Raw genomic sequence first — 394,196 nt, 5'->3', positions numbered from 1 at the left:
CCTGCCATACCCCATTCTCTCAATACTCACCACCATTATTCACAGCCAGTGGCATGGTGGTGGCGCCGTCATCGGATGGCATGTTGTGCGGGACAGGTGGCACGTTTTGCGTGTCCAGTGCCGCTGTCACGGTCCCTGATCGCCTATCCGCTGCCGCTGCCGCTGCATCGACAGAATGACTCAAGTTTACACCGTTCGATCCAGTTGATAACCAGACTTGTGGGTAAAGCTCAGTGTGGAAGGACGGGAATTGCCGTACCACGAGTCATTCTGGCCTTCAGGCACCACGGAACAATGAACAGCCGGTCACGTCTGGCGAGTTCCGCGACCGGCTGAGGTGAGGTCCTTCGTCTCGAACCTGAATCGATATCGTCAATGGGTCAGCGACATCGCGCTTCTGGAGTTGTCCAGGGGCGCGCTGCCGGTTATTGTCCGTGCTGCCCGGACGCTCGTTCCCTGGAGCCGCTTACTGGAGCGATGATCCCGAAGAGTCCATTTGTCTCCTTGTTAAGGACCTGCCGAGAAATACAGCGTGTCTGGACTCGAATTGCGCCCGCCACCGAGCGTCAGAGTCCACAGACCGTCGATAGCCAGTGGATTGCCGAACTCATTCTCCAACTGATCGACGAACGAGCCGTCATTGTCGAAGACATTGATTCGACCATCGCCGAAGTTGCCAACGAGAATCTTGCCGCTGAAGCGGCCGAACGCAAACGATGCGCGCGTGATACCCCACGGCGAGTCGAGCGTCCCTCAGCTTGCAAAGCGACGCAGCAGGTGGCCGTCGGTATCGAATACGTCGACGAATCCACGACCGCGGGCTGCATCGTCGTCGTGCTTCTGTTTGTCCTGCTTCGCGTAGGTGACGAAAAGATCCCCATCGATGTTCGCGATACCAAAACGGGGCATAGCCGGCTGGGGTGTTCGGGTCGGCGAAGCCACCGTCGGTCGTCGCGGGCGTGAACAGGCCGTCTGAACCGTTCGGCCCGAATACATCGATCCGACCCGAACGGAAGTTCGTCGCAAACAGGAATCCGCCTTGCGCATTCACTCCGAACACCAGCCCCTTGTAGACAGCCCCGTTGGCGGCGGAGGGATTGGACGAGTTATCGACCGCGATCACGGCGTTGTTCGCCGGATTCACCCACCTGCCCAAGCGGAAATCGTGCCATCTTCAGTTGCGAAGAGGAATACGGTCGGGGTATTGGTACCGGCTTTTCTCCGAAATGGAATTCACAATGCATCTATTACGATAAGTTTTCTTATCCTAAGGCGTCTGTTCATGCGCTAAACTTGCATTCATGAAAACGCGCCTCACCCTGCCCTGCGCGCCTGCTGCTGACGCTGAATCCTCTGCATCCGGTTTTCCCGGTGCCGACGAGCTTGCCGTGCTCCGCGCGTGGTACGCCGGCGTGTCCGTGCGGCAGGCCGTGGCGCGTTACCTGCCCTCCGCACTCGGTGACGGGAAATCGGCGCGCGGCGTCCTCGGGCGCATCCGGCGCAGGCTGGTGGACATCGCGCGTGCGGCCCATCGCCACGACCTTGTCGCACTCCTCACTCATCCGGCGGCAGGACGTCAACAGCATGCGAAAGGTGCCGCGCTGGCGATCGACGCTTTGCGCACCGCACGCCCGCGGGAACCGCAGATCGCCGACGACATCGCGCAGTGGTTTTCCCCGCGCGCGGTGCGCGTACTGCACGCGTACGGCATCACGACGCTCGCCGATCTCACCGTGCGCATTCCGCGCCGGCGCCAGTGGTGGAAGGCCGTGCCGGGGCTCGGCACGGCGAGCGCCCGTTCGATCGAGGCGTTCTTCGCCGCCTGGCCCGCGCTCACGGACAGGGCGCGTGGGCTGGTGGTCGCGAGCCAGCGCGGCGACATCGTGCCGTGGGAAACCCTCAAATTGCCGCACGAGGTCGACGGCTCCGCCGGCACGTTCCGCGCACCGCCCGCCACCTGCACGCTCGACGCGTCCAACGACTACGAGGCCGTGCAGACGTGGCTGTCCCTGCACGAGTCGCCCGCCACGCAACGGACCTACCGCAAGGAAGCCGAGCGGCTGATCCTCTGGGCCATCGTCGAACGCGGCCGCGCGCTGTCGTCGCTCACGACCGAAGACGCGATTGCGTACCGGACGTTCCTGCGCCATCCGGCGCCGCGGGGACGCTGGATCGGCCCGGTGCGCCCCCGCACGTCACCGGACTGGCGGCCGTTTAACGGCACCCTCTCGGCGCGCTCGGTCGCGCACGCGCTGTCAATTCTCGGCGCCCTGTTCCGCTGGCTGGTCGAACAGCGCTACGTGCTGGCCAATCCGTTTGCCGGCATCAAGGTGCGCGGCGGCAAGACGGCATCGACGCTCGATGCGTCGCGCGCCTTTACCGACGGGGAATGGGCGCTGGTGCGTACGATGGCCGAGGGGCTGGAATGGTCTCACGGCTGGACGGTTCCGGCCGCGCAGCGCTTACGGTTCCTGCTCGATTTCGGCTTTGCGACGGGTTTGCGCGCGAGTGAGCTGGTCGGCGCGACGCTCGGCCACGTCGAGACGGACGCACGCGGCGAGCACTGGCTGCGGGTCACCGGCAAAGGCGGCAAGGTCGCGCGGGTGGCGCTGCCGCCGCTCGCGTGGGACGCACTAACCCGCTATCTGGCCGGGCGCCAGCTGCCGACTTCTACGGCGCGCTGGCGGCCGGACACACCGGTCATCGGCAGCCTGGACGCGGACAGTAGTGCGGCCATCAGCAGCGTGCGCCTGTGGAGCGTGCTTGAGCGCTTTCTCGTCCTTGCCGCCAGTGCCATCGAAACCGATCACCCACCGCTCGCGGAGAAGCTGCGCCGCGCCAGCCCCCACTGGTTGCGGCACACCCACGCTACCTACGCGCTCGGTCACGGCGCCGAACTTACCACGGTGCGCGACAACCTGCGGCACGCCTCGGTATCGACCACCTCGATCTACCTGCACAGTGACGAGGTTAAGCGCGCGCGGCAGATCAGTGAGGCGTTTACGACCCGGAAGTGAGCGCGACAACCTGCATGACCGACCGGCACGGTGGTTGACCGTTTCCTGATGACGGTTCGATCGCTGGTACAAACCGGCAAGCGGAGCGCGCAATCCTCCGCCCACTTTAGTGATGTCAGGCAGCCAGTGGCCCCATGCCGGCGACCATCGCTGGCATCATCGGAGCGATCGACAGCCTGCTCACTCGCCTACGAGATGACGCCCGGAACGAGCCATGGAAAAACCTGAATTCGAGCCGCAGATTCTGGCAAATCGACAGGGTGTGTCGTTCTGGCTCGTCCGCGGAAACACCACCGTCGAATGCATCGTCACGATTGCAGCGCTGGAGGCCCATTTCTGGCTTGAGCCGCGGGCCGGGGACGCCCGGATCCTGAGGATTTTCCGGGACGGGTACAGCCGCATCCGCGCGATCGCCGAACGGAAGCTACTTGCGCATCCGTGCGTACGCCTGGAACTGACACCCGATGACTTCGAGCGCCCCTGAACAGCGCGGGTGAATCGGGCAGGCTTCTCGAAGCATGAATAATCTGGCCGGCGGCCCTTTTTTGGGCAATGCTGTTGTGGCGGAGCCAAGCCGGCCGCTGCGAGGGCCTGACCGTTAGTTGCGTACACCAACGAATCGGTTTTGATTCTCGGGAACGCGGCACTATCTTTAGCACTTCTTAGCTGGAAAGGAGAATCGGCGGCCGCTGCGGCCTGTACCTATGCGCGAGAGCGCCAGCGCTGCTCCTGCCTGCTCAGCTGGGTGGCGTCCGTCGATGCGGGGAAAGCCCGAACCATAACGTGCTCGAAGAGCCCGTCTCGGAATGGGCACATAGCCCCGCCAACCCACCCTCCGCCGGCGACGAAGCGGCATTTCAGCGGACGGCTAGCTGAGCGGTCGGGCAGCCGGCGGTAATCCGGGAGGACGGCAAGTCGGCCATACCCGACGTTCGGCTGCCGGCGTTTGCAAGGCAGCTCTCAGTCCCATTCCCGACTTTCGCATGTCGACGTTTGCGAATGTCGCACTCTCTGCGGGCGAACGCGTACTCACGACCCACAAGAGCCACTGGGCGGCCCGCTCCGACGGTCCCGTATAGAACCGGAAAGCGACGTTCAGTAAAGCAGCTTTCGACTTTTGCTACGGTCGCCGGTAGCGAACAGGCAGGTGCACAATGGTGACTACGGAGAGGCTTGCGTGACTGCTGCAGGACGCCGAAGCGACGCTACCCGTACCGACATATCGGATGCACAATTTTGTTTCGTGCCTACGGCGATTCTGCAGCTTCGAGCTACTAGTCAATGTGAAATACGTTTTCCATCGTTGCCCAGTGCTCCCCGTTGTTTCGCGACACAAAGGGGATCTGGCATGGGTCTGTCAATTTCCACCACCGTTGTGTCTCGGCATCGGCTGCAATCGCAGCCATATCCGCCTCGAAGTCTGTCCCGACGTATTCCCAGTATCCGAAAAGAAGATTTTCCGGCTCCTTAAGAAATATCGAGTAATTGGTGATATTGGAGCGCTGGAGCCGCTCGACAATCGCTGGCCATGGAACTGCGTGCAGCGCCTTGTATTCGTCGATCTTCTCGGGCTTGACGTGAATGACCATTCCCATTCGTTGCATTGACTGTTCTCCGTGTTTCGCTTGCGTACCCGAAAGGCGGTCTCTCGGGGGCGCACTTTTGTCGTGCTTAGGCTGCAGCCTTCGTAGCGGCGTACTCGTCGCCGACCATCATCTTCACCACCGATTCGCCATCGGTTTCAGTTACCCGCTTTTCTCCCACCGCCTCGCCGCGCCGAAGCACGAAGATCCGATCCGACACACTAAAAATGTCAAGCAGGTTGTGCGAGATTAAAATGACCGAGACGCCTTTTTTCTTCAGCCCAAGGATCAGCTCCATCACCTTTCGCTGTTCGGGTACACCCAAGGCGGCCGTGGGCTCGTCCATGATCAGCACGCGGGCGTTCCAATAAATAGCGCGTCCGATTGCGATAGCCTGACGCTGGCCGCCGGAGAGCATCTTGACCGGACCGTGGATCTTTTTTTCCGGAATGACAATGTCGAGTTGGTCCAGCACCTCGCGTGCGACGCCAGCCATACGCGGGCGGTCGATGGTGCTCACACCGAACCGACGGTTCACCGGCTCACGTCCCAGAAAGATGTTGCTGCCGACGTCGAGATTGTCAGCAAGTGCAAGATCCTGGTAGATCGTTTCGATCCCTTTGGCGCGTGCGTCGTGCGGGTCACGCATGTTAAGAGGTTCTCCATCGAAGATCACCTCGCCCTCGGTGGGCTGATAAACGCCCGAGATGATCTTGATCAACGTCGACTTGCCTGCACCGTTGTCGCCGCACAATGCGACAACCTCTCCCGGGTACACATTCATCGAAACTTTCCTGAGCGCCTCTACGCCGCCGAAGCGAATGGAGACGTTGCGTACTTCAAGTAGCGGTTGGATCATGATTGGACTCCGAGACGTTCCTTGTACTGGTCGATCAACACCGACACGATAATTACAACGCCGACCGCAATGAATTGCCAGAATGCGTCGACGTTAATGAAGACGAGTCCAAACTCGATAACGGCGATGATGAGAGCGCCAATTAACGTGCCAATCAGATTGCCGGTACCACCAAACAGGCTAGCGCCTCCGATCACAACAGCGGCGATTGAATTAAGCAGCATCGGTTCCCCGGCTGTAGCCGAACCGGCCGAAAATCTCGCCGTGTAAACGATGCCCCCAATCGCAGCGAACGCAGCAGCGAGCATATAAATCACGATCTTGTGCCGACGCACATTGATGCCCGCCCGGGCGGTAGACTGCTCGTTGCCACCGACGGCATAGGTATATTGGCCAAAGCGGGTGCGCGACAGGATGAAGTGCATGACAGCCAGCAGCACAACCGTGAGAATCACGGGGTTCCATCCTGAGCCGAGCCATTGGAGACCCGCATTGTCGACCGACACGGTCATGCCGCTGCCTGCCGCGAGAAAGCCGGCACCGCGAGCGATGCCATACATGCCCAGCGTTCCGATAAACGGAGGCACGCGATAACGCGCGACCAGGATCCCGTTGATCGCCCCGGGAATGACCGATACCGCAATAGTCAGCGGCACTGAAAGGCAAAGCGCCCAAGGCGATGCCCCGCCGAGCAATGTGAACTGCGCCGCGCACACTGCGGCGAGGCCCATTACGAATCCGACTGACAGATCGATTCCGGCCGTGACGATAACAAATGTCTGTCCTATTGCCAGAAGCATTGGTGCGCTCGAGGCAAGGGCGATCGACTGTACGTTGTACGCATTAAAGAGAAACGATTTGTGCTGGGCGGTTTGGGACCAGATCTCGAAGAAGAGACAGAGCACTGCGAGGAAAAGCCAGGGCCAGAAGCGGCCGACAAGCTCTCTGTAATCGAGCCCCCTGTTAGCCCACGACGTGCTGGTTGTGGGGGGAAGGCCGGAAAGTGAAGTGGACTTTTGCATCGCAATGGCTCCAGATAAGTCTGTGCAAAGACCGGACGACGGTTTTGAGCCGTCGCCGGTGCAAATCAGTTGGAGTAGATGAATTGCTTGACGTTGGCGTCGTCGATGTTCGTCTTGTCCATTACGACAAAGCCCGTGCTTTTGTCCTTGGGAATCGGCTTGCCACGGATGGCGTCCACCGCATACTTGACACCGTAATAGCCCATGTCGGCCGGCCGTTGCGCGATTGCGTAGTCAACGAGGCCGCTTCTCAGGTCCTTGTCGATACCCGGGACGGCGTCGAAGACGATCACTTTGACCTTGCCGCTCTTCCCGGCCATGTGAATTGCCTCCGACACACCTTTGCCGGAAAACGTGTTGGATGCGAACACGCCGGAAAGATCCGGCTCTCGCGCGAGAACCCCGGACACGTCCGATACCGCCTTATTCGCGTCGTCTTCGCTGTATAACGTTGGCAGAGCCTTGATGTTCGGATACTTCTTCATTTCCTCCTGGAAGCCCTTCACCCGCGCATCGGTACTTGACACACCGGGCTTCAGGCTTTCGCAGAATACAACGCCCTTTTCGCCGATAGACTTCGCCAGCGTCCGCGCTGCGATGCGGCCGCCTTCTTCGTTGTCCGATGCTATGAACGAAAGCGGAAAATCCGCGTTTCCGCTGCCGGTCTGATAACGGCCGGTGCCGATGTAGGTATCCACAGTGATAACCTTGATTCCGGCGTTCTTTGCCTCCGTCAGCGGCTCGATTAGCTGCTGCGCGTCCACGGGAGAAATCAGGATGGCGTCAGGGCGTTTGGCGATAAACGCCTTGAGAATCGGCACCTGCTCCGTCGTGTTCCAGCTCTTTGGCAACTGGAACAGCACCTGGGCGCCGTCTTCCGCCGCCGCTTTCTGAGCGCCGTGGTACATCGTGAAATAGAACGGATCAACCACCCCTGGCAACAGGGCAACAACAGGGTGGTCCTTGTCCGCATACGCTGAGGGTGCGGCCAGCGCCGAGAGCATAAGCGCGCCCATTGCCGCACCGATCACACGACGGCGTGCACGCACAGGGCGCGTTGTGCACAGCGGCTTCGTCAAACTGTTCATGTCTGTCTCCTGTCTCTTCCTGGGTCTGAAAACTCAGTGGTGCCGAGTTCACGGCGAAACGTTTAGCGAAACGTTTCGCTGAATCTAAGGCCTTCTTTGCGCAAAGTCAATTAACATGGGGTAAACATGGATAAAGTGAGTTGACCCGCTGACCGTGGGCGCTGAATTTAAATTGGCATAGGAGAAACCCGAATATATCTAGCGGCTGATGCTTGCTATAAATTCACTCAACGAAACGTTTCGCTAAACGTTTCGCCCGCTAACGAGATGGACGGAGACACGACCCATGTACACGAGACAGGCGATGCATGCACTGCAAATCAACGACACGTTGGCCAGCGAGCAGCTCAAGGAACTGGACGAAAGGGGGTTTTTCGTCGTCGAGAATGTGCTGAGCCCGGACGAGTGCCGCCTGATGGCCCGCGAATTTGAGCGGCTCCATGAAGCCGAGCGCCTCACGGGTGGGCATGAAGTTCACGTCGAGCCTGGCGCGCGCCGCGTGTCGAACATCTTCAACAAGACATCGGTGTTCGATAGGTGCCTGGAACTGCAGCCGGTGCTGGCCACAGCCCACAAGCTGCTCGGTGAGATCAAGGTGCACGGCGCCAACCTCCGCGATCCCGTGAAGGGGTTCGGTCACCAGCAACTGCACGTCGACGTGCCGAAGTACTTCGAAGATGACTGGTGGGTGGTTAATGCCGTCATTCTGTTTGACGACATGACGCTGGATAATGGTCCGACGCGGGTTGTGCCGGGGTCGCACAAATGGGCACCGATTAACGTGCCTGTTGTGAACCAGGGCGACTGGGAGGCCGGCCCCATTTCCGAAGAAGACCGCAAACGGATTCCCGCCGATCTGGACGCGCCATATCCGGGTGAGGTCTATCTGACCGGACGGGCTGGCACCGTCTTCATCATGAACGCGTCGGGATGGCACAGCGGCACACTCAAAAAGAACGACGCAAACCGCCGGGTATTGCATCTCACGTATACTCGACGTGACCTTCCGCAGCAGCTCGTCCAGATCGACCATCTCACCCCGGAACTGTACGAGCGGATGTCGCCTGCCCAGCGGTTCCTGCTCGAAATTGAGCCGCCCCGTACACCGGACGGCATCTTGCGGCAGCCGAAGCGCGAGCACGCGGGATGGTGGAACTGAACCAGTAGGAAGCTCGGGCACAACTGCGTGGCAGGAAAATTATGGCAACAATGAAGGATGTCGCACGTCTTGCGGAAGTAAGTCTGGCTACCGTCTCGGCGGTCCTGTCTGGATCGACCTACGTGAGTCCAGACCTGACGCAGCGCGTGCACGTCGCAGTCAAGGCGTTGGGTTACGCTCCGAACACAGTCGCGAGCAGCCTGAAAAAGGGCACCACCAAGCTATTGGGCCTGGTCGTTCCGGACATCACGAACCCATTCTTCACCGAGTTCGTCCATTCCATCCAGAAGCGCGCTCACGCCCTGGGCTACTCTGTTCTGTTATTCGACAGCGATCGGGATCTTGAACAGGAGCGCGCCTATCTGCGCATGCTCCGCGCCCATCTGGCCGTCGGCACGATCCTTTGTGCATCGGCACCGGAGGAAGCCTACGACAAGGTCTGCTCGGAGATCGGCATCATGCCTGTTGTGGCGGTCGACCATGTGGTCTGCCCCAATGAATGGGATTCGGTTGCTCTTGATAACGTTGCCGCTGCACGCCTTGCAGTACAGCACATCCTGGAATTTGGCCACCGGCGCGTCGCAATCATCTCCGGTCCGCAGAACCTGCTGCCTGGTCGTGATCGCTTGCGCGGCTTCGCCCAGGCGATCGCAGCTGCGAATCTGCCGGTCAATCCCGATTACGTGCGTCAAGGCGCATTCGTTGAGCACGGCGCCTACACGGCAGCGCTTGAGCTAATGGACCTGCCGGAGCCGCCGTCAGCCATCTTCGTGGCCAATAACCAGATGCTGATTGGCACGATGCGGGCGTTGGCGGAAAAGCATTTCGCATGTCCTACGGACGTATCAGTTACCGCGATAGACGATTTCCCTTGGGCGAACGCTTTCTCTCCCGCACTGACCACCGTACGGCAGCCCGTCGACGCGATGGCCGAAGCGGCGCTCAACATGCTGCTCGAGCGCATCAGGGGAGACGAACGAAGCCCTCGGCATATGGTCTTTCCGCCGGAACTAATCGTGCGTCAATCGTGCAGCAGCCCGCTGGCGAGCGGCAACGCGGAAAGCGAACGCGCCGGCCGAATTGCAAGCGTGAGGGCACGCGAGAATTCAGACAAAAAGTCGCGCGTTAAAAAAACGGATACAGCGGGAACGGAAGAAAATATCGATATTCCGACGGCTGCCCGCTGACTGGCGAACATATTCACGCCTGGCGCCCCAGGCAAAGCTGACGGCTGACAGTGATCATCGCATCGGTCATGCGATATCAGAATGATTAGGATACCGAAATGCACAACACCATTGCTTCTTTAGAAAATCGATGTGGTAATTGGGAAAAGGACTGGTCATGAAGGTTGATGCACATCAGCACTTCTGGACGATTGCGCGAAGCGACTACGGCTGGCTCACACCCGAACTCCCTCTACTATGGCGAGACTTCTTCTCAGCAGACCTCGCGCCGCTTGCGCAGGCAGCGGGCGTTGACAAGACCGTTGTCGTACAGGCCGCACCGACGATGGAGGAGACGCTGTATCTGCTGAAGCTTGTTGCCAACGAGCCGCTCGTTGGCGGTGTCGTGGGCTGGGTTCCAATGCTTGACCCCGACGCCGCAAGCTTCATCGAAGAGCTGGGTCGTGAGCCAAAGTTCAAGGGCGTCAGACCCATGCTGCAGGATCTGCCGGACGACGACTGGATTGCAAATCCCGGATTAGACCCGGCTGTCGACGCACTGGTCACGCACGGCTTGGCTTTCGACGCGCTGGTGTACGTGCGACATCTGCCATATCTCGCCAAGTTTGCAGCACGACACCCGGAACTGCGGATTGTCATCGATCACGTTGCCAAACCTTATCTGCCCAACGATCAGGGAGTCGCACGAACGAACGCCGGTGCGCGTGTAGGGGAAGACTGGATTGAGTGGACTCACTGGATGGGCGAATTCGCCGGGATGAAAAACGTCCTGTGCAAATTCTCCGGCATGGTCACCGAGGCACCTCCGGGCTATACCGACGATGCGTTCTCGCCGTACTTCGCTTTTCTGCTGTCGCAATTTGGACCTCAGCGCCTGATGTGGGGGAGCGACTGGCCGGTCCTGAATCTGAACGGGGATTACGCGTCGTGGCACGCGTGCGTCGAGCGACTGGCCTCCAGTCTCGGCAAAGAAGACCGGGCGGCGATCTTTGGAGAGACAGCCCGCTCATTTTACCGGCTGTGAGATAAGGCCCGCGCCGTGTGACCGGAATCAGCGGGCAGCGTGTTATCCGCACCGCGTCGGTCAATGATGGACGACGCTCGCCTTGCGCTCGGCGCGGCGAATCGATTGCGAAGGACAAAATGGAAATCCAGAAACGACTATTCCGGCCAGTAAATGGTGGGACTTTTCCGAGCCCGATGGGCTTCGGAGGCGCGCCTCTCGGCAACCTATTTTCAGTCGTGCCCGACCAGCTCGCAGAGGAAACGATACGGGCCGCGTGGGAAAGTGGAGTCCGATATTTCGACACGGCACCCTTCTACGGCACCGGCCTGTCAGAGCGGCGCCTGGGTCAGATACTTCGCGAGATGCCGCGCGACGACCTCATTCTGTCGACGAAAGTCGGCAGGCTGCTCGTCCGGGATGATTCGGTGCCGTCTATGCGGCATGGCTATGTCAATGGCTTGCCTTTTCGCGTCGAGTACGACTATTCATCCGATGGCGCATATCGATCCATTGAGGATAGCCTGAAGCGCCTGGGCGTTGACCGGATCGACGCCGTGTACATCCACGATATAGCCGAAGACACGCACGGCTCCGATTGGGAAAGGCAATACCGCATCGCTATCGACGGCGCAGCTCGGGCGCTTTCTGACATGCGCGCACAAGGCATGATCCAGTCGTGGGGCTTGGGCGTCAACCGGGTTGAACCGTGTGTCAGGGCTCTGACTGACTCGGACCCCGACATCTTCCTGCTCGCGGGTCGTTACACCTTGCTGGATACGACGGCCCTAAAGAGTCTGATCCCTGCTTGCATCCAGTGCGACGCGAAGCTGGTGATCGGGGGCCCCTATAACTCCGGCCTTCTTGCTGGAGGCACAACGTTCGAATACAGCACCGCACCGAGAGAAATGGTTGAAATGGCTTCCCGGATGGCAGCGCGCTGCGCTGAATTTGGCGTGAGCCTCAAGGCCGCGGCGTTGCAATTCTGCAGCGCCCCCGGGCCTGTTTGCGCAGTAATTGCAGGGGCACGAAATCCTGGCGAGGTTCATGAGAATGTGAAAGAAATGTCCGTGCACATTCCATCAGGCCTCTGGCAAGCGCTGAAACACGATGGCCTGATCCCGGAGCACGCGCCCGAACCCACGCCGCGATAGACGCTTCGACGCGCCCCGCACTACACGATTAAATGATCGGAGACAGTATGGAAACCTCAACAGCGGCCGCAGATATCACCGTGCGACTGCATCCCGATGACGATGTGGTCATCGCGCGGCAGCAGCTTGTGGGTGGCACGACGGTGGACGGTGGCCGCGTAACGGTCCGAGGGCTGGTGGCGCCCGGTCACAAGGTCGCCTCACGTGCCCTCCAGCAAGGCGAGCCAGTTCGACGGTACGGGCAGATCATCGGCTTTGCCTCTTGCGACATCGCCTGCGGCGACCACGTCCACACTCATAACCTGTCGATGGGCAGCTTCGACCGCGACTATGCGTTTGGGAAAAACGCGAAGCCGGCGCCTGTCGCGAGCCATGCGAACTTCATGGGCATCGTTCGTCCTAACGGACGCGTCGCGACACGCAACTACATCGGCATTCTTACGTCCGTCAACTGTTCCGCGACCGTTGCACGTGCCATTGCGGACCACTTCAAACCCGAAGCGCTACGAAACTATCCGAACGTGGATGGAGTGGTTGCCCTCACGCATGGACAGGGCTGCGCGATCGACTCACAGGGCGAAGGTCTGGCACTGATCCGTCGAACGCTCGGTGGGTATGCACGACATCCTAATTTTGCGGCGGTGCTCATCATCGGACTCGGCTGCGAAACCAACCAGATTGGCGGCCTCCTCGAGAGCCAGGGTCTTGAGGCGGGCACCGCGCTGAAGGTCATGACCATTCAGGCCACCGGCGGCACATCCCGCACAGTGGCAGCTGGCATTGAGGCAGTGCAGGCGCTGCTGCCGGAAGCCAATCGTGTGAAACGGGAGGCCGTCGACGCAAGTAATCTCGTCGTCGGTTTGCAGTGCGGCGGGTCCGACGGCTATTCGGGTATCTCAGCGAATCCCGCGCTTGGTGCTGCAGTCGACCGTCTTGTTGCCCACGGCGGCGTTGCGATTCTGTCCGAAACACCGGAAATATACGGCGCCGAGCACCTGCTCACGCGCCGCGCAATTTCACGCGAGGTCGGAGAAAAGCTGATCGAGCGCATCCATTGGTGGGAAAGATATTGTGCACGCATGGGCGCAGACCTGAACAACAACCCGTCGGCGGGTAATAAGGCAGGTGGCCTGACGACGATCTTCGAAAAGTCATTGGGCGCTGTAGCCAAGTGCGGTACGACGAACCTGGTTGACGTGTACCGCTATGCGGAGCCGGTGTCGGCACACGGCTTGGTCTTTATGGACACCCCGGGCTATGACCCCGTCTCGGCAACGGGCCAGGTAGCAGGCGGAGCCAACCTGATCTGCTTTACAACGGGGCGCGGCTCCGCGTACGGCTGCGCACCCTCCCCTTCGTTGAAACTGGGCACCAACAGCGAACTTTGGCGCAGGCAGGAAGAGGATATAGACCTGAACTGCGGAGAGATCCTTGACGGAACGAAGAGCGTCGATGAAATGGGCCAGCAAATTTTCGAACTCATGCTGGCAGCCGCATCGGGCATGCGATCAAAGAGTGAGCTTCACGGCTACGGACAGAATGAGTTCCTACCCTGGCAGATCGGCGCGATCACCTGACCTTCACACAGAGAACATCATGAATACATCAACCCAGTCCAACTGGCTGCCGTCTGATCTCGATTCAGCGCTCCTCGTCGGCCGTATGTGGCGACAAACCGCAGCGGGCGAAGGCCCATGCGTGATCGCTATCCGTAAGGGAGAGGTCTTTGATATTTCGGCGTACGCACCGACGATGGCGGACCTACTCGATCGCGACGACCGCGTGCAAATCGCAAGCCAGGCGCCGGGAGAAGCGCTGGGGCCTGTCAAACAGCTCCTGACGCAGACCCACGCGGCCCGCGCTTCCGGCAAGCAATATATTCTCGCGCCATGTGACCTGCAGGCTATCAAGGCATGGCGTCACCTTCGCCGTAAGTCTCATCGAACGCGTGATCGAGGAAGAGGCCGGCGGCGGCCGCGACAAGGCGGCTGACGTGCGAGAAAACATCACCGCACTGATCGGCACCGATCTGTCAAAAATCCGCCCGGGCTCTGATGCCGCGGCAAGGCTGAAGGAAGAGCTGCTGCGGCGCGGTGCGTGGTCGCAATACATGGAAGTCGGCCTTGGCCCGGACGCCGAGGTCTTCACCAAGTCACAACCAATGTCGGCCGTCGGCTTCGGCGCCCCCATCGGACTGTTGCCTTCGTCGGCCTGGAATAACCCGGAGCCCGAGATCGTTCTGGCCGTCGATAGCAAGAGTGAGCCGGTAGGCGCCACGCTTGGTAACGACGTCAACCTGCGCGATATCGAAGGACGCTCTGCGTTGCTGCTCGGCAAATGCAAGGACAACAACGGCTCCTGCGCGATTGGCCCTTTCATCCGCCTTTTCGATGGCAACTTCACTCTCGACACGGTGCGTCAGACGAGCGTGTCACTGCGTGTGGAAGGCACTGACGACGATTTCGTGCTCGAAGGTGCGAGTCACATGAGCCAGATCAGCCGCGACCCGGCGGATCTCGTCGTGCAGACCCATGGCGATCACCATCAGTATCCGGATGGATTCATGCTCTTCCTCGGCACCATGTTTTCGCCAATCATGGATCGGGATGCCCCGGGGTCCGGCTTTACCCACCATCTCGGTGACGTCGTGACGATCTCCGCACCGCCCCTTGGTGCTCTCGTTAACACGGTTGGTTTGTGCACGGACACCCCCCCGTGGAGCTTCGGTGTTCGTGCGCTGTACCGCAATCTCATCAGCCGGGGGCTAACAGGCCCTTGACCTGTGTCGTAGCGCCTGTCGTCTTCACATTGGCACCTGATCATTTTAAGACCACAAATATGACTCGATTCGATAATTTCATTGGCGGAGAGTGGACAACGTCCACCGCTTATTCCCGCAATGTCAGCCCATCCGACACCGATGACGTGATCGGTGAATTCGCCCACGCTGACGCGCAGCAGGCGCACGTCGAATCGGCGCGGCGCGGCAAGCGTTTCCGAAGTGGTCGCAAACGACGCCCCAGCAGCGGTTTGATGTTCTCGACCAGTCGGGTACGAGTCTTCTCGCCCGCAAGCATGAACTCGGACGCCTGCTCGCGCGCGAAGAGGGCAAGACGTTGGCGGAAGCCGTCGGCGAGGTAACGCGCGCAGGACAGGTTTTCAAATTTTTCGCCGGCGAGGCTCTGCGTGTCGGCGGTGAGATCCTCCCGTCACTGCGCCCCGGCTTGGCCGTGGAAGTGACGCGCGAGCCCGTCGGCGTGGTTGGTCTCGTCACACCATGGAACTTTCCTATTGCGATACCGGCGTGGAAGACGGCACCAGCTCTTGCTTTCGGCAATTGCGTCATTTTCAAGCCGGCAGAACTCGTTCCTGGAAGTGCCTGGGAACTGATGAAGATTCTGCAGGAAGCTGGCCTGCCACCCGGGGTGGCCAACCTCGTCATGGGAGCGGGGTCCGTTGTTGGCGAGGCGCTCGTACAATCGCCCGACGTTGATGCTATCAGCTTCACGGGTTCAGTTGCGACGGGCAAATCCATTGCGACAAATTGCATTGCGACTGGCAAGAAGTTTCAACTGGAAATGGGTGGGCTTAGGGGGGCGAGAGGCGCGAGGACGACGGCCGGCAGCTTTCACATGCAACGCTTGAAGAGATCCGTATTCGGGCGGTCAAGCGCGTCGAAGCTGGCGAGTCGCCGGAGGACGTGATCCGCATGCTCGGATTCTCGAGGGCGCGTATTTACGAGTGGTTGGCGGCCTGGCGTGAAGGGGGGATCGAGGCGTTACGAGCCAAGGTAATCCCTGGTCGACCGATGAAGCTCTCGTCCGAGGCTATCCGCTTCGTCTATCAGACGGTCACAACGAAGAACCCCATGCAGATGAAGTTCGAGCTTGCATTGTGGACGCGAGACATGGTGCGGGAGTTGATTCGCGAACATTTCAACGTCAAGCTCTCCCAGGTGTCGGTCGGTCGACTGCTGCGCAAGCTCGGGCTTTTACCCCAGCGTCCGCTTGCGCGTGCGTACCAACGCGACCCTGAACTGGTCGAGTCGTGGATGCGCGACGAATACCCGGCCATTGCCGGGCAGGCCAAACGCTACGGGGCACAGATCTTCTTCGTCGACGAATCGACGGTGCGATCGGACTATCACAGCGGCACGACCTGGGCACCGGTCGGTCAAACACCGGTAGTCGAAGTCACTGGCGCGCGCTTTAAGGTGAACCTGATCTCAGCGATCAGCCCGCGTGGCCAACTTCAATTCATGTGTTTCGAAGGCAGCTTCAAGATCTCCGTGTACGTCGACTTCGTCAAACGACTGATGCTCACCGCCGATGCGCCTGTCTTCCTGATTGCCGATGGTCATCCGGTACATCGTTGCAAAGCGATCCGGCAGCTTGCCGCGGAATCGAATGGTCGCCTTTGTCTGTTCTTCCTTCCTGCTTACTCCCCAGACCTGAACCCGGACGAGTTGGTATGGGGTTATCTCAAACATCACAAGATCGGCATTGCCATCAAAGGTCCCGGGCATCTCAAGCAGCGAGTTCGAGCGGTTCTGCGCTCGTTGCAGAAGATTCCAGCCTTGGTCCGATCCATGTTTCAACATCCGTCAGTCCGCTACGCGGCTTGACCCATGTCCGGTTACTTTGTTTCGGCTTAGTAAGATACTCGGACGTAGCCAGGCCGAATTGCTGCACGCTCCAGCCGAAAAGCAGTTCGTAACTGGCGACCAGCCTGTAGCACAATTCAACGCGGACGCTCGACCCGAAGAATCGGGCTCACGAGGGGGCTCGCCGATCCCGATACGGTGACAACGCTGCCTCTGTCGAGCAAGCTGGCAGTCGTCCTATCCAACAACGGACGAGCCAAAGGGCAACGTGCCCGCGGTGCGGAGCCCGCGGAAGTCGACGAGATCAATCGACGAACAATTATCATGTCCAGTGACCGGCTATTTGCTCGCTCGATTGACGACTCGATCTGCCAGCTTCTAATGCGATACGGGCATTGCACGGCGGGTGCCGAGTTCGGGGTCACTCGCACTCCAGACGGCGTCTCCCACCATGTCCTGCGTATGCTGCCCGTGATGGACCAGCGCCTGTATGAGCCACTCGGCGCACGGCAGGCGTTCATGCCAATTGCCTCTCGTCCGCGCGAGCTACGTCTCAACGGCGGCGCCGTCTACCGTATGGTCACCGCACACATTAACTTGCCGAACGACCGCAAATCATGAGGCGCGCAAATGGGCAAACCGAGGGCGTCCATGTACGGGCGTTCGTTGAGCGCCGGTACGCCAGGGTGCGAACGTCGGCTTATCGGCCCTATGTAAAGCTTACATAAGGCCGATGAAGCAACTTTGGCCCTCGGGAATCGGATGACCGTTTGCTGGGCGGAGCCGACATATGAGTGTCCGAGCGACGGCACGGACGAATGACCCTTCCTGGCCGATCACTGCCTCATGCAATCGGCATACATCGCTCGAACTTCACAAGGCAGCGATCGGCGGCACGCGGACCCTCTACAGCCGTTCGTTCTCTCCTCTATCGAACGGCCGGTTCCAGCTACAAGGGGCATTCGCGCTCAGGTTGGACGCCGGACGCTCGGCCACCGATAGCCTGCGTCGAAAGCCTTCGGAACATAGAAGCGGGTAAAGCTCCATTCGCTGCCTTCCGGATAAGCCGTGTGGTCGTATCCATTCAGACATGTGGCGACATCCTCGGCGTTGCGAATGCCGTAAAACGATAGCTCCTCGACCATCAGGCGTGCGACGATCGGCGTCTTGCCAGCAATCTGAAGCGCGGTCTTCTGTGAAAGCAATTCCTGCTGACCGACGAGAAACGTGAACAGCTTGATCTGCTCCCGGTCGAGCGCGTCGTGCACGTCGCGCAGCCACTCGTATTCGTTTTCGTTGTACCGCTGCGCCTCGTCTCAAACGATTGCCCGCGGCTTGCCGATCCGCGACGGCCCGTAGATGAGCGCACCCATGATGCGATAGCGCAGGCACCGGACAACGAACTCGTAAAACGCCTCGATCACCGGCGTCGCAATACCGTAGTTGCCGGTGACGAGCGGGTGCAATGACGGGTCGATCGGACGTGGTATCTGGGGCGACATGTTGAAGTCTGGCGGTCCTCGCACGTTGCGCCGCTCACAGCAAGGATCGCCGATTTTCGGGCTTTGGCTGCCTAAAAATCCATATCGATCAATGGTTTCCGAAGCCGCCGATTGTTCATGGCGCTTGTCCAAGGCGCGTCTCGCCCAAGCGGCTAGCCCCTGTTCTAGCCAAGTTCCGCCGTCAGTTCGGGAATCAACGTGAACAGGTCGCCGACGAGGCCATAATTCGCGACGCTAAAAATTGGCGCTTCCGGGTCCTTGTTGATCGCGACGATCACCTTCGAGTCCTTCATCCCGGCCAGATGCTGGATCGCACCCGAGATGCCGATGGCCACGTATAGCTGCGGCGCGACGATCTTGCCCGTCTGCCCCACCTGGTAGTCGTTCGGCACGAAGCCGGCGTCGACTGCCGCGCGCGAGGCGCCGAGCGCCGCACCGAGCTTGTCCGCCAGCGGCTCGAGCACCTTCATGTAGTTCTCGCCGCTGCCCAGCCCCCGGCCGCCTGACACGATGATCGATGCCGAGGTCAGTTCCGGACGGTCCAGCTTCGTCACCTCGCGGCTCACGAACTGCGAGATGCCCTGATCTGCAGCGGCTTCGATCTTCTCGACCGTCGCGCCGCCGCCTTCGGCTGCGACAGGGTCGAAGCCCGTCGTGCGCACCGTGATCGCCTTGATCTGGTCCGTCGACTGCACCGTGGAGATCGCGTTGCCCGCGTAGATCGGACGCCCGAACGTGTCCGGGCTATCGACTGCGGTAATGTCGCTGATCTGCGCGACATCGAGCTTCGCGGCGATGCGCGGCGCGATGTTCTTGCCGTATGCTGTCGCAGGCGCGAAGACGTGCGAGTAGCCCTTCAAGGGGTCTTGCACGAGCGTCAGCACCGTCGCTTCGACGTTTTCCGCCAAGCCTTCGGCCAGTTGCGGCGCGTCGGCCAGCAGCACCTTCGCCACACCCGCGATCTTCGCCGCAGCCTCCGCCGCGCCCTGCGCGTTGTGACCGGCAACCAGCACGTGAATGTCGCCACCGATCTTTGCCGCTGCCGCGACCGTGTTCAGCGTTGCCGCCTTGATCGATGCGTTGTCGTGTTCCGCAATTGCCAGAATCGTCATCTCTTCCGTCTCCGCGTCTCTTACAGCACCTTGGCTTCGGTGTTCAGCTTCTCGACCAGCGTCTTCACGTCCGGCACCATCACGCCGGCACTGCGCTTGGGCGGCTCGACCACCTTCAGCGTCTTCAGGCGCGGCGTGACGTCCACTCCAAGGTCTTCGGGCTTGAGCGTCTCCAGCGGCTTCTTCTTCGCCTTCATGATGTTGGGCAGCGTCACATAACGTGGCTCGTTCAGGCGCAGGTCGGTGGTCACCACCGCCGGCAGCGTCAGCGACAGCGTTTCCGCACCGCCGTCCACTTCGCGCGCGACCGTCGCCTTACCATCGGCGATCGTCACTTTCGAGGCGAACGTGGCTTGGGGCAGGTTCGCCAGTGCGGCGAGCATCTGGCCTGTCTGGTTCGAGTCGTCGTCGATCGCCTGCTTGCCAAGGATGACGAGCTGCGGCTGCTCCTTTTCGACCACCGCCTTCAAGAGCTTGGCCACCGCCAGCGGCTGCAGCTTTTCGTTCGACTCGATTTGGATCGCGCGGTCCGCGCCGATCGCGAGCGCCGTACGCAGCGTTTCCTGACACTGCGTGACGCCGCACGACACCGCGATGACCTCCGTCGCCACGCCCACTTCTCTCAGGCGCACCGCCTCTTCCACCGCAATCTCGTCGAACGGGTTCATCGACATCTTCACATTCGCAATGTCGACGCCCGTGCCGTCCGACTTCACCCGGACCTTCACGTTGTAGTCGACTACGCGCTTGACTGGCACTAAGATTTTCATCTGCATTTCCTATCAGCTAGTCACATCCGAGGCAGGGCGGGCCTTCCTTGAGTGGCTGCCGCGCCTCTTTGCCCCACTGCCGAGCTATTTCTTCCTTCCAAAATTTCCCCACAGTGTCGGGTCGTCGACATTGGCCTTCGTGATCAGGACCGGTTCGATGTGCGTCGATTTGGGGTATGGCTTGCCCTGAAAATCGGCGATGATCGCATCGACGATGTCAGATCCCATCGCAACAGGATTCTGGCCGACTGAGGCGTCCTGTGTGCCCGCACGAATGCGATCGAGCGCCAGCGGCGTGCCGTCAAGTCCGACGATGAACAAGTGCCCCGGCTTGCCCGCAGGTACGAGCCTGTTCGTCTGACGCAATGCGGAAATCACGCCGCGCACCATTTCGTCGTTGTGGCTGAAGATGCCCTTGATGTTCGGGTCCTGGGTCAATGCGTCCAGCACCATCTTGTAGGCATTGTCGGCATTCCATTCGGTATTGAGTGACTTGACCTTGATGTTGGGATACTTCGACTTCATGCGATCGATGAACCCTTGATGCCGCGCCTGCGCCTGAGCGGAATCAACCGAGCCGCGAAGTTCCAGCACAGTGCCCTTGTCACCCACCAGTTTGGCCACCGTATCGGCTCCCATCGCACCGCCGGCCTGGTTGTCGAACTCGACCAGAGCATCGTATTTGCCTTCGGGCGGCGCATTTTCCATCATGAAGACGGGAACGTTGTTGGCGTTCGCTTGCTTGACCCCGGCCGTGATCAGCTTCGCATCCACCGGGTCGACCAGCAGTGCATCCGGCTTCCTGCTCACCGCGTCGAGCGCCTGAGTCATCTGCAGGTTTGGATCGCCCTTGCCATCGACAGTCTCGAGGTTGACGCCCGAATCTTTTGCCCGCTTCCTGATGCCATCCACCATGGCGACCTGGTATTCGAACTGGAGCCCGAACGTAACGTATTGAACGCTTTTGCCTTTGGCGGTTGGCACGGCGGCGATCGCGCCGGCCGGAGCGGAAAGACCGCCCGCGATCAGGGTAGCGGCGGCGATGGCGACGCCGCGTTCCAGTATGGTGCGGCGGCTGATTGAACGAAGAGGTTTCATGGGTTGTCTCCTTTTGATCCACTGTCTGTCAGGCATGCTGCGGGTTCTGCTTGTCATCGTGCTCTTGCTCACTCGCTTTCTTGTTCACGAGCAAGCGCTTCTTCAATCCGGCTTCGACATACCGTCGGCGATAAACGTCAAGCGAGGCCGCTATGGCGATAACGGCGCCGCTCACGACGTAGTCGTAATTAGCAGGCACGTTGAGCAGATTGATTGCGTTTTGCACGAGTCCAAGCAACAGAACGCCCAGCAGCACCGCGCCCATTTTTCCTTCGCCCCCGAACAGGCTGACGCCGCCGATCACGACAGCCGAGATCACGGTGAGTTCATAGCCGAACCCTGCGGTTGCCGCACCGGCTTCGAGTCGTGCCGTGATCATGAGCCCGCCGAGCGCCGCTGCGATACCCGAGATGACGTACGCCAGAACGACCACGCGATTCGTACGGATGCCGGCCAGCCGTGCTGCGACCGCATTGCCCCCTGTCGCATAGATGGAGCGACCGAAGCGGGTTCGGCTCAGCACGAAGTGAGCGACGACGAATAGCGCCAGCACCAGCACAATGACAACCGGGATGCCGAACACGCGCGCTGCCTGGATGTCGAGATACACATCCGGAACCGGTGCAATGTTGCGACCGTCGGAAAAGATGTAGGCGATACCGCGCGCAATGCTCATCATCGCGAGCGTGGCGATCAGCGCCGGAATCCGGATCGCCGTTACGGCCAACCCATTAAGCAGTCCTATGAGTGCGCCCAACGCCAGGGAGATAAGCGCGGCCATGCCCACCGGCATTCCGAACTTGAGCGGAAGTCCGACACATAGCACCGATGAAAGCGCGAGCACTGCGCCGACGGAAAGGTCAATGCCCGCGACCAGCACGACAAAAGCCTGACCGATTGCCACGACTGCGATGATGGTCGATGAGTACAGCAGATTCTCGATATTCATGCGCGTGAAAAACACGGGGCTCAACAAGCCGAGCACAACCGCGCCGATCAAGATGACAACGAGCAGTCCCAGGTCCTGGATTGCGTCCAGCAGGGAGAGTCGCTTGGTTGTCGCGCCGCGGCCCAGCACAGGCACCGCTTGAGTTAAGGTTTGGGGTTCCTGATTCATTTCGATTTCCTCTTCAGCCCATCGTGGCCAAGTTCATCACTGCTTCCTGAGATAGCTCGTCGCGCGTCAACTGCCCAGCAATCCGACCCGAGCGCATGACCAGCGCCCGGTCACTGAGCGCCAGCACCTCCGGTAACTCCGAACTGATGAGAAGTACCGCCGCGCCTTGCGATGCGAGCCGGATGATGATTTCGCTGATCTCCGCCTTTGCGCCGACATCGACGCCTTTGGTCGGCTCGTCGAGAATAAGAAGGCGCGGCCCGAGCGCGACGCATCGGCCGATCACGGCTTTTTGCTGGTTGCCGCCTGACAGTGTCGAAATGGGAACGCTTGCGGAGGCCATCTTGATGGAAAGCGAGCGCGCTGCCTCGTTCACAATTTCGGCTTCGCGCGACTCGGAAATCACGCCCCTCGGTGCGATGCGATCGAGCAATGGCATGGTGATGTTGATCCTGACACTGAGTTTTGGCACCAGCGCCTGTTCGCGCCGATCCTCGGGCACCAGCGCGATACCCGCTTTGATCGCCTTCTTCGGATCGCCGGCTGCAACAGGTTTGCCATCAATGGATATGGCTCCTTCGTCATATCGATCGATTCCAGCAATGCAGTTCGCGACCTCGGTGCGGCCTGCACCGACGAGTCCCGCGAGCGTCACGATCTCGCCTGCGCGAACGGTGAACGAGATGTCTTCGAGGACGCCCGCGCGGCTCAGTCCATCCACATGCAGTACGACCTCGCCGGCCTGGCGAGAAGAATACTTCACTTGCTGTACATCGCGTCCCACCATCATCTTGATGACTTTCGCGTGGTCAAGTTCGGACGCAGGGATGCTGCTGACAAACCTGCCATCGCGCAGCACCGTAATACGATCGGAGATGCGAAACACCTCCTCGAGCCAGTGCGAGACGAATACGACGCCAAGTCCCTGCGCTTTCAGGTCATCCACGACCTGAAACAGTCTCTCGATTTCCGGCGGCGAAAGCGACGTGGTCGGCTCGTCCATCACCAGCACTCGCGAATCCTCCGAGATAGCGCGGGCAATCTCGACCAACTGTCCTTCGGCCGGCGTCAATTGGCGCGCCAAAGTCGTGGGCGACAAGTTCGGAACGACCCGTGCCAGGACAGCCTCTGCTCGCGCCATCTGCTCGCGCCTGGAGATAACGCCAAAACGCGATGGCCAGCGCCCCAGCATGATGTTTTCGGCAACCGTCATGTTCGGTACGAGATGGTGATCCTGATGAATGGTGGCCACGCCAGCCGCATGTGCAGCCTGCGGACTTGGAGTCAGCAACTTTCCATCGACACGGATCTCGCCTTCGTCCGGTGCATGAAAGCCCGCCATCATTTTGATCAGCGTGGACTTCCCCGCACCGTTTTCGCCCACCAGCGCATTGACCTCGCCCGCACGGATTTCGAAGTCCACGTTGTCGAGGGCCACGACGCCCGGAAACGATTTGCCGATGCCTTTGGCGACAAGAATCGGTGTGCCTTTGGGGACGTCTCGCTGATAACCTACGGAAGCACTACGAAGGATCGCGTTCATGAGCTTCTTCCGTTACGTTCAATCGCGCCAAGGAATTCCTTGACGTTCTCATAGGCACGCCGCGCGATGGCGTCCGGATTGGAATCGCGCCGATCGTAGCCGATCTCCATTGCGATATATCCGTCGTACTTGATATCGTGCAGCGCTTGCACCACCGAAAGGAAATCCCCTTTGCCCTCGCCTGGCGGAAGCCGGTTCGAGTCGGCAAAATGCACATGGTGAAGATCCTTGCCGAACCGATACACATAGTCGCTCGCAACCTCGTTGCGATACAGCACGTGATACGTGTCGAACATCAGCTTGACGTTCGGCTCGCCGACTTCGCGCATCATCTGCAGCGCATCGTCGCAATCATCGACGAGATTGCTGTCGGCCGAGGTCGGTTCGATGACCAGTGTGATCCCTACGTCTCGTGCCACCGGCGCCAGCGTGCGCAGCGCTTCGCGGCTCCACTCCCATGCCTGGTCACGCGTCGTGCCGTAGATTTGCCAGCCAGCAACGTAGATGACGGTTTTGCCGCCCAGTTCGGCGCACAGTTGGATAACCTTTTTGTATTGATCGATCGCAGCGATCCGTTCTTCGACCATCGGCGAAGAAACGTTGAAGCCCGGGCCGCCGCCGGGCGCGGGCAGCATGCTTGACAGTGCGATGCCGTTCGTCTGAAGCATCTGCCTGATCTCGCGGCGGCGCGCGGTGTCCAGATAGTCGGGATAAGCGTGCGGCGCAGCTGCGCCGATCTCGATGCCGTCGTAACCGACGGCCGCGATCCGCTCGATGGTCTCGCTGAGCGGATACGACGGAACCCACACGGGAAAACTGGAATAAACCCAGGTATTGAATGAAAGCTTCATGATTGTCTCCTTCCGATGTCGAAGTGCTCAGAGCGTTTGACCGAGCGCGAACGCCTCGCCGATCGTGCTTTGAATGAGTCGAGGCGCGACGCAGTCACCCACGCGTTCGATCTGGATGCCGCTGAAATCCGTTGACGCTTTGAGACTCAGATACAGATCCTCACGCGAGCGCCTGCCGATCACCGCGACGACCCAGTCGACACCCTCGATCCATTCCTCGTCACCCGGCAGCAGCAGATACTGGCCCCAACCCACGGCGTCACCCGAACTGAAGACCTTGGCGGTCTGCACACGGCCGGGCGCGATCTCAGACACAAGCGTGCTGGTACGTATGCTGATATGCTTGATTGCGGCGCGTCGATGAAAAAGAGTTCGCGTCCCGCCTTCGAGGTCTTCCCCCACCGCCGAATGTGTCGCGATGATTTCGACATGGCAGCCCCGGTCCGCGAGATATTCCGCTGTACCCGCTGCTTCCCAGTGGCCGTTGTCGTCGATCACCACGACCTTTCCGCTAACGTCCACCTCCCCCGACAACACACGGTCGGAAGACACCACGAAAGGGAGATCAAGACCGGGGATCTCGGGTAGCGTCTGGCGTCCCAAGGCGCGAGCCTGCGCGGCGTTGTCGTCCGACTGATTAGGCAGGTTGGGCTCGGAGCCCGTAGCAATCACGATCACATCGGGCGCCATGTCGAGCAACATTTCCGGAGTGGCTGTCACGCCCGTACGCACATTGACACCTTGATCGGCCGTCACCGCTTCCAGATACGATGTCACTTCGGCGATAGCCGAGTGCTCAGGCTGATTGGCCGCCAGCATGACCTGGCCTCCCAACACTCGCTGGCGCTCGAGCACCGTGACGGTGTGGCCGCGTTTTGCTGCAACCTCTGCGACTTTCAGTCCGGCCGGACCACCACCGACCACGACTACCCGCCGCGGTGAATCGGCCCGCCTGATAAACCGCTCGTTGACTGTTAATTCCCGTCCGGCGCCCGGATTCTGGATGCATCGAATTCCTTTCTCCTGGTTGACCTGATGCAGACATGCATCGTTGCAGGAGATGCACATGCGAACGAGGTCGCCCCGCCCGCGCTGGATCTTGTTGGGCGTCTCCGGATCCGTGATGAGTTGCCGTGCGAAGCCAAGCATGTCGGCTTCGCCGGCACGAATCATGTCAAGGCCTTGCTGCGTGGCGTTGATCCGCCCGAATGCGACGACCGGAAGCCTGGTATTTTTCTTGAGCTCCGAGCACAGCCTGCGAAAATCTCCGGCGGCGACGGCTGCAGGGGGAATCTCCATCCAGTAGCTGGAGAACGAACCGGCATCCGAATTGAAGTAGTCGACGTTCCCCGTCGCCTCGAGCGCATGTGCCATTTGCAGGCCGTACTCGAGGTCATATCCGAATGGCGTGAACTCGTCGAGGCAAAGACGGACCCCGACCGGGAAGTCATCGCCCGCTGCCTGCTTGATAGCCTCAAGCACCTGGATGGACAGACGCATGCGATTTTCGAACGAGCCGCCATATTGGTCGGTGCGTCTATTGAAGAACGGTGATGCGAACGAGCGCAACAAGCCATCATGCGCAATCTTGATTTCGACACCATCGAAGCCTGCTTCTCGTGCGTTGCGCGCGCTAATCGCGAACCCGTCGATCACCGTATGGATATCGTCCTCATCCATCGCCTTGGTGCTGAAGTGGCTGGACGGCTCGGGCATCTGGGTCGGTGCCCACAGGATGTGCGGCGGATGCTCGAGCGACGTGTGGCCTGCGTGGGTGAGCTGACTGAAAATCCTGGCGCCGTGCGCGTGAACGCCGGCCGTGATTTTGCGCAGGTTGGGAATGACCTTCGGATCCCATGCGTGGATGAACCGCCGTGACATCTTGCCGGTGGGATGGATCGCCTGACTCTCCGTGATGATCAGAGCGGCACCGCCGCGCGCGCGTTCTTCGTAGTAGGCCGCGAGGTCATCCGACGCAGACCCGTCGAGATTACCCAATGCGGTGAAGTGCGGCTGGAACACGAAGCGGTTGCGCAATTCGAGCCCGCGAATATCAAGCGGTGCAAATAGCGGTGCGAGCCGTTGAGCATCGGGCGAAACGGTTGGTGAGCTACTCGATTGACCGGTAGATGGTGTGACAACGTTAGACATGACGTACCCCAAGAAGTCGAGCTCCGATGTTTTGCGCGCACCTTGAGCGAGCGGCCTCGGCCAGCGCATCAAGCACTTCCATATTTGCAACCGCGTCACTTGCAGCGAACGGCATGGGCTGCTTGTTCAACAGCGCGGACGCGAAGGCTTCAGCCATCAGCCTGTACTGGTTCACCGGCGCGAACGACTCCTCGCGGCGCTTGCCATCGGCGTCCACTACAACCACCAGCGCATCGGGCGCACGGGTGCCCATTCCAGGCAGAATCGCGCGCGGCACTTCGATCGAGCCTTCCGTGCCGATGACCGTATAGGTTCCCTGCCCGCCGGCGATGAAAGACCAGCTAACCGATGCGGTGCAGCAGCCCGGGAATTCGAGGATGCCGGTACCGGCGACGTCCACATCAAAGCGTGGGTCGACGATCCAGCTCGCTTGTGCTCGTGTGGGCTCGACGCCGAGAATCATCCGGACTACGTTCACCGCATAGCAACCCATATCCAGTAGCGCGCCACCGCCCAGCGCGGGCTGCAGGCGCACGTTGGCCGGGTCCGGCGGATTCATCAGATTCACCGACAAGTGCGCTCGGACCTCACGAACCGCGCCTATCGCGCCATCCGCTATCAGTTCCCGCACTCGCCGATGCTGTGGATGGAATCGATACATGAAGCCTTCCATCAACGGACTGCCGTACCGATCGAACGCGTCAACGATTGCCTGGGCTGATTGTGCCGTCACAGCGAGCGGCTTCTCGCACAACACCGCTTTGCCGGCCTGAGCCGCGCGAATCGCCCATTCGCCATGCAAGCTGTTAGGCAGCGGAAGATAGATAGCGTCGACTTCCGGGTCCGCGAGTAACGCCTCGTAGCTCGGCACGACACGCGGGATGTTCAGCGCCTGTGCGTACTCGCGAGCCTTTGCGACGTCACGGCTCGCAAGCGCAACAACGGTTCCGGTCGTAGAGGTCTGAAGGGCGGGAATCACCTGGGTGCGTCCAATTTCGGCCGCGCCCATCACCCCCCATCGCAGAAGATTAGTCATTGATGTCCTCCGTTAATCGATATCCAGCTGTTCGTGCGGGAAGACTCCAGGACCGCTTCGACGATTTGCGCTGAGCGCAGACCATCATCGAAAGTCGGGAGCCCGTCGCGCTGTTCGCCGCGAATGGTTGCGTAAGTGTCGGCGACAAATGCCTCGAAGCATTGCGCGTATCCCTGTGCATGGCCAGCGGGAAGTGTCGCCAGCCGTCGTTGCTCTGGCGAACCGAGGTTCGGGTCGCGCACGAGCAGCTCAGTTCTCCCGTCGCGCGCAAACCACAGGCGTTCGGGATCCTCCTGATCGAAAACCACGCTCCCATTGGCGCCATCGATCTCGAACCACAAGCGGTTCTTGCGACCAGCAGAGACCTGGCTGACCGTCACGTTGACCAGAACTCCGGATCCAGTCTTGAACGTCGCCGCGGCGACGTCTTCCGTCTTCACTGCAATCGACCCAACCGCATGACCCTCAGCGGTGCCGCAGGACGCAAAAGACTGGCGCTTCTGGTCGGAGCGTTGCGCCACCGTCGTGTCGAACGATGCGACGACCGATGACAGACGCTCGCCTGTCACCCACTCAATGAGGTCGCACCAGTGAGAGCCGATATCGGCAAACGCGCGTGAAGCGCCCCCGATTGCGGCGTCGACTCGCCAGTTTGTATCGTCGGCGCCGAGCAGCCATTCCTGCAGATAGCTGCCGTGGATGAGTTGCAGGCGTCCAAGCGCCGAGGCTCGGGCGCGTGCCTCGCGCACCATGGGATGAAACCGATAGACGAACGGGACCGTGGCGACACATCCCGTGCGACGCGCGGTATCGGCAAGCAGGCGGGCGTCGCTGGCGTTCGTCGCGAGCGGCTTTTCGCAGATCACGTGTTTACCGGCTTCGAGGGCTGCAAGAGCGAGGTCTCGGTGCGACGAATTTGGCGTGCAGACATGCACCACGTCCACGGCCGGATCGGCAATCAGATGATCAAAGGAATCGTAGCCGCGTGCCGCGCCGAAGCGCCTGGCGGCCTCGACTCCGGCGATGGGGCTTGCCGCTGCGACGCCGCGAAGGTGCGCCCCCGCCATGCGCACCGCGCGGGCGTGCACGGCGCCAATCATGCCGGGGCCCGCAATCGCCACTCCTAATTCAATGTTGCTCACACATGTCTCCTGGTGAACGGCCGTTCGTCACCGACGCCGGGCCGCTTTTGTAATCGATTGCATTTTTACGAACTCTATTCGCGAAAGTGGTAGCAGGCAAGAGCATGCTGGTCGGGGTTTACACGCAGCGCACGATCAACCCGAGCGCCGTAGAATTGCAATCGATTACATAGGCGAGCGCGAAAATGTCAATGGATGAGGTTGCTAAAAAGGCCGGTGTATCAACGGCCACGGTGTCGCGGGTGATGAACGGATCTCGCTCGGTGAAGGCGTCTACGCGTGCGCGCGTGGAAGCGATAATCTCTCAGGAAGGCTATACAGCGAACCGACTGGCGAGAAACCTGCGCACAGCGGAAAGCCGCTTGCTGATCACGATGGTCCCGGATTTCAGCAATCCTTTTTACGCAGAGATCGTAAAGGGCATCGACGCGGTCGCACGCCGCCACGGCTATCACTTGCTGCTTTGCGACACGGGTGCGAGCCTCACGGAAGAGCGCACCTATTTCGATATGTTGAGGACCCATCTCGCTGACGGCGCGATCTGTCTCGATCCCGATTCGACTCAGCGGGCGTTGGCGTCCGAAAACAGCCTGTTGCAGTGGGTTGCCTGTTGCGAGTTCGATCCGAAAGGATCAGTGCCTTATGTGGGCATCGACAACGCGAAGGCAGCTCGCGACGCCGTCAAGTATCTGGTGGAACGCGGTCGCCGACGAATCGCGTTCATCAATAGCGATGAGCGCTTCCTGTATGCGAGGCAGCGCAAGGTCGGTTACATGACCGCCCTGTCGGAGGCCGGGCTGACGCCTTATGACGGGGCGATCGTCAAGACCGATGGCCTGACGTTCGACGACGGCAGACGCGTGGCAAAAAGGCTACTTGCCAGCGCCATCAAACCGGACGCCATCTTCGCGGTATCGGACACGCTTGCAATTGGCGCGATGCAGGCAGTGCATGAACTAGGCCTGCGCGTTCCGCAGGACGTTGCTGTTATCGGCTTCGACAATATACCGCTCGCGACGATGGTGCAGCCCGCGCTGACCACCATTGCTCAACCCATGTTCCGGCTGGGAGAGAATGCCGCCAATCTGCTGCTCGAACGGATGCGTGATCCGAGCACACCGGCGCTCGGCACGTTGCTCGACCACGAGCTTGTGATTCGCAACTCAGCCTGATCATCTCATTGGACGACCATGAAAACACTTCTTGGGCCCGGCATCTTTCTGGCGCAGTTCATCGGCAACGACGCACCGTTCGACACGCTGCCGCACCTCGCGCAGTGGGCAGCATCTCTTGGGTTTTGCGGCGTGCAGCTGCCAACTTCGAGCGAGCGGATTTTCGACCTGGCGCTTGCCGCGGAAAGTCAGGCCTATTGTGATGATGTCAAGGGGATACTCGCGAGTCATGGTTGCGTCATTACAGAGCTATCGACTCATCTGCAGGGGCAATTGATCGCCAGCCATCCTGCCTACGACAGGTTGTTCGACGGCTTCGCCCCAGCCGCGGTTCGCGGCGCGCCAGCAGCCCGGACCGAGTGGGCCACCGACCAATTGAGGCTGGCTGCTCGCGCGTCCGGGCGCCTGGGGCTGTCGGCGCACGCAACGTTTTCGGGCGCCTTGGCATGGCCATTCCTGTATCCCTGGCCGCACCGGCCCCACGGTCTCATAGAGGCGGCATTCTCCGAGCTGGCGCACCGTTGGCTGCCGGTGCTCGATGCGTTCGACGACGCGGGCGTCGACGTCTGCTTCGAATTGCACCCGGGAGAGGACCTCTTTGATGGAATCACGTTCGAGCGATTCCTTTCGGCAGTTGGCGGCCATCGAAGGGCAAACATTCTTTACGACCCGAGTCATATGCTGCTTCAGCAGCTCGACTACCTCGAATTCATAGACATCTACCACGAGCGCATCCGGGCATTCCATGTCAAGGACGCCGAGTTTCGACCGACTGGACGGCAAGGTGTTTACGGCGGCTATCAAGGATGGGTTGACCGGGCCGGTCGTTTTCGTTCGCTCGGTGACGGGCAGATCGATTTTCGCACGGTGTTTTCCAAGATGGCGCAATATGATTTTCCGGGCTGGGCGGTTCTTGAATGGGAATGCGCACTGAAGCATCGGGAAGCTGGAGCAAAGGAAGGTGCCGAGTTCATCCGCGAGCACATTATCCCAGTGGCGAACCATTCTTTCGACAACTTCGCCGCTGTGCCTGTCTCGCGCGACGAGTGCGAGAGCATGCTGGGAATATCCGCACGTACCCTAGCAGTGCCAGAGTGGGGTAGCGCGGATCGTTCGTAGGAGGCGGACAAACGGCCGTTCGGCGCGATGCCGCGAGTGGCTTGGTCTTGGCCGCATGTGCCCGACGCGTCAGGCTCATGGCTACCCCTTGCCGTCATTCGCGTCACAAGGGTCGCAATGACCAGTGTCAAAGGTTCAACGGAGAGTCGCCTGCGAACGCCTCGCTGCGGTCCGTTGAACTATGGGCGCCAGATCCGAAACGCGTCGGCGACAAAACAAGGCCCGGGCTCATGGGCAATCGCGCAAAGCAAATGGATCGCGAAGCGTCGACGTGCACCGTCGATACTTTGATGGCCGATCGGCTTGCGCCGCTCGACCCGCCCACGCGTGATCTGCTTTCGTTCGCGGCTTCGATAGGTCATGCGTTTGCTCCCGAGCAGCTTGCGCAACTACTCGACCGTCCGCTTCCTGGCATCCTGTCGTCCATGGTGGAACTCCAGCGTCGCGGGATCCTGGCTGAGGCGACGTCCACGGAATTCGACTTTGCACACGATCTGGTACGGCAGACCGTCTATCGAACGCTTTCGCAGCCGTACAGGCGTGCGATTCATCATCAGATCGCGCGGCAACTGCTGCCCGCAAGCGTGCACGACCCGCAGCTGCATGGAGAAGTCGTTCACCACGCGATGTTGGCGGGCGACTCGCGCATGACGGCGCGAGCATGCGTTGAGGCCAGCCACCACTGTCTTCGCGTTTTTGCGGCCACGGAGGCGCGCGCTGTCGCGGAACGCGGCCTGGCTCACGCCCGTTCATTACCGCACGGAAGCGAACGGGTCCAGCTCGAAATCCAGTTACTCACTGCGCGGCTCGTTGACCGGCGACTCGTCGGCGAGCGGGTTGGTTGCATCGATGACGGTCTTGCCGGCGAGATTCTCCGGCCCCGCAAGCTCGATCACGCTCTCAGCGATGCGGCCGAGCACGGCTAGCACGACGATCTCGCCAAACCGGGCGGCTTCGTCGAACGTCCCGGCCCTGGCTCCGGTTGTATTGCGGACCCAGTCCTGTATCTCCTTCTTGTGCGGATCTCGGGTGCCCAGCATCGTGTCGTGGCCATGCTTGACGAAGCCGGCGCCCAATGCCCGGCCGACGTCACCTCATCCCAATACGCCTACGTTCATCTCATCCTCCTCGGTTGGTCATAGCCAGCCCTACGTCAATACTCAGGCACGCGTGTCATGAGGCACGCTCGCCGCTTTCTCGTGGAGTAACGACAGCCCGATCCTGGTGCCGAACCCGTGTGCGTAAGCCAGTTGCACCAGCAGCATGGCCGCCGGTTCCGCGTAGCGCGCAAGGGCGAGCGGTCCCGCATCGACCGGCTCGGCGTCGATGTCGCCGACCAGTGTTGCGACCACGGCCCGCGCATCGCTGTCATCGCCGCACACGAACACGCCCGCGCGGTTGCCGCCTATCAGCATGCTGGGCGAATGCATCAGCTCCGCAAAAGGCGGAATGGCCTTGACCACCGTCGCCCATGGCACGAGCCTGGCGATCTCTTCGGCGCCCGAGGTGGTTGTCCCGGCGAGCAAGCCGCTCATGTCGGGCTTCAGTGCATTGGTGCAATCCCACAGGATCTTTTTCTGGGGTGCCTTGCCAACCTGCACGAGTGCTTCAGGTGCGGCAGTCCACGGTGTAGCCAACACGACCACGTCGGCGAACTGAACCGCTTCGGCGACTGTGCCAACGCTCGCGCCAAGCCCGGCTGCGGTCGTTCTAAGTTTTTCGATATCGAGGCTGAAGGCCAGCATCACGGAATGTCCTCTGGGGACGAGATGCTTCGTGAGACCGGTTCCCAGGTTACCGGCACCGATGATTCCAATTTTCACGATTGAGTCTCCTTCAACGTTTCATGGTCTGCCAATGGAGCGGGGTGGCGATCCGGCGGCGAGCCGGTGCTGTTCTCACGCAGTGTTGACCCATAGGGTTTTGTACTGCATATAGCTATCGAGCGCCTCCGCGCCTTGCTCGCGTCCGTAGCCGGAGATTTTGTATCCGCCAAAAGGCCCGTTCGGATGGTACTTGTGCCACGTATTGATCCAGACAGTGCCCGCGTTGATGCGGTCCGCCAGGCGAAGCGCCCGGCCCAGATCGCGAGTTTGAATGCCGGACGCGAGTCCATAGGGCGTGTCATTCGCAATGCGTACGGCCTCGTCTTCGCCATCGAATGGAATGACCGGCAGGACCGGCCCAAAGATCTCCTCGCGGCTGACTTTCAGGTCATTAGTGGCGTCAGCAAAGACCGTGGGTTCGATGAACAGGCCGTTGCCGTTGATCTTGCGCGTTCCACCGCCGGCGACCAAACGGGCCGTCGACGCCTTGCCGGCCTCGACGTATTGCTTCACCTTATCGAATTCCGCCCTGGAGGCAATCGGGCCGACCTGGGTTTGCCGCTCAAGCGGGTCGCCCAACACTGCGGCCTGCGCCATTTTGGCCAACTTCTCAACGACCTCGTCGTAGACCGGACGCTCGACTAGGAGCCGTGAGCCCGCGACGCAAACTTCGCCCTTGTTCCAGAAGATCCCCCAGAACGCCGCCTGGACCGCGGTATCCACGTCGGCATCGGCAAAAATGATGTTCGGGGACTTCCCGCCAAGTTCCATCGTCGTGTGCTTCAGCGTGTCCGCCCCGTTGCGAATAATGGTCTGCCCCACGCTCGTGGAGCCAGTAAAGGCGATTTTGTCGACGAGGGGATGTTTCACTAGCGCGTCGCCCAACGATCCCCCCGGTCCGGTGATCAGGTTGTAGACGCCTTCCGGCATGCCGGCGTCGAGTGCCACCTGAGCCAGGGCCAGCGCTGTCAGCGGCGTGTCGGAGGCCGGTTTGTGCACGATCGTGTTGCCGGCAGCCAATGCTGGGGCCACCTTGGAGCAGGTCAGGGCCAAGGGGAAGTTGAATGGCGTGATAGCCGCAACCACGCCGAGCGGTTCTCGGCGGGTCAGAATCCGCGTACACGCTTCGTATGAGGTGCGATAAGCGCCATCCATCGCGAGACCGCCGAAGAAGCGGAACAGTCCTGCGCAGTGCGGCATGACGTTCTCCACGAAGTCGCCGTACGGCATGCCCATATCCATCGCTTCACGCAGCGCGAAATCCTCGGCCCGCTCGTCCAGCAGATCGGCGATCCGGAACAGGATTCTCGCGCGCGCTTCATGATGCATGCGCGGCCAGTCACCCGTTTCGAAGGCCCGACGCGCAGATTCGACCGCTGCGTTGACATCCGCGAGGGTCGCCTTCGCGAAGTCCGCTATCTTCCCCTCGGTGGTGGGATCGAAGGTCGAAAGCGTCGCGCCGTCTGACGCGTCGCGCCACTTCCCGTCGATTAGAAGCTGTCCGCGCGAAAGGCTCTTTCGCTGCGGGGACTGTGCCGATTCGTGGTCCATGGCCGACATCCTGGCGGTTGCAAGACAAGGGTAATTCTCGGCGCGACGACGAGGCTGGTCTATGCTACAGAGCAGGAAAACAGTTGTGAGTTTGGGGAAAAGATGAAGACCGAAAGCGGCGGCTCTCTCGACCTGCTCAGGGCCTTGAAAATGTTCGGGACAGTGTACGAGTCGACCAATTTTTCCGCAGCAGCCCGTCAGCTAGGCGTGACACCTGGCGCCGTAAGCAAACAGATCGGCATGCTCGAGACGTTGCTAGGCTGGCCGGCTGTTCCAACGTACCACCCGCCAGTTGTCTGTCACCGAGGAAGGGCGTCGTCTTTACGCGATGGTGCAGCAGCCGGCACAGCAGATCGAAGACGCGATCGCGGCTTTGTCCTCTGATGACACCCACATCAGCGGGATCGTCAAAGTGTCGTTGCCGATCGCATTCAGCCGCGTCGCTTTGCTACCGTTGTTGAACAGGTTCCAGGAGCGCTTCCCGCAGGTCACGCTCGACCTGCATTTCGAAAACCGTCATGTCGACCTGATTTCGGAAGGGTATGACTGCGCGATCGGACAGCTGCAGGATACGGACTCCAGTGTGGTCGCGCGCGTCCTCGCGCCGTTGACGCTCATCCTGTGTGCGGCACCTTCTTACCTAGAGCAGCATGGTGAGCTGCGTTCCGTCGAGGAACTCGAGCGTCATGAACTCATTTTGCTCCGCTCGCCGAACTCGGGAAGAATTCAGACGTGGCGACTGCAAACGCGGAACAAGGAAGTTGTGTTCCAGCCTCGCTCCCGGCTCGTTGTGACAGACACTGAAGCGTTGGCGGAACTTGCAGTCGCCGGGTGCGGGATCGCTTTGCTCGGCACACACCACGCGCTCCCTCTTATTGCCGCGAGCAAGCTGAAGTGTGTCCTGGCGCGATTTACCGCGCGGCGCAGCGACATCTGCATTTACTACCCGGCAAGGAAGCATCTGCCGCCGCGCGTCACGGCCTTCGTCGAGTTCGTGGTTGGGGAGGTCCGGGAGAGCGAGGTCGTGAAGCGTTCTAGAGCGAATGGCACTTACTTAAGCCCGTGGAGCGTGCCCATATTTTTGGACGCGCTCACGTGCGATGTGACGAGGCTCTTTCAGCCATGGGTAGGACTTCGGTCTTCGTTTGCGCATTCGTGGTTCGATGCGACCGGGGCGACTCCCAACGCAAGACTGCGTGATCAGGTTGAACAGGAGACTCTGGTTGTGAGTTGCCGTCAGACCTCTGGCCAGCCATTCAGTCCATAACTGCACCGTGTGTTTGAAACTCAGTGTTCTCGGGTCAGTGGCATGGTGACTGGCGGCCTGAGCCATCAGCAGCCGAATCACGTTGTAGGCCAGCAGATGGACCCAGATCTCCTTTTCGTTCATGTGGGCAGTCTGGCAATGCAGCACATCCATGCCCATCGTCGTCTTGATGTTACGTAGATCCAGTTCCACGTTCCAGCGCCTGGCGTACAACTGCGAGAGGTCCTGTTTGCTGGTCTTGCGTGCATCAAGCATCGTGGTGACCAGCACCCGGTGATGCAGCCTGGACTCGCGCACCATCAGTTCATCGGGGAAGGCCTGGTACTGCTCATGCGTCATCCAGTCAGGACGCTGCCGGGGTTTGGGCCACGTCACAATGTGATCGCGCGTGCCCAGGGACCGGCCTCGCCGAAAGTCGGTGCGGCGTGCCCCATGCTGTTCCATCACGACGTCCACCCCGGCGGCGATCATTGAGGCCATCAGAAAGTAGTGGCAGTACAAGGCATCGGCGACGATCACGTCACCTTTGCGAAACGTGCCTTGCAGCATGCGAAACGCCGTCAGCTCCCCGCTGCCTTTGCCCGCGTAAGTTCCGACCGCCGACTCCAGTACTGCGCCGCTTGCCAGACAGATCACCGCAACCAGATAGGCCAATGGAAAGCCCACTCCTTCGGCCTGAGCACTGGACTGCGGGAAACGGGCCTGGTTCGACGGCGTATCGGGCATCGAGATCCCGGTGCCGTCAACCAGCTTGACCGGGCGCCCGCGCCACTTCCAGGCAGGCTCGGCCTGCTCATGCAGTTGGCGCCCCGTCTCGCGCGCCAACTCCCGCACCATCGTCAGCGGCAGTCTCTGGCGAGCGCGGCAGTAGCCTCCCGTACGCACACTCATGGGCCGCAGCCCGTCGGCAGCTCGCTGCGCCGCCCACCCGTTGACTGCCTTCTGACAGGAGGCGTCCTCTTCCAGCGCCTGGCGCATGAACATCGACAGTGTCACCGTCGGCGGATACAGCCGTTCCCGATGTTCTGGCAAATACGCTTCCGTTATGCCCAACAGCCCCGGGCTCGTCAGTATGTTGAAGTAGTCTACCGCCTGGGCCCTGCACGCCCGGCTTTGAACCCTGCTTCGTGTTTGCCTGTGATGACTTCGTGCATTACGATCCATGGGGGCTGATCTTTGGAATGAGACGGTGTTTGCCTGGTAACAACCATCGTATCAATCCCTGGATCAGCCCCCTCCCTTTCTCTTCAAGCACTTACCCGCGTCTTCTCCTCCATGTAGGCTTAAGTAAGTGCCATTCGTTCTAGAGCGCTTGTTCGGCGCAAGGAGCACTCTGCCACCGGTACGGCGTCGCCCAGCCCGGATACCCCTGCCTGACCTCGTGGTACGGTTCCCACACTCAACGCTAGTCGCGATATACGGCCCTCAGCATCGGCAGAATTTCATAACGAAAGCCCCGTCCGGAAAGAATCGCCGGGTCGGCATCGCACAGCGCGTGCATTTGCGCCTCGCCCGATGCCCGGAATATGCCTACACCCCAAGCACCGGCAGGGTCGGCAACCGGGCCGAACACGACGGCCACACCCTTGTGCAGGAGTCCCGTCAAATACTCGGCGTGATGTTTCATGATTTCCGCCTCGTCCGCGTCCATGTCGTGCGCAAAGGTTGCCCGCGGCGGTAACAAGCGACATAAAAAGTGCTGCTGCGCCAGTGCCGGAGGCGTCACGTGGCCGGCAAGCCAACCCAGTACGCGCTCCCAACCTGCGCCATGACCACCGCACGATTCGGGGTGCCCCGAAAATCCCTCGTGCCACAGCGTCAGGCGTGTGCCGCCTTCGATCGGATCCAATCGGATGGTGACGGTTGTCGTCGTATTCCTTTCATCCCAATCGGGCCGCCACGTCTGGACCAGTTTTCGCGCCGGGATGACTTCAAGGAACTCGCCTCCTACACTGAAAGGCTTCCCGTCAACGCCTACGCCATTGACGCGCCATCGCCCGCCTGGGCGCACTTCGCCGGTCCACTCGGTGGTGCGATAGGTATCGGACGATCCCCACCAGCGTAGAACTTCGTCTCCCGTGGTCAACGCCTCGAATATCCACTCCGCCGGCGCTTCAATCTCGACAGTTGCCACGATAATGCCTTCCGTCAGGTCCGCCACCGCACGGGCCTTGTTTGCCATGTGGTTCATGTGGTTCTGGTGCAAATAGGCTGTCTGGACGAGAAGGTCTCGATAAAAACGATACCTTATCGATAAGACAGGACCGCATTCCATACGGTAGGTACAGTGGCATCTTTGAGGCCGAGCTTTGCGAGGTTGAACTGGCCTTTGCGGATGCGATGCATCAACTCAATGCCGGCCAGAGTGATCGCGGCGTTCCTGAAACGCTTGAAGCCGAGCATGGCATTGGTCCGGGACTTGATGTGGCGATGGTCCTGTTCGATCAGATTGTTGAGATATTTCGAAGATCGAACCTTCGTGCCCTCTGGCATCAGGCCGTCGGCCTTCATCTCGCGCACAGCACGGTGTGAGGCGGCATAGCCATCGAGTGTAATGGTTTGCGGCGGCCGCCCCTGATGTTTGATTGCCTTGTTGAAAAAGGCTCTGGCCGCGTTCACGTCGCGTTTCGCCCTGAGCAGGAAGTCAACCGTCTGGCCCGCCCGATCTACTGCCCGATAAAGATAGACCCATTTACCGCGGACTCTCAGGTACGTTTCGTCGACGCGCCACGACGTTCCCGCAGGCGTGCCGAACCGGTTCCAGCGCTTGACGAACTCCGGCGTGTAACGCTTCACCCAACGCAGGATCGTTGTGTGGGCGAGCGACAGGCCGCGCTCGGCCATCATCTCGACGAGATCACGCAGGCTGAGCTTGTAGCGTAGATACCAGCGCACGCACTGAATGATCATATCGCGGTTGAAGTGACGGCCTGAGAACAGATCGCCCATGTTTTTAAGCTTGCTCATTATCGAATCATGAGATCGGGGAAGCAGCACTCTAACCCATCACATTCACTGTTTGCACCAGAACCGGGAGGACCGTCCTGTCAATCCTGATCTATCATCAGGGCTGTGCGCCGGCGAGCGGACAGCTCCCCTGACTTCGCTCGAATATCATGCCTGTCTGCTGCACATCGTGGGGCCGGGAACCTTGTTCATGCGCTTCCCAGACTTTGCGACTACCGCGTCCGACGAGCACATGGTTTGCCGTGTCCCTTGACCGAGAGGGCGAGTCAGCGCTTCGACTTGCCGTTCAAAGGGGAAAAACCGAATGAAGGATCTCCTTGCGAATGATGGCTGGCGGGGGATGCACGCAACCAGAACGACCCACGGGATCGTTCAATCGCGCTCCGTTGCCGCGATCCTGTTCGCCGGCGCTATCAGCATAGCGATCGCGACCTGGGTTTGCTTTCGCTTGGGAGCCGGCGTCGCGGTAGTTGGGTTCGTCTACCTGATCGAGGTCTTGCTGGTGTCACTGATGGGCAGCCTCGTTTCATCGGTAGCTATCTCGGTGATCGCTGTTGGTTGCCTCAACTTTTTCTTTACACAGCCACTATTTACCTTCCGGGTAGATGCCCAGCAGGACATCGTAGTGTTGACCGCCTTTTTTGTAACATCGTTCGTCGTCACCTTTCTCGTGCATAGGACTCGCCAACTGGCAGCGGTCCATCGTGAGCAGGCACAGCTTCTCGACCTTACCCACGACAGCGTGGTAGCTCTCGATATGGACGATGTAATTACCTACTGGAACAGCGGCGCGGAAGCGCTTTATGGGTGGAAGAAACACGAGGCGCTCGGCCACGTTGCCGACCGTCTGCTTCACACGCGTTTTCCTGCAGCACTCGAGGACATCAAAAAAACTTTGATTGAAACGGGCCGTTGGGAAGGCGAGATCGTCAATACCCGGCGCGACGGGTCGGAAGCCGCAGTGGCCAGCCGTTGGGCCCTGGTGCGAGACGAACAGGGGCGACCGATCGCGACCCTCGAAACGGGCACCGACATCACCGAGCGCAAGCGGATCGAAGAGGCGCTGCAACAGGTGTCTCGTTTGACGTCGATCGGCGAATTGGGCGCGTCGGTGGCCCACGAAATCGCCCAGCCTCTCGCAGCGGTCGCCACCCATGGTGCCGCGTGCCTGCGATGGATTGACCGGGACGTACCCGACCTTGAAAAAGTGCGAGCCTCCGTGCAACGCATACTTACTGATGTACAACGCGCGACCGAGATCGTCAGGCGCGTCCGCATGCTCGCAAAGCGGATTGCCCCTGAGATGACGCGACTGGAAATCAACGAGCTGATCAGTGACGTCATGGTACTGCTCCAGCGCGAGGTCTTGAAGTACAACATCACGTTGCGGACGATGCTTGTTCCGGGACTGCCGGCGGTGCTTGGCGATCGGATCCAACTGGCACAAGTCATTACGAATCTGATTACAAACGGTATCCAGGCAATGAGCACGATCGAAGACCGGCCGCACGAACTGACGATCAAGTCGTGGCGCAGCGACGACGGCTATGTGATCGTCTCGGTGCAAGATTCCGGGACAGGAATTGACCTGCAGCACGCCGATCGGCTATTCGATCCGTTCTTCACTACGAAGCCCGAAGGTATGGGTGTGGGGCTTTCTATTTGCCGTTCGATTATCGATGCCCATGGTGGGCGGGTGTGGGCAGAGAACAATGCCGGATACGGCGCGACTTTTCAGTTCACTATTCCCGTGATCGGCGATAGCGGATCGGGGGAATAAAGCGACCTGCTGCCGCCGCACGCTGCCCGATCGGCAACCGACCGCTATGGCCGGTGATGGGTCCAACCAAATGTTGGACGAAACGTCCCTTAACTGAGCGAAGCGGATCGTCGAATGTCCGCCCGGATGGCTGAGCGAACGACAGTTGATGGGCCGAAAGCCGCCCCAAAGGAAATATCGGCAAGTCAACCCTTCTTTCGTCTTTCGATTTCTTGTTTCACACGTTCGATTTCAAGCCGTTTAGCTTCCTTTGTTCCCCATCGCGGTGCTCTGTTCTGGGTGGCTTCGGCGGCTGCACGAATGCGTGCTTTGGCAGCAAGTTGGTTGGCTCTGCGTTCGTCCAGCTCCCTGATTTTGGCCGCTTGCCGTTCGGCGAAGCGTTCAGCCGCGATGGGTGTGGTTCGTTCAGGTAGTCCAGCAAGGACCACAAGCTTGTCGATATTGTCCCAGGTGCTGATCCAGCCGTCGTTGTAGGCAAACTCGCTAATCAACGGGAGGTTGAGCGCCGTGTAGATCGGGACCCAGTTTTCTTCTTCGCCCTGGCGGCGACGCACAGCGAGTTTGGGATTGAACTGGTACCGCCCGGTGGATACGCGCAGGAACAGGGATCTATTGTAGGCATAGTCTCTGTCGATTTCGTTCCTCGCCAGCACGCCAGAAAGATGCTGGCGCTTGTTGCGCTCTGGCCGCGCGATGTTAGCGGGTAAGTGTTGCCAGGCATCGAGGATGATTTGGGTCTGGAACGCGCTGTCTGTATTGCCTCGTATCTTGCTGAATCGTGCTTTGAACAATACCCACAGGGTCTGGAACAGAAAGTATTCAGACAGATGCCGGTCGATGCGGACCAAGCGATCGCCCGCTCTGACATCAATGCAGGGCGGAGCCAGGCATTCATAGATTGCCGCCAGCGGGCCAGCAGCGAACTTTGCATCGCCAAATGCCTGACGCAAAGCCCAGTGCAGGGCATTGTGACCATAGTGATCGACGGCATCGCGGTCGGCACCGCGCTCCAGCAGGGCTTCCACCAGCGCCACGTTTCCTGCAGCAGCTGCGGCCATCAGCGGCGTCTGGTTCATTGGCAGACGATGATCGACGCCATGCTGGTCACACTGCCTGAGGATGTCCTTGAAGCGGTTGGCGAAGAAAGGGACGTAGCTCTTGCGGGCGAACACCGCGCGCTGCTGATCAAAGGTTCGTGCCTGCTCGAATTTCGCCTCGACTGCCAGCCACTCGGCGAGCTGCGGTTCATCGAAGCAGGTGGCATAGTCAAAGAGTTGCTGCTTGCCCTTGTTGCCCGGAGACTGCTCGCGGAAGACCTTGATCAGCAGTTCCCTGACCTTGGTCTCATCGAACACCGGCCACGGCACCGGGACCTGCTTCAAGATGGTGCGGCGGATGGCCTCCGCCTGCTCCTGCTTGCCCTGCAGTTCAAGTTTGCGTGCTTCCTTCTGCCAGTCTTCGAGCGTGGATTGCCTGGCCTCGATCCTGGTCTGGCCGACGATCAGATCCAGCAACCCGAACAGATCATGCCCTGTGTCCGACTCGATCATGTAGATGTTCTTGATGGCGCGCGTCAGCGCTACATACAGGGCATTGACGAAGAATTTATAGACTTCGAGCGACTTGTCACTCTTGTCTTTAGCGCGTTTGTAATCCAGTGTCTCGACCGCCAGATCGGTCTTGGCGATGCCCTCGACAATGTCGTTGAACTCGCCCCGGTGATCCGAGATGAAACGGTAGAGCACGATGTTCTCGTATTCGAGACCCTTGGCTTCGTGGATCGAGAACAACAGCGGCGTGGCAAAGTGCTTGCGGGCGTCGGCCTTGTCCTCATCGCGCATTACCAGGACGGCGAACTGGGCGGATTGGCGAATCTTCTGGTCCAGTTCGCGCTTGGTGGCGTCCTTGTCGGGTATCAGCGTAACCTGGCCGGTCTCGCCGCCGACGGCCTGGACCAGGAAGTTGCTCTCCCGGTCGATGGAGCCGAAGCGCCGCTGCTTGATCTTGAGCAACTGATTGGCGACGCGAGTGGCCTCCAGGCCGTTGCGAAAGTTGGCCATTAGCACGCGTAATTCCTGCCGCTCGGCCAGTTTCGGGTCCTTCCAGAACAGGCTCTTGACTTGGCTCCAGGAAAAGAAATTGGGATGGACAATCTGGTTGGAATCCCCGCAGAGCATGAAATGGCCAGGCTTCTTGATGGTTTTCAGCACGAGCGCGAGTTGCACGGTGGTGACGTCCTGCACCTCGTCAATAACCACGAAGTCGTAGCGCGGCGCAGCCAGCGCTTGCCAGTCCTGGGCGACCAGATTCAGGTCGTAGAGCTTTGCCTCGGCCAGCCAGGCGCGATACTTCTCAAACAGATTGTAGAGTTGGTCGCGCCGTTCTACGGGAAAGATCGATTGACGCACCCCCAGTGCTTGATACTCGTCGCGCGACAGGACACCGCCCGACCCGGCGGCAATCACGCCGCGAATCTCCTCGAAAGCCTGGTGGGCATCGACATCCTTGAAGTTCTGCCGTATACGCGAGTACCAGCCCGCAAAGTCGCGCCAGCTAGCCTCGCGTCCTGCCGGAACGCGGATCGACTCGACAAACTCCCGGTAGGACAGAAATACGGCATCCTGAGCGCCATGCTCGAAACCGTTGGCGTAATAAAGGTCGCGGGCGCTCTGCGCCAGGAAGGCGGAGTGAGTGACGTAGAGGACCTCACCTTCGGCATGCTTGAGCTTTTCAAGCGTCAGTGCGGTCTTGCCGCTGCCAGCGCTGCCGACGACAACCAAGGGAGGTGGCTGTCGGTAAATGGTCTCCTGCGTGTCATCAAACGAGATCGGTTTGTCGAGCAGGTGAATGCCGGTACGCTCGGGATGAAGGTAGCGTAGAGCTTGTGCCTCCCTGATGGCGTCATCAGCGCTGATGTCTGGAATTTTGCTCTCGTCAATCGCCGCGCCGCGCAGGAAACGTGACTTATCGTAGGCGTGATTGGCGATCACTTCCAGCATCAGTGCGCAGACTTCATCCCCGTGGCGCACCAGCGAGAACAACAGCCGGTCGGCGTCATCCAGCTTCGCCCGGTAGAACTTGCCGTGGCTCAGATTGGCGAGCTTCTTGACTTGGGCAGCCCGGAAGTCGTGGCGGGCGATGGCCGCGGACACCTTATCGTAGCTGGCCTTGACGCGTGAAGTGTCGAGGCCTGTGTATTCGAGAATCTTCATGAGGCGATGAGGACAAGTGCAAGAGCAAGAAAGAATTCTCTCATGGCCGTCCGGCCTGCCAACCTCTATAGCAAGTTTTCCGGTCATTCCTGAACGGCAGTTATCCGCCGACCTGGACCGGACGCCCTACGACAGGGTATTTCCTCATGCTGAATGACCGGGTTCGGGCCGTCTACTGCCCGATACGCTTTGGCTCATGTCGACCCGATCCGGCCACTGGATCCCTCGCCCCTTCAACGGCAGCTTCCAGGATTCAACGGTGATCCGCGCCTTTGCGTCGGCGGGCAAGTATGCCTTTCCTTTCCGAACGGTTGCGGATCGCCGGCAACGATCGACCGGCGCCGTGACGTCGACGTCCACTTCCGAAAATACTGAGGGAGCACTCCCGACCCAATAACAGTCACGTTTGCCGAAAAGAGCAGCGGCCGAATGTGTACAGAGGATTTGCCCCGGGTGGCTGGCGTTTGACTGATCTGTCGGGTACGTCGGCTGGTAACAGACGAATTGCGACGGGGCTCCGGCGCCAAGCGCCGCCTGCCATACTTGAGTCGATGCGTCAGCATCGCACCACTTCGGTTCAAATATGCACTTATTGCGTGCATATGCTATTGATGCGCTTCCGCGGCGGGCCGAAGTTCTCGCGAACTCGTTCGCAATCGCGATGTGCGCCAAGGGTTCGCACCAACCCATGCGGACAAAAACGTTGGTGCATTTTTTGCTTTAAAATATTGTAAGGTGTGGGCAGGCGCAGATCTTGTGTGACGCGAGGAAGATGCAAACCCTACCTGTCCACTATTGCTGCAGGCTTCAGGTTCGCGGGTTGCTGCACAGCGCCCACGAAGGTGCTGCCCGACTGATTCAGCATGGTTGTGGCGCTGCTCGAATCATCGGGCAGATAGCTGCGATTGTCGTGCCTAGGGCGGACCGCCAGGTCGCCGGTCAAGCTTTGAGAAGGAGTGAATGGTATGCGTTCCGGAAGATCGCCGAAGGGTGCCGCGCGAGGCTTTATTATCCCTATTGGCGGCGCGGAAAATCGGGTTCAGAACCCGGTTATTCTGCGCCGTTTCGTGAAACTTTGCGGTGGGTCGCGCGCGCACATTGCGGTCATCCCCACTGCCTCCTCGCTGGATGACACGGGGGATCTCTATGAGTCGGTGTTCCGCGATCTCGGCGCTGACCGAGTCAGTATCCTGCCATTCAAGACACGCCGCGACTGCGAATCGGACAGATACCTGAAGGTGCTCGATCGCGCCGACGGGGTCTTCATGACCGGGGGCGACCAGGTACGCCTCGCCGAGATGCTGAGCGACACGCCAGCGGCGGAGAAGCTTCATAGCCGTAACGCACACGGCATGCACGTAGCCGGGACCTCGGCCGGGGCCTCCGCCATGTCAGCTGCCATGATTGCCGGGGGGAAGAGCGGGGCCACGCCCCGCGCCGGGATGGTCGACCTGGCACCAGGCTTGGGGCTCATCAGCCGTTTTGTTATCGACCAACACTTCGGTCAGCGGGATCGGCTCGGACGCCTGCTCACGGCAGTGGCTTCCATCCCGTTTGGGGTGGGCATTGGGCTGGACGAGGATACGGCTGCGTTCATCGGTCCAGACGAAATGCTGGAGGTGGTAGGTAGCGGCGGCGTCACCATCATCGACGGGTCGAATCTGCGCAACTCTGCAGCTGATTCCGTTCGCCATGACGACCCGGTAGGCTTGACCGGAATACGTCTGCATATCCTGGTTGATGGCAATATGTATCATCTCGGGACGCATAGCCTGGTAGGCGGTACGTTGTCTGCGCGGAGTTACGTCCCCAGTGGATCGAACGCTACTGCTCTGATCTGATCGGCTAGAAGAGGCAAAAGCGGATCATCCACGAAGCGGGGCAGCGCGTATTTGTGCTGCCCCGCTCCACGTTCCGGTTGCCGATATAAAATCGCATATCATGCGTCAACCCCTCGAAGACGCGAAGATAAGACGTCAGCTGATTCAAGCCTGGCAGCCACAAAGCTCCGGCCGGAAAAGTGGGTTACGTGGTGGCTGCACGAGACTTGGGCTACTTCAAGATTTGGCCACTCTATCGGAGTGAAAGTTGAGTCGTGCAAAGGCGCCCATTGGCGGTACACGAGGCTTTATCGTCCCCATCGGGGGCGATGGAAGGCTAATACGAAACGCTGCCATCCTGCGCCGCTTCATCGAGATTTGCGGCGGCTCCCGCGCGCATATCGGCATCATCCTTACGGGCTCCGCGACCAAGGACGCCGGCCGCCGTTATGAAAGGGCGTTCCGTGATCTGGGGGGGGATCGGGTCAGTGCCCTCAAATTTGAGACCCGAACCGACTGCGAGGCGAAGCGAAACCTGGACATGCTCGATATTGTCGACGGGCTTTTCCTCACGGGGAGCGACCCGGTCCATCTTTCCGAGACGCTAGGTGGTACTTCGATGGCGCAGAAAATTCGCAACCGGAATGCACACGGTATGCACGTGGCCGGCACCTCCGCTGGCGCAGCGTTCCTGCCCGGGCAGATGATTGCGGCCGGTGAGAGTGGCACTACGCCGCGTGCTGACATTGTTCAATTAGCGCCGGGCCTGGGCCTGATCGAGCGGTTGATCATCGATCAGCACTTTCGCCACCAGGACCGTCTCGGGCGTCTGCTCATGGCCTTGACTTACAACCCACTTGCCATCGGCATCGGCCTGGATGAAGACACCGCCGCCTTTATCGGTCCGGATCATAGGCTGCAGGTTCTGGGCAGCGGCGGCATCACCATTGTGGACCCCTCCCAACTGCAACACTCCGCCATACATCCGGATCGCCGCCATGCCCCAGTAAGCGTAGTTGGCCTGCACCTGGACATACTGGTTGAAGGCAGCCTGTATGATTTAACAGCGCATATGGCGAGCATAAGGAGCTAATTTCGCATTCATCCCGTCAGGGAGCGACTAGTGCAACGAAGCCTCCCGGAGAATCTTGATCTGAATGTCAGGTACAAAAAAGTCCGAATACATCAGATCGTTACCGACCTTTTCCCAGGAGTCGGGCCTGCATATCTCGCACATCTTTTCCGTCCTGCTGTTTTCTATATAGATCCACGACAGAGCGCCAAAAAACCTTTCGTGCCTTTCCGGCAGATTGTCCGATGAGCTTTCCATAGGTACCCATCCTACCGCGGGGACATAGAACTCTACCCACGCATGATCATAATCCGGCACACAGACCGAGTTGACCCTTGCATATCTCAGTTTGTACTCGGGAACCTTGAAATCCCCGACCGGCCTGCATGCCACCCCGCAAAGCCTCATTAATCCTATCAACAGCTCCATGTACTTTCCGCAAGTCCCTTCGCCGCTTCTTAAGGTCTCAACGGGACTTGTATACGTGTTGTTGTAGCGGTACGCCAATCTGCTATAAACATATTCACGCACGGTTTTCGCAATCTTGACTACATTTCCGCGCTCTTTTCTCGGGATCGCCGAAATCAGGTCCTCAGCAATGCGCCTTAACTCTTGCCTATCCATATCGTACCTGAGCTCTTTCTTAAGAAATCGTGTCTTAATTTCGTCTGGATAGCCTGAATCCGGGGCATTCAACTTGAACCTTATCCCATATAGTTCAATTACGGCGCAGTAGCCGAAGTAACGGCGTTCTTTATCAAGCTCAACGCCGCTGAAATCGAATTCCGCAATCTCGTTGCCGCTTTCGTCCCTTCTTATAACCCCAGGAACATCTCCAATAATTTTTACTGATTTCACCTTCTGCCTTCGCGTCTCGACCGGAATCGACAACCTGACGCACATCTTGACGCCCTTGATCCTTTTCAGAATATCATAAGCAGGCTTGAGCATTTCGGCATAAGAAAATTCCACTTCGTAACCATCCGAAAGCCCGAAATTTCCAGCCATACCAAGCCCAATTATTTTATAATCAAGTTTCTCTATAAATCCATCTGAAATGTTCCGGTTGAGTTTTATATTTGGACTGTTGTCGACATCCGGCTTCGCGCCCGCATCATCAAAGACGTCCCAACTTTTCTGATTGTAGTATATATAGATGCCAGATCTTTCTATATCTGATGTTTTAACTGAAGCTATTCCACACGCCCCCTCATGGGGCGTCGTCAGCGATGCCAAATGAGTCCCGTCAAGACTGTATATATAAATGGCCCGACTAATGTCACTCAATATGAAGAGGCGATCCCCATGCAAGGTAATGTCGTTTATTCTATTGCCCACATCCACTGACCGTATTGGCCGATCCCCATCCAGAATGAACAAGATCCCGCTACTGTCAGCCACGTAATATCTACCCTCTTTCCAATATAGACCGACAACATCTTTTGCCTCATTGATTGTGATGGTGTCCATAACTTCATAGACCATCCCATTTTCTATCCCGATCGCATAGATTCTATTAAAACGCGAATAATTTATAATGCCATCCGGTCGCATAAATATGGCGCCTGCCCCCTTGAACTCGTTGAAGTTCCTGAAGTTGACAACACCTTGAAAGAATCCCGTCCGAACGTCAATTTTGCCAAGAGCCCCAAGCTCCGGATCTACGACGAAGATCGCATCTTCCTCGTTGCTATCTATAGAGGTGATGTTCTTTGCAAAAAGCGGCTTTATCGAGGTGACCACAAATCCCCCGGATCCTTGTGATCGATGAGGCACGGGCCGGGCATAGCCCGACCCATTCTCTCCAAGTCTTGTCGAGGCGGCGCTTGAGACCGCAACAGAACTCCTTGATGGTGTGCGCTGCGCCTTTTGCGCACAAGCCACCAAGATCGCTAATGCTGCCGGCCTCTCGACGTTTCCCTCTCCCTGCCTCTGAGGTTTTCTCGCTCACTGTCTCTGAGGTCTTCTCGCTCACTGCCTCTCAAGTCTTCGTGCTCACCACCTCTCAAGGCCTCTTGAATAAAATCGGCAAAGTCCGAGAGGTGCCTTAGATTAGAATCCAAGGAATTGCGCGAAGACCCGCACATTGCTTCATGACGTATCAGGTCCAAGGCGATTTCGACGGCCATCCTCCGCTTCGAGGAGGCATCCAGCGTGTCGTCGTTATCGTTGTAGAGAAGAAATTTCTGTTTCTCATCCATTTTGACTCTCCAAGGTATTCCATGAAGGATGGACTTCATGCGTCATCCGCCCTGAAGCCCTGTCACCAGGTCAGCCTGCGACCGCCTGGCATATCGTCGTAACCACGGCGAAAACTCATTCAGTCTTCGATCTCTCGCGCCAACCGCACGCCGCGCTCGTCACGGATGATCTCCATGCTACTACTCTCCCACTTGAACCCGCCTAGGTCGTCCAGACGGATCCTGGCCGGGATCGGCCTTCTGTCAATGGCGTGCCCTGTTTGCGGATTCGGCCTGAAACGCACGATCTGCTCCCAGGCACGGGTGTAGTCTTCGCTCAACAAGAGGAGCAAGTCGCCAGGCCCGGCCATTTCGAGCGCCGACTGATTCGCCGTCTGCTCATCGGCTATGACCTCGATCTGCTCTGCCCCGACTCCATTCTTGCGTAGTGACTCTCGCAGCATTTCCGGCACTTCAAGGTGATCCCGCCCACGCGAGTCACTGTCCCTGTGACAAATGTAGTGCTCAAAGTGTCCCGCCGCGATACGGCCGATCTCCAGGATGTCCTCGTCACGGCGGTCGCCTGGAACCGTCAGCGAAACGATCTTCGCACGCTCGGCTCCCAACCGGTCTACCAGGCCGCACATGGTTTTCACGGCCGCGGGGTTGTGGGCATAGTCCAAAATCACCCTGAAGGGGTGCTGATCGTAGATGTTCAGGCGACCGGGGGTCTGGAGGAAGGTGTTGTCAAAGGTGCGTAGACCACGGCGGATGCTCTCGAGATCGATCCCGAGGCCGTGGGCGAGGGCCGCAGCGAACATCGCGTTCTGCACATTGTGGAGTGCGAGTCCCTGCACCGTGGCCGGGATCACATGAGTCCACAACAATGGAAAACGGTGACCGATGTCCCACAGGCAGACCATGTGGCCGTTTATCTGTTCCTCCAGCACGACCGCCACGCCTCCCGCCTGGACGTGCTCATTTACCAAGGGGTGACCAGCATTCATGGTCACGTAGCCCAAGCGGTTTGCGTGGCTATGATCCGCCATCTTCAGGCACAAGGTGTCGTCAGCGTTGAGGACGGCCATCTCCTTCGCCACCTCGATGACGATGCGCTTGACCTCCGCCATTTGCTCCACGGTTTCGACCCCGCGCAGACCCAGGTGATCGGCGGTCACATTGAGGCAGCCCGCAACGCTGCATTCCGGATAGCCCAGCCCCCGCCGCAGCAGGCCGCCCCGGGCCGTTTCCAGTACGGCGGCATCCACGGCACGGTCCGCAAGAATCATGCGGGCGGACGTCACTCCGGTCATGTCACCCTTCACAGTCAACCGTCCGTCGACATAGATGCCATCGGTTGTGCCCAAACCCACCGTGTACCCCGCCAGCTTCATGATATGAGCGAGCATGCGTGAGGTGGTGGTCTTGCCATTGGTGCCGGTAACGCTGGCAATGGGGATGGTGCTGGGAGCACCGGGTGGAAACAGCATATCGATGATGGGTCCGGCAACGTCCCTGGGCGTGCCTTCAGTGGGCGCCAGATGCATCCGTAGACCCGGGCAAGCATTCACCTCGCACATGGCTCCGCCGGTCTCACGATATGGCGCGGAGATATCCGTAGTAATGAAATCAGCTCCCCCGACGTCCAGGCCGATGGCCCTGATGGCCCGGACGGCCATCTCCCGGTTGTCCGGGTGCACCCTATCGGTAACATCGATGGCGGTGCCGCCGGTGGAAAGGTTGGCGGTGGCACACAAGTAGACGATCTCGCCCGCCACAGGCACCGTCTTGGGACCATAACCCTTGTCAGCAAGGAAGCGTTCTGCCACGCCGTCGAGCTCCACGCGGGTGAGCACGTTTTCATGTCCCGCACCCCGGCGTGGATCCTGGTTGACCTCTTCCACCAACTCCTCGATGGTGTGAACGCCGTCGCCCAACACATGTGCGGGGATGCGTCTGGCAACTGCCAACAATTGATCATTGACGACCAGCATGCGGTAATCAGACCCCGGTATATAGCTTTCGACGAGCACTGCCTCGCTGTACTCCTGAGCCCTCTCAAAAGCCAGCTCCACCTGCTCCGAGGTAGTAACCTCAACGGATACTCCCTGTCCGTGATTAGAGTCCAATGGCTTGATCACAACGGGATAGCCGATCTGTTCCGCACCATGGACGGCGTCGCGGGCGCTATAGACCTTGCGCTGCCTCGGCACCGGCAGGCCCGCGTCACGCAGGATCCGGTTGGTCTCCCCCTTGTCCGAAGCCAGGTCTACTGCGATTTGACGGGTCTCGCTGGTGAGCGAAGCCTTGATGCTTTTCTGGAAGCGACCGTAGCCGAGCCGTATCAGGCTCCCGCGGTTTAGGCGCGTACATGGAATCGCGCGCTTCATGGCGGCGCTCACCAATGCGGCAGTGCTAGGTCCAACGTCGCAACTCCGCGCATAACGGATGAGTTCATCCAGTTCATGTTCAAAGTCGAAAGCGTCATCGAAGTTCCGCTCCGGCTTCAGCTTCAGGTCTTCAGGAAGGAGGTGCTCGAGCAGGGCCAGGGAAAGGTCTCCGGCTTGCCGACCGACATCCTCGTCCAGGTATTCGTAGACTATGTCGTAATGCCCGCGCGGCCCAGCGGCGCGCGTCTTGCCGAAACTCACATCCGAGCCTGCCACCTTCTGCAGTTCGATCGCTACGTGCTCCATGACATGGCCCAGCCACGTTCCTTCGCCTTCGACTATTCGCCGCACGAACCCACCGGGGGCTTGATAGGAACAGCCATGTTCCCGAAGGCCGGGCAGATAGCCAAGGAGACGATCGATGAAGCCTTGGCCGAGGCGCCCGGTTGGCCACTCTTCAAGCACCCCCAGATCGATGGTGTACCGAATGACCGGGAAATGGGCATGAATATTGGGTCCTTGATAAGCGATGAGTGACTTGACTTCCATTTCATGACCTCCTGCAGTCTCGTTTCAGGTCATTGGTCTCCAAAGCCGCCGAAGTCCCTACAGCCATGGCCTGATCTGATGCGGTTGTGAGGTAGATGGGAGACGAAATTGGGGATCGTGCACGCGAGCACTGTCCGGCAAGCCGCAAGCACCAACGTGACTCGACGGGCCTTCGCTTCGTTTTCATGCAGGGAATGGACTCGGCCAAGATGGCAGAACAGCGTCGCCACGAAACGACTCCGCCTTGACAGCGCGTTGCCGAGATGAGCAGCACTAGCCTTCTTTCTCATTGGTCCTGACCTGGTCCGCTCGATGAGCGCGAGGACCTGACTGGACATGCTGCAGGGTGCCTTCACGTCGTGCTCCTGGCCGGTGGTAGATGTGTTAAACGGTCACCCACACCCTAACGCTCCAGCGTCATAACCTGGAACTGGTCGAGAGTTATTACAGGTAAGACGCGTGCCACTTTGTAGTCGTCGCAACAGAGACGCACTCATGGGTGTTCCAGGCACGATGAATGCCCGGAACCATCTCCGACCGATCGGCCACTTTAAAAATAGAGGCATTTCCAGATAAAGCAACATCTCTTCCGTAATTTTCTGCCCGACATTTGAGATCTTGCCGAATCCGAACGCCTATCGGCTCTCAGGAGCAAGGGACCTCGGCGAGTAACTGTCCTTGCGTCACGGCGAACGTGGCCCAACCGAGGAACCACAGATTGCCCGCGCACCGTTGCTCCATGGCAGATGATTCGCCTGAACAACGTAAGTCAGATCATCCACCATCGTCCACTTCGGCGTGTCGGGACCGAGAGTCTCGTCCGGGCCGATCGCTCGATCGCTCGAATAGGCTGGCGGTTCCGCAAAGCCGACAAGAGAGTGCGATTAGCGACCACGCACATTAGCAACCACGCACGAGTGTCCGGAATGGCCGATGAAGCAACGTTCATCCTCGCGAATGGAATGGCCGCTTGCTGGGGCGGATCGGACGTCTGAACGGCCGAACGATCATGTGGGCGAGTGACGCTGCTTGGCCGATAGCACCAGTTCGATGAACGTTTTACAGAGGTGACGTTGGAATTCTCAACGAATTAGTAAGGACTTTCCCGATCTCGTGGCATAGCGATATGCCAGGATGGTTGGTGCTAGACAACTCATCTGGGAAGGGGAAAGTCATGGACAAGATTACTCGTATCGGCGTGGATCTGGCCAAGAACATCATCCAGGTACACGGCGTGGACAGCATGGAACGCGTGGTGGTCAGGAAAGCCATTTCACGGCAGAAGTTTCTCGAATGGTTTGCCAACCTCGAGCCGTGCCTGGTCGCAATGGAAGCGTGCAGCGCAGCCCACTACTGGGGGCGCAAGCTGCGCGCGCTCGGCCACGAGGTTCGGCTGATCGCGCCGCAGCTCGCCGCGCCCTACCGCAAGGGCGGCAAACACGTGAAAAACGACAGGCTCGATGCCGAGGCCATCTGCGAGGCCGCGGGCCGACCGCACATGCGCTTCGTGGCCGTCAAAACGGCAGAGCAGCAAAACGTGCTGCTGCTGCACCGGATGCGGGACGGTTTCGTTGAGGAGCGTACCGCGCTCGTCAACCGGCTGCGCGGTGAGCTGGTCGAGTTCGGCGTGTTCCTGCCGCAAGGCATCAATGCATTTCGTGCCCACTTCGTCGAGGCACTGGAGGACGGGGCCACCGAACTGAACGGTGTCGCGCGCACTGCGCTGCTGCGAGGCTGGGAGCACCTGCAGGGCCTCGACCAGCAAATCGCCTGGTGCGACGCGCAAGTCGCCACGCACGTGAAGCACGACAGCAACGCGCAGCGCGTGATGGCGGTCATCGGCATCGGGCCGCTCACCGCGTCGGCCACGGTGGCTACCGTCGGCGACGCTCGCCTGTTCAAAAACGGCCGCCAATTTGCCGCCTGGATCGGCACGGTGCCCAAACAGAAGAGCAGCGGCGGCAAGACCCACCTGGGCCGCATCACCAAACAGGGCAACACGTATCTGCGCACGCTGCTGTTCCAAGGCGCGCGCTCGGCAGTAACGAGCGCCCATCGACGAACCGACCGGCTCTCGCGCTGGATCGTTCAGCTCCAGGCACGCGTGGGTTGGTATCGAACGCTGGTGGCTGTCGCCAACAAGCACGCGCGCATCCTCTGGGCAATTCTGGCCAAGGGCGAGCGCTTCGATCCCTCGTATGTCTCCACTCCCTCAACACCGGGCCAGCCACGGTAGGACAACAGCATGAACAGGTAAATTCGCAGCGTCACCTAAAAGCGTGACTTCGTAATCCAGGACGCAAAGGCAAGGATAGCGACAGGTCAGACCGGCAGCGGGCGAACTCGAAAAGCTGTGAGGCGCTACACGAAATGTATTCGCCGTCCAACGGATGGAGTCCTGCTGCGCGGTTACTATCCGGGCCCGGGCACCCGCAATGATAGTGCTCAACAAGGCCGTTTATAGGTGTGCAGTCTGTCTCGCCGCTGAATGCCGAATGTGTACCCCGATGACATGGCAATCGAATGGATGGACGAGGATGGATGGATAAATCAACCCCAGCTTGCAAAAAAAGGGAAGTCCTTATAGGCAGCTTTCCCGTGGTTGGTGTGAACGCGTACTGTCGGCCATCGAGCGTCATTCGTCCGTTCCGTCGCGCAGACATTCAGACGGCGGGTCCGCCCCCGCAAACGGCCATTCGATTGCCATCGGGCGGACGTTGCTTCATCGGCGTAGGCCGACCGGATCGGCGGTAGGTAGCCCAAGAGCGGTCGGTCGACATCGACGTCCGGATCGTTGGCAATCGATGCGCACCCGTATTCGGATGGAGCGTTCCCATGCGAATTCTCGTTGCTGTCCTGCTCTCGCTGGTCAGCGAGCTTTGCTGTTACTGCCTACGATGTACATATCGTTCTTAAAGCGTTTTGGGCCGAAGAGTCGCAGCCCCAATTCATCTTGGCAGAGTGACAGAGCGACCTTGGCGGTGACAACGAGGTCCACCTCGTCCAACGCGACGACGATTAGGGCAATCGTTTGGAGACAGCCATGCATTTCGACTACCAACAATTCCACATCGACGCGTCACCTCTTGATGAAGGCGGCCGCTATTACGCTCGCGCAAAGATCTACCGGCGCGCCTCGGCGAGTGGCGATGCCGTCGAGGTAAAGTATTCGGGCGACCTCGGCGATTATCCCTCCGACGCGGATGCTATTGAGGCGGCGCAGCGTTGGGCGATTCAGTGGTGCGACGAGAACTCCGCTTAGGCTTCACTATCCAGGTCCAGGCTGTCCCGAAGTATTCGCCGCACCCACCAGACATCCAGTTCGGGGGCACGCGTCAGGCGAGAGCGATACGTGCAGCAAGGGCTGACAACGGCCCTCACGACCGGTCTTGCTGATCCCCGGCAAAAGAAGCGGCGCATAATGCACACATCCCTTTGTCAGGATGATGGAGGTAGATGTGACAACTTTTGCTATCGACGCCGTTCGCATCAACCCGACGAACGACAGGTTTACCCATGTGCGTTGGGCTCCCGTCGATCCGGCGACGCGTGAATGGCTGTCCCCCCCGGCGATTGTGGAGGTGGTCGAAGTCGTCGCCGCGATCCGTCGGGGAGATGTTGTTTGGTCCCTTTTTACGCTTGGTGGCACACGGTATCTCGGGCCAAAAATTGTGTCTGTCTCTCACACCGACGGACACGCCGGGATCGACACGGATGTCCCTGGCGATCATGTCGAAAAATGCATTGACGATTTGCCGCACCTTTGACGGCATACCTTTGAGGCCGTCGGCGATCGGACTGTGAAAGGTCTGGACGGGTCGGTAAGACTCGTTGATGGACGGAGAGAGCTGACATTCGCCGACGCCAGTTTGTAAAAGTCAGCAAAGCGATACGCGACAGCCGCACCGATTTGATCGGCGAACGTCGGCTCAGGCCGATGACCCACCCGTAGCCTTTCCGCGACGAAAGTCCGCTTCACTCTTCAAAGAGCCATTGATGCTTCGACATGCCGGAAGTCGGCTCTGGGTCGGCAAGACTCATCCATCCATGACTTAGCTGACATTCATCGGCACCGGGTTGCGAAGGTCAGCAAAGCGACCTGCTGCCGCCGCACGCTGCCCGATCGGCAACCGACCGCTATGGCCGAAGTGTACGCGACGGTTATCAGGCAGGTCTTCTGGAGAACCAGCCATCCGGATGACGGCTTTGAGGATAAGGGGGCCGGATTCGCCCGATGAGAGGTGCGCCAAAAAGCGGGCGCACGAGCCGGGACGTAGCATTGTTTCGCACGGCTAGCGTCGGTCGCGCTCGATTTCAGTCTGTTCTGGGCTGCTTCGTACGGACCAACCCCGCGCCTGGTCGCGTCGCTCGGAAAATATCGAGGGTACAAGGCAGGGAGATACTCTCCGTACCATAACTTGGACGCCCACATCCTGACGACACGCCTGAATATGAGCGGTGGCGACCGCGCGCTAAACTGGGTGTGTGCTATCGAAAAGTTCGGTGGGTCGAGCGCAAGACGATGAAATTCACCCGAATGATGGTCGGCCTCGCCGTCGCGTACATGACCGTGTTAGCCGGAGTCGCCATCTTGCAGGATCGTTTTCTCTACTTCCCTCAGAAGGCCGCAATCGAGGAGGTCACCTCCGGCGGACTGCGCGCCTGGCCGACACCTGAGGCGTTCAGGGGCCTCGTGGCGGAGCCGGCCGGGTCCGCGCGCGCCACGGTCATCGTCTTTCATGGCAACGCGGGGCATGCCGGCCACCGCTCATTCTATGCCGCGGCGCTCACCCGGCTCGGGCTGCGCGTGATTCTCGCCGAATATCCAGGCTACGGGCCGCGCGCCGGGGCGTTAGGCGAAGCGAGTTTTGTCGACGATGCTCAACAGACCATCGCGCTCGCACATCGCCTCTTTGGAGCGCCGCTCCTGCTCATCGGCGAATCGCTTGGGGGCGGCGTCGTGGCCGCAGCCGGCTCGCGTGAACACGACAAGATCGCCGGTTTAATGATGATCACGCCATGGGATCGGCTCGAGCACGTTGCCGCTTACCACTATCCGTGGCTGCCCGTGAAGTGGCTGCTGCGCGACCAGTACGACAGCGTGACCCATCTGGCGTCGTTCGACCGCCCGATTCTCGTCGTGGTTGCGGAACGCGACAGCATCGTCCCTACGCGCTACGGCGAGGCGCTTTACAACTCGCTGTCCGTACCGAGAAAACTCGTGGTGGTGAAAGCGGCTGACCATAACGACTGGATTGGCCACGTCGACGAAACCTGGTGGCGGGAGGCGACCGACTTCCTTCTCACGCCTTTGCATTGAAATATGAAGACGCCACCGGTCTCGTTTGGCTCGGAGCGCATCTATGTTCTCGATGCGAAGAACAGGCCTGTCGAGGTGTTCGACCACGGCGCGTGGTCGCGCTGGATGACGGAAAACGAACTGATCTTCCGCCGCACACTGCTGGACGACTACGGTGTAACAGTCACGACCCGCTTCCGTGGTGTGTCCAAACCGAAAACCGGGGAGGCTTTGCTGTTCGTGACGCGCGTCGCCGGAATGCAGGCGCAAGACAACAGGAGCTACGGAGCAAGTACGCTCGATGAGGCGCTGGAGCAGCATGAGCGCATCGTGCAGAAAATCCTCCGGATAATGACAGGGCGGTGACCATCACAGCATGACGATTCTGCGGAGCCGTAACCCTAGGGAGTCGTCCATACATGGTGAAAACGGCGCAAGCGAATCGGTTAGAGTGTCCTGCTGAACGAATAGAGAGCCGTCGTGGCGTGTCGATGAAACGTAGCTGAAGATCCGCGGCAGGTGGGTGTAGGTCTGCCGGGCGGTGAATCGGGCCGGCCAGACAGTTGACTTCATGCTACGTGCAAAGCGCGACGTGAAGGCGGCCAAAGCCTTTTTCAGGAAAGCTCTCAAACATCAGGGCAAGCCGCCGAAGACCATCTCACTGGATGGCTATGCCGCCCCACAACGCGCGGTGCGTGAGATGAAGGTTCGATCCTCGAAATATCTCAATAACCTGATTGAACAGGACCTACCTGTCTAGCCGTGAGGAAACTGATGAGCCGCGAATGATCTGTGGGCTTTACGAACCCTCATTGTCCGATGACGTCGAAACGCTCCTCGGCGAAATGAACCTGGGGAAACTTCAAGAAGGTCTTGTACATAACCGCTGCAGGAAAAGCAGTCGATCACACGACCCCGGGCTTCGATCGCGCTTATTCGGCCGCGATGGACATTTCCCGACAACATGCCCACGCGAGAAGAAAGTTCTACGACATCCACGTGCGCACGCCGTCCGACACAACACAAAAGGCGCTCGAATATATTGGCGGGCTCTATGACATCGAGGCCTCCATTCGCGGCAAGCCAGCGGCCGAACGGCTGCGAATACGGCAGGAGAGAGCCAGGCCACTGCTTCAAATCTACGAAGCGTGGCTCAGGGCAAAGCTCGAAACGCTTTCGTCAAAGTCCGATGCAGCCAGGGCAATCAACTACTCGCTGAACCAGTGGAGCGCACCGACGCTGTATTGCGAAGACGGTACGCTCGAGATCGACAACAACATCGCGGCGAACGGGCAGCCGCGATGTACGCACTGATCGGAACTTGCGCACTGAATGACATCGATCCGCGCGCCTACCTAGGACTACGTGCTAACCCACATCGCGCCGACCACAAAATCAATTGCATCGCGACGAGCTCCTGCCTTGGTGTGTAGCCAACAAACTGCACACGCGAGCCAGTCCGCCGAATCGCGCCACCTGACCGCCAGCTCCAGTTCGCCATCATGCCTCACGCGCGCGCGAATGGACGAACGGCCCAGCTGAGCCGCTTACTGAGAACGAGAGCCGGTCGACAGCGCACCTCAATCCCACCGCTCGTCACGCACCTGAACGACGCCCGCCTCGATCCGCACCGGAAACGCCACCACATCCTCATATGCCGGCGGCGCCAGCACCTTTCCGGTCCTGATGCAAAATCGTGCACCGTGGCGCGGACAGACGACCACGTCGCCTTCCACCACACCGCCAGTCAGGATGCCGCCGTCGTGCGGGCAGACATCCTCGATTGCGTAACAGGTGCCGTCGACGTTGAACACAGCAACCTGCGCGCCATCGACCTCGACGCTGCGAACAGACCCGGCCGGAAAGTCCCCGATCGCAGCGACATCGACCCAGTCGGACATGTCAAAGCATCCCCAATTGCAGGCGCGCCGCATCCGACATCCGGTCTCTCGACCACGGCGGATCCCACACCAGTTCAACGTGCACGTCGTTCACTCCGCTCGCCGAGAACACCGCATCCTCCACCGTCGCCGGGAAGGTCTGCGCGACCGGGCAGCCGGGCGCGGTCAGCGTCATGCGGATCCCAACGCGGCCTTCGGCTTCGTCCACGTCAAGACCATAAACAAGCCCCAGATCGTAGATGTTGACCGGAATCTCCGGGTCGAACACGGTGCGCAGTGCATCGATCACGCGTTCTTCAAGACCTTCTGTTGTCGTGCCACTCCCGGGTTGTGCGGCCTCAGCACGCTTCAGCCAGTCGAATGTGCTCATCGTCTGCCTCACTCTGTCGAAACGGGGCGATGCCCGTCGTGCAGCGCGGCGTGGAGCGTATGCCAGGCCAGCGTCGCGCACTTCACACGCTCGGGAAATTCACGTACACCGGACAGCACCGCCAGCTTGCCCATCTCCGGCGCGGCTGTCGCCTGCCCTGCAGCGGGTGTTGTCACCATGTCGTGAAAGCGCCCGAACAGCGCTTCGGCCTCTGCTTCCGTTTTGCCTTTCAGCGCCTCGGTCATCAGCGACGCTGATGCTGTCGCAATTGCACAGCCCGCGCCTTCGAAACTCGCTTCTTTGACGATGCCGTCCTCGATTCGCAGATAAAGCGTAATCCGGTCGCCGCACAGCGGGTTATAGCCCTCAGCCGTGTGATTGGCGCCGGACAGTCCATGACAGTTACGCGGCCGCCGGTAGTGGTCGAAGATGACTTCCTGATACAGATCGCGCAGATCGCTCATTTTCCGAATATCTCCCTGACCTTTCCGAGACCTTCGATCAGCGCATCGATATCCTGGTGCGTGTTGTAGAGGGCGAGCGACGCGCGCACGGTCGCCGGTACGCCGAAGCGCTGCATCACCGGCATCGCGCAATGATGGCCCGCACGCACCGCGATGCCGTGATGATCGAGAATCGTGCCGACATCATGGGCATGCACGCCGTCGAGCACGAACGACAAAATGCCTGCCTTGTCGCGTGCGCTACCGATAAAACGCAAGCCCGGTATCACCCGCAGGGCGGCCGTCGCATAGGCGAGCAGTTCGTTCTCGTGCGCGGCGATGACTTCCATGCCGATGCTGTCGACATAGTCGAGCGCCGCGCCCAGCGCAATCGCGCCGGCAATGTTCGGCGTACCCGCTTCGAACTTCCACGGAATCGCGTTGTATTCCGTTTTCTCGAACGTTACCGATCGGATCATGTCGCCGCCGCCCTGCCATGGCGGCATCGCTTCAAGCAGTGCGGCCTTGGCGTATAGCACGCCAATGCCGGTCGGTCCGTACACCTTATGCCCGGACAACGCGTAGAAATCGCAATCTATCGCGCGGACGTCGACCGGCAGATGCGTGATTGCCTGTGCACCATCCAGCAGCACCGGCACGCCCCGCGCGTGTGCCGCTGCAACGATGCGCTCCACCGGATTGATGCTGCCGAGCGCGTTGGCCAAGTGCGTCATCGCGACCAGCCGCGTACGTTCGCTTAACAAGCGCTCGTACGCGCCGGCATCGAGTGCGCCCGTATCGTCGATCGGCACGACTTTCAGCGCCGCGCCCGTCTGCTCGCAGACGAGCTGCCACGGCACAATGTTCGAATGGTGCTCCATCGCGCTAATCAGGATTTCGTCGCCGGGCTTGATCCGCGGGCGAGCATAACTCTGGGCGACGAGATTGATCGCTTCGGTCGTGCCACGCACGAACACGATCTCCTCCGGACGCTGCGCATTGATGAAGCGTGCAATCTTCGCGCGTGCGGCCTCGAATGAATCGGTCGCGCGCTGAGACAGCAGATGCACGCCGCGGTGCACATTGGCGTTGCTATGCCGGTAGTAAGCGTTTTCCGCGTAGATGACCGAGGCAGGCTTTTGCGTCGTGGCGCCATTGTCGAGATAGACCAATGGACGGCCATGCACGCGCTCGCCCAGAATCGGAAAATCGGCTCGCCAGTGCTCGACATTGCGCGGATCGGGCGTCTGCATCTGTTCGATCGGCTTCATAGCAACTCCCTGATGCGCTCGCCTTCCGGGGTGCGCGCGAACAGCAGTTTTTCGAGCCGGCCACGCAGCGAATCGATGCGCACACCTTCGACAATGTCGCGCGCAAATGCGTATGTCAGTAGCGCCCGTGCCATGCGCTCTTCGACACCTCGTGCACGTAAATAGAACAGCTGGTTGTCGTCCAGTTGACCGACCGTCGCGCCGTGTGTGCATTTCACGTCGTCGGCGTAGATCTCGAGTTGCGGCTTCGTGTCGATTTCCGCATCGCGTGACAGCAGCAGGTTGTGATTCGCCTGATGCGTGTCCGTTTGCTGTGCATCGCGATGCACGATGACGCGCCCGTTGAACACGCCGCGCGCTGCGCCGTCGAGCACCCCGCTGTAATGTTCGCGACTCGTGCCATGCGGCTCTGTGTGATCGATGCGCGTGTGGTGATCGACGTGCTGCCGGCCCCCGACGAAATAGAGACCGTTCAACGTCGCTTGCGCGTTCGGGGCGTTCAGGCTTGTGCCGATACCAGTGCGCGACAACGCGGCACCGAACGCGAACGCATGTGAGGTAAAACAGCTGCCCCGTTGCTGCGCAGCGGCGAGCGACGCGATATGAAAAGCCTTCGGGCCCTCTTGCTGCAACCGGTAGTGCTGCACGTCCGCCTGCTCGTCTGCGACGATGCGGGTAACCGCATTGGTCCAGTACGCGTCGCCGCTCAGCCCTACAAAATGCTCGACGATCGTGCAGCCCGAGCGTGCTCCTGCAAGCACGACATTGAACGGCTGCACCGCAAGACCCGCTTCGTCGGTCAGGAACAGGATCTGCAGCGGTTGATCGATGACCTCGCCAGGCGGCAGCACGATGGCAAACCCGTCCGTCATAAACGCCGTATTTAGCGCGGCAAAGCCATCTGAATACGCCTGCGAGGCGAATGCCGATTCCAGTTGTTGTGGCATTTCTCTCAACGCTCGGGTGAGCGAGCCCACAAATACCCCGTGTGGCAAACCATTCAGTTTCGACGGCCGCGGCACATGCCTACCGTTGACAAAGACCAGTCGATGCGCGGCAGGGTCCAGCTTGAGTTCATCGATGACGTGCCGCACGTCGCTATCGTCCGTGCGTTGTGCCTTGAAATGCCAGGGACGCTTGCCAATCGCCGACACGTTCGTGTATTTCCAGTCCTCGTGCCGCGTGGTCGGCAAACCCAGCGCGTCGAACTGGTCGAACGCGCTTCGGCGCGCAGCACGCAGCCATGGAAACTCAACGCCGGGCAACGTCTTCGCGAGTTGCCCAAACTGATGGAAATAGTCGAGAGATTCGTTTTTCATGGATGCCCCGCACTTTCCTCGCTTGCTGTATTTTCTGGTTGCACCGCTTCATCGTCGATCCAACCATAGCCTTTACGCTCCAGCTCCAGCGCCAGTTCACGGGACCCCGACTTCACGATCCGGCCATTCGCCAGCACATGCACGCGATCCGGCACGACGTAGTCCAATAGCCGCTGATAGTGCGTCACGAGCACGATCGCCCGTTCTGGACTGCGCATGCTGTTGACGCCCTGCGCGACAATCTGCAACGCGTCGATGTCGAGTCCGGAATCCGTCTCGTCGAGAATGGCGAGCCGGGGCTCCAGCACGACCATCTGCAGAATCTCGTTGCGTTTCTTCTCTCCGCCGGAAAACCCTTCGTTCACGGCGCGATACAGCAGACTCTCGTCCATCCGCATCAGCGTCATCTTCTCCTTGACCCGTTGCAGAAACTCCATCGCATCGAACTCCGGCTCGCCACGATACCGCCGCTGCGCATTCAGCGCCGCCTTCAGCAGATAAACGTTGCTCACGCCGGGTATCTCGACGGGATACTGGAACGCGAGAAACAGTCCTTGGTGTGCGCGCTCCTCGGGTGCGAGCGCCAGCAGGTCGCGACCGAGATACGAGACCTCGCCGCCCGTGACAGCAAAGTCCTCGCGCCCGGCCAGCACCTGGGCAAGCGTGCTCTTGCCCGAGCCGTTCGGACCCATGATCGCGTGCACTTCGCCGGCCCTTACATCCAGATCGATGCCACGCAGAATTTTCTTGCCGTCGACTTCGACCTGCAGATTGCTGATTTCAAGCATGGTCCGAATCCCTCGCGAATCGCTGTGGGTTATCCCACGGCGCCTTCCAGGCTGACGCCGAGCAGCTTTTGTGCCTCGACTGCAAACTCCATCGGCAGCTCCTTGAAGACCTCCTTGCAGAAGCCGTTCACGATCATCGACACCGCATCTTCCGGCGACAGCCCACGCTGCCGGCAATAGAACAACTGGTCTTCGCCGATGCGTGATGTCGATGCTTCGTGTTCGACCTTCGCGGTCGGGTTCTTGACCTCGATGTAGGGGAATGTGTGAGCGTTGCAACGGTTTCCGAGCAAAAGCGAATCGCACTGCGTGTAGTTGCGCGCGCCTTCCGCCGCACGGCCGACCTTCACGAGGCCGCGATACGCGTTCTTTCCGCGGCCCGCGGAAATGCCTTTCGACAGAATCGTGCTGCGCGTATTGCGGCCGAGGTGAACCATCTTCGTCCCGGTATCGGCCTGTTGATAGTGGTTGGTCAGTGCCACCGAATAGAATTCACCGACCGAGTTATCGCCCTGCAGGATCACGCTCGGATACTTCCACGTAATCGCCGAACCGGTTTCCACCTGAGTCCATGAAATCTTCGAATTGGCCTCGCGGCAGTCGCCACGTTTGGTCACGAAGTTGTAGATGCCGCCCTTGCCCGACGCATCGCCCGGATACCAGTTCTGCACGGTCGAATAGCGGATCTGCGCCCCTTCCAGCGCAACCAGCTCAACCACAGCGGCATGCAGCTGGTTTTCGTCGCGCATCGGCGCGGTGCAGCCTTCCAGATAGCTCACGTACGCGCCTTTGTCCGCGACGATCAGCGTGCGCTCGAACTGCCCGGTGTTCTGGGCGTTGATACGAAAGTAGGTCGACAGTTCCATCGGGCAGCGCACGTCCGGCGGGATATAGCAGAACGAGCCATCGCTGAACACGGCGGAATTAAGCGCGGCGAAGAAATTATCGGTGTGCGGCACGACCGAGCCGAGATACTTTCGCACCAAATCAGGATGATGCTGTATGGCATCCGAGAATGAACAGAACACAATGCCGAGTTCCGCCAGCTTTTCGCGGAACGTAGTCGCTACCGACACGCTGTCGAATACCGCATCCACCGCTACGCCCGCCAGCAGTTCGCGCTCCCTCAGCGGCACACCCAGCTTTTCGTAGGTACGCAGCAGTTCCGGATCGACTTCATCGAGACTCTTCGGACGATTCTTCTGCGTCATCGGCGCGGAATAATAGATTATGTTCTGGTAATCGATCGCCGGGTGTTCGACCGTCGCCCAATGCGGCTCGGTCATCGTGAGCCAGTGGCGATAAGCCGCGAGTCGCCATTCGAGCATGAACGCCGGCTCGTCTTTCTTCACCGAAATGAGCCGGACCACATCCTCGCTCAGCCCGCGCGGAAGCGCATCGGCCTGCAGATCAGTCACGAAACCGTGCTGGTATTCGCGGCTGATCAGTTCATCGAAACCGGTTGTGGATGCGCTCATGCGTGGCCTCCGTCAATCGACTTGCGCGCAGGCGTCGCGCCCGCGCGATGGGTGGAGATACTACGCGCGCGGATCGCGCTGATATCGACTGCGCGCAAGGTGGGGCCCGCCATGTCCGCCAGCGTGACCTGCTGCAACGCTTCGTAAATCAGGCGATTGACCTTCTGCCAGTTGGCTCGCACCGCGCACGCCGCCTCCTGGATACACAGGCCTGGCGTAGTGCTGCATTCGGTCATCCCGATCGGGCCGTCGACGACGGCGATCACCTCCGCCAGCGTGATCCGCGCTGGCGGCCGCGGCAGCAGGTAGCCACCGTTTGTGCCGCGCAGCGACTCCACGACACCACCGCGCGTCAGGACTTTCAGCACCTTTGACACCGTAGGCCCCGCGACGCCGGTCGCCGCAGCAATACTGCTTGCGCTGTGGACGGCATCGGGATCGCGCGCCATCGCAGTCATGATCACCGTGCCGTAATCGGCAAGTTTGCTCATGCGCAACATCGGAACATCTCCCGTTTTAATCAGGACCCTTTTGGTCCAGATTACATCGAAACGAAAACCGCACGTTTGGAGTGAGCGACACTGTCCTGTGTGGGGATTCCTGGCCACGTCGCGAATCGCTTTCCGTTTCGGGAGAAGTATTTCGCGAACGGCCCAACGCCAATTCCATTCTAGACCTGTATATATAACCTTGTCAGTGTATTGGTCTTCGTGACGGACAGCTCTGGCGAGCCACGCTCCATCGACTGCGAATACCCACTCGCCCGACGAGACATCAATTGTTTGATATCCAGAATATCGAAAACTGATTTAAAAGCCGGAATCCGCGTGTTCAGCGCATACATGAAAGCCCGGAATCCACGGTCACCGTTGCCGGTTGTCGCTGTCGGATGAATAATCCCCCGTCAAGATTCGGGCGTTTTACGTGCCCTAACGATGACGGCCCCTTTCGTCCGTGCCTGCATGAGATTGCCCTTCAAGGCGTACAGGCAATTAACAATTTTGCGCCGATAAATTCTGATTATTTCGTTTTCAGAAAAAGTATTTTACGAAGTAAGCGTTTACCCATGATGGATACCTCCTGTTCCAAACGATAGGTGTCCACGAAAGCGGGTCAACTCCAGAAGGTCACATCCGGGTAGGTTTGGGTGCGACTTCTGTCCTTGCACTACACGATCTTTGACTTTTCAGGATGCATCGTCAGCCCACACTCCGTCAGCGAGAGCCGCTCGATGGTTAGCGGCTCCTGCAAATGCGCACGGATGTATTCCTCCGCCCGTCGTACATAAAACGGCGCAAGCGGTCCGCGCTCGCGCGTCATGCCGCTTCGTACGCTGTTCGGTTGACCGTAGATAAGCGCGTTCAGCAGTGTCGACTCGAACTGCTCAAATGCGAGTGGATAGCGCAGCGGATGCGCCTCCGTACTCATGATTTCCGCGAGCATCGGCAGCAACTGCATCAGGCACACCCCTGTGCCGACGTCAGTGCGAATTCTGGCTCGAATTCGATTGCCCCACCCGCCGCGTCGCCGAAATGACGCCGTGCATGACGCTCAAGCACATCGCGCTCGATACGCGGGATGGCCTGCGGGCAAGCTTCGCCCCACCGCATGCGCAGCGCCAGCGTGGGCGACACCAGCGAGCCGGCGAGCGTCCATATTGAAGTGGACCTGCGCGTAGGCGAGCTCATACAGTTTGCGCTGCTCGTCGGAAGGGCAGCCGTCACCGATCAATGCTCGCCTCGCATCTATCCCGCTGCATAGGGTATCTACCGAACATTTCATGCTTGCGTTGTCAGGATACCTGATATCAAATACGGAACTATCGCGACGGACAGGCGCGTCTTCCAGGACGCGCTTTATTTTGTTCTTTATATCAGCCTGCCTGATATTGCATCAACGGTGATCGGCGCCAGCATTCCCGTCACGCTCATCGCTGCAATCGCCTGAAACCGAAGATCCCTCAACCGCAGTTCAACAAAAAAACATACAACTGGTCTGGAGACATCACCATGCAATTGAAGTCGACTCACGTTCTCATGTTCGGTGCGCTATGCGCGCTGAGCAGTGGAGCCTTTGCGCAATCGAGCGTCACGTTGTATGGCATCGTGGACACGGGGATCGAGTATGTCTCACACGCGAACGCGAAGGGCGACAGCGTCTTTCGCATGCCATCCGTTACCGGAGAGTTCCCATCACGCTGGGGGCTGCGCGGCAACGAAGATCTAGGCGGCGGCTACAGCGCTGTCTTCACGCTCGAAAGCGGCTTTAACGTGCGCGACGGCAGTTCTGGACAGGGCGGGAGGCTGTTTGGACGCCAGGCATTCGTCGGCATGAAAAGCCCGTATGGAACGCTCGCGTTCGGCCGTCAGTACACGATGACCTATCTTGCGGTTCAGGGCGCCGACATCATCGGTCCGGACATTTACGGCATGGGCTCCCTGGATGCCTATGTGCCCAACGCACGCGCCGACAACTCCATCACCTATCTTGGCTCGTACAAGGGCTTTACGCTGGGCGCGGGCTATTCATTCGGACGGGACGCGGCGGGTACCGGCAACTCGCCGGGACAAGGAACCTGTACCGGCTCGGTTCCAGGCCACGCCACGGAATGCCGCGACTGGTCCGCAATGCTCAAGTACGACTCTCAATATTTCGGCGCGGCTGCGTCGTACGAGGAGCAACGCGGCGGCGCGACCGCAGCCGCCAACTTCTTCGACGGAATTGCGCCGACACCTCTCATCAACGCCGCGGACAAGGACGCCCGTACGCAACTGAGCGCCTATGCGCAGTACGCAGGCGCGAAGATCGGCGCAGGTTGGATTGGACGCCGCGTAGTGACCCAGTCGCCGACAGTACCGAATATCCGTTCGGATCTGTTCTTCCTCGGCGCTTCGTACATGGTCACGCCTGCGCTCCTCCTCGATGGCGAAGTGTTTCGGATCATCAATAGCGACCACAATACCCGCGCCACGATGGGAACGTTACGCACCACCTATCTTCTGAGCAAGCGTTCGTCGGTCTATGCGCAGGCTGCGTATCTCGCGAACAGCGCGAAGGCGCGCTATTCGGTCAGCGGTGGCGGCGGTGGGACCACACCAGGCGCGGGCATGGGTCAAACGGGCGTGATGGTCGGCATTAAACACATGTTCTGATAGGGGGCGAGAATGAAACGAACTTCAATTGCTATGTGCGTATCGGCAGTGTCCGCGATGCTGGCGGCCTGCGGCGGCGGTTCCGACTCGCTCTCCACCAGTGCGACACAATTGCCTCAGCTTTCCGCAGCACAACCCGCGACGCTGTCAGGAAACTGCAGCGCGCTCGCCGCCAGGTTGACGTTTGCGGCCACGACGTTCACGTCCGTTACCGACGTGCCGGCCGGAACGCTCACGGTGGCAGGAAAGTCCGTGCCCGAACATTGCGTGATCGAAGGGAAAATGAATCAACGCACGAGCGCCGTTGACGGCCAAACTTATGCGATTGGTTTTGAAATGCGGCTACCCATCGCGTGGAATGGTCGCTTTTTCTATCAGGCCAACGGTGGTCTCGACGGTAATGTGACACCGGCGACGGGGGTGCTCAGTGGCGGGGGCCCGCTGAACAACGCTCTAAACATGGGCTTCGCCGTGATCAGTTCGGATGCAGGTCATTCCGGGTCGCAAAACCCGCTGTTTGGTCTCGATCCCCAGGCGCGCCTCGATTATGGCTATAACGCCGTTGCTACGCTCACGCCAATGGCCAGGCAGGTCATCAAGTTGGCTTATGGCAAGGGCCCCGACCGCAGCTACTTCGAAGGTTGCTCGAACGGCGGCCGTCATGCGATGGTGGCGGCAGCCAGGTCTTTCGCGGATTACGACGGCATCATTGCCGGCGACCCCGGCTTCCATTTGCCAAAGGCGGCGATCGGGCAGATGTGGAGCGCACAACAGCTAGCTACCGTCGCGACCGCCAAAACGTCGTCCGGAATTGCCGATATCACCACCGGCTTGACGACTGCTGAAAGGCAGCTCATCGCGTCGAAGATCATCGCGAAGTGCGATTCGCTGGATGGTGTAGCGGACGGGATGGTGCAAGACATCAAAGCGTGCCAGGCGAACTTCGACCTGGCCACGGACGTACCGACATGTTCGAGCAATGGGCGCGACGGCACCTGTCTTACGGCGGCTCAAAAGCAAGCCGTTGGAAATATTTTTTCTGGGGCGAAAAATAGCGCGGGCACTGCGCTCTATGCGAGCTTTCCGTATGACGTCGGTGTCAACGGATCAGGCTGGGCCGCGTGGAAGCAAGGCAATTCGATCAGCCTTGACCCGGCCGCGGCGGCCTTCGTATTTACGTCGCCGCCGCAGAGCGCTTCGCTGCTCAGCTCCATCGGCGCCTACGCTCTGAACTTCAACATGGACAGTGACGCGCCGAAGATCTTCGCAACGAGCGGTGTCTATTCCGAGTCTTCGTGGTCATTCATGACCCCGCCGAACGAGACTGATTTGAGCGGTCTGAGGAGCCGGGGCGCGAAGTTGATCGTCTATCACGGGACGAGCGATCCAGTGTTCTCGTCGAACGATACGACCGACTGGTATCAGCGCTTGTCCACGGCTAGTGGCGGTGACGCGAGCAATTTCGCCCGGCTCTTCACGGTAGCAGGAATGAATCACTGCAGCGGCGGTCCGACGGCCGATCAGTTCGACATGCTGACGCCTATGGTGGCATGGGTCGAGCAAGGGCAAGCGCCGAACCGGGTCATCGCAACGGCTCGCGACACGACCAACGCGATTCCGAATAGCGAGGTGCCGACTAGCTGGGGTGCCGGGCGCACGCGTGCGCTCTGCGCGTATCCGAAGGTGGCCCGCTATACCAGCGGAGACGTGAACTCGGCAAGCAGTTTCACTTGCTGCTAAGCCGCTGACCGTGCGAGGGGGGAGCGCCATCGCATCCGCGGAAATCGACGCTTTATGCGACGATCCGGCGCGCGCCGACGCAATGCGCCGCAGGATCGAATCCGCGAGCAGCGCGATGTCGTCGACACGCTCGCGCACCGCGGGCAAATGAATCGGAAACGCACTGATCCGGAAATACAGATCGGCACGGAATTGGCCGTCCGTGACCATCCGCTCGAGCGGCTTGTGCGTGGCCGCGACGAGCCGGAAGTCGGCGCGCAGCATATCGGTACTGCCCACGCGCCTGAAGGTGCCCGTTTCGATCAGCCGCAGCAGCTTCACCTGAATGGACAGCGGCACGTCGCGCTGTACCGCTCGATCCAGCGCATCCTCGGTCTCGCGCCGCAAACCCGCTTGTATCTGTGCCAAGACTACCAGCCTGGCGGCCGTCCGCTGCTCTTCGAAACGACGGTGGCCCAGCAGCGCGAACGGAACATCCACGTCCACGACGGCGTCGACGAAGCATCGTTCATCGCGATGCGCACGGCCCGCGACGCCACGCTCGCGATGCCCGTGCTGATCCTGCCTTCGGTGCAGGTCAACATGCGGGCGGGCCACCTGCCGCCGCCCGAAAGCGATGGCGTGTCATACATCAAGGTACCGGTCGATGCGCTGTGAGCGCGGCGGCCTGGAGCAAACAGGAGGATCAGACATGCGGAACACGAAACTCACAGCCCCTTCGAAGCCGGGTGCCGATGCGCCTGCCGTCACAGCGCAACGCATGCGGCCGGCGCGCCAGCACGACGTGGTGATCGTCGGCGCGGGCGCGGCCGGCATCGCGACGGCATCGAGCCTGCTCGCGCGCAGCCCCGATCTCGACATCGCGGTCATCGATCCCGCCGACACGCACTATTAGGGGTTGTAAGCCGGAACCGCAGAAATTTTCGAAATTGTTTTGATTCAGCGAATTAGCCTCTATTTGCGGGCAGCAAAGGCCTGATGATCCATCTGCCGCGCGCGTTGGATTTCGTCGCCATGCTGGTACATCGAAGTCGTCGCGATTGATGCATGTCGAAGGTTGTCGCGTACAGTCGTCAATTCGTGCAGCCAGTGATCGGCGGTTGCGTCGACCTCGAGGTCTGGCCGGGATTCGCTAATATCTGAAGCGTCGGGTATAGCAGAGGGTTTTTTGTTTAGCGGTCGCGGGTCTCGAACATGTGAGCAAGACGAGATGGAGTCATGCCGCGATCGGTAAACAAAAAACCCTCTGCTTTATGCGCTGCAGCGCATAAGTGCGTATCCCGGCCAGGCCTCGCGATGGATGCACGCACGCTCGTTCTCGACCAGATCGATGAATACGGTGGCCCGCTAATTTCTCGGCATCTCGACGAGGAGGCCCAGAGCGCTTTCGACGCCACCTGCAAGAAGCTTTATCGCTTCCTTTACCCCTCGTAAATCGCCTCAAACTACCCACAGATTCCGCCGACGATCCACAAACTTGAGCAACGTGAACGAGGTTTGCGCCTAAGCCTACATCACGCAAGCTGCTCAAAACGCCCCGAATCCCGATCGATTTACGTGCTCACGCTCACGTGCGGCGTGACCTTCATCTGCTGGCAGGCTTCGATGAATTCCTGTGCGTCGTAACCCTTTTCCGCGTCCAGCGTGATTTGCGCAGCCGCGTCCTTCGCTGCTTGCCGCGCATCGTTGATCATGACCTTGGCCGCGTCACGTTCAGCATGTCCGTCAGCACGACTAACGCGAGCGTTGACCACCAGCCCATGGCGGTTGTCGGTCAGCGTGTGGCCCATGAACCGCAGTTCGCTGGCCGTCTTGCCCTTGCGATGAAGCCGTGCGTCGGGATCGATCGTCGACTCGTGCGTCTCGTTGCTCCGCTTGGCACCCTTAAAGTCGCCCTCGCCGCTACCACCGTCGTTATCCCTGTCGTCACCGTCCTTGCGCACAAAGCTCTTGTGTCTCGCCCACGCCTGGATCAGCGTGCCGTCCACGCTGAAGTTCTCGCCCGACAACCAGTTCTTCTTCTGCGCGATAGACAGCACTTCGTTGAAGAATTCGGCCACCGCATCGTGACGGATCAGACGCTCGCGGTTCTTCGTGAACACCGTCGGCACCCACACCGAATCGTCCATCGATAGACCGATAAACCATCGAAAGAGCAGGTTGTATTGCGTTTGCTCCATGAGCTGGCGTTCGGACCGGATGCTGTAAAGCACCTGCAGCAGCATGGCCCGCAGCAGTTTCTCCGGCGCGATGCTCGGGCGGCCGCCCTTGATGTCAGTCTCATACATTCCGGCAAACAAGCGGTCCATCTTCGCCAGCGCCTCATTCGCCATGATGCGAATCGAGCGCAGCGGATGCAAGCACGGAACGAAATCGTCCAGCTTGCGCACGGAAAACAGACTTCCGGAGAACGTGTCGGCGCCGCGCATGATCTCCTTGGGGGTCGGGTGAGCTTCTCACATCAACGCCTTTACTATCCGTCGCGATGACTTCCGCGCGAGGTATTTCCGCAACCTGCCAGACGGGCGATACCACATTTTAATTTCAAGATAAACCCATCTTGAAAGATAGGTTTTTGAGATGAAATTTTATGCTTAAATTAACCCAAGCTAATATTGCCGGATCTTTGACTCAAGCATTCGGAATAAGCCATCCTTAATAAAATCAATAGGCCTCTCTGATTTTTTAGATGACAAATAGCAAGGATTGTGCATTACCAACTTCGGCACGCAACCAGGTAATATGCCCGGATGAAGAAGAACCGATCGCTCGTCACGGCTCTCGCTTTCCGACGGCGCTCACCAATTGCGCGGTGCGTTGGTACCCGCACGTGAGCACCAGATACGTGCCCTCGCGATGCGAAGCGAACGCAGGCATTCCTTTAAAGATTCGATCCAAGGCAGCAGCATTTTGCATTTCTACGGCACCGGATAAATGCAGCCTGCCATCACGCGGCGCGGATGGCGCGTTTGCTTGTCTGGCAGAACTGGATTGTTTAAAAAATAGTGCCATTTAATCACGGATTCGAAAATTCATCAAAACCCATCAAATTGACTAGATTTCGTTGAGTACCCGCAAGTGTGCTCTGTACGCTCGTTATCCCTATCGAGGCATGGAATGCAATCTCAGCAGCTCTCAGACGCAGTGCTAAATGCTTATGGCAAGACCGAGCTTTATGCTGCCAAGTTCAAGAAGATTATTGGTGAAGGAAAGTCATTCACTTTTGAGGATTTACCTTTTACGACAAAAGACGACTTGCAGAGATCCTTTCCCTACGGCGCGTTAGGCGTGTCCCTTGCAGATGTTGTCTCGTACCATGAGTCATCCGGAACGAGCGCCGGCAATCCCGATCGATCGCCGCGGTGCCCGTCCTTCTTTACAAGCAAGGACTGGAATAGTGATCTATCGAAGAGATTTCCAGATTGGATAAAACTGGGAAAGCAGGATTCCGTGCTGGTCTCGCTTCCTTATGCATTCACTTCGTCAGCTCACGCGTTCCATCAAGCCGCGCAAAAGGCAGGCGCTATGGCGATAGCAGTCGATTTGGGTAGTCACTATAGCAGTTTGAGGCGACAACTCGACCTGGCGATGAGACTCCAGCCGACGGTATTGGTTACGTCGAACCCGTTTCTTTTTTCGACGCTCGCGATGAAAATGCGGGCCGACGATACTGCGTTCGAAAAGATACGTCACATCCAACTTTGCGGTAGCGCAGTCTCTCAGTCGGCAATGCGCAAAACCGCCGGTTTATATGGAGCAGACTCGGTTGCTCAAACTTATGGAATGTCCGAATTTGGCGCGATTACCTTCACGGGAACCTGCGGCGAATCACATGTTTACGACGACTGCTTCTATGTAGAGATCATCAACCCGAAAACTGGTAATGCGCTTGTTGGCGAGCCGGGTGAGATCGTTATTACGACGATCCGCCGGGAGGGTTCACCTCGTATTCGATACAGGACTGGGGACATTGGCCGTCTCGATACGTCAATCTGCTGTTGCGGTTGCACTTCACCTCGCTTGAAGGTGAGTGGGCGCTTGAGCCAGTTAGCGTTGCTTGGAGAGAGCCGATTGCTACCGACGGATGTCGAACAGATCATTTGCGGGTTTGAAGAGACAACCGGGATGTTCAAACTTGAACTGGTTGACGAGAAAGCTCGTAAAGGAGCGCTAAGCCTCGATGTCAAGAAAGGCATGAACAACGACGATCTACGCTCCAGGCTCCAACAGAAATTTGCAATCTTCTTTGATGAATTGGCGATAGAACTAAAGGAAGTCGGTACCACATTTGAGGCTCTGTTCCGACGATCGGAAGATATCTCCCTCAAGTCGCTGCAAGACTTTGCACGCCCGAACGGCGGAGAGGAAGCATGGCTGGTAACGTATTAAATCCGGCGCGAGAGTCGGATTCGCTTGATAGACTGCGTCAGCTTGCTGAAAGCGCGGCGCGCTCTTTTACCTTGTACCGGCGCCTTTATGAAGGAATCAACCTTCAGGGAATCAGGTCGTCTATCGAATTGCCGTCAATCAACAGACAAGGAGTAGTGACAGATGGTTCCTTGCTCCACGAGGTATGGCTAGAGCGACCACCCTTCTACTTCGAGACAAGTGGCTCAACGGGCGATGCCTTTCCGGTGCTCCCTGATCTCGGGCGCGATCGGGTGGAAGCTTTTGGGGACTTCATTGATTCGTGGATGAAGCTAAGGAACGACCAGATAAGAGTCGCAATGGTTGCGCTGCCCATGGAGATGAACCCGATGGGGCTCAAGTATGTGCTAGGCCTCCGGCACTTGGGGATATCGGTGATTCCTGCGGGCGTACGAAATTTCCTTGCGCCGCCGAGCAAGGTTGTAGACCTATTAATGCGTCGAGAAGTGCAACTGATAGTTGGCAGGCCTCTGGAAATTATCAGATACGCCGAAGCGATTGAGGATGAGGGCGGAAATCCCGCGGGGTTGTCTGTCCGCAAGATCTTCGTCACTGGAGAAATTCTTTCGCGGCGAAAGTGGCAAAGAATTTCAGAACTCTACGGTGACGCGGAGGTGTACTCGACGTACGGGCTGACCGAACTGGATGGTGGGCTCGTTTCCTGCCCTGAAGGAAAGTTCCACATCCCGAAGAATTCGCTCGGCATGTACGTTGAACTCATCGATGACGAATCACGAACTGTCGTGGGGCCGTCCTCCCAAGGCGAAATTGTTCTGACTAACTTGAACCCGCAACCGATGCCGCTGATCCGCTATAAAACGGGCGACCTTGCGGTGCTCCACGAGGAATGTAGTTGTCACCTCGGTACGCCTAGTCTAGAGATCCTCGGCCGTGTCCTTGATCGGGCTGACGTTGGGGGGAAATGCGTCCTCCCTATTCAGATAGAGGAAGCGGTGCTCGGCGACCGCCGGGTCAGCGCCGAGTTCATAGCCAACGTGTGGCAAGACAACTTGCACGTCTTTGTTGAGCAGCGTTCCAGTGAGCGTGTCGCTCGGGCAGAAGTGGAAAGTCAGATTTTCGAGCACGCCGGGGTGCACGCGAAGGTCACCGTTTGCGAACGTGGTCATCTCGCAGACAAACTGGGTATCGCGAAAGAAAAAGGTGGTCGCTTCAGATTCGTGGACACCCAAGAAGAGTTCGCGAGTTTACCTAAAGTCAATTTTGTCGATAGGAGTCTCACCACGTGATTATCGATGCGCATGCTCATCTCGGTTCATCGCCCATGAGCAACATAGAGTTTTACCTGAGAAGCATGGAGCGTTCAGGTACAGACATGACGATCGTCGTACCTGGCAACAAGGTGCATGCCGACCGTCTCGCAGATTTCATGCGTGGAGACGAACCACTGATCAGCCTTGAGCCCGCTAATGAGCTTATCCTTGAGGCTGTCACCGTTCGACCCGACAAGTTCTATGGTTTCGTCGAACTGAACCCTGAATTCAACGACGTTGATAGCTTGGTTGAGGAGTATCTGTCTCATCCCAACATTGTCGGATTCAAGTTAAATCCCCTTATTGCTCGACTGTCATACAGGAACCCTGAGGTGCGGAAGCTGTTCGCGTTCTGCGCGGACAACGAATTGCCGATATACACCCACCTTCTTATGGTGCCGCAAGCGTCGCTGGATGCTTTAGCTGAAATTTATGACAGTTACCGTCCCCCGTTGATCATTGGACACATGGGATTCGCTTCGTCTGATCACGCCGCGGTCGAATTTGCATCCGAGTACGAGCAAATCTATCTGGAGACGTCCACGGGCGCCTTGCCGGCTATACGGACTGCGCTACGTAAGCTCGGTCCAGAACGATTGCTTTTCGGCAGCGAAGGACCGTCTCACAGTCAGAACGTCGAGCTTGCCAAGATCAGAGAGCTCGATATTTCGAATCTGGAACGTGAAGGCATCATGGGCAGAAATGTCCAAAATCTGATCAGTGCCAAGGAGGCGGCCAGTGTAGGCGCTTAATGACATGCATTTGATTGTCCGAAATGTGCACGGTGAGCCGAAGGCAATCAAGATTTTGTATGAGACCTTGGATTGCATCGCCTTCCGGAACACCATGGACGTGGGTGAGCATCTGAAGGAGGAACGCCACGACGTGGACGAAATAATTTTTCGGGTGGCGGGCACTACTCGGCATCGCGTAGGTACGGACGATTTTATCGTCCGTCCGGGTGACCATGTGAAAATCCCTCGGGGAACGTTGCATTCGTGTGTCGTGGTCGGTAATGCGGCTGTCGATCAGGTGACGGTACTGGTCCGCGGCGCAATCCCAGGTTCGTTTTTCACAGAGGGATAATCGTACATGGCGGGAAAATATGCGACTAACCACGATTCGTTGGCAGCGATCATCGACGACATGTTGGTTCATGAGAACCTAGTCGATCGGGTAATAGAAGCTTTTTCGCGCTTTATCAAGCGCGTGGAATTCGATACCGCAAAAAATATTGTCGAAAATAAGCTATTTTTCGAAGCAGCAGATTTGTGGGAAAAGTTTAGTCAAGGGGTTGGTGCGACTTGCATAGAGCAGGCCGAGATGTTGGAGTCGCTCCTGCGTAATGGAGGCATAGACTGCCAGATTGTCCACGCCGACGTTACCGACGTCAGACAGCAAGCGCTGAAATTTGCCTTCATTAGTTTGGTTCACGTGCCGGTGAACGATGATCGATGGATGCTGTTGGACCCTGTTAGGAAGACCTACTATGACTGCAACTCTTCCGGTAGAGCGTGGACGGGAAACGGCGAGGTTCAATTCGTCACCTCGGCCGACAACGAGTACACCTTTGACCGGTACGTCCGTGGGGAGGTCGTCTGGCGCGTGCGGGTGGATAGAAATCTGCCGCGCGGATTCAGACGTGAACGCCTGAGGCGGCTTGTTGAAGAGTTGAATGGGGTGTCCCCGTACGGATTCATCGCGCCGCTCTTTGCCGAGGAACATCACGAGCGCGCGATCTTTTTCGATCCTTATGCCGAAGAGGTGCTTTTGCGGCAGGGTGCAGAAACGTATAGGTTGGATGTTGCCGACTGGGAGCGCGATAGCAAATGCGCGTGGCTCGGATCTCGCATGGAAAAAGTCTGGCCTGCGATTAAACAGATGCGTAGCGCCCCACCCCAAGCGTACGCGGATATGCAGACAAAAATGCAAGGCGAGTTTTTTCAGCGGCTTTAAGTGTCAGCAATCTCATACGAGGAGTTGGGCGATGCCACCTGTAGATTTAGTAAAGTACGATCGTGACGTATTTGACCGACGCTTTATGAATTGTTGGCGTCGGCAGGCGATGGTGGGACTGAAAGACAGAGACGTTCCAGTTGAATTGTTATTTTTCAGATCGCTCGTTTCGACTGATCAAATCTTCGAGCAGATTGTCAAGGAGGGAAGACGTCGGTATGAGTTCACGTCTAGGTTCCTGGACAATTCGGACCTTAACCAATTGGGAGTCAGCCAAGTCATGCTGGAACCCGAGAGGCCGACCGATATCGTCACGATCGCTGAAAGCGCGTGGAGCGTTGACAACGTAGTTCTTCTAGCTGGGGACGTCTTCTACTTGCCTCACTGCCCCGAATTCCGGCAGAAGCATACCGAACACATGATAACCTTAGTCGGTCGTCGTGACGGCGATTGGAGTATCGTAGACGACGGCGGGGGCGGCATCTTGTGCGGCTACTCATATCCGGATCGAGTCGTTTTCGATTTCTTTGAAAACTGCACGATGAAGCGGATGAGAGAGTTTTCGGTCGGAAAATCTCCAGCAAATGCGCGCGGTGACTTCGCGAACACGTTCCTCAGTGTGGTCAGCGATTACACCGACTCGCTTTGGTTCATGAATCAATTCGAAGCATATCTGCAATATCCTTTCTCTTCGCGAATCGAAAAGTCGGAAAGGTTACGAGATTTTTTTTCTATTTATTCGGGGTCGCGTAATAGCTTCGCTCAGTTCTGCAAGATTTTCCCAGAGCTTGGCCCGTTGGTGAACGTGATGGAAGACATAAGCCGGCAAGCTCACGCCACGCAAAAGCGAATTGCTGGCAAGGGTGGGGATTTCGAGGGCGACGACGCTACCGTCTCATTCGCGTCCGGATTATTCGATGAAATCGCGCGCGTTGAGCGATACGTGAAGACGTTCTTGACGGAACTAGCGAGCTTAGACAGTCGCTTGGATCAGCAGGGCGTTCAGCAACAAGTTATATGAAAAGTCGAAATTTCATGAAAGGCGTTCTTCAGTCGCCCTACGGCCTTCTCTTGAGGAAGCAGGAATTCTCTGTTTACTTTTTGGCACAGTTAGTTGGGACTGCCTGCGACGGATTGTTCGGGGCACTGGTAGTGTTCAGCGCCATCTCGCACCAAGCTGGGGCGACGGAGATCGGCTTTCTGACGTTTTGTAACGTGTTTCCGCGTGTAGTGATTCGGCCTGTCGCAGGCGTTTTCGCTGATCGTTGGGATAAAAAGAAGATCCTGCTTCTCGCTGAGACAGGAAAGGTTATTGTGGTCGTCGCGCTTGCATTTTTCTTGCACCTAGGGCGGGACGGCACAGCGACGCTTGCGGCGGCGAGCTTGCTTATTTCGTCTCTCTTCTCGGTTAGCTCTCCTGCTGGCAGGGCGTACGTCGGTGATGTGGTCGAGGCGCAGGACGCCCAGCCCGCAAACGGATTGTTACAAAGTAGCTTTTGGCCCGCCTACTTTATCGGTGCGGGAATTCAATCGGCGTTACTGGCGTACCTTAGCATTCAAGCGGCCTTTTACGTTGTAGGGTGTGCGTTGACGGTGAGTGGGACGTTGCTTACCCTATTGCCAGCGGCAGGACGTGTGCCGCAGGGGAAAACATGGAGTTTTGCGTCTGACCTGCTGAATGGCTACCGTTCTCTGGCCGCCGATAAACTGCTCCACGATCGTGTCATCACTTACGCCATTTATACATTTTTCTGGCGAGGCGTGTTGCAGGTTTGCATACCCGTTGCACTACGTGACAAGTCTCCTTCGCATGCCGATGTGTATGGCGTACTCATGCTGACGAACGGTATCTTGGAGATGCTCATCACTTTATGGATCGGGCGCAGGTTGTCGTCCAACCCGCTAAGGCTCGCCCATCTCAGCGAGGGCATTCTGGGAATTGTTTTTGTTCTCCTTGCGGTTACCTACGTAGTCAGCGCTCCAATAGCAACATTGTTCGGGATAGTAGCACTGGTCAGCTGGTCCGCCGCTTGCACCGATGTCCCAGTACTGACTGTGATTCAGCGTCAGGTAAGCCGGGAAAACCAGGGGAAAGTCATGAGTCTCTGGTTCTCGGTTGGATCTTTGGGTGGCGCGCTGGGTACACTCAGCGTTGGCGTAGCTATGCCTTATGTCAGAACAGATTTGGCCATGTGTGCGGTTGGTGCAACGCTTCTAACGTTTTGTGTCTGGTCGCAAGTGAAGATTGCCCGATTTTCGGCCCGGGACCCGGCATAGCGGTCGTTATGCGGCATTTTACAATTAATGAGGTCATCGAATGTTTGACGGATCCGTGGTTGCGCTGGTTACTCCCATGTTTGCTGATGGTTCGATAGACTGGGATTCACTATCAGGACTGGTTGATTTTCATGCCTCGAACGGCACTGCCGGAATCGTAAGTGTCGGAACGACAGGGGAATCGCCGACTCTGGATGTCGATGAGCATCTGCGCGTGATAGAAAGGACAATTAAGGCTGCGAACGGAAGAGTTCCGGTCATCGCTGGGGCTGGAGCAAACTCGACTCGGGAAGCAGTTGTACTTACGGAGGCGGTCACGGCGCTCGGTTGTCAAGGTATCCTTTCAGTGACGCCTTACTACAACAAACCGACGCAAAGAGGCTTGGTGGAACACTATGTGCGGGTGGCGAATTCAACCGATCTGCCGGTGATCCTTTATAACGTCCCGAGCAGAACCGGTACCGATATGTTGCCGGTAAGCGTTCAGGAAGCGGCCAACCGATGCAAGAATATCGTAGGCATTAAAGAGGCCAGCGGAGCGGCGACGGCGAGTCGGACCGTCGAGCTGTTGGAACGCTGCGGCAAAACGTTCAATGTGTTCAGCGGTGAAGACAAGTTTGCTTGTGACGCTATTCTGGCAGGTGCCAGGGGCGTTATATCAGTGACGGCAAACGTAGTTCCCCGGTTAATGGCTGAGATGTGCAGATATGCGCTTGCTGGAGATCCGGGAGCAGCTCGAGATACGGACCGCCTGCTCGCCGGGTTGCACAATCAACTTTTTGTTGAACCGAATCCTATACCGGTCAAGTGGGTTCTGCATCGAATGGGCCTGATCGATTCGGGAATTAGATTGCCGATGACGTGGCTATCAAATGAGCACGAACCGTCCCTGGCGTCTGTATTGGATGAGTTGGAAGAGACTTAGCGCCACGGTTTTGCATTGGAAATGATTTGCCTTGCGTTTTCAATCCACGAACGATAGGGATCCAGATATCGAGTACCTTAATTGTATTAGCCTGGACCGGACCTGACAGGGCTTGTAAGCCAGAACTGCAGAAATTTTCGAAATTGTTTTGATTCAGCGAGTTAGCCTCTGTTTGCGGGCGGCAAAGGCCTGATTCATTTGCCGCGCGCGTTGGATTTCGTCGCCATGCAGGTAGATCGAAGTCGTCGCGATTGAAGCATGTCGAAGGTTGTCGCGTACAGTCGTCAATTCAGCACCACGTATGAGAGCATGGCTCGCATGACTGTGGCGCATCCAGTGAGAGCTCGCGCGGCACAGCTTGTCGGCGGTCGCAGGCTGTTCGGGCTGGATTACGTCGGCTGCCTGCATGAAGAATCGTCGCATCACGCGCCACAGGCGGGAGCCAGCAATGCCGGCGTTACCGTCCTCGCCAAGGCTGGCGACCAGCGGCGTCTTCGGATTCCAGCGTTCCGGCGTAACTGGGAGTTTTCGCCGGACGAGATACTGGTCGAGCGCAGTACGCGCAAGCGGCGGCAACGCCACCTTGCCGGGCTTGCCACCCTTGCCGACCAGATGCAGCCAGTGATCGCCGCGCTCGTCAACACGGACATCGGCCAGCACGGCGCCAATCAGTTCGCTTGCGCGCAGGCCCGTCGCATAGCCGAAGTCCAGCAGGAAACGTAGTCGCTGTCCCGCCGGCTCAGACCACCCGTACGACCACTCGAGGCTGTCCGCGATTGCGCGTAGCAGCGCCCATTCGCCTTCTCGTAAAGGGTCGCCATTCAACCGAATCGCGCGATCGAGGCGGACCAACCCAGCGCTCGCGAGGTGTCGGCCGGCGCAGGAAGGCACGGTACGCGATCGCATCATCGGTCGTCAGCGAGGACAGTGCCCGTCCGCGTTCGACGATGGCCCACAGGATCAGGCGCTCGGCTTCCTTCCTGTAGGCGCGTTGCGTGGCTGCGGTCTCGTGTAGTGCGAGCCACGCCTGCACCGCCTCGTAGTCGTTTGTCGCGTTCAGCGTGCAGGCATGCCGCGGTGCCCGGAAGCTGCACCGCGAGCCATCGACCTCGTGAGGCAGGTTCAATTGTTCCCACGGCACGATGCCGCTCGGTTGCGCGACGGCGATCAAGGCTCGGGCGCGTTCGGAAAGCTGCGGATGAAACGCGAAGAACGCTTCGATCTGTCGCGCGACCGTCACGCCCCAGCCCTTCGATTACTGTCCACCAGCGGCGCCGCCGTGGAATCCGCACGGCGACCGGCCGCTTTCGCTGGACCTGGCCGACCGCAGCCGCGCTCGCGGCCACCGGTTCGCTGACGGGATTGATGACGGGGATGCTCGGTGTCGGCGGCGGCGTCATCATCGTGCCGATGATGCGCAAGCTGACGGACCTGTCGATGCACGGTATCGTCGCGACTTCGCTGATGGTGATCGCACTCGTCGACAGTGGCGGCGTTCTCGCGACGGCCACGCACGGCGCAACGCTTCCACTCGAAGTCGCGTTGTGGTTCACTGGCGCCACCGCCGCCGGTATGCTCAGCGGACGGCTTGCATCGCATCACATCGCCGCGCGTCAGGTGCAACTGGGCTTTGCGAGCATCCTCGTCTGCGTGGCGCTCTGCCTGCTGGTCAAAGCGGCGCTGATGTAAGCGCTGCCGCTTCCCTCCAACCCACACGACAGTCAACCTGAACGATGATCGATCTCGACCATTTCACCCCGCTCGCGTCCCTGTGCGGAGGCCTGCTGATCGGCGCCGTGGCTGCGGCGATGGTGCTTTTGCTGGGCCGCATCGCCGGAATCAGCGGGATAGTCGGCGGCCTGCTGCGCTGGACCAGGCAAGACGGCGCATGGCGCGTCGCCTTCGTTGCCGGGCTGGTCGCTGCCGCGGTAATCGCGCGCGCGGTCGGTGCGCCCGTCGCGATCACCGTCGACGCGTCGTGGCCGGCCGTGATCGCGGCCGGCTTTCTGGTCGGCATCGGCACCCGCTATGGCAGCGGTTGCACGAGCGGACACGGCGTGTGTGGCATTTCACGCGGCGCCACGCGCTCGCTCGTAGCGACGGCGACGTTCATGGCGGCCGGCTTCGTCACCGTCTATATCATGCGACATCTTCTCGGAGCCTAGGATGGCAACAGTCGTTTCATTCGTATGCGGGCTGCTGTTCGGCTTCGGCCTGCTGTTGTCGGGCATGGCCAACCCCGCCAAAGTGCTGGGCTTCCTCGATTTCGCAGGACGCTGGGACCCGTCGCTCGCGTTCGTGATGATCGGCGCGGTGGCTGTCGCAGCAATCGGCTTCGCGATCGCGAAGCGCCGCGGCAAGTCGCTGCTCGGATTGCCGATGCAGATTCCCGCGTCAACGCCCGTCACGCGAAGGCTGATGGTGGGCAGCCTCGCGTTCGGCGTCGGTTGGGGAATTGCAGGGTTCTGTCCCGGCCCGGCGCTCGTCGCGCTCGGACTCGGGTCGGTGAAAGCGTGGGTGTTCGTGGCGGCGATGATCGCGGGAATGGCCGTCTTCGAGTGGTTGGAACGGCGCAGACAGGCGGCCTTGGCGACTGCCCCTTAACCTGGCCTTAAGGCGCGGCCGTGTACGATCTGTTTCGACTGAATCCAACTCACAGGCTCCCCTATGCAAGTCTCCACTGAACACCGCTATGACATCGTCGCACGTTTGTTCCATTGGCTCGTCGTCGGGCTGGTTGCCGCGCAGTTCGTGATCGGCTGGACGATGCCCGACGTGCACCGCGATACCGTGCCGGACGGCGAAATCGCCTGGCACCTTGGCGTCGGCACCGCACTGCTCGCAGCGATGGTGTTGCGGGTGCTGTGGCGCGTGACTCATCGGTCGCCGCCGGACAACCTGCCACCGCTGTTTCGCGCCGCTTCGAAGCTCACGCACCTCGCGCTGTATGTGCTGCTCGTGCTGGTGCCGCTGCTCGGCTGGATCAACGCTTCGTCGCGCACATGGACGGTCCGCCTCGCCGGACTTGCTTCGTTGCCCTCACTGTCGGCACCGGGTTCGTCATTCGGACATGCGATGGGCGATGTTCACGGCGTCCTCGCCTGGGTGCTGTTCGGCGTGATCTGCCTGCATATCGCAGCGGCGATGTTTCATCAGTTCGTCGCCGGCGACCGCGTTCTGCAGCGCATGAAGATCTAGCGCGACACATATCGCCCAAGCTGGAACGACTTGATTTCCGCCATGTCCTGAGTGACGACATAAGGTCCGAATATTCCGGCCTACGCGGCGAGCCTGATGAGCGAGCTGCAAAGTGGCTCGTCTTGAGAGCCCCCCGCGCGACGACTTCACTCTAGCTGTGCGACGCCAAAGAGCGGCGCCTCGCCGCTCTTTGGTTCGTCGTATTTAACGCGGATCCGACAGCGTCTGATTGAGCGTCTGCCCAGCGATGATCACGTTCTGCAACGTAATGTCGTGCACGTTGTAGAGGTAGATCGGACCCGGCGTGCTGGCGCTCGCGGGGCCTGCGGCCACAGGCGTGCCGAAGTCGCAGTTGGAAATCGTCACTCCCGTGATTGCCGGTACGGTCGGCGCAGGCGCCGGACCGTTGTAGTCGAACGCAACTGGACCTTGCGCAACGACGGCCTGGAAACAGGAGCCGGTTGTACTGCCCAATGTCACGTTCGAAGCATTGACGTTCGTGATGTTGACGTTGTCAATGAGCGCGGGGCGTGTGCGAATCGCATCGGCGGCAGGCTGGTAATCGCAATCGAACGTGATCAGGCCGCCTTGAGACGCGGACGGGTTGGCGGCTGTTGCGGTGGCCACACCGATGGGCACGGTGCCGTTGATCGGACTGCCCGTCAGCATCTTGCTGCCGTAGCCTCCACCTGTCAGGCTCACGCCGTGCGGGAGCGTGACGCCGTTCACGTAGAAGTTCTTGACGTAGCCTCCACGGTTCATGTTCGTCTTGATACGGATCGCGATGTTCAGCGAATTCGTTGCCCAGAACTGATTGAGCATGGTCAGATTGCGCGCGTAGATGTTCTGCACGCCGCCACCCATCTCGCTGCCGAGCGTAATGCCGCCGTGACCGCTATTCATCATGCAGTTCTGGATCACATGGTTCTGCGCGGGTCCGTACTCCGTGTCGAGATCCTTGCCTGACTTGATCGCGATGCAGTCGTCGCCGGTGTTGAACGTTACGCTGTCGCACAGCACCGTGTTGCAGGCGTCGGGGTCGAAGCCGTCGTTGTTCGGTCCGATACTGTCGGCTGTCACGCCACGGATCACGACGTTCGTGCAGTCCGTCGGATGATGCTGCCAGAACGGCGTATTGTTGGTTCGGTAGTTTTCCATCAGCACGTTCGTGCAACCGATGAACTCAACCATACACGGCCGCAGATAGTGGCCGAGACCAAAGATGCGCTGCGCGACCGGCACGCCCGCTTCGGAGAGCGCCGGCAGGTAGTTCTGGTCTTGCTGCCACGGCGTAGCCGGATTGGTCAATAGCGTGTAGAGCGAGGCCGAAATGGTAGGGGCGACCACCATCAGATCGACGTTGTTCGGATTCATATAGGCCTGGGACGGCGTGGTCGACCCCGCGCAGCCGTACGCGCCGCTGGAACCCTTGTAGGTCCACCAGCAAGTGCTGGTGTTTCCGCTTCCGGCGAACGGCGTCATCGCCTGACCGTTCAGCACCGAGGTCGGGCCCTCGCCAGTCAGCGCGATGTTGTTCGCATTTCGCGCGTACACGGGCGAGCCGAAGTTCAGGCAGTCGTTCGCCTGCCAGCGGCTGTAGTACAGATTGCCGTTGGCGCCGCAGTTGACCGGACCGTCCTTCGCATAGTCGGCGGGATTCGGGCTGAAATAGATCGTGCAGTTCGCGCTCAGATGGAAGTTGACGTTGCTCTGCAGCACGATGGGACCCGCGCAATACCACGTGCCCGCCGGCACCACGACCCGGCCGCCACCGGCTGCACTGCAGGCTGCGATTGCCGCGAGGAAAGCGGGACGTGAATCGAACGATCCCGGTGCGTTGGTCGCGCCCGCCCCCGTACTCAGGGGCGATGAACTTCCGGTGTAGGGGTTGGCCTGGGCAATGACCGCGCACGGTTGCGCACCGTACTGTTCGACCTGGAAATCGACGGCCGGGAACGCGCTCTGCGTGATTTTCTGCAGCGCATTAATGATGTTCGTCGCTGAGCCGTTGGGACCCCAGATCGGGTCGGCCGCAGCCGTTGACGGCGTGCTTCCCGTCGCTGGCGTGGAACTACTGCTTCCGCCTGCCGCGGCAGCGGAAACTCCGCCGCCGCAAGCCTGCAGGAGTGCGCTGCCGGCGAGCGCGCCTCCGAGGCCAATGAAGCCACGGCGCGAAATGCGCAAGGTGTCGCCCGTTGCGGGCGCATTTTTATCAAGATCGCACGACAGCTTGGACATGGAGTCCCCTCCGGACAAATAGTTGTAGGCGCACGAGAGAATCGTCATCGCGCATGTTGTATGACAAGTCTAGAAGAGTAAAGACAAGACGCGGGTCAGTACACACGGTGGAAACCCTTACTAAATGTTTCCTCGACAGCATTCGCGAGGAGTGAAGAGGGTTCGGGTCGCTTTTGGAAACTCGCGCAGGCGCTTCGACTAGAATAATTTCGACGTGCGGCTCCGGATTCGATGCACCACACCCGTTAATAGGTATCGCCATGAACGACGGAAGGCTCGTACTGCATGCGCGACATCGGGTTGAGGGCGGCGGCCTGCTGGTCGCCGCAGCCTGCTGCCAGGCTGCCAATAGGCACAGCGCTTTGCATATAAGCGATCGATGAAATCGCGATCCGCCGCCTGCACTGCTGTCCTGACGATCGCAACGTGCATTGCGGGCATCATGCAGACCTCACCAGTAGCGGCACAGGCATGGCGCGACCTCGCGCCGCAACCCGCACCGCAGGCGCCGCGAAGCGCGTCGTCACCCTCCTCCCCGGAAGCGCAGGCCGAGTCCGCACGGATCGCTGTCGAGCGGCTTGCCGGGCTCGTCTTCGAACCAGCCGGCGCGTCCGCGGCAGCATCGCCGAGGCAGCAAGGTCGTATCGTCGCGCAAGGATTGCCCGTACTCGACGCCGCCTTCCTGCGGAGCTTCGCCACGGACCTCGACAAGCCGCTGACCTTCGGCCGCCTCGCCGAGATACGCCGCGCCGTGGTCGCGCGTTATCGGGCGGCGGGAAAGCCGCTCGTCGACGTCTACGTGCCGGAACAGGACGTGAGCTCGGGTGTCGTGCGTATCGCCATTGCCGAATTCAGACTGGGTCGGGTTCATGCCAGCGGCAACACCTACTTTTCGAGCAGGCTTCTCGAACGTGAAATGCCGCTCGAGCCCGGCGGACCGATCCTGCAATCGGCGGTCTCGAAGGGACTTGCGGTGCTCAACGCGAATCCTTATCGACGGGTCGATGCTGTTTTTGCGCCCGGTGAGGCCGCCGACACGACCGACGTCGTGTTGCAAACCGAAGACCGGCTGCCGCTTCGCGTAAGCGCGGGTTACGACAATGAAGGCGTGCCGGAGCTCGGCCGTGATCGGTTCTTTGCAGGCATAGGCTACGGCAACCTGCTTGGTCTCGATCAGCAGATCGCCTATCAATTCACGGCCAGCAACGATTTTTTCAGCGGCAATCCGAATATCGAAGGCCGCCCGAACCGCGCCCGCTTCACCGCGCACGCGCTGAACTACACGGCGCCGCTGCCTTGGCTCGACAGTATCGAGTTGTTCGGCGTCTACGCGCAGAGCACGCCACGGTTGCCCGACACGTATGGGCAAACGGGCATTTCTGCGCAGCTCAGCTTTCGCTACGACTTGCGTCTGCCGACCATCACGGACACGACACAGTTGATCCAGATCGGATACGACTTCAAGCGCAGCAACAACGATCTGGAATTTGGCGGCTCCCAGGTTTTCAACTCGAATACGCACATACATCAGTTCGTGTTGTCTTACGACATCAGCAAACCGACCGAGGCTGGCACGGCGCACGCCGCGGCGACACTCGTCGCCAGTCCGGGCGGACTGGATGGCAACAATCAGGATTCGGCATTTAACGCCGCGCGGCAGGGCGCGACGGCCCGCTACGTCTATATGCAGTTGACAGCGTCTCGTGCCACCGCGCTTGGGGCTGGCTTCACGCTGATCACGAACGGAACGTTCCAGTGGACGCCGAACACGTTATTACCGAGCGAGGAGATGGGGCTCGGCGGGGAGTCCAGTGTGCGAGGCTACGACCCATACGTCACGCTGGGCGATCGCGGCTGGAACATTCAGACCGAGGTGCGCACGCCTGCGATCTCGCTCGGCGCGAGCAACGCAGTCGTGCAACCCTTTGTGTTTTTCGATGCGGGCCGCGTATGGAGCACGATCGACCAGCCGGCCGAAACTAACCCCGGTCTGCTCGCGGGCGTCGGCGCGGGCGTGCGCGTCCAATGGTCGAGATTCGTGGATTTGCGCTGCACCTATGGCGCGCCATTACGCTCGGCGACACCTAACGGTTCGAAGGCGCCGATCGTGCTCTTGTACGTGTCGGTCGGAACGTGAGCCGTCGATAGATGCCCCATGTTCGACACGGCCCGCCGCCGTGTCTGCCTTCATTGCGCCGTCAGCCGGCCGAGTCCGAGCCCTGCTCGGGCTCCCAACCGCGCGCGGCGGCGAGACAGGCGCGGACTTCTTCATCGGTCGTCTGGTCGAAATTCACATAGAACCCGCCGATCCCCATCAACCAATCCGGCTGCAGCACGCTCACGAACGCGTGCGCGATTCCTTCGAATGCCGTGCACGCATCGGATTGCGACACCGGGACCGCCACCACGATCCGAGCGGGATGTCTGCTGCGGAGCGCGTCTAGCGCCGCATGCATCGATGCCCCCGTCGCGATGCCGTCGTCGACCACGATCACCGTCTTGCCCTGTACTGGCACCGGCGGGCATTCCCCACGGTACGCCAGTTCCCTGCGCGCGAGTTCGGCTGTTTCGCGCGCGATCACGTCGGCCAATTGGGCGTCACGGATTTGCAGTTCGCGAAGCACCGACCTTTCCAGATGAAGGGCGCCCCCCGTCGCGATGGCGCCCATCGCCAGTTCCTCGTCTTGCGGCGCCCCAAGCTTTCTGACGACGAGAACGTCGAGCTTCGCATGCAATGCCCGTGCGACTTCGAACGCGACAGGAACGCCGCCGCGCGGCAGAGCCAGCACCACCAGATCGCCGCGACCCTGATAGTCGCGCAGTGCGTGGGCCAGCTGTCTGCCAGCGTCGGCGCGGTCGCGAAACAGGTTGCCCATCGCTTTTCCTCCCGCAACGTCGGTGCGCGTTGCCAGAGCCACTATGCCATCAATCGGCCGCATCAAGCGTCCTCCTGAACGGAGAAGTTTTCACGGGTCTCGCCGGCGATGCCGATACCCCACCGCTTCCGAAGCACGTGCCCGAGAACCCCGGGGCGCCATCCGACGAAAACCCCGGCACGAATGCGAACTCGTCGTTGACCGTGATCAGAAAATCACGGTTGTAGCGCGATGGCGCGAAGATCGTCACCGAGCGGAAGAACTGCGACGTCTGGAACGGACGGTCGAGGTCCAGGCACTGCGTCGGGACCATGACGCGGCACGGCGTGCAGAACATGCCGGAATGCCCGCGATTTGCCGCGCCCCTGTTCACATAGGCGTGAACGCGACCGAATATTCCAGATGATCCTTTACGCCTTTTACCCCTGGCACCCGCGCGGCGGCGGCGAGGATCGCCTGACGTTCTTCCTCGGAGCGCACCGCTCCCCAGCAATGAGCGACGCCGTCCGTGACGATCAGGTCGTCGGCGGCCATCGCCCAACGATGTTCGTCGAGTTCCTTCGTGATCGCGCTGCGAATCTGATCGTCCGACGGTTGCGCATCGAGCTGCGCGGGTGCGCAACTCGCGAGCGCGCGCACCAGATTGGCCCGGCTGACGATGCCGACGAGCTTGCCCTTGCTCAAGACCGGTAACCGCTTGATGTGCTTGCGCCCAAGCAGTTCGGCGACCGCGCCAAGCGGCGTCGATTCGTCGACGGTGACGGCGGGGGCGCTCATCACGTCACGCACCCGAATCGAACGCTCCTTCAGATACTCGACCGCGAGTTGACGCGTAGGCGCGAGGAATTCCGCGAGCCACGAGCGCCGCTGCGTTTCGGTGCCGGTTTCGATGCGCCGGAGCAGATCGCCCTCGCTGACGATGCCAATCACGCTGCCTGCGTCGTCGACGACGGGCATGCCGCTGATCCGGCTGTCGGCAAGCAGCTTTGCCGCGTCATAGACCGAACTTTCCGCTGCGATTGAAACCACCCGGGTCGTCATGATGTCCGAGGCTTGCATAGTGATCTCCATATCGAGTGCCCTGCGCTGTCGCACAGGGGTGCAGGCAGGCGCGAGGCGAAGCAATTGACAGGCGCTGAAGGACGCGTCGCCGTGCTCCCTTCGGCGCCAACTTCGAATCCGCTCGCGCGGCGTGCCGCCGCGACGGAGTCCGCGTCGACCAGTCGTTGCAACGCGTCGATTCCGCCGTGCCATGCGCCTATCGCAAAGATCCGGCCACTCGTGATTAGCCCCGGGTTCGAGTACAGCCCAATGATCGATGCGTAGCGGCGGACCATTGTTGATTTGCATCAAGCATCAAGCCCGCCCTCCGCTGTCCAGGCGACGGTGACGACGTCCATGTCGATGCGCCACCTGGGGAATTCGCACTGCCGACTGCGATGCGGCGGTGAATTACCGGTCACCCGCTCCACGAACGTCGCGTCAAAACGCAACGCTGAACGCTGTCACGAATTCGTCGAGCCGCGCGCGATCGAGCCCGTCGATACCGGCGGCAGCGACCCTGCCGTTTCCTCCGAACTTCCTGCAAAGGACGTCGGCGCCTCGCGGACAATCGAGCGGAGCCCGTACGCTCGCCGTGTATCGGCCATCGGCGCCGGCCGTCAGGACCGCGTGCGCTCGCGCCGGGTCGCGTCGCGCGACGAGATTGGCGAAATCACCTCGCACGCGCCGCGCCCACGCCGCGTCGGGAAGAATGTGCAGCGTTCCATTGGCGAGCCGCCGCGTTACCGCGAGTCCCAAGGCCAGTTCGAGGTCTTCCGTTCGTCGCGCCTGCAGTTCGGGCAGCACGCCGGTCGACGCAATGAACTCGAGGGGGTCCGAATAGGGTTGAATGGCGCGATACATCTCGACAGGATCGACGGCAAGATCGACGACGCTGTCCCCGTAGGCGTTGTAGTTGATCGCTTCGCCGAGTTCGCGCAGTTTGCGCTCATCGGACGAGTTCACCGCGCACGCACTGGCGGCCCGATGCGCTGCCCGATGCAGGTTGTCGCCATAGGCCGCGACCACCGCCCATCGCGTGTACCGGCCTTGAAGATGGCGGTCCACGATCAGCGCAGTGCACCTATCCGGTGACGTATCGATATGCGTCGTCAGCAGCGCGTGTGCGGGGATTGGACCGGGGAAATGATGATCGAAATAGTCGATCTTTACACCAAGATCCAGCAACGCGATGAGTGGCTCGCGGTTCGAGTCGAGCGAAATATCCAGCACGGTCACGCTGTCGCCCGGCTGCGCGTTCGCGCGTTGCAGAAGCGTTATCTCGCGCTTGGCTCCCGTGATCAGGATGGTGTCGGCAGGCTCGGCGAGCCGCAACTGATGCAGCGCGCAGATGCCGTCGGCATCGCCATTGAAAATATCGAATCGCTTCATCCGCTGCTCCACCGGCGCGTTGCCGCCACGATCGCACGCGGCTTGACTGCGGTCAAACGGTGACCCACGCTCCATTTCGTATGGAAGCGTACAGGCAGTTGCCGACCGACTGGCGATGCCCGGCTACCGCCTCGTTGATACAGATCAAGCCGGTTACCATACCCGATGGCTTAAATGAGTAGACGATTCCGGCTCGCGCGCAAGGCGGGCGCCGGCCGTCCCACTACGCGGAGGTCAACCGTGCCGAATGAGACGCTCGTGCTTCACCATGACGCCCGGCAATGGCTGCTCGATGGCGTCAATGCGCTCGCCGAGGCCGTCAAGATCATGCCTGGTTTCGGCGGCCGCAGCGTGATCGTCGAACGCGCGCCCGGCGTGCCGCTCGTCGCGAATTCCGGCCCGGTTGTCGCGGGCTCGGTCGACTTGAGCGGTCGCCACGGAGAAATGGGCGCGCAGCTGCCCGCGAGGTGGAGTGCGGCATGAGTTCGCCACGAAGCCGCAAGCTTTCTTCACCACGCGCCAATGCAGGCATGCGCGGCATCCAGCATCTCGCCAACCGGGTCCGCGCCGCGCGCCGCAGCGTGCGCGGACTCGACGCGACGCTGCGCAGGCCGGGCACGTACCGTCATCCGGCGGGCAGGATCGTCCGGGTCGAAACGCACATATCCGTCGTGTATCTCGCCGGGCGCTTCGCGTACAAGATCATCAAACCCGTCGCCCCGGGTTTCGCGGACTTCACCGCCACCGCGACCCGCAAGCGCTGCTGCGAAGCCCAGCTCCGTCTGAACCGGCCACTCGCGCAAGGTATTTACGCCGGCGTGCTGCCGATTGCGCGCCACGCCGGCGTGCTGACACTCGGGGACGGCGGCGTGACAGTCGATCACGCGGTCAAGATGCGCCGCTTCGACGAGGCGATGCTCTTTTCGAGTCTCGCGGCGAAGGGAGCACTGACGCCGCGCGACATCGACGGCGCGGCGAAGCGGCTCGCCGACTATCACCTGAGGGCGCCCCGCAACGCGCCGTCGTCGCGCTACGGGAGCGCCACGCTGGTGCGAACGCAGATCGAAACGATCAACGCGGCGCTGCTGGCCAATTGCAGCCATCCCGCGCTGCCCGGTATTGCCGCGTGGTGCGCGCGACAGCTCGACCAACTGGCGCCGCTGATCGAGCGGCGCCGCGCCGAGGGTTTCGTGCGGGGCTGCCATGGCGATCTGCATCTGGACAACGTGGTTCGCTGGCGCGGCGCAATCGCGATGTTCGACTGTATCGACTTCGACGATGCGCTACGCTGGATCGACGTCGCAGCGGACGTCGCGTTTCTCGTGATGGACCTGTGCGCGCGAGCGGAGCCCCGTCTGGCCAATCGACTGTTGAACCGTTGGCTGGAAACGTCGGGCGATTATGCGGCGCTGTCGCTGATGCCTTTGTACGTCGCCTATCGCGCGCTGGTGCGGGCGTGGGTCGCGTGCCTGAAAGCGGGATACGTAGCGGGCCGCAGCGTCGCCATTCCGGATCCGGCCCTGCGCTACCTCGAGGTGGCACGGGCGCAAACGCAGAAGCCGGGAGCCGTTTTGCTGCTGTGTCATGGCTACTCCGGTTCGGGGAAATCGGTCGCGAGCCGGGCCCTTGCGGACCTGTGCGGCGCGGTGCGAGTGTCGAGCGATGCCGAACGCAAGCGTCCGCGGCCGGCGCCCGACGCGCAAACCTCGCTTGGCGCCGAACACTACACGCCAGCTGCACGTCACGCGATCTACGACCACCTTCTTCGACTCGCGCACCGCGTGCTGCAAAGCGGCCACAGCGCGATCGTCGACGCGACCTTTCTCGAGTTCCGTCACCGCGACACGTTTTTCGCGCTCGCCCAACGGCTTGGCGTACCGGCTCGCATTCTCGACTTTCGTGCCGAACCAACGGTGCTCGCGCAACGCATCGAAGCGCGCCGGCATGGTCCGCGCGATCTATCCGACGCCGACACCGCGACGCTCGCGCGTCAACTCGCGAGCGCCGACGCACTGACGCCGGCGGAACGGGCGCTGACCTTGTCATTCGACACCGCGGTACCGATGGCGGCGTTCGACTCCCCCGCGTTCTGGCGACCCGTGCTTGCACTGATGCAGTCAGCGCCGTTTGCGACCCCCTGATCGTGTTCCGACGCGAAGCGGAGTCATTGATCTGCGCGCGTGATCGAGGTCGCGTCCGAGTCGATCACGGCTGGCCGATGCTTCACCGGATCCGTTGATACCGGTGGGCGCTTAGAAGTAGCGCGCGCTCATTGCCGGTGCCTGTTCAACGGGCGGAAACACGTCCCACGAACCCTTGCCGTGCCGGAAAAATACGATCGTCAGCGGTCTCGAAGAAATCGCGCCTTCGAGCCAGACATACCGCGCCCGGGTGATCGCCAGGCGGCCCGTGCGCACCACGTGTGCCGGTGTCGTGCCGGTCGGCGCAAGCCATTTCTCGACCAGTGCGCGCAGCGGGATGATGGTGTCGTTCATTGCCGCCTCCCTGGACTCGCCGACCTTGGCGCCGGACATCGCGGCGTGTCGTCGAATCTATTATCGGCAACGGCTGGCGTTATCTAAATCAGCGACGGTGGAAACGGGGTTAGTCCGTCGTCGCCGGTCGTAGGAATCGGCTGACCCCAGTTGAACGATCGGACGACACGGTCCGTGCTCCACCGCCGAGGCTCAAACGCACGTCACCGAACCGGGCAGCGACACGCAGAGCCAGCACGCGGCGCGCTTCACGACTGCCCCCGTGCCGACGTAGCCGGCGGCACGCAGGCGCCCGTCGCGGCCAGTTCGGCGATTTCGGCGGTGATCTCGTCCTGCCGGACGATCCGATAGTCGCGCGTGAGTTCCTGCAGCCGGTCCTTCACATGACGGCTCGCCGCCAGCATCGCCCCGACGCGCGCCGCGCTTTCCGCCGCGAATGACTGCATCAGGCCTTCGCACAGTTCGAGGTGCACGTAGCGCTCGGTGAGGCCCCTCAGCAAGCCGTCGAGCGGCAGGTTCAAAAGCGGCGCCTGCCCGCGCGACGCCACCCGGAAGCGCGTGAAATCGAACGGCACCAGCCGTCGCGTCACGATGCGCTCGTCGAGTCCGGGGCCGGGCGTCGCGTGCACGAGCCACACCTGCGACGACGCCTGATCGCGAAAGCGCGCGAACACCGCGTCCGCGAGCTGACTGGCCACGCGCATCACGTCCTCCGCGTGCGAGGCCATTCCCACGGACCAGCCGTAATGCAATGCGCGTTCCTGGGCGAGCATCACGCCGCGCGTGCCGACGATGAAAATCTCGCCCGGCTCGTCCGCCTTCAGTCGTTCGACGCGCGCCAGCAGATGCTCGTTGAAGCCGCCGACGAAACCCTGCTCGGTGCATAGCACGATGATGATGCGCGCGGCGTGTTCCGGCGGCGCGGATGCCGCCGGGTCGGCCGACGGCGCCGCCGCCAGCACCATCCCGATCGCCTCGCCGACGGTCGCCGCCGTCGAGCGGATGCCCGCGAGCCGCGCCTGCGCCTCGCGCTCGCGCGCGGCGGCGATGCCGCGCATCGCGCCAATCACCGTTTCGAGTTGCCGCGCCGAAGCGGTGCGGCTTTCGATCTCACTGAGCTTGCTGCTCATCGGGACTCCCTGCTGCTTGCGCCGCGCGCGCACGTTCGTGCATCGCGCGCTCGACGAGCGGCTCCGCAACTCCCTCACGATAGCGGCCCGCCCAGCATGCAAGCTGATCCATCGCCTTCGCGCGCGAGCGCTATGACGAAGCGGCACGGCGCTACGACGCGGCGCGTCACCGTTTCCCTTTCGACCTCGCGAATGTCATTCGTCCGGAGCTCGACAAGCCGGCTTTCACGGTACCGGACGCAACGCCGGTGCACCGTCATCCACGCACCGACTTCGGCGCGTTGCGCGGTTCGCTGCGGGTTTAGTTGCATCCTTCCCGACCGCGCGTGCGACCGCCCGCGCTACACCAGCCACTCCGTCTCCCGCCGCGCCGCCATTCTTTGCCTCATCTTCTGCGCGAACGCGTCGCGTTTGTCGGCGTCCCTGCGGCGGTACAGATCGCTGCCGCTGATCACGCAGGCCGCAAGCGGCGTCTTGCCCGCCGCCTCCGACATCTGCTTCAGCGCCGATCCGCTGCCGCGCGCGCCCTCGCAGCAGAACAGCGCCAGGTGACGGATCTGTCCTCCGTTCGATTCCAGCCACGCCCGAACCGGCGCGCACGCGCCGCCTGCCCAGACGGGCGCACCGACGACGACCAGGTCGTACGCGGCGACGTCGAGCAGCGCCGGCATCACGGCGGCGCGCCGATGGCACAGCGCATCGATCACCGATCTGACGTAGCCGCGTGCGCCATCACGCGATCCTGGCCCGGCGCGTTCGCGGATCGGTTCGATGTCGGCGTCGAGTTCGGACGCGAGCAGTTCGGCAACACGTCGCGTGGTGCCGGTTCGCGAGTAGTAAACGATCAGAATCCCGCAATGCTCGGTCATGTTCCTTCTCCGGCGGCAGACACTGGGCGCTCCGTCCGCCAATTGGGCGTCACTCGTTGCGTGCGCGAAGCGCGCACGCCGAGCCGGGGTGTGAACGCAGCCCGGATTAACCGGAACATTCCCTGGCCGTGATCGTTGCCCTCCACAGACGGCACGCAACTGCAGGCACCGCTACGGCGCGACGTCCGCTGCTATCACTGTATTTGCGCGCAGCCGGCAGCGCTTGACCTACATCAACTGGCGTGCGGCATCGGCGCGCTTGATCTGCGTCAATAGTCGCGCCGGGCCGGCCCATAGATTCCATTTGACAACGGGCTTACGCCGGTGTCCCCACGTTCCGTCACGGCGCTTTGGCGATGAGCTACAAGCCACGCACGGTGGAAGCCTCGACACCTGGCGAAGACGTCGCGAAGCGCATCGTCGCGGCGGCGCTCGAATGGCACGCCGACGCGATTGTGATGGGCACGCACGGCCGCCGTGGTGTTCAACGACTGGTGCTCGGCAGCGTCGCCGAGCACGTGCTGCGCAGTGCCCGCTGCCCGGTTCTGACGATTCCGGCCCATGCAGGCGCCGAACCAGTCGACCATTCCGTCCCGGCCTCAGCCGAAAAGGAACTGACATGAGCTAAGACCCTGCTCGTTCACATCGACGACAGCCGCCGCTGCGACACTCGCGTCGCGCTCGCGCTCGATCTTGCGCAGCGTTGGGATGTACACCTGATCGGTCTGTATGTCGTGTGCGAGGGCCTCGCGAAACCGCTGTTCGGCACTGACGACGGTTTCGTTGCCCAACGCGCCGCACTGGCGACCGATCGCCGTGAGACGGCGCGGCATGCATTTCTCGCCGCGGCCGAGCGCGCCGGCCGCGCAGCGCAATGGCGCGCGCCGGAGGGCTCCCCCGTCGCCGTGACGACGCTTCACGCGCGGCACGCCGACCTGCTGGTGCTCGGCCAGCCCGACCCGCGAGATCCCGCCAGCTACGTCGACCGGCATTTCGTCGGCGAGGTCGTGCTCGGCGCGGGGCGTCCCGCGCTCGTGATCCCGCGCGCGGGCGCCGTGCCGACGCGCGGCGAGAACGTGCTGATCGCGTGGGACGGCAGCCGCGAAGCCTCGCGAGCGATCGCCGACGCGATGCCGCTGCTCGAACGGGCGCGCTTCGTTGGCGTCGCCGTCGTCGAGCCCACGCACGACCATGAAGCGGGACCCAGCGCGATCGACGTCGCGGCATGGCTCGAAGCGCACGGCGTGCGCGCGTCGTTCTCGACGACGCCGCGCCTCGGCATCGCCGGCACGGGCGCGACGCTGCTGAACCGGGTGTCGGATCTACATGCCGATCTGCTCGTGATGGGCGCGTATGGCCATTCGCGTGCGCGTGAGCGCGTGTGGGGCGGCGTTACGCGAACGATGCTCGAATCGATGACGGTGCCCGTGCTAATGGCGCATTGACAGGACGCCGTGCCGAACGAACGCTGCTGCGCGGCGTGGGGCGGTACACGCCGGCGCCGCGCATCAACTCCGGCGCCGCCTCGGTCCGCTCAATGCGAACCATTCACAGCGAAACGCGACACCGTCCTTCCGCCTCGTTCAGGAAGCGCTGAATAAAGTCGCCGCCAGGCGAAGGCGAAACACGGCCGAAGTGACATCTCACACAAACGGCCCGACTGCCCGCCACGGATAGCGGATAATAGATCGTGAACGAGACGCCGATCGCGAGACGGTTTGAGCCAGCGGTCACGAAATACCGTTCGGATTGATCGGCGTGCGCGAACACGCGCCCATGCTCGGCGACTCCATCCAGATCGATACAGCGCAAAGCGCCGATTTCGCGATTGCGGTCAGGTTTCCCTGGCAATGGATGCAACCGGGAGAGATCACCCCATGATCAAGGTGTTGCTGGCCGACGACCACACGCTCGTGCGCGACGGACTGCGCCATATCCTGCAGCAGGCGAGCGGCTTCGAAGTGGCCGGCGAAGCTTGCGACAGCGCGACGACGATCGCGCTGATTCGCGCGACGCAGGCCCACGTACTCGTGCTCGACCTGTCGATGCCGGGGCGCAATGGCATCGAACTGATCAAGCAGATCAAGGAGGAAAAACCCGGCCTGCGGATTCTGGTGCTGACGATGCACGCCGAGCAGCAATACGCGGTGCGCGCGTTCAAGGCGGGCGCGTCCGGCTATCTGACCAAGGAAAGCGCGAGCGCGGAACTGGTCGGCGCGGTGACGAAAGTCGCGTCAGGGGGCGTTTATGTCAGCCTCGCGATGGCCGAACGCTTTGCCCAGAACCTCAACGAGCCTGCCGACGCGCTGCCGCACCAGCGGCTGTCCGATCGCGAATTCGACGTGTTCCGGCGCCTCGTCGAAGGCGAGAGCATCACCGAGATCGCCAACGAACTATGCGTCAGCGTGAAGACGATCAGCACGCACAAGACGCGCATCCTCGAAAAAATGCAGATGCCGAACGAGAACGGGCTGGTTCGCTATGCGATCCGCCATAAGCTGTTCGACGACGAAAACGACCTGTAGCGCTTCTGCGCTGCGAGACCCGCGCAAAGCGTACGCGAGACATCTGAAACGTCGACCTGCCACAAACCTGCCACGGTACCCGGCGACACGATGACGACACGAACCGCGTGCTCGCGGGAACGATCCGAAAGGAGACTTCGAGATGAACGATGCCGCCCAACATGACGCGTGGGAAATCGGCGAACCGCACTTCCACGCCTCCACGCCACTGGAACAGCAGCTGCGCTTTGCGCTGCATTATGCGGTGCTCGCGCCGTCGAATCACAACACGCAACCGTGGCGGTTCATCGTCGACGGCGAGACCGTACAGATCTGCGCCGACCGCATGCGCGCGCTTCCCGTGGTCGATCCTTTCGATCGCGAACTTCTGATGAGCTGCGGCGCGGCGTTGCTCAATCTTCGCGTGGCGCTGTGCCGTCTCGGTCTCGCTTATGCGATCACGCTGTTTCCATCGGAAGCCGACCCCGACATCGTGGCGCTCGTGCGCGTGTCGCGCGACGGGCCTCGCGATCCCCACCTGCGCGAACTCTTCGACGCGCTGACGGCGCGCGTGACGACGCGTGCGCCGTTCGCCGACGAAGCCGTTCCGGCCGCACTGCAACGCAAGCTCAGCGACGCCTGCGACGACGAGGGCGCGATTGCCTGTTGCGTGGAGCAAACGACCGCACGCGAGGCGCTTGCGCAACTGATCGCCGACGCCGATCACGCGCAGTTCGCGGACCCACGCTTCCGTCGCGAGCTCGCCAGCTGGATCCACCCGCGCCGGCGCGACGATGGCATGCCGGCTTACGGTACCGCTGTCGGAGCATTGCTCGACTTCGCGGCGCCGCTCGTCAGCCTGGCCGTCCGCGTATTCGATGTGGGCGCGGGACAGCCCGCTACGCATCAGCACCTCGTGCAAGGCTCGCCGCTGATGGTCGGCATCGCCACGATGCGCGACGACCGCGAGGCATGGCTCGCGGCGGGACAGGCGCTCGAGCGGATGCTGCTGGTCGCGGCATCCGCGGGACTGACCGCTTCCTACCTGAACCAGCCGATCGAAGTGGACCCGCTGCGCGAGCGGCTCCGGACGCTGCTGGGAACGGAGGCGATTCCGCAGCTTCTGCTCCGCGTCGGCCGCGGCCCGCGCGTCAGTCATGCGCCGAGGCGGCCGCTGGCCGATGTGGTGTCCTGACACGCGTGAGTCCGGGCACGCGTGGAAACGGTACCGATGGGCCCGTGATGAAAGTCGCGCGACAGCCAGACCAACGCCGGCCTGGGCGATCCGACCGAAGAATCGCCATGTCATGCGCTACCCCAATGCCGCCACATGCTGCATGAACTGGACCTCAGCACTTCGCGATGGCCGCGCTTGAGCGAACGCGGCCAGCAACGATATCAAGCGGAAAAGCAGCGCGTTGCCTCACCTCAATGTCGGTTCGCGGGCTACACCGTTACCACGATCTTTCCGAACTGCCCGTTGGTTTCGAGGTAGCGGTGCGCGTCGACGATCTCGTCGAACCCAAAGGTGCGATCGATGACCGGCTTCAGCGAGCCGCTTTCGAGCCCCTTGAGCACGAACTCCACCGCAGCCTTTCGGCGCGTCGGGTCGCCACTCGTCAGCCAGATGTTGTGCGCCTTCACGGAAATCATTTTGGCGATCATCGGCAGCACGGGCAGCGTCGTGGCACGTTCGTCGAGAGCGCCGTACAGATATGCGATCCCCTGGAAGGACAGCGCCCAGACCAGTTTCGCGAAGTTCGGGCCGCCGACCGGATCGAAAGCGACGCGAGCCCCCTTTCCATCCGTGATCCGCATGATCGCTTCGACAAGGTCCGACTCGTCCGTCACGACCACGTGTGCGGCACCCGCGTCGAGCAACTGCTGTCGCTTGCCGGCATGGCGCGTGACCGCGATCGACGTCGCCCCCGCGTAATTCGCTAGCTGGATCGCTGCCAGTCCAACGCTGCTCGAAGCGGCCGGTATGACGACATAGTCGCCGGCGCCCACCTTCGCATCTTCGATCAGCGCGCCATATGCGGTGACGAACATCATCCACACCGACGCGGCCTCGGCGAAGGAAAGAGATTTCGGGTGCCTGACGACTGCATGGTCCGGCACGATGATGACTTCGCCCTAGGTGGAATGGCACTTACTTAAGCCCGTGGAGCGTGCCCATATTTTTGGACGCGCTCACGTGCGATGTGACGAGGCTCTTTCAGCCATGGGTAGGACTTCGGTCTTCGTTTGCGCATTCGTGGTTCGATGCGACCGGGGCGACTCCCAACGCAAGACTGCGTGATCAGGTTGAACAGGAGACTCTGGTTGTGAGTTGCCGTCAGACCTCTGGCCAGCCATTCAGTCCATAACTGCACCGTGTGTTTGAAACTCAGTGTTCTCGGGTCAGTGGCATGGTGACTGGCGGCCTGAGCCATCAGCAGCCGAATCACGTTGTAGGCCAGCAGATGGACCCAGATCTCCTTTTCGTTCATGTGGGCAGTCTGGCAATGCAGCACATCCATGCCCATCGTCGTCTTGATGTTACGTAGATCCAGTTCCACGTTCCAGCGCCTGGCATACAACTGCGAGAGGTCCTGTTTGCTGGTCTTGCGTGCATCAAGCATCGTGGTGACCAGCACCCGGTGATGCAGCCTGGACTCGCGCACACCATCAGTTCATCGGGGAAGGCCTGGTACTGCTCATGCGTCATCCAGTCGGGACGCTGCCGGGGTTTGGGCCACGTCACAATGTGATCGCGCGTGCCCAGGGACCGGCCTCGCCGAAAGTCGGTGCGGCGTGCCCCATGCTGTTCCATCACGACGTCCACCCCGGCGGCGATCATTGAGGCCATCAGAAAGTAGTGGCAGTACAAGGCATCGGCGACGATCACGTCACCTTTGCGAAACGTGCCTTGCAGCATGCGAAACGCCGTCAGCTCCCCGCTGCCTTTGCCCGCGTAAGTTCCGACCGCCGACTCCAGTACTGCGCCGCTTGCCAGACAGATCACCGCAACCAGATAGGCCAATGGAAAGCCCACTCCTTCGGCCTGAGCACTGGACTGCGGGAAACGGGCCTGGTTCGACGGCGTATCGGGCATCGAGATCCCGGTGCCGTCAACCAGCTTGACCGGGCGCCCGCGCCACTTCCAGGCAGCCTCGGCCTGCTCATGCAGTTGGCGCCCCGTCTCGCGCGCCAACTCCCGCACCATCGTCAGCGGCAGTCTCTGGCGAGCGCGGCAGTAGCCTCCCGTACGCACACTCATGGGCCGCAGCCCGTCGGCAGCTCGCTGCGCCGCCCACCCGTTGACTGCCTTCTGACAGGAGGCGTCCTCTTCCAGCGCCTGGCGCATGAACATCGACAGTGTCACCGTCGGCGGATACAGCCGTTCCCGATGTTCTGGCAAATACGCTTCCGTTATGCCCAACAGCCCCGGGCTCGTCAGTATGTTGAAGTAGTCTACCGCCTGGGCCCTGCACGCCCGGCTTTGAACCCTGCTTCGTGTTTGCCTGTGATGACTTCGTGCATTACGATCCATGGGGGCTGATCTTTGGAATGAGACGGTGTTTGCCTGGTAACAACCATCGTATCAATCCCTGGATCAGCCCCCTCCCTTTCTCTTCAAGCACTTACCCGCGTCTTCTCCTCCATGTAGGCTTAAGTAAGTGCCATTCGCCCTAGGTGAAGTACTGATTCATCGAGAACGACGGGATCACATTGACCTCGTCTCCGGGCGCGAAACCGCCGACGCCCTCGCCCACCACGCCGTTCCCGCGAGGGAATTCGACTGATAAGCGGGGAAATCCTAACAGTGCTTTTCGTCGTCGCCCCAGAACGCCGCCTCGCACAAAGAGGGGCGATTGAAAACTACGCGGTGGACGGATTTTCGCTGGTCATTCGCCTGATGATCGCAAGCAGTTCTTCGATATCGACGGGTTTGACGAGATGACTATCACACCCCGCTCCCGCTGAGCGAGTCACGTCCTCAGGCTGTCCGTATCCGGACACGGCGACGATTTCAAGGCGCTTGCCGGCCGCCTGACGATCCCTCAGCCGACGCGCAACCTCATAGCCGCTGATTCCCGGCAGACCAAGATCAAGGAAAACGATCTGCGGCTCGAAGGCAGCGGCAATCTGAAGCGCTTCTTCCCCGCTGTGTGCGGTGCGCACTTCGTGCGCGTCGAGAATCATTGCGAGCGACAGCGCGGCATCGCTGTTATCGTCGACGATCAGAACACGCAATGGGTCGGACGGCGGTCGACCTGCTTCGGCATCGTCCTTCGCCCGCTGGTTGCTGCCCTGGCAAACGGGTAGACGTATTTCGAATTCACTGCCTCTGTTCTTGCCTTCGCTCCTGGCGACAATGGTCCCGCCGTGCATCTCGGTCAGCGTCTTGCACACCGAGAGCCCGATCCCAAGACCGCCCCTGGACGGCTCGCCGTGGCAGGAACCCTGTACGAACAGATCGAACACGTGAGGCAGTGCGTCGCCCGAAATACCCGTGCCCGTGTCCGACACGTTAACGGATACCTCCTGACCGACGAGCGTCGCGCATACGACGATCCGGCCGCCCTCGTCGGTGTATTTGATCGCGTTATCCAGCAGATTGGAAAATGTCTGGGTGATCCGCGCCGGGTCACCGTGGACGTACACGGGGTGCGCGAGCGACAGACGCACGATGTCGTGATGCCGCTGCAACGCAGCCGGCATCGTGATCTCGAGAGCGTGGTCGACTGCCAGCCTGATATCGAAGACCTCGCGCTTCAACTCGATCTTGCCGGTGGTGATCCTCGATACATCGAGCAGGTCGTCGATCAGATGCGACAGGTGGCCGGTCTGGCGTTCGATCACATTGCGCAGCCATTCACGTTTGGCGGGATCGGCTCCCGCGCCGTGGCCCAGCAGATGCGCGGCGTTACGCACGGGCGCCAACGGGTTGCGCAGCTCGTGCGCGAGCGTGGCCAGAAAGATGTCCTTGCGGCGATCGGCGTCCTGCAATTTCGCCTCCGCGTCGGTCCGCTCCGTCACGTCGCACAAGCTGCCAATGAACGTGTAATCGTCCTGCTGAACGGGCGGACGCAGATACCCGAACATTTCGACGGTCCTGAGCGCGCGGTCGGTTACGCGGTGCAGCCGGAACGCGACATGCACCGGCTCGCCGGAGACCAGCCGGGACTGAAAATGGCATTTCAGCAGTTCGACATCGTCGGGATGAACGACCGACGTCATGAACTCGGTTTCCGTCAACGGTCCCCTCTCCTCGGGCTGCCCGGTGATGTCGTACATCTGGCGGTTTTCCCACACGCCTTGTCGCGAGGCGCCACACCACTCGAAGATGCCGATGCCGGCCGCGCTCGTCGCGACACGCAGCCGCTCCTCGGTGAGCTTCAGCGCGGTCAGCGCCGTGTGCAGGCTGTCCTGCGCCGCCGCCACCTCGGCCGCCTGACGTTGCATTTGCGCCTCGATGGCGTTTTCGATCATCGCGCGAAACGTGCGCTCGACGATGTCGTGTGCCCGTATGTGAACGTCGACGGAAGCCGCAACCGGACCGAAATACGCGCGGATCTCGTCTTTCAGAAAGCGCTGCATCAGATCGATGTTGCGAAACAGATCCGTGACCCGCCAGCCCTCTGGCCAGAACCTGCCGGGATGCGCGACAGCCACATGCGCGGATAGTGACGCGTCGCTCTCGGCGACCAGCAGGGCAGCGCATACTTCGGCCAGCATATAGGCGAAACAGTCCATGAGTCCCTGCCCGCTGTCCGCATCGGTGTGCGCGGCCTGCTCCGAGGTCTCGGCGATCCAGCGATGCATCAATTGCTCACGGGTACGCCCCAGCCTGCGCGCCAGCCCGTTTAGCGTGATCGCGCCTCGGGAATCCAGATCGAGATGCCGTTTCATCCAGGTACCCCCGGACGAAAGCTGTGAGCCCGCGATGCCTTCCCGGCACACCGGTTTGTGTCAGTCAACCTCTTTGTCATGGACCGTTTTAGTAGGTTACGCAGCGCGCGCTTATAAATAGTATCGCAGCATCCAGGGCGATCCGCCATGGCATGCGGGACAGGACGAACCATTAAAAGCTCGACGTTTCCGACGCAAGTATCCTCGCGTGCGCGTAAGATTGCCGGGAACGCGATGAAGACGCGAAGGAGCCATGGCGATGGAGGAACCCCGGAACCCGACGCGACAGAACGGCCCCAAGGTCGCGTTTGCCCTGCAAGGCGGCGGTTCGCACGGCGCCTTCACGTGGGGTGTGCTCGACCGTCTGCTGGAGGCTTCGTCGCAGGCAACCCCGCTCGATATCGCGGCGATCAGCGGCGCAAGCGCGGGCGGAATCAATGCGACGCTGTGCGCGGCGGGTCTCGCAACCAGCGGCGCACCGAAAGCACGCGAGATGCTGCGCGCCTTCTGGGAAGCGGTATCGCGCGCCGGTGCGCTGGCGGGCAACGCGCTCCTCGGCTTTTCCGAACCCGGCCCATTCGGCGGCTGGAATATCGACTGGAATCCCGCCGCCATCATGCTGGAGGCCGTGGGACTCGTCGCTTCGCCTTACGGCAATCCGTTTTACCGCGATCCGCTCGGGCCGGTGATTCGTTCCGCCCTCCCCGAACAGGATCTCGCCGCGCTCAATACCACGCGCGATGGCCCGCAACTGTTCATTTGCGCAACCGACGTACGAACCAACCAACGCGCAATCTTCACCCGCCCCGAGATTTCCATTGACGTATTGCGCGCTTCCGCATGCCTGCCGAGCGAGTTTCGCACCATCAGCGTGGGCGGCATACCGTACTGGGATGGCGGCTATCTGGGCAACCCGCCATTGGCGCCGTTGATCGCCCATGCCCAGGACCTGATTCTCGTTCTCGCGAATCCGTTCGTGCGCCACGACATGCCGCCTAAAGACGCGCGCGGCATTCTCGACCGGCTCAATGAAATCGGTTTCAACGCGTCCGTCGTACTGGAGATCAACGCGATCGAAGCGGTCAACCGTGTGCTCGACTCGGTCGGCGAGGAAGCGGCGCGCAAAAGCCGCTTCAAGCCCGTCAGGTTTCACCTGATTCGCGACGACGATTTTCTCGCGAAGTTCGGTTTTGTTTCCAAGAGCAGCACGTCCTGGTCATTGCTCAAAACGCTCTTCGAGCGTGGCCGCGAAGTGGCGAACGTATGGCTCGAGAACGACTACGCGAAACTCGGGCAAGCGTCTTCGCTCGACGTCAAGGGTTCGTTGCTCGATCCGACGCTCAAGCACAGCGGCAACGCGAGCGCGCGACGAAACTGAAAAGGACGATTTCCATGCCGCGCACCGCATCGAGAGCGCTAGCGACGGTTTCGACGTCGGTCTGAAACCGATCCGCCATCGCGCGCACCTTAGCCGGACTGATCGCTTGTCCAGCCGCGGCTCCACGCTTGCGGCAGTAGTCTCAATCGCCTGCCCGCGAGATGACCCTCGCGATGGCCTCCGCAGCCGTCGCAACGTTGTTGTCATTGAGCGCGGCGACGCACATGCGCCCGGACCGGATCAAGTAGACGCCGTGCCGTTCGCGCAGCGTGTCGACCTGGTCTGCCGACAAGCCGGTGTACGTGAACATACCGCGCTGCTCGAGGTAGCGCGCGAGCATCGTGTCCGGCACCTTGCCGCGCAGGCGTTCATGGATCTCCGCACGCATACGCATGATGCGCCGGCACATCGATGCAAGCTCTTGTTGCCATGATTGCCGCATTGCCGGTGTCGTCAGCACGCGCGCTACGATCTTTGCGCCGTGCGTCGGCGGATTGCTGTAGTTCGCGCGCACAGCGCTCGTCAATTGACCCAATACGCGCCCGGCAACATCCGGCGACTCGCAAATCACCGACAGTCCGCCGCACCGCTCGCCATACAGCGAGAAGTTCTTCGAGAATGAATTGGCCACCAACGCCGGCACGTTCTGGCGCACGAGTTCGCGAATCGCAAATGCGTCCGCGTCGATGCCCGCGCCGAAGCCCTGATACGCCATGTCGATGAAGGGCAGCAGGGTCCGCTTCCTGATGACCTCGATCAGTTGCACCCATTGCACGTCGTTCAGATCGACGCCCGTCGGGTTGTGACAGCACGCGTGCAACAGGACGACGCTGCGCGCCGGCAGCGCGTCGATGGCCGATAGCATCTCTTCGAACTTGAGCCCGCCGCTCGATTCGTCGTAGTACGGGTACGTGTCGACTTCGAATCCCGCGCGCTCGAAGATGAACCGGTGGTTTTCCCACGTCGGATCGCTGACCCATACCCGTGAGCCCGCAAAATAGCGCTTGATGAAATCCGCACCGACCTTGAGCGCGCCCGAGCCGCCCAAGGTCTGCACAGTCGCGATGCGCCCCTCGGTACGTGCGGGCGAGTCGTCGCCGAACACCAACGATTGCACGGCATCGCGGTAGTGGGCGAAGCCCGCCATCGGCAGGTACGGCTTTGGACCGGGCTCGGCGAGCAGTTGTCCTTCGGCCTCGCGTACGGCTTGCATCACCGGTAAGCGGCCTTGATCGTCGTAATAGATGCCGATGCTCAGATTGACCTTATGGTCGCGCGAATCCTTCGCGAAGTTCTCGTTCAATGTGAGGATCGGGTCGCCCGCATAGGCATCGATGTGTTCAAACATGCTGATTCCCTGGATTAGGCCAAATAGTTGCAGAAACGGGGTGCCTAGCGCATCGGCACACCAACTGGTACCGAGGCGTCCGCGCGTCGATTGCGCAAGCGATAGCCGACGCCCAGCGCAACGAGCCAAACGGGGATCAGGTAGACCGACATGCGCAGATCCGGTATCAGCCACATCACCACCAGGATCCCGCCAAGGAACACCAGACACAGATAGTTGGTGAGCGGATAACCCAGGCTGCGGAATACGGTCGTCTCACCGGCTCGCGCTTTCGCAGCGCGGAATCGCAAATGAATGATGCTGATCATTGCCCAGTTGATGATGAGCGCCGAGACGACGAGCCCCATCAGCAGTTCAAATGCCTTGCCGGGCATCAGGTAGTTGATCACCACGCAGGTGGCCGTCGCCACGGCGGAAACACCCAGCGCGACGAGCGGAATCCCGCGGGCGTTCACCTTCAGCAGAGCGCGCGGCGCATTGCCCTGGCCTGCGAGGCCGTAAAGCATGCGGCTGTTGCAGTAGACGCCGCTGTTGTACACCGACAGCGCGGCGGTGAGCACCACCGCATTGAGCACGTTGGCGACGAAGTTGCTATTCATCGCGTGAAAGATCAGCACGAACGGACTACCGCCCGTAACGACTTTTTCCCACGGATACAGCGACAGCAGCACGCCGAGTGCGCCGACGTAGAAAATCAGGATCCGGTAGATCACCTGGTTGGTCGCGCGCGGGATGGTGTGCGAAGGATCTTCCGCCTCGGCGGCCGTAATGCCGACGAGTTCCAGTCCACCGAACGAGAACATGATGACAGCCATCGCCATCACGAGGCCCGACACGCCGTTCGGAAAGAAGCCGCCGTGGCGCCAGAGATTGGCCACGCCCGCGTCAGGGCCTGCGTGGCCCGAAATCAACAGGTAGCCGCCGAAGCCGATCATGCCGACGATCGCCGCGACCTTGACGATCGAGAACCAGAACTCGAGTTCGCCGTACGACTTCACGCTGGTGAGGTTGATCGCGTTGATGACGCAAAAGCAGACGAGCGCGGAGACCCACGTGGGCAGACCGGGCCACCAGTACTGCATGTAGATGCCAACGGCCGACAGTTCTGCCATTGACACGAGAACGTACAGCACCCAGTAGTTCCAGCCGGACACGAAGCCGGAGAATTGGCCGCAGTATTTGCCTGCGAAGTAGCTGAAGGATCCCGCAACCGGCTCGTCGACGACCATTTCGCCGAGTTGCCGCATGATGAAGAAGGCGACGATGCCCGCGATCGCGTACCCGAGCAACACGGACGGTCCTGCCGTCTTGATGGTCTGCGCGATGCCGAGAAAGAGGCCGGTGCCGATTGCGCCTCCTAGCGCGATCAACTGAATGTGACGATTTTTCAGGCCGCGCTGTAGCGTGCCTTGTTGCTGGTGTGCCACGATGTTGTCTCCTGTGTCCTGCGGTTGGTTCTGGACGCCACGCCTCGCTTTTCGCCTGCTCTGGTCGAGAGCTATCAACGGGGTTGTACGCGCGTCAAACCTTCAGCGTGCCCCGCTCGATCTGATCGCGTTCGAGCGACTCGAACAGCGCCTTGAAATTGCCTTCGCCGAAACCTTCATCACCCTTGCGCTGGATGAATTCGAAAAAGACAGGGCCAAGCAGCGGCTTGGAAAAAATCTGCAGCAGCAGGCGCGGCGACCCGTCTGCCGTCGTTCCGTCGAGGAGGATGCCGCGCGATTGCAATTCGCCCACCGGCTGACCGTGGCCCGGCAAGCGCGTCTCGAGCGCATCGTAGTAGTAGCTGTTGGGCCCCGTCATCAGCGGCACGCCTGCCATCTGCAGGTTGTCGATAACCGTTATCAGATCGTCCGTCAGGAACGCGATGTGTTGAATGCCCTCGCCATTGAAGGCCATCAGGAATTCCTCGATCTGCCCGCTCCCCTTGCCAGATTCCTCGTTCAATGGAATGCGGATCTTGCCGTCCGGCGCCGTCATCGCCTTCGACGTGAGACCCGTGTATTCGCCCTCGATGTCGAAGTAGCGTAGCTCACGGAAGTTGAACAGCGTCTCGTAGAAGTTGGCCCAATACGTCATGCGGCCGCGATAGACGTTGTGCGTGAGGTGGTCGACGAGGCGCAAGCCATGACCGGCCGGCCGCCGCTCGACACCTTCGATGAACTCGAAATCGATGTCGTAGATCGACTTGCCGTCCTCGAAGCGGTCGATCAGATAAAGCGGTGCGCCGCCAATGCCTTTGATTGCCGGCAATCTCAGCTCCATTGGACCGGTTGCGATTTCGATCGGCTGAGCCCCTAGCGACAGCGCGCGGGCGTAGGCCTTGTGCGAATCCTTCACGCGAAATGCCATGCCGCACGCACTCGGGCCATGCTCGGCGGCAAAGTAAGCGGCCGCACTGTTGCGCTCGCGATTGACGATGAAGTTGATTTCGCCCTGGCGGTAAAGCAGCACGTCCTTCGAACGGTGGCGAGCCACCAGTGTGAAGCCCATCTGCTCGAACAGCGGTTCAAGAACATTGGGTACGGGCGAGGCAAATTCAACGAATTCGAAGCCCATCAGTTGCATTGGATTGTCAAACAGGTCGGCCATGATCTCTCAGGTTCAGCAGAGGGTGAATGATTTGTGGCGAGCAACCGGCACCGAGTGCTGCCGGGTGTCGGAAAAATGAAAGCAAATTTCTCCAATCGCCAGGCAGGCAGCGTCCTCGGACCACTCTCTCAACGCATCTGCCGGCGTCGTTGCAGCGCCATCTGGATTCAGTGTAAATTTTTATCGACGCAATTGGATTTCCTTGCAGACGCAGACAAACCCTGATTTGTGCATTAATATTTCATTTCACTGGAGAACGAGGAAATAAAAGTGCAGACAATCGACATCGACCGTATCGACGTGCGTCTACTAGAGATTCTTCAGTCCCAGGGGCGCATCTCCAATCTCGAACTTGCGGAGGCGATCAAACTGTCGCCCGCGCAAACGCTGAGGCGGCATCGCCGGCTCGAGGAAATGGGTGTGATCAAACGCTACGAGACGCGGCTCGACGCGCAGCTGCTGGGCTTTGGCGTAGTGGCCTTCATCCAGGTGACGATGGAGCGAGGCCATGTCCGCGACCTGTCGAAGTTCAAGCGAATGATCTCGGAACTCACCCAGGTTCAGGAATGCTTCGTCGTAACGGGTGATATCGATTACATGCTCAAGGTCGTGGCGCAAGACCTGAAAGCGCTGTCGGAGTTTCTGCTGGATACGCTGATGCGCATTCCGGGCGTGAGCGGAGTCAAGTCCAGCGTTTGCCTCGATGAAATCAAATGTACGGGCGCTGTCCCGTTGGCGGCCTAGCCCGCTGAGCGCGAGCGTCGCCCGTCACATTCCGGTGCCCACTATTCCCCGCATGCGTGCGTGCGCTTCAACGGTCATTTTGCTCCTGAAGGTCACAGCTCCCAGGCGATGCAGAGCGAGGCACTAGTTCACCCTCCCGAGTTCACCCTCCCGACCGACCGCAATATCGAGCGTCCTTGCGCGGTCAGACGCCCTCGCGCGCATCCAGACGCGAGCTTTTCCAGAAATACAAGTTGGCGCTCGCACAACGCGTCGAGATCGCCGGGATCGAAATTTTCTGGACGGGGGTTTGTCTCGAGAAGCATGAGCGTTGCGATCTCATGTGGGCTAAGCATCGTCGTCTCCCTGGCTCTGATGTTCCATGCATCATGGTCCTTCCTCGAAGGATAGATGCTCGTCAAAACGTGTCGACGCGCATTTTGTCGCATACCTCGATGCGCGAATCCGGCTTCCCGGGCGCAGGTCGAAGCCTCAGCATGCCGCCACGCTTCGTGTAGGACATTCCGCCCCGAGAGAGCCCAACCGCCCCGCAACACGGTCGATAGCCACGAGATGACTGAGTGCCTGACAGAACGTCTCGTCGAGACTGCGCTCCGCATCCAGCGCGACGACGCCGTTGACCTCGAACACGGCGCGATAGGCCGCCACCTGACGCGTCAGAAAGCTCATCGGCGGCGGCTGGTCGTTCTCGTCGTTCCTTGCCCGCACGCGACGGTGTGAAGTCGCGCCGGAAACGTTCAGACCAAAGGCGACATCGGGACGCAGCAAGTGACCGGCGATGCTGCGGAGCACAGGCGCAGTCTCAGCGGGATCGGAACGCGTGCCGATTTCAGCCTGAGAGGTGAACACGTAACGGTCGCAGAAAACGACGTCGCCGCGTTCCAGTGCCGGTATGACCGTGTCGGTCAGATGCTGGACGAGGTCTCCCATGATGGACAGCAGAATGCCCAGCATGTCGACGCGCCGTCGGTTTACGTCGAGTCCGGAACCGGCGCTCGATGTATGCCAGTGGCTGTCCACCATATCCCGGAACAGCGCATCTTTGCGGATCCTACGGGTCGGCGTAAACGTCGTCACGCAGTTGAGCCCCGCACGCGTGCACGCGCTTTCGAGCCTTTCCATCAGTGACGACTTCCCCGCCCCATCCACACCGCACAACGTGACCAGAACCCCCGGATAAGCATGCGGTTTGAGCTCGAGCGTTTCGAAGACACCATTCGACATGAAATCACCTCAGACCATAACTTCCCGAGACTCCGCGAGCATCTCGTCACGGGCCTCGATCGGCGCGAGGACCGCGCTGAAGTGCTTGAGCATCGACGGTGCCGAGACGATGCGCATTCCCCTGATCGCATCGCGTCGTTGGTAGACCCGGATCAACGCGGCGGCAGCCGCCGCGAGGTGGCTATCGGTGTAGACGCGGCGAGGAATGGCCAGCCTCAGCAGTTCCAGCCGCGGGGCGCTGACAGTGCCCGTCGACGGATCTTCTTTCAGGAACGCCAACGAGCCCAGACCGACGGCGCGCACGCCGCCCTCAAGATAAAGCTGGGCAGCCAGCGCCTCGGCCGGGAATTGCGAGCGCGGCAGGTGCGGCAGGAAGGCGGCCGCATCGACGTACACCGCGTGTCCACCGGTCGGTCTCAGTATCGGAACGCCGCCGGCAAGCAGTGTGTCCCCTAGCCGTTCGACCTGACCTACTCGGTGTTGCAGGTATCGGTCGTCGACCATCTCGCGCAGACCGATCGCGAGTGCCTCGAGATCGCGGCCCGCCATCCCTCCGTAGGTGACGAAACCTTCGTACAGCACGAGCAGCGGCACGACCTGCTCATAGAGCGTGCGCGACCGTGTCGCGAGCAAGCCGCCGATGTTGACCAGCGCGTCCTTCTTGCAGCTGAACGTGCAGCCCTCGGCATAGGAAAACTGCTCCTTCAGAATTTCCGCCACGGACCGGTTCGCATAGCCGCTCTCGCGCTGCTGGATGAAGTAAGCATTCTCCGCGCAGCGCGCCGCATCGAAGTAGACCGGAATCGCAAACTCATCGGCCAACGCCCTCACCGCCCGCAGGTTCGCCATCGATACCGGCTGGCCGCCGCCCGCGTTGTTCGTCAGCGAGACCATGATCAGCGGAATATTGTCGCGCCCTTCGCTCTCGATCACGTTGCGCAGCTTCTGCACATCCACGTCGCCCTTGAACGGGTGCTCGACAGCGGGCTGGTAGCCGATTTCGGCGACGCACGGTATCGCGGTCCCGCCGGCAATCGATACGTGTGCCTCGGTCGAATCGAACGGCGCGTTGAATGGCACCACCTGGCCTGGGCGCACGAGGGTCCGAAACAGGAAGTGCTCGGCCGGCCGGCCCTGATGGGTCGGCAATACGTAGTCGAAGCCGAGCATGTCCCGCACGGCCTGCGTCAACTTCGTGAAACTGCGGGAACCGGCATATGATTCGTCGCCGGTCATGATGCCGGCCCACTGGTTCGCGCTCATCGCGGAGGTGCCGCTGTCCGTCATCAGATCGATGTAGACGTCGTCTGCTTCGAGGCGAAAGACGTTGTACCCGGCGGCGACAAGCCGCGCCTGCCGTTGCTCGCGGTCGATCAGCCTGATCGGCTCGACCATCTTGATCCTGTACGGCTCAGGCTGGCTGTTTTCTAAAAGCATGCACTCCTCCTGGGTTGAAAGTACGCAGGCCACTGGATGACTGGCCGCTTCGGGCATCGCACACCGCATCAGGCACTTTGCTCGATCGGCACAACCTCGATCGGTGCCCAATCCGCATCGCCACCGGCCGCGGACGTGCGGTGACATCCGCGAGCGTCGTGGGCCGCTTCGAAGCGTTTCTCGATCCGGTTCAGGATCGACCAATACGCGCCCCGTTCGCCTTGCGCGATCGCTTCGACCAGCGCGTCGTTCGCGTTGTAGTTGAACAGACTCGCGTTGGTCCCGAAGAACCGCCGATCATTGCCGATCAGATCGGCAATGAATTGCTGCGGGTCCGGGCCCAATGCGGTCGGCAGATAGAACACCGGATGCAGCAGATCGTCGTTGCCTTCGATATGGCCGTGAAGATTCGGATTTCCGACGTGCAGGCCTTCGCGGCGAATCATCTGCTCGAGCTCGGTGCCGGGGAAAATCCTCAGCCCGACCGTCACCGAAACGCGCTCCGGATCGACCCGCTTGATGAATTCGATCGTCTCGCGCGCGGTTTCCTGCGTCTCGCCGGGCGCGCCGAACAGCAGCTCGATGATGTGCTCGAGGCCGTGGCGCTTCGCCGTATTGACCGCATGCTCGATGTCGTCGGCGCAAAAGGTGCGGCGCAGTATCTTCAGCATCGTTTCGCTGGCGGTGTCGACGCCGAAGTTCATGCCGACGCAACCGGCTGCTTTCATCGCGGCCGCGAGTTCATCGGGAAACGGCCGCGGCATACCGTACGCATACCACTGGATTTTGCCGGCGAGCCCGTGCCGGATGATGGCCGCGCACAGCGCAAGAGGATGCGCGACGCTCAGATTGAATTCCGAGTCGTTGATGTGAAAGACGTTGACCCCGCGTTCTTCGAGCGATGCCATCTCGGCGACGACATCATCGGGTTCGCGCATGCGCACCGTGCGGCCTTTGATCAGCGGCTCGACGCAATAGATGCAGGAGCGATTGCAACCGCGCTTCGTTTCGATGCCGATCTGGCCGCCTTTGGCGAAGTAGTGGGGGTTGTCGACCAGCTCGCGTTTGTGAGGCCCGATGCTGGCCAGCGGTCCGCATGCGTTCGGGGCGAGCGGCGTAGCGCGCACCCCGGCCGTGTCGCGGTAAACCACGCCGGGTATGTGCGTGAAACTCCTGCCTTCTTCGAGGCAGGTCAGCAGCTCGGGAAAGCTGAATTCACCTTCCCTGACGATGCCGAAGTCGGCGTCGAGGTAAGCAAGCAGTTTTTCCGGCATCACCGAGTAGCCCGCGCCGCCCATCACGACCGGAACCGCGCGCGCGCGCCGAAGCAACGCGACGATGTCCCTGATTCTGTCGAGAAAGCTGTAGCCGCTGGAAAAATAGACGTCGTCGGTATTTCGCAGCGTCACCCCCCAGTAATCCGGCGCGGCGGTGCGGCAGTGCGCGGCAATGGCCGCCTCGCAATCGTCGGAGAAGCACAGGTCGAGCAAATCGAGCGCGAACCCGGCTCGCTCCATCGGCGCCGACAGGTAGTCGAATGCAATCGGCGCAATCGCCGGTTTGATCTGGTTCGTGTTGACGAAGGTGACGCGCTTGGCCATGTTCGATCGGTCTCGGTGGAAAGGTTCGCGAGGGCTCGCAGGAATGCGCCTAGACGGCGACGTCGATGGACAGCTTCTGGCCCGCGCGGGCCACCGTCATCTCGCTCATGAAATCGCTGAACCGATGCATCATCACCGCCGCGAGGTGCTTTGCCTTGTCCTCGCAGTCGGAGAATGCATAGAAGCCCGGACCCGCGCTGCTCATCCCCGCGTACACCGCGCCCTCGCGTTGCATCGTCTCGTCGAACTCGCGCATCACGTCGGTCCGGAAAATGCCTTCGAGCACCTTCATGTTGCTCATGCTGTTGAGTTCCCAGCCGTGCTTCAGAAACGCGAACAGGTCGTTGCGATGCAGTGCCGGCCGCAATTTCTGTTCGATGAAGTTGCGCCACGCGATGCCGTAGCGCTTCTGCCACTCGACAAAATGCGTCGGCACGAAGCCCGCCTCGGTGGTGCCGGACATGTCCGCGCCTTCGCCATGGGCGCGCAGCGCTTCGGTCGATAGCGTGTCGTAGTTGCCAACGGCGGTGGTCACCCACAGGTTTTCCGAACTCAGGTTGCCGAGAAAACGGCCGTTGCCGTGCTTCTCGTCGACCCAGACCAGACCGCCGAAGAACAGGCACGCTTCGCCGACGCCGGTCTCCAGTCCGAAATACACGTGCTCGTCATCCTTCGCGGTCTCGACGTAGTTGCGGGTGATCATTTCCCACATGTCGTGCGGCGAAAACGGAGAGCCGAACAACGCGTTCAAGCCGGCGAGCGTCGCGGTGTTGAACGAGACATTCGAGCCGAAGCCGCTGTGCTGGTGCTGGATGCTGCGCACCCGATCGACGCGGATGTCGTCACGTGCGTAGCCGACGGCTCGCTTGAACAACTCGAGCATGTGCCGCCCGCTCGGCACGTCGCAGCCGCCCTCGCCGTTGGTCGTCTTCGTGACGGTGATCCGGTGTCCGACTGTGCTCGTCGATACGCCGAGTCCGCCGCCGCCGAAGCCGGGCGCCATTTGCATAAAGTCGAATACCGCGAAGTGAAGGCGCCCTGGCACCGAGACCTCGGCACGATCGTAGCTCGGTACCGCGTCGCGCTCCCAGTGCGGCAGCACAGTCAGATTCGCACCCGGCAGGAACTGCCCCGCTTTCGCCTTCCATGCCTGATTCATTGCTCTACCTCCATCCTCGTGAGTATTCCCAAGCGATACGTTTCGCGACCATCAATACGCACCACTCACTGTTCGCGCTCCTGGCGCACGGTTCGTGCCAGGCACGCTCTTGCAGCGCGACGTGAGTCCTCGTCAGAAGCAATGACGCAAGCGGGCAGCCAGATTTCAAAGGGCAGCGCGATACATGCGCACGTTTAGATGTTTGGACGTCGGCATGCGTACCGGGCCGGTATCGAATGTCCCGCAGTCGATCTGCAACCAACAGATGCGCTTCGCCTGTTGGCCCGGCACCGACATCCAGCAGGCTGCGACGGGCTCGCCCCGAACGTGCGTCGGCAAATCGCAGACTCCGCTTCAATCGGCGCGAAACCCGCGCGGCCTTTTGAGATCTGGGCACTTCGGTCCGTTCTTGCAGGGAATGAGGAGGACCTTCGTGCTGCCGACGCACGACTGGCATGAACCCTGCAAAAAGCATCCACAGTTGGTGGCCGACCTGCCTCGATTCCTTCCTGACGTATCCGAACCCGAATCGCGAGACACCGGTCGATTGCCACTCGTGACTCGCCCTCTTGATCTTTGCCGGGAGCCGCAGATGACAGCAACCTTGAAGGACGACGCGCTGGCGCGACGCCACATCGATTGGCCGCGCGCCTTGCGGGCGATCAAAGCATTGAGGGCGAACGTAGACGATATTCAGCATGCCTACGAAGTGATGATCGCGCTCGACGGCGGCCAGATGGAGGCGATGTACCAGCGTTTTCTCGGCGAGCCCGGCGCCGGCGCGCTGCTTGCCGAGCAGCCGTCACTGCTCGGCAAGCTCGCGGATTCCGACACGCTGCTGCGCTTGCCGCCGGGCTCGTTCGGCCGCGCTTACATGGCGATGATGAAGCACAGCGGCTACAGCGCCGATGGTCTGCTGCAGGCGAGCCGGCTGGCCGCGGGCCTCGAAGAAATTCTCCCCGGCCCGGACCGTCAGTGGTTCATCGAGCGCACCGGCTGCATTCATGACCTGCTGCACGTATTGACGGGCTATGGCCAGGACTGGGCCGGCGAGACCTCGCTTCTCGCGTTCGACTGCGGGCTCGAACCGATGCGCGCGCGCATCGTCGGTCTGCTCGGCACCGCGTTGACTGCGCCGTGGTGGCCGAACTTCTGGGTCCATCGTTTTCTGCGCCGCGCGTGGCTGCGTGGCAAGCGCGCGCTCATTCCCCTTTCCTACCGCTGGGAAGAAGCGTTGCAGCGGCCACTCGAAGCCGTCCGCCTGGAACTGGCGATCGAGCCTGTCGCGCTCGCGCATCCACAGGGCATCCTGGCCGGCGGCCAGACACTGCCGTGGCGCTACGCCGCGTCGAGCAACGCGTGAACGGAAAGGGATCCAGCATGGCCAGCACACCGAAAAATGCGTCGACGCGCAACACCGTATTCGGCGTCGTACGCACGCAGTTACTGCGCGTCTGCCGCGAGCATCAGCGCGACTTCAACACTGAGATTCGCCTCGACAGTTCGCTGATCGCAGATCTTGGCCTCGACTCGCTGTCGCTCGTCGAAGCGGTGGTCGCACTAGAGCAGGTGTTTGGCATCGAGCGTCTGCCGCTGGAAGCGTTGAACGAAGAACGCGCCGAAGCGTATTTCACGGTCGGATCGCTAGTGGACCTATGCATCCGGCACGCCGCCGTCCGTGTAGACGCCAATGAGGGGTTGCGCACATGAGCCCGCGCCTTTCGCTGGTCACCCCGCACGCGAGACGTGGCCGGCTCGCCACTGCGGCAGCCGCGTTCGGCCACACGCTCGGTCGCATGCCGCTGGCGACAGAGGCGGTGCCGATCGCCGGCGCGTTCGTCTGCTCGCTGCTGCTATACGGACGGATAGCCGGCGTCGCCATTGAACCGGGCTGGCGCTTGCTGGCCGGTCTTGCGTCGTTTTTTTTGCTGTTCGTCCAGCTTCGCCTGATCGACGACCTCGACGACCTCGAACGCGACTATCCCGCCGGGCACGCGCTGTTGGCGCGACGCGAGGCGCGACGCACACGCCTCGTCGCCAGCCTCGCGGCAAGCGCGATCCTGCTCGTTGCGCTGAACACCGGCATGGGGCACGCGAGGACGGCCGCCGCTGCCGCCACCGCACTGGCCTTCGCTGCGCCGTTCGTCTTCAAGCGGCTGCTCCCGACCCACCCGCTGCTGTGCCTACCCTTTTTCGAGGGTGCGCCCTTCGCCATCTTCATGTACGGCTTTTTCTTGTGGCGCGACGTTGCTGGGCGCGAACTGAGCTTCTACGTCGTGGTGTGCGTAGCGGGTTCGATGTGGACCGGCTATGAGTTCTGGAAGTTCTCGCGCAAGGTCGGCACCACCGCACTGCAGCCCTATCTCCTGTCGGCGCGCGCCATTCGGGTCGCGCTGAATGCCCTGCTGATTCTGGCGCTCGGCATCAACGTATCGCTCTCGCGCCTGGCAAGCCTGTCGCAAACGTATTCGATCTATGCCGCAACGCTGCCGCTCGTGTGGCTCGTCTGGCTCAACGCGAGCTGGCCGGGCCCCGCGAGCAGACCGGGCCGGCCACGCTGGGCTGGCACCCGCTTCATCGTCGCCGTCGAGCTCGGACTGCTGGCCGGGCTTCTCCTCAAATGACACGCAACCCTGGATGGTCACCCACGATGGATAAGCACGTTCTCGTCACCGGTGCGCGAGGTCTGTTGGGCGCCGAAGTGATCGCCCGGCTGACGGCGATGGGGTACCCGGTCGTCGCATTCTTGCGCTCCGATGGACCGGTTGTCCGCAACGACGGCACACCGCTCGCGGCAACACCGTACGGCGGCCACACGCCCGCTGCCGGAACCTTCGCATGTGTGCGGGGCGACGTCGCCGAGCCCAGGCTTGGGCTCGATCCGCACACCTACGAGGCACTGCGCGCGGCAACGGGCGCGATCGTCCATTGTGCCGCGCTAACCAGCTTCGGGCGCAAGCCCGAGGTCTACGACGCGATCAACTTTCGCGGCACCGAGCGCATCGTCGAGTTCGCGCAAGGTAGCGGCGACGCGCCGATTCCGCTGCTCTACGTGAGCACCGCCTATGTCTGCGGCGAGCGCCCCGGCGTGTTCAGCGAGGACGATCTCGAGCTCGGTCAGCGTCTGGGCAACCCGTATGAGCAGAGCAAGTACCGCGCGGAACAGTCGGTGCGAGCGGCGATGCGCAGCGGTCTGCCGGCGGCGGTGCTGCGCCCGTCGATCATCGTCGGCGACTCGGCGAGCGGCGTGATCCGCAAGTTCGACACGCTGTACACCGTCGTGCGCCTGACGGCCGCGGGACTCGTGCGCACGATGCCGGGCGACTACGGCGCGACGCTGAACATCGTGCCGATCGATTGGGTCGCGGACTGCGTCGTCGAAGCGCTGGCGAAGTTTCCGCTCGTGCGCGGACGCACGCTGCATCTGACCTCGGGCACGCCGACCACGCTGCGCGAAATCAATGACGTCTGCGCGGAGTTTCCCTCGTTTCACGTGCCTCGCTATGTGCCGCGGCATGTCTTCGACGCCGCCGCGATGAAACCGCTCGAGCGGCGTTACTACGACGAGGTCGTGAAACTGTACGAGTCGTACCTGACTCGCCAGGTGCGCTTTGCACGCGACGCGACCGCCGCGATCCTGCCGGCCCTGCCTCGCGCGACGGGCAAAACGCTGCTGCGCAGGATCTTTCGTTACGGGATCGCGGCGGGCTACTTCGTGCCGCGCACGGCTTGACGCTCAGGGAGCCTAACCATGTTGATGACTGATCCGATGCTCGCCGAGCTCTGGCAAAAAGCGCGGGCCGCGCTCGGCGCCCAGTTCGAACAGCGGGCACCGAGCGCCGTGTTTCTCGAAGGCTCGATCGCCGAAGGCTTTGGCAACGAGCGCTCCGACGTCGACTTCGTCGCGATCGTCGATAGCGGGCTAGAGCCAGCCACGATGCCGTACATCCTGTTCATCGACGGCCGCCGCGTCGAGGTCAGGTTGCTGAGTCCGGCGCGGCTGCGCCGCGAACTCGCGCAGGTTCGCGCAGCGCTCGGCAAAGGCCGGCGCGCGGTCGCGCGTCTGTCGTGGAATCTGCTCGAACGGTGCCAGCGCTTTATCGGCGCGCTGCCGATCGACAACCCGGCGTTGATCGAGACGCTGCAAGCGGCGCTTGGCCGCGAGGCGCTGTGCGAGGCGGTGGCGCTGTGGTTCGAGGATTTCGCGCGTCAGACCGGCCGTTATGCGGTGGCGATGTTCGCGCTCGGCGAGCCCGACTACGCACGCGCCTGGATCAGGACCGCCGCGTTTCATGCGGCGAAGAGTCACGTGGCGCGCCTCGGCGAGTGCTACATGAGTCCGAAATGGCTGTCGCTGCAACTCGAACGCGCGGCCGTCGACGCCGGCCGCGTCGGCCGTCTGTGGGGCCTGCTGCACGCGCCGCGCGAGCATGGCGCCGAAAGCGGGTTCCTCGCGGCGGGGGTCGCGCTGATCCGCGAGTTCGGCGTCAACGGTGTGAGCCTCATGGCCGACAACGTGCTGATTGGCCCCGGCAAGGACACGACGACCTGGCAGATCGGCGAACGGGTCCACGTGCTGCGAGGTAGCGACGTCTTTGCGCTCGACGACGAAGCGGCCGAGGCCTGGCGAGCGATCACCTTCGACACGCCATGCACGGCCATCGCGAGCCGTGGCGACGCGCAAGCGGCGAGCCGGCAGCGCGCGCTGATCGCGGACTTCAGCCGGCTGGGTCTCGTCAGCCTGCGCTGGAAGGGCAGCGGAGAAATCCACGCACGTCAGCAGGCGACGTCGATGCCGGTGTCGCGCGCGCCGTTGATCTCGATCGACGGCGCGCGCCTCGCGGGCGGCCGCGCGAGCGGTGCCCAGTTGCTGCCGATGCCCGCCGGGCGCTTCGCCGAAGCGGGTCTCGAGATGATCTGGGCCAACATCGGTCTCGAGAACGCGCGCGAGGATGCCCAGGGCGCACTCCAGCGCGGCCAATGGAAGGTGCTCGAGTACGCGCTGCAACGGATGATGCAGACCGCCTGCATGGTCACGCTCGGCGCGCATGGCGTGACGCCGCAGTCGACGATGGAAGAAGCGACGCTCGACGCGATCCGGCTGCTGCCGCTCGATGCGGCGCTGATCGACGGCATCCGCGAACTCGAACAGTGCTCGATCGGATCGGCTCGCGATGCACAGCGTTACGTCGCGCTCGCCGATGAACTCGCGCAGCGTCTGCGCGACCTCGGCGGCGACCCGCGGTTTCCGGCGAGCTTCGATACGGCGTCGGGCTGGCGCGGAACGATCCACGCCGCCTACGACTGGATCAACCTCGGCGCGCATCTGCACGCGCGCTTCCCGCAGACCGCTCACGGCGGGCGCGGTACAGCCGAGGAAGCAAGAGACCTGCTCGCTTCGTCGAGCACCTGAGCAACGGGGACCTCAATGACTTTCGACACCATCACGCACGCACGCGGCGAATTCGAATCGGCCGAAAGCTGCGCCGCCCCGACAGCATCGCCACGCCTGATCCTGAGCGCGGCGAGTCCGGCCGAAACGATCGAGCGGCTCGCCGGCAACAAGGGACGATCGCTCCATCGGCTTGCCAACCTCGGCGTGGCGGTGCCGCACTGGGCGATTCTCGGCACCGACTGCTTCGCGGAGTTCCGCCGCGACGGCGGCCTCGATCAGACCATCGCCGCGCTATTGCGCGACTTCACGCCTGCGAACGCCGCCGCGATCGCGAGCGCGATCCGCGAGGCCGTGCTGACGTGCGACATCAGCGCCGCGTTGCGCGCCGACATCGCACGCGCGCACGACATCATTGGAGACGGACCGCTCGCGGTGCGCTCGTCCGGCATCGAAGAAGACAGCGCGAGCTTCTCGTTCGCAGGCCAGTTCGACACGTTCCTCGACGTCCGCGGGCTCGACGCGACGCTCGAACACGTACGCCGGTGCTGGGCTTCCGCGTATTCCGAGCGCTCGCTGCGCTACCGGCATCAGCACGGACTCGATATCGCCGGCGCCGGTATGGCCGTGATCCTGCAGCGCCTCGTTCAGGCGGACACGAGCGGCGTCGTGTTCACGCTCAACCCGGCCAACGGCAACCGCGACGAGCTCGTGCTGAGCGCCGTCTACGGGCTCGGCGAGGGACTCGTGTCGGGCGCGGTCGACGCCGACACGATCACCGTGGATCGCCACACCGGACAGCCCAGGCAGGTGGTGATCGGTGAAAAGCGCGAGCGTCATGACGGCCGCCACATCCGCGAGGTGCCGGCCGCGCTGCGCGACGCAGCGGCCCCTCTCTAACGACGAGATCGAGCGCGTCGTGGCGGCGGCCCGCACGCTCGAAAGCGAGCTCGGCGAGCCGCTCGATATCGAATGGTGTATCGCGGAGCACCAGCTGTGGATTCTGCAGGCGCGCCCCGTGACCACGCCGATCGCACCGGCCCCGTCGCGGACCGGCGAATTTCAGCTGTGGGACAACTCCAACATCGTCGAGAACTATCCCGGCGTGACGACGCAACTGACCTTCACCTTCGCGCAGCACGTCTATGCGCAGGTGTTCCGCGAGTTCTGCCGGTTGCTCGCGATTCCGCACAAGCAGCGGCGCGAGATGGATGGCTTCCTCGGCTCGACGCTCGCGTTCCTGAACGGGCGCGTGTACTACAACCTGCTGCACTGGTACAAGCTTTCCGGGCTCGCGCCGTTCCAAAACCTCGGGCGCAAGATGATGGAAGTCCAGATGGGCGTCGACGAGCCGCTCGATCTGGCGAGCTTCGCCGCGCTGATCGCGCCGTACAAGACCGGCTCGCGCGCCGGACTCGCCTGCATCCGGGCCTTGAGCGGCACGAAGTTCGCGTGGCACTTCGCGCGTCTCGCGCGCAACGTCGAGCGCTTCCGCGCGTTTTTCTATCCGGTCTACGACGAGTTCAACGCGCTCGACTATCGCTCGCTTCCCGCCGACGCCGTCTATGCGCACTACTGCCGCTTCGAGCAGGCGCTGCTAGCACGCTGGGGCATGATGATCGTGCTCGAGTCGGCGATCGGGCTCAGTTACGGCGTCGTCCGGCGGCTGATCAAGCGGTGGATGCCCGGTGCGCCCGACTGGCTCGAAGTGGCGGTGATCGGCGGCATGGACGACCTCGAGTCGATCGAGCCGGTCCGCAGGCTGAGCGCGATTGCGCAAGCCGTGCGGGCGAAGCCTCAGGTCGAAGCGCTGATCCGCAACACGCCGTCTGCCGTTGCGTATGCGGCGCTGCGCGGATGCGGCGCGCCCGAGATCGTCGCCGACATCGAGCGCTACCTCGCCGACTTCGCGTACCGCAGCAACAACGAACTGAAGCTCGAAGAGCCCGATCTGCGCGAAGACCCGGGCGTGCTGTTCGATATGTTGAAGGCCGCGCTCGCGCATGGTGCCGCGTCGATCGATCGCAGCGCCACCGAAGCGCACATCGACGCGTTGTTGCGTGAGCGGCTCAATCCGCTGCAGCGCTGGATTTTTGCACGCGCGCGCGGCCGCGTGCGCGCCGCGATCCGGGCGCGCGAGACCGTGCGCTTTTGCCGTTCGCGTGCGTTCGGGGTCGCGCGCCGGATGTTCCGCGCAATCGGCGAGGGTCTCGCCGCCGACGGCGTGCTGGCGACGGGCCGCGACATCTTCCATCTGCGCCTCGAGGAAATTCGCGGGTGCTTCGAAGGCACCGTCTCCCACCGCGAACTGCGCCCGCTCATCGAGCAGCGCAAGCGCGACGATGCCAGCTATCGCGACATGGCTGACCTGCCGCCACGCTTCGTCACGCATGGCCCAGTGGCGGCCTGGCTCAGCAACCCGGCGAACCTCGCCGCGTTGCGCGTGGCGCCTGCCCACGCGGCCGGCGCGACGCTGCGCGGCACGCCCTGCTCGCCGGGCTTCGCCGAAGGACGGGCGAAGGTCGTGCGCGAAGCGAACGAGTTCGACGGCGGCATCCTCGTCACCTATCGGACCGACCCCGGCTGGGTGCCCGTATTCGCGTCGGCGACCGGGCTGCTGATCGAGCGTGGCAGTCCGTTGACCCACGCCGCGATCGTCGCCCGCGAAATCGGCATCCCGACCGTCGTCCAGATTCCGGGCCTCACCACGCGCGTGCAGTCGGGCATGCAGCTCAAGGTCGATGGCCATAGCGGCGTGATCGAACTGCCCGAGCCGACCTGACATGAATTGACCGCCCGTTGATCACTGAAACCGCCCCTGAAGGAAACCACCATGTACCGCCTGCTCAACGATCGTCGCGACCTGCCGCATCTGCGGCTCTACCTCCGGTGCGCGCTGATATTCATTCCCGCCGCAGCCGTGCTGTTTGGGCTCGGCCGCTTTCCCTGGTGGCTGGGCGTTGCATACGTGCTGGTCTGGAACGCGTTCGGCGACCGTTTCACGATGAGCTACCACTGCACGCTGCATCGGCGGCTCTTCAGGAAGCAGTACCGGGCGCTCGAGATCCTGCTCGACTGGGTGCTGTGTCCGTTCTTCGGTCAGACACCGGGCACGTTCTATGTCCATCACATGGGCATGCATCACATCGACGACAACCTGCCACGCGACCTGAGCTCCACGATGCGGTTTCAGCGCGATAGCGTCATCGGCTTTCTGCACTACTACCTGCGCTTCGCCGCGCTGGTGCCGCTCGATCTGTCCGTCTATCTGTGGCGCTCGCGCAATACGAAGCTGATCAGGCAACTGCTCGTGGGCGAGGTCGCGTTCTACTCGGCGGTTGCCGCCGCCGCGTACTGGAACCTGCGGGCGACGCTGGTCGTGTTCGTGTTTCCGTTCGTGTTCGTGCGGCTGATGATGATGATCGGCAACTGGGTCCAGCACGCGTTCATCGACCCCGATCAGCCTGACAACCCGTACACGAGCAGCACCAATACGATCGACTCGCGTTTCAATGCGCGCGTCTTCAACGCCGGTTATCACATCTACCACCACGTCCGCAAAGGCACGCACTTCAGCGAGCTCACGAAGGAATTCGCGGCGAACCTCGAGAAGTACGGTCGCGAGGACGCGGTCGTGTTCGATCGCATCGACATCGCGCAGATCTGGCTGCTGCTCGTCACACGCCAGCACCGCAAGCTCGCCGCGCATTTCGTGCGCTTGCCGGGCGCGCCGGTGCGCAGCGACGACGAGGTGATCGCGCTGCTGCGTCGCCGTCTGCAGCCGATCCGCGACTGGTCGCCCGCTGCTTCGCTCGATCACTGAATCTCGATTACCTGACCGGGACCCGTCACCATGAACCAGACGCTTGTCGATGCCGTTGCAGCGCTGCCGCGCGGCGACGCTCGAGGCCTTCGCTTCGTCTCCACGCACGGCGACGAGCACTACTATCCTTACGAGGCGCTCGAACGCGAGGCGCGCAACCACGCGAAAAAGCTCGTGGCACTGGGGCTGAACAAGGGCGAGCGCGTCGCGCTCGTGGTCCTCGACCCGGAAGCGTTCATCCTGAGCTTCCTCGGCGCCTCGTTCGCCGGTCTCGTCCCGGTACCGATATTTCCGCGCGGAAGCCTGAACTTCAGGACCCGCACACGTTACGCCGAAACCGTCAGTCACATCGTGCGCTCGGCAGGCGCCCGGATGCTGCTCACGTCGACCTCGACAAGAGAGACCATCGAGGACGTGCTCGCCGTCGACACCGGCCTCGAACGTATCGTGACCATTGAAGCGCTGCTCGACGGCGAGCCGCCCGCGTGCGATTTGCCCACGCTGCATCCCGATGACCTGTGCTTCCTGCAATACACGTCGGGCAGCACGTCGCTGCCGAAAGGCGTGATGGTCACGCATCGCAATCTGGTCGCGAATGCGACAGCGTTCCTCGGACCCCGCGGCATCGATCTGCGCGAGCAGGACGTCTATGTCAGCTGGCTGCCGCTGCACCACGACATGGGGCTCATCAGCGTGCTCGGCGCGCTGATCTGCGACTTGCCGTGCGTGCTGCTGGCAACCGAAGCGTTCGTGCGCCGGCCCGGCCTCTGGATGGAGGCGATCACGAAATACCGCGGCACCATCAGCTTCGCGCCGAACTTCGCGTACGCGCTCGCCGCTCGCCGTACCCGCGACCAGGACCTCGAAGGCCTCGATCTGCGGCGGCTGCGCGTCGCCGGCTGCGGTGCCGAGCCGATCAACGCGCAAGCGCTGCGCCAGTTCTGCGCGCGCTTCGAGCCGGCCGGTTTTCGTGCCGAAGCGCTGCTGCCGTGCTACGGGATGGCCGAAGCAACACTCGCGATCACGTTTCACGACCACGGCCAGCCGCTCGTCACCGACGTCGTCTATGCGGCCGCGCTGGGGCTGGGTCGAGCGATACCGGCTACGCGTGATAACGGCTTACGGACGATCGAACTGGTCGGCTGCGGCCATTGCTTTCCCGGCCACGAGTTGCGGATCGTCGACGAATCCGGGCGCGCGTTGCCCGAACGCTGTGTCGGCGAAATCGTCACGCGCGGGCCCAGCATCACCGTGGGCTATTACGGCCAGGCCGACGCGAGCGCCGACGCGTACCGCGACGGCTGGCTGCAGACCGGCGATCTCGGCTACCTCGCCGGCGATCAGCTCTATATCTGCGGCCGCAGCAAGGACCTGATCGTCATTCACGGCTCGAATCTCTATCCGCAGGACATCGAATGGGCGGTGGCCGAGTTGCCGAGCGTGCAAAGCCGCGGTGTCATCGCGTTCAGCGTGATGCGCGACGGCGACGAGACACTGGTCGTCTGTGCCGAGGGCAAGCCGGCGGAGGCCACGGCGCTGCGGCGTGCGATCGCGCAGAAGGTCGCCGAATGCGCGGGCCTGCAGGTCGGTCACGTTGCGATCGTGCAGGCGGGCAGCTTGCCGCGGACCTCCAGCGGCAAGGTACAGCGCCGCCGAACCAAGGCACAGTTCGAAGCCGGCGAGCTGGAGGAACACTCGTGAGCATGCGCTGGCGCGAGATCATGCTGACGCTGTCGGGCGCGCTCACGCTCGCCGCCTGTCACGCGAAAGAAGCCGAGGTGACGCTGCCGCGCCCGGTCATCGCCGTGGTCGTGCATCGGGACAGCAAGCCCGTGCTCGCGACGCTGCCGGGCGAAGTCAACGCGCGCTATGCGACGCCGCTGTCGTTTCGCATCGCGGGCAAGCTGATCGAGCGGAAGGTGCGGCTCGGCGATACGGTCACGGCCGGCCAGGCGATCGCGCGGCTCGATGCCGACGACGCGCAACGCAGCCTCGCGAGCGCGCAGGCCCAATTGATGGCGGCGCAGCATCGGCTCACCTTCGCCGAGCAGCAACTCGATCGCGACCGGGCGCAGGCGCAGGAACAGCTGATCTCGACAGCGCAGCTCGAGCAGACCCAGGATGCGTATGTGGCGGCCGCCGCGCAGCGCGATCAGGCGCTACAACAGTTCGCGCTGCTGACGAATCAGACGCAGTACACGGTCCTCACGGCGGACCATGCCGGCGTCATCACCGCCGAAGACGCCGATACCGGGCAGAACGTCGCGGCGGGACAAGCGGTCTACCATCTCGCCTGGTCCGGCGAGGTCGATATTCTCTGCGACGTGCCCGAGAGTCTGCTGAACGCGCTGGCGATCGGCAGCGCGGCCAGCGTCTCGCTGCCGGCCGCCACGGGCAGACGCTTCACGGCACACGTGCGGGAGCTGTCGCCGGCCGCGGACCCCGGCAGCCGCACCTATCGCGCGAAACTGACGCTCGATGCGCCAGGCCCCGAGGTCCGCCTCGGCATGACCGCCACCGTCACGTTCGCCGCGGCCGGCGAGGCGCAAGCGGACGACCCGATCACGCTGCCCGCGAGCGCGCTCTTTCACGACGGCAACGCGCCGGCCGTCTGGGTCGTTCGGCCGGGCGACCAGGCGCTGGAACTGCGCCGGGTCCAGGTTGGCCGCTACGACGACCGCACGATCTCGGTCGCGCGAGGCCTCAACGACGGCGAGCGCGTCGTGCTGCAAGGGGTGCATACCGTCAGCGCCGGCGAAACCGTGCGCGCGGTAGCGCCGTTGCATCCCGAGGATTTCGCATCATGAGAGCGCCGTTCGGCCAGGGGCCCGACGGCGCGGGTGGACCCGGTGGACCCGGTGGACCCGGCGGACCCGGCGGACCCGGCGGAGCGGGCGGACCGCGGCGGCCGGCAGCGGACGATACCGGCCGCTTCAATCTGTCCGCGTGGGCGATCCGTAACCAGGCGCTGGTCATCTTCGCCGTCGTGCTCGCGACGCTGTTCGGCGGGCTCGCCTATGCCCGGCTCGGACAATCCGAGGACCCGCCGTTCACCTTCCGCGCGATGGTGATCCGGACCTTCTGGCCCGGCGGGACCGCACGCCAGGTCGAGGAGCAGGTGACCGACCGGATCGGCCGCAAGCTGCAGGAAACGCCTCATCTCGACTATCTGCGCAGCTACTCGCGTCCCGGCGAATCGCTGATCGTCTTCACGATGAAAGACTCCGCGCCGGTGAACGAAGTGCGCGAGACGTGGTACCAGGTACGCAAGAAGATGGCCGACATCGCGGATACGCTTCCGCCCGGCGTGCGGGGGCCGTACTTCGACGACGAGTTCGGCGACGTCTACACGACCATCTATACGCTCGCCGGCGACGGGTTCTCGCCGGCGCAATTGCACGACTATGCCGACGAACTGCGCGGCGTGCTGCTGCGCGTGCCCGGGGTCGCGAAAGTCGATTATTTCGGCGACCCCGACGAGCACATCACGATCGAGATTCCCAACGCGCAATTGACGCGGCTCAGTATCACGCCGCAACAGCTCGCGCGGGCGATCAACGCGCAAAACGCGGTCACGCCGAGCGGCACGCTGACCACCGCGTTCGACCGCGTGTACGTGCGTGCGAGCGGCCAGTTCACCGACCTGAAGGCGATGGCCGACACGCTGATCGACATCAATCACCGCCTGGTTCGTCTCGGTGACATTGCCTCGATCAGGCGCGGCTACGACGATCCGCCGGTCTCGCAGGTTCGCACCGGCGGCCGCGCGGTGCTCGCCATCGGCATCACGATGCAGACTGGCGGCGATGTGATTCAGCTCGGCAAGCGGCTCGATGCGCAGACAGCGGAATTGCGTGCGCGTCTGCCCGCGGGGCTCGAACTCGTCGAGGTGTCGAGCATGCCGCACGCGGTCTCGCATTCGGTCAACGGTTTTCTGCGGGCCGCCGCCGAAGCGATCGTGATCGTGCTGGCCGTGAGCCTCATCTCACTGGGCTGGCGCGCCGGCGTGGTAGTGGCGATCTCGATCCCCGTCGTGCTCGCGGTCACCGCGCTATGCATGAACGGCTTCGACATCGGCCTGCACAAGATCTCGCTCGGCACGCTGGTCCTCGCGCTGGGCCTGCTCGTCGACGATGCGATCATCGCGGTCGAGATGATGGCCGTGAAGCTCGAGCAGGGCTGGGGCCGCGCGAGGGCCGCGGCGTTCGCCTACAGCAGTACCGCATTTCCGATGCTGACGGGAACCCTCGTCACGGTGGCGGGATTCCTGCCGATCGCGCTGGCGAAATCGGCCACCGGCGAATACACGCGCTCGATCTTTCAGGTGTCCGCGATTGCGCTGATCGCTTCGTGGTTCGCGGCGGTCATGCTGATTCCGTTGCTCGGCTATCACCTGCTACCCGAACGCAAGGACACCGCACGCGAGACGCCTCGGCGCGCGCTTCGCAAGCTCCGCCGGCGCGCCGACGCGCAGACGCGCCGGAGCCCGGTGGCGGCGCCGCGCGCCAGCCGCTTTCATGACCGCCTGCGCGACTGCATCGCGTGGTGCGTGAAGCGGCGCCTCGTCGTGCTCGGCGTCACGGCCGCCTTGTTCGTTGCCGCGTTGGCCGGCTTCGCGTTCGTGCCGCAACAGTTCTTCCCGAGCTCCGAACGGCCCGAACTGCTCGTCGACATGCGGCTGCCCGAAGGCGCGTCGTTCGAAGCGACGCTGCGCGAAGCCGCGCGCCTCGAAAAGACGCTGGCCGGCCGGCCCGAGATCGATCATCTGGTCGACTTCGTCGGCGCGGGCGCACCGCGCTTCTACCTGCCGCTCGACGTGCAGTTGCCCCAGCCCAACTTCGCGCAGCTCGTGATCACCGCGAAGTCCGTCGACGACCGCGCAAAGCTCGAACGCTGGCTCGCGAGCACGCTGCAAAACAGCTTTCCCGCCGTGCGCGCGCGCGTTTCGCCGCTCCAGACGGGCCCCTCGGTCGGCTATCCGGTGCAGTTTCGCGTCAGCGGAAGCGACCTCGCCACCGTGCGGGAGATCGCGGAAAAGGTAGCGGCGACGATGAAAGCCGATGCCCGCACAACGGGCGTCCATTTCGACTGGGACGAACCCGGCGAACGCTCGGTGCGCTTCGAGATCGACCAGCAGAAGGCGCGCGAGCTCGGCGTCACGTCGGAAGACGTGGCGAGCTTCCTCGCAATGACGCTGTCGGGCTATACGTTCACGCAGTACCGGGTCCGCGACCGCTTGATCACTGTCGACCTGCGCGCGCCCCAGCGCGAGCGGGTCGACCCCGACGAGATCGTGAACCTCGCGATGCCGACGCCGAACGGCCCGGTGCCGCTCGGCGCGCTCGCCCACCTGAACAACGAACTCGAATACGCGGTGATCTGGGACCGCGACCGTCAACCGACGATCACGGTCCAGGCCGACGTGCGCGGCAACGCGTTGGATATCGACGTGACCCAGGCGATCGATCGGACGCTCGCGCCGCTACGCGCATCGCTGCCGATCGGCTACCGGATCGAGACCGGCGGCGCCGGCGAGATCAGCGGCAAGGCGCAGGCGTCGGTGATCGCGCAGCTTCCGCTGATGCTCGTCGTGGTGCTGACGCTGCTGATGATTCAACTGCGCAGCTTCGCGCGCGTGCTGATGGTCGTGCTCACCGCGCCGCTGGGGCTCATCGGCGTGGTCGCCGCACTGCTGCTGTTCGGCAAGCCGTTCGGCTTCGTGGCGATGCTCGGCGTCATTGCGATGTCCGGCATCATCATGCGCAACTCGGTGATTCTCGTCGATCAGATCGAACGCAATATCGCCGCGGGCCAGGGGCGCTTCGATGCGATCGTCGGTGCCACGGTCCGGCGCTTCCGCCCGATCATGCTGACCGCAGCGGCAGCCGTGCTCGCGCTGATCCCGCTGCTGCATTCGGCCTTCTTCGGACCGATGGCGACCGCACTGATGGGCGGCATCACGGGCGCCACGGTGTTGACGCTGTTCTTCGTTCCCGCGCTGTACGCGACCGCGTTCAAGGTGCGGCACTTCGAACGCGGTGTGCGAACCGCGACCCCGACAATCGAATATACGTGGAGCTGATCGTGGGCACAGACTGCAACCCCATCGACGGGCCGGCGCTCGCGAGCGCGCCGCATTTCGCCGGCGCGCCGGGTCGAACGCGGGCAGCGGCGATCCATGATTGGCGCGCGGCGTTCGGCGCGGCCGCGACGATCGCGCTTGGCGCATGCTCGTTCGGTCCGGGCGGCGAGCCGCCCGCGATGCCCTCTCCCGCCCATTACGGCGTCGAGCCTCAGCCCGCGCAAACGGTCGCCGCGCTCGGTGTCGCGCAGCATTTCACCACCGGCGCGCAACCTGTGCCGCAATGGTGGCGGCTGTTCGAATCGACAGCGTTGAATGACCTCGTCGAAGAAGGTCTGCGCGACAGCCCGACGCTCGCTGCCGCCGACAAGCACCTAGCCGCCGCGCACGAACAACTGCGGGCGCAGATCGGCGCCTCGCTGCTGCCGTCGGTCGATCTGGTGGGGCAGGCCTCGCGCGGGCGCGATCTCGGCATCCCGGTCCCCGGCGGCCCGAATACGCTGCTTTACAACGAGTTCATCGGCGTAGTCCAGGCGCAATATACGTTCGACCTGTTCGGCGCGGTGCGTAAAGCCAACGCGGCCCGATCAGCGCGTGTCGAGATCGACGCGTATCAACGCGAAGCCGCGCGCCGCGCACTGGCCACCAACATCGTCACGGCGACGATCGGGGCGGCGATGTTGCGCGCCGAGATCGACGCGACCGAGCGATTGATCGCGCTTGCGGGCGATCAGGCTCACGATACCGAACGGCATTACGAACTCGGATCGCTGACGCGCGGCGACGTGTCGACTGCGCGGCAAAGCATCGCCGCGCTCGAGGTCAGCGTGGCCGATCTGCGGCAACGGCTGACGGTGACGAGACATGCGCTTGCGGTGCTGCTCGGCCGCACGCCCGACGCGGCGCCGCCCGAGCCAGAGCTGGCAAACCTGCACTTGCCGCAGGACCTGCCCGTCGTGCTGCCATCGGACCTGTTGCGCGCGCGGCCCGATATCGCGGCCGCCGAGGCGGCGCTGAAGGCCGCCGCAGACGACGTCGGCGTCGCGACGGCACAGCTGTTTCCGAGCCTGACGCTGAACGCCTCGATGGGACAAGGCGGCTTCAACTGGCCGCTCGCGCTGTCGGGCGCAGGCGCGATCTGGAGCATCGCCGCGACGATGTCGCAGGCGCTTTTTCATGGCGGCGCGCTCGTCGCACAGCGGCGCGCGGCAATCGACATCTACGAGGCCGCCGTGTTCGAGTACAAGCAGACCGTGCTGGCGGCGTTCGAAAACGTCGCGGACACGCTTGCGTCGCTCGAACACGACGCGCAGGCGCTCGACGCCGCGAGCGGCGCTGCCCGTGAGGCACGCGAGTCGTTCGACGATGTCACGTCGCGTCACCGGCTCGGCGCGCTGCCCGCTGCATCCGCCCGCGGCGGCGAGCAGCAGTACGAAGCAGCGAGGCTCGAAGAAATCCGCCGTATCGGCCGGCGCCTGGCCGATACGGCGACGCTGTTTCAGGCGATGGGCGAGCTGCCGGCGGGCAGCAGCCAGACACCTGACCATCTGGCCGGCAAGTGATCGGCCCGCCGCTGCCGACGGCGCCCGCTTGCGTTCAGCCGGCGCGTCCGCGCGGAACGCCCACAAGGTAAGTCAGACCGATCGGCGAGCCCTGCACCGGCAGTGTGCCGATGTCCCATTCGAAGCTCTGCTGGTCCGGGATACGCGCCACCATCTCACGCAATTCGTCGGGGTTGTAGATGCGCAGCATCGACACGATGCCGTCGAACAGACACAGCAGCGGGATAGCCGGCAGCACATAGGTGAGCGCTAGTCGCGACCAGCGAAACGGCCGGATCAGCGGAGTCAGCGCGAGCATCATCAGCGGCATCGCCAGGATGAACACGACACCGAGCAGCCGGTGGTCGGCACCCTCGACGATGACGATCGCGCGACGCTTCGTCACCGCGTCGGCGAGGATCGCCCGCGCATCGTCCGGCCGAAAATGGTGGAAAGCGTTGAACATCGTGCGCACACCGTCGAATCCCGATGGCACGTCCATCGCGTCCACCGGTTCGCTCACATAGGTGACGCGGCCGGCTGCCCCGGCGGATACGCGCTCGTACGCGGCGCGATTGGGATAGAAGTCGGTCAGCTGCACCGTCACGCGTCCGGACTGCGCGAGCAACGGTGCAAGCGTCAGCCACGGGCCGCCGCCGCCCGAACATAGATCGACGATCCGGTCGTTGCCGACCCGCCGCATCGCTTCGCGCAGCTTGCCCGCGATGACGTTGAAGCCCTCGAGGGTATTGGCCAGGAAATGCAGCCAGTCCGTCCCGCCGTCACGGATCGCCCGTGGGCACCACGGCTGGTCTTCGATTTCGAGCAGATGCAGGCGTCGCATGATCACGCGGGCAACCGAGGTAACTGAAAACCGGCGGATTTCATAACGTGCCCTGGCAGGGTGTAACGGGGTAGACAGAGAAGGCCTGCACGCTAAACACCACGCCTGTCAGCCTTGGCGAGCGGCAACTTTCTACCGAAGTTAAACGAGCCAACGCGCGGGCTTCTTAACGACGTCAGTCGACTATACGCTGAGCCGCGCCGGCGACGTTAGCGGTTCGCATCCTGCATAATGACCACGCATGAGGATTTACCCGCATCATCCGCCGGACGGCGGCCGGGAGACGAGCGATGCAAAACGACAGACCGCCGCGGCGGGTGACATATGAGAAAGGGATCCGGATCGGCGGCCCCGGCTGGTTCGGCCGGTTGCTGGCCGTCGCCCTGAGCGCGATCCTGTTCGTGGTGGCCGCGATGCTGTCGATCGTGCTGTTCGCCGTGCTGTTCGCGGTCGGCACGATCGTCGTCGGGTATCTGTGGTGGAAGATGCGCGCGTTGCGCCGGCAGACGGTCGCGTATGGCGACGACCGCACCATCGACATGGAGGTCGTCCACAAGGACCCGCCCGACGACGATTCCGCGCCACGCTGAGGATCGGCTACGCGCGTGCCTCAAGCCGCAAGGGCCGCTTCGACCGCGCTTACGTAATTGCGAAAGCCGGCCTGCTGCAGCGCCTCTCGCAGCCGCAGGAGTTCATGTCGCGTGGCTTCGCTGAGCGGCGCCTGAAGCGCGAGTGCAAGCGCACGGCCACGCGCCGCGAAAAGCTCGGACCACGGCAACGGTTCGCGCTGTGTATAGGCCTCGAGTGCATCCACGTAGTGCAGCATGCCTGCAGGATCGCCCGCCCCCAGCATCGCTTCGACGGCGTCGCGGTAAAACCACAGGTGATTGTGGCCGACCGCGCCGAGGCGCAACAGCGCCTCGCCTTCAGCCAGTAGCCGCGTACGCTCGCCGTTATCGTCAACCGCGCGGCTCAGTGCGCTCAAGGCCTTTGGCCCGGAAAACTGAGTCCCTACCTCGCGTGAGATGGCGAGTGCTTCGCGCAGCGCCACCACTGCTTCACTACGGCATCCTTCGTCCAGTAACAGGCGACCCTGCATCTCCAGATTCTGCGCTTCGAAGCGGCGCGCACCCAATTGCCGGATCACACGCATTTCCTGCACCAGATGCTTGCCGGCCGCCTGCGCATCGCCCAGTTCCTGGCAGGCGAACACCCCCAGCGTCTCCCCCAGCAATTGCGCGCGAGGCTGTCCGATCAACTCGGCGGCGCGGGCGGCGGCGCTTGCGTCCTCGCGAGCCTGACTTGCGTCGTTCAGGTAAATGCGGCTGAAGCCCTGCATCGACAGATTGGCAACCTCGATGCGGCCGAACCCGTGTTCGCGGCTCATCGCGACGCATTCGCTGAAATGATGGAACGCGGTCCGCATGCGCCCCTGCGCATATGCCGCATCCGCCAGGCCGCCGAGCGCGCGAGCCTCTGCCTCGGGCAGACCGAGGCGCCGCGCGTAGCCAAGACCACGCTCATGCTCGGCGCTGCAGGCGTCGATCTTGCCGAGCGGAAAGAGAATGTTGCCGCGCAGATAGTGGAGGCTGGCAAGCTCCGCCAGCCGGTTGTCTCGCTCCGCGATCTTTTGCGCTTGCGCGAGCAAGCCGAGTGCTTCGTCGAGACCCTCGCTGACACGCAGACCTTCCGCGAGCCCGAGCTGGCAGTCGCAACGGGCGGCGTCGTCGGCGGCGGCGGCGAGTGCGCTGCGGTACGTCACGATCGATCCTGCGATGTCGCCCAGGTCGCGCTGAAGTTCGCCCCTGCAGCAGCTCAGTGCATGGCGGTCTGCCTCCGACTGCGCGATTTCGATGCCGCGCTCGGCCAGCCGCAGCGCCGCTTCGAAACGATGGGCGGCACGCTGTGCGGCCGCCGCGCCGAGGTAGGCGTGCGGCGCGTGCTCGTCTTCGGCGCGGTCGAGATGCTGGGCGTGCAGCGTGACATCGCTTTGTGCGAACCATTCGGCCGCGCGCAGATGAAGTTCACGGCGGCGCGCGCGCAACAACGTCGAGTAAGCGCTCTCCTGGATCAACGCGTGGGCGAACAGGAAGTCGTCGCCTTCCGGCAGCACGAGTGCATTGACGAGCAGGCCGTCGCAGACGTAGCCAGGATCGCCCACCAGCTCTCGCAGCAGCGCGAGGTCGAAACGCTGGCCGATCACGGCGGCCGCCTGGAACGCCAGGCGGTCACGGGGCGCGAGCCGGTCCATCCGCGCGAGCACGAGACTGCGGATCGACGCGGGCACGTTGCCGCCGCTGCCTTCTTCAGCGTTGCGCAGCAGTTGTTCGAGAAACAACGGATTGCCGCCCGCGCGCTCGATGCAGGCCACCGCGACGCGCTGGGTCGCATCGATGAAATTGCCCGCCAGGCTCAGGGCCTCGTCCTTGCGAAGCGGTCCGAGATCGATCGTGGCGAACGGGGTGTCGCGGCAACGTGCGCGCCAGCCTGCATCGATCGGATCGCCTTCCACGCGCGAAGTCGTGACCAGCAGGCCCGTGCCGTTGGCAATGCCTGACGCGAACGCCGACAGGTAGCCGATGACTTCGGAATCGGCCCAATGCAGGTCTTCGACGACGATGAGCGTCGCCGCATGGGCGCAAGCGTCCTCGGTCAGCCTCACGGCGAGCGCCTGCTTGCCGCGCTTGCGCGCGCCGTGGTCCATGGCCTCGTAGATGGTTTGCCATTCGGCGGCCTGCGGGAGATCGAGGAAGTCGTGCAGAAACACGATCTGCTCGGCCTTGACGATACCTTGGGTCGCGACCTGCGCGGCGGCGGCCTGCCGCGCTTCACTCGATGCACCGGCCGGTAAGCCGAGCAGGCTTCCAATGATGGTTCGCACCGGATCCTGGCCCTTGCCGACGCCGAAATCGAGCACGAGGCTCCGATGGAGCGTGAAGCCCTCTGCCTGCGCATGGCGGCGCATCTCGTCGACGAGCCGCGTCTTGCCGATCCCGGCTTCGCCTCGCACATGAACGACATGCCCTGCGCGCCTTGCCATGCACGCATGAAGGATGCCGTGAAACTGTTCGAGCTCGGCTTCGCGTCCGACGAAGCGGCTGCGGCTCGTCCTGCCGGGCTCGCTGCCAAGCGCGACGAGCCGCCATGCCCGCACCGGCGTGTCGATGCCCTTGAAGCGCCGCTCGCCGATTGCTTCGCAACTGGCGGCGTCGCCGAGCGTGCGCGCCGCGTCGTCGGATATCCAGGTTTCGCCGGCGGCCGCGGCTGCCACGAGCCGGGCGGCCAGGTTCACCGGATCGCCATGCACGGTGTAGTCCTGCGCGTCGGCGCGGCCCAGCGCGCCCGCGATGACCTCGCCACTCGCCATGCCGATATGCGCCTGCAACGGCCGCCCGGTCTGCGCGGCCAGCCGCGCCAGGCCGTCGTGAATGTCGAGAGCGGCACGGGCGGCGCGCAGCGTGTCCGTCTCGTGCGAGCGGGGCGCGCCGAACAGCGCCATCACCGCGTCGCCGATGTGCTTGTCGATCGTGCCGCCATAGGCGAGCACGATCCCGTCGACCAGCGCCGTGTAGCGTCCGATCAGCGCGCGCAAGTCTTCGGGATCGAGCGAGCGGGACAGCATCGTGTAGCCGCAGAGATCGGCGAACAGAATCGTGACCTGCCTGCGCTCGTCCGCGGGCACCTCGTTGTCGGCGGAGGTCTGGGACGGTAGCGGCGCGGCCGCCGTTAGGGCGCCTGCCGCCGCGGCCAGAATGCGTTTACGGTGGCCGAGCGACTGTACTCCCAGCTCTTTCAGGTCCACGTCGGTCAGTTGCCCGAGCAGCGACATGTCGATGTCGTTTGCCGCGAACGCGTGGGCGTACTGCTCGAGCCCGAGGTCCCGCAGCCATTTCTCGATATCCATGTTCGTCGCCCCGCCTCCGATGCGTGGCCCCGCGGGCAAAAGCTCAGACGAATAGCGCGCCTGCCGGCCGCGGGTGTGAACGGCTCCGGAGCTGCATGGCCTTTGCGTGGAGCTCGCCAGGTACGGGGCCGATGAATAACCAGTGTAGGTGTCCGATAAGCGCGCTGCATCGCGTTTGACAGCCGTTCGAGCCGCGCAGGATACTGGCTTGCGCGCCTCACGGCGCCCTTGCATTCGACCGGGAATCCACGTGAAGCCGGGCAAGACCGTTTCCGTCTCCGTCTCCGAGATCCCGCTGCGCTCGCGTTTGGCGGGTCTGCCAGGCGACGTGGCGGCGGGCGCCGTTTCGACGCTCGTCATGCTGTGCTATGCGATGAGCCTCGGCACGATGATCTTTAGCGCCGATCTTGCCCGCTACGCGATGCTGGGCGTGCCCACCGCGCTCGTGAGCTGCGTCGTCACGGCGCTCGTGATCGCCTTGACGAGTTCGATGCGCGTCAACATTGGCGGCCCCGACAGCAACGCCGCCGCCTTTCTCGCCGGCGTGGCGGCGGGGGTGGCCAGCAGCGTGCGCGCGGACGGCGGTTCACCGCAGACGCTGATCCTCACTGTGCTGATCGCCATCGCGCTCTGTTCGCTCATGACGGGCATCGTGCTCTATGCGATCGGCTCGTCGAAGCGCAGCCGCTCCTTGCAGTTCCTGCCCTATCCGGTGCTCGGCGGCTTTCTCGCGGGCACGGGCTACCTGCTGCTCGCCGGGGCGTTCCGCGTGCTGACGGGCCAGCCGCTGCAGTGGCACACGCTCGGGTTGCTCGCGCACCTTCACTGGCTCACATGGGTTCCGGCGCTGGTCGTCGGCGTGCTGGCCACGGTACTGATGCGCACGTGGCAGCACATTGCCGCGCTGCCGCTCACGCTGGCCTTCGGCGTCGTGCTTTTCTACGTTCTGCTGCAGGTTGCCGGAGTTTCGATCGACGACGCGCGCGGCATGGGTCTGCTGCTGCCGCGCGTCAAGCTGCACCTTGCCGGGCTGCCGGAGTTGCACCTGGCCGCGAGGCTCGGACGGGGCGGCATCGACTGGTCGGCGGTCGGCGCGCATCTTCCGGAGAGTCTGGTGGTGACCTCGGTATCGGCCGTGACGATCCTGATGAATTCAACGGCGATTGGCGCGGCCACCGGGGAGGACGTCGACCTCAATCGCGAGATGCGCGCCGCCGGCCTCGCCAATCTCGCGAGCGGACTGCTGGGCGGCATGGTCGGCTACCAGTCGTTCAATCGCTCGATGCTCAACGCGCGGGTGGGCGCGACGAGCCGGGTGGCGGGCGTGTTCGCCTCGCTCGCGTGCGTGGTCGTGCTCGCCACTTCGCCGGGCATCGTGGCGCTCTTTCCGGTGCCGGTGCTGGTCGGCCTTCAGCTCTTCATGGGGCTGCGCTTGCTCGTGCATTGGCTCGCGGGCGCCTGGACCAAGCTCAACTGGTATGAGTATCTGCTCGTGCCCGTGATTCTCGGCACTATCGCGGCGTATGGCGTGATCGTCGGCGTAGGGGTGGGCGTCGTTGCAGCATGTGTGATGTTCACGCTGCTCTACGGTCGGGTCGGCTGCATACGCATGGAGTTCGACCTGCGCGCGCGGACCTCGAATGTTGAGCGCAGCATCGAAGACACCCAGGCTCTGCGCGCAATCGGCCCCCAGGTATGCGGAATGTGCCTGCAAGGGTTTCTGTTCTTCGGCACGGCCAATTCGATTCTGCAGCGCCTTCGCGAGCGATTCGGCGCCGGGAATCCGTCGCAGGTCCGCTTCGTCGTGCTCGACTTTGCGGCGACGCATGGCATGGATGCATCCGTATCCATCAGCTTCGTCAAACTCAGGCAGCTCTGCGCAGCAAGAAGCGTGGACCTCGTGTTGACAGCGCTGCCGCCGCGCTCGCGCGATCTGCTCGTGAAGACCGGCACGCTCAATCTGAAGATCCATGAATTCGATACGCTCGATGCGGGTCTCGAATGGATCGAAGACAAACTGCTCGCGTCGAACTCGCTCGCGATCGCGCATGGCGGCGATTTGCGGGCGATGCTCGAGCCGCATTTCACGGCCGGCGCGTTGAACGGCTTGATCGCGTGTCTGGAGGTGCAGGATCTGCTTTCGGGGCAGGCGCTGTTTCGTCATCGCGAGCCGGGCGACGCGCTGTATTTCGTCGAGCAAGGACGTGTCGCGGTCTCGCTGCCGCTCGGCGATGGCCGCTCGGCGCGTCTGCGCTCGTTCGGCCCGGGCACGGTCGTGGGGGAAATGGCGGTGTACACGCAGCAACAGCGCAGCGCGGATGTGATTGCCGAGGCACCGACGCGCGTGTACCGCCTGTCGATCTCCCGGCTGCTCGAACTCGAACAGCAGGATCCGGCGACGGCTCAACAGTTGCATCGGTTTCTCGTGAAGACCATCGCGTTGCGTCTTGCCGTTGCCGACGAGGCACTACGCGCGGCTTTATAAGCGGCAGCGCCCCTGACCGGCGGCGCCCCCAACCCGTCACCACGTCCCGCTGAATGCCTGCTGTACCTTGACGGGATCGGTCACGCCGTTGGCCACCAGCAATTGCGTCAGCAATCGCGCCTTCTGCGGATTCAGATCGAGCGATGCGACGAAACCGCGCTTGTCGTCGTCCACCTCGACGTTGCGGTTCACGAACCCCGACACCAGGCGCGTCGAGCGAACCACCACGATGCCTTTTGCCGCCGCGCGGTCGAGCGCCGCAAGGGCTTCCTTCGACATGTCACCATCGCCTTCGCCGGCGACGACGATGCCCTTCGCGCCATCGGCGATCGCATGATCGATCTGGCGGCCATCCATGTTGCTATGCGCGTAGACGATATCGACGCGCGGCAATTGCCCACTCGCGGGCAGGCTCAGCGCAGCGCGCGTCGATTGCACCGCCGGCATCACGAAGCGCACGCTCGCCGGATCGACATAACCGATCGCGCCGGCATTCGGCGACGCGAACGCCTGTACCGCCGTGGTATTGGTCTTGGTGATCCAGCGCGGCGCGTGAATCTGGTCGTTCATCACGACCATCACGCCTCGGCCACGCGACTGCGGGCTCGCCGCCACTTCGACGGCTTCGTACAGATTGCCGGGACCGTCGGCGCTCGCGGAACCGCCCGGTCGCATCGAGCCGACCAGCACCACCGGCTTGTCGGAGCGCAGCACGTTGCTCAGGAAGAACGCCGTTTCCTCGATCGTATCGGTGCCGTGCGTAATCACGATGGCGTCGGCCTCGTTCCGCGCGAAGACCTCGTCGATCCGCCGCGCAAGCTGCAACCAGATCTTGTCGTTCATGTCCTGCGAGCCGACGTTCGAGATCTGCTCCGCGCTGATGCTCGCGAGCTTCTCGATGCCCGGCACGCCGCGCACCAGTTCCTGCCCCTTCACGTTGCCCGAGTTGTAGCCGATCGCCGAACGGGGATCGGCGGTTCCCGAGATCGTGCCGCCGGTGGCCAGCACCAGAACACGCGGCGTTGCCGTGACGGCGCTTGCCTGTTGCGATGGCGCGCCGGCAGCCTGCGCGCAGGTACCCGCGGCAAGTGCCGCGATCAGCAGTGCCGCCGAACCGCACAGCCGCCTTGCTTTTCGATCGATCGTGTTGCCGTTCATCTTTCACTCCTCCATCGTTTAAAAGAGTCGCGTGCGTATGCACGCGACCTGTGACCGGAACAACCTTCGTCGCTCACGCCGCCGACGACATCTTTCTTGGTTGCGTCAGCATGGCGGGTTGAAGGATCTCGTCGAGCTGCGCCTGACTCAACAGCCCTTTGTCGATCACGATCTGCGCGACGCTTTTGCCCGACGCAAGCGCTTCCTTCGCGACTTCGGTCGAGTGCGTATAGCCGATGTACGGGTTCAGCGCGGTCACGATGCCGATCGAGCTCTCGACGATCGCGCGCAGCCGCTCGTGATTCGCGGTAATGCCGTCGACGCATTTCGACGCGAGCGTGAGGCACCCTGCGCGTAAATGGGCGACGCTCTTGAACAGGCTGTGCGCGATGATCGGCTCGAACGCGTTGAGCTGGAGCTGCCCCGCTTCGGCGGCGAAGCTCACCGTCACATCGTTGCCGATGACTTCGAACGCGATCTGGTTGACGACCTCCGGAATCACCGGATTCACCTTGCCCGGCATGATGCTCGAACCCGCCTGCACCGGCGGCAGGTTGATTTCGCCGAGGCCCGCGCGAGGACCGCTCGAAAGCAGGCGAAGATCGTTGCAGGTCTTGGAGAGTTTTACGGCGACGCGCTTCAGCACGCCGGAGAGCTGCACGAACGAACCGACATCCTGCGTCGCTTCGATCAGATTCGGCGACGTGCTCAACGCGATACCGGTTATTTCGCTCAAGTGCCTGCATGCAAGCTGCGCGTATTCCGGATGTGTATTGATGCCGGTGCCGATCGCCGTCGCGCCGAGATTGATCTCGCAGATGAGCTGAGCCGCTTCCTTCAGCCGCTCTTCGTCTTCGCCGAGCATCACAGCGAAGGTGCTGAACTCCTGGCCGAGCGTCATCGGTACGGCGTCCTGAAGCTGCGTGCGGCCCATCTTCAGGTCGTTGCCGAATTCCACCGCCTTGCGTTCGAACGATGCGCGCAACACGCCCATCGCGTCGACCAGTTGCATGATGCCCGCGTACGTGGCGATCTTGAGCGCGGTCGGATAGACGTCGTTGGTGCTCTGGCCGAGATTCACGTCCTCGTTCGGATGGAGAACCGCGTATTCGCCGCGCTGTTGCCCGAGATGTTCGAGCGCGAGATTGGCAATGACCTCGTTCGCGTTCATGTTGGTCGACGTGCCCGCGCCGCCCTGAATCACGTCGACGACGAAATGCTCGTGCGCGGTGCCTGAGCGCACTTGCCAGCATGCGTGCACGATGGCCTGCATCTTCACTGCGCTCAATAGGCCGAGATCGTAATTCGCGAGTGCGGCGGCTTGTTTCACGCTCGCCAGCGCGTTGACGAGGTTCGGATACACGGAGATCGGAATACCCGTGATGGGAAAGTTTTGCAGCGCGCGCAGCGTGTGTACGCCGTAGTACGCGGTCGCGGGCACGGCGAGATCGCCGAGAAGGTCGTGTTCGATACGTTCGGTCGGTGCAAGCATGATTACCTCTCAGGTTCTGAAATCGACAGGCGAGCGGGGTCATCCGGCACACCTCGTGTGCAGGTCCGTCGCATTGACTGGGTGATGCGGTTGAGCTATCGCGGCGGCGCTGTCGCGCAGGCGACACACTGCTTCGCGAGCACGTCGGTCGGATCGACCACGCTCACGCGCGCGCCGTTCGCGCCGATCACATACGGCTCGCGAATCAGCAGCGGCAGTTCCGTGCAGCCGAGAACGATTACTTCGACGCCGTCGGCGATAAGCCCGTCGATCGCCGCGGCAAGGTCTTGCTGGCACTGCCCCGCCGTGAATCCGGCCTTCACGCCTTCCTTGCCGTAGATCGCGTCCATCACGCGCGCCTGCAGCGCGGGTGCCGGGACGACCTGCCGCAAGCCGTGCGATTCGAGCGCCTTTTCGTAGACGCCGCTCGCGAGCGTGCCGCAAGTCGCGAGCACGCCGACCGAGCGCAGCGCGGGAAACGACTCGCGCAGATAACGCACCGTCACCGTCAGCATATTGACGATCGGCACGCCGAGATAAGGCTGTATCCGCTCGACGAAGGCATGCGCCGTATTGCACGGGATCGCGATCAGATCCGCGCCGCCCGTTTCGAGTTTCTTGCAGGTCGCATAGAGCGAGATGGTCGGGTCGGGTCCGTCGCCGATCAGATTCTCCGTGCGATCCGGGATCTGCGGGTTCTGCTCGACGAGCAGCTTGATGTGGTCCTGATCGCGCCGCGCGGGCGTCGCGCGCACGATCTTGTGAATGAAATCGACGGTGGCCGCCGGACCCACGCCGCCCACCACGCCGACCTTGAAGATCGTCTCGGGCGTGTGGTACTGGCCGGACACCACGTACTGCGCATAAGCCAGGTTCGAATCGACGAGCGGCACGCGCAACGCACCGAGTTCGTCCGCGACCAGCGCGATCTCGGTGAGCCCCGGCACGATGACGTTGGCGCCCTGTTCGATCAGGTCCTCGCACGCCGCCCGCAGCAACTCGGCCGGACGGCCACGCAGATTGCCGCTCTTCACGCCATCCTCGCCATAAACGGCCTCGGTGACGAAATCGATGCCGTCGCCGATGCGCGGGTGGATCACTTCGAACTCGGGCGCCGCGAAGTACTTCTCGAACAGGCGCCTGCGCCGCGTATGCGCCGACGCGAGCACGCCCACGCGGCGCACCGCGGGGAATCTTCTGCGCACGTGGCTGCGCACCGCATCGATCATGTCGATGATCTGCAGCGGCGAATTGGCTTTCAGCTCGTCGATGAACGTGTGACTCAGGAAGCACGGCAGCACGACCGTCGTCACGCCGCGCTTCTCGAAGCTGCTGATCAGATCGAAGATGTACAGCTTGCGCTGCGTCAACGTCTCGCTGTCGGCATCGGCGCTGCGAAACGGCTGCTGCTCGAAGATCGCATCGAAGTGCTCGGCGTCGCGCGTGGCCGGCGTCGATTTGATCAGTTTGAAGAACACGTCCGCGCTCGCGAGCGGGCCGAGCCCGCCCACCACGCCGAACTTGCGCGCGCTCGTGGCAGACGTTGCGTCGATGCCGCTCATTTCGTCTCGCCTTCGAGCTGGCCGAACGAAGCCGTCGCCATCGCCGTGCGGCGTTCCTGCCGCGTCACGCGCTGGCCCTCCCACTTCGCGATGGCTGCCGTCGCGATGCTGTTGCCGATCACGTTGGTCGCCGTGCGCCCCATGTCGAGAATCTGGTCGATCGCGAGCACCAGCACGACGCCCGATGGCGGCAAATGGAACATCGGCGCCACGGCCGCGACGACCACTACCGAGCCGCGCGCGACACCCGCCATGCCTTTGCTGCTCACCATCAGCACGAGCAGCATCACGATCTGCGTGCCGATCGGCATGTCGATGCCGAACGCCTGCGCGATGAAGATCGCGGCGAAGGCCTGATACATCATCGAGCCGTCGAGATTGAACGCATAGCCGAGCGGCAACGTGAAGCCCACCACTTTCTTGTCGACGCCGAATTCCTCCAGCTTCTCCGTCAGGCGCGGATACGCCGCCTCGCTGCTCGCGGTGGAGAACGCCAGCATCGCGGGTTCGCGGATCGCCTTGAGCAAGGCCCAGACCGGCTTGCCGAGAAACGCGTAGCCGGCGAGGATCAGCGCCGCCCACAGCAGCGCGAGCCCCGTATAGAAGCTGGCGACGAGCTTGCCGTACGTCGTCAGCACGTCGAGGCCATGCACCGTGATCGCCGATGCCAGCGCGCCGAACACACCGACGGGCGCGAGACGCATCACATAGTCGGTCAGTTTCAGCATGGTGGGCACGAGCCCTTCGACGCCCGCGATCAGCGGCGCGACGCGCGGGTCGGACTTGATCACGCTGAGCACGATGCCGAACATCACCGAGAAGACGAGGATCTGCAGGATATCGTTGCGCGCCATCGCATCGACGATGCTGGTGGGGAACGCGTGTGTGACGAAGTCCTTGAAGTTCAGGCTCGACGTGTTGAGGCCGGTGGCCACGTCAGCGCTCGTCTGGGACATGTGCAAGCCCGCGCCCGGTTGCAGCAGGTTCGCGAGCACGAGGCCGAGCGCGAGCGAGAACAGCGACGCACACAGGAACCACGCGATCGAGCGCAGACCGATGCGGCGCACGTCGCTCGTGCCTTCCATGCCGGCGAGACCTGACACGAGTGTGGCGAACACCAGCGGCGCGATGATCATCTTCACGAGCCGCAGGAAGATATCGGTGACGATGGAAAAGTAGCCGGCGATCTCCTTCGCCTGCGCGGCATCGGCCGCCGTGCGATGGCAGACATAACCGACGGCCACGCCGAGCAGCATGCCGGCGAGGATGTAGAGGGTAAGCCGATTCTTCATGTGTCTCCGTCCTGAGATTATTTGTGACTGGACGGAATTCTAGAGACGGCAGAAAAGACGTGAATGCTAGTGTTGCATACGGCTATGCAAGTTTCGCATAACGCGGGATAACCCTATCGGCGCTATCCGGCTGACCCCGACGAGGCCCGCAGATGCCGCCACAGCGTATCGAGCAGTTCAGTGCGGTTCGTGAGGTCGCGATACACGCGCAACTCCAGCTCCAGTTGCCATTCGGAGCGGCCGGCGGCGACAAGCTGGCCGCTGTCGAGTTCGGCGGCGATCGAGCTCTTCGGCAGCCAGGCGACACCCTCGCCTTCCAGCACGAGCTTCTTCACGACCTCGGCCATGTCGGATTCATAGTGAAGATGCAAGGCGGGCGACGCTTTGCTCTGCTCCATCAGCAACGCGAAGCAGCGCCCAAAGTAGCTCGTCTCCGTATAGGCGATGAACGGCATCGGATGTTCGATCACGCCGGGCAGACGGTAGACGTGCGCAAGCCGCTGATTGGGCCTGCATACCGGCATGAAAGTATCGACGCCCACGGTCACGCATTCATACCTGGTCGGATCGAGATGCAACGGCAGCTGCGGATGGTGATAAGCGAACATCAGCTCGCAGTTGCCGTTGACCAGCATCAGTATTGAATCGTGCACGTTCGCCGGAATCACGCGCGCGCGTACTTCGCCGACATGCTTGGACAGCGTGCGCAGCCACGCGGGCAGGAAGTTGAGCGCGATCGTGTGGCCGGCTGCGATCTGCAGGCTCGTGCCGGCGATGCGCTGTTCGGTGCGAATGATGGCGCGCGTGTCGAACAGCTTGTCGAGGATGTCTTCGGCCGCGTCACGAAACAGTTGCCCCGCCGGGGTCAGGGTCGGCGGAAAGCCGCTGCGATCGACGAGATCGGCGCCGACCCATTGTTCGAGCGACTGGATCCGTCTGCTGAAACCCGACTGCGTGACGTTGCGAAACTCCGCCGCCCGGGAAAAGCTCTGATAGCGGGCGAGCGCGATGAAGTCTTCGATCCACTTGATTTCCATCAGCCATCGGTCTCCGGTCCGGCGACGAATGGACTCGCCGCTGCGCCCGCAATTCTACGCCTGGCCTTGCCGCACGCTGACTATCGGACCGGCGTCAAACCGCCATGCACAGGTACTTCAAGGTAATCATCGATCCCGTAGTGCGAGCCCTCCCTACGAGCCCATTGCGCGTCGCCATGCTCGCGACGCGCGCCACCCCATCAACGATCCCGTCACGCTGGCGAGGTTTCGGTGTTCAGCTTCGACACCGCACCCGTCTTCTCGTCGTAGCGGTAGCCTTGTTTCTCGAGTTGAGCGCTGATCGTTTCGACGAGCACCTGCTGCTGAATCTCCTTGCGCAGCAATTCATGCTCCGGCTTGAGCTGGGCCAGTTCAGCGGCAAGCCGGCGGCTCAATGTCGCTTCGCCCGCGCCGCGGGCAAGGACGACCACCATTTTTTCATTCGCCTGAGCCAGTTGCTGCTTCAGTGCGTTCGAGTAGTCGGACCATTTCCTGACGGTCTCCCGCGCTTCGGCAATTGCGGCGGCATGCGCGTCCGCGTCGCGCGTCATCTGCGCCTTCAATGCCTCGAGCTGCTGAGAGTCGGCAGTCACCGGCGAGGCCGACTCCAGGCCCGCGACGTTCTCGCTCGCCACCGCGCTTTCGGCCAGTTCGGCCGCGCGCTGCTGCTCCGCGTCGGCACGCTCCTGCGCCTCGGACAAGCTGGCCGACAGTCTCGCGATTTCGGAGGCGCCCGCGTTACGCTCATCGGTCAGGCTGGCGATCTGCGTCTGGACATTCTGCAATTCAAGTGCGGCGGCATTCCGTTCAGCCTGCGCGCCCGCGACCTCTTCCCGGCGGGCCGCGTGCGCTTCCTGCTCGGCCTGCAGCTCCGCGCGAATCGCTTCGAGCTCGCTTTGAAGACGAGCGACCGCTTCGGAATGCGCCGCTTCCAGCGCCGCACGCTCCGTTTCGTCGGCCGGCGTTTCGACGACTGACCCAGCCGACTCGTTCGCCACCTCGCCCTCGCCCACAGCGTCGGTCTCCTCGTGCGAAACCGGTCGGCGCTCCGCGGCCAGTTCCGCGCTCTGCAGTTCCGCTTCGAGGAGCGAAACGCGCTCGGCAAGTTCCTGCGCGCGCTTCTCCGCCGCGTCGGTCCGTTGCACGGCGAGCGCAATGTCCTCTTCGAGACCGGCTACTGCGTCGACTTTCTCGTCGTAGGCGCTCGTCATCTTATCCAGTTGGACTTGCAGCGCATCGAGTTCCTGGACGGTGGTTTGCAGTTCCGCGAGCGCGTCGTCGCGCTCGTTGCTGGCGTCCTCGACACGCTGGCGCATCGCGGCGAGGCGTCGCGCCACCGCGCGTTCCGCTTCATCCTGCGCTGAGCTCCATAGCCGGTCGAGCGCATCGCGCATGGTGTCCGTCACGGTTTCCGGCAAAGCCGGACGTTCGACGACCTGCGGCACCCGCGGGGCGCGCGTTTCACGCCACTTGCGCAATGCCGCTGCCACCGCGACCACCGAGCCTGTATGGACTTCGGACCAGATGGCTACCGGAGACACCTTCTCGCCTTCTTCGGCCAACCGGTTTGCGATTTCGGCGACGAGTTCGTCCGTGATCGTAATGTTGCTTGACATGCCTGCCTCGACAAAGTGCACGTGGTGACGAATACCGTTTCGTCGTTCGGGAGGCGGCCCCGCGCCGGGACACGCCTCGCATACCTACGAATTGTCGAGTACTTCCCCGGCGGTCAATCGTCCGAAAAGCCGAGGTTACGGGGAGGTATTCGTCGGATTGCGCCGCCAAAGGTCCGGCGCACATGCATTCAGAGCTTTCCCGCGATCCGATCCGCGTGATACGACGAACGCACGAGCGGCCCCGACACCACTTCCATGAACCCCATCTTCAAACCTTCGTCGCGTAGCATGTCGAACGTCGTGGGCGGCACGTATCGCCGCACCGCCATGTGAAACCGCGACGGCGCGAGATACTGGCCGATCGTCAGCACGTCGACGTCATGGGCACGCAGATCACGCATCGTTGCCAGCAGTTCGCTGTCGGTCTCGCCGAGCCCGGCCATCAGGCCGGATTTGGTCAACACCGCCGCGTTCTGGCGTTTCGCGCGCGATAGCAGTTCGAGCGAGCCGAGGTAGTCCGCGCCTGCCCGCGCCGCCCGGTACAGCGACGGCACCGTCTCGATGTTGTGATTAAAAACGTCTGGCCACGCCACGGACAGAGCATCGAGCGCGCGGTCGATTCGCCCGCGAAAATCCGGCGTCAGGATTTCCACGCGAATGCCCGGCACGCGCTCGCGCACGAGCGCAATACAACGCGCGAAGTGCGCGGCGCCGCCGTCGCGCAGATCGTCGCGGTCCACCGATGTAATCACGACGTAACGCAGCCCGAGCGCCGCGACGGCGTCGGCAAGCCGCGCGGGCTCGTCGTCGTCGAGCGCTTGCGGCCGTCCGTGCGCGACGTCGCAGAACGCACAGCGCCGCGTGCAGATCCCTCCCATGATCATGAATGTCGCCGTGCGCTGCGCGAAACACTCGCCGATGTTCGGACACATCGCCTCCTCGCAGACCGAATGCAAGCTGTGCTCGCGCAGCACCGCCGCCATGCCCGCGACGGTTTCGCTCATCATCGGCCGCGCGTGCAGCCAGGGCGGCTTCGGCAATACGGTCGAATCGTCCGCCGGCACGATCTTCACGGGAATGCGGGCGAGCTTGTCGCGGTTGCGCTTGCCATGCTGGCCAAGCGCCGTGAGGCTGTCGGTATGAGGAGCGGCGTCCATTGCGGTTATCCGAAGAACTCGTTGAGCAGGCGGTTCACCTCCGATGCGGCCTCCATCTGCACCATGTGTCCTTTGCCGTCGATCACGTGCACACGCACCTGAGCGGGCAGCCCCTGCGCGTGCGCGGCCGGAATGATCTGGTCCTGCGCGCCCCAGATCACCAGCGTGCGAGGCGCGAGCGTGTCGAGCCGCTCGCGATAGACGCGGCTTTGCACCCCGCCTTCGAACGCGGACGCGGCAATCTTGCGCAACGCGTCGTTCACGCCTTCGAGCCGCTTGTACTTGACGATGTCTTCGATCAGTTGCCGCGTGACCAGCGACCCGTCGGCAAAAAGCTTCGCCAGATGCGGCTTCAGCGCGTTGCGGCTGCTGCCCTCGACGAATCCTTCGATGTACTCGCGATTGATCTCGTCGCCGAGCCCCGCGCCGGCGATCAATGCCAGCGAGGCGACGCGTTCGGGCGCCTTCGCGGCGACCGTCATCGACACGGCGCCGCCCATCGAATGGCCGACGAGATGCGCGCGCTCGATGCCCCGGTCGTCGAGAAACGCGATTACGCTGTCGGCCAGTTCGTCGAGGCTGCCCGTGTCGACCGCCTTGCCCGACTCGCCATGCCCCGGCAGATCGAGCGCCCACACGGCGCGATGCGCGGCGAGATCCATGTGATTGAAGAGCCAGTTGTTCAGATCCCCGCCGAAACCATGGATCAGCACCGCGGGCGTGCCGCCGTCGCCGATCTTCAGGTAACGCACGGTGCGCCCGCCGATCTGCGCCTTTTGCGGCTGCGGTCCGGCCTCCGCCGTGTCCGCGGTGGCCGGCACGAAGTCGCGCTGGAACGCCTCGACCGCCGCATCGATATCGGCCTCGGAGCTCGCTTCGTCGGCGACGACGCCGAGCAGCGCGCCGATCGGCAGCGTGTCGCCCGGCTGCGCGATCTGCCTGCGCAGCGTGCCGTCGAAAGCGCACTCGACGCCCGACGAAATCTTGTCGGTCTCGACATCGAGTATCTCGTCGCCCTTCGCGACTTTTTCGCCAACCTCCTTCAGCCAGCCGTTGACCTGTCCCTGCTCCATCGACAGCCCCCACTTGGGCATCGTGATCATGTGAATCGGCATTGCTCAGCTCCTTACTTTCCGCACGGCCACGGCGATGTTCTCGGCCGACGGGATATACAGATCTTCGAGCACGCCTGCGAAAGGCGCGGGCGTATGCGGCGCGGTCACGAGTTCGATCGGCGCCTTCAGCGAATGGAACGCGCGCTGCGCGACCAGCGCGGCGATATCGGTCGCAATCGAGCAGCGCGGATTCGCCTCGTCGACCACGACGACGCGCCCGGTGCGCTCGGCGCTTTCCAGGATCGTTTCCTCGTCGAGCGGGGAGGTCGTGCGCAAATCGATCACCTCGACCTGGATGCCCTCTTTCGCGAGCCTTTCGGCGGCATCGGTCGCATGGTGAACCATGCGGCCATAGGTCACGATGGTCGCGTCGTCGCCTTCGCGCACCACGTTCGCTTCGCCGAACGGAATCGCATACGACTCTTCCGGCACGTCGCCCTCGCGGCCATACAGCAGCTTGTGCTCGCAGAAGATGACCGGGTCGTTGTCGCGAATCGCCTGGATCAACAGGCCCTTCGCGTCGTACGGCGTCGACGGGCACACCACTTTCAGGCCGGGGATATGGGTGAACATCGACGTCAGCATCTGCGAGTGCTGCGCGGCCGCGCGCAGGCCGGCGCCCTGCATCGTGCGGATCACGACTGGCGCAACGATTTCAAGCATGCGGGCCTGTATATCGGCTCGTGCTGGTCCGAGCGCGAAGAAGGCACCTGCGGCATCGCGAACGTACTCACCGATCTCGCGCCGATCACCGTGCACAAGACCGATCACTTCCGGGCCGCGTTCACGACGCTCACGTGCAGCGCTTCGCCGATCTTCGCGCCGACCGGCGAATTGATCGGCGTGCTCGATGCATCGGCGATTCAATCGCCCGACAACCGCGACAGCCAAGGGCTGGTTTTTCAGCTGGTGCGGCAAAGCGCGAGTTTGATCGAGGATGGCTACTTTCTGAATCAGACCGCGCAGCACTGGATCCTGTTCGGCCATCAAAGCCGCCATTTCGTCGAAGCACAGCCCGAAGCACTGATCGCATTCGACGAATGCGGCAACATCGCCGCCGCGAACCGCAAGGCGCACGAGAACATCGCGGGGCTCGACGGGCCGCGTCACATCGACGAGATATTCGACACGTCCGAGGTCCGTCTGCACGACGTCGCGCGCACCGACATGATCGTGGCGCTGCGGCTGCGCGCGACCGGCGCGATGCTGTATGCCCGCATTCGCGCGCCGATGAGACGCGCGGCTCGCCCGCTCGTCGCGACACGGCCGGCCGATCCGCATGCGGACGGCAGCATCGGCGCGATGAGCCGCTTTTTGCACAGCTCGGACGAACGGATCGCGCGCAACGCGCAAGTCGCATTGCGGATCGCCGGCAAGCGGCTCCCGGTTCTGCTGCTCGGCGAAACCGGTGTCGGCAAGGAGGTGTTCGCGCGCGCGGTGCACGACTCGGGTTCGCGGCGCACGCGGCCGTTCGTCGCCGTGAATTGCGGCGCGATTCCGGAGCCGCTGATCGAGAGCGAGCTATTTGGTTATGCGCCTGGCGCGTTCACCGGCGCGCGCAGTCGCGGCGCGCGCGGCAAGATCGCCCTCGCGCATGGCGGCACGCTGTTTCTCGACGAAATCGGCGACATGCCGCTCGGCCTGCAAACACGCCTGCTGCGTGTACTCGCCGAGGGCGAAGTGGTGCCGCTTGGCGGCGATACGCCGGTGCGCGTCGATATCGACGTGATCTGCGCGACACACCGCGATCCGATGCAGATGGTCGAAGCTGGATCGTTCCGCGAAGATCTCTACTATCGCCTGAGCGGTGCGACGCTGCGGATACCGCCGCTGCGCGAGCGCACCGATATCCGCGATGTGATCGATACGGTGTTCAACGAGGAAGCGCAGGCGGCCACGCATGTGCTGATGCTCGATCCGCAATTTGCCGGGCGTCTTGCCGCTTTTTCGTGGCCCGGCAACATCCGGCAACTGCGCAACGTGCTGCGCTATGCCTGCGCGGTCTGCGATTCGGCTCGCGTCGAGTTGCGGCACGTGTCGCCGGACTTCGCGGCGCAACTCGCGGCCGCCGTCACGCCGGCGCTCGCGGCGAACTCCACGTCGCTGGCCAGCGCCGACGACGAGCGGGCACGGATCGTCGCGGCACTCACGCGTTGCCGGTGGCGGCGTAACGCCGCCGCGCTGGCATTAGGCATATCGCGCGCGACGCTGTACCGGCGCATCGCGCGGCTGGGCATCGTCGGGCCGCATCGCACATAAGCGGCATCGCGATCGCCCGTCTGAGTCTGCCGCTGTGCAGACAGCGTCCGATTCCCACGCCCTCACCCGCAGAGTGAAATCTTTTCGCGGTTCGTCTATCGCGAGCGAAAAGATTTTATTTCGGCACAACCCTGCTCCCATGCGCAGTTTGTGCCGACAGACAGGCATGACTTGCCGGACTCAGTGATCGGTCGCAACGAGAGACCACCCACGACCGCGCATCGAATGTCCTGAGCGGCTCACGCGACGCACTCGCGACCCGAAGGACTCCCCAACTTCTCTCCGGATTCCTTGCGGGCCGCCTCGCGGCAGCTCGCGCTATTGTCATGATTGCGCGACGTCAATTTCTTGGTTGTCTCACTGCGCTCGGCGGAAGCGTCGTATTGAGCGCGTGCGGCGGTGGTGGTGGTGGTGGTGGTGGTGGTGATAGCGGTACTGCGGATGCCGGCGGCTCTTCCACGGGCAATTCCACGAACCCGTCGAGCACGACGGCGGCACCCTCTGCGGGCACGGCAACCTCCGGTATCGCGACCTCGACGGGCACGACCAGTTCCGGTATTACGACTTCGACTGGCGGCACGACGACGGTGGCGAACGGCTCGGCGCCGACCGCCTCGACTGGAACGGCGTCCACCGGTACGTCCGGCTCGACCTCGGGCGACAGTTCTGGCGCTCCATCGAACCCGAACTCGGGGTCACCCGGCAACGCTTCGAACGCTTCGCCACAGAACACGACCATCCCCCCGGCGACGGTGATTATCGACAGTCAGAACGCGTCGTGGACCCTGGTCGGCGGATCTGTCTACAGGAACGCTGTCGCGGCGGGCAACACCTACAACGTCTCGTTGATACTCTGGTACGGGGGTACGATCTATCACGAGGGAACCGGCGGCCAATTTTACGGATGGAATGGTTCGGGATGGCAGTCGTGCAATGACCCACGTTTGGGCGGCACCTCCGCCGACGGCACCATGATCCCGCCCGCGTCGTATCTGATCGACAAGGTCGGCGCGATATGGACCGTCGTGAACGGTGTCGTGTACCGCAATCGGAGTGCCGTCGGCACGATGTCGAATGCTGCGCTTCTGCTGTGGTACGGCGGCAAGTTCTGGGCACAATCGACCGGCGGTCAGTTCTACGTGTGCGCCGATGCGGATGAATGGTTGCCGTGCAACGATCCGCGCATCGCGACCGCGGCGCCGGCCGGCTCGTTTCACGGTATCAACGGGCATTACGATTATTTGTATTCCACGTCGCAGCTCGTGTCGATCATGCAAGCCCTGGGCTGCTCGACGTACCGGCTCAGCTGTACCGACTACGCACCGCAACTCGCCGCGGTCGTGGCGTTGGCACAAGCATTCCAGCCAGCGGGCTTGACCCTTTTCGTGCTGATCGATGCCGGCATCTACGACGGTAACGGCAACCTGTTCACGAGCGAATCGGCCGCCTACACACGCGGCTTCAATTGCGCGGTAACTGTCGCGACGGCGTTGCAACCCCACGGCGTGACCCTGTATGAATGCGGCAACGAACTGACGCGCGCGAACGGGATCATTCTCGACTCCACCAACGCAGGAACGAGCGTCGTCGACTTCAACAATGCGAACTGGCCGCTGATGCGCGGCGTGATGCGCGGCATGATCGATGGCGTCAAGTCGGTGCAGGCGGATGCTAAATGCGGCGTCAACTTTTGCGTCGCGGACACCGGCGCATCCGACGCTCTGTGGGATGGCAAGCAGCCCGATGGCACGAGCGGCCATCCGACCGTCAGGTGGGACTTGACTACGTGGCACAACTACGAGGTGTACGGCGACATCTTCGATATCGGCTCCGACGGGTCCGGTCCGGGCTTCGACTTGCCCACTTATTGCAAGGCCCGATATGGCGTCCCCTTCGTGATCTCGGAATGGAACACAGGACCGGAGAAGACCGAGGCGTACCGGGCCAACTACATCACGTCGCGCCTGCTCACTTACTATCAGGCGAGAAAGACGAAGAACATTCAATCGGCGATGTATTACGAGCTCGATAGCGGGGACGCAACTTACGGTCTGGTGATCAACGGCACGGCGCTTGGGCTTCCGTACAATGCGTTCGCGAGTTTTGTCGCGAGCCATCCCGATAGCTGAGCGTCCGCACTCGCAGAGTGCGCGCGCTGCCTACGGTCGATCCGACCTGCGTAAGACGTTGACGGATAACCCGTCCCGGCCCAGACCGCGATAGGTCTCCTAGCCCGGGGCGACGAGTTGCGAGTCAGGCGACCTCTGTTGCAACGCGGCTGTGTCCGTGCACCACGTTACGCCCACAGCCGCATCGCTACAGCGCACGATTCGTGCAATCAGAAGATCAGAACTGGTGTCGCAGTCCCACGGTGACCGCGACCTGCGTGCCCGTCGACGATGGCGAGAGGGTATTGATCATCGCATCTGCGAGCACGGAATCCGCCGGCGCGCCATGAACATGCTGATAGACGCCTTCCAGGTACACGTCGGTACGCTTGCTCAACGAATAGTCGGTCTGCAGCATGACTGAATTCCATTTTGGAGAGGCTTTCGTGGCACCCTGGTTGTAAGCACCGTCAGTGAACGTATAGGCACCGGATACGCTCCACGCAGACGTCACCGAGTAGTGTGCGTTCACCTCGTAATTGTCCAATCGCAGATTACCGCCAAGCGGCAGATAGCTGCCGAGGCCCAGCGAGATGACGCCCGCCATGTTGTCGATCTGAGTATGGCTCCACACGAATCCGACAGTTGCGGGGCCGAACGTGTAATTGCCGCCGGCGCCCCAGATACGCTGGCGCTCCGCGATGAAGTTCGCGCTGCCGTCGGCCTGCGCGATTGCCCCATTCGGATTCGTGCCCGATACGCCACCGCCTGCGTTATTGAACTGCAGGTACCCGCCAGCAAGATTCACTGGGCCCTGCGCATAACCTACGCTAAAGCCGTACGCGCGATTGTCAGCGAATCCTCCCGCCTTGTTGCTAAACGAATACATGCCTTCGAACGTCACACCGGCATAGGTCGGGCTCACATACTTGACCGAGTTGTTGACGACCACCGAATCAGCCGCCAGGTTGTCGTTCTCGAACGGGTGTGCAGCGAGGTTGCCACCCCACGTGTTGCTCCCCGCGGTGATCGGTCCGAGCTGGTCGTTCAGCACATCGAACTGGCGACCCAACGTCACGGTGCCGAGATTGTCGCTTTGCAACCCGACCCAGGCCTGAGAACCGAAGGCGTCACCCGGAAAGGCCTGGCTACCGTTGTTTAGATTGAAGCCCTGCTCGAGTTTGAAGATCGTACGAACACCACCTCCCAGATCTTCGGTACCCTTGAGGCCAAACACCGTATTCTGCGTGGAGCTGGTCGCCATTTGCCAATTGCTATGACCGGCCTGGTTGTTGGTATAGATGAGTCCCGTGTCGATAAGACCGTACAGGGTCACGCTGTTTTGCGCATACGCGGAAACCGAAAATGCGCCGAGGACCCCAATTGCCAGCAAGGTTTTTTTCATGTCTTATGCCCCATTTGCGACTACAGAAAAATAGAACAGCTTTTTCTTAATTGGAGTTCCATCCCGGGACATTCCACCTGGGATGGTCAGCTCGCGCCGAGCTGCTTCTAAATCGAAATGTGCTTTCCAATCGCATCAAACAAGCAGAATGGCCACTAGCTGACCGGCGGTCGCAATCACGATCGCCAGATCAACCGGATTGGCCAGAAGAAATCCGAGAAAATCTGAATCGACGGCGCGCGTGCGCCACATCCCGACAAAGCCGACCGACAGAATCAGTCCGAATAAAAAGTCGAATCCGAATCCTGCGGCGAGCCATCTGTTATGCCTGACGACAGGTTCGGCGAATGCGAACATTGCCAAAAAGGCGATTTGCGATATGAGAACGACCAGTACGACAACATGCTGCTGATTATTCTTTTTCATCGGCTGGCGGAAATCCGGTTGCTCGAACCCGGCACGACCTCCTCGCTCGTCCGGGCGAGCTTCGGCAGTACCGGCGGCCACCCCCGCGAACGGAAAGTGACCGTCGTACCCGCTCCATCCGCGGCGCAACCGTTATTCGACCGCCTCGCCATGCAGCACCAGGTCCAGTCCTTCGCGCTCTTCTTCCTCGGCGACACGCAACCCCATCACTGCGTCGATTGCCTTGAGCAGAACAAACGAGACCACCCCGCTGTAGATCAGCGTCGTCGCGACACCCTTGAGTTGCAGCATCACGTCACCGTCCGCGCCGCCGATGTCCTTGACCGCGAACACGCCGGTCAGCAGCGCACCGACGATCCCGCCCACGCAGTGCACGCCGAACGCGTCGAGCGAATCGTCGTAACCGAGCTTGTGCTTGAGCCACGTGGCCGACCAGAAGCAGACCACACCCGCGACGATACCGATCACGAGCGCCCCGAGCGTGCCGACGAAGCCCGACGCCGGCGTAATCGCCACCAGACCCGCGACCGCGCCCGACACGATACCGAGCACCGACGGCTTGCCCTTGGCTGCCCATTCGGCGAACATCCACGCGAGCGCCGCCGCGGCGGTCGCCACCTGCGTCGCGAACATCGCGAAGCCGGCACGGCCATCCGCTGCCACGGCCGAACCCGCGTTGAAGCCGAACCAGCCGACCCACAGCATCGCGCCACCGATCAGCGTGAGCGTCAGGTTGTGCGGCGCCATCGCTTCCTTGCCATAGCCGACGCGCTTGCCGAGCACCAGACAGCAGACCAGACCCGCGATACCGGCGTTGATGTGCACCACCGTGCCGCCCGCGAAGTCGAGGATGCCCGCGCTAGCCAGCCAGCCGCTCGGCTCCCACACCATGTGCGCGATCGGCGAGTAGACGATGATCGACCACAGCGTCATGAACACCAGCATCGCCGAGAACTTCATGCGATCCGCGAACGCACCGGTGATCAGCGCCGGCGTGATGATCGCGAAGGTCATCTGGTAGACGAAGTAGACCGTCTCGGGGATCGTCGGCGCGAGGTGGCTGACGGTCAGCGTCGTGGCCTTGTCGCCCTTGATGTAGTTCATGCCCGTCATGAACACGCGCGAGAAGCCGCCGATGAACGAGCTGCCAGGCGTGAACGCGAGGCTGTAGCCCACCACGGTCCAGACGATCGTCACGACACAGGTGATCGCGAAGCTTTGCATCAGCGTCGCGAGCACGTTCTTCTTGCGGACCATGCCGCCGTAGAACAGCGCGAGACCCGGGATCGTCATGAACAGCACCAGCGCGGTGGAGGTCAGCATCCACGCGGTGTCGCCGGAGTTGATCTTCGATGAATCGACCGAGAACGGTGCGGTTGGGGCGGCCGGTGCCGATGCAGCGGCATCCGCCGCGGCCGGTGCCGCTGGAGCCGCGGACGCTTGCGCGACCGGTACGGAGGCGGCCGCGGGCGCCGAGGCGTCTTGCGCGAATGCGGAGCCCAGCCCGCCGGCGAGCAATGAGCCGGCCATCAACAACGTCATCAACAGTTTGCGCATTTTTCTTTCCTCTTATCCCAGTGTTTTTTTATAGGGCGTCGGCGCCGGTCTCGCCCGTGCGGATCCGGATCACCTGTTCGGTCGGCGTCACGAAGATCTTCCCGTCACCAATCTTTCCGGTACGCGCCGCACGCTCGATCGCCTCGATAGCCTGATCGACGATGTCGTCCGGGACGGCGACCTCGATCTTCACTTTCGGCAGGAAATCGACGACGTACTCCGCGCCCCGATACAGTTCGGTGTGCCCTTTCTGACGCCCAAAACCCTTGACCTCCGTAACCGTGATTCCAGAGACGCCAAGCGATGACAAGGCTTCTCGAGCCTCATCAAGCTTGAATGGCTTGATGACCGCACTGATTAGTTTCAATTTGCCTCTCCGTTGACCGTCGATCCCGATGTTGGCCGCGAATGACCGTGGCTCAGCGCGGAGACGTTCAAAGCAACTGTCATGCCATTTGCACGGCAGGTACTGGAGCGGGGAGTTATCGGAGGAGCCGAACTTCGGGTCCTTCAGCGGTCAGATGGATGTTGTGAGGAAGGGAGCGGGATTGGGCGGCAGCACTGTCAGAAGGCTTCTTGGCGGAATGCGGTGTACAGATGGCGTGTACCCAGGCACCATGTGCGAGCGCGTTTTCCCGTCGTCCGCCCAATCGGGGGCATGCGTGCACGGTTCTGCCGCTTGTCATTACATATTCATTAATCGAAGCTTCCAGTTTTCCACTCGCACGCCCGACGCTCGCGAGCGTTCAAGAGGTCGAGCGCAACTCCGCCGTGATAACGTGCAAGGACATCGCAACTCGAACAGGAACAGGAACAGGAACAGATCAGGATGATTTCGCATGTTTTCGTTGGGGTTAGTGACTTTGACCGTGCGTTGAAGTTCTATTCGGCCGTCATGAGCGAGTTGGGACATCGACTGAAGTTTTGCGAGCCAGATAAACCGTGGGCTGGTTGGATGGCTGAGGGTATGCCGCGCCCGCTCTTCCTTATCGGCAGGCCATATGATGGCAACTCCGCAGAACACGGAAACGGTCAAATGGTGGCATTGCTTGCGCCTGATCGTCGTTCAGTCGACAACGCATACGCTAGCGCGCTGGCAAACTCAGGTTCTTGCGAAGGTCCTCCCGGCTTGCGAGCACGCTATCACCCGGACTATTACGGGGGGTACTTCCGCGACCCGGAGGGAAACAGGATTTGCGTTTGTTGTCACGATCCCATGACTCCGTAGCATTCGCAAAGCCCCGAACACGCTATACACCGGCCTATTTTCGAAGCGGTACCCGTTTCGACTTGAAAATTGCCGTCGAGGCGGCGCGAGCGGTCGACGGGATCGGGTCGGCTACTGTTCAGTGAACCTAACATTCGGTTGACTTCCTGATGCATTCGTCACCCCCGATGATCCCGTCGAGGGCTTCCATTCAGCAAGTCAGTCGTTAGCCGAGGTAATCTTGATGAACGGCCTGAGTTCAGGATTTGAGAGAGCGAGAAGATTGAGCGTCGCCGCGCCGAACCGACGCGCGAACTCATCGTCCAGCGTATTGTTGTAGTCGGCCACCGGCAGTTCTAAAGGAAACTGTCGCGTGGTAACCGCCAGCACCTTTTCAACGTCAAGCGTATAGGAGACCAGTGCCTGCTTTTCCTCCGACCACATGACCACGACACATCGCTTTTGGGGGTGAGTTGCCATTCAATATCCTCTGCATCGTTGATAGTTCTGAAATGCTCTCTGCGAGCACACATCCATGAATCTCTGCCCACCCATTGCCATCCGATAGGCAGTGCATTCGTCCATGTCTCGTTCGTACTGCGCGTGGCATTCTGCGTCGTGCGCTTCGCTCACTCCGCGCGCCGCGATGCTCTGCACATCGTCGCTTATCGCGTCCGGTGTGTACTTGAACGGCTGCGCATTGTCGAAGTTCTGCGGCACGCGTGGGGTGTCGCGGTAGAGCGACCTTAGCATGTCCGCGTTGGCCGGTTTCTGCGCGCGCACGGCGGCTGAGCGGGAAGCCTTTTCCCGCTGCTGCCGTATCGCCTGCACGCACTTGCGCATCTTGTCCCGTTCGGGAACAAAGGGCAGGTTGCCGTTCTTCACTTCTTTGTATAGGGCCTTGGCGATCTCATGGTCGTCCATCCTGTGCATATGAAAGCGGTTTTCACTCCGGCCGAGCATATCGCGTAACTCGTATGACTGATGCGACGCCAGCACGGACGGGCTATGTTGTAGCCACGCTGCGCGCGCTTCTTCCATGGCCTGCACAGTGTCGTCGTGTGCTTCGCGAGGTACGCTCGCCGGCAATGCAAAGTGGAACCACCGGTCCACGTCAAACAGCCAGGGAGACTCGATGTGAAGGTAGAACGATCTGCTAAGGCTGATCGAAAAGAAATGTCCGTGCCGCCTTTCGTGGGCGCCGCGATGAGAGCCTAGGGAAACTGAATGCATAGTGCCTCACAGGCAATAAAGGAGGCCCGATTGTGCAACAAGGCACCATCTCAAAAAACCCCGAATTAAAGCGTGTTAGAAACTCCGATTGAGAGCTGGTATCCTGGCGGGATGAAAAGAGCAGACTGAAAAGGTTATCCGACTGATGCGTCGGATGAGAAATGAAGTTTCGCGGCGCCGTGCGGCGGCCGGTCGCGAGAGCGAGCCACGCGCACGTGCTTTGGAAAAACGCTCTAAAGAATACTGTCCAACGCCTTGGCGAGCCTGGCGACCACACCTTCGACGTCATGCAGTTTGTCCAGGCCAAATAATCCGACGCGGAAGGTTTTGAAGTCTTCTGGCTCGTCGCATTGAAGGGGAACACCGGCCGCGATCTGCAAGCCGGCATCGGCGAATTTCTTGCCGGATCGTATGCCGTCATCGTCCGTATAGCAGACCACGACGCCAGGAGCCTGAAAACCTTCAGCCGCCACGCTTTTGAAACCTTTGTCACTCATGAGCGAGCGAATGCGCTTGCCGAGTTCAAGCTGCTCGGCTCTGACATTCTCGAAGCCATATGCCTCGGTTTCCTTCATGACGTCGCGCAGCGTCGCGAGACTGTCCGTGGGCATCGTGGCGTGATAGGCGAACCCGCCGTTCTCGTAGGCTTCCATGATCTGCAGCCATTTCCCAAGATCACAAGCGAAACTGGTGCTGGTCGTTGCGTCGATTCTTTCGCGGGCGAGAGGGCTGAGCATGACCATTGCGCAGCAAGGTGACGCGCTCCATCCTTTTTGCGGTGCGCTGATCAGGACATCGATGCCGCTGGCCTGCATGTCCACCCAGATCGTACCGGAGGCGATGCAATCCAGTACAAACATGCCGCCGACGGCATGCACCGCGTCGGACACCGCGCGCAAGTAGGCATCAGGCAGCATCATCCCGGATGCGGTTTCGACATGCGGCGCAAAGACCAGATCCGGCTTGTTTTCCTTGATCGCAGCGACGACTTCTTCGATCGGAGCCGGTGCATATGCGGCCTGCCTACCTCGTTCGACCGGACGCGCCTTCAACACCACCGATTCAGACGGAATGTCGCCCATGTCGAAAATCTGCGACCAGCGGAAACTGAACCAGCCATTGCGGATGACCAGACACTTCCTGTTCGTCGCGAACTGCCGGGCGACGGCTTCCATGCCGAAAGTCCCGCTGCCCGGGACGATAACGGCCGACTTCGCGTTGTAGACTTTTTTCAGGGCGCCGGAAATATCGCGTACGACTCCTTGAAAGAGCTGCGACATGTGATTGATCGATCGGTCGGTGTAGACGACCGAATATTCGAGGAGTCCATCGCGGTCGACATCGGGAAGTAAACCTGGCACCTTCGCCTCCGGTAATTGACGAGTAAAAGAATCGAAGACAGATTCTAACGAAAGCCGCCTGCAACGGTATCGGCCGAGACGTCCCCGCCCTTCTTCGATCGCAGTCGCGCCAAAGGTGGCGCCGCTCGCCTCGTCCCGACTGCTTCTCAGGGGAAGATCGGTGTCGTGGGCTCCGCGCCCTCGATATCGGCCTTCGGAAAATGCTGCGCGACCATCTGCTCGATCTCCTGTTCGCGCGATCCAGGCACGTCGGCCATGATCAGGAGCTGGCCGTCACGGATGGCGTTTCGAAAGCGCTCGAGTCGTGCATTCGGTTCGGCGACGCCGATCATCGCGGCCGTCCAGGCCCCGAAGCCGGCACCCGCCAACGTCAAGGCGACGACGGCTCCGCCCGCAATTGCGAGCTCCGCGGGAGGAAACGCCAGCGCCACGAGGCCGACAAGCGCTCCGGTCGCACCGCCGAGCGCCACGCCTCGTTCGAGCGAGTGCACGACGTCGCTGCTCTGCAGCAAAGTTGCCTCGGGTAACTGTTCGAGTGCGACGCTGTGATTCGCGAGAACATGGAGATGTCGCCATGTGATCCGCGTCCGCAGCAGGTCGTCTACGATCGCCTTCGCCGTCGACGTGTCAGATGCGAGGAAATAAAGACGTCTCATCTCGACCCTCCATCAATCAAGCCGTCCTCAAACGGGACTATGCCGTTCATCGTACGCCTGCGGCAGGCAAAAAGTTGGCTCTGGGCAGGTGCGTGCCGTGTTTGGATGGCTGGTCGCCGCTGTATGCCAGCTTACAAATTCGGAAAACTTCTCCTGGAGACATAGGGTTGAGCAAAAATCTGCTGCCAGACTATTTCGCGTAGTTCCGGCAAACCATGCAGCTTTGCGGTCCACATTACGTTAGGCGTCTAAACGGAGGCAAACGATGACACGCGTTCGCGTTGCGGGCTTCACCATTTCGCTCGACGGATACGGCGCAGGCCCGCATCAAGACATCAACAATCCGCTCGGCGTTGGCGGGACGGAACTGCATCAGTGGCTAGTCCCAACACACACGTTCCAGCAAGCCTTGTTCGGCAAGGACGGCGGTACGACCGGGGTTGACGATGATTTCGCCGCCCGCGGCTTTCAGAATGTCGGGGCCTGGATTCTTGGGCGGAACATGTTCGGACCCATTCGTGGGGACTGGCCGGACACAAACTGGAAAGGCTGGTGGGGAGACAATCCACCGTATCACGTTCCAGTCTTCATCTTGACCCATCACGCTCGTCCCCCCATCGAGATGGCAGGCGGCACGACGTTCCACTTCATAACAGGAGGCATCCGCGAGGCGCTCGACCGTGCACGCGAGGCCGCTGCCGGAATGGACGTGCGGATCGGCGGTGGGCCGGACACAATTCAGCAGTATCTTCGCGAGGGCCTCATCGATGATCTGCACATTGCCGTCGCGCCGGTCCTGCTCGGCCGGGGAGAATCGCTGTTCGAAGGGGTCGACTTGCGGGCTCTGGGATACGAATGCGTTGAATTCGTAGCGTCGGAGAAGGCCACGCATGTCGTCCTAAGGCGCCAAGGGCACACGGACGCCTAAGCACTCGCTGAAGGCCTCTTGTACCGCATACTTCAGTGAATCACACCACCGAAAGGATCGACATGGTTGCTGACCTTGCACGCTCCTGGTTGACCTGGAGCGCGCCTGCAGCCGCTGCGCAGGCCTCCGGTCGCCCGCTCGTGGCGCTGGAATCGACCATCATCGCCCACGGCATGCCCTACCCGGAGAACGTTCGCACTGCGCGCGAAGTGGAAGCCTTGATCCGTGACGCGGGTGCCGAGCCGGCGACTATTGCGCTGATCGATGGGCGAATCCACATCGGCCTTTCGGATGACGAGCTGGAAACGATCGGCCGATCGGACCACGTACATAAGGTCAGCCGCCGCGACCTGCCGGCCGTGCTGGCCGGCGGCGGGCTGGGCGCCACGACCGTGGCTGGCACGATGATATGTGCGGCGTTGGCCGGCATCGAGGTCTTCGTCACCGGAGGCATTGGCGGCGTACACCGAGGCGCGCATGAAACCTTTGACATCTCGGCCGACCTGCAAGAACTGGCGAAGACCTCGGTGGCGGTGATCTGTGCCGGTGCGAAGTCCATCCTGGACATCGGGCTCACATTGGAATACCTGGAAACCCACGGCGTGCCAGTGCTCAGTTGCGAACAGGACAATTTTGCGGCGTTCTACACGCGTGACAGCGGCTTTCGCGCGGACTTCAGGCTGGACGACGCGGAGGAACAGGCACGGTTCATTCGCACCAAGTGGGACCTGGGCCTCGACGGCGGTGTGGTGTTGAGCACTCCGGTGCCGGAAGCCGCAGCGATGTCGTTCGAAGAGATCGACGCGCTGACCCAGCAGGCGCTCGACGAGGCCACTGCACAAGGAATCACCGGCAAGGCCGTCACCCCCTTCCTGCTGGCGCGCATCAAGGCGTTGACAGGCGGGCGCAGCCTGGCGACAAACATCGCGCTCGTGAAACACAACGCAGAGGTCGGCGCAAGGCTGGCGCTAGCGTTGGCACGCTCAAAGCCCAGCACAGGCGCGGTGTAGCCTCACTGCGGTTTCGCGCGGCTGGTATTTCCTTGACGGCCACCGCGCTCATTTCGAGCCAGTGCCGAAGCTGTTCGCCCGGCCGCTATATGAGGCGCTGGCTCGTCGATATTTGCCTCGCTGAAGTCCCAGGCGTCCAATCGGCAACGCGCGAGACGCACCTTTTCCGCTGCTTTCCACCGGTCGACAACCGCGCCCATGGGCGGCAGCGATGCGTCGGCCGCCGCCGGGGCGCAGGGCTCCACGAAGCCAGCCCCGTGCTATCTTTGACGGATTCGACACCTTCCTCTCAGGAGGGCGCGTGGACGTCGCCGTGTGGCTGCACAGCCTCGGAATGGAGCGGTATGAACCGGTGTTTCGCGAGAACGCCATCGACGCCGACGTGCTTCGCGATCTCACCGCGGACGATCTGAAAGAACTGGGTATTGCGTCGGTCGGTCATCGCCGCAAACTGCTCGATGCCTTGACTGAATTGCGGGCGCGAACCGGGCCCCGGCATAGCGGCGCGAGCCCAGGCGAGGCGAAAGGCGAACGACGGCAGGTCGCCGTCCTGTTCGCCGATCTGTGTGGCTTCACGCGGATGAGCCGTGAAGTCGACGCGGAGGAAGTACTCGCCGTGCTCGATCGCTACTTCGAGCAGGTTGACCGCACCATCGAGCAGCATGGCGGGCACGTCGACAAGCACGTCGGCGACAGCGTCATGGCAGTATTCGGCGCGCCGGTCTCGCATGGAAATGATGTCGAACGCGCCGTGCGGGCGGCACTCGCGATCAGGGACGGAATGCCCGACCTGTCGCGTGCGCCCGGCCGCCCGGTCTGCGTGCATATCGGCATCGCCGGCGGCGAAGTCGTCGCAAGCGGCACCGGTAGCGCGACTCATAGGGAATACACCGTCACCGGCGACACGGTCAACCTCGCCTCGCGTCTCACCGATGCGGCTGAGCCGGGGACGATCCTGATCTCGGAAAGCGTGCGACGCCCGCTGGCTGACCGCCTGGACTGTGTCGAACGCGGCGCGCTGTCGGTCAAAGGCTTCGCGCAAGCGGTCATGGCGTGGTGTATTGCCGGCCTTCGGCGCTCACGCCCGGGCCGGCCGTTCGTCGGCCGGCATCATGAGATGCGGCAGTTTCGATCCGTGCTCCATTCCTGCCGCGACACCGGAGGCGGACGCACCGTTCTGCTGCGCGGCGAGGCCGGGATCGGCAAAACACGCCTGGTCGAGGAATTCGAACGCGAGGCACGGGAGTCAGGATTCCTTTCTCATACTGGCCTCGTGCTCGACTTCGGTGCGTCAACCGGACGTGGCGCAATCCAGTCTCTCGTGCACGGCCTGTTGGCAGCCGACGGCTCAACCGACGGAGCTGCGAGTGCCGCTGGCGTCGAGCACGCGCTCGCCAGCGGTTTGATCGACGCTGGCGACGCACTCTTTCTCGAAGATCTGGTCGATTTGCCGATGGGGTTCGAGGACCGGGCAGTCTACGACGCCATGGACAATGAAATGCGCGTTCGCGGCCGACGCAACGCCCTGACCCGGCTCGTCCAACGCGCGAGCCGCCAGCAACCTCGGGTACTGGTCGTCGAGGATATTCACTGGTCGGACGAATCGACGCTTCGCGACCTCGCCGGACTATCGGAAACGATGGCGGGATGTCCGGCCGTACTCGTGCTGACAGTGCGGACGCACGGCGATTCGAGTGAAGAGCCGTGGCGCGTGGCGACCGGCGGACCGTATTCGCTGATCGATCTGGGTCCGCTGAGCGCCGGCGACGCGCATGCGATGGCCAGATCGTTTCCCGGGGCGCAGGCAGGTCTGGCGGGACGCTGCATCGAACGGGCGGCGGGCAATCCGCTGTTTCTCGAGCAGTTGCTGAACGATGCGCAGGACGGCGAAGGGACCGGCGTGCCGGGGTCGGTGCGAAGCCTCGTACAGGCGCGGCTGGATCGGCTTGATCCCGCCGATAAGACAGTGCTGCAGGCTGCCTCGGTGCTCGGCCAGTTGTTCGAGAAGGAGGCGGTCGATTTTCTCGTCGATGGCGCCGGCGCCGACGCGGATGCCGGCGTTGCGCTGGAACCGCTTGTGATCGGTCTGCTGTTACGACGTCAAGGCACCGGATTTATCTTCCATCACGCACTGATTCGCGACGCCATTTATGACGGGCTGCTGAAAAGCCGGCGCCGCGATTTGCATCGTCGCGCCGCACAGTGGTACGGCGAGCGCGACCTCGTCCTGCGAGCCGAACATCTCGATCGCGCGGGAGAACCCGGGGCAGCGCTCGCCTATTGCGAAGCAGCGCGCTCGCAGGCGTCGGGGCACCGCCATGAAGCCGCGCTCCGGCTTGTCGAACGAGGTCTCGATCTCGCGGATCAACGTAGCGACCGCGCCGCGCTCGAGTGTCTACATGGCAACGTTTTGCATGAGCTGGGCGACATGAAGTCGGCACTTCATGCATTCGAAATCGCCCTCGAATATGCGACGACGGACGCGCAGCGTTGCCGTGCATGGATCGGGCGGGCCACGGTGAAGCGGATCATCGACGATCTCGACGGTGCATGGGCCGACCTCGACTCCGCCGCTGAAGCCTCCCAAGGCCTGTTGCGCGAAGAGGCTCGCATTCACTTCCTGCGCGGCAATCTGTGTTTTCCCCGCGGCGATATCGACGGCTGCGTGCGTGAGCACGGGCGCAGCCTTGCCCTCGCGCGCGACGCGTGTGATCCCGAACAGGAGGCGGCCGCACTCGGCGGCCTTGGCGATGGCGAGTACATGCGCGGCCGGATGATCAGCGCCCACGCGGCCTTCAGCCGCTGCATCGAACTCTGCCAATGCCATGGCTTCGGACGGATCGAGGTGGCCAACCTTCCGATGCGGGCGATCACGACGTGGTTTACCGGCGAAGCCGCGCGCGCACTCGACGCCGCGCTTGCCAGCGTCGCCGCAGCGCAGAAGGTGGGGCATCCCCGCGCACTCGCCGTCGCCCATCACGCTGCCTGGCACTGCCTGCACGATCGCGCGGAGTGGGATCGTGCGTGGGAGCACGTCGCTCCTGCGCTACAGTGCGCGCGCGAGCTGAAATCAAGGCGCTTCGAAGGTGAAGCGCTCGCGTTTCGCGCGGAATTGCATCGGGTCGCCGGCCGTCCGCGCGAAGCGCGCGCCGATATCGAAGCGGCGCTGTCGATCAGCCGGGAGACCGGCATGAACTACCTGGGCCCCGCTTATCTCGGCGTGCTCGCGCGCACGACGGACGACCCCGTTGACTTCGCACAGGCGCTCGCGGAAGGCGAAGCTTTGCTCGCGGCCGGAGCGGTGAGCCACAACCACTTTCTGTTTCGACGTGATGCGATAGATGCATGCATCGACCGCAAACGCTGGGATGCGGCCGCGCACCATGCTGCGGCCCTTGAAGACTATGCACGCCGCGAGCCATCGCGCTTTTCCGGATTTTTCGTGGCGCGCGCACGGGCGCTTGTCTCGTATGGAACCGGCAATCGCGATCCGGCATCGCTAACGGAACTCCAGCGGCTACGGCAGGAGGGCAGCAGCCTGGGTTTCCTTTATGCGCTCCAGGCGATCGAGGCCGCGCTTGCGGGCGAGGCCGATAGAGGAGGAGAGGGTCGCCGCGCTCACTCCTGTTGACGCCGTCCAACCATCACCGTATCTTGCAATCCAAGGTAAAGCGACATGACACGGCAGTTGTGTCTGACTGTTTTCCGTTGACCTGGCCACGACGATGAACATTGACGATCGGCTTCTCGAGAGCAAAATGATCGCGATCGAGCAGGCGAGATCATGGAGTCCGCGCGTCATTTCCAAGCTCGAGACTCTGATCAGGAGCGGCGACGAGCTGTCCGTCTACCGGGTCAATCCGCTGGCGTTTGCGCGAGATCGCGGCATAAGCGAGGCTGAATGCATTGACCTCTTTCTTCATGCGGCGCGATACGGATTGTTCGAGATGAACTGGGACGTTCTTTGTCCGCAGTCGGGAATGGTCCTCCACAGCTTCGGATCATTGCGCACTCTCAAGACCCATTATGTCTGTGGGCTATGCGACGTTACGGGCGAAACCGACCTCGACGATTTCATCCAGGTCACGTTTTCAATATCGCCCGAACTTCGGAGGCTGACGTTCCACGATCCCGAGTCGCTTTCCGTTGAAGATTTCCACTGGAAACTGCGATTTAACGGTGACGGTCGGTTCGCCGGCCAGCAAGTCCGGTTTCTCGACTTCTTGCGGGGGCTCGTGCGCGGCCTCACGTTCCTGCCGCCAGGTTCGACGACGACCCTGCAGGCTGTTCTTGGCCCCGGTGCCTTGACGGGTGTGAATGTCGAGACACAAGCCGCTCTCATTGTTCCGATCGCTGGTGAGGCCGCTACCTCGCCGACACTGTTGCAGGTCGGTTATGACGGTCAACGGTTTGCCCCGGCGCTCTGCGTTGTGCCGCCTGGGCCTGTCGTCATTCAAGTAAGGAATACCGGGAGCACGCGCGGGTCGCTGCTCTTGATCAATTGGCCTCCAGAGGTCGTCGCTCAGGCCATCAAGCCGCCGCTCGAATTCGAACCGTATCTCTCCGGAGGGGCGCTGGTGGCGCGACAGACCTTCCGGCGCCTGTTCCGCTCGGAGAACGTTGACGAGAAGGAAGGCCTTGGGATTCGGCAAGTGACGTTCGTTTTCACGGATCTCAAGGGTTCGACGGCCATGTATGAACGTATCGGTGATCTGAATGCGTACGGCCTCGTCAGACAGCATTTCGCCTTGCTTGAGATGATCGCACAACGGTATTCCGGCGCTATCGTAAAGACGATTGGCGACGCTGTGATGGCCGTCTTTTGTCGACCAACGGACGCAGTTTCCGCGTCGTTGAGTATCGTGGAGGAAATCGGGCGCTTCAATCGCGAACGTGGAGAACCGGCGATCATCCTGAAGATCGGGGCACATTGCGGGCCGTCGATTGCGGTGACACTGAACGACAATCTCGATTATTTCGGTCAGGCCGTCAACGTCGCCGCGCGCGTGCAGTCTCTCGCCGACGCCGGGGAGATTTGCATTTCGGAAGCGCTCTATAGTGCGCCCGGGGTCCGCGACCTCCTTGGTGGCCGCACTGTCGTCGAATTTGAGGCTCCGCTTCGCGGCCTCCAGGGCAGGGCAAGCGTGTATCGCATCGTGTCCGAGTGGTGACGGCTTACGGCGCCGATCCTGCCTCCTCCTGGGGCTATTCTTGTTTGCTCAACATTGAACCCGACAGGTGCCGTGATGGAGAAGAACGACGCAGCCGGTTTGCTCCCTATGCATGGCGTTCAGCCGCGTTCCGAGGAAACGCTCGCGACCTGGATTTGCTGGTCAAAGAAATCGTTCGACACGGACAGCGGATTTTGCAAGGTTGGCAGAACCCAAAGGAGCCAGCATGAACATAAGCAATGCGAGCAGAATAATCGGCGCAATGTTAATTGCGGCCATCGCGAGTGGCGCGGCCTATGCGAACGCGCAACAAGGTATGAGCGCGACGGCCGGCGCGGTCGCACAAAGGGTGGCGGCCTCGGGCTCGCCGCCTCGACCCAGGCCGGATACTTCGATAGTTCGTGACGTTCGCCGCACCCTCAGGCGGGTACCGGATATGGATGATTCAGAGATTCACATCAGGGCGAGCCACGGCGCCGTCACGCTCACCGGATCGGTGCCGGAAAGCTGGCAGATCTCGCGCGCTGGCAATGCATCAAGATCAGTGCTGGGAGTCAAGTCGGTGACGAACAGATTGACAGTGCGAAAGAGCGATGCAGCAAGCATTGAGCAACGTCTCGCGGCATCGGCCGGATAGGCTCGATGTTGATCTCATCACTTCGGGAAGCTCCACGAAGACGCAACGCGCGACTGTTGCGCGAAAACCTGATTTCGGGGTCGTTCTCGCCTCAGCTCGCTGCATTTAGCCCTTCACGCGTTCCGATCGCGGATCGTATGGCGCCCTAAGATGCACGGTTGCCCTCACCTGTTCACCCGCCACGTCGATCGTATAGCGGCCTTGCGTGAGCCACGCAGCATCGGCGGCACCATCGGCACGGTTCACGAAACCCATTGCAACCGGACATCGCAATGTATGCCCAAACGCGGCTGAGGTTACCGCCCCTACCGGCTTGCCGTCGCGCAAGATTGCTTCGCCACCCCACAGCATCAGATGTTCGGCGCCGTCGACCGTCAGGATCGCGAGACGCCGGCGCAGCGGCGCCTCGCGCAGACGCAGAAGGGCGTCGCGACCGCGGAAGGCGATGTCCTGGTCGAGCTTGCAGGCGAACGCCAGGCCTGCCTCGAACGGATTGCAATCCGGCGAAAGCTCGCGGCCCCAGGCCCGATAGCCTTTTTATGACGCTATCGAGCGACGACATTCGCTGCGTCTCGAGCATACTGCGTGGGCGGCAGACCGACATGACGCGTGAACGCGACGCTGAATGCGCTCGCCGAGCCGTAACCGACACGTTCCGCGATCACTGCGATGCTGACTTCGTTCCGGCGCAGCAGGCTCCTCGCGACGGCCATGCGCCACGACAACAGATACTCCATCGGTGCCACGCCGACTGCGCGGCTGAATCGATCGAAGAAAGAGGACCGTGAAAGCGCGGCGGTTCTTGCGAGTTGTGCGATCGTCCAGGGCTTGTGCGGACTCTCGTGCATATGACGGATGGCAAGCGCGAGACGGGCGTCGGCGAGGCCGCGGACGAGTCCGGGCGAGGCCCCCGTCCCCGTGGCTCGCAACGCTTCAATGAAGAGCACCTCGAGCAGTCGCGCCAGCACGACCTCGCGCGCGGGCCGCTGCGCGCGCGATTCTTCCCTCACGAGCTTGACGAGCGTCGCCAGCCGGGGTTCACCGCGCACGTGCGCGAGCTTGGGCAAGAGCGAGACAAGCAAGGCCGCATCCGGCGAACCGAACGCGCAGAGGCCCGCAAGCCATTGGGCTTCTGGCGCGACCGATGCATCGCCGAAACGAAAGCTGCCGTCGGGCAGTGCCGCGGGCGCGATATCGGAGACGTCGTCATCGTCGGGCGGGTTGATGCTCGTCATCGTGAAGCTAAAAACTTCGGGCACGAGCACGAAGTCATCGGCCTGAAGAATGAGCGGCTCGCAACCATTGACGGATAGACGGAAGGAACCTTCGAGCACCACGCAATAGAACGGCTGGCCGACTTCCGTGCGGCTCGCGCGCCAGCGCCCGGCGCCGCTCAGCACTTTCGAGAACGTGGGCGTCGGCCTCAGCAATGTGACGATTTCGGCGAGCGGGTCGATCATGATCGGACGATTTCGAATGAAACCTGGACGCTCAATTGTAGCGAGTCCCGGTGGTCAGGACTTATTGTGTTGGGACTGTCACCAACCACAGGATTCGACATGAAGACCGTCTTGATTACCGGTTGCTCGTCCGGCTTTGGCCTCGAAATCGCGCGTTATTTTCTGGATCGCGACTGGCGCGTTATCGCCACGATGCGCGCGCCACGCAAAGACCTCTTGCCGCGCTCCGATCGTCTTTCGATTCTCGCCCTCGACGTGAAGGACCCGCAAAGCATTCGCGCCGTCGTCGATGCCGCCGGTCGGATCGACGTGCTCGTCAATAATGCGGGTATCGGTTTTCTGAACGCGCTCGAAGGAACGCCGATGGACACCGTGCGCGATATCTTCGAGACCAACACGCTCGGTACCATTGCGATGGCGCAGGCCGTGTTGCCGCAGTTCCGCGAGCGCCGCGAAGGTGTGATCATCAATGTGACGTCGACCGTCACCTGCAGACCGCTGCATTTGCTGTCGGTCTACACCGCGAGCAAGTCCGCGGTCAACGCGTTCAGCGAATCGCTCGCGCTCGAACTGGAGCAGTTCAATGTGCGCGTGCGTGTCGTGCTGCCGGGACGCGCGCCTTCCACCCGCTTCGGCGAGAACGCGCAGGCACGTATGAAAGACGGATTCGCCGAGCCGTACGGCGCGCTCGTGGAGCAGATTTTCGCAAACTGGCAGAAAGAAACGGCCGTCACGCACGCATCGGATGTCGCCGAAGCGGTTTGGCTCGCAGCGACCGATTCATCGAGCCCGTTCAACATCCCCGCCGGCGAGGACGCTGTCGAGTGGTACAACGCGGCCGCTAAATAGCACGAGTAAAAATCGCCGAGATGAGAGCCTCGGGCCTCAGACCTGGCCGATGCCGCCGTCATTCATCAAATCCGCGCCCGTCATATAGGAACTCTGTTCGGAGGCGAGAAAGAGCGCCGCGCTGGCCATCTCCTCGGCGCGGGCGAGTCGACCGATCGGGACCATGCTCTTGTACATGCTCACCAGATCCTCGCGTGTCGCCGACTGGGAGTCGAGAATCGGGGTGTCGGTGACACCGGGGCTAAGCATGTTGACGCGAATGCCGCGATCCTTGAATTCGGCGGCCCAGGTGCGGGCATAGGAACGCAACGCGGCCTTGGTCGCCGCGTAGGCGGTATGACCAGGGATGCCCATGACGTGCATGGCCGACGAAACCAGGATGATCGACCCACCACCTGTCATCATCGGCAGCAGCTTCTGCACCAGAAATACCGGGCCGCGCGCCATGAGGTTGAATGCCTTGTCGAAATGCTCAGGCGTGATGGTGCCGATCGAAGCCTGCTCGGTAAAGCCCGCGTTCGACACGATGATGTCGACGACACCTTTTTCGCCCCTGACTGCCGCAGCGACACGGTCGAGGTCATCGAGATTCGCGGCGTCGGCCTGAAGCGCGGTAACGTTGCGTCCGAGCAGTTTGACGGCCTCGTCGAGCTGGCCTTGGCGCCGACCGAAGATAAAGACGTGAGCGCCTTCGGCGACGAATCGCCTGGCGATCGCCAGGCCGATACCGGTCGTTCCGCCGCTAATAACCGCGATCTTCCCTGTGAGAGTAGACATTGAAGCTTCTGCCTGTTGGTGAATGGAAGTGACATCGTAATTGCGGCCCCTGCGAATGATAATCGGCGGATTTATCATAAGATCCATTCACCGAGAGAATAGATCGCACGAGAGAAATACAATGGATCGGTTTCACGAATTGAACGCCTTCTTCGCCGTCGTTGAAGCGGGTGGCTTTTCCGCCGCGGCGCGCAGAACCGGCGAGTCACAGTCCGCGATCAGTAAGTCGATCGGCGCGCTGGAAAAGCGCCTGGGCGTGCTGCTATTCAACCGAAGCACACGCAGCGTGACCCTGACGGATCAGGGGCAGAAATACTACGAACGCACCAAGCCGTTGCTGGACGAGATTGAGGTGGCCGACAGCGAACTGACCAGCAGCACGCTGGATGTCTCGGGGCTGGTCCGGATCGCCTCTGCCTCTACGTTCGGTCGCCTGCACGTTGTTCCGCTCATTCCCGAGCTGCTGTCGCGCTATCCTGGTCTGCGGGTCGAGCTCGTGTTGTCGGATTTCGTACGCGATATGGTCGAGGATCGAATCGATCTCGCGATTCGAGTGGGCTCCGTCAACGATCCGGATTCGGTCGTGAAGCGGATTGCGAGCACCCCGCTGGTCTGCGTCGGATCGCGTCGCTATTTCGAGCAATACGGTGTACCGAAGGATCCTACCGAACTCGCCAATCACAATTGCCTGCTCTACGGCGGTCTGATGGAGTCGGCAAACTGGCCGTTTCATGGGCCACGAGGCCGATTCAGCGTACCGGTGCGAGGCAACCTGTCGTCGAATAGCGTCGAGACAATACGATCGGCCGTGCTCGCGGGCGTGGGAATCGGCCTCTTCGCGAAGCTCTCGCTCGCCGACGAACTCAAGCATCCCGACATTGTGACCGTGTTGGACGACTTCATTCGCGACGCCCGTGATGTAAGCATCATCTGGCCGAGGCGTCGTTTCGTGCCTGCGCGCGTGCGCCGGGTGACTGACTATTTTGCTGCTGCGCTGCCGCAGCGCTTGTAGGATCGCGACGTCCGTGAACTAAAAGCTGGCTGGCGGCACTGCGTGCGTCTGAATCAGTCGATTCCGGCGCGCACTTCAAACGCCGTCCGTCACGCAATGTTCGCGAGCGGCGCGCGTCGAGTGCCTGCGTCGCTCGACATCGAATCCCGCACATGGCGCGCGAATTCCTGTGCTGCTGGCTGAACCGTCGCGGGCAATCGCAGACAGATCGCGAACGCAGGCAGTGCAGGCAAGCCGCTGACTCGAAACGTGAGCGTCTCCAGATCGGCCGGCACCGTGGAGGCGAGCCAGGCCGTGATCGCGAGGCCCGCGCGCACCGTTGCGGCGGTCGCCTCGATGTTTCCGCTCTCGAACACCGTGCGCCACGCAATGCCCTCGTCCGCGAGCGCGCCGAGCACCACCGGACGGAAAGCACAACGCTCGTCTACCATCGACAGCGGCAACGGCCGCTTCTGCCATGCATCACTGCCGCGCCCCTTGACCCACACCAACGGCTCGATGCAGACCACTTCACCTTCGGCTTCGCTTGCGACATATTCGACCAACGACACGTCAACGCGACCGCTATTCACCGCTTCGCTCAGCTCTGGCGACGCCGCGCACACCAACGAAATTTCGACGTGCGGATGCGCCTCGGCGAATGCCTTCATCGCGGGCGCGAGCCGCGTCACGAGATCGTAAGGCACGCCCACACGCAAGGCGCCGCGCAACGGCTGGCCGGTCATGTCGGCCCAGATTTCATCGTTCAGCCGCAGCAGCTTGCGCGCCTTCACGAGAAACTGCTCGCCTTGGTGCGACAGTTCCAGCCGGCGCGTCTTGCGAACGAACAGAAGGCAATCCAGCACATCTTCGAGGCGCTTCACCTGTTGGCTCACGGCGCCTTGCGTCATGTGCAGCAGATTCGCGGCGACCGTCATGCTGCCGCTATCGGCGACGGCAACGAAGGTGCGGACCAGATCGAGGTCGAGGTTTCGGCTCATCTATGCATTATGCGGCGTAATGTACCGCATCAATATTATTAGCTTTCACGATGCCTTGACGATCCGTACAGTGCGAATTCACTGATCCGAATGTGCACCGATGACCTCGATTCTGCCGCTTCTGCTCTTCGTCGCCGTCGCGACCGTGACGCCCGGCGGCGCGACCACGCTCGCCGCCGCCTCAGGAGCACGCTTCGGCTTCGTACGCTCGATACCGCTGATGCTCGGCATCGCGATGGGCCTCGCCTTGCTCGCTGCGCTCGCCGCACTCGGGCTTGGCGGTCTGCTTCTCACGCTGCCATCGCTGCAAACGGCGGTGAGAACGCTCGGCTCCGCGTATCTGCTGTGGCTCGCGTGGCGCATCGCGCGCAGCGGGCCGCCAAACGCGAGCAATGGCCCCGTGCGGCCGGTTTCGCTCGTCAACGGTTTCCTGCTGCTCTGGCTCAACCCGAAAGGCTGGGCGATGACGGTTGGCGCGGCGGCGTCTTTCGCGCTGCTCGCAAACAATCCGAACCGCCTCGCGATGCTGCTCGGTGCAGCGTTCGGGGTGACTGCGTGCGCGTCGCTCGCGCTGTGGTGTGCGCTCGGCGTGCTATTCGCGCGGCTGTTTCGGACGCCGCGCCACTGGCGCATTCTCAATCTCGCGATGGGTGTGCTGCTCGCCGCATCCCTCATTCCGACCTGGAGATAAGCATGTCTTCCCATCCGTTCGCCGAATCGTTCGACCTTGAAGCCGCGTTCGCCGATGTGTCGGATCATTGGTCGCCGAAAGTTGTCGCACAGGTCAACGATCGGTACGTGAAGGTCGCGAAAGTGCGCGGGCAGCTCGTCTGGCACGACCACGAGCACGAGGAGCTTGCCGAAGAACACGAGCACCCCGATATCGAGACCTTGCTGGATGAATCCATTCGAGACGCCGGAGACGTCGGCATCGTCTGGCCGAGGTGCCGTTTCGAGCGTGCATGGCGCCTCCGCTCGAGTCGACGCTGAAAGGCGTGCTCAGTGCAGTTTGACGTGCGGCGCAGTGCTTCGACGGAGCCGATGCGCGAGGGTATTGACGATCATGCGTGCATAGCCATGCAGCGCTGCAACGTGCATCCGATACAGCGACAAATACATGAAGCGAGCAAGCAGTCCGTCCACGAGCATGCTGCCGCCGATAAGACCTCCCATCAGACTCCCAACCGCATTCGCGTGCCCGAGCGACACTAGCGAGCCGAGATCGCGATAGGCAAACTCCGGAAGCTTTTTCCCCTCGATGCGTCGCGCAAGTGCCTTGACTAAAAACGATGCCTGCTGATGAGCCGCCTGGGCGCGCGGTGGAACATTGCGCTCGAAACCCAACCATGGACAGGCCGCGCAATCGCCGAATGCGAATATATGGTCGTCGAGATCCGTTTGAAGCGTGCGACGCACACTGAGTTGCCCCAGATGATTGACGGTCAGCCCATCGAGCATTGAAAGCACCGCGGGCGCCTTGATGCCCGCGGCCCACACCGTGAGATCCGCACGTATCGTCTTGCCGTTTTTCGTGCGGATGAGTCCGGGCGCGACCTCCGCGACCCGCTCGTCGACCATCAACTTGACATTGAGTTTGTCCAGCAGTCCGGCAGCTGCGGTGGACACGCGTTCTTTCAACGCTGGCAGAATCCGCGGCCCAGCTTCAATGAGCACGATCCCGACGTCGTGTGTGGGGTCGAGCCGATGCAAGCCGTATGATGAAAGTACCTTCGCCGTATTGCGCAATTCGGCGGACAATTCCACGCCCGTAGCGCCCCCACCAACTATCGCGACCTGAACACGAGGCGCGTGATCGACCGGCACGCCACATGCACTCCGCTCACCGGCGTCTCGTTGTTGTTCGGCGCGAATGCAAGCTGAAATCAGGCGCTTTCTGAAGCGTTCCGCTTGAGCGACGTTGTCAAGCGCGAGCGAATTTTCCGCCGCGCCCGCCACGCCGAAGTAGTGCGTTGTACTACCGATGGCAAGAATCAACGAGTCGTACCCGATTCGGCGCGGCGGTACCAGTTCGGTTCCGTCGTCATCGAGCAGTGGCGCAAGCAGGACCTGCCTCGAGCCACGATCCAGTCCGACAAGTTCGCCATGGATGAACTGGAAGCCGTGCCACTGGGCTTGCGCGGCGTACGCCAGTTCCTGTGCGAATGGGTCCAGACTTCCTGCTGCGACCTCGTGCAACAGGGGCTTCCAGATATGCGTCGGGTTGCGGTCGATCAACGTAATGGAGGCACGTTGCGCCCCGCTTCGCCGACCACCATAACGATCGCCTAGCCTCGTTGCGAGTTCGATGCCACCCGCCCCTCCTCCCACGATCACAAAACGATGCATGCAGATTCTCCCTGGACGACGACGCGCGGTACGGAAATCCAACACAACGGTTGAGAACAACTATCGCAGAAGCCCGACGGCAGGAAAATCTCATAGTTCTGATGGCTGCCTTCAGGTTTTCTGATTGAGAGATCTCCTACTGACCTCGCCCTCAACGGCGTACTCGCACTGTCTGGAATCCCCTCCAGGTTCACACGCACGATGCCCGAGACCCGGCGCGCGACTTCACTTCGGCGCAGTCGGCTCGCCGCGATGGCCAGGCGCTCGAACGTACTGCTAAACGCAGTTCGGCGCCCTTCCACTCGGCGTGGTCGTCAAAGGGGTGATCGTAGGTGTAGGTGCCGCGCTGATGGCTGGGGGTCGTTCTTCGCCAGATCTGTGGTGATCAGGATGAAGCCATCAACGTTCAGACTTTTGGTCGATGGATTGATGCCGTCGGCAGGTATCTCATCGTTGTGGGCCGCAATGGCACGATGACTGCGTCGCCGAACTCGCTGAAACAGGCGCCATCGCAGCTAGCAAAAAGATGCCTTGCGACGCCGCCGCCAGTTCGCAGATAGCGTCGCTGATGCAGTTCATTCGGTCTTTATTCTCCAATGCGCTTGAAGCTGGCGTAGTAATCGTCGGTGTAATAGCACTCGCCGGTTTGCTTGCGCGGCCCACCACATACGATCCGACGCTGCCCCCGATCCGTCGCGCCTGGTGTGCGAACCGTATAGGTGTGGTAGTAACCGCGCGGATGCTTCGGCAGCAAAGCCGCACTGTTACGAAACAAGACGCCGTCATCGCTAAACGGGAAGGGGCCGCCCGCTTTGATCAGTCGCAGTGTTTCGGCCGCTTCCGCCGGCAACTGCGCCTTGGTGACGGTGACCAGCGCGCCCGTTCCTTGGGCGCCTGATGCAGCGGTTGCAGCGCTCGCACCCTGTGCTGGCTGAACCGGCGCCGAGCTCGCGGATGCGCCCGATGCCTCAGTGGCGCTTTGCGGTCCCTGCTTGCCGCATCCGCCGAAGATCGCGCTCAACGCGACGATGCAGGAGACAGCCCACGCTCTCTTCACGAAACGGTTCTCCCTTCGTTGACCAGCACCCGACGACCTGGATAGACGTAAAGGTATCGCTAATGACGGAGCGAATCAACGATCCATCGTAGACCCGTGCCTTCATGCGCGCGAGAATCGTGGTTTAACGATGGTTTCCACGCCTGCAGCGGAGTACGAAATGGACGATCCCTATGATCTTCAGCGCTTCCTCGATGCGCAAGAGCCGGTCTACGACCAGGTATGCGATGAACTGAGGCACGGACGCAAGCGAAGCCACTGGATGTGGTTCGTGTTTCCTCAAATCGAGGGGCTCGGAACCAGCGCAATGGCTCAGCGATTCGCGCTTTCGTCGCTGGACGAAGCGCAAGCCTATCTGCGCCACCCGATACTCGGCCCACGGCTGCGCGAAACGACGCACCTGGTCAACCTCGTCAGCGACCGCTCCGCCGAGGAAATATTCGGGTATCCGGATGACCTGAAGTTTCGCTCGTCGGTCACCTTGTTCGCGCGCGCCACGAACGACAACGACGTATTCATCGAAGCTTTGCGCAAGTATTTCGGCGGAGAAGCCGATCCGCGGACCCTCCAGCTGCTCTAGACCATTTTGGTAGCGGTCCCGCGCACGCGGGGCGCAGCGGACCGCGCAATTCCGCTCCCCGTGCAGTGCGTGGTCACTGCCCGCTCACATCGGCTGCACGGGATCGAAAGAGCAGCAGGTGATCCGTGCCGGATTCGGACAGCCAGACCTCGCCCGGACGACCCATCATCTGACGCACGTTCGCGTGGTCACGCGGCAGCCGCAACACGTCGAACCGCTCGGCACGCGGATCGAAGCGCACTAGCGCATTAGCGCTCCATTCGCTGAGCCAGACGATGTCCTGGTCGTCGACGAATATTGCATACGCGTGCGGATCGTTGCCGGGCAGTCGCCATTCGCGCCAATGATGCGTGCCAGGATCGTACACGCCGACTTTTCCGGCGTTCCACTCGCTGACCCAGATGCGCCCCCTGGAATCGGCCCAGACGCGGCGCGCGCCCTGATTCGACGTTGGTGGCTCGATGACCTGTGCCGCGCCCGTGGTCGGGTCGATGCGACCTACGTAATTTCCCGCCAGCGAAGCGAAATACAGATCCCCGGAGCGGGTCACGCAGATACCGTAGGGCCCGGCGCCGCGTGGGGCATCAAAGACGCGCATGCGCGATCGCTGCGGATCGAGTTCGCCGTAGATACCACTTTGCCCCGTAAACCACAGATGCCCCTGTTTGTCGAACACGGCGGTATTCAGATTGGCATCTGGCCGGTCCTTGGGTAGCGGAAAACGCGTGACGGCGAGCGTCTTCGGATCGATACGCACGATTGCGTTCTGGCCGCCGTCAGTGACCCACGCCGCACGATCGGGGCCGACGATCACGCCATGTGGCGCCGATCCGGCGCCGAGTGCGATCGTGTCGGTTCTGCCGCTGCGCGGGTCCAGCCGCCCGACCGCTCCCCGCGCCTGCGCGGTGTACCACACGGTGCCGTCATGCGCCGGTGCGACGTCATGCGGTGCGCTGCCGGCCGGGACGGCGAAGCTCTCGAACGACGGCGGCTGTGCTTGAGCCTGCGCGAGGCCAAGGTTGTCTGTGCTGATCGCGCAAGCGATGGCGTAAAGAGCCAGGGCAATCGCAGACCGGGCAGTGGATTGCGGGGCAAGCTTCGGAAAATGTTTGAAGTCCAAGCGGGCAAAATCCATCATCGCACGAAGTCGCTCGAGCGCCGCATGCCCCGGATGGATCGCGAACATCCACCAAAGAAGCCCCACAAGTAACAGCAGAGGAATCAGCATGGGTGGTCTCCATCGCTGCTTGTGCCAGCTAACGTATCACGAATGCCACTTGCCAAGGTCAACCCGACGTTTCAATGCTTGGCGGCATGCGCTTCCTCGACGTTGTCGAAAGTGCGATTCGCCGGGATATTCGTTGCCGGGTTTGCGTGCAATGGAACCGCACCAGGGTAAATACAGATTCGATTGCTCAAAAAGCTTTATAGAATGGCCGATATTAGCAAGGAGCAATACTGCTTGCTATAGATTAATCAAAGATACCCCGCAGAACCCGGAGACGCCATGCAGATCGACTACCAAACGATGCGGTTCGACTACGAGCGAGCCGCCGACCACGATGCCGGTGCACCGCTCACCTATCCGGTCGTGGTGATCGGCGCTGGCCCGGTCGGGTTGTCAGCGGCCATCGATCTGGCCCAGCAGGGCGTTCGCACCGTACTGCTCGACAATGACGACACGCTGTCGAGCGGTTCGCGCGCAATCTGTTTTGCGAAGCGGACGCTGGAAATTTTCGATCGACTCGGCTGCGGCAAGCAGATGGTCGACAAAGGCGTGAGCTGGAACGTCGGCAAGGTGTTCCTGCAGGATGAACTGATCTATACGTTCAACCTGCTGCCCGAGACAGGCCACGCGCGCCCAGCATTCATCAATCTGCAGCAGTACTACGTCGAAGGCTATCTGGTAGACGAGGCGAAGCGAACCGCGAATCTGCAGATGCGCTGGAAAAGCAATGTGATCGGTGTGACCCAGCAAGACGACCATGTCGAGTTGCGGGTCGAAACGCCCGACGGCATTTATCCGATGCGCGCGCAATACGTGGTCGCCGCCGACGGCGCGCGCAGCGCGGTGCGCAAGGCGCTCGGTCTCGACAGTCATGGTCGCACCTTCAAGGACCGCTTCCTGATCGCGGATGTGAAAATGAAGGCGCCGTTTCCGACCGAACGCTGGTTCTGGTTCGATCCGCCCTTCCATCGCAACCAATCCGTACTGCTGCACAGGCAGCCCGACAACGTCTGGCGCATCGATTTCCAGCTCGGCTGGGACGCCGATCCTGTCGCCGAAAAACAGCCTGAAAAAGTGATTCCGCGCGTGAAAGCGCTGCTCGGCGACGATGCCGGGTTCGAGCTCGAATGGGTCAGCGTCTACACGTTTTCGTGTTTGCGGATGGACAGTTTCCGGCATGGCCGCGTGCTGTTCGCGGGCGATTCGGCGCATGGCGTGTCGCCGTTCGGCGCGCGCGGCGCGAATAGCGGCGTGCAGGATGCCGACAATCTCGCCTGGAAGCTGCGGCTCGTCGTCAACGGCGACGCGCCGCCGGCGCTGCTCGATACCTATGCATCCGAGCGCGAGTATGCGGCGGACGAAAACATCCTGAACTCATCGCGCGCCACCGACTTCATCACGCCGAAAAGCGCGGTTTCGCGGATGTTCCGCGATGCCACGCTCAAGCTCGCGAAAGAGTGTCCGTTCGCGCGGCGCATCGTCAACAGCGGCCGTCTGTCGGTGCCGGCGGTTCTGCGCGACTCGCCCCTGAACACGCCCGACGCCGACGCGTTCACCGGTGCGATGGTGCCCGGCGCGGCCAGCACCGACGCGCCGGTCAAGCTCGCTGGCGAACACGCCTGGTTCCTGAATCAGACCGGACACGGCGGCTTCACGGGTGTGCAATTCTGCGGCCCGGGAGACGACCTGACGAAATGCGCCGAACGGCTTCGCGCGCTCGCATGCCTCGCGGTGCCGGTTCACTCGTTGATCGTCGTGCCGCGTGGCGCGGCCGCGACCGCGCTGCCGGAGATGCCTCACGTCACGGTGATCGAGGACGTCGAAGGCATTGTCACGCATCGCTTCGATGCGCGGCCCGGCACCTTTTATCTGCTGCGTCCGGACCAGCACGTCTGCGCGCGCTGGCGCGCGCTCGACACCGCCTCGGTCGCCAAGGCCGTGGATCGCGCAACCTGCAACGGATAACCATCATGACCAAGCTGAACATCGAAACGAATATGGCCGATCCCGATGCGTTCTATGAAAAGCTCATCGACGCGCACAATGGACTGACCGACGAGCAAAGCCATTTCATGAACGCAAAGCTCGTGCTGCTGCTCGCGAACCACATCGGCGATGCCGACGTGCTGCTCGAAGCGCTGGCGCTGGCGCGCGCGGATTGACGACCGAGGCTCAGCGCCCGATCCAGCCGAACCGCCACGACAGCCGTCGTGTCGTGGCGAGCAGCCTCTGTGCGGTCGTGCCGTGCGTGCTGAAATCAAAGCCGCCCGACGGACCGATCACCGCGACCACCAGACTGACGCTGCCCGTATGATCGAACACGGGCGCGGCCAACGCGCCGATGCCCGGCACCGGCGCATCGAGTGCGTCATCGATGCCGTCGCTCACAACCTTCGCGCGACGTGCCAGATAGGCCGGAGCCAACGACGGCGGGCCCTTTTTCGGCGCCACGAGCACTTCCGCAACCGGCGCGCCCGCGAGTCTGATCGATTCCTGCGACAACAGCCCGACCAATACGTCGTCCGCAAGATGCGCGGCGAACACGCGCCCTATCGCCGTGTTGACGAGCGACATCACGGTGCCCACGCGCAGGCTCACGTGTTGTGGTCTCGCCGATTCTTCGAAACGGATTACCGTGGGACCCAAAGGTCCAAGAATCGCCACCGCGACGCTCATGCCGGACTCCGCCGCAAGCGTGACGACCTCCGGTTCGGCATCGCGAATCGGCGACATGCGCTGCAACGCGATCAGGCCGAGTTCCATGCCGAGCGGTCCCGCACTGAAAAGACCGGCGTCGTCGCGGCTCAGCAAGCCGACCTTGAGCAGACTCACCAGATGCGGAAACGCCTTGGCGGCGGGCATATCGGCGGCCGCGGCCAGATCGCGCAGCGACAGCGGACGGCCGGCGGCAACGAGTGCCAGCAGGAGCTCGCCTGTGTTGTCGAGCGCGCTGATTCCGCGCTGAGCTTTCGTGTCGTTGAGTTGGGGCGTGTTCGCGTCGGACGCGTCCGGGGTTTCGATCTGCATGATTCTCAGCTGGGTGTGACCAGCGCTTCGGTGATACGTCGGGAAGTTTCGAGCAACTGACGCGCGACCACACCGTCCCACGCGACTTCGATCGAGCCCGACGAGCCGACCGCCGTCAACGCGAGTTGCATCCGTTGATCGCCATCGAACACCGGCACGCTCAGACTGCTGATGCCCGGACTCGGCGCATCGATTCCTCGCTCGATGCCGCGCGCGCGGATCTCATCGAAACGTTTGCGCCACTCCTTGCTAGTCGGCCCTTTGGCGGCGCGGCCGCGCGCCGGCGTCGGGTCCGCCGAATGCGCCTGGCTTCGCGCCATTTGCGCGACCTGCTCGGGCGCGCAGAACGCGCAGAATACGCGGCCCGTCGATGTCGCTTCGAGCGACATCACCGTGCCGATGTGCAGATTGACATGCAGCGGCGCACCGCTGCGCTCGTATCGGACAATGGTCGGGCCCTGCACGCCCGCCACGCAGATCGCCACGCTAAGACCGATCCGCTCCGCGAGCGACGCCGCGTGGTCAGCCGCGATGCGATAGACCGGCTGCTGTTCGATATGCATGAGGCCAAGCCGCAACGACAGCGGCCCCGGCTCGTAGTTGCCGGTCAGGGCATCGCGCTTGACGAGGCCGAGGCGCGTCAGGCTCACGAGATAGGTATGCGCCTGCGCCGACGACAGTTGCGCCTCGCCGGCCAGTTCGGTCAGCCCGAGCGGTTCGCGCTGTCGCGCCAGCGCCTGCAGCAGACGTCCGCCGACCTCGACGCTCTGAATCCCCCGCTGTTTCTTTTCGCTTGTCGTATCAGCCATCGTGTTGTCCGCCCTTGACCCGAAGGAGATTCGGCCCGTCCGGTGTCGCCCGTGGAAGGCCTAGATGGTATCCGATCGGACCGTGCCGACCAACCAACGGAGTTTACCCTAGCTTAGTGAATGACAAGGTATTTTGTCATTGACAAATCACAACATGACGACGACTATTAGTCATCCCCCAACGAGTCGTGAGACGGAGACAGACATGGCGAAGGCTTTCGCATCCCAGGCCGATCTGGAAGAAAAGAAGATCACGTGGACCCAATTGTCGGAAAACGCGTATGCGTATACGGCCGAGGGCGACCCCAACTCCGGCGTGATCATCGGCGACGACGGCGTGCTGATCGTCGACACCACCGCCACGCCAGCCATGGCGCAAGACCTGATCGCGAAGATCCGCAGCGTCACCGACAAGCCGATCAAATACGTCGTGCTGTCGCACTATCACGCGGTGCGCGTGCTGGGTGCGTCGGCGTACTTCAAGGAGGGCGCACAGCAGGTGATCGCCAGCCGCGGCACCTACGAAATGATCGTCGAGCGCGGCGAAGCCGATATGAAATCGGAGATCGAACGCTTCCCGCGCCTTTTTGCAGGCGTCGAAACGGTGCCCGGTCTGACGTGGCCGACGCTGGTTTTCGAAAAGGAAATGACGCTCTTTCTCGGCAAGCTCGAAGTGCGCATCGCGCATCTCGGCTCCGGCCACACGAAGGGCGACACGGTCGTCTGGCTGCCGTCGCAGAAGGTGTTGTTCTCCGGCGACCTGGTCGAGTACGACGCGGCCTGCTATTGCGGCGACGCGCAACTCGAACAATGGCCGACGACGCTCGAAGCACTGCGCGCCCTGAACGCGGAGAAGCTGGTGCCGGGTCGCGGCCCCGCGCTACTGTCGCCGGCGGAAGTGAACAAGGGCCTCGATTACACGAAAGACTTCGTCACCACGCTATTGCAGGCGGGCCGTGACGCATTCAGGGACAAGCTCGATCTGAAGGGCGCGATGGCGCTCACGCGCAAGTCCATGGACCCGAAGTTCGGCAACGTCTTCATCTACGAGCATTGCCTGCCGTTCGACGTGTCGCGAGCCTACGACGAAGCAAGCGGCATCAGCCATCCGCGCATCTGGACCGCGCAGCGCGACAAGGAAATGTGGGACGCGCTGCAAAACTGATCGTACTGTGCATTCGGGGAAAGGCCGTTCGGTCTTTCCTCTTTTCCGTTCAAACCATGAAGGCGCGCTAGACGCCTCAGGCGCGCTCGTCTTCGCACAGGCGCGCTCCGCACCAGGAGCGAGACATGCAGCATTCCCTCGATGGCAACGCCATTGGCCACGCCGCGCCCGTCGCGAGCGACGATTCGATGTTCAGGAAGGTCGCGTGGCGCATCGTGCCGTTTCTGTTTCTTTGCTATGTCGTGTCGTTTCTGGACCGGATCAACATCGGCTTCGCGCAATTGCAGATGAAGCATGATCTCGGCTTCAGCGACGCGATGTACGGACTCGGCGCAGCCGTGTTCTACGTCGGCTACGTGCTGTGCGAGGTGCCGAGCAACATCCTGTTGGCCAAATACGGCGCGCGTAAAACCTTCATGCGGATCATGCTGCTGTGGGGCATCGCGTCGATGTGCATGATGTTCGTGTCGAAGCCCGCGCACTTTTACGTTCTGCGCTTTATGCTGGGCGTTTTCGAGGCGGGCTTTTTCCCGGGCATCGTGCTGTATCTGACGTATTGGTTTCCCGCCAGCCGGCGCGCCGCCGTGATCTCGGTGTTTTTCGCGGGCGTGGCGGTCGCGGGCGTGCTCGGCGGACTTTTCTCCGGCTGGATCATGCGCGACATGAGCGGCGTGCTGAACCTGTTCGGATGGCAGTGGATGTTTGCGATCGAAGGCGCACCCGCTGTGATTCTCGGATTGCTCTCGTGGCGCTATCTGGTCAACAAGCCGCACGAGGCAAGCTGGCTCACGCAGGACGAAAAAGAGCGACTCGTCGCGCTTTGCGCCCAAGGCCAGTCGAAAGACCACCGGCATGACAGTCACAGCTTCGCCGCCGCGTTGCTCAATCCGCACGTCTATCTGTTCGCGTTCATCTATTTTTCGCTGACCTGTGCGTCGCTAACGCTCAATTTCTGGATGCCGTTGATGATCCGCGATTTTGGGGTTCAGGATGTCGTGGCGGTGAGTCTTTATACCGTGGTGCCGAATGCGATCGGTGCGGTGGGTCTGATTCTGATTGCGCGCCGCTCGGATCGAACTGGGGAACGGCGTAAGCATTTTGCTTTCTGCACGGTGGGCGGGGGTCTCGCGCTCGCGGCGCTTACGCTGCATCTGAGCAGCTTTCCTGCGATGCTGGCTATCTTGTCGCTCGCTGCCATGTTGATTTTCGCGGCGCTACCGATCTTTTGGGCGGTGCCTACCAGCTATCTGTCCGGGAAAGCGGCTGCGTCGGGGATCGCGTTTATTAGCAGTATTGGGATTACGAGCGGGATCGTCAGTCCGTGGGTGATCGGTCAGATTCGCACGACGACGGGGAGTATGGATCTCGCCGTGTATCTGCTTGCGAGTCTGCTTGTGGTTAGTGGGGTCGCTTTGATGGTCGGCGTTAAGGGGGCGTGACGCGACGGTGATGTCGCCTATGCCGAGTCGTGGTGGTGCCGCTTGCCCGCGTAATCTGCCTTTAAATGGCCCGCCGAAGCGGGGCTGCGATTTCACGCTCTACCAATTTGCCATATCAAGCAAATCCTTTAAAAACTGATTTTGCGCTTTGCGAAGATTGTAGATGCACTCCTCTCGCAAAGCTGAAAACATCGATCCATCGTGTTCCGTTTTCCACTTTGCCCCGGCATTACGTGGTAATTCGCAGTACCTCACGGATGCATCTTGCGTTTCCATGTACTCGTCGAGCAACTTCGCATGGACGTTGCCGTTCCGCATGGTCGCACGCAACTTGTTATAGATGAATTTGCTCTGGACCGTCAGGTCTTTCTGTAACTCGGAATAGCACTCGGCGTCACCGTAACCGCCCCCCAAATGCTGCAGGCAATCCGAGTTCGACTTCGCGACCGCAAGACTAGAAAATAACACCCCCGAGATAAAAAAAACTATCATGATCCTAATGAGATGCATCGTAAACTCCTGAGACAAATAAACGAGCTTTGGCAATCCGGCGATTCTTGACGCCCCGATTCGTTTCCACCCGATACGTCAGGATAAAATCATGCATATCATCATAATGGCCAGAATTAACTTTTCTAATAATTTCGCTGGCGCCGTCTCCTGAACCACAGTTATATGCGATACTCATAAGGGCATCGTATTCGAACTGAAACAACGGAACCTTCACGTCAGCATTCAGACGTCTTTCTACCCATGTCGTTATACACAACGTCGCCGCCGGTCCGCGGCGGCGAGAAAGGCCGTTTACTTTCAATGACATAGCGCCGCGCTTGTAAACTGTCGGCGTTTGCCGTTTACTCTCCGCTTTTGAGCGGATGCCTTGGTCACCGAATCGACACCCTGGACGCAAACGGAATTCGAGCAACTGGACCTGGGTTGCTGACGTCGCTGTGCCAGACCTCGGCGAGTCCGCCGCGTGGCCGCGCTCCGGACACTGGTGGTGCAAATCGCACCACCCGCAAACCCTTGCCTCATCCCGGGTTCCATGCGATTCGATATTTTCGGCGCAACCCGTTGCACTCTTTTCTGTACCGCCGCAAATCCAATGCTGGCGTCGGTTAGCGGCGGTTTTGCACGCGTTTTGGTACGTGCGTAATGCTTAGTCTCTAGTTCCAAGTGCAACACCTTGAATGAGTAGGGTGTTGCGATGAAGAAGAACTACAAGCATTTGAGTGCGGAAGAACGCGCGGCGATCATGATCGAACATCGAAAGGGCGGCAGCATAAGATCTATTGCGGGGCTGCTGGGGCGCGTCGCTTCCCCCGGCGTCAGACTACTTGTCGTGTTATCTGAATCTTATAGACATGGTCCGGGGGCGGTAAAATCAGGGTGAATGAAAGCCTACTCAGCAGAAAGAAAAGAAGCGCTGGTGCGTCGCATGATGCCGCCGGAAAACGCGTTGGTCTCAGCGCTGGCCAGAGAAACGGGGATTACCGAACAGACGTTGTACACGTGGCGCCGACAGGCGAAAGGACAAGGGCTGGCCGTGCCGGGCGATGGGAAGAATCCCGAGGGATGGTCTTCGGAAGACAAGTTTGCAGTAGTGCTGGAAGCCGCCCCGCTCAACTCAGCGGAGCTGGCCGAGTACTGCCGGCGCAAAGGACTCTATCCCGAACAGATCGCGGCGTGGCGAGCGGCCTGCCAGGCAGCCAACGCGAATGCCACCGAGCAGGCACGCGAGCAGCGCCACCAGTCGAAAGACGACAAGCAGCGCATCCGGCAGCTCGAGAAGGAATTGCAGCGCAAGGAGAAGGCGCTAGCGGAAGCGGCGGCGCTGCTGATTCTGAGAAAAAAAGTCCAGGCGATCTGGGGAGACAAAGAGGACGATTGATCAACGTCCCGGATCGCCTGTTATGTATATCGTTGATACGCGAGGCGGCGCAGTCAGGCTGCCGGCTGGAGAAGGCTTGCGACGAGTTGGGCGTGAGCCTGCGCACGTTTCAGCGCTGGGTCGGTGACGGTGACACGGTACGTGCCGATGGTCGTACCACGACCGAACGGCCGCCGCCGGGCAACCAGTTGAGTGAGGCTGAACGGCAACAGATTCTTGAGGTAGCCAATAGTGCGGAGTTTGCCAGTCTGCCGCCCAGCCAGATCGTGCCGAGGCTGGCCGATCGCGGCGTGTATGTCGCATCGGAATCGAGCTTTTACCGCGTGCTGCGCAGCGCCTCGCAGCAGCACCATCGTGGTCGTGCGCGCAAGCCCTCGACCCGGGTAGTGACCAGTCATTGCGCGACGGCGCCCAATCAGGTCTGGTCGTGGGACATCACCTGGGTACCTGCGGCGGTCAAAGGACAGTATTACTACTGGTACATGATGCTGGACGTGTTCAGCCGCAAGATTGTCGGTCACGAAGTGCATGAGGCCGAATCGGCAGAACTGGCCGCGTTGCTGATGCGGCGTGCCAGTCTGGCAGAGGGCCTGGCAGGACGTCCCCTGGTGCTGCACTCGGATAATGGCAGCCCGATGAAAGGTGCGACGATGCTTGCCACCCTGGAGAACCTTGAAGTTGACCCGCAAAAACGGACATCTATCCTTTGGAGAAGGAGGTGCCGATTATGGGCAAGCATCGTACCCCGTACCCGGCGGAATTTCGGGCGCAAATGGTCGGGCTGGTGAAGGCCGGACGCAGGCCGGAGGAACTGGAAAAGGAGTTCGAGCCGACTGCACAGACCATCTACAACTGGGTGGCGCAGGCTGATCGCGACACAGGTGTGCGGCATGACGGTCTGACCACAGCCGAACGCCAGGAGCTCACACGGTTGCGTCGCGAAGTCCGGCAACTGAAGATGGAGCGCGACATACTCTCTCACGCGGCAGCCTGGTTCGCGAGGGAGACGGGATCCATTCCACCGAAGGGCGGTACGGATTCATGAAAGCGAACCGGGCCCGCTGGCCCATCGCGATGATGGCACGGCTGCTCGGCGTCTCGACGAGCGGCTATTACACATGGCTGGTGCGGGAGCCCGCGATGCGCACGCGTAGCGATGCGCAACTGCTCGCGCATATCCGCACGCTCCATGCAAGCTCGCGCGGCACGTATGGGGCACCGCGTATTCATGCGCAACTCGCGCGCGAAGGCATACACGTGGGGCGCAAGCGGGTGGCGCGCCTCATGCGTATGGCGGGTCTGTGCGGGGCCCGGCGTGCGCCTGATCTGGTGCGCCGGCACTTCAGTGCCGAGGCGACAAACGTGCTGTGGGTCGCAGACGCGACCTATGTACCCACGGGTGAAGGATTCCTCTATCTGGCGGTTGTGCTGGATGTATTCAGCCGTCGCGTCGTCGGCTGGGCGATGTCCAACCATCTGTACACCGAACTGATGTTGCGGGCGTTTGACATGGCGTTGCAGCAGCGACGCCATGACGGTGTGATTCTACATTCCGATCAAGGCTGTCAATACACCTCCATTGCCTTCGGGCGGCGCTGCCGAGAAGCCGGCGTACAACCGTCGATGGGGACCACCGGCGACGCTTATGACAACGCGATGTGCGAGTCATTCTTCGGCACGCTCGAAGCCGAACTGCTCTGTCGCGAACACTTCGCGACCCACGAACAGGCAAGGCGGCGTCTGTTCTCGTTTCTGGAGAGCTGGTACAACATACGCCGCCTCCACAGCAGCATCGGCTACTGTTCGCCGCTCGAATTCGAAAACCTGCATGCGCAAAATCAAAGCTTATCGTCGCGCGGGTTGCCCACCGCCGGGCAGCGTCGTGGTCTTGACAGGCGACCCGCCGCCCGGCCGTGGACAACCTGCGATTTGATCTTATCGGGAGGTGCCACACCGCATTAAACTCAACTGCAAATCTATCCGTCGAACCGGGTCAACCTCACCTGGGGGTCGTGGCCTCGTTTAGCCGACCACGCGTGAGTAACGACAACCCGTACGCAGAGTCGCTGTTCCGGACCTGCAAGTATCGGCCCGACTACCCGCGCAAGCCGTTCGGCAGCGTTGATGAGGCGCGGGCCTGGACGCAGCAGTTCGTGCGCTGGTACAACCATGAGCACAAACACAGCGGCCTGAAATTCGTCACGCCGGCCCAGTGTCATAACGGCGTGGCGAATGCAGTTCTTGCGCAACGTGAGATCGTTTATGCGGAGGCCAGGCAGCGCAATCCACGGCGTTGGTCCCGATCGACGCGCAACTGGAAATTGAAGGATGAAGTCTGGCTCAATCCGGAGCGCATGCAACCGGAAGAACTAATGCAGTGCGCATGAGGTGACGCGACAAGTACGTTGACAACCGCCGGTTTGTGGAACATGAATCTGGAGACTGAGTCCCGGCCTAACATAGGCCAGGGGTTGTTTCGCTATGCACGCCTCCTAAACCACGCAATGCCCGTGAATGCAATTGCCAGTAGCGTACCCCTTGCAAACACGCCTCTAAAATTAACTGCGGAGAGCACATCGTGGACCGTCAGGTGACTAAAGCATCCTGGTGCAAATAGACAGTTCAGGCACAAAGCGATCACCCAAATGACGTACATTCCTGCTAGGCAAATACCCCACGCACCCAAAAACGCAATCAACCACCTGATCATTTTTGGCCGCTCCCGTAGGGAAATGGTGGAACAAGTGGACCAACTGCACTCTGGCCCACCCCTCCTCCAATCGTCCCGGCAATCACGCCACCTGTATTGAGGCTAAACAGATTCCATCCGCCACCGGACCAAACATCCGTCGAGGCCCAATTCCTTGAGTTGCCGAGAGTTGGTTTGAGTGTTGCATCGAACCATGACCCGACGGACTTCCCGAGGCCATAGCCCAAGCCAGATAGAGCCGCACTTGTAAATCCAGCGTTGACCAAGCTGTCACTTTTCCCATACACAACGTTGTTGATCGCCGTATCGGCAACTCCACCTGCCGCATTCAGAACCATATTGCCGGCTACGGCTAGGTTGTAACGCGTACCTATCGCACCGACCCCAAAGCTCACGCCCACATCAACCGGATTGATCGCTCCTTTCTGGTAATACTTAGAGCCCGCAGTAATCCCCGCGCTAATCGCTCCGGTGCCCACTGACGAGGCCCACATGCGCGAACCCAGCAAGCCACCCGAGCTGAAGATCGGCGCTCCGCCGCCGAGCATTTCGCTCGCGAGTGCTGCACGCCCGCCATTGACGAGCGCCGTGATTCCTGTCTTGATCGGCGCAGCCGCTAAGGTAAAAGCAGTCATGCCCGCTTCCAGAAACGACTGGGCACCCTTCGTTACAGCCGTGCCGTAATTCCCCGCATCCCAGTTCGCCCGTGCGGCGTCCATGCTGGTCGCCCCCACCATGTCGTGCGCGAACTGCTTGGTCGGATTCCAGCCGTCGGCGCCGTACTGTTTAGCCCGATCCCACACATACAGTAAGTTCTCGGAACTGCCGCTCCGGTCGGCCAAGCCGCCGGGCCGTTGATCGATTTGCGAGGCACCCAGTCCAGACGACGGGCCCAACAAAGTTGCGGCACCGCTGTAGGACGCAGGGGTGTTATCGACGAGTCCGCCATACACACCGAACAGCGCAGCGTTACTGCTGTATGACGTCTGCGGTGCGACGAACCCACTGCCCACTCCACCAAGACCACCCGGCAGGATCTCGCCATTCAGCGCCTCTATCGCCTGCTTCGTGTAGTCCGTTTTCCCGACAGACCCCGCCTGCACCTGATCGACGACCGTATTGCCAATCGTCGATGCGATGGCATCCATCGTGATCGCCCCAACATTGCGCCCAAGACTGCCGCTGCCACCACCGTTTTCCGTCGCACCTTTCCCGACCGAGACCGCCTGCACCCTGTCTATAACGAGGTTTCCAACTCCAAAGCCGCACTCATCTACCTTCAGTTTCTGTGAGAGTTTTGCGGATCTCCTTCACGAATTGCGCAGGTGACTCTGTCTCCAAGCTTGCGTTCGCAAGTCTAGATATCGCAAGCTTCACAGCCTCACGAGTCGCATCCCTCGGCAAATCTATATCCTCCCTGACCTCAATAAGCTCAGCCCAACGCGATAAAGCATCGAACGTTAACTGCCCCGTTAAAAAGCGATCGAGAGCCGATGCAAGACGAAGAGATGAGAGTTCGACAAGAGCGCTCTCCGAGTCCCACGGTAGCTTTGCAACCTCGGATTCCAGCACTTCAATTGGTCGCGAGAATTCAACTACGCTGTTCAACACCTTCATGTGGTTCATATTCATATCATTGCCCCGGAAAGAGTTTTGGGCCGACAGGGTATTTCGGTGCCACGTGGACAATGCGGCCATCCGGTGCATACGTGGTCTTCGTATAGAGAACTGTATTGCCAAACGCATCGACCTGCTTTTCGTACGCAACGAAAGAGCCTTGAATGTTGGCTGCTGGTGAATTTGCCTGGAATACCACTCCTCCGTTGGGCAGATTTCCGACACGGAAGTCTTGGGCATTGGCCGGCAACTTATCCAGATATCGATCCAGATTCTTCGCTTGGCTCTGAGTCAGGCCTTCCGCCAGCGAGTCTCCGGTACGCCAGATGTTGCTAGACGTGCCAATGGGGCCATTCTCGACGATATAGGAGACCAGGCCGGTCTTGGCCGCATAGCTTTCAACCGCAAAATAAGCCGTGTCGGCAAGTGCTGGAGCAACCGATGCAACGCCCTTCAGCGTCGCCCCGGCCAGCGGCATCGCTCCAGCAACCGCACCGAACTCCGTCAGCGCCGCTCCGCCATAACTTCCGGCAGAGACCTGCTGCGCAAAGGCACTGTGCCAGCCGCCAGCTGCACCCGTCGCCGCAGCGGCGACATCGCGATACTGGTTTCCCACCTCAATAAGAGGATCAACGATGAACTCACCCACCGCGCGCACGCCTGCACCGATCTTTTCCGACAGCGGTGCGGGACCTTCGAACACGCTACGTCTGTCGCCACTGAGTCCGCGCCAGAATCCACCCTCTGTCTGCGCCAGTGTCACACCAGACTCCGGCAGCGACGACACCGAGATCTGCGGATACGGCACAGCGTGACCTTCCACCTCCGGCGAGAGCGGCGAGCCTACAATCGATCGGCCATTGTCAGCCTGTATCAGACCATGTGCCGCCTGTGTCGTCAGGCCCAGGCTCGCTGCCGTTGCATCGAACATGCTGCCGGAGTTCAACTGCCCATTGGCCAGCCACGCAAACTGCTTGCCTGCGTCAACCGTATACGCACCCTGCACCATACCGTTGATGTCTCCACCCACGCCATACAGTGTGCCCGTATTTGTTGCCTGACCCGCGACGTTGTCGACCACCAGATTGCCAATGGTGCTGGCGATGGCATCCATCGAGATCGCGCCAACATCGCGCCCAATGTTGGCGATTACGGGCGACCGCGCGTGACACCCTACCGCATTGAGCTTCGTATTTTGGGCAACGACAGCAACGTGAACGCAAGCGCAAGCAACGTGCCCTTGACGAAGATGCCCTTAATACTCACCGCTCCGAGCACCCCTGCGATTCCCAACGTCTGGTAGCAACCAGCCACGAAGAAGCAGCTCAAGTACACCCCAACGACGCCAATCACAGCCATTCCTGGCACGCAGATCAGGAGCGACTTCACGAATACGGAAAGTAACTTTCTCATCATTTCTTGCCTCCGAGCTGCGATTGCATCTGCAGATAGATGGCATTGACAGCTTCCTGACCGGACGCCCCCCCCAGAGAACCTGCGACAACTGGCAGGTGGTTGGGGTTGAGCAAATTCCATCCGGCACTTGACCACACTCCGGTCGCGGCCCAATCACTTGACGTGAGAGAAGGTCTAATAGACGAGGTGATCGCGCCCTGGCCGAGCTTACCTAGTCCATAGCCGAAGCTGGACAAGACACCACTGGTAAAAGCAGCCCCACCGATCGAGTCGTCTTTCCCATACACGACGTTGTTGACGGCTGTACCTGTTGCGCCACCAACCGCATTCACTGCCATATTCCATCGCAAGCCACTGCGTGTACCCAGTGCACCTGCTGCAAGACTCACACCGACATCAACGGGATTGACATCCCCAGTCAAGAAGTACTGCGCTCCCGCGTTGACGCCCGCGCTAATCGCTCCCGTACCCACCGACGAGGCCCACATGCGCGAACCCAGCAAGCCACCGGAACTAAAGATCGGTGCGCCACCGCCGAGCATTTCGCTCGCGAGTGTTGCACGCCCGCCGTTGACGAGCGCAGTGATTCCCGTTTTGATCGGTGCAGCAGCTCCCAAGGTAAAAGCAGTCATGCCCGCTTCCAGAAACGACTGGGCACCCTTCGTTACAGCCGTGCCGTAATTCCCCGCATCCCAGTTCGCCCGTGCTGCGTCCATGCTGGTCGCGCCGACCATGTCGTGCGCGAACTGCTTGGTCGCATTCCAGCCATCAGCCCCGTACTGTTTCGCACGATCCCACGCGTAGAGAAGATTATCGGAGCCGCCGCTATTATCGGCCAGCACTGCAGGACGCGGATCGATTTGTGAGGTTGCCAGCCCAGAAGACGGGCCGAAGAGCGCTGCAGCACCGGCGTACGGCGTCTGGCTGCTGTCAACGAGCCCGCCATACACACCGAACAGTGCAGTGCTACTGCTGTATGACGCCTCCGGAGCTACAAACCCGCTGCCGACGCCACCAAGCCCGCCCGGCAGCACCTGCGCATTCATGCCGCCGATCGCTTCCTGCACACGCTGCGCGGTCGTATCGGTTTTCCCAACGGAGCCGGCCTGCACCTGGTCGACGACGAGATTGCCAATGGTGCTGGCGATGGCATCCATCGTGATCGCCCCAACATTGCGCCCAAGGCTCCCACCGCGCACGATTGTACTAGCAGCCCCTGCAGCTATCCCCGCACCCATGCCCGTTACAAACCTGCCTGGATCCGAGCCCATGTTAAAGCCCAAGTTGCTGCCGCCGACATTAATCGTCCGTGCCGCCTGGAAGCCGACCCCAGATGCCACAGCGGACGCTGCCATGCCCTTCCAGTCAAACCCGCGCTGAGCACCAACAGCGAGCGCCATACCCTGAGTTGCCGCTGAACGCACCGCCCCCTGAGCAGCCGCGGTCCAGAAGCTGGTGGCAGGGGCCGCCGCCGCCCCGATACCAGCTGACACAGCTCCAATTGCCATCCCCTTCCAGTCAAATCCATGCTGCTCGCCTGCGGCGATCATGACGCCCTGCGTCGCGGCCGCTCCCGCGGCGCCAATCAGCATTGCGCCAACAATGCTGCCCGTACCCATCGACACGACCGATACCGCGACCGCGATGACTACCGCGAAAATCTGGGCCACCCCACCACATCCCCCATCCTTGCTCGGCGGCGGTGGAGGATCCGGCAAGGTCGGCTGTGTATTGCCGATCGCCTTGCCCGGGTCATACGGCTTGAACGTCGTCGCCGTGTTGTGCACGTTCGTGACCTGGTTGGGCATCGTCAGCATCTGCCCGGCCTTCAGCACGTCATCGCCCTTCAGCCCGTTCGCGTCCGCCAGGATGTACCACAGCGTCGCATCCCCCCACAGCGACGACGCGACCGACTGCAGCGTATCCCCATCGCGCACCGTCCAGGTACCCGGGCTCACGCCCGGATACACCCCGTTGATCGCCATGAAGTTCTCGTCGAAGTCCGCGCTGCCCACCGGCGTGAACACCTTGTACTGACTCTCGCTGCCCTTCGCGAGCTTGCCCGCCAGCTCCTGCACGTAGTCGACCGTCTCGACCCCGTCGTTGCCCTGGTTGCCCACCCGGTTGCCGTTCAGGTAGTAGTAGTTGTGCTTGCGATCGCCCGTCGCGCCCCGGATCGTGCCGTCATCCGCCACCGTCACGCCCACCAGTTCGTCGCGCCGCTGCACCTGGCCGCGCAGATCGGTGTAGTACGTGAACGCGCGTGCCCTGCCCGCCTGGCCGCCACCATCGTCGTAGGTGGCCTTCAGGTTGCCGTTGACGTCGTAGTTGAAATAGCTCGATGCCGGTCTCCAGCCCGGCGCGTCCGGGTTGCTCCCCTGCGCCAGGATCTGGCTCTGTTTCGCGCTGTCCCACCATTCGTACGAATAGGTGGATGTCATGGTCGCGCCGCTGCCATTGTCGGGCCGCGTGGCGACCTGCCCGAGCGTGCCGTCGGCCATGCGCGTATAGGTCGTCGTCGTGCTGTTCAGATTGTCGTGCTCGGACATCAACTGGCTGTCGGCGTCCCAGTCGCGCGTCACCGCCGTCACGATCTGACCGCTGCTCCTGTCCCGTTCGATGGTCTCCGTGACGCGCCCCAGCAGATCATTGGTGCGCTGCTGGATCATCATGCCGTCGACCGTCTGCGTCGCCAGCAAGCCGTTCGCGTCGTACGTGTAGTACTCCGTGCGTCCATCCCTGGCATAGACCGCCATCGTCCGCTCGCCGGCCGCGTTGTAGCCAAGCTGCACGCCGTCGCCGCCGGCCGCGCCCGCCACGATATGCACACTGGTGTCGTCCGGATCGGTGGCGCGCGCGCCCGACAGCGATCCCATCGATACCGTGAAACGGTTCAGCGCGTCGTATTCGTACCAGTACTCCTGCTCCGTCGCGTGATAACCCACCATGTCCGTGTACGTCGCCATCATCCGGCGGCGATTGCCGAGCGCGTCGTACTCGTAACCGACCTGGTAGCTGTTGTCACGGATCGCCACGACGCGATTCAGTGCGTCGTATTCGACCCGCGACTGCGCGAACACGTACGAGTTGCCGAAGTCCGTGAAAAATTCCGCCGTACGGTTGCCGTCGCCGTCGTATTCGTACAGCGACTGCGTCTGCGTGCCGTAATCCATGATCGAGCGCACCAGACCGTGCGAGTAATAGCTGTATTCGACATGCTGGCCACTCGTGCCTTCCTGTTTTGTCAGCAGACCAGCCCAGTTGTACGTGTACTGGAACACGTGGCCACCAAGATCGGTATGTTTCGTCACCCGGCCGAACAGATCCACCTCGTCGACCATCGAGCGGCCGTTCGCATCGATCGTCGTCTTTACCCATCCACCGCTCGCGACCGAGCCGATCGAGCTGATCGTGCTCGCCCAGCGGTAGTCGTACTGCACCGTGCGGCCCGCCGCGCTGACGCTCTTCACGATACGACCGTCGGCGTCGTAGTAGATGCGTTCGCGTCCGCCCAGCGCGTCCGTGTGGGCAATGCGGTTACCCGCACCGTCGTACTCATAGCGGTCGATGCTGCGCTGCCCGTTGGCTAACACCGGCCGGGCGATCTCGATCAGCTGGTTGACCCTGTCGTACGTGTAATCGGTGCGTCGTCCCAGCTCGTCGGTCGACACGCGCAGATTTCCCACCGCGTCATACGAGAAGTTCTTGCCATACCCCATCGCATCCCACGACTGCGCCACCGCCGGCTGCGCGAGACCGTAGTTCCACTGCTGGGTGCTCAGATGACCGTTCGCATCCTTCAGGCCCACGAGGTTACCGGTCAGATCGTAGTAGTACGTGGTGAGCGGAGCCATCTCTATCTGCGCCCCGTTCTCCAGCGTGACCATGACAGTCGGCTCGCGTTTGAGCGTGAGAGAACCCATCGTGTTATACGACGAGTAGGTCCAGTTGCCGCGCCCGTCCCTCTCCGCCGACACCTCACCGAACGCGTCGTGCTGCTGCAGACGGTCGATCGTCATGTCCTTCGCCAGTTCCTCGATCACGCCGACGATGTCGACATTGGTGACGGGGTTGTTACGCGTGCCGGTGAGGAAGTAGCTCTGGCGCTCCATCAGCACGTTGCCGGCGGCATCCATTGCGAGGTAGCGATACTCGTACTCGACGTTCGTCGGCAGATCGCCCGCGTCGAACAGGAAGCGACCGGCGGCGTCGCGAGTGAGGATCGCCGTTTTGAACGGCCGATCATAGTCGCCATCCTGCTTTGTCGATTCGCGGTAGTACAGTGTGATCGTATCGACGTTCGTAAGCGGCGCGCCGCTGCTGTCCGTCGGCGAAAACTGGAAGATCGACGGCAGTGCGCTGCCCGTCAGCGTCACGCCCGAATCCGTGTTGACGCCGATCCTGATGTCGCCCTGACCCATCGAGAGCGGCCGGCCCGCCGTGTCGTAAGCGGTGAACCTGATCGAATAGACCGAGTCAGGCTGCAATCCCGCTTTCGTTGTGTCCCACAGGAAGTCGCCCGCCATGCCGGACAACGTCGTGTACTGCGTGGTGCCGTCCTGCTCCCACGACACGACCATGTGGTCCGTGCCGGCCGGTTGGCTATGAAACACCACAGTCGATTTCAGGTCCACAAGGTAGCCGAGCGCGAACGATGGCGACTGGCCATTGCCCGGCAAATTGATCGTGCCGCGCAGTGCATCGATCTGTGCACCGGCCGAGTCGAACAGGTCGAGCGATATCTCATAGACTCCGCCGCCTAGCGACGCCATGTCGATCTGGAACCCGCCGGTGATCGGATTGCGCCAGACCGGATAGTCAAGCTGCCAACCTGGATTGTTCGGGTCGCGCAGGCGCACGACGATATAGTCCGCCAGCTTTCCTTCTGTGCTTCGTATGCCAAAGATATTCAGCGACTGCGGTGCCGCCCAGATATAGTTTCCTGACGCATCGACGGTAAAGCCGGGACGTGAGCTTGGCGACGCCGCAGGAAGGTCGGCTAATTCGATCTTCGGACCATCGGTATGCGAAATGTGAAGCCTATAGCCATCGCGCCGAAGCAACGACCCCGCCTCGCCGTAACTACCATCGCTGACAGCAATGAAGATCACCTCATAGTCGTCGTCCGGCAGTCCGCTGGTGTCGACGGTAAACGAGTTTGGGAGGCTGCTCGAACTCTTTGGAAGCGGCAAAAATGTTTCTGTCGATCCCGCGCGACGGTAGTACAGCATGCCCGGAGTTCCTTCCGGGAGCGAATTGCGCGCGACACTCAGCAAGCCTGAAGCAACCTGCAGCGGAGCACTGGCGTCAAGCACATCACTGTTTCCAATCAGGGCCTGGCCGTTGCTGAAGTTGATGAGCTGCGCCGACTGCGAAACCGTACCCGCGAGCACTGGACCCGATCCCGCGCTGAGGGGCGTCACGTAGATTTCAGCGGTCCATGTAAAGGTCACGCTTGAATCGACAAAAAAGCCATTTAACCAAAGCTGACCCGAACGCCAGTTGACCGGTACGCTCACCTGCGTCGCATTCATCGGCACCACGGCTGACCAAGCCGTACCCGACGGCCTACCGAATGGCTGCGCAAACGCTGCCTGATCCTGTCCACCACGGATCTGCCATTCGGATCCGGAGGCGGTATAGCTCACGCGAACCTCAACGTTATAAGCACCATACAACTGCGCAAAGTCAGGCAAAGAAAAATCCAGGCTGCTCACGCTGATATCGCCGTTATCCTCAGATTTGTTCACAGACCAGGAGCCTGTCACGCTAACCTTTCCGTCTGCACCCAGCATTCCCGCATCGCCGTTGACGAGCGGCAACGTCGGCGCCGTCACCGGCCGCGCTGACGAATCGATCCACCCCGAGATGCTCAATTCAGTATTCGCGAACACCCCACCATCGATCGGAATATCGACCGGGCTAAAGCTGATGGTCGGTATCCCGCCCGACGTCTTCGGCTGCCGAATCTGAATCACCTGATTCCGCTGGTCATAGCGCGTGTAAGTCTGCATCATGTCGACGCTCTGCAGCAGCGCGACGAGATCGTCCCCGGTCGTGATCACGCGATAGCGCAGATCGCTCTCCATCGACTCGACCTTCAGCGTCGCATTGCCATTGCGGTCATACATGAACAGATGCGACACCCCGTCATCAAAGTTCGTGCGCACCACCCGGCCGGCGTTGTCATAGTCCGCATATTCCTGCCATTCACCGTTCGCGCCGCCGCCCCCCGTACGCCGTCCGGTCACTTCGCCATACGCGTTGTAGCGCTGCTCGATCAGTGCACCAGTTGACACCCGTGCACCCGTCGCTGCGTCACTCGTTTGGGTGACGCGCGAAATTTCGCGGTTTTCCGCGTCATAGGTGATTGTGGTGGAGTCGAGCCGCTGGTTCCCGTCCACATCGCTGCGTAGATAGAAGACGCTCGTGACATTGCCCACGGCGTCATACCGAAAATTCGTCGCCACACCCAGCGCGTTGACTTTCGAATGAAGTCGACCACCCGCGTCGTAAAGGTACGTGGTCACCTGGTCCGGCTCACCCTTGCGGGTTTCCCTGACGACATTGTTCAGGCCGTCGTAGTCGTATATCGTGGTGACGCGCACCTGCCGGTTCTGATAGTCGGCGAACTGCGGCAGCATCTCGCCCGTCAGACGTCCGAGCGCGTCATAGGTGAAGTCGTACTGGCTGCCGTTCGCGTCGACCTTGCGCCGCAGGTGCCCCTCTCCGTCGTATGCATAGGTCGACGTGGCGTCACCGGTCGACTGCACGAGCTTGCCGTTGGCGTCGACCTTCGCGAACTCAACGCCGACGCGCGACTCGCTCAGCAACCGGCCGTTGTTGTCCCAGGTGTAGTTGGTGATGCGATCGTCGGGGCTGCGGGGCCACGAACCGACGATGGTATTGACGGAGGCGCTCGCCGAAACCGGGTCCGGGAACGGCAGTGCAAACCGCGTTTCCTGCGTGACGTTGCCTTGCGCATTCACCGTGTACGCGATGCCGAAGCCCTTCGCGTCGATTTCGAGCGTCTTCTGTCCGGCCTTGTTATAGAAGTACGTTGTGCGATTGCCGGTCGGATCGACGGTCGCGGTAACCTGGCCGCAACCATCGTATTCCCACGTCGTCACCAGCTCGCTGCCAGACGTGATGAAGTATTCGCCCCGCGCGTCGTCACCCGCGCTCGGATCGAAATAGCCTGTCGCTACATTCTGCACGCGGGACTGAGTGAGCCGGTTATCCGCGTCGTAGACGTATCGCGTTTCGCGCACACGGCTCGGATCGACCGGCTCAGGGGCCTGCGATCCAGTTGGTGCGACGACCGGATCCGCGTAGACCTGGGTAACTACCACGTTGCCTACTGGATCGTTCGTCCACAGCGTGAGCGTGCCGGTCGGGCTGACCTGCGCAGTCTTCCGGCCCGCCACGTCGTAGTACAACGTGGTGGTATGTCCATTCGCGTCGGTAATCGATGTGAGATTGCCTTGCGCGTCATAGACCCGTGTCTCGGTCGTGCTCGCAGGAAAGCCAGCCTGGTACACCGACACGCCGGTCAGCGTGATCTGCCGGTCAAGCAGGTCATACCCATAGCGCGTAACACGCTCCTCTTTGAGCCCCTGCGCTTCGATCGTCGCGATGCGATTGCCGCGCGCATCGTATTCGAACGTGTTGACAACCGCCTGGCCACCCGAAGTAACCGGTAGTGTTTCCGACAGCATCAGTCCACGGCGATCATACGTATAAGAAAACTGCCCGCCGACCTTGTTCGTATAGCCGGTGCGGTTGCCGAATGCGTCGTACGCGTAGATTTCGCCGTAGCCCTCGGCGTCGGTCGACCTCACCAGGTGGCCGAGCCGGTCGTACTCCATGCGGGTGACCGCCTTCGTATCCTGCGTCACCTTGACCGCATCGCCAAACGCGTCGTATTCGGTCAGCACGATGCTCGCCGTCGGCGAGACGACCCGCACCGCGCGGTTCAGCACGTCATAGGAGATCTGGGTGATGTTCCTGTTCTGGTCGGCCGCCGTCACCCTATTGCCGAAAGCGTCATAGGTGTTACTGGTTATATAGCCGAGCGCATCGGCCGTAACCAGTAGATCACCCCTCGCGTTGTAGATATAGCGCATGCGATACGCCGCCTGCAGATTGCTCCGCTGGCTGGGACTGAGCGCTGCTGCCTCGAGCGCCTCGCCATTCGCGTCGACATAGCCACGCGCCTTGCGCTCGGCAAGTGCCCAGGCGGTGTCCCGCTCGGAAAGCTCCACCCCGCGAGGGTCGGTCTCAGCAGTCACACGTCCCATCCCGTCATACGTGTAACGTGATGTCGCAGCGACTGACGTACCGTACGCGCGGGTCTGTTCGATCATGCGCCCAGCTGCGTCGAATACCGCGTGCGTGACGCTCTGTTCGGGCAGACCATCGGCGACGCTCGTGTTCACCGCGCGTCCCAGCGCGTCAAGTTCATAGCGCGTGACGACGCCTGCCGCATTCGTCGTGCTCGTCAGACGTCCGGCGCTGTCATAGTCGTATCCCGTCGCGGCCGCCGAAGCCGGAATGATTTGCGGCAGAAGAGCGGCAGCCTGTTTCTGGCTGGCGCCGCGCGCCGCTTCGTATCTGTCCGCGTAGCGGATGGTCGTCAGCAGATGGCCCGCTGGATCGTAACGTTGCTCCGTGACGTAGCCTTCGGCATCGATCACATAGACCGGCCGGGTGGCGGTGTCATAAATCCACGTAGTGGCGCGATCCCCGGATGGCTTCGCGACGCCAGGCGACGCGAGCCAGAGCTCCAGCGCCGAGGCGTCTGGAATGCCGGCCTCCGCATACGGCGTCTGGTACTGCGTGCGTTCGAGGAGATTGCCGCCGGCGTCGTAACGGTTGGATGTGACGAAGCCGAGCGCATCGATACTGGCTGCCACCCGGTTTGCCACGTCATAAACCATGCGCGTCGTGCGATCGCTCGCATGCGCCTGAGCCGATTGGGCGCTCAGCGCTGTGGCAACGGCCTCGACGGTGAGGGCACCCGCTATATTGACGGGGCTTGCATACGTGATCGTGCTGATCACATTGCCGTTGGCGTCGTAGACGTTCTCGGCAACGTAGTTCAGCGCGTTCACCACGTAGCGCAAGCGGCCGTCTGCGTCATACACGTATTGCGTGGTCTGGTCGAGCAGCGGCTGAACCGTTTGACTTCCCGTGATGTACGCGTCGGTCAGATTGTCCGGCGAACCGTCCAGAGGGAAGGCAAACGCCGTTCGCGCGACGACACGCCCTGCGGCGTCGTACACGCTCCTGACGAGCGCGCCGGTCGGTCCGACCGACCATATCTGCCGCCCCTCCTCATCGTAAACGTAGCGCGTGACGCCCCCCGCCGCATCGGTCACGGACACGACATCGCCATTGGCGTCGTATGCGTAGCCTGTTGTGAGGCTGAGTCCTGCCGGGTCGACGACCGTACTGGTCAACCGCCCCGCCTTGTCGAATACGTTCTGCGTGACACGCGGGTTGCTGCTGCCCGCACCTTCGGTCACGGTGAGGACGTTGCCAACACCATCGTAAGCAAACGTCGTCAACAGGTTCAGTCCACCTACGTCGGCCGTCACGGAAGCCGTGTGTCCGGCTGCGTCATAACGGGTCTCGGTCACGACGCCAGACGGGTCCGTCACGCGGGTCGCCTGACCCTTGCCGTCGTATTCGTAGCGGGTCGTGAGATTCAGGCCGCTCGGGTCGACTGTGCAGCTCAGCACGCGGCCCGTCGCGTCGTAGCTATACGTGGTGTGAACACCGCGCGCGTCAACCGTATCGATCAGATGGCCTGCGTGATCGTAGTTTTGCGTGGTCGTCGCACCGGTTGCATCGGCCGTGCTGACCAGGTTGCCGTCACGGTCGTACGTGTAGCCTGTCGTGTTGCCGCGCCCGTCGGTCAGCGTCACGATCTGGCCGGCGTCGTTGTACGTCAATGTGGTCCTGATGCCCTCGGCGGTCGTCACTGTCACCGCGCGGTCGAACTCCGAGTATGACCATGTCGTCGTGCTGCCCGTCGCGTCGGTGCGGGTGAGCATGTTGCGGAACGCGTCGTACGTCATGTGCATACGCGCGCCAGTGCCGTCGGTCACCACCACCACATTGCCGTTGCGATCGTAGTCCTGGCGGCGCAGCACACCGTTGGCATCGATCGATTCGATCACACGCCCAAACGCGTCGTAGATTGCCTGAGTGATCAGGTTGAGGCCGCCCGCGTCGGACGTATGGCGGATCGCCTGACCGAGCCGGTCGTAGTCGATCGTGTCTCGCACCTGAACATCGGAGGCAATGTCACGAACGGTGGAAATCTGCTCGCCAAACGTGTTGTAGATATAGCGTGTGCTCAGACCTAACGCATCGGTACGCTGGACGAGGCGGCCGGCGGCGCTGTAAGTGAAAGCAGTGCGCGTGACGTCACTATCATCGCCCAGCACCGCAAGTGTGCTTCTGAGCGGGTCGGGCAGGAGACCGCCTACCAGACTGGCCAGCGTGTCCGCTGCAACGCGCGTCGCGTAGACCAGCGTCTCCGTCACGTCACCGAATGCGTCATACTGGTACTCGACGACTTCGCCGATCGGATTGACAACGTGGGTGAGGTGGCCCGCCACGTCGTAGTAGTAGTACGTGGTGTTGCCGTTCGCGTCCGTCATGGAGGTGCGCAGGCCCGCCGCGTCGTACGTGTAGCTCACCCCCCACGATTGCCATACGGCATCGATCTGTGCAAGCGTTGCGTTCGCGCCAAGCGCTGCGAGCGCCGTGCTGCCTTCGCCGCCCAGCTGCGCAATCAGCCGTCCCTGCAGATCGTAGCGGTAGGTCGTCGTGCGCCCAGCGGTCGTCTCGCTGGCCACGCGGCCCTCGTCGTCCCAGGTCCAGCTAGTGGAGACATTGCCGCCCATACCGTCCTGCGAATACGTAGTGCGGCCCGTGAGCCGTCCCATTGCGTCGTAGGTGTAGTAGGTGAACTCCATCTGCCCGGGACGACTTGTCCACGCGAGCATGGCGTCGGCCCGCAGCACATAGCGCAGGCTTTGCTGCGAGGCGTTACCGCCTACCGGCGTGCTCAGCTCGTCAGCCTTGCTCAGGCAGGATGCGCCAAAGGTTGCGGACCCTATCGAGAGGCCGCTGTCCGCCGGATAGCGGAACTCGATCGTATGATGCGCAAGCGGCACTATGTTCGGTACGTCAAGCGTACCGGTGGCGAAGCCTCCGAATGGGAAGTCGAACGTGAGCGCTCCCGCCTGCACGCCATCGATCCAGATTTCAACACTGCCGCTTGAACCCAGCGTCCCGGTCACGTTAATCGTGACCGGGATCTGCTGTGGCGCCTGCGTCGAGCCGAGATCGACTTGCTGGCCGCGCACGCGCTGTGTGACGTTGCCCCACGCATCGTAGCTATAGTGCGTCACGTAACCTTCGGCATCGACTTCTGCACACAACAGGCCGCGCGAGTCATAGAAGTAGCTCAGGTGAGCGTCTGCGTCGCTGCTACCGGGAACCAGCTGCGCAAACATGCCCTGACTGCGCAACGAGGCGTCCGTTGCCGTGGCATAACGAACCGTCTCAACACGCTCCCCTGCGCCGTTGTACCGGTATTCGGTCAGGAAACCTTCCGGGTCAAGTTCCCCGCGCAACAAACCATCCTGATCGTAGAAGTAGCGCGTGACGCGATCGTTGGCCGGATCGGCATCTGGTAAGACCTGTGTCGGCGCCACGCTGATGTCGACCCGGTTCGCAAAGACCGTCTTCACCACGGGACGTCCGCTGCCGTCGTACTGAACCTGGGTGACGGTTCCGTCCGCGTCAACGGTATGGTCGATGAAGTTGTTGAGATAAAAAGCCCATACCGTCCGGTCGTCCACCGATGCAGGCGGGCGCAGCTTCGAGGAGTCGAGCGTCAGCAACGCCCCCGATTTCAGCCTTTCGGGGGGTGTCCCGTCGGCGTTGGTCAACGAGGCGAGTTGCGCGGCCGTAAGCCTGGTTGCATAGGTAAGCGTGCGCAGCGGCCTCGCGAATGTGGTGTCGTAGACATACTCCGTCAATGTTCCATCAGGGGCGATCTGTGCGACACACTGGCCACGCCCGTTGTACAGGTAGTGCGTATTCAGTCCATTGGCATCGGTCGTCATCTGCAACCGGCCGTTGGTGTCGTAGTAGTTCCTGATCTGCGACTGCACTTTGCCCTGCACCGAATCGACCACGGCGACCAGTTCCCCCGCGGCGTTATACGTAGAGGTACGCGTCAGCCCGTTGCTGAAGGTGACTGAAACCGTGTGGTGCGCATCGTCGTACTGATACAGCGTCGTGACGCCGTCGAACTGAATCGCGCAGAGGAGGCGGCCGAGCCCGTCGTACGTGAAAGTTTCAGCCTTCTCGTTGCCCGGACTGCCCGCAAAACGCTGCAGGAGACGACCGGCAGCATCATAGACGTACCGTGTCTGGATGATTGCTCCCGTCACATCGCCTGTGCCGTCGGCCAGCAGCTTCTCATAGCGCGTGACCGTCGCGAGGTTCCCACGGTAGTCATACGTCGAATCGATACGGATCGCCTCGCTGGGATTCACAAGGCCCGCCGCCCATGCATTCAACGTCGCCTCCGACACTGCATCGGTGTTGCTCAAGGCGCTGACGTCGAATGCCGCCGATGTGTACTGGATCTCGCTGACCTTCTGGCCCGCCGCGTTGTACCTGAACTCCGTGACGCGGCCCGCCGCACTCACCACGTATCGCAGATGCCCGGCTGCGTCATAGACATAGCGCGTCGTCAGGTACTGGTTCGCGTAACCATTGGCAAAATTGCTGGTCTTGTCAAAGACCGTCTCGGTCAACAGTTCATTGTTCGACCCGTACGTACGGGTAACGTCGGCTGAGCTGTCCGATTGGCTGATCAGATTGCCCGCGGCATCGTAAATAAAGTAGATCGGCTTGCCCTTACCATCATTCAGAATCCGCAGGTCGCTGTCGCCGTTGACGGTGTACGTAAAGTTCAGGTTCACCCACTGTCCGTCCAGAGACGAAGTCGACCGGATGCTGATCAACCTGCCGGCATCGTCATACGTCAAGACCTTCCTGTAGCCAAGCGGATCGGTCACCGTCGTCTGCCTGTTCGCGGTGTCATAGCTAAGCGTGGTGATCCGAAACACCCCGTCGTCGGCCTTTTCGGCAATCGTCGCCACCCGGTACTCGCCGTTCACCTGAAGATAGGTGAACATCACCTGGGATCCATCCGACTGGGTGATCGAGGCGATCCGGCTGCTCGTGCCGTCGTACGTATAGGTCGTCGTATAGACGTGAGCGTCGGCGATGCTGTTGTCTTCCGGACTCAGGTCGACTGTCACCCGCGACAGCCGGCCCTGTGTGTCGTACGCGTAACGGATCGTGGTCGACGTGACCAGACTGTTACCCATCCCCCGGTAGACCGAGCGCAGATCCGTCAGTTGACCGGCTGCGTTGTAGTCGAGATAGGTGACGTCGCCCCCTGCAGTCGTTACCTGCGCGAGCTGCCCTGCGGCGTTGTAGGCGTAGCCGACCGTATTGCCGTCCCTGTCGCGGGTTGACACGAGCCTGCCGCCTCGCGTGGCATCGTAAAGCTCGCTCAGCCCGTTGTTTCCGTCGTTCCACTGCCAGTTGCGGGTCGCCTCATCAAAGGACAGCGTCGCGTACGCCCCTGTGCCAGTAGCATCGGCATAGCCGGGCTCAAAGTCGCCTTGGACAACGCTGGCGCCAAGCCACGCGGTCGACACATACAACTGGCGCGACGCATCGTACTCGTACACCGTACTCGAACCATCCCAGTCTGTCAGGGTTACCGTACTGCCTATGCTATTCAGCGTCCCAGTGAGGCCATCCACCGTGCGCGATCCGCCTGGGCGCCAGTTGTCTCCAGCAAACTGTCCGAGGCTGTTATAGGCGCGGTAGATCGAACTGTTCACCCCCTGGCCGAGCAGCAACTGGTCACGATCCTGAATCACCAGATTGCCGTTCGCGGCGTTCACATAGAGCTGCTCTCCGGTCTGCCCGAATGCCGCATTGCCGACCTGGCCATGGGCTCCAAGCCCCAATGCCGACGACGACTGCAACCCCAAACCATTGCCCGTGACGATCGCTACCATCTATGCCCCGTACTTGTTCGTTAAGCCTTGCGCGATTGGTTTCCCGAACCGCTTCCGAACAAGTTGTCCGAAGATTTTTAGAACTGTTTAGCGAAAATCTCAGGTGCTCAGGATCTCGTGCGTCCTTGCGTGCGATGAAGCATAAATTGTGGCGGCGATTGCCGGCCTGATCTCGCAATAAGGATCCCGCAGCAATTCCAGACTGCTATGCTAGAAAAAGGCTACTCACTTCCGATCCCTCACTTTCGGCTTTGTCCACCGACGCAGCGAACACCCGACGCCAAATGAACTCCACTTCCGAACACGCCGTTGCTTTGGCATCTGCCCGACTGACCCGGCTGCTTGCGTTCCTTGAGTCCGACCCCAACAACCTGTCGTTGCTAGGAGACGCCACCGCGTGCGCATTCGACGCACAGCAATTCGAACGGTGCGATGAACTGCTCGCACGTCAGCAAGCGCTCGGTGCGGTGCCGCCTGAGTCGATGCATCTGCGTGGGCTGTGTGCCATGGCTCGTGGCAAATTCGAGGACGCGCTCCGGGCATTCGCCGCGTTACCGGACGGTGAAAGCCATCCCGCGATTCGCTATAACAAAGCTTATGCGCACGCCATGCTCGGCGCTTTCGACGAAACGCTAGCGCTGCTGGATGAAGGCGTGCTGACAACGATTCCGCAAGCCATCACGCTCCAAATGCGGTCGCTTCACCATCAAGGCCGCCTCGACGAGGTCATCGAAGTTGGCAAGCGGTATGCGGATCATCCGGAGACCGGCATCGAAGTCTGCGGACTCCTCGCCGCTGCTTTGTTCGATGCCGGACATCCCGACAGCGCGCAACAGTTCGCGTCTCTTGCAAAGAGCTCTCCCGACGGTCTCGCCATAGGTGGTTTGCTGGCACTCGGCGAAGGCCGCGAGTTCGACGCTATGGCGCTGTTCGAGCAGGCGCTGCGCATCCAGCCGGCACACAGCCGCGCGCTTCTCGGCACAGGGCTCGTGCTACTCGAACAGCACCGCTTCGAGCAGGCCGCGCAATACATCGACGCCGCATCCGAATCGTTTCGCACCCATGCGGGCTCCTGGATTGCGGCCGGCTGGGCCCATTTGCTCAATGGCGATCTACAACTGGCGCGGTCGCGCTTCGAACAAGGCGCTCACCTAGATCGCGGTTTTGCCGAAGCCCCTGGCGCACTGGCCATCGTGGCGCTGCGGGAAGGCAGACTCGACGAGGCGCGTGCGCATATGAAGGTGGCGTTGCGGCTGGACCCCGAGTGTCTGTCCGCCGCACTTGCGAAGAGTCTGCTCAGCACCTCCGCAGGCGATCAAAATACAGCGAGTCAAGCCCTTGATGCGGCATTGAATCGGCCCTTGGACCCACAAGGCAATACACTTGCAAAAGCGATCGCGAGAAAGGTGACCCGGAGCAATAAGACCCCTCCCTTAACAAATCGTCACAAGAACTGGAATAGGCAAACGCCTGATTTTTCGCGAATGGTCGATCATCTGCGAAATAGAACTTGTCCTAAAAATACGTAACGATCGACTATTTTGAGTGACGATCGACTATTTTGATATAAGCACCTACCTCTCTGATTACATTCGTTTTTGATTCGTTTGCCTCACTATTTTCATTCGTTTGCCTCACTATTTTTTTCAATTTCACAACTTCCAATTCGAAAGAAAGCTCTTCATAATGCGGCCCACTTAAACACGGGGACCTTATCCATGTCGGCCGACCAGGCAATCCAAATGATGACGCAGCTGTTCTGGAACAGCTTCCTCATTGCGGGGCCAATTGTTATTGCCACGCTCGTGGTCGGTCTGCTGATCAGTGTCTTTCAGGTCGTCACACAGCTGCAGGAGATGAGCCTGAGCTATGTGCCAAAGCTCGCGGTCGCCGTCATCGTGACGGTTTCGCTCGCCCCGTGGATGCTCGCGCATCTGACCGGTTTCGCAGCGTCGCTTTTCCGCAGCATTCCTGATCTGGGCTAACGCAATGACAATCGAAGCCAGCACGAGCTGGACGCTCGGCGTTCTTCTTCTTTCGTTGCGAATTGGCCCGGTGTTCGTTCTTGCGCCGCCGTTCTCACAAACGCAGGTGCCCGCGCGGGTCCGCGTGTGCTTCGTGCTGGCGCTCGCCGCATGTCTGGCACATAGCGCTGCACCCGACGTCTACATCGACGGCGCAGCGCTACTCATCGCCGCTGCAGCCGAATTGATGCTGGGCCTCGCGATCTGCTTCGCGTTCCAGGCCGCGTTCGCCGCGCTAACGTTTGCTGGCCGCGTGCTCGACGTCCAGGCCGGTTACGGTCTCGCGATGGTGATCGATCCGGGTTCGCGTGCACAGGCGCCGCTGTTCGGCACGATACTCGCGCTCGTCGCGGGCCTGCTGTTTTTTGCTTCGGGCGGTCATCTCGAGCTGGTACGGCTTTTGATGGCGCTAACGAGCGTCATACCAGTCGGCTACGCGCGAGTCGCCGTCACTCCCGATGCGCTGATCGGTTATTTCGGCATTGCGCTCGGCATGGGTCTGTCGGTCATCGCGGCCGCAATGGTCACACTGTTTCTAATCGATGTATCGATCGCCTTTCTCTCCCGCGCGTTGCCGCAAATGAACGCACTGATGTTGGGTCTGCAAATCAAAGTCATCGCGACGCCCGTCATGATGGCGCTATCAGCGGGTCTACTCGCACCTGCGACATTGCGTTTGCTGACGCACGCATTGGCTCTCGTACCGTCCCTGGATTAGTCATGTCGGATACGGAACAGAACAAATCGGAACAGGCCACTGCTTACAAGCTCGATCAGGCGCGCAAGAAGGGTATGGTGCCGCGCAGCCAGGAGCTCGGCATGGTGCTCGGCCTGCTTGCGAGTACCGGCTACCTGTCAGTGTGGGGCGGAGAAATGGCGGCACGTCTCGCTTCGCTCGGCGCTCATGCGCTGAGCGAAGCCGCGCCACTCGACGCAAGCGGCCGTGCGATGCCGGTCGCGTGCGCGGCGCTGCTGCTGCAGGGCGCGCACGCGGTTGCGCCACTGATTGCGATTGCGATGGGTAGCGCGCTACTGTCAGCGCTGATGCAGACCGGCTTCCTGTTCGCCCCCGGCGCACTCAGGCTGGACACCAGCAAGCTGAACCCGGTGCAAGGTCTCAGGCGTGTTTTCTCGATACAGACGCTGATCGAAGCCGCCAAGGCATGCTTCAAGATGGTCGTCTATGTGGCGATCATCCGTTTCACGATCGTCGATGCGGCCGTCTCGCTCGCACATGAGGACCTGTCCGCGGTACCCATTGCGCAGACGCTGCTCGCTAGCGGCGTCCACCTGCTTTTCATGCTGCTCGCGGCCGCGTCGGTGTTCGCGTTGCTCGACCAGGTGCTGGTGCGACGCTCATTCGCGAGAAAGATGCGTATGAGCCGCTACGAGCAGAAGCAGGAAATGAAGCAGCGCGAAGGCGATCCGCGCATCAAGCAGCGGCGCCGCCAGTTGCAGCGCGAATTGCTGCAGCGTTCGCGCAGCATGAAGGCAGTGCGTAGTGCGGACGTGATCGTCGCGAACCCGACGCATTATGCGGTCGGTCTGAAATACGATCCGTCACGGATGGCCGCGCCGCATGTCGTCGCCAAAGGGGCCGGCGATTTTGCACTGCGTCTGAAGAAGCTCGCCTTCATCTATGGCGTGCCGGTCATCGAGTCGCCACGTTTCGCCCGCGCGCTCTATTTCAAGGCAGTGCTCGAACGCGAGGTGCCGGGCGATCTGTATCGCGATACCGCGGCGATCTATTTGCAGGCGCGACGTGCGCCGTCGCAGGTGATGTCCGCATGACGCTTCGATCCCGCCTGCGCAATCATTCCGACCTCGCGCTCGTCTTCGCCGTCGTCGCGATCCTGTTGCTGCTGTTTACACCGATTCCGGCAGGGGCGCTCGACCTGTTCATCATCGTCAATTTCGCATTCGCGTTCACGATCCTGTTGATGACGTTTTACGTGTCGCGACCCGTCGAGTTCTCGACGTTCCCTTCCCTGCTGCTGATCGCGACGCTGTTCCGCTTGTCGCTGAACATCGCCGCGACCCGTCTGATCCTGTCCGGCGCCGAAGCGGGCCAGGTCATCGCGGCAATCGGCGCATTCGTCGTGCAGGGTAACTTCGTCATCGGCCTGATCGTCTTCTTCATCCTGATCGTCGTGCAATACGTGGTGGTCACGACCGGCGCGCAGCGCGTGTCGGAAGTCGCCGCGCGCTTCGTACTCGACGCGATGCCCGGCCAGCAGATGAGTATCGACGCCGACCTCAACATGGGTCTCATCGATCAGGACGAAGCGAAGCGCCGACGCAAGGCGCTCGAAAAGGAAGCTGGCTTCTACGGCTCGATGGATGGCGCGAGCAAGTTCGTCAAAGGCGATGCGGTAGCCGGCATCATGATCCTGCTGATCGACATTCTCGGCGGCTGGGCGGTCGGCGTCGCGCAGATGGGCATGCCGCTCAGCCAGGCAATGCAGACCTTCACGCTGCTGACGATCGGCGACGGCATCGTCACGCAGGTGCCCGCGCTGATCATTTCCGTCGCGACCGGCATCATCGTCACGCGCTCGTCTGCCGACGGGGAGCTCGGCAACGAGGTGCTGCGTCAGCTCGTGCAATTCCCGAAGATCCAGATCCTCGTCATGGTCGCGCTGAGCGGCCTGCTCGCGCTGCCGGGCATGCCGAAGTGGCCCGTGCTGATCCTTGCAACGATTGCGGCTTGCGCCTGGTGGATCGCGCGCCGCAAACGAAGTGCGGCGCCGGATAACCAGGCCGCGACGGACGGAGGCGACAGCGACGCGGCCGCGGCCACCCAGGCCACCGATCTGCCGGCCGTCGAAGTGTCGTTCGGCGCCGCGCTGACGGCCGCATGGATCCCGACGCAAAGCTTGCTGGCCGAACGCATCGCGGCGTTTCGCAAACAGTACGCGGCCGAGATGGGCGTGTCCATTCCGCCCGTGGTGTTCCGCGACGGCGCGCAGCTTGGCTCCAACGACTACCGGATCCTGCTGTTCGGAGACCGCTTCGGTCAGGCAACGCTGTATCCGGAAAAAACACTCGCCATTCACTCGTCGGACAAGGGTGAGAAGGTGCCCGGCATCGCCACTCACGATCCGGCCTTCGGGCTGCCCGCGGTATGGATCGATACGGCCGAGCTGTCGCGCGCGCGCTCGCTCGGTTACACCGCAGTCGATCCGCTGACCGTGCTGATCACGCACGTCACCGAGGTGATCAAGGCCAACGTACCCGCGTTGCTGTCGCGCACCGAAGTCGTCGCGATGCTCGAAGGAGTGCGTTCACGCACACCCGGCCTCGTCGAGGAACTCGTGCCGAATGTGCTCGCCGTCAGCGACGTGCAGCACGTCTTGCAGAATCTGCTGACCGAGCAGGTCGCGATCCGCAATATCGGCCTGATCGTCGAAGTGCTGGTCGACGCGGGTCGGCATGAAAAAGACCCTGCCGCGTTGAGCGAGCGTGTGCGCCAGCGGCTCGGCCACGGCATCTGTCAAGCAATCCAGAGCGATCACGATGCGCTTGCGGTGCTGACGCTCGACCCCGCGCTCGAAAACGCGATCGTGCAGAACCTGCAGGGTGCTGACGGCGCAGGCGCGTTCGTGCTCGATCCGCGTCTGGCCGAAAGCTTCCTCTCCCGGCTCGCCGCGCAGGTCGACGCGATGATGCGGCAGAACCTCAAACCTGCGTTGCTGTGCCGCCCGGAAATTCGTCGTCATCTGAAAACCTTCACGCATCGTGTTGCGCCACGGCTCGCCGTGCTGTCGATGAACGAGGTTCCGCACTCGATCAGCCTGAGATCGTTCGCGATGGTCAGTCTCGACACAACTGCGGCTCGGGCTCCCGCGCGCGCCGCGCAGCCCTCGAACGCTACAGCGCTCGCCGCCTGAGTGTCGGGCAGCTTGCCACCTGCCTGCCAAATTGAAACGGATTCCTGATGGATAACATGATGACTGTCGCGGCCAGCCTGATCTCGCACGAAACGCGCCGGATCGAAACCGCTGGGCAAAACCTCGCGAATGTGGCCACGCCCGGCTACAAGCGGCAGATCGCGTTCGACGACGTGCTCGCAGCCGGACGCACCGGGACGGTCCCTGTGTCTGCCATGCTCGCGCCGCCGCCAACCGGCATCGCCACCGACTTCTCCGCCGGCAAGCTGGTCCACACCGGCAATCCGCTCGATCTGTCGATCAGCGGCTCCGGCTTCTTCGAGGTCATGACAGCGAGCGGTCCGGCCTACACTCGGCTCGGCGCGTTCCATCGCGATGCCGACGGACGTCTCGTCACGGCCCAGAATTGGGCGTTGCAAGCCGCGGGTGGCGGCGACGTGGTCCTGCGTTCGGGCAACTGGCAGATCGCCAGCGACGGCACGCTGATTGACGACGGCACGCCTTCAGCCGTGATACGCGTCGCAACTTTTACGGATCCGACCCAACTCGAGCGCCGCGCGGACGGCCTGTTCCATGCCACGGACGCGCAGGCCGTCGACGTCGAACAGCCGCACATCGCGCAGGGCTTTATCGAATCGTCGAACGTCGCGGTCGGCAACGACATGATGCAGATGATGGAGGCAATGCGCCGCGTCGAGTCCGGCCAGAAGCTCGTGCATGCGTACGACGACATGGTCGGCGCCGTTTTGCAGCGTTTGGGAGACATGTAAGCGTGAACAACGTTTTTTATATCGGCGCGATGGGCTTGAACGCGCAGCAGACAGCCGTCGACGTCACCGCGAACAACATCGCGAACATGAACACACCGGCGTTCAAGCGCGGCACGGTGTCCTTCAGCGAGTTGCTGACGTCGGCGGTCGCCCCGCTCAGCCGCGCCCCGGCCAACGAAACCGTCACCATCGCCGCGGGCGTGGCGGCCGACCCGTCGCTGCACGTTTTCACGGCGGGCGAGTTGCGCCCGACCGGCAGCGCGCTCGATCTCGCGATTCGGGGCGACGGCTTCATCGAACTGGCGTCGGACTCGGGACCGGCCACGTTGTGGCGCGGCGGCACGTTGCACGTCGGGGCCGACGGTTATCTGACTGCGTCGAACGGCCTGCCGCTCAAAACGATGATTTCCGTTCCGCGCGACGCCTCCAGCATCACCATTTCGGCGACCGGCCAGGTGCAGGCGGTTCTGCCGAACCAGACCGACCCGATTGATCTCGGCGAAATCGAACTCGTGATGCCGACTGACGTGCGCGCGCTGCAATCGGCCGGCGACGGAATCTATCGCATTCAGGACGACGGGATCACTGTCAGCCGCGTGCGTCCCGGCGAAGACAACGCTGGGACGTTGGCGCAAGGATTCAGCGAAGCCTCGAACGTGTCGCTGTCGGATGAACTCGTCAGTCTGATGCTGTATCAGCGAGCGTATGCGTCGAATGCGCGACTCGTGCAGGCCGGCGATGAGTTGATGGCGATTGCGAATGGGTTGAAGCGGTAAGCCAGCTTCGCAATCACGGTCAAATACAGCCAGCCCATGTTCAATACGAGCGCGTTCAATCTTATGTCGCCCATCCGATGTCGCCAGTTCAATGCGTTTGCGATCGCGCTCGCCTCCGTGGTCGCGAGCGCGGCAGCCTACGCCTCTGACGCGGCGGTGAAGTTCCGCGCCGCCGCCGACATCGACGGCAACGTCGTGCGATTCGGCGATGTCGCCGACCTGAGCCCTGTGCCTGTGGCCCTGCAAAAGCAGGCGGCCGAACTCGTCGTCGCAAGATTGTCCGAATCGGCTACGAGTGTTGCGGTAGAGCCGCGTCGTCTCGCCGAAGCGGCCCGCCGTCAGATGCCGGCCCTCACGCCGTGGCTTTCCATGCGGGACACTCAACCGGCCGTCGTCATCAGCGGTCCTGTTCGCGCCATGTCCGGTTCGCCGAGCGACGCTCGTTCTGCGCCGCCGGCACGCTGCGTCGAACTCGTTCGTGATCTCGCGAAAGGCGATGCAATCACGTTCGATAGCGTGCGCGGTATCGCGTGCCCGCAGAAGCTAGTCATGCGCGGCGTTCACTACGACGACAAAGCGCGCGTCGCGCGTGCGGCTCAAAACCTCGTGCCCGGCGACGTGATAACCGGCATCCCCTCACAACGTCTCGCCCAGGTCATTCGCGGCGAACGCATTGTGGCCGTCGTACGAACGGGTGCCGTCACCGTCTGGCGAACCGGCATCGCATTAACGGACAGCGCGAGTGGCCGCGTAACCATGATCGCGACAGGCGATCACGACATCGTGGCCATTCCTGCTACCACCTCGCTGTCGAAGTAACTCAGTCATGCAACCCAAGATCCGTTCAACGCTGGCAACGATAGGCATCACCTGGTGCGCGCTCACGCCCACCCACGCCGCCGACCTCTTCCACAGCGACGCCTACCAGTCGCTGACCTCGGACCGCCGCGCCTCGCGCCCGGGCGACATCGTCACGATCCTCGTCTATGAGAACTCGACCGCGAGCAATACTGCGGACACGTCGACCAAAACGAACGTGGCTGTGCAGGGCAACGTGTCGACGATGTGGGCCGGCAGCAATGCTGCGCAGATCGGCCTCGGCGATAACTACGGCGGACGCGGACAGATCCAGCGCACGGGCCGTTTGCTCGCGCAGATCAGCGCGCGTGTGGAGGCGACTGAGCCGAATGGTGACCTGATCGTCGCCGGCGAACAGGCCATCGACGTCAACGGCGAAAAGACGCGCATCCATCTGCAAGGCCGCGTGCGTCCGGTCGACATCGCCGCGAACAACACAGTGCAGTCGAACCGCCTCGCGGACGCGAAGATCGACTACGTCGGCGAAGGCTTCATCACCGATCGGTCGAGACCCGGCCTCATTCCCCGCTTTCTCGCATGGTTGGGCTTATGGTAATGCGGCTCTCTTCTCGCACGATGCGGGTCATCCAGGCCGTACTGCTGCTCGTATGCGCGATGGCCGCGGGCAGCGGTCCAGCGCACGCGGCAAATGAAGTGCGCCTCAAAGACCTCGGACGCTTTCTCGGCTGGCGCGACAACATGCTCGTCGGCTACGGCATCGTGTCGGGTCTCGCGGGCTCGGGCGACACGCCGCGCAATCAGGCCACGCGTCAGGCCATGATGAACATGATGTCGCAGTTCGATCTGAATCTGACCCAGGACCAGATCCAGAGCCGCAACGTCGCCATGGTCATGATTACGGCCTCGCTGCCGCCGACCGCCAACATCGGCGACCGGATCGACATCAACGTCACGTCGATGGGCGATGCACGCAGCCTGTCGGGCGGCACGCTGATCATGACGCCGCTGCGCGGCCCCGACCGCAAGACGTACGCACTCGCGCAAGGACCGATAACGGTCGGCGGCTACCGCTTCGACGCCAACGGCAATCTGCGCCAGAAAAATCATCCGACGGTCGGTACCGTGCCGCAAGGTGCGATCGTCGAAGTACCGGTGCGCGCCGAGCTCGTCACGCAGGACGGCTATCTGAACTTCGTCCTGCGCAACGCGGATGCGACCACGGCAGAGCGCATCGCACAGCGTATCAACCAGGCGTTCGGCGCCAGCAGCGCGCGCTCGCTCGACGCGGAAACCGTCCAGATCCGCGCGCCCGGTGAAGGCAGCGCGCTCAACAGTTTCGTAGCGCGCGTGGAGACGCTCGGCGTCGTGCCCGATCAGGGCTCACGTGTCGTCATCAACGAACGCACGGGCACCGTGGTCGCCGGCGGCGACACGCACATCTCGCCGATCACGATTTCGCACGGCGACATTCGCGTGACGGTCACGACCGAATACTCGGCATCGCAACCCGAGCAGATCGGCATTGCGGGCCGCGGCGTGCGCAGCCTCGTGATCGGCAACAGCGATCTTTCCGTCGACGAACCCGGCCAGACCGTCGCCGCAACGTTCCCCTACGGCTCGGTCGGCGAACTCGTGCAAGCGCTCTCGCGCAGTCGTGTCAGCACCCGCGACGTGATCGCGATTCTCGAAGCCATCAAGGCGGCGGGCGCGTTGCACGCCGACATCATCGTTCAATAACAGGAGGAACCGCTATGACGATCAACCTCGTCGCCGCCATCGCCGGCAAGGCCCTCGACGGGCTGTTCGCACGGCAAACGGCCACCGCGCAGAACGTGGCCAACGCCGGCTCGGCGAATTTCACGCCGCTGCGGGTGTCGTTCGAGGATGCCTTGCGCGACGCCGCCGCGTTGCACCCCGGCGACACGCCGGCCAGCGTGCTCGCGCGTGTCGCGGGTGTCGCGCCCCGCATCGACGCGCCGCTGCCGCTCGCCTCGAATACCGTGCGAATCGACGACGAAATTGCTACGGCATCTGAAACCTCGGCACGCTACGCGATGCTGGCCGGCATGCTCGATCGCACGATGCAGATCGAGAAACTCGCGATAGGCGGAGGCTGAACCGATGACCGATTCCATCTTCGCGATTGCGCGCTCCGGACTCGACGTCGAGCGCCAACGCATGGAAGTCATTGCGCAGAACCTGGCCAATGCGGGCACGACGCGCACGGCAAGCGGCGCGTCTTATCAGCCGCTGCGGCTCGTATCGGGGCCGCGCCTGGCCGCAGGGGACTTCCCCAGTCTGCTCGGCAACGGCGGTACGCCCGGTGCGCACGGCGCCGCGGGACTTCCCACCACGCATGGGCTCGGGGGCGTGCAGACGTATGGCATCGAGACGGTCGACGCGCCGCCGCGCCTCGTCTACGACCCGTCGCATCCGCACGCGGACGCAAAAGGCTTCGTGTCCTACGCCGGTCTCGATCATGCCGGCGAGATGGCGCTCATGGTGCAGACGTTGCGCGTGTACGAAGCCAACACGGTGATGTTCAACGCGGCACGCTCGATGTATCTGCGTGCCCTCGAAATGGGGAGTCACTGATGAGCATCGCCGTCATCTCCGCGCTCGAACCGGGCTTTCTCGCGCCGACGTGGCAAACCGGCCTGGCGCCGTCGCTCGCGCCGCAAGTGGAGCAAGGCCTCGGCGCGACCACTCAACCCGGCTTCGGCGCTCTACTCGTCGATGGCCTGCAATCGGTCGACACGCAGGTCAGCACCGCCAATGCAGCGATCGCCGACTTCGCGCTCGGCGCGGACCTGCCGCCGCATCAAGTGATGATGGCGCTCGAACAGGCCCGCATATCGCTGCAATTCGCGTTGCAGATCCGCTCGCGCCTCGTCGAGGGCTACCAGGAACTGATGCGGATGCAACTCTGAAATGGAAGCCAGCATGTCCCGCTTCAAGTCGTTTTTTGCCGATGCGCCGCGCGAGCGGCAATTCTTGATGGTCGGCGCGCTATCACTGCTGCTGTGCGGCGCGATGGCAGCCGCGTTCTTCCTGTCACGGCCCGGCTATCAGGTCCTGTTCCGCGATCTGAAGCCGCAGGACGCGTCCGCGCTCGTGGCCGAACTCGACAAACAGAAGGTACCCTACCGGATCGACGACGAGACCTCCGCGATTCTGGTGCCCGCCGGCGATACGCGCGCACTGCGTCTGAAGCTGATGAGCAGCGATCTGCGCCTGCACGGCGCGGTCGGCTTCGAGCTGTTCAATAACTCAGATCTCGGCCTCACCGAGTTCGCGCAGAAGGTCAACTATCAGCGCGCGTTGCAAGGCGAACTCGCGCGCACGATCATGACGCTCGACGAGATCGACCTCGCGCGCGTGCATCTGACGCTGCCCGAGTCGTCGCTGTTCCGGCGCGATGCGGCGCGGCCCAAGGCCTCGGTCGCGCTGTTCATGCGCGACGGCCAGGCGCTCGCTCCCGAAACGGTGCGCGGCATCCAGCGGCTCGTGGCCGCAGCGGTGCCCGAGCTGTCCGCCAACGACGTCACTGTGCTCGATCAACGCGGCGGCGTCGCGGGCACGAAAGCCGGCGAAAACGCGATGACCGACGACCCGCATTTCACGTTGAAGCAGGCGATCGAGCAACGCTACGAACGTAAGATCCTTACGCAGATTGCGCCGCTGGTCGGCGACGGTCATGTGAGCGTCAGCGTCGACGCGGCGCTTGACTTCGCGCAGACACGCACGACGCGCGAGTCGGGTGTCACCCGGCCCAGCGCCACGCCGCCGCTACCGTCAACGAAAACCGCAAATGCGTTGCCGCCCGCTGGCACGCCACCGCTGCCCGCAATGCTCTCCGTGGAGGGGACAAAGACCGATCGCAGTCTCGAGCAGATCGTGTCGGAACCCGGTTCGATCCGCCGGCTATCAGTCGGCATCGTGCTCGACTATGCCTTGCCGCAAGACGATATGACACGCATAAACGCGATGCTGGGCGCGTCGATCGGTTTCGACGCGGCGCGCGGTGATGTGCTGTCTATCTATGTGCGTCACTCCGGCGACGCAGCGACGAGTGCGGTTGCGCAAACGACGCCCGCGAACGCCGGCGTTGCGGCACCAGTCGAGCCCGATGCGAGCGCGGATCTGGAGGCCGGCGCCACGATTCGCGACGCATCCGAACCCGTCGCATTGGCCGTCGCAAATTCCGCTGCACGCGACGCCGACGCACGGCGCGTGGAGGCTGTGGTCCAACACCTCGCGCAATGGATGGCCAGTCATCCGGCCGCCGGCGTTTGCTCTGCCCTGTTGCTCGTCGGCATCATTGGTGCGTTGCTCGTGATGCGCCGGCGTCGTGCTTCCCGTCGCTCGTCGTCACGTGCTTTGAGTCTGCATCAGCGCGAAGCCTACGTGCTGCGCTTGCGTGCGCTGCTCGCCGAAGAAGGAGAGCAGCATGGCCACGCCTGAGCGCGACGCATCGCGCGAACGTCGTCTGAGGCGCGCGGTTGCCGATCTGAGCGGGCTTGCGATCGACGATATCGAGGCGATCTGGAGCGCGCTCTCGCACGACGAGCGCGCGCGCTTGCGACCGCTGCTCGCTGACGCGGCGCGCGTCGCACCCGGAAATCTGGTGGCGGCGATGACGGCCCCGGCGACAGATGACCGCGTTGCGATTGCCAGCGACGGCCATTCGCCTGAAGACGCGCGACTCACCGCATTACGGCTTGCGCGTTTCGCCGAGACCTTGCCGCATGAACTGCTTTGCCGGTTGATGTCTTGCGTGAATGCACCGACCCGCGAGGCCGTGATCGCTGGGTTGCCGCCCGAGCGCCGCGCAATGCTCGCGCCACATGGTCGTGCATATGACATCACGGAGCGCGCGCGTACGGCGTTGCAGGCCGCGGCGCTCACAGCCAGCGCGCAACTCGGCGATATCTCTGATGATGACGGCAAGCCGCCGCAGGTCGAACCATTGCGGCTCCACCAGAAGCTTCGCCGCTGGATGGGGCGGTCCGCATGAGTCTGCTGCTGAAAGCCGCGCAGGTCACGCTGGGCAGCGGACGCAAGACGCTCGGTCGAGCCACGCTGGTTGCCGTAGCCGCCGAGCCGTCCGAACACGTGCCGGTGCAAGTTCAGCACGCTTTCCAAACCGACGCACAGATCGACGAACTCAGACGCGAACTGGCGGAACTCGCGCAAACGCATGCCGAGCAAATCCGCGACTTCGAGGAACGGGAACGCGCCGCCTATCAGCGAGGCATCGAAGAAGGCATCGAAGAAGGCATCGAAAAGGGGGTAGCGCGCGTCAAGCTCGATCACGTGCAGCGGATCGAAGCACTCGTCGCCGGTATCGACGCGGCGCTCGCTGCGTTGCGCGACCGCCTGCAAGCAGTCGAAAGCCTCGCGCTCGATGTCGCACAAGCCGCGCTGCGGAAAACCCTCGGCGACACCACTGCGTGTGCGGCGCTCGTCGTGCAAACCGCGCGCCATCATCTCGCGCAGATCGCGGCGGGGTCGGCGATCGGCGTGCGCGTGTCCGCGCAGGACTTTCCTGACGCCGATGCGCTGCGCGACGCATTCGCCACGCTCACGCGCGATACCGCACTGACGGTCGACGCCGATCCGCAATTGGCTGCCGGCGCGTGCCTGATCGATCTGACACTCGGCCGCCTCGACGTGAGCCTGCCGCGGCAGCTCTCGCATTTCAATCGCACGCTCGACGAACTTCGCGCCGATGACTGACCGTCCCTCGCTCCACCGCTATCTTGCCGCAATGCGTCAGGTCGATCCGGCGACCCGGGTTGGCGCGATCACGCGCGTAATGCCGACGTTCGTCGAAGCGGACGGACCCGGCGTGCCGCTCGGCTCGCGCTGCTCACTCGGCGCGCCGGGTCCGCAGCAATGCGAGGCGGAAGTCGTCAAGGTCGAGGTGGGCCGCGTCACGCTGGCGCCGTACACGTCGACGGCAGGGATCTGCGTTGGCGACCCGGTGTGCGCGATGCGAGTGGGAGCAACGATCCCCGTTGGGCCACGCTGGCTCGGACGCGTCGTCGATCCCCTGGGCCGGCCGCTCGACGGCGGTGCACCGCTTCCCGCGAACGACGCCTCATGGCCGCTCGCCGGCGTCTGCACGCCGCCGCTCGATCGCCTCTCGCCGGTCGAGCCGCTGGAGACCGGCATTCGCGCGCTCGACGGCCTGCTAACGCTTGGCGTCGGCCAGCGCGTGGGCATTTTTGCGGGCAGCGGCGTCGGCAAAACGACCCTGCTCGCGAGCCTCGCGCGCCACGTCGAAGCCGACGTCTGCGTGCTGTGCCTCGTCGGCGAGCGGGGCCGCGAAGCGGAGGAGTTCTGGCAGCGTGCGCTGTCCGACAGCGCGCGCGCCCGCTCCACGATGGTGGTCGCAACCTCCGACCAGCCTGCCGTGATGCGCGCCCGCAGCGTGCAGGTGGCGCTGTCGCTCGCCGAGTATTTTCGTGCGCAGGGCGCGCACGTGCTGCTGCTTCTCGATTCGGTCACGCGCTATGCGCTCGCGCTGCGCGAGATCGGCCTCGCCGCCGGCGAGCCGCCGACCGTTCGCGCGTACACACCGGGCGTGTTCGCCGCGCTGCCGAAAATCGTCGAGCGGTGCGGCGCAATCAGGAACAGTGGCGCGATCACCGCGCTGATGACCGTGCTCACCGAGACCGACGACATCGACGATCCGATGGCCGAGACGATGCGCGCGCTGCTGGACGGCCATATCGTGTTGACGCGCGAACTCGCCGAACAGGGTCACTACCCGGCGATTCAGGTGCCGAGAAGCATTAGCCGCGTGATGCAGTACGTCGCTGAGCCCAACGAACGGCGGCTCGCCGCCGAAGCCGTCGCGCAGCTTGCAGCGTACGAAGCGTCGCGCACGCTCGTCGAATCGGGGCTTTACGCGCCAGGCAGCAACCCGGCGCTCGATCGCGCGCTGCAACAGCGCGCCGCGCTAATCGATTTTCTGCGTCAGGCCCCTGATGCGACGACGCCGCGCGCGACGACCATCAACGCGCTCGCTGCTTTGCTTCGGGAAGTTGCATGACGAGTCATTCATGAAAAAACGCCACCCGTTTGAAACGGCACGAGAGATCGCCGACTTGCGTCGACTGCAACTGGAACGCGCGCGCCTGGATACCGTGCGAGTCATTCAACTCCATCAGCGCAGCCACGCACGCGAACAATCGCTTTGTGCAAGCCTCGACGCCCATGTCGCGCAATGGCGCGACGCGTTGCAGGCGCCGGGCGGCTTGTCGCCTGCGCTCGCGGCCAATTGGGCAGGCGCGCTCGCCTCGGCTCGCGCCGCCCATCTGCACGCGCAACAGGACACACGCGATGCCGCAAGCCGTGTCGAACGACAGCGCGCAGTGCTGGCGCGCCACGAACAGCAAACCGAGCACGCTTGCGGCGTGGCCGCCAGGGTCGAGCGGCAATTCGAACTTCAGCGCGACGAGCAGCGTGCGAGCCGGATCGAGGACATGTATCTGTCGCGGGAGGAGCGCCAATGAAGCTCACCGTATTTCCAACGTGGCGCAATGCGCCGATGTCCACAGCAAGTTCGCCCACGCCCGATGCCAGGCATGCGGCGTTCGATCAGGTATTGCGGGTGATGGAGAAAGTCATGTGGTCGGGCGCGAAGGCCGGCGCGTTGAACGAAGATCCTACGCCCGCACGACAGCGACGCACGCCAGCGGAACGTTACGACAACGCGCCGGCATTCGACGCCCGCTCCTATGCTCGCGATAGGTCCGTTGACCATGCGAGCGAGCCGCGCGGCTGTGCATCGGCGAGATCCGCTCGCATCGATGCCGAATCGCATGCGCGCGACACCGAGCCTGCGCTCCCTGACCACGATGGCGCTCACGCCGGGCACGTCACCAGGTCGCCGGTCACGGTCGCCAGTTCGTCTTTCTCAGCATCGGGCAGCACTGTTCACGACGCACTGTCGCGCGAACAGGCCATACCGTACAGGGCCGCTGGTATCACTTCGTCCGCCGCATCGATCGCCTCACGAGCCGCTAAGGCCGCTAATACCGAGAGCGGCGCCAGCGCCGGGAGCGCGCCAACGCCCTATTGTCTGACCGTGATGACTGGCGAAGCCGGCGTGTCGATCGCATTACGCATCAACCATGCGATCACGAACGCGGACGAACCCGACGCCCGCGCCCAGCGCGCCCTCGACGAGCTGCGCCGCGCCGTACCGCGCGCCGTGCGAGTCGTCGTCAACGGCGTCGAACACTTTCCGACTACATCGCAAGGCATCGCTCATGGCCACTAATCCGATCAGCTCGAGCAGCGACGTCGGCAACCGCATCGATTCGATCGGTCTCGACATGCAATCGCTGCTTCAGATCATCCTGACGCAGCTCACCTATCAGGACCCGCTAAAGCCGGTCGACAACTTCGAGTTCGTGTCGCAGCTCGCGCAGTTCACGTCGCTCGAACAGACACGCCAGATCACGGACAAGATCGACGACCTGCTGTCGGTCCAGTCAGCCACGCAGACGCTCGGCCTGCTCGGCCGCAACGTCGACGTGCAGACCGACACGGCGCTGCTGAGCGGCATCGTGAAGAGCGTGTCGTTCAAGGATTCTCAGCCGCAATTGACGATCGAAACCGAGAGCGGCGAATTTCTGACGAACGCCAATATTTCGCAGATCGTCGCAGTGCGCCAGACGAGTGGTTCTTAAAGGAGAGTTTCCATGCTGGAAAGCATTTACATCGGCATGAGCGGGTTGACGGCGTACGCGAAGGGCCTGCAAACCATCAGCAATAACGTCGCGAACCTGAACACCGCGGGCTTCAAGACCTCGACGCCGGGGTTCGCCGATCTGTATTACGGCCAGCAGTTTGCGCGGGGCGAACCAGGCGCGATGAACACGATGCAATTCGGCAGCGGCGTCGAGTACGGTTACTCGTCGTTGAATTTCGCGCAGGGTGATCTGCGCGTGAGTAACGGCCAGCTCGATCTTGCAATTCAGGGCAAGGGCTTTCTGACGCTGCTCGACGGTGACACCGCACGTTACGCCCGCACCGGTCAGTTCGCGGTCGGCAACGACGGCTTTATCGAGGACAAGGCGACGGGATTGAAACTCGCGGCCTTGACCGCATCGGGCAGCCTCGGTCCGATTTCGCTCGCCGGCAAACAGATCAGCCCACCGCAGGCGACGACGGTGATCAGGTTTTCCGACAATCTGTCGACGGGTTCGACCAGCTTCTCGATTCCGGACGTTGACGTCTTTGACGCGAACGGCGGCAAGCACACGCTGACAATCGCGTTCGCGCCCGATTCGAGCATCGTCCCCGGGCGCTGGCAGGTGACCGTCTCCGACGAAAACAACATACCGGTCCAGCAGGGCACGCTGCAGTTCAACGGTGGTATTCCCGAGCCCGGACGCGACCGGATCGACTTCACGCTGACTTCCGCCGACGCGCCGCCGCTCACCGTCACACTCGATTTCTCGACCGGCGTCACCGGCTTCTCCGCCGGCAGCTTCTCGAGCCTGCGTGTGTCGGACAAGGACGGCTACGGGACCGGTACGTTGTCGTCGATGAACGTCGACGTCGATGGGCGACTGGTGCTGCAATACTCGAACGGACAAACCGATGAGCTCGGCACGATCGCGCTCGCGAGCTTTGCGAATCCGCAGCAACTGGTGCAACAGGGGAATGGTCTATTCGATGCGTCGCACGCGTCGCCGCCGCAATATCGCACCAGCAATGGCGCGGGCGTTGGGCAACTGCTCGCGGGCGCGACCGAGGCGTCGAACGTCGATCTATCGACGGAGTTTGGTCAACTGATCCTGATTCAGCGCGGCTTTCAGGCTTCGTCGCAGGTTATCAGTACCGCCAACGAAATGATCATGCAGCTGTTCCAGATGCGAGGTCAGGGATGAGCGTCGTGCCAATCCGCTGGCGGCCGCTCGGCGCGCGCGATCTCGCAGCCGGCGCGGCGTGGTTTGCGCGCGCAATCGATCCGTGGCGGCAGGCGTGGCTGGCCGCGCCCGAGCTCACTGTCGAAGCCGTGGACTTGCTCGATCCCGTTCGACAGCGCGCCGCCTTCGGGCCAATGCGAGTCGTGGTCAATCGGCGACAACGTCTGGCTATTCACCGAGCCTCGGCAGATCGACATGCTGGTCAACGAGACGCTCGATCTGCCGAAGACGTTCGCCCTGACCGACGACGCCCGCGCGCCCCTGCTCGCGGACGTCGGCAAGCAGCTAGTCGACGAACTGCTCGATGCGATCGGTGCGGCGTTATCTCCAGGGCAACAGTCCGCTGCCCGCGTCCGCACGACAAGAAACACCGATACACCACGTCTTCGTTTTGGCGGCGCCTGCTTCCGAATACGGAACACGAGCGGCGAGACCGTCTTGACGCTCGTCTGCGGCGCGCCGGCGCTGTGGTCGTGTTTGCCCGTCAGCAAGCCGACGGTTCATGGAGCGAACTCACCGGCCACCACGCGTCGCAGCACGGCCGTCGAATCGAGCCGCGTATCGCTCTGGGCGATGCTCGGGCAGTGCGAACTGAGCGTGCCGCAACTGGCCACGCTCGCCGTTGGCGACGTCATCCGACTCGACCAGACGATTTCCGAGCCGATCCCGTTGCTGTTGGCGCAGTCCGATTGCGGACGACTCCCCCCCATCGCCGCCGGCACGCCTGGACAACACGGCGGCAAATTATCCATTCAACTGACTTCGATAGCCGGGCCCGATACCCCATGACTCTGAGTACCCCACCCACCCGACCGCTAGTCATGCGTGTCGATCTTCCCGAACAAGAACCCGTCTTCGACGACCGCAACACGACACGCCCGCAGCTGGCGCTGCTCGAAGAAGTGAAGGTCACCGTCGATATCCGCCTCGGCTCAGCCGAGATGTCGATCAAGGAACTGCTGGCGCTGCAATCCGGCGCTGTGGTCGAACTCGATCGTCATCTCGGCGATGCCGTCGACGTGTTGCTCAACGACAAGAGCGTTGCGCGCGCCGAGATCGTCGCGCTTGGTGAGCAGTTCGGCATTCGAATCACTGAAATTTCGACGCACCCATGACCGTTTCAACCCCGGCCTCATGGCTGCAAGGCGCAAGTGACGCGACCGCAGGCCAACATGCGTTATCGGCAACCGGCCTCGCACTCGCGGGGGTCGACGTCATGCGCGTCGGCATCACACTCATGTGTTGCATCGCGCTTGGTATCGTTGCGATTCTGCTTTTGCGGCGAAGCCATCGGGTCGGCGCGTGCGGTTCGTCGTCGAGCCTCACGCCGCGGATCACCGCAGCCGCATCGCTGCGTCTGGGCCCGCGCACGACGCTTCATCTGATCGAATACGATAGCCGCGTCGTCCTGCTCGCCTCGGATACAACCGGTGTCAAGCTGCTGGACGCGCGCGATCGAGGTGACGGAGCGCGCGAAGCATGATGCAACGAAGTCGGTTTCACGCGTGGCGCTGGCTGATTGCGCTGCTGCCAGGAGTCTTCTGCCTGTATGCCGGATTCGTCGACGCTGCGCCCATCGCGCCAATCGCGCACAGCGGTGACGCAGGCATGCTGTCGCTCTCCGGTTCCGCATCCGGAGTCATCGCGGACAGTAAGGGCGTATCTGAAACGGTACGCATTGCGACGCTGCTCACGCTACTCAGTGTCGCCCCTGCACTGATCGTGTCGATGACGGCATTCGTCCGCATCGTGATCGTGCTGGCGATGATCCGGCACGCGTTTGGCATGCCGGAAACGCCGCCGACACCCGTGCTGATCAGCCTCGCGCTGTTCCTGACGGCATTCGCCATGCTGCCGGCGCTGCAGGTGATCAATCACGACGCGCTGCAGCCATTCATGCACGGCCAGATCGACCTCGCTCACGCTCTCGACAGCAGTACCGCGCCGATTCGCGATTTCATGCTGCGCCAGGTGCGCGAGGATGAGCTAAGGCTGATGTACGAGATGTCGCAACAGGCACTGCCGCAGACGCCGGCCGACGTCAGCCTGGTGCAGTTGACGCCCGCGTTCATCCTCAACGAATTACGCGTTGCGTTTCAGATCGGCTTCGTGATCCTGCTGCCGTTCCTGCTGATCGACCTCGTCGTGTCGAGCGTGCTGCTGTCGCTCGGTATGCTGATGGTGCCGCCCGCAACGATCTCATTGCCGCTCAAAGTGCTGATGTTCGTGCTGGTGGACGGCTGGAGCCTCGTGTTGCGCGGCGTGCTGAGTAGCTTCAAATGAACTTGCCGGCGAAGTATGCGAATGCCGACGAGACCCACGGTGACGCCGCGGCGTCCGCATTGGAGGAGAGCCTATGGGCAGCGCTACGCGACGAAAGCGGTCCGCAAGCGCGCGAAGCCGTATTCGCGCACTTTCTGCCCTACGCACAGGCGCTCGCGGCGCAACTATACGCAGGCCGGCACCGCGACGACGTCGAGTTCAAGGACTTTCTGCAACTTGCCTGCGTCGGTCTGCTCGAAGCAATCGACCGCTTCGAATCCGGGCGCGGCGTGTCGTTTCGCACCTTCTGCACCCCGCGCCTCAGAGGCAACGTTTTGACCGGCGTACAGCGCCTGAGCGATGCGCAGGAACAAATCGCGCTGCGCAAACGGATACGGCGCGAGCGTGTTGCATCACTAGAAGCGCCCGCTCGCACGAGCAAGCAGTCCGATACGTTCCAGGCTCTCGCGACGCTCGCCGCGGGCCTTGCGATCGGCTTCATGCTCGACGGTACCGGCATCGTCGAGGAATCCGCCGCACAGGCCGCGCCGTATGCAACCGCTTATCAAATCATCGCCTGGAGGCAGACAACGGAGAAACTGCATTCGGCCGTTGCACGATTATCCACGCGCGAGCAGAAGATTATCCGCTACCATTATTTTCATGGACTGGGATTCGAGCAAATCGCCGACATTTTCGGCGTAACCAAGGGCCGCATCTCACAGTTGCATCGCGGTGCGCTGCTCGATCTGCGCAACCTGCTCGGCAATACCCAGCATCTGCATATCACTGGCTAGAACTATGACTCATGAACACGATTCTCCTACGCACTGCAACGATGGCGTCATGTCGTCCGTCCTCTCCGCGATGCAGGGCACCGATGAACATGCGCTCGATGTGCTGAACGAGACGCTCGCTGGCTGGCCGCTCGATGCACGCCTGTGGTTCCTGCGCGGCTCGGTGTACGCCAACCAGGGTCGACACGGCGAAGCGCGTACTGATTTCGTTCAGGCGTTGACGCTCGTGCCGGATCTTCACGTCGCCCGCTTCATGCTGGGGCTTCTCGAACTGCAAAACGGGCTCGTCGCGCAGGCGTCGCAAAGCTGGTTGCCACTCGATCGCCTGGCTGAGTACGACGCACTGCGCGTGCTCAAAGATGGGCTGCTGAGGTTTGCCGACGATCAGTTCGATGACGCGCTCGACAAGCTCAATCTCGGCATGGAGCTCAATCGGCAGTATCCGTTGATCAACGCCTATGTCGGCGCGCTGATCGCGACATTGACTGCCGAGGCCGAGCCTGCGGATCAGGCGAAAGAAGGCTCCACGGCGCAACACGACCATCTGCTGCTGTCGGGCTATCAGAACAATCAGACCCGTCACTGATTCGCGGCCGCGCCATGGACCCCATTTCGACGCTCAATCAGGCAATGCAGGTGCTACGGCAACAACTCGCCGAAAAGGAGCGGCGGGGCGAACGGACGGCCTCCGGCCGCAAGGGGGCATCTTCCATGCAGCCTGGCGGACCGCCGTCGACTGCCGAAGGTCTGCCTGATGCGATTCGAACGCGGATCGACACGTTACGCGCGGCAGGTGTCGACGACGAGCGGCAGTTCTTTCGTGCCGTGGTCGACCTGCTGTTGCTGCGCGAGTTCGGCGAAGAAATGGCCAACGATCCCTCTTTCCAGCAGATGAGCGAATGGGTCAGCGAGTGCCTGTCCGAACAGCTCGACACGCGTCATGTGCTGCGCGAGGTCATCCGTGATTAACGACGTGCATCGCTGACGCTGAGTTTCTGGGTGCCATTGCCGAGGACGACACTGTCGACGTGGTGGCAGAAGACGGCTGGACTGAATCTTGCGTCTCCTCAATGATTGGAGGAACACGATCATGACCAGACTACTCTTTGCAATCATCGTGGCAGTCGGCCTGGCGGGCTGCGTCGTCGCCCCGCCGCCGCCCAGCTCTGGCTACGGTTATGAGCCAGCGCCCGCCTATGGCTATGCCCCCGGGTATTACGTCGCGCCCTCCGTGAGCCTCGGCATCGGCATTGGCGGCTACTGGGGTGACCATGGGGGCCATTGGCACGGTCATTGAAACAGCCGTTCCCGAAAGTTCACGAGCGCTCTACCGAACCAGGGTAAACATCCATCCTCCCACGAAGTACTTCAAAATGGTTGGGGTACGGAGTATATTCGCGTTCAGCAGATATCTACTGAACGGAGGAGGACGTCATGCAATTTCATCTCAACGGTTTCCGGGTCGGCGATCCGACGATCGAGCCAGTCATCGGCAATGCGCATGCGGCGCAGATGCCCGAGACGGTCGACGTGCTGATCGTCGGCAGCGGCCCTGCCGGACTCGTACTGGCGGCGCAGCTGTCGCAATTCCCGTCGATCGGCACGCGCGTCGTCGAGCGTCGCGACGGACCGTTGCAGATGGGTCAGGCCGATGGCGTGGCGTGCCGTACCGTCGAGATGTTCAATGCGTTCGGCCTCAGTGACCGCCTGCTGCAAGAAGCCTATTGGGTCAATGAAACAGTATTCTGGCGACCCGATGCAAATGACCGCGGCGCGATCAGTCGTACCGGCCGAGTTCAGGATACCGAAACAGGCCTTTCGGAATTTCCGCACGTCATCGTCAATCAGGCCCGCATCCAGGAATATCTGCTCGACGTGATGCGCCGCTCCGCGCGACGGATCGAACCGGACTACGGCCTCGAAGTGGTCGACGTTCAGCGCGACGATACGCACGAATACCCGGTGCTGGTCACGCTGCGCCATACCGATCCTGCGCGGCTCGACGAGACGATGTCCGTGCGTGCGCGCTATGTCGTCGGTTGCGACGGCGCTCGCAGCCGCGTACGCACCGCCATCGGACAAACGCTGCGCGGTGACGCGGCCAACCATGCGTGGGGCGTGATGGATGCGCTGGCGGTCAGCGACTTTCCGGACATCCGGCTGAAAGCGGCGATTCAGTCCGCGAGCAGGGGCAACCTGCTGATCATTCCGCGTGAAGGCGGATATCTGGTCCGCTTCTACGTCGACCTCGGCGACGTCACCCCGGAGAACCGCGACAGCATCAAGCAGATCACGGTCGATCGCATCATCGAGACGGCGCAGCGCATCCTCCATCCCTATACGCTCGACGTAAAAGAAGTGGCGTGGTTCTCGGTCTATGAGGTCGGGCAGCGCCTCACCGACCGCTTCGACGATGCCATCGCCGCCGACGGCACTTCGCGCGAGCCTCGCGTGTTCATCGCGGGCGACGCCTGCCACACGCATAGCGCCAAAGCGGGTCAGGGCATGAACGTGTCGATGCAGGACGGCTTCAATCTCGGCTGGAAGCTCGGCGCGGTGCTGGAGGGCCGCAGCGACGCCGCTCTGTTGCGCACGTATTCGGACGAGCGCCAACCTATTGCGCAGGAGCTGATCGATTTCGACAAGGAATGGTCGGCGATGATGGCCGCGCCGCCGAAGGATCCGAACCGGCCCGAGGCGGGCGGCGTCGATCCCGCGGAGCTTCAGGCGTACTTCGTTCGCGCTGGCCGCTACACGGCTGGCGTCGCAACGCGTTACCGGCCGGCCACCCTGACCGGTGAAGCGACGCATCAGGCGCTCGCCAAAGGCTTTGCGATCGGTACGCGCTTTCACTCGTCGCCTGTCGTTCGCCTCGCTGATGCAAAACCGTTCCATCTAGGGCATGCCGCGCAAGCGGACGGCCGCTGGCGCCTGTACGCTTTCGCGGACGCGTCGCGTCGTGCGCTGGATGCGCTGTGCGAGCATCTCGACAAGTCGCCCGATTCCGTTTTGAGGCTCTTCACGCCGAAGGACGCCGACGTGGACAGCGTTCTCGATCTGCGCGCGGTGCTGCAACAGCCGCATCGCGAAGTCCGCCTCGAAGACGTCCCCGCCCTCCTGCTGCCGCGCAAGGGTCGCCACGGCCTCATCGACTACGAAAAGGCATTTACGAGCGACGCGACGACTGATATCTTCGACGAGCGCGGCATCGATCGCGAACAAGGTGCACTCGTCGTGGTACGTCCCGATCAATACGTGGCCCATGTTCTCCCATTGAATGCGTATGCGGAGTTGAACGCCTTCTTTCGGCCCATCTTTCGCGTGCGTTAAACCACAACGAAACCCAAACCTCCGAAATTGCCGATCAAACCCGAAGACGCCGGCGCGCTCCCCAAATTTACTGGCAGCCTGGTGCGCCGTGCCCAACAGCGCCATGCAGCGGTCTGGCTGAGCGAGGTTTCCGCGGAGATCACGAGCGTGCAGTACGCGGCGCTCGAGGTCTTGCACGAGACGCCTGGCGTCAGTCAGCGGCAACTCGGAGACAAACTCGACGTGGATCGTTCGACGATTGCCGATCTCGTTGCACGCATGGTGCGCAACGGCCAGATCGAGCGCGCCGACGATCCTGTCGACAAGCGCAGTTATGTGCTGTTTCTCACCACTGCCGGTAAGAAGCAGCTCTCGGCCTTGCGTCCGCGCGTCGAGCAGGTCGAGCGCATTCTCACTGAAAGGCTGACGGCAAGCGAATTGGCGCAGTTGCGCCGGCTGCTTTCGGCACTGTTGCCGCCGCGGGCTTGATGCGCTTGCTTCTGAAGACCGCCTGCCGTCGCGGTCTGCCAGACAGCGCCTCCATTTCGGCTCCCATAGCCCCCTCCCCGCCGCCTGGTTAGAACCGGGTGCCTTTCCAGAACAAATGACGGACGACGCATGCGAGCCCGCACGTCTGTTCCGGCACGCAACCTGAAACGAAAACCGCGCCAGCGGACATTCGCACGATCCGGCGTCCGCCAACCCCGCTGCGGCTCGCTTCATGCCAGCGCGGCGATCGCGCTTGGCTTATTCCAGCAGCGCCATGCACGTCGTACCGCCGCTTACGCTCAAGCGCGATAACGATAGCGCTCGATATTATTTGTGCACTAACGAGCGCCTCTCTACGATCTCCGGACCTACACTTCGATCTCTTTTCAAAACATGGCTACGACAGAAGCGATCCTGACCGTTTATCACGGCGCCACGCTGCCGGCATGGGATGGCGCGCCCCAGCACTAACCTGACGCACGAACAACGCGCGACTCACGCCGCGGCGCTTCGGCCGCCGCGCATCCTGCCTTCTTCATCGCCCTCCTGATCGTATCGTCCGTCATGTCCATTAACAGAACGCTCCACGACCGTCGCACCTTCCTGAAACTTTCGCTCGGCGCCGCAGCGGCCGCGGCAGCACCGCTTTCGTTCGCGCAAGGCAACGCGCGCACGCTGCGCGTCGGCAATCAGAAGGGTTACCTGAATCTGCTGAAGGGCCGCGGCACCCTCGAAAAACGGCTCGCGCCGCTGCACGTATCGGTTACATGGACCGAGTTCGCTGCGGGCCCCGTGCAACTGGAAGCACTGAACGTCGGCTCGATCGATTTCGGCGACGTCGGCGAAGCACCGCCGATCTTCGCACAGGCCGCCGGCGCACCGTTGGCCTATGTGGCGGCGACCGTCAAGCGGCCGCGGTCGGAAGCGGTGCTGGTGCCGCCGCAATCGACGATCCGCTCGGTCGCGGACCTGAAGGGCAAACGGATCGCGCTCAACAAAGGCAGCAACGTCCACTACTTTCTCGTCAAACTACTGCGCCAGCATGGCCTGCAATACGGCGACGTAAAGCTCGTGTTCCTCGCGCCCGCCGATGCACGCGCCGCGTTCGAGCGGGCGTCGATCGACGCGTGGGTCATCTGGGATCCTTTCTTCGCCGCGGCGGAGCAATCGCTCGGCGCTCGCGTGATTGCCGATGCAAGCGGCGTAGTCGGCAATCGGGCGTTCTACTTCTCGTCGCAGAGTTATGCGGCGAACAATCCCGACGTGGTCCGGATCCTGATCGAAGAACTCGACAAGGTCGATCAGTGGGGCAAGCAGAACAAGGATCAGCTCGCCAGCGAACTCGCGCAGCTATGGGGTCTGCCGAAGCAGGTCGTGGACGTGGCGGTGCAGCGTCAGCAGTTCGGCACGCAGCCGATTACCCGTGCGATTCTCGGCGAGCAGCAACAGATCGCCGATACGTTCCTCGATCTCGGCCTGATTCCGAAGCACGTCGACGTGCTGAAGGCGGCGCCTTCGAATCTCGCGTAGGCGTATGGGCGGCGCAACGACGCCGCAGCCGCGTCAACGCTCGGAGACCGGCCGCGTTGGCGTAGCCTGCTGTTCCGGCGGGGCGTCGCTGTGCTCCGTCATACGCCGCACCGAACTCACGCCGGCCGCGATCAACGCGAGCGCCGCGGCAATGCCGGCAATCAACGTGAGGTGCCGGCCATGCACGAGTCCGAACACGATTGACACCGCCACCGCGCCGCTCGACTGGCCGAGCAGACGACCCATCGATTGCAGGCCGGACGCGCCGCCGCTGCGATGCCGCGGCGCACTGCCGATGATCACGCGGTTGTTCGGCGACTGAAAGATACCGAAGCCGAGGCCGCAGACCGCGAGCCGCCACACGATGTCGAAACGCGTCGCCGTCTCGCCGAGCTGGCAGAGCATCGCGAGTCCGCACCCGAACACGACGAGCCCGACGCTGCTGATGCGTCCCGGCGCCCACCGATCGGACAGCCGGCCCGCGACCGGTGCGATCAACGCGGTCACGAGCGGCCACGGCGTCAGCAGAATGCCGGTCTGTGTTTCCGACAGCTTCAGCGTCTGCTCGAAGTAGAACGGCAGCATGATGTACGCCATCGTCTGCGCCGCGAACGAGAAGATCGACGTCGCCATCGACAATGAAAACACCGGCATGCGCAGCAGGTCGATGGGCAGCATCGGGGTCGCGAGCCGGCTTTCGCGTCGCACGAACAGCACGCCGGCCACCAGGGCGATCGCGACCATCACGGCGCCGCGCTGCGTCGCGCCCGCCTGGTTGAATGCCGCGAGACCGGAGATCAGCAGGCCGAATGTGAGCGCGTTGAGCAGGACGCTCAGGCCGCTCAGGCGAGCCCCCGAGGTCGGCGTCGCGGGCAACGTGCGCGCGCCGATCGACAGCGCCAGCACGCCGAGCGGCACGTTGACGAGGAACAGCCACTGCCAGTGCGCGACCGCCAGAATCGCCGACGCGATACTCGGCCCCGCCGCCGCCGAAACGGCCACCACCAGCGACGAATAGCCGACGCCGACGCCAAGCCGTGCCTTCGGGAAGACGAAGCGCACCAGCGCGATATTCACGCTCATGATGCCGGCCGCGCCGAAGCCCTGAAACACGCGAGCGACCGCAAGCACCAGCAGCGTGTGCGCATTCGCGCAGGCGAACGACGCCAGCGTGAAAAGTGCGAGTCCGTAGCAGTAGACCCGTTTGTAGCCGAGGCTGTCCCCGAGCACCGCGAGCGGCAGCAAGGACACCGTGATCGCCAGCTGATACGCGTTGACGACCCAGATCGCGCTTGCGGGCGATACCGCGAGGTCGTTGCTGATGGTGGGCAGCGCGACGTTGACGATCGAGGTGTCGAGCACCGACATCGTCATCGCGATGGCGATCGCGATGTACGCAAACGCACGTTGGGGATTGGGCAGGCCGTCGGTCATGGTGCAAGCGGGTCGAAAGAAAATGCGCGGGCGCCGTCGCGGGTGCATTGTTGTAACTCCGACTCGTACCTGAATCGGGACACAGTTGACGTTACTGCGCCGCACGTTGTAAGTCTGTAGGGATCGACGCCGCTATCAGCGCCGGCGAAGCACACATGGAAACGAAACGCCCTTTTTTCACGATCGGCCACTCGACGCGTCCGTTGCAGGAATTCGTCGACTTACTGAAAGGCGAGCAGATCGCCTTGCTCGTCGACGTGCGCAGCATCCCGCGCTCGCGGACCAACCCGCAGTTCAATCGCGACACGCTGCCCGCCTCGCTCGCACCGGAACATATCGACTACATGCATCTCGCCGCGCTCGGCGGACGCCGCAGCAGGCGCAAGGTTGACGCGCCGTCGCCGAATGCGTACTGGACGCATCCGGCCTTTCGCAACTATGCCGACTATGCAATGAGCGCCGCGTTTCGCGAGGGACTGGCGCAACTTCTGACGCTCGGTCATCGGCAGCGCTGCGCGATCATGTGCTCGGAGGCGGTCTGGTGGCGCTGCCACCGGCGTATCATTACGGACTATCTGCTGATGCACGATGAAACCGTGCTGCACATCATGGACGCACATCACACGAACGCCGCCACGATGACACCGGGCGCCGAGCCCCAGGCCGACGGCACGCTGATCTATCCGGCTCAGGCGCAGAACTGAGCCGACTCACGACACGACTGCGCACCAGTCACCTCGCACCGCTTTATGGCTGTTACCACCAAACGTCCGTCGAAACTCGACATGTCGCTCGATCCGTCGCCGCGCAATATCGCGTGGTTCAAGCGCAATGCCTGGTTCGAGGGCGCGGTGCTGCCGACGTTGCGCGAGCACGTGGCGACGGTGTTGGCGGGCGGCGAGCTTTGAGCGCCGCGCACCCATCCGCGCGATCGGCCGCTCGTGGTAAACACGCATCCTGACCCGGCGTCCCAATCTTCGGAACGGTTACGGGTATACATGGATTAGGAGTCGCTACCGCACTGCACTAACATTTTTCCGGTACCGCACGGCTCGTATCGAGCGCTTCCGAATCGGGGTTGCACGTCCCACGCCAAACTCTCGCGCTGCCCCGCGAACTCCCGGTGCCGTCCAGCATCTGCACGCAATCGACGCAACGTCGACCACATCGACCAATGAAGACAAGAACCGGAGGATCAGATGGCACAGCAACGGGATGACGATCAGAAAAACAGCGGCAACGGTTTCAGCACGGCGCGGCGGGGGCTGATGCAGGGCGCGGGACTCGGCGCAGCGCTTTCGCTGATGGGCGCGCTAGGCGGCGCGGGCGGTCTGATCGGCACCGCGCAGGCAGCGCAGAAGGCTTTTCCGTCGCACAAGAAGTGGAGGATCGTGTTCGTCAATCACGTCACCACCAACCCGTTCTTCGTGCCCACGCAGTACGGCATTCAGGATGCCTGCTCGCTACTCGACATGGATTATCAGTGGACCGGCTCGGCCACTTCGGACGCGGGCGAAATGGTCCGCGCCGTGAACTCGGCGATTGCCGCGAAGGCCGACGCCATCGCGGTGCCGATCGTCGATCCGAGCGCTTTCGACAAGCCCATCCTGGCCGCGCTCGACGCCGGAATTCCGGTGTTCGCGTACAACGCCGACGCGCCGCGCGGCAAGAAGAATCCGCGCCTCGCGTATATCGGCCAGGACCTGTATCTGTCGGGCTACCAGATGGGCGAGCGCATCGTCAGTCTGATCGACAGCGGCATGGTCGGGCTGTTCATCGCCACGCCGGGGGCAGCTCAACATCCAGCCGCGTCTGGACGGTGCGAGCGACGCCATCAAGAAGTCCGGCAAGAAGATCGACATCCAGACCGTGGCCACGGGCGCGACCGTCAACGAGGAGCTGTCGAAGATCAAGGCGTTCTACCTGGGCCACCAGGACCTGAAAGGCATGTTCGCGGTGGATGCGGGCAGCACGCAGGGCGTCGCGCAGGTGATGAAAGAGTCGAACCTGCCGTCCAAAGGCGTGCACGGCGGCGGCTTCGACCTGCTGCCGAGCACGATCCAGCTGATCCACGAAGGTTTCCTCGACTTCACCATCGATCAGCAGCCCTACGTCCAGGGTTTCTATACGGTGATGGAGGCGTTCGTGTTCCTCAGCTCCGGCGGCCTCGTCGGCCCGGCCGACATCAACACCGGCCTGAAATTCGTGACGAAGGATAACGTCGAGCCGTACCTGAATACCTCGACGCGCTATGAAGGCAAGACCGACAAGGAGCAAATCGTTCCGAGATCCGGCGCAATCAAGTCCTGATGAATACAGTGAACGAAACCAGCAATACCGAAGCGGTCCGCGCGTCCCGGCGCGCGGGCGTTTCCTTCGCGTCTCAATGGGCGGCCGAGCTGCGCATCCTGCTCGTGGCCGTGCTGCTGGCCGCCTACTTCGAATTCGCGAACCACGATTTCCTGCTCACCAACGCGAGCCTCGTCAACCTGTCGCAGTTCATCGCGCCGGTGGCGATCATCGCGTTCGGCGAAATCATGTTGATGATCGGCGGCGACATCGATCTGTCGGCGGGCATGGTGTTCGCGTTCGCGCCATTCGTGATGGTGTTCGCGAATGACGCGGGCGCGCCGATGTGGCTGGCCGTGATCGCGGGGCTCATGGCCGCGGGAATCGTCGGCTTCGTGAACGGGGCGGTGTCGGTTTGGCTGCGGCTGCCCTCGTTCGTTACGACGCTCGGCACGCTCTTTCTGATCAACGGTATCACGCTCACGATCTCGCGCGGCACGCCCGCCGCCACGCCGGGATCGCCCACCTTCGCCGCGTTCATGGGCGCGTGGGGCTACAGCGAGATCATCTGGACCCTGGTGATCGCGGCCGCGATGCACGTGCTGTTGCGACATACACGCTGGGGCCTGCATACGCAGGCCGCGGGCGCGAATCCGCTCGGCGCGAGCGAGGCCGGCATACATGTGAAGCGACTGCGCCTCGGCAACTTCGTCCTCGCCGCGGTGCTGGCGGGCTTCACCGGCATGCTCGAAGCCTTTCGCATTACCTCGATCGACCCGCAGGCCGGCGGCAACCAGATCATGTTCCTTGCCGTGGCCGCCGCCGTGATCGGCGGCACGCCGCTCACGGGCGGCTCGGGCACCATCGTGGGCGGCCTCATCGGCGCAGCGGTGCTCGGTATTCTGAACGACGGCTTTACACTGATCGGTATCAACGCGTTTACGTTCAACATCATTCTTGGCGCCGCGATTCTGGCGGCGATGATCTTCAACATCCACGTCGGGCGCATTCGCCGCAAGGGTGGACGATGATGGACCAATCGCAAACCTCCTCCGCGGGCGCCAATGCCACGGCCGCTGCGCGCAGCGCGCCGAACGCCCCGCTCGCGCTGCGCGGCGACAGCCTCGTCAAACGCTTCGGCGCGGTGACGGCGCTCGATGGCGTCTCGCTCACGCTCGGCAAGGGCGAGATCCTCGGCATACTCGGCGACAACGGCGCGGGCAAGTCCACGCTCGTGAAGATCCTCACGGGCTTTCATCAGCAAACGAGCGGCACGCTCCACATCGACGGCGAGGAGACGCTGTTGCGCTCGGTCGATCACGCGCGTTCGCTCGGCATCGAATGCGTGTATCAGGATCTCGCGCTCGCGAATTCGCTGAGTATTTACCACAACATGTTCCTGAACCGCGAAATCGTGCGGCGCGGGCCGTTCAGGCTGCTCGACCACAAACGGATGCGCGAGCGCGCGGCGCAATGCCTCGACGATATCGGCGTGCACGTGCCTTCGGTGGATTTGCCCGTGGAGCGTCTTTCGGGCGGCCAGCGCCAGGCGATCGCCGTGGCGCGCGCCGTGCATTCGAACGCGAAAATCCTGTTGCTCGACGAACCGCTCGCCGCGATGGGCGCGCGCGAGGCGGGACTCATCATCGACCTACTGATGCGCTTGAAGGAAAAAGGCGGCCTCTCGATCATCATGATCATGCACAACTATGCGCAGACGCTCGATATCGCGGATCGCATCATGTTGATGCAGCGAGGGCGCGTGACCTACGAGCAACAGAGCGCGCTGACTTCGGTGGCGGAGCTGATGGACATCGTGCAGCGGGAATACCGGGCCATGCGCGCCGGCGGCGCACAGTGAGCCCGCCACGGCCCGCGACACCGCGCAACTCAGATCAGAAATCGATCTTCGCGTTCACGCTGACCATGCGCGGATCGCCCGGCGCGATGTAGTCCGAGTACTGGAACATCCAGTAGCGGCGATTCGTGATGTTGTCGATCGCCACGTGCGGCGTCACGTCATACCCACCGATGCGCGTCAGATAGTTCGCCCCGATGTTTACGATCATGTGCTTCATCGACGGCCTACTGAATCAGCGGACCGTCATTGCGATTCAGGAGGCGCTGCGATGCTTCGACAATGTGGACTGGTGATGGGCGCCGTCGTTCACTCGCGACGCACTCTGCGCCGATACCGTTATGTGTTCATCGTACGAGAGCCGCAGGACGAAAAACATGATCATCGGCGACACCGGCGAAAGATGCCGCAGAAATGACCCGTAGTCCGGCTCGAAAATAGCTTGCGTTGACAGGAAACTGACCAGAAAACAAAAACAAAGCGTCTCGAATCGGCCCACCGGAAATAGCGCCGCCGCGGAGCGATAACGCATAAACACCATCGCAAAAGTGAAAAACACGCCAATGCCGCCCAGCATTTGCAGCGGAGAACCCGACGTAATCAACCGCACCGGCAAAACGAAGGTCGCCAGCGTGATGGCGACGTTCGCCACGCCAATGAACATACCACTGCCTGGAATGAACTGTACGATCATCGACCCCACCTCCTCCGGGTCCCGCCACTCATTGGCGTTCTGCCTTGCGAAATCCAGTGATTCGCCATAGGCCTTCTGGAACACGAAGGCGACCATCACAAACATGGCCAGCGCGAAAAAGATCAATGAAACCGGCCTTCTGAAGCCGTTTGGCGCGATATAAAGAAACACGGTTGCGGCCAGTGTAATGCCCCAGTACGATCTGAAGTACACGGCTACGAGCGCTGCCAGGACGACAAACAAAACCAATATCGCACGCGACGAGCTGTAAAACAGCATCAAAAGAACCAGAACCGAAATGATGATTTCTTTCGATGGAACGCCGATGTAGACGGTCTGATTGGCGAGCCAGAAGGCAACCAGAAAGAACTCGGCCGGCTTTAGCGAAGTGACACCGGAACGCCAGACGGCGACAAACATGCCGATAGTCGATGCGAGAAATCCTATCAAAGAAATGGAGAAACTCCGGAGACCGAAGAAGTTGAACAGCCACGCGAGATTGTCAAATGAGTCGCCAAACGCCCTGAAAGCCGTGACGGTCTTCATCCGGTCGAAGATCACTAGTTCATCCAACAGAAAACGCGCCGGCAACGTGCTCTGGTGAAACGCGGAGATCGCATAAAGTGCGATGAACAGAATGAACCAGACCACGGCCGACACGCCTGGACTCGCATTCCTGCCGATGATGCCGGGGAGTTTTACAATGCGCATTCTCTTTCCCTGAACAAGTGAGCGACTCGCCTCGCGGTGGAGGAGCTAAACTTGCAGCGTCGCCGATTTTTGAGCGCAGAGATCACGGCGCTTCAAAACTAGGTTGGCGATTCAAATAAGCGTCCGGCTCCTTGCCGATCTTGAGCGCCTGGTAAGTACCCGCACTTGCCACGATCGTGCCACAGACGCTGAGCAGAAGAAGCGAGTGGATGAACCCGACGCCGAGGAATTGAGCCGTCGCAAAGATCAGGAAGATCGATACGGCATTGACTGCTTGAATCATCAAGTCGATCTTCAGCCGGTTCGCGACAATGAATACCTGAGCCATCGAGCCATAGATCGCCATCGTGATGAAATAGGGAACAAAGATCAGGTACACGGACATCGACGGTTCCCATTCGTCGCCCATCTTCATGTGGATAATGAGGCTAAGGCCTGCATAGCACGCTGCCACCAGAGAAATGCTGATAAACGTCAGCATAGTGAAAAACTGTTTCGAGGGATTCACTCTGTCTTTTCTGTGGCCGTCGAAATAATCGATCAGATCGCGGCGGAAGACAGCGCCCAAACTTTGCGACAAGAGGGACGCAGGGAAGTACCCCACACGATACGCCAGCGCAAAGATGCCGGCTTCACGATGATCGAAGATCATCGGCATCAAAATGGCGGACGCATAGATCACGAATGAATTCAGCGTAGTGGTCGGCACACCAAATTTTGCATACTGGATCTGAAGCGCGGAGAACCTGATGAAGGCCAACGGGATCATCCGGCGCGCCGAGTAAAGGCAGATCGCGGCGGGCACAACGGTCGAAGCCAGAAAAATCCAGCTATAGATGTTGAATACGGTGGTGCCTGTGCACTCCCCTTTCGAAAACATCGTCATGCAGACGAAGTAGACGGCGAACGCGGCATTAGGGAAGAACCGGATCGTCGCGATTTGCGCGTACTTTCTTTCGGTAGTGAGTGCTCCGCACAACGCCTGTTGCAGGAACACGCCAAGTGCCAGACCGATAACAGGTATGTATTCCGTATGCCCGGCCGCTGCCGTGGCCACCACGAGCGCCACGCCGATCCCTATGGCGACCGCACTGGAACTCGTCATTGCGCGCACGGCCTGGGCCTTGTCCGCCGCCATGCACGCAACCTCCAGACGCAAGCCGATCACCGACCCGATAAAAAGACCACCGGCCATGAGCTGGCTGAAATACCCGAGAGCCGTCGGCCCGCAGAACTTCCCGATCAATAGAATCGAAACGAAATTGAGCGCCTGACTCAGTACGACTCCAGCGATACTGACGATCGAATGTTTGATATTCACAATTTATCTACGTCGAAGTCCGGGTGAATTTTTCATCGCTCTACACGACGATGGTTGTCGTCTGAAGGCTAGCCTTTCTGCGTTTTTCCGCTGGCGGGCAATGCGTCGAGATAGGAAGCACTGCGATAGAGGCCTGCGCGCGCGCCCAGACTATAGCGATAGACATCCGTATCGATCCCGTTGAAGATCACGCCCTTCACCCGGGCATTCGCCTGCTTGAGCTGCTTGGTGGCCTCCACCACCTGCGCAATGGAAGTGGTCTCGAAGCGGGTCACCAGCAGCACGGTGCCGCAGCTATCCGCAAGCGCGGTCGCGTCGGATACGGCGAGCACCGGCGGCGTGTCGATCAGCACGATATCGTATTCGCTCGTCTTCGCGAGGAATTGCTGCATGCGTTCGCTCACCAGAAGCTCGGCCGGGTTCTCCGGTATCGCTCCGCGCGCAACGAAGTCGAGGCCCGGACACACGTCACGCATGATCACCGGGTCGGACATCACGTCCGACGACAGATAGTCAGCCAGGCCGGGGGTCGAGTCGAGACCAAAGTATTGCTCGAGATGACCTTTGCGCAGGTCCGCGTCGATCAGCAACACCCGCTTGCCGGCCGCCGATACGACCGCCGCCAGATTCGCCGAAAGGAACGACTTGCCCACCTGTTCCGTCGGCCCCGTCAGCAGCACGCGATTGTCGCCCGATTCCGATTCCAGCATGGCAAAATGAAGCGCGGTTCTGAGTCGGCGCAGGCTTTCAATCGACGGGTCGCGCGGAAACTCGCTCGCCAGCAGGAACTTCTCGCCAGCGGGCAGCTTCGGCGTCTTGCCGATTCGCGCGACTTTCGCCTGCGACAGCGGCACGCTCGCATAGACGTTCAGGCCCGTTTGCTCCTCGATCTCCTGCGCGTCGGTCACGCCCCGATACAGCGCCGTACGCCCGAACGCCGCACCCACGCCCAGAATCAGGCCGCCCAACGCAGCATAGATAATCACCAGAAGCTTGTTCGGCTTGATCGGCTCTTTCGGCACCACCGGGTTATCGATCAACCGCACCGTTCCAACCTTGCCGGCGCGAACCAGTCTGAGCTGTTGCATGTTGTTCAGCATGCCGACGTAAAGCTCGTTGTTCACGTTCATGTCACGGGTCAGGCGCACCGCATTCTGCTCCAGGTCCGGCAACGCCTGTTCCTGCTGCGACAAGCTTCCGATCCTGCTGCTCAGCATGCCGATCTGCTGATCGATCGCCTGGATCGCGGGGTGACCCGGCGCGTAGATCGCGCCCATCTCCGCGCGCTTCTGCTTCAGTTCGAGCAGGCTGCGCTGCGTGGCTACGCTTTGATCCAGATAGGCCTTGCCCTGCTCGCTCAGATTGAACACGCCCATGCGGTTGCGCATGTCGTTATAGCGTCCCTCGGCGCGCTCCAGGTCGCTCTTGAGTTGCGGCAGCTGCGCGCTCAGGAACGCAAGCGACTTCTCGGCTTCCGCCGCCTTGCGCTTCAGATTCTGGTCAACATACGCATTGCCGATTTCGGCGAGCGTGCTGGCCGTCAGCAGCCGCTCAGAGCCCGTCAGCGACGCGCCGATGATGCCGCTGTCTTTACCCTTCTGCGAGACCGTCAGCCGGTTTTGCAGGCTTTCCACCGTCTTCTCGCGCGACTGTCTCTCCAGAATGAATTGCGTGCCCGGCTTTGCGTTCAGCGAATCGACCTGCAGCGTGATCGCGCCATCGGGCAGTTTCGTGTCGAGCTTTTCGCCCACGCGACCCTCGATCGGCTCGCTCAGATCCGACTGCTCCAGCCGGTAGCGTTCGCCCTCCAGAACCGTCAGAACGAACTTCTCGCCTTCGAATGCTTCCGGGACGTCGAAGCTGGACACCTTGATCGCTTCATCGCCCCATGCATATCCGCCAAATCCAAAGATCCCCGGCTCGGAAAGACTCCGGGCTTGCCGGCCCAACCAGTCTCCGATCAAGGGAAAGCGCCTGGGCTTTGCGCTGACGTCGAGGTGCAGATCGTCGACCGCTTTTCCGACCACCATTCTCGACTGCAGGATTTCCATTTCAGCCGTCGCCTCTGTTTTGACGTCGAACATGCTGGCGACGTCGCCCAGCGGGCCTTTGGAATTGTTGGTCGGAATGCTGTCTTCAACCTGCACGAGAATATCGGCCTGGTACACCGACGGCGCGATAAACGCGTAGGCCACGCCCAGGGCGAGCACACTGCCGGCGATGCCACCGACCAGCCAGCGGTTGGCCATTAGAACGTCGAAATAACGCGAAAGACTTACATCGTTATTCCGGAGCACGACAGCATTCGTAAGCAGAGAGTTCTGATTCATCGAAACCCCAGGGAGGGTGTACGAAAAGGGTGGAAGCTAGATTTAATGTGCAGGCGATGCGGCGTTGCCAGATCTCGCTTTTTGTCACGGGACGGCAACATTTTGGGTGCGGGCGCTGCGCGCGTCAGTTCGGTGTGCAACGCAATCTGTCAACAATTCCTCTGCTTTGCGCGCCACCAACTTCAGAATAATCGTCTTACCGTACAAAGATAAGACTGCCTAATTCTCCGCTGAACCACTGTTTCCCCGCAGTAGATTCCTCGGTGGAAAATTAGCGTAGATTTCACACTAACAGGTATCGCAGACTATCTGAAGACGATCATCACCTCCGTACGCTAACGCACATCGCTTTTGTGGCCGTGACGGCACAATCCCATTCAACGCCGTTAGCTTGGGATGCATATGAAACAATTGATGCGTGAGATATTCACACGCGCGCTGCTTTTCAGTGGAACCCCCGCGGCGATTCGAGCCTTTCTCTGGCGCGATCGCACCGCGATTCTGCTCTATCACGATCCGTCGCCCGCCACGCTCGAGGCTCATTTTGAGTACCTGAAAGACAAGGTCGAGTTCGTGCCGTTGTCGCAGGCAAATTCGCGAGGTAGTGGTCGCCCGCGCGTGGCCGTCACGTTTGACGACGGCCATATCGGCAATGCAAATCTGCTGCCCGTATTCATCAAGTACGGCGTGTACCCGACCATTTACATCTGCAGCAGTGTCGTGGCGCACGATCGTACTCACTGGTTCCTGCATCCTGTCGCAAGGGATGCAGGTGTGAAGCGGCTGATTCGCATGAAAAACCACGAGCGCCTGGCTGAACTCGACGCGCGAGGCTTTCGTCAGGACTTGCCAGACCCAGCGGCGACGATTAGTGGCCTCAGCGCCGCCCATATTGAAGAGATGCGCCCCTATGTCGACTTTCAGTCTCACACACGCTATCACCCGACACTAACCTTCTGTGACGATGACGAATGCCTTGAAGAGCTTGCGCTATCAAAGTCGGAGGTAGAACGGATCGTAGGTAAGCCTTGCGAGCATTTCGCGTATCCCTATGGCATTTATGGTCCGCGCGAAGTCGAGCTGCTGAAGGCCGCCGGCTACAAGACCGCACGCACGACCGACGTGGGCTGGAATGACGAAGGAAGCGACCCGTTCCGACTCAAGGCGTTCGACATTGACGATGACTCTTCCGTGTCGTGGTTTGCCGCGCAGCTCACGGGCCTGACGTTGGTGCCGCGCTATCTGCGACTGGGACGCGTCAGGCGCCTGGCTCAGCGCATCTTTAGCAGGCCACGTGCATTGAACCAGGCGTAGAAAGCACAGCGCCGACGCGACAGCTCGCGCAGCGGCGTACGACACCGTCGTGCACCGCGCTGCATCCAACCCAGGGCGGCGAATCGTCACGATAAGGTATTCGCTAATAAAAATACTATCGCGCGCGATCTCGGCTTCGAGCAGAACAAGCGGTCAACGTTCGAGCACCTGTCAATCAAAGGCGCAACCGGACCGCCAGTGCATTACTCGTAACGGCCTTATTGTTCCTTATCTCCACGGTTAAAAAGGAAGGCGGCATGCGTAAAATCTTCATCACGTCTCCGGGTACCGCCAATTATCCGGAAATTACTGCCTATCAAAACTATTTTAAAGCGCGCGGCGTGGATGTGATGGTCGGAACAATTAGCGATTACCGGGCCCTCGATAACAAACGAAATTTCGTGTTGTGGGAAATCATGGGTTTTTATCCGAACCGGTTTGAATCCGACTTTGTCATCCATGACTACCGTTCTCTCTCCGTTGGCGGCTGGCCGGCGATGAAAGACGTCGCGAAGCGGTATTTCAATTGCCAGCCGAATCTGCGGATCTTTCAGAACAAACGGCAACAGGAGATCATGGGTTTCGGTTACGGCGTACCCAGTGTGATCCTGCCCATGGGCGTGCCGAACTGGATCTTCGAGGTACAGGATGGCGGTCAGACCGAAAAGAAAGCTGATTTCTGTTATATCGGCGAAATGAGCGTCGAGCGGGGCTTCGATCGCGTGCTGGAAGCATTTATAAACAACTTTCAGAAGCGCGACGTCTCCCTCCTCCTGGTGGGAAAACCGGACCCGCGCATCTACGAAAGATTTTCGAATGCAAAAAATATCATTTTCACCGGGCCGTTGCCGCAGCGTGAGGCGCTGAAGCACGTGGTCGAATCCGATGTTGCGGTGTGCTATTTCCCCTATCACCGGCCGCACTGCTATCAAACGCCGACCAAGCTGCTCGAGTATGCTGCGCTCGGCAAGAAAATCGTGTGCAACGACTCGCCGTCGAATATCAGATGCTGTGAAGAGATGGGCATCCATAGTGTGATCACCACGGCGAACATCTTTGACGGAATCGATGAAGACGCCGCGCGCGGTGCGACAGCGAATCGTCGGACGGACTTCGCAGACCTCATTTGGGACCGGGTGATAGAGCAGTCCAACGTCGCGACATTTCTGCCAACGGATATCAAGCTAACCAATGCTTGACCAATCCATTGAGGTGCGACATTTCAAGAATGCGACTCGAACTGCCCTTGGTAGCACTGAGTCAGCCGAAGAGACGACATTTGAACGGTGGTAATGACATGCAGATATTCATTCTTCACCCCGGCAAGGCGAATTATCCAGAGATAGACGCCTACACGAAGTATTTTGTGAGAAACGACTGTAAGGTAACGTCGGGGACACTGGATGATTACAAAAAAGTCAAGAATCCGGAGGAGTACGTTCTCTGGTGCATCATGGGCTTTTACCCCAGGATCCCTGCTGCAAAATACGTTATCCACGATTACCGCTCGCTGTCTGTCGGGCGTAACAGTGCGCTAAAGGACAGCATCAAGAAAACGTTTCAACCGCGGCCCGACCTTCGAATATTTCAGAACGACTCAATGAGTGCAGTCATGGGCTTCCGCGACGGCGTAGACACCGTTTTCCTGCCGATGGGCGTACCAGATTGGATTTTCGCGACGGATGCTGACCGCAACCAGGCGCTTCCGTCCGGAACGTATTGTTATCTGGGCGAGATAACGCGGGAACGCGGCTTTGTCGGCTTCATCAGGGACTTCCTGGCCGCCAAGCGCGACTCGGATACCCTCGTTCTGATTGGGCCTGTTGAAAAGGAAATCTCCGACGCATATCTTCGATCGCCCGGCATCCTGTTCACGGGACGTCTTGCGCAACGCGACGCCCTCGCGGTGGTTCGCAACTGCGAGATTGCTATTTCAACCATCCCGTACAAGCGTCCGTACGACGTGCAGACGCCGACCAAGCTTCTGGAATATGCTGCGCTCGGCAAAAGAATCATCTGCAATGACTCGCCTTCGAATCTGAACGCCGCCGCCAAGTTTGGAATTCAATGTAAAGTAACGGGCCCAGACGTATTCTCTAGCATCTGCAATTTCCACGGCGATATGGTGCCGAAAAATGACCCCTCCACGCTGCTGCATTTGCGGTGGACAGATATAATCGCCGCCTCGGGCGTGGAGCGATATCTCGCGCGGCTCTAAAAATTAAAATGGTTTGCGCGATGACACGCGCAAACCATTTCTCAAAGTCAGTCTCGTCGCGATCGGCGTTCCGTGAACGTTGGCTACGGAGTGGTGCTTCGATTCTTGCCGCGCCCCATCGGCACGTTCGGGCCAGTTCTTCGCCCGTCCCGACTGCGCGAATCGATGAAGAGTTGATGGTCACGCGCGTGAAGAGGCTTTTGTCCGCTACTCTTCACTTCGGCAAGAGCACTGTATGCAATCGGTCCCAGACGACGGCTTGCTGCAAATCGCGCAGTCTGCGCAAGCAACTGAAACCGGCGCCGCGCCCCCTCTTCGCCGGAAAATCGCGCTAAGCCCCGCCGTGCAGCTTCACGTAGTCACTCGCTCAGCACCGAACGGCTCTGGCGAATGCTTCTCAACTGGGCCGAATAAAGCAGCGCGATGTTGTTGAAGAAACGATCTTCACTGAATCTGTTGCGCGCTTCTTCCTGCGCGCGCCGCAATAAACCTTCACGAAATTTATCCTCGGCTATCATCTTCCGGATCAGCGAAGTCGCTTCCGCAGCCGTCCGATAAAGAACGCCGGTCGAATTGTGACGAATGGTGTCTATATTGCCGGGACAATCTGACGCCACAACGGGTGTGCCGAGCGTCATTGCTTCAATCAGAGAAATCGGCATTCCCTCCCAGGAAGCTGTCGACAAATAGATATCCGCTTGCGCCACAGCCGCGATTACGTCAGCACGCGTAAGCCAACCGGTCACACGCACGCCGGCGTCCTCGAGCGTCCTCCTGAGATCTGCGTCGCCGTCGCCGATCCATACGAACTCGACGCCGTCCCGATCAAACGAGCGAGCAATCTCCGCGAACAATCGCGGATTCTTTTGGACACGAATGCCGCCGACAGTCACAATTTTTCGCCTTTTCGTCGATCCGACTTTTCCGGCGCTTTCCAAACGATTGTTGCCCTGGACACTGACAGCCCGATCGATTGCGTTCTCGACCAGTACTGCATCTCGCCGAAGATAGCGGCGAATAGCGGCGCATTCACTCTCGGAGCAGCCAACGTATGTGCAGTTCTTCACACACGCAAGCAACTCCAACGCGGCGAAACAGTATCGCTTCAACCTGCCTATGTCTCGCCGTACGAAAGAGATGCAGTGCGGGCTATAAAGAAGCGCCGTTGACGGCAACGCAAACAAGGTCGACATTCGTCCCAGGAAACCTGCGAATGACGAGTGCAGATGGACGATATCCGGGTTCAATTCGATGAGTTGTTGACGCAAGACAGACATGATCCGAGCCAATGATGGCCCTTTCATCTGCAGATGCTGCAGGACGACGTCAGAGTGAAACATCGCGCGCAAATTCTTCGGTGTTTCCTCGCGCTCTGAATAGATCACATACACCTCGTGACCTTCCTTGGCGAGGCGCGTCGCAAGCGTGCTCACAACTGCAAGCGTTCCTGTAGCAGTCGATTCGATTACGTGGACCACTCTCATAACATGTTTCTCGTGAATTGCGCAGCAATAGCGGAACACATCCCCGATCGGTCACGGCGATCGGGACGACATGCAATCGACGACAGGGAAAGGGCCCCAGCCGGCTCAGTAGGCGCCGTCTTTGGCGAACACCACTTTGACGGTTCTCAAAAGAATCGACATATCGAATGTCAGCGAGCGGTTCATTGCGTATTTAACATCGAGCGAAACCCGCGTCGGATAGTCCACATCGTTGCGGCCGCTGACCTGCCATAAGCCTGTCATTCCCGGCTTCAGCGCGAGGTAGTAACGAACATCGCGGCCATATCGCACCAGTTCCTTCTGCACGATAGGACGGGGTCCCACCAGGCTCATATCGCCGCGCAGCACGTTCCATAGTTGCGGCAACTCATCGAGGCTCGTCTTGCGCAGAATGCGGCCAATTGGCGTCACACGAATATCGTTTTTAAGCTTGAAATCGCGGTCCCATTCCGCACGAGCCTGCGGATCGGTTGCGAGCAGTTTGGCGAGAACTTCATCCGAGTTCTTGACCATGGAGCGGAACTTCAGGCACTTGAAAGTACGTCCTCCTCGGCCAATTCTCGGATGACCATATACGGCGCTTCCGTGATCGCTCATGACTGCCAGCGCAATTATCAGAAGAACCGGGAAGAGCAGGATGAGTAGAACCGACGCCCCGCAAACGTCCATCGTTCTCTTCACTGCATCGTCCCACCTTGCGACGAAGATGTTCTCGCTTTGCGGGTTCGAGTCATCCAGGGCGACCGGTTTTGAATTCGGCTCAAGGCACGCCTCTTCCAGTTTCGGATCCGCGGTGGCGTTGGATTCGAACATACTATCTCCTCAGTTCGGAAACTCGTGGGAAACGATGCCGGCGTAGGCACCTTGCGCTTGCAAAACATATTTTGGTGTGGAAGTGAATCGTTTAGTGAAGCTAATTTCATTGATTCACTGACGAGTCACGACGAGCGTAACATCTCACTCAAAGACCGAATGTTAGCAATAGCGCATAAAGTCGCCATCGTACTGTTCGATCGCGACACGTCGCCTTCATCGGGTGCACCAACAGTTCTTCTGACAATCAAATACGCAGAATTCGAATCATGGCTTCGTTATTTGATTGGTCTTATCGCCAGGTATCACGCGTAAATATCATGACAAAGCGTTCAGGTCAGACGCATACTTTTATCAGACGTGTAACCGTTCTTTCGAACGCTCGTGATTTCGAATTTGTCTAAAGAGAGACGAAAATTTTCATCTTTAGGAAAAAAGAACATTTGATGAAAGAACAACTTGTGTAATGACTGACCGCGGCAAGGTCTATGCGATGACTCGCGCTGCACATCGAAGTCGCAAGTATCCCGGCTCGGCACTACGAATCGATGTGCGTTCCCGTACATGACCGGACGATTCGCTCATTGCGGAGTTCGACGCGAAGACTTCGTGATACGCCGGCAAGCGTGGCGCAACCGGCGTCGGAAATCTGATAGTGAGGCATTGCGTCACACAACAAACTTCAGCTTGGACTAATGCCGAACAAGGGGGCGTATCCTTAGGAAGATTGAGTCGCTCTGTTCGAAGTGTAGTGTCAGTGCGGGACTCTGACGTCGACACGGTATTCGATGCGCGTGTTCGACGTATCCGTGCCGTCAATGCGGTCGCGTCGACAATTGATGTTCATCGCCACACTTAACTCTGACGTTTTCGGAACCAATTCCAGGCGACAGCATTTATAGTTGCGAAATGAAACTCACAATTTTATTTTTATTCGCCGTCTTAACACTTTTGTGTGGGCAGCCGATGTCGTCCTTCGCGAAGGACGGTCGCGCCAAGACAACGAACGCGACTACCGCCACTGCTCAGCAACTCGCGGCGCTGCAGCCGCCGCCCACCGGAAGCGGAAACGACCGTTTTGCAATGGACGTGAACTGCAATCTCTGGAGTGCGGATCAGACGGCGCTGAACGAATGCTCAAAGGACCTGGATCTGATTGCCGGATTGGGCGTGGGTACGGTTCGCCTCGGCGTTTCGTGGGACTTCATGACGCTGGCCGACGGCAGCACGCTGGATCCCAACAAAGTGGCCTTTCTGAAGTCGCTTCTGAACGCCGCACGCACGCGCGGCATGAAGATTCTTTTCCAGGTGGGCATGTACGCGCCGTCTAGCGCATACCAATGCTCGGCCACCAGGAATCCGCCGAGCGCACCGTCACCGCGACTCGACTTCTGCGACGCGACGTTCACGAAGTATCTCGGCTCGCTCATGGACGTCGTTCTGCCCTTTACGGCTGACATCGAACTGTTCAATGAGACCAACTGGTCGTTCTCCGCTTCGGACCCGTCTTACGGCGATCCGAACGGTATCTCCGGATACATTCTGAATCGCAGCAAGACGCTCTATTCGGAAGCCAGGCAGATCCTGAACACGAAAAGCCAGTCGGGCTACAAAACGGTTCTGCACACTCAGGGCATCTCGTACTTCTACAACTCGGCGTACCCGAATAACGGCTGGAAACCGCCCGCGGGCAGCGAGCTGATCCAGGCGACCGACTACATCAAGGCAATGGGTAACAACACGAAGAGTGCTTCCAGCCCTTTGAACATCGAGATCGACGTCGTCGACGTTCACCCGTACTTCAGCAGCGCCGACTACCAAACGCTGATGCAGTCGTTCAAGACGACCGTTTCGAATCTGGTCGCTAGCGGTTTCAAGCCGATCTGGATCACGGAAACCAACAACGGGACGACCCGTACGGACGCCGGACAACTCGCGGCATTCAATCAGTTGAAGGTGCTGATGGACAACGGTTCGGTGGCAAAGGCGTTCTGGTATGTCGTGCGTAACGGCGATCCGAGCAACGGGGAAGGCGACGGCTATTCGATCTACGACTACAACCGTAACCTGATTCGTCCGCAGCTTGCCGCCGCTATTCGGGCCTACACCGCGAGCATCCCGCGAGCGCAGCGATTCCTATCGGGTCCCTACCTGACCCCGGTCCAGTGAAGGCGTCTAATTGCAATCGATGAGATGAACGCGAACGCCGACTCCGCCGTTTGCGTCATTTTGCTGTTCTGCCCTGCTCCAAAGCGCTTGATGGTGTTGCAAAGAGGAAGCAGCGGATATCCGCAATGACGGATGAATCATAAGAGGGCGATGAGACTAATTATCCTCCTTTGATCCTCTCGCGCGCGCAACGCAAAGCGCACACGCGAAGACCCCAATCGCCACGCCGATCAGCAGACAGGCGGCATGCGTCAAGAAAGTTACCATCTTCCACTCCCTTTACGACCACATCGAATTTTTGAGAAGTTGAACAGCACGATGTCATCGGTGGCGTAGCTATGGCTTGAGATCTTCCCTAGCGGCACCGGACAGTGTGATGAAGGCGATCCAAAGTCCGGCAGAGATTGACAAGGGCGCAATGTCCCGCTTGCGGATGGATGCCGACCTAATAATCGAACTCACTATACCACGGGTTTAGCCACGCTTTCGGCGCCAAACTTCAGAATGGCAAGCGCATCGCATCGCCGGCGGCGCGCGGGTTCAGAAGAACGTGACGCACGAAAATAGCCGACGCGGTAGGCGAGCGCGAAGCTGCCGGCGTCGCGACGGACGAAGATCATCGGCATCAAAATGGCAGACGCCGGCCGGCACAAACAGAGAGGTCGAAAAGATCCCGCCATAGATGAAGACGCCGGTGCCCGTGCGCTCAGCTGGTCAGCGCTTCACCCAGCGTCTGTTGCGGAAATACGCCGAATGCGAGGGCGATCACCGGGATCGAATCGGAGGGGCGGAAATGATCGTGGCCACCAAGCGCGGGGCCGATCGGTATGGCGACGGCGCTGCAACTCGTCATTGCACGCACGGCCTGGGCCTTGTCCGCCGCCATGCACGCAACGTCCGGACGCAAGCCGATTAACGAGCGGATAAAAAGTACCCGATAGCCGTCGGCCCGCAGAACTTCCCGATCAAGAGAATCGAAACGAAATTAAGCGCCTGACTCAGTACAACTCCAGCGACACTGACGAATGAGTCTTTGATATCCGCCAATCATTCACGCCGAAAGTCGGCTGATTTTTCATCGCCATTCGTGACGACGGCCCTCGCGCCGTGAAGGCTAGTCTTTTTTTGCCTCTCCACTGGCCGGCAGTGCATCGAGATAGGAAGCACTGCGATAGAGGTCTGCGCGCGCGCCGAGACTATAGCGATAGACATCCGTATCGATCCCGTTGAAGATCACGCCCTTCACCCGGGCATTCGCCTGCTTGAGCTGCGCGGTCGCCTCCAGCACCTGCGCAATGGAAGTGGTCTCGAAGCGGGTCACCAGCAACACGGTGCCGCAGCTATCCGCAAGCGCGGTCGCGTCGGATACGGCGAGCACCGGCGGCGTGTCGATCAGCACGATATCGTATTCGCTCGTCTTCGCGAGGAATTGCTGCATGCGTTCGCTCACCAGAAGCTCGGCCGGGTTCTCCGGTATCGCTCCGCGCGCAACGAAGTCGAGGCCCGGACGCACGTCACGCATGATCACCGGGTCGGACGTCACGTCCGACGTCAGATAGTCAGCCAGGCCGGGTGTCGAGTCGAGACCAAAGTATTGCTCGAGATGACCTTTGCGCAGGTCCGCGTCGATCAGCAACACCCGCTTGCCGGCCGCCGATACGACCGCCGCCAGATTCGCCGAAAGGAACGACTTGCCCACCTGTTCCGTCGGCCCCGTCAGCAGCACGCGATTGTCGCCCGATTCCGATTCCAGCATGGCAAAATGAAGCGCGGTTCTGAGTCGGCGCAGGCTTTCAATCGACGGGTCGCGCGGAAACTCGCTCGCCAGCAGGAACTTCTCGCCAGCGGGCAGCTTCGGCGTCTTGCCGATTCGCGCGACTTTCGCCTGCGACAGCGGCACGCTCGCATAGACGTTCAGGCCCGTTTGCTCCTCGATCTCCTGCGCGTCGGTCACGCCCCGATACAGCGCCGTACGCCCGAACGCCGCACCCACGCCCAGAATCAGGCCGCCCAACGCAGCATAGATAATCACCAGAAGCTTGTTCGGCTTGATCGGCTCTTTCGGCACCACCGGGTTATCGATCAACCGCACCGTTCCAACCTTGCCGGCGCGAACCAGTCTGAGCTGTTGCATGTTGTTCAGCATGCCGACGTAAAGCTCGTTGTTCACGTTCATGTCACGGGTCAGGCGCACCGCATTCTGCTCCAGGTCCGGCAACGCCTGTTCCTGCTGCGACAAGCTTCCGATCCTGCTGCTCAGCATGCCGATCTGCTGATCGATCGCCTGGATCGCGGGGTGACCCGGCGCGTAGATCGCGCCCATCTCCGCGCGCTTCTGCTTCAGTTCGAGCAGGCTGCGCTGCGTGGCTACGCTTTGATCCAGATAGGCCTTGCCCTGCTCGCTCAGATTGAACACGCCCATGCGGTTGCGCATGTCGTTATAGCGTCCCTCGGCACGCTCCAGGTCGCTCTTGAGTTGCGGCAGTTGCGCGCTCAGGAACGCAAGCGACTTCTCGGCTTCCGCCGCCTTGCGCTTCAGATTCTGGTCAACATACGCATTGCCGATTTCGGCGAGCGTGCTGGCCGTCAGCAGCCGCTCAGAGCCCGTCAGCGACGCGCCGATGATGCCGCTGTCTTTACCCTTCTGCGAGACCGTCAGCCGGTTTTGCAGGCTTTCCACCGTCTTCTCGCGCGACTGTCTCTCCAGAATGAATTGCGTGCCCGGCTTTGCGTTCAGCGAATCGACCTGCAGCGTGATCGCGCCATCGGGCAGTTTCGTGTCGAGCTTTTCGCCCACGCGACCCTCGATCGGCTCGCTGAGATCCGACTGCTCCAGCCGGTAGCGTTCGCCCTCCAGAACCGTCAGAACGAACTTCTCGCCTTCGAATGCTTCCGGGACGTCGAAGCTGGACACCTTGATCGCTTCATCGCCCCATGCATATCCGCCAAATCCAAAGATACCTGGCTCGGAAAGACTCCGGGCTTGCCGGCCCAACCAGTCTCCGATCAATGGAAAGCGCCTGGGCTTTGCGCTGACGTCGAGGTGCAGATCGTCAACGGCTTTTCCGACCACCATTCTCGACTGCAGGATTTCCATTTCAGCCGTCGCCTCTGTTTTGACGTCGAACATGCTGGCGACGTCGCCCAGCGGGCCTTTGGAATTGTTGGTCGGAATGCTGTCTTCAACCTGCACGAGAATATCGGCCTGGTACACCGACGGCGCGATAAACGCGTAGGCCACGCCCACGGCGAGCACGCCGCCGGCGATTCCACCGACCAGCCAGCGGTTGGCCATTAGAACGTCGAAATAACGCGAAAGACTTACATCGTTATTCCGGAGCACGGCAGCATTCGTAAGCAGAGAGTTCTGATTCATCGAAACCCCAGGGCGGGTGTACGAAAAGGGTGGAAGCTCGATTTAATGTGCAGGCGATGCGGCGTTGCCAGATCTCGCTTTTTGTCACGGGACGGCTGAAATCGGACGCACAGGCCGAGTACGTCAGTCCTGCTCGCAAGCGTGCTCGAAATGAATCGTCTTATGGTCTAAAAGAGACTTCCGCCAGATCTGGCGCAGACTTCTAATTTTTCCGCATCCGATATATTGCGCCAGCAAACAGAAATCGAGTTATTCATAGCAGAAGTCATCGCAGCCTATCTGACGGCTTGCCGCACCTCCGTACGCTGCCGCACATTCGCGTTTTTCGCACCAACGGGGTCGTGCGCAATTGCGATGTCGCTATTTCGATCATTTCGAACAAGCGCCCGTATAGCGTGAAAACACCGACAAAAGCTGGTGGAGCAAACGGCGCCGAATTCGCGCAACCGCACGCAAAGGTGCTAGCGCTTCGTCACGAAATGCCAGAGCGCCGCACACTCGGTCTCGGATATCCGGTAGTGAGGCATGGCTTTGCGCAACATCACGTTGACCGGGTCGATGCCTTCCCTCAGCGCCCTGCAGAACGTTGCCTGATCGTAACTGCTCGCCGGACCGTCCCTTCGACTCTTCGCAGGAAACAGGTTGCCGGCGGTCAAGGGTGGTGCGAATGCGTCGCTCGAGCCGGTTTGCGAATGGCAGTTCGCACAACGCGTGGTCGAGCCGGGCAACAGACGATCGTCGTCGCGCAATTGCGCCTCAACCGAATGCTGCCCGTTGAAGATCGAACACCCGAGATCGTTCGACTCACAAGGCGGCGCGCCATGCGCGACATACGTGATGTTCGCCAGCGCCAGCGCCAGCGCACGCGCCGCGGTTCGCCGTGACCGTAACGCCATCACTGGATCTGCACCGTGCGCGAAACGCTCGGCACGCCCTTCGCGTTCAGGCCGAACAGCATGTAGTAGCCAGGCACGACGACACCCGGGTCAGAAGGAATATTGATCAGATATTCGCCCGCCGTTCCTACCGTGAAAGTCACGGGTACCCGCCGCTGCTCGTTGTTGACCGCGTGGGTCGACGAAGACATGCGCATCAACGCAAAGGCCGTGATGCCACTGCTGCCCGTTACGGCGATCGATGTCCCGAGCTGTGCCGTAGTGGGCGCGGCTGTGAGGGTCGGTCGTGTTGCCGCCGAGCCGTCCGCGTTGAGCAGGTACGGCGGCGTCAGTATTTCGAGGTTCGTATGGTTTGTCGAGCAGGTTCCGCATAGTCCACCGCCACCACTCAGTACGCGACCGTCCGACAACAGCAGTGCGATGCTGTGATAGTTACGCGGCACGGCTTGCGGCGGGAGCACCGAGAAAGTCTTGGTGGTAGGGTCCCACAACTCTGGCGCCAGCACGGCGGTGTCGTCGGAAAACGTTATCGGGTACGCCTCTCCACCGAGGACTACCACCTGACCGTTCGGCAAGACCACGCTGGTGTTGAAGGCGCGGCGGTAATTCATCGGCGTAAGCGTTTGAGTCACCGCGGTGCCGCTGCTGATGTCGATTAGGGTGGCGTCCGCAGTCGCGTTGGCATACTCGTAGCTCGGCGCACCGCCGACAGCCAGGATCTTGCCGATATCGTACATAACGGCGTTGCCGTTCATCGCATCGGTATCGCTGCCCCGGTTGCCGGCAGGCGTCACGCTGCCCGCGCCGGCGGTATCGAACCAGTGCATGGCAACGCTCGGACCGGCGTGGAAGACTCGCCCATTTGCCACCGCAAACAACCATGCATGATTGTCGGAGCGGAAAATGCCAGCCGCGTCATTCGTGAGGATGTAGTCGGCGAGAATGGCGCTATTGACCTGCCAACCCGTACTCGGCGACCAGGTTTCGCCGGTCTTGCCGCCCTCGCCTCCGTTCCACGAGCCGCCCACCAGGAATACGTTGCCATTGCTCAACGTTACGCTGCCTTGGTAGGCGCGCGGAATATTCATTAGAGGACCTGACGACCATTTTCCAGTCGAAGGCGTGTAGAAACTCGTCGCGTCGCTGCTCGAGCCACCAGTGACGTAAATGCGGCCATCCGGAAGATTGACGATGCCCGGGCAGAACATATCGTGGCCGGTATTCGACACGAGAACCTGTTTGCTCGTGCCGGTAGTTGGGTTAAAGATTGCGGTGTATGTGTTGCCGGGGGTGACTTCGCCAGCCGTAAAGTCCAGCTTCTGGTCGGCGGACCACACTACCACGGTGCCATCGGGCAGATTCGCCGCAGCTGCCGGCACGATCGACAGGTTATAGGGTGTAGTCCACTTTGCCGGCAATGTTTTCGCGGTCATGCCGCTGATCTGCCACGTCTGCAGAGCGGTTCCGCTGCAAGACTGCTGCGTGATCTGCGAGCCCTGCGCCGTGAGGCTGGCAGCAGCCAGACACAGATGACTCTGCGACGCGACGATTGCAAAGCCGCCACCTTGCGGGATCAGCTGAAAGCTTTGATTCGCCTGGCCATTGCAGGTCCACTGGTCCGCCCCAGCGCCGGCATCCATGCTGACACCGTAGATGTCGAGGCAAAGGTTGCTGTTGACGTTGACGAACTGATAAAGCCCGTTGTTCTGCGTCAGTGTCCAGTGCTGATTATTCCCGCCATTGCACGTCCACTCGATAACCGAGGCGCCAGGCGTCTTCGATTCGGCGTTCACGTCGGCGCACAAGGTCGTGCCGTTGACGGTGAGCGTGCTCGATGTCTGCGCGTCGGCAGCTGTGGAGAACATCGAAAGCGTCGCCATGAATGTGATCAGCAGCCACGCTTTCACGCACCCGTCGAACGATTGCGAGAGGATCCTAAACGATCGGTTTTGTGACATAGCCTCAGTCCAGTAGGTTACACACGCCCTAATGCGCCCAGTACATCGCAAATTTGATCCGCGCGAGGCAGGTCGTCACTTCGCCAGCGCAACATTGCGTTCGCATCGAAGCAGTAGATTTGGGTCGAGTGATCGGCAATGTTGCCGAGTGGCAGGGTGCTGCCCGAAAGCGCTCTGCGCATCCGGTCGACGTCCTGCAACGTCGGCGTGGCCGCCCGCCATTCGGGTCCGGCCTGGAAGCGCATGAGCCATGCGTGCAGCGCGGGCGGCGTGTCGGAAAGCGGATCGATTCCGATCGACACCAACTGAACGGGGTGGCGGTGCTGTAACTGCGATATCCGTTGCTGAACGGTGCTGAACAGCGCACCCTGCAAAGGACAAACTGAAGTGCATCCTGTGTAAATCGTCTGCAACGCAGTCACTTTCTGACGCAACAGGTCGGTTAGCAACCGTTTCTGGCCGCTTTGATCGACCAGCCAGAAGTCGTCGAGACGAATGGGCGGCGTGACCAGTCCTATGCTTGCGTGCTGCGCGTATAGCGGAAAAGAAACGCCTGCTAACGCCGCGGCCGATACGCCACGCAGCAGCGCGCGGCGCCCCGGACTTCGGAGCGGCGCGCACGCACGCAACGCCGCGCGAGTCGGCGCATGTTGATGGAACATGACTATGATCTCCCGCAACGGGTAATGGCTCGCAGAACCATTCGTCGCCATCTTTTATTGCGTGTTACCCGCGCGATAATGCGCACGAGTCGCGCGACGGCTACGTTCGCTTTCTGATTGCGAGCCAATGGTATTAGGGAGCGTAGCAGAGAACTTTCCGGAAAATGACAGCGTCAGGCCGGCGACTTGCTCCGCTTTGTGAGGTCGGCCACATAACAATGAAACTTCAAAGACTGGTTGTTTTAGAGAGCGCGAGCAAAACCCTATGTCGTCCTGAGATTCGTCGTGAGGCGGCGGAAATGGCGAAGGCGCGAAAATGGATTGCGCGCTCAAACGTGGCGGCAAGACGCGTCAGGCAGGCGGACCAGGTCGGCCCGGCCGAAGAGACTCGGCTGACCGTTACCGAACTGCCAAGCCCTGCTCCTACAACGAAGGCGTTGCCCAACAAGGCCTCAGCATCGGCGCGATGGCAAGTCCGCGGTGGCGAATAGCAAGCAGCGCCGGTGTCCGGCGGCTTCGAGTTTCGCCGCGACCACGGCGAGCCATTGCGCGTGTTTCGCTGGCGATGATATGCAGGTTCCGCGCCGTTGGCTCCCGGCCGTCTCCTTGTTCCAAAGCACAAAGTCAAACCGTGGCAAAATTCGCATTCCGCGATTTATTTGATGCGACCGGTACGGCCCATATAAATGCCTCGGCAGCATTATTTTCTTTCTAAAACCATACCGAGACATTTAATTAGCATTTAATTAGGTCCCGAGCCATCCCGATAAGAACCATACATTGGCGGAAATTAAAGTGCCCCGACTGTCTAAAAGCGACAAGTAACAATTTTGTAACGGTTTTTTTGTTGCTTTGTGAATCTCGAACTCGGGCGCGAGAACGCCTCTGGATAAGTGTGGGAAGCGAGGAGGGACACGTTGCCGATGGCCTCACATAGCACAAATTTCGTTGTTACGCTTAGTTACGCCCGATGGCGCGAGATTTGTTCCATTTCTGTATCATTCGTATTCATCAGATTACTCAGGGAAAACCTTGTCGATTTTGATTCGATTGGAGAAACTTCGCAATTTGCGACGAATTACCGAATCTTCCGATTGAAAATGATGAAAGCGGGTTTTCAGTAGGTCGCATTAAATCTGAAGATTAAAACGCGATTAGTGCCCCACGCGAGTGCGGCAGCGGGCGGCTCTTGACAAAAGCCGGTCATTATTCAGTTGTACTTCGTGTTGTTGCGTATTTTTTCGTGGCGACGTCCTTATCACGCGAACGTTGTTCGTTTTAGCGGCAAGGTTCCATCGGCCTTGATAGACAGATGTCCTTTTCCAGCAGACTCTCTCCAAGACTGAAACCGTCATTTCGTCGGCTTCCCCAGATCGCAAAAACTGCTTCGGCGCTTGCATTCATCGCAGGCGTACTAAGCCTTGCAGGTTGTGGCGGTGAAACAGGCGATGATGGCAGCACCGCGTCCGTGACCGCCAACTCCCTGCCTGCCGACACAGTCGCGAACGCGGCTACAGATCCGTACAGCAACGGCGTAGTGCCCCCCGACAATGGCTCTCCGCCGGTTCAGGCGAACGGTCAGCCTTATAACCGCGCCCTGGTGCAACGGGCGGGACAAGGCGATTGAACCGTTTCGCGACGATCGATACGAAACCCGCCTATCCCGTGCAAGAGCATTTTCAATCGTGATGTCAGCGACCGTTGACTCACGCGTTTGACGTGTTTGCGTTACGTATGCCATCGCTTCAGGAACTGATGGTCATCGGCAAACGTAATTCCAACGTTCTCGGCCCATCCCCGGTCAGTAGCAATTTATAGCTAAGCCATGAAACTCAGACTCTACTCACTATTCGCCGTTTTAGCCCTGTTGTGCGGGCAATCGATGCCAGCGTTCTCCCAGACGACTTCGACCGCCGCCACCGCCCAGCAACTCGCGGCGCTGCAGCCGCCGCCCACCGGAAGCGGAAACGACCGTTTTGCAATGGACGTGAACTGCAATCTCTGGAGTGCGGATCAGACGGCGCTGAACGAATGCTCAAAGGACCTGGATCTGATTGCCGGATTGGGCGTGGGTACGGTTCGCCTCGGCGTTTCGTGGGACTTCATGACGCTGGCCGACGGCAGCACGCTGGACCCCAACAAAGTGGCCTTTCTGAAGTCGCTTCTGAACGCCGCGCGCACGCGCGGCATGAAGATTCTTTTCCAGGTGGGCATGTACGCGCCGTCTAGCGCATACCAATGCCCGGCCACCAAAAATCCGCCGAGCGCATCGTCACCGCGACTCGACTTCTGCGACGCGACGTTCACGAAGTATCTCGGCTCGCTCATGGACGTCGTTCTGCCCTTTACGGCTGACATCGAACTGTTCAATGAGACCAACTGGTCGTTCTCCGCTTCGGACCCGTCTTACGGCGATCCGAACGGTATCTCCGGATACATTCTGAATCGCAGCAAGACGCTCTATTCGGAAGCCAAACAGATCCTGAACACGAAAAGCCAGTCGGGCTACAAAACGGTTCTGCACACTCAGGGCATCTCGTACTTCTACAACTCGGCGTACCCGAATAACGGCTGGAAACCGCCCGCGGGCAGCGAGCTGATCCAGGCGACCGACTACATCAAGGCAATGGGTAACAACACGAAGAGTGCTTCCAGCCCGTTGAACACCACGATCGATGTCGTCGACGTTCACCCCTACTTCGGCAGCGCCGAATACGACATGATGGTGCAGGCATTCATGACCACGGTGTCGAACCTCGTTAGCAGTGGCGCCAAGCCGATCTGGCTGACCGAGACCAACAATGGCACCAACGGTACGGACGCCGGACAAACGGCCGCATTCAACCAGTTGAAGGTTCTGATGAACAACGGTTCAGTGGCAAAGGCGTTCTGGTATGTCGTGCGCAACGGCGATCCGAGCAATGGCGAAGGCGACGGCTATTCGATCTACGACTACAACCGTAACCTGATTCGTCCGCAGCTGGCAGCCGCGATTCAGGCCTACACGGCGACCATTCCGCGTTCGCAACGCTTCCTGTCCGGCTCTTACCTGACTGCGATCAAGTAAGCCTGCCTGCTGTAACCCATGAATGAACGGAGCGCGACTATCGCGCTCCTTCGTTTTTCCGTTTTGGCCGGGTTGACAGGACCGCATCCAGTTTGAGGGCGCAGCGAAATTCCCGAGGCCGGGCTTCGCGAGGATGAACTGGCACTGTGCCAATGCGTTGCGTCAAACTCGTCGCTGCCGTAATCGAAGGAGCAGACACGGCAAACAACGCGGCGCCACGCGAGAGTCGAGAAACGCCCGGTCCTGATACGCCGTGCGTCCAAACGCGCACGCCAGCCGGCATATTCGCCCGACAGCGGACGAGTCCGCTCAGCGGCGTGTCTTTCTGCTTTTCTTCGGCTTCGGTGAGCTGAGTGCGGCGCTCCAGAATGCGGAGGTCGCGCGTTTGGCTGCCGCTGTCGTTCTTACCCGCGCTGAGTTGGCGACGGTATTGGCGCCGCTTAACCACATGCTCAGGAACGGGTTCTTCTTCGTCCACGGATTCTTCATGTCGGCCTCGATTGAACGGACGTCGAGCGGGCGCGCTACCGATAGGTCGACGCGCTCGTTCTGCGCGTCGGTGTCGCGGCGAAAGCGGGCACGCAATGGCTATTCCCGAACATTCGTAGCCTCTTCGCGCCATCTACCGCATCGCTCGCCCAGCAGGACGTTGCGGTAAGAAAATCACGCAGAGCGCCATGAACGAAACCAGAATCACCGACGCATAGAGTCGGCTGATCTCGAGCCCACCTTGAGAAATGGGTTTGTCGAGCAGGTCCCCCAAGGTCGCGCCAAGCGGACGCGTCAGGATGAACGCCGCCCAGAATATAGCGGTCCGTGACAGCCGCGACCAGTAATAAAGCGCACCGACGATCAGCAGCCCCCCACCGAAGATCAAAGCGCCGTACTCATAGCCAAGCCGCAGACCGCCTTCGTCCGATCCCGCCACCCAATCGCCCAAGGCCGTACCCAGTGTCTGCGAAAAGAGGATCGTCACCCAATAGAACCACTCGGCTTTGGGCGTGGTTACGCTCTGCACCGCCACCGTACCTTCCGATTTGTACCAGACGCCCAGGCTCACAAGCAGAAGCGCGAAGACGATGACTACACCGCCCAAATAGCCGACTCCCACCGAACGATCGAAGAAGTCGGCCAGCGTGGTACCGAGCGTGGTCGTTGCAACGATGGTCGCCCAATAGAGCGAGGCATTGAACCGCTGCGCCCTGATCTGCCCTGCGACCAGCCCAATAAAAATAACCGCAAAAATCGCGGTGCCGATCAGATAACCCAATTTGAGCGACATGGTCACCCAATCGCCGCCCGTTTCGCCAAGCGTCGTGGCGGCGATTTTGATGATCCAGAAGCCCAGCGTGATCTGCGGGACTTTACTGAGTGCATGCGCGCGAGTTTGCGACGGGTTGCTATTCATGTGACGTGCTCACTATTCTCAGGGCTTGAACATAGGCTCAACCATCGCAGAGCAACGCTTAACAGCACCTTAAGCATCCCACCGAATCACGCGGTCAGATTTTCCCGCGCCAATAACGGGGCGGTAACTCCGAGTCCCTTCAACGCAGTTCCAGCCACATCGGCTGATGATCGGACGAGCGGCTGTGCTGATCGACATCGCACGATGCAATGCGTGCGCTCAGGTCCTCCGTGACGAAAACGAAATCGCACGCGAATGCTCCGTGGGGCCATTGCTCGTGATCGTATAGGCCGACCGTCGCGGCACGCGGCTCGCCGGGGTGCGCGCGGGCCCACGCATCGACGAACGCCGGAGCGTCGGTGATCGGTTCGAGCATTCGGCAAAAGGCGGTGTCTTCGAATGCGCTGTTGAAGTCTCCGCACAAAATCGCGCTGACCGGGCGCGCCGTATCGGCAAACGGACTGTCCGGCTTCTCGCCACGCGCGGGAGCGCGCGCGTGAGCGCACGCCTCCTGATGCAACTCGCGCAGTCTCGCCACTTGTGCGAGCCGCTGTTTCTCCGAATAGAACTCGAGGTGTGTGGTGATGACACGAAGCGGACCGACGTCGGCTTCGAGCACCGCTTCGAGCGCGACGCGCAGCATCGACGGCTTGGCGGGGTCCGCGGGCCACGGCAGAGAATGGCGCAGCACCTGACGAACCGGCAAACGGGTCACGATGGCATTGCCGAACTGCCGCCGATGACGGCTCGCGCCCAACGAGGGCAGATCGGAGCCGATCGCATCGAGCACGGTCATCTCCGGCAGCAGAGCGGCAAGTTCGGCGAACTGATCGGACGATGGCGCGCCTTTCAGTCCGCCGGCCGCCGGTTCTTCGTTGAAGCCGCGCGTGACTTCCTGCAGACACAGGACGTCGAAGTCGCACAACGCGCGTGCTTCCCGCACGATCCGTCCGAGGTCGACGCGGCCGTCGACGCCGCATCCCCACTGAATGTTCCAGTCGACCAGTTTCATGACGGCCTCCTTGAAAGATCCGACTACAGTGTATCGCCGCATCCCCCTCATCCGCGACCGGCTCAATTTCTTTAGAAAACAACGAATAGCTTCGATTTATCCATCGAAACATATCTGTCCAACATACACCTCGGTGAGTTCGCGATGCTATGGATGGCGGTCGCCACCGGCATCTTCCTCACGTCGCGGCGCGTCGGCGTGCTGGTGCTTCTCTATACTGCGCTGTTCATTTGCCTTCCGCGCGCCTATCCCGGCTTTCACTATCCGACCGATTTGCTGGTGGGCGCCGTGGTGGGAATCGTGATTACATTGGTGATGACGCGGGATACGATCCGCGTACGCTACGCGACGCCGGTGCTGCGATGGACCGAACGCCACCCGGCGCCCGCAGCGACGCTGGCCTTTATTCTGTGCCTCCAGCTCGTCACGCAACTCGACGAATTGCGCAAGCTGGCGAGTGGCGTAATGAAACACCTATGATGGCGGCGATGGTTGCTCCAGGTTTGTTCTCGTGCGACGGCGGCTGACAGCGACAGCGAAAGCTACGTGGACACCTGAACGTAGCGCGCTTCGTTCAGATCCGCGAGAAGCGTCGGACCTGTCGGTCGCCAGCCCAAACGCGCCTGCGTCTGCGCGCCCGATGCCGGCATATCGAGCGCGGCGAACATCGCCATCCATCCGAAGTACGCCTGCGCCTCGTCGCGCGCGATCGAGACGACCGGCAACTTCAGGCCGTGTCCGAACGCCTCGGCGATCTCGCGGGCGCTAACGCCTTCTTCGCCGACCGCGTGATAGCGCGCACCGCGTTCGCCCCTCTCGATCGCGAGCCGGTACAGCCGCACGACATCCGACAGATGCCCCGCCGGCCAGCGGTTGCGTCCCTCCTCCACATAGGCGCACACGCCTTTGTCCCGCGCGATCTGGATGAGCGGCGTGATGAGGCCTTGCCGGTACGGGTTATGCACTTGCGGCAAGCGCATCACCGACACGTTGACGCCCGCCTCCAGCTGCACGTTGCCGGCCAGCTCCGAGCCGATGCGCGGGTTCGGGTGACTGGTGTTGAACACGTCTTCGGTGGCCGGCTGCCCGTGATCGCGGCTGCCGACGCCCGTGCCCGACGTGATCAGAAGCGGCCGATCCGAGCCGGCCAGCGCCGAGCCCAGTGCAGCGATAGCACGCTTGTCCTTCTCGCAGTTCTCCACGAAGTGCGAGAAATCGTGGTCGAAAGCAAGGTGAACGACGGCGTCCGCCTTCGCGGCGCCGCTGCGCAGGCTGTCGGTGTCTTCGAGCGTGCCGCGATGGACCTGCGCACCGGCTGCGCTGAGCGCCTGCGCGCCCTGATCGGACCGGGTCATGCCGATGACCTGATGCCCGGCTTGGATAAGTTCGGGCACCAAAGCCGAGCCGATAAACCCGGTTGCGCCCGTCAGAAAGATTCGCATGGTCAAGTCTCCAGAATAGCCACCGACGCACTATGCGATCATTCACTATGCTATTGAAGTAGTGAGCTTATCCCGGTAAAGCGACTAACAGGTTAATCATCCCAGTGAACACTGCCCAAACCCTCGGGGACTTTCTGCGTAGTCGCCGCACGCGGCTCGATCCGGCCAGCTTCGGCTTCTCGGGCCGCAGGCGCACGCCCGGATTGCGCCGGGAAGAAGTGGCGCAGCGCGCGAATATCAGCTCGACCTGGTACACGTGGCTCGAGCAGGGCCGCGGCGGCGCGCCGTCCGCCGCGGTGCTTGAGCGCATCTGCGCGGCGCTGATGCTGACGAATACCGAGCGCGAACATCTTTTCATGCTGGGCCTCGGACGCCCCCCGGAAGTGCGCTACCGGTCCACCGATGCAGTGGACCCGCGCTTGCAGCGCGTGCTCGATTCACTCGATGCCAGCCCGTCGATCATCAAGACCGCGACGTGGGACGTCGTCGCGTGGAATCGCGCCGCAGCCGTCGTGCTGACCGACTACAGCGCGCTGCCGCCGGGCCAGCGCAACATCCTGCGCTTCCTGTTCGGCGATCCGGCCGTCCGGGCAAAACAGCACGACTGGGAGAGTGTCGCGCGCTTCGTCGTGGGGACGTTCCGAGCGGACGTTGCCCGCGCGGGGCTCGCTTCCGAGGTGGGCGAGCTGGTCGACGATCTGTGTCGCGCGAGCCCGGACTTCGAACGCATGTGGCGCGAAAACCAGGTATTCGGCCACAGCGAAGGACAGCACGTTAAGCGCCTGCTGCATCCTGCGTTCGGGACCATCGAAATGGAGTATTCGCTGTTCGCCGTCGATGGTCGGCCAGACCTGAGCATGCTCGTGTACACGCCGCTCGACGCGCGAATCGCCACGCGCATCCGCAGTACCGTTTCATCGATCGATGAGAGTGCCAGCGCCGCGCCTTTGACCGCTGCGTGATCGGCTTTGACGCTCCACCGCGAGCGCGGCCGCCGGATCGCACTCAGGCGACTCCGCAATTGCTCGTGGAAACCAATGAGGTTGAAGCACCTTGGGGACGACTACCGAACTGCATCGTTCGGCCGGTTAATGGGCCGCACGGCATCGGACAAGCTTCGCGTAAGAATCACGACGACCGCCTCGCTGGCGGCAAGCAAGTTGGCGCGATCATTTATTGCCTCTCGGCAGGCACCTTCATGGATGCGAATGGCGACGGCGTCGGCGACTTCCAGGGCCTGCAGTGTTCGCCGCGTATCGCGGGTCGACACGGTTAAACTGATACGATCGCGTGCTTCTGGTCGTTCGCGGACTCACGCGACTTGTCGACTCACGCGAATGTTCAGCCTGCTCGATTCATCGGATACGCAATCGAATAAAGGGATGTCATGGCAAAGGATGAAATAGTCTGGGGAATTTTGGGCGCCGCAAAGATCAACGACAAGGTGGTCGTGCCCATGCACAACGCGCCGAAGTGTCGGGTGAAAGGCATCGCGTCACGCTCTCGGGAGAAGGCGCGGGAAGCCGCGGCCAGGTATGGTCTGGCTGTCGCATACGATAGTTACGAGGCGCTCCTCGCGGACCCGGAAATCGACGCGGTCTATATTCCATTACCCAATCATCTCCACGTGGAATGGACGATCAAATCGGTCGAGGCGGGCAAGCACGTCCTGTGTGAGAAGCCGATCAGCCTGGACGCTCAACAGGTTGAACGGCTGATCGCCGCGCGCGACAAGAACGGCCGATACATCCAGGAAGCGTTCATGGTTCGCACGCATCCGCAATGGTTGAAGGTGCGGACCTTGATCGACGAAGGCGCGATCGGCGAATTGCGGGCAGTGACCGGCGGTTTCACCTATCACAACACGAACGAAGACAATATCCGCAACAAGAGCGAGCTAGGTGGCGGCGGTCTGCTCGATATTGGTTGTTATCCGATCACGACGTCGCGCTTCACTATCGGGCGTGAGCCACGGCGCGTAGTTGCGCTGGTGGAGCAGGATCCCACCTTCAAAGTGGACCGGCTCGGCTCCGTGCTGATGGACTTCGATGGCGTGCAGGCGAGTTTCTTTTACTCGACTCAGACCTATCCGTACCAGCGGATGCAATTTCACGGTACCAAGGGGCGAATCGAAGTCGAAATTCCATTCAATGCACCAAACGATCGACCGACGCGCCTGCTAATCAGTGAGCACAATAGCGACGGTGTCGCGACTGATCGCTGGCTGGAGCTTACGGTGTGCGATCAATATGGCGTAGCCGCCGCCACGTTCGCGGAGGCGATCCTGAGTGGGAGCCCGCAGGCTATTCCGCTAGAAGATGCGCGCGCGAATATGCGGGTGATCGATGCCGTGTTCCGCTCGGCTCAATCGGGCGCGTGGGAGAGCATCGCCCAAGGTTGACGTGCAACGCTGGCGCGAGCCGCGCTGTTCAACGCGCGGCAAGTGCCCAGTTGTCCGCATTCGCAAAGCCATAGACTATGGCGAGCGAAAGTGGTCCCTACCTGGCCGGCGCGGTGACATCGCAGTCGCCGCCGTGGGCACCGCTGCCGGTGTTTTTCAGCGTAAGCACGAGTCTGCTACCTCTGTTTGCCGTCATGATCTGACCATAGCTAACCGTGGGAATGAACTGGATATCCGGTGCCACCGCCACCGGGGGATTTCTCGCTCCGTCGACGGTCAGGTCGAGTTCCACGGTGATAGAGTCGATTGCAGCGCCCAGATCCTGCTTCCGGCTGGCCTGATCTTTGCGGAAATTGCACAGCCCCTGGAGAACCTGCTCGAGGGCAGTCGGGATATCGACCGGCTTGCCCGGTGCGATCGGAGGCGTGTTACAGCCGACGATCATGAACGGCAAGGTGCAAAGCGCTACGTATCGGCAGGCTCGCATCAGCTTCCCCGCTTGATCTGGTGGACGTGGTGTCTGCCATCCCCTGCTGTCGCTGGTTCAGTGCCCAGCTGGCGCACGCGAACGCAAACGCTCAATACTTGATATTCCTGGCCGCCTCACGGCCGTTCTGCTTGGTTTGCCGCTTGTCCTGCCGGCACTGCGAATTGCTCTTCTGGTCCGTGGCCCGGCACTCCTGCTTCGTGTGGCGGGAACCCTGGCGTGTCTCCTGGCGAACGTCACGTCCGGCGCGACGCTGCTGAGCCTGTTCGGTTGCCCAGGCGCTTCCCGCGCAAGCCATCACGGACACAGCCATGACCGCGACCGAGAACTCCCGGCTCCATGAAAACATGGCGACCTCCCTGACAGGTTGAATATGAGTATTCCGGCTTTGTACGAGGGTGCCACGCGTGGCAGTCGCGTCAATCGGACCAAGGTCCTAGGGCTGTCGCGTCGTGCGCGATCCACCAGCCGCCGCGCTTCCGGTTCGATGAACATGAAAACGAGGATGTTGCGATCCGCTCAACGAAGCGGTACCCCACGCGGCGGCGAACGGCGGTCCATTCAGAATGACCGTGAACCAGCCGTAGCCAGCGAATCAGCGAACGCTCACTCGTCCGCCAAAAAATTCGGATGACTTGTGCGGATCTGATCGATCTGACTCAGCGTCCCCGACAGATGCTTGCGTAGCGCTGCCTGCGCCGCCTCGACATCGCCTTTGTCGATCGCATCGACGATCTCGGTGTGATCGCGCACGACCGCTATCGTCTTGCCCTCCACCGGCAGATTCAGGCGCCGCAGCCGGTCGATATGGCCGCTCAACCTACGCACCAGATCCCATAGCTGCGGCACGCCGGCCGCCTCGTACATCTGCCGATGAAACGCCTGATCGAGCAGCGAGAACTGCTCGTAGTTCTTCAGGTCGAGCAGTTCCGTTTGCCGCGCGATCGTCAGGCGCAGTTCAGCGATCAGCGTGGCGTCGCGCTGCTCCGCGAGCGTGCGCACCACTTCGAGTTCAATCGAGCGGCGCAGGAAATGCGCCTGCAGCGCGGACGTCACGTTGATCTGACTGACGACCGTCGCGTGCTGCGGATAGATGTCGACGAGACCTTCCTCGCCGAGCTTCATCAGCGCGTCGCGCACGGGCGTCTGGCTGAGCCCGTAGCGGTTCGCCAGCTCGGTGCGCGACAGCACCGTACCCGGCGTGAGTTCGAGGGAAAGGATCATTTCGCGCAGTCGTTCGAATACTTGCGGCGCGGCGTGGCGGGAGCGGTCGAGCCGGGTTACCGTCGACGAATGAGCGTGGTTTTTCATGGCAGAAACTGAAGCATGGAAGCAGGCGTGACCCGGCATGGCGGTCCGCTGAGGCACTAGTACTATAGCCGACGCGCGCCCCTTCCAGCGGGCTTGCGAGCGGAATTCCGCGAGAAGTGCAGATGGGTATTTACCCCAGTAACGCACTAATACATTAGTGCTTTACCATCCGTCCCATCAAACTCTTCTTATGCCGAATGCCATCATGACTCGCGACATCACCATCACGCAGGTGCGCATCACCCCGATCGCCTTCCGCGATGGCCCGCTGCTCAACGCCGCCGGAATCCACGAACCTTGGGCGCTGCGCGCCATCGTCGAGCTGGAGACGAGCGACGGCCGCGTCGGCATCTCCGAGACCTATGGCGACGAACCGATGCTGCGCGTGCTCGAACAGGCGAAGTCGCTGGTGACCGGCCTGTCGCCATTCGACCTCAATCGCATGGAAGAGCGCGTGCGAGCGTCGATCAAGGCGAGCCCGGGCGCGGTCGAATTCGAACTCGCGCCCGGCTCGCACTCGGCGAAGAACGCGCCGAAAGTCATCAGCACGCTCGAAGTCGCGATGCTCGATCTGCAAGGGCAGATCGTCGGCGCGCCGGTCGTCGACCTGCTCGGCGGCAAGGTGCGCGACGCCGTGCCCTACAGCGCCTATCTGTTCTTCAAATACGCCGAGCACGTCGACAAGCCCTATGCGCCCGATGCCTGGGGCGAAGGCCTGAGCCCCGGGCAGATCGTCGCGCAGGCGCGTCGAATGATCGAGCTGTATGGCTTCCAGAGCATCAAGCTGAAGGGCGGCGTGTTCGAACCGGCACACGAAATCGCGTGCATGCGCGCGCTGCATCAGGCGTTCCCCGGCGTGCCGCTGCGCCTCGACCCGAACGCCAACTGGACGCTCGAAACGAGCATCGCGGCGGCACCGGAACTCGACGAGCTGCTCGAGTACTACGAAGACCCGTGCCCGGGTCTCGAAGGAATGGCCGAACTGGCGAAGCACACGCGCCTGCCGCTCGCGACCAACATGGTCATCACGACGATGGAAGATTTCCGGCGCGGCGCCGAGATGGGTTCGGTCAAGGTCCTGCTGTCGGATCACCACTACTGGGGCGGCCTGCGCGCGACGCGGACGCTCGCGCGCATGTGCAAGCTGTGGGATCTCGGCATGTCGATGCACTCGAACTCGCACCTCGGCATCAGCCTGATGGCGATGACGCACGTCGCGGCAAGCATCCCCAACCTGACCTATGCGTGCGACACGCATTACCCGTGGCAGGAGGAAGAAGTCATCAAGGGCGGCCGCGTGACGTTCGACGACGGCTCGGTGCGCGTGCCCACCACGCCGGGCCTCGGCGTCGAGCTCGACCGCGAGCGGCTCGCCGAACTGCATGCGCAGTATCTGTCGTGCGGCGTGCGCAATCGCGATGACCTCTCGCAGATGCGCAAGTACGAGCCGGGCTTCACCGGCAAGAATCCGCGCTTTTAACTCCCGCTTCCAATCCGCGCCTACGAGCCCTGCGACGCGCAACGCGCGTCGCCATCGAAGGAGACAACCCCATGAGTAGCCCGATTGCCGACACGGCGCGGCCCGAGCGCGCCGGCGCGCTGGCGAGCGCGGTGCGCAAGATCAAATGGCGCGTGCTGCCGCTGTTCGTCGTGATGTTCATCGTCAACTACATCGATCGCGTGAACATCGGCTTCGTGCGCCAGCATCTGAGCGCCGATCTGGGCATCGGGGCGGCGGCCTATGGGCTCGGCGCGGGGCTCTTCTTCATCAGCTACGCGATCTTCGAAGTGCCGTCGAACATCCTGCTGCAGCGCTACGGCGCGAAGCTGTGGCTCGCGCGCATCATGCTCACGTGGGGGCTGGCCGCGGCCGGCATGGCGTTCGTGCGCGGCGAGACGTCGTTCTACGCGATGCGGCTCCTGCTCGGCGCGGCCGAAGCGGGCTTCTTTCCCGGCGTCATCTACTACTTCACGCAATGGCTGCCGAGCAACGAGCGCGGCAAGGCGATGGCGATCTTCCTGAGCGGCTCGGCGCTCGCGTCGGTGCTGTCCGGGCCGATCTCCGGCGGGCTGATGCTGATCGAAGGCGCGGGGCTGCGCGGCTGGCAGTGGATGTTCATCATCGAAGGCATGTTCTCGGTCGTGCTCGCGGGCTTCATCCTGCTGTGGCTCGACTCGAAGCCGCGCGACGCCGCCTGGCTCACCCGCGCCGAGCAGGACGCCTTGCTCGATGCGGTCGGCGAGGAGCAACGCCAGCGCGCCGCCGCGCACCCGGTCAAGCCATCGATAGGCGCGCTGCTGCGCGATCCGCAAATCCTGATCTTTTGCCTGATCTACTTCGCGGTATCGCTGACCATCTACGGCGCGACCTTCTGGCTGCCCAGCATCATCCGCAAGATGGGCCATTTCAACGATTTCCAGGTCGGCCTGTACAACTCGATTCCGTGGCTGATCTCGATCGCGGCGATGTATCTGTTCGCGATGCTCGCGGCGCGCTTCAAGTTCCAGCAGGCGTGGGTCGCGTGCGCGCTGCTGATCGCCGCGCTCGGCATGTATGCGGCCGGCCAGGGCGGCCCGGTGTTTTCGTTCGTCGCGATCTGCTTTGCGGCGATCGGCTTCAAGGCCGCCTCGTCACTGTTCTGGGTGATCCCGCAGGGCTATCTCGACGCGCGGATTTCCGCCGCGGTGCTGGCGCTGATCAACTCGATCGGCAACCTCGGCGGCTTCGTCGCGCCAGCGGCCTTCGGCTTCCTCGAACAGAAGACCGGCTCGATCGAGGGCGGCCTCACTGGACTCGCGGTGATGTCGGTGGTAGCCGCCGGGGTCGTGTTCTTCTCCCGTATGAGCCCGCGCGAAGGAATGCCCACCTCCGCGCATTGACTGCATCGAACAACCGTATAGACACCATTTGCAGAAACCTTAAGGAGACACGATGAAAACGATAGAAGCCACGACGGCCGCCGCACGCACGGCCGTCGGACGATACCGATGGACCATCTGCGCGATGATCTTCGCCGCGACGACGATCAACTACATGGATCGTCAGATGCTCGGGCTGCTCGCGCCGCTGCTGCAAAAGGATATCGGCTGGAGCCAGGTGCAGTACGCGCAGACCGTGATGGTGTTTACGGTCGCCTATGCGGTGGGTCTCGCGATCTTCGGCCGCATCGCGGATCGCGTCAGCACGAAGAAGGTCTACGGCAGCGCGATGGCGCTGTGGAGTCTCGCGGCGATGCTCCACGCGGTGGCATCGACCGTGCCGGGCTTCGCGGCCGTGCGCGGTCTGCTCGGCTTCAGCGAGGCGGCCAATTTTCCGGTTGCGATCCGCACTACCGCCACGTGGTTTCCGAAGAAGGAACGCGCGCTAGCGACGGGCTTCTGGAACATGGGCGCGACGATCGGCGGCATCGTGGCGCCGGCCTTCGTGCCGATCGCTGCCGTGACGTGGGGCTGGCGCGCGACGTTCATCGCGGGCGGCGCGACCGGTTTCATCTGGCTGGCGGTGTGGATGCTCGTTTATCGGCAGCCTTCGGAGCATCCGTCGGTGTCGAAGGAAGAACTCGACTACATCAATGCGGATCGCGAGGAAGTCGTCGAGCAGAAAGTCGGCTGGTTGTCGGTGCTCAAGTACCGCGAAACGTGGGCGTTCGTCTTCGGCAAGCTGCTGACCGATCCGGTGTGGTGGTTCTATCTGTTCTGGCTGCCCAAGTGGCTCAATGAGTCGCGCCATATCGACATCGGCAACATGGGCCTGCCGCTGATCGCTATCTATACGATGTCATCGGTCGGCAGCGTGGCGGGTGGCTGGCTGTCGTCGCGTTTGATGGCCCGCACCAACAGGCCGAATTTCGCGCGCAAGCTCACGATGCTCATTTGTGCATTGTGCGTGGTGCCGATCGCAACGTTGTCGTATTTCCAGAGCCTGTGGTGGGCGGTCTTCGCCGTTGGTCTCGCGGCAGCGGCGCACCAGGGCTGGTCGGCGAACCTCGTCACGACCGTCGGCGACGTGTTTCCGAAGCGGCTGGTCGGCACGGTGGTCGGTATCGGCGGCGTGGCGGGGATGGTCGGTTCGTTCTTCTTTTCCGGCGTGATCGGCGAGACCTTGCAGCGCACCGGGCAGTATTGGGCGCTCTTTACGGTCGGCGCGTCGGCGTATCTGGTTGCGCTGGGCATCATTCATCTGTTGATGCCGCGGATGACGACGGTCAAGTTGCGCGATTGAGGTAACGCTGGCGGGTGAAAGGGCGAGGGGACGTGGCACGGATAACTGGCGTCCCCCGCCCTTGCAATGATGCTTCCTGCTGAACTTTTGGAGCGCGAGCGCAACGAAGAAGTGTCAGAAGCAACGGGCGAGCATCTGTTGCATACTCTCAACGCGCTATCCCGCATCAGCGAAATCCTTGGACCCTGAGACTTCGCTCGCCCCAACGCCATCGCCACGAGAGCCGTTATGACCATCGATCCCTCCGTCGTCGCCGCATTCACGCCCACGGGCAAGCTGCGCGCGTCGATCAATCTCGGCAATCCAATCCTCGCCAATCGTCACGCCGACTCCGGCGAGCCGTTCGGCGTATCGATCGATCTCGCGCGCGCGTTCGCCGCGAAACTGGGCGTCGAACTGGAGCTGGTCGTCTTCGATACGGCCGGCAAATCGGTGCAGGCCGTCGGCGAGGAGCGCGCGGATTTCGGCTTCTTCGCGATCGATCCGTTGCGCGGCGAGACGATCGCGTTCACAGCGCCGTATGTGTTGATCGAAGGCTTCTACCTGGTGCGCGACGACTCGCCGGTACACTCGAATCAGGATGTGGATCAGGCGCACAACCGGGTCGTCGTCGGCAAAGGCAGTGCATACGATCTGTTTCTGACGCGCGAGCTGAAATCCGCGCAAATCGTGCGCGCGCCGAGCTCGCCGAGCGTCGTGCCGACGTTTATCGAGCAGCATCTGGAAGTGGCGGCAGGCGTGAAGCAGCAACTCGAGGCCGATGCGAAGCAAACTCCCGGTCTGCGGTTGCTAGACGAGCGCTTCATGGTGATCCGGCAGGCGATGGGTGTGCCGAAGAGCCGCGGCGAAGCGGCGGCTCACGCGCTGTGTTCGTTTGTCGAAGAGATGAAGGCCTCGGGCTTGGTGGCGCAATCGCTCGCGCGGCACAAGATCGCGGGAGCGTCGGTTGCGCCTGCGGCGTAGCGGGCCGCACGAACCCGACACCGCGTAGCTTTCGAAGCTGCTGGCATGGCAGATACGCGGGGCCGCGCGATGCTTCGGCGCGGCCCCGCCACCACCCTCAGCGACGCTCAAACGAGCGTAGTCTGCACATCCACATTACCGCGCAACGCCTTCGAATACGGGCAGGTCAGATGCGCTCGCTCGATCAACCCGTGCGCCACGTCACGCTCGACACCGGGAAGACTGACGAACAGACGCGCCTGAAGGAAATAAGCGCCATCGGTGGTGCCGAGATCGATCTCCGCATCGACGCTGGTATCGGCCGGCAACGACAGGTGCAACGCGCGCGCCGCCAGCCCGAGTGCGCCGATGAAACACGCCGACCAGCCCGCGCCGAGCAACTGCTCGGGATTCGTTCCACCCCCCGAGGTGCCGGGCGGCGACAGCTTGATGTCGAGACGGCCGTCCGAGCTGCGCGCGGCGCCTTCGCGGCCGCCGGTCGTATGGGTTTTGCCGGTGTACAGCACTGCTTCGATGCGGGTCATGGTGGCTTACTCCTGCTGATCCAGTGATATTCAGGTCTGCAAATCCGGGCTCGAACTTGCGGTGCACGTATTTGAACGGGCCGACGTATCTCGTATGTGTCTGGATCAACGGGTTTGGTAAGCGCACGTATCCCCGGGCCGCGCGGATACATTGCGATACAAGGAGCGGCAAACGGGAGCCAGGCGGAGCGCGGCGCGACAACTCACGCGCGCCATCGCGCCCGTCGCTTCATTCAGCGACGCCGGTCGAAATACCGCCGCAACAGATAGTTCGCGGTCGAGCCATGCAGCAGCACCGACAACACGATCGCATCGAGCACGGCGGGCAGCAGCGGCGTCATCGCGCCACGCACGTATTCGAGGCCGAACATCAGGTAGTAAAACGCGCCGACGCCGCGAATCCCCATCCACGCCATCAGATGCCGCTGGCTATTGTCGATGCGCGCACCCATCATCGCGACGACGACGGACAGCGGCCGCGCGACGAAAAACAGGAACACCGCGGGCAACACGGCGCGCAGATCGAACATCTCGCGCCAGTGCGCGGACACGACGCAGCCGATGATCAGCATCAGCGACAACTCCGCGAGTCGCTCCATTTCGCGCATGAAGCCCATCATCGATTCGGCGAGGACCGCATGCGCCATTTCTGGATCCTGGGCGACATCGACCTGTTCGCCGTGCTGCACCTCGTCGAGCACTTCCGAGGGATTCTTGTCGCCCGTCGCACGCAGTTCCTCGTGACGGACGGCGACGCCCGCCACGAACACCGCGACGAACGCATACGCGTGCAGCAGCAGCGACGCGCCGTACGACGTCGACATCAGGCCTAGCGCGAGAAACCCGTCGAGACCGATCGCTTCGCCGTAGCGGGTGCGCAGAAAAAAGATCGCGCGCGCGAACACGATCGCAAACACGCAACCGATCACGAGCGCACTGACGATCCCCCACAGCACCGAGCCGACGAAATGCACGCCACTGCCCGAGCCGAACAGCCTCGCGCCGGCAAGCGTCAGTCCCAGCACCGCAAACGGATAGGCGGCACCGTCGTTCAGGCCGCCTTCGCCCGACAACGCGAACCGCACGGGCTCGTCGTCGCCAGCTTGCGTCACGCGCAGCTCGTTGGCGAGCACCGGGTCGGTCGGCGCGAGCGCGGCCGCGAGGAACAACGCCGCGCCGTCCGCGCGTCCGGTCACCAAAGCGGTGAAGCCGAACATCAAGGCGACGGTGAAGAGCATCGCCGGGCCGCCGAGCCGCAGCGGCAACAACCACAGCGGATTGCGCAGCCGCACGCGCAGATGCATGCCGATCGAAAACAACGACACGACGAGCCCGACTTCAGCCAGCGTCGCGAGCAACGCGGTATTGCGGAGCAGATCGACCCCGACGAGCCCGGACACGGCCGGCCCGACCGCCACGCCGACCAGCAGATAGATCATCGCGCCGGTCAGCGGCAAGCGGCGGATCGGCCCGCGCGCGACGGCCATGAACGTGAGCAGCGCGCCGATCAGCAGGAACCAGACCGGTTCGTCCTTCATGGCGGAATCGCGAGCACGCGCGGCGGTGGCGGCAGCCAGGCCGCGTCGCCGCTAGCGCGCACTGCTCGCGCCATGCCGGCGGCACTGTCCGTGCTGAACCGCTGCCTGGTTCGCGCGCCCCGCATGTTCACGGTTCGCCTGGTCGCGGCTCAGCTCGCCGGGCGCCTTGCGCGCAGACGACGCCACTGGCGACACCCGACATCGCGGCGATGGCAAGGCGCTGTACAACCTTGTTCATGAGCGACCCCTCGGTTCGGACCAGCTGGAATGCACTGTCCGTTCCGTTGCAAGCCGCGTTCCTCGCCTGAGGCGTGAGCGTGCCGATCGCCCTCACACACCGAATGGAAAAGTCTCCGCCGCGTGGTTCTTTTCGTCGGCGGAAACGGGCAGCGCGCTCACCGCGCTCGTGCGATCGAACCACACGAACGCATCGAACTGCTCGGCCAGCGACGCTTGCGCGTAATGGCTATACCGCTCGGTCCCGGGACGGTAGATGACGCCGATGAAGCGCTCCAATAGCGGCGCGCGCAGCCGTTCGCGCAGCGTGTCGTGCATGCCGGGCCGCAGGTCGAGCAGGAAGCGCGGGAGACCCGTGCCGTGCATGCTGAATTCGACGCTGCCCTCGAGCGAGGGCTGCACGGTTTTGACCTCCATCGGTCCGCCCCAATCGCTCGCCGCGGCGACCGTGCCGCTGTGCGTGCCAAACCCGATCAGCGCCGCCGCGTCGCCGAACTGCGCGCGACACAGCTGGCCGAGGTTGATCTCGTCCTGCATGCGGCCCATCTGCGTGGCGCTCGCGTCGCCGATATGCGAGTTGTGCGCCCACGCGACCAGACGCGCCTGCGGCCCGCGGCTGTCGAGCGTATGACGCAGCGTGTCGAACATATGCGTGTCGCGCAGATTCCAGCTTTGCGGCCCGCCGTAGTACATCGCGCGATAGTAGTGCTCGGCGACCGCCACGAGCCGCGCGTTCTGCGCCGCGTCGAGGAAGCGCTCGCCTTCTTCGCGCGCATACTCGAGCCGGCTTTTCAGCAGATCGCCGAGTTGCGCGACCACGTGTTCTTCGCACTGCGCGTAGCCGCCGCTCAACGCGGCGCGTCCATATACGGCCGGATCTTTCTGCCACGGACTGAGGCACCCATAACGCTCGCGAGCGATGCGCGCCGCGGCAGGGTCGACGCTGTCGAGATAGCGCAATACCGCGTCGATCGATTCGGAAAGGCTGTAGATATCGAGCCCGTAAAAGCGCGTTTCGCGCTCGGGGTGCGCGGCGTTGTGCGAGCGCAGCCACGCGACCAAGCCCATGAAATCGGTGTTGCGCCACATCCAGGTCGGAAAGCGGCGAAACGGTCGGGACCGCCCGCTGGGCATCGGCCGATCGCGCACATGCCGGTCGACGATCGCGGCGTCGGGCCAGTCGGCCTCGACCGCGATCATCGAAAAGCCGTGCTGCTCGACGAGGCGCCGCGTGATCGCCGCGCGCGCACGGTAGAACTCCGACGTGCCGTGACTGGCCTCGCCGAGCAGCACGACGCGATGCCCGGCGAAGCGGTCGAAAAATGCCGCGAATTCCGCGGAATCGATGTCGGGCAACGGTTCGGCCGCGTCGCGAATCGCGAGTTCGAGCGCGGCCGGCCTAGGCGCGGCCGGCCTAGGCGCGACCGGCATAGGTGCGGCCGGCGTAGGCGTGAGCGGGATGGGCGTGGACGTGGATGCAGGCCGCAAATCCGCGCGCGCCGCGCCGCCTGGCTCCGGCCAGCCATCGTCGCCGACGAGCGGCACGAAGCGCACGTCGCCGAACGCATCTTCGTCGTAGTCGTGTTCGTCGCGCCGCACGATCTTCACGAGCCGCTGACGGCTCTGACTGCTGCCGACCGGCATCACGAGCCGTCCGCCCACGGCGAGTTGCATGCGCAGCGCTCGCGGCACACGCGGTCCGCCCGCCGCCGCGATGATCGCGTTATAGGGCGCATGCGCGGCAAGACCTGCGGTGCCGTCGCCGACATGCACTTCGACGTTCTCGTAGCCGAGCCGCTGCAAGCGCTCGCGCGCGCCCTCGGCGAGGCTCGCGTCGCGTTCTATGGAATCCACCCGGCCCGCGATCTCCGCGGCGATCGCGGCCGCATAGCCGGAGCCCGTGCCGATGTCGAGCACGCGATCGCCGGGCTGCAACTCGGCGGCCGCGAGCATCTTCGCGACGATGTACGGCTGCGAGATCGACTGCTCGCCGCCGATCGGCAGCGGCGTATCGTCATACGCGAATTCGCGCAGATCGGAGGGCACGAACGCCTCGCGCGGCACGCGCCGCATCGCTTCGATCACGTAGTCGTCGCGCACGCCGCGTTGCACGATCTGCCGTTCGACCATCCATGCGCGCGCTTCGTCGAAATCGCTCATCGCCGCCTCCTCGCGAATGCGCAGCGCTGCGCGCGCTCCGCACTTGCCACGGGGCCGCGCGCGAGCGCACTGCTGTTCCACGCTTCAGCAACGAGCATACCGCCAGCGGGGACCGGTGGCGATGCGCGAAACGTGAAGCCGCCGTCACGCGCCCGCGGTCCGCGAGCGCGGACCGATATTTGCTGCGGTTCCGGCGCGAGCGCTTGAGCGAACAAAACGCCGGTCCGATTGCGTCGCACGACAAGGGCGAAAATCATGAGCATTCCCATGCAGGTCGTATCCTTCCTCAGCTCGCGAGGTCTGAAGCTCGCGACCGCCGAATCCTGCACCGGCGGCCAGATCGCGTCCTATCTCGCGAGCGTGCCGGGCAGCGGCGCATGTCTCGACGTCGGCTTCGTCAGCTACTCGCCATCGGGCAAAGCAGGGTTTCTCGGTGTGCGGCAAAGCACGATGAAGCAATACGGACTCACCAGCGAAGCGGTCGCGCGCGAAATGGCCGAGGGCGCGTTGCGCCAGGAAGGCTGCTGCGCGGACATCGCGGTATCGAACACGGGGCTCGCCGATGGCGGCGCGCATGGCGGCTCGGATGACGATCCGCCACAGGGCACGCAATGCTTCGCGTGGGCGTTCCGGCGGCCGGGCGATCAGTTCGTCACGTTCGCCGAGACGCGGCGCTTTTCGGGCGACCGCAACGACGTGCGTTCGGCCGCCGCGCTGTATGCGCTGTCGCGCGTCGAGCATTACTTCGATCAACTCCCGCGCATCCAGCGGGACCATCATTGAAGAGAGACCGAACGATGAATCTGCAATCTTCCTTCGACGCCAACGCCTGGCAACAGGCAGTGATTGACGAACTCGGCGTCGAGCGTGATTTCGACGTGGCCCGCGAACGCGAGCGGCGTGTCGCGTTCCTCGGCGACTACCTGGCGTCGCAAGGCCTGCGCACCTACGTGCTGGGCATTAGCGGCGGCGTCGATTCGTCGACCGCGGGGCGCCTCGCGCAGCTTGCCGTCGAACGTCTGCGCGCCAGCGGCTACGAAGCCCGTTTCGTCGCGGTGCGTCTGCCGTTCGGCAGCCAGCGCGACGAAGAGGACGCCGCGGCCGCGCTCGCGTTCATCCGTCCGGACGAAACGCTGACGGTCAATATCAAGGAGCCCGCCGACGCGATGCTGTCTTCGCTCAAACGCGGCAACGTGCAGTACGTCGACGACTTTCAGGAAGACTTCGTGCTCGGCAACATCAAGGCGCGGCAACGCATGATCGCGCAGTACGCGATTGCGGGCGCGCGCGTCGGCGTGGTGATAGGCACCGACCACGCGGCCGAATCGCTGATGGGCTTCTTCACGAAGTTCGGCGACGGCGGCGCCGATATCCTGCCGCTCGCCGGTCTGACGAAGCGCCGCGTGCGCGCGCTCGCGCATGCGCTCGGCGCATCGGAGCGGCTCGTCAACAAGGTGCCGACCGCGGACCTCGAATCGCTGACGCCGCAGAAGCCGGACGAGGACAGCTACGGCATCAGCTACCAGGACATCGACGACTTCCTCGAAGGCAAGCCCGTCAGTGAAGAAGTCTTGACCACGATCCGCCGCTTTTACATGGCGACGCGCCACAAGCGCGCGCTGCCGGTCGCTCCGACGCCATCGTCGGCGTCGGTCTGAAAGCGCGGCGCCCGCTTATCCGGCGCGCGGACGTTTGGCGCGCTTCGGCTGTTCGATGTCCTCGCCGGGCATTTCCTGCAGTTGCTGTTCGGGCGCGATGCGCGAGCCGCGGTCGCGATCGGCGGACTGATCGGTCGGCTCCTGCGGCGCGGCAGCCTCATCGACCGCGCCTTCCGCCTCGATCTGTCGGCGCGCTTCTTCCCAATGGTCGTCGGCCCTGCCTTCCGGCGACGGATCGTTTTCCCAGATTTGATACGCCCGCGTGCGAATGCGGGCTTCGAGTTCCTTGTCCATGTGTCTCTCCGTGAACGTGAGCGATGCAATACGGCGCCACGCGCGCCGTGCCCGAATGACGGCGAGCGACAGGCGAGCAAGGGTTGTTCCGCGCGGCGTGTGCTGCTATTTGTGCAGCTCGTTTCGCAGCGTCGCGACGTCGTTGGCGGTGACGGACTGCGCGTTGTTGCCCCAGGCGCTGCGGATATACGTCAACACCTGCGCGATCTCGACGACGGCGAGGGTCGGCGCGAACGGCGGCATCGACTGACGTGACGGACCGCTTCGCGTTGCCGGACTGTTGCCGCCTTCGACGAGCAGCCGGATCAGCGACGTGGTGTCTTCCGCGATCACCGAAGGGTTGCCCGCGAGCGCCGGGAACACGTTCGGCACGCCGCGCCCATCCGCGCGATGGCAGCTTGCGCAGAAAGACTGGTAGACGTTGAAGCCGACGCTCAGCGAGTCGGGCACGCGGCTGCCGTTCACGCTAGAACGCGCTGGATCGGCGCCGTGCGTATAGGTGCCCGACGGCTGTTGCGCGGGCAGCGACTTCAGGTAATGCGCGATCGCATGCAGATCGTCGTCGGTCAGATACTGCGTGCTGTCCTCGACCTGTTCGACCATGCTGCCGTACGCGACGACGCCCGCGCCGTGGCCGGTCTTCAGGAACGCGGCGATGTCCGCGGCGGTGAGCCGGCCGAGTCCTGAGCCCATGTCGCCGGTCAGGTTCGGCGCGAACCAGTGATCGTTGACGCCGCCCACCAGATAGTCGCTCGACGACTCGTCGAGGCCTTTTTCCTGGTAGAACTTGCCGCGCGGCGTATGACACGCGCCGCAATGTCCCGGGCCTTGCACCAGATACGCGCCGCGATTCCATATCGCGTCGCTTTGCGGACGCGGCACGTATGGCTGCGACGGCACGAAGACCATCTGCCAGAAGCGCAGCGCCCAGCGCTGGTTGAACGGAAACGCGACGTCCGAGCGCGGCGTGGGTTTCGCGACCGGCGCGATGCCGTGCAGCATGTATAGGTAAAGCGCGTGCACGTCCTCGTCGCTGAGCTTCGAGAACGACACGTATGGCATCGCCGGATAGAGCCGCTTGCCGCCGCGCGCGACACCTTCGCGCAGCACGCGCTCGAAGTCCTGGTACGTGTAGCGGCCGATGCCGTACTGCGGGTCCGGCGTGATATTGCTCGACATGATCGTGCCGAACGGCGAACCCATGCCAAGGCCGCCCGCAAACGGCGCACCGCCCTGCGGCGCGGTGTGGCAGCCGGCGCAATCGGCGACTTTCGCCAGGTACTCGCCACGCGCGAACTGGGACGGCTCGATGCTCGCCGCGTCGCCCGAAGCCTGCGCGTCAGTGCTCGCCGCCGACGCATCCGCCGCGATCGATCCACCGATGAATGCGCTCGCCGACAACCCGACGCACAGCGCCAGCAACGCACCCGCTGCCGCCGCTCGCGCCGCGGCATGCCTTCGCATCATGGCGCGCCCTCCCCGCGGGCCCGCGCCGCGTCGTACGTGAATGCCGGCTGCCGGTCCGCGCGGCTCAGCCAGCGCGCCGCGACGAGCAGCCCGCCAGCCAGATAGGCCATCGCGCCCGGCACCCACATGATCAGTCCGCCCAGTTGCTGATCGTGCAGGGGATTGATGCCCAACGCCGCGCACGGCTCGATATACGACGGATACCAGAGGCCCGGCGCAAGCGTGATCAGCGCGCCGAGCGCACTCGTGTGAACCATCGTCGTGAACAGCGACAGCATCGCGTGGCCGCCGTTGCCGCGGCGGGCGCCGTCGCCTGTCACGGTCCACCAGAAAATCAGCGCACTCAGCAAAAAGCTGGCGTGCTGCAATGTATGCACGGTCGGATGCGCAAGCGCGGCCTCGAACAACGTCGGCGCATGCCACGCCCATAGAGCGGCGGCGTGCAGCACCCACGCGACCAGCGGCGCGGTCAGCCAGCGCCACGCGCGCGCGAACGGGCGAGCGCGCACCGTCCGCCCGACCGCCAGCCGCGCGCGCCGCGGCAGCGCCCACATCCATACGGCAAGCGGACGCCCCGCCACGCACAGCGGCGCCGCGATCAGCATCATCGATTCGTGCTGCACCATGTGCGCGGAAAACAGCGCCCCGGACAACGTATCGAGCGGGGACATCAACGCGAGCACGAGCGCGCTCCAACCGCCGGCGAAGGCCAGCAGATGCAGCGTGCGCGCGCCGACCCCGCGCCGCCGTGCGCGCGAGCGGCGCCGCAGCCGCGCATAGCCGATCAGATACGCGCCGATGCTGAGCGCCAGCAACGCGACGACCCACGGCTCGAAGCTCCAGCCGAACGACAAGGTCGCGCGATCGGCGTCGGACAGCACATGCGCGGCGGCCGTCGTGCTGGGCAGCCAGGCCAGGCATGCGGCCCAATGGATGTGCCGTGTCATCGGCAAGCGGGCAGCAGCCATTGCGGGAACCACATCGCGAGTTGCACGAGTGCGGACAGCGCACCGACGATCATCGCCATCAGCGCGAAAAAGCCGGCGCGCGCGTCGCGTCGCGCATAGGCGGGCTCGCCGGGCGAGCGTTCGGCACGCCAGCGTCCGTATGCGAGCCACGCGGCAAACGCGCAGAACGCGAACGCCGCCGCGCTGACCGCGTGCATCGGCCATGCGGCGCCGCTCGCGCAGGCGAGCCGGATCAGCGCATAGTCGATGCTCTGGGTGGCGAGCACCGCCGTGGGTGCCGCGAGCAATCCTAGCCAGATATCCATCGGCACCTCACGAATCACCCATGCATGCGCGGCGCAACGTACAGCACCGCATAGATCGGCAGCCAGCTCAGCACGACGAAGTACCAGTAGATCGCGTTTTCGCTGGTGTCGAGCAGCCGTTTGCCCTCGAACGGACCGGTCTTCAGCAGTAGCGCGAGCACGGCTGTATCGACGGTATCGGTCACGAGGTGCGTGGTATGCAGCCCGAGCAGCAGCCACACGATCGAGCCATATGCATTCGCGTACCACATCACGTTCAGCGCCGTGAACTCGAAGCCGCGCACCACGAGGAATGCCAGCGCGAACGCGAGGCACACGCTGAGCCACAAGCACGCGCGAGCGCGCTCGCCACGCTCCGCCGCGCGCTTCGCGAACTGGTTCGGCGCGAGGCTCAGCAGCAGGATGGCCGTGTTCAGCGTGCCCCACAGCAAAGCGGGCGGCGGCGCGTGCAGCGGCCACGCCGCGTTCACGCCGCGCAGATAAAAGTACATCGCGACCGCGATCGCGAACACAGTGCCTTCGATCGCCATCAGACCGGCGGTCGCCCACCACATCGGGCTGCGATGGCTGAAGTCGAAGCTCGGCAACGCGCGCACATCGAGGGTCGAGACGGTGCCCGCCGGCGCGTCGTCGGACTCGGCAAGCGTGCGGATTTGCGGCGTTTCGTGCTGCGCCGTACCGCCGCGTGGCGACGGCCAGCGTTCGAGCGCGCGCGCCAGCGCATTGCTCGCGCGCGTTGGCCAGAACCACGCGATCATCGCCGCGGCGACCGGCACGGTGCCCCACCATACGGCCGTCGGCGTGAAGATCGAACCGATAAAGAAGATCGTCGTCGCGACAGCGCTCACAAACGGCCAGATCGACGGCGTCGGAAACAGCGGGCGGGTTTCGGCGATCGCATCGAGCGCGCTCGTCGTCAGCACCTCGCGCGCGCCGGCCGTGAGACCCGACACCGACGCCGGCTGCCGCGACGGCTCCCACAGCGGATGGCGGCCATGCACGATCGGCAGCACGTCGAAATTGTGCGGCGGCGGCGGGCTCGGCATGCTCCATTCGAGCGTGCCGCCGCCCCACGGATCGGCCGACGCAGCAGCGCCCCGCCGACGGCTGCGCGCCACATTGACGAGGAACAGCAAGACGCCGACGCCCATCAGATACGCGCCGAGTGTCGCGCTCAAATTCAGCGGCCCCCAGCCGAGCCCGGCGGGATAAGTCCAGATGCGCCGCGTCATGCCATGCAGGCCGAGCCAGTGCATCGGGAAGAACGTCACGTTGAAGCCGATGAAGAACAGCCAGAAATGCCAGCGCCCGAGGCGCTCGCCGAGCATGCGTCCGGTGATCTTCGGAAACCAGTAGTAGAACGCGCCGAACAGCGGAAACACCGCGCCGCCTATCAGCACGTAGTGCAGATGCGCGACCACGAAGTAGGTGTCATGCACCTGCAGATCCAGCGCGACCGAGCCGAGCATGATGCCGGTCATGCCGCCCAGCACCAGGATGAAGAAGAACGCGAGCACGAACAGCAGCGGCGTCCGGAGCCTGAGCTTGCCGGTCAGCAGCGTCGCGAGCCAGCAATAGATCTGAATGGCCGACGGTACCGCGATCAGCACGCTTGCCGCCGTGAAGAAGCTCTTGCCCAGTTCGGGCACCGTGGTCGCGAACATGTGATGCACCCAGAGTCCGAACGCAAGGAACGCGGTCGCGATCAGCGCGAGCACCATCGCCGGATAGCCGACCACCGGCCGGCGCGAAAAGGTCTCGATGATCGACGACATGAAGCCGAGTGCCGGGATGAAGATCAAATAGACCTCCGGGTGTCCGAAGAACCAGAACAGGTGTTGCCACAGCAGCACGTCGCCGCCGAGCGACGGGTTGTAAAACTGCGTGCTGACCAACCGGTCCAGAATCAGCGCGGTACTCGCGAGCATGACCGCGGGCATCGCGAACAGCACCATGAACTGCGTGACGAGCGTCGCCCATGCGAACAGCGGCAGCCGGTTCAGCGACATGCCGGGCGCGCGCATTTTCAGAATGGTCGTGATCAGCACGATCGCTTCGAGCAGCGCGGACAGCTCGGTGAACGTGATCATCTGCGCCCAGATATCGGAGCCTTTGCCCGTCGCATAGTCCGGGCCGGCCAGCGGCACGTAGCTGAACCAGCCCGAGCGCGGCCCCGCGCCCATCGCGAACGCAATGTAGAGCGTCAGTCCGCCGAACAGGAACACCCAGTATGCGTACGCATTCATGCGCGCAAACGCGACGCTGCGCGCGCCGATCATCAACGGAATCAGGTAACCGGCGACCGCCTGCATCACCGGCACGGCGAACAGGAACATCATCGTCGTGCCGTGCATCGTGAACAGCTGGTCGTAGAAGTCGGGACCGACCACGTGGTTGTTCGGCCGCGCGAGCTGCGTGCGCATCGCGAGCGCGAGCAACCCCGCGAGCAGGAAGAATACGAACGTCGTGACGATGAAGCGCCGCGCGATCGTCTTGTGGTTGATTGCGGACAACCAGCCAATCACGCCCGGCGGATCACGCCACGTGTCGGCGAGCAGCGCGCGCGTATCGGCGGGCGCGTGGGGGCCGTCCTTGATCGCGAGGTCGACGTGCAAGGCAGGCGGGCGTTCGAGCGTGCTCATCGTAGGGTTCCGAGCCAGGCGACCAGCGCTTGCCGGTCGGATGCGGGGAGCGGCACGGTCGGCATCGTCGTGCCCGGCTTCAGCGCGTTCGGATCGCGGATCCACGCCGCGAGGTTCTGCTGCGTGTTCGGCAGCACGCCCGCGGCGATCGTCTGCCGGCTCATCAGGTGCGTGAGGTCTGGGCCGAGCGTGCCCTGCGCCGACGTGCCGCGCACGGTGTGGCAGTTTGCGCAGCTCGACTGCTCGAAGATCTGCAGGCCGCGTCGAGCGACCACGTCGGTCGGACTGAGCGCCGCCGTCACGGCGGGCGTGGCCTGCTGCATACGCCAGTGCGCGTAATGTTCGGGCGTGTCGGCGGTCACGAACATCGCCATCCATGCGTGCTCGGCACCGCAATATTCGGCGCACTGGCCGCGATAGACGCCGGGTTTGTCGACGCGGAATTCGATCGTCGAATCGATGCCCGGCAGCATGTCCTTCTTGCCGTGCAGATTGGGCATCCAGAAGCTGTGGATCACATCGCTCGCCTTCAGCGCGATGACGACTGGCCGCCCCGCGGGCACGTGAAATTCATTCGCGGTCGAGAAGCCCGGCTGTTGCGCATCGCCAGGATAGTCGACTTTCCACCACCACTGCTCGCCGGTGACTTCGAGATGCAACGCGTCGTCGACCGGCAAGCGTGACAGCGCGCGATCCGTCAATACGTCGGCGACGATCAGCCCCAACAGCAGCGCGACCGACGCGACGCTGACGACGGCGACCACGCGCTGCGTTCCGCGTTCGTGCGGCTGCGCGAGTGACGCGTGCTCGACACCTTGCGCAGTGTCGCCAGTATTGCCGCTCCTATCGGTGCGGCGAACCAGCGCAATCAGTGTCGCGAACAGCACTGCCGCGAACACCGCGCCGCACACGATCAACGACAGGTGCCACAGCCGCAGAATGTGCGCGGCCTGCACGCCGGCCGGATGCAGCGCATCCTGCGGCGGTTGCTGTGCGCAAGCGCCGCGTGCCACGCAGGCGAGCAGTATCCGCACGCCACGCCGCGCGAGGAGCGAAATGCGATGAGAAGCCATAGGTCCGATAGGTCCAGCGAGATAGATCATGGCGCACACAGCAAGCGCCGTTCCAACGACGACAGCTGCAAAGCAACGGCCGATGCTCGACCGGTGGCCAATCCTGGCATCTCTGGACATTCGAGGGGAGCCGCGATGACGACGTCAGAAGGAATACGGCGGACACGCAGGTCCGCGGTGTGCCGGTCGCGGACTGGCACACGCGTCAATTGGGGATGCAGTCGCCAGGCGATAGCGCCACGCGCGCCGATGCCGGCGTGTCGTCGACGATCGACGCGATCCGGTCACCATCGCGGCCGGATCGCTGAGCGCGGCACGGGCCGCGCGCTTACATCTCGGGACAGGCAAGGTCGGCCGCGACGATCCGCGCGCCGTATTCCTCGGCGGCGAGCCGCGCTTCCTCGATACTGTCGAACGGACCGACAGCGGGTGCGCCATCGAAAGGGAACAGTCGGCGGCCGTCCACCTTACGGCTGACCAGTAGGTCGGCATAGAATCGTCCATCGGCGCTGCGTCGCGCGGTGACGAAGATCGAAAAGTCGTCGCGCGACAGGATCGCCGCCGGCGAGTATTGGATCAGTTTCAGCTTTCTCCTGGACATGTCACTCCCCGCTGCATTAGGCGATCCTGTTATGCCCCTTCTGAAACCGATGTTAATGGAGGTGTAAAAGGGCGCGTTCGTCCATAAGCGTCGACTTATGGACTTCCCTATCGTGGCGACGCTTCAAATGGATCAGCGTGACTGGCGCGCGCATTTCAAGGCTCCAGCTTTACCTTGATCCACCCGGCTCGCGCCGGTCGAACTCGCGGTAGGCCCTCCGTGCCGCAAATCGCGCTCGACGTGAGCCGCACGAGCGCGTCGGTCGGCTGCTGCAACTGCCATCATGCACCTCCGATGTTCGATGGCGCTTGCGCCCATCAGGTCTTGTCGCCGACCGCGCGACTGCCCGCCTGATCCAGCCTGGCCTGCAGCGTGCGCTTGCGCGCCGCGATCTTTTCACCGAGCGCGGCGAGATCGCAGCCGGTGCGCCGCAAGGCCGGAAAGAGTTCGCGTTCCTCCTCCTCGACGTGATGCCGCACGAGCTCGGACATGACCTTGAACGTCGCGTCGAAGCCTTTGTCGCCCGGCTTCAGCGTCTCGAACTTCGCGATCAGCGTTTTCACCAGAAAATGCTCGACGTAGGCTTCATCGACATCGAGCTTGTCGTCGTCGGGCAGCGCCTGTTGCGCGGCCGGATACAACAGCTCTTCCTCGATGATCGTGTGCATCGTCAGCTCTTCGCACGCGCGCTGCGTCAGCGCGGCTTTGGCTTCGAGCGTGTCGCGCTCGTCGCCGCGCGATTTGCCGAAGGCGTCGAACAGTTTTTCCACGGCGCGGTGATCGGCCTTGAGCAGCGCGAGCGCATCGGGCGTGCTCGCGGTGTCGCGTCGAGCGGTGGGCTGCGTGTCGTCGGTAACGGCTCGCGTTGCGCGGTTCATGGCGGCTCCTTCAATCGGTCAAGTGCCCGCATCGAGCAAACGCCATACCGCGCCAACGGTCCCGCGGCGGTACGTCACTTGCTGCTGGTGGTCCGGCGCGGCATGTCGCGCGCTAACCTCTCCTTCCTCTTCTCAACGACTGATGAGAATCGCCCAGATCGCTCCGCTTTACGAAAGCGTGCCGCCGTTCGCGTACGGCGCCACCGAACGCGTCGTGTCGTATCTGACCGAAGAGCTGGTCGCGCGCGGCCACGACGTGACGCTCTATGCGAGCGCCGATTCGACGAGCGCCGCGCGACTCGTGCCGATCTGCCCGCGCGGTCTTTGGCGCGACGCGAACGTGTGGGACACGCAAACCCATCACGTCAGGCAGCTCGCGCGCGTGATTCGCGACGCGGACCGCTTCGACGTCGTCCATTTTCACGGCGAGCCGCTGCATTTCGCGTGGGCCGAGCGCCTGCCATGCCGTACGCTGACGACGCTGCACGGCCGTCTGCTGCTGAACGATCATGGCCCGCTGTTTCGCGAATTCGCGCGCGTGCCGGTGGTGTCGATTTCCGCGAGTCAGCGCGGGCCCGTGTCGTGGGCGAACTGGCAGGGCACGGTCCATCACGGACTGCCGCTCGACCAGTTCGAATTTCAACCGATGGCCGGTTCCTATCTGCTTTTTCTCGGCCGCATGATGCCGGAGAAACGTCCCGATCTCGCGATCGAAATCGCCCGGCGCAGCGGCTTGCCATTGAAGATCGCCGCGAAGATTCATCCCGGCGAACGCGACTATTTCCGCGAACGCATCGATCCGCTCTTGCGCCGCTCTGGCGCATTCACCGAATACCTTGGCGAAGTCGGCGGCGGCGCGCGCCGGCAATTGATCGAGAACGCGCGCGCGTTGCTGCTGCCGATCGAATGGGACGAGCCATTCGGCATGGTGATGATCGAGGCGATGGCATGCGGCACGCCGGCGATCGCGTTTCGCCGCGGCGCGGTGCCCGAATTGATCGAAGACGGCGTGAGCGGCCTGATCGTCGATAACGTGGACGAGGCCGTGCAAGCGGTTGCGCGCATCGACAGCATCGAGCGCGGCGCGTGCCGCCGCGCGTTCGAGCGCCGCTTCACGGCCGCGCGCATGACCGACGACTATCTGACGATCTACGACGCGCTGCTCGCGCACGACACGAGCGGCCGCCCGCGAGCAACGGGCAGTCAGCCCGCGCCGGTGTAATTGCGTTAACCGGACCGCCCGCGCGGCGCACCTCGGCTTCGCGGGGCGTCCGGCTTTGCATCACCGCGAGGGTCGCTGCGGCAGTGTGATGTTGCACGACATTCGTCATATGCATTGTGCGAGCTTCGCGCGGCGCTTGCGGCCCGCGTGCCTGGATTGTGGCGGAGGCTGAAAACCGCCGTCGCCAAAAGAACGTTTTTACCGGCAACGCCCCAAAAAATGCAGCGACGGCATATGGCTTGCTCGTTTGTTTGACTAACAGGAAAGGTCCGCTTTCACGCCTGCTTCCACGTCCCGGAGCCCCCTTGACCCACCGCGACTTCATCGTAATCGGCACGTCCTCGGGAGGGGTCGATGCGCTGCGTTCGCTTGCCTCGCAGCTTCCCGTCGATATGCCCGCCAGCATCGCCGTCGTGCTGCATATCGGCGCGCATGGCAGCATGCTGCCCGCGCTTCTGAACCAGGCCGGACCGCTACCCGCCAAGCACGCACAGGATGGCGAACATTACGCGCCCGGCAGAATTTACGTGGCGCCGCCCGATCGGCACCTCGTCGTCGAGGATGGGCTACTGCGGCTTCTGCACGGCGCGAAAGAGAACTTCGCGCGCCCGGCGATCGACCCCCTCTTTCGCACTGCGGCCACGCAGATAGGGCCACGCGCGATCGGCGTGATCCTGACCGGCCTGCTCGACGACGGCACCGCGGGCCTCGAAGCAATCCAGGCGTGCGGCGGCGCGACGCTGGTCCAGGACCCGGCCGACGCGTTCGCGAGCGAGATGCCGCAACATGCATCGCCGTTTGCCGACCACGTGCTGCCGCTCGATCAAATGGGGCAATGTTTGGTAAAACTGACCGGCGGCAACGCCAGCGCGCCGGGAAAAAACGGCCGTGCGCGGCGCGAGGCGACCGATCGCATCGTTCTCGAACAAGACGCGTGGCTGGCCGGCACCACGGCATTCGAAGCAATCAGGGGACTCGCGACGCCCTCGACTTTCACATGCCCCGAATGCAACGGCACGCTGTGGCGCATGACCGGATCGCGGGTGATGCGTTATCGCTGTCATACCGGTCATGCATATTCGGCCGCGTCGCTCGGCGACGGCCGCATGACGGATGCCGAGGACTCATTGCGCAAAGCGCTGCGTGCGCTGCGCGAGCGCGAAATGTTCAGCCGCGAGTTGCGCGACCATTTCGCCAAAACCGGAGATACCGCCGCCCAACAGCGCGAGGAGGATAATGTGCTGCGCGCGAGGCACGCGGCCGAACTGCTGCAGTCGATGCTGATGGAAAAATGAGTGCAATGCGGGATAATAACCGTCCGAGCCAGCAGGAAATGGGCTCGTCGCCCTATAAAAATCCACCGCTGAACACTATCCTTTCCAAGAAGGGACACGCAGCCATGTCAAAGAAGCGAGGGCAAACTCTGCCTAGCCAGGCACTCTATCCGATCGTCGGTATCGGCGCATCGGCGGGGGGGCTTAACGCGCTGACGGAGTTCTTCGAGGCGCTGCCCGCGCACACGTCGATGGCCTTCGTCGTGGTCGTTCACCTGTTGCCGGATCACGAAAGCAATCTGGCCTCACTGCTGCAGAAAGTCACCAGCATGTCCGTGCAGCAGGTCACCGGCCCCACGCCGATCGAATCGGACCACGTCTATCTGGTCGCGCCCTCGTTCGAGATGATCATGGTCGACGGCTACCTGCGCGTCACGCGGAAGCTGCCCGAGGAAGGACGCCGCGCGAGCATCGATCTGTTTTTCCGCACGCTCGCCGAGGCGCACCGCGAACGCGCGATAGGCATCGTGATGTCGGGAGCGGGCTCGGACGGCTCGGTCGGCTTGTCGCGCATCAAGGAAATGGGCGGCATCACGCTCGTGCAGGACCCTTCCGAGGCCGAATACGACAGCATGCCGCGCAGCGCAATCGCGACCGGCATGGCCGACTTCGTGATGACCGCGGCCGAGATGCCGCAACGGCTGCTCGATCTGTGGTCCACCGCGCGAGAAATCCATCTGCCGGCCGCGGAGGCGGACGAGCCCGAGGAAGACACGGTCAACGAGTCGGCCGAGCGCGCGCTGCGCGAAATCATGGTGATTCTGCGCACCCGCACCGCACACGATTTCCGACATTACAAACGGGCTACGGTTCTGCGGCGTATCGAACGCCGGCTGCAAGTCAACGGCATTACCGACCTGCAGGTGTATCGCGATTATCTGCATCTGCACCCTGAAGAAACCCAGGCGCTGTTGCAGGACATGCTGATCAGCGTCACCAATTTCTTCCGCGACAAGGAAGCGTTCGACGTGCTCGAACGTGAAGTATTGCCGCCCCTGTTCGAAAACCGCGGCGAACAGGACCGCATCCGCGTGTGGTCGGTGGGCTGCGCGACGGGCGAAGAAGCCTATTCGCTGGCGATGCTGCTGCAGGAACGCTCGCTGAAGTCGCCCGAGGGCGTGTCTTTTCAGGTATTCGCGACCGACATCGACGAGCGCGCCATTTCCCTCGCGCGCGCCGGTGTGTACCCGGACTCGATCTCCGCCGACCTGACGCCGGCGCGCATCCGCCAGTTCTTCACGAGGGACGCCGCGCATTTCCGGATCAAGAAAGAGCTGCGCGAGCACATGCTGTTCGCCCACCACAACGTGCTGAGCGACCCGCCGTTCTCGCGGCTCGACATGATCTGCTGCCGCAACCTGCTGATCTACCTCGACCGCGAAGCGCAGATCGAAATCCTGAAGATGTTCCACTTCGCGCTGCGGCCCGGCGGCATGCTGTTCCTCGGCAGCTCGGAGTCGGCCGACGGCGTGAGCTCGATGTTCACCGTGGTCGACAAGCGCAACCGCATCTATCGCGCGAACATGGCGGTACGCAGTGACACGCCGCTGCCGATCGCGATTTCCGGCACCATGAGCTCGCGGCCTGTCGTGACCACGGTGCAGCCGCCGGGGCGCCGTCGCTTTTCGTTCGGCGATCTGCATCAGCGGCTCGTCGAGCAATATGCGCCGCCCAGCGTGCTGGTGAGCCGCGAATCCGAAATCGTTCATCTGTCCGATCGCGCCGGGCGTTTTCTGCAGTATTCCGGCGGCGAGCCCTCGCACAACATCGTGGCCGTCGTGCGTCCGGAACTGCGGCTGGAACTGCGCACCGCGATCTATCAGGCCTTGCACACGAACCGCAGCGTCGAAGCGCGCCGCGTGCGCATCGAGCGCGATGGCGGGTCGTACTTCGTCAACATGACCGCGCGGCCCGTGCACGATCCGGAAGCGAACGCGGACTTCGTGCTGGTGCTGTTCGACGAGGTCGAGGACAGCGTGGCGAACGCCGAAACGGCGCCGGCCGACGTGCAGAAAGACCCGATCATCACTCAGCTCGAACGGGAACTGCAACGCACGAAGGAACAGTTGCAGTCCACGATCGAGCAGTCGGAAACCTCAACCGAGGAGCTGAAGGCATCGAACGAGGAATTGCAGGCGATCAACGAGGAACTGCGCTCGGCGACCGAGGAACTCGAAACCAGCAAGGAAGAGCTGCAATCGATCAACGAGGAGTTGACCACGGTCAACGCGGAGCTGAAGTCGAAGGTCGAGGAAACCGGCAAGATCAACGACGACTTGCACAACCTGATCGCCGCGAACGACATCGGCACCATCTTCGTCGACCGCAACATCTGCATCAAGCGCTATACGCCGCGCGCAACCGACGTCTTCAGCATCATTCCGTCGGACATCGGCCGCTCGCTGCTCGACATCACGCACCGCCTCGAATACGACAAGCTCGCCGACGACGCGGCCGAGGCATTCGACTCGTTGCGCCTGATCGAACGCGAGCTGAAGAGCAACGACGGGCGCTGGTATCTCGCGCGCTTCGTGCCTTACCGCACGACCGAAGACCGCATCGACGGCGCGGTGCTGTCGTTCATCGACATCACCGGGCGGCGTCAGGCGGAAGACCGGCTGCGCGAAGGCGAGCGCCGCATGCGCATCGTCGCGGAAAGCACGCGCGACTACGCGATCATCACGTTCGACGACAACGGCGTGATCAACAGCTGGAACGCGGGCGCGGAACGGATTTTCGGCTATACGGAAGCCGATATGATCGGCCAGTCCGCCGACATCCTGTACACCGAAGAGGACCGCGCCGACAACGTCGCGCAACGCGAGTTCGCCGAAGCGCGTCTGAATGGCCGCGCCGAAGAGGAGCGCTGGCATTTGCGCAAGGACGGCACGCGCTTTTTCGCGAGCGGCGTGCTGTCCCGTCTCGACGAACCGGGCATCAGCGGCTTTGCGCAGATCACGCGCGATCTCGGCGAATATGTGAATGAACCGACCTCGGGACGCGGCACCCATGTCGAATCGCTGCGCGCGGCAAGCGAGCGCGACGCGCAGCGGCGCCGCGACGAATTTCTCGCGGTCGTGTCGCACGAGCTCAAGCATCCGCTGAACCTGATTTCGGCCAGCGCCGAGCTGATCGCGCGCGCGCCGGAAACGCGGCAGAACCTGAACGTGTCGCGCGCGACCGATACGATCCGCCGCACCGTGTTGGGCCAGGCGCAAATCATCGACGATCTGCTCGACATTTCGCGCGTGCGCACGGGCAAGCTGTCGGTCGTGCGCACCGTGGTCGACATGCGCGAGATCGTGCAGCGCGTGTGCAGCGCGGTGCAGGACGATACGGCGCAGCGCGGCGTCGCGTTGAGCGTCGACATCACCGATGCGCCCGTGATCATTCACGCGGACCTCACGCGGATCGAGCAGATCGTGTGGAATCTGATCAGCAATGCGCTGAAGTTCACGCAGCGCGGTTCGATTCAGGTGTCGTTGCAGGTCAACGACCACGCCGAGGCCGTGCTGCGCGTCAGCGATACCGGCATCGGCATCGAGGCGTCGCTGCTGCCGCATATCTTCGAGATGTTCCAGCAGAGCCGCGATCCGGGCTTGCGCCGCGGGGGCCTCGGCATCGGCCTCGCGCTGGTGCGTGATCTGGTCAACCTGCACGGCGGCGCGGTGCGTGCGGAGTCGGACGGCGTCGGCCGCGGCGCGACTTTCACGGTGACCCTGCCCACCCACCGGCTCGCCACCCGCACGAGCGCGGATATCGAAGTCACCGCCGAGCCGTTGAAAGGCACGCGCATCCTGATGGTCGACGACGACGCCGCGACCGTCGAAACCTTCAAGCTGCTGCTGGAAAGCGAGGGCGCCGAAGTGCGGACCGCGACGAGCGGCGAGGAAGCGTTGACGATGATCAACGGCAACGCGCCCGATATCATCCTGTCCGACATCGGCATGCCGGGCATGAACGGTATGGAGTTCATCGGCAAGCTGCGCGGCATGCCGACGATGAAGTCCGTGATCTGCGTCGCGGTCAGCGGCTTTGGACAGCAGGCGGACGTCAGTGCGGCCGAACACGCGGGCTTCGACGCGCACCTGAAAAAGCCGGTGGTTCTCGAAGACCTGCTGAACATTTTCGCGCGGCTGCGCGGCTGAACTAGCGGCTTGACGGGGCGCAACGCATCTATCCGTTGCTTTGCGACGACGACGCGTTGCGCGAGGCCGATCCGTTTGTCGGCCTCAGGGCTGAACCAGCCGTCGGGCGACGACGTATTTAAATGCGCGCGTGAATGCGGGCCGCTCAGGAAGCCACACCAGCAGTTCAGCACGTGCTTGAGTTGCGCGTTGAGCGCCGGGTCGCGAAACAGCGCGTAGCCGGACGGCATGCACATCGGCCAGTCGAGCACCGCGTTCAGCGGACAGTGAATCAGATCGGATTCGCTGAACGGCGGTGCGTAGGTCATCAGGTAGTCGACGATCGTCATCAGTTCGTCGATCGATGCATAGCCGAGCACGTAGCCCGCCTCTTGCGCCTGAATGATGGCCCGCGTCATATCCATGCGCAGCACCGGATCGCCTTCGATCAGCGCCGCGAGTTCTTCAACGGCGCGCGTGCGCGTGGTCGGGCGGTTTTGCAGGGGGGCTCATAGTTGAAGTGGCAAGCGGTAGTAGAACCGCAACCGGAGCAAGTGCTATTCCCGCACCGACCCTTCGCGCACCGCGCCGGCGGAATGCAGCTTGCTACTCCCCGGTATGGAATCGGACCAGCGCTTGCTCGTCATCTCACCGCATCTCGACGATGCTGTCCTCAGCTGCGGACTTCTGATCGCCGCGCATCCCCGCACGGTCGTCTGCACGGTTTTCACCGCGCCGCCCGCCGAGAACATGACGACCGATTGGGACCGCGCGGCCGGTTTCGCCGACGCGTTCGAAGCGATGCGGGCGCGTCAGGCGGAAGACCGGGAGGCGCTGGGGTTGTTGTCGGCGATTCCCGTGCATCTGCTGTTTCGCGACGCGCAATACCACGCATCGCCTGATGCGGACGAGCTGATCACCGCGTTGAACCACGCTGTTTCCGAAACAAAACCCACGCTGATCGTGATGCCGTTGGGCCTGTTCCATTCGGATCACGTTCTCGTGTCCAATGCCTGTCTCGCCCTGATGCGGCGTCAGCCAGCCACGCAGTTCGTCGCGTATGAAGACGTGCCCTACCGGCGTATGTCCGGCGTCGTGCAAGCGCGCCTGTGCGACCTCGCGAAACGCGGCTACGCCGCCCAGCCACCGCACGCGTTCGATGCGCCCGGCACCATGCAACACGAGCGCATGAAGCGTGCGGCAATCGACGCCTACCGCAGCCAACTGCGCGCATTCGGTCCCGAAGGACAGGCGAACCTCTTTTCGCCTGAACGCTGTTGGCAGCTTGGCTGCGACGAATCGGCTCCAACTACGCAAAACGCGTGACGTACGGCACGAGGTTTGCTGCGTCGTCGCAGTCCAACGTTGAACGATTGCACAGCATGCAAACCAAAGCCCCCCACCCGCGTATTTCGGTCGTCGTTCTCACGTATAACCGTGCGGGCGAATTGCTCACTACCCTGGAACGTCTGCTCGCGTTGCCCGAAAACCCGCCGATCATCGTCGCCGACAACGGTTCCACCGACAACACGGTCGCACTCGTCGAAGCGCGCTATCCGAGCGTTCGCGTCGTCGAATGCAACGGCAATCTCGGCGCGGCAGGGCGCAACCACGCGGTCGCGTGCGTCGAGACCGACTATGTCGCGTTCTGCGATGACGACACCTGGTGGAGCCCGGGCTCGCTCGAACGCGCGGTGCAATTGCTCGATGCATGGCCGCGCGTCGGTGTGCTGAATGCGCGTGTCGCGGTCGGCGCGGACAACACGACGGATCCGACCTGCGCGTTGATGCGCGCAAGCCCGCTCGGCCGTGTCGGTCTGCCGGGACCCTCCTTGATCGGATTGATGGCGGGCGCGTGCGTGTTTCGCGCGGCGCTGTATCGCGAGATCGGCGGCTATGAGCCGCGTCTTTTCATCGGCGGTGAGGAAGCACTCGTTTCGCTCGACGTGCTCGCGTCGGGACATGCGATCGTCTACTGCGAGCAGTTGACGCTCCATCACCATCCGTCGCCGGGGCGCGACAGCGCGTTGCGCCGTCGCATGCTCGCGCGCAACGCCGCGTGGGTCGCATGGCTGCGTCTGCCGTTGGGCGAAGCGTTGAGCGCGACTGTGCGCGCCCTCGACGTATTCGCGTGGGAAGGCACGCTGATGCGCGACGGCACCGAATTACTGGCCGGGCTCGCGTGGACCGTGCGAGAACGCCGGGTGGTCCCCCGGTCGATCCTCGCGATGCGCGACCGCGTGCGCGCGGCCGAGCGCAATCTCGACGCGTCCGCAACGACGACTGTTGGTGGCAAGTTCGACGCGTCGATCTGAGACCTCGCTCAGACCTGAATCGCGCGCATCATTATCGCGGCAACGCCGTGTCCGCGCGCGACGGCGCCTGCGCGAGCCGCCGGATCGCGGCGATCAGTTCTGCGGGCGCCACGGGCTTGTGCAAGTGCGCGTCGAAATCCGCGGTGCGCGCACGCTGTTCGTCGAGTGCGTCCGTGTAGCCGGTCAGCGCGATCGCGGGCAGTGGGCGGCCGCGTATCGACGGCCGGCCGCCTTCCAGTGCGCGCAAACGGCTCAGCACGTCATAGCCATCTTCGCCGGCCAGCATCAGATCGCAGAGCAGCACGTGCGGCCATTGCGCCGGGTCCGCCGCGCGCAGCCAGTCCAGCGCTTCGGTGCCCGCTGCACATAGCCGTACGCGTGCGCCGCTCGTGCTCAGCACCGCTTCGAGCGCGTCGCGCGCTTCTTCCTGGTCGTCGATCACGAGCACGAACAGGCCATCGAGCGCAGCGGGCTCCGCCGAATCCGGCGCCGTGGGCGCCGACGCGAGTGGCGGTTGCGCATCCGCGACCGGCCGCAGCGGCAGCATCGCCACATAGGCGAGCCGCCCGTTCAGCGGCGTCAGCGTGAAGCTGCCGCCCGCGGCCGTCAGCGCGCTTTCCATCTGCCGCGCCGCCGCCTGCGATAGCTCGGCCGGCTTGTCGCCCATGCCGAGCACGCTGAACCACACATGATTGCCGTGCCGCTGCGCGCGCAACGCGATGCGCTGCCCCGGGCTCGCCTGCGCGATCTCATTGCGGCACAACTCGGCGATCAACGGTTGCAGCACGCTCGGATCGCCGGTCACCCGCAGCTCGTGGTCGGACGGCTCCGCGTAGACGACGACGCGCTGCCCGGCGATCTCGTCGTGCAAGGCATCGATCACACCCGCCGTCAATGCGCTGACGCTGACCGATCGCGCGGTCAGCCGGCGCTGCGCGTGTTCGAGTTCACCCTGCTGCCATTGCAGCGACCACATCTTCGCGTACACGCCCTCGCGCGCGAGCAGTTCCCGATGCGTGCCCTGCTCGACCACCTGGCCGTGCTCCATCACCAGAATCCAGTCCGCGTCGACGACGGTAGAAAGTCGATGCGCGATCACGATCGACGTGCGGCCTTGCGCGAGGCGCGTCAGCTCGGTCTGGATCGCGCGCTCGGAGCGCGTGTCGAGCGCCGAGGTCGCCTCGTCGAACACGATGATGCGCGGGTCCTTCAGAATCGCGCGCGCAATCGCGATGCGCTGCCGCTCGCCGCCCGATAGCCGCACGCCCCGCTCGCCGACGCGCGTGTCGTAATGGTCGGGCAAGCGCTCGATGAACTCGTCGAGCTGCGCGGCCCGCGCCGCCCGCACGACGTCCGCGCGCGTCGCCGACGGACGTCCATAGGCAATGTTGTAGGCGATCGTTTCATTGAACAGCACGGTGTCCTGCGGCACGATGCCGATGGCCTCGCGCAGACTGCGCTGCGTGAGCATGCTGATGTCTTGCCCGTCGATGCGGATCATGCCGCGCTCGGGCCGATAGAGGCGAAACAGCAGCTTCACGAGCGTCGATTTGCCCGAGCCGCTGCCGCCGACCACCGCGAGCGTCTTGCCCGGATACGCGTGAAAGTCGACATCGCGCAGCACCTGCCGCGCCGTGTCGTAGCCGAAATCGACATGTTCGAACTCGATCAGCCCCGCGCCGACCTTCAGCGGCTGCGCGTCGCGCGCATCGATATCCTCGCCGACGCGGCCGCGCGCCGCCAGAATCACGAACATGCGCTCGACGTTGACGAGCGCGTCGTTGGTCTCTCGAAACACGAAGCCGAGCGTGTTCAGCGGCATGCAGATCTGGATCAGGTAGGCGTTCACCAGAATCAGATCGCCGACGCTCATGCTGCCGGCCACCACGTGCTGCGCGGCGAGCAGCATGACCGCCGCTACCCCGAGCGCGATCACCGCGCTCTGTCCCACGTGCAAGGCGGTCAACGCGTTCTGGTTAGCGATGCGCGCGTGCACCCACTTCTCCAGCACGTTGCCGAGCCGTTGCGTCTCGCTCTCTTCGGTCGCGAAGTATTTGACCGTGTCGTAGTTCAGCAGACTGTCGACGAGCCGCCCGTCCGATTGCGCTTCGAGCAGATTGACCGCGCGCTGGAATGCGACGCGCCGCCGCGTGAACACGAACGTATAGCCCGCATACAGCACGAAGGTCACGACGATCGCGAGCATGAATTCGCGCGCGTAGCTATGCACCATGATCGCGACGATCACCGCGATCTCGAAGAAGGTCGGCACGATCGTAAACAGCGCCGTGCCGAGCAGAAAGCCGATGCCGTCGGCGCCTTTCTGCACGTCGCGCACGATCGCGCCAGTCTCGCGCCGCGCATGAAAGCGCGCGCTCAACCGATGCAGATGCGCGAAGGTCCGCTCGGTCAGCGCCGCGACCGTGCGTTGCACGACGATGCTGAACACGACGTCGCGCGCCTCGTTCAGCGCGTCGCCGAAAAATCGTAGCAGCGCATAGGCGAGCACGAGGAACACTGGAAACGCCACCTGCGCGAGCGGATGGCTCAGTTCGTCGACGATGTGCTTCAGCGTGAGCGGCATCAGCACGGTCGCGAGCCGCGCGGCGATCATCAGCGCGAGCGCCCCGCTGGTCTGCCAGCGATAACGCCATACCGCATGCGCGAGATCGCCGACGATTCGGCGCGTCAGTTCGGAGCGAGGCGGCGGGGCGGAATTCGGCATGAGGTCGTGGTGAGGGCACCCGGAAGAAACGTCGCACAAGTGTGGCGTCGCGCAAGCGGCGCGCCCGGGCGCAAGCAAAAAAGGCGCTGGCTCCAGCCCTTTTCCGCGCACTTCTTACTTATTAATTGGGCGGGGTCCTTCGCCCATCCTAGTACCGGCGCGGCGCAAGCGGTTCGAAGTTACATGACCGTATGTAGAAACAGGGAACGCCACAGCGCTTCTCTTCCTACGAGAAAGGGCACGCTACAGCGCTTCGTACGGTTCCGCGCGACGTTTGCGTCGTTTGTCCGCACCGCAGGATGCGAATGGCACACCACATGCTGTGCGCCGCTTACCAAAGTCAACATCAATAGCCGCTCATCGCAGGAAGGAATGCCAATGAAGATCGCCCTGATCAGCGAACACGCGTCGCCACTTGCTGTCGCCGGTGGCGTCGACAGCGGCGGACAGAACATCTACGTCGCGAACGTCGCGCGTCAACTGGTGGAAATGGGCCATCAGGTCGACGTGTTCACGCGCCGCGATCGCGCACTGCTGCCCGAGCGCGTCGACATGGACGGCGTGCGCGTGATTCATGTGCCCGCGGGACCGCCGCGGCAATTGCCAAAGGAACGACTGCTGCCGTTCATGGACGAGTTCGCCGCGTTTCTGAGCGCGTTCTTTCGCCGCGAACCGCAGTCCTACGACGTGATGCACGCGAACTTCTTCATGTCCGGCCTCGCCGCGCTGCAAGTGAAGGCTGCGCTCGGCGTGCCGCTGGTCACGACCTTTCACGCGCTCGGCCGCGTGCGGCGTATCCATCAGGGAACGGATGACGGCTTCCCCGACGAGCGCTTCGCGATCGAAGACGAACTGGTCGCAGGCTCGGACGTGCTCGTCGCCGAATGTCCGCAGGACCAAGCCGATCTGCTCGAACACTATCGCGCCGATCCGGCGCGCATCCAGATCGTGCCGTGCGGTTTCGATGCCGAGGAGTTCATGCCCGTCGAGCGCGAAGCCGCCCGCGATGCGCTCGGCTGGCGCCAGCACGACTTCATCGTGCTGCAACTGGGCCGGCTCGTGCCGCGCAAAGGCATCGACAACGTGGTGCGCGGCGTCGGCGTGCTGAAGCACACGTTCAACGCGGCGGCGCAGCTGTACATAGTCGGCGGCAATTCGGACGCGCCCAACGAAATCGCGACGCCGGAGATCGCGCGCCTGCGCGAGATCGCCCGCGAATGCGGCGTCGCGGAGCAGACGAGCTTCGTCGGCCGGCGTGGTCGCACGCGGCTGCGCTACTTCTATAGCGCCGCCGACGTGTTCGTGACGACGCCCTGGTACGAGCCGTTCGGCATCACGCCGATCGAGGCGATGGCCTGCGCGACGCCGGTGATCGGCGCCGATGTCGGCGGCATCCGCTACTCGATCCTCGATGGCGTGACCGGCTTTCTCGTGCCGCCGCGCGATCCGCACGCGCTCGCCGCGCGGCTCGACCGCTTGCGGCGCGACCCCGCGCTCGCGCGCCGGATGGGCGAAGCGGGTCTCGACCGGGCCCGGACCGGCTTCACCTGGCGCGGCGTCAGCGATGCGCTCGCGCAAATCTATGCACGCGCGGCAAGGCTCGCACCGACCAAAACATCGCTCGACACCGCGTCCGAGCCGGCGCAGCTACCGCTGCGAGCAGCAGCCGGAGCGTCGTCCCGTTGACGACGGCGCACGCCGCGGCCGGTCCAGCGGCTGCGGCGCGCCTTTTTCCGACTTTTGACCGAAGCTCGCGCATACCACGAACCATCATGACGCTACCCGCCGTGTTCATCGACAAGGACGGCACGCTGCTCGAAGACGTGCCCTACAACGCCGATCCCGCGCTGATGCGTTTCGCGCCGGGCGCGCGCGAAGCGCTCGCGCTGCTCGCCGCGTACCCGTACGCGCTGTTCGTGATCAGCAATCAGTCCGGCATCGCACTCGGCAAGTTCGAAGACAGAGCGCTGTTCGACGTAGAACGCCGGCTGCGGCAGATGTTCGCCGAGAGCGGTGCCACGCTCGCCGGCGCGTACTGGTGTCCGCATCATCCCGAGGGCAGCGTCGCGCGTTACGCGATCGTCTGCGACTGCCGCAAGCCCGCGCCCGGCATGCTGCTGCGCGCGGCCGAAGAGCATGAGCTCGATCTCGCCAACAGTTGGTTCATCGGCGACATTCTCGACGACGTCGAAGCGGGCAATCGCGCCGGCTGCCGCACGATCCTGCTCGACAACGGCCACGAAACCGAATGGCGAACCGGCCCGCAGCGCACGCCGGGCGCGCGCGCCGCCGGTCTGCACGAGGCCGCGCAACGCGTCGTATTGCACGGCCTGCCGCCGGGCACCGCGGCGCGCCGCAAGGAGGCGCCGCGGTGAACGCACCTCTGCCACTTGCGCCGCCCAAGCTGGCTCACGCGCGCGCGCCCGATACGTCGCAGCCGGTGTGCTGGGGCGGCGAGGTCAAACGGATTCTGTGCGTGCGCCTCGACAATCTCGGCGACGTGCTGATGACCACGCCCGCGCTGCACGCGCTGCGCGAGTCCGCCGAAGACCGCCAGCTCACGCTGCTGGCGTCGCGCAGCGGCGTCGCGCTCGCGCCGTTTCTCGACGACGTCGACGATGTGATCGAATACGACGCGCCGTGGGTCGCGCCCGCGTCGACCGTGACGCGCGATCTGCTCGACGATCACCGCATGCAGCAGCGGCTGCGGCGCGGCGGCTTCGACGCGGCGGTGATTTTCACCGTCTATAGCCAGAGCCCGTTGCCGGCCGCGATGCTGTGCTATCTCGCGGGGATTCCGCGCCGCCTCGCGCATTGCCGTGAAAATCCGTACGCGCTGTTGACCGACTGGCTGCGCGAGCCGGAGCCGCAGCAGCGCACACGGCACGAGGTGCAACGCCAGCTCGATCTGGTGCATCACGTCGGCGCGCAGACGGGCGACACCGGCATGCGCTTTCGCGTGCCGCCGGCCGCGCGCCAGTCGCTCGACGCGAAACTGAGGACGCTCGGCATCTGCCGCCACACCGAGTGCATCGTGTTGCATCCAGGTGCGACCGCTGCGTCGCGCCGCTATCCGCCCGAGCGCTTCGGCGAGGTCGCCTCGCAGCTCGCGCGCGAAACCGGCGCCTCGGTGCTCGTGACCGGCGGCGCGAGCGAGCGGGCGCTCGTCGAGACCGTGATGCGCACGGCTGCGCCCGGCGCGCGCGCGCAGCTATACGACATGAGCGGTGCGCTGACGCTCGCCGAACTCGCCGCGCTGCTCGAACGCGCGAGCGTGCTCGTGTCCAACAACAGCGGCCCCGTGCATGTCGCGTCCGCGCTCGGCACGCCGGTCGTCGATCTTTACGCGCTGACCAACCCGCAGCACACGCCGTGGCAAACGCCGCAACGCGTGCTGTATCGCGACGTCGAATGCCGCTGGTGCTATCGCAGCGTGTGTCCGCACGGGCATCACGCCTGCCTGCTCGGCGTTCCGACCGACGAGGTCGTGCACGCGGCACTCGAATTGCGGCAAGCGCATGCGCATGCGCCGCGTCGTGGTGTATCGGAGCGCGCCGGTCGCGCCGATGACACGAGCACGCCGTCGCTGATCGATCAGCCAACCGTCCCCTGAACCCACTTCCACTGCCAATGCCATGTACACACTCGGAATCAATGCGGTCTATCACGACAGCGCCGCCGCGCTGCTGCGCGACGGTGTGGTACTCGCCGCCGCCGAAGACGAACGCTTCACGCACGTCAAGCACGCGAAACGTCCGGTGCCGTTCTCGACCTGGCAGCTCCCGTTCGATGCGATCGACTACTGCCTGAAGGCCGCCGGCATTACGCTCGCCGCGATCGATCACGTCGCTTACTCGTACGACCCCACGCTATTCGGCGGCATGCCGAAGAGGCCGGGCGCGACGATCGAGCTGCCGTTCGATCCGGCCGGCACGCGCCCGGACAACCCGTCCGCGTCGCCGTGGGATCCGCTGTTCCTCAGCTATATCGCCAACGCGAAGGGCCAGCTGCTCGACGGCGCGCCGCATCATCTGCGCAAGCGCTTCCAGGGCGTGGATCGCGAGCACGGCTTCGCATGGCACTTCGTCGAGCACCATCTCGCGCACGAGGCGAGCGCGTTTCTCGCCGCGCCGTTCGACGACACCGCCGTGCTGACGATGGACGGCCGCGGCGAGGGCGTGACGACCAGCATGGGGCAATTCGTCGGCGGCGAGTACCAGCGTCTGAAACAGGTCGAGCTGCCGCACTCGCTCGGGCTGCTCTACGAAGAGGTCACCGACTGGCTCGGCTTCCTGCACTCGTCGGACGAGTACAAGGTGATGGCGCTCGCGTCGTACGGCAAGCCGGCTTATGTCGAGGTGTTCCGCGAGATCGTCCGCTATCGGCAGGACGGCAGCTATACCGTCGACGCCCCGCGGCTGACCGAACGCTTCGGTCCCGCGCGCGAACGCGGCGGGCCGCTCGAACAACGCCACTTCGATATCGCCAATTCGTTGCAGCGCGTGCTCGAGGAGACCGTGCTGGAACTCGCGCACTGGCTGCATCGGCAGACCGGCTTGAGCCGGCTCTGCATGGCGGGCGGCGTCGCGCTGAACTGCGTGATGAACTCGAAGGTGCGCGACGCCGGGCCATTCAGCGAAGTGTGGGTGCAACCGGCGGCCGGCGACGCTGGCACCGCGCTTGGCGCGGCACTGTGGACCGACTATCGCGAGCGTGCCGCGCGCGGCGACCGCGAACGTCACTGGAGAATGGATCACGCGTACCTCGGGCCCGCATACAGCGAAGCGGAAATCGAGCAGTTCCTGCGCTGGTCGAAAGTACCGTACCGCCGACTCGCCGATATCGCCGGCGAGACCGCCGATCTGCTCGCGCAAGGCAAGGTGATCGGCTGGTATCAGGGGCGCACCGAATTCGGGCCGCGCGCGCTCGGCGCGCGCTCGATCCTCGCGTCGCCGGTCGATCCGCGGATGCAGGCGAAGCTCAACGAGATCAAGGATCGCGAGGACTTTCGCCCGGTCGCGCCGGTCGTGATGGAAGAGGAAGCCAACGAATGGTTCGTGAACGGCCAAACCGCGCCGTTCATGCTGTTCGTGTTCGACGTGCGCGCCGACAAGGCCGCGCGTATTCCGGCCGTGCGGCATGTGGACGGCACCGCGCGCGTGCAGACCATCAACCGCGCGCAGCACCCGCTGTACTACGACTTGCTGGCGGCGTTCAAGCAGCGCACGGGCGTGCCGATTCTCGTCAATACGTCGTTCAACACGCGCGGCGAGCCGATGGTGAATTCGCCGCGCGACGCGGTCGAGTCGTTCTGGACCTCGCCGCTCGACGCGCTCGTGATCGGCCCGTTCCTCGTCGACAAGGCGGGGGGCCGCTCATGAACGCCTCGGTCATGTGTCCGTCGCCCCTGCATGGCGGCGTGGCCGCGCGCTACAGCAGCGAAGATGCCGACGAAACCGGCCGCACGTTGCGCACGCAGTCGTGGCCCGACGTGTCGGTGGTGGTGCCCACCTACCGCCGTCCCGCGATGCTCGCGAACTGCCTTGCCGCGCTATGCGCGCAACAGTTCGCGCCGCACCGCTACGAGATCGTGGTCTGCGACGACGGTCCCGACGACGCCACGCGCGCCTGCGTCGAACGATTCGCGCGCGAGATGGCGCCGCGCGGGCTGGAACTGCACTACCTGCCGGTCACGCGCACCCAGGGGCCGGCCGGCGCGCGCAACGCGGGCTGGCAGTATGCGCGCGCTTCGCTGATCGCCTTCACCGACGACGACACGCTGCCCGATCCGCACTGGCTGACGGCTGGCGTCGCGGCGCTCGCGCAAGGCGCGACGGCGGCCGCCGGCACGATCGTCGTGCCGCTGCCCTCGCCGCCCGATCTGCCGACCGATTACGAAGCCGACGCGAGCGGCCTCGCGCGCGCCGAATTCGCGACCGCGAACGCGTTCGTCACGCGTGCGGCGCTCGTCGCGACCGGCGGCTTCGACGAACGGTTCACGTCGGCGTGGCGCGAGGATTCGGACTTGCAGTTCACGCTGCTTACCGCGGGCGGCCAGATCGTGCGCGCCCGCGACGCGGTGGTCGTGCATCCGGTGCGGCCCGCGCGCTGGGGCGTCAGCATCGCGCAGCAGAAAAAGAGCCAGTTCGATGCGCTGCTTTATCGCAAGCATCCCGAACTGTTTCGAACCCGCATCCGCTCGCGGCCGCCGCTGCTGTACTACGCGATTCTCTGCGCCGCGTTGCTGGCGATCGGCGGCTCGTTCGCGGATCAGCCGATGCTCGCGGGCGCGGGTTTGATCGCGTGGTGCGGGTTGACCGGCTATTTCTGCGCGCGGCGGCTGCGCGGGCGCAACCACGGCTGGCGCCACGTCGCCGAAATGCTCTGGACGTCGATCCCCATTCCATTTCTATCGATCTACTGGCGGCTCTATGGCGCCATCCGTTTCAAGGTGTTCTTTCCATGACCCCACCCTCGCTGCTGGCGACGCTCGCGCCGCGCCGTATCGCCGTATTTCGCGCGCTGCAGCTCGGCGACATGCTGTGCGCGGTGCCCGCCTTGCGCGCACTGCGCGCGGCCGCGCCGGATGCGCATATCGCGCTGATCGGACTGCCGTGGGCACGCGCGTTCGTCGAGCGCTACGCGGCCCTCGTCGACGAGCTGATCGTGTTTCCGGGCGCGGTCGGTTTTCCCGAGCAGCCCGAATCGAACCATGGCTTGCCCGCGTTCTTCGCGCGGATGCGCGAGCGGCGTTTCGATCTGGCGATCCAGCTGCACGGCAGCGGCGGCAATCGCCAACGATCTGCTGCATCAACTCGGCGCATGTGCCGACGCAGGCTTCGGGCAGCCCGACGAGGTACCGCGCGAGGGTTGCTTCATCGATTGGCCCGACGGGCTGCCGGAGCCCGAGCGCTATCTCGCGCTGATGAGCGCGCTCGGCGCGCCGGCGCACGACCGGCGTCTGACGTTCCCGCTCACTGAGCTCGACCTCGACGAGTACACCGCGCTGCGCACGTATCACGGCATCGAAGACGAGCGGCTCGTGCTGGTTCACCCCGGTTCGCAATTGCCGTCGCGCCGCTGGCCCGCCGAGCGCTTCGCGGCCGTCGCCGACCACCTCGCCGCCGACGGCTGGCAGATCGCGATCACCGGCACGGCCGCCGAAGCGCCGCTGACCTGCGCGGTGCTCGGCGCGATGAGCGCGCCCGCGCTGCATCTGGCGGGTGCGACGTCGCTCGGCGGACTCGCTGCGCTGGTCGCGCATGCGCGGCTCGTGGTCTGCAACGACACCGGCATCTCGCACATCGCCGCGGCGATGGCGAGCGCGTCGGTCGTGATCGCATGCGGCAGCGACACGCGACGCTGGGCGCCGCTCGATCATGCGCGGCATCGCGTGCTGGCCGACTATCCGCCGTGCCGGCCGTGCATGTTCCGCGACTGCCCGTATGGTCATCCGTGCGCGCTGAACGTGCAGGTCGAACAGGTGGTCGAGACCGCCCGCGAGCAGCTTGCGCGCGCGCCCGGCGCGCAACCAGGCGCGCCCGGCAGCCTGCATGAGGGAACCGTTTCGCTGTCTTTCGAGGATCTGCACCATGTTGCGTAATTGCCGCCGGCTGCGCGTGCTGACCTGGCACGTGCACGGCAACTACATGTATTACCTGAGCCAGACGCCACACGATTTCTATCTGGTGACGAAACCCGGTCATCCGCCCGGCTATGCCGGCAAGGTCGGCGTATTGCCGTGGGGCGACAACGTGCACGAGATCGCAATCGAGGACGTGCCCAACCACGAGTTCGACGTGGTGCTGTACCAGCATCGCACCCACTGGGACCATGACCGCCAGCACGTGCTGAGCGCCGCGCAGCAACGTCTGCCACGCGTCTATGTCGAGCACGACCCGCCGCAGGAAAACCCGTTCGAGCAATGGCATTGGGTCGACGATCCCGGCACGCTGCTGGTCCACGTCACGCACTTCAACCGGCTGATGTGGGACAGCGGCGTCACGCCGACGCGCGTGATCGAACATGGCGTCGTGGTGCCCGACGGCGTGCGCTACAGCGGCGAACTGCAGCGCGGCATCGTGGTCGTCAATCATCTCGCGCAGCGCGGCCGGCGGCTCGGCGCGGATGTCTTCAGCGAAACGCGCACGCGCGTGCCGCTCGATCTCGTCGGGATGGACGCACAGCGGCTAGACGGCATCGGTGAAATCGGCAACCTCGATCTGGCCGCGTTCAGCGCGCGCTACCGCTTCTTTTTCAATCCGATCCGCTGGACCAGCCTCGGCCTCGCGATCGTCGAGGCGATGACGATCGGCATGCCGATCGTCGGTCTCGCGACAGCCGAGCTCGCCACCGTGATCCGCAACGGCGAAAACGGCTTCGTGCATACCGACGTCGACGCGCTCGTCGACGCCATGCTCGGGCTGCTGCGCGATCCCGGCGAAGCGCGGCGGCTCGGCGACGGCGCGCGGCGCACGGCGCTCGAACGCTTTCATATCGACCGTTTCGCGCAGGACTGGCACGACGCGCTGCTGCACGTCACGGCGTGATGCCACGCTGATTTTCAACGTTCATGCGGTCCAACCACAGGATCACGCACCATGAAAGAACTCACCCGCAAGCGCATTCTGGTCACCGGCGGCGCCGGCTTTCTCGGCTCGCACCTGTGCGAACGGCTCGTCGCGCAGGGACACGACGTGCTATGCGTCGACAACTTCTATACCGGTACGAAGGACAACATCGCGCATCTACTCGACTGCGCGAACTTCGAACTGATGCGTCACGACGTGACGTTCCCGTTGTATGTGGAAGTCGATGAAATTTATAACCTCGCGTGCCCCGCGTCACCGATCCACTACCAGCACGATCCGGTGCAGACTACGAAGACCAGCGTGCACGGCGCGATCAATATGCTCGGGCTCGCCAAACGCGTGAAAGCGCGGATTTTCCAGGCGTCGACGAGCGAGGTGTATGGCGACGCGCTCGTCCATCCGCAGAAAGAAGACTACTGGGGCCACGTGAATCCCATCGGTCCGCGCTCGTGCTACGACGAAGGCAAGCGCTGCGCGGAAACGCTGTTCATGGACTATCGCCGCCAGCATGGTCTGTCGATCCGCATCGCGCGCATCTTCAACACCTACGGCCCGCGCATGCATCCGGCCGACGGCCGGGTGGTGTCGAACTTCATGATGCAGGCGTTGCGCGGCGAGCCGCTAACCGTCTATGGCGACGGCTCGCAGACGCGTTCGTTCTGCTATGTCGACGACATGATCGACGCGTTCATCCTGCTGATGAACAGCGCCGACGATCCAGACGGCCCGGTCAACCTGGGCAATCCGCACGAAGTGTCGATGCGCGAGATCGCGCAGCGCATCGTCGCGGTGACCGGCTCCGCGTCGCCGCTCGAATCACGGCCGCTGCCGGCCGACGATCCGTGGCATCGACAGCCGGACATCTCGTTGGCGACAAAACTGCTCGGCTGGCAGCCGGGCACGTCGCTTGACGAAGGGCTGCCGCGCACCGCGCGTTATTTCCGCGCGCGCATCGAGGCGAGTCAGCACACGCCGCCGTCTGCGGGCATGGACGGCGCCGGAGTCACGTCCGCTCGCCGTCATTGAGCCAGCGGCGCAGCGCTGCCGACGTCGCGGCGCCGTTCTTCACGCGATCACGGCGGCCCCTTGGACATCGGCTTCTCCTTCATCGAGGTGCCGACGATCGAGCAAGGCATCTACCCTTCAACGCATTTCATTTCCGACGCTTGCGTAAGCAGGCGTGGCGCGCCCCATACCGTTGAAAGCGGGCGGCCTTGCAAATCTCGCGACGCGCAAAAAAAGAAGCGGCCACAAGGGCCGCTTAGAGAGCAGTGCCACGGAGGCCGCTCAAAAGCCGTGCCGCGAAGGGCGAGCGCGCTATGGCATAGGGTAAAGCTCTGGCGCAGCGGTCTTGCGCATTCAGGAGGAACGGATGGTCGACTCAGTGTCGGTCGCCAGCACGGTCATCGGTCCCGAGCTCAACGCGGCCGAGATAATCGCGAGGCGATCCGCAGGGCAATCGACCAGATCGACGCTCAGCGACTCGCGTCCGCCCTCGTTGTTCACGTGGGCGGACCAGCCGCACACTTGCGCACGATGTTCGATCAGGCTTTTCCAGACCTCGACGACTCGCAGTGATCCCGGGCTTGCATAAACAGTCAGACGTTTTACGTTCATGGCTTTCACACGGCAGCGCGCCGCGCCTCGGGTTCGGATCTCGGGCATTGATATGGTTGTTGTACGTTGAGGTTAGACGTATGAACTTTCAAAGCAAAGCAGATGCCCCTCACCGTAACAATTTTACGGACAGGGGCATCTGCGCACATGTCAGAACGGAGTGGCGCGTTTCACGCGATTAGTCGTGCGAAACGCGCCGCGCGGGCTGCACGATCAGAGATCCGGTAAGAAGGTGACGCAAACGGCTCCGGCACGCAATTTCTACACGGCTGGCGTGTCCGCGCGAATGCGCATCACGGTCTGACGCGACGTGCCGAAGCGCCGCGCGACCTCGCTGACCGACTGTCCTCTGCCGAGCGATTGCAGCACGCGTTGACGCTGCTGCTCGGAAAGCGACGGTGGCCTGCCCGTGTGCTTGCCGCTCGCGCGAACGGCCGCGAGACTGTCGCGGCTGCGCAGGCTGCGGCACGCGGCGTCGAGCCGCACCAGCGCGCGCAATGCCTTCACCGCCGAGGGCTCGGGGCGCCCGGCCAGATCGGTATGGCCGACTTCGACGCAACGCAGCGCCACGCCGGCCTTCCGGCACTGCATCACGGTGGCGAGGATGTCGCGCGCGTTGCAGCCGAGCGCGGCCAGCTCGAGCACGACGAGCGTGTCGCGCGGCGCGATTCGTCGGATCAGACTCTGCAGCTCGCAGCGGTCGCGCGCCTGCGCATAGGTCGGCAGATCTTCGACCACGACCCGCGCGAGCGTGACCATGTAGCCGGCCTTGTCGAGCCGGATCAGCGCCTGCTCGTGCCGAACCGCATCGTGCGCGCCGAACAGATAGATGTGTAGTTTTTCCACTTCGCCTTCGTAGTCACGATCCGCCGTTAGCGGCGCTATTACGTCGGGGGGTCCGGTTTTTCGAGCGACGACGCCCGGACACGCCGTCACTCAGCGCGCTCAGGGCTGCCGCTGGCCGCCCTGATGCGTCGGAGGAGTCTGGTTCTGTTGCTGCTGTCCGCTGTCGCGGCCGGGCTGCGCCGGATTCGACGGCTGACGATTCGAATTCTTGTCCGAAGTCATGACGCTCTCCTACGTGAGATTGCGGGTGACCGTGGCTAACCGCGGCCATCGTGATCAAGCCGCAACCAGTGTTCCCGGTCCTGCCCGCGCCAGAGCGTTGCGCCGCGGGCATGCAAGCGCCTGGCTATGACGCTTGCGCTGGCGATGCGAGCAGCCCGGTGGAGGAATTTTCAGAGTGTATCAACCGCATTGAACGTCCAATACGGTTGGCGTCGGTATTGGCGCGATTGAACTGTCATTACGTGGGCGGTGCAGGCGGGGCAAGTGACGGCCGCCCATCGCGGAACCGCAATCGGGGACGACCGCGGAATCCGTCTGACGGGAAGGCATGTAGCGCCCTGCTCAAAGCTCGGCGCCAGAGCGGCCATGCAGATACGAGCCGACGCGAAGAACGCGACGGCTCGCTCGCCTCTTTACTGAAGCCCGCGATGATCTTCTCCTTACCGGCCACCACGGCCGGTAGGAAAAGTGCAGGATTATGCGAACCGTTGCAACCCGGTTCGTCTCGCGCGATCCCGCCTGCAAAATGGCGGTAGCGGTCTTAAACCACAACAGGCGACCGCGGCGTGAACGACGGCCCTGCCCTTCTGCCGTGTCAGACCGACTCTGGTTGAGCGGAAAGCTCGTACTGCAAGAGTCGTCGTACAGGATGAGAGAACAACTGTCGGCTTTTCCACAGGCCAGCTGACGGGAGTAAGCGCTCAAGCGCTCGCTCCCCGTCGACAACGCGAGCGTGGTCGGCGTGCCTGGTTCAGTAACCTGGCGGAGGCGCCGTATCGTAGGCCGGCGGCGGAGGCGTCGCTTCGTCGTGCGTCCGATACACATTGGCGGCGCTGCGCGGGACCGGCACACGCTCGCCATTTGCGTACATGCACTGAACGTACGCCTGGTCGTAGCGGTGTTGAAGGCTGGCGGCCGAGCTTTGCGCCATGCCGGCGCCGATCATGCTGCCGCCGAGCAGACCTGCGCCTGCGCCGACCGCTGCGCCGCGGCGGCCGTTGAACGCCGCACCGGCCGCCGCGCCGAGCGCGGTACCGACGGCCATACCGCCCAGGGCGCCCGTCGCTGTGGCCTGTTGGGTGCTCACGCCGCCGGTCTGCTGGGAAGCAAATTGCTGGCATGTCGCGTCGTCGGCGCGGAATTGATCGAAGGACTTGCCGGTGCCGGGCAGGGCCATCACTGTGGGACCCATCGGCATGCTTGCACAGCCGTCGAGCGCGATGATGCAGCTCAGGCTGGCCGCGGCGGTGACTAGCGCGGATACGCCCCGTTTCGTTCGCATTGCCAGAGAAAGAGAATTCATTTTGCTCATGTCATTTCGGCCCGGTTGGCCTCACCGGCACTTCCACCCAGCCGCTCGAACACCCCTTCACGTACGGGTAATACTTTTTTGTCACCGGGCAATACCACCAGGTACCCGACGGCGGACTCGTCTGCGTTTTTTCGACGTAGACGGTGGTCGGGGTTGGCTGGACCGACTGGACGACGAGTGGGGCGGGCGCAGCGTAGACGACGGCGGGGGGCGCCATGATTATGGGGGGCGGGATGCCCACAAGGACACCGACTCTCACATGCGCTTGCGCGGTGCTATTCAGGCATACGGCCGTAGTCGCGATCAGCGCAAGCAAAACTATCCTGGATCTCACAAACTTTCTCCTATTCGATGAAGCGGGCCTGCCGCGACCCGGCGCAAAACGGTAAGGCCATGGCGCAAAAAACCGAACGGGTTCAACCTGGCGAATTCCGCTGCGCGACAAAAAAGGGATCTCGTTGGTGCTGGTTGAAGTGAATCCCGCGTGGCCGAACCTGGTGATTCCGGGGCCGGCCGACCCCGAATGCAGATTCCCGAGATCTACGCCTTGCGCTGAACCTCGCGTCCGGAGGGGGTACGCCGACGTCGCTATGGAAAGCCAGACAAGGCTGCGGCTTGCCCCGTCGTGATGTCCAATCAACTTTCGTTGTAGATAGAACGATACGAGGCCAACTGAGCCATTGCCGGTACCCCCGAAACTGCGGAGCCCAATTTCACGCCACCGTGCCCACTGAACGCCTGCTGTTGAGCCGCCACGCTCGCCAGAGCCGCGTGGATGTTCGCCGGATAGTGTGCGTCACCGTTGGGGTGGTCAGAGCCCGCTAGCTGCAGTCGGATGACTTCTTCGTGCACTAGCTCACGCGTCAGAGGACCGTTGCCCTGAGCAGAGGTGCCCGTGGGGAGAGCGATGACTGACACGACAGTGAGAACGGGCATGAACGCTTTAGCCATGATGAAGCTTCCAGTCTCGAGCGCCAGGAACAACAGGCGCTGGGTTAGCGAAACAACGACCAGGCAAGGTCCTTGAAGCCCGTGTGCCCGTTCCGTTGAGGTCCGTCATCTTCTTATCGTTTAATTAGAAATAGCTCTCTTCAATACATTGTTTCCGTGCTTGCAACGTCGAGAGGCATCTATCCGCGCGCAGCGGTCGCGAAACGACAGGGCAGGTCAACGATTCGCGAGCCACCCAACCTCCATGTTCATGAAATGGCAACTCACAATTGCGCGCGTCGAATAACGACGCGCTGTCGTTATACTGCAACCCACATCTGACGCAGCATGTGCTCGGTTTTGCGGTGGATACCGGCTCCGTTATTTACACTGATGCACTGATTGGTATAGGTCCGGCAGCAATCGACACTCACGCTCCCGGTCGCGCCACCGATGCCGTCGGCGCAAAAGCAGCCGCTATTCTTCCTTTAACCCATAGGAGTCTTTAATGCAAAAGTGGTTTGCCGCGCTGCTGATTTCATTCGCGGCGAGTTCGCATGCAGCCGGCGATTCCTCGATGAACGCAACGGTTGAAAACGTCGCAGGTACGAATCAGGTCGGCGGCTTCGTCGCGCTACGGTCAGCGGACAGCAAGTGCCGTTATTACGGTGTACTGCAGCAGACTGCTCGTGCGCCGCGTGGCATGGCAGAGCGCATCGCTGCACTGACCCAGGACGGAAAAGTCTATGACTGGATGACAGTTATCAGTTACTCGGAATGCCTGCAAGCGAACGGAACCTACACCAAGAAACGCGTTTCGCTGGATTCGCCCGGCGGAAAGCGGTTCCGCGTGGGCGATAGCGTAGAGCTGCGAGCACCGGTGTAACGAGGGCCAGCGCGCCACCGATAACGGCTTTTACCAGTCCCATGAGCGCGAGAAATCACTTCGATGACTATCTATTCTCGCTGATTGCAGACAGGACACGGAGCTCTACCGGACCGGAATTGCGATCGGTGGCTTCCTGGTTCGAGATGATATCGCTCGTACTTCGGACCACAACGGTTCGAGAGATCGACAGCGGTATTTCTGCAGCACGTAGTCGCTTCAGGATTGCAAATAGCAGATCGCTTCTGGTATCCCCGGCGATTCTCGGGCTACCGACATAGCCGGTAACAGTCAAGGTCATACCGTCAGGCGTCAACTGGCTAAAGATCACCGATGGCGCGGGACGATCGAGAACCGATGGGTGATCCAGGTAAGCTTGCAGAAGAACATCGCGCACCTGCTCCGGATCGACGTCCAGCGCAAAAGTAAGGGCCAGTGTGACAACTCCCTGCGTTTTGTTTCCCATTGTCACGTTGCGCACATTCTGAGAAATCAGGTGCGAATTCGGAACGATCACCGTTGATCTGTCTGCGAGCTGTATTTCGGTCGCACGTACACTGATGCGCCGGATATCGCCTTCAATGCCGGTGATACTGATCATGTCGCCTACTTTGACCGGCCGTTCAGCAAGCAATATCAGCCCGGAAATGAAGTTTTTAACGATTTCCTGCAGACCAAAGCCGATGCCTACCGACAGCGCGCTGACGATCCACGCCAGGTTATGCCATTTCACGCCGAGTACGGACAAGGTTTGCAGCGCGACGAGGACATAGCAGACGTTGGCGAAGACCGTCACCAGCGACGCGCGCATACCCGAACTCATTTGCGTCTTGGGCAGAAACTCGGCGTCCAGCCATTTGCGCATGAGCCCAACCAGATACAGGCACACTGCACAGGTAAAGATAGCGCTGAAGATATGGGCGGGAACGATATTGAGCGCATGTAATCGCTCGCCACCGAGTACGTCGAGAATGCTATCGACCAGATCTCGGGGCGTTGTCCCGAGGCCGCCCGTTAGCAGTGCGATGACTGCGGCGAGCATCAATGCGCTGCGAAGAATGGCGGAGAGTACCGTTGCCACCTGTTCGAGATGAACGTCTTGCAGCCCGAATAGATGCCTGATTGTTTTGCCGCTGGCGTGGCATGGCGAAAATACGGTTTCGCAAACATCATGAGCGAGCTTCGTCAGCAGATAAACGCTGCTCAGTACGAGATCGAACCAGACCAGTTCGTAAGTCAGGAACCGCGCGAACGAAACATAACCACAGAGCAATGCAATCAGAGAAGCTCCGACGGCAAGGCTGACGGCGGCATGAATAATGCCAGCGAGGGTAGAACGCGCCTCAGGCGATTCTCGGGCAGCGGCGAGCGCAGTGAGTACCCGATTTGCGCGTAAAAGCGACATCCCGATGGTCACAGCGACCACCAACGCCACCACGCCGCGAGTAAAGAGCGTAAGTTGCACGCTGGTATCGACGGCCCGGTTGATCTGCTCGATGGCTCCTGAAAACAGCAGCAGTGCGGCCAGTGTCCGTGGAAAAGGGCGTAGCGCGCGAGCGACGGGATCCGCGATGGCCGGCAACCGCCATGACGGATGTCGTGTGCAAAGCAATGCCCGGCCGAGAGCAGCAACCAGCGCGCAGGTCACAACATGTTTGATGATTTCGCTGGCGAAGCCTTGCAGCGCAGGAGGCAGCGCCTGCTGACGGGTCAACGCGAAGTAGAGCAGATCAACGGCACATATGGTGGTCACCAAAGACGCGAACACGGTCGAGATCGCCATCGCGCTGCGCCGTATCCGGCCTTCCGGAAGGCGGCGTAGGCAGAACCGCTCTGATGCTCTGTCAAGAAGCCGCGTTCCAATCGTTGCAACGGCCAGGGCGAGCAGCACAAGCAGGGCGGTTGCAACCCGCTGCCCCGGTTGCCATGTCGTTTGAATCTGCCTGTCGATCTGCGCCTTGAAGTCTCGCAGACGTTGATAGTCAGCCGTGTCCGGGTGGAGCGCCGACGCCCAGAACGCGGCGCTGACTACGCTGTCGGAGCGAAGGGCCAGTTGATCTTTCAGATGGTTTTGCAGCAGTCGCGTGATCTGGGCGCTCAGGTTGGCAAGGTTCTCCTTGATCGTTGCCGCCTGCTTGAGTTCGGCATCGAGTTGCAATTGCTGAGCAGCGAGAACGCTGCGCTGTTCGGCGACCGCGGGAGTTTCCGCGGCGGATTCGGAAGCGGGTGCTGTTCCGAGTACGTCGAGCTGGGCATGCGTTTTCGCGCGATCGGGCTCCAGCGACGTGGTGATCAGCCTGTCGACGTCTTCGGCGACGCGCCGGCTCAATGCGTCCAGCTCGGACAACTGCGCGTCGCTTGTTGCCGTCGAAGCACGCTGCCGGATCTGGTCCTGTTTTTCCTGAAGCGCACCGAGCCTTGGTAATGCCTCGGAGCCCGCGCCCATGGATGGCGAAGAATCAGCAGGAGCATCTATGCTAAGGGGTGGCAGCGTCGCTGCGTTGGAGGCAACCGGAATCAGGCTGAACATCGTCAGCGCGATAAGGTGAAAAATGACTGCAACTATTTGTCGCGCGGCGCAAGCGCGGCGAAGAGTATGCATTTGAGAGATCTGGCTCATGCACGCGATACCTAGGTAAGCGGTGTTGCATTCGGTCGCGGCCGGGCGTGAAATGAGGGAGCCGCACTGCGGTAGGAGAGGAAGCTAATGAATCATACATGATTATCATATCATATATGATCGATACGGCAAATATGAAAGGTGGTGCACGGTCAGCGCGTGGCCCGCTGATGTGCGATGGCGGCCGCTTGAGCATCGGCGTGCGCTATCCAGTTTGTGCGAGAAACGTTCGGTATAGTGGGACGTTGAAAGATGGAAGCTGCTCTTGGATGCTTTTTACAAGGCTTCCCGCGATATCGGGCTCCCGACTAATTGGCATCTATCAAACCATCGTTTCCTGGACTCACCGGTAGGCGCGCAGGCAACGCGGTAATGGAGGAGCATCGACATGGAACAGAGCAACGCATTGCCGGATTCGATCCGGGCAGCGATTGAGGCGCACGGCGGTGCAGCGCGATGGGCCGAACTGGCGGAGATCGAGGCGACGGTTTCCGCCTGCGGCCTTCTGTTCACCGCAAAGCGACGGCCAATACTGCGACAGGTGCAGGTTCGCGCGTCGACACACGAGCCTCGTTTCGCTTTCAACGATTTTCCGCAGGTTGGCGAAACGAGTGAACTTCAAGGAGAAGAACTTGTTCGCGTCGTCGGGCGAGACGGGGCTATCCTGGCTCGCCGCGACGGACCGCGAACAGCATTTCGTGGCTGGCGACGGCAAATCTACTGGGACGACCTCGACTTTGTCTATTTCGGCGCCTACGCGTTCTGGAACTATCTGACAGCACCTTTCTTATTCTTGCGCGGCGGCTTTACGTTCAAAGAACTTCCGCCACTGGCGACTTCGGCCGGGATATGGCGAAGAATCCGGGCGACCTTTCCCAGCGACATTCCAACGCACAGCCGGGTCCAGGATTTCTATTTCGATAGACAACATCGCCTTTGCAGGATCGATTACACCGCCATGGTTATCGGACGCTGGGCGCGGGCCGCTCACATCTGCGAGGACTTTCGCGAATTCGATGGATTCCTGGTACCGACTCGCAGGACGGTAAAGCCGCTGCCGGTTGGCAATGCTCCATTGCCAGCTCCGACTCTCGTCGCGATCGAGGTCCACGATTTTCGACCAAGGCCTTCCGATTGACGCCAGTTCAATCGGCCGCTGCGACTGACGAAGCAAGGCGGCCTCGGTCAGTTGTTCGAGGTTGTGAAGGCACTTGCATGCTGACTTCGACTCGACATCGAGGTTGCCCTCGCCGGGCGCCCGGCGCGTGCGCTGTCGTGACGGGAATGACGGTTTTCGGAAACTCGCGATGGTAGCTTTGGGGCGGCGCTGCCTGAACGCGAAAGGGATCTGCCTCGTGGTACTTGACGTGTCTGGATTCCATGGCGGGTTCCCTCACTGACGGGTTGGCGGCACTCACGAAGCCGTGGCCCGAACGCGCGGTGCGCGGGCCTTTTGGGGCTGCGACTCGAGCGCGGTTGTCGCGCCGAGCACTGACCGGATGGCGCGCAGCGCCTCTTCCTGCGCGGGTGTCGGCGGGATGCGCAGCACCCGCCGGTCGGCCAGCAGCTTGTCGAGCAAGGTCAGGAGCCGGTTTCGGTCTTCCGGGCTGGCGAGCAGATCGGGCAACGTCTGGATAGCCTGTTGCGGCTCAAAAGTCGCGATGAGTTCCTGCTCCCCGCGAATGCGCCGCCAGTCGGCAGGAGGCAAATGCGGCAGGTCGTCGGCATATTCATCGACCAGTTGCTTGACTGTCTCGATGCGCGATAGCGGCAGCGGCTCGCCCTTTGGCGCGAGCAGGAACGCGGTGCGCGCGACCGCCTCGTTGTAGCCGCCCTGCCTCAGCGAGGCGAGCGCCGCCTGGACGAACGGCAGGCTGCGAGGATCGGCGGCGGCGGACGTGCCGGCGCCATGCTCGCCGAGGCGGTCCGGGTCGTACATTGCGAAAAGATTCGCGTAGATAGAGAAGAACAGTGCTTCGATGCTGGCGTCTCTTACCGCCCGGAACTGGTCGAGCGAGGCGCTGATCAGTTCTGAGCCGCGCTGCTCCACCTTGCGCCACGGTTCGAGGTCGCTCGAGGGCTGCCGGCTGGCTTTGACAGCATCGGCCATCGGACGCAGCGCGGCCACCCACGGATTCAGGTCCGAGAATGCCCAGCGCTGCAGACGCAACGGATGAAAATCGCGCAGCAACCGCGCGGTCATCTCGTTCGACGCATGCTGCACGAAGGGTTGAACGAACAGCTCGTAGGCTCGCTGGTTGAACTCCGACACCACCGCCACGGCCTTGAACGGCTTTTCGTCCTCGCGCCGCAACTCGTTGAAATGCTCGACGGCTTCTTCCAGCCGGTGTTCGGTGAGCGAGACCTCGTATTCCGTTTTGCCGTCTGCGCCCTTTCCCTCCTTGATCGACATGCCGTAGAGGCCCGGCGCGAGCGTCTCGATTGTCTCCAGCACGTTGAAGATTTGCGTGTATTCCTTCTTCGCCACCTTGCCGGAAACAAAGATGCCGAGATGGCCGACGTCCTCGTGCATCAGGGCGACGATGACCTGGCCGCGCGCCTTGATCTCCTCGGTGCTGCTGTATATGTCAGCGACCCAGTTGAACGCCTGTTGCGGCGGCGTGATGTTGTCGCCCATCGATGCGAAAAGGATGATGGGCGAGCGGATGGCACGCAGATCGAAGGATTTGCCCGACGGGCCGGACACTTCGCCGGACCACAGCTTGTTGCCGATGAAGAGGTTACGGGTGATCCACTCGATCTCTTCCCGGTTCATCAGGTAGTAGCTGCCCCACCACCGCTCGAACTCGATAAAGCGCGCCGGTTCGGTATCGATGTTGGCGAACACGTTGTAGTACTTGTCCCAGAACGTGTTGGCGGGGTTCAAATACTCGAAGTTGTTCACGAGATGCGCGCCGTCGAACTTGCCGTTGCCAAGATCGGCCGCCAGGGACGAGAGCCACGTGCCACCCAGAATGCCTCCGGCATAACGCATTGGATTGGGCACCTCGCTCTCGCTCCACGCCCCGCTCCAGTAAGACATGGGCGCGCCGTTGACCAGGATGGGACCGGTGTCTTCCGGCGACGAACTGGCAAGCATCATCGCGGCCCAGCCGCCCTGGCAATTTCCGACGATCGCGGGCTTTGGGCTGTCGGAATGCAGTTCGCGCACCTTCCGTACGAACTGCTGCTCGGCCGCGCACACGTCGAGCAGGGTCTGGCCGGGCTCTGGCTCCTGGGAGAACACGACGAAATAGACGGGATGACCGGCGCGCAGGGCAACGCCGACCTGCGAATCGTCCTTGAAGCCCCCGATGCCGGGACCGTGCCCGGCGCGCGGATCGATGATCAGATACGGGCGCTTCTTCACGTCGACCACGACACCCTCCGGCGGCCGTATCGACAGCAGAGCGTAGTTGACGGGCCGCTCGAAGTGCCTCGCGTCGAGCACCATGTCATAGTCGAAATGCAACGCCGGCTTGATCCCGGCCTTGTGGCGCTCGATGAACTCGTTGCCGCGTTGACGCAAGGCATCCCAGAACAGGACGGAGCGCTGCGCGAAATCGGCCGTATAGTGCCAGGCACCCCATGGTGTGAACTGCGCCAGGTTGGGAATAGTGAGAGCGGACGTACCGTCGCCCCCCTTGATTGCGTCGCTCGTCCTCTGCCCGAACCGTTGCCGGGCCTCTTCCAGGCGATTGTGCAACAGCCGCAGGATTTTCAATGCGATCTCGTGATTGCGTGTCAGTTGGGTAACCTGGTCCATCTCATGAATCTCCTTAAGCGAAGCGACTTAACCCGGCACAACTGCTCATTCCGTTGCCTGGTTGCAGAGAAGCTTGCATCGTCGAGGAATTGGGCGTGCGCGAAGCGCTGGATGCGCGCCGCATCCGCCCGGTGCGCATCGCGCTGCAGAACCAGCGCGATGACCTGCTCGCGTTCGCCGGCGTGCTCGATGAGAAGCTCGCCGCGATCGCGCAGCGCGCCAACGTCCCGGATGAGCTCGTGCGCGCCGCGTGTGTGCTGCGTCGCAAGCCGCGGACTTCACCCGCGTGCGCCACCTAACCAGCAGCGGACGGTCCCATGCCCTGTTCGAAGAACTCCGCGGTATGGTCGATAAACGCCCTGACTTTCGCGGGCAACAGTGCGCGTCCGATGTATGCCAGGCGGACCTCGGCCGCAGTATCGGCGATCTCGAAGTCTTCCAGCAGACGAACGAGCCGTCCGGCCTTTATGTCCTGCTCAACAAGGGCGAGTGGAAGCAGACCAACACCGAATCCTTCGAGTACGATGTCGCGATTGAATATGGGATTGTTCGACGCAATTTCGTAGCTGATCGGGACCGCGATGTTTTCCTGTTCCATTCGAAAGGTGACGCAGGGTTTGTGCATCGAAGGAGGGACCGTGACGAACACATGGTCGGCCAGCTCAGCCGGATGCCGGGGCCGAGGACGCCTGCCCAGATAAGCTTCCGTTGTGACAACGACCAGCGGCAACCGCTGGAGCAGCCGCGTCACAGCCAGATCCGTCGCCAGCATGAAAGGCAGGACGATACCCAGATCGTAACCGTCGGCCGTCAGGTCCACGGGCCGCTCGGTCAATGTGATATCCAGGGTGACGTTCGGATGCTTGCGTTTAAAGGACGCAATCAGCGGTGCGAGCCACGTCAATGCGGTGGTCGTATGTGCGACCAGTCGCAGCATGCCCGCCGGCACTCGACCGTGGCCCGCCGCACTGGCTTCCAGGCAATCGAGGTCATCCAGGATGCGACAACATCCATCGTAAAAACGCTCCGCGGCTTCCGTCAGCGAAAACTGTCGGGTCGAGCGATGGAAGAGTCGCGTGCCCAGGCGCTCTTCCAGCGATGCGATCGCCCGCGAAACGACCGATGGAGAGAGATCCATCATTTCCCCGGCACGTCTGAAGTGTTTGACTTCGACGATACTCCGGAACAGGCGCAAGCTTTCAATGTATTCCATGGTTAACGTCCCATCTGCTATCTGACGACTTGTGTAGATATCCTTTGGATATCAGTCCTGTTCGTGGACCTGTACCGCACCGCACGCTGTGGAACATAGTCCAATGCCGTGCAACCGCGACCAGGGGTACTGTCCGGTCACGCCTCGCGCGCGTGGATGCGCCTGGTGTCACTGCCGCACATGAAAGCGCTGAGCATTCTGCCGTAAAGACACCAGAGAACCGAATCGCATCAGATCGGCTGTTCTATCAGGCTAACGCTTCTCGCACAGATCATTGCGTGAGCATTAGCCGGTGTGGGCCCAGTGAGGCGCGGCCTGTAGATGGCATCTCCGACTTCGATTAGCCGACCGGTCAGCGCACAGATGCCTGGCACCCGCGCGGCGCCTCCGCACCATGTCTGGTATCCATAGTGTCCGGAGCGCGCATCGCACCATGAAACGATCAGTGTTTGCGCGGTCGGTTGGTCGAGTACCCGTATGATTGGCTTACCGGTCGAAGCGATCGACTGTCGAACAGAGGAACCGTTCAAGGCAGATCCGTGCGCAGTGGCTCGTTCGTTAAGTTTCCAATCGCCAAGCCTTGTGACGGTCATACTCCACGGATCAACAGCGCGATTCATCACCTGGCTCCCTCTGTGCAAGCTCGAACGCTTGCGCTTCGCGTGAGCGCTGCCCACCATAGCTGCTCTCTTGCGTCGAAAATTACCGGTCCGATTGCGTCGGCAAGTCCCCCGGGTCGGGGAGATCGTTCTTCGAGGCTTTACCGGTATGCTGCTGCCGCGCCCAAAGTCCTATGCGTGCGCTGCCCCCGTGCCGCCATGTGCGTTGTCGCAGGTAGCAGCCAGGACGCTGCGGGCCGCCTCGACCAGGACTGCATATCGGCAGCAACGCGTGCAAAATCGCTCGCCGCCGGGGACCCAGGAAATGCATCGACGACACAGCGCGAAAGCTCTGCCGCTTGCGCGATACACGGATCGATCGAGATGCAGCCTGCCTTGAGAACCGAGACAGCCAGATAATCGCGGGCAATGGCTCCGAGACTTTCCAGCAGCGCGTGAGTGTCCGCTTCACCATCGAACAGATTCACAATGATGCGGAATTCCTCGATGCCCTGTGCGAGACGCAGGCGCTTCATGCAAACGTAAGTGTCTGCTACTGCAGCGGCCGACAGGTGCATGACGACGATGACGTGGTGGGCTTGCAACGCAAGTGGTGAAAACGCGCCGTTGCCAGCAAGCGCGGCATCAATCAGCACGATGTTCGGCGGGCTCGTGAGCACCGCGTCGTACTGCAGTGCAGCGAAGTTTTCGTGATCCGTATGGCCGGTGCCAGTCGAGTGGAACTGACGTCGACCACGGTCAACGGCCAGCACGCGCGGCAAGTTGCGATGGATCGCGGGAGCGAACACGCCTGCGGCGTGAATGTCTTGAAGCATTGTGCTCGCCGACCGCGCGCCAGGACATTCGTCCACCACCAGCACGTCCATACCCTGTCTGGTCAGCGCCATCGCGAGGTTGACAACGGCAGCCGTACGGCCGACTCCTTTCGAGCCGCCTGTGACAGCGACCACACGCGTAGCACTTTTGGCGAACATCTGGCGCAACCCGAGCGCCTGTCCGGAGACTATATCCTTCACTGATTCACCCACGTATCGAGACCTCCGCGCCCATCACGAGTAGCGTTGACGACCCGCGCGCCGTCAGTCATAACGACTTTCGGATCGCACGTTTCATCGACGCGTGGATTGTACGCTTTCACGTCACTACTGACAATGCAATCATATATGGTTTGCATGTCAGATATGAGTGACAGATGCAAAAAACACGAACGGCGGGTTGGCCCCGAACTCATCCGGTTCTTTCTTGCACGTCGGGAATTGAAATGCTGCGCGCTGCCTGAAAATGGAGGTAGCGGTACGTCTAGCCGGCTACAGCAAGGCTTGACGCCGTGCCTTTCGGGTCGTCTCGATCAACAGCCGATGGTGCTTGGGGTGCGCCAATGTGCTGTTGTGGCGAGCGGGGGTGGAGTGACACCTGTCGATGCCTCCGACTGATGCCCGCGGTAACTTATCGAGCGGTTGCGTCGCCTTGGCGACAACTCGGCGCCGCCATGCCGCGTTCACCCGGAAGGGGCTGCCGCGGGAATTGGGCTGTGCCAGTCCATTCAGTCATATGAGTCGCTACGGTGCGCCCATGGGTACGTCCGGGCGATGATTGTCGTAGTCTGTTTCTTCCGGCTGTCGCGACAACACGCACGAAAAAAATCCGGCAAGCACTGTCTGAAGCACCTTGTCGCTCACCGTTTGTGGACTGCACATCCTGAAGAACTGCACGCCCTCGCACAGGCTCACCAGGCCAACCGCGAGAGCCTCGGCCTGCAGGGGCAACGGCCTGCCGTTGCGCTCCGAAAGCATGCGGATGTACACGCTGATCTGTTCCAGCTTCTCCTGCCGGAAGGCGTTGATGCGCTCCCGAAACAGGGTGTCCCGGCACGCGAGCAACTGGGCCTCGACCCAAAGTGGAAAGCAATCGTGTTCAACAATAGATTGGCTGTAGTACGCGATGGCGCGGTCCTTCATTTCATCGGGCGTGCCGCCCTTCTCCATCATCGCCAGGAGATTCGTCCGCGCCCTATCGTCGTCGCGGCGCAACAACCTGATCAGCAGATCCGGCTTGCCGCCGAAGTTTGAGTAGAACGCGCCGCGCGTATAGCCAGCCGCCTCAGCGATGTCCTCCACGCTTGTCGCGGCGAATCCCTTTTTAACGAACATCTTCCGCGCGGCCTCAAGCAGGCATTCGCGCGTCTGCTCTCTGCGCTGTGCCCGTGTCAGGCGTTCCCGCTTCATGGCATAAAGTACCGGTCAGGCCGACATCTGCGGTGCCGCAGATCGGCATGCTTGTCAGATGACGGGTTTCGCAATGATCCGTCGACGCCCGATCAGGCCGTCTCGCGGTTTATTTGACATTAGACTCATATCTGATTTTGTTGTCAATAAAGTTGACGAAATCTGGCACGTGAGAGGAAATCGGAACCGTCATACCGAAGCGTGAGCGGTCCGCCCGTCTCATGCCAAGCAGCTTCGTTGCGGTGCCCATGATCACGCGACTTCCATACCGTTTGTCGACTGTGCGAGGCTGAGCTCCCCAAGGTAAACGCTTTCGCCCAATTCGCATTTGCGCCAGGCGCTGCCGAGGGCATGACGGATTTCGACTCTGTAAAGACCGCTTCCCTTGGTGAGACCACCGAAGCGGAAATCGCCGAAGCAGTCAGAGACAGTCTCCGCCACCTTCTGATTGCCGAGGTAAAGGGCTACGACCGCATCCGTGACGCACTCGACCACATCTCCCATCCGCGCGCTGACGCTTCCGCCGATGAAGCAGGTTTCCCAGCGCTCGAGGTCGCTGTACCACACGCGCGGTTTCGTGCCCAGGTTAGGCCGCAAGACCTTAAGCCCCTCGCGCTGGGCCTTCTCGGCCATCGCCGCGTCATCGAGCTTGACCGTCTCGAAGACGTCGGTGGGGCACGACTGCTGGCAACGCGGCTGGGGCCAGCCCTGGTCGAGTAGATGGGCATCGAAAATCCAGGTCTGCGGCAGTTGCAGCTCATCGTTCCAGACGATCGCCTTGTACGGGCAGGACTTCACGATGTCCTTGCGGCCTCGAGCCTTGTCCGGATCGATGATGACGACGCCGTCGGCGCGCTTGCGAATGGCGTCGCCGCCCACCCGCAAGCAAGGCGCTTCGTCGCAGTGGTTGCACATGACCGGCAGATACGTGGTCTCGACCATATGCGAGTCGCCCTGGACGCGGCGCAGGATCTGGATCGGGCTGTCGGCATTGGCGGCGGCGGGCGCGGCATAACCGGGGAAGTCGTTGCCGACATGCTCGTCCCGCGCGGCGATCACGCAGTTCTGGCAGTTCTCGCAACGCCCCACTTTGATAATCAGGTTCCACTTGCTCATTCGAAATTCCTCACGCGGCGCGACCGAGCATGAACGCTTCCGTGCCTTGCCACTTCTCGACCTGCACCAGGCAGGAATTTGGGCTCATGCTGCTCGTGCCGGCGGTTTGAGGCCGGTCAGGGGTGAGCATGTTCATGCAACCGCCAATCTCGACGCACTCACCGTCTATTTCGACCAGCTGAAATTCGGCGCTCGCCTCATACGACTTGACCACTCCCGCGCTAACCAGCGGCGAGACGTCGGCTGCGCAAATCACCGCGCCGCGGTCGTTGTACACCTTGACGAGATCGCGATGGTCAATGCCTCGAACGGCCGCATCGGTCGGACTAAGTCTCAGCAGCCAGAAGCGATGGCCACCAATCAGCGCGCGATGGTCATCGATGCTGTTGACCGAGGAGTTTTTGCCATCACAATGGGTATGGAAGCTGTAACGGCTGTGAGTGGCGATCAACTGCAGCGGATAACGCTGGGCCAGGTCCGAGCGCAGCCCCTCCCAGGACGGGATGTATCGGTTGAGCGGTGGTCGCTCGGGATTGTCCGCAGTGTGCCGCTTCAGCAACTCGGGCACGAACTCCAGCTTGCCGCTCGGCGTCTGCAGGCCCATGCCGAATTTTTCGGCGAACTGGGACGGCAGCGGATGGGGTTCCTGCAGGTCCTTGCGCCGGCCTTCCGCGAACCAGCGCATGTCCACCGGATGGCGCAACTCGGGCTTCTCGGGCGGCACGACGAAATAGCCCTTGCGGCAGAACTCGCGCCACGAAACGTGATCAGGCAGGTCCGACGAGTCGAAGACCCGCTTGACCCAGTCCAGTTCGCTGCATCCCTCGGTGAACACCCCGCCAAGGCCCAGCCGGGTCAGGATGGCGGCGAAGATGTCGTAGTCGGAACGGGACTCGCCCAAAGGCTCGATGCACTTGTGCTGCAGCGTCATCACGCGATGATTGACCGTGCTAAACCCATGATGGGCGTAGCCGCCGGAATTCGCCCATTCGCCGATGTCCCAGCGCTCCAGCGCGGTGCACGCAGGCAGGATGACGTCGGCGAACTGGGCCTCGCCCTCCATCCAGATCGACTGGTTGACCACGAACTCGATGCTCGGGTGCCGGTAGGCTTCAGCCCAGCGTCCGGAATTCGTCACTGTGCTGAAGGCGGACCCGCCGTAGCGGTAGATCATGTGGATCGGCGAATATCCGGGCATGGGGTAGCTGAACGGCGCGAACTGGGCTTCCTGGGACATGCCGTCCCAGAGGTAGCCCGTCGCATGGCCGTTGATGATGGCGTCGGGCAGTTGCTGCCGCGGGACCATTTGCTTGACCGGATTCATGGACAGAATGTGCGGCATGCGCTGGTAATTGTTCACCGCATTGGCGGTCCACGCCAGGTCGCCGGATATGCCGCCGTCCGCGTAGCCGGGAAAATAGAAATGGAGGTCGTGGGGCACCCCGGCTTCAAGGCAGCCGAAATTGACCCCCGGCTTACCCCAGCCCTGCATCGCCATCATCATGATCATGCAGCGCGCCCATTGCGCTCCGGTCGCACCGCGGCCCGCGCCGCCGAATCCCGCGCCGGTCATCCCGACCGCGAGATGGACCTTTCTGTTCCCCCATCGGCGCGCAAGCGCACGGACGTCCTTGGCGGGCACGCCCGTTTCGCCCTCCTGCCACTCGGGCGTCTTGGGAACGCCGTCGGATTCGCCCAGAAGATAGGCCCTCCACTCGTCGAACCCGGTCGTGCGGGTGGCGATGTAATCCTCGTCGTACAAGCCCTCCACGGCCCACACGTACATGATGGCGGTGGCGAGAGCAGCATCGGTTTGCGGTCGGACCGGAATCCAGCGCCCGCCCAGCAACTGCGCGGTCGGGTTGCAGTGCGGGTCGATATGAACGAACTCAATGCCGAGTTCCTTGGCCCACAGGCGCCGCGGAGTCCCCTCGAATCCCGCATAGGCCCCGTTGGTACTTTCGGGGTCGCAGGACCAGAACACGATCATGTCGGCTTCCTTCAGGCAATCCTCGACGCCACCATAGCCGGATGGCACGCCGACGCGCATCGAGTTGCCGAAATGATGCATGGCACCCCAGTACCAGCCTTCCCAGCTATCCGGATTGGCCGCGACCCGGGTAAAGCCGATCAGGTTGGCAAAGCGCGTCAGCGCGCTGAGGTAGTAACCCACGTTGCCCCACTGGTGATGGGACGACATCGGGAAGGTGATGGAACCGGGACCGTGAACGCGCTTCTGCCGGTTGATTTCCCTGGCGACAATGTCCAGGGCCTCGTCCCAACTGATACGCACATAGCCGGATTTGCCCCGGTTCTGGGGATTGCGTTCGCCGTCAGGGTCGAAGTCGACCCGCTTCATGGGATGAAGGATGCGCTTGTCGGAATAGACCAGCGACTTGAGCGTCAACGCGTGGGGCGCGACCAGGCCACGCCGTGGCGGGCTGAAACGGCGGCCGCGCGCCTCGATCACATAACTTGGCGCATCCGTGCTGTCCAGCTCGATGGGCGTCACCCGAACGACGCGGCCATCCTTGACGTAGACGAACAGAGGCCCGCCGTTGGTGCAGGTGGTGAAGCGGCGGGTGCCGTCGCGCAAAGGCGTGCCCATCGGCAGGCCGACGGTCCGCATCATGCTCAGGGTCTGCATGAGCCAAACCAGCAGTTCGTCCTCGCCCTCGGTGACCACCTTGAAGTTCTTGGCAGCGTGGATGATTTCGCCCTGGTCCTGATTGGGAGAAAGAAACTTCAGGGCGGTGGCGACATCCTTGAAGACCATGCGCACGTCGGGCCGCGGATGCCTGCCGGCGCTGGACCGAACACGTCCGTTCTTTAACCTGATGACGCGACCGATGCTTTGATCCGCGAGTCCGATCCAGGCCACGAGATCGCGCTCCTTCAGGCGATCACGATAAGCGGGAAAGCGGCGTGCCGTCAGGTCAAGAACCTTGGGCAAAGCAAAAAGAATAGTCTTGAGGACCTGTCGTTTCATTATTCGATCCAAAGGGAAGCGGGGTGCGCTAGCGGTGGCATGACGTCGCGGACCGCAGCCAGGCCCGGGGCGCGAAAAATAACGTAGTCGATGTCTTCGATGGGCATTCAAATCTCGATCGGTGCATTAACGAGTCGTACGCGCTAGAACGTGTAGGCGACGTTCAGGAAGACGCTCAGGGGATCGAGCCGGAGCGTCGATTTGGAAACGATCTGCGTTCCAGTCGCGGTGTGTCCGTCTAACGTAAGGTTGGTCTTCACCGGCATATAGTTCACAGAGGTTCCGACAGACCAGTGTTTTGTAATGGCGTAACTTGCCCCGATCTCGAATACCGGATTCCACGATGAACTGAGTGTTGCGTGTGCCGAACCACCTGGACCAACGCTATCAGTGACAAACTGGCTATTGGTTGTCCGAACCTGGGTGAACCACGTATAGTTCACACCCAAACCGATGAATGGACGGAATTTCGAGCCGGCCGAAAACAGGTGGTATCGAAGTTCGATGGCGGGCGGCATTGGCCTCGTCGAGCCGAGGTTGCCATACTTCTCCAGCGTCCCATCGCCAACCAGATTTACTGTCAATGGCAGTCCCAGAAGCATCGCGACGCCAATGTTGTCCGTGACGTAGTACTCGGTGGTAATTCCCACCGTATTCGTTGACGTCGCATGCGCCCCGCTACCGGCTAGTTGGCGATTCACCGTTTCGCCGCCAATACTCTCCACAATGAGTGGCGTTGCGTCGCCCTGTGGCGCGATGTGAAGCCATCCTGTGGACAGCGTAATGCTTCCCGCTGACTGGGCGTTTGCATTGTCGGTCAGCGCAGCCGAGCAGAGGCAAGCCGCCATGCCGGCAGAGCTGATCATTCGTCTGTAATTCCTCACGTGTCTTCTCCTGTCTTGTTGCCCGGGCATTTTTGTGAACCCGTGGTGCTTCCTGTGGAACCGATGCGGCGCTCCGTCTGGGGTCGTTGCGTCGTTCCTCATAGGCTTCGACCGCTTATCAGGTCCGCCGGTTATGTCTGATTAGGTCGTTTTACTAAATGACATGAAACAGGCACGAATGTTTAGAACACCGCTACTGCCTCGTACACGTTATGTGGAAATACGCTTTCGCGTTATCCTTATCACCCTTTCTATTCTTCGTACCTCCTGGTGTCGAGACTTTAAACCGTCCAATTATTCGTTCTCTGCCTTTGGAATAGTTGCTGGTACAGCATGCCTCCATCGCCCAGCACGCTAGTAAGCGCGCATCGCCAAACGTTCAGTCTCGGGCGGGAATACGCACCACGCACCGTCGCGGTGCCGGAAGAAAAATAACCCAACCGGCCCTGTCGGCAGCAGTAGCTCGATACGCACATAGGGTCTCTGGTTTGTGCCCGCACGACCGAACCGGGTAATCCGAACCGCAGTCCCCGATATTGGCCCAAGCCATTTTTCAACAAGCGAACGCAAGGACCTTTCTGAAGCAGTATTCATCCTCTTTCCTCTAAACCGACGCGAGCGTTTAACTCTCTATCGCCGCTGGTACATCAACATTGCTCGCTCCGCGATGGCCTCGCGGCAACCGAAAGCGAAAATGCGAACGGAAAGCGCCCGAGCGCGGAAGTCGCCAATGCTTCGAGCGCGGGGTCGGGAAGTTCGACGTGAAGCGAAAGCCCGCGCGAAGTATCTTCAATGATCCTAACGGTTGCTCCCTCGACGCCAGCCTCCACGAGTGCCGACTGTAACGCGTCTACCGTTTCGCGCTGTTTCAGCCCCGGCTTGAAAATCTTGCCCACGCCTGTCAACGGCATCGCATCCAGGATTCTGATCCGTTTAGGCAGTGCCGCGCGCTCGCCTATCTCGAGTCGCACGAACTCGGCGAGTTCGTCCTCAGTCGCGGTTGCACCCGGTTTGAGCTGGACATAGGCAATCGGCAACTCCCCGGCGTGTGCATCGGGACGACCGACCGCCGCCGCGATCTTGACGGCGGGATGGCGATAGAGCGGTTCCTCGATCGCTGCCGGATCGATGTTGTGACCGCCACGAATGATCACTTCCTTTTTTCGACCAGTAAGCCAGAAATAACCATCGACATCGCATCGACCGAGGTCGCCGGTATTGAGCCAGCACCTGCCATCGCCGAGGTCCAGCCACAGTCCCTTGTTCTGCTCGGGCACGATATACCCGAGGAAAATGTTCGGGCCGGAAATAGTCAGCAGGCCGACCTCATCGATCTCGCAATCCCGTACATATCGCCCGTCAGCGTCGACGATGACGGCTTTCATCGCCTGGCCCGGAATGCGCAGCCCGATTGAGCCCAGCCTGCGCTGCCCCAGCGGCGGGTTGACGCTGCTCACGCAGGTCCCCTCGGTCAGGCCATAGCCCTCGAGAATCCGGATGCGCGTCCTTTCCTGAAAGGTCCGGAAAACTTCGACCGGCATGGGAGCCGCACCGCACAGTCCGTACTCCAGCGAACTCACATCGTGCTCGCCGACAGGAATATCGAGTAACGCCGCATAAAGCGTCGGGACACCGCTGAAGAAATTGATGCGGTGATGCTCGACGATTTCCCAGAAACGTTTGACAACGCCATCGCCCCGATAGCCTTGTGGCGTGCCGAGCACGACCTGGGCGCCTTTGGAAAAAGGCAGGAGACCCGTTGCCATGACGGCATTCACGTGGAAGAGTGGCAGTCCGCAGAAAAGCGTCTTGCCTGGCCCGACGCTGTCGCCGAAGAATTGACCCGTGCTCCAGGCATTCGCCACCTCATTGCCGTGGCGGCGCATCGCAATTTTCGGCAGGCCGGTCGTCCCGCCCGTACAGAAGTACGACGACACGTCGTCGGCGCCAATGTGCCGCGCGCCTTGAAGTGCCGTTCCCGACTCCTGCGCGATGGCAACGCCGAAGTCGTGGATCTCGATATGCGCAGGAACCGCGCCCCGCACGCCGCCCTCGCCGTGCAGCCTTGAACACTCGTTACGCTGCAGCATCCGCGTCGCGGACTGTTTTGAACCCGTCACACGTTCGGCCGGATTCACGAGCACCAGATCCTTCAGCGAAGAAACCTTGTGCAGCACCGCTTGTACCTTTTGCCAAAGATCAGTTCCGGGAAACGGCGCCAGCGTTACCAGCACGCTGGCGCCTGCAGCGTTGAGGAGTTGGCCGATGGCTTCCTGCTCAAGCAATGGATTGATCGCGCAGACAATTCCGGCGGCCTCCCCACCCCAGATCACGAAGTGCGTTTCAGGGAGGTTGGGCAGAACATATGCGACGACTGAGTCGCGTTGTACTCCGAGGCGCGAGAACATGTTCGCGGTGCGCGTGATATCTCGGACGAGTTCACTATACGTCCAGCACTCGGCGTTCCGATAGTCGTCGGCCGTTGCAAAGAACGAAAGTGCCGGTGCCGATGGATTAATCGCCGCGCCCCGGCAGATCATCTCGTAGGTGCTCGACGGGAGATCCGCCGGCAGCCCTTGCGTTTCGATGGCAAGGACTTCGTCTACGTTTGCGATGCCTTTCATGCTGCCTCTTCCACAACGACGTTATGCTGCACGCCCAGATTGATCGAGCGATCGTGGCTGACGATATGCGCCTCCACGACGTCCCCCACCTTCAGGTACTGCGGCCTGTCCGCCTGCATCTTCAGGAAAAGACGCCATTTTTCCGCTTCAGGCAGCTGCGCCGCGGCGCGTTGCTTTTCGGGCGATGGAATGCTCAGTGCACAGCCAGATGGCGTGCCCGTCGCGAGCAGGTCACCGATGCGCAGATCATGCACGCCGGAAAGCTCCGTCAAGGTCTCTGCCGGCCCATAGACGAGACCCGCAGTCGTGTCGTTCTGGCGGACGGTTCCATTGACCGTCAGTGTCAGCACGAGCTCCTTCAACTTCGGAATATCATGTTTCTCAAGGAGGCAAAGGTAAGGGCCGACAGGGCCAAACGTGCGGTAGCTCTTGCCCTTGTAGAACTGCATCTGCGGAATCTGGATATCACGCGCGGAGTAGTCGTTGACGATCACGGCGCCGGCAATGTACTCATGCAGGTTCTCGTCGGTGACCGTTTCGCGGGAGGTGACGTCGCGTTTGAGCACAAGACCGAGTTCGATCTCGTAGTCGAGGAACTGCACCTCCCTGGGCTTCACGAGGGGCGAGTCGGCAGGAACGATGCAGCTCGTCGCCTTCGTGAAGATCATGTTGAATTTCTTCACGTCCGGGTCCACGCCCGAGTCGATCATATGCTGGCGATAATTCGCGCCCTGGCAGATGAACTGCTGGTTGGCGGTCACGGGCGACAACCATTGCACATCCGATTCGGGAATCGGAGAACCGTCCAGTACCGCCAGCCGTTCGACGGGATTGGCTTCAATAAACTCGGCGGTCGACTTGAATTCGCCATGAATCGGCGTGATGGCGCCATTGGCGACTACGCCCCACTGGGCGCGGCCATCATGAAGGTAATGCAGAACGTGAAGTGCCATTTATCGATCTCCGGATTCTATGAAAGTGGGGTGGTTCAGGCGAAAAGCTTCGCCAACGTGCGCAGCTTGCTCAACGTCAGGTCGGGGCTGCGGCGCAGGTTTCTGAAAAGTGCCACGACGCTCGCGGGTGTGAACCTGGGCTTCGTGAAGCTGCGTGGCATCGTCGGTCCCCATTGCGCCATCGCTTCGCGGCTCACGGCATGGACACCCGTCGGCGCGTCCGCCGTAAAGAGGTCGCCGTCGCAATAGTGCTCGTGCTTGTCGCCCCATGGGTCTTGCCAGTAGTCGAACACCTGGCTGCCCAGGATATGTCGGCCGATCCCCCATGCATGCGTCCAGCCTTTGTCGCGCAGAATGCGCTGGCCCATGCCGACCGCGTCGGCGTCGACGACTTCGTACGCGCTATGGCTGTAGGTGGGCACGAAGCCTTGTGCAAGCGCGAGCGTATGGTGATCGGCTGGCTTGTCGCCGAGATCGAGCCGCATGAACGCGACGGCGGGCGAACCATCGGGAAGCACCTGCACATCGCTGGGGATGAAGCCGAAATGCCGCGTATACCACGCGCAGGTTTCCTGATAGTCAACGAGTTCGAGCACGACGTGTCCGAGCCGGATAATTTCCGGCGCGCCTTCGGGCGGTCGCTGCGTGCCGTTGATCCGGACCGTCGCATCCACGGAGTTGAACGGCAAGGGTGGCCGATGAGACAACGTCGAAGCTGGCTGCTGGCCCCATATCGCGTCGACGCGAAAGCCTGAAGGATCGGTCAGCCGTACCGTATAGCCGCCGCCGGGCAGGGGCGAGCGTTCGACGTCCGAGGCGCCCGGCAGTTTTGCAAGTGCATCAAGCTCGGCCCTGTTGTCGACCTGTAGCCCAAAACCAACGAACCGGGATTTCGAGGCCTTCCGGACGACATAGCAGAAGTGTGAAGCACCCGTTCCCCGCAGCAGCAGGAGCGCTTCACCGCGCGATACCGTTCGGAGCCCGAAGTCATTGAGAAATTGCTCGGCTTTCTCGAGATCCGGCCGGTCGAATATCAGATAGGCCAATGCCGACGCTTTCGTCGTAGGATCGGGGTGACGGGCTGGTTGTACAGTGGTCAGGTTCATGGCGATAAGAAATCACACGGTGTGAATGGGGTTTCGAGATGGCATGCGGCCTCGCGATCACTGCATGACCCAGCAGTGCTGACCGAGCAAGGAAAGACTCTCGCGCACGAGCCGCGACGCATCGGTCGCCGGGCCATCGTGAACGACGGTCTTGTCGGGCCGCACCACGGCGGCCCAACCAACCGGTACGAGACGCGGAAGGAACACACCGTCGAGGTCCTCCCAGCTGTCATGCCGAGAGAGATGCGGCCGCTCTCCACGGTGTGCGATCTGCACAGTGCTTCCGCCGGCACGCGCGAAGGCTGCTGCCTCAGAAGAATCAAGCGAGGCTCGGGCGTCTGTGCCAAATCCAATCAGCACCAGGCCCTGCCCGAACACCTCGTCGCTCGGACGCGCCTTGCCATCCGAACCACGTACCCGCCCCTGCCCAATGACTGCGCCGCGCACAAGCTTCGTCGGCGAGCGGCCTTTGACAAACACACCTCTTCTAGTTGTTTTTTTCGGCTGGATCTGCGATTCCTCGGGCTGCGCACGCAGCGGGAGCACCGGTGGCGAGAATTGCATTAGCCCATGAGCCCACGAGTCAATGCCGCCATTGCGCGGCGTGACGAGCTTTCTCATGAACCTTGCGAGCTTTGTTATCGCCTTCTCGTGGGGCCGCCTCTCCTCGTCGTAAGTGTCGAGAATGCGTGAATCCGCTCGCCCCTGCACCACCCATGCAAGCTTCCAGCACAGATTGGCGGCATCTCGCAGTCCCGCGGCCAACCCTCGGCCGACGGATGGAGGCCCAATGTGCGCGGCGTCGCCCGCGAAGAACACACGCCCCCGGCTGAATGCAATAAGGGTTTGCGTTCGGAAGCGATACACCGCCTTGCGCTCGATCATCGTGTCGTCCGGGTTGCCCGATGGAGCGACCATCTCGCGTATGCGGACCTCGGCTTTCATGTTCTCGCGGCGCTCGTCCGGCCGCAGCATGAACTTCCAGCGCTCACGCCCGCTGCGCCCGACCATGTATCGGTTTGGCTGACGGCGATCGGAGATGAACTCGATATCTTCGGCTGGGCGCGAAAGATGCCGCGCAGCGGCAACGAGCCATTCCTCGGCAAATGTCTTACCCCAGAAGTGCGGCCCCATAGTCTGCCGAACCAGTGAATACGGCCCGTCTGCACCGACCACGTAGCGCGCCCGGACGATGTGAGGGCGGCCGCGATCAAGCTCCAGCGACGCGAGCACATGGTCGCCTTCTTCCGTGAAGCTCCCCAGTTCGACACCTGGCGCGATATGCACACAGTCGTATTTCTCGAGCCGGGCCCGCAGGCACCGCTCGAGTTCGTGCTGGTACAACGTGACGGGCTTGGGATAGCCATCCAGGCGGCTCGCCGAACTGATTTGGCCGACCTGCCCCAGCATGGGCGTTCTCATCCGCACATATGGAATGGTGCTGGTCTCGAGATCGTGCTCCCCAATGCCCGCAAGCTGAAGGATGCGCAGCGCGTCGTTATCCAGCTCGATTGCCTGGCGCGCGATGGAAACCTCGGTTGACTTGTCGACAATCAATACATGCACGCCGTAGCGCGCCAGTAGATTGGCAATCGTTGCACCGACGGGTCCGCAACCCACCAGTAAGACGTCAACCACCGACGGTAATGCGCCAATCGGCGGACGAACCTGTTCATGCCGGCTCGACGGCGCGGCGCCGTCCTTTGCTGCTGTCTCCACAGTCACTCCAGATGTTGTCTGTTGTACTTGTATGTAAGGCCGGCCTTCGGGTCGCCTTTAATGACATTAAAGTCATTCGTGAGCGTTTTGTCAACCTAGACATTACGATCTATACTTAGGCATAACCAAAGCTTGGATCCATCATGCCGAACACTACAAAGCGTCCTACCCGTGCGGCGCCAATCGCCCCGGTTGCCATTCCCGAACAACGCGAGCCGCGCGGTGCGCGTCGCAAGCGCGAGACGCGTGCCCGTCTGCTCGACGCCGCCCTCAGGCTGATGGCCGAAAAAGGCATGGAGGGCGTGGCGATCAATGAAATCACCGAAGCCGCTGATGTCGGCTTTGGCTCGTTCTACAACCACTTTGAATCGAAGGAGGCGATTTACGCGACGCTTGTCGACGAGGTGTTCGAGGATTTCGCTAACATGATGGATCGCCTCGCCGCTGGCCTTTCCGACCCGGCCGAGGTGATCGCTGTCTCCGTGCGTCATACGGTCCTGCGTGCGCAGCAAGACCCCGTGTGGGGACGTTTCCTGGTACGTGAAGGGTTTATTCCGACGCATGCGATGAGCCGCGGACTGGGCCAGCGGCTGCTGCGCGACATGGTGAATGGCATTGCCGCGAAGCGCTTTGTGGTCGCCGACCCGTTCATCGGATTTCTTGCGGTAGCCGGTACGGTCCTCTGTGCAATCGCCGCCGAGCTGAACTTCGTCGCACCGGGCGCGCCCGCGGCAAGCGTACTCAAGGAGCTTGGCTTTAGCGGGGAGAACTTCCCTGAGCGTACTGCAGCAATGCTGCTGCAGACACTCGGACTCAAGCGCGCGGAGGCGGAGAAGATTGCAGCGCGTCCGCTGCCGGTCGTGGAGGAGACTGTCGACGCCGATTGAATCAAGAGGTCCGGCGCCATCGGTCTGATCGGCCTGAAGTCAGCCGGGTGCGGCCCGGCGGAGAAGCCCGCTCGGGCCGCTAGCGATTAAACTCAATCACCTGCTAAAGCCTCGACGCTAGCAATCAGCTCGCGCTCCTTGTCGGCGTGAGGCACCAATTCCTGTATCGGTTCAGCCTGCTAGAGCCGGGCATAACAACGCCGAACTTCTCGTACTCGCAGGGATGCGCGCCGGTGCAACGGCGGACTCGAACGGCGCCGCCGAAAATTCCCGGACGACTTCGCCAATTTGAGTGCCTATCCTTCTCACTGCGATTCGATGGCCGTTGACGAGTGCATCGTAGCCGGCCGATACGGGCTGGCTGACTATGCTGCGGCAGGTCAATGTTCGTGAGTCGTTCGACTTGCGTACACTCCAGGTGACGTCAAGCAGCGCGTGTGAGCCCGGCCACGATTCAAAACGCTGCACGTCGACGGAGACCTGATACGTGCGAGCGTCCTCGGCGTGACCAGGCTGGTCCGTGTCGGGGCCGCCCGCCTGTCGAGTCGCGGCCGCGAGCAGCGCATTGCGGATCTCGTCTGCAAGCGGCGATGCCCAGCGCTCGTTTTCCAGAATCCTGACGCGCGCCGCATCGACCTGTACGACGAACTGGCTCCTTGCGACTGAAACCGGCACCTTCACTGTGCGCATGTCGATCCGGAAGGCCGGACTGACCGTAACGTTTGCACGCGTCGGTTCGCTGTCAGTGCCGAGGGTATAGAAGCGGGCCGGCGGGGAAGCACAGGCGCTCAGCGCGGCCAGACCCATGACGGTCGCAATACGGGCGATCGCGCGCCGCGCGCGGGATTGGATCAGTTTCACCGTTGGTCTCCTTTCTTGCCGAACAGGAGCGCCTGGGGATGACGTTCCAGATAATCGGCGAGCGCATTGAGGGATTGCAGGGTGCGTGTCATTTCCTGCATCGCATCCTGGATGTCCGACTGCAGGGGCGCGGTCTGCCGGAGCGTCGTTTCGGCGGTACTGAAGGTTTTCTGCGCGGCCGCCAGTGTGTCGCGGGCTTGCGGAACGATCTCTGTGTCCATGTGCCCGAACAGCTTGTTGGCGTTTTCAAGTGCGCCGTTAAGGTTGGCTCCGATCTTGTCGAACGGCACCTGATTCAGCTTCCTCGCAATATCGGCAATCTGCACCTGAAGTTCGTCGAGGGTGTTAGGCACAGTCGGCAGTTCAATAGGATTGCGATGAACATCGACGCTCGCCCGAGGCGCTTTCGGAAACATGTCGAGCGCCACGAATAGCTGGCCTGTCAGCAGGTTGCCGGTTCGCAACTGACCGCGCATTCCCTCCATGACGAGGTTTTCCAGCAACTCATGACCACCCTGCGAGTTCGGAGCCGGTAGCGCTTCGTTGGAGCGCCGGCTGAGCCGGTCGGGATACAGCGCCATCGATACCTTCATGCTGAAACTCTTCTCCTTTTCGTTATATTCGATACCGATGTCCGTCACCTGCCCCAGCGCGATGCCTCGAAGGTCGACGGGAGCGCCGACAGACAGGCCGCGCAGCGACTGGTTGAACCGCATCACGACATTGAGCGGCGCGCCGTCGGGCTCGCGCATCGCGTCCGACTCGTCCGATGCGAGTCGGAACGCCGCCTTGTCAGCGGCCGGTTGTCCGGCGTCCTGACCCGGCGGCGACTGGAACGCCAGGCCTCCGACGACCACCGTCGCCAGAGATTGTGTATTGAGCTTCAATCCATTCGAATCGAGACGGAGGTCAACACCGCTTGCGTGCCACCACCGTGTATTGGTGCCGACATACTGGTCAAACGGCGCATTGACGAAAACATTGACGATCACGCCGGTGCCATGCGGATCCAGCGAGAAGCCGACCACCTGGCCCACCTGGATGCGACGGTAGAAGATCGGCGCGCCGATATCGACGGAGCCCAGGGAGTCGCCCCTCAGCGTATATTGATGCCCCGGCTGCCCGGACGTGACGATCGGCGGACTTTCGAGGCCGACAAATGCGGTTTGCCTTTCCGAAGACTGCCCGACGTCGACACCGATATACGCGCCGGAGAGCAGCGTACCGAGGCCCGAGATGCCGTTAGCGCCCACGCGCGGGCGAACCACCCAGAAGCGCGTGCCGCGGCTTGCGAATTTTTCTGCCTGTTTGGTCAGCTCGATCGTGACGATGACGTGCTGCAGGTCCTTTGACAGCGCGACCGCCTGTACGGAACCGATCTCCACGTCCTTGTATTTGACCTTCGTTTTGCCCGCCTCCATACCCTCAGCGTTGCTGAACGTGACCGTCACTGTCGGTCCCTTGTCGGTGACGGATTTGACTACCAGCGCCACACCGATCAGCGCACAGATGAGCGGCACTAACCAGATGAGGGAGGGAATCCAGCGTTTCCGCGGCTTGATGTCAGGTCTGGGTGGCGTTGGAAGATGCATCGCTCGGAGAGTAGTTCGCAAATATGAGGTTATTTAGGAGTGCGGACGCCGCTAGAACGGTATTCGTTCATCGCCGTGAACCACGCGCTGGCCCGCAGCGGACGTTGTCCCAGATCAGCCGCGGATCGAATTGATGCGACGCGAGCATGGTGAGAATCACCACCGCACCGAAAGCCAGCGCGCCCGGACCGGCAGTGACAACCGCAAACGAACCGAAATGCACCAGCGCGACCGTCAGGGCGACAACGAAGATATCGAGCATCGACCACCGGCCCACGCACTCGACGAGCCGATGCAGCCTCGCGCGTTCGAGCGGCTGCCAGTCCGGACTGCGACGGGCCGCTACGATTTGCAGCGTGAGAATGGCGAGTTTGAGCATCGGCACCACGACGCTGGCTACGAACACGACGACGGCGAGTGGCCAGTCGCCTGAAGTCCAGAAGTACGCCACGCCGCCGAGGATCGTGTCGTCCTCCGAGTGGCCGAGGGATGACGCGTGCATGATCGGCAACAGATTCGCGGGTATGTAGGCGAGCGCGGCGGCAAGAACCAGACTCGACGTGCGCGTCACGCTATCGGGATGGCGCGTGTGCAGCACCGATTCGCACCGCGAGCAGCGCTGCTCTGACGACGCCGCGATGTGCTTCTGCACCAGTCCACAGGTATGACAGGCTATGAGTCCAGCGCTGCGCGCCGTCATATGCGCCGCCGGCGCGGGCTTCAGGCCGAAGAACGTCGGGGCTCGCGGGGCGCACCTGCGCTTCACTCTGGTCCAGCGGATCTCAGCGGGTTGTCGAAACTTTATTTCGTCCCGCGTCGACCAGAGCACGCGCGGGTCGAAAGTGGCGAGAAACGCCAACATCAACGTGAGTGCACCGAATGCAAACAGTCCTGGCCCAGGGATCACCTGCGCCATGCTGACCATTTTCACGATCGTGATGACCACGCCGAGCATGAACACTTCGATCATGCCCCATGGACGGATGAGCTGCACGACGCGAAGCATTCGATTGAAATGACGTACTACCTTGCCAAGGCGCAGCGGAACGAGCACATAGAGAAGGGCGAGGAGTTCGATCAGCGGAAACAGGATCGCCGAGCAAAAGACCATCGTTGCGACGATGCGCATGTGCCCCGTCCACAACGAGCGCACCGCGCCGAATAGCGTCGCCTCCGACGTCATACCGTTGGTCTGCAGTTGTATGACCGGGAAAGCCTGCGCAATACAGAATGTGATCAAAGCTGCAACGGTGAGCGCACCAATCCGGTCGAGCGGCACGCCCGCTCCCTGCGTTCCTTCCAGGCCCGCACGGCAGCGCGAGCAGCTCGCAGTCTGCCCGCCCCGCAGCAGAGGCTTGCGAAACAGCAGATCGCACTCGTGACAGGCGATCAGTTTCTTATAGTCCATACAGGGAACTGGACAACCTGAAGTTCTGGCGCGTTCGATGCACGTGAAGTCCGGCTTGACCTTCCCGTGCGTGGGCGCATTCTGATTTCGGATAGAAAACGACTGCTCCGATACCCGCCGGTACAGTCGAGGAAGAGCGGCCTGATCGGCAGGTCGCTCTTCCCGTCTTCATCGACACGCGATCATTGCGACGACGCTGTTTGCGGCTGGCCCGGCGGCAGTTCGCCCATCGCCTGGAACAGTGCGACGGTATCGTTCATGCGCTGGCTTGCCGCGCGCACGGCGCCGATCTGTGCGTTGAGAAAGCGCTGCTCGCTGGCATGCTCCGCCGTTGACGGCAGCGAACCCATGCGGCGGCGCGACGCGGTATCGTCGAATCCCGCCTGCGCTGCCTGTGCCGCTGCTTCAGTCGACGCGAGTGTCTGTGCGTCGTTATCCAGCGCGGCAAGCGAATCCGCGACATTCTGGAACGCCGACAGAACGGTGGACTTGTAGTTCAGCACCGCCGCATCGTAAGCATCGATCGACGCCTTGCGGTGCGCGAACAGCGCGCCGCCATGGAAGATCGGCTGCGACAGGCTCGCACCGATGGCCCAGAGTCCGCCCGCTCCTGAGAGCACCGCGGGCCAGCTAAAGCCGCCGCGGCCCATCGAGGCCGTCAGCGACAGGCTCGGAAAGAGCTGCGCGGTCGCAGCGCCGACATCGGCGGCGGCGGCCTTCACGGCGGCGTCGGCTGCCTGTATGTCGGGGCGCGAACGCAGCAGGTCCGACGGCACCACGACGGGCACGTGTTCGGGCAACGTCAGGCTGTCGAGATCGGGAACGGCCGGGGCGTTGTCCGGCGTGCGGCCCATCAGCACCGCGAGCGCATGGAGGGCTGTGGCGCGCTGCTGGCGTAACGCAGGAAGACTCGCCGCAGCCGAAGCCGCATCCTGCGTCGACGCAAGCGCCTGCGCACGCGAGACCGAGCCGAGTGCGTAGCGGTGCTGGTCCTCGTCCGCGGCCGTCCTGGCCACGGCGACGAGCCGTTCGGTGAGCGCGATCTGGCGATCGAGTGCCGCCACGCTGATCGTCGTACCGACGATGTTTGCCGCGAGCGCGCGCCGCGCCGCCTCCAGTTGATACGCCTGCACGTCTACGCGAGCGGCGCTGGCCGCATTCGCCGAACGCGTCGCACCGAACAGGTCAAAGGTGTAGGACGCGAGAACCTGTCCGGCAAAAAAGTTATAGCGAACCTCGCTGGGGCCAATGCCGGGCACAAGCGGTGTACGCCCGCGATCGACTTGTGCGGCAGCATCGATTGAAGGCAGCGTCGATGCGCCGACCTGGGCGCGCAGTTCCTGCTGCGCGGCTGCGAGCGTCCGCTGCGCAGCCCCGAGCGTGGGGCTGTTGCGCAAGCCTTCCTCGACCAGTGCACTCAGCGCGTCCGACCGGTAAAGCTGCCACCATTGCGGAACGCCCACTGCGCCGATATCGAACTGCTGCGCCACGCCGCCCGCTGCGACGGTCTTCGCCGGCTGTGCCTCGGCACCGTAGTGCGCAGGCGAAGGCATCGCCGGGGGCGCGCCGTTCGGGCCGAACGTGCAGGCCGTCAGTGCGATGGCCACAGCCACGGCCATCACGGATGTCTTGTAGTCGAAGCTCATCATCAAACCTCCGAATGCTCGGCGACGACCGGTTGCATTCCGCGCTCGTCGTGCCGGACCCTGAAGCACGCCGCGTACAGCGCGGGCAGGAAGAACACGGTCAGTACCGTGGCGATCGTGATACCGCCCATCAGTGCGGTCGCCATCGGACCGAAGAAGCCCGAGCGCAGCAGCGGAATCAGCGCGAGGACGGCGGCGGCGGCGGTCAGCATGATCGGCCTGAAACGCCTTATGGTTGCGCCGATAATCGCGTCGAAGCGCGGCTGGCCTGCCGCGATATCCTGATCGATCTGGTCGACCAGAATCACGGAGTTGCGCATGATGATGCCGAACATGGCAATCACGCCCAGCAGCGCGACGAAGCCGAAGGGCTTGCCGAACAGCAGCAGCGCGGCCACGACGCCAATCAGGCCGAGCGGTGCCGTCAACACGACGATGAAGGTCCGCGCGAAGTTCTTGAGCTGGATCATCAGCAACAGCAGCACGGCGATGATCATCAACGGCATTTCGGCATTGATCGACGTCTGGCCCTTCACGCTTTCTTCGACCGCGCCGCCCACCTGAATGCGATAGCCGACCGGCAGCCTGGCGGTTTCCGCCGCGAGCGCACGTTCGATGTCGTGGGTCACGTCGATGCCCTGCGCGTCGCCGCGCACGTCCGCCTGCACCGTGATGGTCGGCTGACGGTCGCGTTGCCAGATGACGCCGTACTCGAGCGTATTGCGCACGTGTCCGAGCGAACCGAGCGGCACCGGGCCGTGGGGCGTCGGAATCGCGAGGCTCGTGAGCTGCGCCGGATTGACACGTTCGCTCTTGGGCGCGCGCAGATCGACGTTGATCAGCTTGTCGCGCTCGCGGTACTGCGTCACCGTGTAGCCCGATAGCGTCATCGCGAGGAAGTTCGACACGTCTTCCGACGTGACACCAAGCTGGCGCGCGCGGTTCTGATCGATCTCGAACGAGATCGAGCGCTCCGCCGGCTCGTCCCAGTCGAACTGGACGTTGCGCGTGCGGGGATCGGCGCGGACCTTGTCCGACACCGTCTGCGCAATCGATCGCACGGTCGCGATATCGTCGCCGCTCACGCGGAACTTGATCGGGAAGCCGACCGGCGGACCATTCTCGAGCCGGGAGACGCGCGCTCGCACGCCGGAGAAATCCTTCTCGAGCATGCCGTCGAGCCAACGCATCAGTTCCTCGCGGTTTTCCACGCTTTTTGCGGTAATCACGAACTGCGCGAAATTCGGCTGTTGAAGCTGCTGGTCGAGCGTCAGGTAAAAACGCGGCGCGCCGGTGCCGACGAAGTCGACGAAGTGGTCGATCTCGGCTTTGCCGTCGAGCACCTTTTCCAGGCGCTTCGCTTCACGCAGCGTCGCCTCGAACGAGGCGCCTTCCGGCAATCGCAGATCGACCAGCAGTTCCGGCCGTTCCGAGTTCGGGAAGAACTGCTGCGGCACGCGCGTGAAGGCCAGCATGGAAATCGCGAAAAGCACGACGGTGATGCCGAGCACGACCCAGCGACGCTCGACGCACCACGCAACCCATCCCGACAGGCGCCGGTAGAAGCCGGTGTTGCCGATTTCATGCGGATCATGGTGTGCACCGCCGGGTTCAGGCTTGCGTTCCGGCAGCAGGTGATAACCCAGCAACGGCACCAGCACGACGGCCGCGAACCACGAAACGATCAGCGCGATGGCCGACACTTCGAAGATCGAACGCGTGTATTCGCCCGTGCTCGATTTGGCGAGCGCAATCGGCAGGAAGCCGCATACGGTGACGAGCGTGCCTGTGAGCATCGGAAACGCCGTGCTGGTATACGCGAACGCTGCCGAGCGCGCCCGGCTCCAGCCTTGCTCCAGCTTCACCGCCATCATTTCGACGGCGATGATCGCGTCGTCGACGAGCAGGCCCAGCGCGAGCACGAGCGTACCGAGCGAAACCTTGTCCAGCCCGATATTGAACATGTGCATGCAAAGCGCCGTCACCGCCAGCACGATCGGAATCGTGATCACGACGACCATACCGGTGCGCAAGCCGAGCGAGACGAGGCTCACGACCAGCACGATCGCCACCGCTTCGCCAACCGATCTCACGAACTCATCCACCGAGTGCTTGACCGCGTGCGGCATGCTCGAAACCGCCGCGAGTTTCAGACCCGCCGGCAGCGTGGCCTGCAGTTCGGCGGCTTTTGCGTCGAGCGCCTTGCCGAGGTCGATCACGTCGCCGCCCTTTTGCATCGTCACGCCGATGCCGAGCACCGCCTGGCCGCCGACGCGCATCTGGGTCACCGGCGGGTCGTCATAACCGCGTGTGATCTTCGCGATGTCGCCCAGCCGGAACGTGCGCTTGTTGATGGTGATCAGCATGTCGGAGAGCGCCTGCACATCCTTGAGCGCGCCGCTCGGCCGCACGAACACGCGGTCGTCCGCGGTCGTGATGGTGCCGACGGGCGCCACGGCATTCTGTGCGTCGATCGCCTGAGCGAGCTGTTGCGGCGTGATCGAAAGCCGCGTGAGCTGCGCATTCGATATCTCGACGAAGATGTGCTGATCGGGGTCGCCAAAATAGTCGACCTTCGCCACACCGGGTATGCGCAGCAGGACTGTGCGCAGCTTGTCAGCGTAGTCGTGCAGTTGCGCCGGCGAAAAGCCGTCGCCTTCAAGCGCATAGATGTTGGTGTAGACGTCACCGAATTCGTCATTGAAGAACGGACCGACGGTGCCCTTCGGCAGCGTCGCGGCAATGTCGCCGACCTTCTTGCGCACCTGATACCAGGTGTCCGGCACTTCCTTGACGGGCGCGGAGTCCTTCATGGCGAAGAAGATCATCGACTCGCCGGGGCGCGAGTAGCTCTTGATGTAGTCGATGTTCGGCGCGGCCTGTAGCTGGCGGCCGATCCGGTCCGTGATCTGTTCCTGCACCTCGCGCGCACTCGCACCGGGCCAATAGGTCTTGATCACCATCGTGCGGAAGGTGAACGGCGGGTCCTCCGACTGCGCGAGTTGCGTATAGCCGATCACGCCGAAAAGCGTGGCGAGCCCGATCAGAAAGATCACGAGCTGCTGATGACGCAGCGCCCAGGCGGAAAGATTGAAGCTGCCTTCGCCAGATTTGTCTGCCCCAGAAGACGGGACAGGCGCGCTCTCGCGCACGGGTTCTTGGTCACGGGAGTTCATGACGGGAAATCCTCCCGATGCAGGGGCGCCACCACCTGCACGTGCTGGCCCGTGCTAACGGCGTGTACGCCCTGCACCACGACGCGGTCGCCGTCGCGGAGGCCCGATGCGATGGCGACCGTGCGCTCGTCGTACCGCTGCACCGTCACAGGACGCAGCTCGAGTGTGTCGGTGCCGGTACGCACCACCCAGACAGCAGGGTTCTCGCCCTGATGAAAGAGCGCCGTCACCGGCACAGTGAACGGCTGTGCGCCCGACGCGTCACCGACGACATCGAACGCAACGGTGGCCGTCATGCCGAGGCGCACTGCAGGGCTGGGCGCGTTCAGGGTGAGCTTGACGCGCCAGGTGCGGCTTTGCGGATCAGCGCTAGGCGACACCTCGCGCACGCGGGCCTCGAAGGTCTTGCCGGGTAGCGCCGGCAGCGTTACGCGCGCCATGCTGCCGACTGTCAGCGAGCTCAGCGTGCGCTCGGGCGCGTCGCAGACGATGTCTACGTCGCCCGTCCAGTCGAGGTGATAGATCGATTGGGTTGCCTGAACGTTCTGGCCCGTGTCGGCGTCCTCCGAGGTAATCACGCCGTCGTGGTCCGCAGTCAGCGTCGCATAGCGCAGATTGTCCGAGGCGAGCGCCATCTGGGCGAGCGCCGAGTCGCGCTGCGCAACAGCGGATGCGTACGCGTCCTGCGTCTGTTCGAGCTGCGCCGGTGCAATCAGGTTTGCCTGCGCCTGCGCCTGATCGCGATCGAGCTGTTGCTTCGCGTAGACGAACCGGTGTTGGGCGGCATCGAGCTGCGCTCGCGCGTTGGCCAGGTTACTGCGCAGATCGGTCGGGTCGAGCAGCGCAACAACCTGTCCCGCCTTGACGGCGTCGCCGAGGCGAACGCGCCGTTCGATGATCTTGCCGCCCACTCTGAACGAAAGCGCCGTGGAGTAGCGCGCCTGCACCTGAGCCGGCAGCGACGCACTTGCTGTGCGCCCGTCAGCGTGGACGGCCAGGGCGACCACGGGCTTTGGCTCTGGAGCGGCGGCTTCGCGCTGGTGGCATGCCGCGAGCATGACCGCGCAGCAAGCCGCAAGCACCATGCGTGCGCACTGCGGAGATTGGACGAGGGAAGGTAAGAAGCGACGCGCAGGCGCCTGCGCGATAGGGCCGGAATGTTTCACGATGTTCACAAGACGGGTGATAACCCTGGTAAGAAAGTTTCCCGATGCCGTGCAAACCCGAGTGCCAGCAAGCACGGTTCGCTATCAGCGCGGACGCATAAAACAAGCTTCGTTGATACGTTAGTCCTACTTATCGACGTGCATGTCGGTACTTGCCAGCTCGATGTGCCTCCACGCAACCAGTACGTGGGGCAGCGCCCGTTCATGCCTACCGCCCGGTGATCTGCTGGTCTGTCTGGTCTGTCAGTTCTGGCCGAGGACTTGCGATCGACCGCTAACGGAATTTTTTCGCTCCGTCGGCATCGTTGGGTCCTTCGTACGTCCGGTTGTCGGCGGCGCGGGTGACATTAGACCCATTACTGAGTATATTGTCAACTATGACATACAAATCTAGAATCCAGACTTCGAATAACCACGACTACGGAGCCGACATGCCACAAGCCCCCAAACCGCGCGCGAGCCGCGGACGCTCTCTCAAGGCGCCAAGTGCGTCCCGCGACGCGATCAATCGAAGCTATCCGCGCGGTGCCCGTCGCAAACGCGAGACGCGCGCGCGCCTGCTCGACGCTGCGCTGAAACTGGTGGCGGCCAAGGGTTTGAGCTCCGTCACGATTAACGAAATCACCGAGGCAGCCGACGTCGGGTTCGGCTCCTTCTATAACCACTTCGAATCCAAGGAAGGCATCTTCACGGCGCTCATCGAATGGCTGTTCGAGGAATTTGCGGATACGCTCGATCGCCTCGCCGCGGGGTTGTCCGATCCAGCGGAAGTGATCGCCGTCTCAGTCCGTCACACGCTCCTGCGGGCCTACCGCGAGCCAGTTTGGGGGCAACTTCTCATTCGCGAAGGTTTGTCGCCGCGCCTGCTCAGCAGGGGTCTCGGCCTGCGCCTGCTGCGCGATAGCGAGAAGGGCATTTCAGAAAGGCGTTTTGTGATCGCGGACCGGTTCATGTCCGTTATCACCGTGATTGGCACGGTGCTCGCGGGAATTGCCGCCGAACTGCAACTGGCCATCTCGTCGAAGCGGACCGTTCGTGCGCGAAAGGTGCTTCGCTCGAAGGAGGAGAAGTTTGCCCAGCGAACCGCCGCCATTGTGTTGCAGGCGTTCGGTCTCACACGTGTAGAGGCCGAGCGGATCGCGCGACGTCCACTGCCCACCGTTCCCGATGCTCCGACCTTGCCGTGACAGTGCAACTAGCGCGGCGTTTCCGCGCCATCGCAGGTGCGGCCGCCCGGTGCAGTGTCGGGTTGGTGGGTAGGCGGGGCAGGTGCCCGGACATCGAATCGGGCGATCGCGATGCCGGTCAGCCCTGGTAAAGCGCACTCGCGAGATAGCGGTGGCGCAGTTCCCGCAATGCCGATGCGAGGATGGCGCTGACCGGCAACGCGAGCAGCACGCCGAAGAATCCGAACAGCCGCCCAAACGCCAGCAACGCAAAGATGACCGCGAGCGGATGAAGGCCGATGCGCTCGCCAACCAGTCTCGGCGTCAGCACAAAGCTTTCAAGAATCTGGCCGACGCCATACACCGCGACCACCACGGCGAGGCCATACCAGTCACCGAATTGCAGCAGCGCCGCGAGGAGCGCGAACGCGAGGCCGGTCGCAAAGCCGATGTAGGGAACGAATACGGCAAGCGCGCTAAACAGACCGACGGGCACCGCCAGATCCAACCCTGCAATCGTCAGCACAGTCGGGTAGAACACCGCGAGCACTGCAATCACCAGCAGTTGCCCGCGCAGGTACTGCGACATCATGCAATCGATCTCTCCGACGAATTCCCGTGTCTTGCCGAGCCAGCGCCGCGGCACGAAGCTCGCCATGCGCTCGAACGCCTCGTGCCTGTCGTAGAGCAGATAGAACAGGACGAGTGGCATCAGCACCGCATTGCTCACGACATTGATCATCACGTTGCTGCTGGTGCGCAGGTACTGCCATACGGCAAGCATCGCGCCCTGCCCGTCCGCTTTGAGACGGGCCGCCAGCACCTCGCGGATATTCGTCACATCGAGCGAATAATCCAGCCCCAGAAAAGCCAGACGCGGCTTCAGCCATCCATCGAGTTTGGCGACGATAAATGGAATTTGCCTGATGAGTTCCGGCCCTTCCTTCTGGATAACTACGCACATGAGCAGCATGACGAGTGCGACGGACAGAGCAAACAAAGACATCATCACCAGCGCCGCAAGGCCGCGCGGAATGCGATGGCGTACCAGCCACTCCACGCCCGGCTGCAAAATGTATGCGACGAGCGCACCGAGCAGAAACGGCGTGAGAACGGCACGCAGGTTCCACAGCAACACGCCGGCCGCTAGCGCAACGGCGCCCCAAAACAGAGATTGACGATGGTATACAGTCATAAGCGCCCCCACTGGGCGAGTGATCGAGTGGCTTTCGTCGTTGAGCCGAAGCATCGGCGGAAGTGTCCGTCTTAACCGCAGGAGCCGGCGATGCCTGGTCGCCGCGCGGCGCATCCGTCAGATCGGCGTCGCGCCGCTAGCCGCGCTGTGGGTACGCCTGTCGTCACCGTGCTGGCGCGACGGGTCTTGCGGCGTCGCCGGTTTGCTGGTGCCTGTCCGCGATTGGCCGCCGGGTTGCCCGGTGACTTCGATCCACAATGGACGCACCATCGGATCGGGCGGCGACATCATTGCTGGTGCTGGCATCGCGGGAACGACAATCGCGATGACGCGCGGCGTGGGCGTCACGGTCGTGGAACAACCGCAGACCGTCGCAACAAGCGGGAACGAGCACAGCAAGGCGAAAAAGAAGCGCGATCGGCGCGTCATTCCTGCCGCCGATGCAGCGAATCGTTCAGGTCTGGTTGAGCAGTCATGGGTGACATCTCCACGGTTGATTCAGCGTGCGCTGGCATTGCGGCGACTCGCCTACAGCAACTTCGGGGACGAGCCACTATGTGATAATATTATCACATTCGCGCGATCGGTCAATATTGATTGTAAAGATCGAGCCGCGCTGCATCCGCCATCGGCGGTACGCCGTGCGCTGCGCTGCCGGTCCGGCTCCCGGCCAGTTCGCGGACGCGCAGCGGGCTCAGTGCGCCAGGACGCTCGGGTGCGCGGCGAGGCGCTCGACCTCGAGTAGCGCCTGACCAAGCACATCGATAGCTCCATTCGTGGTGGAGGCCGTAGCTGCGCTGCGCAACGCGTGCTGAACGATGTCGTGAATGACGTCCGTGTTCGATGAACCGGCGTGGAGCGTAAGTTGGTGTGCCATAAGTATTCCTGCGTAAAAACGAAGCCTGTTTCGTGTGGACGCAGTATAAGCAAAGCGCGCCGCCATTCGACGCGCGCAATTATGAGTTGCGAGATCTTCAATACACGGTTTGCGGACGTATTCCGATACCCACGTAGCGTCTTGTCGACGAACGGCGATGGAAGCGCGCATGCTCGACGGCTGATCTCGTTTGTGTAACGACCAGCGGATACCGTCGAAGCGAATTGCTGCGTGTCATTCAGACAGCCCGCACCGTCCCTGCCTCCGGACACACTAAAGAAGCACGCACTGCTTCAGCGCAATCGGCTACAACCTTGCAGCGACGGCAACTATCCGTTGCCCCGTAGATGCTTGTAAGCCGACCGTAAATGACTAGACTGGCACCAACGAACTGGCAAACAGCACTCATGCCTCGCCAGACCGTTGTTCCCCAAACACCGCGTCTCCTGAATCCGACGCTCGATATTGAGTCTGATCATGCCAAAGTCGAAGACCTTCATCCCCGTCCCTGTTGTCGCGTCGATCTTGTCCTTCTCGACCGCCGCATTCGCTAGCAGCAGCGGTCCCCAAACCTGGGAGCAAGCGGCTGTGCAACCGGTTCAGCGTCAAACGGTCAGCTACCATGACCACACGGACGCCAATACACAACATGCAATGGACTTTCAGGCGGTGTTAGCCCGCGTGGAAGCCCAGCGGCAAGCGTTCAACAACTACGGCGGGGTGACTAGTTCGTCGGCTTTCCTCCCGTCAGACAACGTAGCGTCGGGTAGCCCCGTCGACTTCAGTACCGCAACAGCGTCCTGGCGTTACAAGGCAATCTTGGCCGCGCGTTGATACGGCTCGCGGCTGCTAATCGCATCAAAATCAAGACAACCAACTGTAGAGAATTGAACTGTAGAGAATTGAAATGAAAAAGATCTTCCTTGTACTGTTCGCCTTCCTTACCAGCACATCGGTGCTTGCGCAAAGCAATCTGCCGCAGCAATTGCCGTCGCAGCAGCCAGCGTCCGCCGTGCAACCGTCCACGAAGCAGCTTTCACAGGGTGGGCCGCAGCTTCCGCAACCTCCACAGCTTCCGCAGATTCCGCAACTTCCGACACAAGCGTCGACGCAAGTCCCGACCCAGCTTTCGAAATAACCCCGTATGGCTGCGCAACCCGCGCAGCCATACCTGGGAGACCGGCGATTGTCGCGGCTACCCGGATTCTGTTCATCACCGTAGGCGCATGTGATGCACGACGGCGTTTGCCGGCGATTCGTTCATGACGCCGGCAGATCGCTGGCCGCGAGACCGTGGTTGGTTGAGCAATGGACTGCTCTCAACCCTTCCTCAGCAATTCGATGAGGCGCGCGCACAGGTCGCGGACATCGCGCATGGACTGCGTGTCGCGTGCGGGGGCTGCCGACGCGATGAAACGGACGATGCCGGGTTGCCGGCAAATCGAACCGCAGCCCGGAGGCAGCGATGGAATGCCATGAACGCTTCTGGAGAAACGCTGTCCCCGAATCCGTAGGCGACGTCGCAGTATCCGAACACTATGTGGCGTCGTGCGCTGTCCTTCAATGCCGGGTAACGGACATCACGCGTTGCGGGCCGCTGGCCCGACTATGATGGAGATGGGCACGCGCTTATCATGCCCTTCACGCGCTGCCCGGGTGTAATTCAGCGGCCGGCACCGGTAACGATGCCGGCCTCTTTGTATCTACGAAGCACTGATCACCGCGTGGCCGCCAGTACGCGCACCGGAATCGACTTCGCGCCCGGCACCTTGCTCTCTTTCGCGTAGTGCCATAGCGGCAGCAGCGGATTGCATTCCGGGTAATAGCCGCCGATGCATCCCTGCGGCACGTCGAACGGCACGACGGTCAGTCCGTCGACGTGCCGCTCGACGCCGTCGTCCGCGATCGTCTCGAGGCAGATGCGGTCGCCGTGCGCGAGTCCGCGCTTCTCCATGTCGGCCCGATTCATCAGAATCACCATGCGCGAACCCTTGATGCCTCTGAAGCGGTCGTCGAGGCCATAGATGGTCGTGTTGAACTGGCTGTCACTGCGCAAGGTCATCAACCGCAGCGAATCGGGCTCACGCGCGGGCATGTCCGGATCTTCGCCGATCGCAGTCGGCACCATGAATTCGGCCTTGCCGCTTTTGGTCTTCCACTTGCGCTCCCGCGCCGGCAGCGGCCGGATCACGCCGCCGGGTGTCCACATGCGCGCCTCGAAATCACCGAACATCTCGGGCCATGTCTTCGACATCTCCAGACGCACGCGCGAATAGTCGTCGCGCCATGCATCCCAGTCGACGCTCGAGCGCTCGCCGAGCGTCGCCTTCGCGATGCCCGCGACGATGAACGGCTCCGAGCGGATCGTCGGCGCGGCCGGTTCGGCCATGCCACGCGAGCCATGAAAGTGCGCCGTGCTGTCTTCCATCGACACCGCCTGCGCGCCGCCCGCCTGCCGGTCGATCTCGATGCGGCTCAGACACGGCAGCAGATACGAGCGCTGGCCGTGCACCAAGTGGCTGCGATTGAGCTTGGTCGCCACGTTGACGGTCAACCCGAGCGCGGCCCACGCCGGTTCGGTGCGCACCCGGTCGGGCACCGAGCGCACGAGGTTGCCGCCGAGGTTGATCATCGCGTTGACCTTGCCGTCGAGCATCGCCTCGAAGGCCTCGACGATGTTCATGCCTTTCTCGCGCGGCGGCTCGAACGAAAACTGGCTGGCCAGTTGATCGAGCGGCGCGAGCTCCGGCTTTTCGGTAATGCCGACCGTGCGCTGCCCCTGCACGTTCGAATGCCCGCGCACCGGCGACGGCCCGGCGCCCGGCTTGCCGATATTGCCGCGCAGCAGCAGCAGATTGCACAGCATGCGCACGTTCTGCACGCCCATCCGATGCTGCGTGAGACCCATGCCGTAATGGATGATCACCGCGTTCGCCTTCATGTACTCGTCGGCGGCTGCCTGGAGCGCGTCGCGCGGCAATCCGCTCACTCGCTCGATGTCGTCCCAGTTCGCGTCGCGCGCGTACTGAGCGAATTGCTCATAGCCGTTCGTATGCTCGCGGATGAAATCGACGTCGACGACGCGCGCGTCGCCCGTGCTCACCGCGCGATCGTCCGCTTCGATGACGAGCTTGCAGATGCCGAGGATCGCGGCGCTATCGCCACCCGTCTTCACCTGGTGGTATTGCGTGCTGATCTGCGTATCGGTGGGTGTGAGCATCTCCAACGCTGACTGCGGGTTTGCGAAATGCAGCAGCCCCGGCTCGCGTAGCGGATTGAACGTGATGATCGGCACGCCGCGTTTGCGCGCGTCCTGCAACTGATGCAGCATGCGCGGACTATTGGTGCCGACGTTCTGGCCGAAGAAGAACATCAGGTCGGTCTTCTCGAAGTCGTCGAGCGAGACTGTACCGACGCCCACGCCAATCGCTTCCTTGAGGCCGACGCTGGTGCTTTCGTGGCACATGTTCGAGCTGTCGGGCAGATTGTTGGTGCCGTACATGCGCGCGAAAAGCTGCAGCATGTACGAGGTCTCCAGTGAAGCGCGGCCCGAGGTGTAGAACACCACGCTGGCCGGGTCCAGCGTGCGCAGCTCGGCGCCGATCGCATCGAATGCTTGCTGCCACGGCACCGGCACGTAGCGGTCGGTAGGCGGGTCGTAGCGCAGCGGCTCGGTCAACCGCCCCGCTTCCTCGAGATCGTGGTCGTGCCATTTGGCGAGCTCGCTGACCGTGTGGACCTCGAAGAAATCGGGCGTTACGCGTTTGGCCGTCAGATCCCACGCGGTCGCTTTCGCACCGCTTTCGCAAAACTCGAACGTATGCGGATCGGCCGGCTTCGCCCACGAGCAGCTCACACACATGAAACCGTCGGGCTTATTCTGATGCATCAGAACCTGGCTATCCTTCAGCGGTGCTTTTTCCTGCAGCAGGATCGTCGCCACCGCCTTGACCGACCCCCATCCGCCCGAGGCGTAGGGATACGCGTCGCTTTTGTCTTCCTTGTTCATGAGTCCACCCGTTTGGCCGTAAATATCACGTCATGACGTACCAGCACACGGCGTTCCCGCTGCGGCGCCCGGTCGCGGTACGATGTTTGCTATCCGCAGGCTGACTCGCCGTGCCGCAAGCCAACCGCCAACTTCATGACCGACACCTCCATCCCGCGCGACACGTCCGCCCGTCTGAACGCGATGCGCAGGACGTTGCGCGAAGTGTTCGGGATCAGTCGGCTGCGCCCCGGCCAACGGGACATCATCCGCAGCGTCATTGCGGGCGCGTTCTCGGCAACGCATCGAACTCGTCGTCGTCGATGAAGCGCACTGCGTATCGCAGTGGGGGCCACGATTTTCGGCCGGCATTCCTGCGCATCGTCCGCGCGGAACGCGCCATGCCGCTCCTCGCGCGTACCGCTGTCCGCGATCATGGGGCGCGCGTTTGCGCGCCCGAACCGGAGCCCTGCCATGAAAACGCTCGAGTACAAAATCGGTTCTCCGTGGTATCAGGCCACCCGTGCGACGCTCCGCCGAGCCGTCCCATCGGGGCTGTTGGCCGGCTGCGTGTCGGCGGCGACAGCCGCGGCGGCATCCACGGACGCATCGGGCAGCCCGCTCGCGCCGATCAATGCCGTCACCCACTGCCTGTGGCCGCAACGCGCGCTGCGTGAACGCGGCTTCAGCCTCCGGCATACGGTGACCGGCTTCGCGATCCATCAGGCAGCCGCGATCTTCTGGGCAATGATGTTCGAGCAACTGGTTGACCGGATGGCCGGCCCCGACCCGTCACGACGGCCCGGCGCGACCGCGGTGGCCGCGGCCGCGACCGTGGCGAGCGCGTATGTGGTCGACTACAAGGTGGTGCCCAACAGGCTCACCCCTGGATTCGAGGCGCACCTGTCGCGCCGCTCGCTCGGGAACGTCTACGTGGCGCTCGGCGCGGGCCTGCTCGCGGCCGCGCTGCTGCGGCGGCCGGATCGATGAAATGCGCTCGCGCAAAAAAGAGCCACCAGCCTTCAACCGGCATGGTCGCCTCAAGCGCATTTGAGAACGATGTCCCCTGGAGTCCGAACGGAGGACAAAGGCAGTATAGGAAACGCGCCCCGCCGCGCACGGTGCCTCGGCCAGGCGCAAGACGTGAGCGATCCGCGAAGCACCGGGCGCGCTCGCAAGCCTGCGAGCATCACGCCATCTGCTCCGCCGGCACCGCCACCGAACGGCCCGCGAGCCGCTCGAATTCGTCGACGTCGTGGCTGCAAAAAATCGTCAACGCGGGGCTCGCCCGCTTCGCCAGATCACGCAGGCGGCGCTGGTTGTACAATCGCGCCGCGCGATCCTTTTCGAGCATCCACTGATAGAAGCGCAAACCGGGTGCGCAATGCGGACGCACCGGGTCGAGCTCGCCGTTGTCGAAATAGGCGTCGCCCGCGAGCAGCAACCAGCCGCCATCACCGTGTACCGCGACGCCCGCGTGACCATAGGTATGGCCTCGCAACGGCACGAGCGCGATCTCGCTCGCGAGTTCTTCGATCGGATGGACCTTGGCGAAGCCCTCCCAACGCTCGGTGTACTGCGGCGAATGCACGCGCCACATGTTCTGATACGACCACTGCTGCGGCCTGAAGCGCTGCCGGTCCAGCCACGTCTTCTGCTGCGCCGCGTATTGGCGCTCGCTCGCGAGCATGTGCACCGTCGCGTGCGGAAAGTCGTCGAGCCCGCCCGCATGGTCGGAATCGAGGTGCGTCATCACGATGTGGCGCACGTCGGCCGGGTCGAAACCGAGCCGCTCGATCTGCCTGATCGCCGTCATTTCATTTCGGAACTCAGGCTTCAGCAGCCTCAGGAAGAATTTGCCGAGGCGCGAATAGGGATCGGCGACATCGCGCAAACCGAAACCGGTATCGACGAGCACGAGCCCCGCCGGACTTTCGACGAGCAGACAATGGCAGGTCAGATGCCCGCGGCGGATCAACGAATCGGGGTGGCCGTTGAACAGCTTGCCGCACAGCGGGCAAGTCGAAATGCAGTTCAGATGGTGCACTTTCATGCCGCGCTCCCGGTCACGGTGACTGCATTCCTGCTTGTCGCTTCCGGGGCAGCCGTCGCGCGGCACGACCGTATGCGTCATTCAGCGAACAGATCCAGTCCGAACACCTCGACGTGATCGCGCAGCAGCGACGACACATAGCCCGGCGGCCGCCCGGCCTCGCCGCTCTCGCGCTTGACCGAAATTCGATAGCTATGGCCGTTCGGCACGTCGGACAAGCTGTATTGCCGGATCTGCTGCAGGCCGAGCGCGGGCACATCGACCGCAATGCCGATGTACTGGCCCGGCTCGAAGTTCGCGACCGGCTGTTCGTCCTTCGGTAAATATTCGCCGACGATCGGATAGTGCTCCGCCTTCACGTCGAGGCTCGCGTGCGTGTTGGCGCCTCGAAGTGCCGTCTGCAGAAACGTTGAATGATCGTATAGCCGTGCGCGGCCAGAACCGGGGCCGTGGCCTTGACGATGTCCTTGGTTTTCTGCGTGAGCATTTCTTTCCTCCTGCAATAGGACGACTGGTTGCCTCGCTCGTGCGCGTAAATGGTGGGGTGGAATTGTCCGAGCGCGCATACCCCTTCAAGCGTATCCAGGCGACCATGCTCCTCCAACCGATGCTCGCTGTCCACAAGCTGAAGGCCATGGACACGCCCGAGCAAACGCGCGCGCCGCGACACGTCCAACATCGGTCGTCCGATTGCAGACGAACGCGGGCCGGTCAGGAAACGTGCCGTGCGCGCCCACACGCGCTGGAAGCATTTCCGTCAAGGTCCGAAAAACGTGTTGCAGAATTTGCCGGCCACATTGCACGTCTGTTGACCCGAAGGCTGCACATTGGTGCGCTCGGCCGACGTCGCGCACCCACCCATCATGGCGACGGCAAATGTCATCACGAGCGTTCCGCGCAGCGCTGCCGCGCGCCGATTCTTCGCTGCGTGAGTCGCGTTGCGATCACCATCGCAACGCGCGGATGCGCCGCGCTTGCGTGCATCGGTAGCGCACGAGCCTTGTCCGACATCAGGCATTTCGCCCTCCCTCGCGATAGTCACCACGTTCATCGTGCCAAGCACAAAGGGATTTCCAACGAGGGTACCCGAGCGCTGACGCGATCACCACACCGCCTTTTGCTATTTTGATCCAGATCAGAAGTCGACCGACTAACCGACGACGGCGCGAACTTCATTTGCACACGCTGTCATCACGACGTCACACCAACAGTCGAGCGTAGAAGCAATCCGGCGCGTCGGTTCGTCGAATGTGGGTCCCGCAAACTGCGGCGCGAGAGTGGACGGGGCTGTCCACAATGCGGCTGTCTCCGACAACTCACTGCGATGTACTTTTTTTTTTGCAAATGCGAGCATGCTGAATCCGGCGTTTTCGACATGTCATCAAGCCGGTATGACTTACTGTGAACGACGAGTAAGCTGGAGATAACAAAACGGGGAGAGAACCTGTGAAAGCCGCGCGTAATCACAACGACGTCACAAGGAAATTGACGCATATCAGCGGGATTGTCCAGCGCCTCGAACAACTCGTTCAATCCGACCGCGTCGACTGGCAGGGCACGGGAATTGCGACGCTGGCTTACTGGCGCGCGCGCATCGAGGCCAACGCCGAACTGCCGCCGGCGCTGCAGCCGCAAGCGCGGCTCGCTACGCTCGAAGCACGGAGCCAGCGCCGCTCGAGCGCGCAGGGCGGCAATTAACGCCGCGCCCGTCGCGCATGATCATCGCGCACCGGCACGATCACACACTCACGCGACGAAGGACATGATGATGATGCGGACCTACGAATACCACGGGTTCACGATCGAGGTGACCGTCGAGGCGGATTTCACGTTGCGCCCCGCCGGGCGCGCGGCGGTACGCACACGCTACGCGGCGGTGGTTCACATCTATCAGGCGGGCGCTGCGGTCGCAACGTTCTCGCCGCTGCGCGTCGACATTGGAGGCAGCCGGCCGTTCGACACCGAGGCCGATGCGTTGATGGGCGGATATAGCGCGGCGCGGCGAATCGTCGACGACCTGTTCGCCCGTGCGGCGGATGCCGCGGACTCCGCGTTGAGCGCCCTCACGAGCAGCAACGCACTCCGCTCGCGGCAGCCGACACCGCGTTGATCGATTGCTGGGCAGCGGGAATGGCGCATGCGGTATCCGCCGGCACCCTTTCCCTGGAGAAACGCCATGTCCAATGACGCCTCATCGCTGTCGCCGTCGATTACGTCGATGATCCGCCTCGACCATATGCACGTGCTCGCCGCTTCGCACCGATACCACGCGTCCACGCCGTGGTGGCGCAAACGCGCGATCGTCAACGGCGTGTGCGACGCGCTCGATATCCACGCGCAGCTCGAGGAGGAAATTTTCTACCCGGCGCTCGGCCGCGCGCTCGGCAATGACGAGGCACTGAGAAAAAGCCGTCCCGAGCACGACGAGATGCGCGCAACGATCGCGAAGCTGCGCGGGATGGGCCCCGAAAACGCCGCCTACGACGGGCTCTTTTATCAACTGATCCGCGAAGTCGCTCATCATGTCGCCGACGAGGAAACCATCCTGCTGCCCGACGCCGAGCGCGTGCTGAAGAACGAACTGCAGTCGCTCGGCGCCGCGATGACGCGCCGCCGGATGCAGTTGCTCGGAGAGCGCCCGATGGACATTGCGGTGAATGCCGCGGGCACGTTTCCGATCGCCACGCTGCTGCTGGGATCGACTGTATTGCTCGCGTTGCGGCATTGGCTGCCGAGGTCGCGGCGCGCGGCACAGACGCGGCGTCAATGGAACTAGCACATTCTACTAACACCACGGGGCGCCGCCCGCGATCGCGCATCAACGATTCGGGCGCGATGCACCCGGCGTGCTCCCGCGCCGCTGTTTCGTCTTCGCCGGTTCACCCGGCTCGACGAGCCCGGCCGCGACGCGGCGCGCGGTTTCGGCCGCGATGTCGAGCGCGTCGTCCCATGACACGTGGCCGCACGTCCCGCGTCGCTCGAAGATCGTGTGATGCTCACCGCCACGCTCCGTCACGACCACGACCCACTGGAAAGCGCCTTCCGAATCCCGGATGACGGTCCAGCTTACGAGGAAGTCGGCAATCTCTATCGTCTGCAGGCGCATGTCCGGCTCGCTGTCGATCCGCTTCGTCGACCGGCTCTGTCCGAGTGTACGCATGGCACGAGGTCCTTCGTTTTGGCCCTTCGTTCAGGGCCTGGTTCTGCTACAACGTGCCCGGCAGATTGCCTGCCGGCATCGGGCTGTTTCGGTTCGTCGTTCATCACGGCTCCCTTGATCGATTCATGTCTGGGCCGAGCAAGCGCTATACCGCATGGCCGCGCGAGAACCAGAAACATTGGATCGCGCGCATGGGTTCGAGCCTCGTTGCTGGACCGGCAAGCTGGCCTGGCTAGAAACTCATCGCGAATCCGAACGACACCCCGTGCACGTTGCGACCGAACACATAGCGCACCATCGCCCGCGTACGGGTGACGATGACGGGATACCTGCTGCTGTCGAGTTCGAGGCCGACTCCCAGCGACGTGAGGTCGTTGAAACCCAGCACGCCGGCACTGTCGCCGAAATAATGCGAGTAAGCGGCTTCCAGCACGTAGCGGACCGGCCGGTCCAGCGCGTGCCAGCCGGTGGGCGCGCGCCAGCGCGTCCATAGGCTCACCTGCTGCGCCATGGCCGAGCCCTGAACGGCCTCCGACGAACCGCCGAAGCTGCGCAGGTAAATATCGGTTGCCCGCAATTCGGCGTCGATTTCGTAGTTTTCGCGGTAGTGTTCGTAGTCGAGCATCAGGGAGCCGCCATAGCCGTAGGCGTTCAGCGAGCCGTTTTCGAGGAACTGCAGGTTGCTGTCGGTGACATGATTGAAGAGGGTCTGCCCCACCTTCAGGTCACTCGAGACACGCCCAATCGTGCCGTTCAAGATCGGACGGAACACCAGTTCGTCCGTGATGCGGAAATCCCACCCCAGGCCGACCGTGCCACTGAAGGTGTTCCACTTCGTCGGCACCGCACGCTGCTGGGCGCCATCCGTGGCAATGAAGATCGGATCGTAGCGGCTGTAGGCGAGCGTGCCCTCCATGTACAACGGAAACGACCTGCTGAGGGTGAAGCCGCCGCCAAATTGCGTCTGCCCGAAGCCGGGATTACCCGTCAGGCCGTTGTTGACCGACAGGTTACTGGTCGTCACGTCCGGGACTGTCGTGTAAGTCATGATCGCGAGCACAGCGTCTGCGTGCTGCTTTACATTGCCGCCAATCACGGTATTGCTCGACAATTGCCTCGGCGCGACCTGTGCGTGCGAAGGGCAGGACAACAGGTTCAAGGTTAGAGCGGCACACGCCCCAAATGCGCGAAGTGACCAACACTTCCGAAGCGCCGGCATAGTCAAACAACCTCGCCATTTGTCGACGAGATTGCAGGCTCACTTGCAGGGTCATACACGGCATATCCAACGAGCATGACGCGCTCCTGTCAGTCGGCTGATCGTGTTCGTCTTCCGCGAAGTCGCCATCCCGTTGCACAAAAGCACGCGCACGCAACTGATGCAATTCCGACGGGCATTGCGCCGCTCACAGCACCTGGAAGGTCTGCGTTAGTATGTGATAGAAATACCTGAAAGGAAGTAGTACGGCAATACGGGCGATCTTCAGTCGCTTGCGTGGCGTTCGGCGACGAACATCGCCGTCGACGCACGAACCTCGCAGCCCCACTTTCGCAGGGAGCCTCGTTATGTCCACTCATTCGGTCCCGAACGACAAACCCGTCAAGATCCCCGGCCCGGATCATCCAATCATGATCGAGCACCACCACGCGCGCGTGATCGTCATGGCAGGCGGTCACGTGATTGCCGATACGCACGACGCATTGACGCTGCTCGAAGCCCGCTATCTGGCCGTGCTGTACATCCCGCGCAAGGACGTCGACATGACCCGGCTCGAACGCACGGCGCACGCCACTTATTGTCCGTACAAGGGCGAATGCGCATACTTCTCGATTCCTTCGGCCGGCGAGCGCGGCACCAACGCGGTGTGGACCTACGAGCACCCATACGACGCTGTCGCGCCGATCCGCGAGCACCTTGCGTTCTATCCCGACCGCGTGGATTCCATCACGCAGGAGCCGGCCGCGCACTAGGCGAACGCGCGCGTCATGCCGCGTGCGGGCGCGGCGATCGCGGCGACCGGCATGGCGCGAGCGGCACGGACGGCGGCGCCGCCGCGCGGCGGCCGCTGCTCGCACCACGCAAGCTATCAATCCGAGCGGGTTTCCCTCTCGCGTTCGAAGTAACAGAATCTACCGTCACGCCTGCTCCCTCACTCGGCTTTCATGCCGGCGCCAACCACCCAGATGGGTGCGCATCCGACCGCCGGTTCCGCTCATTCTCTTTGCAGTCGGTATTCAATCCGCGCCACAGAGATGAATCAACATGGCTGAAAAAGTTACATCGACGCAATCCGCGATCGCACTGGCCGTGCTCCAGGCGATGACGGCGAACTGCACCGGCTCGTTCAGCGTTGGCGGCGTGCTGGTCGATGATAACGGGGCTCGCGCCATTTCTGAAGGAAGCGGTGGCCGAAGACCTGAAGAACGGCGGCACGGGGCACGCGGTCGCGATGCTCGACAACCGCGGCTATCTGCTGCTCTGTGTCTGCCGCGCGTCGAGGGGCTGTCGAAAATTCGGCGCGCCTTTCTCGAAGTCACGCGCGGCTATGCAGCAAGCTGCTGACGACGCTGCCGCCGCTCTATAGTCAATCGATCAAGGTCAGGCCGGTGCAGGCGACGGATCAGGCCTTGATTCATTCACTGGGATGACGCCTGGTGGTATTCGACTACCGACCGGCGAAACGGCACGGGCTGCGATAGCCCGTGCCGTTTTTTATGCTTGCCGACTCGCGAAAAATCATGCGCGGAATCGAATCAGGTTCACAGCGCATGCGCGTCGAATGGATCACCCCAACCCTAAAAAGACCTTAACACCTCGGCCCGCCACGGAGGATTCATCTTGCATTCCGTCAAGTTCCTGCTTGCGCTTGCGGGTGTCCTGTTGCTAAGCGTCGCGAGCCCGGGACCCAACTTTCTGATCGTCGATCTGGCTCGGCATCAAGATGATCGTGACCGCGCGGCGGCCGTTGTCCGCGGACGTCGGCAGCACCGCGTCCGGCTGGGCTGCGACGAAGAAAGGCTATTTCGTCAGCATGACGAACCCGAAGTCCATCGCGTTCTACGGCAGCATCTTTGCGTTGATGGTGCCCGCGCATGCGCCGTTGTGGCTCGATATCGCGGTCGTGGCGCTGTCGATCGGCATTTCGTGCGCGTGGTACTGCGCGATGGCGTTGCTCGCCTCGCATCCGTCGGTTCGGCGCAAGGCCGGGCTGGATACGGCAGCGGGTGTGCTGGTGGGGGTCGGCGGGCGGATGTTGGCGGGGCGTTCAGCGACTACCGGCGCGCGAAGCGATAGCGCCTTTGCGTGATCAGGAGGAGCCGGACTGCGGAGCGCCGCCGCCGCGAATCACGAGTTCCATAAAACCCGTCTGCGGATCAGGCTCCCGCGCGAACGAATGGCCCGGAACCGACACGAGCAACAACTCGACGGTCGTGCGTACCGTGCAGCCGCGCGCCACATGACCGCCGAATACCTGCCCGCGCGCATCCGCGATCGACATGTGCAGATGAGCGCCATCGGGCGAGACGGAGCCTGCGAGGGTCAATATTTCGAGGTCGCCGCGAATTTCCGTCGGCGCTTGCGCGCCAGCGAACCTCAATGCCGCAACGTGGAGGCTGCCGATGCCCTGGACGACGAAGGCCGCTTGCAGGTCGCGTTGACGAAACGCGTCTTCGACGGCGACGCGAAGGTCGTCGCCGGGCGCGAGTCGGAGGGGATGGGCTTGCATGCCTGGGCCGGTTGAGACGCGGTGGACTCGGGGATTATGCGTGAATGAGGAAGTATCTCACAGGCGCTTGTTTATGCTGGGTTCGTGCGGACTCGACGGCGAAAATATCTTCAGTTTACTTGTACAGTTAAACTGTATATCTGCTATGTTCCCGGCATGTCACGACAATCACCGTCTTCCCAATCTACCGATCTAGCCGCCCTTGCGGGCGAACTGCGCATTGCCGTGAGCAAACTGGTTCGCCGCGCGCGAGAACATTCGCAATCGAGCGACTTTACGTCGGCGCAGAAGTCGGTGCTGTTTCATCTGGAGCGCGACGGCCCAGCCACAGTTTCCGCGCTAGCGCGAGCGCAGCGCGTAAAACCACAGTCCATGCGCATTACCGTTGCCGGTCTGGAGACGCTGGGCGTCGTCAAAGGCGAAGCGGATCCAACCGACGGACGCAAAACCCTTATCCATCTCACCCCCACGTTCAGACGAACGCTCAAGGCAAGTCGGGCGGCCAAAGAGGACTGGCTGATCGGTGCCTTGCAAGCGCAGCTATCGCCGCGAGAACAGGCCACGCTCGCCGCCGCGGTGGAACTGCTGCAGCGGCTCGCTGACTCCTGAACGTTTGCAGGTACTTCATCCGAACCGGCATCGAAACGGGCACAGCCCGCGACCTCATCGATTTACTCGATTCAAGGAGCAACTGAAACGGATTGGCCGCATGTCGTCTCTTATTTTTTCGGCGGTGTCCTGTTCGCGAATGCCGTGCCGCATTTCGTCAGCGGTGTGATGGGCGAGCCGTTTCAGAGCCCGTTCGCGAAGCCGTCCGGAAAAGGGCTGTCGTCATCGACCGTCAATGTACTGTGGGGCTTCTTCAATATGGTCGTCGGCTATCTTCTGGTTTTTCGTGTTGGCGACTTTCGGATCGAGGCAACGGGTGATGCCGTGCCATTCGGCCTCGGTATCCTGGCGATGGGCATGCTCTGTGCGCGGCTGTTCGGTCCTTTGCATGGCGGCAACATGCCGAAACGTACTTGAGCGCCTCCTAAACGATAGTCGGCGCTTGTGTCGAACCTGCGGCATGTCCCTCACGTCGCCTTGACATGCAAGCAATTTCTTGCCTATAGTAAATGCAACAAATTACTTGCCTGTAGCCGTTCATGGCCGAGCGCCCCGACGACACCGACCTGCTATTCAAAGCCCTCGCCGATCCGAGCCGGCGCAAGCTGCTGGATGTGCTGCACGCGCACGACGGCCAGACTCTGAACGACCTGTGCGACCACCTCGACATGACGCGGCAAGGCGTGACCCAGCATCTGGGCCTGCTGGAAGCGGCTAACCTCGTCGTTACCGTACGCAGCGGGCGCGAAAAGTTGCACTTCCTCAATCCGGTGCCGCTGCAGCAGATCTACGAGCGCTGGATTGCCAAGTTCGAAAAGCCGCGCCTGAAGGCGCTCTCGACCCTGAAACGACGCCTGGAGAAAGGCAATGACTAGATCGACGTTCGTCTATGTGACCTATATCCGCACTACGCCGGAACAGTTGTGGTCGGCGCTCACCGACGCGGAGTTCATCAAGCAGTACTGGTTCGGCATGCACTGCGAAAGCGAATGGACGGCGGGCTCGTCGTGGAAACTCGTGTCGAGCGGCGGCCAGATTTTCGACGCGGGCGAGATCGTCGAGGCCGATCCGCCGCGGCGTCTGGTGATCCGCTGGCAGCACCAGATTCGTCCCGAGTTGCAGGCCGAAGGCGATTCGCGCTGCACGATGGAGCTCGAACCGAGCGGAACGGCGGTCAAGTTGACGCTCACGCATACGATCGAGCGCGATCCATCGAAATTCATCGAGGCGGTGTCGGGTGGCTGGCCGAAGATCATGTCCAACCTCAAATCGCTGCTGGAGACAGGCTCGATCGCGTTGCAGGAGGCTTATCCGGCCAATGGCGGGAGTCATGCCGGGAAGGCCTGATGCGGGGATACGCTGTAGAGCATCAGGTGTGTGGCTTCATCGTGGGGCGAACGATGCATCCCAGGTTCGACGGCCGTCCGTCCGCGAGATCGCGCTGATAGAATCGTCCGCCCGACCCTCGCCCGTCTCAGGAAATCAGCATGGAAATCCAGCCCTATCTGTTCTTCAATGGCCGTTGTGAGGAAGCCATTGAGTTCTATCGTTCGGCGCTCGGCGCGCAGGAGTTGCTGAAGCTGCGCGCGAAAGACGCGCCCCCCGATCCCGCTCGTCCGGTGGCGCCCGAACACGCCGACAAGATCCTGCACGCGACGCTCGTCATCGGTAACACGCACGTGCTGATGTCGGATGGCGATTGCCGCGGCGGCAATGCCGTGCATGCGGGCTTCAGCCTGTCGGTCACCGCCGACGACCAGGCGTCCGGCGAAAAGTACTTCAACGCGCTGGCGGACGGCGGACAGATCACGATGCCATTCCAGCAGACCTTCTGGACCAGCGGCTTCGGCACGTTGATCGACCGCTTCGGCGTGCCCTGGATGGTCAATGTGCGGCACGAGGAGCCCACGGCATAGCATTGAAGCGGGCCGGCGTTCCATATCACGCGCGCGCGCGAGCGCCGCTTCGCCGCGGCGCAACTACCTGTCCGGTCCGTCTTTCAATGAGTCATGTCTGCCAGGAAGGCTGCGCCTGCTGCGCGCGGCGTCGCCATGCGCGGGACCGAGAGCAAGCCTGCGCGCATGGAACGGCGACCAATGCGCCGCCGCGCCTAACCGACGCTTACTGCGTCGCGGACGCCGTGCTCGCCGGCGTGCTGTGGACCGACGCGGCGTCGCTCGCGGCGGGCGCTGCGCTCGCCGCCGCGCCCGCCTCGGCGTTCGCACGATTTGCCGCGTCGCTATCGCCCGGTGTGCCGCGCGGGCTCGCCGAATTGCTCATGACACCGCTGCTCGCCTGGCCCGTCGAGATACCGCCATTCTCGGCCGTCCGCTTGCAGCCGGATGCGCCCGCCAGCAACGCAACGGCCGACAGCGCGATCAGCATGTTTGCCGAAACCTGCCGCATGATTCGCTCTCCCTGGGATGACTCGGCTCTTGCAGCGAAGCATGCGCCATGCCCAATAGCCACACCGGGCGCGCGTCTACTCGCGCGCGTACGCGGACCAGGTCGAGCAGGACTACGAGGTGTTCCGCCACGCGTGCCGCAGCGGCAAGCTGGAAGCACGCACCGACTCCGACATGGCGGCCGACTTCGTCGCCTGGACGAGCGAGGCGTGGGGCTTGCCATCGAGGCCCGGTCGTTCAAGCCCCGTCGGCCTCGCCGACGACGCCGAACTCGGCGGTCGTCTTCACGTAGAACAGATGCAAACCTTCCGCGCGCAGTCGATCGAACAGCCGATCGGCTTCGTCGCTCGTCACCGCCATCACGACGGACAACGGCTGATCGGCAAGCTCGAAGAAGTGCGCGGAGTGAATGCGATGATGATGGCCGATGCCTTCGCTAGCCGGGATCAGGGTCGCGCCGCGCAGGCCGAGTTCGCTCGCGAGACGCACGAGCCAGTCGGCAAGCGGCTTGCCATGATGGCTGCGCCCCTGCTGGGTGAAGAACGTGATCTGAAAGCCGTGCATGTCGGTGCCCCCCAATGCGGATCGCGCCGTGTGCGCAAGGCGATCCGCACGCGAGCCGGTGGCCGCATTGCGCCGTCCCCTGCCCGCTTACTTTTGTAAGCGGAAACCTGCAGCGCCGCGTGAGGCGCCGGTTGCAACCGATTCGGGCATCCCGGCTTGCCGCAGCACGGCTCAGGACGGTCATGACACAAGTTTAGGTGTCGGGCCGCGCGAGTGCCAGGTCGAAACTGGTCACGTGCGGCGCGCCCTCGGCTCACTGACCGTACACGTCGAAATCGAAATACTTTTTCGCAATGCGGTCGTAAGTGCCATCGGCGCGGATCTCGGCAATGGCTTTGTCGATCTTTTCCTGCAGATCGGTATCTTCTTTACGCAAACCAATCGCTGTGCCGCTGCCGAGCGTTTTCGCGTCGTAAAGCGGATTGCCGGCAAATCCGAAGTCCTTGCCGCGCGCGGTGCGCAAAAAGCCGATATCGGCTTGCACCGCGTTTTGCAGTGACGCGTCGATACGGCCGGCAAGCAGATCCGAATACACCAGATCCTGATCCTGATACGGCACGATCGCGGCGCCGGCCGGCTCCCAATACGTCTTCGCGTAGGTTTCCTGAATCGAGCCCTGCTCGACGCCGATGCGCTTGCCCTTCAGCGCTTCCGGCGTCGGCTCGATCGGCGAGCCCTTCTTCGCGACCAGACGCGTCGGAATGCGGAACACCTTCGACGAGAACGCGATCTGCGCCTGACGCGCGGGCGTCATCGACATCGTCGACAGCACGCCGTCGAATTTGCGGCCTTTCAGCGCGGGAATCATGCCGTCGAACGAATTCTCGATCCACACGCATTTCGCGTTGAGCCGGCGGCAGATCTCATTGCCGAGATCGATATCGAAGCCGACGAGCTTGCCGTCGGCGGCTTTCGATTCGAACGGTGGGTAGCTCGCGTCGACCCCGAACCGCACGGTCGACCAATCCTTGGCGATTGCGCTTCCGGACGAGACGGCCAGCAGCGCAATCGTCAGGGTTGCCAGCATGGCTTTCATGGTTGCTCCTTATTGGTCATTTGAAGAAAATTCAAACCGCGCGAAACCCGACATTCGACCGGGATCTGGTCGCCGGCGCAAATTCATTAAAAAAATCAATTTATGCAGCGCGCGCATAGATTGGTGACAAGACTTCCAGATTCCGATCAGTCACAGGTGATTAAAAAACGGTACGGCGCCGCTTAGAGATTCAACGTCGCGTCTTATCGCGGCAACGCAGTCTGTTTCAAAATAAATGCGCGCGGATCGGCGTCGGCTTTTCGCGCGCCATTTTATTGAACGGATCGCAATGACAGTAATTCACTCGATGAGCAGCCGATAAGCGCCGCGCGGATTGACGCACACAAAACGACCACCAGCGGACAACCGTGCGCCGGTTGCTTTGCCATAAGTTGTCACTTAGAATTTTCCGCAAGGCCTCCTGAGGAACCGATGACATGGCTGCGAACAACGGAAAACCGGTGTCGTCGTTCGTTCCTCGGGGAATGCCTGGCCTCTGGGTCGTCCTGTTCGTCATCTGGATGATCGCCAATGCATCGCTCGCCGTCGAACCCGCACTCGTCGGTCTCGTCATTACCTTCGTCATCGCGCGTGTCTTCGTATCGTCGAGCGAAGCATGGCAGCGCCTACGTCTAACGCCAGGCGCACCGTATCACTTCGCCGCGTATAGCGCGACCTTCGTCGTCGAGCTCGTGCGCGCCAATCTGAACGTGATGGCGCTGGTGTACTCGCCGCGTATCGACATCAAGCCGGGCATCGTCAAGGTTCGCACGCGCCTCCAAACACCGCTTGGCCGTCTCGCGCTCGCCAATTCGATTGCGCTCACGCCGGGCTCGCTTGTCATGGATATTCGGGACGACATACTATTCATTCACTGGCTCGACGTGAAGACGACCGATATCGACGCAGCGACCGAGGCACTCGTCGCACCGTTCGAAAAGCATCTGGAGAAAGTCTTTGGCTGAGATCATGCTCCGGATCGCCGCCGTGCTGATCTTCTTCGCGATCCTGTTCGGCGTGATCCGTCTCGTGATCGGCAAGACCCTCGTCGACCGCATCGTCGCGATCGACATGCTGACGGTCGTCTCGCTGTCGCTGATCGCGCTGTACGCGCAAGTCTCCGGTCGTTTCGTCTATATCGACGTCGCACTTGTCTATGCACTGCTGAGCTTTCTCGCGGTGCTCGCGATTGCGCGCTTTCTCGAAGGGGGGCTGTGAGCCATGCTCGAACTGCTCCTGCTGCTGATGTGCGCGAGCATCCTCGTGAGCGGCGTACTGGCCGTCTGCCTGAAGAATCTGCTGGCCGCGATGGTGAGCTCGGGGCTCGCGAGCCTGTTCGCCGCGATAGCCTTCCTGCTGCTCGCCGCGCCCGACGTCGCGATGGCCGAAGCCGCGATCGGTTCCGGACTCGCGACCTTCATCTTTCTGTACGCGATCCGCAAAACCGGTTATCAGAAGGGCTAGCGCATGTTCGAACTGATCGGCAGCGTGTTCATCCTGGTGGGCGCCGTCTTTCTGTTCTCCGCCGGCCTCGGGCTGCTGCGCATGCCGGATGCGTATACGCGCATTCAGGCCGGCACCAAGGCGTCGACGCTCGGCAACATGCTCGTGCTGATCGGCCTCGCGTTCTATCACCCGAACTGGACCTTCCGGCTGATCCTGCTGATCTACTTCGTGCTCTTGACCAACCCGGTGTCCTCGCATGCGCTATCGCGCGCCGCCTGGCTGATCCGCACGCCGATGACCTCGTCCACGATCACCGACGCACTCGCCGACGAAGGCGGGCGCACCGCCGGGGAGGCCGAATCATGATGCGTCGCGCGTTTGCGCTGCTGACGGTGCTGCTGTTCGCGGTCGTGTTCTGGCGGCTGGTCGGCGGCTACACGGAGTTGCAGGCGCTGCGCCCGCTCGCCTGGTACTACGTCGTCAGAGGGCCGCTCGAACTCGGCGCGCCGAACATCGTGACCGGCATTCTGATCACCTTTCGCGGCTTCGACACACTCGGCGAAGTCGCGGTGCTGTTCATGGTCGCGGCGAGCGTCGGGGTGCTGCTGAAAGAGGAAAGCAACGCGACTTCCGCCGCTGCGGCAGACGAATCCGCGCCCGCGCGCCGCCCAGCCGGCGAGATCGTACATACCGGCAAGCAGGTGCTGCTGCCGATGATCCTCACCTTCGGCGGCTACGTGATCGTCAACGGCCATCTGTCGGCGGGCGGCGGTTTCCAGGGCGGCGCGATCGTCGCGTCCGCCGTGATGCTGATGCTGCTCGCGAGGCCCCGCTCGACGCTGAACGTCGCGCTGCTGAGCGTCGTCGAGTCACTCGCGGGCGTGATCTACGTGTGCATCGGCATTCTCGGCCTCGTGCTCGCGGGCGGTTTTCTCGACCCGCGCTTTCTGCCGCGCGGCGAGTTCGGCGCGTTCTTCAGCGCCGGCGCGATCCCGCTGATTTCCACGCTGCTCGGCGTCAAGGTCGGCGCGGAGCTGAGTGTCATCATCGACCGGTTCAGAAGCTGAACGAGAAGGAGAGCGCATGAGCACGGGCATCCCGGTTTCGAAGATCCTGCTGATCACGGGCTTCTGCCTTTCCTTGATCGGCCTGTGGGGCATGCTGACCCACCGCAACATCCTGCGCATCATCATCGGCTTCGCGGTGATCGACACGGGCCTGCACATCGTGATGGTCGCGACCGGTTACGTCACGGGCGGCACCGCGCCGATCATCGATGCGGCGCTCAGCAAATCCGCCGCCGCGCACCGCGCGATCGATCCGATTCCGTCGGCACTCGTCGTCACGGCGATCGTGATCGGGCTATCGGTCACCGCCATCATGCTGTCGTTCGCGATCCGTCTTCATGCCGCCAGAAAGACGCTTTCCATCGACGCCTTCACCGAGTCGAAATGGTAGCCGCGCTGTTTCATCCGCTGCACATTTTCATTCTCGGGCTCGGCGGCGGCTTCGCCATTCCGCTGCTGTACCGGCTCGGCAAGCCATGGCTCACGCTCGGCTTTTTCATCGCGCTGTGCGGCATCGTGCTCGTCTCCGGCGTGTCGTTCTACGGCCTGCTCGACGGCGGCGACACGATCGAGGTGCTGACCGCGGGCGCGCTGCCGCCGGTGTCGATCAATCTGCGCTTCGGCTTGTGGGAAGGCTTCTTCACGTTCAGCGTCAATGTGGTCGCGCTGCTCGGCGCATGGCATCTGTGGGACCGTCTGCGCGGCAACTACGCGGCGTTGCTGCTGTACCTGATTCTGGTGATGGGCATCGACGGCATGGTGATGACTCGCGACCTGTTCAACCTGTTCGTGTTTCTCGAGATCGTGTCGATCGCGACATACGGCCTGTTCGGGCTCGAGCGCACGCCCGCCGCGCTCGCCGCCGCGTTCAAGTACATCTTTGCGACCGTGATCGCGTCGACGCTCTTTCTGCTCGGCGCGGTGCTGCTCTACTACGTGAGCGGCACGCTGAACATCGACGAACTGCTGTCGCTGCGCGACCAGCTCGGCGGCCCGATCGGCACGACCGCGATCCTGCTCGTGTTCGCGAGTCTCGTGATCGAGCTGAAGCCGTTTCCGGCCAACGGCTGGGGGCTCGACGTCTACGAGACCGCGCCGAGCGGCGTCGGCGCGATGGTATCGGTCGGCGTATCGGCGGGCGTGTTTTTCGCGCTGCTGAAATTGCTGCCGCTGTTCGACGGCCTGCTGACGCTGCTCGCCGTCTCGGGCGGCGTCACGTTCCTGTTCTCGAACCTGCTCGCGATCAAGCAGACGAAGCCGCAACGCTTGCTCGGCTATTCGTCGATCGGGCAGATGGCGCTGTTGATGCTGTCGCTCGCGTTGTTGCGCCAGATCGGCGCGGACGCATCGATCCCGCTCGTCGTCGGCGGGCTCTTCATCAACCATCTGTTCGCGAAGGCGGGGCTGTTCTGGCTGATCGGCGTGCTGCGGCGGCACGGCGACGACGCACGCGCGATCCTGTCGCGCAGCCCGTTGCTGATCGGCCTGCTCGGCCTCTTCCTGGTCGCGATTGCGGGACTGCCGCCATTCCCCGGCTTCTGGGCGAAGTGGGAACTCGTGATGCGCCTGACCGCCGCCGGCAAGCCGTACTGGATCGTGTTGATCCTGACCGGCTCGCTGCTCGAAGCGGGTTATATGTTCCACTGGTTCGTGCGCGCGCTGGCTCCGTCCGAGCTCGAGGCCAAAGCCCGGCCGAACATCGCCGCGCTGTTGCCGCTGTTCGGCGTCGCCGTGCTGCTGATCGCGGCGGCCTACATGGCAGCCGTGTTCTCGGGCGTCGTGTCGGCGTGGATCTTCTCGCCGCTCGCGGCGGGTGCGCTGTTCTATGCGGCCGATCGTCTGCCGGGGCGCGCGAAAGGCGTGCTCGCGGTGATCGCGATTGGATTGATCGGCAGTCTGCTCTGCGAGGGCTCGCGCGGTATCGCCGGACTGTTCGCCTGGCTGCTGCTCGCGGGCAGCCTCGTGATCGCAGCGGCGAGTCTCTATCGCGACGACGTGCGCGCCGGCTTCTATCCGATGCTCGTCGTGCTGTCGCTGTCGATTCCGGCGCTGCTGCGCTCATCCACCTCGCTCGAGTTCTTCTATAGCTGGGAAATCATCACGCTGTCGTCGTGCTTCCTGATCGCGAAGTGCCGGCGCGCGGGACCGCACGTGCTGACCTTCCTGCTGTTTTCGCTGCTGGCTGCGTTCTTCCTGCTGGCGGGCTTCGCCAACGTCGCGGCGATCGACGACAGCATCGCGCTGTCGGCGCTGATCCATTCGGGACCGGAGGCGAACCGCGCGTTCGTGCTGCTCGCGGCGGGCTTCCTGATCAAGGCCGGCGCGATCGGCGTGCACGTATGGCTGCCGGGCGCCTACACCGAAGCGGAAGACGACGTGACCGCGATGCTGTCGGCGGTGGTCAGCAAGGTCGCGATGTTCGGCCTGTTGATCGGCACCTATCTGACGATACGCTCGGAGGTCGGCCTCGAACTCGCGCACGCGATGACCTGGATAGGCATGCTGACGGCCCTGTTCGGCGCGCTGATGGCGTTGCGGCAGAACGACTTCAAACGGATGCTCGCGCTCTCGAGCATGAGCCAGACCGGCTATATCGTCGCCGCGATCGGCCTGATGAGCCATCTCGGCTGGGTCACCGCGCTGTATCTGGTCGCCAATCACATGTTCGTGAAGGGCATCCTGTTCCTCGCGCTCGCAGGCGTGATCTCGCGCACCGGCACGCGCAACTTCGCCGATGTGGGCGGCCTCGCGCGCGAGATGCCGCTCACGTTCGCGATGGTCGTGATCGCGCTGGTGTCGATGTCGGGCCTGCCGCCGCTGATGGGCTTCGGCGGCAAATGGCTGCTGCTGAGCGCAATGACCGACAAGGGTTGGTACGGGCTCGCCGTGTGCGGGCTGATCGCGACCTGCGCCGGCTTTCTGTACATGCTGCGCCTGCTGAACGGTGTCTTCCTCAAACCGCGCCCGCCGCAGCGGCCGCAGGTGCGCGAAGCGCCTGTGATGCTGCTGGTGCCGCAGTTGCTGTTCGTGGTCGGTATCGTGGTCCTGTCGTTCTTTCCGAAGGTGTTGCTCGAACCGGTGTCGGCCGCGATCGATCCGCAGTTCGCGGCGACACTGGTGTGGGGCGGCATGTCGCTCGAAAGCATCTACGGGTTCTGGAATCCGACGCCGGTCGTGATCGTCGTGCTGATCGTCACGGCGATCGTGTTCGGGCTCGGTGTGCTGTACTACCGCAGCCGCCGCGGCAATGCGCGCAACGCCCCGGATTTTTACCACTTCTACCGGCCGATCCTGAGCCGCACGGTGCCGCCGGTCGCGCAGATGTTCTGGCGCGGCATATCGCACTTCGCGCTCGTGGCGGCGGCTCGGATACGCCGCGTCTATACCGGCAACGGGCAGACCTACGCGCTCTATGTGCTGCTGTATTTTCTCGTGATCTATTTTGCGAGCACGGGGCTGAGTCCAGCGAGGACGCCGTAAGGGTGCACCTGGGGTCCTGGCGCAGCGGCATGGACCGGCCCACGTGCGGGAACGATCGCCTCGGAGCACGGCGTCGGCGAACTCAACGATCATCGAACGAGATATTCTTCCGCTACCCAGCCGTCCCTGGTCAAGCGCACGCCTTCGCGCAGTTGCATGGTGGCCGCGCCTTCAATCACGCGCGCCACCATGGGAAACACTCGCTGGAACTCGGGAGTTCTGGCAAAAGGCGCCGGGTCGATCTTATAGGTGTAGAGCACCGAGGTCCTGGTCTCGCCGTCGTGAGTCTGGGGCGGCTCCCAGCCCACCACCTTGTCCAGGGTCAGCGTGGCCACGCAAAAATCGGCGTCGTGCGTGACCGTCTTGCCGGGCGTCGCCACCACCACCGGCTTGTGCAGGTAGAACTGCTTGCCTTCGTCGGTCAGCACATACTCGCGTCCCGGCGCCTCGATCCTGGCCCCGTCCTCGCCAGTGCGCTCGACCGTCATGACGGTGCTCTTGACGAGGCCCAGCTTTTCCATCACCGGCAATTGCAGCGCATCGCGGGAATGCGTGACCACGATGTCCTGATCGGCCACGTGGATGGGCCAATCGTATTTCGCCACGCACAGGTGGCCGCGATCGGCCAGGTAGTGCGTGATGGTGTTGGTAAAGTTCTCCGCGGTAGGCTCGGCCTTGTTCTGGCAACCGCCCAGCAGGAACGACGCCGTCAGGGAAACCGCAATGGCAGTGCCGCGCACCGGATTCGAAAAATGCATCATCGTGGATAGTTCAAGTATTCAAAGAGATCAATTCACGCAGCTACCGCTCGTGGGCTGGGTCGCGGGAGGCTGGTAGCCGTCGCTCAAAGTATTCAGGAAGCAGATCACGTCCTGCACGTCCTGATCCGACAGTTGCGGCGCCGAATGGACAGCACGCGGCTGCGCACCGTTCAACGCCGTGGTGCCGCCCGCGTCGGTCTGGCCCTGCCCCAGCGGCAGTTCCTCGTCGATATTGCCCTGGTAGGCGGCCGGCAGATCGTTGAACATGTTCACCGTCGCGCCCGCTGCATAGGTGGGTTGCAGCGCATAGCCCGGGTTGCTGGTCAGCTTGGTCGAATCGCCACCCGTGGACGGATACCAGTACTCGGGGTTGGTGTCGCGCGTGTTGTAGAAGCGCACCACCTGCTCCAGCGAATGGAACACGCCGTTGTGGAAGAAGGCGCTGCGCGCGGCGACGTTGCGCAGCGTCGGCACCTTGAAGCGGCCGCAATACGGATCCGGGTTGTTCACGCCCGTAAAGGGGTCCGGGCCGGCGCCGCTGGTGGCCGAAAGCGGCGTGTGGCTGTCATAGCTGCCGTTATTGATCGGGCCGCACAGCCCCATGTCGTAGTAGCTCGCGTTCAGGTTGGCCGCGATGGGGTTCGGATTGTCCGGGATCGACGTGTCGTTGCGCGGCGCACCGATCGCCTGATAGGTGAAGTCGGTCCCCAGCGCGTTCGAGCCGTTGAAGTTGGCGCCCATGAAATGGCAGGCCACGCAGCCGGCCCCGTGATCGGTATCGTTGAACAGGTTCATGCCGCGCAATTCGGCCGGCGTCAACGTGCCGCCGATCTTGTTGTTCGCATACAGGTCGAACTTGCTGGAATACGGCGCAAAGCTCGGGTCCTCGTTCTGGTAGGCCTGCAGCGCGAGTCCGATGTCCTGGAACGCCGTGTCCGTATCGCCGAACACGGCCGGGCCGTACACCGCCGTGAACTGTGCGGCATACGAGGAGCTCTTTACCGCCTGCACCACCGCGTCCTTGGAGGCGTTGTTCATCTCGATGGGATTGAGCAGGGGCAGCGCCACCTGGTCGGCCAGCGTCTTGCCGCGGCCGTCCCACATGAATCCGCCGCCCGGCGCGTTCGCCGTGATGCCGTCCGGGTTCGAGGCGTTGTCGTCGTAGGCGGGCGTCATGGCCTTGTAGCGCAGCGAGGGAACCGCGCGCTGGCCTTCCGATACGCCATCGGAACCCAGCTGCACCGCCAGGCTGTTGGGCGGGCCGTAGGCATACGCCGGATCGTGGCAGCTCGCGCATGCCTGGTTCTTGCCGCCGGACAGGTTCTTGTCGAAGAACATTTGCTGACCGATCTGGGCCGCAGCGCTCAGCTTGCTCGTGGGCGCCGACCCCGTGGAGCCCGAGGAGCCCGAGGAGCCCGTGGAGCCCGTGCCTGCGTCCGTCGAAGCAGACTGTGACGAGCCCCCGCCCCCGCAAGCGGCCAGTGTCGACAAGATGACATACAGCGCCCCCGCATAAACCTTGCGCATCGCTACTCCCCCGCTTTGTTCGATAAAACAGCTCGCGGGGGAGCGGCCGAACCGCTCCCCCACGCAGGCTACTGCCTGATGAATGGCACGCTTGCGCGTGCTTACCGTTTAGTGCTTTTTATTACTTCGTCGCCCACAGGTTCTTCTGGGTCGCGTCCGGACCAACTTGCGCCGGATCGCTCACGTCACCCGTCTGGAACTTCTGCGTGTAGCCGGCCGGAATCACGTAGGCGTGGTTCATCGGACGAACCGCGTCGTAGTGCGTGTCGGCGCTGCCAGCGTACTCAGGCAGGTTGGCGATGTTCTGCGCAATGTACGACTCCGTGTACTTCGAACGGTTGGCGTACGAGGTCGGAACAGCCGGGTCGGCAAGCTGGAACATGTCCTGCACCGTGCGCACGAACGAGAAGTGGCTGTACGTATCGCTGTCGGCGACGCCCTTCGGCGCGGAGCCCACGTCTTGCTGGTTGGTCATCAGGACGAAGATCGAGTTGCCATGGCCCTTGTTGCCGTTGCCGTACTTCGCCTGAACCGGAGTCCAGCTGCCGTCCGCGTTCTGCATCTGCGTAGCCTTGCCACCCACGTCCCAGCCGCAGCACGAGCTGCCGGCACCGTTGGACGCGCCATTGCCTTCGTCGAACATGACCACGATGGCAACGTTGCGCTGCTTGTTCTGCCACAGCGGCGAGGCCTTGATCTTCTGCACCACCGCGTTGGTGTAGTAGTCGGCGCGGGTCAGCAGCGCGTGAGCCGGAACGGTACCCGAGGCGGTCGCGCTGTCCTTACAGGTGCCGTCGCTGCCGGTGCCGTGCAGGTCATCGCACTGGTCAGGCATGATGAAGTTCAGGGTGCCGATGTCGCCCTTAGCCAGGTCGGTGCTGAACTGGTCGACGTTGTAGCCGGTCGGAACCTTGTAGAGCGTGGTGTTGGTCAGGTCGGCCGCGTTCGTGTAGTACTGGGTACCGAAGATCGTGCGGTTGTTCGCGAAGAACTCCGGCTGGTTACGCACGTTCTGATAGGCCATGCCCGGATGGTGCTTGGTCTTGTAGAGCGAACCGGGCATGGCGAACGGCGTGCCCGTCACGGTGATGCTACCGTCCGTCTGGTTGTAGGCCTGCGATACACCCGTGTCACCGAGGCTGTCGGCGCGCGGATCCTGACCCGGGTTCATGGATTCGCTGTAGGTACGCCACGTCAGGCCCGCGCTCGAAATCTGCGTGAACAGGTTCGGCGCGTTCATGATGTTGTGGTTGGCGACGGAACCGGTGCCGTCCGTCGAGCACGCCTTGTTGGCGGCCGTCGTGTAATTGGACAGCAGCGATCCAACGGCCACGGTGGCGCCGCCGGCGGTGGTACCGATGATCGGGTCGTTCGGCGTCAGCGCGACGTGGGACGGCAGGGGCTGGCCGTCGGAAGCCGTGCCGCCGGCGAAAGCCTTGTCCGTCGGGGCGTTGGCGCCGGTCGCGGCGCAACCCCACCAGTTGTCGTCGCCGATACCGAAGTCGTCGGCGCCGCCCAGGGCGGTGTAGTTCGGCTCGGACGGGCTGCCGGTCGCGAAGTAGGTCGAGAAGTAGTTGCCGTTGGTGATCATCGAGTTGACCGCCGGCATGTACGCCGAACCCTTGACGCGGTTCGTGCTGCTGTTCTCCAGCATGATCACGAAGACGTTGTCGTAACGCGGAATCGCTTCGACGTTGAACGCAGCCTGCTGGGCTTGTGCGAAGGTGATCGCCTTACGCGTATCCGTCGGAATGGTTTCGCCAGCGGTGATGCCGGAAACGCCGGTCAGGGTGGGGTCGCCACCGGCAACGGCCAGCGCATCGGGGTACTTGTCGCCACGATCGAGCTTCGTGGTGGCGTACGTGTAGCGGTTCGTCAGTGCGTTTTCTTCGAACAGCACCGCGTACTGCTCGGCGCCGGACAGGGTATTGGCGTCGGCCAGGACGTCGCCGGCGGGAACCGTCACGGAGGCGTTGTTGAATGCCGGGCCGGACAGACGGGTCGACAGATTAGCCTTCTCGGTCGCGTACTTGGTGCCGTTGGCTTCGACGAGGCGCTGCACTTCGCTCGACATCGGGCTGATCACGACTTTGGTGGCGCCCTGGTCGGCGATCTGGTCGGCCGAAGCGCGCAGGATCAGGTGGCTGGCGACCTTGGCGGCCGATGCCGTGTTGGTGGCCGAGGTCGTGATGTCAGCGACGAGCGGACCCGTGGCGGTCGTGGTCAACGAGAAATGGCCGCTGCTGTCGGTCTTCGCGGAGGCTTCGCCGCTGTCGAGCACGCCGTTGCCATTGGCATCGACGAACACGGTGGCGCCAGAGTAGTAGCCGGCCTTCAAGGTCGGGTTGCCGCTCGAGCTGCCCGGGACGAAGGCAGTTGCGGCGACCACGCCCGAGTAAGTCGTGCCGGCGGTCGTGCCACCGTTGTTGTTGCTGGCAGAGGGGCTATCCAAATTTCCGCCGCAAGCTGCGAGCACGCAGGCAGCGGCAACGGACGTTAGACAAAGCGCTGGGCGCATTTTGTGATGCGATGACATGTGGGGACCCTTTGTTAGTTGTATCGGCAACCGCTTGTGTGGGGCAAGACTTAGTAAAACAAGCGAAATAATATGAAGGGTTTGTGTAAAACGTATGTCTGCTCACGGTAAGGATTGGAGTGTGAACCTGGCTTGGTTCTGGTCACATCTTCTCGAAAAGCCGCAATGCACGGGCAAGCAACGAAGACGAAAATAAAGCTGAGAACCAACCGTCGTAGTTGTTGCGGATGCAGCGAAAATGCTCTCTCAATGCCCCGCTGCGATTGATACACAGCCGGAATGCTTCGCGTGTGCGGTGCAGCATCCGAGTGTGTTGCGGTTTGGACTTTCGCGTACCGGGTGGTGGCGCATGCGCCGCGTCGGTGGGTCTGATGCGAGCACTGGTGGGGCGAGGCTGAAGAAGCGAGATGACGGGACCGCTATCCGGCGGTGGCTGAGTGCTTTGCCGCGGCCTGCTAGAAGTCGCTGCAGGCGGCCCGCGTATGGGGAGTAGTCTCGCGATAAGAGTAACGCAATGGAATACTTCGTTTACCAACGATGACTTACGTTATCGGCGAGTACAAGTAAGCCAAATACCAGCGCCGATAACGAGGACGCGCTGCTTGCATGACGAATCACTCGCTCGTCGAATCGACCGGCAATTGCGAGTCGCTCTCTCGCACGGGACGCTGCACGGCGCGAACGAGCCCGCTGCTGCCGCCTCCACAGAAGAACAGATCCGCGCCGTTCGATTCGAGTCCGGAAATGCCCGCGCCGGCCGGCATCTCGACGCGCTCGAGCACCTCGCCGCTGCGCGGATCGAGATGCCGCAGCTCGCTCTCGTCACCTTCCCACGTGCCATGCCATAGCTCGCCGTCGACCCACGTGATCCCGGTCACGAAGCGATTCGATTCGATCGTGCGCAGCACCGCGCCGGTGTCCGGATCGACCTGATAGATTTTTCGTTCGGGATACTGACCGACCCATAGCGAACCTTCGGCCCATGTCAGCCCCGACTGGCCGCCGTCGCCGGGCGCCGCGATCGTCGACAGCACGCGGCCGCTCTGCGGGTCGATCTTCTGGATGCGGCCGTGCGCGATCTGGAACAGGTGTTCGCCGTCGAAGGCCGTGCCCGCGTCGGCGGGCACCGCGATCGAGCGCAGCGTCTCGCCGCTCGCCGGATCGAACGCGTCGAGCCGTTCGCCGGTCGCGATCCACACCTGTCGGCCGTCGTAGGTGACGCCATGCACTTTATCGACGCCCGTAAAGGGCCCATATTCACGGACGATTCTGGCGGCAGAGCGGTTCATGGTGGCCATCCTAATCATGAAGGGAACGGGGAAGGGAGTAACAAAGCCGTCGCGAATCCGGCCAGCGGCGGCGTCATCCAGCGGCGCGCGCGCCCCTCGCCCACTGGCTGCACCTTGCCGGCTGCGGCGAGCGAGTCGAGTGAGCGCTGCACGGTGCGCTGACTCGCGCCGAGCACGAGGGCAAGCGCGGAACTCGACCACGCTTGGCCATCCGACAGAAACGCAAGCAGCGCCGCATGCTCGCCTTCGACCGGCGGCGCCAGCACGACGACCTCGCGGGCGTGACGCGGCGCGAGCGCGAAGCCGCGCGTCGTCGCGCTGACGCTCGCGAGCGTGCCGAGCGCCGTGCGCAGCCGGCCGATCTCGACGCGCAGCCGCGCGCGATGCGATTCGTCGGCGCGTTTGGCGCGGAACGCCCGGGCGACGAGCGCGTCGCGCGGCACGTCGTCGGGCCATGCCTCGCCGAGCATGCGGGCGAGCGCAAACAGCACCGGTCGGCTCGCGAGCGCAACCGCCGCGTTCGCATCGCGGATCGCGTAGCGGCAAGCGTCGACGATCAACGCGCCGCCAGCGCGATTCGAGGTCAACAGCTTCTCGACTTCATCGAGCAGGATCGGTTCTTCTTCGCCATGCGCGATCATGCGCGCCGCCGGTTTGCCCAGTGCCACCGACGCGCTTTCGACTTCCGCGATCAACGCCGGAATGCCGGCCTCGCGTGCCGCGCGTCCGGCCCGCGCCAGCGCGGCACGGGCGGCGCCGCTGCGCAAACGCCGCAGCGCGACTCCCGCGACCACCAGTTCATGCGCGGCACGCAGTGCGGGCGGAAACGGCCGGGGATCGAGCGCGGCAAGCTTGCGCTCCGCTTCGTCGAGACGGCCGATCAGCAGCAGACGCCGCGCCGCGAGATACCGCGCATGCGCGGCATTGACGCGATCGCCGTACGCGTCGAGCGTGGCGGTCGCGGCGTCGAGTGTCTTGGCGGGCCACCCGAGATCGCGCGACGCGAGCGCGATCTCCGCTTCGGCGACCACGCATCTCGCGCGCGCCACCGCATGCTGCGCGCCGAACGCGCGCGCGGCGTCGCGCACCAGCGCCTTTGCGCGCCCGAAATCGCCGAGCTGCGCCATCGCGATGCCGCGCAGCGCGAGCGCCGGCGCGTCGTCGCGTAACGCGACGTGGTCGAGCGCGCCAAGCGGATCGCCGGCCGCGAGCGCGCGCGCCGCCGCCGAAATCAGCGCGTCCACGGCGTGCGAGTCCGCGCGTAGCACGTCGATGCATCAAGCGAATCCCGCCACACTTGTCACTCCCACCCGATCGATGCCCGGCCCTAATCTAGCACGACCATCAACCGTCACCGACGCCGTCGGGCAAGGGCTCGCGCGGCGCGGCACGACTCACGGAGGTACCCACGATGACTACGCATCCGATCGGAACACGCGAACAGTGGCTCGCCGCGCGACGCGCGCTGCTCGACGCGGAAAAAGCCCACACGCGACAAGGCGACGAGCTCGCGCGGCAACGCCAGGCGCTGCCGTGGGTCAGGGTCGACAAGGCCTACCGCTTCGATACCGACCAAGGCAGCGCGTCGCTCGCCGATCTGTTCAAAGGACGTTCGCAGCTGCTCGTCTACCACTTCATGTTCGGCCCCGACTACAAGGCGGGCTGCCCGTCATGCTCGTCGATCGCGGACGGCTTCGCCGGCTTCGCCGTGCATCTCGCGCATCACGACGTGATGCTGACGGCGGTGTCGCGCGCGCCGCTCGACAAGCTGCAGACGTACAAGCAGCGCATGGGCTGGACGTTTCCATGGGCGTCGTCGGCCGGCGGCGATTTCAATTTCGACTTCAACGTCTCGTTCACCGAGACACAGCAGCGCGATGGCAATATCGAGTACAACTACGCACGCAACAGTCACGCGATGGACGTGAGTCCCGCGCCCGAACCGGTCGCGCAGTTCGCGGCGACCTGCGGCACCGACGCGGCCACCTATTCGCGCGACCGGCCAGGCATGAGCGCGTTCGTGCTCGAAGACGGCGTCGTCTATCACACGTACTCGACTTACGCGCGCGGTGTCGATGCGCTGTGGGGCATGTACCAGTGGCTCGATCGCGCGCCGAAGGGGCGCAACGAGACGGGCATCTGGTGGCGCCGTCACGACGAGTACGAGCCGTCATGAGCCCGCTCGTGCGCGCTGTCTGCACGAGCGGGCAGCGCCTTGCCACACGGCGCGCGACGCGCTCATCGCAGCGCGTGTTCGTCGGCGTCTGCGTGCTGATGTTCGCCGCGAGCGTCGCGGCGACATTGGCCCACGGCGCGTCGATGGCGGCGATGGGCGCGTTGCCGATGCCCGGCGGCTGGTCGATGTCGACGCTGTGGATGCCGACCTGCGGGCGCACGTGGGCCCGCGCCGCGGCATCGTTCATCGGCATGTGGATCGTGATGATGGCGGCGATGATGCTGCCGTCGTTGATGCCGACGCTGCTGCGCTATCGCGACGCGATCGGCTCGCGCGCAAGTGCGCAGCGACTGGCCCTGCTGACGATGCTCGTGAGTGGCGCGTATGCGGTCGTATGGACGGTGCTCGGCATGGCCGTGTTTGCACTGGGCGCGTCGTTCGCGGCGCTCGAGTTGCGGTGGCCAGCGCTCGCGCGTTCGACGCCGCTGGCGGTCAGCGTGGTCGTATTGCTCGCGGGCGCGTTGCAGTTCAGCACATGGAAAGCCCGCCGCCTCGCCTGCAGCCGCACGACACCCAGCCTTCCCGCCGATGCGCCGAGCGCGTGGAGATACGGTCTGCGCATCGGCATCGATTGCGCCGGTTGCTGCGGGGGTCTCACGGCAATTCTGCTGGTCGTCGGCATGACGGATTTGCGCTTGATGGCCGCCGTGACGGCCGCCATTACGGCCGAGCGACTTGCGCCGGACGGCGCACTCGTCGCCTGGGCGAGCGGCGCCATAGCCGTCGCCGGCGCGGGCTTGCTGCTCATCCAGGCCCTATCGGCCGGCTGACTCATGCGCGCCAGTTGTCGGGGATCGCTTCGCAAATCGACGCTCGACGGCCTTGCTGTCTCATTATTGTTTTGGTTTCGGAAACAGTGAGTTCAGAAATTAGGTATTTACCCTAATTTCCGCTCCCTCTAGACTGTCATCACTGCTGCAAACAAATGATTTCGCAGCCTAACAAGACAAAACCTGGAGGTAGTAAAAATGAAATCGCTCGTTCAAGCTGTCGTTATCGCCGCTACCCTCGCTGCTCCGGTTGCCGTTTTCGCTCAATCGAACCAGCCGCTGACCCGCGCGCAAGTCCGTGAAGAGCTGGCTCAGATCGAAAAGGCCGGCTACAACCCGGCACGTTCGAACCCGAACGAATATCCGTCGAACATTCAGGCTGCCGAAGCCCGCGTCGCGGCACAAAACGCCGCGGTCGGCGGCGTGACCAGCGGTTCGTCGCAGCAAGGTCACGCAGCGCAGTAAGGCGTTGCAGGTTGGCAAGTTGCTGTTGATGTAGCTGTACCTGCCGGAGCGCTCGGCTTAGCGCTCTCGCAGCTTCCCCTACTGGCCCGCCATCGCGATTGAATGCGATGCCGGGCCAGTTCCGTTTTGGGGAGCTCTGTCAGTTCTGCGTCAGACCGCGCCCGGGTTGATATACGCGGTCTTCACCGACGTATAGAACTCGCGGGCGTAGGCACCCTGCTCGCGCGGACCGTAGCTCGACCCCTTCCGCCCGCCAAACGGCACGTGATAATCGACCCCCGCCGTCGCGGTGTTGACCATCACCATGCCGGCCTGCACATGGCGGCGGAAATGACTCGCGTACTTCAGCGATGTCGTGCAGATGCCGGCCGACAACCCGAACTCGGTGCCGTTGGCAACCGCGAGCGCTTCCTGGTAGTCCTTGACCTTGATGACCGACGCCACCGGCCCGAATACCTCTTCACGGTTGATGCGCATAGCCGGGGTCGTCTCCGTGACCAGCGCCGGCGCGAGGAAATAGCCGCGCGTCGAGCCTTCGACGCGCTCGCCGCCGAACACCGTGCCGCCCTCTTCGCGCGCGATCGCCAGATAGCGCTCGTCCTGTGCCAACTGCTTGTCGTCGACGACCGGGCCGATGTGCGTGCCGTCCGCGAGCGCATCGCCGACCTTCAGCGCGCGCATGCGCGCCTTCATGCCGTCGATGAACCGGTCATAGATCCCCGCGGTCACGATCAGCCGGCTCGATGCCGTGCAACGCTGGCCCGTCGAGTAGAACGCGCCGTTGATGCACGCTTCGATCGCGACATTGAGATCGGCGTCGTCGAGCACGACCATCGGGTTCTTGCCGCCCATTTCCAGCTGGAATTTCTTGCCCGAATCGAAGCACTTCGCGCCGATCGCGCGGCCCGTCGAAACGGAACCGGTGAAGCTGATCGCATCGACATCCGGCGACGACACGAGCGCCTCGCCAACCACCGAACCGCGCCCCATCACGAGGTTGATCACCCCCGCCGGCGCGCCCGCCTCGGCGATGATCTTGACCAGCTCCCACGTGCTGCCCGGCACCAGATCGGCCGGCTTGATCACGACCGTGTTGCCGTACGCAAGCGCCGGCGCGATCTTCCACGCCGGAATCGCAATCGGAAAATTCCACGGCGTAATCAGGCCGACCACGCCAACCGGCTCACGCGTCATTTCGACCGTCATGCCCGGCCGCACCGACGGCATCACTTCGCCGCCGACGCGCAGCGCTTCGCCCGCGAAGAACTTGAAGATCTGCCCGGCGCGGCCCACTTCGCCGATCGCCTCGGGCAGCGTCTTGCCCTCTTCACGCGCGAGCACCTTGCCGAGCTCCGCCTTGCGCGCGAGGATCGCGCTGCCCGCCTGGTCGAGCACGTCGAAGCGCTGCTGCGGCGTGGACAACGACCACTGCGCGAAGGCCTTGCGCGCGGCGCTGATCGCGCGATGCGTCTGCTCGGCGTCGGCTTGCGCGAATTCGCCGATCACGTCGTCGAGATTCGACGGATTGACGTTGCGCGACACGCTCGCGCCGTCGACCCACTGTCCGTCGATGTAGTTTGCGAACTGACTCATGCCTGATTCTCCTTTCGAAAATTGCAGCGACAATCCGGTTATTCAGCAACGAGCACGCCACGGGCCGCGAGATTGCGATACAGCGCGCGCACGCCGAACGTCCACGGCTCGATTTCGGTGGACAGCCGCACCGTGTTGGTCAGCGCGCCGAGCTGCGGCGTCGAAATCGTCACGCGATCGCCGAGGTGGTGGGTGAAGCCGCCGCCGGGCGCGTCGCGGTCCTTGATCGGCGAGAACATGGTGCCGAGGAACAGCATGAAGCCGTCCGGGTACTGGTGGTGACGGCCGCAGGTCTGCGCGACGAGGTCGGCCGGGTCGCGGCTGATCTCGCTCATGTGGCTCACGCCGTCGAGCACGAAGTCGTCGTCGGCGCCTTCGACGCGCAGCGACACGCTCGCCGCGCGCACCGCGTCGAGTGAGAAGGTGTCGTCGAACAGACGCACGAACGGACCGATCGCGCATGAGCCGTTGTTGTCCTTGCACTTGCCGAGCAACAGCGCCGAGCGGCCTTCGATGTCGCGCAGGTTCACGTCGTTGCCGAGCGTCGCGCCGACGATGCCGCCGCGGCTATTCACCGCGAGCACGATCTCCGGCTCCGGGTTGTTCCACACCGACGCGGCGAGCAGACCGACGTCCGCGCCGAAGCCGACTGCCGACATCGGCTGCGATTTCGAAAATACTTCGGCGTCCGGACCGATGCCGACTTCCATGTATTGCGACCACGCATCGCGACGCTCGAGCTCGGCTTTCAGCTTCATCGCCGCTTCCGATCCCGGCTTGATCTTCGACAGATCGGTGCCGATCGTCGACGCGATCGTCTCGCGCACTTCCTTCGCCTTCGCCGGATCGCCGCCGGCCTGTTCCTCGATCACGCGCTCGATCAGGCTCACCGCGAACGTGACGCCGCAGGCCTTGATCGCCTGCACGTCGCACGGCGCGAGCACGCGCACGGCCGGCGCGCTCGCGCCCGGCAGGTTCGCCTCGATCAGCTGCGCGACCGGCCCGAGCGGCACGCCCGGCGCGCTGCGCGCAAATTGCGCGGCATCGTCGCGCTCGAACAGGTCGGCGGCAGTCGGCACGACCGCGGTGATGTCGAACACCTCGCCGCCGCGCACGACGACCACGCACGGTCCTTCATGCTGCTCGGTCTTGCGCCACACGCGGCCGATCAGCAGTGCGTCGTTCAGATCGCCGGGAAGAAAGCTGGAGGGGGAAATTGCGGACATGGGATGAGCTCTTTCGGATAAGTGGGAAAACGGGCAAGGCCGGGCGTCGCGTTGCGTGCGAAGCCCGGCCTTGTCACCCGCGGGTCAATGCGAATGCCGTGGGTTGCCGCGCTCGGCAATCACTTTCAGATACAGCGTCGCCGGTTCGAGGCAGCCGCCGGTCGAAAGCTGGCCGACCGTCTTGCGATACAGCTCCTGCCACGGCGTTTGCGCGGGCGGAATCTCGAAGTGCACGGTTTCGCGACGTCGCGCGAGTTCTGCTTCGTCGACCAGCACTTTGACGCTGCGCGAATTCAGATCGACGCGGATGCGGTCGTTCGTGCGCAACAGCGCAAGGCCGCCGCCCACCGCCGCTTCCGGCGACATGTTCAGAATCGACGGGCTCGCCGACGTGCCGCTCTGACGGCCGTCGCCGAGCGTCGGCAGCGACGTGATGCCCTGGCGCACGAGCGCCGCCGGCGGCGCCATGTTGACGACCTCGGCGCTGCCCGGATAGCCGACCGTACCCGTGCCGCGAATCACGAGGATGCAATGCTCGTCGATTTCAAGCGACGGGTCGTTGATGCGCGCGTGATAATCCTCGGGGCCGTCGAACACGATGGCGCGCGCTTCGAAGCTGTTTTCTGCGCCTGGCTCGCTCAGGTAGGTCTTGCGGAACGCATCGCCGACCACCGACATCTTCATGATCGCGCTGTCGAAGAAGTTGCCGGACAGCACCATGAAGCCCGCGCCGTGCTTCAGCGGATCGTCGGTCGTCTTGATGACCTCGCGATCCGGCGCGGGTGCGGCGGCCGCGATTTCGCCCATCGTGCGGCCCGACACGGTCAGGCAATCCTCGTGCACGAGGCCGCCTTTCGCGAGCTCGCGCATCACGGCCGGTACGCCACCCGCGCGATGGAAGCTCTCGCCGAGATATTCGCCGGCGGGCATGCAGTTGACGATCAGCGGCACCTGCTCGCCGACGCGCTGCCAGTCTTCGAGACTCAGCTCGACGCCCATGTGCCGCGCAATCGCGATCAGATGTGGCGGGCAGTTGGTCGACGCGCCGAGCGCCGATGCGACGACGATCGCGTTTTCGAACGCTTCTTTCGTCATGATCTTCGACGGCCGCAGGTCCTCGCGCACGAGGTCGACGATGCGCTTGCCGCTCGCGTAGGCCATCTGGCCGCGCTCGCGGTAAGCGGCCGGAATGCTCGCGCAGCCGGGCAGCGACATGCCGAGCGCTTCGGCGAGGCTGTTCATCGACAGCGCGGTGCCCATCGTGTTGCAGTGACCGATCGACGGCGACGACGCGGTAGTCAGCTCCATGAAGCCTTCGTAGTCGATCTCGCCGGCCGCCAGCAGATTGCGTGCATGCCAGATCACGGTGCCCGACCCGACGCGCTTGCCGTCGTGCCAGCCGTCGAGCATGGGACCGCCGGACAGCACGATCGCCGGCATATCGACGGTGGCCGCCGCCATCAGGCACGCGGGCGTGGTCTTGTCGCAGCCGGTGGTCAGCACGACGCCGTCGAGCGGGAAGCCGTGCAGGATTTCGACGAGGCCCAGATACGCGAGATTGCGATCGAGCGCTGCGGTCGGCCGGCGGCTCTGCTCGGCGAGCGGATGCACCGGAAACTCCATTGGAATGCCGCCCGCGTCGCGAATACCGGCCTTCGTGCGCGCCGCGAGCTCGATGTGATGCCGGTTGCACGGCGCGAGATCGCTGCCGGTCTGCGCGATGCCGATGATCGGCCGGCCCGACTGCAGCTCTTCGCGCGTCAGACCGTAGTTCATGAAACGCTCGACGTACAGCGCCGTCATATCCGCGTGCGAGGGATCGTCGAACCATTCCTGGCTGCGCAGCCGGCGCGGGGTGGATGCTGACATGATGCTTGTCTCTCTGTCTGGGTAAGGGTTTCTTATGCGTGCTCTGCGTGTTTCTGTGCCCGCGCTGTCTCGCGGCCGGGGCCGCTGCCTTCATTCGAGGCGGCCCGCGTCAGCATCGTGCGCGGCACGAGCAGGATCAGCACGCAACTGACCAGCAGACACGCACCGAGTGCGTAAGTGCCGTTGTTGATGTCGCCGGTCAAATCTTTCGCCACGGCGGTGATCATCGAACCGGTAAAGCCGGACAGATTGCCGATCGCGTTGATCATCGCGATGCCGGCCGCCGCGGCGGCGCCCGACAGCAGCTGTCCCGGGAACGTCCAGTAAATCGGCATCAGCGCAAGGATGCCGGCAGTGGCGATCGTCAGAAACGTGATCGCCCACACCACATGATGCGCCAAAGCCGCACTCATGATCAGAGCGATTCCGCCGATCAGCGCCGGAATCGCCGCATGCAGGCGCCGCTCGCCGGTTTTCTTCGAATGCGCGGCGTTCGCGAGCGTCGCAATGATGGCCACGCCGTACGGGATCGCGGTCAGCAGGCCGATATGCAGCGGATCCTGCACGCCGGTCGCCTTGATGATCGACGGCAGCCAGAACGCGAGGCCGTAGAAGCCGGTATTGAACGTGAGCAAAATCGCGACCAGCAGCCACACGCGCGGATCGCGCACCGCCGAGCCGAAGCGCGCTGTCTTGTGCGCGCTTTCGCGCTGCAGATTCGCCGCGAGCAGGCTCTTCTCCTGCGGCGTGAGCCAGCGCGCGCGGTCAATGCCGTCGTCGAGCGAGAAGTACACCACGAACGCGGTCAGCAGCGACGGCACGCCTTCGATCAGCAGCATCCATTGCCAGCCCTGATAGCCGAGCAGGCCGGCCGTATGGTCCATCAGCCAGCCCGACACGATGCCGCCGAGCATCAGGCTGACCGGCATTGCGATCAGAAAGCCTGACATCACGCGACTTTGGCGCTGCGACGGAAACCAGAAGTTCAGGTACAGAATCACGCCGGGGAAGAAGCCGGCCTCGCAGAGCCCGAGCAGAAAGCGCAGGATGTAGAACATCGTCGCGGTTTCGACGTGCGCGACGCGCGCGAGCGGCGCGACGAACGCGAGCGCCATCGACACGAGCCCCCACGTGAACATGATCCGCGCGATCCAGAAGCGCGCGCCGTAGCGATGCAGGAACACGTTGCTGGGCACTTCGAAGATGAAATAGCCCCAGAAGAACACGCTCGCGCCGATCGCGTACATCGTGTCGGACAGGCCGAGATCGTCGAGCATCTGCAGCTTCGCGAAGCCGACGTTCACGCGATCCAGATACGCAACCACATAGCACAGCAACAGTACCGGCAGCAGCCGGCGCACGACCTTGCGATAGGTCCTTTCCTCGAACTCGTCGACGCGCGCGGCGGGCGCGACGATGGCGGGCGGTACAGCGGTCATTCGTATCTCCATCAGCGTATTTTTGGTCGGAAATGCCGTTGCCTCGCGGCTCGTGCGATTTGGCACCGCCGGTTACGTTACCGGTAACATTTCTAGCTGTGGATGTTACGCCCGGCTTACCAGCCGGACAACCGAGGGATATCCCTGATCTGTTTAATTAAGGGGAGTGCTAGTGCGCCATCTACGCGCTATCGCGTGCAATCACCGTGAAATCGATCTTCACCGCTTTCCTGCGCTGCACCTCACCCGCTTCGCGATCGGCGAGCGCCGCGAGCAGCGTTTCGCCAGCGCGCAGGCCGATGCCGTACGCGTCGACCGACACCGTCGTGATGCTCGGTTGACAGCACCACGACACCTCGAAGTTGCCGAACCCGGCGACCGCGATGTCGCCCGGCACCGACAGCCCGCGCCGGTGACACTCCATGATCGCGCCGAACGCCGACATGTCGCTCACGCACATCACGGCCTCGGTATCGGGCCACGCGTCGAGCAATGCGCCGATCGCCGGTGCGCCGTGGCTCATCGTGATCGGCGAATCGCCGAGCCGGATCACGCGCGGCTCGCCGAGGCCGAGCGCCTTGATTTCGGCGACGTAGCCGCGCATCCGGTCATGCCCGCGCCGGTCGCGCTCGCTGGCACCCGCGATGAAGCCGATCCGCCGATAACCGCGCGCGTGCAGATGCCGGACCATCGCGCGCGCCGCCGCCGAGTTCGAAAAGCCGACGACCGTATCGATTGGATCGCTGGGCAGATCCCACATTTCGACGACCGGAATGCCGGCGCGCTGCAACAGCATGCGCGTCGCCTCGGTGTGCCGGCCGCCCGTCAACGCGACGCAGCGCGGCTGGTGACGCAGCATCGAGCGCACCAGCAGTTCTTCCTGTTCCAGACGGTAGTCCGTGTCGCCGAGCAGCAGTTGCAGACCGTGCGGGCCCAGCGCGGCATTCAGTCCGCGCACGGTGTCGGAGAAGTTCGAGCTGGACAGCGACGGCACCAGCACCGCGACGAACGCCGAGCGTCCCGACGACAGCGCGCCCGCCGCCGCATCGGCGACGTAGCCGAGTTCGTCGATGACCTTCTGCACGCGTTCGCGAGTCGCCTGCGACACGTTGCGGCCGGCAAGCACGCGCGACACGGTCATCTTCGAGACGCCCGCGCGTTCGGCGACATCGGACATGCGGGGCGGGACTGGCGGCCTGGACGTCATGATAGGTATCGGGGCGAATGCGCGAAAGTCATGGAACGCACATGATAGCGGGCCGCTCCTTGCGGAGCGACCAGGCAACGTCAGGGTTGCGTTTTGCGGCTTGTCCTGTCGCTGTGTTTTTGTCGTCTAGCGCTCGAAGCCCACCGTGCAGCGCGCCTGAGCCTGCCCCGCCGCCGGCGCGCGGAACGAGAACAGCCCGCCCGCCTGCGGCTGATGCCGGCGCTCGACCGCCGTCAGTCCCTTCCATGCGGTGGACACATAGACGGTTTGCAGATCGTCGCCGCCGAACGCGAGCTTCGTCACGTTCGCGCACGGCAACGGCACCTGATCGACCAGCTCGCCCGCCGGCGAGTACCGCTCGATCCGCCAGCCGCCGAACAGCGCGAT

The 394,196-nt window shown here is 62.3% G+C and carries 322 protein-coding genes and 32 pseudogenes (1 of these 354 cut by a window edge); 181 read left to right on the top strand and 173 right to left on the bottom strand.

Going from position 1 to position 394,196, the window contains the following annotated elements; translation table 11 throughout:
- Nucleotides 1-425: 425 nt before the first annotated feature.
- Nucleotides 426-1,194: pseudogene (locus OKW38_RS06835) on the bottom strand (TIGR03118 family protein); the annotation flags it as partial.
- Nucleotides 1,195-1,301: 107 nt separating this feature from the next.
- On the opposite strand from OKW38_RS06835, the gene OKW38_RS06830 reads away from it, so the two are divergent.
- Together OKW38_RS06830 and OKW38_RS06825 are read left to right on the top strand one after the other, a co-directional pair.
- Entirely contained in the window at nucleotides 1,302-3,017 is a 1,716-nt protein-coding gene (locus tag OKW38_RS06830; protein ID WP_429360642.1) for a phage integrase family protein, read from the top strand.
- A gap of 214 nt (nucleotides 3,018-3,231) precedes the next feature.
- A complete protein-coding gene (locus OKW38_RS06825) occupies nucleotides 3,232-3,501 on the top strand; it encodes a DUF1488 family protein (protein WP_018420601.1) in 270 nt (89 codons plus the stop codon).
- A gap of 790 nt (nucleotides 3,502-4,291) precedes the next feature.
- Here OKW38_RS06825 and OKW38_RS06820 read toward each other — a convergent pair.
- The 4 genes from OKW38_RS06820 to OKW38_RS06805 all read right to left on the bottom strand — a co-directional run bounded on the left by OKW38_RS06820 (nucleotide 4,292) and on the right by OKW38_RS06805 (nucleotide 7,569).
- Complete coding sequence (locus OKW38_RS06820) at nucleotides 4,292-4,621, bottom strand: L-rhamnose mutarotase (RefSeq protein WP_429360640.1); 330 nt, start codon at nucleotides 4,619-4,621, stop codon at nucleotides 4,292-4,294.
- Between the two features lie 67 nt (nucleotides 4,622-4,688).
- Nucleotides 4,689-5,459: an ATP-binding cassette domain-containing protein gene (locus tag OKW38_RS06815; protein ID WP_429360638.1), complete on the bottom strand. Its 771-nt coding sequence runs from the start codon at nucleotides 5,457-5,459 to the stop codon at nucleotides 4,689-4,691.
- Complete coding sequence (locus OKW38_RS06810; protein WP_429360636.1) at nucleotides 5,456-6,481, bottom strand: ABC transporter permease subunit; 1,026 nt, start codon at nucleotides 6,479-6,481, stop codon at nucleotides 5,456-5,458. The genes OKW38_RS06815 and OKW38_RS06810 overlap by 4 nt, the downstream gene beginning before the upstream one ends.
- A 65-nt stretch (nucleotides 6,482-6,546) precedes the next feature.
- Entirely contained in the window at nucleotides 6,547-7,569 is a 1,023-nt protein-coding gene (locus OKW38_RS06805; protein ID WP_429360635.1) for an ABC transporter substrate-binding protein, read from the bottom strand.
- 304 nt (nucleotides 7,570-7,873) lie between these two features.
- Between OKW38_RS06805 and OKW38_RS06800 the strand changes: the two genes are divergently transcribed.
- The 9 genes and pseudogenes from OKW38_RS06800 (at nucleotide 7,874) to OKW38_RS06760 (ending at nucleotide 17,296) form a co-directional block, all read left to right on the top strand.
- Complete coding sequence (locus tag OKW38_RS06800; protein ID WP_429360633.1) at nucleotides 7,874-8,728, top strand: phytanoyl-CoA dioxygenase family protein; 855 nt, start codon at nucleotides 7,874-7,876, stop codon at nucleotides 8,726-8,728.
- Between the two features lie 41 nt (nucleotides 8,729-8,769).
- Nucleotides 8,770-9,915 carry a LacI family DNA-binding transcriptional regulator gene (locus tag OKW38_RS06795; RefSeq protein WP_429360632.1) on the top strand — a complete coding sequence of 382 codons (1,146 nt, stop codon included), beginning with the start codon at nucleotides 8,770-8,772 and terminating at the stop codon, nucleotides 9,913-9,915.
- Nucleotides 9,916-10,072: 157 nt separating this feature from the next.
- Nucleotides 10,073-10,939 carry an amidohydrolase family protein gene (locus OKW38_RS06790; protein WP_429360630.1) on the top strand — a complete coding sequence of 289 codons (867 nt, stop codon included), beginning with the start codon at nucleotides 10,073-10,075 and terminating at the stop codon, nucleotides 10,937-10,939.
- A gap of 119 nt (nucleotides 10,940-11,058) precedes the next feature.
- Entirely contained in the window at nucleotides 11,059-12,072 is a 1,014-nt protein-coding gene (locus OKW38_RS06785; RefSeq protein ID WP_429360628.1) for an aldo/keto reductase, read from the top strand.
- 47 nt (nucleotides 12,073-12,119) lie between these two features.
- Nucleotides 12,120-13,649 carry a UxaA family hydrolase gene (locus OKW38_RS06780; RefSeq protein ID WP_429360627.1) on the top strand — a complete coding sequence of 510 codons (1,530 nt, stop codon included), beginning with the start codon at nucleotides 12,120-12,122 and terminating at the stop codon, nucleotides 13,647-13,649.
- Between the two features lie 19 nt (nucleotides 13,650-13,668).
- A pseudogene (locus OKW38_RS06775) lies at nucleotides 13,669-14,851 on the top strand (fumarylacetoacetate hydrolase family protein).
- A 59-nt stretch (nucleotides 14,852-14,910) separates the two neighbouring features.
- A pseudogene (locus OKW38_RS06770) lies at nucleotides 14,911-15,659 on the top strand (aldehyde dehydrogenase family protein); the annotation flags it as partial.
- A 113-nt stretch (nucleotides 15,660-15,772) separates the two neighbouring features.
- On the top strand, nucleotides 15,773-16,696 hold the full coding sequence (locus OKW38_RS06765) for an IS630 family transposase (protein ID WP_429360625.1): 924 nt from the start codon (nucleotides 15,773-15,775) through the stop codon (nucleotides 16,694-16,696).
- A gap of 177 nt (nucleotides 16,697-16,873) precedes the next feature.
- Nucleotides 16,874-17,296: a hypothetical protein gene (locus OKW38_RS06760; RefSeq protein WP_429360623.1), complete on the top strand. Its 423-nt coding sequence runs from the start codon at nucleotides 16,874-16,876 to the stop codon at nucleotides 17,294-17,296.
- Nucleotides 17,297-17,670: 374 nt separating this feature from the next.
- On the opposite strand, the pseudogene OKW38_RS06755 reads toward OKW38_RS06760, so the two are convergent.
- The 10 genes and pseudogenes from OKW38_RS06755 to OKW38_RS06710 form a co-directional block, all read right to left on the bottom strand.
- A pseudogene (locus tag OKW38_RS06755) lies at nucleotides 17,671-18,177 on the bottom strand (hypothetical protein); the annotation flags it as partial.
- Nucleotides 18,178-18,341: 164 nt separating this feature from the next.
- Nucleotides 18,342-19,289 carry an electron transfer flavoprotein subunit alpha/FixB family protein gene (locus OKW38_RS06750; RefSeq protein ID WP_429360622.1) on the bottom strand — a complete coding sequence of 316 codons (948 nt, stop codon included), beginning with the start codon at nucleotides 19,287-19,289 and terminating at the stop codon, nucleotides 18,342-18,344.
- Between the two features lie 20 nt (nucleotides 19,290-19,309).
- Nucleotides 19,310-20,059: an electron transfer flavoprotein subunit beta/FixA family protein gene (locus tag OKW38_RS06745; protein WP_429360620.1), complete on the bottom strand. Its 750-nt coding sequence runs from the start codon at nucleotides 20,057-20,059 to the stop codon at nucleotides 19,310-19,312.
- 84 nt (nucleotides 20,060-20,143) lie between these two features.
- Complete coding sequence (locus OKW38_RS06740; RefSeq protein WP_429360618.1) at nucleotides 20,144-21,157, bottom strand: sugar ABC transporter substrate-binding protein; 1,014 nt, start codon at nucleotides 21,155-21,157, stop codon at nucleotides 20,144-20,146.
- A 28-nt stretch (nucleotides 21,158-21,185) separates the two neighbouring features.
- Nucleotides 21,186-22,274, bottom strand: a complete 1,089-nt coding sequence (locus OKW38_RS06735; protein WP_429360616.1) for an ABC transporter permease — start codon at nucleotides 22,272-22,274, stop codon at nucleotides 21,186-21,188.
- 13 nt (nucleotides 22,275-22,287) lie between these two features.
- On the bottom strand, nucleotides 22,288-23,817 hold the full coding sequence (locus tag OKW38_RS06730) for a sugar ABC transporter ATP-binding protein (RefSeq protein WP_429360614.1): 1,530 nt from the start codon (nucleotides 23,815-23,817) through the stop codon (nucleotides 22,288-22,290).
- The gene (locus tag OKW38_RS06725; protein WP_429360612.1) at nucleotides 23,814-24,668 is read right to left on the bottom strand and encodes a sugar phosphate isomerase/epimerase family protein; all 855 of its coding nucleotides are present in this window, start codon (nucleotides 24,666-24,668) and stop codon (nucleotides 23,814-23,816) included. Before OKW38_RS06725 ends, OKW38_RS06730 begins: the two co-directional genes overlap by 4 nt.
- A gap of 27 nt (nucleotides 24,669-24,695) precedes the next feature.
- Nucleotides 24,696-26,819: an FAD-dependent oxidoreductase gene (locus OKW38_RS06720; RefSeq protein ID WP_429360610.1), complete on the bottom strand. Its 2,124-nt coding sequence runs from the start codon at nucleotides 26,817-26,819 to the stop codon at nucleotides 24,696-24,698.
- Entirely contained in the window at nucleotides 26,812-27,855 is a 1,044-nt protein-coding gene (locus OKW38_RS06715) for a Gfo/Idh/MocA family protein (RefSeq protein ID WP_429360608.1), read from the bottom strand. The genes OKW38_RS06720 and OKW38_RS06715 overlap by 8 nt, the downstream gene beginning before the upstream one ends.
- Entirely contained in the window at nucleotides 27,852-28,997 is a 1,146-nt protein-coding gene (locus OKW38_RS06710; protein WP_429360606.1) for a Gfo/Idh/MocA family protein, read from the bottom strand. Before OKW38_RS06710 ends, OKW38_RS06715 begins: the two co-directional genes overlap by 4 nt.
- Nucleotides 28,998-29,188: 191 nt before the next feature.
- Here OKW38_RS06710 and OKW38_RS06705 point away from each other — a divergent pair, with 191 nt between their 5' ends.
- Nucleotides 29,189-30,169 carry a LacI family DNA-binding transcriptional regulator gene (locus tag OKW38_RS06705; protein WP_429360604.1) on the top strand — a complete coding sequence of 327 codons (981 nt, stop codon included), beginning with the start codon at nucleotides 29,189-29,191 and terminating at the stop codon, nucleotides 30,167-30,169.
- An 18-nt stretch (nucleotides 30,170-30,187) separates the two neighbouring features.
- Nucleotides 30,188-31,288 (top strand): sugar phosphate isomerase/epimerase family protein, encoded by a 1,101-nt coding sequence (locus tag OKW38_RS06700; RefSeq protein ID WP_429360602.1) that lies wholly within the window; start codon nucleotides 30,188-30,190, stop codon nucleotides 31,286-31,288.
- Nucleotides 31,289-31,467: 179 nt separating this feature from the next.
- Here OKW38_RS06700 and OKW38_RS06695 read toward each other — a convergent pair whose 3' ends face one another.
- The 5 genes and pseudogenes from OKW38_RS06695 to OKW38_RS06675 form a co-directional block, all read right to left on the bottom strand.
- Nucleotides 31,468-31,677, bottom strand: coding sequence for a hypothetical protein (locus OKW38_RS06695; RefSeq protein WP_429360601.1), 210 nt, complete (start codon nucleotides 31,675-31,677; stop codon nucleotides 31,468-31,470).
- A complete protein-coding gene (locus OKW38_RS06690) occupies nucleotides 31,678-32,031 on the bottom strand; it encodes a hypothetical protein (protein WP_429360599.1) in 354 nt (117 codons plus the stop codon).
- 48 nt (nucleotides 32,032-32,079) lie between these two features.
- Nucleotides 32,080-32,370 (bottom strand): annotated as a pseudogene (locus OKW38_RS06685) (NAD(P)-binding domain-containing protein); the annotation flags it as partial.
- Nucleotides 32,371-32,448: 78 nt separating this feature from the next.
- Nucleotides 32,449-33,111 (bottom strand): NADPH-dependent F420 reductase, encoded by a 663-nt coding sequence (locus tag OKW38_RS06680; RefSeq protein WP_429360597.1) that lies wholly within the window; start codon nucleotides 33,109-33,111, stop codon nucleotides 32,449-32,451.
- A 75-nt stretch (nucleotides 33,112-33,186) separates the two neighbouring features.
- Complete coding sequence (locus tag OKW38_RS06675) at nucleotides 33,187-34,665, bottom strand: aldehyde dehydrogenase family protein (RefSeq protein WP_429360595.1); 1,479 nt, start codon at nucleotides 34,663-34,665, stop codon at nucleotides 33,187-33,189.
- Between the two features lie 102 nt (nucleotides 34,666-34,767).
- On the opposite strand from OKW38_RS06675, the gene OKW38_RS06670 reads away from it, so the two are divergent.
- Complete coding sequence (locus OKW38_RS06670) at nucleotides 34,768-35,049, top strand: helix-turn-helix domain-containing protein (RefSeq protein WP_429360593.1); 282 nt, start codon at nucleotides 34,768-34,770, stop codon at nucleotides 35,047-35,049.
- Here the strand turns inward: OKW38_RS06670 and OKW38_RS06665 are convergent.
- Nucleotides 34,987-35,157: a hypothetical protein gene (locus OKW38_RS06665; RefSeq protein WP_429360726.1), complete on the bottom strand. Its 171-nt coding sequence runs from the start codon at nucleotides 35,155-35,157 to the stop codon at nucleotides 34,987-34,989. The two genes, OKW38_RS06670 and OKW38_RS06665, sit on opposite strands and share 63 nt — an antisense overlap.
- On the opposite strand from OKW38_RS06665, the pseudogene OKW38_RS06660 reads away from it, so the two are divergent.
- A pseudogene (locus OKW38_RS06660) lies at nucleotides 35,078-35,608 on the top strand (substrate binding domain-containing protein); the annotation flags it as partial. The gene OKW38_RS06665 and the pseudogene OKW38_RS06660 sit on opposite strands and share 80 nt — an antisense overlap.
- Before the next feature lie 111 nt (nucleotides 35,609-35,719).
- On the opposite strand, the gene OKW38_RS06655 reads toward OKW38_RS06660, so the two are convergent.
- The 3 genes from OKW38_RS06655 to OKW38_RS06645 form a co-directional block, all read right to left on the bottom strand.
- On the bottom strand, nucleotides 35,720-37,096 hold the full coding sequence (locus OKW38_RS06655; protein WP_090800641.1) for an IS4 family transposase: 1,377 nt from the start codon (nucleotides 37,094-37,096) through the stop codon (nucleotides 35,720-35,722).
- Between the two features lie 241 nt (nucleotides 37,097-37,337).
- Nucleotides 37,338-38,123 (bottom strand): SRPBCC domain-containing protein, encoded by a 786-nt coding sequence (locus OKW38_RS06650; RefSeq protein WP_429360591.1) that lies wholly within the window; start codon nucleotides 38,121-38,123, stop codon nucleotides 37,338-37,340.
- A 56-nt stretch (nucleotides 38,124-38,179) separates the two neighbouring features.
- Entirely contained in the window at nucleotides 38,180-38,899 is a 720-nt protein-coding gene (locus OKW38_RS06645; protein WP_429360714.1) for an IS6 family transposase, read from the bottom strand.
- Nucleotides 38,900-39,203: 304 nt separating this feature from the next.
- On the opposite strand from OKW38_RS06645, the gene OKW38_RS06640 reads away from it, so the two are divergent.
- On the top strand, nucleotides 39,204-40,679 hold the full coding sequence (locus OKW38_RS06640; protein WP_429360590.1) for an ATP-binding protein: 1,476 nt from the start codon (nucleotides 39,204-39,206) through the stop codon (nucleotides 40,677-40,679).
- A gap of 185 nt (nucleotides 40,680-40,864) precedes the next feature.
- On the opposite strand, the gene OKW38_RS06635 is transcribed toward OKW38_RS06640, so the two are convergent.
- Complete coding sequence (locus OKW38_RS06635; RefSeq protein WP_429360588.1) at nucleotides 40,865-43,891, bottom strand: ankyrin repeat domain-containing protein; 3,027 nt, start codon at nucleotides 43,889-43,891, stop codon at nucleotides 40,865-40,867.
- A gap of 965 nt (nucleotides 43,892-44,856) precedes the next feature.
- Here OKW38_RS06635 and OKW38_RS06630 point away from each other — a divergent pair.
- Together OKW38_RS06630 and OKW38_RS06625 are read left to right on the top strand one after the other, a co-directional pair.
- Nucleotides 44,857-45,732 (top strand): cyanophycinase, encoded by an 876-nt coding sequence (locus tag OKW38_RS06630; RefSeq protein ID WP_429332387.1) that lies wholly within the window; start codon nucleotides 44,857-44,859, stop codon nucleotides 45,730-45,732.
- Between the two features lie 247 nt (nucleotides 45,733-45,979).
- Nucleotides 45,980-46,804 carry a cyanophycinase gene (locus OKW38_RS06625; RefSeq protein ID WP_429332388.1) on the top strand — a complete coding sequence of 275 codons (825 nt, stop codon included), beginning with the start codon at nucleotides 45,980-45,982 and terminating at the stop codon, nucleotides 46,802-46,804.
- A 27-nt stretch (nucleotides 46,805-46,831) separates the two neighbouring features.
- Here the strand turns inward: OKW38_RS06625 and OKW38_RS06620 are convergent, their stop codons facing one another.
- From OKW38_RS06620 to cphA, 3 genes are all read right to left on the bottom strand, one after another.
- Complete coding sequence (locus tag OKW38_RS06620; RefSeq protein WP_429360586.1) at nucleotides 46,832-48,526, bottom strand: transglutaminase domain-containing protein; 1,695 nt, start codon at nucleotides 48,524-48,526, stop codon at nucleotides 46,832-46,834.
- Nucleotides 48,527-48,675: 149 nt separating this feature from the next.
- Nucleotides 48,676-49,023 carry a hypothetical protein gene (locus OKW38_RS06615; RefSeq protein WP_429332390.1) on the bottom strand — a complete coding sequence of 116 codons (348 nt, stop codon included), beginning with the start codon at nucleotides 49,021-49,023 and terminating at the stop codon, nucleotides 48,676-48,678.
- A gap of 80 nt (nucleotides 49,024-49,103) precedes the next feature.
- Complete coding sequence (cphA, locus tag OKW38_RS06610; protein WP_429360584.1) at nucleotides 49,104-51,902, bottom strand: cyanophycin synthetase; 2,799 nt, start codon at nucleotides 51,900-51,902, stop codon at nucleotides 49,104-49,106.
- Between the two features lie 1,174 nt (nucleotides 51,903-53,076).
- On the opposite strand from cphA, the gene OKW38_RS06605 reads away from it, so the two are divergent.
- The 7 genes and pseudogenes from OKW38_RS06605 to OKW38_RS06575 form a co-directional block, all read left to right on the top strand.
- The gene (locus OKW38_RS06605) at nucleotides 53,077-54,138 is read left to right on the top strand and encodes an IS110 family transposase (RefSeq protein ID WP_429359779.1); all 1,062 of its coding nucleotides are present in this window, start codon (nucleotides 53,077-53,079) and stop codon (nucleotides 54,136-54,138) included.
- 807 nt (nucleotides 54,139-54,945) lie between these two features.
- On the top strand, nucleotides 54,946-55,164 hold the full coding sequence (locus OKW38_RS06600; RefSeq protein WP_090811471.1) for a hypothetical protein: 219 nt from the start codon (nucleotides 54,946-54,948) through the stop codon (nucleotides 55,162-55,164).
- Between the two features lie 196 nt (nucleotides 55,165-55,360).
- Nucleotides 55,361-55,669, top strand: a complete 309-nt coding sequence (locus OKW38_RS06595) for a hypothetical protein (protein ID WP_429332392.1) — start codon at nucleotides 55,361-55,363, stop codon at nucleotides 55,667-55,669.
- A gap of 755 nt (nucleotides 55,670-56,424) precedes the next feature.
- A complete protein-coding gene (locus OKW38_RS06590) occupies nucleotides 56,425-57,222 on the top strand; it encodes an alpha/beta hydrolase (RefSeq protein ID WP_429360583.1) in 798 nt (265 codons plus the stop codon).
- A 3-nt stretch (nucleotides 57,223-57,225) separates the two neighbouring features.
- Complete coding sequence (locus tag OKW38_RS06585) at nucleotides 57,226-57,567, top strand: hypothetical protein (protein ID WP_429360581.1); 342 nt, start codon at nucleotides 57,226-57,228, stop codon at nucleotides 57,565-57,567.
- A 112-nt stretch (nucleotides 57,568-57,679) separates the two neighbouring features.
- Nucleotides 57,680-57,949 (top strand): annotated as a pseudogene (locus tag OKW38_RS06580) (DDE-type integrase/transposase/recombinase); the annotation flags it as partial.
- Nucleotides 57,950-58,164: 215 nt separating this feature from the next.
- Nucleotides 58,165-58,681 (top strand): annotated as a pseudogene (locus OKW38_RS06575) (IS66 family transposase); the annotation flags it as partial.
- Between the two features lie 100 nt (nucleotides 58,682-58,781).
- On the opposite strand, the gene nirD reads toward OKW38_RS06575, so the two are convergent.
- The 9 genes and pseudogenes from nirD to OKW38_RS06530 all read right to left on the bottom strand — a co-directional run.
- Entirely contained in the window at nucleotides 58,782-59,102 is a 321-nt protein-coding gene (nirD, locus tag OKW38_RS06570; protein ID WP_090811477.1) for a nitrite reductase small subunit NirD, read from the bottom strand.
- Nucleotide 59,103: 1 nt separating this feature from the next.
- Nucleotides 59,104-59,472 carry an SUF system Fe-S cluster assembly protein gene (locus tag OKW38_RS06565; protein ID WP_090811480.1) on the bottom strand — a complete coding sequence of 123 codons (369 nt, stop codon included), beginning with the start codon at nucleotides 59,470-59,472 and terminating at the stop codon, nucleotides 59,104-59,106.
- Nucleotides 59,473-59,480: 8 nt separating this feature from the next.
- The gene (gene sufU, locus OKW38_RS06560; protein ID WP_429360580.1) at nucleotides 59,481-59,936 is read right to left on the bottom strand and encodes a Fe-S cluster assembly sulfur transfer protein SufU; all 456 of its coding nucleotides are present in this window, start codon (nucleotides 59,934-59,936) and stop codon (nucleotides 59,481-59,483) included.
- A complete protein-coding gene (locus OKW38_RS06555) occupies nucleotides 59,933-61,186 on the bottom strand; it encodes a cysteine desulfurase (protein WP_090811483.1) in 1,254 nt (417 codons plus the stop codon). Before OKW38_RS06555 ends, sufU begins: the two co-directional genes overlap by 4 nt.
- Complete coding sequence (gene sufD / locus OKW38_RS06550) at nucleotides 61,183-62,505, bottom strand: Fe-S cluster assembly protein SufD (protein WP_429360579.1); 1,323 nt, start codon at nucleotides 62,503-62,505, stop codon at nucleotides 61,183-61,185. Before sufD ends, OKW38_RS06555 begins: the two co-directional genes overlap by 4 nt.
- Nucleotides 62,502-63,293: a Fe-S cluster assembly ATPase SufC gene (gene sufC / locus OKW38_RS06545; protein WP_090811487.1), complete on the bottom strand. Its 792-nt coding sequence runs from the start codon at nucleotides 63,291-63,293 to the stop codon at nucleotides 62,502-62,504. The genes sufD and sufC overlap by 4 nt, the downstream gene beginning before the upstream one ends.
- A gap of 29 nt (nucleotides 63,294-63,322) precedes the next feature.
- Nucleotides 63,323-64,771, bottom strand: a complete 1,449-nt coding sequence (gene sufB, locus OKW38_RS06540; RefSeq protein ID WP_429360578.1) for a Fe-S cluster assembly protein SufB — start codon at nucleotides 64,769-64,771, stop codon at nucleotides 63,323-63,325.
- Nucleotides 64,768-65,271 (bottom strand): SUF system Fe-S cluster assembly regulator, encoded by a 504-nt coding sequence (locus OKW38_RS06535; RefSeq protein ID WP_429360576.1) that lies wholly within the window; start codon nucleotides 65,269-65,271, stop codon nucleotides 64,768-64,770. Before OKW38_RS06535 ends, sufB begins: the two co-directional genes overlap by 4 nt.
- Nucleotides 65,272-65,989: 718 nt before the next feature.
- Nucleotides 65,990-66,411 (bottom strand): annotated as a pseudogene (locus OKW38_RS06530) (AraC family transcriptional regulator); the annotation flags it as partial.
- Nucleotides 66,412-66,780: 369 nt separating this feature from the next.
- Here OKW38_RS06530 and OKW38_RS06525 point away from each other — a divergent pair.
- Entirely contained in the window at nucleotides 66,781-67,923 is a 1,143-nt protein-coding gene (locus OKW38_RS06525) for a porin (protein WP_429360574.1), read from the top strand.
- Between the two features lie 12 nt (nucleotides 67,924-67,935).
- On the top strand, nucleotides 67,936-69,663 hold the full coding sequence (locus tag OKW38_RS06520) for a tannase/feruloyl esterase family alpha/beta hydrolase (protein ID WP_429360573.1): 1,728 nt from the start codon (nucleotides 67,936-67,938) through the stop codon (nucleotides 69,661-69,663).
- Between the two features lie 24 nt (nucleotides 69,664-69,687).
- Here the strand turns inward: OKW38_RS06520 and OKW38_RS06515 are convergent.
- Nucleotides 69,688-70,005: pseudogene (locus tag OKW38_RS06515) on the bottom strand (sigma 54-interacting transcriptional regulator); the annotation flags it as partial.
- Between the two features lie 3 nt (nucleotides 70,006-70,008).
- On the opposite strand from OKW38_RS06515, the pseudogene OKW38_RS06510 reads away from it, so the two are divergent.
- The 3 genes and pseudogenes from OKW38_RS06510 to OKW38_RS06500 form a co-directional block, all read left to right on the top strand.
- Nucleotides 70,009-70,320, top strand: a pseudogene (locus tag OKW38_RS06510) (MBL fold metallo-hydrolase); the annotation flags it as partial.
- Between the two features lie 34 nt (nucleotides 70,321-70,354).
- Nucleotides 70,355-70,555, top strand: a pseudogene (locus OKW38_RS06505) (FAD/NAD(P)-binding protein); the annotation flags it as partial.
- A 404-nt stretch (nucleotides 70,556-70,959) separates the two neighbouring features.
- Nucleotides 70,960-71,097, top strand: a complete 138-nt coding sequence (locus tag OKW38_RS06500) for a hypothetical protein (protein ID WP_187611924.1) — start codon at nucleotides 70,960-70,962, stop codon at nucleotides 71,095-71,097.
- A 122-nt stretch (nucleotides 71,098-71,219) separates the two neighbouring features.
- Here the strand turns inward: OKW38_RS06500 and OKW38_RS06495 are convergent.
- A pseudogene (locus tag OKW38_RS06495) lies at nucleotides 71,220-72,092 on the bottom strand (IS5 family transposase); the annotation flags it as partial.
- A gap of 688 nt (nucleotides 72,093-72,780) precedes the next feature.
- Here OKW38_RS06495 and OKW38_RS06490 point away from each other — a divergent pair.
- The 8 genes from OKW38_RS06490 to dapA are packed head-to-tail and all read left to right on the top strand — an operon-like array spanning nucleotide 72,781 to nucleotide 80,520.
- The gene (locus OKW38_RS06490) at nucleotides 72,781-74,052 is read left to right on the top strand and encodes a phenylacetate--CoA ligase family protein (protein WP_429360571.1); all 1,272 of its coding nucleotides are present in this window, start codon (nucleotides 72,781-72,783) and stop codon (nucleotides 74,050-74,052) included.
- Nucleotides 74,034-75,338 carry a phenylacetate--CoA ligase family protein gene (locus OKW38_RS06485; RefSeq protein ID WP_429360569.1) on the top strand — a complete coding sequence of 435 codons (1,305 nt, stop codon included), beginning with the start codon at nucleotides 74,034-74,036 and terminating at the stop codon, nucleotides 75,336-75,338. The genes OKW38_RS06490 and OKW38_RS06485 overlap by 19 nt, the downstream gene beginning before the upstream one ends.
- On the top strand, nucleotides 75,335-76,114 hold the full coding sequence (locus tag OKW38_RS06480; protein ID WP_429360567.1) for an amidohydrolase family protein: 780 nt from the start codon (nucleotides 75,335-75,337) through the stop codon (nucleotides 76,112-76,114). The genes OKW38_RS06485 and OKW38_RS06480 overlap by 4 nt, the downstream gene beginning before the upstream one ends.
- Nucleotides 76,115-76,118: 4 nt before the next feature.
- Complete coding sequence (locus tag OKW38_RS06475; protein ID WP_429360566.1) at nucleotides 76,119-76,448, top strand: cupin domain-containing protein; 330 nt, start codon at nucleotides 76,119-76,121, stop codon at nucleotides 76,446-76,448.
- 6 nt (nucleotides 76,449-76,454) lie between these two features.
- On the top strand, nucleotides 76,455-77,318 hold the full coding sequence (locus OKW38_RS06470; RefSeq protein WP_187611919.1) for a hypothetical protein: 864 nt from the start codon (nucleotides 76,455-76,457) through the stop codon (nucleotides 77,316-77,318).
- A gap of 31 nt (nucleotides 77,319-77,349) precedes the next feature.
- Nucleotides 77,350-78,339, top strand: coding sequence for a hypothetical protein (locus OKW38_RS06465; protein ID WP_429360565.1), 990 nt, complete (start codon nucleotides 77,350-77,352; stop codon nucleotides 78,337-78,339).
- A 14-nt stretch (nucleotides 78,340-78,353) separates the two neighbouring features.
- Nucleotides 78,354-79,595 (top strand): MFS transporter, encoded by a 1,242-nt coding sequence (locus tag OKW38_RS06460; protein ID WP_187611917.1) that lies wholly within the window; start codon nucleotides 78,354-78,356, stop codon nucleotides 79,593-79,595.
- 40 nt (nucleotides 79,596-79,635) lie between these two features.
- Nucleotides 79,636-80,520 (top strand): 4-hydroxy-tetrahydrodipicolinate synthase, encoded by an 885-nt coding sequence (gene dapA / locus OKW38_RS06455; RefSeq protein ID WP_429360564.1) that lies wholly within the window; start codon nucleotides 79,636-79,638, stop codon nucleotides 80,518-80,520.
- Between the two features lie 153 nt (nucleotides 80,521-80,673).
- Here the strand turns inward: dapA and OKW38_RS06450 are convergent.
- A pseudogene (locus OKW38_RS06450) lies at nucleotides 80,674-81,944 on the bottom strand (tyrosine-type recombinase/integrase); the annotation flags it as partial.
- On the opposite strand from OKW38_RS06450, the pseudogene OKW38_RS06445 reads away from it, so the two are divergent.
- The 4 genes and pseudogenes from OKW38_RS06445 to OKW38_RS06430 all read left to right on the top strand — a co-directional run.
- Nucleotides 81,859-82,209 (top strand): annotated as a pseudogene (locus tag OKW38_RS06445) (sulfite exporter TauE/SafE family protein); the annotation flags it as partial. The pseudogenes OKW38_RS06450 and OKW38_RS06445 sit on opposite strands and share 86 nt — an antisense overlap.
- Before the next feature lie 44 nt (nucleotides 82,210-82,253).
- Complete coding sequence (locus OKW38_RS06440) at nucleotides 82,254-82,685, top strand: YeeE/YedE family protein (RefSeq protein ID WP_090811497.1); 432 nt, start codon at nucleotides 82,254-82,256, stop codon at nucleotides 82,683-82,685.
- Nucleotide 82,686: 1 nt separating this feature from the next.
- Nucleotides 82,687-83,124, top strand: coding sequence for a DUF6691 family protein (locus OKW38_RS06435; protein WP_429360563.1), 438 nt, complete (start codon nucleotides 82,687-82,689; stop codon nucleotides 83,122-83,124).
- 63 nt (nucleotides 83,125-83,187) lie between these two features.
- Entirely contained in the window at nucleotides 83,188-83,718 is a 531-nt protein-coding gene (locus OKW38_RS06430) for a cytochrome b (RefSeq protein WP_429360561.1), read from the top strand.
- Nucleotides 83,719-83,922: 204 nt separating this feature from the next.
- Here the strand turns inward: OKW38_RS06430 and OKW38_RS06425 are convergent, their stop codons facing one another.
- Nucleotides 83,923-85,956 (bottom strand): glycoside hydrolase family 28 protein, encoded by a 2,034-nt coding sequence (locus tag OKW38_RS06425; protein ID WP_429360560.1) that lies wholly within the window; start codon nucleotides 85,954-85,956, stop codon nucleotides 83,923-83,925.
- A gap of 245 nt (nucleotides 85,957-86,201) precedes the next feature.
- Nucleotides 86,202-86,324, bottom strand: a complete 123-nt coding sequence (locus OKW38_RS06420) for a hypothetical protein (protein WP_262421512.1) — start codon at nucleotides 86,322-86,324, stop codon at nucleotides 86,202-86,204.
- A 74-nt stretch (nucleotides 86,325-86,398) separates the two neighbouring features.
- Between OKW38_RS06420 and OKW38_RS06415 the strand changes: the two genes are divergently transcribed.
- On the top strand, nucleotides 86,399-88,093 hold the full coding sequence (locus OKW38_RS06415; protein ID WP_429360558.1) for a ShlB/FhaC/HecB family hemolysin secretion/activation protein: 1,695 nt from the start codon (nucleotides 86,399-86,401) through the stop codon (nucleotides 88,091-88,093).
- A 61-nt stretch (nucleotides 88,094-88,154) separates the two neighbouring features.
- Here the strand turns inward: OKW38_RS06415 and OKW38_RS06410 are convergent, their stop codons facing one another.
- The 4 genes from OKW38_RS06410 to OKW38_RS06395 all read right to left on the bottom strand — a co-directional run bounded on the left by OKW38_RS06410 (nucleotide 88,155) and on the right by OKW38_RS06395 (nucleotide 91,265).
- Complete coding sequence (locus OKW38_RS06410) at nucleotides 88,155-88,832, bottom strand: phosphoribosyltransferase (protein ID WP_429360712.1); 678 nt, start codon at nucleotides 88,830-88,832, stop codon at nucleotides 88,155-88,157.
- A gap of 49 nt (nucleotides 88,833-88,881) precedes the next feature.
- Nucleotides 88,882-89,145 carry a hypothetical protein gene (locus tag OKW38_RS06405; protein WP_429360557.1) on the bottom strand — a complete coding sequence of 88 codons (264 nt, stop codon included), beginning with the start codon at nucleotides 89,143-89,145 and terminating at the stop codon, nucleotides 88,882-88,884.
- A 56-nt stretch (nucleotides 89,146-89,201) separates the two neighbouring features.
- Nucleotides 89,202-89,891: a CBS domain-containing protein gene (locus OKW38_RS06400; protein ID WP_429360555.1), complete on the bottom strand. Its 690-nt coding sequence runs from the start codon at nucleotides 89,889-89,891 to the stop codon at nucleotides 89,202-89,204.
- A gap of 423 nt (nucleotides 89,892-90,314) precedes the next feature.
- Entirely contained in the window at nucleotides 90,315-91,265 is a 951-nt protein-coding gene (locus OKW38_RS06395) for an acetyltransferase (protein WP_429354986.1), read from the bottom strand.
- A 174-nt stretch (nucleotides 91,266-91,439) separates the two neighbouring features.
- On the opposite strand from OKW38_RS06395, the gene OKW38_RS06390 reads away from it, so the two are divergent.
- Entirely contained in the window at nucleotides 91,440-91,748 is a 309-nt protein-coding gene (locus OKW38_RS06390) for a hypothetical protein (protein WP_429360553.1), read from the top strand.
- Complete coding sequence (locus OKW38_RS06385; protein ID WP_429360552.1) at nucleotides 91,745-93,406, top strand: AAA family ATPase; 1,662 nt, start codon at nucleotides 91,745-91,747, stop codon at nucleotides 93,404-93,406. The genes OKW38_RS06390 and OKW38_RS06385 overlap by 4 nt, the downstream gene beginning before the upstream one ends.
- Nucleotides 93,407-93,517: 111 nt before the next feature.
- Here the strand turns inward: OKW38_RS06385 and OKW38_RS06380 are convergent, their stop codons facing one another.
- The 3 genes from OKW38_RS06380 to OKW38_RS06370 all read right to left on the bottom strand — a co-directional run bounded on the left by OKW38_RS06380 (nucleotide 93,518) and on the right by OKW38_RS06370 (nucleotide 95,759).
- Complete coding sequence (locus OKW38_RS06380) at nucleotides 93,518-93,760, bottom strand: hypothetical protein (protein WP_184058754.1); 243 nt, start codon at nucleotides 93,758-93,760, stop codon at nucleotides 93,518-93,520.
- A gap of 248 nt (nucleotides 93,761-94,008) precedes the next feature.
- Entirely contained in the window at nucleotides 94,009-94,890 is an 882-nt protein-coding gene (locus tag OKW38_RS06375) for a F0F1 ATP synthase subunit gamma (RefSeq protein ID WP_429360551.1), read from the bottom strand.
- A 341-nt stretch (nucleotides 94,891-95,231) separates the two neighbouring features.
- Nucleotides 95,232-95,759, bottom strand: coding sequence for a flavodoxin family protein (locus OKW38_RS06370; RefSeq protein ID WP_429360549.1), 528 nt, complete (start codon nucleotides 95,757-95,759; stop codon nucleotides 95,232-95,234).
- A 368-nt stretch (nucleotides 95,760-96,127) separates the two neighbouring features.
- On the opposite strand from OKW38_RS06370, the pseudogene OKW38_RS06365 reads away from it, so the two are divergent.
- The 4 genes and pseudogenes from OKW38_RS06365 to OKW38_RS06350 all read left to right on the top strand — a co-directional run.
- Nucleotides 96,128-96,382, top strand: a pseudogene (locus OKW38_RS06365) (universal stress protein); the annotation flags it as partial.
- A gap of 9 nt (nucleotides 96,383-96,391) precedes the next feature.
- Nucleotides 96,392-97,204 carry a universal stress protein gene (locus tag OKW38_RS06360; RefSeq protein WP_429360710.1) on the top strand — a complete coding sequence of 271 codons (813 nt, stop codon included), beginning with the start codon at nucleotides 96,392-96,394 and terminating at the stop codon, nucleotides 97,202-97,204.
- A 432-nt stretch (nucleotides 97,205-97,636) separates the two neighbouring features.
- A complete protein-coding gene (locus OKW38_RS06355) occupies nucleotides 97,637-98,284 on the top strand; it encodes a response regulator (RefSeq protein ID WP_429332420.1) in 648 nt (215 codons plus the stop codon).
- Between the two features lie 142 nt (nucleotides 98,285-98,426).
- Nucleotides 98,427-99,458: an Acg family FMN-binding oxidoreductase gene (locus OKW38_RS06350; protein ID WP_429360547.1), complete on the top strand. Its 1,032-nt coding sequence runs from the start codon at nucleotides 98,427-98,429 to the stop codon at nucleotides 99,456-99,458.
- A gap of 251 nt (nucleotides 99,459-99,709) precedes the next feature.
- Here OKW38_RS06350 and OKW38_RS06345 read toward each other — a convergent pair whose 3' ends face one another.
- From OKW38_RS06345 to OKW38_RS06335, 3 genes and pseudogenes are all read right to left on the bottom strand, one after another.
- Nucleotides 99,710-100,384: a zinc-dependent alcohol dehydrogenase family protein gene (locus OKW38_RS06345; RefSeq protein WP_244144774.1), complete on the bottom strand. Its 675-nt coding sequence runs from the start codon at nucleotides 100,382-100,384 to the stop codon at nucleotides 99,710-99,712.
- A gap of 35 nt (nucleotides 100,385-100,419) precedes the next feature.
- A pseudogene (locus tag OKW38_RS06340) lies at nucleotides 100,420-101,798 on the bottom strand (IS4 family transposase).
- Nucleotides 101,799-102,127: 329 nt separating this feature from the next.
- A complete protein-coding gene (locus OKW38_RS06335) occupies nucleotides 102,128-104,161 on the bottom strand; it encodes an ATP-binding protein (protein WP_429360546.1) in 2,034 nt (677 codons plus the stop codon).
- A 259-nt stretch (nucleotides 104,162-104,420) separates the two neighbouring features.
- Here OKW38_RS06335 and OKW38_RS06330 point away from each other — a divergent pair, with 259 nt between their 5' ends.
- Nucleotides 104,421-105,539, top strand: coding sequence for a patatin-like phospholipase family protein (locus tag OKW38_RS06330; protein ID WP_184058783.1), 1,119 nt, complete (start codon nucleotides 104,421-104,423; stop codon nucleotides 105,537-105,539).
- 142 nt (nucleotides 105,540-105,681) lie between these two features.
- On the opposite strand, the gene OKW38_RS06325 is transcribed toward OKW38_RS06330, so the two are convergent.
- The 3 genes from OKW38_RS06325 to hppD form a co-directional block, all read right to left on the bottom strand.
- The gene (locus OKW38_RS06325) at nucleotides 105,682-106,887 is read right to left on the bottom strand and encodes an amino acid aminotransferase (RefSeq protein WP_429360545.1); all 1,206 of its coding nucleotides are present in this window, start codon (nucleotides 106,885-106,887) and stop codon (nucleotides 105,682-105,684) included.
- A gap of 44 nt (nucleotides 106,888-106,931) precedes the next feature.
- Nucleotides 106,932-108,314 carry an amino acid permease gene (locus tag OKW38_RS06320; RefSeq protein WP_090811520.1) on the bottom strand — a complete coding sequence of 461 codons (1,383 nt, stop codon included), beginning with the start codon at nucleotides 108,312-108,314 and terminating at the stop codon, nucleotides 106,932-106,934.
- Nucleotides 108,315-108,408: 94 nt separating this feature from the next.
- Complete coding sequence (gene hppD / locus OKW38_RS06315) at nucleotides 108,409-109,482, bottom strand: 4-hydroxyphenylpyruvate dioxygenase (RefSeq protein WP_184011854.1); 1,074 nt, start codon at nucleotides 109,480-109,482, stop codon at nucleotides 108,409-108,411.
- 270 nt (nucleotides 109,483-109,752) lie between these two features.
- Here hppD and OKW38_RS06310 point away from each other — a divergent pair, with 270 nt between their 5' ends.
- Nucleotides 109,753-110,226: an Lrp/AsnC family transcriptional regulator gene (locus OKW38_RS06310; RefSeq protein ID WP_429360543.1), complete on the top strand. Its 474-nt coding sequence runs from the start codon at nucleotides 109,753-109,755 to the stop codon at nucleotides 110,224-110,226.
- A gap of 128 nt (nucleotides 110,227-110,354) precedes the next feature.
- Here the strand turns inward: OKW38_RS06310 and OKW38_RS06305 are convergent, their stop codons facing one another.
- From OKW38_RS06305 to OKW38_RS06285, 5 genes are all read right to left on the bottom strand, one after another.
- Complete coding sequence (locus OKW38_RS06305) at nucleotides 110,355-110,561, bottom strand: hypothetical protein (protein WP_262419933.1); 207 nt, start codon at nucleotides 110,559-110,561, stop codon at nucleotides 110,355-110,357.
- A gap of 136 nt (nucleotides 110,562-110,697) precedes the next feature.
- On the bottom strand, nucleotides 110,698-111,450 hold the full coding sequence (locus tag OKW38_RS06300) for a dTMP kinase (protein ID WP_429360542.1): 753 nt from the start codon (nucleotides 111,448-111,450) through the stop codon (nucleotides 110,698-110,700).
- Nucleotides 111,451-111,459: 9 nt separating this feature from the next.
- Entirely contained in the window at nucleotides 111,460-112,887 is a 1,428-nt protein-coding gene (locus OKW38_RS06295; RefSeq protein ID WP_429360540.1) for a tryptophanase, read from the bottom strand.
- A 68-nt stretch (nucleotides 112,888-112,955) separates the two neighbouring features.
- Nucleotides 112,956-114,488: a B12-binding domain-containing radical SAM protein gene (locus tag OKW38_RS06290; protein ID WP_429360538.1), complete on the bottom strand. Its 1,533-nt coding sequence runs from the start codon at nucleotides 114,486-114,488 to the stop codon at nucleotides 112,956-112,958.
- Nucleotides 114,489-114,537: 49 nt separating this feature from the next.
- Entirely contained in the window at nucleotides 114,538-115,647 is a 1,110-nt protein-coding gene (locus OKW38_RS06285; protein WP_187611896.1) for a hypothetical protein, read from the bottom strand.
- A 592-nt stretch (nucleotides 115,648-116,239) separates the two neighbouring features.
- Here OKW38_RS06285 and OKW38_RS06280 point away from each other — a divergent pair.
- The 12 genes from OKW38_RS06280 (at nucleotide 116,240) to OKW38_RS06225 (ending at nucleotide 132,506) form a co-directional block, all read left to right on the top strand.
- Entirely contained in the window at nucleotides 116,240-117,010 is a 771-nt protein-coding gene (locus tag OKW38_RS06280; RefSeq protein WP_429360536.1) for a Coq4 family protein, read from the top strand.
- A 17-nt stretch (nucleotides 117,011-117,027) separates the two neighbouring features.
- Nucleotides 117,028-117,357 (top strand): phosphopantetheine-binding protein, encoded by a 330-nt coding sequence (locus tag OKW38_RS06275; protein ID WP_429360535.1) that lies wholly within the window; start codon nucleotides 117,028-117,030, stop codon nucleotides 117,355-117,357.
- A 107-nt stretch (nucleotides 117,358-117,464) separates the two neighbouring features.
- On the top strand, nucleotides 117,465-118,271 hold the full coding sequence (locus OKW38_RS06270; protein ID WP_429360533.1) for a hypothetical protein: 807 nt from the start codon (nucleotides 117,465-117,467) through the stop codon (nucleotides 118,269-118,271).
- A gap of 26 nt (nucleotides 118,272-118,297) precedes the next feature.
- A complete protein-coding gene (locus tag OKW38_RS06265; protein ID WP_187615755.1) occupies nucleotides 118,298-119,380 on the top strand; it encodes an SDR family oxidoreductase in 1,083 nt (360 codons plus the stop codon).
- Nucleotides 119,381-119,398: 18 nt separating this feature from the next.
- Nucleotides 119,399-121,060, top strand: coding sequence for a nucleotidyltransferase domain-containing protein (locus OKW38_RS06260; protein WP_429360531.1), 1,662 nt, complete (start codon nucleotides 119,399-119,401; stop codon nucleotides 121,058-121,060).
- 15 nt (nucleotides 121,061-121,075) lie between these two features.
- Complete coding sequence (locus OKW38_RS06255) at nucleotides 121,076-121,939, top strand: PEP/pyruvate-binding domain-containing protein (RefSeq protein ID WP_429360529.1); 864 nt, start codon at nucleotides 121,076-121,078, stop codon at nucleotides 121,937-121,939.
- Entirely contained in the window at nucleotides 121,878-123,821 is a 1,944-nt protein-coding gene (locus OKW38_RS06250) for a phosphoenolpyruvate synthase (RefSeq protein WP_429360528.1), read from the top strand. The genes OKW38_RS06255 and OKW38_RS06250 overlap by 62 nt, the downstream gene beginning before the upstream one ends.
- 51 nt (nucleotides 123,822-123,872) lie before the next feature.
- Complete coding sequence (locus tag OKW38_RS06245; protein WP_429360526.1) at nucleotides 123,873-124,862, top strand: fatty acid desaturase; 990 nt, start codon at nucleotides 123,873-123,875, stop codon at nucleotides 124,860-124,862.
- Between the two features lie 30 nt (nucleotides 124,863-124,892).
- A complete protein-coding gene (locus OKW38_RS06240; protein WP_429360524.1) occupies nucleotides 124,893-126,563 on the top strand; it encodes a fatty acyl-AMP ligase in 1,671 nt (556 codons plus the stop codon).
- Nucleotides 126,564-126,565: 2 nt separating this feature from the next.
- On the top strand, nucleotides 126,566-127,669 hold the full coding sequence (locus OKW38_RS06235; RefSeq protein ID WP_429332832.1) for an efflux RND transporter periplasmic adaptor subunit: 1,104 nt from the start codon (nucleotides 126,566-126,568) through the stop codon (nucleotides 127,667-127,669).
- Nucleotides 127,666-130,944, top strand: coding sequence for an efflux RND transporter permease subunit (locus OKW38_RS06230; protein WP_429360523.1), 3,279 nt, complete (start codon nucleotides 127,666-127,668; stop codon nucleotides 130,942-130,944). Before OKW38_RS06235 ends, OKW38_RS06230 begins: the two co-directional genes overlap by 4 nt.
- A gap of 2 nt (nucleotides 130,945-130,946) precedes the next feature.
- Complete coding sequence (locus OKW38_RS06225; RefSeq protein ID WP_429360522.1) at nucleotides 130,947-132,506, top strand: efflux transporter outer membrane subunit; 1,560 nt, start codon at nucleotides 130,947-130,949, stop codon at nucleotides 132,504-132,506.
- Nucleotides 132,507-132,540: 34 nt separating this feature from the next.
- On the opposite strand, the gene OKW38_RS06220 is transcribed toward OKW38_RS06225, so the two are convergent.
- Entirely contained in the window at nucleotides 132,541-133,329 is a 789-nt protein-coding gene (locus tag OKW38_RS06220) for a class I SAM-dependent methyltransferase (protein WP_429332439.1), read from the bottom strand.
- 290 nt (nucleotides 133,330-133,619) lie between these two features.
- Between OKW38_RS06220 and OKW38_RS06215 the strand changes: the two genes are divergently transcribed.
- Nucleotides 133,620-133,919: a hypothetical protein gene (locus OKW38_RS06215; RefSeq protein WP_429360520.1), complete on the top strand. Its 300-nt coding sequence runs from the start codon at nucleotides 133,620-133,622 to the stop codon at nucleotides 133,917-133,919.
- A gap of 20 nt (nucleotides 133,920-133,939) precedes the next feature.
- Here OKW38_RS06215 and OKW38_RS06210 read toward each other — a convergent pair whose 3' ends face one another.
- Entirely contained in the window at nucleotides 133,940-137,233 is a 3,294-nt protein-coding gene (locus OKW38_RS06210; protein WP_429360519.1) for an adenylate/guanylate cyclase domain-containing protein, read from the bottom strand.
- Between the two features lie 250 nt (nucleotides 137,234-137,483).
- Between OKW38_RS06210 and OKW38_RS06205 the strand changes: the two genes are divergently transcribed.
- The gene (locus OKW38_RS06205) at nucleotides 137,484-139,718 is read left to right on the top strand and encodes an SLC26A/SulP transporter family protein (RefSeq protein WP_429360517.1); all 2,235 of its coding nucleotides are present in this window, start codon (nucleotides 137,484-137,486) and stop codon (nucleotides 139,716-139,718) included.
- Nucleotides 139,719-139,754: 36 nt separating this feature from the next.
- Here OKW38_RS06205 and OKW38_RS06200 read toward each other — a convergent pair whose 3' ends face one another.
- From OKW38_RS06200 to OKW38_RS06160, 9 genes and pseudogenes are all read right to left on the bottom strand, one after another.
- Nucleotides 139,755-140,876: an asparaginase gene (locus OKW38_RS06200; protein ID WP_429355012.1), complete on the bottom strand. Its 1,122-nt coding sequence runs from the start codon at nucleotides 140,874-140,876 to the stop codon at nucleotides 139,755-139,757.
- Between the two features lie 73 nt (nucleotides 140,877-140,949).
- A complete protein-coding gene (gene aspA / locus OKW38_RS06195) occupies nucleotides 140,950-142,368 on the bottom strand; it encodes an aspartate ammonia-lyase (protein ID WP_429360515.1) in 1,419 nt (472 codons plus the stop codon).
- A 95-nt stretch (nucleotides 142,369-142,463) separates the two neighbouring features.
- Nucleotides 142,464-143,930 (bottom strand): aspartate/glutamate racemase family protein, encoded by a 1,467-nt coding sequence (locus tag OKW38_RS06190; RefSeq protein ID WP_429360513.1) that lies wholly within the window; start codon nucleotides 143,928-143,930, stop codon nucleotides 142,464-142,466.
- Nucleotides 143,927-145,222, bottom strand: a complete 1,296-nt coding sequence (locus tag OKW38_RS06185) for a dicarboxylate/amino acid:cation symporter (RefSeq protein ID WP_090811568.1) — start codon at nucleotides 145,220-145,222, stop codon at nucleotides 143,927-143,929. The genes OKW38_RS06190 and OKW38_RS06185 overlap by 4 nt, the downstream gene beginning before the upstream one ends.
- Before the next feature lie 122 nt (nucleotides 145,223-145,344).
- Complete coding sequence (locus tag OKW38_RS06180; RefSeq protein WP_429360511.1) at nucleotides 145,345-146,259, bottom strand: LysR substrate-binding domain-containing protein; 915 nt, start codon at nucleotides 146,257-146,259, stop codon at nucleotides 145,345-145,347.
- Nucleotides 146,260-146,471: 212 nt separating this feature from the next.
- Nucleotides 146,472-147,875, bottom strand: coding sequence for a DNA-binding protein (locus tag OKW38_RS06175; RefSeq protein WP_429360510.1), 1,404 nt, complete (start codon nucleotides 147,873-147,875; stop codon nucleotides 146,472-146,474).
- 188 nt (nucleotides 147,876-148,063) lie between these two features.
- Entirely contained in the window at nucleotides 148,064-149,032 is a 969-nt protein-coding gene (gene lipA, locus OKW38_RS06170) for a lipoyl synthase (RefSeq protein WP_429360508.1), read from the bottom strand.
- A gap of 5 nt (nucleotides 149,033-149,037) precedes the next feature.
- Nucleotides 149,038-150,147: an acetoin dehydrogenase dihydrolipoyllysine-residue acetyltransferase subunit gene (locus OKW38_RS06165; protein ID WP_429360506.1), complete on the bottom strand. Its 1,110-nt coding sequence runs from the start codon at nucleotides 150,145-150,147 to the stop codon at nucleotides 149,038-149,040.
- A gap of 3 nt (nucleotides 150,148-150,150) precedes the next feature.
- Nucleotides 150,151-150,798: pseudogene (locus OKW38_RS06160) on the bottom strand (alpha-ketoacid dehydrogenase subunit beta); the annotation flags it as partial.
- On the opposite strand from OKW38_RS06160, the gene OKW38_RS06155 reads away from it, so the two are divergent.
- Both OKW38_RS06155 and OKW38_RS06150 read left to right on the top strand, forming a co-directional pair.
- Nucleotides 150,709-152,406 (top strand): sigma-54-dependent Fis family transcriptional regulator, encoded by a 1,698-nt coding sequence (locus tag OKW38_RS06155; protein WP_429360505.1) that lies wholly within the window; start codon nucleotides 150,709-150,711, stop codon nucleotides 152,404-152,406. The pseudogene OKW38_RS06160 and the gene OKW38_RS06155 overlap by 90 nt on opposite strands.
- A 326-nt stretch (nucleotides 152,407-152,732) precedes the next feature.
- The gene (locus OKW38_RS06150; protein WP_429360504.1) at nucleotides 152,733-154,535 is read left to right on the top strand and encodes a hypothetical protein; all 1,803 of its coding nucleotides are present in this window, start codon (nucleotides 152,733-152,735) and stop codon (nucleotides 154,533-154,535) included.
- A gap of 217 nt (nucleotides 154,536-154,752) precedes the next feature.
- Here OKW38_RS06150 and OKW38_RS06145 read toward each other — a convergent pair whose 3' ends face one another.
- From OKW38_RS06145 to OKW38_RS06130, 4 genes are all read right to left on the bottom strand, one after another.
- Nucleotides 154,753-155,919 carry a porin gene (locus tag OKW38_RS06145; protein ID WP_429360503.1) on the bottom strand — a complete coding sequence of 389 codons (1,167 nt, stop codon included), beginning with the start codon at nucleotides 155,917-155,919 and terminating at the stop codon, nucleotides 154,753-154,755.
- A gap of 135 nt (nucleotides 155,920-156,054) precedes the next feature.
- A complete protein-coding gene (locus tag OKW38_RS06140; protein WP_260321070.1) occupies nucleotides 156,055-156,426 on the bottom strand; it encodes a hypothetical protein in 372 nt (123 codons plus the stop codon).
- A gap of 51 nt (nucleotides 156,427-156,477) precedes the next feature.
- Nucleotides 156,478-157,902 (bottom strand): ammonium transporter, encoded by a 1,425-nt coding sequence (locus tag OKW38_RS06135; protein ID WP_429360502.1) that lies wholly within the window; start codon nucleotides 157,900-157,902, stop codon nucleotides 156,478-156,480.
- Between the two features lie 28 nt (nucleotides 157,903-157,930).
- A complete protein-coding gene (locus OKW38_RS06130) occupies nucleotides 157,931-158,269 on the bottom strand; it encodes a P-II family nitrogen regulator (protein WP_429360500.1) in 339 nt (112 codons plus the stop codon).
- 462 nt (nucleotides 158,270-158,731) lie between these two features.
- Here OKW38_RS06130 and OKW38_RS06125 point away from each other — a divergent pair, with 462 nt between their 5' ends.
- Nucleotides 158,732-159,130 carry a VOC family protein gene (locus OKW38_RS06125; protein WP_090811596.1) on the top strand — a complete coding sequence of 133 codons (399 nt, stop codon included), beginning with the start codon at nucleotides 158,732-158,734 and terminating at the stop codon, nucleotides 159,128-159,130.
- A 198-nt stretch (nucleotides 159,131-159,328) separates the two neighbouring features.
- Here the strand turns inward: OKW38_RS06125 and OKW38_RS06120 are convergent, their stop codons facing one another.
- From OKW38_RS06120 to OKW38_RS06105, 4 genes are all read right to left on the bottom strand, one after another.
- Nucleotides 159,329-159,589 carry a hypothetical protein gene (locus OKW38_RS06120; RefSeq protein WP_090811598.1) on the bottom strand — a complete coding sequence of 87 codons (261 nt, stop codon included), beginning with the start codon at nucleotides 159,587-159,589 and terminating at the stop codon, nucleotides 159,329-159,331.
- Nucleotides 159,590-160,222, bottom strand: a complete 633-nt coding sequence (locus tag OKW38_RS06115) for a hypothetical protein (protein ID WP_429360498.1) — start codon at nucleotides 160,220-160,222, stop codon at nucleotides 159,590-159,592.
- Nucleotides 160,223-160,575: 353 nt separating this feature from the next.
- Nucleotides 160,576-161,703 (bottom strand): aminotransferase class V-fold PLP-dependent enzyme, encoded by a 1,128-nt coding sequence (locus OKW38_RS06110; protein ID WP_429360497.1) that lies wholly within the window; start codon nucleotides 161,701-161,703, stop codon nucleotides 160,576-160,578.
- Between the two features lie 146 nt (nucleotides 161,704-161,849).
- A complete protein-coding gene (locus tag OKW38_RS06105; protein WP_429360496.1) occupies nucleotides 161,850-162,359 on the bottom strand; it encodes a DUF1269 domain-containing protein in 510 nt (169 codons plus the stop codon).
- Between the two features lie 265 nt (nucleotides 162,360-162,624).
- Between OKW38_RS06105 and OKW38_RS06100 the strand changes: the two genes are divergently transcribed.
- The 5 genes from OKW38_RS06100 (at nucleotide 162,625) to OKW38_RS06080 (ending at nucleotide 170,105) form a co-directional block, all read left to right on the top strand.
- Nucleotides 162,625-163,287, top strand: coding sequence for a dihydrofolate reductase family protein (locus OKW38_RS06100; RefSeq protein WP_090811606.1), 663 nt, complete (start codon nucleotides 162,625-162,627; stop codon nucleotides 163,285-163,287).
- Nucleotides 163,288-163,349: 62 nt separating this feature from the next.
- A complete protein-coding gene (locus OKW38_RS06095; protein ID WP_429360708.1) occupies nucleotides 163,350-164,297 on the top strand; it encodes a pseudouridine-5'-phosphate glycosidase in 948 nt (315 codons plus the stop codon).
- A 301-nt stretch (nucleotides 164,298-164,598) separates the two neighbouring features.
- Nucleotides 164,599-167,928, top strand: a complete 3,330-nt coding sequence (locus OKW38_RS06090) for an adenylate/guanylate cyclase domain-containing protein (protein WP_429360495.1) — start codon at nucleotides 164,599-164,601, stop codon at nucleotides 167,926-167,928.
- A gap of 94 nt (nucleotides 167,929-168,022) precedes the next feature.
- Nucleotides 168,023-169,468 (top strand): DUF5939 domain-containing protein, encoded by a 1,446-nt coding sequence (locus OKW38_RS06085; RefSeq protein ID WP_429360494.1) that lies wholly within the window; start codon nucleotides 168,023-168,025, stop codon nucleotides 169,466-169,468.
- Between the two features lie 112 nt (nucleotides 169,469-169,580).
- Entirely contained in the window at nucleotides 169,581-170,105 is a 525-nt protein-coding gene (locus OKW38_RS06080; protein ID WP_429360492.1) for a BON domain-containing protein, read from the top strand.
- Between the two features lie 105 nt (nucleotides 170,106-170,210).
- On the opposite strand, the pseudogene OKW38_RS06075 reads toward OKW38_RS06080, so the two are convergent.
- Both OKW38_RS06075 and OKW38_RS06070 read right to left on the bottom strand, forming a co-directional pair.
- Nucleotides 170,211-170,642, bottom strand: a pseudogene (locus OKW38_RS06075) (glycine cleavage T C-terminal barrel domain-containing protein); the annotation flags it as partial.
- A gap of 8 nt (nucleotides 170,643-170,650) precedes the next feature.
- Entirely contained in the window at nucleotides 170,651-171,565 is a 915-nt protein-coding gene (locus OKW38_RS06070; protein ID WP_429360490.1) for an AraC family transcriptional regulator, read from the bottom strand.
- A gap of 99 nt (nucleotides 171,566-171,664) precedes the next feature.
- Here OKW38_RS06070 and OKW38_RS06065 point away from each other — a divergent pair, with 99 nt between their 5' ends.
- Nucleotides 171,665-172,414 carry an SDR family oxidoreductase gene (locus OKW38_RS06065; RefSeq protein ID WP_429360489.1) on the top strand — a complete coding sequence of 250 codons (750 nt, stop codon included), beginning with the start codon at nucleotides 171,665-171,667 and terminating at the stop codon, nucleotides 172,412-172,414.
- A 36-nt stretch (nucleotides 172,415-172,450) separates the two neighbouring features.
- Here the strand turns inward: OKW38_RS06065 and OKW38_RS06060 are convergent, their stop codons facing one another.
- Nucleotides 172,451-173,191 carry an SDR family NAD(P)-dependent oxidoreductase gene (locus OKW38_RS06060; protein ID WP_429360488.1) on the bottom strand — a complete coding sequence of 247 codons (741 nt, stop codon included), beginning with the start codon at nucleotides 173,189-173,191 and terminating at the stop codon, nucleotides 172,451-172,453.
- Nucleotides 173,192-173,312: 121 nt separating this feature from the next.
- Here OKW38_RS06060 and OKW38_RS06055 point away from each other — a divergent pair, with 121 nt between their 5' ends.
- Nucleotides 173,313-174,203 (top strand): LysR family transcriptional regulator, encoded by an 891-nt coding sequence (locus OKW38_RS06055; protein WP_090811621.1) that lies wholly within the window; start codon nucleotides 173,313-173,315, stop codon nucleotides 174,201-174,203.
- Nucleotides 174,204-174,292: 89 nt separating this feature from the next.
- On the opposite strand, the gene OKW38_RS06050 is transcribed toward OKW38_RS06055, so the two are convergent.
- A complete protein-coding gene (locus OKW38_RS06050) occupies nucleotides 174,293-175,183 on the bottom strand; it encodes a LysR substrate-binding domain-containing protein (protein ID WP_090811623.1) in 891 nt (296 codons plus the stop codon).
- Between the two features lie 100 nt (nucleotides 175,184-175,283).
- On the opposite strand from OKW38_RS06050, the gene OKW38_RS06045 reads away from it, so the two are divergent.
- Together OKW38_RS06045 and OKW38_RS06040 are read left to right on the top strand one after the other, a co-directional pair.
- The gene (locus tag OKW38_RS06045; protein ID WP_090811625.1) at nucleotides 175,284-175,874 is read left to right on the top strand and encodes a LysE family translocator; all 591 of its coding nucleotides are present in this window, start codon (nucleotides 175,284-175,286) and stop codon (nucleotides 175,872-175,874) included.
- Nucleotides 175,875-175,876: 2 nt separating this feature from the next.
- A pseudogene (locus OKW38_RS06040) lies at nucleotides 175,877-176,038 on the top strand (cupin domain-containing protein); the annotation flags it as partial.
- A 144-nt stretch (nucleotides 176,039-176,182) separates the two neighbouring features.
- Here the strand turns inward: OKW38_RS06040 and OKW38_RS06035 are convergent.
- Nucleotides 176,183-177,529: an NAD(P)/FAD-dependent oxidoreductase gene (locus tag OKW38_RS06035; protein ID WP_429360486.1), complete on the bottom strand. Its 1,347-nt coding sequence runs from the start codon at nucleotides 177,527-177,529 to the stop codon at nucleotides 176,183-176,185.
- A 586-nt stretch (nucleotides 177,530-178,115) separates the two neighbouring features.
- The gene (locus OKW38_RS06030; RefSeq protein ID WP_429332468.1) at nucleotides 178,116-178,586 is read right to left on the bottom strand and encodes a ribonuclease; all 471 of its coding nucleotides are present in this window, start codon (nucleotides 178,584-178,586) and stop codon (nucleotides 178,116-178,118) included.
- A gap of 160 nt (nucleotides 178,587-178,746) precedes the next feature.
- Here OKW38_RS06030 and OKW38_RS06025 point away from each other — a divergent pair, with 160 nt between their 5' ends.
- The gene (locus OKW38_RS06025; RefSeq protein ID WP_429360484.1) at nucleotides 178,747-179,166 is read left to right on the top strand and encodes a DUF1810 domain-containing protein; all 420 of its coding nucleotides are present in this window, start codon (nucleotides 178,747-178,749) and stop codon (nucleotides 179,164-179,166) included.
- Between the two features lie 73 nt (nucleotides 179,167-179,239).
- Here the strand turns inward: OKW38_RS06025 and OKW38_RS06020 are convergent, their stop codons facing one another.
- Complete coding sequence (locus tag OKW38_RS06020) at nucleotides 179,240-180,394, bottom strand: virginiamycin B lyase family protein (protein WP_429360482.1); 1,155 nt, start codon at nucleotides 180,392-180,394, stop codon at nucleotides 179,240-179,242.
- A 279-nt stretch (nucleotides 180,395-180,673) separates the two neighbouring features.
- Between OKW38_RS06020 and OKW38_RS06015 the strand changes: the two genes are divergently transcribed.
- Complete coding sequence (locus tag OKW38_RS06015; RefSeq protein WP_429360480.1) at nucleotides 180,674-182,359, top strand: FAD-dependent oxidoreductase; 1,686 nt, start codon at nucleotides 180,674-180,676, stop codon at nucleotides 182,357-182,359.
- A gap of 5 nt (nucleotides 182,360-182,364) precedes the next feature.
- On the top strand, nucleotides 182,365-182,556 hold the full coding sequence (locus tag OKW38_RS06010) for a DUF2783 domain-containing protein (protein WP_013094246.1): 192 nt from the start codon (nucleotides 182,365-182,367) through the stop codon (nucleotides 182,554-182,556).
- A 10-nt stretch (nucleotides 182,557-182,566) separates the two neighbouring features.
- Here the strand turns inward: OKW38_RS06010 and OKW38_RS06005 are convergent, their stop codons facing one another.
- The gene (locus tag OKW38_RS06005; RefSeq protein WP_187613054.1) at nucleotides 182,567-183,421 is read right to left on the bottom strand and encodes an IclR family transcriptional regulator; all 855 of its coding nucleotides are present in this window, start codon (nucleotides 183,419-183,421) and stop codon (nucleotides 182,567-182,569) included.
- A gap of 5 nt (nucleotides 183,422-183,426) precedes the next feature.
- Entirely contained in the window at nucleotides 183,427-184,230 is an 804-nt protein-coding gene (locus tag OKW38_RS06000) for an IclR family transcriptional regulator (protein WP_429360479.1), read from the bottom strand.
- Between the two features lie 205 nt (nucleotides 184,231-184,435).
- Between OKW38_RS06000 and OKW38_RS05995 the strand changes: the two genes are divergently transcribed.
- Both OKW38_RS05995 and OKW38_RS05990 read left to right on the top strand, forming a co-directional pair.
- Nucleotides 184,436-185,395 (top strand): MBL fold metallo-hydrolase, encoded by a 960-nt coding sequence (locus OKW38_RS05995; protein WP_429360477.1) that lies wholly within the window; start codon nucleotides 184,436-184,438, stop codon nucleotides 185,393-185,395.
- A gap of 125 nt (nucleotides 185,396-185,520) precedes the next feature.
- Nucleotides 185,521-186,834: an MFS transporter gene (locus OKW38_RS05990; protein ID WP_429360475.1), complete on the top strand. Its 1,314-nt coding sequence runs from the start codon at nucleotides 185,521-185,523 to the stop codon at nucleotides 186,832-186,834.
- Nucleotides 186,835-186,933: 99 nt separating this feature from the next.
- Here the strand turns inward: OKW38_RS05990 and OKW38_RS05985 are convergent, their stop codons facing one another.
- Both OKW38_RS05985 and OKW38_RS05980 read right to left on the bottom strand, forming a co-directional pair.
- Nucleotides 186,934-187,344, bottom strand: coding sequence for a hypothetical protein (locus OKW38_RS05985; protein ID WP_429360474.1), 411 nt, complete (start codon nucleotides 187,342-187,344; stop codon nucleotides 186,934-186,936).
- Nucleotides 187,331-187,759 carry a glycoside hydrolase family protein gene (locus OKW38_RS05980; RefSeq protein WP_429360472.1) on the bottom strand — a complete coding sequence of 143 codons (429 nt, stop codon included), beginning with the start codon at nucleotides 187,757-187,759 and terminating at the stop codon, nucleotides 187,331-187,333. The genes OKW38_RS05985 and OKW38_RS05980 overlap by 14 nt, the downstream gene beginning before the upstream one ends.
- Before the next feature lie 282 nt (nucleotides 187,760-188,041).
- Here OKW38_RS05980 and OKW38_RS05975 point away from each other — a divergent pair.
- The 4 pseudogenes from OKW38_RS05975 to OKW38_RS05960 form a co-directional block, all read left to right on the top strand.
- Nucleotides 188,042-188,155 (top strand): annotated as a pseudogene (locus tag OKW38_RS05975) (helix-turn-helix domain-containing protein); the annotation flags it as partial.
- Nucleotides 188,156-188,227: 72 nt separating this feature from the next.
- Nucleotides 188,228-189,405: pseudogene (locus OKW38_RS05970) on the top strand (IS3 family transposase); the annotation flags it as partial.
- A gap of 47 nt (nucleotides 189,406-189,452) precedes the next feature.
- Nucleotides 189,453-190,555: pseudogene (locus OKW38_RS05965) on the top strand (IS3 family transposase); the annotation flags it as partial.
- 173 nt (nucleotides 190,556-190,728) lie between these two features.
- Nucleotides 190,729-191,112: pseudogene (locus OKW38_RS05960) on the top strand (integrase core domain-containing protein); the annotation flags it as partial.
- Nucleotides 191,113-191,431: 319 nt separating this feature from the next.
- On the opposite strand, the gene OKW38_RS05955 reads toward OKW38_RS05960, so the two are convergent.
- The 4 genes from OKW38_RS05955 to OKW38_RS05940 all read right to left on the bottom strand — a co-directional run bounded on the left by OKW38_RS05955 (nucleotide 191,432) and on the right by OKW38_RS05940 (nucleotide 208,597).
- Nucleotides 191,432-192,583, bottom strand: a complete 1,152-nt coding sequence (locus tag OKW38_RS05955; RefSeq protein WP_429360470.1) for a hypothetical protein — start codon at nucleotides 192,581-192,583, stop codon at nucleotides 191,432-191,434.
- Between the two features lie 121 nt (nucleotides 192,584-192,704).
- Nucleotides 192,705-193,061, bottom strand: coding sequence for a hypothetical protein (locus OKW38_RS05950; RefSeq protein ID WP_429360468.1), 357 nt, complete (start codon nucleotides 193,059-193,061; stop codon nucleotides 192,705-192,707).
- 7 nt (nucleotides 193,062-193,068) lie between these two features.
- Nucleotides 193,069-194,166 carry a hypothetical protein gene (locus OKW38_RS05945; RefSeq protein ID WP_429360467.1) on the bottom strand — a complete coding sequence of 366 codons (1,098 nt, stop codon included), beginning with the start codon at nucleotides 194,164-194,166 and terminating at the stop codon, nucleotides 193,069-193,071.
- Nucleotides 194,167-194,464: 298 nt separating this feature from the next.
- Entirely contained in the window at nucleotides 194,465-208,597 is a 14,133-nt protein-coding gene (locus tag OKW38_RS05940; protein WP_429360465.1) for a LysM peptidoglycan-binding domain-containing protein, read from the bottom strand.
- 284 nt (nucleotides 208,598-208,881) lie between these two features.
- Between OKW38_RS05940 and OKW38_RS05935 the strand changes: the two genes are divergently transcribed.
- From OKW38_RS05935 to OKW38_RS05835, 21 genes are all read left to right on the top strand, one after another.
- On the top strand, nucleotides 208,882-210,126 hold the full coding sequence (locus tag OKW38_RS05935) for a tetratricopeptide repeat protein (RefSeq protein ID WP_429360463.1): 1,245 nt from the start codon (nucleotides 208,882-208,884) through the stop codon (nucleotides 210,124-210,126).
- A gap of 189 nt (nucleotides 210,127-210,315) precedes the next feature.
- Complete coding sequence (locus tag OKW38_RS05930; RefSeq protein WP_429360461.1) at nucleotides 210,316-210,582, top strand: flagellar biosynthetic protein FliQ; 267 nt, start codon at nucleotides 210,316-210,318, stop codon at nucleotides 210,580-210,582.
- Nucleotides 210,583-210,586: 4 nt separating this feature from the next.
- Nucleotides 210,587-211,339: a flagellar biosynthetic protein FliR gene (locus OKW38_RS05925; RefSeq protein ID WP_429360460.1), complete on the top strand. Its 753-nt coding sequence runs from the start codon at nucleotides 210,587-210,589 to the stop codon at nucleotides 211,337-211,339.
- Nucleotides 211,340-211,341: 2 nt separating this feature from the next.
- Entirely contained in the window at nucleotides 211,342-212,412 is a 1,071-nt protein-coding gene (locus OKW38_RS05920) for an EscU/YscU/HrcU family type III secretion system export apparatus switch protein (protein ID WP_429360458.1), read from the top strand.
- Complete coding sequence (locus OKW38_RS05915) at nucleotides 212,409-214,511, top strand: flagellar biosynthesis protein FlhA (protein ID WP_429360456.1); 2,103 nt, start codon at nucleotides 212,409-212,411, stop codon at nucleotides 214,509-214,511. The genes OKW38_RS05920 and OKW38_RS05915 overlap by 4 nt, the downstream gene beginning before the upstream one ends.
- 47 nt (nucleotides 214,512-214,558) lie before the next feature.
- Entirely contained in the window at nucleotides 214,559-215,281 is a 723-nt protein-coding gene (locus OKW38_RS05910; protein ID WP_429360454.1) for a flagellar hook-basal body protein, read from the top strand.
- Between the two features lie 2 nt (nucleotides 215,282-215,283).
- Nucleotides 215,284-216,057: a flagellar hook-basal body protein gene (locus OKW38_RS05905; RefSeq protein ID WP_187618587.1), complete on the top strand. Its 774-nt coding sequence runs from the start codon at nucleotides 215,284-215,286 to the stop codon at nucleotides 216,055-216,057.
- A gap of 117 nt (nucleotides 216,058-216,174) precedes the next feature.
- A complete protein-coding gene (locus OKW38_RS05900; protein WP_429360453.1) occupies nucleotides 216,175-216,876 on the top strand; it encodes a hypothetical protein in 702 nt (233 codons plus the stop codon).
- Nucleotides 216,877-216,883: 7 nt separating this feature from the next.
- On the top strand, nucleotides 216,884-217,471 hold the full coding sequence (locus tag OKW38_RS05895) for a flagellar basal body L-ring protein FlgH (protein ID WP_429360451.1): 588 nt from the start codon (nucleotides 216,884-216,886) through the stop codon (nucleotides 217,469-217,471).
- Nucleotides 217,471-218,613 (top strand): flagellar basal body P-ring protein FlgI, encoded by a 1,143-nt coding sequence (locus OKW38_RS05890; protein ID WP_260321072.1) that lies wholly within the window; start codon nucleotides 217,471-217,473, stop codon nucleotides 218,611-218,613. The genes OKW38_RS05895 and OKW38_RS05890 overlap by 1 nt, the downstream gene beginning before the upstream one ends.
- A 14-nt stretch (nucleotides 218,614-218,627) precedes the next feature.
- The gene (locus OKW38_RS05885) at nucleotides 218,628-218,993 is read left to right on the top strand and encodes a flagellar basal body rod protein FlgB (RefSeq protein WP_184058966.1); all 366 of its coding nucleotides are present in this window, start codon (nucleotides 218,628-218,630) and stop codon (nucleotides 218,991-218,993) included.
- A 4-nt stretch (nucleotides 218,994-218,997) separates the two neighbouring features.
- Nucleotides 218,998-219,471, top strand: coding sequence for a flagellar basal body rod protein FlgC (flgC, locus tag OKW38_RS05880; RefSeq protein ID WP_429360449.1), 474 nt, complete (start codon nucleotides 218,998-219,000; stop codon nucleotides 219,469-219,471).
- Nucleotides 219,471-219,806, top strand: coding sequence for a flagellar hook-basal body complex protein FliE (gene fliE / locus OKW38_RS05875; protein WP_184058971.1), 336 nt, complete (start codon nucleotides 219,471-219,473; stop codon nucleotides 219,804-219,806). The genes flgC and fliE overlap by 1 nt, the downstream gene beginning before the upstream one ends.
- A 13-nt stretch (nucleotides 219,807-219,819) precedes the next feature.
- Nucleotides 219,820-221,340 carry a flagellar basal-body MS-ring/collar protein FliF gene (gene fliF / locus OKW38_RS05870; RefSeq protein WP_429360447.1) on the top strand — a complete coding sequence of 507 codons (1,521 nt, stop codon included), beginning with the start codon at nucleotides 219,820-219,822 and terminating at the stop codon, nucleotides 221,338-221,340.
- The gene (locus OKW38_RS05865) at nucleotides 221,327-221,893 is read left to right on the top strand and encodes a hypothetical protein (protein WP_429360446.1); all 567 of its coding nucleotides are present in this window, start codon (nucleotides 221,327-221,329) and stop codon (nucleotides 221,891-221,893) included. Before fliF ends, OKW38_RS05865 begins: the two co-directional genes overlap by 14 nt.
- Nucleotides 221,890-222,615, top strand: a complete 726-nt coding sequence (locus tag OKW38_RS05860; protein WP_429360444.1) for a FliH/SctL family protein — start codon at nucleotides 221,890-221,892, stop codon at nucleotides 222,613-222,615. Before OKW38_RS05865 ends, OKW38_RS05860 begins: the two co-directional genes overlap by 4 nt.
- Nucleotides 222,608-223,936, top strand: coding sequence for a FliI/YscN family ATPase (locus OKW38_RS05855; RefSeq protein ID WP_184058978.1), 1,329 nt, complete (start codon nucleotides 222,608-222,610; stop codon nucleotides 223,934-223,936). The genes OKW38_RS05860 and OKW38_RS05855 overlap by 8 nt, the downstream gene beginning before the upstream one ends.
- Before the next feature lie 10 nt (nucleotides 223,937-223,946).
- The gene (locus OKW38_RS05850; RefSeq protein ID WP_429360442.1) at nucleotides 223,947-224,399 is read left to right on the top strand and encodes a hypothetical protein; all 453 of its coding nucleotides are present in this window, start codon (nucleotides 223,947-223,949) and stop codon (nucleotides 224,397-224,399) included.
- Nucleotides 224,396-225,169, top strand: a complete 774-nt coding sequence (locus OKW38_RS05845; protein WP_429360441.1) for a hypothetical protein — start codon at nucleotides 224,396-224,398, stop codon at nucleotides 225,167-225,169. The genes OKW38_RS05850 and OKW38_RS05845 overlap by 4 nt, the downstream gene beginning before the upstream one ends.
- Nucleotides 225,159-225,581, top strand: a complete 423-nt coding sequence (locus tag OKW38_RS05840) for a flagellar hook assembly protein FlgD (RefSeq protein ID WP_429354704.1) — start codon at nucleotides 225,159-225,161, stop codon at nucleotides 225,579-225,581. The genes OKW38_RS05845 and OKW38_RS05840 overlap by 11 nt, the downstream gene beginning before the upstream one ends.
- Nucleotides 225,582-225,593: 12 nt before the next feature.
- On the top strand, nucleotides 225,594-226,787 hold the full coding sequence (locus OKW38_RS05835; protein WP_429360439.1) for a flagellar hook protein FlgE: 1,194 nt from the start codon (nucleotides 225,594-225,596) through the stop codon (nucleotides 226,785-226,787).
- Here the strand turns inward: OKW38_RS05835 and OKW38_RS05830 are convergent.
- Nucleotides 226,778-227,023, bottom strand: coding sequence for a hypothetical protein (locus OKW38_RS05830; protein ID WP_429360437.1), 246 nt, complete (start codon nucleotides 227,021-227,023; stop codon nucleotides 226,778-226,780). The two genes, OKW38_RS05835 and OKW38_RS05830, sit on opposite strands and share 10 nt — an antisense overlap.
- Between OKW38_RS05830 and OKW38_RS05825 the strand changes: the two genes are divergently transcribed.
- The 11 genes from OKW38_RS05825 to OKW38_RS05775 all read left to right on the top strand — a co-directional run bounded on the left by OKW38_RS05825 (nucleotide 227,022) and on the right by OKW38_RS05775 (nucleotide 235,213).
- Nucleotides 227,022-227,615, top strand: a complete 594-nt coding sequence (locus OKW38_RS05825; protein ID WP_429360435.1) for a FliM/FliN family flagellar motor switch protein — start codon at nucleotides 227,022-227,024, stop codon at nucleotides 227,613-227,615. The genes OKW38_RS05830 and OKW38_RS05825 overlap by 2 nt on opposite strands.
- Before the next feature lie 32 nt (nucleotides 227,616-227,647).
- On the top strand, nucleotides 227,648-227,941 hold the full coding sequence (fliN, locus tag OKW38_RS05820; protein ID WP_187613078.1) for a flagellar motor switch protein FliN: 294 nt from the start codon (nucleotides 227,648-227,650) through the stop codon (nucleotides 227,939-227,941).
- The gene (locus OKW38_RS05815) at nucleotides 227,938-228,309 is read left to right on the top strand and encodes a flagellar biosynthetic protein FliO (RefSeq protein ID WP_429360434.1); all 372 of its coding nucleotides are present in this window, start codon (nucleotides 227,938-227,940) and stop codon (nucleotides 228,307-228,309) included. The genes fliN and OKW38_RS05815 overlap by 4 nt, the downstream gene beginning before the upstream one ends.
- Nucleotides 228,306-229,109, top strand: a complete 804-nt coding sequence (gene fliP / locus OKW38_RS05810) for a flagellar type III secretion system pore protein FliP (protein ID WP_429360432.1) — start codon at nucleotides 228,306-228,308, stop codon at nucleotides 229,107-229,109. Before OKW38_RS05815 ends, fliP begins: the two co-directional genes overlap by 4 nt.
- Nucleotides 229,106-229,885 (top strand): sigma-70 family RNA polymerase sigma factor, encoded by a 780-nt coding sequence (locus tag OKW38_RS05805; RefSeq protein ID WP_429360430.1) that lies wholly within the window; start codon nucleotides 229,106-229,108, stop codon nucleotides 229,883-229,885. Before fliP ends, OKW38_RS05805 begins: the two co-directional genes overlap by 4 nt.
- 49 nt (nucleotides 229,886-229,934) lie before the next feature.
- Nucleotides 229,935-230,471, top strand: a complete 537-nt coding sequence (locus OKW38_RS05800; RefSeq protein WP_429360428.1) for a tetratricopeptide repeat protein — start codon at nucleotides 229,935-229,937, stop codon at nucleotides 230,469-230,471.
- Nucleotides 230,472-230,485: 14 nt separating this feature from the next.
- Nucleotides 230,486-230,854: a hypothetical protein gene (locus OKW38_RS05795; protein WP_429360427.1), complete on the top strand. Its 369-nt coding sequence runs from the start codon at nucleotides 230,486-230,488 to the stop codon at nucleotides 230,852-230,854.
- Nucleotides 230,855-230,975: 121 nt separating this feature from the next.
- Nucleotides 230,976-231,182 (top strand): hypothetical protein, encoded by a 207-nt coding sequence (locus tag OKW38_RS05790; RefSeq protein WP_090811655.1) that lies wholly within the window; start codon nucleotides 230,976-230,978, stop codon nucleotides 231,180-231,182.
- 137 nt (nucleotides 231,183-231,319) lie between these two features.
- A complete protein-coding gene (locus tag OKW38_RS05785) occupies nucleotides 231,320-233,215 on the top strand; it encodes an FAD-binding monooxygenase (RefSeq protein ID WP_429360425.1) in 1,896 nt (631 codons plus the stop codon).
- A gap of 27 nt (nucleotides 233,216-233,242) precedes the next feature.
- Nucleotides 233,243-233,683 (top strand): MarR family winged helix-turn-helix transcriptional regulator, encoded by a 441-nt coding sequence (locus OKW38_RS05780; RefSeq protein ID WP_018422184.1) that lies wholly within the window; start codon nucleotides 233,243-233,245, stop codon nucleotides 233,681-233,683.
- A gap of 564 nt (nucleotides 233,684-234,247) precedes the next feature.
- The gene (locus OKW38_RS05775; RefSeq protein ID WP_429360423.1) at nucleotides 234,248-235,213 is read left to right on the top strand and encodes a sulfonate ABC transporter substrate-binding protein; all 966 of its coding nucleotides are present in this window, start codon (nucleotides 234,248-234,250) and stop codon (nucleotides 235,211-235,213) included.
- 33 nt (nucleotides 235,214-235,246) lie between these two features.
- Here the strand turns inward: OKW38_RS05775 and OKW38_RS05770 are convergent, their stop codons facing one another.
- Nucleotides 235,247-236,647 carry an MFS transporter gene (locus tag OKW38_RS05770; protein ID WP_090811661.1) on the bottom strand — a complete coding sequence of 467 codons (1,401 nt, stop codon included), beginning with the start codon at nucleotides 236,645-236,647 and terminating at the stop codon, nucleotides 235,247-235,249.
- Between the two features lie 155 nt (nucleotides 236,648-236,802).
- Between OKW38_RS05770 and OKW38_RS05765 the strand changes: the two genes are divergently transcribed.
- From OKW38_RS05765 to OKW38_RS05745, 5 genes and pseudogenes are all read left to right on the top strand, one after another.
- Complete coding sequence (locus OKW38_RS05765; protein WP_429360421.1) at nucleotides 236,803-237,351, top strand: DUF488 family protein; 549 nt, start codon at nucleotides 236,803-236,805, stop codon at nucleotides 237,349-237,351.
- A gap of 93 nt (nucleotides 237,352-237,444) precedes the next feature.
- A pseudogene (locus OKW38_RS05760) lies at nucleotides 237,445-237,555 on the top strand (uracil-DNA glycosylase family protein); the annotation flags it as partial.
- A gap of 291 nt (nucleotides 237,556-237,846) precedes the next feature.
- Nucleotides 237,847-238,957, top strand: a pseudogene (locus tag OKW38_RS05755) (sugar ABC transporter substrate-binding protein).
- Nucleotides 238,957-239,967 carry an ABC transporter permease gene (locus OKW38_RS05750; RefSeq protein WP_429360419.1) on the top strand — a complete coding sequence of 337 codons (1,011 nt, stop codon included), beginning with the start codon at nucleotides 238,957-238,959 and terminating at the stop codon, nucleotides 239,965-239,967. Before OKW38_RS05755 ends, OKW38_RS05750 begins: the two are co-directional and overlap by 1 nt.
- Nucleotides 239,967-240,797 (top strand): ATP-binding cassette domain-containing protein, encoded by an 831-nt coding sequence (locus tag OKW38_RS05745; protein ID WP_018422193.1) that lies wholly within the window; start codon nucleotides 239,967-239,969, stop codon nucleotides 240,795-240,797. The genes OKW38_RS05750 and OKW38_RS05745 overlap by 1 nt, the downstream gene beginning before the upstream one ends.
- A 34-nt stretch (nucleotides 240,798-240,831) precedes the next feature.
- Here the strand turns inward: OKW38_RS05745 and OKW38_RS05740 are convergent, their stop codons facing one another.
- The 4 genes from OKW38_RS05740 to OKW38_RS05725 all read right to left on the bottom strand — a co-directional run bounded on the left by OKW38_RS05740 (nucleotide 240,832) and on the right by OKW38_RS05725 (nucleotide 245,850).
- A complete protein-coding gene (locus OKW38_RS05740) occupies nucleotides 240,832-241,014 on the bottom strand; it encodes a hypothetical protein (RefSeq protein WP_429360725.1) in 183 nt (60 codons plus the stop codon).
- 36 nt (nucleotides 241,015-241,050) lie between these two features.
- Nucleotides 241,051-242,199: a hypothetical protein gene (locus tag OKW38_RS05735; RefSeq protein ID WP_429360417.1), complete on the bottom strand. Its 1,149-nt coding sequence runs from the start codon at nucleotides 242,197-242,199 to the stop codon at nucleotides 241,051-241,053.
- Between the two features lie 82 nt (nucleotides 242,200-242,281).
- A complete protein-coding gene (locus OKW38_RS05730; protein WP_429360415.1) occupies nucleotides 242,282-243,520 on the bottom strand; it encodes a lipopolysaccharide biosynthesis protein in 1,239 nt (412 codons plus the stop codon).
- A gap of 68 nt (nucleotides 243,521-243,588) precedes the next feature.
- Nucleotides 243,589-245,850 carry a polysaccharide biosynthesis tyrosine autokinase gene (locus tag OKW38_RS05725; RefSeq protein WP_429360413.1) on the bottom strand — a complete coding sequence of 754 codons (2,262 nt, stop codon included), beginning with the start codon at nucleotides 245,848-245,850 and terminating at the stop codon, nucleotides 243,589-243,591.
- Nucleotides 245,851-246,252: 402 nt separating this feature from the next.
- On the opposite strand from OKW38_RS05725, the gene OKW38_RS05720 reads away from it, so the two are divergent.
- The 3 genes from OKW38_RS05720 (at nucleotide 246,253) to OKW38_RS05710 (ending at nucleotide 249,382) form a co-directional block, all read left to right on the top strand.
- The gene (locus tag OKW38_RS05720) at nucleotides 246,253-247,164 is read left to right on the top strand and encodes a polysaccharide deacetylase family protein (RefSeq protein WP_429360411.1); all 912 of its coding nucleotides are present in this window, start codon (nucleotides 246,253-246,255) and stop codon (nucleotides 247,162-247,164) included.
- Between the two features lie 257 nt (nucleotides 247,165-247,421).
- Entirely contained in the window at nucleotides 247,422-248,363 is a 942-nt protein-coding gene (locus OKW38_RS05715; protein ID WP_429360409.1) for a glycosyltransferase, read from the top strand.
- Between the two features lie 98 nt (nucleotides 248,364-248,461).
- Nucleotides 248,462-249,382 carry a glycosyltransferase gene (locus OKW38_RS05710; RefSeq protein ID WP_187614579.1) on the top strand — a complete coding sequence of 307 codons (921 nt, stop codon included), beginning with the start codon at nucleotides 248,462-248,464 and terminating at the stop codon, nucleotides 249,380-249,382.
- A gap of 359 nt (nucleotides 249,383-249,741) precedes the next feature.
- Here the strand turns inward: OKW38_RS05710 and OKW38_RS05705 are convergent, their stop codons facing one another.
- Nucleotides 249,742-250,866: a glycosyltransferase gene (locus tag OKW38_RS05705; protein WP_429360407.1), complete on the bottom strand. Its 1,125-nt coding sequence runs from the start codon at nucleotides 250,864-250,866 to the stop codon at nucleotides 249,742-249,744.
- Between the two features lie 105 nt (nucleotides 250,867-250,971).
- Nucleotides 250,972-251,568: pseudogene (locus OKW38_RS05700) on the bottom strand (sugar transferase); the annotation flags it as partial.
- Nucleotides 251,569-252,783: 1,215 nt separating this feature from the next.
- On the opposite strand from OKW38_RS05700, the gene OKW38_RS05695 reads away from it, so the two are divergent.
- A complete protein-coding gene (locus OKW38_RS05695) occupies nucleotides 252,784-253,869 on the top strand; it encodes a glycosyl hydrolase (protein ID WP_429360405.1) in 1,086 nt (361 codons plus the stop codon).
- A 461-nt stretch (nucleotides 253,870-254,330) separates the two neighbouring features.
- On the opposite strand, the gene OKW38_RS05690 is transcribed toward OKW38_RS05695, so the two are convergent.
- From OKW38_RS05690 to OKW38_RS05665, 6 genes are all read right to left on the bottom strand, one after another.
- Complete coding sequence (locus tag OKW38_RS05690) at nucleotides 254,331-254,495, bottom strand: hypothetical protein (protein WP_244145196.1); 165 nt, start codon at nucleotides 254,493-254,495, stop codon at nucleotides 254,331-254,333.
- A gap of 80 nt (nucleotides 254,496-254,575) precedes the next feature.
- The gene (locus OKW38_RS05685) at nucleotides 254,576-254,755 is read right to left on the bottom strand and encodes a hypothetical protein (RefSeq protein WP_429332492.1); all 180 of its coding nucleotides are present in this window, start codon (nucleotides 254,753-254,755) and stop codon (nucleotides 254,576-254,578) included.
- Between the two features lie 228 nt (nucleotides 254,756-254,983).
- A complete protein-coding gene (locus OKW38_RS05680) occupies nucleotides 254,984-257,245 on the bottom strand; it encodes a polysaccharide biosynthesis tyrosine autokinase (RefSeq protein WP_429360403.1) in 2,262 nt (753 codons plus the stop codon).
- A gap of 461 nt (nucleotides 257,246-257,706) precedes the next feature.
- The gene (locus OKW38_RS05675; protein WP_429360401.1) at nucleotides 257,707-258,141 is read right to left on the bottom strand and encodes a hypothetical protein; all 435 of its coding nucleotides are present in this window, start codon (nucleotides 258,139-258,141) and stop codon (nucleotides 257,707-257,709) included.
- Nucleotides 258,141-260,099 (bottom strand): RICIN domain-containing protein, encoded by a 1,959-nt coding sequence (locus OKW38_RS05670; protein WP_429360399.1) that lies wholly within the window; start codon nucleotides 260,097-260,099, stop codon nucleotides 258,141-258,143. The genes OKW38_RS05675 and OKW38_RS05670 overlap by 1 nt, the downstream gene beginning before the upstream one ends.
- Before the next feature lie 17 nt (nucleotides 260,100-260,116).
- Nucleotides 260,117-260,761 carry an SCO family protein gene (locus tag OKW38_RS05665; RefSeq protein ID WP_429360706.1) on the bottom strand — a complete coding sequence of 215 codons (645 nt, stop codon included), beginning with the start codon at nucleotides 260,759-260,761 and terminating at the stop codon, nucleotides 260,117-260,119.
- 1,882 nt (nucleotides 260,762-262,643) lie between these two features.
- Between OKW38_RS05665 and OKW38_RS05660 the strand changes: the two genes are divergently transcribed.
- On the top strand, nucleotides 262,644-263,828 hold the full coding sequence (locus OKW38_RS05660; RefSeq protein WP_429360397.1) for a glycosyl hydrolase: 1,185 nt from the start codon (nucleotides 262,644-262,646) through the stop codon (nucleotides 263,826-263,828).
- Between the two features lie 309 nt (nucleotides 263,829-264,137).
- Here the strand turns inward: OKW38_RS05660 and OKW38_RS05655 are convergent, their stop codons facing one another.
- The 3 genes from OKW38_RS05655 to OKW38_RS05645 all read right to left on the bottom strand — a co-directional run bounded on the left by OKW38_RS05655 (nucleotide 264,138) and on the right by OKW38_RS05645 (nucleotide 266,248).
- Entirely contained in the window at nucleotides 264,138-264,317 is a 180-nt protein-coding gene (locus OKW38_RS05655; RefSeq protein WP_429360395.1) for a hypothetical protein, read from the bottom strand.
- Between the two features lie 133 nt (nucleotides 264,318-264,450).
- Nucleotides 264,451-265,236, bottom strand: a complete 786-nt coding sequence (locus OKW38_RS05650; RefSeq protein ID WP_429360393.1) for a COG4705 family protein — start codon at nucleotides 265,234-265,236, stop codon at nucleotides 264,451-264,453.
- A 139-nt stretch (nucleotides 265,237-265,375) separates the two neighbouring features.
- Nucleotides 265,376-266,248 (bottom strand): endonuclease/exonuclease/phosphatase family protein, encoded by an 873-nt coding sequence (locus OKW38_RS05645; RefSeq protein WP_429360391.1) that lies wholly within the window; start codon nucleotides 266,246-266,248, stop codon nucleotides 265,376-265,378.
- Between the two features lie 135 nt (nucleotides 266,249-266,383).
- Here OKW38_RS05645 and OKW38_RS05640 point away from each other — a divergent pair.
- A pseudogene (locus OKW38_RS05640) lies at nucleotides 266,384-266,728 on the top strand (phosphatase PAP2 family protein); the annotation flags it as partial.
- Nucleotides 266,729-266,790: 62 nt separating this feature from the next.
- On the opposite strand, the gene OKW38_RS05635 reads toward OKW38_RS05640, so the two are convergent.
- Nucleotides 266,791-267,690, bottom strand: a complete 900-nt coding sequence (locus OKW38_RS05635) for an SDR family oxidoreductase (protein WP_429360389.1) — start codon at nucleotides 267,688-267,690, stop codon at nucleotides 266,791-266,793.
- Nucleotides 267,691-267,794: 104 nt separating this feature from the next.
- Between OKW38_RS05635 and OKW38_RS05630 the strand changes: the two genes are divergently transcribed.
- The 3 genes from OKW38_RS05630 to OKW38_RS05620 all read left to right on the top strand — a co-directional run bounded on the left by OKW38_RS05630 (nucleotide 267,795) and on the right by OKW38_RS05620 (nucleotide 270,091).
- Nucleotides 267,795-268,652, top strand: coding sequence for a helix-turn-helix transcriptional regulator (locus tag OKW38_RS05630; RefSeq protein WP_429360387.1), 858 nt, complete (start codon nucleotides 267,795-267,797; stop codon nucleotides 268,650-268,652).
- A gap of 65 nt (nucleotides 268,653-268,717) precedes the next feature.
- Nucleotides 268,718-268,966: a hypothetical protein gene (locus tag OKW38_RS05625; RefSeq protein ID WP_429360723.1), complete on the top strand. Its 249-nt coding sequence runs from the start codon at nucleotides 268,718-268,720 to the stop codon at nucleotides 268,964-268,966.
- Between the two features lie 111 nt (nucleotides 268,967-269,077).
- Nucleotides 269,078-270,091, top strand: a complete 1,014-nt coding sequence (locus tag OKW38_RS05620) for a Gfo/Idh/MocA family protein (RefSeq protein ID WP_429360385.1) — start codon at nucleotides 269,078-269,080, stop codon at nucleotides 270,089-270,091.
- Between the two features lie 97 nt (nucleotides 270,092-270,188).
- Here OKW38_RS05620 and OKW38_RS05615 read toward each other — a convergent pair whose 3' ends face one another.
- The 3 genes from OKW38_RS05615 to OKW38_RS05605 form a co-directional block, all read right to left on the bottom strand.
- Entirely contained in the window at nucleotides 270,189-270,536 is a 348-nt protein-coding gene (locus tag OKW38_RS05615) for a hypothetical protein (protein ID WP_090811698.1), read from the bottom strand.
- Nucleotides 270,537-270,669: 133 nt separating this feature from the next.
- Nucleotides 270,670-270,927, bottom strand: a complete 258-nt coding sequence (locus OKW38_RS05610; RefSeq protein ID WP_187614321.1) for a hypothetical protein — start codon at nucleotides 270,925-270,927, stop codon at nucleotides 270,670-270,672.
- A gap of 257 nt (nucleotides 270,928-271,184) precedes the next feature.
- Nucleotides 271,185-271,889 carry a GntR family transcriptional regulator gene (locus OKW38_RS05605; protein ID WP_184023359.1) on the bottom strand — a complete coding sequence of 235 codons (705 nt, stop codon included), beginning with the start codon at nucleotides 271,887-271,889 and terminating at the stop codon, nucleotides 271,185-271,187.
- A 205-nt stretch (nucleotides 271,890-272,094) separates the two neighbouring features.
- Here OKW38_RS05605 and OKW38_RS05600 point away from each other — a divergent pair, with 205 nt between their 5' ends.
- From OKW38_RS05600 to OKW38_RS05585, 4 genes are all read left to right on the top strand, one after another.
- Nucleotides 272,095-273,369, top strand: a complete 1,275-nt coding sequence (locus OKW38_RS05600; RefSeq protein WP_429360383.1) for a glucarate dehydratase family protein — start codon at nucleotides 272,095-272,097, stop codon at nucleotides 273,367-273,369.
- Between the two features lie 71 nt (nucleotides 273,370-273,440).
- Nucleotides 273,441-274,769, top strand: a complete 1,329-nt coding sequence (locus OKW38_RS05595; RefSeq protein ID WP_429360381.1) for an MFS transporter — start codon at nucleotides 273,441-273,443, stop codon at nucleotides 274,767-274,769.
- Nucleotides 274,770-274,821: 52 nt separating this feature from the next.
- Nucleotides 274,822-276,111, top strand: coding sequence for an MFS transporter (locus OKW38_RS05590; protein ID WP_429360380.1), 1,290 nt, complete (start codon nucleotides 274,822-274,824; stop codon nucleotides 276,109-276,111).
- Between the two features lie 228 nt (nucleotides 276,112-276,339).
- Nucleotides 276,340-277,074: an ABC transporter substrate-binding protein gene (locus OKW38_RS05585; RefSeq protein ID WP_429360379.1), complete on the top strand. Its 735-nt coding sequence runs from the start codon at nucleotides 276,340-276,342 to the stop codon at nucleotides 277,072-277,074.
- A gap of 107 nt (nucleotides 277,075-277,181) precedes the next feature.
- Here OKW38_RS05585 and OKW38_RS05580 read toward each other — a convergent pair whose 3' ends face one another.
- The 3 genes from OKW38_RS05580 to OKW38_RS05570 form a co-directional block, all read right to left on the bottom strand.
- A complete protein-coding gene (locus OKW38_RS05580; RefSeq protein ID WP_429332506.1) occupies nucleotides 277,182-277,598 on the bottom strand; it encodes an organic hydroperoxide resistance protein in 417 nt (138 codons plus the stop codon).
- 233 nt (nucleotides 277,599-277,831) lie between these two features.
- Nucleotides 277,832-279,136, bottom strand: a complete 1,305-nt coding sequence (locus tag OKW38_RS05575; RefSeq protein WP_429360377.1) for a cation:proton antiporter — start codon at nucleotides 279,134-279,136, stop codon at nucleotides 277,832-277,834.
- 330 nt (nucleotides 279,137-279,466) lie between these two features.
- Nucleotides 279,467-281,533: a protein-L-isoaspartate(D-aspartate) O-methyltransferase gene (locus OKW38_RS05570; protein WP_429360375.1), complete on the bottom strand. Its 2,067-nt coding sequence runs from the start codon at nucleotides 281,531-281,533 to the stop codon at nucleotides 279,467-279,469.
- Nucleotides 281,534-281,788: 255 nt separating this feature from the next.
- Between OKW38_RS05570 and OKW38_RS05565 the strand changes: the two genes are divergently transcribed.
- Nucleotides 281,789-282,316, top strand: coding sequence for a CinA family protein (locus OKW38_RS05565; RefSeq protein WP_429332509.1), 528 nt, complete (start codon nucleotides 281,789-281,791; stop codon nucleotides 282,314-282,316).
- Between the two features lie 14 nt (nucleotides 282,317-282,330).
- Nucleotides 282,331-283,191 (top strand): ammonia-dependent NAD(+) synthetase, encoded by an 861-nt coding sequence (nadE, locus tag OKW38_RS05560; protein WP_429360373.1) that lies wholly within the window; start codon nucleotides 282,331-282,333, stop codon nucleotides 283,189-283,191.
- A 15-nt stretch (nucleotides 283,192-283,206) separates the two neighbouring features.
- Here the strand turns inward: nadE and OKW38_RS05555 are convergent, their stop codons facing one another.
- The 8 genes from OKW38_RS05555 to OKW38_RS05520 all read right to left on the bottom strand — a co-directional run bounded on the left by OKW38_RS05555 (nucleotide 283,207) and on the right by OKW38_RS05520 (nucleotide 291,419).
- The gene (locus OKW38_RS05555) at nucleotides 283,207-283,485 is read right to left on the bottom strand and encodes a DUF2934 domain-containing protein (RefSeq protein WP_429360371.1); all 279 of its coding nucleotides are present in this window, start codon (nucleotides 283,483-283,485) and stop codon (nucleotides 283,207-283,209) included.
- A 105-nt stretch (nucleotides 283,486-283,590) separates the two neighbouring features.
- Entirely contained in the window at nucleotides 283,591-284,952 is a 1,362-nt protein-coding gene (locus OKW38_RS05550) for a c-type cytochrome (protein WP_429360369.1), read from the bottom strand.
- Nucleotides 284,949-285,899 carry a cytochrome c oxidase assembly protein gene (locus OKW38_RS05545; protein ID WP_429360367.1) on the bottom strand — a complete coding sequence of 317 codons (951 nt, stop codon included), beginning with the start codon at nucleotides 285,897-285,899 and terminating at the stop codon, nucleotides 284,949-284,951. The genes OKW38_RS05550 and OKW38_RS05545 overlap by 4 nt, the downstream gene beginning before the upstream one ends.
- The gene (locus OKW38_RS05540; protein ID WP_429332513.1) at nucleotides 285,896-286,225 is read right to left on the bottom strand and encodes a hypothetical protein; all 330 of its coding nucleotides are present in this window, start codon (nucleotides 286,223-286,225) and stop codon (nucleotides 285,896-285,898) included. The genes OKW38_RS05545 and OKW38_RS05540 overlap by 4 nt, the downstream gene beginning before the upstream one ends.
- 14 nt (nucleotides 286,226-286,239) lie before the next feature.
- Complete coding sequence (gene ctaD / locus OKW38_RS05535; RefSeq protein WP_429360366.1) at nucleotides 286,240-288,867, bottom strand: cytochrome c oxidase subunit I; 2,628 nt, start codon at nucleotides 288,865-288,867, stop codon at nucleotides 286,240-286,242.
- Nucleotides 288,864-289,940, bottom strand: a complete 1,077-nt coding sequence (coxB, locus tag OKW38_RS05530; RefSeq protein WP_429360364.1) for a cytochrome c oxidase subunit II — start codon at nucleotides 289,938-289,940, stop codon at nucleotides 288,864-288,866. Before coxB ends, ctaD begins: the two co-directional genes overlap by 4 nt.
- A gap of 328 nt (nucleotides 289,941-290,268) precedes the next feature.
- Nucleotides 290,269-290,541, bottom strand: a complete 273-nt coding sequence (locus OKW38_RS05525) for a DUF6723 family protein (RefSeq protein ID WP_090811724.1) — start codon at nucleotides 290,539-290,541, stop codon at nucleotides 290,269-290,271.
- Between the two features lie 317 nt (nucleotides 290,542-290,858).
- Entirely contained in the window at nucleotides 290,859-291,419 is a 561-nt protein-coding gene (locus OKW38_RS05520; protein ID WP_429360362.1) for a hemerythrin domain-containing protein, read from the bottom strand.
- A 142-nt stretch (nucleotides 291,420-291,561) separates the two neighbouring features.
- On the opposite strand from OKW38_RS05520, the gene OKW38_RS05515 reads away from it, so the two are divergent.
- From OKW38_RS05515 to OKW38_RS05505, 3 genes are all read left to right on the top strand, one after another.
- The gene (locus tag OKW38_RS05515; RefSeq protein ID WP_429360360.1) at nucleotides 291,562-292,641 is read left to right on the top strand and encodes a glycosyltransferase family 4 protein; all 1,080 of its coding nucleotides are present in this window, start codon (nucleotides 291,562-291,564) and stop codon (nucleotides 292,639-292,641) included.
- 305 nt (nucleotides 292,642-292,946) lie between these two features.
- Entirely contained in the window at nucleotides 292,947-293,936 is a 990-nt protein-coding gene (locus OKW38_RS05510) for a chemotaxis protein CheB (RefSeq protein ID WP_429360358.1), read from the top strand.
- A 104-nt stretch (nucleotides 293,937-294,040) separates the two neighbouring features.
- On the top strand, nucleotides 294,041-298,123 hold the full coding sequence (locus OKW38_RS05505; RefSeq protein WP_429360356.1) for a CheR family methyltransferase: 4,083 nt from the start codon (nucleotides 294,041-294,043) through the stop codon (nucleotides 298,121-298,123).
- 56 nt (nucleotides 298,124-298,179) lie between these two features.
- On the opposite strand, the pseudogene OKW38_RS05500 reads toward OKW38_RS05505, so the two are convergent.
- Nucleotides 298,180-298,605 (bottom strand): annotated as a pseudogene (locus OKW38_RS05500) (phophatidylserine decarboxylase associated domain-containing protein); the annotation flags it as partial.
- Nucleotides 298,606-298,720: 115 nt separating this feature from the next.
- Between OKW38_RS05500 and OKW38_RS05495 the strand changes: the two are divergent.
- Together OKW38_RS05495 and OKW38_RS05490 are read left to right on the top strand one after the other, a co-directional pair.
- The gene (locus tag OKW38_RS05495) at nucleotides 298,721-299,428 is read left to right on the top strand and encodes a PIG-L deacetylase family protein (RefSeq protein ID WP_429332838.1); all 708 of its coding nucleotides are present in this window, start codon (nucleotides 298,721-298,723) and stop codon (nucleotides 299,426-299,428) included.
- 56 nt (nucleotides 299,429-299,484) lie between these two features.
- Nucleotides 299,485-300,417, top strand: a complete 933-nt coding sequence (locus OKW38_RS05490; RefSeq protein ID WP_429360354.1) for a glycosyltransferase family 2 protein — start codon at nucleotides 299,485-299,487, stop codon at nucleotides 300,415-300,417.
- Nucleotides 300,418-300,448: 31 nt separating this feature from the next.
- On the opposite strand, the gene OKW38_RS05485 is transcribed toward OKW38_RS05490, so the two are convergent.
- Nucleotides 300,449-303,142, bottom strand: a complete 2,694-nt coding sequence (locus OKW38_RS05485) for an ATP-binding cassette domain-containing protein (protein WP_429360352.1) — start codon at nucleotides 303,140-303,142, stop codon at nucleotides 300,449-300,451.
- A gap of 378 nt (nucleotides 303,143-303,520) precedes the next feature.
- Here OKW38_RS05485 and OKW38_RS05480 point away from each other — a divergent pair, with 378 nt between their 5' ends.
- The 8 genes and pseudogenes from OKW38_RS05480 (at nucleotide 303,521) to OKW38_RS05445 (ending at nucleotide 312,759) form a co-directional block, all read left to right on the top strand.
- On the top strand, nucleotides 303,521-304,828 hold the full coding sequence (locus OKW38_RS05480) for a glycosyltransferase family 4 protein (RefSeq protein ID WP_429360350.1): 1,308 nt from the start codon (nucleotides 303,521-303,523) through the stop codon (nucleotides 304,826-304,828).
- A gap of 86 nt (nucleotides 304,829-304,914) precedes the next feature.
- Entirely contained in the window at nucleotides 304,915-305,517 is a 603-nt protein-coding gene (locus OKW38_RS05475; RefSeq protein ID WP_429360348.1) for a D-glycero-alpha-D-manno-heptose-1,7-bisphosphate 7-phosphatase, read from the top strand.
- A complete protein-coding gene (gene waaF / locus OKW38_RS05470) occupies nucleotides 305,514-306,755 on the top strand; it encodes a lipopolysaccharide heptosyltransferase II (RefSeq protein WP_429360346.1) in 1,242 nt (413 codons plus the stop codon). The genes OKW38_RS05475 and waaF overlap by 4 nt, the downstream gene beginning before the upstream one ends.
- Before the next feature lie 22 nt (nucleotides 306,756-306,777).
- Nucleotides 306,778-308,523, top strand: a complete 1,746-nt coding sequence (locus tag OKW38_RS05465; protein WP_429360344.1) for a carbamoyltransferase family protein — start codon at nucleotides 306,778-306,780, stop codon at nucleotides 308,521-308,523.
- Nucleotides 308,520-309,608: a glycosyltransferase gene (locus tag OKW38_RS05460; RefSeq protein WP_429332524.1), complete on the top strand. Its 1,089-nt coding sequence runs from the start codon at nucleotides 308,520-308,522 to the stop codon at nucleotides 309,606-309,608. Before OKW38_RS05465 ends, OKW38_RS05460 begins: the two co-directional genes overlap by 4 nt.
- Nucleotides 309,605-310,745 (top strand): annotated as a pseudogene (locus tag OKW38_RS05455) (glycosyltransferase family 9 protein). Before OKW38_RS05460 ends, OKW38_RS05455 begins: the two are co-directional and overlap by 4 nt.
- Nucleotides 310,735-311,691, top strand: a complete 957-nt coding sequence (locus OKW38_RS05450) for a glycosyltransferase family 4 protein (protein ID WP_429332526.1) — start codon at nucleotides 310,735-310,737, stop codon at nucleotides 311,689-311,691. Before OKW38_RS05455 ends, OKW38_RS05450 begins: the two are co-directional and overlap by 11 nt.
- 51 nt (nucleotides 311,692-311,742) lie before the next feature.
- Complete coding sequence (locus OKW38_RS05445) at nucleotides 311,743-312,759, top strand: UDP-glucuronic acid decarboxylase family protein (protein ID WP_429360342.1); 1,017 nt, start codon at nucleotides 311,743-311,745, stop codon at nucleotides 312,757-312,759.
- Nucleotides 312,760-313,092: 333 nt separating this feature from the next.
- Here OKW38_RS05445 and OKW38_RS05440 read toward each other — a convergent pair whose 3' ends face one another.
- From OKW38_RS05440 to OKW38_RS05420, 5 genes are all read right to left on the bottom strand, one after another.
- Nucleotides 313,093-313,350 carry a hypothetical protein gene (locus tag OKW38_RS05440; protein WP_429332528.1) on the bottom strand — a complete coding sequence of 86 codons (258 nt, stop codon included), beginning with the start codon at nucleotides 313,348-313,350 and terminating at the stop codon, nucleotides 313,093-313,095.
- Nucleotides 313,351-313,611: 261 nt separating this feature from the next.
- Nucleotides 313,612-314,196, bottom strand: coding sequence for a helix-turn-helix domain-containing protein (locus OKW38_RS05435; RefSeq protein ID WP_429354761.1), 585 nt, complete (start codon nucleotides 314,194-314,196; stop codon nucleotides 313,612-313,614).
- Nucleotides 314,197-314,295: 99 nt separating this feature from the next.
- Complete coding sequence (locus tag OKW38_RS05430) at nucleotides 314,296-314,418, bottom strand: hypothetical protein (RefSeq protein WP_013094087.1); 123 nt, start codon at nucleotides 314,416-314,418, stop codon at nucleotides 314,296-314,298.
- Between the two features lie 751 nt (nucleotides 314,419-315,169).
- Nucleotides 315,170-315,700, bottom strand: a complete 531-nt coding sequence (locus OKW38_RS05425) for a YMGG-like glycine zipper-containing protein (protein ID WP_429360705.1) — start codon at nucleotides 315,698-315,700, stop codon at nucleotides 315,170-315,172.
- A 666-nt stretch (nucleotides 315,701-316,366) separates the two neighbouring features.
- On the bottom strand, nucleotides 316,367-316,666 hold the full coding sequence (locus OKW38_RS05420; RefSeq protein WP_409340123.1) for a DUF4148 domain-containing protein: 300 nt from the start codon (nucleotides 316,664-316,666) through the stop codon (nucleotides 316,367-316,369).
- A gap of 502 nt (nucleotides 316,667-317,168) precedes the next feature.
- On the opposite strand from OKW38_RS05420, the gene OKW38_RS05415 reads away from it, so the two are divergent.
- Complete coding sequence (locus OKW38_RS05415) at nucleotides 317,169-317,546, top strand: hypothetical protein (RefSeq protein ID WP_429332531.1); 378 nt, start codon at nucleotides 317,169-317,171, stop codon at nucleotides 317,544-317,546.
- A gap of 67 nt (nucleotides 317,547-317,613) precedes the next feature.
- Here the strand turns inward: OKW38_RS05415 and OKW38_RS05410 are convergent, their stop codons facing one another.
- Complete coding sequence (locus tag OKW38_RS05410; RefSeq protein ID WP_429360340.1) at nucleotides 317,614-320,166, bottom strand: DUF3772 domain-containing protein; 2,553 nt, start codon at nucleotides 320,164-320,166, stop codon at nucleotides 317,614-317,616.
- Between the two features lie 388 nt (nucleotides 320,167-320,554).
- On the opposite strand from OKW38_RS05410, the gene OKW38_RS05405 reads away from it, so the two are divergent.
- Nucleotides 320,555-321,304 carry a hypothetical protein gene (locus tag OKW38_RS05405; RefSeq protein WP_429360338.1) on the top strand — a complete coding sequence of 250 codons (750 nt, stop codon included), beginning with the start codon at nucleotides 320,555-320,557 and terminating at the stop codon, nucleotides 321,302-321,304.
- A gap of 276 nt (nucleotides 321,305-321,580) precedes the next feature.
- Here the strand turns inward: OKW38_RS05405 and OKW38_RS05400 are convergent, their stop codons facing one another.
- Nucleotides 321,581-323,932 (bottom strand): DUF3141 domain-containing protein, encoded by a 2,352-nt coding sequence (locus OKW38_RS05400; RefSeq protein ID WP_429360336.1) that lies wholly within the window; start codon nucleotides 323,930-323,932, stop codon nucleotides 321,581-321,583.
- Nucleotides 323,933-324,027: 95 nt separating this feature from the next.
- Between OKW38_RS05400 and OKW38_RS05395 the strand changes: the two genes are divergently transcribed.
- Nucleotides 324,028-324,231 carry a hypothetical protein gene (locus OKW38_RS05395; RefSeq protein WP_429360334.1) on the top strand — a complete coding sequence of 68 codons (204 nt, stop codon included), beginning with the start codon at nucleotides 324,028-324,030 and terminating at the stop codon, nucleotides 324,229-324,231.
- On the opposite strand, the gene OKW38_RS05390 is transcribed toward OKW38_RS05395, so the two are convergent.
- The 11 genes from OKW38_RS05390 to OKW38_RS05340 form a co-directional block, all read right to left on the bottom strand.
- Nucleotides 324,228-325,145: a LysR family transcriptional regulator gene (locus OKW38_RS05390; protein WP_090811762.1), complete on the bottom strand. Its 918-nt coding sequence runs from the start codon at nucleotides 325,143-325,145 to the stop codon at nucleotides 324,228-324,230. The genes OKW38_RS05395 and OKW38_RS05390 overlap by 4 nt on opposite strands.
- 230 nt (nucleotides 325,146-325,375) lie before the next feature.
- Nucleotides 325,376-325,738 carry a DUF3331 domain-containing protein gene (locus OKW38_RS05385; RefSeq protein WP_429360703.1) on the bottom strand — a complete coding sequence of 121 codons (363 nt, stop codon included), beginning with the start codon at nucleotides 325,736-325,738 and terminating at the stop codon, nucleotides 325,376-325,378.
- Nucleotides 325,739-325,905: 167 nt separating this feature from the next.
- The gene (locus tag OKW38_RS05380) at nucleotides 325,906-326,739 is read right to left on the bottom strand and encodes a MinD/ParA family ATP-binding protein (RefSeq protein WP_429360701.1); all 834 of its coding nucleotides are present in this window, start codon (nucleotides 326,737-326,739) and stop codon (nucleotides 325,906-325,908) included.
- Between the two features lie 585 nt (nucleotides 326,740-327,324).
- Nucleotides 327,325-327,990, bottom strand: coding sequence for a TetR/AcrR family transcriptional regulator (locus OKW38_RS05375; RefSeq protein WP_429360332.1), 666 nt, complete (start codon nucleotides 327,988-327,990; stop codon nucleotides 327,325-327,327).
- Between the two features lie 252 nt (nucleotides 327,991-328,242).
- Entirely contained in the window at nucleotides 328,243-329,106 is an 864-nt protein-coding gene (locus tag OKW38_RS05370) for a 4Fe-4S dicluster domain-containing protein (protein ID WP_429360330.1), read from the bottom strand.
- Nucleotides 329,107-329,116: 10 nt separating this feature from the next.
- The gene (locus OKW38_RS05365; protein ID WP_090811770.1) at nucleotides 329,117-332,095 is read right to left on the bottom strand and encodes a molybdopterin-dependent oxidoreductase; all 2,979 of its coding nucleotides are present in this window, start codon (nucleotides 332,093-332,095) and stop codon (nucleotides 329,117-329,119) included.
- Nucleotides 332,096-332,238: 143 nt separating this feature from the next.
- Entirely contained in the window at nucleotides 332,239-332,961 is a 723-nt protein-coding gene (locus tag OKW38_RS05360) for an OmpW/AlkL family protein (RefSeq protein ID WP_187613638.1), read from the bottom strand.
- A gap of 665 nt (nucleotides 332,962-333,626) precedes the next feature.
- On the bottom strand, nucleotides 333,627-335,603 hold the full coding sequence (locus OKW38_RS05355) for an acyl-CoA synthetase (RefSeq protein WP_429360328.1): 1,977 nt from the start codon (nucleotides 335,601-335,603) through the stop codon (nucleotides 333,627-333,629).
- Complete coding sequence (locus OKW38_RS05350; RefSeq protein WP_429332538.1) at nucleotides 335,600-336,556, bottom strand: fumarylacetoacetate hydrolase family protein; 957 nt, start codon at nucleotides 336,554-336,556, stop codon at nucleotides 335,600-335,602. Before OKW38_RS05350 ends, OKW38_RS05355 begins: the two co-directional genes overlap by 4 nt.
- Nucleotides 336,557-336,591: 35 nt before the next feature.
- The gene (locus OKW38_RS05345) at nucleotides 336,592-337,662 is read right to left on the bottom strand and encodes a VOC family protein (protein WP_090811779.1); all 1,071 of its coding nucleotides are present in this window, start codon (nucleotides 337,660-337,662) and stop codon (nucleotides 336,592-336,594) included.
- Nucleotides 337,663-337,719: 57 nt separating this feature from the next.
- A complete protein-coding gene (locus tag OKW38_RS05340; RefSeq protein ID WP_429360326.1) occupies nucleotides 337,720-339,381 on the bottom strand; it encodes an FAD-dependent monooxygenase in 1,662 nt (553 codons plus the stop codon).
- Between the two features lie 143 nt (nucleotides 339,382-339,524).
- On the opposite strand from OKW38_RS05340, the gene OKW38_RS05335 reads away from it, so the two are divergent.
- Nucleotides 339,525-340,268, top strand: coding sequence for a TetR/AcrR family transcriptional regulator (locus OKW38_RS05335; RefSeq protein WP_429332541.1), 744 nt, complete (start codon nucleotides 339,525-339,527; stop codon nucleotides 340,266-340,268).
- A 171-nt stretch (nucleotides 340,269-340,439) separates the two neighbouring features.
- Here the strand turns inward: OKW38_RS05335 and OKW38_RS05330 are convergent, their stop codons facing one another.
- From OKW38_RS05330 to OKW38_RS05305, 6 genes are all read right to left on the bottom strand, one after another.
- Nucleotides 340,440-341,129, bottom strand: coding sequence for a PqiC family protein (locus OKW38_RS05330; protein WP_429360324.1), 690 nt, complete (start codon nucleotides 341,127-341,129; stop codon nucleotides 340,440-340,442).
- Nucleotides 341,126-342,721: an intermembrane transport protein PqiB gene (locus OKW38_RS05325; RefSeq protein WP_090811785.1), complete on the bottom strand. Its 1,596-nt coding sequence runs from the start codon at nucleotides 342,719-342,721 to the stop codon at nucleotides 341,126-341,128. The genes OKW38_RS05330 and OKW38_RS05325 overlap by 4 nt, the downstream gene beginning before the upstream one ends.
- 67 nt (nucleotides 342,722-342,788) lie before the next feature.
- Nucleotides 342,789-344,129 (bottom strand): paraquat-inducible protein A, encoded by a 1,341-nt coding sequence (locus tag OKW38_RS05320; protein WP_429360323.1) that lies wholly within the window; start codon nucleotides 344,127-344,129, stop codon nucleotides 342,789-342,791.
- Between the two features lie 182 nt (nucleotides 344,130-344,311).
- Nucleotides 344,312-345,775, bottom strand: coding sequence for an efflux transporter outer membrane subunit (locus tag OKW38_RS05315; protein ID WP_429360321.1), 1,464 nt, complete (start codon nucleotides 345,773-345,775; stop codon nucleotides 344,312-344,314).
- A 2-nt stretch (nucleotides 345,776-345,777) separates the two neighbouring features.
- A complete protein-coding gene (locus OKW38_RS05310) occupies nucleotides 345,778-348,951 on the bottom strand; it encodes an efflux RND transporter permease subunit (RefSeq protein WP_429360319.1) in 3,174 nt (1,057 codons plus the stop codon).
- Nucleotides 348,948-350,036, bottom strand: coding sequence for an efflux RND transporter periplasmic adaptor subunit (locus OKW38_RS05305; RefSeq protein ID WP_176078824.1), 1,089 nt, complete (start codon nucleotides 350,034-350,036; stop codon nucleotides 348,948-348,950). Before OKW38_RS05305 ends, OKW38_RS05310 begins: the two co-directional genes overlap by 4 nt.
- Before the next feature lie 512 nt (nucleotides 350,037-350,548).
- On the opposite strand from OKW38_RS05305, the gene OKW38_RS05300 reads away from it, so the two are divergent.
- On the top strand, nucleotides 350,549-351,304 hold the full coding sequence (locus OKW38_RS05300; RefSeq protein ID WP_429332546.1) for a TetR/AcrR family transcriptional regulator: 756 nt from the start codon (nucleotides 350,549-350,551) through the stop codon (nucleotides 351,302-351,304).
- A 118-nt stretch (nucleotides 351,305-351,422) separates the two neighbouring features.
- Here the strand turns inward: OKW38_RS05300 and OKW38_RS05295 are convergent, their stop codons facing one another.
- Nucleotides 351,423-352,478, bottom strand: coding sequence for an AI-2E family transporter (locus OKW38_RS05295; RefSeq protein ID WP_090811795.1), 1,056 nt, complete (start codon nucleotides 352,476-352,478; stop codon nucleotides 351,423-351,425).
- Between the two features lie 241 nt (nucleotides 352,479-352,719).
- Here OKW38_RS05295 and OKW38_RS05290 point away from each other — a divergent pair, with 241 nt between their 5' ends.
- Both OKW38_RS05290 and OKW38_RS05285 read left to right on the top strand, forming a co-directional pair.
- The gene (locus tag OKW38_RS05290; protein WP_429360317.1) at nucleotides 352,720-353,223 is read left to right on the top strand and encodes a hypothetical protein; all 504 of its coding nucleotides are present in this window, start codon (nucleotides 352,720-352,722) and stop codon (nucleotides 353,221-353,223) included.
- Between the two features lie 1,039 nt (nucleotides 353,224-354,262).
- The gene (locus tag OKW38_RS05285; protein WP_429360315.1) at nucleotides 354,263-354,493 is read left to right on the top strand and encodes a hypothetical protein; all 231 of its coding nucleotides are present in this window, start codon (nucleotides 354,263-354,265) and stop codon (nucleotides 354,491-354,493) included.
- A 579-nt stretch (nucleotides 354,494-355,072) separates the two neighbouring features.
- Here OKW38_RS05285 and OKW38_RS05280 read toward each other — a convergent pair.
- A complete protein-coding gene (locus OKW38_RS05280) occupies nucleotides 355,073-357,364 on the bottom strand; it encodes an FdhF/YdeP family oxidoreductase (protein WP_429360313.1) in 2,292 nt (763 codons plus the stop codon).
- 135 nt (nucleotides 357,365-357,499) lie between these two features.
- Here OKW38_RS05280 and OKW38_RS05275 point away from each other — a divergent pair, with 135 nt between their 5' ends.
- Together OKW38_RS05275 and OKW38_RS05270 are read left to right on the top strand one after the other, a co-directional pair.
- Nucleotides 357,500-357,670 (top strand): hypothetical protein, encoded by a 171-nt coding sequence (locus OKW38_RS05275; RefSeq protein ID WP_429360311.1) that lies wholly within the window; start codon nucleotides 357,500-357,502, stop codon nucleotides 357,668-357,670.
- A 147-nt stretch (nucleotides 357,671-357,817) separates the two neighbouring features.
- A complete protein-coding gene (locus OKW38_RS05270; protein WP_429360309.1) occupies nucleotides 357,818-358,333 on the top strand; it encodes a hypothetical protein in 516 nt (171 codons plus the stop codon).
- Between the two features lie 199 nt (nucleotides 358,334-358,532).
- Here the strand turns inward: OKW38_RS05270 and OKW38_RS05265 are convergent, their stop codons facing one another.
- Complete coding sequence (locus tag OKW38_RS05265; protein WP_184059149.1) at nucleotides 358,533-359,396, bottom strand: MBL fold metallo-hydrolase; 864 nt, start codon at nucleotides 359,394-359,396, stop codon at nucleotides 358,533-358,535.
- Nucleotides 359,397-359,500: 104 nt separating this feature from the next.
- Nucleotides 359,501-359,883, bottom strand: a pseudogene (locus tag OKW38_RS05260) (hypothetical protein); the annotation flags it as partial.
- Between the two features lie 959 nt (nucleotides 359,884-360,842).
- Here OKW38_RS05260 and OKW38_RS05255 point away from each other — a divergent pair.
- The 3 genes from OKW38_RS05255 (at nucleotide 360,843) to OKW38_RS05245 (ending at nucleotide 362,172) form a co-directional block, all read left to right on the top strand.
- Entirely contained in the window at nucleotides 360,843-361,094 is a 252-nt protein-coding gene (locus tag OKW38_RS05255; protein ID WP_429360307.1) for a hypothetical protein, read from the top strand.
- 70 nt (nucleotides 361,095-361,164) lie between these two features.
- Nucleotides 361,165-361,506, top strand: a complete 342-nt coding sequence (locus OKW38_RS05250; protein ID WP_244144712.1) for a hypothetical protein — start codon at nucleotides 361,165-361,167, stop codon at nucleotides 361,504-361,506.
- A 66-nt stretch (nucleotides 361,507-361,572) separates the two neighbouring features.
- Entirely contained in the window at nucleotides 361,573-362,172 is a 600-nt protein-coding gene (locus OKW38_RS05245; protein ID WP_090810555.1) for a hemerythrin domain-containing protein, read from the top strand.
- A gap of 42 nt (nucleotides 362,173-362,214) precedes the next feature.
- Here OKW38_RS05245 and OKW38_RS05240 read toward each other — a convergent pair whose 3' ends face one another.
- The gene (locus OKW38_RS05240) at nucleotides 362,215-362,556 is read right to left on the bottom strand and encodes a hypothetical protein (protein ID WP_429360305.1); all 342 of its coding nucleotides are present in this window, start codon (nucleotides 362,554-362,556) and stop codon (nucleotides 362,215-362,217) included.
- A gap of 232 nt (nucleotides 362,557-362,788) precedes the next feature.
- Nucleotides 362,789-363,775, bottom strand: a complete 987-nt coding sequence (locus OKW38_RS05235; protein ID WP_090810559.1) for a hypothetical protein — start codon at nucleotides 363,773-363,775, stop codon at nucleotides 362,789-362,791.
- Nucleotides 363,776-364,122: 347 nt separating this feature from the next.
- Between OKW38_RS05235 and OKW38_RS05230 the strand changes: the two genes are divergently transcribed.
- The 3 genes and pseudogenes from OKW38_RS05230 to OKW38_RS05220 all read left to right on the top strand — a co-directional run bounded on the left by OKW38_RS05230 (nucleotide 364,123) and on the right by OKW38_RS05220 (nucleotide 365,864).
- Nucleotides 364,123-364,527 carry a DUF427 domain-containing protein gene (locus OKW38_RS05230; protein ID WP_184059155.1) on the top strand — a complete coding sequence of 135 codons (405 nt, stop codon included), beginning with the start codon at nucleotides 364,123-364,125 and terminating at the stop codon, nucleotides 364,525-364,527.
- A 398-nt stretch (nucleotides 364,528-364,925) separates the two neighbouring features.
- Nucleotides 364,926-365,141 (top strand): hypothetical protein, encoded by a 216-nt coding sequence (locus OKW38_RS05225; protein WP_429360303.1) that lies wholly within the window; start codon nucleotides 364,926-364,928, stop codon nucleotides 365,139-365,141.
- Between the two features lie 251 nt (nucleotides 365,142-365,392).
- A pseudogene (locus tag OKW38_RS05220) lies at nucleotides 365,393-365,864 on the top strand (LysE family translocator).
- On the opposite strand, the gene OKW38_RS05215 reads toward OKW38_RS05220, so the two are convergent.
- Complete coding sequence (locus OKW38_RS05215; protein WP_429360302.1) at nucleotides 365,865-366,284, bottom strand: PPC domain-containing DNA-binding protein; 420 nt, start codon at nucleotides 366,282-366,284, stop codon at nucleotides 365,865-365,867. It lies immediately after the preceding pseudogene.
- 156 nt (nucleotides 366,285-366,440) lie between these two features.
- Here OKW38_RS05215 and OKW38_RS05210 point away from each other — a divergent pair, with 156 nt between their 5' ends.
- From OKW38_RS05210 to OKW38_RS05190, 5 genes are all read left to right on the top strand, one after another.
- Nucleotides 366,441-366,893 carry a MarR family winged helix-turn-helix transcriptional regulator gene (locus OKW38_RS05210; RefSeq protein ID WP_090810567.1) on the top strand — a complete coding sequence of 151 codons (453 nt, stop codon included), beginning with the start codon at nucleotides 366,441-366,443 and terminating at the stop codon, nucleotides 366,891-366,893.
- A gap of 144 nt (nucleotides 366,894-367,037) precedes the next feature.
- Nucleotides 367,038-367,310 carry a hypothetical protein gene (locus OKW38_RS05205; protein ID WP_429360300.1) on the top strand — a complete coding sequence of 91 codons (273 nt, stop codon included), beginning with the start codon at nucleotides 367,038-367,040 and terminating at the stop codon, nucleotides 367,308-367,310.
- Between the two features lie 122 nt (nucleotides 367,311-367,432).
- Complete coding sequence (locus OKW38_RS05200; protein ID WP_429332558.1) at nucleotides 367,433-367,768, top strand: ArsR/SmtB family transcription factor; 336 nt, start codon at nucleotides 367,433-367,435, stop codon at nucleotides 367,766-367,768.
- Nucleotides 367,761-368,240 carry an SRPBCC family protein gene (locus OKW38_RS05195; RefSeq protein WP_090810571.1) on the top strand — a complete coding sequence of 160 codons (480 nt, stop codon included), beginning with the start codon at nucleotides 367,761-367,763 and terminating at the stop codon, nucleotides 368,238-368,240. Before OKW38_RS05200 ends, OKW38_RS05195 begins: the two co-directional genes overlap by 8 nt.
- Before the next feature lie 140 nt (nucleotides 368,241-368,380).
- Entirely contained in the window at nucleotides 368,381-368,809 is a 429-nt protein-coding gene (locus tag OKW38_RS05190; protein ID WP_184045223.1) for a VOC family protein, read from the top strand.
- A 205-nt stretch (nucleotides 368,810-369,014) separates the two neighbouring features.
- Here OKW38_RS05190 and OKW38_RS05185 read toward each other — a convergent pair whose 3' ends face one another.
- The 3 genes from OKW38_RS05185 to OKW38_RS05175 form a co-directional block, all read right to left on the bottom strand.
- Complete coding sequence (locus tag OKW38_RS05185) at nucleotides 369,015-369,299, bottom strand: hypothetical protein (RefSeq protein WP_090810575.1); 285 nt, start codon at nucleotides 369,297-369,299, stop codon at nucleotides 369,015-369,017.
- A gap of 236 nt (nucleotides 369,300-369,535) precedes the next feature.
- Entirely contained in the window at nucleotides 369,536-369,862 is a 327-nt protein-coding gene (locus tag OKW38_RS05180) for a DUF190 domain-containing protein (protein ID WP_090811812.1), read from the bottom strand.
- A gap of 253 nt (nucleotides 369,863-370,115) precedes the next feature.
- Complete coding sequence (locus tag OKW38_RS05175; protein WP_184023501.1) at nucleotides 370,116-370,898, bottom strand: ABC transporter substrate-binding protein; 783 nt, start codon at nucleotides 370,896-370,898, stop codon at nucleotides 370,116-370,118.
- A 437-nt stretch (nucleotides 370,899-371,335) separates the two neighbouring features.
- Between OKW38_RS05175 and OKW38_RS05170 the strand changes: the two genes are divergently transcribed.
- From OKW38_RS05170 to OKW38_RS05140, 7 genes are read left to right on the top strand one after another with little or no spacing between them, the layout of a single operon-like run.
- Nucleotides 371,336-371,863, top strand: coding sequence for a Na+/H+ antiporter subunit E (locus OKW38_RS05170; RefSeq protein WP_429360298.1), 528 nt, complete (start codon nucleotides 371,336-371,338; stop codon nucleotides 371,861-371,863).
- A complete protein-coding gene (locus OKW38_RS05165) occupies nucleotides 371,856-372,116 on the top strand; it encodes a monovalent cation/H+ antiporter complex subunit F (protein WP_090810581.1) in 261 nt (86 codons plus the stop codon). Before OKW38_RS05170 ends, OKW38_RS05165 begins: the two co-directional genes overlap by 8 nt.
- 3 nt (nucleotides 372,117-372,119) lie before the next feature.
- Nucleotides 372,120-372,362 carry a hydrogenase subunit MbhD domain-containing protein gene (locus OKW38_RS05160; RefSeq protein ID WP_018422732.1) on the top strand — a complete coding sequence of 81 codons (243 nt, stop codon included), beginning with the start codon at nucleotides 372,120-372,122 and terminating at the stop codon, nucleotides 372,360-372,362.
- A gap of 3 nt (nucleotides 372,363-372,365) precedes the next feature.
- Nucleotides 372,366-372,710, top strand: coding sequence for a monovalent cation/H(+) antiporter subunit G (gene mnhG, locus OKW38_RS05155; RefSeq protein ID WP_429360296.1), 345 nt, complete (start codon nucleotides 372,366-372,368; stop codon nucleotides 372,708-372,710).
- Entirely contained in the window at nucleotides 372,707-373,411 is a 705-nt protein-coding gene (locus tag OKW38_RS05150; protein WP_184059171.1) for a Na(+)/H(+) antiporter subunit B, read from the top strand. The genes mnhG and OKW38_RS05150 overlap by 4 nt, the downstream gene beginning before the upstream one ends.
- A gap of 16 nt (nucleotides 373,412-373,427) precedes the next feature.
- Nucleotides 373,428-373,802, top strand: coding sequence for a sodium:proton antiporter (locus tag OKW38_RS05145; RefSeq protein WP_090810587.1), 375 nt, complete (start codon nucleotides 373,428-373,430; stop codon nucleotides 373,800-373,802).
- Nucleotides 373,796-376,891: a complex I subunit 5 family protein gene (locus tag OKW38_RS05140; protein ID WP_429360294.1), complete on the top strand. Its 3,096-nt coding sequence runs from the start codon at nucleotides 373,796-373,798 to the stop codon at nucleotides 376,889-376,891. Before OKW38_RS05145 ends, OKW38_RS05140 begins: the two co-directional genes overlap by 7 nt.
- 89 nt (nucleotides 376,892-376,980) lie before the next feature.
- Here OKW38_RS05140 and OKW38_RS05135 read toward each other — a convergent pair whose 3' ends face one another.
- The 5 genes from OKW38_RS05135 to OKW38_RS05115 form a co-directional block, all read right to left on the bottom strand.
- Nucleotides 376,981-377,652, bottom strand: coding sequence for a hypothetical protein (locus tag OKW38_RS05135; RefSeq protein WP_429360292.1), 672 nt, complete (start codon nucleotides 377,650-377,652; stop codon nucleotides 376,981-376,983).
- 27 nt (nucleotides 377,653-377,679) lie between these two features.
- Entirely contained in the window at nucleotides 377,680-379,179 is a 1,500-nt protein-coding gene (locus OKW38_RS05130; RefSeq protein WP_429360699.1) for a cytochrome-c peroxidase, read from the bottom strand.
- Nucleotides 379,180-379,300: 121 nt separating this feature from the next.
- Nucleotides 379,301-381,715, bottom strand: a complete 2,415-nt coding sequence (locus tag OKW38_RS05125) for an alkaline phosphatase family protein (protein WP_429360290.1) — start codon at nucleotides 381,713-381,715, stop codon at nucleotides 379,301-379,303.
- Nucleotides 381,716-382,329: 614 nt separating this feature from the next.
- Complete coding sequence (locus tag OKW38_RS05120; RefSeq protein WP_429360288.1) at nucleotides 382,330-383,004, bottom strand: glutamine cyclotransferase; 675 nt, start codon at nucleotides 383,002-383,004, stop codon at nucleotides 382,330-382,332.
- Nucleotides 383,005-383,018: 14 nt separating this feature from the next.
- On the bottom strand, nucleotides 383,019-384,248 hold the full coding sequence (locus tag OKW38_RS05115; RefSeq protein WP_429360286.1) for a helix-turn-helix domain-containing protein: 1,230 nt from the start codon (nucleotides 384,246-384,248) through the stop codon (nucleotides 383,019-383,021).
- Between the two features lie 167 nt (nucleotides 384,249-384,415).
- On the opposite strand from OKW38_RS05115, the gene OKW38_RS05110 reads away from it, so the two are divergent.
- The 3 genes from OKW38_RS05110 to OKW38_RS05100 all read left to right on the top strand — a co-directional run bounded on the left by OKW38_RS05110 (nucleotide 384,416) and on the right by OKW38_RS05100 (nucleotide 386,475).
- The gene (locus OKW38_RS05110) at nucleotides 384,416-385,180 is read left to right on the top strand and encodes a DUF899 domain-containing protein (protein WP_429360284.1); all 765 of its coding nucleotides are present in this window, start codon (nucleotides 384,416-384,418) and stop codon (nucleotides 385,178-385,180) included.
- Entirely contained in the window at nucleotides 385,177-386,010 is an 834-nt protein-coding gene (locus OKW38_RS05105) for a DUF2182 domain-containing protein (RefSeq protein WP_429332571.1), read from the top strand. Before OKW38_RS05110 ends, OKW38_RS05105 begins: the two co-directional genes overlap by 4 nt.
- Before the next feature lie 198 nt (nucleotides 386,011-386,208).
- Entirely contained in the window at nucleotides 386,209-386,475 is a 267-nt protein-coding gene (locus OKW38_RS05100; RefSeq protein ID WP_090810603.1) for a DUF4148 domain-containing protein, read from the top strand.
- A 150-nt stretch (nucleotides 386,476-386,625) separates the two neighbouring features.
- On the opposite strand, the gene OKW38_RS05095 is transcribed toward OKW38_RS05100, so the two are convergent.
- From OKW38_RS05095 to OKW38_RS05070, 6 genes are all read right to left on the bottom strand, one after another.
- Nucleotides 386,626-388,068, bottom strand: coding sequence for an aldehyde dehydrogenase family protein (locus OKW38_RS05095; protein ID WP_187626861.1), 1,443 nt, complete (start codon nucleotides 388,066-388,068; stop codon nucleotides 386,626-386,628).
- 38 nt (nucleotides 388,069-388,106) lie between these two features.
- Nucleotides 388,107-389,294, bottom strand: coding sequence for a fumarylacetoacetate hydrolase family protein (locus tag OKW38_RS05090; protein ID WP_429360282.1), 1,188 nt, complete (start codon nucleotides 389,292-389,294; stop codon nucleotides 388,107-388,109).
- Between the two features lie 84 nt (nucleotides 389,295-389,378).
- Nucleotides 389,379-391,163 carry an IlvD/Edd family dehydratase gene (locus OKW38_RS05085; protein ID WP_429332574.1) on the bottom strand — a complete coding sequence of 595 codons (1,785 nt, stop codon included), beginning with the start codon at nucleotides 391,161-391,163 and terminating at the stop codon, nucleotides 389,379-389,381.
- A 32-nt stretch (nucleotides 391,164-391,195) separates the two neighbouring features.
- Nucleotides 391,196-392,602: an MFS transporter gene (locus OKW38_RS05080; RefSeq protein WP_429332575.1), complete on the bottom strand. Its 1,407-nt coding sequence runs from the start codon at nucleotides 392,600-392,602 to the stop codon at nucleotides 391,196-391,198.
- Between the two features lie 181 nt (nucleotides 392,603-392,783).
- A complete protein-coding gene (locus OKW38_RS05075) occupies nucleotides 392,784-393,779 on the bottom strand; it encodes a LacI family DNA-binding transcriptional regulator (protein ID WP_187613282.1) in 996 nt (331 codons plus the stop codon).
- Between the two features lie 156 nt (nucleotides 393,780-393,935).
- Nucleotides 393,936-394,196, bottom strand: the 3' end of a protein-coding gene (locus tag OKW38_RS05070) for an SMP-30/gluconolactonase/LRE family protein (RefSeq protein ID WP_429360280.1). Its footprint extends 624 nt past the window's final position; only the last 261 of its 885 coding nucleotides appear in the window; its start codon lies beyond the right edge, outside the window; it ends in the stop codon at nucleotides 393,936-393,938.

The sequence above is a fragment of the Paraburkholderia sp. MM5496-R1 genome (assembly GCF_050436205.1).
In the GTDB taxonomy this organism is placed as follows: domain Bacteria; phylum Pseudomonadota; class Gammaproteobacteria; order Burkholderiales; family Burkholderiaceae; genus Paraburkholderia; species Paraburkholderia tuberum.
The sequence above is the reverse complement of the archived record's forward strand: the minus strand, read 5'-3'. Positions and strand labels throughout refer to the sequence as shown.

Excerpts from the sequence above, each read along its gene's own strand:
- OKW38_RS05365 (WP_090811770.1), bottom strand. The coding sequence starts at position 332,095 with ATGAAACGACAGGTCCTCAAGACTATTCTTTTTGCTTTGCCCAAGGTT.
- OKW38_RS06535 (WP_429360576.1), bottom strand. The coding sequence starts at position 65,271 with ATGTTGCGCATGAGCAAACTTGCCGATTACGGCACGGTGATCATGACT.
- OKW38_RS05550 (WP_429360369.1), bottom strand. The coding sequence starts at position 284,952 with ATGATGCGAAGGCATGCCGCGGCGCGAGCGGCGGCAGCGGGTGCGTTG.
- OKW38_RS05190 (WP_184045223.1), top strand. The coding sequence starts at position 368,381 with ATGGAAATCCAGCCCTATCTGTTCTTCAATGGCCGTTGTGAGGAAGCC.
- OKW38_RS06395 (WP_429354986.1), bottom strand. The coding sequence starts at position 91,265 with ATGAAGCGATTCGATATTTTCAATGGCGATGCCGACGGCATCTGCGCG.
- OKW38_RS05615 (WP_090811698.1), bottom strand. The coding sequence starts at position 270,536 with ATGATCGTCGGCTGTAACACGCCTCCGATCGCACCGGGCAAGCCGGTC.
- OKW38_RS05605 (WP_184023359.1), bottom strand. The coding sequence starts at position 271,889 with ATGAAAAACCACGCTCATTCGTCGACGGTAACCCGGCTCGACCGCTCC.
- OKW38_RS05610 (WP_187614321.1), bottom strand. The coding sequence starts at position 270,927 with ATGTTTTCATGGAGCCGGGAGTTCTCGGTCGCGGTCATGGCTGTGTCC.
- OKW38_RS05210 (WP_090810567.1), top strand. The coding sequence starts at position 366,441 with ATGTCACGACAATCACCGTCTTCCCAATCTACCGATCTAGCCGCCCTT.
- OKW38_RS06035 (WP_429360486.1), bottom strand. The coding sequence starts at position 177,529 with ATGCATCGTTTTGTGATCGTGGGAGGAGGGGCGGGTGGCATCGAACTC.
- OKW38_RS06235 (WP_429332832.1), top strand. The coding sequence starts at position 126,566 with ATGCGCTGGCGCGAGATCATGCTGACGCTGTCGGGCGCGCTCACGCTC.
- coxB (WP_429360364.1), bottom strand. The coding sequence starts at position 289,940 with ATGGCTTCTCATCGCATTTCGCTCCTCGCGCGGCGTGGCGTGCGGATA.
- OKW38_RS06500 (WP_187611924.1), top strand. The coding sequence starts at position 70,960 with ATGGATGCACGCACGCTCGTTCTCGACCAGATCGATGAATACGGTGGC.
- OKW38_RS05860 (WP_429360444.1), top strand. The coding sequence starts at position 221,890 with ATGAGTCTGCTGCTGAAAGCCGCGCAGGTCACGCTGGGCAGCGGACGC.
- OKW38_RS06005 (WP_187613054.1), bottom strand. The coding sequence starts at position 183,421 with ATGCAGATCGAAACCCCGGACGCGTCCGACGCGAACACGCCCCAACTC.
- OKW38_RS05235 (WP_090810559.1), bottom strand. The coding sequence starts at position 363,775 with ATGCCGGCGCTTCGGAAGTGTTGGTCACTTCGCGCATTTGGGGCGTGT.
- OKW38_RS05595 (WP_429360381.1), top strand. The coding sequence starts at position 273,441 with ATGAGTAGCCCGATTGCCGACACGGCGCGGCCCGAGCGCGCCGGCGCG.
- OKW38_RS05655 (WP_429360395.1), bottom strand. The coding sequence starts at position 264,317 with ATGAAGAATCCGTGGACGAAGAAGAACCCGTTCCTGAGCATGTGGTTA.
- OKW38_RS06285 (WP_187611896.1), bottom strand. The coding sequence starts at position 115,647 with ATGAATCAGGCATGGAAGGCGAAAGCGGGGCAGTTCCTGCCGGGTGCG.
- OKW38_RS05415 (WP_429332531.1), top strand. The coding sequence starts at position 317,169 with ATGCAAAAGTGGTTTGCCGCGCTGCTGATTTCATTCGCGGCGAGTTCG.
- OKW38_RS06525 (WP_429360574.1), top strand. The coding sequence starts at position 66,781 with ATGCAATTGAAGTCGACTCACGTTCTCATGTTCGGTGCGCTATGCGCG.
- OKW38_RS05285 (WP_429360315.1), top strand. The coding sequence starts at position 354,263 with ATGAAAAAGATCTTCCTTGTACTGTTCGCCTTCCTTACCAGCACATCG.
- OKW38_RS05845 (WP_429360441.1), top strand. The coding sequence starts at position 224,396 with ATGAAGCTCACCGTATTTCCAACGTGGCGCAATGCGCCGATGTCCACA.
- OKW38_RS05680 (WP_429360403.1), bottom strand. The coding sequence starts at position 257,245 with ATGAATCAGAACTCTCTGCTTACGAATGCTGCCGTGCTCCGGAATAAC.
- OKW38_RS05580 (WP_429332506.1), bottom strand. The coding sequence starts at position 277,598 with ATGACCCGCATCGAAGCAGTGCTGTACACCGGCAAAACCCATACGACC.
- OKW38_RS05695 (WP_429360405.1), top strand. The coding sequence starts at position 252,784 with ATGGACGTGAACTGCAATCTCTGGAGTGCGGATCAGACGGCGCTGAAC.
- OKW38_RS05275 (WP_429360311.1), top strand. The coding sequence starts at position 357,500 with ATGACCGACACCTCCATCCCGCGCGACACGTCCGCCCGTCTGAACGCG.
- sufD (WP_429360579.1), bottom strand. The coding sequence starts at position 62,505 with ATGAAAAACGAATCTCTCGACTATTTCCATCAGTTTGGGCAACTCGCG.
- OKW38_RS05710 (WP_187614579.1), top strand. The coding sequence starts at position 248,462 with ATGCAGATATTCATTCTTCACCCCGGCAAGGCGAATTATCCAGAGATA.
- OKW38_RS06250 (WP_429360528.1), top strand. The coding sequence starts at position 121,878 with ATGACGGCCGCCACATCCGCGAGGTGCCGGCCGCGCTGCGCGACGCAG.
- OKW38_RS05910 (WP_429360454.1), top strand. The coding sequence starts at position 214,559 with ATGGATAACATGATGACTGTCGCGGCCAGCCTGATCTCGCACGAAACG.
- OKW38_RS06670 (WP_429360593.1), top strand. The coding sequence starts at position 34,768 with ATGAAGACCGAAAGCGGCGGCTCTCTCGACCTGCTCAGGGCCTTGAAA.
- OKW38_RS06085 (WP_429360494.1), top strand. The coding sequence starts at position 168,023 with ATGAACATTGACGATCGGCTTCTCGAGAGCAAAATGATCGCGATCGAG.
- sufU (WP_429360580.1), bottom strand. The coding sequence starts at position 59,936 with ATGAGCGATCTGCGCGATCTGTATCAGGAAGTCATCTTCGACCACTAC.
- OKW38_RS06740 (WP_429360618.1), bottom strand. The coding sequence starts at position 21,157 with ATGAAACCTCTTCGTTCAATCAGCCGCCGCACCATACTGGAACGCGGC.
- OKW38_RS06750 (WP_429360622.1), bottom strand. The coding sequence starts at position 19,289 with ATGACGATTCTGGCAATTGCGGAACACGACAACGCATCGATCAAGGCG.
- OKW38_RS05785 (WP_429360425.1), top strand. The coding sequence starts at position 231,320 with ATGCAATTTCATCTCAACGGTTTCCGGGTCGGCGATCCGACGATCGAG.
- OKW38_RS06275 (WP_429360535.1), top strand. The coding sequence starts at position 117,028 with ATGGCCAGCACACCGAAAAATGCGTCGACGCGCAACACCGTATTCGGC.
- OKW38_RS05160 (WP_018422732.1), top strand. The coding sequence starts at position 372,120 with ATGCTCGAACTGCTCCTGCTGCTGATGTGCGCGAGCATCCTCGTGAGC.
- OKW38_RS05935 (WP_429360463.1), top strand. The coding sequence starts at position 208,882 with ATGAACTCCACTTCCGAACACGCCGTTGCTTTGGCATCTGCCCGACTG.
- aspA (WP_429360515.1), bottom strand. The coding sequence starts at position 142,368 with ATGCTTGCACCGACCGAACGTATCGAACACGACCTTCTCGGCGATCTC.
- OKW38_RS05445 (WP_429360342.1), top strand. The coding sequence starts at position 311,743 with ATGAAAGAACTCACCCGCAAGCGCATTCTGGTCACCGGCGGCGCCGGC.
- OKW38_RS05835 (WP_429360439.1), top strand. The coding sequence starts at position 225,594 with ATGCTGGAAAGCATTTACATCGGCATGAGCGGGTTGACGGCGTACGCG.
- nirD (WP_090811477.1), bottom strand. The coding sequence starts at position 59,102 with ATGTCCGACTGGGTCGATGTCGCTGCGATCGGGGACTTTCCGGCCGGG.
- OKW38_RS06015 (WP_429360480.1), top strand. The coding sequence starts at position 180,674 with ATGCAGATCGACTACCAAACGATGCGGTTCGACTACGAGCGAGCCGCC.
- OKW38_RS05490 (WP_429360354.1), top strand. The coding sequence starts at position 299,485 with ATGCAAACCAAAGCCCCCCACCCGCGTATTTCGGTCGTCGTTCTCACG.
- OKW38_RS05840 (WP_429354704.1), top strand. The coding sequence starts at position 225,159 with ATGGCCACTAATCCGATCAGCTCGAGCAGCGACGTCGGCAACCGCATC.
- OKW38_RS05140 (WP_429360294.1), top strand. The coding sequence starts at position 373,796 with ATGGTAGCCGCGCTGTTTCATCCGCTGCACATTTTCATTCTCGGGCTC.
- OKW38_RS06245 (WP_429360526.1), top strand. The coding sequence starts at position 123,873 with ATGTACCGCCTGCTCAACGATCGTCGCGACCTGCCGCATCTGCGGCTC.
- OKW38_RS06125 (WP_090811596.1), top strand. The coding sequence starts at position 158,732 with ATGATTTCGCATGTTTTCGTTGGGGTTAGTGACTTTGACCGTGCGTTG.
- OKW38_RS05325 (WP_090811785.1), bottom strand. The coding sequence starts at position 342,721 with ATGCATCTTCCAACGCCACCCAGACCTGACATCAAGCCGCGGAAACGC.
- OKW38_RS05855 (WP_184058978.1), top strand. The coding sequence starts at position 222,608 with ATGACTGACCGTCCCTCGCTCCACCGCTATCTTGCCGCAATGCGTCAG.
- OKW38_RS05240 (WP_429360305.1), bottom strand. The coding sequence starts at position 362,556 with ATGCGTACACTCGGACAGAGCCGGTCGACGAAGCGGATCGACAGCGAG.
- OKW38_RS06400 (WP_429360555.1), bottom strand. The coding sequence starts at position 89,891 with ATGCAAGCCTCGGACATCATGACGACCCGGGTGGTTTCAATCGCAGCG.
- OKW38_RS05740 (WP_429360725.1), bottom strand. The coding sequence starts at position 241,014 with ATGAAGCACATGATCGTAAACATCGGGGCGAACTATCTGACGCGCATC.
- OKW38_RS05430 (WP_013094087.1), bottom strand. The coding sequence starts at position 314,418 with ATGACTTCGGACAAGAATTCGAATCGTCAGCCGTCGAATCCGGCGCAG.
- OKW38_RS05925 (WP_429360460.1), top strand. The coding sequence starts at position 210,587 with ATGACAATCGAAGCCAGCACGAGCTGGACGCTCGGCGTTCTTCTTCTT.
- OKW38_RS05805 (WP_429360430.1), top strand. The coding sequence starts at position 229,106 with ATGAACTTGCCGGCGAAGTATGCGAATGCCGACGAGACCCACGGTGAC.
- OKW38_RS05770 (WP_090811661.1), bottom strand. The coding sequence starts at position 236,647 with ATGACCGACGGCCTGCCCAATCCCCAACGTGCGTTTGCGTACATCGCG.
- OKW38_RS06825 (WP_018420601.1), top strand. The coding sequence starts at position 3,232 with ATGGAAAAACCTGAATTCGAGCCGCAGATTCTGGCAAATCGACAGGGT.
- OKW38_RS06080 (WP_429360492.1), top strand. The coding sequence starts at position 169,581 with ATGGCGTTCAGCCGCGTTCCGAGGAAACGCTCGCGACCTGGATTTGCT.
- OKW38_RS06810 (WP_429360636.1), bottom strand. The coding sequence starts at position 6,481 with ATGCAAAAGTCCACTTCACTTTCCGGCCTTCCCCCCACAACCAGCACG.
- OKW38_RS05110 (WP_429360284.1), top strand. The coding sequence starts at position 384,416 with ATGACTACGCATCCGATCGGAACACGCGAACAGTGGCTCGCCGCGCGA.
- OKW38_RS06175 (WP_429360510.1), bottom strand. The coding sequence starts at position 147,875 with ATGTCAAGCAACATTACGATCACGGACGAACTCGTCGCCGAAATCGCA.
- OKW38_RS05135 (WP_429360292.1), bottom strand. The coding sequence starts at position 377,652 with ATGATGCATTTTTCGAATCCGGTGCGCGGCACTGCCATTGCGGTTTCC.
- OKW38_RS06325 (WP_429360545.1), bottom strand. The coding sequence starts at position 106,887 with ATGTTTGAACACATCGATGCCTATGCGGGCGACCCGATCCTCACATTG.
- OKW38_RS05945 (WP_429360467.1), bottom strand. The coding sequence starts at position 194,166 with ATGGATGCCATCGCCAGCACCATTGGCAATCTGGTGGTCGACAACGTC.
- OKW38_RS05295 (WP_090811795.1), bottom strand. The coding sequence starts at position 352,478 with ATGACTGTATACCATCGTCAATCTCTGTTTTGGGGCGCCGTTGCGCTA.
- OKW38_RS06475 (WP_429360566.1), top strand. The coding sequence starts at position 76,119 with ATGCATTTGATTGTCCGAAATGTGCACGGTGAGCCGAAGGCAATCAAG.
- OKW38_RS05265 (WP_184059149.1), bottom strand. The coding sequence starts at position 359,396 with ATGAAAGTGCACCATCTGAACTGCATTTCGACTTGCCCGCTGTGCGGC.
- OKW38_RS05130 (WP_429360699.1), bottom strand. The coding sequence starts at position 379,179 with ATGCGCAAGGTTTATGCGGGGGCGCTGTATGTCATCTTGTCGACACTG.
- OKW38_RS05555 (WP_429360371.1), bottom strand. The coding sequence starts at position 283,485 with ATGGACAAGGAACTCGAAGCCCGCATTCGCACGCGGGCGTATCAAATC.
- OKW38_RS05745 (WP_018422193.1), top strand. The coding sequence starts at position 239,967 with ATGGACCAATCGCAAACCTCCTCCGCGGGCGCCAATGCCACGGCCGCT.
- OKW38_RS06705 (WP_429360604.1), top strand. The coding sequence starts at position 29,189 with ATGGATGAGGTTGCTAAAAAGGCCGGTGTATCAACGGCCACGGTGTCG.
- fliF (WP_429360447.1), top strand. The coding sequence starts at position 219,820 with ATGTCCCGCTTCAAGTCGTTTTTTGCCGATGCGCCGCGCGAGCGGCAA.
- OKW38_RS06630 (WP_429332387.1), top strand. The coding sequence starts at position 44,857 with ATGCGTTCCGGAAGATCGCCGAAGGGTGCCGCGCGAGGCTTTATTATC.
- OKW38_RS06305 (WP_262419933.1), bottom strand. The coding sequence starts at position 110,561 with ATGCTTAGCCCACATGAGATCGCAACGCTCATGCTTCTCGAGACAAAC.
- OKW38_RS06645 (WP_429360714.1), bottom strand. The coding sequence starts at position 38,899 with ATGAGCAAGCTTAAAAACATGGGCGATCTGTTCTCAGGCCGTCACTTC.
- OKW38_RS06715 (WP_429360608.1), bottom strand. The coding sequence starts at position 27,855 with ATGACTAATCTTCTGCGATGGGGGGTGATGGGCGCGGCCGAAATTGGA.
- OKW38_RS05665 (WP_429360706.1), bottom strand. The coding sequence starts at position 260,761 with ATGTTCCATCAACATGCGCCGACTCGCGCGGCGTTGCGTGCGTGCGCG.
- OKW38_RS05955 (WP_429360470.1), bottom strand. The coding sequence starts at position 192,583 with ATGGATGCCATCGCATCGACGATTGGCAATACGGTCGTCGATCAGGTG.
- OKW38_RS06420 (WP_262421512.1), bottom strand. The coding sequence starts at position 86,324 with ATGCAAAGCGCTGTGCCTATTGGCAGCCTGGCAGCAGGCTGCGGCGAC.
- OKW38_RS06555 (WP_090811483.1), bottom strand. The coding sequence starts at position 61,186 with ATGAAGCCGATCGAACAGATGCAGACGCCCGATCCGCGCAATGTCGAG.
- OKW38_RS05865 (WP_429360446.1), top strand. The coding sequence starts at position 221,327 with ATGGCCACGCCTGAGCGCGACGCATCGCGCGAACGTCGTCTGAGGCGC.
- OKW38_RS06390 (WP_429360553.1), top strand. The coding sequence starts at position 91,440 with ATGAGTAGACGATTCCGGCTCGCGCGCAAGGCGGGCGCCGGCCGTCCC.
- OKW38_RS06720 (WP_429360610.1), bottom strand. The coding sequence starts at position 26,819 with ATGTCTAACGTTGTCACACCATCTACCGGTCAATCGAGTAGCTCACCA.
- OKW38_RS06490 (WP_429360571.1), top strand. The coding sequence starts at position 72,781 with ATGCAATCTCAGCAGCTCTCAGACGCAGTGCTAAATGCTTATGGCAAG.
- OKW38_RS06215 (WP_429360520.1), top strand. The coding sequence starts at position 133,620 with ATGCAAAACGACAGACCGCCGCGGCGGGTGACATATGAGAAAGGGATC.
- OKW38_RS05095 (WP_187626861.1), bottom strand. The coding sequence starts at position 388,068 with ATGAGTCAGTTCGCAAACTACATCGACGGACAGTGGGTCGACGGCGCG.
- OKW38_RS05990 (WP_429360475.1), top strand. The coding sequence starts at position 185,521 with ATGCAGCATTCCCTCGATGGCAACGCCATTGGCCACGCCGCGCCCGTC.
- OKW38_RS05520 (WP_429360362.1), bottom strand. The coding sequence starts at position 291,419 with ATGAACCGCGCAACGCGAGCCGTTACCGACGACACGCAGCCCACCGCT.
- OKW38_RS05350 (WP_429332538.1), bottom strand. The coding sequence starts at position 336,556 with ATGGCACTTCACGTTCTGCATTACCTTCATGATGGCCGCGCCCAGTGG.
- OKW38_RS06255 (WP_429360529.1), top strand. The coding sequence starts at position 121,076 with ATGACTTTCGACACCATCACGCACGCACGCGGCGAATTCGAATCGGCC.
- OKW38_RS05200 (WP_429332558.1), top strand. The coding sequence starts at position 367,433 with ATGGCCGAGCGCCCCGACGACACCGACCTGCTATTCAAAGCCCTCGCC.
- OKW38_RS05400 (WP_429360336.1), bottom strand. The coding sequence starts at position 323,932 with ATGGACCAGGTTACCCAACTGACACGCAATCACGAGATCGCATTGAAA.
- ctaD (WP_429360366.1), bottom strand. The coding sequence starts at position 288,867 with ATGAGCACGCTCGAACGCCCGCCTGCCTTGCACGTCGACCTCGCGATC.
- OKW38_RS05080 (WP_429332575.1), bottom strand. The coding sequence starts at position 392,602 with ATGACCGCTGTACCGCCCGCCATCGTCGCGCCCGCCGCGCGCGTCGAC.
- OKW38_RS06730 (WP_429360614.1), bottom strand. The coding sequence starts at position 23,817 with ATGAACGCGATCCTTCGTAGTGCTTCCGTAGGTTATCAGCGAGACGTC.
- OKW38_RS05735 (WP_429360417.1), bottom strand. The coding sequence starts at position 242,199 with ATGCGCATTGTAAAACTCCCCGGCATCATCGGCAGGAATGCGAGTCCA.
- OKW38_RS06020 (WP_429360482.1), bottom strand. The coding sequence starts at position 180,394 with ATGCTGATTCCTCTGCTGTTACTTGTGGGGCTTCTTTGGTGGATGTTC.
- OKW38_RS06735 (WP_429360616.1), bottom strand. The coding sequence starts at position 22,274 with ATGAATCAGGAACCCCAAACCTTAACTCAAGCGGTGCCTGTGCTGGGC.
- OKW38_RS06385 (WP_429360552.1), top strand. The coding sequence starts at position 91,745 with ATGAGTTCGCCACGAAGCCGCAAGCTTTCTTCACCACGCGCCAATGCA.
- OKW38_RS05145 (WP_090810587.1), top strand. The coding sequence starts at position 373,428 with ATGAGCACGGGCATCCCGGTTTCGAAGATCCTGCTGATCACGGGCTTC.
- OKW38_RS06790 (WP_429360630.1), top strand. The coding sequence starts at position 10,073 with ATGAAGGTTGATGCACATCAGCACTTCTGGACGATTGCGCGAAGCGAC.
- OKW38_RS06010 (WP_013094246.1), top strand. The coding sequence starts at position 182,365 with ATGACCAAGCTGAACATCGAAACGAATATGGCCGATCCCGATGCGTTC.
- OKW38_RS05525 (WP_090811724.1), bottom strand. The coding sequence starts at position 290,541 with ATGTCCAGGAGAAAGCTGAAACTGATCCAATACTCGCCGGCGGCGATC.
- OKW38_RS06405 (WP_429360557.1), bottom strand. The coding sequence starts at position 89,145 with ATGGTCCCGACGCAGTGCCTGGACCTCGACCGTCCGTTCCAGACGTCG.
- OKW38_RS06590 (WP_429360583.1), top strand. The coding sequence starts at position 56,425 with ATGAAATTCACCCGAATGATGGTCGGCCTCGCCGTCGCGTACATGACC.
- OKW38_RS06105 (WP_429360496.1), bottom strand. The coding sequence starts at position 162,359 with ATGAGACGTCTTTATTTCCTCGCATCTGACACGTCGACGGCGAAGGCG.
- OKW38_RS05405 (WP_429360338.1), top strand. The coding sequence starts at position 320,555 with ATGGAACAGAGCAACGCATTGCCGGATTCGATCCGGGCAGCGATTGAG.
- OKW38_RS06330 (WP_184058783.1), top strand. The coding sequence starts at position 104,421 with ATGGAGGAACCCCGGAACCCGACGCGACAGAACGGCCCCAAGGTCGCG.
- lipA (WP_429360508.1), bottom strand. The coding sequence starts at position 149,032 with ATGGACGCCGCTCCTCATACCGACAGCCTCACGGCGCTTGGCCAGCAT.
- OKW38_RS05570 (WP_429360375.1), bottom strand. The coding sequence starts at position 281,533 with ATGAGCGATTTCGACGAAGCGCGCGCATGGATGGTCGAACGGCAGATC.
- OKW38_RS05465 (WP_429360344.1), top strand. The coding sequence starts at position 306,778 with ATGTACACACTCGGAATCAATGCGGTCTATCACGACAGCGCCGCCGCG.
- OKW38_RS05635 (WP_429360389.1), bottom strand. The coding sequence starts at position 267,690 with ATGCGAATCTTTCTGACGGGCGCAACCGGGTTTATCGGCTCGGCTTTG.
- OKW38_RS05120 (WP_429360288.1), bottom strand. The coding sequence starts at position 383,004 with ATGAACCGCTCTGCCGCCAGAATCGTCCGTGAATATGGGCCCTTTACG.
- OKW38_RS06425 (WP_429360560.1), bottom strand. The coding sequence starts at position 85,956 with ATGTCCAAGCTGTCGTGCGATCTTGATAAAAATGCGCCCGCAACGGGC.
- OKW38_RS06800 (WP_429360633.1), top strand. The coding sequence starts at position 7,874 with ATGCATGCACTGCAAATCAACGACACGTTGGCCAGCGAGCAGCTCAAG.
- OKW38_RS05315 (WP_429360321.1), bottom strand. The coding sequence starts at position 345,775 with ATGAGCTTCGACTACAAGACATCCGTGATGGCCGTGGCTGTGGCCATC.
- OKW38_RS06230 (WP_429360523.1), top strand. The coding sequence starts at position 127,666 with ATGAGAGCGCCGTTCGGCCAGGGGCCCGACGGCGCGGGTGGACCCGGT.
- OKW38_RS06095 (WP_429360708.1), top strand. The coding sequence starts at position 163,350 with ATGGTTGCTGACCTTGCACGCTCCTGGTTGACCTGGAGCGCGCCTGCA.
- OKW38_RS06675 (WP_429360595.1), bottom strand. The coding sequence starts at position 34,665 with ATGGACCACGAATCGGCACAGTCCCCGCAGCGAAAGAGCCTTTCGCGC.
- OKW38_RS06260 (WP_429360531.1), top strand. The coding sequence starts at position 119,399 with ATGTTGATGACTGATCCGATGCTCGCCGAGCTCTGGCAAAAAGCGCGG.
- OKW38_RS05930 (WP_429360461.1), top strand. The coding sequence starts at position 210,316 with ATGTCGGCCGACCAGGCAATCCAAATGATGACGCAGCTGTTCTGGAAC.
- OKW38_RS06355 (WP_429332420.1), top strand. The coding sequence starts at position 97,637 with ATGATCAAGGTGTTGCTGGCCGACGACCACACGCTCGTGCGCGACGGA.
- OKW38_RS05850 (WP_429360442.1), top strand. The coding sequence starts at position 223,947 with ATGAAAAAACGCCACCCGTTTGAAACGGCACGAGAGATCGCCGACTTG.
- OKW38_RS05815 (WP_429360434.1), top strand. The coding sequence starts at position 227,938 with ATGACCGTTTCAACCCCGGCCTCATGGCTGCAAGGCGCAAGTGACGCG.
- OKW38_RS05565 (WP_429332509.1), top strand. The coding sequence starts at position 281,789 with ATGAGCATTCCCATGCAGGTCGTATCCTTCCTCAGCTCGCGAGGTCTG.
- OKW38_RS05100 (WP_090810603.1), top strand. The coding sequence starts at position 386,209 with ATGAAATCGCTCGTTCAAGCTGTCGTTATCGCCGCTACCCTCGCTGCT.
- OKW38_RS05195 (WP_090810571.1), top strand. The coding sequence starts at position 367,761 with ATGACTAGATCGACGTTCGTCTATGTGACCTATATCCGCACTACGCCG.
- OKW38_RS05920 (WP_429360458.1), top strand. The coding sequence starts at position 211,342 with ATGTCGGATACGGAACAGAACAAATCGGAACAGGCCACTGCTTACAAG.
- OKW38_RS05245 (WP_090810555.1), top strand. The coding sequence starts at position 361,573 with ATGTCCAATGACGCCTCATCGCTGTCGCCGTCGATTACGTCGATGATC.
- OKW38_RS06430 (WP_429360561.1), top strand. The coding sequence starts at position 83,188 with ATGCAAGTCTCCACTGAACACCGCTATGACATCGTCGCACGTTTGTTC.
- OKW38_RS05650 (WP_429360393.1), bottom strand. The coding sequence starts at position 265,236 with ATGAATAGCAACCCGTCGCAAACTCGCGCGCATGCACTCAGTAAAGTC.
- OKW38_RS05345 (WP_090811779.1), bottom strand. The coding sequence starts at position 337,662 with ATGAACCTGACCACTGTACAACCAGCCCGTCACCCCGATCCTACGACG.
- OKW38_RS05425 (WP_429360705.1), bottom strand. The coding sequence starts at position 315,700 with ATGCGAACGAAACGGGGCGTATCCGCGCTAGTCACCGCCGCGGCCAGC.
- OKW38_RS05185 (WP_090810575.1), bottom strand. The coding sequence starts at position 369,299 with ATGCGGCAGGTTTCGGCAAACATGCTGATCGCGCTGTCGGCCGTTGCG.
- OKW38_RS06375 (WP_429360551.1), bottom strand. The coding sequence starts at position 94,890 with ATGAGCAGCAAGCTCAGTGAGATCGAAAGCCGCACCGCTTCGGCGCGG.
- OKW38_RS06470 (WP_187611919.1), top strand. The coding sequence starts at position 76,455 with ATGGCGGGAAAATATGCGACTAACCACGATTCGTTGGCAGCGATCATC.
- OKW38_RS06265 (WP_187615755.1), top strand. The coding sequence starts at position 118,298 with ATGGATAAGCACGTTCTCGTCACCGGTGCGCGAGGTCTGTTGGGCGCC.
- OKW38_RS06240 (WP_429360524.1), top strand. The coding sequence starts at position 124,893 with ATGAACCAGACGCTTGTCGATGCCGTTGCAGCGCTGCCGCGCGGCGAC.
- OKW38_RS05515 (WP_429360360.1), top strand. The coding sequence starts at position 291,562 with ATGAGAATCGCCCAGATCGCTCCGCTTTACGAAAGCGTGCCGCCGTTC.
- OKW38_RS05075 (WP_187613282.1), bottom strand. The coding sequence starts at position 393,779 with ATGTCCGATGTCGCCGAACGCGCGGGCGTCTCGAAGATGACCGTGTCG.
- OKW38_RS05620 (WP_429360385.1), top strand. The coding sequence starts at position 269,078 with ATGGCAAAGGATGAAATAGTCTGGGGAATTTTGGGCGCCGCAAAGATC.
- OKW38_RS05995 (WP_429360477.1), top strand. The coding sequence starts at position 184,436 with ATGGCGAAGGCTTTCGCATCCCAGGCCGATCTGGAAGAAAAGAAGATC.
- OKW38_RS06815 (WP_429360638.1), bottom strand. The coding sequence starts at position 5,459 with ATGATCCAACCGCTACTTGAAGTACGCAACGTCTCCATTCGCTTCGGC.
- OKW38_RS05310 (WP_429360319.1), bottom strand. The coding sequence starts at position 348,951 with ATGAACTCCCGTGACCAAGAACCCGTGCGCGAGAGCGCGCCTGTCCCG.
- OKW38_RS06060 (WP_429360488.1), bottom strand. The coding sequence starts at position 173,191 with ATGTCTACTCTCACAGGGAAGATCGCGGTTATTAGCGGCGGAACGACC.
- OKW38_RS05090 (WP_429360282.1), bottom strand. The coding sequence starts at position 389,294 with ATGTCCGCAATTTCCCCCTCCAGCTTTCTTCCCGGCGATCTGAACGAC.
- OKW38_RS06220 (WP_429332439.1), bottom strand. The coding sequence starts at position 133,329 with ATGCGACGCCTGCATCTGCTCGAAATCGAAGACCAGCCGTGGTGCCCA.
- OKW38_RS06635 (WP_429360588.1), bottom strand. The coding sequence starts at position 43,891 with ATGAAGATTCTCGAATACACAGGCCTCGACACTTCACGCGTCAAGGCC.
- OKW38_RS05705 (WP_429360407.1), bottom strand. The coding sequence starts at position 250,866 with ATGAGAGTGGTCCACGTAATCGAATCGACTGCTACAGGAACGCTTGCA.
- OKW38_RS05495 (WP_429332838.1), top strand. The coding sequence starts at position 298,721 with ATGGAATCGGACCAGCGCTTGCTCGTCATCTCACCGCATCTCGACGAT.
- OKW38_RS05170 (WP_429360298.1), top strand. The coding sequence starts at position 371,336 with ATGGCTGCGAACAACGGAAAACCGGTGTCGTCGTTCGTTCCTCGGGGA.
- OKW38_RS05385 (WP_429360703.1), bottom strand. The coding sequence starts at position 325,738 with ATGACCGTCACAAGGCTTGGCGATTGGAAACTTAACGAACGAGCCACT.
- OKW38_RS05795 (WP_429360427.1), top strand. The coding sequence starts at position 230,486 with ATGGACCCCATTTCGACGCTCAATCAGGCAATGCAGGTGCTACGGCAA.
- OKW38_RS05150 (WP_184059171.1), top strand. The coding sequence starts at position 372,707 with ATGATGCGTCGCGCGTTTGCGCTGCTGACGGTGCTGCTGTTCGCGGTC.
- OKW38_RS06605 (WP_429359779.1), top strand. The coding sequence starts at position 53,077 with ATGGACAAGATTACTCGTATCGGCGTGGATCTGGCCAAGAACATCATC.
- OKW38_RS05885 (WP_184058966.1), top strand. The coding sequence starts at position 218,628 with ATGACGATCAACCTCGTCGCCGCCATCGCCGGCAAGGCCCTCGACGGG.
- OKW38_RS05180 (WP_090811812.1), bottom strand. The coding sequence starts at position 369,862 with ATGCACGGCTTTCAGATCACGTTCTTCACCCAGCAGGGGCGCAGCCAT.
- OKW38_RS06780 (WP_429360627.1), top strand. The coding sequence starts at position 12,120 with ATGGAAACCTCAACAGCGGCCGCAGATATCACCGTGCGACTGCATCCC.
- OKW38_RS05715 (WP_429360409.1), top strand. The coding sequence starts at position 247,422 with ATGCGTAAAATCTTCATCACGTCTCCGGGTACCGCCAATTATCCGGAA.
- OKW38_RS05800 (WP_429360428.1), top strand. The coding sequence starts at position 229,935 with ATGTCGTCCGTCCTCTCCGCGATGCAGGGCACCGATGAACATGCGCTC.
- OKW38_RS05590 (WP_429360380.1), top strand. The coding sequence starts at position 274,822 with ATGAAAACGATAGAAGCCACGACGGCCGCCGCACGCACGGCCGTCGGA.
- OKW38_RS06050 (WP_090811623.1), bottom strand. The coding sequence starts at position 175,183 with ATGAGCCGAAACCTCGACCTCGATCTGGTCCGCACCTTCGTTGCCGTC.
- OKW38_RS06335 (WP_429360546.1), bottom strand. The coding sequence starts at position 104,161 with ATGAAACGGCATCTCGATCTGGATTCCCGAGGCGCGATCACGCTAAAC.
- OKW38_RS05600 (WP_429360383.1), top strand. The coding sequence starts at position 272,095 with ATGACTCGCGACATCACCATCACGCAGGTGCGCATCACCCCGATCGCC.
- OKW38_RS05765 (WP_429360421.1), top strand. The coding sequence starts at position 236,803 with ATGGAAACGAAACGCCCTTTTTTCACGATCGGCCACTCGACGCGTCCG.
- OKW38_RS05915 (WP_429360456.1), top strand. The coding sequence starts at position 212,409 with ATGACGCTTCGATCCCGCCTGCGCAATCATTCCGACCTCGCGCTCGTC.
- OKW38_RS06465 (WP_429360565.1), top strand. The coding sequence starts at position 77,350 with ATGCCACCTGTAGATTTAGTAAAGTACGATCGTGACGTATTTGACCGA.
- OKW38_RS05750 (WP_429360419.1), top strand. The coding sequence starts at position 238,957 with ATGAATACAGTGAACGAAACCAGCAATACCGAAGCGGTCCGCGCGTCC.
- OKW38_RS06145 (WP_429360503.1), bottom strand. The coding sequence starts at position 155,919 with ATGAAAAAAACCTTGCTGGCAATTGGGGTCCTCGGCGCATTTTCGGTT.
- fliE (WP_184058971.1), top strand. The coding sequence starts at position 219,471 with ATGAGCATCGCCGTCATCTCCGCGCTCGAACCGGGCTTTCTCGCGCCG.
- OKW38_RS05485 (WP_429360352.1), bottom strand. The coding sequence starts at position 303,142 with ATGCCGAATTCCGCCCCGCCGCCTCGCTCCGAACTGACGCGCCGAATC.
- OKW38_RS06290 (WP_429360538.1), bottom strand. The coding sequence starts at position 114,488 with ATGGCCAAGCGCGTCACCTTCGTCAACACGAACCAGATCAAACCGGCG.
- OKW38_RS06210 (WP_429360519.1), bottom strand. The coding sequence starts at position 137,233 with ATGGATATCGAGAAATGGCTGCGGGACCTCGGGCTCGAGCAGTACGCC.
- flgC (WP_429360449.1), top strand. The coding sequence starts at position 218,998 with ATGACCGATTCCATCTTCGCGATTGCGCGCTCCGGACTCGACGTCGAG.
- OKW38_RS06155 (WP_429360505.1), top strand. The coding sequence starts at position 150,709 with ATGGGTGAACATCGACGTCAGCATCTGCGAGTGCTGCGCGGCCGCGCG.
- OKW38_RS05660 (WP_429360397.1), top strand. The coding sequence starts at position 262,644 with ATGCCAGCGTTCTCCCAGACGACTTCGACCGCCGCCACCGCCCAGCAA.
- OKW38_RS05270 (WP_429360309.1), top strand. The coding sequence starts at position 357,818 with ATGAAAACGCTCGAGTACAAAATCGGTTCTCCGTGGTATCAGGCCACC.
- OKW38_RS05480 (WP_429360350.1), top strand. The coding sequence starts at position 303,521 with ATGAAGATCGCCCTGATCAGCGAACACGCGTCGCCACTTGCTGTCGCC.
- OKW38_RS05940 (WP_429360465.1), bottom strand. The coding sequence starts at position 208,597 with ATGGTAGCGATCGTCACGGGCAATGGTTTGGGGTTGCAGTCGTCGTCG.
- OKW38_RS05685 (WP_429332492.1), bottom strand. The coding sequence starts at position 254,755 with ATGGCGGCGGACAAGGCCCAGGCCGTGCGTGCAATGACGAGTTGCAGC.
- OKW38_RS05380 (WP_429360701.1), bottom strand. The coding sequence starts at position 326,739 with ATGTTCGCCAAAAGTGCTACGCGTGTGGTCGCTGTCACAGGCGGCTCG.
- OKW38_RS05460 (WP_429332524.1), top strand. The coding sequence starts at position 308,520 with ATGAACGCCTCGGTCATGTGTCCGTCGCCCCTGCATGGCGGCGTGGCC.
- OKW38_RS05300 (WP_429332546.1), top strand. The coding sequence starts at position 350,549 with ATGCCACAAGCCCCCAAACCGCGCGCGAGCCGCGGACGCTCTCTCAAG.
- OKW38_RS06615 (WP_429332390.1), bottom strand. The coding sequence starts at position 49,023 with ATGAAGTCCATCCTTCATGGAATACCTTGGAGAGTCAAAATGGATGAG.
- OKW38_RS05105 (WP_429332571.1), top strand. The coding sequence starts at position 385,177 with ATGAGCCCGCTCGTGCGCGCTGTCTGCACGAGCGGGCAGCGCCTTGCC.
- OKW38_RS05085 (WP_429332574.1), bottom strand. The coding sequence starts at position 391,163 with ATGTCAGCATCCACCCCGCGCCGGCTGCGCAGCCAGGAATGGTTCGAC.
- OKW38_RS05335 (WP_429332541.1), top strand. The coding sequence starts at position 339,525 with ATGCCGAACACTACAAAGCGTCCTACCCGTGCGGCGCCAATCGCCCCG.
- OKW38_RS05305 (WP_176078824.1), bottom strand. The coding sequence starts at position 350,036 with ATGGTGCTTGCGGCTTGCTGCGCGGTCATGCTCGCGGCATGCCACCAG.
- OKW38_RS06795 (WP_429360632.1), top strand. The coding sequence starts at position 8,770 with ATGGCAACAATGAAGGATGTCGCACGTCTTGCGGAAGTAAGTCTGGCT.
- OKW38_RS06180 (WP_429360511.1), bottom strand. The coding sequence starts at position 146,259 with ATGGAAATCAAGTGGATCGAAGACTTCATCGCGCTCGCCCGCTATCAG.
- OKW38_RS06745 (WP_429360620.1), bottom strand. The coding sequence starts at position 20,059 with ATGAAAATCTTAGTGCCAGTCAAGCGCGTAGTCGACTACAACGTGAAG.
- fliN (WP_187613078.1), top strand. The coding sequence starts at position 227,648 with ATGCGTGTCGATCTTCCCGAACAAGAACCCGTCTTCGACGACCGCAAC.
- OKW38_RS06830 (WP_429360642.1), top strand. The coding sequence starts at position 1,302 with ATGAAAACGCGCCTCACCCTGCCCTGCGCGCCTGCTGCTGACGCTGAA.
- OKW38_RS05825 (WP_429360435.1), top strand. The coding sequence starts at position 227,022 with ATGCTGGTCAACGAGACGCTCGATCTGCCGAAGACGTTCGCCCTGACC.
- OKW38_RS05775 (WP_429360423.1), top strand. The coding sequence starts at position 234,248 with ATGTCCATTAACAGAACGCTCCACGACCGTCGCACCTTCCTGAAACTT.
- OKW38_RS06380 (WP_184058754.1), bottom strand. The coding sequence starts at position 93,760 with ATGAACGACACCATCATCCCGCTGCGCGCACTGGTCGAGAAATGGCTT.
- OKW38_RS06520 (WP_429360573.1), top strand. The coding sequence starts at position 67,936 with ATGAAACGAACTTCAATTGCTATGTGCGTATCGGCAGTGTCCGCGATG.
- OKW38_RS05830 (WP_429360437.1), bottom strand. The coding sequence starts at position 227,023 with ATGTCGATCTGCCGAGGCTCGGTGAATAGCCAGACGTTGTCGCCGATT.
- OKW38_RS05215 (WP_429360302.1), bottom strand. The coding sequence starts at position 366,284 with ATGCAAGCCCATCCCCTCCGACTCGCGCCCGGCGACGACCTTCGCGTC.
- OKW38_RS06820 (WP_429360640.1), bottom strand. The coding sequence starts at position 4,621 with ATGCAACGAATGGGAATGGTCATTCACGTCAAGCCCGAGAAGATCGAC.
- OKW38_RS06350 (WP_429360547.1), top strand. The coding sequence starts at position 98,427 with ATGAACGATGCCGCCCAACATGACGCGTGGGAAATCGGCGAACCGCAC.
- OKW38_RS05790 (WP_090811655.1), top strand. The coding sequence starts at position 230,976 with ATGACCAGACTACTCTTTGCAATCATCGTGGCAGTCGGCCTGGCGGGC.
- OKW38_RS05370 (WP_429360330.1), bottom strand. The coding sequence starts at position 329,106 with ATGAGCAAGTGGAACCTGATTATCAAAGTGGGGCGTTGCGAGAACTGC.
- OKW38_RS06805 (WP_429360635.1), bottom strand. The coding sequence starts at position 7,569 with ATGAACAGTTTGACGAAGCCGCTGTGCACAACGCGCCCTGTGCGTGCA.
- OKW38_RS05670 (WP_429360399.1), bottom strand. The coding sequence starts at position 260,099 with ATGTCACAAAACCGATCGTTTAGGATCCTCTCGCAATCGTTCGACGGG.
- OKW38_RS05545 (WP_429360367.1), bottom strand. The coding sequence starts at position 285,899 with ATGACACGGCACATCCATTGGGCCGCATGCCTGGCCTGGCTGCCCAGC.
- OKW38_RS06295 (WP_429360540.1), bottom strand. The coding sequence starts at position 112,887 with ATGCTTTTAGAAAACAGCCAGCCTGAGCCGTACAGGATCAAGATGGTC.
- OKW38_RS06415 (WP_429360558.1), top strand. The coding sequence starts at position 86,399 with ATGCAGACCTCACCAGTAGCGGCACAGGCATGGCGCGACCTCGCGCCG.
- OKW38_RS05410 (WP_429360340.1), bottom strand. The coding sequence starts at position 320,166 with ATGAGCCAGATCTCTCAAATGCATACTCTTCGCCGCGCTTGCGCCGCG.
- OKW38_RS05420 (WP_409340123.1), bottom strand. The coding sequence starts at position 316,666 with ATGCCCGTTCTCACTGTCGTGTCAGTCATCGCTCTCCCCACGGGCACC.
- sufB (WP_429360578.1), bottom strand. The coding sequence starts at position 64,771 with ATGAGCGCATCCACAACCGGTTTCGATGAACTGATCAGCCGCGAATAC.
- OKW38_RS06190 (WP_429360513.1), bottom strand. The coding sequence starts at position 143,930 with ATGAGCGGCATCGACGCAACGTCTGCCACGAGCGCGCGCAAGTTCGGC.
- OKW38_RS05175 (WP_184023501.1), bottom strand. The coding sequence starts at position 370,898 with ATGAAAGCCATGCTGGCAACCCTGACGATTGCGCTGCTGGCCGTCTCG.
- OKW38_RS06045 (WP_090811625.1), top strand. The coding sequence starts at position 175,284 with ATGACCTCGATTCTGCCGCTTCTGCTCTTCGTCGCCGTCGCGACCGTG.
- OKW38_RS06070 (WP_429360490.1), bottom strand. The coding sequence starts at position 171,565 with ATGATCGACCCGCTCGCCGAAATCGTCACATTGCTGAGGCCGACGCCC.
- OKW38_RS06025 (WP_429360484.1), top strand. The coding sequence starts at position 178,747 with ATGGACGATCCCTATGATCTTCAGCGCTTCCTCGATGCGCAAGAGCCG.
- OKW38_RS06165 (WP_429360506.1), bottom strand. The coding sequence starts at position 150,147 with ATGCCGATTCACATGATCACGATGCCCAAGTGGGGGCTGTCGATGGAG.
- OKW38_RS06200 (WP_429355012.1), bottom strand. The coding sequence starts at position 140,876 with ATGAACGGCAACACGATCGATCGAAAAGCAAGGCGGCTGTGCGGTTCG.
- OKW38_RS05540 (WP_429332513.1), bottom strand. The coding sequence starts at position 286,225 with ATGGATATCTGGCTAGGATTGCTCGCGGCACCCACGGCGGTGCTCGCC.
- OKW38_RS05475 (WP_429360348.1), top strand. The coding sequence starts at position 304,915 with ATGACGCTACCCGCCGTGTTCATCGACAAGGACGGCACGCTGCTCGAA.
- OKW38_RS05725 (WP_429360413.1), bottom strand. The coding sequence starts at position 245,850 with ATGAATCAGAACTCTCTGCTTACGAATGCTGTCGTGCTCCGGAATAAC.
- OKW38_RS05720 (WP_429360411.1), top strand. The coding sequence starts at position 246,253 with ATGAAACAATTGATGCGTGAGATATTCACACGCGCGCTGCTTTTCAGT.
- OKW38_RS05585 (WP_429360379.1), top strand. The coding sequence starts at position 276,340 with ATGACCATCGATCCCTCCGTCGTCGCCGCATTCACGCCCACGGGCAAG.
- cphA (WP_429360584.1), bottom strand. The coding sequence starts at position 51,902 with ATGGAAGTCAAGTCACTCATCGCTTATCAAGGACCCAATATTCATGCC.
- OKW38_RS05225 (WP_429360303.1), top strand. The coding sequence starts at position 364,926 with ATGATAACGGGGCTCGCGCCATTTCTGAAGGAAGCGGTGGCCGAAGAC.
- OKW38_RS05440 (WP_429332528.1), bottom strand. The coding sequence starts at position 313,350 with ATGAACGTAAAACGTCTGACTGTTTATGCAAGCCCGGGATCACTGCGA.
- OKW38_RS06120 (WP_090811598.1), bottom strand. The coding sequence starts at position 159,589 with ATGGCAACTCACCCCCAAAAGCGATGTGTCGTGGTCATGTGGTCGGAG.
- OKW38_RS05125 (WP_429360290.1), bottom strand. The coding sequence starts at position 381,715 with ATGTCATCGCATCACAAAATGCGCCCAGCGCTTTGTCTAACGTCCGTT.
- OKW38_RS05360 (WP_187613638.1), bottom strand. The coding sequence starts at position 332,961 with ATGATCAGCTCTGCCGGCATGGCGGCTTGCCTCTGCTCGGCTGCGCTG.
- OKW38_RS06150 (WP_429360504.1), top strand. The coding sequence starts at position 152,733 with ATGATTGCGCGACGTCAATTTCTTGGTTGTCTCACTGCGCTCGGCGGA.
- OKW38_RS05645 (WP_429360391.1), bottom strand. The coding sequence starts at position 266,248 with ATGAAACTGGTCGACTGGAACATTCAGTGGGGATGCGGCGTCGACGGC.
- OKW38_RS05950 (WP_429360468.1), bottom strand. The coding sequence starts at position 193,061 with ATGAACCACATGAAGGTGTTGAACAGCGTAGTTGAATTCTCGCGACCA.
- OKW38_RS06000 (WP_429360479.1), bottom strand. The coding sequence starts at position 184,230 with ATGGCTGATACGACAAGCGAAAAGAAACAGCGGGGGATTCAGAGCGTC.
- OKW38_RS06410 (WP_429360712.1), bottom strand. The coding sequence starts at position 88,832 with ATGGGCAACCTGTTTCGCGACCGCGCCGACGCTGGCAGACAGCTGGCC.
- OKW38_RS06485 (WP_429360569.1), top strand. The coding sequence starts at position 74,034 with ATGGCTGGTAACGTATTAAATCCGGCGCGAGAGTCGGATTCGCTTGAT.
- OKW38_RS05230 (WP_184059155.1), top strand. The coding sequence starts at position 364,123 with ATGTCCACTCATTCGGTCCCGAACGACAAACCCGTCAAGATCCCCGGC.
- OKW38_RS06055 (WP_090811621.1), top strand. The coding sequence starts at position 173,313 with ATGGATCGGTTTCACGAATTGAACGCCTTCTTCGCCGTCGTTGAAGCG.
- OKW38_RS06725 (WP_429360612.1), bottom strand. The coding sequence starts at position 24,668 with ATGAAGCTTTCATTCAATACCTGGGTTTATTCCAGTTTTCCCGTGTGG.
- hppD (WP_184011854.1), bottom strand. The coding sequence starts at position 109,482 with ATGGCCGACCTGTTTGACAATCCAATGCAACTGATGGGCTTCGAATTC.
- dapA (WP_429360564.1), top strand. The coding sequence starts at position 79,636 with ATGTTTGACGGATCCGTGGTTGCGCTGGTTACTCCCATGTTTGCTGAT.
- OKW38_RS06135 (WP_429360502.1), bottom strand. The coding sequence starts at position 157,902 with ATGCGCAAACTGTTGATGACGTTGTTGATGGCCGGCTCATTGCTCGCC.
- OKW38_RS05505 (WP_429360356.1), top strand. The coding sequence starts at position 294,041 with ATGTCAAAGAAGCGAGGGCAAACTCTGCCTAGCCAGGCACTCTATCCG.
- sufC (WP_090811487.1), bottom strand. The coding sequence starts at position 63,293 with ATGCTTGAAATCAGCAATCTGCAGGTCGAAGTCGACGGCAAGAAAATT.
- OKW38_RS06065 (WP_429360489.1), top strand. The coding sequence starts at position 171,665 with ATGAAGACCGTCTTGATTACCGGTTGCTCGTCCGGCTTTGGCCTCGAA.
- OKW38_RS05675 (WP_429360401.1), bottom strand. The coding sequence starts at position 258,141 with ATGGCGTTACGGTCACGGCGAACCGCGGCGCGTGCGCTGGCGCTGGCG.
- OKW38_RS05250 (WP_244144712.1), top strand. The coding sequence starts at position 361,165 with ATGATGCGGACCTACGAATACCACGGGTTCACGATCGAGGTGACCGTC.
- OKW38_RS06650 (WP_429360591.1), bottom strand. The coding sequence starts at position 38,123 with ATGAACCACATGGCAAACAAGGCCCGTGCGGTGGCGGACCTGACGGAA.
- OKW38_RS06460 (WP_187611917.1), top strand. The coding sequence starts at position 78,354 with ATGAAAGGCGTTCTTCAGTCGCCCTACGGCCTTCTCTTGAGGAAGCAG.
- OKW38_RS05320 (WP_429360323.1), bottom strand. The coding sequence starts at position 344,129 with ATGGACTATAAGAAACTGATCGCCTGTCACGAGTGCGATCTGCTGTTT.
- OKW38_RS05890 (WP_260321072.1), top strand. The coding sequence starts at position 217,471 with ATGCGGCTCTCTTCTCGCACGATGCGGGTCATCCAGGCCGTACTGCTG.
- OKW38_RS06280 (WP_429360536.1), top strand. The coding sequence starts at position 116,240 with ATGACAGCAACCTTGAAGGACGACGCGCTGGCGCGACGCCACATCGAT.
- OKW38_RS05985 (WP_429360474.1), bottom strand. The coding sequence starts at position 187,344 with ATGCATCTCATTAGGATCATGATAGTTTTTTTTATCTCGGGGGTGTTA.
- mnhG (WP_429360296.1), top strand. The coding sequence starts at position 372,366 with ATGTTCGAACTGATCGGCAGCGTGTTCATCCTGGTGGGCGCCGTCTTT.
- OKW38_RS05280 (WP_429360313.1), bottom strand. The coding sequence starts at position 357,364 with ATGAACAAGGAAGACAAAAGCGACGCGTATCCCTACGCCTCGGGCGGA.
- OKW38_RS05355 (WP_429360328.1), bottom strand. The coding sequence starts at position 335,603 with ATGAAAGGCATCGCAAACGTAGACGAAGTCCTTGCCATCGAAACGCAA.
- OKW38_RS06565 (WP_090811480.1), bottom strand. The coding sequence starts at position 59,472 with ATGAGCACATTCGACTGGCTGAAGCGTGCTGAGGCCGCACAACCCGGG.
- fliP (WP_429360432.1), top strand. The coding sequence starts at position 228,306 with ATGATGCAACGAAGTCGGTTTCACGCGTGGCGCTGGCTGATTGCGCTG.
- OKW38_RS05375 (WP_429360332.1), bottom strand. The coding sequence starts at position 327,990 with ATGAAGCGGGAACGCCTGACACGGGCACAGCGCAGAGAGCAGACGCGC.
- OKW38_RS06785 (WP_429360628.1), top strand. The coding sequence starts at position 11,059 with ATGGAAATCCAGAAACGACTATTCCGGCCAGTAAATGGTGGGACTTTT.
- OKW38_RS06700 (WP_429360602.1), top strand. The coding sequence starts at position 30,188 with ATGAAAACACTTCTTGGGCCCGGCATCTTTCTGGCGCAGTTCATCGGC.
- OKW38_RS06655 (WP_090800641.1), bottom strand. The coding sequence starts at position 37,096 with ATGGATCGTAATGCACGAAGTCATCACAGGCAAACACGAAGCAGGGTT.
- OKW38_RS06100 (WP_090811606.1), top strand. The coding sequence starts at position 162,625 with ATGACACGCGTTCGCGTTGCGGGCTTCACCATTTCGCTCGACGGATAC.
- OKW38_RS06435 (WP_429360563.1), top strand. The coding sequence starts at position 82,687 with ATGGCAACAGTCGTTTCATTCGTATGCGGGCTGCTGTTCGGCTTCGGC.
- OKW38_RS06300 (WP_429360542.1), bottom strand. The coding sequence starts at position 111,450 with ATGTCGAATGGTGTCTTCGAAACGCTCGAGCTCAAACCGCATGCTTAT.
- OKW38_RS06600 (WP_090811471.1), top strand. The coding sequence starts at position 54,946 with ATGCATTTCGACTACCAACAATTCCACATCGACGCGTCACCTCTTGAT.
- OKW38_RS06185 (WP_090811568.1), bottom strand. The coding sequence starts at position 145,222 with ATGAAGAATCGGCTTACCCTCTACATCCTCGCCGGCATGCTGCTCGGC.
- OKW38_RS05575 (WP_429360377.1), bottom strand. The coding sequence starts at position 279,136 with ATGAAGGACGAACCGGTCTGGTTCCTGCTGATCGGCGCGCTGCTCACG.
- OKW38_RS05450 (WP_429332526.1), top strand. The coding sequence starts at position 310,735 with ATGTTGCGTAATTGCCGCCGGCTGCGCGTGCTGACCTGGCACGTGCAC.
- OKW38_RS05390 (WP_090811762.1), bottom strand. The coding sequence starts at position 325,145 with ATGGAATACATTGAAAGCTTGCGCCTGTTCCGGAGTATCGTCGAAGTC.
- OKW38_RS06370 (WP_429360549.1), bottom strand. The coding sequence starts at position 95,759 with ATGACCGAGCATTGCGGGATTCTGATCGTTTACTACTCGCGAACCGGC.
- OKW38_RS05690 (WP_244145196.1), bottom strand. The coding sequence starts at position 254,495 with ATGCCGATGATCTTCGTCCGTCGCGACGCCGGCAGCTTCGCGCTCGCC.
- OKW38_RS06640 (WP_429360590.1), top strand. The coding sequence starts at position 39,204 with ATGAAGGATCTCCTTGCGAATGATGGCTGGCGGGGGATGCACGCAACC.
- OKW38_RS06585 (WP_429360581.1), top strand. The coding sequence starts at position 57,226 with ATGAAGACGCCACCGGTCTCGTTTGGCTCGGAGCGCATCTATGTTCTC.
- OKW38_RS06440 (WP_090811497.1), top strand. The coding sequence starts at position 82,254 with ATGATCGATCTCGACCATTTCACCCCGCTCGCGTCCCTGTGCGGAGGC.
- OKW38_RS05895 (WP_429360451.1), top strand. The coding sequence starts at position 216,884 with ATGCAACCCAAGATCCGTTCAACGCTGGCAACGATAGGCATCACCTGG.
- nadE (WP_429360373.1), top strand. The coding sequence starts at position 282,331 with ATGAATCTGCAATCTTCCTTCGACGCCAACGCCTGGCAACAGGCAGTG.